Annotated in this window: 327 protein-coding genes, 7 tRNA genes, 6 pseudogenes and 1 CRISPR repeat array (1 of these 341 running past the window's edge); of the genes and pseudogenes, 173 read left to right on the forward strand and 167 right to left on the reverse strand. The window is 73.1% G+C overall.

The genetic code is table 11. The features are described from left to right. From BJ976_RS09965 to hutG, 3 genes are all read left to right on the forward strand, one after another. On the forward strand, positions 1-971 hold the 3' portion of the coding sequence (locus tag BJ976_RS09965; protein WP_135030202.1) for an O-acetylhomoserine aminocarboxypropyltransferase/cysteine synthase family protein. 394 nt of this gene lie to the left of the window's left edge; 971 of the gene's 1365 nt are visible here — the last part of the coding sequence; the start codon falls outside the window, past its left edge; its stop codon occupies positions 969-971. Beyond that, positions 968-1483, forward strand: a complete 516-nt coding sequence (locus BJ976_RS09970; RefSeq protein WP_135030201.1) for a CoA-binding protein — start codon at positions 968-970, stop codon at positions 1481-1483. Before BJ976_RS09965 ends, BJ976_RS09970 begins: the two co-directional genes overlap by 4 nt. A 68-nt stretch (positions 1484-1551) precedes the next feature. Further along, positions 1552-2550, forward strand: a complete 999-nt coding sequence (gene hutG / locus BJ976_RS09975) for a formimidoylglutamase (protein ID WP_135030200.1) — start codon at positions 1552-1554, stop codon at positions 2548-2550. A gap of 5 nt (positions 2551-2555) precedes the next feature. Here hutG and BJ976_RS09980 read toward each other — a convergent pair whose 3' ends face one another. After that, a complete protein-coding gene (locus BJ976_RS09980) occupies positions 2556-3224 on the reverse strand; it encodes a GntR family transcriptional regulator (RefSeq protein WP_135030199.1) in 669 nt (222 codons plus the stop codon). 107 nt (positions 3225-3331) lie between these two features. Here BJ976_RS09980 and BJ976_RS09985 point away from each other — a divergent pair, with 107 nt between their 5' ends. Next, a complete protein-coding gene (locus BJ976_RS09985) occupies positions 3332-3994 on the forward strand; it encodes a flavin reductase family protein (protein WP_135030198.1) in 663 nt (220 codons plus the stop codon). 29 nt (positions 3995-4023) lie between these two features. Beyond that, positions 4024-5352, forward strand: coding sequence for an MFS transporter (locus BJ976_RS09990; protein WP_135030197.1), 1329 nt, complete (start codon positions 4024-4026; stop codon positions 5350-5352). An 88-nt stretch (positions 5353-5440) separates the two neighbouring features. Here the strand turns inward: BJ976_RS09990 and BJ976_RS09995 are convergent, their stop codons facing one another. Genes BJ976_RS09995 through BJ976_RS10005 form a run of 3 tightly spaced genes read right to left on the reverse strand, consistent with a single transcriptional unit; the run spans position 5441 to position 11539 of the window. Then, positions 5441-8875: a DEAD/DEAH box helicase family protein gene (locus tag BJ976_RS09995; RefSeq protein ID WP_135030196.1), complete on the reverse strand. Its 3435-nt coding sequence runs from the start codon at positions 8873-8875 to the stop codon at positions 5441-5443. Positions 8876-8930: 55 nt separating this feature from the next. Next, positions 8931-10073 (reverse strand): restriction endonuclease subunit S, encoded by a 1143-nt coding sequence (locus BJ976_RS10000; RefSeq protein ID WP_167736942.1) that lies wholly within the window; start codon positions 10071-10073, stop codon positions 8931-8933. Beyond that, positions 10070-11539 carry a type I restriction-modification system subunit M gene (locus BJ976_RS10005; protein WP_184231859.1) on the reverse strand — a complete coding sequence of 490 codons (1470 nt, stop codon included), beginning with the start codon at positions 11537-11539 and terminating at the stop codon, positions 10070-10072. Before BJ976_RS10005 ends, BJ976_RS10000 begins: the two co-directional genes overlap by 4 nt. A 59-nt stretch (positions 11540-11598) precedes the next feature. Between BJ976_RS10005 and BJ976_RS10010 the strand changes: the two genes are divergently transcribed. Together BJ976_RS10010 and BJ976_RS10015 are read left to right on the forward strand one after the other, a co-directional pair. Next, the gene (locus BJ976_RS10010) at positions 11599-12711 is read left to right on the forward strand and encodes a helix-turn-helix domain-containing protein (protein ID WP_135030193.1); all 1113 of its coding nucleotides are present in this window, start codon (positions 11599-11601) and stop codon (positions 12709-12711) included. Between the two features lie 11 nt (positions 12712-12722). Next, positions 12723-13247, forward strand: coding sequence for a PIN domain-containing protein (locus BJ976_RS10015; protein WP_229667464.1), 525 nt, complete (start codon positions 12723-12725; stop codon positions 13245-13247). A 111-nt stretch (positions 13248-13358) separates the two neighbouring features. On the opposite strand, the gene hutH is transcribed toward BJ976_RS10015, so the two are convergent. The 4 genes from hutH to hutU form a co-directional block, all read right to left on the reverse strand. Further along, entirely contained in the window at positions 13359-14978 is a 1620-nt protein-coding gene (hutH, locus tag BJ976_RS10020) for a histidine ammonia-lyase (RefSeq protein WP_135030192.1), read from the reverse strand. Between the two features lie 29 nt (positions 14979-15007). After that, positions 15008-16213, reverse strand: coding sequence for an imidazolonepropionase (gene hutI / locus BJ976_RS10025; protein ID WP_135030191.1), 1206 nt, complete (start codon positions 16211-16213; stop codon positions 15008-15010). 47 nt (positions 16214-16260) lie between these two features. After that, on the reverse strand, positions 16261-17637 hold the full coding sequence (locus tag BJ976_RS10030; protein ID WP_135030190.1) for a YjiH family protein: 1377 nt from the start codon (positions 17635-17637) through the stop codon (positions 16261-16263). A 114-nt stretch (positions 17638-17751) separates the two neighbouring features. Beyond that, positions 17752-19449, reverse strand: a complete 1698-nt coding sequence (hutU, locus tag BJ976_RS10035; protein ID WP_135030226.1) for a urocanate hydratase — start codon at positions 19447-19449, stop codon at positions 17752-17754. 150 nt (positions 19450-19599) lie between these two features. Between hutU and BJ976_RS10040 the strand changes: the two genes are divergently transcribed. After that, positions 19600-20259, forward strand: coding sequence for an IclR family transcriptional regulator (locus BJ976_RS10040; RefSeq protein WP_135030189.1), 660 nt, complete (start codon positions 19600-19602; stop codon positions 20257-20259). A gap of 222 nt (positions 20260-20481) precedes the next feature. Here BJ976_RS10040 and BJ976_RS10045 read toward each other — a convergent pair whose 3' ends face one another. Beyond that, positions 20482-21120, reverse strand: a complete 639-nt coding sequence (locus tag BJ976_RS10045; protein ID WP_229667463.1) for a hypothetical protein — start codon at positions 21118-21120, stop codon at positions 20482-20484. Between the two features lie 149 nt (positions 21121-21269). Further along, on the reverse strand, positions 21270-22109 hold the full coding sequence (locus BJ976_RS10050; RefSeq protein WP_135030188.1) for a carbon-nitrogen hydrolase family protein: 840 nt from the start codon (positions 22107-22109) through the stop codon (positions 21270-21272). Between the two features lie 187 nt (positions 22110-22296). Between BJ976_RS10050 and BJ976_RS10055 the strand changes: the two genes are divergently transcribed. Beyond that, on the forward strand, positions 22297-24522 hold the full coding sequence (locus tag BJ976_RS10055; protein ID WP_135030187.1) for a catalase: 2226 nt from the start codon (positions 22297-22299) through the stop codon (positions 24520-24522). A gap of 208 nt (positions 24523-24730) precedes the next feature. Beyond that, entirely contained in the window at positions 24731-25240 is a 510-nt protein-coding gene (locus BJ976_RS10060) for a hypothetical protein (RefSeq protein WP_135030186.1), read from the forward strand. 113 nt (positions 25241-25353) lie between these two features. On the opposite strand, the gene BJ976_RS10065 is transcribed toward BJ976_RS10060, so the two are convergent. The 4 genes from BJ976_RS10065 to BJ976_RS10080 form a co-directional block, all read right to left on the reverse strand. Continuing rightward, positions 25354-26643 carry an adenylosuccinate synthase gene (locus BJ976_RS10065; protein ID WP_135030185.1) on the reverse strand — a complete coding sequence of 430 codons (1290 nt, stop codon included), beginning with the start codon at positions 26641-26643 and terminating at the stop codon, positions 25354-25356. A 130-nt stretch (positions 26644-26773) separates the two neighbouring features. Then, entirely contained in the window at positions 26774-27022 is a 249-nt protein-coding gene (locus BJ976_RS10070; RefSeq protein ID WP_135030184.1) for a hypothetical protein, read from the reverse strand. A 215-nt stretch (positions 27023-27237) separates the two neighbouring features. Beyond that, positions 27238-27885 carry a thymidine kinase gene (locus tag BJ976_RS10075; protein WP_135030183.1) on the reverse strand — a complete coding sequence of 216 codons (648 nt, stop codon included), beginning with the start codon at positions 27883-27885 and terminating at the stop codon, positions 27238-27240. A gap of 30 nt (positions 27886-27915) precedes the next feature. Next, entirely contained in the window at positions 27916-28347 is a 432-nt protein-coding gene (locus BJ976_RS10080) for a DUF3151 domain-containing protein (protein ID WP_135030182.1), read from the reverse strand. A 230-nt stretch (positions 28348-28577) separates the two neighbouring features. On the opposite strand from BJ976_RS10080, the gene BJ976_RS10085 reads away from it, so the two are divergent. After that, positions 28578-29831, forward strand: a complete 1254-nt coding sequence (locus BJ976_RS10085; protein ID WP_135030181.1) for a hypothetical protein — start codon at positions 28578-28580, stop codon at positions 29829-29831. 121 nt (positions 29832-29952) lie between these two features. Here BJ976_RS10085 and fbaA read toward each other — a convergent pair whose 3' ends face one another. Further along, a complete protein-coding gene (gene fbaA, locus BJ976_RS10090) occupies positions 29953-30975 on the reverse strand; it encodes a class II fructose-bisphosphate aldolase (RefSeq protein WP_135030180.1) in 1023 nt (340 codons plus the stop codon). Between the two features lie 221 nt (positions 30976-31196). Between fbaA and BJ976_RS10095 the strand changes: the two genes are divergently transcribed. The 7 genes from BJ976_RS10095 (at position 31197) to BJ976_RS10120 (ending at position 38151) form a co-directional block, all read left to right on the forward strand. Next, entirely contained in the window at positions 31197-32048 is an 852-nt protein-coding gene (locus BJ976_RS10095; protein WP_135030179.1) for an SMP-30/gluconolactonase/LRE family protein, read from the forward strand. 37 nt (positions 32049-32085) lie between these two features. Further along, positions 32086-32619 carry a hypothetical protein gene (locus BJ976_RS12085; RefSeq protein WP_229667462.1) on the forward strand — a complete coding sequence of 178 codons (534 nt, stop codon included), beginning with the start codon at positions 32086-32088 and terminating at the stop codon, positions 32617-32619. Next, the gene (locus BJ976_RS12090) at positions 32601-33278 is read left to right on the forward strand and encodes a lipase family protein (RefSeq protein WP_239286763.1); all 678 of its coding nucleotides are present in this window, start codon (positions 32601-32603) and stop codon (positions 33276-33278) included. The genes BJ976_RS12085 and BJ976_RS12090 overlap by 19 nt, the downstream gene beginning before the upstream one ends. A gap of 253 nt (positions 33279-33531) precedes the next feature. Next, positions 33532-34860, forward strand: coding sequence for an O-acetylhomoserine aminocarboxypropyltransferase/cysteine synthase family protein (locus BJ976_RS10105; protein ID WP_135030178.1), 1329 nt, complete (start codon positions 33532-33534; stop codon positions 34858-34860). A 1-nt stretch (position 34861) separates the two neighbouring features. Next, on the forward strand, positions 34862-36064 hold the full coding sequence (locus tag BJ976_RS10110; RefSeq protein ID WP_135030177.1) for a cystathionine gamma-synthase: 1203 nt from the start codon (positions 34862-34864) through the stop codon (positions 36062-36064). Between the two features lie 45 nt (positions 36065-36109). Continuing rightward, positions 36110-37129: a putative oxygenase MesX gene (locus BJ976_RS10115; protein ID WP_135030176.1), complete on the forward strand. Its 1020-nt coding sequence runs from the start codon at positions 36110-36112 to the stop codon at positions 37127-37129. After that, entirely contained in the window at positions 37126-38151 is a 1026-nt protein-coding gene (locus BJ976_RS10120; protein ID WP_135030175.1) for a methionine synthase, read from the forward strand. Before BJ976_RS10115 ends, BJ976_RS10120 begins: the two co-directional genes overlap by 4 nt. Before the next feature lie 25 nt (positions 38152-38176). Here BJ976_RS10120 and BJ976_RS10125 read toward each other — a convergent pair. The 5 genes and pseudogenes from BJ976_RS10125 to BJ976_RS10145 all read right to left on the reverse strand — a co-directional run. Continuing rightward, positions 38177-38380, reverse strand: a pseudogene (locus tag BJ976_RS10125) (TrmH family RNA methyltransferase); the annotation flags it as partial. 32 nt (positions 38381-38412) lie between these two features. Beyond that, positions 38413-38826, reverse strand: coding sequence for a hypothetical protein (locus BJ976_RS10130; RefSeq protein WP_135030174.1), 414 nt, complete (start codon positions 38824-38826; stop codon positions 38413-38415). Between the two features lie 25 nt (positions 38827-38851). Beyond that, a complete protein-coding gene (locus BJ976_RS10135; RefSeq protein WP_135030173.1) occupies positions 38852-39658 on the reverse strand; it encodes a hypothetical protein in 807 nt (268 codons plus the stop codon). A gap of 119 nt (positions 39659-39777) precedes the next feature. Beyond that, complete coding sequence (locus BJ976_RS10140; RefSeq protein ID WP_135030223.1) at positions 39778-40485, reverse strand: TrmH family RNA methyltransferase; 708 nt, start codon at positions 40483-40485, stop codon at positions 39778-39780. Further along, positions 40449-40811, reverse strand: a complete 363-nt coding sequence (locus BJ976_RS10145; RefSeq protein WP_135030172.1) for a hypothetical protein — start codon at positions 40809-40811, stop codon at positions 40449-40451. The genes BJ976_RS10140 and BJ976_RS10145 overlap by 37 nt, the downstream gene beginning before the upstream one ends. A 75-nt stretch (positions 40812-40886) precedes the next feature. Between BJ976_RS10145 and BJ976_RS10150 the strand changes: the two genes are divergently transcribed. Next, positions 40887-41963: a magnesium and cobalt transport protein CorA gene (locus tag BJ976_RS10150; RefSeq protein WP_184231860.1), complete on the forward strand. Its 1077-nt coding sequence runs from the start codon at positions 40887-40889 to the stop codon at positions 41961-41963. Between the two features lie 4 nt (positions 41964-41967). Here the strand turns inward: BJ976_RS10150 and pyrE are convergent, their stop codons facing one another. After that, positions 41968-42552: an orotate phosphoribosyltransferase gene (gene pyrE, locus BJ976_RS10155; protein WP_135030171.1), complete on the reverse strand. Its 585-nt coding sequence runs from the start codon at positions 42550-42552 to the stop codon at positions 41968-41970. Positions 42553-42618: 66 nt separating this feature from the next. Here pyrE and BJ976_RS10160 point away from each other — a divergent pair, with 66 nt between their 5' ends. Both BJ976_RS10160 and nadE read left to right on the forward strand, forming a co-directional pair. Further along, positions 42619-43059 (forward strand): MarR family winged helix-turn-helix transcriptional regulator, encoded by a 441-nt coding sequence (locus BJ976_RS10160; RefSeq protein WP_135030170.1) that lies wholly within the window; start codon positions 42619-42621, stop codon positions 43057-43059. Between the two features lie 46 nt (positions 43060-43105). Beyond that, positions 43106-44020: an NAD(+) synthase gene (gene nadE, locus BJ976_RS10165; protein ID WP_135030169.1), complete on the forward strand. Its 915-nt coding sequence runs from the start codon at positions 43106-43108 to the stop codon at positions 44018-44020. A gap of 4 nt (positions 44021-44024) precedes the next feature. On the opposite strand, the gene BJ976_RS10170 is transcribed toward nadE, so the two are convergent. Further along, positions 44025-45377: an NtaA/DmoA family FMN-dependent monooxygenase gene (locus BJ976_RS10170; protein WP_135030168.1), complete on the reverse strand. Its 1353-nt coding sequence runs from the start codon at positions 45375-45377 to the stop codon at positions 44025-44027. A 98-nt stretch (positions 45378-45475) separates the two neighbouring features. Here BJ976_RS10170 and BJ976_RS10175 point away from each other — a divergent pair, with 98 nt between their 5' ends. After that, a complete protein-coding gene (locus tag BJ976_RS10175) occupies positions 45476-46300 on the forward strand; it encodes an exodeoxyribonuclease III (RefSeq protein ID WP_135030167.1) in 825 nt (274 codons plus the stop codon). Between the two features lie 70 nt (positions 46301-46370). After that, entirely contained in the window at positions 46371-47321 is a 951-nt protein-coding gene (locus BJ976_RS10180; RefSeq protein WP_135030166.1) for a DUF8083 family protein, read from the forward strand. A gap of 27 nt (positions 47322-47348) precedes the next feature. Here BJ976_RS10180 and BJ976_RS10185 read toward each other — a convergent pair whose 3' ends face one another. Beyond that, a complete protein-coding gene (locus tag BJ976_RS10185; protein ID WP_167736941.1) occupies positions 47349-47927 on the reverse strand; it encodes a nitroreductase family protein in 579 nt (192 codons plus the stop codon). A gap of 121 nt (positions 47928-48048) precedes the next feature. Here BJ976_RS10185 and BJ976_RS10190 point away from each other — a divergent pair, with 121 nt between their 5' ends. Together BJ976_RS10190 and BJ976_RS10195 are read left to right on the forward strand one after the other, a co-directional pair. After that, positions 48049-49881 (forward strand): glycoside hydrolase family 13 protein, encoded by a 1833-nt coding sequence (locus BJ976_RS10190; protein WP_135030165.1) that lies wholly within the window; start codon positions 48049-48051, stop codon positions 49879-49881. A 128-nt stretch (positions 49882-50009) separates the two neighbouring features. After that, a complete protein-coding gene (locus BJ976_RS10195) occupies positions 50010-51446 on the forward strand; it encodes an amino acid permease (protein ID WP_135030164.1) in 1437 nt (478 codons plus the stop codon). A gap of 97 nt (positions 51447-51543) precedes the next feature. Here BJ976_RS10195 and BJ976_RS10200 read toward each other — a convergent pair whose 3' ends face one another. From BJ976_RS10200 to BJ976_RS10215, 4 genes are all read right to left on the reverse strand, one after another. Then, positions 51544-53436 (reverse strand): BCCT family transporter, encoded by a 1893-nt coding sequence (locus BJ976_RS10200; protein ID WP_135030163.1) that lies wholly within the window; start codon positions 53434-53436, stop codon positions 51544-51546. A gap of 164 nt (positions 53437-53600) precedes the next feature. Continuing rightward, a tRNA-Phe gene (locus BJ976_RS10205) sits at positions 53601-53673 on the reverse strand. A 62-nt stretch (positions 53674-53735) separates the two neighbouring features. Beyond that, positions 53736-53809 (reverse strand) — tRNA-Asp (locus BJ976_RS10210). 127 nt (positions 53810-53936) lie between these two features. Then, a tRNA-Glu gene (locus tag BJ976_RS10215) sits at positions 53937-54009 on the reverse strand. Between the two features lie 89 nt (positions 54010-54098). Here BJ976_RS10215 and BJ976_RS10220 point away from each other — a divergent pair. Further along, the gene (locus BJ976_RS10220) at positions 54099-54452 is read left to right on the forward strand and encodes a metallopeptidase family protein (protein ID WP_135030221.1); all 354 of its coding nucleotides are present in this window, start codon (positions 54099-54101) and stop codon (positions 54450-54452) included. Between the two features lie 5 nt (positions 54453-54457). Here BJ976_RS10220 and BJ976_RS10225 read toward each other — a convergent pair whose 3' ends face one another. The 5 genes from BJ976_RS10225 to BJ976_RS10245 all read right to left on the reverse strand — a co-directional run bounded on the left by BJ976_RS10225 (position 54458) and on the right by BJ976_RS10245 (position 59079). Beyond that, a complete protein-coding gene (locus BJ976_RS10225; protein ID WP_135030162.1) occupies positions 54458-55438 on the reverse strand; it encodes a universal stress protein in 981 nt (326 codons plus the stop codon). Between the two features lie 123 nt (positions 55439-55561). Then, positions 55562-56443: a spermidine synthase gene (locus BJ976_RS10230; RefSeq protein WP_135030161.1), complete on the reverse strand. Its 882-nt coding sequence runs from the start codon at positions 56441-56443 to the stop codon at positions 55562-55564. A gap of 139 nt (positions 56444-56582) precedes the next feature. Beyond that, a complete protein-coding gene (locus BJ976_RS10235) occupies positions 56583-57131 on the reverse strand; it encodes a GNAT family N-acetyltransferase (protein ID WP_167736940.1) in 549 nt (182 codons plus the stop codon). A 118-nt stretch (positions 57132-57249) separates the two neighbouring features. Then, positions 57250-57588: a thiamine-binding protein gene (locus BJ976_RS10240; protein WP_135030159.1), complete on the reverse strand. Its 339-nt coding sequence runs from the start codon at positions 57586-57588 to the stop codon at positions 57250-57252. 117 nt (positions 57589-57705) lie between these two features. Then, on the reverse strand, positions 57706-59079 hold the full coding sequence (locus BJ976_RS10245; protein ID WP_135030158.1) for an Nramp family divalent metal transporter: 1374 nt from the start codon (positions 59077-59079) through the stop codon (positions 57706-57708). 265 nt (positions 59080-59344) lie between these two features. On the opposite strand from BJ976_RS10245, the gene pta reads away from it, so the two are divergent. Then, positions 59345-61411 (forward strand): phosphate acetyltransferase, encoded by a 2067-nt coding sequence (pta, locus tag BJ976_RS10250; protein ID WP_135030157.1) that lies wholly within the window; start codon positions 59345-59347, stop codon positions 61409-61411. 125 nt (positions 61412-61536) lie between these two features. Next, positions 61537-62712, forward strand: coding sequence for an acetate/propionate family kinase (locus tag BJ976_RS10255; RefSeq protein ID WP_135030220.1), 1176 nt, complete (start codon positions 61537-61539; stop codon positions 62710-62712). A gap of 108 nt (positions 62713-62820) precedes the next feature. Here BJ976_RS10255 and BJ976_RS10260 read toward each other — a convergent pair whose 3' ends face one another. The 6 genes from BJ976_RS10260 to BJ976_RS12100 all read right to left on the reverse strand — a co-directional run bounded on the left by BJ976_RS10260 (position 62821) and on the right by BJ976_RS12100 (position 69330). Next, positions 62821-64617 (reverse strand): ABC transporter ATP-binding protein, encoded by a 1797-nt coding sequence (locus tag BJ976_RS10260; protein ID WP_135030156.1) that lies wholly within the window; start codon positions 64615-64617, stop codon positions 62821-62823. A 9-nt stretch (positions 64618-64626) separates the two neighbouring features. Beyond that, entirely contained in the window at positions 64627-65610 is a 984-nt protein-coding gene (locus tag BJ976_RS10265; protein WP_135030155.1) for an ABC transporter permease, read from the reverse strand. Then, positions 65607-66611 (reverse strand): ABC transporter permease, encoded by a 1005-nt coding sequence (locus tag BJ976_RS10270; protein WP_135030154.1) that lies wholly within the window; start codon positions 66609-66611, stop codon positions 65607-65609. The genes BJ976_RS10265 and BJ976_RS10270 overlap by 4 nt, the downstream gene beginning before the upstream one ends. A gap of 143 nt (positions 66612-66754) precedes the next feature. After that, positions 66755-68440, reverse strand: coding sequence for an ABC transporter substrate-binding protein (locus BJ976_RS10275; protein ID WP_135030153.1), 1686 nt, complete (start codon positions 68438-68440; stop codon positions 66755-66757). A 123-nt stretch (positions 68441-68563) separates the two neighbouring features. Beyond that, positions 68564-68995, reverse strand: a complete 432-nt coding sequence (locus BJ976_RS12095) for a glycerophosphodiester phosphodiesterase family protein (RefSeq protein WP_229667350.1) — start codon at positions 68993-68995, stop codon at positions 68564-68566. Positions 68996-69006: 11 nt separating this feature from the next. Next, the gene (locus BJ976_RS12100) at positions 69007-69330 is read right to left on the reverse strand and encodes a glycerophosphodiester phosphodiesterase (RefSeq protein ID WP_229667348.1); all 324 of its coding nucleotides are present in this window, start codon (positions 69328-69330) and stop codon (positions 69007-69009) included. Positions 69331-69420: 90 nt separating this feature from the next. Here BJ976_RS12100 and BJ976_RS10285 point away from each other — a divergent pair, with 90 nt between their 5' ends. Beyond that, positions 69421-70707 carry a DUF445 domain-containing protein gene (locus BJ976_RS10285; protein WP_135030150.1) on the forward strand — a complete coding sequence of 429 codons (1287 nt, stop codon included), beginning with the start codon at positions 69421-69423 and terminating at the stop codon, positions 70705-70707. Between the two features lie 89 nt (positions 70708-70796). On the opposite strand, the gene BJ976_RS10290 is transcribed toward BJ976_RS10285, so the two are convergent. After that, complete coding sequence (locus BJ976_RS10290; RefSeq protein ID WP_135030148.1) at positions 70797-71666, reverse strand: hypothetical protein; 870 nt, start codon at positions 71664-71666, stop codon at positions 70797-70799. A 33-nt stretch (positions 71667-71699) separates the two neighbouring features. After that, a complete protein-coding gene (locus tag BJ976_RS10295; RefSeq protein WP_135030146.1) occupies positions 71700-72422 on the reverse strand; it encodes an alpha/beta hydrolase in 723 nt (240 codons plus the stop codon). Positions 72423-72437: 15 nt separating this feature from the next. Here BJ976_RS10295 and BJ976_RS10300 point away from each other — a divergent pair, with 15 nt between their 5' ends. Genes BJ976_RS10300 through gtfA form a run of 3 tightly spaced genes read left to right on the forward strand, consistent with a single transcriptional unit; the run spans position 72438 to position 76553 of the window. Next, positions 72438-73688, forward strand: coding sequence for an alanine racemase (locus tag BJ976_RS10300; protein ID WP_229667346.1), 1251 nt, complete (start codon positions 72438-72440; stop codon positions 73686-73688). Next, on the forward strand, positions 73685-75022 hold the full coding sequence (locus BJ976_RS10305) for a D-arabinono-1,4-lactone oxidase (protein WP_229667343.1): 1338 nt from the start codon (positions 73685-73687) through the stop codon (positions 75020-75022). The genes BJ976_RS10300 and BJ976_RS10305 overlap by 4 nt, the downstream gene beginning before the upstream one ends. Before the next feature lie 55 nt (positions 75023-75077). After that, positions 75078-76553 carry a sucrose phosphorylase gene (gene gtfA, locus BJ976_RS10310; protein WP_135030144.1) on the forward strand — a complete coding sequence of 492 codons (1476 nt, stop codon included), beginning with the start codon at positions 75078-75080 and terminating at the stop codon, positions 76551-76553. 154 nt (positions 76554-76707) lie between these two features. Here gtfA and BJ976_RS10315 read toward each other — a convergent pair. Then, positions 76708-76780: transfer RNA gene (locus BJ976_RS10315), tRNA-Lys, on the reverse strand. Between the two features lie 163 nt (positions 76781-76943). Here BJ976_RS10315 and BJ976_RS10320 point away from each other — a divergent pair. The 3 genes from BJ976_RS10320 to BJ976_RS10330 all read left to right on the forward strand — a co-directional run bounded on the left by BJ976_RS10320 (position 76944) and on the right by BJ976_RS10330 (position 79462). Continuing rightward, entirely contained in the window at positions 76944-77618 is a 675-nt protein-coding gene (locus BJ976_RS10320; RefSeq protein ID WP_135030142.1) for a hypothetical protein, read from the forward strand. A 167-nt stretch (positions 77619-77785) separates the two neighbouring features. Further along, complete coding sequence (locus BJ976_RS10325; RefSeq protein ID WP_135030141.1) at positions 77786-78412, forward strand: hypothetical protein; 627 nt, start codon at positions 77786-77788, stop codon at positions 78410-78412. Positions 78413-78427: 15 nt separating this feature from the next. Beyond that, positions 78428-79462, forward strand: coding sequence for an inorganic phosphate transporter (locus tag BJ976_RS10330; protein ID WP_135030139.1), 1035 nt, complete (start codon positions 78428-78430; stop codon positions 79460-79462). Between the two features lie 84 nt (positions 79463-79546). Here the strand turns inward: BJ976_RS10330 and pstB are convergent, their stop codons facing one another. The 4 genes from pstB to BJ976_RS10350 all read right to left on the reverse strand — a co-directional run bounded on the left by pstB (position 79547) and on the right by BJ976_RS10350 (position 83762). Further along, entirely contained in the window at positions 79547-80326 is a 780-nt protein-coding gene (gene pstB, locus BJ976_RS10335) for a phosphate ABC transporter ATP-binding protein PstB (protein WP_135030137.1), read from the reverse strand. A 50-nt stretch (positions 80327-80376) separates the two neighbouring features. Next, positions 80377-81561 (reverse strand): phosphate ABC transporter permease PstA, encoded by a 1185-nt coding sequence (gene pstA, locus BJ976_RS10340; RefSeq protein WP_167736939.1) that lies wholly within the window; start codon positions 81559-81561, stop codon positions 80377-80379. A gap of 1 nt (position 81562) precedes the next feature. Beyond that, a complete protein-coding gene (pstC, locus tag BJ976_RS10345; RefSeq protein WP_135030135.1) occupies positions 81563-82525 on the reverse strand; it encodes a phosphate ABC transporter permease subunit PstC in 963 nt (320 codons plus the stop codon). 130 nt (positions 82526-82655) lie between these two features. Beyond that, positions 82656-83762, reverse strand: a complete 1107-nt coding sequence (locus BJ976_RS10350) for a phosphate ABC transporter substrate-binding protein PstS (protein ID WP_135030217.1) — start codon at positions 83760-83762, stop codon at positions 82656-82658. Between the two features lie 200 nt (positions 83763-83962). Between BJ976_RS10350 and BJ976_RS10355 the strand changes: the two genes are divergently transcribed. Both BJ976_RS10355 and radA read left to right on the forward strand, forming a co-directional pair. Next, complete coding sequence (locus BJ976_RS10355) at positions 83963-85132, forward strand: FUSC family protein (RefSeq protein WP_135030133.1); 1170 nt, start codon at positions 83963-83965, stop codon at positions 85130-85132. 66 nt (positions 85133-85198) lie between these two features. Beyond that, the gene (gene radA / locus BJ976_RS10360) at positions 85199-86605 is read left to right on the forward strand and encodes a DNA repair protein RadA (protein ID WP_135030131.1); all 1407 of its coding nucleotides are present in this window, start codon (positions 85199-85201) and stop codon (positions 86603-86605) included. A gap of 4 nt (positions 86606-86609) precedes the next feature. Here the strand turns inward: radA and BJ976_RS10365 are convergent, their stop codons facing one another. Continuing rightward, the gene (locus tag BJ976_RS10365) at positions 86610-87533 is read right to left on the reverse strand and encodes a hypothetical protein (protein WP_184231861.1); all 924 of its coding nucleotides are present in this window, start codon (positions 87531-87533) and stop codon (positions 86610-86612) included. Between the two features lie 42 nt (positions 87534-87575). Here BJ976_RS10365 and BJ976_RS10370 point away from each other — a divergent pair, with 42 nt between their 5' ends. Then, positions 87576-88490 (forward strand): iron-sulfur binding domain-containing protein, encoded by a 915-nt coding sequence (locus BJ976_RS10370; RefSeq protein WP_184231862.1) that lies wholly within the window; start codon positions 87576-87578, stop codon positions 88488-88490. Between the two features lie 48 nt (positions 88491-88538). Here BJ976_RS10370 and BJ976_RS10375 read toward each other — a convergent pair whose 3' ends face one another. The 7 genes from BJ976_RS10375 to BJ976_RS10405 form a co-directional block, all read right to left on the reverse strand. Further along, on the reverse strand, positions 88539-89051 hold the full coding sequence (locus BJ976_RS10375; RefSeq protein WP_135030992.1) for an amino-acid N-acetyltransferase: 513 nt from the start codon (positions 89049-89051) through the stop codon (positions 88539-88541). Between the two features lie 80 nt (positions 89052-89131). Then, positions 89132-89344, reverse strand: coding sequence for an Rv0909 family putative TA system antitoxin (locus BJ976_RS10380; protein WP_221419418.1), 213 nt, complete (start codon positions 89342-89344; stop codon positions 89132-89134). Between the two features lie 206 nt (positions 89345-89550). Beyond that, entirely contained in the window at positions 89551-89751 is a 201-nt protein-coding gene (locus tag BJ976_RS10385) for a CsbD family protein (protein ID WP_135030993.1), read from the reverse strand. Between the two features lie 134 nt (positions 89752-89885). Beyond that, the gene (locus BJ976_RS10390) at positions 89886-92519 is read right to left on the reverse strand and encodes an ATP-dependent Clp protease ATP-binding subunit (RefSeq protein WP_135030994.1); all 2634 of its coding nucleotides are present in this window, start codon (positions 92517-92519) and stop codon (positions 89886-89888) included. A 139-nt stretch (positions 92520-92658) separates the two neighbouring features. Continuing rightward, positions 92659-92895: a hypothetical protein gene (locus BJ976_RS10395; RefSeq protein WP_135030995.1), complete on the reverse strand. Its 237-nt coding sequence runs from the start codon at positions 92893-92895 to the stop codon at positions 92659-92661. Positions 92896-92898: 3 nt separating this feature from the next. Then, a complete protein-coding gene (gene lysS / locus BJ976_RS10400) occupies positions 92899-94416 on the reverse strand; it encodes a lysine--tRNA ligase (protein WP_184231863.1) in 1518 nt (505 codons plus the stop codon). A gap of 28 nt (positions 94417-94444) precedes the next feature. Further along, entirely contained in the window at positions 94445-95419 is a 975-nt protein-coding gene (locus BJ976_RS10405; protein WP_229667363.1) for a 2-hydroxyacid dehydrogenase, read from the reverse strand. Positions 95420-95625: 206 nt separating this feature from the next. Here BJ976_RS10405 and BJ976_RS10410 point away from each other — a divergent pair, with 206 nt between their 5' ends. Both BJ976_RS10410 and BJ976_RS10415 read left to right on the forward strand, forming a co-directional pair. Beyond that, positions 95626-97500 carry an MDR family MFS transporter gene (locus tag BJ976_RS10410; protein WP_135030534.1) on the forward strand — a complete coding sequence of 625 codons (1875 nt, stop codon included), beginning with the start codon at positions 95626-95628 and terminating at the stop codon, positions 97498-97500. Beyond that, complete coding sequence (locus tag BJ976_RS10415) at positions 97493-97984, forward strand: MarR family winged helix-turn-helix transcriptional regulator (RefSeq protein ID WP_229667341.1); 492 nt, start codon at positions 97493-97495, stop codon at positions 97982-97984. Before BJ976_RS10410 ends, BJ976_RS10415 begins: the two co-directional genes overlap by 8 nt. Here BJ976_RS10415 and BJ976_RS10420 read toward each other — a convergent pair. The 11 genes from BJ976_RS10420 to BJ976_RS10470 form a co-directional block, all read right to left on the reverse strand. Next, complete coding sequence (locus BJ976_RS10420; RefSeq protein WP_135030533.1) at positions 97974-99971, reverse strand: M13 family metallopeptidase; 1998 nt, start codon at positions 99969-99971, stop codon at positions 97974-97976. The genes BJ976_RS10415 and BJ976_RS10420 overlap by 11 nt on opposite strands. Positions 99972-100185: 214 nt before the next feature. Beyond that, positions 100186-100668, reverse strand: a complete 483-nt coding sequence (locus BJ976_RS10425) for an SRPBCC family protein (protein WP_135030532.1) — start codon at positions 100666-100668, stop codon at positions 100186-100188. A 71-nt stretch (positions 100669-100739) separates the two neighbouring features. Beyond that, complete coding sequence (locus tag BJ976_RS10430) at positions 100740-101414, reverse strand: DNA-3-methyladenine glycosylase (RefSeq protein WP_135030531.1); 675 nt, start codon at positions 101412-101414, stop codon at positions 100740-100742. Beyond that, positions 101411-102424, reverse strand: coding sequence for a pantoate--beta-alanine ligase (panC, locus tag BJ976_RS10435; RefSeq protein ID WP_135030530.1), 1014 nt, complete (start codon positions 102422-102424; stop codon positions 101411-101413). Before panC ends, BJ976_RS10430 begins: the two co-directional genes overlap by 4 nt. Before the next feature lie 98 nt (positions 102425-102522). After that, positions 102523-103197: a DUF3618 domain-containing protein gene (locus BJ976_RS10440; protein ID WP_135030529.1), complete on the reverse strand. Its 675-nt coding sequence runs from the start codon at positions 103195-103197 to the stop codon at positions 102523-102525. Then, complete coding sequence (locus BJ976_RS10445) at positions 103194-103688, reverse strand: phage holin family protein (protein WP_135030528.1); 495 nt, start codon at positions 103686-103688, stop codon at positions 103194-103196. Before BJ976_RS10445 ends, BJ976_RS10440 begins: the two co-directional genes overlap by 4 nt. Next, complete coding sequence (locus BJ976_RS10450) at positions 103685-104500, reverse strand: hypothetical protein (protein WP_135030527.1); 816 nt, start codon at positions 104498-104500, stop codon at positions 103685-103687. Before BJ976_RS10450 ends, BJ976_RS10445 begins: the two co-directional genes overlap by 4 nt. A 202-nt stretch (positions 104501-104702) precedes the next feature. Further along, a complete protein-coding gene (locus BJ976_RS10455) occupies positions 104703-105785 on the reverse strand; it encodes a glycerophosphodiester phosphodiesterase family protein (RefSeq protein WP_135030526.1) in 1083 nt (360 codons plus the stop codon). Further along, complete coding sequence (locus tag BJ976_RS10460; protein WP_135030525.1) at positions 105676-107847, reverse strand: S9 family peptidase; 2172 nt, start codon at positions 107845-107847, stop codon at positions 105676-105678. The genes BJ976_RS10455 and BJ976_RS10460 overlap by 110 nt, the downstream gene beginning before the upstream one ends. A 252-nt stretch (positions 107848-108099) precedes the next feature. Then, a complete protein-coding gene (locus tag BJ976_RS10465) occupies positions 108100-108522 on the reverse strand; it encodes a hypothetical protein (RefSeq protein ID WP_135030524.1) in 423 nt (140 codons plus the stop codon). 43 nt (positions 108523-108565) lie between these two features. Next, positions 108566-109021 (reverse strand): DUF3806 domain-containing protein, encoded by a 456-nt coding sequence (locus BJ976_RS10470; protein WP_135030523.1) that lies wholly within the window; start codon positions 109019-109021, stop codon positions 108566-108568. A 39-nt stretch (positions 109022-109060) separates the two neighbouring features. On the opposite strand from BJ976_RS10470, the gene BJ976_RS10475 reads away from it, so the two are divergent. Both BJ976_RS10475 and BJ976_RS10480 read left to right on the forward strand, forming a co-directional pair. Beyond that, positions 109061-109537, forward strand: a complete 477-nt coding sequence (locus BJ976_RS10475; RefSeq protein WP_135030522.1) for a low molecular weight protein-tyrosine-phosphatase — start codon at positions 109061-109063, stop codon at positions 109535-109537. A gap of 23 nt (positions 109538-109560) precedes the next feature. Continuing rightward, positions 109561-110433: a fructosamine kinase family protein gene (locus BJ976_RS10480; protein WP_229667339.1), complete on the forward strand. Its 873-nt coding sequence runs from the start codon at positions 109561-109563 to the stop codon at positions 110431-110433. Between the two features lie 119 nt (positions 110434-110552). On the opposite strand, the gene BJ976_RS10485 is transcribed toward BJ976_RS10480, so the two are convergent. The 9 genes from BJ976_RS10485 to ftsH are packed head-to-tail and all read right to left on the reverse strand — an operon-like array spanning position 110553 to position 119106. After that, positions 110553-111473 (reverse strand): Rossmann-like and DUF2520 domain-containing protein, encoded by a 921-nt coding sequence (locus BJ976_RS10485; protein WP_135030543.1) that lies wholly within the window; start codon positions 111471-111473, stop codon positions 110553-110555. Between the two features lie 11 nt (positions 111474-111484). Continuing rightward, the gene (locus tag BJ976_RS10490) at positions 111485-113344 is read right to left on the reverse strand and encodes a PH domain-containing protein (RefSeq protein WP_229667338.1); all 1860 of its coding nucleotides are present in this window, start codon (positions 113342-113344) and stop codon (positions 111485-111487) included. Further along, on the reverse strand, positions 113341-113850 hold the full coding sequence (locus tag BJ976_RS10495) for a PH domain-containing protein (RefSeq protein WP_135030520.1): 510 nt from the start codon (positions 113848-113850) through the stop codon (positions 113341-113343). The genes BJ976_RS10490 and BJ976_RS10495 overlap by 4 nt, the downstream gene beginning before the upstream one ends. Beyond that, a complete protein-coding gene (locus BJ976_RS10500; RefSeq protein WP_135030519.1) occupies positions 113831-114367 on the reverse strand; it encodes a DUF3180 domain-containing protein in 537 nt (178 codons plus the stop codon). Before BJ976_RS10500 ends, BJ976_RS10495 begins: the two co-directional genes overlap by 20 nt. Further along, positions 114364-115104 carry a 2-amino-4-hydroxy-6-hydroxymethyldihydropteridine diphosphokinase gene (gene folK, locus BJ976_RS10505; RefSeq protein ID WP_135030518.1) on the reverse strand — a complete coding sequence of 247 codons (741 nt, stop codon included), beginning with the start codon at positions 115102-115104 and terminating at the stop codon, positions 114364-114366. The genes BJ976_RS10500 and folK overlap by 4 nt, the downstream gene beginning before the upstream one ends. Then, entirely contained in the window at positions 115101-115475 is a 375-nt protein-coding gene (gene folB, locus BJ976_RS10510; protein ID WP_135030517.1) for a dihydroneopterin aldolase, read from the reverse strand. Before folB ends, folK begins: the two co-directional genes overlap by 4 nt. Continuing rightward, positions 115472-116341 carry a dihydropteroate synthase gene (folP, locus tag BJ976_RS10515; protein WP_135030516.1) on the reverse strand — a complete coding sequence of 290 codons (870 nt, stop codon included), beginning with the start codon at positions 116339-116341 and terminating at the stop codon, positions 115472-115474. The genes folB and folP overlap by 4 nt, the downstream gene beginning before the upstream one ends. 24 nt (positions 116342-116365) lie before the next feature. Next, on the reverse strand, positions 116366-117004 hold the full coding sequence (gene folE, locus BJ976_RS10520) for a GTP cyclohydrolase I FolE (RefSeq protein WP_135030515.1): 639 nt from the start codon (positions 117002-117004) through the stop codon (positions 116366-116368). Then, a complete protein-coding gene (gene ftsH, locus BJ976_RS10525; RefSeq protein WP_135030514.1) occupies positions 117001-119106 on the reverse strand; it encodes an ATP-dependent zinc metalloprotease FtsH in 2106 nt (701 codons plus the stop codon). The genes folE and ftsH overlap by 4 nt, the downstream gene beginning before the upstream one ends. Positions 119107-119712: 606 nt before the next feature. On the opposite strand from ftsH, the gene BJ976_RS10530 reads away from it, so the two are divergent. After that, entirely contained in the window at positions 119713-120528 is an 816-nt protein-coding gene (locus tag BJ976_RS10530) for a putative endonuclease domain-containing protein (protein ID WP_135030513.1), read from the forward strand. A 155-nt stretch (positions 120529-120683) separates the two neighbouring features. Here BJ976_RS10530 and hpt read toward each other — a convergent pair whose 3' ends face one another. From hpt to BJ976_RS10550, 4 genes are read right to left on the reverse strand one after another with little or no spacing between them, the layout of a single operon-like run. Continuing rightward, the gene (gene hpt / locus BJ976_RS10535; RefSeq protein WP_135030512.1) at positions 120684-121235 is read right to left on the reverse strand and encodes a hypoxanthine phosphoribosyltransferase; all 552 of its coding nucleotides are present in this window, start codon (positions 121233-121235) and stop codon (positions 120684-120686) included. Positions 121236-121286: 51 nt separating this feature from the next. Beyond that, a complete protein-coding gene (locus BJ976_RS10540) occupies positions 121287-122639 on the reverse strand; it encodes a tRNA lysidine(34) synthetase (RefSeq protein WP_135030511.1) in 1353 nt (450 codons plus the stop codon). 16 nt (positions 122640-122655) lie between these two features. Next, positions 122656-123861, reverse strand: a complete 1206-nt coding sequence (locus BJ976_RS10545; protein ID WP_184231864.1) for an Rv3626c family coenzyme F420 biosynthesis-associated protein — start codon at positions 123859-123861, stop codon at positions 122656-122658. A gap of 51 nt (positions 123862-123912) precedes the next feature. Beyond that, on the reverse strand, positions 123913-125370 hold the full coding sequence (locus tag BJ976_RS10550; protein ID WP_229667336.1) for a D-alanyl-D-alanine carboxypeptidase: 1458 nt from the start codon (positions 125368-125370) through the stop codon (positions 123913-123915). A gap of 141 nt (positions 125371-125511) precedes the next feature. Here BJ976_RS10550 and BJ976_RS10555 point away from each other — a divergent pair, with 141 nt between their 5' ends. Next, on the forward strand, positions 125512-126099 hold the full coding sequence (locus BJ976_RS10555; protein WP_135030509.1) for an inorganic diphosphatase: 588 nt from the start codon (positions 125512-125514) through the stop codon (positions 126097-126099). Positions 126100-126221: 122 nt separating this feature from the next. Continuing rightward, positions 126222-126860 carry a hypothetical protein gene (locus BJ976_RS10560; protein ID WP_135030508.1) on the forward strand — a complete coding sequence of 213 codons (639 nt, stop codon included), beginning with the start codon at positions 126222-126224 and terminating at the stop codon, positions 126858-126860. A 20-nt stretch (positions 126861-126880) separates the two neighbouring features. Here BJ976_RS10560 and BJ976_RS10565 read toward each other — a convergent pair whose 3' ends face one another. The 3 genes from BJ976_RS10565 to serS form a co-directional block, all read right to left on the reverse strand. Continuing rightward, positions 126881-127414: a hypothetical protein gene (locus tag BJ976_RS10565; RefSeq protein WP_135030507.1), complete on the reverse strand. Its 534-nt coding sequence runs from the start codon at positions 127412-127414 to the stop codon at positions 126881-126883. Positions 127415-127533: 119 nt separating this feature from the next. Further along, positions 127534-128376 (reverse strand): HAD family hydrolase, encoded by an 843-nt coding sequence (locus BJ976_RS10570; protein ID WP_135030506.1) that lies wholly within the window; start codon positions 128374-128376, stop codon positions 127534-127536. A 105-nt stretch (positions 128377-128481) separates the two neighbouring features. Beyond that, a complete protein-coding gene (gene serS / locus BJ976_RS10575) occupies positions 128482-129765 on the reverse strand; it encodes a serine--tRNA ligase (RefSeq protein ID WP_135030505.1) in 1284 nt (427 codons plus the stop codon). 66 nt (positions 129766-129831) lie between these two features. Between serS and BJ976_RS10580 the strand changes: the two genes are divergently transcribed. Then, positions 129832-130962 (forward strand): diacylglycerol/lipid kinase family protein, encoded by a 1131-nt coding sequence (locus BJ976_RS10580; RefSeq protein WP_135030504.1) that lies wholly within the window; start codon positions 129832-129834, stop codon positions 130960-130962. 51 nt (positions 130963-131013) lie between these two features. Here BJ976_RS10580 and pheA read toward each other — a convergent pair whose 3' ends face one another. Both pheA and BJ976_RS10590 read right to left on the reverse strand, forming a co-directional pair. Beyond that, positions 131014-132012: a prephenate dehydratase gene (gene pheA, locus BJ976_RS10585; RefSeq protein ID WP_135030503.1), complete on the reverse strand. Its 999-nt coding sequence runs from the start codon at positions 132010-132012 to the stop codon at positions 131014-131016. Continuing rightward, a complete protein-coding gene (locus BJ976_RS10590; RefSeq protein ID WP_135030502.1) occupies positions 132009-132335 on the reverse strand; it encodes a rhodanese-like domain-containing protein in 327 nt (108 codons plus the stop codon). Before BJ976_RS10590 ends, pheA begins: the two co-directional genes overlap by 4 nt. Before the next feature lie 46 nt (positions 132336-132381). On the opposite strand from BJ976_RS10590, the gene BJ976_RS10595 reads away from it, so the two are divergent. After that, the gene (locus BJ976_RS10595) at positions 132382-133845 is read left to right on the forward strand and encodes an amidase (protein WP_135030501.1); all 1464 of its coding nucleotides are present in this window, start codon (positions 132382-132384) and stop codon (positions 133843-133845) included. Between the two features lie 9 nt (positions 133846-133854). Here BJ976_RS10595 and BJ976_RS11900 read toward each other — a convergent pair whose 3' ends face one another. The 3 genes from BJ976_RS11900 to BJ976_RS10610 all read right to left on the reverse strand — a co-directional run bounded on the left by BJ976_RS11900 (position 133855) and on the right by BJ976_RS10610 (position 137867). Next, complete coding sequence (locus tag BJ976_RS11900; protein ID WP_221419419.1) at positions 133855-134436, reverse strand: DUF4190 domain-containing protein; 582 nt, start codon at positions 134434-134436, stop codon at positions 133855-133857. 102 nt (positions 134437-134538) lie between these two features. Further along, a complete protein-coding gene (locus BJ976_RS10605) occupies positions 134539-136731 on the reverse strand; it encodes a bifunctional PIG-L family deacetylase/class I SAM-dependent methyltransferase (RefSeq protein ID WP_229667334.1) in 2193 nt (730 codons plus the stop codon). Next, positions 136725-137867, reverse strand: coding sequence for an acyl-CoA dehydrogenase family protein (locus BJ976_RS10610; RefSeq protein WP_229667333.1), 1143 nt, complete (start codon positions 137865-137867; stop codon positions 136725-136727). Before BJ976_RS10610 ends, BJ976_RS10605 begins: the two co-directional genes overlap by 7 nt. 173 nt (positions 137868-138040) lie before the next feature. Between BJ976_RS10610 and BJ976_RS10615 the strand changes: the two genes are divergently transcribed. Together BJ976_RS10615 and katG are read left to right on the forward strand one after the other, a co-directional pair. Continuing rightward, on the forward strand, positions 138041-138517 hold the full coding sequence (locus BJ976_RS10615) for a Fur family transcriptional regulator (protein ID WP_135030500.1): 477 nt from the start codon (positions 138041-138043) through the stop codon (positions 138515-138517). Between the two features lie 52 nt (positions 138518-138569). Beyond that, positions 138570-140927: a catalase/peroxidase HPI gene (gene katG, locus BJ976_RS10620; RefSeq protein ID WP_229667331.1), complete on the forward strand. Its 2358-nt coding sequence runs from the start codon at positions 138570-138572 to the stop codon at positions 140925-140927. 271 nt (positions 140928-141198) lie between these two features. Here the strand turns inward: katG and BJ976_RS10625 are convergent, their stop codons facing one another. Next, the gene (locus BJ976_RS10625) at positions 141199-141639 is read right to left on the reverse strand and encodes a hypothetical protein (protein WP_135030499.1); all 441 of its coding nucleotides are present in this window, start codon (positions 141637-141639) and stop codon (positions 141199-141201) included. A gap of 189 nt (positions 141640-141828) precedes the next feature. Here BJ976_RS10625 and pgm point away from each other — a divergent pair, with 189 nt between their 5' ends. The 3 genes from pgm to BJ976_RS10640 all read left to right on the forward strand — a co-directional run bounded on the left by pgm (position 141829) and on the right by BJ976_RS10640 (position 145917). Next, a complete protein-coding gene (gene pgm / locus BJ976_RS10630) occupies positions 141829-143547 on the forward strand; it encodes a phosphoglucomutase (alpha-D-glucose-1,6-bisphosphate-dependent) (RefSeq protein ID WP_135030498.1) in 1719 nt (572 codons plus the stop codon). Between the two features lie 221 nt (positions 143548-143768). Then, positions 143769-145220: an aldehyde dehydrogenase family protein gene (locus BJ976_RS10635; protein WP_135030497.1), complete on the forward strand. Its 1452-nt coding sequence runs from the start codon at positions 143769-143771 to the stop codon at positions 145218-145220. Positions 145221-145404: 184 nt separating this feature from the next. Continuing rightward, positions 145405-145917, forward strand: coding sequence for a hypothetical protein (locus BJ976_RS10640; protein WP_135031017.1), 513 nt, complete (start codon positions 145405-145407; stop codon positions 145915-145917). A 66-nt stretch (positions 145918-145983) separates the two neighbouring features. Here BJ976_RS10640 and BJ976_RS10645 read toward each other — a convergent pair whose 3' ends face one another. The 3 genes from BJ976_RS10645 to BJ976_RS10655 all read right to left on the reverse strand — a co-directional run bounded on the left by BJ976_RS10645 (position 145984) and on the right by BJ976_RS10655 (position 147891). After that, positions 145984-146829 carry a glycerophosphodiester phosphodiesterase family protein gene (locus BJ976_RS10645; protein WP_135030831.1) on the reverse strand — a complete coding sequence of 282 codons (846 nt, stop codon included), beginning with the start codon at positions 146827-146829 and terminating at the stop codon, positions 145984-145986. Continuing rightward, positions 146826-147392, reverse strand: coding sequence for a PIN domain-containing protein (locus BJ976_RS10650; protein ID WP_135030832.1), 567 nt, complete (start codon positions 147390-147392; stop codon positions 146826-146828). Before BJ976_RS10650 ends, BJ976_RS10645 begins: the two co-directional genes overlap by 4 nt. 79 nt (positions 147393-147471) lie before the next feature. Next, a complete protein-coding gene (locus BJ976_RS10655; RefSeq protein WP_167736971.1) occupies positions 147472-147891 on the reverse strand; it encodes a helix-turn-helix domain-containing protein in 420 nt (139 codons plus the stop codon). Between the two features lie 162 nt (positions 147892-148053). On the opposite strand from BJ976_RS10655, the gene BJ976_RS10660 reads away from it, so the two are divergent. The 3 genes from BJ976_RS10660 (at position 148054) to BJ976_RS10670 (ending at position 151419) form a co-directional block, all read left to right on the forward strand. After that, the gene (locus BJ976_RS10660) at positions 148054-148599 is read left to right on the forward strand and encodes an NYN domain-containing protein (protein WP_135030833.1); all 546 of its coding nucleotides are present in this window, start codon (positions 148054-148056) and stop codon (positions 148597-148599) included. 7 nt (positions 148600-148606) lie between these two features. Beyond that, a complete protein-coding gene (locus BJ976_RS10665; protein ID WP_135030834.1) occupies positions 148607-149767 on the forward strand; it encodes a hypothetical protein in 1161 nt (386 codons plus the stop codon). Positions 149768-149910: 143 nt separating this feature from the next. Continuing rightward, positions 149911-151419: an amino acid permease gene (locus BJ976_RS10670; protein WP_135030835.1), complete on the forward strand. Its 1509-nt coding sequence runs from the start codon at positions 149911-149913 to the stop codon at positions 151417-151419. 54 nt (positions 151420-151473) lie between these two features. On the opposite strand, the gene BJ976_RS10675 is transcribed toward BJ976_RS10670, so the two are convergent. Continuing rightward, the gene (locus BJ976_RS10675; protein ID WP_135030836.1) at positions 151474-152313 is read right to left on the reverse strand and encodes an HAD family hydrolase; all 840 of its coding nucleotides are present in this window, start codon (positions 152311-152313) and stop codon (positions 151474-151476) included. Between the two features lie 137 nt (positions 152314-152450). On the opposite strand from BJ976_RS10675, the gene BJ976_RS10680 reads away from it, so the two are divergent. After that, complete coding sequence (locus BJ976_RS10680) at positions 152451-153512, forward strand: malate dehydrogenase (RefSeq protein ID WP_135030837.1); 1062 nt, start codon at positions 152451-152453, stop codon at positions 153510-153512. 22 nt (positions 153513-153534) lie between these two features. Here BJ976_RS10680 and BJ976_RS10685 read toward each other — a convergent pair whose 3' ends face one another. Next, complete coding sequence (locus BJ976_RS10685; RefSeq protein ID WP_135030849.1) at positions 153535-154455, reverse strand: carbohydrate kinase family protein; 921 nt, start codon at positions 154453-154455, stop codon at positions 153535-153537. Between the two features lie 127 nt (positions 154456-154582). On the opposite strand from BJ976_RS10685, the gene BJ976_RS10690 reads away from it, so the two are divergent. After that, positions 154583-155977 carry a uracil-xanthine permease family protein gene (locus BJ976_RS10690; RefSeq protein ID WP_135030838.1) on the forward strand — a complete coding sequence of 465 codons (1395 nt, stop codon included), beginning with the start codon at positions 154583-154585 and terminating at the stop codon, positions 155975-155977. A 92-nt stretch (positions 155978-156069) separates the two neighbouring features. Here BJ976_RS10690 and BJ976_RS10695 read toward each other — a convergent pair whose 3' ends face one another. The 4 genes from BJ976_RS10695 to BJ976_RS10710 all read right to left on the reverse strand — a co-directional run bounded on the left by BJ976_RS10695 (position 156070) and on the right by BJ976_RS10710 (position 160680). Next, entirely contained in the window at positions 156070-156939 is an 870-nt protein-coding gene (locus BJ976_RS10695) for a hypothetical protein (RefSeq protein WP_229667319.1), read from the reverse strand. Between the two features lie 197 nt (positions 156940-157136). Next, positions 157137-157859: a dienelactone hydrolase family protein gene (locus BJ976_RS10700; protein WP_135030840.1), complete on the reverse strand. Its 723-nt coding sequence runs from the start codon at positions 157857-157859 to the stop codon at positions 157137-157139. A gap of 156 nt (positions 157860-158015) precedes the next feature. Beyond that, a complete protein-coding gene (locus BJ976_RS10705; protein ID WP_135030841.1) occupies positions 158016-159983 on the reverse strand; it encodes an AMP-dependent synthetase/ligase in 1968 nt (655 codons plus the stop codon). Between the two features lie 160 nt (positions 159984-160143). After that, positions 160144-160680, reverse strand: coding sequence for a YceI family protein (locus BJ976_RS10710; RefSeq protein ID WP_135030842.1), 537 nt, complete (start codon positions 160678-160680; stop codon positions 160144-160146). Between the two features lie 398 nt (positions 160681-161078). Here BJ976_RS10710 and BJ976_RS10715 point away from each other — a divergent pair, with 398 nt between their 5' ends. Then, positions 161079-162038 (forward strand): HpcH/HpaI aldolase/citrate lyase family protein, encoded by a 960-nt coding sequence (locus BJ976_RS10715; RefSeq protein WP_135030843.1) that lies wholly within the window; start codon positions 161079-161081, stop codon positions 162036-162038. A gap of 69 nt (positions 162039-162107) precedes the next feature. Here BJ976_RS10715 and tctA read toward each other — a convergent pair whose 3' ends face one another. Genes tctA through BJ976_RS10730 form a run of 3 tightly spaced genes read right to left on the reverse strand, consistent with a single transcriptional unit; the run spans position 162108 to position 165263 of the window. Then, positions 162108-163631, reverse strand: coding sequence for a tripartite tricarboxylate transporter permease TctA (gene tctA, locus BJ976_RS10720; RefSeq protein ID WP_135030844.1), 1524 nt, complete (start codon positions 163629-163631; stop codon positions 162108-162110). A 1-nt stretch (position 163632) separates the two neighbouring features. Continuing rightward, on the reverse strand, positions 163633-164166 hold the full coding sequence (locus BJ976_RS10725; RefSeq protein WP_135030845.1) for a tripartite tricarboxylate transporter TctB family protein: 534 nt from the start codon (positions 164164-164166) through the stop codon (positions 163633-163635). Then, on the reverse strand, positions 164163-165263 hold the full coding sequence (locus BJ976_RS10730; protein ID WP_229667317.1) for a tripartite tricarboxylate transporter substrate binding protein: 1101 nt from the start codon (positions 165261-165263) through the stop codon (positions 164163-164165). Before BJ976_RS10730 ends, BJ976_RS10725 begins: the two co-directional genes overlap by 4 nt. Positions 165264-165669: 406 nt before the next feature. On the opposite strand from BJ976_RS10730, the gene BJ976_RS10735 reads away from it, so the two are divergent. Then, positions 165670-167031: a YncE family protein gene (locus BJ976_RS10735; protein ID WP_135030846.1), complete on the forward strand. Its 1362-nt coding sequence runs from the start codon at positions 165670-165672 to the stop codon at positions 167029-167031. A gap of 64 nt (positions 167032-167095) precedes the next feature. Here BJ976_RS10735 and BJ976_RS10740 read toward each other — a convergent pair. Beyond that, positions 167096-167182, reverse strand: a tRNA-Leu gene (locus BJ976_RS10740). Between the two features lie 215 nt (positions 167183-167397). Between BJ976_RS10740 and BJ976_RS10745 the strand changes: the two genes are divergently transcribed. From BJ976_RS10745 to pknB, 7 genes are read left to right on the forward strand one after another with little or no spacing between them, the layout of a single operon-like run. Beyond that, on the forward strand, positions 167398-168342 hold the full coding sequence (locus tag BJ976_RS10745) for an FHA domain-containing protein (RefSeq protein WP_184231865.1): 945 nt from the start codon (positions 167398-167400) through the stop codon (positions 168340-168342). After that, a complete protein-coding gene (locus tag BJ976_RS10750) occupies positions 168339-168887 on the forward strand; it encodes an FHA domain-containing protein FhaB/FipA (protein WP_135030812.1) in 549 nt (182 codons plus the stop codon). Before BJ976_RS10745 ends, BJ976_RS10750 begins: the two co-directional genes overlap by 4 nt. Positions 168888-168893: 6 nt before the next feature. After that, a complete protein-coding gene (locus BJ976_RS10755; RefSeq protein WP_135030813.1) occupies positions 168894-170471 on the forward strand; it encodes a PP2C family protein-serine/threonine phosphatase in 1578 nt (525 codons plus the stop codon). Continuing rightward, positions 170468-171901: an FtsW/RodA/SpoVE family cell cycle protein gene (locus BJ976_RS10760; RefSeq protein ID WP_184231866.1), complete on the forward strand. Its 1434-nt coding sequence runs from the start codon at positions 170468-170470 to the stop codon at positions 171899-171901. The genes BJ976_RS10755 and BJ976_RS10760 overlap by 4 nt, the downstream gene beginning before the upstream one ends. Next, positions 171898-173343, forward strand: a complete 1446-nt coding sequence (locus BJ976_RS10765; protein WP_135030814.1) for a penicillin-binding transpeptidase domain-containing protein — start codon at positions 171898-171900, stop codon at positions 173341-173343. The genes BJ976_RS10760 and BJ976_RS10765 overlap by 4 nt, the downstream gene beginning before the upstream one ends. Then, a complete protein-coding gene (locus BJ976_RS10770) occupies positions 173340-175421 on the forward strand; it encodes a protein kinase domain-containing protein (protein WP_135030815.1) in 2082 nt (693 codons plus the stop codon). Before BJ976_RS10765 ends, BJ976_RS10770 begins: the two co-directional genes overlap by 4 nt. Before the next feature lie 21 nt (positions 175422-175442). Then, positions 175443-177806 carry a Stk1 family PASTA domain-containing Ser/Thr kinase gene (gene pknB, locus BJ976_RS10775; protein WP_135030816.1) on the forward strand — a complete coding sequence of 788 codons (2364 nt, stop codon included), beginning with the start codon at positions 175443-175445 and terminating at the stop codon, positions 177804-177806. Positions 177807-177813: 7 nt separating this feature from the next. Here the strand turns inward: pknB and BJ976_RS10780 are convergent, their stop codons facing one another. After that, positions 177814-178488, reverse strand: a complete 675-nt coding sequence (locus tag BJ976_RS10780) for an anthranilate synthase component II (RefSeq protein WP_135030817.1) — start codon at positions 178486-178488, stop codon at positions 177814-177816. 182 nt (positions 178489-178670) lie between these two features. On the opposite strand from BJ976_RS10780, the gene BJ976_RS10785 reads away from it, so the two are divergent. Further along, the gene (locus BJ976_RS10785; RefSeq protein WP_135030818.1) at positions 178671-178988 is read left to right on the forward strand and encodes a cell division protein CrgA; all 318 of its coding nucleotides are present in this window, start codon (positions 178671-178673) and stop codon (positions 178986-178988) included. Between the two features lie 156 nt (positions 178989-179144). On the opposite strand, the gene BJ976_RS12200 is transcribed toward BJ976_RS10785, so the two are convergent. Together BJ976_RS12200 and BJ976_RS10795 are read right to left on the reverse strand one after the other, a co-directional pair. Further along, the gene (locus BJ976_RS12200; protein ID WP_229667315.1) at positions 179145-180143 is read right to left on the reverse strand and encodes a rhomboid family intramembrane serine protease; all 999 of its coding nucleotides are present in this window, start codon (positions 180141-180143) and stop codon (positions 179145-179147) included. 8 nt (positions 180144-180151) lie between these two features. After that, complete coding sequence (locus BJ976_RS10795) at positions 180152-180682, reverse strand: peptidylprolyl isomerase (protein WP_135030819.1); 531 nt, start codon at positions 180680-180682, stop codon at positions 180152-180154. Positions 180683-180843: 161 nt separating this feature from the next. On the opposite strand from BJ976_RS10795, the gene BJ976_RS10800 reads away from it, so the two are divergent. Together BJ976_RS10800 and BJ976_RS10805 are read left to right on the forward strand one after the other, a co-directional pair. Next, positions 180844-182097: a hypothetical protein gene (locus tag BJ976_RS10800; protein ID WP_135030820.1), complete on the forward strand. Its 1254-nt coding sequence runs from the start codon at positions 180844-180846 to the stop codon at positions 182095-182097. 165 nt (positions 182098-182262) lie between these two features. Further along, positions 182263-182904: a hypothetical protein gene (locus BJ976_RS10805; RefSeq protein WP_135030821.1), complete on the forward strand. Its 642-nt coding sequence runs from the start codon at positions 182263-182265 to the stop codon at positions 182902-182904. Between the two features lie 72 nt (positions 182905-182976). Here the strand turns inward: BJ976_RS10805 and BJ976_RS10810 are convergent. The 10 genes from BJ976_RS10810 to dnaA form a co-directional block, all read right to left on the reverse strand. Then, positions 182977-183052: transfer RNA gene (locus BJ976_RS10810), tRNA-Ala, on the reverse strand. A 6-nt stretch (positions 183053-183058) separates the two neighbouring features. Further along, positions 183059-183247, reverse strand: a complete 189-nt coding sequence (locus BJ976_RS10815) for a hypothetical protein (protein WP_135030822.1) — start codon at positions 183245-183247, stop codon at positions 183059-183061. Positions 183248-183306: 59 nt separating this feature from the next. Next, a tRNA-Ile gene (locus BJ976_RS10820) sits at positions 183307-183380 on the reverse strand. 116 nt (positions 183381-183496) lie between these two features. Beyond that, the gene (locus tag BJ976_RS10825) at positions 183497-183985 is read right to left on the reverse strand and encodes a DUF3566 domain-containing protein (protein WP_135030823.1); all 489 of its coding nucleotides are present in this window, start codon (positions 183983-183985) and stop codon (positions 183497-183499) included. Continuing rightward, positions 183982-186741: a DNA gyrase subunit A gene (gene gyrA / locus BJ976_RS10830; protein ID WP_135030824.1), complete on the reverse strand. Its 2760-nt coding sequence runs from the start codon at positions 186739-186741 to the stop codon at positions 183982-183984. The genes BJ976_RS10825 and gyrA overlap by 4 nt, the downstream gene beginning before the upstream one ends. Before the next feature lie 50 nt (positions 186742-186791). Next, on the reverse strand, positions 186792-188966 hold the full coding sequence (gene gyrB / locus BJ976_RS10835) for a DNA topoisomerase (ATP-hydrolyzing) subunit B (RefSeq protein WP_135030825.1): 2175 nt from the start codon (positions 188964-188966) through the stop codon (positions 186792-186794). 341 nt (positions 188967-189307) lie between these two features. Continuing rightward, positions 189308-189910, reverse strand: a complete 603-nt coding sequence (locus BJ976_RS10840; RefSeq protein WP_135030826.1) for a DciA family protein — start codon at positions 189908-189910, stop codon at positions 189308-189310. After that, complete coding sequence (gene recF, locus BJ976_RS10845) at positions 189903-191156, reverse strand: DNA replication/repair protein RecF (RefSeq protein WP_135030827.1); 1254 nt, start codon at positions 191154-191156, stop codon at positions 189903-189905. The genes BJ976_RS10840 and recF overlap by 8 nt, the downstream gene beginning before the upstream one ends. 22 nt (positions 191157-191178) lie before the next feature. Next, complete coding sequence (gene dnaN / locus BJ976_RS10850; protein ID WP_135030828.1) at positions 191179-192294, reverse strand: DNA polymerase III subunit beta; 1116 nt, start codon at positions 192292-192294, stop codon at positions 191179-191181. 760 nt (positions 192295-193054) lie between these two features. Further along, positions 193055-194593, reverse strand: a complete 1539-nt coding sequence (gene dnaA / locus BJ976_RS10855) for a chromosomal replication initiator protein DnaA (protein WP_184231868.1) — start codon at positions 194591-194593, stop codon at positions 193055-193057. 354 nt (positions 194594-194947) lie between these two features. Here dnaA and rpmH point away from each other — a divergent pair, with 354 nt between their 5' ends. From rpmH to BJ976_RS10895, 8 genes are all read left to right on the forward strand, one after another. Next, positions 194948-195085: a 50S ribosomal protein L34 gene (rpmH, locus tag BJ976_RS10860; protein ID WP_135030582.1), complete on the forward strand. Its 138-nt coding sequence runs from the start codon at positions 194948-194950 to the stop codon at positions 195083-195085. Positions 195086-195113: 28 nt separating this feature from the next. Continuing rightward, positions 195114-195512 carry a ribonuclease P protein component gene (gene rnpA / locus BJ976_RS10865; RefSeq protein WP_135030581.1) on the forward strand — a complete coding sequence of 133 codons (399 nt, stop codon included), beginning with the start codon at positions 195114-195116 and terminating at the stop codon, positions 195510-195512. A 1-nt stretch (position 195513) separates the two neighbouring features. After that, the gene (yidD, locus tag BJ976_RS10870; RefSeq protein ID WP_135030580.1) at positions 195514-195879 is read left to right on the forward strand and encodes a membrane protein insertion efficiency factor YidD; all 366 of its coding nucleotides are present in this window, start codon (positions 195514-195516) and stop codon (positions 195877-195879) included. A 5-nt stretch (positions 195880-195884) separates the two neighbouring features. Further along, a complete protein-coding gene (gene yidC / locus BJ976_RS10875) occupies positions 195885-196895 on the forward strand; it encodes a membrane protein insertase YidC (protein WP_135030579.1) in 1011 nt (336 codons plus the stop codon). Then, positions 196892-197464 carry a Jag family protein gene (locus BJ976_RS10880; protein ID WP_135030578.1) on the forward strand — a complete coding sequence of 191 codons (573 nt, stop codon included), beginning with the start codon at positions 196892-196894 and terminating at the stop codon, positions 197462-197464. The genes yidC and BJ976_RS10880 overlap by 4 nt, the downstream gene beginning before the upstream one ends. Next, the gene (rsmG, locus tag BJ976_RS10885) at positions 197457-198167 is read left to right on the forward strand and encodes a 16S rRNA (guanine(527)-N(7))-methyltransferase RsmG (RefSeq protein ID WP_135030577.1); all 711 of its coding nucleotides are present in this window, start codon (positions 197457-197459) and stop codon (positions 198165-198167) included. Before BJ976_RS10880 ends, rsmG begins: the two co-directional genes overlap by 8 nt. Before the next feature lie 75 nt (positions 198168-198242). After that, positions 198243-199190, forward strand: coding sequence for a ParA family protein (locus tag BJ976_RS10890; protein WP_135030576.1), 948 nt, complete (start codon positions 198243-198245; stop codon positions 199188-199190). Positions 199191-201432: 2242 nt separating this feature from the next. Further along, on the forward strand, positions 201433-202833 hold the full coding sequence (locus BJ976_RS10895; protein ID WP_167736955.1) for a ParB/RepB/Spo0J family partition protein: 1401 nt from the start codon (positions 201433-201435) through the stop codon (positions 202831-202833). A 125-nt stretch (positions 202834-202958) separates the two neighbouring features. Here BJ976_RS10895 and trxA read toward each other — a convergent pair whose 3' ends face one another. The 5 genes from trxA to BJ976_RS10920 form a co-directional block, all read right to left on the reverse strand. Then, positions 202959-203282 carry a thioredoxin gene (trxA, locus tag BJ976_RS10900; RefSeq protein ID WP_135030575.1) on the reverse strand — a complete coding sequence of 108 codons (324 nt, stop codon included), beginning with the start codon at positions 203280-203282 and terminating at the stop codon, positions 202959-202961. A 96-nt stretch (positions 203283-203378) separates the two neighbouring features. Beyond that, positions 203379-204380 (reverse strand): thioredoxin-disulfide reductase, encoded by a 1002-nt coding sequence (gene trxB / locus BJ976_RS10905; RefSeq protein WP_135030574.1) that lies wholly within the window; start codon positions 204378-204380, stop codon positions 203379-203381. A 94-nt stretch (positions 204381-204474) separates the two neighbouring features. Next, positions 204475-206454, reverse strand: coding sequence for a discoidin domain-containing protein (locus tag BJ976_RS10910; protein ID WP_135030573.1), 1980 nt, complete (start codon positions 206452-206454; stop codon positions 204475-204477). A 96-nt stretch (positions 206455-206550) separates the two neighbouring features. Further along, positions 206551-208359 (reverse strand): murein biosynthesis integral membrane protein MurJ, encoded by a 1809-nt coding sequence (gene murJ / locus BJ976_RS10915; RefSeq protein WP_229667309.1) that lies wholly within the window; start codon positions 208357-208359, stop codon positions 206551-206553. A 64-nt stretch (positions 208360-208423) separates the two neighbouring features. Further along, on the reverse strand, positions 208424-209032 hold the full coding sequence (locus tag BJ976_RS10920) for an NUDIX hydrolase (protein WP_135030572.1): 609 nt from the start codon (positions 209030-209032) through the stop codon (positions 208424-208426). Positions 209033-209110: 78 nt separating this feature from the next. Here BJ976_RS10920 and BJ976_RS10925 point away from each other — a divergent pair, with 78 nt between their 5' ends. From BJ976_RS10925 to BJ976_RS12205, 3 genes are all read left to right on the forward strand, one after another. After that, on the forward strand, positions 209111-210586 hold the full coding sequence (locus BJ976_RS10925) for a CCA tRNA nucleotidyltransferase (RefSeq protein ID WP_135030571.1): 1476 nt from the start codon (positions 209111-209113) through the stop codon (positions 210584-210586). A gap of 47 nt (positions 210587-210633) precedes the next feature. After that, on the forward strand, positions 210634-212403 hold the full coding sequence (locus BJ976_RS10930) for a formate--tetrahydrofolate ligase (RefSeq protein WP_135030570.1): 1770 nt from the start codon (positions 210634-210636) through the stop codon (positions 212401-212403). Between the two features lie 197 nt (positions 212404-212600). Continuing rightward, positions 212601-214670 carry an acyltransferase family protein gene (locus BJ976_RS12205; RefSeq protein ID WP_209281012.1) on the forward strand — a complete coding sequence of 690 codons (2070 nt, stop codon included), beginning with the start codon at positions 212601-212603 and terminating at the stop codon, positions 214668-214670. Positions 214671-214746: 76 nt separating this feature from the next. Here the strand turns inward: BJ976_RS12205 and BJ976_RS10945 are convergent, their stop codons facing one another. Beyond that, positions 214747-215832 carry an inositol-3-phosphate synthase gene (locus BJ976_RS10945; protein WP_135030569.1) on the reverse strand — a complete coding sequence of 362 codons (1086 nt, stop codon included), beginning with the start codon at positions 215830-215832 and terminating at the stop codon, positions 214747-214749. A gap of 180 nt (positions 215833-216012) precedes the next feature. Between BJ976_RS10945 and BJ976_RS10950 the strand changes: the two genes are divergently transcribed. Then, complete coding sequence (locus tag BJ976_RS10950; RefSeq protein WP_135030568.1) at positions 216013-217635, forward strand: glycosyltransferase family 87 protein; 1623 nt, start codon at positions 216013-216015, stop codon at positions 217633-217635. Here BJ976_RS10950 and BJ976_RS10955 read toward each other — a convergent pair. Further along, positions 217561-217839: a hypothetical protein gene (locus BJ976_RS10955; RefSeq protein ID WP_135030567.1), complete on the reverse strand. Its 279-nt coding sequence runs from the start codon at positions 217837-217839 to the stop codon at positions 217561-217563. The genes BJ976_RS10950 and BJ976_RS10955 overlap by 75 nt on opposite strands. Positions 217840-217985: 146 nt before the next feature. On the opposite strand from BJ976_RS10955, the gene BJ976_RS10960 reads away from it, so the two are divergent. The 7 genes from BJ976_RS10960 to BJ976_RS10990 all read left to right on the forward strand — a co-directional run bounded on the left by BJ976_RS10960 (position 217986) and on the right by BJ976_RS10990 (position 224393). After that, positions 217986-219476: a M18 family aminopeptidase gene (locus BJ976_RS10960; protein ID WP_135030566.1), complete on the forward strand. Its 1491-nt coding sequence runs from the start codon at positions 217986-217988 to the stop codon at positions 219474-219476. A gap of 270 nt (positions 219477-219746) precedes the next feature. Beyond that, positions 219747-220712, forward strand: a complete 966-nt coding sequence (locus tag BJ976_RS10965) for an endonuclease domain-containing protein (RefSeq protein WP_135030565.1) — start codon at positions 219747-219749, stop codon at positions 220710-220712. A gap of 374 nt (positions 220713-221086) precedes the next feature. Further along, entirely contained in the window at positions 221087-221392 is a 306-nt protein-coding gene (gene rpsF, locus BJ976_RS10970; RefSeq protein WP_135030564.1) for a 30S ribosomal protein S6, read from the forward strand. Positions 221393-221508: 116 nt separating this feature from the next. After that, entirely contained in the window at positions 221509-222093 is a 585-nt protein-coding gene (locus BJ976_RS10975) for a single-stranded DNA-binding protein (protein WP_135030563.1), read from the forward strand. 210 nt (positions 222094-222303) lie between these two features. Further along, the gene (gene rpsR / locus BJ976_RS10980) at positions 222304-222543 is read left to right on the forward strand and encodes a 30S ribosomal protein S18 (RefSeq protein ID WP_002857788.1); all 240 of its coding nucleotides are present in this window, start codon (positions 222304-222306) and stop codon (positions 222541-222543) included. Between the two features lie 27 nt (positions 222544-222570). Next, positions 222571-223035, forward strand: coding sequence for a 50S ribosomal protein L9 (gene rplI, locus BJ976_RS10985; protein ID WP_135030562.1), 465 nt, complete (start codon positions 222571-222573; stop codon positions 223033-223035). 149 nt (positions 223036-223184) lie between these two features. Next, the gene (locus BJ976_RS10990; protein ID WP_229667307.1) at positions 223185-224393 is read left to right on the forward strand and encodes an MFS transporter; all 1209 of its coding nucleotides are present in this window, start codon (positions 223185-223187) and stop codon (positions 224391-224393) included. A gap of 102 nt (positions 224394-224495) precedes the next feature. On the opposite strand, the gene BJ976_RS10995 is transcribed toward BJ976_RS10990, so the two are convergent. Continuing rightward, positions 224496-224729 carry a hypothetical protein gene (locus BJ976_RS10995; protein WP_135030560.1) on the reverse strand — a complete coding sequence of 78 codons (234 nt, stop codon included), beginning with the start codon at positions 224727-224729 and terminating at the stop codon, positions 224496-224498. A 251-nt stretch (positions 224730-224980) separates the two neighbouring features. On the opposite strand from BJ976_RS10995, the gene BJ976_RS11000 reads away from it, so the two are divergent. Then, the gene (locus tag BJ976_RS11000) at positions 224981-225358 is read left to right on the forward strand and encodes a nuclear transport factor 2 family protein (protein ID WP_184231869.1); all 378 of its coding nucleotides are present in this window, start codon (positions 224981-224983) and stop codon (positions 225356-225358) included. Positions 225359-225390: 32 nt separating this feature from the next. On the opposite strand, the gene BJ976_RS11005 is transcribed toward BJ976_RS11000, so the two are convergent. Then, on the reverse strand, positions 225391-226557 hold the full coding sequence (locus tag BJ976_RS11005) for a succinylglutamate desuccinylase/aspartoacylase family protein (RefSeq protein WP_135030559.1): 1167 nt from the start codon (positions 226555-226557) through the stop codon (positions 225391-225393). Next, the gene (locus BJ976_RS11010; RefSeq protein WP_268236481.1) at positions 226554-227099 is read right to left on the reverse strand and encodes an ATP-dependent zinc protease family protein; all 546 of its coding nucleotides are present in this window, start codon (positions 227097-227099) and stop codon (positions 226554-226556) included. Before BJ976_RS11010 ends, BJ976_RS11005 begins: the two co-directional genes overlap by 4 nt. Positions 227100-227125: 26 nt before the next feature. On the opposite strand from BJ976_RS11010, the gene rimK reads away from it, so the two are divergent. Continuing rightward, positions 227126-228379, forward strand: coding sequence for a 30S ribosomal protein S6--L-glutamate ligase (gene rimK / locus BJ976_RS11015; protein ID WP_229667305.1), 1254 nt, complete (start codon positions 227126-227128; stop codon positions 228377-228379). An 18-nt stretch (positions 228380-228397) separates the two neighbouring features. On the opposite strand, the gene BJ976_RS11020 is transcribed toward rimK, so the two are convergent. The 4 genes from BJ976_RS11020 to BJ976_RS11035 are packed head-to-tail and all read right to left on the reverse strand — an operon-like array spanning position 228398 to position 232393. Further along, a complete protein-coding gene (locus BJ976_RS11020; protein ID WP_135030557.1) occupies positions 228398-229630 on the reverse strand; it encodes an acyl-CoA dehydrogenase family protein in 1233 nt (410 codons plus the stop codon). Between the two features lie 29 nt (positions 229631-229659). Continuing rightward, positions 229660-230871, reverse strand: a complete 1212-nt coding sequence (locus BJ976_RS11025) for an acyl-CoA dehydrogenase family protein (protein WP_135030556.1) — start codon at positions 230869-230871, stop codon at positions 229660-229662. Positions 230872-230912: 41 nt separating this feature from the next. After that, positions 230913-231167: an acyl-CoA thioesterase gene (locus tag BJ976_RS11030; protein ID WP_167736953.1), complete on the reverse strand. Its 255-nt coding sequence runs from the start codon at positions 231165-231167 to the stop codon at positions 230913-230915. After that, positions 231164-232393, reverse strand: a complete 1230-nt coding sequence (locus BJ976_RS11035; RefSeq protein ID WP_135030555.1) for a CaiB/BaiF CoA transferase family protein — start codon at positions 232391-232393, stop codon at positions 231164-231166. The genes BJ976_RS11030 and BJ976_RS11035 overlap by 4 nt, the downstream gene beginning before the upstream one ends. Before the next feature lie 147 nt (positions 232394-232540). Here BJ976_RS11035 and BJ976_RS11040 point away from each other — a divergent pair, with 147 nt between their 5' ends. Next, positions 232541-233446 carry a LysR family transcriptional regulator gene (locus tag BJ976_RS11040; RefSeq protein WP_135030554.1) on the forward strand — a complete coding sequence of 302 codons (906 nt, stop codon included), beginning with the start codon at positions 232541-232543 and terminating at the stop codon, positions 233444-233446. 5 nt (positions 233447-233451) lie between these two features. On the opposite strand, the gene BJ976_RS11045 is transcribed toward BJ976_RS11040, so the two are convergent. Genes BJ976_RS11045 through BJ976_RS11060 form a run of 4 tightly spaced genes read right to left on the reverse strand, consistent with a single transcriptional unit; the run spans position 233452 to position 238461 of the window. Continuing rightward, positions 233452-234321: a 3-hydroxyacyl-CoA dehydrogenase family protein gene (locus BJ976_RS11045; RefSeq protein WP_135030553.1), complete on the reverse strand. Its 870-nt coding sequence runs from the start codon at positions 234319-234321 to the stop codon at positions 233452-233454. A gap of 29 nt (positions 234322-234350) precedes the next feature. Next, the gene (locus BJ976_RS11050; protein WP_135030552.1) at positions 234351-235142 is read right to left on the reverse strand and encodes an enoyl-CoA hydratase/isomerase family protein; all 792 of its coding nucleotides are present in this window, start codon (positions 235140-235142) and stop codon (positions 234351-234353) included. A 47-nt stretch (positions 235143-235189) separates the two neighbouring features. Continuing rightward, positions 235190-237283 carry a TRAP transporter permease gene (locus BJ976_RS11055; protein ID WP_135030551.1) on the reverse strand — a complete coding sequence of 698 codons (2094 nt, stop codon included), beginning with the start codon at positions 237281-237283 and terminating at the stop codon, positions 235190-235192. Further along, positions 237280-238461 (reverse strand): TAXI family TRAP transporter solute-binding subunit, encoded by a 1182-nt coding sequence (locus tag BJ976_RS11060; RefSeq protein WP_135030550.1) that lies wholly within the window; start codon positions 238459-238461, stop codon positions 237280-237282. The genes BJ976_RS11055 and BJ976_RS11060 overlap by 4 nt, the downstream gene beginning before the upstream one ends. Before the next feature lie 785 nt (positions 238462-239246). Here BJ976_RS11060 and dnaB point away from each other — a divergent pair. Together dnaB and BJ976_RS11070 are read left to right on the forward strand one after the other, a co-directional pair. Then, positions 239247-240635 (forward strand): replicative DNA helicase, encoded by a 1389-nt coding sequence (dnaB, locus tag BJ976_RS11065; protein WP_135030549.1) that lies wholly within the window; start codon positions 239247-239249, stop codon positions 240633-240635. Between the two features lie 43 nt (positions 240636-240678). Next, entirely contained in the window at positions 240679-241434 is a 756-nt protein-coding gene (locus tag BJ976_RS11070; RefSeq protein WP_135030548.1) for a type II toxin-antitoxin system death-on-curing family toxin, read from the forward strand. Here the strand turns inward: BJ976_RS11070 and BJ976_RS11075 are convergent. After that, positions 241327-241749 (reverse strand): endonuclease NucS domain-containing protein, encoded by a 423-nt coding sequence (locus BJ976_RS11075; RefSeq protein ID WP_135030547.1) that lies wholly within the window; start codon positions 241747-241749, stop codon positions 241327-241329. The two genes, BJ976_RS11070 and BJ976_RS11075, sit on opposite strands and share 108 nt — an antisense overlap. Before the next feature lie 66 nt (positions 241750-241815). Then, the gene (locus tag BJ976_RS11080; RefSeq protein ID WP_135030546.1) at positions 241816-242805 is read right to left on the reverse strand and encodes a GIY-YIG nuclease family protein; all 990 of its coding nucleotides are present in this window, start codon (positions 242803-242805) and stop codon (positions 241816-241818) included. Positions 242806-242894: 89 nt separating this feature from the next. On the opposite strand from BJ976_RS11080, the gene BJ976_RS11085 reads away from it, so the two are divergent. Next, positions 242895-243896 (forward strand): GIY-YIG nuclease family protein, encoded by a 1002-nt coding sequence (locus BJ976_RS11085; protein ID WP_135030545.1) that lies wholly within the window; start codon positions 242895-242897, stop codon positions 243894-243896. 152 nt (positions 243897-244048) lie between these two features. Here the strand turns inward: BJ976_RS11085 and BJ976_RS11090 are convergent. The 3 genes and pseudogenes from BJ976_RS11090 to BJ976_RS11100 form a co-directional block, all read right to left on the reverse strand. Continuing rightward, a pseudogene (locus tag BJ976_RS11090) lies at positions 244049-244366 on the reverse strand (integrase core domain-containing protein); the annotation flags it as partial. 7 nt (positions 244367-244373) lie between these two features. Beyond that, entirely contained in the window at positions 244374-245723 is a 1350-nt protein-coding gene (locus BJ976_RS11095) for an ISL3 family transposase (protein ID WP_239286782.1), read from the reverse strand. Positions 245724-245841: 118 nt separating this feature from the next. After that, positions 245842-246411, reverse strand: a pseudogene (locus BJ976_RS11100) (IS3 family transposase); the annotation flags it as partial. 132 nt (positions 246412-246543) lie between these two features. Here BJ976_RS11100 and BJ976_RS11105 point away from each other — a divergent pair. After that, complete coding sequence (locus BJ976_RS11105; protein ID WP_311768983.1) at positions 246544-247848, forward strand: ISL3 family transposase; 1305 nt, start codon at positions 246544-246546, stop codon at positions 247846-247848. 10 nt (positions 247849-247858) lie between these two features. On the opposite strand, the pseudogene BJ976_RS11110 reads toward BJ976_RS11105, so the two are convergent. The 3 genes and pseudogenes from BJ976_RS11110 to BJ976_RS11120 form a co-directional block, all read right to left on the reverse strand. Further along, positions 247859-248134: pseudogene (locus BJ976_RS11110) on the reverse strand (transposase); the annotation flags it as partial. A 253-nt stretch (positions 248135-248387) separates the two neighbouring features. Beyond that, positions 248388-251036: a DEAD/DEAH box helicase gene (locus tag BJ976_RS11115; RefSeq protein WP_135031000.1), complete on the reverse strand. Its 2649-nt coding sequence runs from the start codon at positions 251034-251036 to the stop codon at positions 248388-248390. Between the two features lie 19 nt (positions 251037-251055). Then, a complete protein-coding gene (locus tag BJ976_RS11120) occupies positions 251056-252669 on the reverse strand; it encodes a site-specific DNA-methyltransferase (protein WP_184231870.1) in 1614 nt (537 codons plus the stop codon). Between the two features lie 57 nt (positions 252670-252726). Here BJ976_RS11120 and BJ976_RS11125 point away from each other — a divergent pair, with 57 nt between their 5' ends. From BJ976_RS11125 to BJ976_RS11220, 21 genes and pseudogenes are all read left to right on the forward strand, one after another. Next, positions 252727-253044, forward strand: coding sequence for a transposase (locus BJ976_RS11125; RefSeq protein ID WP_010080477.1), 318 nt, complete (start codon positions 252727-252729; stop codon positions 253042-253044). A 17-nt stretch (positions 253045-253061) separates the two neighbouring features. After that, entirely contained in the window at positions 253062-253991 is a 930-nt protein-coding gene (locus BJ976_RS11130) for an IS3 family transposase (RefSeq protein WP_221419414.1), read from the forward strand. Between the two features lie 475 nt (positions 253992-254466). Further along, positions 254467-255279: a GIY-YIG nuclease family protein gene (locus tag BJ976_RS11135; RefSeq protein ID WP_209281014.1), complete on the forward strand. Its 813-nt coding sequence runs from the start codon at positions 254467-254469 to the stop codon at positions 255277-255279. A gap of 82 nt (positions 255280-255361) precedes the next feature. Further along, positions 255362-256936, forward strand: a complete 1575-nt coding sequence (locus BJ976_RS11140) for an RNA/DNA-binding domain-containing protein (protein WP_135030628.1) — start codon at positions 255362-255364, stop codon at positions 256934-256936. A 147-nt stretch (positions 256937-257083) separates the two neighbouring features. Next, the gene (locus BJ976_RS11145) at positions 257084-257884 is read left to right on the forward strand and encodes a GIY-YIG nuclease family protein (protein WP_229667448.1); all 801 of its coding nucleotides are present in this window, start codon (positions 257084-257086) and stop codon (positions 257882-257884) included. Between the two features lie 115 nt (positions 257885-257999). Next, a complete protein-coding gene (locus tag BJ976_RS11150) occupies positions 258000-258788 on the forward strand; it encodes an alpha/beta fold hydrolase (protein ID WP_135030626.1) in 789 nt (262 codons plus the stop codon). Between the two features lie 23 nt (positions 258789-258811). Then, positions 258812-259408, forward strand: a complete 597-nt coding sequence (locus BJ976_RS11155; protein ID WP_135030625.1) for a DinB family protein — start codon at positions 258812-258814, stop codon at positions 259406-259408. A 15-nt stretch (positions 259409-259423) separates the two neighbouring features. Beyond that, positions 259424-260167 carry an 8-oxoguanine DNA glycosylase OGG fold protein gene (locus BJ976_RS11160; protein ID WP_135030624.1) on the forward strand — a complete coding sequence of 248 codons (744 nt, stop codon included), beginning with the start codon at positions 259424-259426 and terminating at the stop codon, positions 260165-260167. A gap of 93 nt (positions 260168-260260) precedes the next feature. Next, positions 260261-260494: a FitA-like ribbon-helix-helix domain-containing protein gene (locus BJ976_RS11165; protein WP_135030623.1), complete on the forward strand. Its 234-nt coding sequence runs from the start codon at positions 260261-260263 to the stop codon at positions 260492-260494. After that, a complete protein-coding gene (locus BJ976_RS11170) occupies positions 260491-260907 on the forward strand; it encodes a type II toxin-antitoxin system VapC family toxin (protein ID WP_135030622.1) in 417 nt (138 codons plus the stop codon). Before BJ976_RS11165 ends, BJ976_RS11170 begins: the two co-directional genes overlap by 4 nt. 11 nt (positions 260908-260918) lie before the next feature. Then, positions 260919-261281, forward strand: coding sequence for a hypothetical protein (locus BJ976_RS11175; RefSeq protein WP_135030621.1), 363 nt, complete (start codon positions 260919-260921; stop codon positions 261279-261281). Between the two features lie 227 nt (positions 261282-261508). Further along, a complete protein-coding gene (locus tag BJ976_RS11180; RefSeq protein WP_229667446.1) occupies positions 261509-262429 on the forward strand; it encodes an Abi family protein in 921 nt (306 codons plus the stop codon). 84 nt (positions 262430-262513) lie between these two features. Then, positions 262514-262870 (forward strand): DUF6176 family protein, encoded by a 357-nt coding sequence (locus tag BJ976_RS11185; RefSeq protein ID WP_135030619.1) that lies wholly within the window; start codon positions 262514-262516, stop codon positions 262868-262870. A 21-nt stretch (positions 262871-262891) separates the two neighbouring features. Beyond that, on the forward strand, positions 262892-263032 hold the full coding sequence (locus BJ976_RS11190; protein ID WP_167736956.1) for a hypothetical protein: 141 nt from the start codon (positions 262892-262894) through the stop codon (positions 263030-263032). Positions 263033-263080: 48 nt separating this feature from the next. Beyond that, positions 263081-263446 (forward strand): serine/threonine protein phosphatase, encoded by a 366-nt coding sequence (locus tag BJ976_RS11195; RefSeq protein ID WP_135030618.1) that lies wholly within the window; start codon positions 263081-263083, stop codon positions 263444-263446. Positions 263447-263558: 112 nt separating this feature from the next. Continuing rightward, positions 263559-263657, forward strand: a pseudogene (locus tag BJ976_RS12265) (hypothetical protein); the annotation flags it as partial. A 139-nt stretch (positions 263658-263796) separates the two neighbouring features. Next, complete coding sequence (locus tag BJ976_RS11200; protein WP_209281013.1) at positions 263797-265056, forward strand: DNA glycosylase AlkZ-like family protein; 1260 nt, start codon at positions 263797-263799, stop codon at positions 265054-265056. Positions 265057-265366: 310 nt separating this feature from the next. Beyond that, complete coding sequence (locus BJ976_RS11205) at positions 265367-266584, forward strand: Fic family protein (RefSeq protein ID WP_135030617.1); 1218 nt, start codon at positions 265367-265369, stop codon at positions 266582-266584. 54 nt (positions 266585-266638) lie between these two features. Then, the gene (locus tag BJ976_RS11210) at positions 266639-267094 is read left to right on the forward strand and encodes a hypothetical protein (RefSeq protein ID WP_135030616.1); all 456 of its coding nucleotides are present in this window, start codon (positions 266639-266641) and stop codon (positions 267092-267094) included. Between the two features lie 60 nt (positions 267095-267154). Further along, positions 267155-267739, forward strand: a complete 585-nt coding sequence (locus BJ976_RS11215; protein ID WP_135030615.1) for a GNAT family N-acetyltransferase — start codon at positions 267155-267157, stop codon at positions 267737-267739. 170 nt (positions 267740-267909) lie between these two features. After that, a complete protein-coding gene (locus BJ976_RS11220) occupies positions 267910-268512 on the forward strand; it encodes a helix-turn-helix transcriptional regulator (RefSeq protein WP_135030614.1) in 603 nt (200 codons plus the stop codon). Positions 268513-268941: 429 nt separating this feature from the next. On the opposite strand, the gene BJ976_RS11225 is transcribed toward BJ976_RS11220, so the two are convergent. Both BJ976_RS11225 and BJ976_RS11230 read right to left on the reverse strand, forming a co-directional pair. Continuing rightward, positions 268942-269652, reverse strand: a complete 711-nt coding sequence (locus tag BJ976_RS11225; RefSeq protein ID WP_135030613.1) for a DUF6226 family protein — start codon at positions 269650-269652, stop codon at positions 268942-268944. Positions 269653-269683: 31 nt separating this feature from the next. Then, a complete protein-coding gene (locus BJ976_RS11230; protein WP_167736958.1) occupies positions 269684-270694 on the reverse strand; it encodes a phosphotransferase family protein in 1011 nt (336 codons plus the stop codon). Positions 270695-270896: 202 nt separating this feature from the next. On the opposite strand from BJ976_RS11230, the gene BJ976_RS11235 reads away from it, so the two are divergent. The 3 genes from BJ976_RS11235 (at position 270897) to BJ976_RS11245 (ending at position 273587) form a co-directional block, all read left to right on the forward strand. Continuing rightward, entirely contained in the window at positions 270897-271916 is a 1020-nt protein-coding gene (locus BJ976_RS11235; protein ID WP_209281015.1) for a zinc-binding dehydrogenase, read from the forward strand. Positions 271917-272004: 88 nt separating this feature from the next. Further along, positions 272005-272757, forward strand: a complete 753-nt coding sequence (locus BJ976_RS11240) for a metal-dependent hydrolase (protein WP_135030610.1) — start codon at positions 272005-272007, stop codon at positions 272755-272757. A 41-nt stretch (positions 272758-272798) separates the two neighbouring features. Beyond that, complete coding sequence (locus BJ976_RS11245) at positions 272799-273587, forward strand: amidohydrolase family protein (protein WP_135030609.1); 789 nt, start codon at positions 272799-272801, stop codon at positions 273585-273587. A gap of 17 nt (positions 273588-273604) precedes the next feature. Here the strand turns inward: BJ976_RS11245 and BJ976_RS11250 are convergent, their stop codons facing one another. Next, positions 273605-275107 carry a long-chain-fatty-acid--CoA ligase gene (locus tag BJ976_RS11250; RefSeq protein ID WP_135030608.1) on the reverse strand — a complete coding sequence of 501 codons (1503 nt, stop codon included), beginning with the start codon at positions 275105-275107 and terminating at the stop codon, positions 273605-273607. Between the two features lie 328 nt (positions 275108-275435). Between BJ976_RS11250 and BJ976_RS11255 the strand changes: the two genes are divergently transcribed. The 4 genes from BJ976_RS11255 (at position 275436) to BJ976_RS11270 (ending at position 280544) form a co-directional block, all read left to right on the forward strand. Next, entirely contained in the window at positions 275436-276533 is a 1098-nt protein-coding gene (locus BJ976_RS11255; RefSeq protein WP_135030607.1) for a zinc-binding dehydrogenase, read from the forward strand. A gap of 31 nt (positions 276534-276564) precedes the next feature. Continuing rightward, entirely contained in the window at positions 276565-277215 is a 651-nt protein-coding gene (locus BJ976_RS11260) for a hypothetical protein (protein WP_135030606.1), read from the forward strand. A gap of 63 nt (positions 277216-277278) precedes the next feature. After that, positions 277279-278853, forward strand: coding sequence for an alanine/glycine:cation symporter family protein (locus BJ976_RS11265; RefSeq protein WP_311768992.1), 1575 nt, complete (start codon positions 277279-277281; stop codon positions 278851-278853). 53 nt (positions 278854-278906) lie between these two features. Next, on the forward strand, positions 278907-280544 hold the full coding sequence (locus BJ976_RS11270) for an amidohydrolase (RefSeq protein WP_135030605.1): 1638 nt from the start codon (positions 278907-278909) through the stop codon (positions 280542-280544). A 25-nt stretch (positions 280545-280569) separates the two neighbouring features. Here the strand turns inward: BJ976_RS11270 and BJ976_RS11275 are convergent, their stop codons facing one another. Next, positions 280570-281136: a TetR/AcrR family transcriptional regulator gene (locus BJ976_RS11275; RefSeq protein WP_135030604.1), complete on the reverse strand. Its 567-nt coding sequence runs from the start codon at positions 281134-281136 to the stop codon at positions 280570-280572. 134 nt (positions 281137-281270) lie between these two features. On the opposite strand from BJ976_RS11275, the gene BJ976_RS11280 reads away from it, so the two are divergent. From BJ976_RS11280 to BJ976_RS12110, 3 genes are read left to right on the forward strand one after another with little or no spacing between them, the layout of a single operon-like run. Next, complete coding sequence (locus BJ976_RS11280) at positions 281271-281759, forward strand: flavin reductase family protein (RefSeq protein ID WP_167736957.1); 489 nt, start codon at positions 281271-281273, stop codon at positions 281757-281759. A gap of 44 nt (positions 281760-281803) precedes the next feature. Continuing rightward, a complete protein-coding gene (locus BJ976_RS11285; RefSeq protein WP_229667442.1) occupies positions 281804-282652 on the forward strand; it encodes an LLM class flavin-dependent oxidoreductase in 849 nt (282 codons plus the stop codon). Next, entirely contained in the window at positions 282634-282906 is a 273-nt protein-coding gene (locus BJ976_RS12110; protein WP_229667440.1) for a hypothetical protein, read from the forward strand. The genes BJ976_RS11285 and BJ976_RS12110 overlap by 19 nt, the downstream gene beginning before the upstream one ends. Before the next feature lie 19 nt (positions 282907-282925). Here the strand turns inward: BJ976_RS12110 and BJ976_RS11290 are convergent, their stop codons facing one another. The 4 genes from BJ976_RS11290 to BJ976_RS11300 form a co-directional block, all read right to left on the reverse strand. Then, positions 282926-283717: an alpha/beta fold hydrolase gene (locus BJ976_RS11290; RefSeq protein ID WP_135030602.1), complete on the reverse strand. Its 792-nt coding sequence runs from the start codon at positions 283715-283717 to the stop codon at positions 282926-282928. Positions 283718-283766: 49 nt separating this feature from the next. Next, positions 283767-284645, reverse strand: a complete 879-nt coding sequence (locus tag BJ976_RS11295) for an ion channel (protein ID WP_135030601.1) — start codon at positions 284643-284645, stop codon at positions 283767-283769. 207 nt (positions 284646-284852) lie between these two features. Beyond that, complete coding sequence (locus BJ976_RS11910; protein WP_135030600.1) at positions 284853-285080, reverse strand: sulfurtransferase TusA family protein; 228 nt, start codon at positions 285078-285080, stop codon at positions 284853-284855. An 87-nt stretch (positions 285081-285167) separates the two neighbouring features. Then, entirely contained in the window at positions 285168-286328 is a 1161-nt protein-coding gene (locus BJ976_RS11300; protein ID WP_229667438.1) for a YeeE/YedE family protein, read from the reverse strand. 206 nt (positions 286329-286534) lie between these two features. Between BJ976_RS11300 and BJ976_RS11305 the strand changes: the two genes are divergently transcribed. Next, a complete protein-coding gene (locus BJ976_RS11305) occupies positions 286535-287680 on the forward strand; it encodes a cystathionine gamma-lyase (RefSeq protein ID WP_135030599.1) in 1146 nt (381 codons plus the stop codon). A 153-nt stretch (positions 287681-287833) separates the two neighbouring features. Here BJ976_RS11305 and BJ976_RS11310 read toward each other — a convergent pair whose 3' ends face one another. After that, positions 287834-288556: a Pr6Pr family membrane protein gene (locus BJ976_RS11310; RefSeq protein WP_135030598.1), complete on the reverse strand. Its 723-nt coding sequence runs from the start codon at positions 288554-288556 to the stop codon at positions 287834-287836. Positions 288557-288766: 210 nt separating this feature from the next. Here BJ976_RS11310 and BJ976_RS11315 point away from each other — a divergent pair, with 210 nt between their 5' ends. The 8 genes from BJ976_RS11315 to BJ976_RS11350 all read left to right on the forward strand — a co-directional run bounded on the left by BJ976_RS11315 (position 288767) and on the right by BJ976_RS11350 (position 296315). Continuing rightward, a complete protein-coding gene (locus tag BJ976_RS11315; protein WP_135030597.1) occupies positions 288767-289687 on the forward strand; it encodes an SDR family oxidoreductase in 921 nt (306 codons plus the stop codon). Continuing rightward, positions 289684-290847 carry an ArsO family NAD(P)H-dependent flavin-containing monooxygenase gene (locus BJ976_RS11320; protein ID WP_376698718.1) on the forward strand — a complete coding sequence of 388 codons (1164 nt, stop codon included), beginning with the start codon at positions 289684-289686 and terminating at the stop codon, positions 290845-290847. Before BJ976_RS11315 ends, BJ976_RS11320 begins: the two co-directional genes overlap by 4 nt. 172 nt (positions 290848-291019) lie before the next feature. Then, positions 291020-291829 (forward strand): ABC transporter ATP-binding protein, encoded by an 810-nt coding sequence (locus BJ976_RS11325; protein ID WP_135030596.1) that lies wholly within the window; start codon positions 291020-291022, stop codon positions 291827-291829. After that, complete coding sequence (locus BJ976_RS11330; protein WP_135030595.1) at positions 291826-292581, forward strand: ABC transporter permease; 756 nt, start codon at positions 291826-291828, stop codon at positions 292579-292581. The genes BJ976_RS11325 and BJ976_RS11330 overlap by 4 nt, the downstream gene beginning before the upstream one ends. Beyond that, on the forward strand, positions 292578-293261 hold the full coding sequence (locus BJ976_RS11335; protein ID WP_135030594.1) for an ABC transporter permease: 684 nt from the start codon (positions 292578-292580) through the stop codon (positions 293259-293261). The genes BJ976_RS11330 and BJ976_RS11335 overlap by 4 nt, the downstream gene beginning before the upstream one ends. Before the next feature lie 17 nt (positions 293262-293278). Beyond that, complete coding sequence (locus tag BJ976_RS11340; protein WP_135030593.1) at positions 293279-294286, forward strand: ABC transporter substrate-binding protein; 1008 nt, start codon at positions 293279-293281, stop codon at positions 294284-294286. 123 nt (positions 294287-294409) lie between these two features. Continuing rightward, positions 294410-294673: a hypothetical protein gene (locus BJ976_RS11345; RefSeq protein WP_135030592.1), complete on the forward strand. Its 264-nt coding sequence runs from the start codon at positions 294410-294412 to the stop codon at positions 294671-294673. Between the two features lie 391 nt (positions 294674-295064). After that, a complete protein-coding gene (locus tag BJ976_RS11350; RefSeq protein ID WP_135030591.1) occupies positions 295065-296315 on the forward strand; it encodes a Glu/Leu/Phe/Val family dehydrogenase in 1251 nt (416 codons plus the stop codon). Between the two features lie 79 nt (positions 296316-296394). Here BJ976_RS11350 and trpB read toward each other — a convergent pair whose 3' ends face one another. The 3 genes from trpB to BJ976_RS11365 all read right to left on the reverse strand — a co-directional run bounded on the left by trpB (position 296395) and on the right by BJ976_RS11365 (position 300687). Beyond that, positions 296395-297681: a tryptophan synthase subunit beta gene (gene trpB / locus BJ976_RS11355; protein ID WP_135030590.1), complete on the reverse strand. Its 1287-nt coding sequence runs from the start codon at positions 297679-297681 to the stop codon at positions 296395-296397. A gap of 82 nt (positions 297682-297763) precedes the next feature. Beyond that, entirely contained in the window at positions 297764-299350 is a 1587-nt protein-coding gene (locus BJ976_RS11360; protein WP_229667454.1) for a ribonuclease J, read from the reverse strand. Positions 299351-299673: 323 nt separating this feature from the next. After that, positions 299674-300687: a DMT family transporter gene (locus tag BJ976_RS11365; RefSeq protein ID WP_229667436.1), complete on the reverse strand. Its 1014-nt coding sequence runs from the start codon at positions 300685-300687 to the stop codon at positions 299674-299676. 105 nt (positions 300688-300792) lie between these two features. Here BJ976_RS11365 and BJ976_RS11370 point away from each other — a divergent pair, with 105 nt between their 5' ends. Next, a complete protein-coding gene (locus tag BJ976_RS11370) occupies positions 300793-301512 on the forward strand; it encodes a type 1 glutamine amidotransferase domain-containing protein (RefSeq protein WP_135030589.1) in 720 nt (239 codons plus the stop codon). A 48-nt stretch (positions 301513-301560) separates the two neighbouring features. Here BJ976_RS11370 and BJ976_RS11375 read toward each other — a convergent pair whose 3' ends face one another. The 3 genes from BJ976_RS11375 to BJ976_RS11385 all read right to left on the reverse strand — a co-directional run bounded on the left by BJ976_RS11375 (position 301561) and on the right by BJ976_RS11385 (position 305104). After that, positions 301561-302403, reverse strand: coding sequence for a spermidine synthase (locus BJ976_RS11375; protein WP_135030588.1), 843 nt, complete (start codon positions 302401-302403; stop codon positions 301561-301563). A 157-nt stretch (positions 302404-302560) separates the two neighbouring features. Further along, entirely contained in the window at positions 302561-303973 is a 1413-nt protein-coding gene (locus tag BJ976_RS11380; protein ID WP_229667435.1) for a fatty acid desaturase family protein, read from the reverse strand. A 78-nt stretch (positions 303974-304051) separates the two neighbouring features. Then, the gene (locus BJ976_RS11385; RefSeq protein ID WP_184231871.1) at positions 304052-305104 is read right to left on the reverse strand and encodes a ferredoxin reductase; all 1053 of its coding nucleotides are present in this window, start codon (positions 305102-305104) and stop codon (positions 304052-304054) included. 86 nt (positions 305105-305190) lie between these two features. On the opposite strand from BJ976_RS11385, the gene BJ976_RS11390 reads away from it, so the two are divergent. From BJ976_RS11390 to BJ976_RS11410, 5 genes are all read left to right on the forward strand, one after another. Next, positions 305191-306390, forward strand: coding sequence for a PucR family transcriptional regulator (locus tag BJ976_RS11390; RefSeq protein ID WP_135030451.1), 1200 nt, complete (start codon positions 305191-305193; stop codon positions 306388-306390). A gap of 94 nt (positions 306391-306484) precedes the next feature. Then, entirely contained in the window at positions 306485-307144 is a 660-nt protein-coding gene (locus tag BJ976_RS11395) for an excalibur calcium-binding domain-containing protein (RefSeq protein ID WP_167736946.1), read from the forward strand. A gap of 18 nt (positions 307145-307162) precedes the next feature. Then, on the forward strand, positions 307163-307915 hold the full coding sequence (locus BJ976_RS11400; RefSeq protein ID WP_135030452.1) for a class F sortase: 753 nt from the start codon (positions 307163-307165) through the stop codon (positions 307913-307915). Between the two features lie 124 nt (positions 307916-308039). Continuing rightward, positions 308040-308258, forward strand: a complete 219-nt coding sequence (locus BJ976_RS11405) for a hypothetical protein (protein WP_135030453.1) — start codon at positions 308040-308042, stop codon at positions 308256-308258. Between the two features lie 23 nt (positions 308259-308281). After that, positions 308282-309229, forward strand: a complete 948-nt coding sequence (locus tag BJ976_RS11410) for a Gfo/Idh/MocA family oxidoreductase (protein WP_135030454.1) — start codon at positions 308282-308284, stop codon at positions 309227-309229. Between the two features lie 17 nt (positions 309230-309246). On the opposite strand, the gene BJ976_RS11415 is transcribed toward BJ976_RS11410, so the two are convergent. Next, positions 309247-309777, reverse strand: a complete 531-nt coding sequence (locus BJ976_RS11415) for a GNAT family N-acetyltransferase (RefSeq protein WP_135030455.1) — start codon at positions 309775-309777, stop codon at positions 309247-309249. A 38-nt stretch (positions 309778-309815) separates the two neighbouring features. Between BJ976_RS11415 and BJ976_RS11420 the strand changes: the two genes are divergently transcribed. Continuing rightward, on the forward strand, positions 309816-310586 hold the full coding sequence (locus BJ976_RS11420) for an HAD family hydrolase (protein WP_135030456.1): 771 nt from the start codon (positions 309816-309818) through the stop codon (positions 310584-310586). Positions 310587-310602: 16 nt separating this feature from the next. On the opposite strand, the gene BJ976_RS11425 is transcribed toward BJ976_RS11420, so the two are convergent. Continuing rightward, positions 310603-311067, reverse strand: a complete 465-nt coding sequence (locus BJ976_RS11425) for an SRPBCC family protein (RefSeq protein WP_135030457.1) — start codon at positions 311065-311067, stop codon at positions 310603-310605. Positions 311068-311186: 119 nt separating this feature from the next. On the opposite strand from BJ976_RS11425, the gene BJ976_RS11430 reads away from it, so the two are divergent. Together BJ976_RS11430 and BJ976_RS11915 are read left to right on the forward strand one after the other, a co-directional pair. Further along, on the forward strand, positions 311187-311777 hold the full coding sequence (locus BJ976_RS11430) for a GIY-YIG nuclease family protein (RefSeq protein WP_135030458.1): 591 nt from the start codon (positions 311187-311189) through the stop codon (positions 311775-311777). Positions 311778-311907: 130 nt separating this feature from the next. Continuing rightward, positions 311908-312903 (forward strand): Ltp family lipoprotein, encoded by a 996-nt coding sequence (locus tag BJ976_RS11915; RefSeq protein ID WP_167736947.1) that lies wholly within the window; start codon positions 311908-311910, stop codon positions 312901-312903. A gap of 59 nt (positions 312904-312962) precedes the next feature. Here BJ976_RS11915 and BJ976_RS11450 read toward each other — a convergent pair whose 3' ends face one another. The 3 genes from BJ976_RS11450 to BJ976_RS11460 all read right to left on the reverse strand — a co-directional run bounded on the left by BJ976_RS11450 (position 312963) and on the right by BJ976_RS11460 (position 317060). After that, on the reverse strand, positions 312963-313892 hold the full coding sequence (locus tag BJ976_RS11450) for a sugar ABC transporter permease (RefSeq protein WP_135030495.1): 930 nt from the start codon (positions 313890-313892) through the stop codon (positions 312963-312965). A 104-nt stretch (positions 313893-313996) separates the two neighbouring features. After that, positions 313997-315610 (reverse strand): ABC transporter permease subunit, encoded by a 1614-nt coding sequence (locus BJ976_RS11455; RefSeq protein ID WP_135030459.1) that lies wholly within the window; start codon positions 315608-315610, stop codon positions 313997-313999. Positions 315611-315740: 130 nt separating this feature from the next. Further along, positions 315741-317060, reverse strand: a complete 1320-nt coding sequence (locus BJ976_RS11460) for a sugar ABC transporter substrate-binding protein (protein WP_135030460.1) — start codon at positions 317058-317060, stop codon at positions 315741-315743. A gap of 321 nt (positions 317061-317381) precedes the next feature. Here BJ976_RS11460 and BJ976_RS11465 point away from each other — a divergent pair, with 321 nt between their 5' ends. From BJ976_RS11465 to BJ976_RS11495, 7 genes are all read left to right on the forward strand, one after another. Further along, a complete protein-coding gene (locus BJ976_RS11465; RefSeq protein ID WP_135030461.1) occupies positions 317382-318404 on the forward strand; it encodes a LacI family DNA-binding transcriptional regulator in 1023 nt (340 codons plus the stop codon). A 95-nt stretch (positions 318405-318499) separates the two neighbouring features. Beyond that, a complete protein-coding gene (locus tag BJ976_RS11470; RefSeq protein WP_135030462.1) occupies positions 318500-319576 on the forward strand; it encodes an ABC transporter ATP-binding protein in 1077 nt (358 codons plus the stop codon). 150 nt (positions 319577-319726) lie between these two features. Further along, entirely contained in the window at positions 319727-320020 is a 294-nt protein-coding gene (locus tag BJ976_RS11475) for a hypothetical protein (RefSeq protein WP_184231872.1), read from the forward strand. Beyond that, positions 320017-321051 (forward strand): hypothetical protein, encoded by a 1035-nt coding sequence (locus BJ976_RS11480; protein WP_135030463.1) that lies wholly within the window; start codon positions 320017-320019, stop codon positions 321049-321051. Before BJ976_RS11475 ends, BJ976_RS11480 begins: the two co-directional genes overlap by 4 nt. 79 nt (positions 321052-321130) lie before the next feature. Then, the gene (locus BJ976_RS11485) at positions 321131-322159 is read left to right on the forward strand and encodes a hypothetical protein (RefSeq protein ID WP_135030464.1); all 1029 of its coding nucleotides are present in this window, start codon (positions 321131-321133) and stop codon (positions 322157-322159) included. A 71-nt stretch (positions 322160-322230) separates the two neighbouring features. After that, positions 322231-322581, forward strand: coding sequence for a hypothetical protein (locus BJ976_RS11490; RefSeq protein WP_135030465.1), 351 nt, complete (start codon positions 322231-322233; stop codon positions 322579-322581). A gap of 66 nt (positions 322582-322647) precedes the next feature. Next, a complete protein-coding gene (locus tag BJ976_RS11495) occupies positions 322648-323163 on the forward strand; it encodes a MarR family winged helix-turn-helix transcriptional regulator (protein ID WP_135030466.1) in 516 nt (171 codons plus the stop codon). Here BJ976_RS11495 and BJ976_RS11500 read toward each other — a convergent pair. Further along, on the reverse strand, positions 323120-323596 hold the full coding sequence (locus BJ976_RS11500) for a ribosomal maturation YjgA family protein (protein WP_167736948.1): 477 nt from the start codon (positions 323594-323596) through the stop codon (positions 323120-323122). The genes BJ976_RS11495 and BJ976_RS11500 overlap by 44 nt on opposite strands. A 113-nt stretch (positions 323597-323709) precedes the next feature. Here BJ976_RS11500 and BJ976_RS11505 point away from each other — a divergent pair, with 113 nt between their 5' ends. Next, on the forward strand, positions 323710-324450 hold the full coding sequence (locus tag BJ976_RS11505) for a sulfite exporter TauE/SafE family protein (protein WP_135030468.1): 741 nt from the start codon (positions 323710-323712) through the stop codon (positions 324448-324450). A gap of 9 nt (positions 324451-324459) precedes the next feature. On the opposite strand, the gene BJ976_RS11510 is transcribed toward BJ976_RS11505, so the two are convergent. Beyond that, complete coding sequence (locus BJ976_RS11510) at positions 324460-325167, reverse strand: M23 family metallopeptidase (protein WP_135030469.1); 708 nt, start codon at positions 325165-325167, stop codon at positions 324460-324462. A 316-nt stretch (positions 325168-325483) separates the two neighbouring features. On the opposite strand from BJ976_RS11510, the gene BJ976_RS11515 reads away from it, so the two are divergent. The 3 genes from BJ976_RS11515 to BJ976_RS11525 all read left to right on the forward strand — a co-directional run bounded on the left by BJ976_RS11515 (position 325484) and on the right by BJ976_RS11525 (position 328337). Further along, on the forward strand, positions 325484-326263 hold the full coding sequence (locus tag BJ976_RS11515; RefSeq protein ID WP_135030470.1) for a GNAT family N-acetyltransferase: 780 nt from the start codon (positions 325484-325486) through the stop codon (positions 326261-326263). A 132-nt stretch (positions 326264-326395) separates the two neighbouring features. Continuing rightward, a complete protein-coding gene (locus tag BJ976_RS11520; RefSeq protein ID WP_135030471.1) occupies positions 326396-327649 on the forward strand; it encodes a polysaccharide deacetylase family protein in 1254 nt (417 codons plus the stop codon). Between the two features lie 136 nt (positions 327650-327785). After that, a complete protein-coding gene (locus BJ976_RS11525; protein WP_229667433.1) occupies positions 327786-328337 on the forward strand; it encodes a TIGR03086 family metal-binding protein in 552 nt (183 codons plus the stop codon). 4 nt (positions 328338-328341) lie between these two features. On the opposite strand, the gene BJ976_RS11530 is transcribed toward BJ976_RS11525, so the two are convergent. Beyond that, positions 328342-329052: an arsenate-mycothiol transferase ArsC gene (locus BJ976_RS11530; protein WP_135030473.1), complete on the reverse strand. Its 711-nt coding sequence runs from the start codon at positions 329050-329052 to the stop codon at positions 328342-328344. A 123-nt stretch (positions 329053-329175) separates the two neighbouring features. Next, complete coding sequence (locus BJ976_RS11535; RefSeq protein WP_135030474.1) at positions 329176-329574, reverse strand: ArsR/SmtB family transcription factor; 399 nt, start codon at positions 329572-329574, stop codon at positions 329176-329178. Between the two features lie 237 nt (positions 329575-329811). On the opposite strand from BJ976_RS11535, the gene arsB reads away from it, so the two are divergent. The 4 genes and pseudogenes from arsB to BJ976_RS11550 all read left to right on the forward strand — a co-directional run bounded on the left by arsB (position 329812) and on the right by BJ976_RS11550 (position 332207). Further along, positions 329812-330849: an ACR3 family arsenite efflux transporter gene (arsB, locus tag BJ976_RS11540; RefSeq protein WP_229667452.1), complete on the forward strand. Its 1038-nt coding sequence runs from the start codon at positions 329812-329814 to the stop codon at positions 330847-330849. After that, positions 330846-331088, forward strand: a pseudogene (locus BJ976_RS12115) (arsenate-mycothiol transferase ArsC); the annotation flags it as partial. The gene arsB and the pseudogene BJ976_RS12115, both read left to right, overlap by 4 nt. Before the next feature lie 225 nt (positions 331089-331313). After that, the gene (locus BJ976_RS12120) at positions 331314-331706 is read left to right on the forward strand and encodes an arsenate reductase ArsC (protein WP_229667450.1); all 393 of its coding nucleotides are present in this window, start codon (positions 331314-331316) and stop codon (positions 331704-331706) included. 75 nt (positions 331707-331781) lie between these two features. Next, positions 331782-332207 carry an iron chaperone gene (locus tag BJ976_RS11550; protein WP_135030477.1) on the forward strand — a complete coding sequence of 142 codons (426 nt, stop codon included), beginning with the start codon at positions 331782-331784 and terminating at the stop codon, positions 332205-332207. Between the two features lie 102 nt (positions 332208-332309). Here BJ976_RS11550 and BJ976_RS11555 read toward each other — a convergent pair whose 3' ends face one another. The 3 genes from BJ976_RS11555 to BJ976_RS11565 form a co-directional block, all read right to left on the reverse strand. Beyond that, positions 332310-333110 (reverse strand): GTP pyrophosphokinase, encoded by an 801-nt coding sequence (locus BJ976_RS11555; protein ID WP_135030478.1) that lies wholly within the window; start codon positions 333108-333110, stop codon positions 332310-332312. 51 nt (positions 333111-333161) lie between these two features. Next, the gene (locus tag BJ976_RS11560; protein WP_135030479.1) at positions 333162-333650 is read right to left on the reverse strand and encodes an acyl-CoA thioesterase; all 489 of its coding nucleotides are present in this window, start codon (positions 333648-333650) and stop codon (positions 333162-333164) included. Positions 333651-333824: 174 nt separating this feature from the next. After that, positions 333825-335258: an FAD-binding oxidoreductase gene (locus BJ976_RS11565; protein ID WP_135030480.1), complete on the reverse strand. Its 1434-nt coding sequence runs from the start codon at positions 335256-335258 to the stop codon at positions 333825-333827. Between the two features lie 39 nt (positions 335259-335297). Here BJ976_RS11565 and BJ976_RS11570 point away from each other — a divergent pair, with 39 nt between their 5' ends. The 6 genes from BJ976_RS11570 to BJ976_RS11595 all read left to right on the forward strand — a co-directional run bounded on the left by BJ976_RS11570 (position 335298) and on the right by BJ976_RS11595 (position 342581). Further along, complete coding sequence (locus BJ976_RS11570; protein WP_135030481.1) at positions 335298-335963, forward strand: GNAT family N-acetyltransferase; 666 nt, start codon at positions 335298-335300, stop codon at positions 335961-335963. A 160-nt stretch (positions 335964-336123) separates the two neighbouring features. After that, on the forward strand, positions 336124-337860 hold the full coding sequence (locus BJ976_RS11575) for a glycerol-3-phosphate dehydrogenase/oxidase (protein ID WP_135030482.1): 1737 nt from the start codon (positions 336124-336126) through the stop codon (positions 337858-337860). Positions 337861-337873: 13 nt separating this feature from the next. Beyond that, positions 337874-338596, forward strand: a complete 723-nt coding sequence (locus BJ976_RS11580; protein ID WP_135030483.1) for an MIP/aquaporin family protein — start codon at positions 337874-337876, stop codon at positions 338594-338596. Positions 338597-338646: 50 nt separating this feature from the next. Beyond that, positions 338647-340179, forward strand: a complete 1533-nt coding sequence (glpK, locus tag BJ976_RS11585; protein WP_135030484.1) for a glycerol kinase GlpK — start codon at positions 338647-338649, stop codon at positions 340177-340179. 128 nt (positions 340180-340307) lie between these two features. Continuing rightward, positions 340308-341714, forward strand: a complete 1407-nt coding sequence (glsA, locus tag BJ976_RS11590; RefSeq protein ID WP_135030485.1) for a glutaminase A — start codon at positions 340308-340310, stop codon at positions 341712-341714. A gap of 141 nt (positions 341715-341855) precedes the next feature. Further along, positions 341856-342581 carry a Pr6Pr family membrane protein gene (locus BJ976_RS11595; protein ID WP_167736949.1) on the forward strand — a complete coding sequence of 242 codons (726 nt, stop codon included), beginning with the start codon at positions 341856-341858 and terminating at the stop codon, positions 342579-342581. Positions 342582-342591: 10 nt separating this feature from the next. Here the strand turns inward: BJ976_RS11595 and BJ976_RS11600 are convergent, their stop codons facing one another. Continuing rightward, positions 342592-343248 carry an SDR family oxidoreductase gene (locus BJ976_RS11600; RefSeq protein WP_135030486.1) on the reverse strand — a complete coding sequence of 219 codons (657 nt, stop codon included), beginning with the start codon at positions 343246-343248 and terminating at the stop codon, positions 342592-342594. 387 nt (positions 343249-343635) lie between these two features. On the opposite strand from BJ976_RS11600, the gene cas3 reads away from it, so the two are divergent. The 8 genes from cas3 to cas2e are packed head-to-tail and all read left to right on the forward strand — an operon-like array spanning position 343636 to position 352779. Next, entirely contained in the window at positions 343636-346467 is a 2832-nt protein-coding gene (cas3, locus tag BJ976_RS11605) for a CRISPR-associated helicase Cas3' (RefSeq protein ID WP_135030487.1), read from the forward strand. Further along, positions 346467-348137: a type I-E CRISPR-associated protein Cse1/CasA gene (gene casA, locus BJ976_RS11610; protein ID WP_167736950.1), complete on the forward strand. Its 1671-nt coding sequence runs from the start codon at positions 346467-346469 to the stop codon at positions 348135-348137. Before cas3 ends, casA begins: the two co-directional genes overlap by 1 nt. A gap of 44 nt (positions 348138-348181) precedes the next feature. Beyond that, positions 348182-348850: a type I-E CRISPR-associated protein Cse2/CasB gene (casB, locus tag BJ976_RS11615; RefSeq protein WP_167736951.1), complete on the forward strand. Its 669-nt coding sequence runs from the start codon at positions 348182-348184 to the stop codon at positions 348848-348850. Between the two features lie 42 nt (positions 348851-348892). Further along, positions 348893-350065, forward strand: a complete 1173-nt coding sequence (gene cas7e, locus BJ976_RS11620) for a type I-E CRISPR-associated protein Cas7/Cse4/CasC (protein ID WP_135030490.1) — start codon at positions 348893-348895, stop codon at positions 350063-350065. Then, positions 350062-350769, forward strand: coding sequence for a type I-E CRISPR-associated protein Cas5/CasD (gene cas5e / locus BJ976_RS11625; protein WP_135030491.1), 708 nt, complete (start codon positions 350062-350064; stop codon positions 350767-350769). Before cas7e ends, cas5e begins: the two co-directional genes overlap by 4 nt. Then, positions 350766-351452, forward strand: a complete 687-nt coding sequence (cas6e, locus tag BJ976_RS11630) for a type I-E CRISPR-associated protein Cas6/Cse3/CasE (protein ID WP_184231873.1) — start codon at positions 350766-350768, stop codon at positions 351450-351452. Before cas5e ends, cas6e begins: the two co-directional genes overlap by 4 nt. A 23-nt stretch (positions 351453-351475) precedes the next feature. After that, positions 351476-352396, forward strand: coding sequence for a type I-E CRISPR-associated endonuclease Cas1e (gene cas1e, locus BJ976_RS11635; protein ID WP_229667431.1), 921 nt, complete (start codon positions 351476-351478; stop codon positions 352394-352396). Next, positions 352393-352779 (forward strand): type I-E CRISPR-associated endoribonuclease Cas2e, encoded by a 387-nt coding sequence (gene cas2e, locus BJ976_RS11640; protein ID WP_135030494.1) that lies wholly within the window; start codon positions 352393-352395, stop codon positions 352777-352779. Before cas1e ends, cas2e begins: the two co-directional genes overlap by 4 nt. 51 nt (positions 352780-352830) lie before the next feature. Beyond that, positions 352831-359818: direct repeats of the CRISPR family, unit length 28 nt; unit sequence GTGCTCCCCGCGCGAGCGGGGATGAGCC. Between the two features lie 54 nt (positions 359819-359872). Here cas2e and BJ976_RS11645 read toward each other — a convergent pair. Then, positions 359873-360198 (reverse strand): integrase core domain-containing protein (locus BJ976_RS11645; protein ID WP_184231874.1); only part of this gene is annotated, 326 nt, incomplete at its 5' end.

Consider the following 360198-nt stretch of genomic DNA (forward strand, 5'->3'; position numbering starts at 1 on the left):
TCGTGGACTCCACGGAGGCGGCCGACTTCGAGGCGGCGATCCGGGAGGACACCAAGGCCGTCTACACGGAGATCGTGGCCAACCCCTCCGGCGACGTCGTGGACCTGCCGGGCCTGGCCGACGTCGCGCACCGCCACGGGATCCCGCTCGTGGTGGACGCCACGCTGACGCCGCCGTACCTGATCCGGCCCATCGAGCACGGCGCCGACATCGTGATCCACTCGGCCACGAAGTTCCTCGGCGGGCACGGCACCACGCTCGGCGGCGTGGTGGTGGAGTCCGGCCGCTTCCCGTGGGACAACGGGAGGTTCCCGTCCATGACGGAGCCGGTACCCTCCTACGGCGGCGTGTCCTGGTGGGGCAACTTCGGCGAGTACGGCTTCCTCACCAAGCTGCGCTCCGAGCAGCTGCGCGACTTCGGCCCCTCCCTGGCCCCGCAGTCGGCGTTCCAGCTGATGATCGGCGTCGAGACGCTGGCCCAGCGCATGGACGCCCACCTGGCCAACGCCCAGGCCGTCGCCGAGTGGCTCGACGCCGACCCGCGCGTGTCCTGGGTGTCCTACGCGGGCCTGCCGCACCACCCGCACCACGCCCGCGCGCAGGAGCTGCTGCCCCTCGGCGTCGGCTCGGTGTTCAGCTTCGGCGTGGCCCCCGGTGAGGACGGCGACGGGCGCGCCGCCGGCGGGCGCTTCATCGGCGCGCTGCGGCTGGCCAGCCACCTGGCCAACATCGGGGACGCGAAGACCCTCGTGCTGCACCCCGCCTCCACGACCCACCAGCAGCTCACCGCGGAGCAGCTCGTGGCCGGCGGCGTGCCGGAGGACCTGATCCGCATCTCGGTGGGCATCGAGGACGTCGCGGACATCCTGTGGGACCTGGACCAGGCCCTCACCGCAGCCACGGGACGCACCCGCGAGAGCGCCCCCGCCCCCACCGACGACGCCGCCCCCGCGAAGGAGGACCCGCGATGAGCACCCCTCTGCCCGAGCGCGCCTGGACCGGCCCGTCCGCCCCCGAGCGCCTGGCGCTGCTGCGCCGCACGCGCTCCATCGCGATCGTGGGCGCCTCGGACAAGCCGGAGCGCGCGTCCTACTTCGTGGCGACCTACCTGCTGAGCTCCACCACGTTCGACGTGTACTTCGTGAACCCCGTGCTCGCGGAGGCGGGCAAGCAGATCCTGGGCCACCGCGTGTACGCCACGCTCGAGGACCTGCCCGTGGTGCCGGACCTCGTGGAGGTCTTCCGCAAGGCCGCGGACGCCCCCGGCGTGGTGGCGGACGCCCACGCGGTGGGCGCGAAGGCCGTGTGGCTGCAGCTGGGCATCTGGAACGAGGACGCCGCGGCCCTGGCCGAGTCCCACGGCATGGACGTGGTGATGGACCGCTGCGTGAAGATCGAGCATGCCCGATTCCACGGCGGCCTCAACCTGGCCGGGTTCAACACCGGCGTCATCTCCTCGAAGCGTCAGCCACTGGACCGCTGAGCCTCTGCTCCGCCGACCCTCGCAGGCGTCGACTTGGCGACCGGTCGGCGGTGCGGTGGGATGGACCCATGAGCTCCGATCTCCCCTCCTCCCCTGTCAGCGGCTGGTCCGGCCGTGTGGACGGCACCGCGCCCGAGCACCTGCGCTGGCATCAGGCGGTCCGCCCGGCCGACGACAACGCCGCCACCACCGACGACGCTCCCGGGCGCTCCACCGCGCTGGTCGGCTTCGCCTCCGACGAGGGCGTGCGCCGCAACCACGGCCGCGTCGGCGCCTCCGAGGGTCCGGCCGCGCTGCGCGCCGCCCTGTCCTCCCTTGCGGTGCTCGAGGGGACGGGCGCGCTCGTGGACGCGGGCGACGTCGTCGTGGAGATGGGCTCCGAGGACGCCCCCGGCGACCTCGAGGGCGGCCAGGAGGAGCTCGCCGGCCGGATCGCCGGGCTGCTGGACGCGCACACGCTGACGGTGGTGCTCGGAGGCGGCCACGAGACGGCCTACGCCTCCGCCACGGGCCTGGTGCGCTCGGGCCGCGTGGCCGCGGGCACCCGCGTAGGCATCCTCAACCTGGACGCGCACTTCGACCTGCGGGAGGCGCCCCGGCCGAGCTCCGGCACCCCGTTCCTCCAGGCCCTGCGCGACGCCGACGCAGCCGAGCACGAGATCGCCTACGCGATCGTGGGCATCAGCGAGGCGAACAACACCCGCGTCCTGTTCGACACGGCCCGCGAGCGCGGCGTCACCTGGCTCACGGACGAGCAGTCGCAGACCGCCGACGTCACCGGCGTCCGCCGCTTCGTGCGCGCGTTCATCGACGCCGTGGACGTCCTCTACCTGACGATCGACCTGGACGTGCTGCCGGCCGCCGTCGCGCCGGGCGTGAGCGCCCCGGCCGGCTTCGGCGTGCCGTACGAGGTGATCCACGCGTGCGCGGCCGAGGCCACGGAGTCCGGCAAGCTGGCCCTGGCCGACGTCGTGGAGCTCAACCCGTCCCTCGACGTGGACGGGCGCACCGCGAAGTCCGCGGCCCGGCTGATCCACACGATCGTCTCGCGGCACCGCCGCGGCTGACGCCGTCAGACGCGCGGGGAGGGCGGCAGGAACCGGGCCTGCTCCGCCCTCCGCCGCGCCCAGTCCAGGGCGGAGTCGGCCAGGTGGTCGTGCAGGAGGAGGATCGCCTCCCGCGCTCCGGCCGCGTCCTGACGCACGACGGCCCCGAGAGCGGGCGTGTAGAGGGACCGGCCGATCTCCACCTCGTCCTGCCGGTCCCGAGTGGTGGCCAGCCAGAAGCGGCGGGAGAGGCCCTGGAGCGGCTGGAGGGCGTCGGCCAGGTGGTCGTTGTTCGCCAGCCCGCGGATCAGCTCGTGGGAGCGGGCGAGGGCGCTCAGGTAGTCCTCGTGGTCCCGCACGTCCGCCAGGGCCCGCATGTGCTCGCCCACGGCCGCCAGCTGCCGCGCGTCGGCCCGGACGGCGGCGAGCTCCACGGCGAGGACCTCGAGGGGGCGTCGCACCTCGAGCCGGGCCAGCTGGTCGTCCAGGGAGATCGGGGGGACCCGCAGGCCGCGGCCCGTGCCCGCCTCGAGCCAGCGCTCGCGCAGCAGACGCTGGAGCGCCTCGCGCAGCGGGGTGCGGCCCGTGTCCGCGGCGGCCATGAGGGAGGCCTCGGTCAGCACGGCCCCCGGGTCGAGGTCTCCGCGCTCGATCATCGTGGCGATGCGGACGTAGGCGGAGGCGGCCATGCTCATGCTCCCAGAGTAGACATCGGGGGACCGCCCGCCGGACGGTTGATATATCCGAGGTATGCACTCTAGTGTGTGATGCGCCACATCCGCGTCCCTTCCCTGGAGGACCCATGAAGTACCGCCCGCAGCACGAGGCCAACCCCCTGCCCTTCTCCCCCTTCAAGAGCTCCACCGTGCCGCGGCCCATCGGCTGGCTGTCCTCCGTGAGCACGGACGGCATGGAGAACATCGCCCCCTACAGCCAGTGGCAGAACCTCACCTTCGACCCGCCCATGGTGATGTTCTCCGCGAACCAGTACCCGGACGGACGCCGCAAGGACACCGTCCTCAACGCGGAGCAGACCGGCTGGTTCGTGTGGAACATGGCCACCTACGACCTGCGCGAGGCCGTCAACGTCTCCGCCATGGCCCTGGAGCCGGGCGAGAGCGAGTGGGACCGCATCGCCGAGCACGGCGTCACCAAGGTCTACGCGGACAACCACCCCATCCCCATGGTCGCCGAGTCCCCCGTGCGCTTCGAGTGTCGCTACCACTCGACGCACCGCATCAAGGGCGACTCGAACGTCGGCACCATCGACGTGGTCTTCGCCCACGTGGACACCATCCACATCGACGACGACGTCATCACCGCCGACGGCCGCATCGACATCCCGCGCATCCAGCCGATCGCCCGCCTGGGCTACTTCGACTACACCGTGGTGCGGGAGACCTTCGAGATGCGGGTTCCCGGCGCCGACGGCGATGCCCAGGCCGGCCTCGAGGGGCGGTCATGAATCCCCCTCGTACGCGGGCCACCGCTCCTATGGAGAACACGCAGGCGGGCAGCAAGCGCCCCCACCGCCGCGTGAAGGACATGATCGCGGTCAACTTCGGCAACGCCCTCGAGTGGTACGACTGGAACGTCTACACGATCTTCGCCCCCGTCTTCGCAGCGCAGATCTTCCGCTCCGGCGACCCCACGTCTGACCTGCTGGCGACGCTGGCCGTCTTCGCGGTGGGCTTCGTCGCCCGCCCCGTCGGCGGCTTCCTCTTCGGCGCCTACGCGGACCGCGTGGGCCGCAAGAAGAGCCTCTTCGTCGCGATGCTCATCACGGCCGGCGGCAGCCTCATGATCGCACTGACCCCCACCTTCGAGACCGCCGGCGTCCTCGCTGCCGTCATGCTCGTGACGGCCCGCCTGGTGCAGGGCCTGGCCCACGGCGGTGAGATGGGCACCGCCGTCACATACCTCGTGGAGCGGGCTCCGGACGGTCGTCGCGCGCTGTTCGGCGCGACCTCATGGGTGTCCGTCATCCTGGGCACGATGATCGCCACCCTGGTCGGGCTGGGGATCAACGCCATGCTGACTCCGGAGCAGGTAGCGGCCTGGGGCTGGCGCCTGGCGTTTGGCCTCGGCGGCGTCTTGGGCCTCTACGCCCTCTACCTGCGTCGCAGCATCGCGGAGTCGGAGACCTTCACCCAGTCGCTGCCCCAGGTCTCGGGCGGCGGCGACACGCCTGCTGCCACGGTCCGTGAGGACGTGGACCGGACATCGCGCCGCTTCGGCGCGCGTTCCGTCTGGGCAGGGCTGGCGGTCATCTTCGCCGTGTCCGCGGGCGGGTCGCTCATGTTCTACACCTGGCTGATCTACCTGCCGACATACGCGCAGGTGAACCACGGCATGAGCCCCCAGCAGACGTTGGGCGCGTCCCTGGTGGCCCAGCTGGTGTTCCTCGCCGCGATCATCGGTGCCGGTCTGCTCGGTGACCGGGTCGGACGCAAGCCGATGGTGATCGTCTTCGGTGCGGCGTTCGTGGTGCTGCCCTTCGTGCTATTCCGTCTCCTCGACGGCGGCGTCGCGTCGTTCCTGCTGGTGCAGATCGTCGCGCTGGTCGCTATCGCCGCCCTGTTCGGCGTCAACGGCGCGGTGTGGTCCGAGGTGCTCCCGGTCCGCGTGCGAGCCAAGGGCGTCGCGGCCACGCTGTCCCTGGCGACGGCGGTGTTCGGCGGCACCGCCCCGTACGTGATCACCTGGCTCGCGCAGCGGGACCTGAGCCACGTGTTCTCCTGGTACCTCGCGGCGATCGCCGCGGTCACCCTGGCCGCGGGGCTGCTCATGCGGGAGACCCGACACGCGGATCTCACCCTCTGACGCACCACGGCGATCGTCGCCTGAGCGAGCGGGGCTGAATCGCTGGTGAAGCCGTGGGGGCAAGGTCACGTCCGCACGGCCTCACCGATCAGGCGACGACGTCCTCCTCGCCGGGCTCCCGCGGAAGCCCGTCCACCATCGCCGCCTGACGCACCCGTTCCAGGCGGTCCCGCAGGGCGAAGACCTGGGCCTCCTCGAAGAGTCCGAGGGGGCCGTCAGCGACGTCATCCGTATAGGGGGACTCGAAGAGCCGCCCGGCGTCCATCACCCCGTTGGCGGTCAGCTCCTCCACCACGTGGCCGAGGAAGCGAATTTGCGTCTGCGTGAGGGTCTGTCCCTGGTGGAAGTCGGCGACGACGCCCTGTGCGGCGCTCCGGTCCAGGCCCACCAGCTTGCGCACGAACAGGCCCAGCTGCCCCTCGGCCTCGGACTTCGCCTCCTGGAGCAGGGGGTCGTCGGCCCCGTGACGGCGGAGCAGGTCCTCCAAGGAGTCCAGGTCCAACTCGGTCAACTGTTCCCCTCGGCGCAGCTTCTGCAGGGCGAGCGTGTCCTCGTCCTGGCGCAGCGGCTCCGTGACCTTCGCCCAGAACCGTGCGACGTCCACGCCGGGCGTCACCGTCTGGATTTCCACGTGCTCCATGTCCGTGAGCGTGTCAGCGAAGTCCGTGTACACGCGGGAGCGCCGCGTCTTCTCGATGAACTGGATGAGTCCGCGCAGCTTCTTCCGGGCGTGTTCGAGCATGCCCAGGGTGACGTCCTCCCACCATTCGTCACCGGCCACCGCCTCCAGGAGCACGAGCTGTTCCCGCACCGAGGGGATCGCGTCCTTGGAGAGCAGGTTCTCGGCCAGGGACTGCACGGTGGACCGGATGCGTTCGGCCGTGCCCGCGTCGCCCGTCAGCTGTGCGAGCTGGCGGCGCACGATCAGCAGGTCGAAGCGTTTGGCGTCCACGTCCTCCCCCGGAAGCCCGGTCACCAGTCCGGCCAGGCTGCGGACCCGTTCCGCCTTCTGCCTGCTCAGCCGGGTCCAGGCGTCGTCCTGCTGGAACTCCTCGAGCTCGCGACGGTGGGGACGCACGAGCACGTTGGCGAGCGTCAGGCGGTGGACGGCGTCGCGGAGCTCGTCTGCGGCCGCCTTCCGCACCGGGTGGCCTTCCTGCGCGGCATCGTCGCCCGTCTCCGCGCCGGCGCTCCCCTCGTCGAGGGCGACGACGAGCTCGAGGCGGTCCTCGAAGAGCCGCTGGCTGAGGGACTTCTGCGTGGAGCCGGCGGACTCGGGAAGGTCTTGGTTGAAGAACTCGAGGTTCTGGCAGACGTCGAAGACGAGGAAGTCCTCCTTGTCCCTCCCCGGCCCGTACAGATCCGGGCGCAGGCGGGTGCCGCGGCCGATCATCTGCCAGAACTTGGTCTTCGAGCGCAGAAGCTTGAAGAACACAAGGTTCACCACATCGGGTACGTCCACGCCGGTGTCCAGCATGTCCACGCTGATGGCGATGTGCGGCGCCTTGCCCGGGGTTCTGAACTCGTCGATCAGGGTCTCGGCGTACCGGCTGCCGTGGGTGACGACCTGGGCGTGCGTGCCGCCGAGCTCGGGCCACTGGGCGTCGAAGCGCTCCTTGATGAAGTCCGCGTGGGCCTGGTTCTTGGCGAAGACGATGGTCTTGCCGATCCGCTCGCCGTCGGCCACCTTGTGGCCGTGCTCCATGAGCACGCCGAGGACCTGGTCCACGGTGTCCGCGTTGAAGAGGAAGCGGTTGATCTCCTCGCTGGTCACCTCCTCGGGCGCGCCCTCCTCCCCCCAGTCCAGGGCGTCCCACGCCTCCTGCTCCTCGTCTGGGAGGTCGTCGTACCGGATGCCCTCGCGGAGGAAGCCCGTGCCCACGGAGACGCCGCGCGGGGGCACCAGGTACCCGTCCGCCACGGCCTCCTCGAGGCTGTAGGCGTCCGTGGGGACGCCCGCCTCCAGTCCGAAGAGCGCGTAGGTGTTCCGGTCGATCTCGTCCTTGGGCGTGGCGGTGAGGCCGACGAGGAGGGCGTCGAAGTGGCGGAAGATCTCGCCGTACTTCGCGTAGACGGAGCGGTGTGCCTCGTCCACGATCACCAGGTCGAAGTAGCCGGGGCCGAAGCGAGCGCCCTCCCGGTTCGATTCCTGGATGAGGTTGAGCATGGTGGGGTACGTGGACGCGTAGACGCGGCCCTCGCCGTGGCGGTTCTTCAGGAGGTTGACGGTGGTCCCCTCGAAGCCGTTCTCCACGAAGGCGTTGGCAGCCTGCTTCACCAGCGTGGTGCGGTCGGCGAGGAACAGGGCCCGCTTGATCCAGCCTGCACGAGCGAGCTGGTCCACCAGGGCGACGGCGGTGCGCGTCTTCCCGGTGCCCGTGGCCATGACCAGCAGCGCGGCGCGGCGTTTGTTCTCGAACGCCTCGCCGATGGCTCGGATGGCCCGCTCCTGGTAGGGGCGGCCGGCGATCTCGGCATTGACGGGGGTCTGGGAGAGCGGCCGGCGCGCGTGGCGTCGGCGGATGAGGGTCTCGAGCTGGCTGCGCGTGTAGAAGCCACGCACCTGGCGGGGCGGGTAGCCGGCGGCGTCGTCCCAGAGGTAGTGCTCCACGCCGTTGGTGTAGAAGATCACGGGGCGGCGCCCGAACCGGGATTGGAGGGCGTCAGCGTAGCGTGCGGCCTGGTCCTGGCCGAGCTGCACGCTGGCCGTGGTCCGTTTCGCCTCGACCACGGCGAGGGGGAGGCCGTCGGCGCCCCACAGCACGTAGTCCACGTACCCGTCCCCGGTGGGGGTGGGCATGCCGGTGACGGGGAACTCGCGGTCCCGGGGTTCCGTGAGCGGCCAGCCGGCCTCGTTCAGGAGGTGATCGATGAACAGGTCCCGGGTCTGGTTCTCGGTGTAGTCACGGGGATCGACGACGGCGGCGGCCTGCGTGGCCTTCGCCTGCGCGAGAGCCTCACGGGCGGCGGCGAGCTCGGCCTCCAGATCCTGGCGCGCCTGCTCCGAGGCGGCCAGTGCCGCCGCGGCCTCGGCGTCCTTCTGCTCGAACAGGGCGTTGAGCCGGACCACCTCATCCAGCGAGAGGGGGGCCGCCTGGGGCGCGAGCGAGGGATCGAAGCGGGCCTGCATGTCCAGCGAGGCCGCCGCGGTGGAGTGCCGGAAGGCGGCCCACAGGAGCACGTGGTGGAGCTCCTCCAGCACGAAGGCGGCCGTGCGCGGGTCGACCTCCTTGAGCTGGTGCACGGCATCGTTGCCGCGCTGCCGGATCACGTTCAGCTTGCTCACGATCCGCGGCTCCGCCTCGCGCAGGAAGGCGTCCGCATTGATCCGGGCCGCGAGGTCGGCCTTGTACGGCTCGGGGAGGCCGCGGAGCCGGTAGATGCCCTCGACCGCCAGTTCTGCGGTGCGCCGGGCATAGAAGCAGGCCGAACGGGGATCCGTGTGCAGGTAGGACTCGGCGCGCGAGGCGTTCTCGAAGACCTTCGGCCATACCGCGGCCAGGAAGTCGAAGTTACTGCTCATGGCCGTGGCCCCTTCCCGTTCGTACGCCGCGTCATCTCAGGCGGTGCTCAGCTTCTCAGAGTTCGCCCTGGAAGGCACGGGACTGGAGGGAGGCGAAGAGGCCCCGAGCACGATGTTGCCGAGCTGACCGCCGTACTCGCAGTTCTTCGACCTGCTCACAAAAACGCCGAAATTCACTTTGCTTCTCCGTCGAGATGATCGGTATTCGCAACCCGCGGATTGCATCGAAATTCAGCCCATCTTTTGTCTGACCTCGATTCGCACCCCGCATTTGACGCACGCCTTCGGGAGACTCCAGAAACGCTGCGAGGAAGTGCGGGTCAAGTGACCGCGTGCGCAATATCGCCAGGTGCTGACTAATATACCCATCAATGAGTTCATCCCGAACGATCCCAGCTCGTCCGAGATCCGCCGTGATGCTTAGCAAGACATCATCCCGCTGAACGCGAACCCGCCTCTCTTCAGCCCCCTCCGGAGGGGTCACTCGAGCCAATCCATCAAGCTCAATCCGCCCCCTGCCGACATTCTGAATACGAATGAAAGGAAATCCATCTGGCGTCGTGAATTTCCCCCACCCGCGCGGACCACTAGTAAGGAATTCCAGCTGATCACCCAGGGCAACGGTGGCAGTCGAGTTGCCGATCAGTGTCCCAAGAGCGGAATCCAGGACGGCACCCTCCGCAACCGCCGACTTGCCCATAGAAGCGATGACCCTCTTGGCAACGTCAAGAATCGCGGCAATGCGGCGTTGCTCTTCGAGCGACGGGAGGGGCACTCCGACTTTCTTGAGTTCAACCGCACTGATCCGTGGCAAGTTAGCCCCAGTCGCCCGCGAGGCGACGTGATTGATCACGTCCGGCTGACTCAAGAAGTGAAGAACGAATTCAGGGGACGCTACGTCCTCATTGACGCGCAGAGGAAGGATGTCCGTACTGCAGAGGCCACTGAACTTGGGGCGGGCGATCTTCCCCAGGTTGGGGCGGAGCTTTCCATACAAGATCTGACCGGCATCGAATCGAAACTTGTTGCTTCTCGGTCCAGCCTCACCGACTGTCATGCCGCCGAGAATGCGACCGCCTCGTTCAATGTGTTCCAATCCAAGATACCGCTCCTCGGCCTGCATGTCCGCCGGGGAGACGGTCCTTCGAACCACCTCCGCCACCTCCCCCAGCGCCACCGTCGTCCAGCCGGGCTTCACTGCAGCATCTCCTTGAGCTCAGCCAGACCCGCGCGGATCTCGTCGTCGAGCTGCTCCAGTTCCGCGATGATCTCCAGCGGGTCCCGGTGCTCTACCTCCTCGACCTCGATCTCTTTGTACCGGTTCAGGGAGAGGTCGTAGCTGTTGTCCACGATCTCCTGCTTGGGCACCAGGAAGGACTGCTCCGTGCGAGCAAGGCCGACCTCCTCCGCGCGGTTCTGCCACCGCTGGAGCACGTCCGACAGGTCGTTCTCCCCCACCGGATTCCGCTTGTCGTCCAGAGAGAACCCGTCCGCACGGACGTCGTAGAACCACACGTCTTCCGTGCCCCCGGTGCCCGTCTTCGTGAAGAAGAGCACCGCCGTCGAGACCCCCGCATACGGCTTGAACACACCGGAGGGGAGCTTCACCACCGCCTCCAGCAGGTGCTCCTCCACCAGGAGCCGCCGGATCTCCTTGTGCGCCTTGGTGGAGCCGAAGAGCACGCCGTCCGGCACGATCACCGCCGCCCGGCCACCGGGCTTGAGCAGCCGCAGGAACAGGGCCATGAACAGCAGCTCGGTCTTCTTGGTCTTCACCACACGCTGAAGGTCCGCCGCCGTGGAGTCATAGTCCAGAGAGCCCGTGAACGGCGGATTCGCCAGGATCAGCGTGTACTTCTCCGAATCCCCCGCCGCGCCTTCGGACAGCGAGTCCCGGTAGCGAATGTCCGGGGACTCGACGCCGTGCAGGAGCATGTTCATGGAGCCGATCCGCAGCATCGTGGAGTCGAAGTCGTAGCCGTGGAACATGGAGCGGTGGAAGTGCTCCCGCTGCTGCGCGTCCACCAGCGCCTGTGGGTGCTCCTCCCGGATGAACTCGGAGGCCGCCACCAGGAAGCCCGCGGTGCCGCACGCCGGATCGCAGATCTCATCCGCCGGCGTCGGCGCCGTCATCCGCACCATCAGGTCGATGATGTGCCGCGGGGTGCGGAACTGGCCGTTCACACCGGACGAAGCCAGCTTGGAGAGCAGGTACTCGTAGAGGTCCCCGTTCGTGTCCCGGTCCGCCATGGGGAGCTGGTCCACCAGGTCCACCACCGTGGCCAGCAGGCCCGCGTTGGGGATGGTGAAGCGGGCGTCCTTCATGTGCGCCGAGTACGTGGAATCCTCCCCTCCCACCTGACGGCCGTACTCCCGCAGGAATGGGAACACCGCGTCGGACACCGTGAGGTACATGGTGTCCGGGTCCAGCTCCCTGAAGCGAGACCAGCGTAGGTGATCCTGCTCCGGGGTGAACTTCGGGTCCTCGATGGGCCGCTTCATGAACGCGGCGCGCTTCTCCTGGGCCGTGTGCAGCTCATCGAGGCGCCGCAGAAACAGCAGGTAGGTCATCTGCTCGATGACCTCCAGGGGATTCGAGATGCCGCCCGTCCAGAACGTGTTCCAGACGCGGTCCACCTTGGTCTTGAGGTCTCCGGTGATCACCCGGACAGCGTAGGCCACCGGGGTTCCGCGACAATCCGCGGTGTGTGAGAATCGCACACATGGCTCTCACCACCGCTCAGGCCCTCGGATCACGTCTGCGTGCCGCACGAGAGCGCCGCGGACTCTCGCAACAGGCGCTGGCGGACGCCGTCGGACTCGACCGGACCATGGTCAATCGGATCGAGGGCGGCCAGCGCAAGGTCACCGCCCTCGAGCTGGCGGCGATCGCGGACGCGTTACAGGCCCGGATGCAGTCGTTCTTCACGGACCCTGCCCCGTCGATCGTCTCCCATCGCTCCGCCCAAGGGTTGGACGCCACCGAGTCCGCCGTGGACCACCTGCTGACCGAGTTGGCTGCCGCCGTTGAGTTCCTGCACGGCCTGCGTCCCATCCAGGGCCTCGCCACGCGGGAGCCGTGGGAGCCTCCCACGTCTACGGAGGCCGTGGAGGGCATGGCCGCCCGCGCCCGCGCGGAGGCGGGATACGGCCCGGATGAGCCGGCCAAGAATCTCCAGGATCACCTGGCCACCGCGGGTCTGCTCGTGTTCTCGCAGGACTTCGGAGCTGACGCCGCCGATGCGGGGTCCGTCCTTCTGGAAGAAGGCGGGGTGGCCATCGTGAATTCCGCGCCGAAAGTCGGACGGCGCCGCCTTTCCGCCGTCCACGAATTCGGGCACTACCTCCTCGCGGACGAGTACACCGTGGACTGGCGCACCGCCCACACCGGCCCGGACATCGAGGGGCGCATCGATCGGTTCGCTCGAGCCTTCCTCCTGCCGGCCACCGCCATGGCGTCAGTCTGGCCGCGTGCCGTGACCGCGAACGGCACCCGCACGGCCGCTGTGACGATTGCGGGGTCCTACCTCGTCGACATGTCGACTCTGGCGCGCCGGCTTCAGGACCTCGACCTCGTGGACGCCTCGACGGCGAATGACATCCGCGCCGTGCAGACCACGCAGACGGACATCGTCACGCATGACCTCTACCCCTCCCATGAGCTGGAGGGCCTCACACAGCCCCGGACCTACCAGAAACACGTCCTGGCACTCTTCGAGGCCGAGAGGATCTCGCGCGACCGTGCGCTCGGACTCCTCGGCGGCACTTTCACAGATGCGGACCTCCCCGAGCTTCCCCCGCGCCAGGAGCAGGAGATCTGGGAGTACGTCTCGTGACGGAAGGCCCGGTGACCCACGTGTTCGACACGGGGCCACTGCGTCATTTCACCCTGAACGGGTGGCTCGGCGTGCTCAAGTTCTTGACCGGCGGGTGCATCGTGATCCCGGAGAGCGTGGAGCGGGAGATCAAGGACCAACAGCATCAGCATGCTGCGCTCCGCCAGATCCTCGACGCCGACTGGATCACGGTGGACCGCAGCGACGACCTGGAATACCTGGCCGCGTTCGCCCGGTACGAGGAGCACCTCGTGGACGGCGGAAGGAATCGGGGCGAATGCGGGGTCCTCGCGCTCGGCCGAACACGTGGACATCGCATCGTGATCGACGACAACGTGCCCCGCGTGTTGGCCAAGAACGAGAAGCTTGACTGCACGGGCACCCTCGGGCTCCTTTGCGAGGCGATCCGTGCGGACAAGCTGACCGTCTCCCTGGTCGAGAGCCTCGCCGACGATCTCATGGCGAGTGAGTACCGACTCCCCTTCGGTCCAGGCGGGTTCCGGCAGTGGGCTGCCGAGAACGGGCTGCTCACGTGATGACGCGCTAGCCCACTTTCCCACCCCCTGTTGTGCTCACGACTCGCCGCGCGCCCGAATGGCAGACGGCGAGTCGTGAGCACAACGCGAGAGACGGGGCTTTCTGCCCCCTCAGTGCCCCTCGGCCTCGGCGCCCCGCGCGCCGGCGGAGAGGTCCTCGGCGCGCTCATCCACCGGGTCCTCGGCATCGGCGAGCGCCTCCGCCACGGCGGCCAGCACGGACCCGTCGCGCAGGGCCTGCTCGGCGGCGGCCAGCTGGGGGGCCATGTACTGGTCCGGGCCGGGGCCGGGGACGCCGGCCGCGCGGATCACGCGGACGGCGGCGCCGGTCGCGGCGGAGGGCTGCAGCGGGGCGCGCAGCTCGATCGCGCGGGCGGCGGCCACGAGCTCGACGGCGAGCACGCGGCGGAAGTTCTCCACGGCCGAGCGCAGCTTGCGGGCGGCGTGCCAGCCCATGGAGACGTGGTCCTCCTGCATCGCGGAGGACGGGATGGAGTCCACGGACGCGGGCACGGCCAGGCGCTTCATGTCCGAGACGAGCCCGGCCTGCGTGTACTGGGCGATCATCATGCCGGAGTCCACGCCCGGGTCGTCCACGAGGAACGCGGGCAGCCCGTGCGAGCGGGCCGGGTCCAGCATGCGGTCGGTGCGGCGCTCGGACATGCTGGCGACGTCGGCCACCGGGATGGCCAGGAAGTCCAGCACGTACGCCACGGGCGCCCCGTGGAAGTTGCCGTTCGAGCTCACCCGGCCGTCGTCGAGCACCACCGGGTTGTCCACGGTCGCGGCGAGCTCGCGCTCGGCCACGGTGCGCACGTACGCGAGGGTGTCGCGCAGGCCGCCGGCCACCTGCGGGGCGCAGCGCAGCGAGTAGGCGTCCTGCACGCGGGAGTCGCCCTCCTTGTGGCTGGCCACGATCGGCGAGCCCGCCAGGATCTTCAGCATCCGGTCGGCGGAGGTCGCCTGGCCCGGGTGGGGGCGCAGCGGCAGGTGCAGCTCCGGCACGAATACGCGGTCGGTGCCGAGCAGCGCCTCCACGGACATCGCGGCGGTGAGGTCCACGGTGTCGGCGAGCTCCTCGAGGTCGGCCAGCGCCATGATCAGCATGCCGAGCATGCCCTCAGTGCCGTTGACGAGGGCCAGGCCCTCCTTCTCCCGCAGCTCGACCGGCTCGATCCCGGCCTCGGCGAGCGCCTCGCCGGCCGGACGCAGCGCGCCGTCCGTCCCGACGACGTCGCCCTCGCCCATCAGCGCCAGGGCCACGTGGGAGAGCGGGGCGAGGTCGCCGGAACAGCCCAGCGAGCCGAACTCGCGCACGGCCGGGGTGATGCCCGCGTTGAGCATGGCCACGAAGGTCTCGACCACCACGGGGCGCACGCCCGTGCGGCCGGAGGCCAGCGTGGTGGCGCGCAGGAACATCAGCGCGCGGACGACCTCGCGCTCCACCACGGGGCCCATGCCGGCGGCGTGGGAGCGGATCAGCGACTTCTGCAGCTGCGCGCGGGACTCGAGCGGGATGTGCTTGTCCGCGAGCGCGCCGAAGCCGGTGGACACGCCGTAGGTGGGCGTCTCGGCCTCGGCCAGTGCCTCGACGTGGCGGCGCACCGCGCCGACGGTCTCGAGCACGTCGTCGGCGAGCACCACGCGGGCGTCGTGGCGGGCCACGGCGACGACGTCGTCCAGGGTGGCCCCGGACGTGCCGAGCGTGACGGTGACGGGAGGGGTGGTCATGGTGATGCGTTCTCCTTGCTGTCGGTCGATCAGACGGCCCGGCGGCCGGCACGCCAGACCGCGTGGGTCAGCGGCATGCCGGGGCGGTAGGCCAGGTGGATGGCGGCGGGGGCGTCGAGCACGTGCAGGTCGGCGCGCTTGCCGACCTCCAGGCTGCCGACGCGGTCCTGCGTCCGCAGGCCGAGGGCCCCGCCGAGGGTGGCGGCGCGCACGGCCTCGGCGAGGGTCAGGTGCATCTGCAGCACGGCGGTGCCCACGTTGAAGTTCATGGACGTGGTGTAGCTGGTGCCCGGGTTGCAGTTCGAGGCCAGGGAGACCTCGATGCCGGCGTCGAGCAGGCGACGCGCGGGCGCCAGCGGGGCGCGGGTGGACAGGTCGCACGCGGGCAGGCAGCCGGCCACGGTGCCGGGCGTGCCGGTGGCCGAGGCGCGGTCCCAGCCGGTCCAGGTGCCGGCCAGGGCCTCGACGTCCGTGTCGGAGAGGTGGTTGACGTGGTCCACGGAGGCGGCGCCGAACTCCACGGCCACGCCCACGCCCGGGCCCTGCTCGATCTGGTTCCCGTGCAGGCGCACGCCCAGGCCCGCCGCCACGCCGGCGGCGAGCACGCGGCGGGTCTGCTCGGCGTCGAAGGCGCCGGTGTCGCAGAACACGTCCACCCAGCCCGCGTGCTCGCGCACGGCCTCGAGCATCGGCCCGACGACGTCGTCGAGGTAGTCCTCCGCGTCCCGGCCCGGGGGCACGAGGTGGGCGCCGAGGAAGGTCACCTCGTCCACGAGGCCCTCCTCGCGCAGCCCGGCCAGCAGGCGCGCGTGGCGCGCCTCCTCCTCCACGGTGAGCCCGTAGCCGGTCTTGGTCTCGAGGTAGGTGGTGCCGCCGGCCACCGCGTCGGCCACCCGGCCGCGGACCAGCTCGGCCAGGCGGTCGTCCGAGGCGGCGCGGGTGGCGGAGGTGGTCACGCCGATGCCGCCGGCCGCGTAGGACTCGCCGGCCATGCGGGCCTCGAACTCGGCGGAGCGGTCCCCGTCGAACACGAGGTGCGTGTGGGAGTCCACCCAGCCGGGCAGCACGGCACGGCCCTCGACGGACACCCGGTCGTCCGCGTCCGGGGCGTCCGCGGCGGGGCCGATCCAGGCGATGCGCTCGTCCTCGACGACGACGGCCGCGTCCGTGAGCACCCGCCCTTCGGGGTCGACGGTGGTCAGCTCGGCGATGTCGGTGATGAGCGTGGAGCGCATGGGGGCCTCTCTGCGGGACGGACGGGGGTGGGGCGGTGGGGTGGTCCTCAGGTGAGCGCGGCCACCAGGTGGGCCAGCGGCGTGGCCAGCACGATGGTGAGCGCCACGCGCTCGACCCAGATCACCAGGAGGTGCCACATCTTCACGGGGATGTCCGTGGCCAGGATGGCAGGAACCACCGCGGAGAAGAAGATGATCGCGGAGACGCAGACGACGCCGATCACGAACCGGGCGACGAGGTCCTCGTGACCGGCCGCCATCGTGGCCGGGATGAACATCTCGGCGATCGAGGTGGCGGAGGCCGAGGCCAGCAGGCCGGGGTCGGAGTAGCCGAGCGCCCAGAACAGCGGGTAGAAGATCACGCCGATCCACTCGAACACGGGCGTGTAGGTGGCCAGGACCAGGGCGATCAGGCCCACGGACATGATGGAGGGCAGGATCTGGAGCACCATCACGAGGCCGTCCCGGAAGTTGACCCAGATGTTCTTCGGCAGGGACGGGGCCTCGGCGAGGGTCTGCTCGGCGGCGCGCAGGGCCACGCGGAAGCGGTCCCGGGTGACCGCCTGCTCGGGCGAGTGCACCGCGCCGGGGTACACCTCGTCCGGGATGCGGCTCAGCGGCGGGATGCGCACCGTGATGGCGGTGACCGTGAACGTCACCGCGAGGGTGCCGAAGAAGTACCAGAGCCAGATGTCCATCAGGCCCAGCGTCTTGGCCACGATCACCATGAAGGTGGCGGACACCGTGGAGAAGCCGGCGGCGATGATCGCCGCCTCGCGGGCCGTGTAACGGCCGCTGGTGTACATGCGGTTGGTGAGCAGCAGGCCCAGGGCGTAGGAGCCCACGAAGGAGGCGACGGCGTCGACGGCGGCGCGGCCGGGCACGCGCCAGATCGGCCGCATGGCCGGGCGCAGGTAGACGCCCACGAACTCCATGATGCCGTAGCCGATCACGAGGGCCAGGAAGACGCCGCCGATGGGCACGATCAGGCCCACGGGCACCACGAGCTTGTCCATCAGGAAGGGGCCGATGCTCTTGTCCAGGATCCAGCTCGGGCCCACGCCGAACACGACCATCGCCGAGGCGACCAGGCCGAGCACGGCGAGGAGGGCGAAGACCGTCCGCGTGGTGCTGGTCCGCCAGCGGCCCGAGGCGAACGGGTACACGGCGCCGGCGGCGATGATGGCCAGGCCCACCCAGCGGTCGGCCGGGCCGAGCAGCCCGCGCACCCAGGTCACCAGGTGGTCCAGGGGGATGGTGCTCGCCCCGTTGATCGTGATGGGCACGAAGAACATGACGATGCCGATCGCCGAGTAGACGATCATGCGCCAGCGCGCCGGCGGGCGGGGCGCGTCGGCCTCGATCGCGGCCATCGCGGTGGTGTCGGTGTGCAGCTCGTGGTCTGCGGGGCGGGACGAGTCCATCGTGGTGTCCTTTCGATCGCGAGCCGGACGGGCGGGCGCCCGTCCGGCTCGCGGCGGTGAAGTCGTCGGACGGCGACGGCGCGGCGGCACCGTCGCCCGACGACGTGACCGGGGTCAGTCCCGGATCGTGGCCTCCATGGGCACACGGACGCCGCGCTCGGCGGCGACCTCGGCGGCGCGGGAGTAGCCGGCGTCGACGTGGCGGATGACGCCCATGCCCGGGTCGTTGGTGAGCAGCGCCTCGAGCTTGGCCGCGGCCAGCTCGGTGCCGTCGGCCAGGCCGACCTGGCCGGCGTGGATGGAGCGGCCGATGCCGACGCCGCCGCCGTGGTGGATCGACACCCAGGTGGCGCCGGAGGAGGTGGCGGTCAGCGCGTTGAGCAGCGGCCAGTCGGCGATCGCGTCGGAGCCGTCCAGCATGGACTCGGTCTCGCGGTACGGGGAGGCCACGGAGCCGGAGTCGAGGTGGTCGCGGCCGATCACGATCGGCGCCTTGACCTTGCCCTCGGCCACGAGCTGGTTGAAGAGCAGGCCGGCCTTGTGGCGCTCGCCGTAGCCCAGCCAGCAGATGCGGGCCGGCAGGCCCTCGAACTCCACGAACTCGGCGGCGCCGTCGAGCCAGCGGTGCAGGTGCTCGTTCTCGGGGAACAGCTCCTTCAGGGCCTCGTCGGTCACGCGGATGTCCTCCGGGTCGCCGGAGAGCGCGGCCCAGCGGAACGGGCCGAGGCCCTCGCAGAACAGCGGGCGGATGTAGGCCGGGACGAAGCCCGGGAACTCGAAGGCGCGGGAGTAGCCGGCCTTGCGGGCCTCGTCGCGGATGGAGTTGCCGTAGTCGAACACCTCGGCGCCGATGTCCTGGAAGCCGACCATGGCCTCGACCTGACGGGCCATGGACTCCTGGGCCTTCTTGGTGAAGGTCTCCGGGTCGCCCTCGGCCTCGGCCTGCCACTCGGCCTCGGCGATCTCCAGCGGCAGGTAGGACAGCGGGTCGTGCGCGGAGGTCTGGTCCGTGACGATGTCGATCTCGATCTCGCCGCGCTTCTGGCGCTCGAGCAGCTCGGGGAACACCTCGGCGGCGTTGCCCACGAGGCCCACGGAGACGGCCTCGCCGTCGCGCTTGGCCTGCATGACGCGCTCGACGGCCTGGTCGATGTCCGTCTCCACCTCGTGGAGGTAGCGCTTGCCCATGCGGCGGCGCAGGCGCTCCTCGGAGACGTCCACGATCAGGCAGACGCCGCCGTTGAGGGTGACGGCCAGGGGCTGGGCGCCGCCCATGCCGCCGCAGCCGCCGGTGAGGGTCAGGGTGCCCTTGAGGGTGCCGTCGTACTTCTTGCGGCCGATCGCGGCGAAGGTCTCGTACGTGCCCTGCAGGATGCCCTGCGTGGCGATGTAGATCCACGAGCCGGCGGTCATCTGGCCGTACATCATCAGGCCCTCGGCCTCGAGCCTGCGGAACTCCGGCCACGTGGCCCAGTCGCCCACGAGGTTGGAGTTGGCGATCAGCACGCGCGGGGCCCACGTGTTGGTGCGGAACACGCCCACCGGCTTGCCGGACTGCACCAGGAGGGTCTCGTCCTCCTCGAGGTCCTTGAGGGTCTCGACGATCGCGTCGAAGGCCTCCCACGAGCGGGCGGCGCGGCCGGTGCCGCCGTAGACCACGAGGTCCTCGGGACGCTCGGCGACCTCGGGGTCGAGGTTGTTCATGAGCATCCGCAGGGGCGCCTCGGTCTGCCAGGACTTGGCGGAGATCTCGGTGCCGCGCGGGGCGCGGATCGTGCGGGACGGGTCGTGCTGGGTGAAGCCCACGGCCATGGCAGTTCCTTTCGACGGGGTGCGTGCGCCGCCGGGACGGGTGGCCCCGGTGATTTCACGGATCGGCATGCACTTTCCGAACATTGAAACAGTGACGCGGCTCACGCGCAAGCCCGATCCGCGTGCCCCGCACCCGTTACGCTCCCTGTCATGACCACCACCCCCACCGCCTCGACGCGCACCGTGGACCGGGCCCTGGACCTGCTCGCCGCCGTCACCGAGCAGACCCGGCTGAGCCTGACCGAGGCCGCCCGCGCCACGGAGCTGCCGGCGTCCACGGCGCTGCGCCTGCTGCGCAGCCTGGAGGGCGCGGGCCTGGTGTCCAGGGACGGCGACGGCCTCTTCCACCCCGGCCCCAGGCTCATCCGCCTGGGGGCGCGCGCCTTCACCCGCGAGCCCCTCGTGGACCTCTCCCGCGCCCCGATGCGGGACGTCGTGGCCCGCACCGGCGAGTCGGTGTACCTGTCCGTGGCCGCCGGCCCGTCGGAGGCCGTGTACCTGGCCATCGAGGAGGGGACCCACTCCGTCCGGCACACCAACTGGGCCGGGCGCACCGTCCCCCTGGCGGGCACCGCCGTCGGCGAGGCGCTCAGCGGACACGTGGCCGCCGGGGCCTCGGTGCTGCGCACGGACACCGTGGAGGCGGACGTGACCGCACTGTCCTCCCCCGTGGTGGTGCACGGCACGCCCGTGGGCGCCCTCAGCACGCTCGTGCCCACCTACCGCTGCACCGACGAGCTCGCCGCCCGCTGCGGCGAAGCCCTTGTGGCCGCGACGGCGGAGATCGCCCACCGGCTCGGCGAGGGCTGAGGGGACGGCGCGCCGCCGGGGCCCGCACCCACGACGCCGTCGTCCCGCCCTGCCTGCCAGGGAACTCCCAGGCGGCTCCCCCGCTTCTTCCATCCCGCCTGCCTACGCTGGAGGCACCTCATCGAAGGTGCGAGTGATGACGGAGGAAGGCCCCGACCGGATCGGTCGGGGCCTTCGTGCTGGGGGGGCGGGCGGCGCGCCGGCGCCGGCCCGATCACCCGGTCAGCGGCGCGCGGAGGTGATGCCCGCCCACAGGCCGCCGAGGAGGCCGGCCAGCGGCAGGATCCAGAACACGTGCGCGCCCAGGGACAGGGCCACGGTGTTCGAGAAGACGAAGATGATGCCGACGGCGGCGAGGACGCCGCCGATCAGGCCGCCGATGGCGTAGCGCGCGGCGGAGCGGGCGGCGCCGCCCATCAGGATCACGATCAGGTAGCCGGCGGCAGCGGCCAGCGCGCCGCCCACCAGGCCGAAGAGCATGGACTGTATGGAGGCCACCCAGCCGCGGCCGGTCTCGCCCATCGCCACCGCGAACTGGTCCGCGTCGATATAGATGTCGCGCACGGGGACCTCGCCCGCCTCCGGGAACAGGAACAGGCGGCCGAGGACGAACGCGACCGTGAGGAGCGTCGCCACGATCATCACGCGGTTGGCGAAGCCCCAGCCGTCCACCGGACGAGTCGGCTCCACGGCCTCCGCCGGCACCACCGCGCGGCGCACAGGACGCTGCGGCTCCTGGTGGCCGGCACGGGTCTGGACGGCGTGCGCGCCGCGCGTGTCGATGATGCGCGGGGCGGCCTGCGCCGGGACGGCGCGGCGATCGGTCTGGGCGGCGTGGGCGCCGTGGGCCTCGGTGTTCATCTGGGTGCTCCCTCGGTTCCGCCCCGGGGCGGGGCGCGGTGCGTGGCGCCGGACGCCCGGGGCGCCCGTCGGTGATGGATCTGGCTCGATTCTAGGCGTCCGCGTCGGCGGGGCGGCAACGGTGACCGGTCCCGAACCCGGACGGCGGGTCAGATGTTCAGGGCCGCGTCGTCGTCGTGCCGGTCGCGGGAGGGCAGCGGGACGGCGAAGACGTCCGTGCGACGGTTGGCCAGCACCGGCAGGAACGCGCGGACCTCGTCGATGCGCTCGCGCGTGACGTCCGCGGTGACGAGGGCCTCCGCCTCGTCGGTGAGCTCGGCGACGGTCAGCGCGAGGGGGTCGATGACGGCCGAGTGCCCGACGGTGGCCTCCGAGCGCGTGTCCGCCGCGGCCACCCACACCGTGTTCTCCACGGCGCGGGCGCGCAGCAGGGTGCGCCAGTGGTCCACCTTGTGCTCGCCTGCGAACCACGCCGCGGGGATCGCCAGCACGTCGGCGCCGGCCGCGGCCAGGGCGCGGGAGACCTCGGGGAAGCGCAGGTCGTAGCAGGTCTGCAGGCCCACGCGGGTCCCGGCCACCTCCACCACCACGACGCCCCGGTCCCCCGGCGTGATCAGGTCCGACTCGCGGTGGTCGAACGCGTCGTAGAGGTGCAGCTTGCGGTAGGCGCCGATCACGGCGCCCTCGGCGTCCACGGCCACGAGCGTGTTGTAGGGCCGGTCGCCCACCGCGGGCTCGTAGCCGCCCGCCACGATCGCCAGCCCGTGGTGCCGCGCCAGGCGTGCCAGGCCCTCGGTGAACGGCTCCCACGCCCCCGTGACGGCGCCCGCGAAGTCCCCCTCGACCGCGCGGAAGGTGAACATCGTCTCCTCCGGGAGGACGAGCAGGTCCGCCCCCTCTCGGGCCGCACGGGCGGCCAGCCGGCCGACGACGACCAGGTTGTCCTCCACACGGCCGGTGGGCCCGAACTGTCCGACGCTGATCCTCATGCCCGCCAGCCTAGCCAGAGCCCCGGATTCGACGACGCTCCCCCCTGGTCAGGACGGACTCGAGGCCCCAAGCTGGAGGAGTGCCGCCGGCGCCAGCGCACCGTGTCCCCGACCGGTCCGCGCCCGGCGACAGACCCGGCCCGGCGCGGAACGCGCCCGGGCAGTCGAGACAGGAAGCAGCCATCCCATGAGCGCGAAGCAGCCCCCCATCCCCGGCACGCCCGGCCCGCAGACCCCCTCCCTCGAGGAGCCCACGCCGCAGACCGCGGGCGAGGCGCCCGTCGCCCCCGCCGCCCCGGACCAGTCCGGCCCGGCCACCGTGTCCCCCACGGGCCAGGCCACCGGCGCCGACCAGGCCGCCATGGCCCAGGGGTGCCCGTACCTGACCACCGCGCACGGCGTGCGGCTGGCGGACTCGGACCACTCCCTCAAGGCCGGCCGCCGCGGCCCGACCCTCCTGCAGGACCACCACCTGCGCGAGAAGATCAGCCACTTCGACCACGAGCGCATCCCCGAGCGCGTGGTCCACGCCCGCGGTGCAGGCGCCCACGGCGTGTTCCGCGGGTACGGCACCGCCGCCAAGATCACCCAGGCCGGCGTGTTCGCCAAGGACAAGGAGACCCCGGTCTTCGTGCGCTTCTCCACCGTGCTGGGCTCCCGCGGCTCCGCAGACCTGGCGCGCGACACCCGCGGCTTCGCCACGAAGTTCTACACGGACGAGGGCACGTGGGACCTGGTGGGCAACAACATCCCCGTGTTCTTCATCCAGGACGCCATCAAGTTCCCGGACGTCGTCCACGCCGCCAAGCCCCACCCGGACCGGGAGATCCCCCAGGCCCAGTCCGCGCACGACACGTTCTGGGACTTCGTGTCCCTGCACACCGAGGCGCAGCACCACACCATCTGGAACATGTCCGACCGCGGCATCCCGCGCTCGTACCGGACGATGGAGGGCTTCGGCGTCCACACCTTCCGCTTCATCGCGCCGGACGGCACGACGTCGCTGGTCAAGTTCCACTGGAAGCCCGTCCTCGGCGTGCACTCCGTGACGTGGGAGGAGGCGCTGGTCACCAACGGCGAGGACCCGGACTTCCACCGCCGCGACCTCGCCGACGCCATCGAGGCCGGCGCGTTCCCCGAGTGGGAGCTCGGCGTCCAGGTGTTCGAGGACAACGAGGAGCAGATGTTCCAGGGCATCGACCTGCTCGATCCCACCAAGCTGGTCCCCGAGGAGCTGGCCCCCGTGCAGCCGCTCGGCCGCATGACCCTGAACGCGAACCCCTCGAACTACTTCGCGGAGACCGAGCAGGTGGCCTTCAACCCGGCCAACCTGGTCCCGGGCATCGACGTCACCAACGACCCGCTGCTGCAGGGCCGCCTGTTCTCCTACCTGGACACCCAGCTCTCCCGCCTCGGCGGGCCGAACTGGACCCAGCTGCCGATCAACCGCCCGCACGCCCCGGTCAACGACATGCTGCGCGACGGCATGCACCAGACCGCCGTGCACCGCGGCGTGGCCCCGTACCGTCCCAACTCCCTCGACGGCGGCATGCCGTTCGAGACCCCGGCGGACGGACGCCCGTTCATCGACCACCCGCAGCCGATCGAGGCCTCGGCGGAGAAGGTGCGCGGCCACGCCGCCTCCTTCGACGACCACTTCTCCCAGGCCCGCCTCTTCTTCCTCTCCCTCTCCGAGGTGGAGCGCGAGCATGTGGCCCAGGCGTACACGTTCGAGCTCGCCAAGTGCTACGAGGAGACCATCCGCGTGCGCCAGCTGCGCGCCCTCGCCGCGATCGACGCCCGCCTGGCCAAGACCGTGGCGGACGGCCTGGGCCTCGAGGTCCCGGAGCCGGCCGAGGCGCCCGCGGACGTGCAGCCCTCGCCGGCGCTGTCCCAGATCGGGAAGACCTGGCCGGTGGACGGCCGCCAGGTCGGCCTCGTGGTGGGCCCGCAGGTGGACGAGAAGGAGCTCGGCGACGCCGTGCAGGGCTTCCACGACGCCGGCATGGTGCCGCTCGTGATCGCCCCCAAGGGCGGCCCTGTGGCCGGCGAGGTCGTGGCCCAGCGCGCCTACCTCACCGCCGCCTCGGTCGAGCTGGACGCCGTGGTGGTGCTCGGCGCCACCCCGCCCGCCCCGGACGCCCGGCACGGCCTGGACGCCAAGGCCGCCGCGGACGACCGGGACGCCGTGGACCCGCGCGTCGCCAAGCTGGTGCAGGAGGCCTGGCGCCACGCCAAGGCCGTCGTGGCCGTCGGCGAGGGCGCGACCGTGCTGGACGAGCTCGGCCTGACCGGCACCCCGGGCGTGCTCGCGGTGGACGGCGGCGCGGCCGCCGTCGCCCAGCTGAAGGAGCTCATGCCCGCGCACCGCGTGTGGGAGCGCTTCCCGACGACCGGCCGCCTGGCCGACTGACCCGGCTGCAGGACGAGGGGGCGGGGGCCGTGGGGTCCCCGCCCCCTCGGCATGCCCGCCCGCGCTCTCGAGCGTGGAGAGAGGGGAATGGCCGCTTCTGAACGCGATACAGCGCCCTCTTCACGCTCGAAAGCGACCGGGTGGGGCCGTGCCCTAGGGTGGCCCTCATCCGCGACCGCCCCGATCGCCATCACCCGAGGACACCACCATGAACGGCCCGCACCGCTCCCTCGCCTCCGCCGCTCGCGCCTCGCGCCCGTTGACGACGACGGCCCTCGCCGCCGGCGGCGCCGTCGCCCTCATCGGATGCTCCCTCATGGACGCGAACGTGCCCCGCGTGAGCCTCCAGGAGGCCGAGGGCGTCCGCTGGTTGAGCGCGGAGAGACCATGGGAGCAGCCCGAGGGGCAGTCGAGCGCGTCGGTTTCCGGTCCCCTGGGCCTTACCGCTCAGGGGTGCCTCGCCGTGCTGCCGGACCCTCAGGTGGCGGCCAGTGATCGGCGGCCGACGCTGATCGCCCTGCCCGAGGCGTCCGTCGTGCTCGAGAACGGGCGGGTGGTCGCCGTGGACACCGGCGGTGGCCGGATCGTCAAGGCCGACGTCGCCACCGGCTTCACCGGCGGCATGGTCCCCTCCGCGGACCTCCCCCGGGACGTGCGGGACGCCGTCGCCTCCTGCGGGGTGCGCGACGAGGTCCTCGTCCCCGGCCCCCTCGGCTGACGCCCGGGGGCGCACGCCCGTACCCACGTACTGGTGAGGACACACCGTCACGGTGCCCTGAATCGGGCGGTTGAGGGTGTGTCCTCACCAGGAAGCCGGCGCAGTGGCCGGGCTCAGTCCTCGATCAGGTCCCGGATCTGCACGACCTGGTCGCGGCCCGGGCCCACGCCGACGGCGGAGATGCGGCAACCGGAGAGGCGCTCGAGGGCCTTCAGGTACGTCTGCGCGTTCTCCGGCAGGTCCTCGAAGGTGCGGGCGCCGGAGATGTCCTCGGTCCAGCCGTCGAAGTGCTCGTAGATCGGCGTGGCGTGGTGGAACTCGGTCTGCGTCATGGGCATGCGCTCATGGCGCACGCCGTCCACGTCGTAGGCCACGCACACCGGGATCCTCTCGATCCCGGTCAGCACGTCCAGCTTGGTCACGAAGTAGTCCGTGAAGCCGTTGACGCGCGCGGCGTAGTGGGCCAGGACGGCGTCGTACCAGCCGGTGCGGCGCGGCCGGCCGGTGTTGACGCCGAACTCGCCGCCCGTGGCGCGCAGCTGCTCGCCCATCTCGTCGAACAGCTCGGTGGGGAACGGGCCGGCGCCCACGCGCGTGGTGTACGCCTTCACGATCCCGATGGTGCGGGAGAACCGGGTGGGGCCGATGCCCGCGCCCACGGACGCACCGCCGGCGGTCGGGTTCGACGACGTCACGAACGGGTAGGTGCCGTGGTCCACGTCCAGGAAGGTGGCCTGGCCGCCCTCCATGAGGACCACCTGACCCTCGTCGAGCGCGTCGTTCAGGAGGTTCACGGAGTCCACGACCATGGGGCGCAGGCGGTCGGCGAAGCCGAGGAAGTACTCCGCGACCTCGTCCACGGTGACGGCGCGGCGGTTGTAGAGCTTCACGAGGAGCTCGTTCTTCTGCTTCAGCGCCCCCTCGATCTTCTGGCGCAGGATGGACTCGTCGAAGATGTCCTGCACGCGGATGCCCAGGCGCGCCACCTTGTCCTGGTAGGTGGGGCCGATGCCGCGGCCGGTGGTGCCGATGGCCCGCTTGCCGAGGAATCGCTCGGTGACCTTGTCCATGGTCTGGTGGTACGGCGCCACGAGGTGCGCGTTCGCGGAGATCTTGAGGTTCGCGCACGAGTGGCCGCGGGACTCGAGCCCGTCGATCTCCTCGAACAGGGCCTCGAGGTTGATCACCACGCCGTTGCCGATGACCGGCACCGCGTTGGGGGACAGGATGCCGGCGGGCAGCAGCTTGAGCTCGAACTTCTCCCCGTTGACGACGACGGTGTGCCCGGCGTTGTTGCCGCCGTTCGGCTTCACCACGTAGTCCACCCGGCCGCCCAGCAGGTCGGTGGCCTTGCCCTTGCCCTCGTCGCCCCACTGGGCTCCGACGATCGCGATCGCTGGCATGCTGCATCTCTCCTCAGGGCCGCGGGTCGCCCCGGGCCGGCCCGTACATGGAAAACGCCCCCTTGCGGTGCGCACGGAGGCCGTACCCCCGAATCCTACCAGCGTGATGCGGACCACGCCGGAGGGGCGGTCAGGCGCTCCCCCGGGCCGCCCGCGCGGCCGCGGCCCGCTCGACGGCCTCGAGGTACGCGGTGCCCTTGGCGCAGCAGCCGCCCAGGCAGCAGTCCTCGTCGAGGTCGAAGTCCGCGGGGTCCGGCTCCTCGACGGGACCGCCGGACGCGGCGCGGTGCTCGGCCTGGATCCGCTCGGCGACCGCCCGCCAAGCGGGTGCGGCCTGACCGACGGCGTCGACCGCGGCGGGGTCCTCTGCGGAGCTCATGGAATCCTCCTTGTCGGCGGGAACGTGCACACAGCCAAGCACAGACGAAGGGCCCCGGATCTCTCCGGGGCCCTGCGCCTGTCATCACTCACACCTTCATCTCTCGCACCTCGATGAAGTGGTTCCCACCGTACGGAGCGCCTATGGGGAAACCAGGGGTGCCGCCTGGCAGTTTCCTGAACGCCCGGCCCAGCGCGGCGGGGCCCGTCATCCGCTCAGCCGAGCCGTCCGCCGGACTCCTCGAGGTAGCACGCGCCGCACAGGGACTCGTAGGTGACCTGCACGCCGTCGATGGCCACCTGGTCCCCCTCGAACACGAACCGGCGCGCCCCGGTGGCCGGGTCCGTGACCTGACGGGTGTTGAACAGGGCCTTGCGGCCGCAGCGGCAGATGGTCTTGAGCTCCTCGAGCGAGTGGGCGAGCTCCAGCAGCCGCCCCGACCCGGGGAAGGAGTGCGTCCGGAAGTCGGTGCGGATGCCGTAGGCCATCACCGGCACGCCCTCGAGCACGGCGATCCGCAGGAGGTCGTCCACCTGGGCCGGCTCGAGGAACTGGGCCTCATCCACCAGCAGGCACGCCACGGGCGGCACGGCCCCGTCCAGGTGGTCCACCAGGGCGTCGGGGTCCTCCGCGGCGGCGTGCCGGTGGAACAGCTCCACCACGTCCGCACCGGCGGGGATGAGGAAGTCCACGGCCCGGGTGACGCCGAGGCGGGAGACCACCTCGTCGTCGCCCTTGGTGTCCAGGGCAGGCTTGGCCAGGAGGACCCGCTGCCCGCGCTCCTCGTAGTTGAACGCGGCCTGCAGCAGGCCCGTGGACTTGCCGGAGTTCATGGCTCCGTAGCGGAAGTAGAGCTTGGCCACGGGAGGGGTGCGGGGGCTGCGCGCGGGCCCTCAGGCCTGCGCGGCCTCGATCTGCTCGGCGGCCGTGGGGTCGGAGTCCTTCAGGAAGGTGCGGATGCGCTCGACCTCCTCGGCCTCGCCGATCCCGGCGGCCGCGCGGCCCAGCGAGTAGAGGGAGCGCAAGAAGCCGCGGTTGGGCTCGTGGGACCACGGCACGGGCCCGGCGCCGCGCCAGCCGGCCTTCCGCAGCGCGTCCAGGCCGCGGTGGTAGCCCACGCGGGCGTACGCGTACGAGTCCACGGTGCGACCCTCGGACCAGGCGTCCTCGGCCATCAGCGCCCACACGAGGGAGGACTCCGGGGCCACGGGGACGACGTCCTCGGGCAGGTCGCCGGCGGCCAGGCGCGCGAGCACCTCGGGCTCCTCCGGCAGGAGGGTGGCAGGCGGCTCCATCAGGTTCCTGCCGACGAGGGACTCGGACATCGCTCACACCTCTTTCCTGCCCCGCGCGGGCGGGACGTGGGGGGGGGGGGGGGGGGGGGGGGGGGGGGGGACGCCGACGCGCGGCCGGCGGGGTTCGCGCCCGAGTCTAGCGAGCCGTCCGGGGCCGGGCCGGGGCGCCCCCAGGCACGTCCGGTACCGTGGTGCCCGCCTCCGTCCGGAGGCCGGAGGCCTCGCACCCGGGCGAGGACGCGATCCGAAGGAGTCTCCGCATGTCCCACCCCGTGCCCGCGCGTCGTCGCACCGCCCCGGTCCTCGGCGCCGTCGCCCTGGCCCTCGCGCTGACCGGCTGCGGCGGCGCAGGCGAGAGCACGCCCTCCTCCTCGGCCGCGCCCACCCCGGCGGCCGGTCCCTCGACGCCCGGCGTGGCGGCCACGGCCACCGGCGATCCCGAGAGCCCCGCCTCGCAGGCGGCCGCCCAGATCCGCGAGGCACGCGCCTCGGAGCGCGCCGAGGGCACCGAACGCCCCCAGCCCCGAGAGGCCCTGGAGACCGTGGGCCCCGGGGTGAGCGCGGGCGCCGCGAGCCAGGGATGGCAGAACGTGGCCTCGAGCCGCAACGACTCGGTGGCCGTCATGGACTGCACCCAGGACGTCCTGGACCAGGCCACGCTGGACGCCGTGGCCACGCACATCCCCGTGGCCAACCACATCGCCATCGTCCAGCTGTTCGCCTCCCGGGACGAGACCCACGAGTTCCTCACCTGCCAGTACCAGGGCTCGTCCTCCCGCGGCGAGGGCGCTCCGCTGGTGATGGTGCACTACCAGCACAACATCGACGGCTCCCGCCTGGACTGGTGTCAGGAGGAGCCCGCCGTGCGCGCGGACGAGTACTCCTTCGATCCCGCCACGGGCAAGGGCCTGCTCGCCCTCCTGCGTCCGGGCATGGTGGGCGGCTCGGACGGCGCCCCCCTGCTGCCGCAGCGCACGGGCTGGGCCTGCACCGAGGACGGCACGCAGCTGGTGTCCGTCACCTTCGGCTCCATGGAGGGCTACGGCCCCCAGAACGAGGGCCTGACCCAGGTGGAGAACTCCCCGGTGGCCAACAGCACCACCGTGGTCACCCAGGCCCGTGACCACCTCGCGGACACCGTGCTGAAGGACCCGGCCGCCTTCCAGGAGGTCATCTCCATCGCGTCCCCGTACTTCCTGAACGCGCAGATGGACGAGGAGACCCTGCAGGAGGCCCTCCGGATCCCCCCGGGCCTGGTGCCCGAGGAGATGCTCTCCGACCAGTCCACCATCGAGCGCCCCGAGGGCGCCCCGGAGCCGGTGGCCCCGGGCCAGCCCCCGCGCCCGTTCGTGGGCGCCGCGCGCGAGGCCGCCGAGTCCGCCGCGGCGGCCTCGGCCGCCGCCTCCGCGAGCGCCGCCTCGGCCTCCCCCTCGGAGGGCCGGGACGCCGACCCGGACGGCGCCGCGCCGGCGTCGAGCTCCCCGGCGCCCTCCCCCTCCCCGACGCGGGACTGACGACGCCGGCACCCGGGCCTGCCCGGTCCGGCACCGGGTCCTCCCGCGCACGACGACGGCCGGCCGCCTCCTGGAGGGAGGCGACCGGCCGCCGTCGTCGGTGCGGATCAGCCGCGGCGGATCACCGGACGGACTTGCCTGCGGAGCCGAGGTTCTGGGCGGCCAGGGCCACGCGGGCGGCCATGGACTCCTCGGCCTTGGCGCCCCACACGCGCGGGTCGTACAGCTTCTTGTCACCGACCTCGCCGTCCACCTTGAGGACGCCGTCGTAGTTCTGGAACATGTGCGCCGCCACGGGGCGGGTGTACGCGTACTGGGTGTCCGTGTCCACGTTCATCTTCACGACGCCGAAGCCCACCGCGTCGGCGATCTCCTGCTCGGAGGAGCCGGAGCCGCCGTGGAACACGAGGTCGAACGGACGCTTCTTGCCGAACCTCTCGCCCACGGCCTCCTGGATCTCCTGGAGGATCTCCGGACGCAGCTTCACGCCGCCCGGCTTGTACACGCCGTGCACGTTGCCGAACGTCAGCGCGGTCAGGTAGCGGCCCTGCTCGGAGGTGCCGAGCGCCTCCACGGTGGCGATGCCGTCCTCGATGGTGGTGTACAGCTTCTCGTTGATCTCGTGCGCGACGCCGTCCTCCTCGCCGCCGACCACGCCGATCTCGATCTCAAGCAGCTGCCTGTTCGCGTGGGTGCGGGCCAGGAGCTCCTTCGCGATCCGCAGGTTCTCCTCAAGGGTCTCGGCGGAGCCGTCCCACATGTGGGAGTTGAAGATCGGGTCGCGGCCGGCCTTCACCTCGGCCTCGGAGGCGTCCAGCAGCGGGCGGACGAAGTCGTCCAGCTTGTCCTTGGGGCAGTGGTCCGTGTGCAGGGCGATGTTCACGTCGTACTGCTTGGCGACCTCGCGGGCGAACGCGGCCATGGCCAGGGAGCCGACCACCATGTCCTTCTTCGCGGGGCCGGAGAAGTAGGCGGCGCCGCCGGTGGAGACCTGGATGATGCCGTCCGACTCCGCCTCGGCGAAGCCGCGGATGGCGGCGTTGAGGGTCTGCGACGAGGTGACGTTGATGGCCGGGTAGGCGTAGCCGCCGTCCTTGGCCGAGTCGATCATCTCCGCGTACTTGTCCGGGGTGGCGATGGGCATGGTGTGCTCCTTCACTCGTGAGGCGACGGGTTTCTCCAGCGGTCGGGCGGCACACTGCACACGCGCACAGCAGCGCCGCCGTGCTGTCCTCATCGTAGCCCTCGGCCCCCTGCGTGGCCCGGGCCCGCCGACGCCGGCCCGTGCGCTCCGGGGGCGGGGCTGGGATGCTGGGGGCGCCGACGCCGTCGGCACCGTCCGACCCCCACCCGAAGGAGCCCGCCATGCGCGCCGAGCAGGTCACCGATCCCCTCTGCTACCACGGGGAGGGCCCCGTGTGGGCCGAGTCCTGGGGCGGGCTGCGCTGGGTGGACATGCTGGCCGGGGACTACCTGTCCCTGCGCGCCGACGGCACCGTGGACCGCACCTCCGTGGACGAGCGCGTGTGCGCGGTGCTGCGCCCGCGCGTCGGGGGCGGGGCGGTGATCGCGGTGGAGCGCGGGTTCGTGCTCGAGGACGCGGACGGCACCCTGCACCGGCTGCCCCCGGTCTGGGAGGACCCGGACCTGCGCATGAACGAGGGCGGGTGCGACCCGGACGGCCGCTTCTACGCCGGCTCCATGGCCTACAGCAAGACGCCCGGGGCCGCGATGCTGCACCGCCTGGACCCCTCCGGCGAGGTGGACACGGTGCTGGAGGGCGTGACCACGTCCAACGGCCTGGCGTGGAGCCCGGACGGCTCGCGGGCCTACTACAACGACACCCCGACCCGGCAGGTAGCCGTGTTCGACTACTCCCGCGAGGAGGCCCTGACCCGCCGCCGCGTGCTCGTGGACGTCCTGGACGGCGAGGGCAAGCCGGACGGGCTCTGCGTGGACGCCGAGGGTGGGATCTGGGTGGCCGTGATCAGCCACGGGCAGATCCACCGCTACACGCCGGAGGGGCGGCTGGACGAGGTGGTCGAGGTGCCGGTGCAGAAGACGACGGCGTGCACGTTCGGCGGCGACGACCTCGGCACCCTCTACATCACCACCAGCTGGGAGAACATGGAGCGCGGCCAGGACCCGCTGGCCGGGTCGCTGTTCGCGGTGCGACCGGGCGTGACCGGCCTGCCGGCGCTGCCCTTCGCCGGCTGAGGCGGGGCGGGGCGGGGTACGCTCACGTCAGCCAGTGATGCAGATCACACTGCACCGCCCCGCTCACCTGCCGGAGGACCCCATGCCCCTCGCCGCACCGCACTCCCGCACCCGCCCTCGCACCCTGGCCGCCGCCGTCGTGAGTGCGGCCGCGCTGCTGCCGGCCCTGCTCGCCCCGGGGGCGACCGCGGTGGAGGCCGCGCCGCCGGCCCCCTCCGACCCGGAGGTGCAGGCCACCCTGGACGAGCTGGCCGAGGCGCCCACGCCCGCCGAGCAGGACGCCCGCGAGGAGGCCCTGACGGAGAACGCGCGCGCGGCCGCGGCGGATGACTTCTACGCCCCTCCGGCGCGCATCCCCGCCACGCCCGGCACGCTGATCCGCCAGGAGCCCTCCGCCTTCTACCTGGATCCGGTGGCCCTCGTGCAGGTCCCCGCGAGCGCGACCCGCATCATGTACTCCTCGCAGGACGCCCAGGGCGAGCCCATCGCCGTCACCGGCACGGTGCTGACCCCCACCGCTGCGTGGACCGGCGCGGGCGAGCGGCCCGGCACGTGGCGGGCGCCGACGTGACGGCGACCTCGCCCGTCGCCCTGGCCGGGTACTCGCAGGGCGGCGGCGCCTCGGCGGCCGCGGCCGAGCTCGCGGACGACTACGCCCCCGAGCTGGACGTGAAGGGCGCCTACGCCGGCGCCCCGCCCGCGGACCTGGTGCCGGTCGCCGACTCGCTGGAGGCCAGCCCCAACGCCGGCTTCCTGCTCTACGCGATGGGCGGGCAGCTCGCGGCCTACGACGTCGACCCGGCCGCCTACCTCAACGCCGCCGGCGAGGACGTGCTGGACCGCGCCGAGGTCAGCTGCACCACCGACGCCGGCCAGTTCGCCGGGCTGGACTCGGCCACGATCACCTCGAGCGGGCTGAGCTTCCCGCAGCTGGTGCGGACCGACCCGACCCTGGCGGGGATCCTGGCCGAGCAGCGCCTGGGGCAGCCGGGCCATGTGCCCGAGATGCCGGTGATGATCGCGCACTCCCTGACCGACGACGTCATCCCCTACTCCGTGGGCCGGGGCCTGGGCCTGCGGTGGTGCGCCCAGGGCGCGCGGGTGCGGTTCGACCCGGTGTTCACCCCCACCCACGTGGGCGGCTACCTGGCGGCGCAGCCGCGGGCGCAGTCCTTCCTGGACGCCGTGCTGCAGGACCGCTGGACGCCGGACTCCTGCGGCTGGTTCTGACGCACGGCATCGCGCAGGCGCCGCCGCCGCGCTCCGGGGGCGCGGCTGGCCCCGCGTGTCGGCGGACCGGCCCGTGTGACGCTCCCCCGCTCCCCGGAGTGGACTCCTCCGGTCCCCGCCGCGTCAGATGGTCCCACCACACCATCCCGAGCGGCCGAGAGACCTGGCTCCACGACGCCGCGGCAACCCCCCGCCCCCTCGCCTGAGCGAGGGGACGGGAACGGTGCTCCCGCCAGGACCGATGGAGGAGCGCATGCATCACCCTGCCACCCAGCAGATCCACGCGGGCTACGCGCCGGAGGGACCCCACCACCCGGTGGCCGTGCCCGTCCACCAGAGCACCGCCTACCGGTTCCCGGACCACGCCACCGCCGTGGCCCTCTTCCGCCAGGAGGCGCCCGGGTTCACCTACAGCCGGACGGGCAACCCCACCGTGGCCGCGTTCGAGGCCCGCCTCGCGGCCCTGGAGGGCGGCGTCGGCGCCGTCGGGACGGCCAGCGGGCAGTCCGCGGTGGCGCTGGCGCTGCTGGCCCTGCTCCCCGCCGGGACGCACCTGGTGGCCTCCAGCCAGCTCTACGGCGGGACGGTGGACCTGCTGACGGACACGTTCGGGGACCTGGGGATCGCGGTGACGTCCGTCGACCCCGCGGACCCCGGCGCCTGGACCGCGGCCGTCCGACCGGAGACCCGCGCCTTCTTCCTGGAGGCCGTCACGAACCCGCTGGCGACCCTGCCCGACCTGCCGGCGCTGGCGGACGCGGCCCACGCCGCCGGCGTCCCCGTGGTGGTGGACGCGACCCTCGCCACCCCGGCCCTGTACCGGCCGCTCGAGCACGGCGCGGACGTGGTGGTCCACTCGGCCACGAAGTTCCTGGGAGGGCACGGCGCGGCGCTCGGGGGAGCGATCGTGGACGGCGGCACGTTCGACTTCGGGGCGGACCCCGAGCGGTGGCCCCGGCTGGCGTGGCCCCAGGCCCGCTTCGGAGGGCGGTCCCTGGTGGAGCGCCACGGGCGCTCGGCCTACCTCGCCCTGGTGCGCGCCCGGTTCCTGCACGATCTGGGCCCGTCCCTGGCCCCCGCCAGCGCGGCGCACTTCCTCCAGGGACTGGAGACGCTCCAGCTGCGCATGGCCCGGCACACCGCGTCCGCGCTGACGGTGGCCGAGCACCTCGCCGCGCACCCCGCCGTGGCACGCGTGCACCACCCGGGGCTGCCGGGGCACCCGAGCGCCGGCCTCGCCGCCCGCGACTTCCCCCACGGCACGGGGTCCGTGTTCTCGTTCGACCTGGCCGCCGGCCCGGGCGCTGTGGGGCCGTTCCTCGACGCCCTCGCCCTGTTCCAGCTCGTGGCCAATGTGGGCGACGCGCGCTCGCTGGCGTGTCACCCGGCCACCATGACCCACTGTCGGCTGAGCCCGGAGCAGCGCGTGGCGGCGGGCATCGCCGAGACCACGATCCGCCTCTCCGTGGGGCTCGAGGACCCGGCGGACCTGATCGCCGACCTGGACCGGGCCCTCGCCGTGGCGGCCGGCCCCGTGGCCGCCTCCGCCGCGCCCGTCGCGGCGGCCGGGGCGGTGCGCTGAGATGGCCGCGCCCGACGTCGTCGCCCCGCCGCGCGCCCGCGGCTTCACCACGACCGCGGTGCACGCCGGCCAGGAGCCGGACCCCCTCACGGGGGCGGTGGTGCCGCCGATCTACCAGACCAGCACGTTCGTGCAGGACGGCGTGAACGTCCTGCGTGCCGGTCACGAGTACAGCCGCGGGTCCAACCCCACCCGCACCGGCCTCGAGACGCAGCTGGCGGCCCTGGAGGGCGGGCACCGCGCCTTCGCGTTCGCCTCCGGGCTCGCGGCGGAGGACGCGCTGCTGCGGGCCGTGCTGCGCCCGGGGGACCACATCGTGCTCGGCGCGGACGGCTACGGCGGCACGAACCGCCTGGTGAACACGGTGTTCGGCGCGTGGGGCGTGGAGAACACCCCCGTGGACATCACCGACCCGGCGGCGATCGCGGCCGCGGTGCGCCCCGGCGTCACGGCGGTCCTGTGGGTGGAGACGCCGTCCAACCCGCTGCTGAACATCGCGGACCTCACGGCCTGGGCGGAGATCGCCCACGCCGCCGGGGCGCTGCTGGTGGTGGACAACACGTTCGCCTCGCCGTACCTGCAGCGGCCCCTGGCCCTGGGGGCGGACGCGGTGGTGCACTCCACCACCAAGTACATCGGCGGGCACTCGGACGTGCTCGGCGGCGCGGTGGTGGTGGCCGACCGGGGGCACCGCGGCGTCCCGCTGGAGGAGTCCGTGGGCCACCAGCAGTTCGCCGCGGGCGCCGTGGCCGGACCGCAGGACTCCTACCTGGCGGCCCGCGGGCTCAAGACCCTGAGCCTGCGCATGGACCGGCACCAGGCGAACGCCGCCCGGCTGGCCGAGTGGCTCCAGGGACGGCCCGAGATCGCCCGGGTGCTCTACCCGGGGCTGCCCGACCACCCGGGCCACGCGCTGGCGGCCCGGCAGATGGACGGCTTCGGCGGCGTCGTCTCCGTGCGGCTGGCCGGCGGCGAGCCGGCGGCGCGCGCCTTCGCGGAGGCCACCGAGCTGTTCGCGCTGTCCGTCAGCCTCGGCGGCGTCGAGTCCCTGATCTGCCACTCGTGCGAGATGACCCACGCCTCCGTGCGGGGCACGCCCCTGGCGGTCCCCCGCGACCTGGTCCGCCTCTCCGTCGGCATCGAGGACGTCGCCGACCTCGAGGCGGACCTGGCGGCCGCGCTCGAGCGCGCCGCGCGTCGCTGACGCCTCGCCCCCCTGCCCCTGCCCCCCTCCCCCGATGAGGACCCCATGACCCGGACCCCCGTCCCGGACGCCGTCGCGTTCGAGATCACCACGACCCCCTTCGACGAGCGCTACCGCCCCTCGGCCACCTCCCGCAGCACCACGAACTTCGCCAACCTCGCCCGCGGGGAGGACCGCGAGGAGAACCTGCGGGCCGTGCTCGCGATGATCGACCGCCGCTTCGACGAGCTGACCCGCGGGGACGCCCCGCCCTCGGACCGGCACCGGGTGACGCTGGAGATCGTCTCCGCGGACCTGTGCTTCACGGCCGACGGCGAGGACGTGCGGTTCCCGATGTTCGAGATGCTCGCCTCCCGGGTCCACGACGCCGTCACCGGCTCGAACGTGGAGGGGGTCGTGGGCCACAACTTCTCCTCCTACCTGCGCGACCACGACTTCAGCGTGCTCCTGCCCCGGCACACGGCCAGCGGCGCGCCGGGCGATGTCCCGGACGGGTTCGGCGAGCTCCACGGCGCGCTGTTCCGGCGCCTCCTGGAGTCCGAGGCGTACCGCTCCCGCTTCACCACGGACCCGGTGATCTGCCTCAGCGTCTCCACCAGCCGCACCTACACCCGGGGCACGCACCGCCACCCCGTCCTGGGGGTCGAGTACCACCAGGACGCCCCCTCCCGCACCGACGACTACTTCGCCCGGATGGGGCTGTCCGTGCGGCACTTCATGCCGGACGGCGCCGTCGCCCCGCTCTCCCTGTACCACTCCGGCGACCTGGAGACCCGGCACACCGACGTCGCGCTGGCCAGCCTGATCGCCACGATGGAGACGTTCCAGCGGATCTACCGGCCGGAGATCTACCACGCCACCACGCCCGCCGGGGCCACGTTCCGCCCGAGCCTGGAGAACCCGGACCACACGGTCCCCCCGATCTCCTACGACCGCGTGGAGCGCACGGACCTGGCCCGTGAGCAAGGCCGGTACGCCGAGGAGCACCTGATGACCCCCCACGCGGACCTGCTGCGGCAGTGGGCCGCGGCCGCGCCATCGACCGATCGAGAGGACACCCGATGACCACGCTCCTGCCCACCACCCTCGTCGGCAGCCTGCCCAAGCCCTCCTGGCTCGCCCAGGAGGAGTCCCTGTGGGCGCCCTGGAAGCTCAGCGGGGACGAGCTGCAGGAGGGGCGGCACGACGCCCTCGCCCTGGCCGTGGCGGACCAGCTGCGGGCCGGCGTGGACCTCGTGTGCGACGGCGAGCAGACCCGCCGCCACTTCGTCACCACGTTCATCGAGCACCTCGGGGGCGTCGACTTCGAGCGCCGCGAGACGGTGCGCATCCGCGACCGCTACGACGCGGATGTGCCCACCGTCGTCGACGCCGTGCACCGCGAGCGGCCCGTGTTCGTCGAGGACGCGAAGGTCCTGCGCGGCCTCACCGACCGGCCCGTGAAGTGGACCCTGCCCGGCCCGATGACCATGATCGACACGCTGGCCGACCGCCACTACGGCAGCCGCGAGGAGCTGGCCTGGGAGTTCGCCGCGATCCTCAACGCGGAGGCCCGTGAGCTCGAGGCTGCGGGCGTGGACGTGATCCAGTTCGACGAGCCGGCGTTCAACGTGTTCGCCGACGACGTCCGGGCCTGGGGCGTGGCCGCCCTCGAGCGCGCCGCCGAGGGGCTGGGCTGCACGACGGCCGTGCACATCTGCTACGGCTACGGCATCGAGGCCAACACCGCGTGGAAGGCGACGCTGGGCGAGGAGTGGCGGCAGTACGAGGACGTGTTCCCGCTGCTCCAGCGCTCCTCGATCGACATGGTCTCCCTCGAGCGGCACAACTCGCGCGTGCCCGCCGAGCTGATCGGCCTGCTGCGCGGCAAGACCGTGATGGTCGGGGCGATCGACGTGGCCTCCCGGACGGTGGAGACGCCGCAGGAGGTGGCGGCCACGCTGCGCGAGGCCCTCGAGCACGTGGACCCGGACCGGCTGGTGGCGAGCACGAACTGCGGCATGGCGCCGCTGCCGCGCGCGCTGGCCCGCGCCAAGACCGAGGCGCTGGTGCAGGGCGCGCGGATCGTGCGGGAGGAACTGGCCTGAGGCCGGTCCCGGGCCCGGCGCCGGCTCACGCGGTCGGCGTCGGGCCCCCGTGCTGGCGGACCCAGGCGTGCATCGCGATCCCGGCGGCCACCCCGGCGTTGATCGAGCGCGTGGAGCCGTACTGGGCGATGGACAGCACGGCCTGGCTCGCGGCGCGGACCTCCTCGGACAGGCCCGGGCCCTCCTGGCCGAACACGAGCACGCAGGAGCTCGGAGGTTCGGTGGTCTCGAACGAGGTCGCCATCGTCCGGGCCAAGACTCTCACCCCCGCGGAAGACCCTCCCACCGTGAGGCGGCGAGGTGCCCTGCCGCGGCCAGCAGAAGCACCACCGACAGCACCCCCAGAGCCACGTCCGCCGCCAAGACCACGAGCGCCAGGCCGATGTCTCCGGAGGCTGCGTGACCTGCGACGACGGCCACCAGACGCCCGACGGCGACGAGAGTGAGGACCACCAGGACGGAGGCCACGATCACAGACCGGCGAGCCCAGGTCAGACTGAGCGACGGAGCCACCACAGCCGCCACCGCCACGGTGACGTCAAGGGCCAGCACGTGGTCGTTCCAGGCCCTTTCCAGAGCTCGGCGCGGCACCAGACCGGCGTCCACGGCCAGCGGCAGCGCCACGAGCAGCACGGTGGCCATCAGGCCCACCATCTGCCATGGGCGGGATGACATGAGCCGACGCAGCACCCGAGTGGAATCAGCGACCATTCCACGTGTCCGTCTTGTAGGCGATGGCAGCCTTGTATATCAAGGCGAACTCGGAGCAGGGAGTGACTGCAGCATCCCCGGCATAGTACCAGCGGCAATTGTATTGCATTCGCGTGATCAGAATGGCATCTGCAGACCTGCGCGCCGACCGCTTCGCGTCCAAGGTTCTGCTGAGCGCCCTGATTCTCTCGATATCCGTGTCATGGTAGGCGCAGGGGCCGCGGAAATCGGCCCTTCCCCACGAGTCGGGTGAATACGAGAAATAATCGTGGAGGGTTCGGTCGCGACACCCGATATATGGACAGTGGGTGTAGCCGCGCGGCACCGTGACAGGCCCCGCCAGCGCCACACGTGAGGACTCGTCTACAGCCTTCTCGACCAGGCCCGCAGACTCTTTCGCGCTGAGGTTGTCCAACGCGGCAGCCTGGACATGGGAGGCACCTTCGCCCACCACTCCGCCGACCAGCACTTTCCCATCGACGTCAGGGGCCGTGACGATCACTCCTTCATGGGTGACCTCGACAGAGTAGGACACCGCCTCCCGGGAGACGTCGTTCAGGACCGGGCGGAATTCTCGGGAGCCTTCCTCACAGGTGAACGCCGATCCCGTGGCAGGAGAGCATCCGTGTGGGGCCCTGAAGAGAATCCTCAGTCCCTCACCGGAAGGAATGACCTCATGGACTGGATAGATGAACAGAGCGTCCTCGGCCGCCCCGCCAGAGACGTCTTCCAGTACCGCATCGTATCCACGTGAAATGGAAATGGCCCCCGCTGAAGGCGCCAGCCAGAGAGTCACCAGGACTCCCGCAACCCATCCTGCCACCGATTTTCTCGTCTGCATTTCTTCCCCACTCCGAGCTGCCCCGCGCCCGCGACGAGACAATGAGTGGAAGCTACGCTTGGAAGGCGTGACCGTCAATGACCTGTCTGAGCGGCGTGCTGGCGGACCCAGGCGTGCATCGCGATCCCGGCGGCCACCCCGGCGTTGATCGAGCGCGTGGAGCCGTACTGGGCGATGGACAGCACGGCCTGGCTCGCGGCGCGGACCTCCTCGGACAGGCCCGGGCCCTCCTGGCCGAACACGAGCACGCACGCGCGTGGGAAGGCGAACGTCTCCACCGGCACGGACTCGGGGAACAGATCCACGCCGAGCACGGGCAGCCCCGCCTCCGCCGCCCACGCGGTGAAGTCCTCCACCGCCTCGTGATGGCGCACGTGCAGGTAGCGGTCGGTGACCATGGCCCCGCGCCGGTTCCAGCGCCGCCGCCCGATGATGTGCACCCCGGCGGCGTTGAACGCGTTGGCGGTGCGCACGACGGTGCCGATGTTCAGGTCGTGCTGCCAGTTCTCGATGGCCACGTGGAACGGGTGCCGCGTGCGGTCCAGGTCCGCGACGATCGCCTCGAGCGACCAGTACCGGTACCGGTCGGCCACGTTGCGGCGGTCGCCGTCGCGCAGCAGGTCCGGGTCGTACCGGTCGTCCCGCGGCCACGGGCCCTCCCACGGCCCCACCCCGACCACGCGCCCGGCCGCCCCGCCCTCGGAGGGCGGGGCGGCGTCGTCGTGGGGGCCGGCGGCGGGCTCGCTCAGCGGCGGCCGTCCTTGGTGTCGACGGCGGCCCAGGACGCGCCCGCGGAGGCGGCGGCGACGGACAGGACCGCCGGCCACGCGCCGATCTTCTTGGCCAGCGGGTGGGAGGCGCCGAAGCCGCCCAGGTACAGGGCGCCGAGGGCGCCGGCGACGCCGGGGCCGCCCTTGGCCAGCCACGTGCGGCCCGCGTACAGGCCGGCCGCGCCGAGGACGACGCCGCCGAGCGGGCGGATGCCGGTCTCGCGGGCGGTGAGGTAGCCGCCGACCAGGCCGAGGGCGGCGATCGGGGCGGTGGTGACGGCCTCGGCGGGCAGGAGGGTCTTGCCGTCGCGGACGGGCGTGCTCGAGTTCGTGTTCATGCCTCCACGCTACGGCGGGATGCTGGGAGATGTCCGCGTCGGTCGACGGTGTCACCGCGGGGCAGAATGTCCGGCGTGACCCTGATCGACAACGCCGTGTACGTGGCCGGCCGTCGCGTCTACGCCCCCACCAGCCTCTCCGAGACCTGGGACGCCATCGAGCGCACCGGCGGGATGGCCTGGCTGGGCCTGTACCGCCCCCACCCGGACGAGCTCCAGGAGGTGGCGGACGAGCTGCCGCTGCACCCCCTCGCCGTCGAGGACGCCCTCACCCCCGGTCAGCGCGCCAAGCTCGAGCGCTACGGGGACGACTGGTTCATGGTGCTGCACCCGGCCCGGTACATCGACGCCACCGAGACCGTGGAGTTCGGCGAGCTGGACGTGTTCACCGGCGAGGACTACGTGGTCACGGTGCGCCACGCCGAGGAGCCGGACCTGGCCGCCATCCGCACCCGCCTGGAGCAGAGGCACCCCGACCGCCTGGCCCAGGGGCCGGCCCAGGTGGCCTTCGAGATCCTGGACCGCGTGGTGGACGACTACTTCCCCGTGGCGGAGGGCCTCGAACAGGACATCCGCGAGATCGAGGACCAGATCTTCTCCGGGGACTCCTCCGTCTCCCGCCGCATCTACGAGCTCTCCCGCGAGGTGATCGGCTTCGAGCGCGCCACCCGGCCGCTGCCGCGCATGGTCGAGCAGCTGCAGGAGGCCGCCCGCGACCGGCTCAGCGAGGCCTCCAACGGGTCCCACGCCGTGGGCGAGGACGTCCCCGAGCCGGAGCCGGAGGATGTGCAGGAGCGGGAGGAGCTCGTGGAGAGCCTGCGCGCCCTGCGCGACATCCACGATCACGCCGTCCAGATCACCGACCGCGTCACCACCATGCGCACCATGCTGGAGAACGCCCTCGAGCTGGACTCCACCCTGGCCTCCAAGCGCCTGGCGGAGCAGTCGATCGAGCAGAACGACCAGGTGAAGAAGATCTCCTCCTGGGCGGCCATCATCTTCGCCCCGCAGCTGATCGGCTCGATCTACGGCATGAATTTCGAGCGCATGCCGGAGCTGCACTGGGCGTTCGGCTACCCCATGGCCCTCGGGCTCATGCTGGCCGTCGCCCTGGTGCTCTACACGCTGTTCAAGCGGGCGGACTGGCTCTGAGCGGTCAGTCGAGCCCGAGCTCGTCCTTGCCGAACGCGTACAGGTAGGGGACGCCGGCCTCCTCGGCCACGCGCTCGGCGGCGCCGGTGGCGCGGTCCACGATCACAGCCACGGCCTGGACGTCGCCGCCGGCCTTCCGCACGCCCTCCACGGCCGTCAACGCGGAGCCGCCCGTGGTGGAGGTGTCCTCCAGGACGACGACGCGGCGCCCGTCGACCCCCGGGCCCTCGACCTGGCGGCCCATGCCGTAGGACTTCTGCGCCTTGCGCACCACGAACGCGTCGAGCGCACGGCCCTGCGCGCCGGCCTGGTGCATCATCGCGGTGGCCACGGGGTCCGCACCCATGGTGAGCCCGCCCATGGTCTCGAACCCGATCCCGTTGTCCTCGAGCAGGCGCAGCATGACGCGGCCGATCAGCGGGGCGGCCTCGTGGTGGAGGGTCACACGGCGCAGGTCCACGTAGTAGTCGGCCTCCTTGCCGGAGGACAGGGTGACGCGGCCGTGCACCACGGCCAGCTCCCGGATGAGCTCGCGGAGGCGCTCGCGGTCCCGCTCGGGCGTGGAGGCGGAGGAGGTCTGTGCGGTCATGCGCCCATGCTACGGCGGCGGGCGCACCCCTCGACCGGGCGCGGAGCGCGGGGCTAGCCTCGGACCATGACGGACCCGGCACAGCAGCACACGTCCCACCCCTCCGGCCTGCCCCTGTCCCACTGGCTCACGGTGGCCGAGGGCCTGCTCGCGGCGCGGATCGGCGCGAATCTCGAGGAGCACGGCCTGACCCGCCCGCAGTGGCAGGTCCTCAACGCCCTGACCACCTCGCCCCTGTCCGCCGCGGAGATCCGCTCGGGCTTCGAGGCGGAGGTGCGCGACGCCGTCGCCGACCAGCTGGAGGAGCTCGTGGAGGCCGGCTGGATGACCGTGGAGGGCGAGCTGTTCACGCTCACCGCCACGGGCCGGGCCGCCGGCGAGCGCGTGGGCGAGGCCGTGGCGCGCCTGCGCGGGGACGCCACCGCGGACCTGCCCGCCGAGCACTACGAGATCACCGTGACCACCCTGCGGGCGATCGCGCGGAACCTGGGGCACCCGGAGGCCTGAGGGGCGGGTCCTCCCCGGGCCGCGGGGCCGGCCCTACGCTGGGGCCATGCGTGAACTCCAGCAGCAGATCATCGCCGAGATGGGCGTGCGCCCCCGGATCGACCCCGCCGCCGAGGTCGAGGCCCGCGTCCAATTCCTCGTGGACTACCTCGAGGCCACCGGCACGTCCGGGTTCGTGCTCGGCATCTCGGGCGGCGTGGACTCCACCACCGCCGGACGCCTGGCCCAGCTCGCCGTCGAGCGCCGCCGCGCGCAGCTCGGGGTGACGGACGCCGTCGCCCTCGGGGGTCCCGTGGCCGGCGCCGTCCCCGGGGAGGCTGGCTCCGGAGCCCACGCCCCCGCCCCCTCCCGCGAGAACCCCCGGTTCACGGCGGTGCGCCTGCCGTACCGGGTGCAGCAGGACGAGGCCGATGCGCAGGCGGCCATGGACTTCATCGACGCGGACGAGGAGCGCACCCTGAACATCGCCGGCGGGGTGGACGGCCTGGCCGAGGCCTTCGCGGAGGCGGCCGGCGAGCCCCTCACCGACTACAACAAGGGCAACGTGAAGGCCCGCATGCGGATGGTGGCGCAGTACGCGCTGGCCGGAGCGCACGGGCAGCTGGTGATCGGCACGGACCACGGCGCCGAGTCCGTCACCGGGTTCTTCACCAAGTTCGGCGACGGCGGCGCGGACGTGCTCCCCCTGTTCGGGCTGGACAAGCGTCAGATCCGCGCCGTGGCCGAGGAGCTGGGCGCCCCCGAGCCCCTGTGGAACAAGCTCCCCACCGCCGACCTGCTGGACGGCAACCCCGGCCGCACGGACGAGGACGAGCTCGGCATGACCTACGAGCACATCGACGACTACCTGGAGGGCCGCCAGATCCCCGAGGCGGTCGCGGAGAAGCTCGAGGGGATCTGGCTGCGCTCCCGGCACAAGCGCACCACCCCGGTGACCATCCACGACACCTGGTGGCGGTGACGCCTCAGCGGCGGAAGGCCGCCCCCGGGTGGTCGGCGCGAAGCGTGGCCGTGCCGAGGATCCGCCCGCGCAGCGTGCCCGACGCCGGCCGGTCGCCCTCCCGCAGGTGCCCGCGCTCGCGCAGCACCGGGCTGACGTGCTCGGCGAAGGCCGGCAGGTCCACGCCGCGCAGCGCGTAGTCCACGTTGAACCCGTCCACGCCGGCCTCGGCGGCCCAGCGCTCGAGCTCGTCCGCCACGGTCTCGCCCGAGCCCACGATCACGGGCCCGCGGGCGCCGATCGCCATGAACGCGGCGAGGTCCCGCACGGTCCACGCGCGGTCCGGGTCCATCGAGGTGAAGGACTGCAGCGCGGAGCGGTTGCCCTCGATCGGCACGTCCTCGAGCACGTCGTCCGGGGACAGGGCCGCGAGGTCCAGCCCGGTCCACCCGGCGAAGAGGGCCAGGGCCGCGTCCTCGTCCACGTGGCGGGCGTAGTCGTCCAGGCGGGCGCGGGCGGCGTCGTCGGTCTCCGCCGCGACCACCGTGACCGAGGTGATGGTGCGGATCGCGTCCCACGGGCGCCCGGCGCGCTCCAGGTGCGCGGGCAGCGCATCGGTCAGGCGGCGCACGTTCTCCGGCGTGGTGCCGGAGAAGAACAGGGCCTCCGCGTGGCGGGCGGCGAACTCCAGCCCGCGCGGGGAGGAGCCCGCCTGGAACAGGAACGGCGTGCCCTGCGGCCCGGGCAGTGTCAGCCCCGGCCCGGGCACGGAGAACCAGCGGCCCTCGTGCCCCGCCCCGTGGACCCTCTCGGGGTCCAGGTAGACACCGGCCTCGTCGTCGGCCACGAGGGCGCCGGGGGCGAAGGTGCCCTCCCACAGCGCGTAGACCACGTCCATGAACTCGTCGGCGCGGTCGTAGCGCTCGTCGTGCGGGACGAGGTCCCCGAGGCCCAGGTTCTCGGTGGCCGAGCGCTGGTAGGAGGTCACGATGTTCCACGCGATCCGCCCGCGCGTGAGGTGGTCCAGTGTGGCGAACCTCCGGGCCAGCAGGTACGGCTGCTCGTAGCTCACGGAGGCCGTCACCCCGAAGCCGATCCGCTCCGTGGCGGCCGCGAGCGCGCTCACCGCCAGCAGCGGGTCCAGCATCGGGTACTGCATGCCCTCGCGGATCGCGGTGGCCCCGGAGCCGTCGAACACGTCGTAGACGCCGGCCACGTCCGCGAAGAACATCGCGTCGAAGCCCGCCGCCTCGAGCAGGCGGGCGTGCCGGATCCAGAAGTCGAGGTCCCGGTACTGCTCGACGTCGGCGTCGGGGTGACGCCAGATCCCGGTGGTCTGGTGCGTGGGGACCATCATGTCCAGGGCGCAGAGGAGCATGCGCCCATCCTCGCATCCAGGGCGTGACCGGGCTCACGGACGGCCCGACGACGCCGCCCGCGCCGTCCCGCGTCCGCTCGCCCCGTTAGCCTGGTCGGGTGAAGATCGCCACCTGGAACGTGAACTCCCTCCGTGCCCGCGCCGACCGCGTGGAGGCCTTCCTCGAGCGCCGGGACATGGACGTCCTGGCCATCCAGGAGACCAAGTGCAAGGACGAGAACTTCCCCTGGGAGCTGTTCGAGCGCGCCGGCTACGAGGTCGCCCACCACGGGATCTCGCAGTGGAACGGCGTGGCCATCGCCTCCCGCGTGGGCCTGTCCGACGTGCAGCGCGGCTTCCCCGGCCAGCCGCACTTCGGCAAGGGCGGCAAGGACCCGCAGGAGGAGGCCCGCGCCCTCTCCGCGGTGGTCGGGGAGGAGGCGGACGGCGTCGAGCCGGTGCGCCTGTGGAGCCTGTACGTGCCCAACGGCCGCGGCCTCCAGGACGAGCACATGCCCTACAAGCTCGAGTGGCTGCGCGTCCTGGCGGAGCACGCCGCGGCCGAGCTCGCCGCGGACCCGCGGGCCCGCACCGCCTACGTGGGCGACTGGAACATCGCCCCACGGGACGAGGACGTGTGGGACATCGAGATGTTCCTCCGGGACGGGTACACCCATGTCTCCGAGCCCGAGCGCGCGGCGTTCCGCGCCTTCGAGGAGCTCGGCTTCACGGACCCCGTGCGCCCGCGCCACCCCGGCCCGGACGTCTACACCTACTGGGACTACACGCAGCTGCGCTTCCCCAAGAACAAGGGCATGCGCATCGACTTCCCGCTGCTCTCCCCCGCGCTCGCCGAGACCGTCACGGACGCCTGGATCGACCGCGAGGAGCGCAAGGGCAAGGGCGCCTCGGACCACGCGCCCGTGGTCGTGGAGCTCGGCTGAGCCGGCCCGCCCCCATGACGACGACGGCGCCCGCCCCCTCCCGACCGCACCCCCTCCGCCGGGGGCGGGCGTGAACGCCGCCGCGCACCTGCGCGTCTTCCAACCGCTGTCCGCGTACCCGGACGCGGTGCAGGCGCGGCTCATCGCGGCCGCCCACCTGACCCGCGCCGAGGTGGAGGCCGAGGCGCAGGCGCGGGCCCGGCGTCGTCTGCTGCGGCGCGTGGCGGACCCGTTCCCGGAGCCCGGCGAGGACGACCTGGTGCGCGTGCTGGAGGTGGACGGGTCCGCGTTCTACTGCCCGGACGAGCTCGGGCTGCGCATGGAGATGGCCGCGGCCATGCTCGAGGAGTCCATGGCGTCGTCCGCGTACGAGGCCGCCGTCCCCACGGCGGCGCGCGCCATGAACCGCGGCCGCGCCCTCGTGGCGCTCGAGGACGAGTGGGGCCTCACCCCGGGCGCGGACGACGAGCCCGCCGAGGAGCACGGCCCGGGGCGAGGCGTCGCGGTCCAGGGCCACGACGACGAGCCGGCCCCCCGGGACGGCGGCCGCGGCCCCGAGCAGGCCCACCAGGACGGGGACGGCACGGGCGGCACCCACCGGGTGCAGACCCGCACCGCCGTGTGGGGCCTGCCCCACGCGTGGCTGGCGGTGTTCGACCCGGAGGAGCCCGTGCGTCGCCTCGTGGACGGGGAGACCGTGGCGTACCGGCGCACGCCGGTGACGGCCGCGGTCGAGCGGGCCGGGCACGCCGCCGCGGTCCTGGCCCGGCACGCGGAGGACTCCGAGCTGCTGGGCGAGCTGGCCGTGATGATCCCCTGGCTGCAGGCGTTCCACCCGGACTCCGTGCTGGAGCTGGACTACGGCGGGCTGACGCGGCACGTGTGGCCGGACGACTCCGCGTTCGACATCTGGACGCTGCTCGACGCCCTGGACGAGGGGGACGAGGCCACCGCAGGGCTCGCGCAGGAGCGGCTCAACCGCCGCTGGGGACGCGTGGGGATGCTGGCGCACGCGAACTGAGCACGGGCGCCCGGAGCGCCGCCCCCGTCAGCCGCGCGGCATGCGCCCGAGGAACGGGGCCGGATCGAGGGCCGGCTTGCTGGTCGTGGCGAGGCGTTCCCGGAACGCGGGCTCGATGTCCCCCACGTACAGCCACCCCAGGAGCATCTCGTCCTCAGTCAGGCCGTGGACGGCGCGCACCTCGGGCGCGTTCGTCTGCAGCCCGGTGCGCCACATGACACCCCAGCCGGCCTGCCACAGGGCGAGCTCCAGCAGGTGCGCGGCGCCCGCGGCGGTGGCGTGCTGCTCCCACGCGGGCACCTTGGGGTGCGCCACGTGCCGGGCGACCACGGCGATCAGCAGCTCGGCCCGGAAGGGCTTGTCGTTGACCTCCCCGGGCTCGCGCTCGACGCCCGCCGCGGCATCGAGGGCCTCGCCGAGGACGCGCCGGTCGTCTCCGCGCAGCAGGATCAGGCGCCAGGGGCGCAGCGCCTTGTGGTCGGCCACGGGGGTGACGGCGGCCAGGAGCCGGGCGATCTCCTCGTCCGACGGGGTGCTCGGGCCCACCTTGGAGACGGACCGGCGCGAGGCCATGGCCTGCAGGACGGGGTCGTCGAAGTGCTTCATGGTTCCATCCTGCCTCTCCGGACCGGGGTCCAGGGCAGGACCGACCGCGCCCCGTGACCTCCCCCACTCCGCCCGGCTCCCGCCCTGCACCGCGCCCGCCGCCCCGCCTACGCTGGATGCCATGACCCCGCAGCGCCCCGCCGTCACCCCCCTGAGCACCCCTCCCTCGGAGGCCCGCAACCGCCCCACCACCCCGTGGTGGGTGGACGCGGTGATCTACCAGGTCTACCCCCGCTCGTTCGCGGACGGGGACGGCAACGGCATGGGCGACCTGCCCGGCGTCACCGCGAAGATCCCGTACCTCACCCGGCTCGGGGTGGACGCGATCTGGCTCTCGCCCTTCTACCTGTCCCCGCAGCACGACGCCGGCTACGACGTCGCGGACTACCGCGCCGTGGACCCCCGGTTCGGCACGCTGGCGGACGCGGACGAGATGATCGCCGCCGCGCACGACGCCGGGATCCGCGTGATCGTGGACCTCGTGCCCAACCACACCTCCTCGGACCACGCCTGGTTCCAGGCGGCCCTGGCCGCCGGCCCGGGCTCCCCCGAGCGCGCCCGCTACCACTTCACGGAGGGCCGCGGCGAGCACGGCGAGCTGCCCCCGAACAACTGGGAGTCCACCTTCGGCGGCGGCGCCTGGTCCCGCGTGACCGAGGCGGACGGCACCCCCGGCCAGTGGTACCTGCACCTGTTCGACACCACCCAGCCGGACCTGAACTGGGAGAACCCGGAGGTCCGCGAGGAGTTCGAGGACCTCCTGCGGTTCTGGCTGGACCGCGGCGTGGACGGCTTCCGCGTGGACGTGGCCCACGGGCTCATCAAGAAGCCGGGCTACCCGGACGCGGACCACACCCGGATGGGCATGGTCACGGACGCCGGCGAGGACCAGGACCCGGACTTCGACGTGGACGCGTTCGAACCGGCCATGCCCTTCCTGGACCAGGACGGCGTGCACGAGGTCTACCGCCGGTGGCGCCGCGTGCTGGACGCCTACCCGCACGAGCCCATGATGGTGGCCGAGGCCTGGGTCTCCCCGCTGCCGCGCACGTTCCGCTACGTCCGGCCCGGCGAGATGCACCAGGCGTTCAACTTCACCTACCTCATGGCCGGCTGGGACGCGCCGGCGCTCGACTCGGCGATCAGCCGCTCCTTCACGGAGGGCGAGAAGGTCGGCGCCCCCAACACGTGGGTGCTCTCCAACCACGACACGGTCCGCCACACCTCCCGCTACGGCCTGTCCGACCCCACCGCCTACCCGGCCGGCATCACGGCGGAGGACGAGCAGCCGGACGAGGCGCTCGGGCGGCGCCGGGCGCGCGCCGCGGCCATGATCGAGCTGGCCCTGCCCGGTTCGGCGTACATCTACCAGGGCGACGAGCTCGGGCTGCCCGAGCACACCACCCTCGAGGCCGAGCACCGCCAGGACCCCTACTTCTTCCGCACGGACGGCGCCGAGCCCGGCCGCGACGGCTGCCGCATCCCGATGCCGTGGGCCGCGGACGAGCCCCACCTGGGCTTCACGGTGCACCCCGACGGCGCCCCCGCGCCCGCCGACGCCGCCACGCCCTGGCTGCCCCAGCCGGAGGCGTTCCGGACGCTGGCCGCGGACCGGCAGGTCGGCGTCGAGGGCTCGCACTTCGAGCTGTACCGGCACCTGCTGCAGATCCGCGCCGAGCTGGACCTGGGCACGGGCTCCTTCGCGTGGTCCGAGGCCCACCACCGCCCCGAGGAGGGCGTGCTGGCCTTCACGGTGACCTCCGGCGGGGGCCGCCACCTGGGCTCGGGCCAGCCGATCCCCGCGCGCACCGTCCTGGTGGTGGCGAACATCGGCACCGAGCCCGTCGCCCTGCCGGCGGACCACGAGAGGGCCCAGTTCTCGCTGCCCGAGGCCGAGGCGCTCGTCGACGGCCGGCTCGTCCCCGACGCCGCCGCCTGGCTCCTCCAGCGCTGACCCGTGGGCCCCGCCGGCTACGGCGGGGCCCCGACCGGACGCTTTGCACCCTGCGGATGTGACATTTCACTCACTGACATTCACCATGGTGTGTCAGTTCACGTCGATCCACCACTGAAAGCGGTCCCATGGCCAGTCACGGCAGCACCACGAGCGGGACGCTCGAGAACCGCGAGCTCCATCGCGGGCTGAGCCAGCGCCACATCATGTTCATCGCCATCGGCACGGCGATCGGCACCGGCCTGTTCTACGGCTCGGCGGGCGGCATCCAGACCGCCGGCCCGGGCGTCATCCTCTCCTTCCTCATCGCCGGCGCCGCCGTGTACCTGGTGATGCGCGCGCTCGGCGAGATGACGCTGCGCGAGCCGGTCTCCGGCTCGTTCGCGGCCTACGCCTCCCGCTACCTCGGCCCCTTCGCGGGCTACGTCACCGGCTGGACCTTCGTGTTCGAGCTCGCGGTGGTGATCGTGGCGGACACCGCCGCCATCGCGAAGTACATGGCCTTCTGGTTCCCCGAGGTCCCCGCCTGGGCGTGGGTGGCGGCCACCATCCTCGTCATCGGCCTGATCAACATGACCCACGTGGGCAACTTCGGCGAGGCCGAGTTCTGGCTGACCCTGATCAAGGTCGGCGCCATCGTCGCCATGATCTTCGGCGGCGTCATCCTCATGTTCTCCGGCGCCTCGTTCGCGGACGGCACCCCGGCCGGCCTGAACAACCTCGTGGACCACGGCGGCTTCCTGCCCCACGGCGTCCTCGGCGTCCTGGCGGCCCTGGCGATCGTCACCTTCTCCTTCGGCGGGATCGAGACCCTCGGCGTGGCCGCGGGCGAGGCGAAGGACCCGGAGAAGGTCCTGCCCAAGGCCATCAACACGGTCCCCATCCGCATCCTGCTGTTCTACGTGCTGACCATGGTGGTCATCATGTCCCTGATGCCGTGGACCTCGGTGGACGGCTCGGCCAGCCCGTTCGTGCAGATCTTCGAGGGCCTCGGCGTGCCCTTCGCCCCGCACATCCTGAACTTCGTGGTGCTCACCGCGGCGATCTCGGCCATCAACGCGTGCATCTACGCCTCCGGCCGCCTGCTCTACGCCATGGCCCACGACGGCCAGGCCCCCCGCGCCTTCACCAACACCAACAAGGGCGGCGTGCCGTGGCTGAGCGTCGTCGTGATGCTCGTGGTCATGGTGCTCGGCGCCGTCCTCATCACCGTGAACCCGGACGCCTTCGGCCTGATCGCCGGCGTCGCCTCGTTCGCCGTGGTCTTCACGTGGGCCATGATCTTCCTCTCCCACCGCGCCATGCAGAAGCGCGTGAAGGAGGAGGGCGCCGCCCCGTCGCCGTTCCCCATGCCGCTGGGCCCCGTGGGCACGTGGCTGGGCCTCGGGTTCGTGGCCACCGTGGTCATCACCATGGCGACCCTCCCGGACTCCCGCCAGGCCCTGATCATCGGCCTGGTGTGGGTGGCCGCCCTCACCGCCGCGTGGTTCGTCACCGGCGTGCGCACGTCCGCCGCCGTGCACGACCGCACCGGTCAGCTGCCGATGGCCCGCACGCACGACTGACCCCGGGGCCCCTCCGGCCCAGGGGCACCACGACGACGGCGGCCCGCCCCCTGATCCCAGGGAGCGGGCCGCCGTCGTCGTGCGGGGTGGGGGCGGGTCAGTCCCGCGGCGCGCGGTGCAGGCGCGTCGCGGAGCCCGCCGCGGTGTCCGCCGCCGGCACCCGGCCGGCATGGAGCCGGATCTCGTCCTGCGGGCCCGGGGAGGCCATCTCGGCGATCTTGCGCTGGTGGTCGCGGCTGAGCGAGGCCCACCACTGGGAGGCGACCACGGGACCGCCCTCCACGACGTCCGGGTCGTCCGTGTCCAGGCCGAGGCGGTCCTTGATGGAGCCGAGCATGGCCTTGCGGCGCACGGCCTCCACACGGGCCACCGAGTAGCCGAGGACGCGCAGGGTGGCCACGCACATCACGAGCATCATCACGGAGAACGGCAGGCCGATGGTGATGGCCAGCGTCTGGATGGCGGAGAGGCCGCCCGCCATCAGCAGGGCCGCCGCCATGAACGCGGTGGCGATCGCGAAGAAGATGCGCACGAGCACCTTCGGGTTCACGTCGCCGCCGGTGGCCAGCATGCCCATCACAAGAGAGCCGGAGTCCGAGGACGTCACGAAGAACACCGCGGAGAGGATGATGAAGCCGATCATCATCAGGGCACCGGCCGGCAGCTGCTCGATCACCTGGAACAGCGCGGTGTTCGCGTCGATCGCGCCGTCCGGGCCCACGATCGAGCGGTAGCCCTCGGGACGGACGGTCTCGAGGTAGATGGCGGTGCCGCCGAGCACGCCGAACCACACGATCGAGATCAGGGTCGGCACCAGTAGCACGCCGGCGATGAACTCACGGACGGTGCGGCCGCGGGAGATGCGGGCGATGAAGATGCCCACGAACGGGGTCCAGGACATCCACCAGCCCCAGTAGTAGGCGGTCCAGCCGGCCTGCCACGCGTCGCCCTCCGCCCCGAAGAACGCCGAGACGTTGAGCGAGTTGGCGAAGAAGCCGTTCAGGTACGCGCCGGTCGACTGCACCATCTCCTTCATCAGGAAGGCGGTGGGGCCCACGATCGCCACGAACAGCAACAGCCCCGCGGCGAGGATGAGGTTGAAGTTGGAGAGGTACTTCATGCCCCGCTCCACGCCGGAGACCACGGTGTACAGGACCAGGCACGTCACGAGCGCGATCATCACGTACTCGACCCAGGCCGCGTCCTGCGGCACGAAGCCGAGCGAGCGCAGGCCGGCGGCCATCTGCGTCACGCCGAGGCCGAGCGAGGTGGCCACGCCGAACACGGTGCCGATCAGGGCGATGTTGTCGATCAGGTGACCCCAGCCGCCACGGGTGCGGCGCTCGCCCAGCAGGGGCTCGAAGGCCCAGCGCAGGGACAGCGGACGGCCACGGCGGTGGATGGCCAGGCCCACGGCGACGCCGACGACGGCGTAGATCGCCCAGGGCTGCAGGCCCCAGTGCAGGAAGGTGGTGGCCAGCGCCTGCTGCGCGGCCTGGCCCTCGTTCGGGTTCGTCGCCGCGATGTCCGGGCGCGGGGTGACGAAGTGCATCATCGGCTCGGTCATGCCGTAGAACACGAGGCCGATGCCCATGCCCGCCGCGAAGAGCAGCGAGAACCAGGACAGCGTGGAGAACTCCGGCTTCTCATCCGGCTTGCCCATCGTGATCTGACCCTTGCGGGAGAACGCGAGGTAGAGGCAGAACAGGACGAAGAACAGCGCGACGGCGGCGTACCACCAGGAGAAGCTCGTGATGATGCCCTGCTGCACGGTGCCGATGGCGGCGGTCATCTGCTCGGGCAACAGCATCGTGGCGATCACGAAGGCCAGGACGATCACGGTGGACGGCCAGAAGACCCAGGCGACCAGGGCACGGCCGGGTCCGACCTGGGCGTCGGCCGACGTCGCGGGGACCGTCGGGGACGGGGTGGAGGCGTCGGCGGAGCCGGGCGGCGCGGGGGTGCGGTGCGGTGAAGTGGTGTCGGTCATCTGACTCACGCTACGTGACCCACGCCGACTCCGTGCCGTCCAGAGCGGACCCGTCTGATCCTTCTCACCGCGGGATGTGACCGTCCTCGCGGCAATGGCGGGGAGCCATCGGCCCGGAGATGCAGGAAGGCCCCCCGCTGCTGCGGGGGGCCTTTGCACTGCTGTGGCTCCGACCGGCGTCGATCCGGTGACCTTACGATTTTCAGTCGTACGCTCTACCAACTGAGCTACAGAGCCGGGCGATGGGGCATCGCCGGGATCCTCCAGGCACCGGACTCCGGTGTATCGGATGATCCGAGCGACCCTGACGGGACTTGAACCCGCGACCTCCGCCGTGACAGGGCGGCGCGCTAACCAACTGCGCTACAGGGCCATGTTCTGTTGTTCGCCACTCCGGATCTCTCCGTTGCAACGAGTAGAGACTCTATCAGCGTCCCCGCGCCGCGTGCAAATCGCCGGACGCGGGTCTGCGGGAGACCGCCCCGGCACCTGCGGCGCCGTACCCCCAACGGGATTCGAACCCGTGTCGCCGCCGTGAAAGGGCGGTGTCCTAGGCCTCTAGACGATGAGGGCGCGCCCGCCCGGCACAGCCGGCGGACCAGTGGAGTCTATAGGGTGGCCGCATCGGCCGCGAGCAGAGGAGGCGCCCCGTGGGCACGTGGATGGACGAGGCGGAGTTCGATGCCGCCGTCGACGCCGCCCTGGCCCGCATCCCCGACGAGCTGGCCCGCCTGCTCACCAACGTGGTGGTCGTGGTGGAGGACGAGTATGAGCCGCAGCCGTGGGAGGACCCGGACACCGAGCTGCTCGGCGTCTACGAGGGGATCCCCCTGACCGAGCGCGCCGAGATGGCATGGCAGCTGCCGGACCGGATCGTGGTGTTCCGCGGCCCCCTCACCCGGCACTGCCGCAGCCGTGCCGAGCTCGAGCACGAGATCACCGTGACGGTGATGCACGAGGTGGGGCACTTCTTCGGGATCTCCGAGGAGCGCCTGCACGAGCTCGGCTGGGGCTGACCGGCTCAGCGCTCCCGCGGCTCCTGCTCCACGACCGGGCCGAACTCCACCCGGGAGCCCAGGCGCACGTCCTCGCGGAACGGGACCACCATGACGGGGCCCTTGGCGTGGTTGGCCACGCCCTGGCTCGTGGAGCCCACGAGGGCGCCGGAGAATCCGCCGAGGCCGCGCGTGCCCAGGACGGTCAGCCGCGCGGTGGCGGTCTGCTCCGCCATCACGTCCACGGGGTTGCCCTCCACCAGCTCGGTGGTGACCTGCAGGCCCGGGAACTCCGAGGTCAGCCAGGCCACGCCCGCGTCGAGTCGCTCCTGCAGCTCCCGCCGCCGCGCCTCCTCGTCCAGGGTGACGGCCAGCCAGGCGGCGTTCGCGCTCATGGGGGGCAGGGCGCACACCAGGTGCAGCGGCGCCGTCCGGGCCGCGGCCTCCTCGGCGGCCACGAGGGCGGCGGCCCGCCCCTCCTCCGAGCCGTCGACGCCGGCCACCACGGGCGCGCCGTCCGCCGCACGGGACTCCTCCACCCCCGCGGGGATGATCGCCACGGGGCAGTGGGCGTGGCCGGGCAGTGCGGAGGACACCGAGCCGAGCAGCCGGCCCAGGAACCCGCCGCGGCCGCGACTGCCGGAGACCAGCAGGGACGCCTGCGCGGAGAGGTCCACGAGGACGCCGGCGGCGTCGCCGACCTCCACGCGCAGCTCCGGGGTGACGCCCTCCGGGTCGAGCTTGCCCGCGACCTCGTGCAGGAGCGCGTCCACGCCGGAGCGGAGGCGGTCGTCGTCGGCCAGCGCGATCCCGCCGTCCACGGAGCTGCCCCAGAACGCGGGCACGGTGTAGGCGGTGACGAGGGTGAGGGACTCGCCGCGCAGGCGGGCCTCGCGCTGAGCCCAGCGGGCGGCGGAGATGGACTGGTCCGAGCCGTCCACGCCCACGAGCACGCCCAGCGGGGCGTCCTGGGAGAGGGGGGCGGACGGGGTGGTCTGGTCGGACATGGCAGCCTCCTGTGTGTGTCCTGCCGGACCTCGCCGTCGGGGCCCGGGCGGTCGCCCTCAGCTTAGTGTCCCGGGCCACATCCGGCCCGCCCCGTGACGCGGTCGGCTGCGCGGGGGCCCGGATCAGGCCCCGTCCGAGGTCGGCGCGGCCGCCGGCAGGGGGACCAGCGGCGTGGGGTCCGGGGCGAGGCCCTTCGTGAAGGCCGCGACGTCGTCGACCAGCTGCGCCGGCAGCGCGTCCGAGCGCAGGGCGCGGGCCAGGCCGGCGCGGCCGCCGAGCTCGTCCCGCGCCAGCGGCCGGTCCGACGCCGCGGCGATCACGTTGCCGCGGCGGCGGCCCTTGAGCATGGCGGGGTCGGCCATGACCTCCACGTGCGCGAACGCCGCCGTGAGGGCGGCGACCTCGCGGCGCACCGAGGTGAGGTCCGGGCCCCCGCCGATGTTCAGGACGTACACCCCGCCCGGGGTGAGGACGCGGGCGGCGTGCGCGGCGGCGTCGGCACCCGTGAGGTGCGCCGGGGTGACGTGCGGGGCGTCGGGGGCGGCGCCCGGGCCGTCCTGCGGCGCGAAGACGTCCCGGAAGACCACCTCGCGCGTGGCGTCCCGGAGCCCGGCGAGGATCTGCCCGGCCTCGCCCACGCGGATCTTCAGCTGCGGGGAGCGGGGCAGGTCGAACTGCTCGCGGGCGAGGGCGGCGAGGCCGGCGTCGAGCTCCACGGCCAGCTGGTGGGCGCCCGGGTGGGCGTGCGTGACGCAGCGCGCGAACGTGCAGCCGGCGCCGCCGAGGTGCAGCACGCGCAGCGGGGCGGCGCCCGGCGCGAAGCGGTGCGTCAGGACGGCCGCGGCCCAGCGCATGTATTCGAAGCCGAGCGTCTGGGGCCGGTCCGGGTTCAGCTGCGAGGACTCGACGCCGTTGACCCGGAGCAGGAACACGCCGTCCGTCCAGGGGTCCGGCTCGATCGTGGCGACGCCCGAGCTGATGGGATACGTGCCGGGGGTGATCATGGGGTCGATTCTCCCCTCCCCCGGCGGCACTTTCGAACGCGGAACAGGGCCTGTTCGACGCTCGAAAGCGGCCATTCTACCGGTTTCACGCTCGAAAACGTCTGCGGGCGCGGGGGGCGGGTGCGGGTACGGGTGCGGATCAGCGGCGGACCATCAGCTGCTCGTGCGCGTCGCCCCACGCGCCGCCGATCGGCTCGGGATCGCCCACCGGGCGGTAGCCGTGGCCCGTGTAGAAGCGGACCGCGCGCTCGTTGCCGTCGAGCACGCGCAGCACCGCGGGGGCGTGCCCGAGCGCCGCCTCGTGCAGCCGGTGCCCGAGTCCCGTGCCGTGGGCGCGGGCGAGCACGTAGAGGCTGGTCAGCACGGTGTCCGGCAGGTCGTCGGGCCACCCGCCCATGCCCTCGGGGGCGGGCAGGGACCGCTCGGTGCGGGGCGCCGTCGCCGCCATCCCCACGACGACGCCGCCCGCCTCCTCCGCCAGCCACACGCGCCCGCCCTCGGCCAGGGCGACGCGCCAGCCGGCGACCTGCTCCTCGAGGCGGTCGTCCAGGCGATCGAGGAGTGCGGCGTCGAGGACGTGCGCATAGGTCTCACGCCAGGCCGCGTTCTTCATGGCGAGCACGGCGGGCAGGTCGTGGGCCGTGGCGCGGCGGACGGTCACCGCCTCCACGGATCCCCTGCCCTCCACGGATCCCCTGCCCTCCACGGATTCACTGCGGAACTGACCCTTCTGAGCGCCGTTCGGGCCTTCAGAAGGGTCAGAAGTGCAGTCGATCCCGGCGGGTGGGGCGGACATGCCGAGTCGCTCAGGCGTCGTCTGCGAGCGCCGCCGCGAGCCGGGCGACCTTGCCGTCCAGCTCGCCGGTGCGGCCCGGGCGGATGTCCGCCTTGAGCACCAGGGACACGCGCGAGCCGAAGGGCGCGACGGCGTCGCACGCCGCCTTGACCACGGCCATCACCTCGTCCCACTCCCCCTCGATCTCCGTGAACATCGACGAGGTGCGGTGCGGCAGGCCTGAGTCCCGGACCACGGCGACGGCGGCGGCCACCGCCCGGTGGACCGAGGCGGGGTCGCCGTCGGAGGACGGGGCGTGGGCGGCGTCGGCGGGCTGGCCGGACGGGGCGACGGAGAAGGCGACGATCATGGCCCCAGTGTGCCTCGTCCCGGCCGACGCCAGACAGACCGGGGGACCGAGCCCCTGCGACATCACCGCCGTTCCGCCCGGCGGGGATGTCGCAGGGGCTCGGTCGTCCGGCGGGGGTCAGCCGCCGAGCAGCGGGCTGAGCGCCTTGATCAGCTCGTTGACGCCGATCGCCACGAACACCGCGGCCGTCAGCCCCAGCAGCACGTTGCGGACCGGCCCGTTGCGGAACTTCCCGGGCACGTTCCGCGCATTGTTGAGGAACAGCAGCGTGACGGCCAGGAACGGCATGAACAGGGCGCCGAGCGTGCCGTACAGCAGGATCAGGAAGATCGGCTTGCCCAGCAGGAGCAGGACCATGGGCGGGAAGGTCAGCCACAGCAGGTAGAAGCGGGCGGGCGTCGAGGACAGTGACGGCGCGTCGTCCTGGTCCAGCTCCTCCGCGGGGCGGCGGAAGTTGGTCCAGAAGTCCGCGAACATCAGGGACACGCCGTGCCACACGCCGATGAGGGAGGAGAAGGAGGCGGCGAAGAAGCCCACCAGGAACACGGTGGCCCAGACCTCGCCGTAGCGGTCCGCCAGGACGGTGCCGACGTCCAGCAGGCCCTTGTCCCCCGAGGAGATCGCGATGCCCGCGGAGTTCAGCAGCTCCACGCCCATGATCATGGTGGCGATCACGAAGACGCCCGTCAGGACGTAGGAGACCGTGTTGTCGAAGCGCATGATCCTCATGTACTTCGGGGTGTTCCAGCCCTTCTCCCGCAGCCAGTAGCCGTAGGCGCCGAGGGTGATGGTGCCGCCCACGCCGCCGGCCAGGCCGAGCACGTAGAACATCACGTCCGGGTCGCCGGAGGGGATGCGCGGGACCAGGCCGGTGAGGATCGCGCCGAGGTTCGGCACGGTCAGCGCCGCGGAGATCAGCACCGTCACGAACATGACGCCGATCAGCACGGTCATGATCTTCTCGATCAGCCCGTAGCGGTCCAGCCACACCAGGGCCAGGCCGGCCACGCCGGCGGCCACCGCGAAGATCGTCGAGTCCACGCCCGGGAACAGCGCTGCCAGCGGCAGGGCCGTGGAGGACATGGCGGTGGCGCCGTACACGAAGCCCCAGATGAGGATGTACGGGCCGAAGTACCAGGAGGTCCAGGAGCCGAGCGAGCGCCAGCCCTGGAAGATGGTCCGGCCGGTGGACAGGTAGTACCGACCGGTGCCCTCGACCAGCACGATCTTGAAGATCACGCCGAGCACCACCGCCCACAGCAGCATGTAGCCGTAGCGGGAGCCGGCGGTGAGGGTGGCCACGAGGTCCGCGGCGCCCACACCGGTGGCGGCGGCCACGATGCCCGGGCCGAGAGAGTTCCAGCGGGGCCGGACGGGGGTCTCGTCGATCTCCGCCTGCGTGAAGCCGACGATCTCGGGGGTGTGGACGGGGTGGTGCCGGTCGACCGGTCCGCCGGTGGGCGAGCCCGCTGCAGAGGTGGAGTGCGACATGGGGTTCCTCGGTCGGTGCGACGGATGCGGGAGGCGGCGTCGTCGTCGGGGTGCGCCGCGGACGACGCCGGCCGGGTGCGTGATGCGGCTCACGGTACCGGGGCGGGGGGTCGTGCGGGGCGCGTGACACCCCGGGGTGTCAACGGGAACGGGTCGAGGGCGGGGCCTGGGACCTGCGCCGGGCCGGTCGATACTGTGGCCGGGGGCGCCCCGCCGGGTCCGTGCCCCATCCACACCGCACCGCCGTCGCACGCGAAAGGCCGTCATGCCGCAGGGAATCTTCGTCACCACCACCACGCCGGGCGCGGGCAAGTCGCTCGTCAGCCTCGGCTTGGCCGACTCGCTGTACCGGCGCTCCGGCTCGGTGGGCTACTTCCGCCCCGTGGTGCCCGGCGACGACGTGGAGACGGACCCGATGGTGCTGCTCATGCGCGAGCAGTTCGGGCTCAGCGCCGAGCAGGCGCGCGGCGGCCTCACCGCGGCCCAGGCCCGCTCCCTCATGGCCGAGGGTCGCGGGGACGAGGTGCAGGAACGCTGCGTGGAGGTCTTCGACGCGATGGCGGCGGCCGGCGTCGTGGTGGTGGAGGGCACGGACCTGACCGACGCCGACCCCGCCGCGGACCTCGAGCTCAACGCCCAGCTGGCGCTGAACCTCAGCACCCCCGTGCTGGCCGTGGTCTCCGGGGCCGGCCTGGACCCGCGGCGGGCCGCCGACGCCGTGGACCTCACCCGCCACGCCCTCGACGAGTCCGGCGTGGACCTGCTCGCCGTCCTCGTGAACCGCGCGGACGCGGACCGGGCGGACGAGATCCGCGACGCCATCCGGCCGGGCCGGCACCGCCGCCCGGTCTACGTGCTTCCGGAGCTGCCGGAGCTCGCGCTGCCCTCGGTGGCCGAGGTCGCGGGCGCGCTCGGGCTCGACCAGGTGGCCGGCCGCGAGACCCTCGACCGCGACGTGGCCGAGGTGAAGGTGGTCTCCATGGAGGGCGGCAACTTCCTGGAGATCCTGCGCGAGGGCGCCCTGGTGATCGTGTCCGGCGACCGCTCGGACGCGATCCTCGCCACGGTGGCCTCGTCGCTGACCCCGGACTTCCCCACCCCCTCGGCCATGGTCCTCACCAACGGGATCCTGCCGAACGCCCAGGTGCAGCGCCTCTACCTGGACGCCTCGTTCCCCGTCTTCGTGACGCACGACGACACGTTCAACACGGGGGCGAAGGTGTCCCGGGTCCGCGCCGAGCTCTCGAGCGCCCAGCCGCGCAAGACCGCCGCCGCCCTGGGTGCCTGGCACCAGCGCGTGGACGGGGACGAGCTGCTGGCGCGCATCGACCTGCCGCGCAGCTCCACCGTCACCCCGTTGCGCTTCCTCCACGACCTGATCGAGCGCGCCCGCACGGACCGGAGGACCGTGGTGCTGCCCGAGGGCGAGGACGCCCGCGTGCTGCGGGCCGCCGAGATCCTGCAGCGCCGGGACGTGTGCGACCTCGTGGTGCTCGGCGCCGAGGCCGAGGTGAAGGAGCTGGCCTCGCGCGAGGGCATCGACCTGACCGGCCTGACCCTCGTGGACCCGGCCACCGCACCGGACCGCGACCGCTACGCCGAGGAGTACGCCCGGCTGCGCGCCCACAAGGGCGTGGACGTGGAGCGGGCCCGCGAGGTCATGCTCGAGGGCGCCTACTACGGGACCATGATGGTCCACCTGGGCGACGCCGACGGCATGGTCTCCGGGGCCGCGCACACCACGGCCAACACCATCCGGCCGGCGCTCGAGTTCGTGAAGACCAAGCCGGGCGTCTCGATCGTCTCCTCCGTGTTCTTCATGCTCCTCCCGGACCGGGCGCTGGTCTACGGCGACTGCGCCGTGAACCCGGACCCGGACGCGGAGCAGCTCGCCGACATCGCGGCGGCCTCCGCGGAGACCGCCGCCCAGTTCGGGGTGGACCCGCGCATCGCGATGCTCTCCTACTCCACCGGCGCCTCCGGCTCGGGAGACGCCGTGGACAAGGTCCGCCGCGCCACCGAGCTGGTGAAGGACCGTCATCCGGAGCTGAAGGTGGAGGGTCCGCTGCAGTACGACGCCGCCGTGAACGCCTCCGTGGCCGCCTCGAAGATGCCGGACTCCGAGGTGGCCGGCCAGGCCACGGTGTTCGTGTTCCCGGACCTGAACACGGGCAACAACACGTACAAGGCGGTCCAGCAGTCCTCGGGCGCGGTCGCCGTCGGGCCCGTCCTGCAGGGCCTGAACAAGCCCGTCAACGACCTCTCCCGCGGCACCACGGTGGAGGACATCGTCAACACGGTGGCCATCACCGTCATCCAGGCCCAGGCCTGAGCCGCGTCCGACCCCCTCTCGAAAGGCCCCCCGTGAGCGACTCCCTCGACGCCTCCCCCGTGCCCGCCTCCCCGACGACCACGGCCCTGCCCACCGTGCCCGCCCGCGACCTGGGCCAGGAGACCCTGCTGGTGCTCGTGGTGAACTCCGGCTCCTCCTCCCTGAAGTACCAGGTGCGGGAGATCACCCCGGACGGGGAGGACACCGCCGACCCGGTGGTGACCAAGGGCCTCGTGGAGCGGATCGGGGTGGCCGGCTCGGACGTCCCGGACCACGCCGCGGCGCTCGAGCGGGTGGAGCGGCAGATCGCGGAGGTGGTCGGGGATCGCCGCCTGGCCGCCGCCGGCCACCGCGTGGTGCACGGCGGCGAGCGGTTCCACGCGCCGGCACTGGTGACCAACGAGGTCATCCGCGCGATCGAGCGGCTCGCCCCCCTGGCGCCGTTGCACAACCCCGCCGCGGCCCAGGGCCTGCGCGCGGTGGCCCAGCGCTGGCCTGACCTGCCGCAGGTGGTGGTGTTCGACACCTCGTTCCACCAGACGATGCCGCGTGAGGCCTGGCAGTACGCCCTGCCGGACGAGCTCTACACGGAGCACGGCATCCGCCGGTACGGGTTCCACGGCACCAGCCACGACCTGGTCACCGGCCTCGCCGCGCGCCACCTGGGGATGGATCGCGACGAGTTCGACGGCGTGGTCCTGCACCTGGGCAACGGCGCCTCCGCCACGGCCATCCGGGGCGGGCGGTCCGTGGACACCTCCATGGGCTACACCCCGCTGGCCGGCCTCGTGATGGGGACCCGTTCCGGCGACCTGGACCCCTCCGTGGTGACCCACCTGATCACCGCCCACGGCATGTCCGCCGAGCAGGTGGACACGATGCTGAACAAGGAGTCCGGCCTGCTGGGGCTGTCCGGCCATGCGGACATGCGCGAGGTGCTGGAGGCCGCCGAGGCGGGCCACCGCGCGTCGCGGGACGCACTGAAGGTCGCGTCCTACCGCCTGGCGAAGTACGTCGGCGCGTACCACGTGGCCGTGGGCGGGGCGAAGGCGATCGTGTTCACCGCGGGCATCGGCGAGAACTCCGCACCGTTCCGCGCCCGCGTGCTCGACCGGCTCGAGGCCCTGGGCGTGCGGTACGACCACGCCAGGAACATGGCGCGCGGCGACGACCCGCGGACCATCTCCACGGACGACTCCGCGATCCCCGTGCTCGTGGTCCCCACGGACGAGGAGATGGCGATCGCCCACCTCACCCACACCGTGGTGGAGCGCGAGGCGGCCTGGCCGCTGGAGGGCTGAGGCCGGTCCTCAGCGCCGCGGCGACATTCCAGCGGTTCCGCTCCGCTGGAATGTCGCCCGGGCGCTGGGGTGTGCGAGGCGGGGCAGAAGGGCCGGGACCCGCCCGGCTCAGACGTGCTCGCCGTCGCCCTCCACCCGGATGTCCAGCTCGTTGCCGGGGATCGAGGCGAGCAGGCGGCGCGTGTACGGGTGGCGCGGGTTCGTGAAGATCTCCTCCGAGCTCGCGGCCTCCACCACCTCGCCGTCCTTCATGACGCACACGTAGTCCGAGATCAGGCGCACGACGGCGAGATCGTGCGAGATGAACAGGTAGCTCAGGCCCATGCGGTCCTGCAGGTCCTTGAGCAGGTCGAGGATCTGGGCCTGGACGAGCACGTCGAGGGCGGAGACCGGCTCGTCGCACACGATCAGGTCCGGCTCGAGGGCGAGCGCGCGGGCGATCGCCACGCGCTGACGCTGGCCGCCCGAGAGCTCGGACGGGTACCGCCGGTGGAAGTGCGCGGGCAGGGCCACCTGCTCCATGAGCTCGAGGGCCCGATGCCGTCGCTCCTTGGCGTTCCCGCGCCGGTAGGCGTGCAAGGGCTCCTCGATGATCCGCCCCACCGTGAAGGAGGGGTTGAGCGAGGAGAACGGGTCCTGGAACACCGCCTGCACCCGCTGGCGGAAGTCCTTCAGGTCCGCGCCCCTCATGCCCAGGACGTCCTTGCCGTCGAAGGTGATCTCGCCCGACGTGGGCTCGATGAGCTTCAGCAGCATGCGGGCCGTGGTCGTCTTCCCGGACCCGGACTCGCCCACCACGGACACCGTGGCCCCGCGCGGGATCTTGAGGGAGACGTCCTTGGCGGCCGTGAAGTCCTCGCGTCCGCGGACGGGGTAGACCTTGGTCAGGTCCCGGATCTCCACGAGCGGGGTGAGGTCCTTCTTCCGCAGGGCCGCGGTGCTCAGGGACGCCGTGTCATCGTCGGCGAGCGCGGCCGGCGCCGGGTCGAACGCCTCCGGCAGCAGACGGGCCGCCGCCACGGACGGCGCCGCCGCCACGAGGGAGCGGGTGTAGGAGTGCTGCGGGTCCTCCAGGATGGCCCGCGCGTCGCCGGCCTCCACCACGCGGCCGCGGTGCATCACCACCAGCTGCTGCGCGCGCTCGGCCGCGAGGCCGAGGTCGTGGGTGATCAGCAGGACGGACGAGCCGAGCTCGCGGGTCATCTCGTCGATCTGGTCCAGGATCACCTGCTGCACGGTCACGTCCAGCGCGGAGGTGGGCTCGTCCGCGATCAGCAGCTGCGGGCGGCAGGCCAGGCCGATCGCGATCAGCACGCGCTGGCGCAGGCCGCCGGAGAGCTCGTGCGGGTACTGCCCGGCCCGCCGCTCGGGCTCGGGGATGCCCGCGCGCTCCATCACCTCCACCACCTGCTGCTTCACGGTGGCCTTCGTGGCCAGGCCGTGGGTCAGGAGGGTCTCCCCGATCTGCTGGCCCACCCGGGTGACGGGGTTGAGGTTGGACATGGGGTCCTGCGGCACGAGGCCGATCCGCCGGCCGCGGATGTGGCGCATCTTCGCGTCCGGCAGGCCCACGAGCTCCTGGCCGTCGAACCGGATGGAGCCGCCGGTCACCCGGCCGTTGCCGGGCAGCAGGCCGATCGCGGCCATCGCGGTGGTGGACTTGCCCGAGCCGGACTCGCCCACGATCGCCAGGGTCCCCCCGGCCGGCAGGCTCAGGGACGCCCCCTCGACGGCCTTCACGGTGCCCTGCTGCGTGGCGAACTCCACGTCCAGGTCGCGGATCTCCAGGAGGGCGGCACCGGGGGCCGGGGCCTCGGCCGGAGCGCCGGCGGCCGGGGCCGCGCCCTCCGGTGCGGCGGCGGAGGCGGCGTGGGAGCCGGAGCGGCGTGCGACGTCGTCGTTCATGGGGTCCTCTCAGCGCTTCCGGGACGTGGGGTCGAGGGCCTCGCGCAGGGACTCGCCCAGCAGCGTGAAGCCCAGGGCGGTGATCGCGATGCACAGGCCCGGCAGGAACGCGAGCCACGGGTTGATGCCGAGCTCCGCCTGCGCGTAGGTCAGCATGCGGCCCCACTCGGCGGTCTCGGGGCGGCCGCCGCCCAGGCCCAGGAAGGACAGGGCGGCGGCGTCGATCACGGCGGTGGCCAGCGTCAGGGTGGCCTGCACGATCACGGGGCCCATGGAGTTGGGCAGCACGTGGGACATGGTGATGGTCCGCCGGGACAGGCCCAGGGTCTGCGCCGCGAGCACGTAGTCCGAGCCGCGCTGGCTCAGCATCGACGAGCGCAGCAGGCGCGCGAAGATCGGGATCTGCGCCACGCCGATCGCGATCATCACCGCGAACGGGGTCTGCCCCAGGATCGCGGCGATGGATACGGCCAGCAGCAGGTGCGGCACGGACAGCAGGATGTCCACCACGCGCATGACGACGGCGTCCACCCACCCCCCGAACATGCCCGCCAGCAGGCCCAGGATCATGCCGCCGGCCAGGCCGAAGGCCGTGGAGACCACGCCGATCAGCAGGGACGCCTGCGCGCCCCAGATCAGCTTGGACAGCACGTCGCCGCCGAAGCGGTCCAGGCCGAGGGGGAACCCGGCCAGCTCGCCGGGACCCGGGACGTCCGTGGGGCGGATCTCGCGCATGCCCGGCGTCGCGGTGCCCTCGTAGGGGGCCAGCACCGGGGCCAGGACGGCCACCAGGAGGAACAGGGCCACGATCACCGCGCCGGCGATGGCCGCGGGGTTGCGGCGCAGGCGCTGGAACGCCGCGCCCCACACGGAGGTGCCGCGCGAATCCGCGCCGGGCTCCGTGGTGGTCTGGGTGCCGCCCGGGGCGACCGCCTCGTCCACGGTCTCCTCGGCGGGACCGCCGCCCGGGGAGGGGGGAATGACCATGCTCATGAGACACGCACCCTGGGGTCGATGAGGCCGTAGGAGATGTCCACGACCAGGTTGATCAGCGAGTAGAGGAGGGCGATGAAGATGATGAAGCCCTGCAGCACCGGGAAGTCCAGCTGGAAGATCGCCTGGCTCAGGAACCGGCCGATCCCGTTGAACGCGAACACGGTCTCGGTGAGCACCGCACCCGAGATCAGCAGGCCCAGCTGCAGGCCCAGCGTGGTGGTCACCGGCAGCATCGCGTTGCGCAGGATGAACCGGTTGCGGATCAGGCCCGGGGCCAGGCCCTTGGCGCGCGCGGTGCGCACGAAGTCCGCGTTCTGCACGTCCAGCACGGAGGCGCGGGTGATGCGCGCGATGATCGCCAGCGGGATGGTGCCCAGCGCGATGCCCGGCAGCACCAGGTGCAGGATCGCGTCCCACGCGGCGTCGTACTCGCCCGTGATCAGTCCGTCCCACACGTAGAAGTCGGTGTAGTGGGTGGCGTCGATGCGCGGATCCTGGCGGCCGTCCGTGGGCAGCCAGCCCAGCTTCACGGCGAACAACCACTTGAGCAGGAACGCCAGGAAGAACACCGGCACCACCACGCCCAGCAGGGACAGCACGACGGCGACGTCGTCCTGCCAGCGGCCCACGTGGCGCGCCGCCCAGTAGCCCAGCGGGATGCCGATGGCCACCGCGAACACGATCGCGAACACGGACAGCTCCACGGTGGCCGGGAACCGCTGGGCGAACTCCTCCACCACGGGGCGGTTGGTCACGATCGAGGTGCCGAAGTCGCCCTGCAGCAGCTTGCCCATGTAGGTGAAGTACTGCTCCACGAGCGGCTTGTCGAAGCCGTAGGCCGCGTTCACGCGGGCGACCGCCTCGGGCGTGGCGCGGTCGCCCAGGAGCGCGGTCGCGGGTCCGCCGGGCAGGCTGCGCACCCACACGAACAGCAGGATGGACAGGCCGAACAGCGTCGGGATCAGCAGCAGCAGGCGCCGGCCGATGAGTCTGAGCACAGGGGTCTCCTCCGGGCCGGGGCGCATGCCCGGCCGCTCGGTGGGGGGGCGGTCACGGCGACGACGACGCCGGGGCTCCGGCGTCGTCGTCGCGCGGGGAGGTCAGGGCCGCGGCGGGGGACGACGCCCCCGCCGCGGGCGGCTCACTCCGTGAGGTCGATCTCCGTGAAGACCTCGTCGTTGACCGGGCTGGCCGGATAGGAGGCCACACGCTTGTCGAACGCCAGCGACGGCGCCGGGTGGGCGAGCGGGATGGCCGGCACGAAGTCGGAGATCTCCTTGTTGATCTCCTGGTACTTCGGCGTCTGCTCCTCCAGGGTCGGGATGCCGCGGGCCTCCTCCAGCGCGGAGAACAGCTCCGGGTTGTCGAAGCCGAACTCCGGCTTCTCCTGGCCGAAGAACACGCCCACGAAGTTGTCCGTGTCGTTGTAGTCGCCGGTCCAGCCGAGCAGGTGGAGGCCGTGGTCCGCGGTGCCCTGGATCTGGTTCAGGTAGTCCGGGCTCCACTTGGCGGGCTTCGCGTTGACCTTGATGCCCACCTGGGCCAGCTGGTTGGAGAGGTTGGAGAACGCCTGCTCCGGGGTCGGCATGTACGGCCGGGAGACGCCCGTGGGGTAGTTGAAGTCGATCGTGAAGCCGTCCGGGTAGCCCGCCTCCGCGAGCAGCTGCTTGGCCTTCTCCGGGTCGTACTCGTAGGTGGTGACGTCCTCGGCGTAGCCGTTGACGGAGTCCGGGATGAACTGCGTGGCGGCCTTCGTGCCCTCCGGCAGCGTCTGGCTGATCAGGGCCTCCTTGTCGATCGCGTGGGCGATCGCCTGGCGGACCTTCACGTCCTTGAGCTCCTCCTGCTCCTGGTTCATGCCCAGGTAGAGGATGGTGAACGGGTCGCGCTGGACGACGTTGAAGCCGGCGTCGGCCAGGGCCTTGGTGTCGGCGGGGGCCACGAGGTCGTAGCCGTCCACGTCGCCGGCCTCGAGGGCCTGGCGGCGGGCCACCGGGTCGTCGATGACGCGGAAGGTGATGTCCGTGACCTCGCCGCCCTCGCCCCAGTAGTCCTCGTTGGCGGTGAGCTTGATGTCCTCGCCCACGTTCCAGGAGGAGAACGTGTAGGGGCCGGTGCCGGTCGGATGGGCACGGGCGTACTCGGACATCTCGGGGGACTCGGCGGTGCCGCCGATCTCGTCGGCCTTGTACTTCTCGAGCGCCTCGGGGGACTGCATCGCGAAGGCGGGCAGGGACAGGGAGGAGATGAACCCGGCGAACGGCTCGGCGAGGGTGACCTTCGCCTCGTGCTCCCCGGTGGCCTCGCAGGACTCGTAGACGGCGTCCTCCGGCGTGTCCGCGAAGCCGCGGAAGAGCTTGCCGTAGTAGTAGGAGACGGTCTCGGCCTGCTGGATGCCCTCGAAGTTGTACCAGCGGTCGAAGTTCGCGCACACGGCCTCGCCGTTGAACGGTGTGCCGTCGTGGAACGTCACGTCCTTCTTCAGCTGGAAGGTGTGCTCCAGGCCGTCCTCGGAGGACTCCCAGGACTCGGCGAGCAGCGGCGCCGGGTCGGCCGTGCCGGGCTTCGTGCCCACCAGGCCTTCGAAGATCTGGCGGGAGACGCGGAAGGACTCGCCGTCCGAGGCGAAGGCGGGGTCCAGGGTCTTGGGGTCCGAGGACGCAGCGAAGATGAAGTTGCCGTCCACGGACCCGGCCTGGGCGCCGGATCCGGAGGCGGAGCCCCCGGCGTCGTCGCGCTGGCTCTCGGCGCAGCCGGTGATGAGCAGGGCGCCTGCGGCGGTGAGGGCGGCCGCGGACAGGACGCGGCGGCGGAACGGGGTGGCCATGACGGTCCTCCGGTCTCGAGGTGCGGGCGGGCCCGGCCGGTGTGACACGGACCACGCGAAGTGATGCGTGTGACTATAGCCACACCGGTACGCCCCCCGGGAGATCCCCATGTCACACCCGTGTCACCTCCGGGCGGCCGAGGGTGCGGACGCGGACGACGACGTCGCGGCCTCCGTCACCCAGCGCGCCACGTCCGCCGGCCGGTCCGTGGTGAGCTCCTGGACGCCCTGGGCGAGCAGGAACTCCACGTCCTCGCGCTCGTTGACGGTCCACACCCGCAGTCGGCGGCCGGCCGCGAGCCAGGCCTTCACGTCCGCGAGGTGCCGGCGCACGTACGCCACGGACGGACCGGCCAGCCCCGCCCGGCCCTGCCACACCAGGGCCTCGGCGTCGGCGAGGGACCGCCCCACGGCCGCCCGCACGGCGGCGCGGGACACCGGCCCGCGGACCAGCCGGGAGGGCACCCGTTCCGGGAGGAGGTCGATCAGCGGGCACAGCGCGTCGGGCCCGGTCAGGGGGGCCACGTAGGCCAGGGCGCCGGGGTCGAAGCTCATGAGCGAGACGGTCACCTGCCCCATGTGACCGGTCCCGGGCCCCAGCCGGCCGCCACGAGCTCCCGCAGCACCTTCTCCTCGAGCTCCCGCCCGAACGGGGAGGGGTGCTTGAGCTCCACCGCCAGGCGCAGCGGCCGGTCCGCGAGCGCGCCCCGACCGTCCGAGGTGCGTTCCAGGGTGGCGTCGTGCCACAGGACCACCTCACGGTCGCGGGTCAGCTGGACGTCGCACTCGAGGCCGTCCGCGCCGACGGCGATCGCGTGGCGCAGAGCGGCGCGGGTGTGTTCCGGGAAGGCGGCGGACGCACCGCGGTGGGCGATCACGAGGGGCAGCACGCCGCCCACGGTAGGGAGCCCGCCTGACCCGCCCCCCCCCACCTCCGCACCACGGGCGGGTGAACCGCGGGCGACGACTACGCTCGTCCCATGGCATCGACCCCCGTCACCGGCGTGGACGCGTCCTTCCCGCTGAGCGCGTCCTCGATCGAGCGCGCGGCGGCGCTGCGGCGCATGAAGACGGTGGCCACCGGGCTACTGGTGGTGCTGGCGGTGGTGTTCGCCGTCGCCTTCCCGCTGCAGGACGTGCACCCGTTCTGGGGCTACGTGCGGGCGGCCGCGGAGGGCGGCATGGTGGGCGCGCTGGCGGACTGGTTCGCGGTCACGGCGCTGTTCCGCCATCCCGCGGGCGTGCCCGTGCCCCACACCGCGCTGATCCCCAAGAAGAAGGATCAGCTGGGGTCGGCGCTGACGGAGTTCGTGCAGGAGAACTTCCTGGACTCGGACGTGGCGCGGGAGAAGGTCGAGGGCCTCGAGGTGGCGCACGCCGCCGGCGGCTGGCTGCGGCAGCGCCCGCACGCGGCCCGCGCGGCGGGGGAGATCGCGACGGCGGCCCGGGCGGCCGTCTCCGCGGCGGACGAGGCGGCCGTGCAGGACCTGCTCCAGCAGCTGATGCAGACCCACATGGTGGAGCCGGACTGGGCCCCCACGCTCGCGGGCGTGCTGGACAGCGTGCTGGAGGGCCGCCACCACGAGAAGGTGGTGGACCTGGTGGTCAACCACACCGGGGACTGGGTGGCCTCCCACCCGGAGATGTTCGTGGAGACGGTCCGCCGCCGCTCCCCCGAGTGGAGCCCGGACCTCGTGGACCGCCTGCTGGCCGAGCGCCTGCACGCCGAGACCCTCAAGTACCTCGCGGGCATCCGCCGCGACCCGGACCACGAGGCCCGCCGCTCGGTCGACGACTGGCTCGCCCGCCTCTCGGCGAACATGCGCCAGGACCCGGAGACCCGCGCCTCGGTGGAGCGGTTCAAGGCCAGCCTCTTCGCGGACGAGAACCTCCGCGCGTGGGCCGGGCGCGCGTGGGCGGCGCTGCGCGACTCGCTGCTGGACGCCCTCGAGGACCCCGCCTCGGACCTGCACCGCGCCCTCGTGGACGCGCTCGTGGACTTCGGCGTCCGCCTGCAGGAGGACCCCGCGCTGCGCACCACCGTGGACGCCCGCGCCCGCCGCGTGGCCGCCTACGCGCTGAGCTCGTACGGCCCGGCGCTCACCGGCGTGATCGAGGAGACCGTGGCCCGCTGGGACGGCGAGCAGACCGCCCGGACCCTCGAGCTGCTCGTGGGCCGGGACCTGCAGTTCATCCGGATCAACGGCTCGGTGGTGGGCGCGCTGGCCGGCCTGGCCATCCACGCGCTCGCCACCCTGGTCTTCTGAGGGGACCTCCGCCGGCACGACGACGGCGACGCACCCTGCGGAGGGAGCGTCGCCGTCGTCGTGGCGGGGCCCTGCGGGCCCGGGCCGGGTCAGGCCCGCGTGTCCTTCCTGCCGATCGGCAGCGCCTTGAGGAGGCCGGAGACGACGCCGCCCTCGTCCTCGTCGGCCTTCTGGGCGACGTCCTCGCCCTGGGCGGCGGCCCGGACGATCTCCCCCGGGATGACGGCCGGCAGCGGGCCGAAGAAGCTGTGGGCGTTCTTCACGACGTTCCGGGCCATGGCCCGGTTGCCGACGCCGCCGATCACGGCGCCGATGCCGAACGGCACGGCGCGGCCGAAGAAGCCGGCGCCCTGGCGGAACAGGACCCGCTTCAGGAACCGCCGCTTGAGCTGGTCCGCCATCATGGCGCCCATCCCCGCCCCCGTGGGCGCGCCCATCATGGCGGTCAGACCGGAGGTCGCCCCCGCGGGGCCGCCGGACTTCTGGGAGAACTCCTTGAGGAGCTCCTTCGCGTCGTCGCCCAGCATGATGGCCATGACGAGGGCCTTGGCGCGCTCCGGATCAGGGGTGGTGATGCCGTGCAGCTCCGCGAGGGACTGGGCGTAGAGGGCGGTCGCCTCCAGGAACGCGACGGTCGCGGCGCCGGACAGGCCCAGGGCGGCCACCGTGCCGATGCCCGGGACGATCGCCGTGCCGCCGACCGCGGCACCCGCCCCGGTCATGGTCTTCACGTACTGGTCCTCGAGCCGCTCGGCCAGCTGCTCCGGGGTGTCCTCCGGGAACTTCTCGTGGAGCCGCTGGATGTTCTTCAGCACCAGGGGGCGCTGGATGTCCAGCGTCTTGAGGACGACCTTCTCGAAGGTCTCATTGGGGTTGCCGTCCTCGTCGAACGCGGACTTCATGGCCAGGTCCTTCGCCTTGGTGGAGGCGTACCGGCCGATCACGGTGTTCTTTGCCATGCGGGACACCGTAGCGGTGCCAGGACCGTGCGGTCAGCGTCCCGGCGCCGCTGCGAGCGTGTGGTCCAGGAAGATCCGCACGTCCCGGGCCTCCTCGGGGCTCGTGCCGTGCCGCATCCCGGGGTAGGTGCGCGCCGTCAGGAGGGTGTGCTCGGCGGCCCACGCCTGCGTGTGGGCCACGGCGTCCGCGTGGATCACCACGTCCTCGACGTCCCGGCCCCAGAAGAACGGGCGCGGCCCGGGGCCCTCCGCCGGGGAGTCCAGCACGGCGAGCAGCTCGTTCTGCACCGCGAACCCGCTGAGCCCCACCCCGCAGGTGAAGGCCTCCGGCCGCAGCCGGATCACGGTGGTCGCCATGGCCATGCCCTGGGAGAAGCCGAGCACGGACACGGAGCGGAACCCGGCCCGCTCCACCTCCTCGGAGGAGAGCGCGTCGTACACGCGATGGGCGGCGGCGAGCACCTGCGCGAAGTCCGACTGCAGCAGCAGGTCCAGCAGGAACCAGCCGTGGGCGCCCGGGTCGCCGGGGCCCTCGGCGGCGTCGGCGTCGATCTCGAACCCGCCCCGCAGCGCCAGGCCGGTGCAGCGCTCCGGCAGCATGGGGAAGAAGGTGCGGGCGGCGCGGACCTCGTTGGAGCCGTAGCCGTGGAGGACCAGGACGAGGTCCGTCCCGGCGCGCTCGGAGGCGGGACGCGACCACACGGCGTGGCCGCCCGAGCTGAGCACGGCGAGCTCTGGCGCGGATCCGGTGGGCATGCTTCCATCCTAGGTGTGAAGACCGCCCCGTCCCGGTGGCGCCCCCGTACGCCCGCCCTGCGCCGGCTCCCCCCTGCAGACCGCTCCGCGCCCCTCGGCCTGCTGGACCTGGACGCGTTCCGGGCCAACGCCGCCGACCTCCACGCCCGCTCCGGCGGCCTGCCGGTGCGCGTGGCCTCCAAGTCCCTGCGCGTGCGCCGCGCGGTGGAGGAGGCCCTGACCCTGCCCGGGTACCGGGGCGTGCTGGCGTACGCCCTGCCCGAGGCCCTGTGGTGGGCGGAGCTGGGCCAGGACGACGTGCTCGTGGCCTACCCGAGCGTGGACGAGGACGCCCTGGCCCGCTGGGTCCTGGATCCCGCCGCGCGCGCGGCGGTGACGGTCGTGGTGGACTCCCCCGACCACCTCGCGCTGATCGCGGCCGTGGCCCGCCGCGCCGGCGTCCCCCGGGACGACGACGCCGGCCGCCCCCCGCTGCGGGTGTACCTGGACGTGGACGCGGCGTGGGAGCCGCACCGGCTGCTGCGCGTGGGCGCGCTGCGCTCGCCCGTGCGCACCCCCGAGCAGGCGGCCGCGATGGCCCGCCGCATCACCGGGACGCCGGGCCTGCGCCTGGCGGGCGTGCTGGCCTACGAGGGTCAGGTGGCCGGCGTGCCCGAGGGCGCCGGGCCGCGCTCGGCCGTGGGGCGGGGCGTCAAGCGCGCGTCGATGCGGGAGCTGGCCGCCCGGCGCCCGGCGATCGTGGCCGCCGTCCGCACCGTGGTCCGCGAGGCCGGCGCGGACCTGGAGTTCGTCAACGGCGGCGGCACGGGCTCCGCGGACCTCACCGCGCAGGACCCGTCCGTGACGGAGATCGGGGCGGGTTCGGGGCTGATGGGCCCGGCCAGCTTCGACGGCTTCCGGGACCTGGAGCTGCGCCCGGCCTCCTTCTTCACCCGTCCCGTGGTGCGCCGCCCCCGCCCCGGCGTGGTGACGGTGGCCGGTGGTGGCTGGGTGGCCTCGGGCACTCCCGCGGCGGACCGCCTGCCCGTGGTGGCCTGGCCCGAGGGGCTGCGCTACTCCGGGCAGGAGGCGGCGGGCGAGGTCCAGACGCCGCTGCGCGGGGACGCGGCCGACCGGCTGTCCCTGGGCGACCCGGTGTTCTTCCGCCACGCCAAGGCCGGCGAGCCGGCCGAGCACCTGGCGGCCGCGGCGGTGTACTCCGCCGAGCAGGACGCGATCGTGGACCTGTGGCCCACGTACCGCGGCGAGGGGAAGGTGTTCGGATGAGCCCGACGACGACCGGCGGCCCCGCCCGCACCGTCGGCCCGACGCACCGGACGTGGTCCGGGGCCCACCGGTGGACCCCGGCCCGGGAGGTCCGGCCCGCCTCGGCGGACGAGGTGGCCGCCGCCGTGGCCGCCGCGGCCGGCGAGGGGCTGCGCGTCCGGGCGATCGGCGCCGGCCACTCCTTCTCCCCCGTGGCCGTCACGGACGGCGTCCAGCTGGACCTCGAGCGGATGTCCGGCCTGACGCACGTGGACCACGCCACGGGCCGGGTGCGGGTGCTCGCCGGGACGCCGCTGCACCAGCTGGGCCCGCTGCTGGGCGCCCACGGGCTGGCCCTGGCCAACATGGGGGACATCGACCGGCAGTCCGTGGGCGGGGCGCTGGCCACCTCCACGCACGGCACGGGCCTGGGCTTCACGGGGTACGCGGGGATGGTCACGGGCCTGCGCCTGGCGACAGCGGACGGCGCCCTGCGCTGGGTGGACACGGAGCACGAGCCCGAGCTGTTCGAGGCCGCGCGCGTCAGCCTGGGCGCGCTCGGGGTGATCGTGGAGGCGGAGCTGCGGTGCGTGCCCGCCTTCCTCCTCGAGGCGCGCGAGCAGGCGGAGCCGCTGGCCGACGTCGTGCCGCCTTCGTGGAGCGCTGCCGCACCGCGGACCACCTCGAGTTCTCCTGGTTCCCCGGCACGGACCAAGCAGAACACCCGGCTGCCGCTGGGCGCCGGGGTGGACCCCGTGGGGGCCTTCCGCAGCACCGTGATGGACGGGATCCTGGCGAACGGCGTCTACGCCCTGATGTGCCGGGCCGGCGGGCAGGCGCCGCGGATCGTGCCGGCGCTGAACCGCGTGTCCGCGTGGGGCGTAGACCAGCGCCGCTACCGGGACGTGTCCCACCGCGTGTTCGTGGCGGACCGCTCCGTGCGGTTCCGCGAGATGGAGTACGCGCTCCCCCTGGAGTCGTTCGAGGAGGCCTTCGCCGGCCTGCAGGCCGTGACCCGGGACCTGGCGCGGCGCGGGGTCCTGCCCTCGTTCCCCGTGGAGGTGCGCGCCGCCGCCGCGGACGACGTCTGGCTCTCCACCGCGCACGGCCGCGACTCGGTGTACATCGCGGTGCACCGCTGGCACCGCGAGGACCCCACCGCCTACTTCCGGGCGTGCGAGGAGGTCTTCGCGGGCCTCGGCGGGCGCCCCCACTGGGGCAAGGAGCACACACGCGACGCCGCCTGGGCGGCCGGCGCCTACCCGCGGTTCGCGGACTTCCAGGCGGTGCGCGACGCCGTCGACCCCGGCCGCGTGTTCACCAACGACCACCTGGACCGGGTGTTCGGGGCCTGACCTAGGCTGGACGCCCCGTCCTCGGACCACGACACCCCGACCCCAGGAGGAACGCGTGCGCAACGGCGTCCAGCTCATCACCTATGCGGACCGGCTCGCCCCCGACCTGCCCGGCCTGCGGCGGCTGCTGACCGCGCCGGAGTGGCGGGACGTGTTCACGGGCGTGCACGTGCTGCCGTTCTTCACCCCGCACGACGGCGCGGACGCCGGCTTCGACCCCACCGACCACACCCGGGTGGACCCCCGCCTGGGCACATGGGACGACGTGGCCGGGATCGCGCGGACGCACGACGTGACGGCGGACGTGATCGTCAACCACGTCTCCTCCGAGTCCGAGGCCTTCCGAGACGTCCTGGCCCGCGGCGAGGCGTCCGAGCACGCCGACCTGTTCCTCACCTTCTCCTCCGTGTTCCCCGACGGCGCCACCGAGGAGACCCTGACCGCGATCTACCGGCCCCGGCCGGGCCTGCCCTTCACGCCGTACACGGCGGGCGGTGAGCGCCGCCTGTTCTGGACCACGTTCACGCCGCAGCAGATCGACATCGACGTGCACTCGCCTGCCGCCCGGGCGTACCTGCTCTCCATCCTGGACGCGCTCGGCCGCTCGGGGGCCTCCATGGTCCGCCTCGACGCCGCCGGCTACGCCGTGAAGACTCCCGGCACGTCCAGCTTCATGACGCCGGAGACGTTCGCGTTCATCGACGAGTTCACCGCGGCGGCGCACGAGCGCGGCCTCGAGGTGCTCGTGGAGATCCACGCCCACCACCGCACCCAGATGGAGATCGCCTCCGCGGTGGACCGCGTGTACGACTTTGCGCTGCCCCCGCTGCTGCTGCACACGCTCTACTCGGGGGACGCGGGCGCGCTGCGGCGGTGGCTGGACATCCGCCCGGCCAACGCCGTCACCGTGCTGGACACGCACGACGGGATCGGCGTGATCGACGTCGGCCCCGAGGGGGACGCGCCCGGCCTGCTCACGGCGCCGCAGATCGACGTGCTCGTGGAGGGCATCCACGAGCACTCCGAGGGCGCCTCCCGCCGGGCGACCGGGGCGGCCGCCTCGAACCTGGACCTCTACCAGGTCAACTGCACCTACTACGACGCCCTCGGCCGCGACGACGCCGCCTACCTGCTGGCGCGCGCCGTGCAGGTCTTCGTCCCCGGCATCCCGCAGGTGTACTACGTGGGCGCGCTGGCCGGGCACAACGACCTCGCCCTGCTGGAGCGCACCGGCGTGGGCCGAGACATCAACCGCCACCGCTACACGGAGGCGGAGATCTCCGCGGACTCCGCGCGGCCCGCGGTGCGCGCCCAGAAGGAGCTGTTCGTCCTGCGCAACACGCACCCCGCCTTCGCCGGGGAGTGCTCCGTGGCCGGCCAGGGCGGCGAGCTGTCCCTCGCCTGGGTCCACGGCGAGGCGCGCGCGACGCTGCGCGTGGACCTCGTCTCCCCCGCCGACTCGAGCATCACGCTCACCGGGGACGGCGGCGAGCGGGTGCTGACCCTGCGGGAGATGCTGGACCGACGCTGAGGCCCGTCGGCATGCCCGGTGGGGCACCCCGCCCGGGCGCACTACTGCCGCGTAGAGCGTGGTCTACGTGGCAGTACTGCGCCCGGGCTGCGGGTGGCCGGCACGACGACGGCCCCCGACCCGGCATCACGCCGGGACGGGGGCCGTTCTCGCGTGGGCCCTGCGGGGATCGAACCCGCGACCGGCGGATTAAAAGTCCGATGCTCTGCCAGCTGAGCTAAAGGCCCTCGGTCCGCAGGAGCCCGACGCCGCACGGACGCCTCGGGACGTCAGCCCGCGGATGCCCTGCCATGGTAGCCGAGCCGGTGCGGCCACTAGCGTGGTCCGCGCCCGTCACCGCGTCACCCCCACCCCCGCGTCCACGACCACGTCCGCCCGGAAGGAGCCCGCATGCCGCATCACCGCGCCCCCACCGGTCGTGGGACGAGCTCCACCGCCTCCGGCCTGGCCCGGCCGCACCGTCCCCGGGTCACGGCCCCGGACGAGATCGCCGACCTCGCCGGCGGGGAGGACCCCCAGGAGGTCGCGGCCGCCGCGGCCCGGCTGGCCCACGCCCTCGTGACGGGCGGGCGCGCGGAGGAGGACCCCGACGTCGTCGAGCGCCTCGTGGGGCTGGTCCGCGAGGTGGGCGTGGAGACCCTCGCGGGGCTGTGGGCGGACGCGCCGGCGGTGTCCCTGGCGGGCTCGCTGTGGCGCCTCTACGCGCTACAGGAGGCCACCGCGCGCGACGGCGAGCGCTGGGCCGCCTGGTACCGCGCCGGGCACGAGGCGCACGCCTGGCGGGCCGTGGCCGGGGCCGTGGAGCCGCCCGGCCCGGACGAGCTGCGCCGGCTGACGGACACGATCCTCACGGGCGCCTACCGGGCCGAGCTGGACGTGGCCCTCGAGCGCGCCGCGGCCTACGCGCGCGTGGTGGCCCTGGGGCAGACGCACCACGCGGACGCCCTCGAGGCCTCCGACCCGGACCATGCCGCGCGCCTCACGGGCCGGGCGGGGCGCATGGTGGCCACCGCAGAGGCCCTGGAGGCCTCGGCTCGATCGTGGCGGGACGGCTCGCTAGACTGACCGCCGACGGCGCCGGGCCGCAGGTGACCCCGGGCTCCAACACATCGCCGCTACGAGCGGCCCTCCGCCGAGAGGCGTCCCCGGTCCGGCGTCGTCCTGGACCTCCCACCCCACCGCCCGCACCCACCGTCGGCGGCCCGTCCGCTGAAGAAGGTGACCCGCCGAGCATGGCCCCCCGTCCGCCCTGGCTCGTGACCCGGGACTCCCCCGCCCTCCGACACCTGACCGACCTGTGCGACGGCCTCGGCCGCGCCGTCCAGGCCGTGGCGCAGAGCACCGCGGCGGTCGGTGAGGAACGGGACCGCGTGGAGCGCGGGCTCGAGGACGTCGACGCGACCGCCACCGCCTCGCTCATGGCCCTCCTGACCGCGCTGCGCAGCGCCTACGTGACGCCCCTGCCCCGCCAGGACCTCTACCGCCTGGCGGACGGCGTCCACACGGCCGTGCACCGGGTGGTGGAGGCCGGGATGCTGGTGCACCGCGCCGACCTGCCCGAGCTGCCCCGCCATGCCCTGGACCTGCTCGAGACCATGGGACGGCAGGCCGAGCTCATGGCCGCCGCCGTGGGGCTGCTGCGGGACCTCGACGCGCTCGAGGACACCTGGATGCAGCTCGAGCGCGGCCTGCGCCGCATGGACCGCGTGATGGTCGAGTGGCTCTCCGCCCTGGGCATGGACCTGCTGCAGCGGGACTTCAACCGCCAGCGGGAGGTCGCCGGCGCCCTGCAGGCAGCCCTCACGGCCCTGCACCGGGTCTCCACGAACCTCGGCGTGGTGCTGGTCCGTGAGTCCTGAGCGGAGGACCGCCCCGTGACCGCTGTCCTGGCCCTCGTCCTGCTGCTGACCGTCCTGCTCGGGCTGGTCACGGGCTTCCGCGACGCCCCCAATGCGGTGGCGCTGCCGGTCCGGTTTCGGGCGTTGTCCCCGCGGATCGCGCTGGTCATGGCGGCCGTGCTGAACACCGTGGGCACGCTGCTGGGGATGGCGATGCTCGGGGCGGCAGTCGCGGTCGTGGGCGGCCTGGACGCCGTGGCCGCGGGCGCGCTTCCCGGTCTGGCGGTGGCGCTCACGGTGGCCCTGGCGTGGGGCCTGCTGCTGTGGTGGCTCCGGATGCCGATCTCCATGACCCACGCCGTCCTCGCCGCGATCGCCGCGGCCCACCTCGCGGCGCACGTGGCCCTCGGGGTCCCGCTGGACGAGGCCTTCAGCCGTGACGCCCACCGGGACGTGCTCCTGAGCCTGGCCCTGTCCCCCGTGCTCGCGTGGGGGCTGTCGCGCCTCCTCACGCCGCTCGTGGTGCGCCTGGGGACCACGGGCACCACGGTGAACGTGCAGCACCGCGCCCGCCTCGCGCTGGCCCTGTCCTCGGGCATGACGGCCCTGGGCCACGGCGTGCAGGCCGGGCAGCGGCTGGCGATGGTCTGGCTGCTCGCGGCGGCGGGCGCGCTGGGCGCGGGGCTGCCCGCCGCCACAGACCTGACCCGGCCGTTCGCGGCCAGCGCCGTGGTGTTCGCGGCGGCCGTGGGCGCCGGCACGCTCGGCGGGGCCTGGCGCATCGGCTGGACCCTCACCGAGCGCCTGGTGATCCTGGACCCGCTGCGGGCCTCCGTGGCCGCGGCCGTCCCGGCCGTCCTGCTCTTCCTCGGGTCCCTGCTGCTGCACCTGCCCCTGTCGTCGACGCACACGCTCACCGCGAGCATCGTGGGGGCCGGCCAGACGCAGACCTACGCGTCCGTGCGGTGGCCCACCCTGGCCCGCGTCGTCGCCTGGTGGCTCCTGACGCCCCTAGTGTGCGGCGCCCTGGCCTTCGCCCTCGGCCTCGCGACCCTGCGCCTCCTCGGCTGACCGACTGCCTCCACCACGACGGCGACCCCCGCCCGGACGTGCCGGGCGGGGGTCGCCGTCGTCGTGCGCGGTGCGCGGGACGGCTCAGCCGAAGCGGCCGGAGACGTAGTCCTCGGTCTGCTGGTTCGAGGGGTTGTTGAAGATGGTGTTCGTCTCGTCGAACTCGATGAGCTTGCCGGGCTCGCCGACGCCCTGGATGTTGAAGAACGCGGTCTTGTCCGCCACGCGCGCGGCCTGCTGCATGTTGTGCGTGACGATGATGACCGTGTACTCCTCCTTGAGCTCGTTGATCAGGTCCTCGACCGCGAGGGTGGAGATCGGGTCGAGGGCCGAGCAGGGCTCGTCCATGAGGATCACGTTGGGCTCCACCGCGATGGAGCGGGCGATGCACAGGCGCTGCTGCTGGCCGCCGGAGAGGCCGGAGCCCGGCTTGTCGAGGCGGTCCTTGACCTCGTTCCACAGGTTGGCGCCACGCAGGGACTTCTCCACGATCTCGTCCGCGCGGGCCTTGTTCAGGCGCGTGCCATTGAGCTTGTAGCCGGCCAGGACGTTGTCCCGGATGGACATGGTGGGGAACGGGTTCGGCCGCTGGAAGACCATGCCGATCTGCGAGCGGACGCGGACCGGATCGACGTTGGACGCGTAGATGTTCTCGCCGTCGAGCAGCAGCTCGCCCTCCACGTGGGCGCCCGGGAGCACCTCGTGCATGCGGTTGATGCTGCGCAGGAACGTGGTCTTGCCGCAGCCCGAGGGGCCGATGAACGCGGTGACCGTGCGGGGGGCGATCTCGATGTTCACGCCCTCCACCGCCTTGAAGGTGCCGTAGTAGACGTCGACGTCGTTGGCCTGGATGCGCTTGGACATGGGTGCTTCGATTCCTTCGGGAGTCTCGGGTGAGGAGGGGCCGACGTCGGTCAGCGGCCGGACTTGGGGGCGAACGACTTGGCGATCACGCGGGCCAGCAGGTTCAGCGCCATGACGATCACCACGAGGACGAGGGCGGCGGCCCATGCGCGGGCGGTGGACGGGTCCGCCGCGGTCGGCGACGTGGGCGCGACCAGCTGGCGGTAGATGAACACCGGCAGGGCGGTCATCCAGTTGTCGAACGGGTCCCAGTTCACGTTGACGGCGAAGCCCGCGGTCACCAGGATCGGCGCGGTCTCGCCGGCCACACGGGCGATCGCCAGCGTGACGCCCGAGGCGATGCCGGAGATGGCGGTCGGCAGGACGACCTTGGTGATGGTCTGCCACTTGCGCACGCCCAGGGCGTAGGCGCCCTCGCGCAGCTCGTTGGGGACGACGCGGAGCATCTCCTCCGTGGAGCGCACGACGACCGGGATCATCAGCACCGACAGGGCGATGGCCGCGGTGAAGCCCATCTGCACGTTCTGCAGGGCCTCCGGGCGGCTGCCCATGACCTGCTCGAGGACCCACGTGACGGCGGCATAGGCGAACAGGCCGGCCACGATCGAGGGGATGCCGGTCATGACGTCCACGAAGAAGATGATGGCCCGGGAGAACCAGCCGTCCCGCCCGTACTCCACCAGGTAGATGGAGGTCAGCATGCCGATCGGCACCGAGATGATCGTGGCGAGCAGGGTGATGACGACCGTGCCGACCAGCGCGTGGCCGAAGCCGCCGGCCAGTCCGCCCGCCGGGGTGCCGGCGTCGAGCCAGTTGGAGTCGTCGACACCGGTGACGCCCTGCATGTCGTAGGCCATCACGTGCGGGTTGTTCACCAGGGTCGGCAGGCCCGTGGCCACCACGGACCACAGCACGGACACCAGCGGGGCCAGGGCGATGAGGAAGGCCAGCCAGACGAGGTTGCGCCACAGGCCGTCGGTGGCGCGGCGCCGGTTCTCCATGGCGCGGGTGGCCACGTACATGCCGAGCACGTAGAGGATCGCGGTGATCACGAGGAACGCGGCGATCGGGAAGCCCTCGGCCAGCAGCAGGGTCAGCCCGGCGCCGATCACGGCGGCGCCGACGAGGACGGCGATCCAGACCCAGCCGGGCTTGCGCCCGCCGCTGAGGGACTCCTGGCGCCGCGGGCGGAGGTCGGTCTCGGTGGGAGGAGTGGTGGTCACAGTGCTGCTCACGTCAGTTCGCCCCCGAGAATTCCTTGTGCTTGTTCACGATCGCGCGGGCGATCATGTTCACCGCGAGGGTGATGATGAAGAGCATCAGGCCCGCGGCGATCAGCTCGTTGAGGCGCATGCCGAACGCCTCCGGGAAGTTCAGCGCGATCTCCGAGGGGATCGTCTGGTTGCGCCCGGACTGGATGAGGGACCAGGAGAAGATGCCCCCGGAGAGCACCATGGTCACGGCCATCGTCTCACCCAGGGCTCGGCCGAGGCCCAGCATGATCGAGGAGATGATGCCGGCGCGCGCGAAGGGGAACACCGTCATCTTGATCATCTCCCACCGGGTGGCGCCGAGGCCCAGGGCGGCCTCCTGGTGGAGGATCGGGGTCTGCGTGAAGATCTCCCGGCACAGGGCGGTGATGATCGGCAGCACCATGACCGAGAGGACGATGCCGGAGGTGAGGAGGGTGCGGCCCGTCGTCGTCGGGGCCCCGGCGAAGAACGGGATGAACCCGAGGTGCTCGTTCAGCCAGCCGTAGATCGGGACCATCAGCGGCGCCAGCGTCAGCCAGCCCCACACGCCGTAGACCACGGAGGGGATCGCGGCGAGCAAGTCGATGATGAAGCCGACCGGCTTGGCGATCCGCGGCGGGGCGTAGTGCGAGATGAAGAGCGCCACCCCGACCGCGACGGGGGTCGCCAGGAGGAGGGCGATGATCGCGGCCATCACCGTGCCCGCCATGAGCGGCCAGACGTACTCGAACAAGCTGTCGACGGGGGAGTCCAGATCCGCACCCGGGCGGATGGCCGGGAGCGCCTCGGAGACGAGGAAGATGGCCACGAAGGCCAGGACCAGCAGGATGACGACGGCGGAGGCGAGCGCAAGGCCGGAGAAGACGCTGTCACCGGCACTGCCGGCTCGGGAGCCGCGCAGTGGGGTGGACGACTCGCGGGCCGTCGTGGGAGCGGGTGTGGACACGGTGCCTTCCCTCGATGTCAGGGGGGAACAGAGACGGAGGGCCGGTGCAGCGCACCGGCCTGGCCTTCGGCCGCCGGGCCCAGTGGACCCGGCGGCCGAAGGAGCGCCGTCGCGAGGACGGCGTCAGGGGTCAGCCCTGGACGGAGATAGCCTCGATGCGCTCCATCGCGGCGTCGCGGGTGGCGGCGGAGATCGGCGCGTTGCCGGCCGCACCCTCAGCAGTGCTCTGGCCGTCCTCGGAGATGACGTACTCGGCGAAGGCCTTCACCTGGTCGACGGTCTCCTGATTCTGGTACTGGTTGCAGTAGATGTGGTAAGAGACCAGCACCACCGGGTACACGCCGGCCTCGGTGGTGGCGCGGTCGAGCTCGATGGAGCCGTCCTCGTTGGCCTCGGACTTCTCGACGGCGGCGGCGGCGGCCTCGGAGGAGTACGCCACGTACTCCTCGCCGACCTTCACGTCCACGGTGCCCAGGCCGTCCACGGCGGAGGCGTCGGCGTAGGTGATGGCGCCCTCGTTGGAGGAGACCAGGCCCACGACGCCGGTGGTGCCCTGCGCGGACTCGGCGGTGATGTCGGCCGGCCAGGTCTCGACCTCGTCGTAGGACCAGGCGTCGCCGGCGGCCTCGGTGAGGTAGGCGGTGAAGTTCTCGGTGGTGCCCGAGTCGTCGGAGCGGTGCACCACGGTGATCGGGGTGTCGGGCAGCTCGACGCCCTCGTTCTGGGAGGTGATGGCCTCGTCGTTCCAGGTGGTGATCTCGCCGGTGAACACGCGCGCGATGGTCTCGGCGTCCATCTTGATGTTCTCCTCGACGCCCGGCAGGTTGTAGGCCACGGCGATCGGGGAGATGTAGGCCGGCACGTGGAACGCGCCCTGGTCACCGCAGACCTGCTTGGCCTGCTCGGCCTCCTCCTCGTCCATGGCGGCGTCGGAGCCGGCGAAGAAGGTGGCGCCCTGCAGGAACTTCTCGCGGCCCGCGCCGGAGCCGTCCGGGGAGTACTGCACGGTGAGGTTCGGAGCCACGGAGGACACGCCCTGGGTCCAGGCGGTCATGGCGGCCTCCTGGGAGGAGGCACCGGCGCCGACCAGGTTGCCCTGCACGTCCGAGGTCGCGCCGCCCTCGGCGGTGGAGCTCGCGCCGCCGTTGCCGCCGTTGTCGGCGGAGGAGCAGGCGGTCAGGGCGAGGGCGGCGACGGAGAGCAGAGCGGCCGAGCGGCCGAAGCGGAGAGCCTTCACGAGGGTGCCTCTTTCCAAGCGGTGACGGTGGCGGCGGCATGCCGGATTCCCCGGCCGCGCCATGTACGCCACGGTAGGGGCGCCACATGAATCGCGTGTCCGCCGGGGATGAACACCCGGTGAACTGCCCCACAGGCGCAGTGTCGTGCATCACACTGCGCCGGCGGGAACGCTCTCGTGGCCCGCAGTAGGGTGGCCGCATGACGGACCGCCACGCCACCGCCACGGGCACGCTCCCCGCGGTGGACCCGGCGGGCCGCGGCCGGCGCCTGGTGCGGTTCGCCCGGCGTCGTGCGCGCGCGGGGTGGTCGCGGGTCCGCAGCTCCGTGCCCCATGCCGCCCTGATGGCGACCTGCGCCGTGGGCGCGTACGCCTTCGCCGAGCGGGTGCTCGGCCATGAGCAGCCCCTGTTCGCCGCCACCGCCCTGCTGATCGCGCTGGGGTTCCAGCGCGAACCCAAGCTGCGCAAGGTCGCCGAGGTGGCGGTCGGCTGCACGCTGGGCATCCTGATCGGCGACCTGATGATGGCGGGCCTCGGCCGCGGGCTGTGGCAGGCCGTCGTCGTGGTGTTCGTCTCCGTGATGGTGGCGCGGTTCCTGGACTCGGGCGCCACGTTCACCATGCAGATGTCCCTGCAGTCCGTGCTCGTGGTGCTGCTCCCCCTCGGGGACCACGGTCCGTTCGCCCGCTCGGGGGACGCGCTCGTGGGCGGTGCCCTCGCCCTGGTGGTCACGTTCCTCTCCCCCCAGGACGCCGGCCGCGGCACGGCCCGGCAGCTGCGGGGCCTGTACGAGTCCATGTCCCGCGTGCTGCGCGAGCTCTCGCAGAGCCTGCGCGAGGAGGAGTCCCGCACGGCGTGGATGGCGCTCGTGGAGTGCCGGCGGACGCAGGGCACCCTCGACGAGGTCCGCCAGGAGCTGCGCGTGAGCGCCGAGCAGGCCGCGTTCAACCCGCTGCAGCGGTCCTCCCGCGGGTTCGTGGAGACGATGTCCCGCGCGGCGGACCGGTCCGACCTGGCCGTCCGCTCGCTGCGGATCGTGGCCCGTCGCGTGGTGTCGATCCTCGACCACGGCGCGGTGGACGACGACCACCGCGAGCGCCTGGCCGCATGGTTCGACGACGCCGCGGACGCCGTCGAGATCCTGCACCGCTCCCTCGTGGAGCCCCAGGAGGAGGGCCGCCACCGGTCCCTCGGTGTGGCCCGCGACGCCCTGGGGGCGTCCGCCGCCCGCCTCGACCCGCATCGGCTGGCCGGCGGGACCGTGCACGGCGAGGCCCTCGTGATGCTCCTGCGCCCCATGATGGTCGATCTGCTCGAGGCCACAGGGGCCTCCCACGACGAGGCCGTCTCCTACCTGCCGCGGGTCTGAGGCCCGCGCCGCGCGCCGTGGGCGGAACGCCGCTACCGCGTCCGCGCCCCTGCCTACAGTGGGCGCATGGCCACCAAGACCGCCGCGAAGCGCGCCCCCGGATACCGCTGCACCGAGTGCGGCTGGACGTCCGTGAAGTGGGTGGGCCGCTGCGGGGAGTGCCAGGCGTGGGGCACGGTCGAGGAGGCCGGCGGGGGCTCGACGCCGGGCCGCACCCGGGCCTCCACGGTGGCCTCCCCCGCTCCGCGCATCGGGGAGGTGGACGCCACCCTGGCCTCCTTCCGCACCACGGGCGTGCGGGAGCTGGACCGGGTGCTCGGCGGCGGCCTCGTGCCCGGGGCGGTGATCCTCCTGGCCGGCGAGCCCGGCATCGGCAAGTCGACGCTCCTGCTGGACGTGGCCGCCCAGACCGCCCGCGGCGCCGGCGGCGGCGGGGAGCGGAGCGTGCTGTACCTGACGGGCGAGGAGTCCGCGGCCCAGGTGCGGTCCCGGGCGGACCGGATCGGGGCGGTGGCGGACACCCTGCGCCTGGCGGCGGAGACGGACCTCGGGCGCGCCCTGGGCCAGATCGAGCGGACCGACCCGGCGCTCGTGGTGGTGGACTCGGTGCAGACCCTGCAGTCCGCCGAGGTGGAGGGCGTCGCCGGCGGCGTCACGCAGGTGCGCGAGGTGGCCGCGAGCCTCATCCGCACCGCCAAGGAGAAGGGCATCACCACCATCCTCGTGGGCCACGTGACCAAGGACGGTGCCATCGCCGGGCCCCGCCTGCTCGAGCACCTGGTGGACGTGGTCTGCCAGTTCGAGGGGGACCGCCACTCCCGGCTGCGCCTGGTGCGGGCCGTGAAGAACCGGTTCGGCCCCACGGACGAGGTCGGCTGCTTCGATCTGCGCGAGGACGGGATCGAGTCCCTCGACGACCCCTCCGGCCTGTTCCTGTCCGGGACCAAGGACCCCGTGGAGGGCACGTGCGTGACCGTGACCCTCGAGGGCCGCCGCCCGCTGGTGGCCGAGGTGCAGTCCCTGCTCACCCCCTCGGGGGGCGGCAGCGCCCGCCGGACGGTCTCCGGCGTGGACGCGGCCCGCGTGAACATGCTCCTGGCCGTCCTGCAGCGCCGCGCCCGCTTCGCCCTGGCGCAGGACGACTGCTACGTGGCCACAGTGGGCGGCGTGCGCCTGGCCGAGCCGGCCTCGGACCTCGCGGTGGCGGTGGCCATCGCCTCCGCCAAGCTCGGCGCACCCGTGCCCCAGGGCATGATCGCCGTCGGCGAGCTGGGCCTGGCCGGCGAGGTGCGGCCGGTGCCGGGCGTGGGACGGCGCGTCCGGGAGGCGGCGCGGCTCGGCTTCACCCGTGCCCTCGTGCCCCGCACCCCGGAGCCTCTCGGGGAGGTGCCGGCCGGCTTCTCGGTGGCCGAGGTCGGCACCCTGGGCGAGGCCCTCGGCTCCATCCAGTCCTGGACCGGCGGACAACCCTGACCGCTCAGCCCCCCGTGGACGCCGGTGCCGGTGCGGCGGGGGCGGGCGTGGCGGAGGTCGTCGGCGCGCTCGGCGTCGGAGCCGCGAGGGAGGAGGCCGGGGCGGGCGTGGCCGTGCCCGGCGCCGGCGAGGTCGGCGACGCGGCACGGCTCGGTGACCCCCCGGACTCCGGGGAAGGAGCAGGGGCCGTGGCAGAGGGCGAGGGCGAGGCGGAGGGCGATGGTGCGGCGGTGGCAGAGGGCGTCGGCGAGGCGGTGGCCGGAGCCCGCTCCTCGAGGACGGTCAGCGCCACGGGCCGGGAGCTCACGTCCCCCAGGCTGACCGTGAGGGCGTAGCGCCCGGGTTCGGTGAGTCCACCCCGTCGCGTGCAGTCGGGCGAGGAGGTCCGGCCATCCCACCGGTACACCGCGCGCTGCTGGTCTCCCGGCTCGAGGGCCACCTCCTGGTGCGTGGGGTCCGCCTGGCAGACGCGCGTGCTCAGCACCTGGCCGCCCTCGGCGTCCTCGATCCGGAACTCCTGCACCGCCGTGCCCACGTCCGCACGGCACGGACGGGCCGAGAGGTTCGTGACGCCCAGGTGGAGCACCGCCTCCTGGCCGCGCAGGTACGCGTCCCGGTCCGCGGAGGCCACCACGCGCAGGTCCGTGGGAGCGCAGGCCGGCAGCGCGGCCACGTCCGCGTCGTCCTGCCCGAGGAGGCCCGAGGCGGAGGCCCGCGCCGGCGTCGGGGAGGAGACGGGGGTGGGCGCCGCGCTGGGGGACGCCTCGGCGTCGCCCCCGGCCGCGGGCAGGAGGCTGTTGACCAGGGCGCCCAGGCCCCACCCGGCCAGGAGCAGCACCAGCGCGGCCAGCACCGCCGCCACCAGGCGGCGACGCCGGTAGACGGCCGCGGACGGGCGCTTGCGGGGCTCGTGGGATGAGGAGGGCATGGGATCCAGGGTAGGCCCGGGCGCGGCTCTAGAGTGGACGGCATGCCCGCGCCCGCCGACCGTCTGACCGCACTCCACGAGGGGATCCTGGACTGGTTCGCGGCGCACGCCCGGGACCTGCCCTGGCGGGACCCGGACTGCCCGCCGTGGGGCGTGCTCGTCTCCGAGATCATGCTCCAGCAGACCCCCGTGGTGCGGGTGCTGCCCCGCTGGCGGGCCTGGCTCGAGCGCTGGCCGACCCCCGCCGACCTCGCCGCCGCCCCCACCGCCGACGTGCTGACCGCATGGGACCGGCTCGGCTACCCGCGGCGGGCGCTGCGGCTGCAGGAGGCGGCCCGGGCGATCGTCGAGCGGCACGGCGGCGAGGTGCCGGCCGATCCCGCGGCGCTGCGGGCCCTGCCGGGGATCGGCGAGTACACGGCCGCCGCCGTGTCCAGCTTCGCCTTCGGCATCCCCGAGACCGTGGTGGACACCAACGTGCGCCGCGTGCTCGCCCGCGCCCTGCGCGGCGAGGCCCTGCCCGGACGCACGCTCACGCGGGCGGAGATGGCCGCCGCCCACGCCGCGATGCCCGAGGGCGCCGACCGGGCCAACGCCTGGAACGCCGCCGTCATGGAGCTGGGCGCCCTGGTCTGCACCGCCCGCTCCCCCGCGTGCGACCGCTGCCCCGTGCGGGAGGTCTGCGCGTGGGTGGCCGCGGGCTCCCCGCCGCCGGAGGAGCGGCCCCGGGGTCAGGCCTGGGCGGGGACGGACCGGCACGTGCGCGGCGCGGTGATGGCCGCCGTGCGGGAGCACGGCCGTGTGCCGGCCGCGCAGGTGCGGGACGCCGTCGTCGCCACGGGGCGCCTCGGCGCCCACCGCCCGGAGGACGCCCAGTGGGAGCGGTGCGTGGCCGGCCTGCTCACGGACGGCCTCCTGGTCCGTCACGACGACGGCGCCCTCGCCTTCCCCGGCTGAGGCGCCCCCGGCGGGGCGCCCGGGGACCCGGGCCGGCCCGCCGTCCCTTCAGAGGGCGCGGATCATGCGGGTGTTGCCGAGGGTGTTGGGCTTGACCCGGGCGAGGTCGAGGAACTCGGCCACGCCCTCGTCCGTGGAGCGCAGCAGCTCGGCGTAGACCTCCGGGTCCACGGCGGACTGGTCCGCCATGACCTCGAACCCGTGGCGCCGGAAGAACTCGACCTCGAAGGTCAGGCAGAAGACGCGGGAGACGCCCACGCGGCGGGCCCGGTCCAGCAGCTCCTCGAGCAGCAGATGCCCCACCCCACGGCCCTGGAAGCCGTCCGCCACGGCCAGGGTGCGCACCTCGGCGATGTCCTGCCACATGACGTGCAGGGCGCCGAACCCGGCCAGCCGGCCGTCCGCGTCCTCCGCCACCACGAACTCCTGGATGGCCTCGTAGAACGCCACCGCCTCCTTCTGGAGCAGCACCCGGCGCTCCGCGAGGGGCCGCACCAGCTCGCGGATGCCGTGCACGTCCTGCGTACGGGCCGGACGGAGGGTGATCGAGGCGGCGGGCATGGCGTCAGTCTAGGTCCCGGGAACGCCAGGACCCCCGCCCCGGATCTCTCCGGCGCGGGGGTCCTGCGGGACACGCGGGATCAGGCCTGCTGGCCGCCCATGCTCTGGCCCTCGGCCTTGTCCTGGACGTCGCCGGCGAGGAACTTGTCCTGCGCGGCGTCGACGCCCTGGTTGACCTTGTCGCCGTGCTGGCCCAGCTTGTCGCCGTGCTGGTCCTGGGCGTCGTCCACGTGCTCGTTGATCTTGTCGGAGTGCTCGTTCGCGAGGTTCTTCATGTCGTCGAAGCCCACCATGGGGTCCTCCTTCGTCTCGGGTCTGCCCCGCGGTCTCACCGCCCCGGCGGTGCCGGGACGGCCCTGCGGGCCAGGACCACTCTGAGCGGTCGCCCCCCACACTGACAGCTGAGCCGCCGCCGCGTCACCCCTCTCGGGGCGGGCGGATCCGCACACACCGAGGGGCCGGACGCACACGGCGCCCGGCCCCTCGATGCCACCGCAGGTCAGTCCCCCTTGACGGCGTTCTTGACGCCGTCGGCGGCGCCCTTGAGGGAGTCGCCCGCGTTCTGCGCGGCGTCCTTCACGCCCGCCGCGGCGGACTGGGACTTGCCCTCGGCCTCGAGGCGGGAGTCGCCGGTGGCCTCGCCGGCCTTGCCCTTCGCGTCACCCTTGAGCTTGTCGAACGTGTTGCCCATGTCTGCCATGGTCGTCTCCTGGAGGGGTCGGGGACCCGAGGGGTCCCGGGGACGGGCACGGCGCCCGTCGATCCCGTCAGTGAACGCGCGAGGCGGGGGAGGGGTCAACCCCTCCCCCGCCTCCACGGGCACGTCGGCCCGGGTCAGTCGAGCGGCGCGGCGGCGTGGCCGGCGTCGGGACCCTCGCCCTCACCCTCGGAGCGCGGGGCGCGCGGGACGTCCGCGCCCGGGGCGCCCTCCTCGGCGTGGTCGGGAGCGCCCGCCTCGAGCTCGCCCGGCGCGTCGCCGTCGAGCGCCTTCCGGCCCCCGGTGTGGGAGAACGTCAGCTCGGCCTCGGGGCCCTCGCCCGTGGCGTCCACGTGGATGGTGGAGCCGCCGGGGATCTCGCCGAAGAGGATCTTCTCGGAGAGCTGGTCCTCCACCATGTGCTGGATGGTGCGGCGCAGCGGTCGGGCGCCCATGGCCGGGTCGTAGCCCCGCTCGGCGAGCAGGTCCTTGGCGGCCCGGGTGAGCTCGATGGACATGTCCTGCTCGTCCAGGCGCTTGGCCAGGCGGGCGATGAACAGGTCCACGATCTCCACGATCTCGGACTTCTGCAGCTGCGGGAAGACGATCACGTCGTCCACGCGGTTGAGGAACTCGGGCCGGAAGTGCTGACGCAGCTCCTCCTTGACCTTGCCCTTCATGCGCTCGTAGCCCGTGGAGGTGTCCGTGGAGGACTGGAAGCCCGTCATCACGCCCTTGGAGATGTCCCGGGTGCCCAGGTTCGTGGTCATGATGATCACGGTGTTCTTGAAGTCCACCACGCGACCCTGCGAGTCGGTCAGGCGACCGTCCTCGAGGATCTGCAGCAGCGAGTTGAACAGGTCCGCGTGGGCCTTCTCCACCTCGTCGAAGAGCACCACGGAGAACGGCCGACGGCGCACCTTCTCGGTGAGCTGGCCGCCCTCCTCGTAGCCCACGTAGCCGGGAGGGGCGCCGAAGAGCCGGGAGACCGTGTGCTTCTCCTGGAACTCGGACATGTCCAGGGTGATGAGCGCGCCCTCGTCCCCGAACAGGAACTCCGCGAGGGACTTGGCCAGCTCGGTCTTGCCGACGCCGGTGGGGCCGGCGAAGATGAACGACCCCGAGGGGCGGTTCGGATCCTTCAGGCCCGCACGGGTGCGGCGGATGGCGCGGGACAGGGACTTGATGGCCTCGTCCTGGCCGATGACGCGCTGATGGAGCTCGGCCTCCATGTTGCGCAGGCGGTCCGTCTCCTCCTCCGTGAGCTTGAACACCGGGATGCCGGTGGACAGGGAGAGCACCTCGGCCACGAGGTCCTCGTCCACGGTGGCCACGGAGTCCGCCTGGCCGGTGCGCCAGGCCTCCTCCTTCCGCTGCCGCTCGTCCTCGAGCTGCTGCTCCTGGTCCCGCAGGCGGGCGGCGCCCTCGAAGTCCTGGCCGTCGATCGCGGCCTCCTTCTCGGCGCGCACCTCGGCGATCCGCTCCTCGAAGGCCTTGATCTCCGGCGGCACGGTCATGCGGCGGATGCGCAGGCGGGCACCGGCCTCGTCGATCAGGTCGATGGCCTTGTCCGGCAGGTGCCGGTCGGAGACGTAGCGGTCCGCGAGGGACGCGGCCGCGGAGAGGGCGCCGTCGGTGATGGACACCTTGTGGTGCGCCTCGTAGCGGTCCCGCAGGCCGCGGAGGATCTGCGTGGCGTCCTCCACGGAGGGCTCGGGCACCTGGATCGGCTGGAAGCGGCGCTCGAGCGCGGCGTCCTTCTCGATGTGCTTGCGGTACTCGTCCAGCGTGGTGGCGCCGATGGTCTGCAGCTCGCCGCGGGCCAGCATGGGCTTGAGGATGCTGGCGGCGTCGATCGCGCCCTCGGCGGCGCCGGCGCCGACGAGCGTGTGGATCTCGTCGATGAACAGGATGATGTCCCCGCGGGTGCGGATCTCCTTGAGCACCTTCTTCAGGCGCTCCTCGAAGTCGCCGCGGTAGCGGGAGCCGGCCACGAGCGAGCCGAGGTCCAGCGAGTACAGCTGCTTGTTCTTGAGGGTCTCCGGGACGTCGCCGCGGTCGATCGCCTGGGCCAGGCCCTCCACGACGGCGGTCTTGCCCACGCCCGGCTCGCCGATCAGGACGGGGTTGTTCTTGGTGCGGCGGGAGAGGACCTGCATGACGCGCTCCATCTCCTGGGCGCGGCCGATCACCGGGTCCAGCTTGCCCTCGTGGGCCGCCGCGGTGAGGTTGCGGCCGAACTGGTCCAGGACCACGGAGCCCGCGTTCTGGCCCGACTCGGAGCCGGCGCCGACGCCCGCGCCGGCGGTCTCCTTGCCGCCCTGGCCCCCGCCCTGGTAGCCGGAGAGCAGCTGGATGACGGTCTGGCGCACGCGGTTCAGGTCCGCGCCGAGCTGCACCAGCACCTGGGCGGCCACGCCCTCACCCTCGCGGATCAGGCCCAGCAGGATGTGCTCGGTGCCGATGTAGTTGTGGCCCAGCTGCAGCGCCTCGCGCAGGGACAGCTCGAGCACCTTCTTGGCGCGCGGAGTGAAGGGGATGTGGCCGGGCGGGTTCTGCTGGCCCTGTCCGATGTCCTCCTGGACCTTCTCCCGCACGGCGGCCAGGGAGATGTCCATGGACTCGAGCGCCTTCGCCGCGACGCCCTCGCCCTCGTGGATCAGGCCGAGCAGGATGTGCTCGGTGCCGATGTAGCTGTGGTTGAGCATGCGCGCCTCTTCCTGGGCGAGCACGACCACACGACGGGCACGGTCGGTGAATCTCTCGAACATGGGCACACTCCTTGCGTCGGTTCGGCTCGAGACTACGCACCGGCACAGCGCGACGGGCGACTGTTCGCCACAGGGGGAAGCGACCCCGTCGCCCGCCGGAGGGGGGTGCGCGGGGCGCCGCGGGGGCGACGCCGGAGGGTCAGCGGGACGCGCCGTCGTCGTCGCGCGGGGCGTCCCCGAGGCCGCGGCGCGCGGCCCACTCCCGGGCCTCCGCCTCCTCGCGGGCGGCGCGGGCGTCGGCGCCGCTCAGCCGACGCCGCTGCGCCTCGCGCTCCCCCGCGTCCGCGCGCAGGAGCGAGCGCATCACGAGCCAGAAGATCAGGCCGAGGCCCACCGAGGGGGCCAGGACGGCGAAGTACTCCCAGAACGTCGCCACGGCTCAGGCCTCCGGCTTGAGCAGGGGGAAGAGGATGGTCTCGCGGATGCCGGCGTCCGTGAAGAGCATCACCAGGCGGTCGATGCCCAGGCCGATGCCGCCCATGGGCGGGGCGCCGTACTCCAGCGCGCGGAGGAAGTCCTCGTCGAGCTGCATGGCCTCGTCGTCGCCGTCGGCGGCCATCCGCGACTGCGCCGTGAGGCGCTCGCGCTGGATGACGGGGTCGATCAGCTCGGAGAAGGCGGTGCCGCGCTCCATGCCGCCGATGATCAGGTCCCACGCCTCGATCACGCGGTCGTCGTCCCGGTTCGGGCGGGCCAGCGGCTGCGCGGCGGGCGGGTAGTCGTAGACGAACGTGGGGTTCATCAGGGTGGGCTCGACGATCTCGCCGAAGAGCTCGATCACGAGCTTCTCCGCGCCCCACTTCGGATCCACCGGGACGTCGTGCTCCGCGGCGATCGCGCGCAGGGTCTCCGCGTCCGTGTCCGGGGTGACCTCACGGCCCACGGCCTCGGACAGGCCGGGGTACACGGACACCCAGGCCCACTCGCCGTCGAGGTCGATGACGCCCCTGTCCGTCTCGAGGCGCCGCTCCGCGCCCACCGCGTCCGCGGCGTTGAGGATGATCTCCTGCATGCGCTCGGCCATGACGTGCATGTCCGCCCACGCCTCGTAGGACTCGAGGGTGGTGAACTCCGGGGAGTGCGTGGAGTCCACGCCCTCGTTGCGGAACACGCGGCCGATCTCGTAGACGCGCTCGATCCCACCCACGACGGCGCGCTTGAGGTACAGCTCCGTGGCGATGCGCAGCGTCATGTCCTGGTCGAACGCGTTCAGGTGCGTCTCGAACGGGCGGGCCTGGGCTCCGCCGTGGACGAGCTGCAGCATGGGCGTCTCCACCTCCACGTACCCGTGGCCCTCGAGCGTGCGGCGCACGGCGGAGGTGACCTTGGCGCGCGTGTAGACCATCCGGCGGGCCTCGTCGCGGACGATCAGGTCCGCGTAGCGCTGGCGCACGCGGGTCTCCTCGTTGAGGTCCGCGTGCAGCACGGGCAGCGGGCGCAGCGCCTTCGAGGCCATCTCCCAGGCCGAGGCCTGGACGGAGAGCTCGCCGCGGCGCGAGACGATCACGGTGCCGGTGACGGAGAGGAAGTCGCCGAGGTCCACGGCCCTCTTCCACTCGGCGAGGGACTCCTCGCCCACCTCCGCGAGGGAGACCATGACCTGCAGGCGGACGGCGTCGCCGTCGACCCCGGTCTCCTGCAGGGTGGCGAAGCACAGCTTGCCGGTGTTGCGCAGGAACACCACGCGCCCGGTCACGGAGACCTCGGGCCCGTCCTCCCAGCCGGCCTCGTGCTTCCCGTCGAACTCCGCGCGCACCTGCGCGAGGGTGTGCGTGCGGGGCACCTGGACGGGGTAGGCCTCGCGGCCGGCGGCCAGCAGCTGCTCTCGCTTGGCGGCGCGGACGGCCTGCTGGTCGTGGTGGTCGACGGCGGCGGGGGCGGGGGTCTCGGAGGTCACGGTCCCCGAGTCTACCGAGGCGCGCTCCTCAGCCCTCGCGGACCGCGGGGTTCACGAGCGCCGGGATCTCCCCGCCGGTGGCCATGCCGATCGCGTTGCGCGCGGTGAGCTCGGCCATCGCGGCGCGGGTGCCCTCGGTCGCGGAGCCCAGGTGCGGCAGCAGCATCACGTTGGACAGCTCCGCGAGGCCCTCGGCCATCGCGGGCTCGTCCTCGTAGACGTCGAAGCCGGCGCCGCCCAGCCGGCCCTCGCGCAGGGCCGTGACGAGGGCGGCCTCGTCCACCACGGGGCCGCGGGCGGTGTTGACGATGACGGCGTCGTCCTTCATCCGGGCGATCACGTCCGCGTCCACGAGGTGGCGGGTGTCCTCGGTGAGCGGCACGTGGAGCGAGAGGTAGTCCGCCTGCTCCACCATCTCCTCCCACGTGACCTGACGGACGCGGCCGGCGAGGTCGCCGAGCTCCTCGTCCGAGACCTCGCGGTGGGCGGGCGGGCGCGGGGCGAAGACCACCTCCATGCCGAAGGCCAGCGCCCGCTCGGCCACGGCACGGCCGATCCGCCCGAACCCGGCCACGCCCAGGACGGCGCCCCGGACGTCCTTGCCCACCAACAGGTCCCAGGACCAGCCCTCGAACCGGCCCTCGCGCATCATCCGCTCGCCCTCCACGGCACGGCGGGCCACGCCGAGCAGCAGGAGCATCGCGATGTCCGCGGTGGCGTCCGTCAGCACGTCCGGGGTGTTGCCCACGGCGATGCCGGCCCGCGTGGCCGCCTCCACGTCCACGTTGTTGTAACCGACGGCGTAGTTCGCGATGCCCCGGATCCTCGCGCCGGCGAGCACCTCGGCGGTGAACTTCTGGTCCAGCGCGGAGACGACGACGTCGTAGTCGCCCGAGGCCACGAGGTCCGCGAGCGCGTCGCCGCCGCCGACGTCCTCGCCGCTCACCACCTCGCCGGCCCGGCGGAGCAGCTCCATGCCGTTCTCGGCGATGGGGGTCATCATCAGGAAGCGGGGCACGGTGCGGTCCTCTCGGTCGGGGGTGGATCGGTCCTCGGTGATCAACGTAACCCCCCTGGGCGGCATCGGATCGGAGGGGAGAGGAGTATGGTTGACCAAAATCAACCGTTGATGAGAGTCAACCACTGGCTCCGGTCGACGACCAGCGTGTGGCCGCCACCGCGCCCGCCCCTCCTGCACCCGAGGACACCATGCCGCCCCCCGCCCCCGCCGCGCCCGCCGCGGCCCTCTCACTCGACTGGGCCGAGGCCGACGCCGCCCGGCACCGCGCCGTGCTGCGGGCCCTGACCGGCCTGCTGCTCGGCATGTTCGTCTCGATGATCGCCAACACGGTGGTCTCCACCTCCATGCCGGTCATCATCAGCGACATCGGCGGCGATCAGAACGCCTACACCTGGGTCGTCACGGCGGCGCTGCTGGCCACCGCGATCTCGACGCCCGTCTGGGGCAAGCTCGCCGACCTCGTGGACCGCAAGGTCCTCTTCCAGCTCGCCCTCGTGATCTTCGTGAGCGCCTCCGCGGCGGCCGGCTTCACCGACGACCCGACGTTCCTCATCGCGTGCCGCGCCGTGCAGGGCCTCGGCGGCGGCGGCCTGGCCGCCCTCAGCCAGGTCATCATGGCGGACATCATCAGCCCCCGGGAGCGCGGCCGCTACATGGGCCTGTTCGGCGCCGTCATGGCCGTCGCCACCGTGGGCGGCCCGCTCGCCGGCGGCCTCATCACGGATGCGTGGGGATGGCGCTGGAACTTCTTCGTGGCCGTGCCCTTCGCGGTCGTCGCGCTGATCATGGTCCAGCGCACGCTCCACCTGCCGCCGCGCGAGCCGCGCAAGGTCTCGATCGACTACGTCGGCATCGTGCTGCTGGCGGCCGCCACCGCACTGCTGCTCATCTGGGTCACCAATGCGGGCCACCAGTTCGAGTGGGCCAGCGCCACCACCGCGTGGATGATGGGCGGCGCCGTGCTCGCCGCGGTGCTCTTCGTGGTGACCGAGCTCAGGGTGTCCGAGCCGCTCATCCCGCTCACGCTCTTCCAGGACCGCACGTTCACCCTGGCCACCATCGCGTCGATCGCCACGGGCCTCGCGATGTTCGGCGCGTCCGTCTACCTCGCCCAGTACATGCAGCTCGCACGCGGCGCCTCCCCGACGCAGGCCGGTCTCATGACCATCCCCATGATCGCGGGCCTGCTCCTCTCCTCCACCGTGGTGGGCGGCATCATCACCCGCACCGGGGTGTGGAAGCGATGGCTCATCCTCGGCGCGGTCCTGCTGATCGCCGGGTCCGCCCTGCTGGGCACGCTCCACTACGACACCCCGTTCTGGCTGGTGTCCGTCCACATGTTCCTGCTCGGCGCGGGCGTGGGCATGACCATGCAGAACCTCGTGCTCGTGGTCCAGAACACCACGGACCCCCGCCAGATGGGCGTCGCCAGCTCCGGCGTGACCTTCTTCCGCTCCCTCGGCGGCAGCATCGGCGTCGCGGTGATGGGCGCCGTGGTGGCGAACGTGGTGCCCCGACAGATCGAGGAGCGTCGCGCGGACATCGGGGCCGCCGTGCAGGGTCTCGGCCCCGTGGGCGCCGAGTGGGCTCGACGCCTCCAGGCAGGCGGCCTGCCGCGCGTCGCCGAGATGCCCGAGGCCCTGCGCGTGATCTTCGAGGACGTCTACGCCACCGGCATCTCCCAGGCGTTCCTCGTGGGCGTGCCGCTGGCCGTGGTCGCGCTCGTCGCCATCCTGTTCCTCCCCGACATCCCGCTGGGGCGCATGACCACGTCCGAGCGCATCGACGCCTCCCGCGCGGACCTCGCCACCCACGGCGCCGCGGACGCGATGCAGGAGGTGACCGCCGCGGGCTCCCCCGCACCCGCCCGGGAGCGGGACGTGCAGGTCCCGGCGCAGCCGGCTCCGGCGGCGGTCCCTGTGCGGACCTCCTCCGCGATCCGGATGCGTCCGATTCCCGGCCGCCCGACCTGGCTCCGGGTCGGCGCCTCCCTGAGCGCCGCCGTCCTCGCCGCCGGGGTGGTGCACGGTCTCGCCGCTGCGGGGCGGTCCCGCCGTGGCTGAGCCGACTCCGCACACCGAGCCCACGGACGAGCTGGCGGCGGCGGCCGGGGAGCTCGAGGACGCCTTCGGACGGCTGATGGTCCACCACCGCCGCACGGTGCAGCGCCAGGCCGAGGCCGTGAGCCCGGGTCTCCCGCCGGCCGCCATGAAGGCGTTCCTGACCGTCTGCCGCCAGGGGCGGACGACCCCCTCGGCCCTGGCGGACCACCTCCTGATGGACCGCGGCCAGGTCTCGCGCACGGTGGGCGAACTGGAGGGGCTGGGCCTGGTGAGCCGCTCCCCCGATCCCGAGGACCGGCGTCAGACCCTGGTCACGCCCACCGAGGAGGGCCTCGCCCGGCTCGACCGGGCGCGCGGCGGCGCCCCCGGAGAGGAACTGCGCCGCGCGCTCGCCGGCTGGGAGCCGGACGAGGTGCGCATGCTCGCCACCCTGCTGCACCGGTTCGTGGCGGGCTGGGGGGACGAGCCGCCGGTCACCAGATGAGGACGCGCTCCTCCGGCGCCAGCCACATGCCGTCCCCCTCCCGGGTGCCGTACGCCGCGTGGAAGGCGTCCAGGTTCCTGGCCACCTGGTTGCAGCGGAACTCGTTGGGCGAGTGCGGGTCCGAGGCGATCCGGGTGACCATGGCCTCCGGGCGCGTCAGCTGCCGCCACACGGCGGCCCACGCGGCGAAGAACTGGCGGTCCCCCGCCGCCTCGTCGTCGCCCGGCGTGCCCTGCTCCTCGCGCCAGATCTCCAGGGCGCGGTACGCGATGCCCAGCCCGCCGAGGTCGCCGATGTTCTCCCCGAGGGTGAACTCCCCGTTCACGCTGCGGTCCGGCGCCTCCGCGGGGGACAGCGCGGAGTACTGCGCCACCAGCCGGCCCGTGCGCTCCGCGAATGCCTGCCGGTCCTCGTCCGTCCACCAGTCGGCCAGCCGGCCCGAGCCGTCGTAGCGCGCCCCCTGGTCGTCGAACCCGTGGCCGATCTCATGGCCGATCACGGCGCCGATGCCGCCGAGGTTCGAGGCCATCGAGCGCTCCGGGTCGAAGAACGGCGGCTGGAGGATGGCCGCCGGGAAGACGATCGCGTTCTCCAGGGGCGAGTAGTAGGCGTTCACGGTCTGCGGCGTCATGTGCCACTCGTCCGGGTCCGGGCCCTGCTCGATCTTCGCCAGGTCCCGGTCCCACTCGAAGCGGGCGACGGCGCGCGCGTTCTCCACGAGCTCCCCGGGGGTCACCTCGAGGGCGGAGTAGTCCCGCCAGGCCTTCGGGTGGCCCACCATGGGCCGGAACATGGCGAGCTTCTCCAGCGCGCGCTGGCGCGTCTCCTCGCCCATCCAGTCCAGGGACTCGATGGAGCGCCGGTACGCCTCCAGCAGGAGGCTCACCAGCTCGTCCATGGCCTCCCGGTGCCCCTGCGGGAAGTGCCGCTCCACATAGAGCCGGCCCACGTCCTCGCCCACGCCGCCGTTGACCATGGCCACGCCGCGCTTCCACCGCGGGCGGACCTGCTCCGTCCCGGCCAGCCGCCGCCCGTAGAAGGAGAAGTTCTCCTGCACGAACGCGTCCGGCAGGAAGGAGGAGCGCGAGCGCACCACCTGCAGCGCCAGCCACGCCCGCCAGTCCGCCAGGTCCGCGGCGGACGGGCCGGCCAGCAGCGCCTGCACCCCCTCGAGGAACTCCGGCTGCCACACCACCACCTCGTCCGCGCGGGAGCCGCCGGCCCCGATGCCCTCGAGCCACGCGGGGGCCAGGGGGAACAGGGCGAGCAGCTGGTCGCGCGAGAGCAGGTTGTAGCGGGCCACGGCGTCGCGCGAGCGCACCACGTCCCAGTGCGCGGCGGCGATCCGCGTCTCGAGGGCCACCACCCGCTCGCCCAGGGCCACGGCCCCCGCCTTGTCCCCGCCGATCCCGGCCAGGGCGAGCACGGCCCCCACGTGCGCGGTGTACTGGGCCAGGATGTCCGCGTACGACTCCTCCCGGTAGTAGGACTCGTCCGGCAGGCCGAGGCCGCCCTGCAGCAGGTGCAGCAGCATGCGGGAGGGGTCGCCGGCGTCGTTCAGCGCGCCCCCGTTGACCAGGCCGGACACGCCCACGCGCTGGAGCTCGCCGCTCAGGCGCAGCAGCTCCTCGGGGGAGGCGACGGCGGCCACCGCGTCCAGCTCGGCGCGGATGGGCTCCAGGCCCCGGGCCTCCACCGTCTCCTCGTCCATGAAGGAGGCGTAGAGCGCCGCGATCCGCCGCCGGGCCGCTCCGCCCTCGTCCTCGACGCCGTCCGGCTGCGCGGGGGTGCGGCCGCCGTCCGTCTCCCGGACGGCGTCCTCGGCGATCCGGCGCACCGCGAGCTCCGCGGCGTCGCGCAGCTCGAGGAACGCCCCGAAGGCGCCCTGGTCCGCGGGGATCTCGTGGGTGTCCAGCCACTCCGCGTTGACGTGGCGGTAGAGGTCCTCGCGCGGCGAGGGGGTGGCGGTCTCGGTGGTGGCGGTCATGGGACGTCCTTCCGGTGGCGCCGCGCGCGCCCCGCGGGGCCGCACGCGACGGCGGTCACGTGGTCTCCGTGCGCACTCTAGCCCCGCCGGACGGACCGCGGCCCGGATGTCGGAGCGCCCCGCGGCACGGACGACGCCGGGCGCGCACCCGTGGGGTGCGCGCCCGGCGTCGGCGATCCTCCGGTGGACCGGGAGGATCAGGCGGCGGGCCCGATCAGGCGACCGCGGAGGCCAGGTTGGCCAGCGACTGCTCCATCTGCTCCTCGGAGATCAGGGGGAACAGGTTCTTCTTCAGCAGCTCCGGGTCCTCGACCTTGGACCAGTCGTAGGTGAGGGTGACCACGGTGGAGTCGGAGCCGTCCGACTCGAGGGTGTACAGCCACTCCCAGCCCTTGGGCTCGGTGCCGGCCGGCGCGGTCTGCCAGCCGACCATCTTGTTCTCGTCGTAGGCGTTGACGTGGTTGTCCGTCTGGTAGTCGCCGCCCATGTGCTCGGCGTGCATGTTCATGGTGAACACGTCGCCGACCTTCTGGATGCGCTGGCCCTTCTCGTCCGCGCGGACCATGTCTGAGCCGTCCAGCCGGGCATGGTTGGCCGGCAGGGTCAGGAAGTCGAAGACGTCCTTCGCCGAGGCGTCGATCGTGCGGGTCACGGACTGCTTCTTCTCGCCCTGGGGCGTCGTGTTCATCTCGCTCATGGGCGCACCGTACCCAGGCCGCGGGGTCCGGCGGCAAGGGCTCGCCCGCGCCGCGGGACGCGAGCGGGGACTCAGTCCGGGACGTCCCGGCCGCGGCGGTAGGCCGAGACCGAGGGGTCCCCGGCCAGGTGGAACCGCCACGGGAAGCGCACGGAGCCGCCCTCCCCCGACACCCCGACGCGCGGGCCGCGCACCACGGACGCGCGGGCGGCGTCGTGGTCCGCGGCGGGAGGGGCGAGGAGGAACCGGGCGGACACGCCCGGAGGGACCGGCACCGGCTCGGTCGGCGGCGTGGCCACGATCTCCACGGGCAGGTGGCCCATGTCCAGGGCGATGCCCAGGCCCTGGCCCAGGTTGCCCGGCCCGGAGAGCAGTCGCGCCCCGGTGTCCCGGCCCCGGCGGGCGACGGCGACCTCCCGGCCCGCGAGCACCTCGCCAGCGCGCAGCAGGACGCCGCCGGCCTGCCCCTGCGGGTGTCCCACGAGGTTCAGGCACCGGTGGATGCCGTAGTTCAGGTACACATAGGTGCGGCGCGCGGGACCGAACAGCGCGGAGTTGCGCTCGGTGCGGCCGCGGAAGGAGTGCGCCCCGGGGTCCTCGCCCGCGTTCCCGTAGGCCTCCGTCTCCGTCAGGCGCACCGTCACGGCGCCGTCCGCCGCGACCACGGTGAGACGGCAGCCCAGCAGGCCCTCGGCCAGCGCGGTGGACGGGCCGTCGAAGAGGGCGGAGAGCTCCTCGGGGCTCACGGGGCGCCCACGGCCGGCGGGAGCACCATGTTGTCGATCAGGCGGACCGGGGGGACGTGGGCGGCCACGAGGGCGAGCGCCTCCCGGCGCAGGGGCTGGCACAGCAGCTCGGGGCCGAGTTCCTCGAGCGTCGCCCGGTCCACCACCACGAGGTGGTCCAGGGTCACGCCCGGCTCGTCCTCCACCATCCGGCGGGCCTCCTGCACGTCCAGCATCTCACCGGCCTCTGCGGCGTCCCGCAGGCGCCGCAGAGCGCGGCTCAGCACGAGCGCGTGCCCGAGGCCCGCCGCGTCCAGGCGCGTGTTGCGGCTCGAGAGCGCCAGCCCCTCCGGGGAGCGGACGATCGGCACGGCGCGCACGTCCACGTCCACGTCCAGGTCGTGGGCCAGCCGCCGCAGGATCGCCAGCTGCTGGGCGTCCTTCTGCCCGAAGTAGGACCGCAGCGCCGGGACGGCCGGTCGCACGATGTTCCACAGCTTGGCCACCACGGTGACCACGCCGTCGAAGTGCCCGGGTCGGGACGCGCCCTCCAGGACCTCGCCCATGCGGCCGGCGGAGACGGTGACGATCGGGGCGTCCGGGTGGCCCGGGTACATCTCCTGCACCTCCGGGGCGAACACCACGTCCGCGCCGGCCGCGGCCAGCAGGTCCAGGTCCGCCTCCAGGGTGCGCGGGTAGTGCTCCAGGTCCGCGGGGTCGCCGAACTGCAGCGGGTTCACGAAGATGCTGACGGCCACCACGTCGTTCTCCTGGCGGGCCTGGCGCACCAGGGCGGCGTGGCCGCCGTGGAGTGCGCCCATGGTGGGCACCAGGCCCACGGTGACGGGGCCGTCGTCGTGCCCCTCCGCGGCGGCGGACAGCTCGCGCAGGGCCGCGCGCGTCTCCGCCACCGTGCGGGTGAGGCGGGGGCGGCGGGCGCCGGAGACCGGCGCGGGGAGCGCGTCCTCCAGGGTCAGGCCGGTGCCGGACGGGACGGGGCGGGGATCGGGGACGCGGTCGAGGGGAGTCACCGTCCGAGTCTAGGCAGGCGACCGCCGGCCCGGTCCCGGACATGACGACGCCGCCCGCCCTCCGGAGGGAGGACGGGCGGCGTCGGGCGGTGCGGGGATCAGGCGTTCTTCGCCGTGCCCTTGACCTGCTGGGCGGCGTCCTGGGACTCCGACTTCAGCTCCTGGGCCTTGTCCTGGCCCTCGGACTTGAGGTTCTGCGCGGACTCGGCGGCGGAGTCCTTGAGGGAGGCGGCGGCCTCGCGGGCCTCCGGCTCGACCTGCTCGCGGATCTCCTGGGCCACCTGGGTGGCCTGCTGCTTGGCCTTGTCCAGGAGCGGGGCGGCCTCGTCCTTGGCGCGGCGGGCCGCCTGCTGCTCCACGTCGGAGGACGGGATCAGCGAGCCGAGGAGCCAGCCGGCGCCGAGGGCGATCAGGCCCGCGGCGAGCGGGTTGCCGGCCGTGCGGCCGCGCAGCTGGGCCGGGGCCTGCTGGACGGCGTGCTGGGCGTCGTCGGCCCACTCGGACACGGCGTCGCCGGCCTGCTGGGCGTAGCCCCGGGCCTGGTCGGCGGCGTGCTTGGCCTTGTCCGCACCGGACGGGCCACGGTGGTGCTCGGGGGAGCCCATGATGTTCTCCTTGACGGAGATGAAGCCCTCACGGACGCGATCCGTCTGGCGGCTCACGGCCTTGGTGGGGCTGACCTTCTCCGCCAGGGCGTCGACGTCCTGGCCGAGCTGGTGGCGGGTGCGCTCGATCTCAGCGCGGATCTCGTCGGGGTTGTTGCTCTGGGTCATCGCGTCTCCTTCGCGGGGTTCAGGGTCCCGGGGATCTCCTGAACCGTCTCCTGGGTCTGCGGCAGACCCTTGATCTTCTCCATGTTCTTCTTGCCCTGCAGGGCCAGCACGGCGGCGACGACGCCCCACAGTACGGCCACGATCAGGGCGGCCCAGCCGAGGGGCATGAGCGCGCCGAGGGCGTACATGAGCGCCAGCGACAGGAACATCAGCAGGAAGAACCCGCCGACGGCGGCGCCGGCGAACATGCCCGCGCCCTTGCCCGCCTTCTTGGCGGAGTCCGTGGCCTCGGCCTTGGCCAGGGCGATCTCCTGGCTCATCAGCGTGGACAGGTTCTGGGAGAACGAGGCGAACATGTCGCCGATGGACTCGTTCTCCGCCCGGACCTCAGCCTGCGTGGGGGCGGGGGTGTGGGCCCCCGAGCCGGGGGTCACGACCCCGTCCACGGTGTGCCGCGGTGCGCCCGCGGTGGGCTCGTACGGCGTGCTCATGCGCGACCGCCCTGGCGGGTCTGGTCGAAGGGCTCGTCCACGGCGCGGCCCGTCACGGGGTCGATCGTGGGGACCGGCTCGGTGCCGTAGGGCAGGCCGCCGGCCTGGCCGGCCGGGCGCGGGGCGTCGTCGCCGGTGTGCGCCGGGATCTGCGAGTCGATGTGGTGCGGGGCCACGTCCGACTGCACACCCTGGGGCTCCAGCCCACGCCGCGGGGAGCGCTGGACGGCGGTGCGGCGCACGTCCGCAGCGGAGTCCTGGTCCGCGTCGCGCAGGCCGCGGGTCATGCGGCCGGCCACGAGGCCCACGCCGAGGGCGAGGGCGAGGAAGGTGCCGGGCTTGCGGGCCGCGAAGCCGCGCACGTCGTCCAGGAGATCCGCCGGGCTGGCGGTCTCGAGGCGCTGCGTGAGGGCCTCGGCGCGGTCGGCCACGGCCGAGACGGCCTGGCGGACGGCGTCGGACTGGGGCTGCTCGCCCGAGACCAGGCGGTGCAGGTCGTCCGTGTAGGAGCGGATCTGGCCGGCCACGCGCTCCTGCTGGGTCACGGCCTGCTCGCCGACCTGGTCCTGGACTGTGCCGGCGAGGGACTTGGCCTGCTGGACGGCCTCGTCCTTGAGCTGGCCGACCTCCTGCTGGGCGGTCTGGCCGAGGTCCTTGGCGTGGGCCTTGGCGTCCTGGGCCACCTGCTGGGCCTGGTTCTGGGCCTCGTCCTTGGCGGCCTGGGCCTTCTGCTTGGCCTGGGAGTCCTGGCCGTCCTGGTGCGGCGCGTGGGCGCCGTGGTTCTGGGCGTTGCCTGAGCGGTTCTTCGCCATGGTCTGCCTTTCGTGGTCGATGTCCCGGTCCCGCGGATGTCTACTGATGAGACCGGACTCGGTAGGGATCAAGGTAGAGGCCCGGCCCACGCAGGGGAAGGGCCGACCTGCGGTGTCTTCGATCCGCTCCCACAGGGTGGGACCCGCCGCCCCCCACGGGGCCCGGCGGTCGCGGGCCGGCGTCGGACCGGCCCGGACGGCGTCAGCGGGCGGCGGCGGTCCGACGGCGGACGGCGAGCAGGGCGCCGGCGCCCAGCGCGGCCGCGCCGGCCAGGCCCCATGCGGGGGCGTCGCCGGTCTCGACCTTCTCCGGGACCTCGTGCCCCTCGGTGGGTGCGGGGGCGTCGTCGTCCTCGCCGACAGCCTCGTCCTGGTCGGCGAGCCACGCGTCGCGCGCGGCGACGCCGACGTCCGGGAAGTCGGTGAAGAAGCCGTCCACGCCGACGTCGAGGTGGGCCGTGATGAAGCCGGCCAGGTCGCCGTGGGCGTGCTCGTCCGCCGACGAGCGGAAGTCCACCGGGAGAGAGCCGTTCTCGGCGCGGAAGGTGTAGGGGACCACCTCGAGGCCCGCCGCGTGGGCCGTCTCCACCAGGCCGGTCTCCTCGCCCAGCGTGCCGTCCTCCTGGAGGCCGATCACCAGGCGGGCCTCCGGGCCGTACACGTCCACGCCCTCGGCGGCGGTCGCGGCGACGCCGGCGGGGGTCATGTCGTACGCGTAGTCGTGGACCTCGTCCCCGGCGGCGACGGCGTCGTACCCCGCGCCCTCGTACCAGAGCAGGAACGCGGTGTCCGCCTCGAGGCCGAGGCGCCGGTTCAGGTCGGAGAGGCTGCCCAGCTCGAAGGACTGCACGGTGGCGCGGCCGTCGGGACGGTTCAGTCCGTGCGCGGTGAGGGCCTCGACGACGCCCTCCTCCTGGGACAGGCCGATGCCGTCGAAGTAGGTGGGGTGCTTGATCTCGGCGAGGGTGAAGTCCTCGGTGAACCAGCCGGTCTGCTCGACGCCGTCCGCGACCTCGGTGGTCCTGCGGTCCGCGAACTCGGGACGCTCGGCCACGTCGGTGGCGCCGTCGATCAGGTTCTCGTGGCGGTCGACCAGCACGCCGTCCTTGGTGGAGACCAGGTCCGGCTCGATCACGTCGGGACGCTCCGCCTGCTCGATCGCGGCGGGGGCGGGCTCAGCCCTGGGGCGCGCTGAGCCCCAGGACGGCCGGGAGCCCGGGCGCGTCCTCCCCGAGGACGTGCTCGGCGAGGAAGCCGAGGACCACCTCGTACCAGAGGCGCGCATGCTGCGGAGCGAGGATCCAGTGGTTCTCGTGCGGGTAGTAGAGGAACCGGTGCACGGTGGAGCCGTCCTCCGCGGCCGGCAGGCCGGACTTCGCGAGCAGCTCGGTCCACAGGCGCAGGCCCTCGCCGATCGGCACGCGGTAGTCCTTGTCCCCGTGGATCACGAGCATGGGGGTGACGATGTCCTCCACGAACCGGTGCGGCGAGTTCGCGAGCATCATCTCCTCGCTCATCTCCCGGCCCCAGTAGAAGGCGGCGTCCGTGGTCGGGCCGAAGCCGTCCAGCGCCCACAGGGAGGCGTGCGTGACGATCGCCCGGAACCGGTCCGTGTGGCCGGCCACCCAGTTGGCCATGTAGCCGCCGAAGGACCCGCCCATGGCGGCCGTGCGGGAGGAGTCGACGTCGTCGCGGGCCTCGGCCGCGTCCGTGAGGGCCAGGATGTCCGTGTACGGCTCCGCTCCCCAGCGGCCCCAGCCGCGCTGGATGACGTCCCGGCCGTAGCCGGTGGACAGCGCCGGGTCCGGCAGGACGACGGCGTAGCCGCGCGCGGCCATGATCCACGGGCACCAGCGCCACGACCACGCGTTCCACGAGCCCAGCGGCCCGCCGTGGATCCACAGCAGCAGCGGGTGGCCGGCGTCGGGCGCCTCGCCCTCGGGGAGCACCAGCCAGCCGGCGACGCGCGTGCCGTCCTCGGCGCGGGTCTCGATGCGCTCGAGCACACCCGGGATCCGAGGGCGCTCGGCCGGATTCGGCAGGGGCTCGGCGCGGCCGGTGGCCAGGTCGATCCGCGCGACCTCCGGCGGGAACAGCCAGGAGGAGCGCACGCCGTACAGCGTGGTCCCGTCCGGGGACACCACGACGTCGGCCCACGCCTCCGCCTCCGCCGTCACCCGGGTGACCTCACCGGTGTCCGCGTCGATCCGGAAGACCGGGGCGGCGCCGTCCTCGTCCGCGAGCGCGATCACCGCGGAGTCGTCCGGCAGCCACGCCACGGCGTGGCCCCAGCGGTCCCAGTCGTGGGCCAGCGGGGTCAGCTCGCCCGTGGCGGTGTCCATCAAGTGCAGGCGCGGGTCCGGGGCGTCCGTGGGCGTGGTGTGCGGGGAGCGGACGACGACGGCGCGGGTGCCGTCGTGGCTGATGGGCCCGACGCCGAGGTCCACGCCGGGCTCCTCCGCGAGGACGGTCTGCTCCCCGGTGGCCAGGTCCACGCGGGCGATCCACTCGCGCAGGTCGCCCCGCGCGGTGGCGCGGGAGGCGCCGACGAGCGCGAAGGAGCCGTCCGGGGCCACCTGCACGTCCACCCCGAACGCGTGGGAGCGCTCGAAGCCCGTGAGGTGGCGCAGGTGCTGCTCGGGGTCGCCCGGCAGCGCACCGGCGCGGGTCGGGGTGGCGGAGGAGACGGCCTCCGCGGCGGGGGCGCCGTCGTCGTCCTGGCCGTTCTCCGCGGCGGCGTCCGGGTCCGGGCCGTCTGCGAGGACGAAGAGCTCGGGGGCGGCGGGGCCGAGGTCGTGGTCCCAGTAGCGCACGGGGTAGCCGGAGTGCAGGATGGCGTCCACGCCGGCGTCCGTGCGGGTCTTCGCCAGGGCCGCGTGCTCGGCCTCCGTGCGGGCCCCGCGCAGGCGGGGCGCACCGAGGACCACGGCGTCCGCGGCCGCGGCGCAGTGGATCGAGCTGATCCCGAACGGACGGGACAGGACCGCGCGGGCCTCGCCGCGCTCGGGCAGCGCCCAGAGGGTGGAGGTCTTCTCCTCCCCGCCGGGCGCGGGGCGCATGGAGGTGAAGTACAGGGTGCCGTCCGCGGCGAACGCGGCGCCGGCCTCCCCCTCGAGGCCGCGCGTGAGGCGCCGGGCCGGGCGCTCGCCCGCGGGGTCCACCTCCCACAGGGCGGTGACGTGGCCGGTGGCGTCGTCCTTGAGGGTGGCCACGGTGGTGACCAGGCGCGCGCCGTCCGGGCTGAGGGTGAGGCCGGAGACGCGCGGCAGGGCGGTGAAGTCCGCGAGGTCGGAGAAGGGGTGGTCCGAGGGGGTGCCGTCAGTGGAGGTGCCGTCGGGGAGGGTCATGGGGATCGTTCCTACCCTGCGGTGTGACGTGGGTCAATGGCCCGGCCCGCTGAGGTGCAGCATGCACCGTCGTCCCACCGGCGGCCCAGGAAGGTCCGTGGGACGCACCCGGGCAGCCACCACCGTCTGGGCACTACCGATGCCTGCTGGGCCGACGAAGGTCCCAGACCGGGAACGCGCCGCACCGCTCGCCCCTTGGCCGGATCCTTCAGAAGCCGGGGCGGACACGCATGTCCCGCTGGGGGTGTCCGCCTACTTGAGCGCGGCGTCCATCTCGTCGTAGAGCGCATCAAGATCCCGCTCGATCGACGCCCAGTGCGCCTTCTTCTTGTCCTTCGAGACGTCGAGCTGCAGCCGCTCGGCGAGAGCCTGACCTCGGCGATGCCACTCCTTGGCCTGCACGGCTTCCTCGGGGAGAAGATCGGTCCGTCCCACACGTTTGGCCGCCGTGTCGGTGACGGACGTGATGCGACGGTTCAGGCCTGCGCGCCGCCCGACAGCGGGGAGTGTGACGTCGCCGTCCATGGAGCGCTGAAGGAGGTCTCCAGCCTTCGCGATCACCACCGGAGCCGCAGCAGCAGCGGCCTTCTTCGCATGGGGGGCCAACTTCACTGCGACCTGGACCGCCGGATGGGCATCCTTGGTAACCGCGGTCTTCTTAGGGCTGGAGCTCATGAGCGTGGTTATACCGGAGGGTAAGAACTGTGAGCAATAGCACTCAGCCCTCGGCGGATCCCGTTCCGAAGCCGTCGGCGGCGCGCTGCGCCCGGACCTCCTGCAGCTGGTCGCCGAGGGCGTCCACGTACCCCGGCATCCAGCCGGCCTCGTCCGCGTTCCAGCGCGCGCCGACCTCCGAGAGCGGGAAGACCACCGCGTCGGAGAGGGGATCGCGCAGGCCGAGGTCCGTGCCGTCGTCGTCCGTCACGCTGACCCACGCCAGGCCGTGGCGCGCGCCGAGGTGCTCCCCCAGGAGCACCGCGGCCACCTCCAGCAGCACCCCGAGCTCGTCGGGGTCCACATCCTCGGACCGCGAGCGCGCGATCAGCCGTCCGTGCCAGCCGTCCACCTGGTCCAGGTCCAGGTGGTCCACGCCCTCCTGCGCCGCATAGGCGCGGCGGACGTCCACCCACTGCTGCTCGGGCTCGGTCAGGGGGCTGATCTGCTGCTGGCTCATGCCTCCGATTCCATCACGGGCGCCTGACACACTGGGTGCATGCGCATCATGACCGTCTGCCTCGGGAACATCTGCCGCTCGCCCGCCGCCGAGGCGGTGCTCCGCCGGAAGCTGGCCGAGGCCGGGCTCGACGACGTCGAGGTCACCTCCGCGGGCACCGCGGACTACCACGTGGGCGAGCGGCCCCACGAGCTCACCCGCGCCGTGGGCACGGACCTGGGCTACGAGTTCACCACCGTGGGCGCGCAGTTCCGCCCCGAGGACCTGGACGAGCAGGACCTGATCCTCGTGATGGACGAGTCCAACCTCGCCGACGTGCGCGCCCTCGTGGCGGACCCCGAGGTCGACGCGAAGGTGCGGATGTTCGGGGAGTTCGCCTCGGACGTCGAGAGCGCCGGCGTGCGCGAGGTCCCGGACCCATGGGGGAACCCGCGGCCGGTGTTCGAGGAGATGTACCGGCAGATCGAGGACGCGGCCGACGGCGTCGTCGCCGCGGTCCGCGACGGGCGCGTCTGAGTCGGACCGGGCGGAGAGCTGCTGTGGCGGACACGGGGGCCACGGGGCGGCGCGTGCGCGACGACGGCACGCCCGTCTTCACGAAGACCGGCGGCGCGTTCCCGGGGATGGCGCGCTTCGAGGCCGCGGGTCTGCGGGCGCTGGCCGCGGCGGGCGCGCGGGTGCCGGACGTGCTCGCGGTCGAGGAGGGGCGTGACGCCCGGACCCAGCGCCTCGAGATCGCCTGGATCGAGGGCGGTGGGCGGAGGACACCGCGCACGGAGGAGGCCTTCGGGCGGGAGCTGGCCGCGCTGCACGCCGGGTCGCGCCGGGCTCCCGGGGAGACGGACCTGTTCGGCGCCCACGACGGGGACCCGGAGGGCTTCCTCGGCGCCGCGCGGATCGACCTCACCCCCTGCGCGAGCTGGGCGGAGTCCTGGGTCGTGCGGCGGATCGTGCCGCTGGCGGCGCAGACCGTCGACGGCGGCACGGCGCCGCCCCGCGTGCGGGACCTCGCCGAGCGGCTCGCGGAGCTGATCGACGGGTTCGGGCCGGACTCCCCGGCCACGCACCCGGGCGCGGCGGTGCTGGGACCGGCCGAGTCGTCGTCGTTGGTGCACGGGGACCTGTGGGCGGGCAACCGGATGCTCGACGCCGAGGGGCGCAGCTGGCTGATCGACCCGAGCGCGCAGCGGGCTCATCGCGAGGTGGACCTGGCGATGATGCGGCTGTTCGGCGGGTTCGGGCCGGGGGCGTTCGCGGCATACGACGAGGCGTTCCCCCTGGCCGACGGCTGGGAGGACCGGGTGCCGGTGTACCAGGCGGTGCCACTGCTGGTGCACGCCGTGCTCTTCGGCGGCGGCTACGGGCGCGAGGCCGAGGCGGCGCTGGAGCACGCTGTGCGGCTGGCGGGCTGAGGACGTCACCGACGACGGCCCGCCCCCGGGAATCCACTGCGGTTCTGACCCTTCTCAAGGCATGGAGATCGTCCACAAGGGTCAGAACTGCAGTGGATTCGGGCGGGGTGGGGTGGAGGTCAGTCCTCGGTGAGCACGTCCCGGATGCGGGCCGCCGCGTCCGGCTTCAGCGCGCCGCGGCGCTCGGCCCGGTCCGCGGTGGCCCGGGCGAGGACCTCCCACACGTCCAGGACGTCGCGTGGCATGCCGCCGGCCACGAGCTCGCGCAGCGTCTCCCGGTGTCCGTGCACGGTCTCCACGTCCCCGCGGGCCACGGGACCGGTGAGGGCGCCGTCGCCGTCGGTGAGCGCGTTCTCGAGCGAGGCCTGCATCAGCGGCCGCAGCACACGGTCCGTGTCCGGCACCCCGATCTCCGCCAGCAGCTGCCGCGCCTGCGCAGTGACCGTCACCAGGTGGTTCGAGCCGTGCGAGAGGGCCGCGTGGTAGGTGGCGCGGTCCGCCTCCTTGATGACCACGGGGTCCCCGCCCATCTCCACGACGAGCGCCTGCGCCACCGGCAGCACCACCGGGTCCGCGGTCACGCCGAACACGCAGTCCTGCAGCCGGGCGAGGTCCAGGCTCAGCCCCGTGAACGTCATGGCCGGGTGGATCGCCAGGGGGATCGCCCCGTGCGCGCGCACCGGGTCCATCGCCCGCACGCCGTGCCGCCCGGAGGTGTGCACCAGCAGGTGCCCGGTCTGGACGTGGCCGGCCGCGGCGAGCCCCGCCACGAGCTCGGGCAGGACGTCGTCCGGGACGGCGAACAGCACCATCTCGGACCGGCGCAGGATCTCCGGGATCTCCAGCACCGGCACCTCCGGCAGCAGCGCCTCGGCGCGCGTGCGGGAGGCCTCCGAGACGGCGTGCACGCCCGTCACCGTGTGCCCCGCGTTCCGCAGGGCCGCGCCCAGGACCGCGCCCACGCGGCCCGCGCCGATGACGCCGACGCCCAGCCGCCCCGGCCGGCTCGCCGGGTCCTGGCCGGCCAGCTCCGGACTCATGTCCCTGCGGCTCACGCCCGTTCCTCTCGTCCGTCCGCCACGCGTCCCGGTGCCTCGCCCGACCCCTCCGCGCCCACCACGACGCCGGCCGCGGCCATCTCCCGGCGCCCCACCTCGGTCTGGGCGACCTCGGCGGTGCGCCGCTCGAAGCGCTCCAGCTCCTCCGGCAGCATCCACCGGTTGCGATCGGCCAGACGGCGGGACACCGCCGCGTGCCGCGACTCCACCTCGAACAGCTCCTCCAGCACGCCGCGGTCCAGGTCGTCGATCCTCGCCATGCCGCCGGCCACGTTCACCGTCAGGGAGGCGACGTCCAGGCGCCGCTGCACCGGCCCCTGGGTGAGCCGCACGTCCTGCACCCGCTCGTGCTGCAGGGCCTGGAAGGAGCGGCGCAGCCGCCCACGGCGTACCACCAGAAGCGTCCGGGTGAGGGTGAAGCCGTGCCGGCGCCACGTGAGCAGGTTGAACCACCAGCGCGCCCGGCGGGGGATGTGGGTGAACCCGTGCGTCCCGCCGGAGCCGGTCATGGCCGCGTGCATGAGGCCCGCCGGGGTGAGGCCGGGGCCGTCCGGACCGTCCGCGGCCCGCGGGTCGCCGTCGATGCCGGCGTCCGGGGCCACCACCTCGAGCACGCGGAGCACGTCCTCCCACGGCCCGACGGGCAGGGCGACGTCCCGGTCCTTCACGGCCCCCTCGAGGCCGTACCCGGCCACGGACACCTTGACCTTGTGCCAGCCGAAGGGCCGCCACGCCAGCGGCTGGATCACGTGGATCCCCTGGACGCGCCCCGGCGGGATGGTCTGGGACGTGGTCTCGGTCAGGCCATAGCGCAGGCGCAGCCCGTCCTCGGAGGTGCGCACCGTGAAGCCCCACCCCTTGTTCAGCCCGGACCACACCGCACCGGCCAGGGAGAACGCCGCCGGCAGCCCGGAGGCCAGCAGCAGCCCGAGACCGCCGGCCTGCCCCGCCTCGGTCGCCTCCCCGGGCAGGACCTCGGAGATCCCCATGACCACGGCGATCAGCACCGCGAACACCGCCACGGTGCCCAGGACCACGTCTGAGAGCAGCACCGCCCCCACCAGTCGGCCGGGGGGCACCCGCAGCATCACGGTGCCCTCGTCCTGGGGGTCGGCCAGCAGCCCGCGGACGCGGACCCGAGCCGGGTGGGCGGGGGCGGGAGGGAACGGGGCCTCGCCCGACGCCGGCGCCTGTCCGCTCGGGGGCGCGGCACCGTCGGCCCCCACCACGCGCTCGGGCGCGCGGGCGGGCCCCACGAGCGCCCCGGAGGCGCGGTCGAGGATCTCGCGGCGGACCTCGGCCGCGTGCGCCTTGCGGAGGTAGGCCAGCTCGAGCGCGGAGTCGCCGCCGCCGTCGGCGGCCTCGACCTTCACGGCGGCCAGCCCGAGCACGCGGGCCAGCAGGGGGTACTGCAGGTCCACGGCCTGCAGGCGGTCGTACTTCATCTGCCGCCGGGAGCGGAACAGCCAGCCCTGCTTGAGCTCGATCTCCTCCTCGCCCACCCGGAACCGGGTGAACCACCAGGAGAAGAAGAAGGCCAGGCACAGCAGCAGCAGCGCCCCGAGGAGGATCCCGCCGCCGATCAGCAACGCACGCACCTCGAGCGGCTCCCCGGCGGCGTCGCCGCCCCCCAGCAGGGAGCCGATCAGTCGCTCTCCCGTGTCCCGCAGCGCCACGAACAGGAACACGGCCACCAGGCTCCACCCCTTGATCCAGGGCGAGGCGGGATGCACGCGGACCCAGCCGGCGTCGTCGGCGCCCGGGGTGAGGGCGGCGGGCACGGTGTCGGCGTCGTGGGCGACGGCGGGGGCGTCGGTGCGGGGAGCCTGCGGATCCGGGGCGGCGGCGCTCACAGGCCCGCCAGCCGGGCCTGGCCGCGGGCCATGAGGACCTCGCGGAGGCGGTCGCAGGTCTCCCGGGTCAGGCCCTCCATCTCGAGGTCGTCGCCGCCGGCGGTCTTGAGGGTGAGGGTCTGCAGGCCCTGGCTGCGCAGCAGCGGCCCGTCCTCCACGTCCACGTACTGCAGCCGGCCGTACGGGACGGCCTTCACGGAGCGGACCAGGATGCCCTCGCGCCACAGGACGTCGTCCTCGCGCTCGGCGAAGCCGAGGGCACGCACGCGGCGCGGCACCAGCACGACGTCCACGAGCAGCCACACGAGGGCGATCGCGGGCAGCCCCCACGCGACCCAGGCCCACAGCTCGGACCACACGCCGGTCAGCTTCAGCACGAGCGGCACGGACAGCACCGCCAGCCAGATCAGCCCGCCGATCACGGCACCGATCAGCTTCACGCGCGTCAGCTTCGGGGACACGGGGGTGAACTCCACCCCGCGCAGGTCAATCCCGGGCACGGGCATACCCTCCTTCGGCCTCGGGGCGGCGGCCGTTCCGTCCACCCGCGGTCCTCCCATCCTGGCCCGGACCGGCGTCCTCGCCATCCTCCCCAGGGGGGATCCTGCACCACCGCTCGACGACGACGCCCACCACCAGCAGCGCCGCACCCCCGAGGACGAGCAGTCCCGCGTCCAGCACCGCGGGGGCTTCGAGACCCGCCCGGCCGGCGACCTCGAGGCCCGCGCCCACGTGCCAGCCGGCCAGCGCCGCGCCCGTCAGGCCGGAGGCCTGGCCGAGCACGAGGGTCCGGGCCGCGGCGATGGGGTCCATCCGACCGGCCAGCGGGCGCTCCCGGTCCCGGCGGACGCGCAGGCCCAGCACGAGGCAGAGCACGCCCACGGCCGCCACCGTCACCAGCCCCGCGAGGTCCATGACCGGCGCCGGCAGCCCCAGCGCGGGCGAGGCCAGGGCGCACAGCCACCCGAGCACGGCGGCCGCCGCGGCCAGCAGCGGCGTCCGCCAGGAGAGCAGCGTGATCATGTCCGGTCCGTCCAGGGCCGGGCGCTCGCGACGCCGCCCTCGAGGCCGTCGACAGGCACGCCGACCTCGGGCGCGCCGTCGTCGGACCCCCCGGCGGGCGCGGACGTCCCGGGCGCGGGGGGCGGGGGGAGGACCCGGTCGGCGTCGTGCAGGCGGGCCCGGCGCGGTGGCTCGCGTCGCACCCCGTCCGCGTGCGCGGCGCGCGCGGCGAGCTCCGCGACGGGCTCGCCGGCCAGGTGCGCGTCCGCGTCCAGCCACAGCCACGGCAGCAGCACGAACGCCCGCTCGGCGGCCCGGGGGTGGGGCAGCGTGAGGTCGGGGTGGTCGCTGACCAGATCCCCGTGGACGATCAGGTCCACGTCCAGCGTGCGCGCGCCCCAGCGGACGGTCCGACGCCGGTGGCGGTCCTGCTCCAGCCGGTGCGCCACGCCCAGCAGCTCCCACGGGGACAGGACCGTGCGGATCCGCACCACCTGGTTCAGGTAGTCCGGCTGCCCGGTCGGACCGCCCACCGGCGCGGTGAGGGCCCGCGGCGAGGCGCGGACCTCCTCGATCCCCGGGGTCACGGTCAGCACGGCGACGGCGTGGTCCAGCGTCTCGGACCGGTCCCCCAGGTTCGCCCCGAGGGCGAGCACGGCGGTGACGGGGGCCTCCGGGCGGGCGGCGAGCTCTGGCGTCGGCGCGGGGCCCTCGGCGGGGTGGGCGTGGGGGGCGGGATCGTGGTCCGGGGTGCTCATGCGTCCTCCCTCCGGCGGACCACCGTGACGGACACGTCCGCGAAGTCGTGCGGGATGGGCGCCTGCGGCTTGTGCACCGTGACCTCGACGGCGGAGGCGAGCGCCTGCTCGGCGAGGACGGCCTCGGCGATCCGCACCGCGAGCGTCTCGATGAGGTCGAACGGCTCCCCCGTGACCAGTCGCACCACGGTGTCGGCCACCTCGGCGTAGTTCGCCGTGCGGGCGAGGTCGTCCGTGGCGGCCGCCGGGCCGGCGTCGAGGGTGAGGACCACGTCCGTGGCGAACGGCTGACCGTCCCGCTTCTCGTGCTCGAACACGCCGTGGCGGCCCACGGCGGTGAGCCCCGTCAACCGGATGAGATCCCCGCTCATGCGTCCCCTCCCCCGGTCGCGCCCGCGGCCGGACCGCGCCAGGCGGCCCCGGCGCGGACGGCGTCGGCGCTGGAGCGGACGTCGTGCACGCGCACGCCCCACACCCCGTGCGCGGCGGAGAGGGCCGAGATCGCCGCGGTGGCGTGGTCCCGCTCGGCCGGGGCGGGGGCCTCGCCGTCCGGACCGGCCAGCAGCGCGCCGAGGAACCGCTTGCGGGAGGCCGCGACCAGCACGGGGAAGCCCAGGGCCTGGATCCGGTCCAGCCCGCGCAGCAGCTCCCAGTTCTGCTCGCCGGCCTTGGCGAAGCCCAGCCCCGGGTCGAGGATGATCTGCTCCGGCCGCACCCCGGCCGCCAGGAACCGGTCCACCACCTGCTGCAGCTCCCGCACCACGTCCGTGACGGTGTCCTGGTAGTCGGTCAGCGCGTCCATGGTCTGCGGGTTGCCGCGGTTGTGCATCACGATGCACGGCGCGCCCGTCTCAGCGAGCAGCGCGGGCATGTCCGGCTCGTGGACCAGCCCGGAGACGTCGTTGACGATCACCGGGCCCACCGCGAGCGCCGCGCGGGCCGTGGCCGTGTGCATGGTGTCCACGGAGACCACGGCGCCCTCGGCCAGCAGCGCCTCGACCACCGGCAGGATGCGGCCCTGCTCCTCCTCGGGGGACACGGCGCGGGCGCCCGGGCGCGTGGACTCGCCGCCGACGTCGATCACCTCCGCGCCCTCGGCCAGCATCCGGCGGCCGTGGGCGATCGCCGCCTCCACCGTGGCGTGCGCGCCCCCGTCCGAGAACGAGTCCGGCGTGACGTTCAGGATGCCTATGACCAGGGTGCGGTCAGGGGTCTGGTCCAGGGGCTGCGGCAGCACGGGCGGTCCTCCTCGGAACGGTGGTCAGGAGTGCATGATGAGGCTCATGGCCTCGGCGCGCGTCGAGGGATCCCGCAGCTGGCCGCGCACGGCGGAGGTGACGGTCTTGGCACCGGGCTTGCGGACGCCCCGCATGGCCATGCACATGTGCTCGGCCTGGACGACGACGATCGCGCCCTTCGCGGCCAGGTGCTCCATGAGCGCCTCCACCACCTGCGTGGTCAGCCGCTCCTGCACCTGCGGCCGCCGGGCGTACAGCTCCACCAGGCGGGCGAGCTTGGACAGGCCCGTGACCCGGCCCTCGGTGGAGGGGATGTAGCCGATGTGCGCCTGCCCGTGGAACGGGACCAGGTGGTGCTCGCACATCGAGTAGAAGGGGATGTCCTTCACCAGCACGAGCTCCTCGTGTGCGATGTCGAACGTGGTCCCGAGGACCTGGGCCGGCTCCTGGTGCAGGCCGGCGAAGAACTCGGCGTAGGCCTTGGCCACCCGCTGCGGGGTGTCCCGCAGGCCCTCGCGGTCCGGGTCCTCCCCGATCGCCGCGAGCATCTCCCGCACCGCGGCCTCGATGCGCGGCCGGTCCACCGTGTCCGTCACCGGGTCGAAGGTGCCGGGCACGCCCCGGGGCTGCGGGGCGTCGTCGTCCTGGAGGTGCTCCGTCATGCCGTGCCCCCGCCCCCGCGATAGTCCGGGCCCGGCGTCGGGCTGTGCTGCCCGGGGAGCTCCCCGGGGCCGCCCGCGGTGCCGCCCGCGCCGCCGATCGAGACGGGCGGGGCGCCCTCGGGCGCGTCCGGCACGGTGGTGGAGCCGACGCCCACCGACTCCGGCTCCTCGCCCTCAAGGCGGCTCGCACGCTCCTTCGGGGAGAGCACCGGCGGGACGTCGTGGGGGCGGCGGTCGTCCGCGGCGAGCCACAGGGGCCGCTCGGGGCGCTTGCGCACGTCCTGGAAGATCTCCGCGATCTGCTCCTGCGTCAGCGTCTCCTTCTCGAGGAGCTCGTAGGCCAGCCGGTCCAGGATGTCCCGGTTCTCGGTCAGCACCCAGTGGGCGTCCGCGTGCGCGGCGTCCAGCAGGTCCCGGACCTCGGCGTCCACGAGGTACGCCAGCTCCTCGGAGTACTCCCGGGCGGCGCCGCCGCCCCCGCCGCCGAGGAACGGCTCGGTGTTGCCGCCGCCGAGCTTGACCGCGCCCACCTTGGCGCTCATGCCGTACTCGGTGACCATCTTGCGGGCCGTCTCCGTGGCCTTCTGGATGTCGTTCGCCGCTCCGGTGGAGGGGTCCTGGAACACGACCTCCTCGGCCACGCGCCCGCCCATCGCGTAGGCCAGCTGGTCCAGCAGCTCGTTGCGGGTGACCGAGTACTTGTCGTTCTCGGGGACCACCATCGTGTAGCCCAGCGCGCGGCCGCGCGGGAGGATCGTGATCTTGGTGACCGGCGCCGAATGGCGCAGGCCCGCGGCGACGAGCGCGTGCCCGCCCTCGTGGTACGCGGTGACCTTGCGCTCGTGCTCGTTCATCAGGCGGGTGCGCTTCTGCGGGCCCGCCATGACGCGGTCGATCGCCTCGTCCAGCGCGGCGTTGTCGATCACGTTGTTGTGCGAGCGGGCCGTGAGCAGCGCGGCCTCGTTGATCACGTTGGCCAGGTCCGCGCCCGTGTAGCCGGGGGTGCGCTTGGCCAGGGAGCGCAGGTCGACGTCGAGCGCGATCGGCTTGCCCTGCGCGTGCACCTCGAGGATCTTGGCGCGGCCGTCCAGGTCCGGGGCCTCCACGGGGATCTGCCGGTCGAAGCGGCCGGGGCGCAGCAAGGCCGGGTCGAGGACGTCCGGGCGGTTGGTCGCGGCGATCATGATGACGTTGGTGGAGGCGTCGAAGCCGTCCATCTCCACGAGCATCTGGTTCAGGGTCTGCTCGCGCTCGTCGTTGCCGCCGCCGATGCCCGCGCCGCGGGAGCGGCCGACGGCGTCGATCTCGTCCACGAACACGATGGCCGGCGCGTTGTTCTTGGCCTGCTCGAAGAGGTCGCGCACGCGCGAGGCGCCGACGCCCACGAACATCTCCACGAAGTCCGAGCCGGAGATCGAGTAGAAGGGCACGCCCGCCTCGCCGGCCACCGCCTTGGCGAGCAGGGTCTTGCCTGTGCCGGGCGGGCCGTACAGCAGGACGCCCTTGGGGATCTTCGCGCCCACCGCGTGGAAGCGGTCCGGCTGGGTGAGGAAGTCCTTGATCTCGTGGAGCTCCTCCACGGCCTCGTCCGCCCCCGCGACGTCCTTGAACAGCACGTCCGGGTTGTCCTTCTGGATGAGCTTGGCCCGCGACTTGCCGAACTGCATGACCTTGCCGCCGCCGCCCTGCATGCGGGACATCAGGAACCAGAACAGCAGGGCGATCAGGAGGAACGGGATCATGAAGCCCAGCAGGGACAGGAACCAGTTGCTCCGCACGGGCTCGTCCTGGTAGCCGTCCAGCGCGGACTCGTCCACGGCGCGCACCACGTCCTGGGCGCGGGCCGCGGAGTACTGGAAGTACACGTCCTTGCCGAGGTCCCGGCCGTCCTGGGAGTAGGGCTCGCGCAGGGTCAGGTCCACGCGCTGGTCGCCGTCGACGACGCGCGCCTGGGCCGCCTTGCCGTCCTCCAGCAGGGACATGCCCACGTTGGTGTCCACCATGCCGCGACCGCCCTGGGCGGTGGCCAGGGGGATCACGAAGCCCAGCACCAGGAGCCCGAGCAGGATCCAGATGTAGGGCTTGTTGAAGATCTTCTTCACGTGCGTGTGTCTCCTGGTCTGCCGCGAGAGGGGACGGGCTCCCCGGGACGGTCGGGGGTCCTCGGCCCCGCCGCGGACGGTCGTGGGCGCACCCCTCCCGAGGGTCACTGCCCCACGGTACCGGCCCGGGCCGGGAGCGCCCCGGGTGTTCGCGCCAGGTGGACAGTGGGAGTGGGCGGGGCTCGGCGCGATGTCGAAGGCGGCCGTCCGCCCCGGGACGACGGCGGCCGACCTCTGCCCCCTGCGCCCCCCTCTCATCGGCCCCTCGCACCCACCCGCCTCGAGTGTCGGTCCCGGACCGCTTTCCAGCCCGCTCGCCACCCCGGAAGCGGACCTGCATCGACACTCGACAGCGTGCTGTGGACGGCCGGCACCGCCGCGCCCGTAACGCGCGAGGGTGGTGTCATGCCCCGAGCGCCCCGCCCCCTGCCCGCCGCCCTCCCTCCGGGGCCCTTCACGGTGGAGCAGGCCCGGGCCGTCGGCGTCGATGCGGCCCGACTTCGGCGGGCGGATCTGGAACGGGTCCGCCCCGGCGTGCACCGCCGTCGTCCGGACGAGCCTGCCGAGGCGCCGGCCCGTCCACCGGCACCATCCCCGGGCCCCGGGATGCATCCCCTGGATCGGCTCGCAGCCGAGGAGGCGCTTCGCCTGGCCGCGCTCGCCCTGCGATTCGAGGACGCGACGGCATCCGGCCTCACCGCAGCGCGAGCTGCGGGCCTGTGGCTGCCGGCCCGGCTCCGAGAGGACCGACGTCTGCAGCTGACCCGCCCGCCCGGTGCGAGTGTCCTCGCCGAGGACGGAGTCGTGACGCGCCGCGCGCACCTCGCCCCGGCCGACGTCGTCCGCTGTCCATCCGGCCCACCCCGCACCTCGCCCGCGCGCACATGGCGGGATCTCGCCGGGACGCTCACGCGCGACGAGCTCGTGGTGCTCGGCGACTGGCTCGTGCGCTCCTCGGGCCCCGGTCGCACCCGAGGCCTGTGCGCCGTGGAGGAGCTCCGCGCCCGGGCGGCCGAGCGGGGCGGGCGGCACGCCGTCGTCGCGCGGGAGGCCGCCGTCCTGGTGCGCGACGGCGCCCACTCGCCCCCGGAGACCGAGCTGCGGCTGGCACTTCTCGCCGCGGGGCTGCCGGAGCCGGAGCTGCAGATCGAGGAGCGGGACCCGTCGTTCTCGCCCTGGCACCCGGTGACGGCGGACCTCGGGTGGCGGCGGTGGCGCGTGGTGCTGCAGTACGAGGGCGCCGGGCACGACGACCCCGCCCAGGTGAGGCGGGACACCCAGCGCGACGCCGTGTTCCTGCGCCGGGACGTGCTGACGATCCGCGCGTCGGCCTCGGACCGGTGGCAGGGCTTCGCGGGGACCGTCGAGCTGGCACGACATGCGCTGCTGCGCGCGGGATGGCGACCCGACGGGGGCGGGTGAAGGGCGGGACGTCTGTCCGCAGCGGGTGCGAGCCTGCCACTCCCTCGAGTGTCGATGCAGGACCGCTTCCCGGCCTGCTCAGCACCCGGGAAGCGGTCCTGCGTCGACACTCGACGCCGGGGGCCGGGGGCCGGGGCCCGAGCCTGAGCCCGGGATCAGGAGTACACGTGCGGGGCGAGGGTGCCCACGAAGTCCAGGTTGCGGTACTTCTCGGCGTAGTCGAGGCCGTAGCCCACCACGAACTCGTTGGGGATGTCCTTGCCCACGTACTTCACGTCGATCTCGACCTTCATGGCGTCCGGCTTGCGCAGCAGCGTGCAGATCTCCACCGACGCCGGGCCGCGGGTCTCGAGGTTCGCCTTGAGCCAGGACAGGGTCAGGCCGGAGTCGATGATGTCCTCCACGATCAGCACGTGGCGGCCGGTGAGGTCGGCGTCCAGGTCCTTGAGGATGCGCACCACGCCGGAGGACTTGGTGCCGGACCCGTAGGAGGAGACGGCCATGAAGTCCATCTCCACGTGCGTGTGCAGCGCGCGGGTGAGGTCCGCGACCACCATGACCGCCCCCTTGAGGACGGCCACGATCAGCAGGTCCTTGCCCTCGTAGTCGCGGTCGATCTGCGCCGCGAGATCCCGGACGGTGGCCTGGACCTCCTCCGTGCTCATGAGGACGTGGGTGAGGTCGTTCCGGACATCCTGTGCGTCCATGGGGTGCCGCTCCTGGGGGTCGTGCGGGTGGGGCCTGCGCCGGGGACGCGGTCAGCGGCCGAGGCGGCGGGGGATGAGCACCAGTCTGGCACACGGGCCCCGGCCGTCCGCCTGCCCGGAGGCCTCCGGGACGCTCGTCACATGCCGCGTGCGCGCCCGCGCGCCACCGACGCCGGCGCCCCCCTCCCGGACGGCCAGCACGCCCCCGGCCAGCTCCACGGGACCGGCCGACCCGCCGCCCCGGTGTGCGTCCGTGACGAGCACCTCCACGGCGAGCACCCGCTCCCGCGAGAGGTCCTCCGCCCCGGCCCGGCGGGCGGCCCGCACGATCACCCGGCGCCGCACGGCCGGAGGCAGGGCGGCCAGCCCGTCCAGGTCCAGCGCCACGACGACGCCGGTCCCCTCCCCGTCCGACGCGTCCGCTCCGCGCGCGGGTCCCGACACCGGGGCCGGCTCGGGGCGCAGCAGGCGCTCGAGCTCGCGGGAGGCCCACGCGTCCAGGGCGTCGGCGTCCTCGGCGGCGAGGGCGGCCGTGCGCGCGAGGGCGGCGCGCACGCCGGGGCCGAGGCCGGCGTCGGGGTCCTCGAGGGCCGGGAGGATCCGGGTGCGGATCCGCGAGCGCAGCAGGGCGGGATCCCGGTTGTGGGGGTCCTCGAACCAGGTCAGCCCGGCCCACCGGCAGATCGCCTCGGTGTCCGCGCGGGTCAAGCCGAGCAGGGGCCGGGCCACGGGGACACCGCCCGGCAGCGTCCCCCGCGCCGGGATCCCGGCGAGCGAGCGGGTGCCGGACCCGCGCGCCAGGCCGAGGAGGACCTGCTCGGCCTGGTCGTCGGCGGTGTGGGCCGTGAGCACGAGGGCGGGGGCACTCAGGCGGGGAGGCCGGGCCGGTGCCGTTTCCCGAACGAAAGCAGTCGCGGGGGCCGCCGTTTCCCGAACGACAACGTCGGGGGTGCCCGGGGTGGCGGCGCGGGCGAGAGCCGCGCGTCGTGCGGTGCGGGCGGCGGCCTCGGGACCGTCCCCGGTGGGGACCACCGCCACGCGCGTCACCGTGACGGGCGTCAGGCCGAGTCGTCGGGCGGTGTCCGCTGCCGCCGTCGCGACCTCTGCACTGCCCTCCTGCAGCCCGTGGTCCACCACCGCGGCCCCCACGGGCCCGAGCCGCTCCCCCGCCCGGGTGTCGGTGAGCACGGCGCAGGCCACCGTCAGGGCGAGGGAGTCCGCCCCGCCGGAGAGCGCGACGAGCGCCCGGGGAGCACGGGCAGGCGCGGGGGCGGAGGCGCGGCCGGCCCCCGCCCCGACGGCCTCCTCGAGCACCGCACGGACCTCCGCGACGGCCCGGTGCAGCGGCTCGGGCCAGCGGGCGCGCGGGGGCCACGGAGCCGACGCCGGCAGACCCGGGAGCATCACCGGAGGCGGCCCGTCAGGCCTCGGCGCGGATGCGTGCCACCCAGGTGTCCGGGGCGTGGATCTCCGCCTCGCTCGGCAGCAGCTCGGGGGCGTCCCACACCACGTTGAACCCGTCCATGCCGATCTCCGAGACCACCGCGTCCACGAACCGCTGACCGTCCCGGTACTGGGCCATCTTGGCGTCCATGCCCAGGATCCGGCGGATCGCCTTGTCCAGCGCGGAGCGGCGGTCCCCGCGCTCGTCGAAGCGGCGGCGGATGGTCTTCACCGAGGAGACGACGGAGGAGTCCACCGCGTCCATGACCACGTTCGCGTGCCCCTCGAGCAGGGACATCACGGCGGTCACGCGGGACAGGCGCGCCCGGTCCTCCTCGTCCTGCAGGGCCCCCAGCAACCCGAGGCTCGGCCGCGCGGCCGGTCCGTCCCGCGGGACCTCCCCGGCCACGGCCCCCTCACCCCGGCCCCGCGCGGACCCGGCCAGGGGGTTGGCGGTGGCCAGGGCGGAGCGCAGGCGCTCGGGCAGGGACTCGGCCTTGTCGAACAGGCCGCCGGTCAACCCCGTGATCTCCGCCTGCAGGTGCTCGCGCAGCCACGGGGCGGCGGCGAACTGCACGCGGTGGGTCTGCTCGTGCAGGCAGACCCACAGGCGGAAGTCGGCGGGGTCCACGTGGATCTCCCGGCGGACCTGCACCACGTTCGGCACCACGAGCATCAGGCGCCCGCCCGCGGGGCCGGCGGGTTCGCCGTCGGGACCGGGGAGGGCGCTGAACGGGTCGTACTGACCGAGGACCTTGGAGGACAGCCACGCGAGGATCCCGCCCATCTCCAGGGCCGTGGCGCGGGTGGTCACGGGCAGCGTGGCGGCCTCGTACTCCGCGGGCCGCGTGGCCTGCAGGCGCGCGAACGTGGGGCCCAGCAGCGCGGCGAACGACTGCGTGTTGGCGCGCGACCACGTGGGCCGGTCCACCACGAGCACCTGGGAGTCGCGCAGCCCACGGGCGGCCTCGAGGCCGGTGAGCCGGTGCACGTGCGGCACGGCGGCGTCCGCGGCGGCGCGCAGGCCCTCGGCCTCCCGGCGGGCCTCCCGCGCGGTGGTGCGCGGCCCGGCGGCGGTCAGGGCCTCGGCCGTGCGGGCGGCGAACGCCCAGTCCACGGGGTGCACGAGGGGCTCCCCGGACGAGCCGGTGCGGCCGGGCGTGCGGGGCTGGTCTGCGCTCATGCGTCCCATCCCACCACAGGGCCCGGACACGGCACCGGGCCCGGGGGCCCGTCAGAGGGCGGCGACGGCGGCCACGGCCTCGTCGATCGCCGCCCGGGCCGGCGCGATCTCCCAGTTGACCTCGGAGCACACGACGCTGAACGCGAGGACGCGCCCCGTCGTCGTGGTGACGGTGCCCGTGAGTGAGACGGTCTGGTCCAGGGTTCCGGTCTTGGCGGCGACGGCGTCGCGCGCCGGCGCGGCGGGGAACCGCTCCCCCAGGGTGGAGTCCTCCCCGGGGCGCGGCAGGGCATCCAGCACGAGGGCGCGGCCCAGGTCGGCGGACAGCCCCGTGACCACCCCGACGAGCTGGGAGGCGCTCAGCCGGTTGGCCACGGCGAGCCCGGAGGCGTCGACGACGTCCATGCCCGCCGTGTCCACGCCGATCTGGGCCGCCTCGTGCTCCAGGAGCGCGGCGGCGCCCGCGTGGGTGGCCGGCAGCCCGGCGGCCGCGGCGGCGGTGTGGGCGAGGGCCTCGGCGACCTGGTTCTCGGAGTGGGCGAGCAGGTACTCCACCTGGTCGCCGACGGGCGCGGAGCGCACCTCGGCCACGGGTTCGGCGGCGCGGACCCGCTCCCGCGGCGCGTCCGTGGCCGGGATCTCCTCCCGCACGGCCACCTCCACGGCGGCCCCGTCGGCGTCCGCGAGGGCGGCCAGCTCCGCCTGGAAGGTGCGGGCGGCGGACGCGGCCGGGTCCGCCAGCCGGTCCTGTCCGGTCCCCGGCGTGGCCCGCCCGCCGTAGGTGGCCAGCGGCTGGACAGGGGCGATGTTGCCGCTCTCCACCATCCCCGTGGACCATGCCGGGTTCAGGGGGTCCGCGTCCTCGAACAGGCGCAGGTCCGTGCTCACCACCACGGGGCCGATGACGCCGCGCTCGGCCAGCCCGGCCAGGGTCCGCTCGGCGAGGGTGCGCAGGCCGGCGCGACCGTCCACGCGGGACGGGTCCGAGGCCCCGGTGCCGAGCAGGACGTCCCCGCCGCCCACCAGGACCAGCTCGGTGGTCCCGCCGCCCTCGTCGGCTGGGAGGGCCACCACGCGGGTGGGCAGGGTGGTCTCCGCGCCGAGCGTGTCCACGACGGCGGCCCCCGTCAGGATCTTCACCGCCGACGCCGGGGCCACGGGCTCGTCCGCTGAGCGGGAGTACAGCACCCGCCCCGTGGCGAGGTCGCGGAACTCCGCGGACACCGTCCCTGGCGCCTGGGCCAGTCCCGGCTCGACCGCGGCCGCCACCTCCGCAGGGCTCGGCAGATCCCCGGGGGCCGAGGAGGAGGTCTGCGGGGTCGGCGAGGCGGGCGCCGTCGTCGTCGTCGGGGCGGCGGCCGGTGCGGAGGAGACCGCCGCGGGCGCCGGCGCCGCGACCAGACGTGGGAGCAGGAAGTCCCGGGTGAGCATCAGGAAGAGGGTCGCGACAGCCAGGGCCAGCAGGACGCAGAGGACGACGAGCGTGCGCTCGGAGCGGCGGTCGGTCACCCCCCGGTTCTACCACGCGGCCCCGGGACCGCCCCCGACCGCGCCATCCCGGGCGTCCCGGGCGGGCGCGGCGGTAGGCTGGCCCCAGTTCCGCCGGGCGGCGCCGTCGTCCGGGACCCGTTCCTGTGTGAAGGAGAAGCCATGGCGCACGACGTCACCATCGAGATCCCCGCGGGCTCCCGTGTGAAGTACGAGTTCGACCACGAGACCGGCCGCCTGCGCCTGGACCGCGTGCTGTTCACCTCGATGCAGTACCCCACGCACTACGGCTACTTCGAGAACACCCTCGGCGAGGACGGCGACCCGCTGGACGCCCTCGTGTTCCTGCCCGGCTTCGACTTGGTGCCCGGCTGCGTCGTGGAGGCCCGCCCGATCGGCGTGTTCAACATGACCGACGACGGCGGCGGCGATGCCAAGGTGCTGTGCGTTCCCGCGGACAAGCGCTTCGACCACATCACCGAGCTCGAGCACATCGAGGAGTCCCTCAAGGCGGAGATCGAGCACTTCTTCACCCGCTACAAGGACCTCGAGCCGGGCAAGTGGGTCAAGGCCGAGGGCTGGGACGGCCGCGCGGTCGCCGAGAAGGAGCTCGAGGCCTCGATCGAGCGCTTCGACGCCGCCGGCGAGCACTCCCCCTCCGACGAGCCGCAGGGCCGCAACGTGGACACCGAGGAGGCCCAGCCGGCCACCGAGGAGGGCTCCGAGACCGACGTGCCCCAGGGCCGCTGACCCCTCATCCCTGATCCGGCGGACGGGCCGCTGAGCTCCCTCCGCCGACCCGACCGACGACGCCGGCCGCTCACCCTCCGGGGTGGGCGGCCGGCGTCGTGTCCGGTGGGAGGATGGACGCCATGTTCGTGCTCACCCTCAACCAGCGGGACACCCCCGACGCCGGCGACCGCGTGGACGCGCTGCTGCGCACCCTGCGCGACGCCGAGCCGGGCATGCCCGGGCTGCGCGACGCCCCGCTGCCGTTCGCGCGCTCGGTGGGGGACGAGGCGATCGGCGTCCTCGAAGACCCCCACGCCGCCGTCGACGTGGCCCTGCGGGCGCTGCGGGAGCGGCGCTGGAACGTCGGGGTCGGCGTCGGGAGCGTGACGCACGCGGACGGCTCCGCCGGCCTGCCCGCCTCGGGGGACGTGCACGACGCCGGCGGGCCCGGACTCGTGGCCGCGCGCCGGGCCGTGGAGGCGGCGGCGCTGTCCACCGCGCGGATCCCGCTGGCCGTGCGGGGTCTCGACGCCGAGGCCGCGGCGGAGGCCGAGGCGGTGCTCAAGCTCGTGGGTCAGCTGGTGTGGACGCGCACCGCCGCCGAATGGGCGGTGCTGGACCTGCTCGTGCCGGGCGTGCGGGGTCAGCAGAGGCCGGCCGCGGAGGCGCTCGGGATCACCGTGCAGGCCGTGTCCCAGGCCGTGCAGCGCTCGTTCTGGAACGAGGAGCACGCGTGCCGCCCGGCCGCGGCCCGGCTGCTGGGTCTCGCGGGCGGCTGACCCTCTCCCCGGCGCGCGGCTCAGCGCGGATCGGGCAGGGTGGCGTGCCCGGCGACCAGCTTGAGATGCCACACGGGACCGAGCCAGCGCTGGGCCGACCGGTCCGTCGCCAGGTCGGCCGCCGCGAGCACCACGCCCAGGGCGGTGCCCGCCGCGCGCCGCCGCCGCTCGGGCACGACGGCCTGCAGCACCGCCGTCGCCCCGACGACGCCGCCCCAGCGCGCGAGGGCCCGGGACCACGTCCCCTCGCCCGCCGGCGGAAGGGCGAGGCACTGCACGTGCGCGGCGGCCAGTCCGAGGCGGTCGGCGAGCGACGAGGAGCGGTAGCGCTCGCGCGTGGCCGGCAGCTGGAACGCGACCATCCCGCCGGTCACGTCCACGGCCACGGCGCCCAGCAGCAGTGCGGCACCCGGCCCGCGCCGCGTCCCGGTCTGCCGCGCCACGGCAAGCCCGGTGACGGCGGCGACGCCGAGCACCGCCGCCGACTCCGCCCGGCCCAGCGGCCCGACCAGACCGCGCCACACCCGTGCCGCCACGTCCCCCCTCTCGGTCACCCCGCTCGTCCCTCCGCTCGTCCGTCCGCCTGGACGCCCCGCCCCGCGCCGGATCGGATGTCCGGACCGGAGTCCCGCCCGCATCCCGGGCCGGACATCCGGTTCGTGAGGGTCGCGGCTCAGCGCGCCGACGGCTCCGGCACGCGCACGCCGGCGGGCCGGTCGGCCTCCGGCACGAGCGACCACAGGACGTCCGCCAGGCCGTGCTCGTCCACGCCGCCGGTGACCTCGTCCGCGGCCTCCTTGACCTCGTCCACGGCCTGGCCCATGGCGACGCCGCGGCCGGCCCAGCGGAGCATCTCCACGTCGTTGCGGCCGTCCCCCACGGCCACGGTGTCCGCGGGGTCCACGTGCAGCACGGTGCGCAGGCCCTCGAGCGCGGAGGCCTTGGTGACGCCGGCCGCCGCGATGTCCAGCCACGCCGTCCACCCCACGGAGTACGCCACGCCGGACAGGCCGATCCCCTCCACGGCGCGGCCGAACTCCTCCGCGGAGGAGTCCGTGGAGAACACCACCAGACGCACCGCGGTGGTGGACATCAACTCCTCGAAGGACACGCCCTCGGCATCCACGCCGAAGGACATGTCCTGGAACCGCTCGGTGGAGCGGAAGGAGCCGTCCGGCAGCTCGAGGGCGTACTTGGCGGACGGCAGCCGGTCCCGCAGCTGCGCGAGCACCGAGTGGGGGTCGAAGGTGCGCAGGTCGGTGACCTCGTAGCCCTCCTCGAGCGAGGGGTCCAGGCGCAGCGTGACGCCGCCGTTGGAGCACACCATGTAGCCGGTCTCGATCCCGAGGGACTTCGCCACGGGCAGCGTGGCCCCCCGCGAGCGCCCGGTGGCGATCACCACGCGGTGCCCGGCCTCGACGACGGCGCGCACGGCCTCACGCACGGGCTCGTGCAGGTGCCCGTCGTGATCCACGATGGTTCCGTCCACGTCCAGGCACACGAGCTTCTGAGTCATGGACTCCACCCAACCACACGGCCCGGACACGTCAGCGACGCGCGGGTGAACGACGGGGGACGCCGTGCACGGCCGCGGCGGCCGCCGGCACAGGCCTCGGCACGCTCAGACGAGCTCGAAGCGCTCCAGCCCGCCCAGGTACGGGCGCAGCGCGGCGGGCACGGTCACGGAGCCGTCCGCGTTCTGATGGTTCTCCAGGATCGCGACGATCCAGCGCGTGGTGGCCAGCGTGCCGTTGAGGGTGGCCACGGTGCGGGTCCCGCCCTTGGAGCCGTCCTCCTTCTGCACGCGCTCGCGGATGTTCAGGCGACGGGCCTGGAACGTGGTGCAGTTGGACGTGGAGGTCAGCTCACGGTAGGTGCCCTGGGTGGGGACCCAGGCCTCGCAGTCGAACTTGCGGGCGGCGGACATGCCCAGGTCGCCGGCGGCGATGTCGATCACGCGGTAGGGCACCTCGATGGCCGCGAGCATCCGCTCCTCCCACTCCAGCAGCCGGGCGTGCTCGGCCTCGGCCTGGTCCACGGAGCAGTAGATGAACATCTCCAGCTTGTTGAACTGGTGCACGCGGATGATGCCGCGGGTGTCCTTGCCCGCGGACCCCGCCTCACGGCGGTAGCACGTGGACCAGCCGGCGTACCGGGTGGGCTCGGCGACGTCGATGATCTCGTCCGCGTGGTACCCGGCCAGGGCCACCTCGGAGGTGCCCACGAGGTAGAGGTCGTCCCGCTCGAGGCGGTAGATCTCGTCGTCGTGCTCCACGTCGAAGCCGGTGCCCTGCATGGTCTCGGGGCGCACCAGCGTGGGCGGGATGACCGGGATGAACCCGTTCTCCAGTGCCAGGTCCAGGCCCATCTGCAGGATGGCCAGCTCGAGGCGCGCGGCCACGCCCGTGAGGAAGGAGAACCGGGCGCCGGAGACCTTCGCGCCGCGCTCCATGTCGATCCCGCCGATCAGCTCGCCGAGCTCCAGGTGGTCGCGGGGCTCGAAGCCCTCGGCCGCGAAGTCGCGCGGGGAGCCGACCTCCTTCACCACCATGAAGTCGTCCTCGCCGCCGGCGGGGATGCCCTCGACGATCAGGTTGGGGAAGGCGCGCTGGTGGGCCAGCAGCTCGGCCTCGGCCGCGTTGGCCGCAGCCTCCGCCTCCTTCACCTGCGCGGCGAGGTCCTTCACCTCGGCCAGCAGGGCCTGCTTCTGATCGCCCTGGGCCTGAGCCACCTTCTTGCCGAAGGCCTTCTGCTCGGCGCGCAGCTCCTCGAAGCGGGAGATCGACGCGCGGCGGGAGGCGTCCGCCTCGACGATCCGGTCCACGAGGGACGCGTCGGCTCCGCGGGCCTCCTGCGAGGCGCGGTACTTCTCGGGCTGGTCCATGAGGTCCTTGACGTCGATCACGTTCCCAGCCTATCCGCAGGACGGGCGGGGACTCCGGCGCGGGCGCGCGGATCCTAGACTGTCCCCATGACCCCGGAGATGCTGTCCGCCCTCGTCGCACTGGTGCTGGGCGTGGTGCTGGCCGTGACCCTCGGCTTCGTGGTGGCCCGACAGGGCCGGCTGCGCCGCTCGCTCGGGCATGCCCGAGCGGACGTCCAGGCCCTCGAGGCCCGCGTGGCCACCCTCAGCGATCGGCTCACCGCGGCGGAGGGCGAGGCCCACTCGGGCCATGAGCTCGCCTTGATCTACAACCCGGTCAAGTCCGGGGTGGACGAGATCCGCGCGTACGTGGAGACCCAGGCCCGCCGGGACGGCTTCGGCGACGTCCTGGTCCTGGAGACCGAGGAGGACGACCCCGGCGTGCAGATGGCGCGGGACGCCGTCGCGGCCGGGGTGCGCCGCGTCCTCGTGGCCGGCGGCGACGGCACGGTGCGCACCGTGGCGGAGGAGCTCGCCAACACCTCCGTGGCCCTGGGGATCATCCCGCTGGGCACGGGCAACCTGCTGGCCCGCAACCTCAGCCTCCCGATCAACGACCCGGAGGAGTGCGTGCGGATCGCCCTGCACGGACACCAGCGGGTGATCGACACCGTGGACGTGCGCCTGGTCCACGAGGACGGCGAGCGCACGCGCCACACCTTCACCGTGATGGGCGGCGCCGGCTACGACGCCGACATCATGGGGGACACCCGCGACGACCTCAAGGACATGGCCGGCTGGCTGGCCTACTCCGAGGCCGGCCTGCGCCACCTGGGCGGGGAGCGCCGGGAGGTCTCCGTGGCCCTCGACGGCGGCCCCTTCCGGACCTTCCGGATGCGCTCCGTGCTGGTGGCCAACTGCGGGATGCTCACCGCCGGGATGGAGCTGCTGCCGGAGGCCAAGCTCGACGACGGCCTGCTGGACGTGCTGATCCTCTCCCCACGCAACACGCTGGACTGGGCACGCATCGCCCTCAAGACCCTGACCCGGCACCGCAGGGATCTGGACTCGCTGCACACGAAGCAGGCCACCCGGGTGCAGGTGCGCTTCGCCGAGCCGACGCTCTCCCAGCTCGACGGCGACGCCACCGGGAGCATCACCGCCCTGGACGCCCGGGTGCAGGCGGACTCCCTGGTCGTGATGATCAAGAACGAGGAGCGGGCCTCCGTCCAGTCCTGACCCGCCGGACCGGTCCTGGCGGGGCGGCGCCCCCGCGGGGACGCCGCCCGGTCAGCGGGCGAGGATCCCGCGCACCCAGTCCGCGCCGCGGCGGTAGGCCTCGTCCGTGACGTGCGGCGGCACGTGGACCGCCCGGCGCTCGGCGCGCGGGTAGGACCCCAGGAACCGGACGCCCGGGAAGCTGCGGCGCAGGGCCGCCAGGGCCGCGCCCACGCGCTCCTCGGCCAGGTGCCCCTCCAGGTCGATCGAGAAGGAGTACCGGCCCATGCCCTCGCCCGTGGGGCGGGACTCGATGCGGGAGAGGTTGATCCCCCGCGTGGCGAACTGGTCCAGGATCTCCCGGAGGGCACCGGGGTGGTCGTGGGGCAGGGGCACGGCCACGGTGGTCTTGTCCGCGCCGGTGGGCTCCGGCAGGGGACCCGGCCGGGAGACCAGCACGAACCGCGTCACCGCGCCCGGCACGTCCTCGATCCCCTCCGCCAGCACCGGCAGTCCGGTCTGCTCGGCCACGAGCGGTGCGCAGACCGCCGCGTCGACGACGGGGGCGGCCCCGGCGTCGTCGGCGCGCTCGGCGGGCAGCAGCAGGCGGGCGCCGGCGGCCGTGGAGGAGGCGGGGGTGAACTCGGCGTCGGGCAGGTGGGCGTGCATCCAGCCGCGCACCTGGGCCCACGCGTGGGTGTGGGTGCTCACGCGGCGCACGTCCGCCAGGGCGAGTCCGGGCCGGCCCACGAGCACGAAGCTGATGGGCACCAGGACCTCGGCGCGGATCTGCAGCTCCTCGCTGGAGCCGATGTCGTCCAGGGTGGCGGAGACGCCGCCCTCCACCGAGTTCTCGATGGGCACCACGGCGGAGTCCACCTCGCCGGCCCGGACGGCCGCGAGCGCCGCAGGAACCGAGGAGGCGGGGACGAGGTCCGCGGCGGCGGGGTCCACGAGGCGGCGCAGCGCGGCCTCGGTGAAGGTCCCCTCCGGGCCCAGGAACGCGAGCCGGGGCCGACCCGCCGGATCGGAGCCGACGGCCCCGGAGCGCGGGGTCTCGGCAGGGGTCACTTGACGGTGGGCTCGGCGCCGCCGTCGGCCTCCATGGGCTTGCCGGCCTCGAGCCAGGCGCCGGAGCCGCCGGCCACGTTGATGGCCGAGTAGCCGCGGCCCACCAGGAACTCGGCGGCGCGGGCGGACCGGCCGCCGCTGCGGCAGATCACGTGGTAGTCGGTGTCCGGGTCCAGCTCGTCCAGGCGCTCCGGCAGCTCGCCGAGCGGGATGTGGACGGCGCCCGCGGCGCGGCCGAGGGCCCATTCGTCGTCCTCGCGGACGTCGAGGATGTGGGCGTCGGCGGGGACCTGGTCGACGGAGACGGTCTCGTAGATGCTCATGCCCTCAGCCTACGGGCGACCCGGATGCTGGCCTACCCTCGTGACCATGTCCCCCACCGACCCGACGTCCCCGGCCGAGCCGGCCGCCCCGAGCACCGCGACCCGCCTCGCCCGTCTGCTGGACCGCTCCGCCGTGGCCCTGCGCGACGCCCTGGCCGCGGGGGAGCTCTCCGCGCGCGAGGTCACGCAGGCGGCCCTGGACGCCGCCGCCGCGCACGAGGACCTGGGCGCGTTCGCCCTCCTGGACGCCGAGGGCGCCCTGGCCCGCGCGGACGCCCTGGACGCCGCCCGCCGGCACCTCCACGACGACGTCCCCGCCTCCCTCCACGGCCTGCCCCTGGCCGTGAAGGACCTCACCGACGTGGCGGGGATGCCCACGCGGCACGGCTCCGCGCTGCTGGCCGACGCGCCGCCCGCCGCGCAGGACGACCCGCTCGTGGCGCGCCTGCGCCAGGCCGGGACGGTGGTGCTGGGCAAGACCACCGTCCCGGAGTTCGGCCTGGACTCCTACTCGGAGACCCTCGTCGGGCCGCCGGCGCGCAACCCCCTCGACCCGACCCGCACCCCCGGGGGCTCCTCCGGCGGCTCGGCGGCGGCCGTGGCGGCGGGGATCCTGCCGTTCGCGCCCGGCTCGGACGGCGGCGGGTCGATCCGCATCCCCGCGGCCGCGTGCGGGCTGGTGGGACTGAAGCCGGGCCGGGGGACGGTGCCGACGGACGAGGCCGCGGACACCGTGCGCACGCTCACCGTGTCCGGGCCGCTGGCCCACACCGTGGAGGACGCGGCCCTGCTCCTGGACGTGCTGACCCACCCGGAGGGCTTCGGCGGCCGGATGCTCGCGGACGTGCGCCGGGCCGCCGAGGCCCGCCGCGCCGGGGCTCCGCACGCCGGCGTGCGGGTCGGCCTGAGCACCGCCTCCCCGTTCCCCCCGGCGGTGGAGGTGAGCCTGGCCCGTCCCGCGCTGGCCGCCCTGACGCGCGCCGGGGCCCTGCTCGAGGCCGGCGGGCACATGGTGGAGCCGTTCAGCCCGTACTACGGGGAGCGGTACCACGAGGACTTCCGCACCGTGTGGACCTCGGGGCTGCTGCGGGCGCCGCTGCCGCCCGACGCCGAGGAGCGCGTGGGCGCGGTGGCCGCGTCCTTCCTGCGCTCGGCGCGGGCCGCCGGGCCCGAGGAGACGGCCGCCGCCGTCGAGCGCCTCGAGGGGTGGGCGGAGAACGTGCGCGCCCAGTTCGCCTCGGTGGACGTGGTGATGACGCCGGTGCTCGCCACGGCCCCGCCCGAGGTGGGGCACTTCCTGGCCCTGCCGCCGGAGGAGAACTATGCGGCGCAGTGCGCGTTCACGCCGTACACCTCGATGGTCAACGTCCTCGGGCTGCCCGCGGTGTCCGTGCCGGTGGACCGGGACGGGGCCGGCCTGAGCTGGTCGGTGCACCTGATCGGCCGCCCGGGCGACGAGGGGCGCCTGCTCCAGCTCGCCGCCCACCTGGAGCTGCTCCTGGCCGGCTGACCCCCGGGGTCAGTACCCGGCCGAGGTGGCCGCCGCCCCGGCGAAGACCATCAGCAGGACGAGGGCCAGGATCCCGAGCACGAGGAACGCGAGGCTGAGGTAGTTCGTCACGAGGCCGGCGATGGCGAAGCCGCGGCCGCGGGGCTCGCGCTTGAGGCCCATGTGGCCGAGGACCACGCCCACGATCGGCGGGATCACCAGGGTGAGGCCACCGAGCAGGGACAGGATGCCGATCACCATGGAGGCGATGGACAGGCCCGTGCCCGACTGGTCCGCCGGGACCTGGCCGTAGCCGCCCCCGGGGTAGGCGGGCTGCTGGCCGTAGGCGGGCTGGGCCTGGGCGTCGGCCGGGCCGGCGCCGTGGGCCGGGACGCCGGTGCCGTACGGGCCGGCGTCGGCGGTGCGGGCCGCCTGCTCGGAATAGGACGGGGCCGCGTCCCCGCCGGCCGCGACGGAGTCCGCGTACCAGGAGGTGGAGGAGCCGGTGCGCTCGGCGGCGGGCCGGTCCGGCCAGCCGCCCTCCGACGGCGTGCCGGCCTCCCGGTCGTGGGGGTGCCGGCCGTGCGGGTCCTGGTCGTGGCCGTACGCCATGGGGGGTTCCTCTCCTGGACGGGGGCGGCCCGGCGCGGTCTCCCGCGCGTGGACCGCGTCTGTCCCGAGTCTAGGCGCGCGTCGACGTTCCGGGCAGGCCGGTCAGCCCTCGGCGGAGGCCTCCTCGAGCAGGTCCCGCAGGAACCCCGCGAACCCGCCCGGGGTGCGTCCCTCCAGCCGGGAGGAGGTGTGGACGCGCACCCGGTCCGTGGCGAGCACCCGGTCCTCGCCCAGGGCGCGCACGGCCTCGGCCAGGCGGACGTCCTCGTGCTCGGCCACCGCGGCGAACCCGCCGACCCGCTCGTACAGCGCCCACGGCAGGCCGAGGTTCGCCCCGTGCACGTGGGGGTGGTCCTCCCGGTGCTCGTAGTCGGCGCGCCAGCTGCGAACCAGGCCCTGGTCCGCGTGGGCGGGCAGGTCCACGGTGCCGAGCACCATGGCCTGGCCGTCCGCGCGACGCCGCGCGGCCAGGGCCGGCTGCCCCACGAGCCAGTCGGCGGGCACGCGGGTGTCCGCGTCCGTGCAGGCCAGCCACAGCGCCGCGGCGGGCACGTCCGGGAACAGCCCCCGGGCGTGCCGGGCGGCCTCGGCGCGCGCCCGACCCACCCCGCCGGCGCCCGGGCCCAGTTCGAGCACGTGGATCCGGGGGTCGCGGGAGCGGGCGGCGCGGGCCGCCGCGAGGGTGGGGGTGTCGTCGTCCGGCACGGCCACCACCGCGGCAGCCGAACCCTGCGTGTGCTGCGCCTCCCAGTGGTCCAGGGCGGCGGAGAGCCCGGCGAGGGAGTCGGGCAGGTGCTCGGCCTCGTCTTTGGCCGGCACCACCACCACGGCGTGCGTGGCGGCCGCGGCGCGGGTGTGCACGGACAGGCGCAGGTCCGCCTCCACGTGCTCGGACAGCAGGCGCCACCGCGGGTCGGCGGCCACGCGGTCGTGCACCGCGTCCCCGTCGAGCGGCCAGCCGGTGATCGGCTGGCGCCAGTGGCACAGCAGCAGCTCCCCGCCCGGGCCCAGGGAGGCGTCGGCGGCGTCCACGAGCGCGTCGAGCTCCTCGGGCTGCAGGAAGTAGCCGATCTCCGAGGCGACGACGAGGTCCACGGGCGCGCCGGCGTCGTCGTCCGGACCGCCGGCCGCCTCTCCGGCGGGGCCGAGGTCCGCGGGCCAGTCGGCGGGCAGGACCGCGAGGCGGACCTCCGCGTGGGGCACGTCCGCCAGGTGCGCGGCGGCGCGCTCCACGGCCACCTGGGAGGCCTCGAGGCCCACCACGCGCTCCGCGCGCTCGGCCAGCGCCGCGGTGAGCACGCCGATGGACGCGCCCGCCTCCACTACCGTCCCGTAGCGGGGCCGTGGGAGCACGGCGAGGGTGAGCGCGCGCTTGCGGGCCTCGTACGGGCTGGTCAGGTAGTGCCAGGGGTCGTCGTGCGCACGGTAGAGCCGGTCGAACACGGCGGAGGCGCGGGAGGCGTCGCCGTCGTCCACGGCGGTGCGCCGGAACGTCTCGAACCCGCGGCTGAAGTGGGCGATCATGCGCGCGGGCAGGATCGCCTCGTCGCCGGGCGCGGCCGAGAGCGGGCGCGTCTGGGAGGCGTGCGCGTCGAGCGCGGCGCGGCGGGCCTCGGCGTCGCCGGGGGCCAGGTCCAGGCGCCGGTAGCGGCGCGGGCGCAGCTCCTCGGGAGCGCCCCAGTGCCAGAACCACAGGGGGAAGGCGTACAGCTCGAGGTCGTGCTCGGCGGCCAGCGCCGCGGCCGCCGCGCCCACCGTGTCATGGTCCCCGTGGCCGTCGTCGGGGTCGTGGCTGACCAGCACGACGGCGCCGCCCGCCCCCGCCTCCGGGGCGCCCCCCGAGGGGCCGTCCCCGGCGGTGCGCTCGGCCAGGACGCGCTCGAGCGCGGCCCGGACCTCCGCGGGCCGGGCGGCGAGGTCGCCGTCGGGCAGGCCGAGGGACTCCCACGTGAGCGTGCCGGCCTCCGGACCCAGTCCGTCCGCGAGCGCGGCCACCGCGTGGTCCATCTCGGTCCGGCGCAGACGCACGAGGTCGGCGGGGGTGTGGGTGGGCGAGTCGGGGTGGGAGGCCTCCCCGGCCGTGGCCAGGGCCACGTGCACGTCCGCCCCGCCGCGCAGGGCCGCACGGATCAGGCCGGCGGCGCCGAGGGTCTCGTCGTCCGGGTGGGCGACGGCCACGAGCAGCGTGTCACCGGGGGCCCAGGTGCGCGGGGTCAGGGAGGGAAGGTCGGCCACGCCGGCGGCCTCCCAGGCCGCCTCGTCCGTGCCGGCGTCCCGGTGGTCGAACCTCACCACGGCTGCACCCCCGCGCGCTCGGCGGGGTCCAGGGCCAGCAGGCCCTCGGCGAGCCGGGCGTCGTCCCGGTGGCCGTGGTGCTGGCGCAGGTAGACCTGCAGATCGGCGACGGCGCGGGCGTGCGCGGCGTCCCCGGTCAGCGGGCCGGGGCCGGTGGCCTGCCCGACGACGTCCAGCACCTCGGTGCACAGCTGCGCCACGGTGCCGCGGATCCGGTCCGCCTCCACCTGGCCGTGCGCGCCGTCCAGGCGCCCGGCGTCCACGTCCTCGGCGGCGTGACCGAGCAGGGACGCCATGGCGTGCAGCAGCCGGTCTACGCGGCCCAGCGCCGCCAGGCCGACCTGGTCCGGGCCGGGCCCGCGGCCGTCCGCCGCCGCGGCGGCACGGCGCTGCACCGCGGTGCGCAGGGTGCGGGCCACGTGCACGGCACCGCCGAACCACACGGCGGCCACCCCGATGCCGCCCCACGCGAAGCCGGGGCGGCGCAGGTACCACTCGGGCTCTCCCACGGAGCGGCCGGGGACGGCGTCGAAGCGCAGCCCCACGGTGGTGATCGCGGCCAGGCCGAGGGCCGGCCACGCGGTGTCCACGGGCGTGACGCCGGGGTGGGCCAGGTCCACGAGCAGGGCGTGGCGCAGTCCGTCCTCGGCGCGGCCGGTGACCACCGCGGCCGCGCAGCGGTCGGCGAGCGAGCACCACGGCTTGGTCCCGTCCAGGAGCCAGGCGGCCCCGTCGGGGGCCGCGTCCGGGGCCGGGCGGACGGCGGGGGTGACGCCGCCGGACTCGGACGCGTACACGCCCAGCAGCCCGGCGGGGGCGGGCACACCGGCCTGGGACAGGATCGAGAGGGCGTCCAGGTGCGGCTCGAGGACGCGCGCGGCGGACAGGGACACCGCCGCGGTGGAGGCGAGCAGCTCCCACTGGCGGCGGGTGCGCCCCTCCCCGGTCAGGGGCAGGTCCAGGGCGGGGGCGCCGTCGTCGTCCCGCCCCGGGGCCCCGCGGGAGAGGAGCGCGACCATGGGCTCCACGCCGGATCCGCCCTCCGCGGCGGCGGCGAGGACGGCGGCCTCGTCGGCGTCGGGCTCGGGGGCGGAGGGGGCGGCTCCGGGGAGCAGCACGAGCGGAGTCGCGGGCATGGGCACCTTCTCTGACCGGCGGGGACGCGCCCCGGCCGGGCGCGCCGGTGGTCCACGCTAGTCAGCGCCGGGATCGGCGGGAAGGCGCGGGCGGCGGGGACGGGCCGGCCGGGCGCCGTCCGGGACGACCCGCTTTCTTGACAAGTTCAAGACAACTGCGCTGGGGTGGGAGCATGAGCATCGTCCATGCCGACCCCGCCGCCGACCGCGCGCTGCTGCGCGCCGCCGGCCTGCGGGTGACCCGCCCCCGGGTGGCCGTGCTCTCCGCCCTGCGCTCGTGGCCCCACGCGGACGCCTCCTCCGTGCTGGCCGCGGTCCGTGCGGACCTCCCGCAGGTCTCCCACCAGGCCGTCTACGACTGCCTCCACGTGCTGACCGGCGCGGGCCTGGTGCGCTCGCTGCAGCCGGCCGGCTCCGCCGCGCGGTACGAGATCGCCGCCCACGACAACCACCACCACCTCGTGTGCCGCGGCTGCGGCACCCTGGTGGACGTGCCGTGCCGGACGGGCTCGGCCCCCTGCCTGCACGCCCCCGAGGACCACGGGTTCCTCATCGACGAGGCCGAGGTCTACTACTGGGGCCTGTGCCCCGCGTGCCGCGACGGACAGGACGAGGCGGCCCCGCCGTCGTCGTCCGCCGCGGTCCCCTGAACCTCCTCCATCCACCCGCGACCCCACCTTCCGTCCCCGAAAGGATCACGCCATGAGCGCTGAAGACAAGAACCTCCCGCACGGCGAGGAGAGCACCACCGTCGGCGAGATGAACGACACGGTGGCCGTCGGCCAGCCCACGGAGCCCCGCGCGGACGCCGACGGCGGCGCCGCCCCCACCGCCGCGGCGGCCGACAACCCGCAGACCGCCGCCGAGGCGGAGGGGGGCACGTGCCCCGTGGCCCACGGCGCCCCGCTGGCCCACCCCACCTCGGGCGACGCCAATCAGCAGTGGTGGCCGAACCGCCTGAACCTGAAGATCCTCGCGAAGGACCAGCCGGTCCAGCGCCCCGAGGACGCGGGCTTCGACTACCCGGCCGCCTTCGAGAAGCTGGACCTGGCCGAGGTCAAGGCGACCATCGCCGAGGTCCTCACCACCTCCAAGGACTGGTGGCCCGCCGACTTCGGCACCTACGGCCCGTTCATGATCCGCATGGCCTGGCACTCGGCGGGCACCTACCGCGTGGGCGACGGTCGCGGCGGCGCCGGCGAGGGCCAGCAGCGCTTCGCCCCGCTCAACTCCTGGCCGGACAACGCCTCCCTGGACAAGGCTCGCCGCCTGCTGTGGCCGGTCAAGAAGAAGTACGGCCAGTCCCTGTCCTGGGCGGACCTCATCGTCCTGGCCGGCAACGTGGCCCACGAGACCATGGGCATGCCGACCTTCGGCTTCTCCGGCGGCCGCATCGACGCCTACGAGCCCGCGGACGACGTGTACTGGGGCCCGGAGACCGAGTGGACCAACGGCGGCGCCGAGCGGTACAAGGGCGAGCGTGAGCTGGACAACCCGCTCGCGGCCGTCGAGATGGGCCTCATCTACGTGAACCCGGAGGGCCCCGAGGGCGAGCCGGACCCGCTGAAGTCCGCCAAGGACATCCACGAGACGTTCTCCCGCATGGGCATGAACGCGGAGGAGACCGTCGCGCTGATCGGCGGCGGCCACACCTTCGGCAAGACCCACGGCGCCGGCCCCGTGGAGGGCAACATCGGCGCCGAGCCCGAGGCCGCGGACATCGAGCAGATGGGCCTGGGCTGGAAGAACGCCTACGGCGAGGGCAAGGGCCGCGACACCATCACGTCCGGCCTCGAGGTCACCTGGACCTACCACCCCACCCGCTGGGACAACGAGTTCTTCCACATCCTCTACGCGTACGAGTGGGAGCTGATGGAGTCCCCGGCCGGCGCGAAGCAGTGGCGCCCCGTCAACGGCGGCGGCTCCGACATGGTCCCCGAGTCCGACTTCCAGGGCCGCCGCGAGCCCCGCATGCTGACCTCGGACCTCGCCCTGCGCTTCGATCCCGTGTTCGGCGAGATCTCCAAGCGCTTCAAGGACGACTTCGCCGCGTTCCAGGACGCGTACGCCCGCGCGTGGTTCAAGCTGACCCACCGCGACATGGGCCCGATCGCCCGCCACTACGGCCCCGAGGTCCCCTCCGAGGAGCTCGTGTGGATGGACCCGGTCACCGCCCCGGAGAACGTCCCCGGCGACGCCGAGGTCCAGGCCGTCAAGGACGCGGTCGCCTCCTCCGGCCTGTCCGTGACCGAGCTCGTGAAGACCGCGTGGGCCGCGGCCTCCTCCTTCCGCTCCTCGGACAAGCGCGGCGGCGCCAACGGCGGCCGCATCCGCCTCGAGCCGCAGCGCTCGTGGGAGGTCAACGAGCCCGCCGTCATCGGCCCGGTCATCACGACGCTGGAGCAGATCGCCGAGCAGACCGGCGTGACGTTCGCCGACACCCTCGTGATCGCCGGCAACTGGGCCGTGGAGAAGGCCGCGGCCGACGGCGGCGTGCCGGTCTCCGTGCCCTTCACGCCGGGCCGCGGCGACGCCACCCAGGAGCAGACGGACGAGGAGTCCTTCCGCCACATGGAGCCCAAGATCGACGGCTTCCGCAACTGGGACCCGCGCCCGTCCAAGCAGTTCCCGTCCGAGTTCGCGCTCGTGGACCGCGCCAACCTGATCGGCCTCTCCGCCCCGGAGATGACGGTGCTCGTGGCCGGCCTGCGCGTGCTGGGCGCCGTGCCCGAGGGCTCGACGGACGGCGTGTGGACCGAGAACGTGGGCGTCCTGTCCCAGGACTTCCTCACCGCGATCACGGACATCGACACGCAGTGGGAGAAGGTGGCCGAGGGCCGGTACCGCGGTGTGACCGCCGAGGGCAAGGAGCTCTTCGGCACCCGTGACGACCTCGTGTTCGGCTCCAACTCGGAGCTGCGCACCCTGTCCGAGGTGTACGCCGCGGACGACGCCAAGGAGAAGTTCGTGCGCGACTTCGTGGCCGCCTGGGTCAAGGTCATGGACGCGGACCGCTTCGACGCGCGCCGCGCCGCGAAGGAGTCCGTGGCCCAGGGCTGACGTCCTGGTCCGCTGACGTCCTGGACCGACGACGACGGGCGCTCACCCGGGGAGGGTGGGCGCCCGTCGTCGTCCGATGGGCGGTGGGAGGCGACCCGGGCCCGGCCTTGCCCCTGCCCCCTGTCCTGCATCCCTGCGGCGCCGTCCCCCGGACGCTTCCTGGTGAGGACACACCGTCACACGTGCCCTGACGAGGGTCGGTGAGGGCGCGTCCTCACCAGTCGGCGCGGGGGCCGGGCCGCCATCACGACGACGACGGCGCCCGCCCCCGTCAGCCGCGCCGCCGGCGGAGCTCAGCGCGCCCGCCGGAATCCACCCAGCACAGCAGCCCGGCCACGGCCAGGAGCAGGCCCCCGCCGAACATCACGGTGGTGCCCAGCTCGCCGAGGTGGGAGGAGGGGCTGAGCACCGCAGCCGCGACGGCGGCCGCGTGCAGGGAGGCCAGGGCGAGCACGGCGACGGCTGCGAGGATCCGGCCGCCCCGACCGGCGGCCACGGCGTGCGCCACCACGAACCCCGCCCCCACCAGCCCGGCCACGGCGGACACCGCCAGGAGAGCGTGGACGGCTGCGGACGGCAGCGCGAACAGCAGCGGGGCGAGGAGCATCAGGAGGAACAGGACCACGGCCGGGACCGTCAGCAGCACCCCGCCGACCGCCATGCGCCGGGGCCCCGTGCCGGCGGGGCGGGGGACGGCGGCGTGGGCGGTCATGCGGACCTCCGGGGTCGGCGGCGGGACCGGACGCCCACCGGGGAGCCAAGCATGACCGACGCCCAGTCCGATCACAAGGAACCCGAAGCCCTGGAGGCCGCCGCCGGGGAGGGCGGGGGCGCCGTCGTCGTCGGCTCACTGAACCGGCAGTTCTTCCCGCGATCATGCGGAGGTGGAAGAGTGTCGGGCATGAGCGAGACCACGCACATCCCCGCCGCCCAGCGACCCGGCACCCGTGCCCTGCCCGAGGACCTGATCGACGTCGTGGCCCTGCTCACGGCCTACCGCGAGGGACACCCGGACCCCTCCGACCCGGCCCAGAAGGTCGTGTTCGGCACCTCCGGCCACCGCGGCTCCGCGCTGAAGACCTCGTTCAACGACGACCACATCGCGGCGATCACGCAGGCGGTCGTAGAGTACCGCGCGAACAAGGGCATCAAGGGCGCCGTCCTGGTGGGCAAGGACACCCACGCGCTGTCCGGCCCTGCGCAGGACACGGCCGTGCAGGTGCTGCTCGGCAACGACGTCGAGGTGAAGGTGGACGCCCGCGACGGCTACACGCCCACCCCCGCGGTCTCCCACGCGATCCTGCACCTGAACGCCGGGCGCGAGCTGGCGCCGTCGGGCTTCGCAGTGGACGGGGACAACGCCGGCCTCGTGGACGGCCTCGTGATCACCCCGTCCCACAACCCGCCCGCGGACGGCGGCTTCAAGTACAACCCGCCCCACGGCGGCCCCGCGGACACGGACGCCACCGGCTGGATCGCCGCGCGCGCCAACGAGCTGCTCGCCGCGGGCCTGGAGGGTGTGCACCGCGTGGCCGCCGAGGACGTGGCGGGCCACCCGAAGCTGGGGACCTTCGACTTCCTGGACCGCTACGTGACCGACCTGCCGCGCGTCGTGGACCTGGACGCCATCCGGGACGCCGGCGTGCGGATCGGCGCCGACCCCATGGGCGGGGCCTCCGTGGCGTACTGGGGCGAGATCGGGCAGCGGCACGGGCTGGACCTGACCGTGGTGAACCCGGAGGTGGACCCGACCTTCGGGTTCATGACCCTGGACTGGGACGGGAAGATCCGCATGGACTGCTCCTCCCCGAACGCCATGGCGTCCCTGATCGAGCGCATGACCCCGGACGCGAACGGCGAGGCGCCCTTCGACGTCGCCACGGGCAACGACGCCGACGCGGACCGGCACGGGATCGTCACCCCGGACGGCGGGCTGATGAACCCCAACCACTTCCTGGCCGTGGCGATCGACTACCTCTACCGCCACCGCGAGCAGTGGCCAGCCGACGCAGGCGTGGGCAAGACGCTCGTGTCGTCGTCGATGATCGACCGCGTGGCCGCCGACCTCGGCCGCGAGCTCGTGGAGGTCCCCGTGGGCTTCAAGTGGTTCGTGCCGGGGCTGCTCTCCGGTTCGGGCGTGTTCGGCGGCGAGGAGTCCGCGGGCGCGTCCTTCGTGCAGTTCGACGGCGGCGCGTGGTCCACGGACAAGGACGGGCTGCTGCTGTGCCTGCTGGCCGCGGAGATCCAGGCGGTGACGGGGCAGTCGCCGTCGCAGTACTACCGCGACCTCATGGCGATGCACGGCGATCCGGCCTACGCCCGGATCGACGCCCCCGCCACGTCCGAGCAGAAGGCCGCGCTCAAGGCGCTCTCCCCCGACGACGTCACCGCCACCGAGCTGGCCGGCGAGACCATCCTGGCCGCGCTGACCAACGCCCCGGGCAACGACGCCCCGATCGGCGGCCTCAAGGTGGTCACGCAGAACGCGTGGTTCGCGGCCCGGCCCTCCGGCACGGAGGACGTGTACAAGATCTACGCCGAGTCCTTCCTGGGCGCTGAGCACCTGAAGCGGGTGCAGGCCGAGGCGCAGCAGATCGTGGACGCGGTCATCTCCGCCTGACCCACGCCGCGCTTTCGTTCGAGAGACGGCACCCCCAGGGGCGCTGTCGTTCGGAAAACGGCACCACGACGACGGCGACGCGCCCACCCCGGCCGCGTCGCCGTCGTCGCGTGGCGGGGCCGAGCACGCCCCGCCCTGCCGGCGGATCGCCGTCTCCCGCGCGACAGTGCGGCGACACGCCGCCGTTTCCCGAACGAAAACGGGTGGGTAGCGTGGGCCGCATGAGCCCGTCCCCGCGCGCCGCCGCGTCCTCCCCCGCCCCCGTGTATCCGTTCCCCGGCACCGAGCCGGTGGAGGCCGCCGTCGCCCGGATCCGCGCCGAGGCCGACGCCCGCACCGCCCATCCCCGCGAGGTCCGCGAGGAGCGCCTGCGCGCCGTGCGCCGGATGCTCACCGACCACCAGGACCGGTTCGCCGATGCCCTGGCCCGCGACCTCGGCAAGTCCCGCACCGAGGCGCTGCTGACGGAGGTCGGCTCGGTGATCTCGGAGATCGACCACACCCTCGCCCACCTGGGCTCGTGGATGAAGCCGCGGAAGGTCTCCGTCCCCCTCGCGTTCCAGCCCGCATCCGCCCAGGTCGCGCCCGTGCCGCTGGGTGCCGTGCTGGTGATCGGCGCGTGGAACTACCCCGTGCAGCTCACGCTCGCCCCGCTCGTCGGCGCGCTCGCCGCGGGCAACGCCGTCGTGGTGAGCCCGTCGGAGAAGTCGCCCGCCACGGCCGCCGCCCTGCAGGAGCTGCTGCCGGCCGCGCTGGACGGCGAGGGCGTCGCCGTCGTCGAGGGTGGGGCGGACTGCGTCCAGGCGCTGATCGCGCACCCGTGGGACCACATCCTGTACACCGGCGGCGAGCGCGTGGGGCGGATCGTCTACGAGGCGGCCGCGAAGACGCTCACCCCCGTCACCCTCGAGCTGGGCGGCAAGTCGCCGGCCGTGGTGACCGAGGTGAAGGACCCCGCCGGGATGGCCCGGCGCATCGCGTTCGGCAAGTTCACCAACGCGGGCCAGACCTGCGTGGCCCCGGACTACGTGCTGGCCGTGGGACCGGAGGCGCACGCCCAGGTGCTGCGGCACCTGCCCGCAGCGATCGCCGAGTTCTACGGCCCCGATCCCGCGGAGTCCCCCGACTACGGCCGCCTGGTCTCGGAGGACCACGCCCGGCGCCTCGTGGACCTGCTGGCCGAGGACGTCGACGCCGGTGCGCACGTGGTGATCGGCGGCGAGGCGGACGTAGCCGGCCGCTACCTGGCGCCGACCGTCGTCGACGGCGTCTCCCTGGACGGCGCGCTCATGCGTGAAGAGCTGTTCGGTCCTGTCCTGCCGGTGGTCCGCGTGGACACCCTGCAGGAGGCGCTCGACGTGATCGCCGCGCGCCCGCACCCGCTGGCCTCCTACCTGTTCACCGATGACGACGACGATCGCGCCGCCTTCTCCGCGCAGGTCCAGGCCGGCGTGGTGAGCGAGGGAGTGACGCTGCTGCACGCGGGCATGCCGACGCTGCGGTTCGGCGGGGTGGGCCACTCCGGGATCGGCGCGTACCACGGCGAGGCCGGGTTCGAGACGTTCTCCCACCTGCGCCCCGAGCTCACCAAGGGCACCGGCGTGGACACGCTGCGCGCGGTGTACCCGCCGCACGGGCCGGTCAAGCGGGCGCTGCTGCCGAAGCTCCTGTGACCCCCAGGGGCGCTTTCGTTCGGGAAACAGCACCGCCCCAGACATTTTTGTTCGGGAAACGGCGCCTCACGGCGCCCAGCAAACACCCGCCAGCCTGCCACGCCGTCGCCCTGTTGCGCAGCGGCCACCCCCCCTACGCTCCCACCATGGGGCCGATGTGGGCCCCTCGATGAGAGGAGCGACCATGCCCACCACCGCCACCCGCCTGACGCTTGCGGCCTCCGCCGGCCTCCTCGCGCTCACCGCCTGCTCGGCCGGAGGGACGGCCGACCCCTCGACGACGTCTGCCCCCGGCGGATCGACGTCGGCCGCCGCCTCCGCGTCCGACCTCGCCAGCGCGCCGCTCGGGACTCAGGAGCTCGCCGTCCGCGGCATCACCCGCGGCGGCGCGGCGGTCGAGGTCCCCGACGGGACGACCCTCGCCGTGAGCCCGGACGCGACCGCCTTCCAGGCCGCCGTCTCGGGCATCTGCGGGCAGCCGCGCTGGGGCGTCTCGGTGACGCGACCGGACCTCTGGTCCGCGACCGGCGACGTCCCCCAGCCCGCCGAGGGCTGCCCCTCCGACGCGCCGGGCCAGGACGCCCGCGCGGCACTGGAATCCCTGTTCGACGGCGATGTCGCCGTGGACACCGGCGCTGACGGCAGCCTGACGCTCACCCGCGGCGACGTCGAGGCGGTGCTGGCGCCGACCTCCTGAGCGGCGCCGTTTCCCGAACGACAACGTCCGGGGAGGTGCCGTTTCCCGAACGAAAACGCCGGGGGGTCAGTGCTGCGGCCAGATGCCGCGCCGCGTGAACACCTCGGCCAGGACGTCCGCGCGGTCGGTCATGATGCCGTCCACGCCCAGGTCCAGCAGGCGCTCCATCTCGGCCGGATCGTCCACCACCCACACATGGACGGGGAGGTCTGCGGCGTGGCAGCGGCGCACGAACGCCTCCGTCACCACCGGCACTCGACCGTGCCGCACGGGCACCTGCACGCAGTCCACCTCGAGCGCGTGCCGGCGCAGCCAGCCGGTCAGCCCCAGCGGGCCGAGCAACACCAGGGCCGCGATCGCTGCCGCCCCGCCCGACGTCGCCACGCGCCTCGGTCCGTGGGCGCGGTCGGCGTGGCCCGCCTCGGCGAGGGCCCGGCGGAAGGCGCGCCGCCGCGCGTCGTGGAACGAGGCGACCAGCACGCGGTCCCACGCCCGGTGCTCGGTGAGCAGGGCGGCGAGGGGGCGGGCGGCGGCGTCGTCCTTGAGGTCCACGTTGAACCGGGCCTCGGGCAGCGCGGCGAGCAGGTCTGCGAACCGCAGCAGCGGCTCCCCGCCCACCGTGTGCGCGCCCAGCTCCTCCCAAGTCAGCGCGGAGAACGCGCCCACGGCGGTGGACACGCGGTCCAGAGTCTCGTCGTGGAAGACCACGAGCTCACCGTCCGCCGTGGTCCGCACGTCCAGCTCGAGGTACGTGAAGCCTGCCTCCCACGCGGCCCGGAACGCGGCCAGCGTGTTCTCCCGGCCCGTGTCCGCGCCGCGGTGGGCGAACCCCAGCGGCCAGCCGCGCCGCGCGGGCAGAGAGTCGGCGAGGTAGGCGGGGGCGGGGCGGGACGAGGCAGCGGGGACGTTCACGCGAGCTGGCCCAACGTCGTCCGCACGCGCCGGGCGAATGCGGGACAGCCGGCCTTCAGCAGAGCGTCATCGAGCTGCGCATGGCCCGGTCTGTTCGACCAGTAGTCGAACTGGATCTTGACGATGGGAAGGAGGCACCGCGGGTTCGAGTCCGTCACGAGGACGAAGAAGTCGTCCGGGGTGATCACGTCATAGTGCTCGTCATCCGGCGTCGTGGTGATGTCGTCCGGAGCGTTGAAGGTGAGCACGAGGTCGGCCCGCGCGGCCACGGCCGCTGCATGCACGTGATAGTCGTGGTCGTCCGCACCCGTGAACGGCAGGTTCCCCGGGAAGTCCTGGACGACTTCGTCCACGAGGCCGGTGATCTTCTCCACCCGATCCGTGATCGCTCCACCCGAGCGTTGGGGGTGGATGCGCCGCAGGGCGTGGATCGCCTCCGCCTGGATGTCGTGGGTGATGTGCAGCTGGAACATCCCCTCGTTGAACTCCCGGAGGAAGTGGAGCCAGTCCATGGCGGTCCGGCTCACCAACACGTTGGCGTCGACGAGAACCCTGCACGTCATGCGCCGAGCCTAACAAGGGCCCTGCACAGCCGAGGGGCACGGCCTGCTGGGCCGTGCCCCTCCTGCTGCGGCGAGCCGCTCAGTCCCAGTCCTTGTCCTCACGGAGGGCCGCGAAGGCCGCGCGGCGCTCCTCCATGCGCTCAGCCTGCAGGCGCAGCACATCCTCTCGCTTGAAGCGCGTGTGGGTGCCCACCTTGAAGCTGTCGATCCGCCCCTGTCGGACCCATTTCATCAGGGTGGGACGGGACACGCTGAGGATGTCCGCCGCCACGGTGCTGGTCAGCTCGTCGGGGAGGCGGCCGATGGTGGCCTCCCCGTTCTCCGCAACCGAGGTCAGCGTGGCCAGCAGCATCGCCTGGATGCGCTCCGGCAGCTCGACGTCGGTGCCGTCAGCGGCTCGGAGAACCAGGGTGGCACCCTGTGGATGCGGCGTCTCTCCCGCCAGGCGTACGTCCGTATCGTCGATGGTGATGTTCTCTGTGGTCAGCATGGCAGTCATGGCGACCCCCTTCTCAGCTGGTGCCGTCTCACCAGACTAGGATATTTCACCTATATCTGCAACACCAGACGATGCGCCGATCGGGACGACGAGCGACAGCGCGCCGGCACCCCCCGTTCCCCGAACGACCACAGCGTGGCGGCACCCACTAGGCTCGAGCCCATGAGCGTGCGCCAGACCTACCTCCTCGTGGACGGCGAGAACATCGATGCCACCCTCGGCATGTCCGTCCTCAACCGCCGGCCCCATCCGGAGGAGCGACCCCGCTGGCAGCGCGTGCTGGCCCATGTGGAGCGCGCATGGGGGCAGCCGGTGCGGCCGCTGTTCTTCCTGGCGGTGGAGGGGGAGATCCCCTTCGGCTTCGTGCAGGCGCTGACCACCATGGGCTACCAGCCGATCCTCCTCAAGGGCTCCGGCAAGGTCGTGGACATCGGCATCCAGCGCACCGCGGAGGCGCTGCTGAACCGCGAGGCGGACGTGGTCCTGGCCTCGCACGACGTCGACTTCGCCCCGCACATGCAGGCCCTCGCCGCCGAGGGGTCGCGTGTGGCCGTCATGGGCTTCGAGGAGTTCATGTCCGCCGAGCTGCGGGCCGTGAACGGCATGGAGGTGTGGGACCTCGAGCACGAGGTCGCCGCGTTCGACGCCCCGCTGCCGCGCCTGCGCGTCATCCCGATCGACGAGTTCGACCCCTTCGACTTCCTCTGATCCGCCCGTGGCCGCCGTCCTCCACCGCCTGTCCGGCCTCCACGCCGTGCACCGCCTGGTGTGGGTGGACGTGGCGCGCGGCCTGGCACTCGTCTCGATGTTCGTGGCCCACGCCGCGCCGTCCGGCGGGCCCGGCGGCGTCCTGCACCTCACCGAGTTCCTCACCGCCGCCCTGTTCGCGGCCCTCGTGGGCGTGGGCGCCGCCCTGGAACGACGCCGGCACGGGGCCGGCCGGGCCCTGGGCCTGGCCCTGATCCGCGCCGTGGCGCTGCTGGCCGCCGCCTGGCTGACGTCCCTGTTCGGCGCGCAGGTCGTGGACATCCTCACGCATCTGGCGATCGTCCTGGTCCTCGTCGCGCTGCTCCTGGCCCTGCCCCTCGCCGCGCGCGCCGCCCTCGCCGCGGTCTGCCTGCTGCTCGGCGTGTGGCTCACCGCGGTGGGCACCGGGCCGGTGGCCCGGCTCCTGAGCGACTGGCTCGCGCCCGTGCAGGCCCTGACCGCCCCCGTCCGGGCGGAGCTGGGGAACGTGGGCGCGGCCCTGGCCTTCACGGAGGCGGAGTCCCTCCAGTGGACGGCGGAGTTCCTCACCGCCGGCCCCTACCGCCTGCCCCTCCTGCTGGCCTGGGCGCTGCTCGGGTCGGTCCTGGTCGCCTCGGTGACCCGCTTCGAGGGCGTCGCCCGCGGCCGGGCCGCCGCCTGGGCCGGCGCCGGCCTCGCCCTCGCCGCCGCCGCGCTCGCCGTCTCCCGCGGGCGCACCGGCGAGTTCCCGACGCCGTACACCGCCTCGGTCGCGGACGTCGCCCTGGCCACCGGCCTGGTGCTGGCCGCGCTGGGGGCGTGCGCCGCCGTCGTGCCCTCCCACCTGCCGTGGCTGACGGGGATCCTGGCCGTGCCCGGCTCCATGACCCTGTCCGTGTACGTGGTGCACCAGGCGTACCTGGGGTGGGCCGTGGGCGTCTGGACCGTGCTGGGCGGGGCGCTGCAGCCGGGCGCCGGCCCGTGGCTCTCCCCCGCCGGCACGGACGACACCTGGTTCAACGTGGCCGTCCTGTGCGGGGGCGGGCTGCTCCTGCCGCTGCTGTGGCGCGCCGTGGTCCGCCGCGAGCCGTGGCACCGCGGCCCGCTCGAGGGCCCGGTGGCCCTCGCCACGCACCGCCTGACCCGCTGACGGCCGGCGCCCGAGGCGCGGACCCGGTCCGCTGACCTGGGGCGGTGTCCACGACGACGACGCGGCGCCCGTACACTCGATCGTCGCCCGCGTCCGGCCCCGCCGACGCGCCGCGGCCCCCGCGCACCCCAGGAGAGGTCCCCATGGACACCGGACACCCGTCCACCACGCCCGCCGCCGGCAGTACGGCGGCGGCCCCCCGCCCCCAGGCCGGGGAGGAGAAGCTGAAGCGCAGCCTCGGCACGCGCCACATGGTCATGATCGCGATGGGCGGCGCCATCGGCACCGGTCTGCTCGTGGCCTCGGGCAACAGCATCGCCATGGCCGGCCCCGGCGGCGCGCTGCTGGCGTACACCGTGATCGGCTTCATGGTGTACCTGCTGATGCAGTCGCTCGGCGAGATGTCCACGTACATGCCGGTGTCCGGCGCGTTCGAGGAGTACGGCACCCGGTTCGTCAGCCCCTCCTTCGGCTTCGCCGTGGGGTGGAACTACTGGTTCAACTGGGCCATCACGGTGGCGGCCGAGCTCGTCGCCGCGGGCCTGGTGATGCGCTACTGGCTGCCGGACGTCCCGTCCTGGATCTGGTCCGCGCTGTTCCTGGCCGTGCTGTTCGCCGTGAACGCCCTCTCCACGCGCGCCTTCGGCGAGAGCGAGTTCTGGTTCTCCCTGGTCAAGGTGCTCACCGTGGTGGTCTTCCTGGTGCTCGGCGTCCTGATGATCCTGGGCATCCTGGGCGGCCCGGCCCCGGGCTTCGAGAACTGGACGGTGGCGGACGCCCCGTTCGTGAACGGGTTCACTGGCATCCTGGCGATCTTCATGGTGGCCGGCTTCTCCTTCCAGGGCACCGAGATGATCGGCGTGGCCGCAGGCGAGGCCGACGACCCCGAGCGGACCGTGCCGAAGGCCATCCGCACCGTGTTCTTCCGCATCCTGCTGTTCTACGTGGGCGCGATCGCCGTGATCGGCTTCCTCATCCCCTACACCAGCCCGAACCTGCTGGGCAGCGAGATCGGCGACGTCGCGATCTCCCCCTTCACCCTGGTGTTCGAGAACGCGGGCGTGCTGGCCGCGGCCACCGTGATGAACGCCGTGATCCTCACGGCGATCCTCTCCGCGGGCAACTCCGGCCTCTACGTCTCCACGCGCATGCTCTACTCCCTGGCGATGTCCGGGAAGGCCCCGCGCGTCTTCACCAGGATCAACCGCCGCGGCGTGCCCATGCCGGCGCTGCTGGCCACCACCGCGATCGGCGGCCTGTGCTTCCTCACCGCCCTGCTGGGCGACGGCACCGCGTACGTGTGGCTCGTCTCCGCGTCCGGCCTGGCCGGGTTCATCACCTGGATGGGCATCGCGTGGAGCCACTACCGCTTCCGCCGGGCCTATGTGACCCAGGGCGGCGACCCGGACGACCTGCCCTTCAAGGCCCGCTGGTTCCCGCTCGGGCCGATCGTGGCGCTCGTGATGTGCGCCGTGGTGATCGTGGGCCAGAACTACGAGGCCTTCCTGAGCGGCGGCCTGGACTTCCTCACGGTGGCCACCGCGTACATCGGGCTGCCGCTCTTCCTCGCCCTGTGGCTGGGCCACAAGCTGGTCACGAAGGCCCCGGGCGTCCGCTACGAGGACGCCGACCTCACCCGCAACCGGCACTGACGCTGCGGCACTGAGCGGGCGTGGCGGGTCCCGCACGGGGCGGGGGCGAGCGCCTCAGCGCGTCGGCAGCGCCAGCAGCTGCTCGATGGCGGCGGCGACCCCGTCGTCGTCGCAGGCCCCCACGACGGCGTCCGCCACCTCCCGCAGGGAGGGGTGCGCGCTGGCCACGGCCAGGCCAAGGCCCGCCCAGGCGAGCATCTCGGCGTCGTTGGGCATGTCCCCGAAGGCCACCACGTCCTCGGCGGCGATCCCGTGCCGGGCGGCGTACTCGGCGAGCGTGGCGGCCTTGTGCACGCCGGGGGCGGACATCTCCACGAGCGGCACCCCGGGCGCGGAGTGGGTCGCGGTCACGATCCCCTCGCCGACCTCCCGCACCGCGGCCAGGAACGCGTCCGGATCCATCCGGCCGGACTTGGCCATCAGCTTCACCACGGTGGCCTCCGCGGGCAGGGCCTCCTCCACGGTGGCGGCGCGGGACTGGCCGAACTCGTCCGCGGCGAACGCGTCCTCCCAGAAGAACCCCTCGAGGGCCTCGGCGCCGAACGTGGCGGTCGGGTCCAGGGCGCGCACGCGGGCCACCACGCGGCCCATCGCGGCGGTCTCGAGCGGGTGGGAGACCAGCACCCGGTCCGCGGCCACGTCCACCACCACGGCCCCGTTGGAGCAGATCACCGGGCCCACGTCCCCCAGCTGGTCCTGCAGCGGTCCGAGCCAGCGCAGGGGCCGGCCCGTCACGAACACGACGACGACGCCCGCCTCGTGCGCGGCCCGCAGCGCGGCGATGGTCCGCGGGGACAGCCGCCCGCTGCGCGTGTGCCGGTAGCCGATCACGGTGCCGTCCAGGTCCGTGGCGATCAGCCGGGGACGGCGCGCGGAGACGGGCAGGACGGACATGCGCCTCAGTGTAGGCGGCACCCCCGCCGGCCCTGCCCGGCTCGACGGCTCCTCCGTTGTGGTCACGACCCGCCGTCGCGAGGGCCCAGGCCACGGCGGGTCGTGACCACAACGCGCTGGCCAGGCATGATGGGCACGTGACCCACACCACCTCCTCCCCCACCCCGCAAACCGTCACCGTCACGGGCGCCGCCGGCAACATCGGCTACGCCCTGCTCTTCCGGATCGCCTCCGGCCAGATGCTCGGCACCGACACCCCGGTGCGCCTGCGCCTGCTGGAGATCCCCTCCGCCGTGCGCGCCGCCGAGGGCGTGGCCATGGAGCTCGCGGACAGCGCGTTCCCGCTGCTCGCGTCCGTGGACGTCACGGACGACCCGGCCACCGCCTTCGAGGGCACCACGCACGCCCTGCTCGTCGGCGCCCGGCCCCGCACCGCCGGCATGGAGCGCGCGGACCTGCTGCACGCCAACGGCGGGATCTTCGGCCCCCAGGGCCGCGCCATCAACGACCACGCGGACGAGGCGGTGCGCGTCGTCGTCGTGGGCAACCCGGCCAACACCAACGCGCTGATCGCCTCCGCGCACGCCCCGGACGTGCCCGCCGAGCGCTTCACCGCGCTGACCCGCCTGGACCACAACCGCGCCGTGTCCCAGCTGGCCGCCCGCGCCGGCGTGGGCGTCACGGACGTGGACGGGATCACCATCTGGGGCAACCACTCCGCCACCCAGTTCCCGGACCTCACCCACGCGCGCGTGCGGGTGGCCGGCGACGACGGCGGCGCCCCCGCCTGGCGCCCCGCCCTGGACGTGGTGGACCGCGGCTGGGCCGCGGACGAGTTCATCCCGAGGGTGGCCAAGCGCGGCGCGGAGATCATCGAGGTCCGCGGGTCCTCGTCAGCGGCGTCCGCGGCGTCCGCCACGATCGACCACATGCGCGACTGGTCCCTGGGCACCGGCGTGGACGCCGAGGGCGCGCCGCGGCGGACCTCCGCGGCGGTGGTCTCAGACGGCTCCTACGGGGTGCCGGAGGGCCTGATCAGTTCGTTCCCGGTGACCTCGGACGGCTCCGGGGCGTGGACGATCGCCCCGGGGCTGGGCCCGGACGAGTCCCTCCTGCCGGGCGAGGGCGGGCGGCTGGCCGCCACGGTGGCCGAGCTCGAGGCCGAGCGGGACGCCGTGCGGGGTCTCGGGCTGCTCTGAGCCGGCCGCCCCGCCGCCGGCGTCAGTCCGCCAGCTCGTCCCGCGTGGGCGGGTCGGCGCCGGGGCGGGACGCCGTGATGGCCGAGGCGCGAGAGGCGTAGATCAGCACGGACTGGATGTCATGCAGGTCCATGGAGTGCAGGCGCTCCCGGTTCTCGGCGCCCAGGAGGGTGCGGTCGTCGAGGGCGGCCAGGAGGGCGGCGGTGAAGGAGTCGCCGGCGCCCACGGTGTCCGCGACGTCCACCGGGAAGATGGGGCGCTCCACCTCGTGCTCGGCGGTGACGGCCACGATGTCCTCGGCGCCGCGGGTCATGACCACGAGCGCCGGGCCGGCCTCCCGCCACGCGCGCAGCGAGTCCATCAGCGGACGGTCCGGGTAGAGCCACGCGATGTCCTCGTCCGAGGCGTGCACCACGTCGGAGAGGCGCACGACCTCCTCGGCGCGGGCGCGGGCGAACTCCCGGTCCGGCACGATCGAGGGGCGCACGTTGGGGTCGTAGCTGATCGTGGCGTGCGGCTGCGCGGCGGCCAGGGCGCCCATCACGGAGGCGTCCCCGGGGGCGAGCATCGTGGCGATCGAGCCGGCGTGCACGTGCACCAGCCGGCCGTCATGGGCCTCGTGCAGGAGACGGGCCAGCTCCTCGGCGGCGGGCAGGGTCCAGTCCAGCTCGAACTCGTAGCTGGCGGCGCCGGTGGGGTCCAGTCGCGCGGTGGCCACGGAGCTCGGGGAGGCGTCCGGCTCGAGGAGGCTGCGCACGTCGTTGTCCTGCAGGTGCGCGGCGATCATGTCCCCGTACTCGTCCCGGCCGATGCGCCCGGCGAACACCACGGGGCGCTCGAGCCGGCTGAGCCCGACGGCGACGTTCAGGGGGCTGCCGCCCGGGTGCGCCCTCGGCGTGGCGGTGTCAGAGAGCACCACGTCCACCAGGGCCTCGCCGATCACTCCGAAGTACTCGTCCACAGCCCAAACGGTACCCTACGAGGCGGCCCCGACCCGGGGCCGGGGCGCTGCGCGGGGACCCCTCCGCGGCGCGCCCCGCCCCACCCCCCACGCGCCCGGGAAGGCGGACATGTCCCACTCCTCCCCCACCCCTGCCGAACCCTCCGGACGGCCCGCCCCGCACGACGACGACACCCCCGACCGCGGCCGCGGCGCCGGCCCCTGGCGCCTCCACGGGGACGGCCGCACCATCACCGCGGGCACCGTGGTGGCCCCCGACGAGCGCCTGACCTGGGGCCGGACCGTCGGCATCGGCGTGCAGCACGTGATGGCGATGTTCGGCGCCACGGTGCTGGTCCCGGCGATCACCCAGATGCCCGCGACGACGGCGCTGCTGTTCTCCGGCCTCGGCACCCTGCTGTTCCTGGTGATCACGGGCAACCGGCTGCCGAGCTATCTGGGCAGCTCGTTCGCGTTCATCGCCCCGCTGACCGCGGCCTCGGCCGCCGGCGGGGTCGGCGCGGCACTGGGCGGCGTGCTGGTCACCGGCGTCCTGCTCATGGTGATCGGCGCGATCGTCCACCGGGCCGGGACCGGGTGGATCCACGCGCTCATGCCGCCGGCCGTGATGGGCACGATCGTGGCGTTGATCGGCCTGAACCTGGCCGGCGCCACCACCCAGGCCATGGAGGAGGTGCCGCTGACCACGTTCGGCACCGCGCTGGCCGTGGTGCTCACCGCCGTGCTGTTCCGCGGCCTGCTGGGGCGCCTGTCGATCCTGGTGGGCATCGTCGTCGGCTACCTGCTGGCGCTCGCCCAGGGCCAGGTGTCCTTCGACGCCGTCCGCGACGCCGCCTGGCTGGGCCTGCCCCCGTTCCACGCGCCGACCGTGGACGTGTCCCTGCTGCCGCTGTTCCTGCCCGTGGTGCTCGTGCTCGTGGCGGAGAACATCGGCCACGTGCGCACCGTGGGGCTGATGACCAGGCGGGACCTCGACCCGCTCACCGGTCGCGCGCTGCTCGCCGACGGGCTGGCGACCTCCCTCTCCGGCCTCGGCGGGGGCGTGGGCACCACCACGTACGCGGAGAACATCGGCGTGATGGCGTCCTCGAAGGTGTACTCCACCGCGGCGTACTGGGTGGCGGGCCTCACCGCGATCGCCCTGGCGTTCCTGCCCAAGTTCGGCGCCGCCGTCGCCACCATCCCGGCCGGCGTGGCCGGCGGGGCGGGCATCATCCTCTACGGGATGATCGGCGTGATGGGCGTGCGCATCTGGGTGCAGAACCGCGTGGACTTCTCCAACACCATCCACCTCATGACGGCGGGCGCGGGCCTGATCGTGGCGATCGCGAACCCGGAGATCGTGGTGGGCGGCCTGGTGTTCGGCGGCATCACGCTCGGCACCATCACCGCCCTCGTGGTGCACCACCTCATGACGGCGGTGGCGCGCTGGCGCGGCACCGAGCCCGTCCCCGAGGACGACGACGAGCGCTACGCGGCCTCGGAGCCGGGCCGCCTCGGCTGACCCGCCGCCGTTTTCGTGCGGGAAACGGCGCCTCCCCCAGCGTTTCCGTTCGGGAAACGGCAGCCCGGCGCAGCACCGCGTGGCGCCCGGGGTCAGCGGGAACTGGTGCCGCGCCGCCCTCTGGCCACGCCCACGAACGCCTGGACCAGGTCCGAGTCGGACTCCTTGAGCCACGCCAGCCCCACGTCCCAGCCAGGGTGGCGGGGCGCGTCGTCGTCCTGCGGCGCCCGGCCGGCGTCGTCCTCCGCGCCCGCGACGCCGAGGCCCGTCTCCGCCTGCACCTCGGCCTCCGTCGCGGCAGCCTCGCGGTCGGCGCGGGACAGGCCGACCACCTCGTCGAGTTCGCAGGCCAGCGGGAGGACCACCACGTCCTTGCGGCCGAAGACGCGCGCCACGGACATCGGCAGGACGACGTGGCCGACGCCGCTCGCGACGATCTCGAGCGCCATGCGCTCACCCGCACCGGGGATCTCGGGTGCGTCGAGGGGGTTGGGTGCAGGAGGGACCGGCTCGGCCGCCGTTTCCCGCACGGAAGCGTCCTCATACCCCACCGTTTCCCGAACGAAAGCATCGTCGGGGGTGGGGGTGAAGCGGGCCGGGTCCATGTGCTCGGCCGGGTCGAGCTCGCTGACGGGCACCGGCCCCTCGGCGTCCACGTCCCACGCGGCCAGCAAATGCTCCTTGCCCACGCACACCACGGGCAGTTCGGAGTACGCGGTCACCACGTGCACGTGCCGCGGGTCGAGGCCGGCCGCCCGCAGCACGGCCGACGCGCCGTCCTCGCCCCGCGGCCAGCGCAGGTAGCCCAGTTGCGGCAGCGGGTGCAGGGGCATCCCGGCGTCGTCGTGGGCCAGGTGCGCGGTCTGCGCGGACTCGTCATGGTTGACCAGCTGGACCGTGCGCTCCCGCGAGCTGAACCGCTGCACCCACGTGGACGGCGTCGCCCCGGGGATGGTCGCCAAGAACAGGGTCTCGGGAGGCGTGGGCAGATCCGCGGGAGCGGCCGCGCCCGACTCCCGACGACGCCCCGCGCCCCCGGCGCGACCGCCCGCCTTCACGCCCTTCGCGACGCCGCGGCCGCCCGTGCGCGTGGAGCGGGCCGGCCCGCCGCGGCTGGCCTTCTGCCGTCCGGCGCCGCCGCGGGAGCCTCGGGACCCGCTCAGCGGACCTTCTCCTTCAGGAAGGAGACGGCGCGGTCCCACGCCTGCGCCGCGGCCTCGGGGCGGTAGTTGCCCTGGGGGTCGTCGTCGTTGTGGAAGGCGTGCGGGGCGTCGTAGTAGAAGTACTCGACCTCGGCGCCGGACTCGTCGCGGATCTGCTGCTCCTGCCTCTTCGCGTCCTCCACCGGGAACATCTCGTCCTGCTCGCCGTAGTGGCCCTGGATCGTGGCCGTCACGCCGGAGAAGTCGCCGGACACGCCCTGGCCCACGCCGTAGAACGGCACGGCCGCGGACACCTTGTCCCCCTGCTGGGCCGCGAGCGCCAGCACGAACCCGCCGCCCATGCAGAAGCCGATCGCCCCGACGGTCTCGGAGGTGACCTCCTCGCGCGCGAGCAGCCAGTCGACGGCGCCGGCCAGCTGGCGGGCGCCCTCCTCGGCGGGCAGGTTCTGCATCATCTCGCCAGCCTCGTCGCCGTCGTGGGCGATCCAGCCGCCGAACAGGTCCGGTGCCAGCGCCACGAAGCCCTCCGCGGCCAGGCGGTCGCACACGTCCTTGATGTGGTCCACGAGACCCCACCACTCCTGGATCACGATGATCCCGGGCCCCTTCCCGGACTCCGGCAGGGCCAGGTAGCCGTGGCCGGTCTGGTCGCCGTGCGCGGCGTCCTTGGTGGGCAGGTCGAACGAGACGTTCTGGTGCGGGGTCTTGGAAGCCATCATGCGCCCCACCCTACGGATCGCGCCCGGGGTGCGGCGAGGGCTGGTCGCACTCCGCGCTGTGGTCACGACACGCCGCGCACGCTCCGGGGCGGACGGCGTGTCGTGACCACAACGCGCCGGCGCGCCGAAGCGTCGGAGCGTCAGCGCGTCAGCACCTCAGCGCTTCGGCAGCAGGTGCGCGATCCGCTCCGCGAGCGCCGAGCGCTTGAGCTTCTGCGTGGGCGTGAGGAGCGCGGCGAGCTCCTCGGGGTCCGGCAGGAGCACCTTGTAGGAGCGCAGCCGCTCGGGCGCGGGGACCTTCGCATTGGCGGCGTCGATGGCCGCGCCCACCGACTCGCGGATCCGCTGCTCGGAGACCTCGATCATGCGCCCGGCCTCGTCCCTGAACCGCTCCGCGGTCTCGGCGCCGTCCCGCAGGCGGGCGGACACGGTGTCGGGCACCTGCCAGTCCGGCAGGTGACGCTGCACCCACGCGGCGAGGGCCTCGCGGTCCAGCAGGATCATGGCGGTGGGGTGGTCCAGGCCATCGCCGATCACCACGGCGTGGCCGACCGCGGGGTGCAGCTCCACCTCGCGCTCCCACTCGGCGGGGTTGATGGTCTTGCCGTTGGCGGTGACGATCACGTCCTTGACGCGACCGGTCACGGTGAGCCGGCCGTCGTCGTCGAGACGGCCGAGGTCCCCGGTGCGGAACCACTCGCCGTCGAACGCGGCGGCGGTCTCCTCCTCGTCGGTGTACCCGGCGAACACGCCGGGGCCGCGCATCTGGATCTCGTCGTCGTCGGCGATCCGCACGGACATCCCGGGCAGGGGCAGGCCCACGGTGCCGGGGACCACGTCCCCCTCGCGATGGCCCACGGCGGGGGCGGTGGTCTCGGTGAGCCCGTAGCCCTCGAACACGGTCAGGCCCATGCCGGTGAACAGGCGCAGCAGGTCCGGGTCGAGCTTGGCCGCGCCGCACAGCAGGTGGGTCACCCGGCCGCCCAGCAGGTGCCGCACCCGGCGGTAGAAGAGCCGCTCGTAGAGGGCCAGCTGGGCGCGCACGGGCACCAGGAGCTTGGGGTCCTCGCCCAGCACCACGCGCCCCTTCGCCACGGCGGCCGCCCGGGCGCGCTCCCAGAGCACGCCCACGGAGAGCGGGCCCACGCGGGTGCCGCGCGCCTTCTCCTCCACGCCGAGCACGATCTTGGACAGGACGCCGGGGACCACCATCACGAAGGTCGGGCGGATCTGCCCCATGGACGGCACGGCGGCCTTCGGGTTGCCCACGTGCGCCACGGTCATCCCGCCGTGCAGGCAGATCATCTGCACGGCGCGGGAGAGCACGTGCGCCAGCGGCAGGAACAGCACGGTGGAGCCGCCCGGGTGCACGAACCCCCGGTAGGCCTCGGCCACGTTGAGCACCTGGTGGACGAAGGACCGGTGCAGGATCCTCGTCCCCTTGGGCTCCCCCGTGGTGCCGGACGTGAACACGATCGTGGCGACGTCGTCCAGGCCCCGGGCCGTGCGGGCCGCCTCGAGCGCCTCGTCGGTGACGTCGGCGCCGAGCGCCTCGAGGGCGCGCAGGTCGCCGGCGGGGGCGCCGTCGGCGTCGTCCAGGGTCCACACCGCGGACCCGTGGGGGCCGCGAGCGGCGCCGTCCCGCGCGTCGAGGGTCTCGCGCAGCGTGGCGGCGGCGGCCGGGGAGCCGGCGAAGGCGGCGCGCACGCCCACGACGTCGGCGATCGCCGCCATCTGCGTGGCCGGGGCGGAGTCGAACATGGGGACCACCACGGCGCCCGCGTAGAGGCAGGCGAGGTCCATCAGGGTCCACTCGTACCGGGTGGCGGAGACGATGGACACGGCATCCCCCGGGCGGATCCCCAGCGCGATCAGGCCCTTGGCCAGCGCGCGCACCCGGGCGTGGAACGCGGCCGTGGTGACCGGCTCCCAGGGGCCGTCGAACGGCGCGGCGGGGTGGCGCACCTGGAAGGCCACCACGTCGGGGTGCCCTGCGACGCGGCGCTCCAGGACGTCGGTGATGTTGCGCAGCTCGGCGGCGTCGGCGAGGGCGGGCATGTCCACCTGGCGGCGGGGGGCCGGGGAGGCGGACGGGGCGGCGGGGACCGGGGAGGCGGAGTCCATGGTGACGATTCTCGTGCATCTGCGGCCCGCTGACCTGCACCCGGTCCGGCCACGGCGACGCCGGCCGCCCCGGGGTGGGGGCGGCCGGCGTCGTGGGGTGTCCGGGGGGGGAGAGACGATCAGCCCCGGACGTCTGCGGGTCCGGCGGGCCGGGCCCGGATCAGGCCTGGACGAACTCGGCGTCGATCTCGATCTTCACCTTGTCGCCCACCAGCACGCCGCCGGCCTCGAGCACGGCGTTCCAGGTCAGTCCGAAGTCCTTGCGGGAGATCTCGGTCTTGGCCTCGAAGCCCACGCGGGTGGTGCCGAACGGGTCGGTGGTCTGGCCGCCGAGCTCGACCTCCAGCTCGACCTGCTTCGTGGTCTCGAGGATGGTGAGGTCGCCGACCAGGACGAACTCCTCGCCGTCGAAGCCGCGGACCTCGGTCGAGCGGAATGTCATGGTGGGGTGCTTCTCCACGTCGAAGAAGTCCTCGCCCTTGAGGTGGCCGTCGCGGTTGGCGTCCTTGGTGTCGATGGACTGCATGTCCACGGTGATGTCCGCGGAGGAGCGGGCGAAGTCCTCGGCGACGGTGAGGGTGCCGGAGACGGCCTGGAAGGTGCCGCGCACCTTGGAGATGCCCGCGTGGCGGACCGTGAAGCCCACCTCGGTGTGGGAGGCGTCGAGGTTCCAGGTTCCGGGGGTGACCTGCGTCATGGGGATGCTCCTTCAAGGATGTTCGGATCTGCGGTCACGGGGTGCTCCCCCGTGCTTGTTTCAAATCTAAACATCTCTCTCCATCGCGCGTCCAGGACTTGCACGTGAAAGTCAGAAACACTCCGTCACACTTCACGTATGAACCGCGGAATCTCGCCGTTCGCGCGCCGGGGGCGCGGGCATCGTCGTCGCGACCGGTGTCCTGTAACCTGGGCCACACGTGCCGCCCACCCGCGGCCGCTCCCGGTGCCGACCCGCGCCGACGACGACGGGCCCCCACCTGGTCCTCCCCGTCCGACCGATCCGCGTGAGGCACCCCGCCCGCGGACCGTCCGACGACGACACCAGCCCCGGCGACCCGCCCCCGCGTCGCCCTCCCGCCTGAAGGAGGCCCCGCCATGACCGTCACCCTCTCCCCCTCGCCCACCCAGCCGTTCTCCCCCGTGCCCGGCCAGCGGATCGACCCCGAGCTCGCCCGCTCCTGGCTGCTCGTGAACGCCGCGCAGCCCGAGCGCTTCCAGCCCGCGGAGGACTCGGCCGCGGACATCGTCATCCTGGACGTCGAGGACTCCGTGGCCCCCGCGGACAAGCCCAAGGCCCTGCAGGACACCGTCGACTGGCTCACCTCGGGCCACACCGCGTGGGTGCGCCTCAACGGCTACGGCTCGAAGTGGTGGGAGGACGACGTCGCGGCGCTCGCCGCGACCCTGCCCGCGCACCTGGGCGGGCCGGTCGCCGAGGGCGGCCTGGCCGGCGTCGTGCTGGCGATGGTGGAGTCCACCGACCACGTGAACGAGACCGCGAAGCGCCTGCCGGGCGTGCCCGTGGTGGCGCTCGTGGAGACGGCACGCGGACTGCAGCGGATCGACTCCATCGCCGCGGCGAAGGGCACGTTCCGCCTGGCGTTCGGCATCGGCGACTTCCGCCGCGACACCGGCCTGGGCGAGTCCCCGATGGCGCTGGCGTACACGCGCTCCCAGTTCACGATCGCCGCGAAGGCCACGGGCCTGCCCGGGGCGATCGACGGCCCCACCGTGGGCACCACGGGCGTGAAGCTGGCCGAGGCCACCGCCGTGACCGCCGAGTTCGGCATGACCGGCAAGCTCTGCCTGGCCCCCGAGCAGTGCGCGCTGGTGAACGAGGGCCTCAGCCCCTCGCAGGAGGAGCTGGCGTGGGCGCAGGACTTCCTCGAGGAGTTCGCCGCGTCCGGCGGGCAGATCCGCAACGGCTCGGACCTGCCGCGCAAGGCGCGCGCCGAGAAGATCCGGGCCCTCGCCGCGGCGTTCGGCGTCACCGCCGGCCACATCCCGGACGAGGACAACCGCGCGGCCGCCCCCTCGGACACGTACCACTACTGAGCCGGCCCGGGTCGGGACAGGGGAAGGGCCCCGGATCGAGGATCCGGGGCCCTTCGCCACGGTCTGCCGTCAGGCCGCGACGCCCTCCCGCGCGGACCCGGCACGACGCCGGCGCACCGCCGCCATCGCGGCCCCCGCCAGCACCAGGGCCAGCAGGCCGTAGATCACCCACGTGATGGGGCTGGACACCAGCACCGCCGGATCGCCGACGGAGCTGAGCAGGGCGTCCCGGACGCTGGTCTCGGCGAGCGGGCCGAGCACCATGCCGATCATCAGCGGCGCCACGGGATACCCGAACCGGCGCATCAGGAAGCCCAGCACGCCCATGCCCAGGAGGAGCAGCAGGTCGAACACCCGGCCGGACGTCGCGTAGATGCCGAGCCCGCAGAACAGCGTGATCCCCGCGTAGAGGTAGGGATTGGGGATGAGCAGGAGCTTGGCCCACAGCTGCGCGAACGGCAGGTTGATGAGCAGCAGGACCAGCATGGCCAGGAAGAAGCTGGCCAGCAGGGCCCACACCAGGTCCGCGTTGCGCTCGAAGAGCAGCGGGCCCGGCTGCAGGCCGTACTGCCGGAACGCGGCGAGCATGATCGCCGCGGTCGCGGAGATGGGCAGGCCGAGCGTCAGCAGCGCGCCCATCGCCATGCCGGTGGTCGCGTTGCCCGCGGCCTCCGGGGCGGCCAGGCCCCGGATCGCGCCCCGGCCGAACCGCGGCTCGGCGCGGCGGGCGTCGAGGCGACGTTCGACGTCGTAGGCCAGGAAGGTGGGGACCTCCGAGCCGCCGGCCGGGATCACGCCGAACGGCAGGCCGATGCCGGTGCCGCGCAGCCACGCCGGCAGCGCCTCGCGGAACTCCGCGCCGGTCAGCCACGGCCGGCCGGCGGAGCGCACCTGGTGCACGTCGTGGTCGCGCCGGGCGCGGGAGGCCACGTGGAACACCTCGCCGAGGGCCAGGACGGCGACGGTCACGGTCACGAGGGAGACGCCGTCGAACAGCTGCGGCGCACCCAAGGTGAAGCGCTCGGTGCCGGTCACGGAGTCGATCCCGACGACGGCGATCCCGAGCCCCAGCACCAGTGCGGTGAGGCCCTTGAGGACGGAGTCGGAGACCACCGAGGAGGTCGCGATGAACGCGAACAGGGCGAGCGCGAAGTACTCGGCCGGGCCGAAGTTGTTCGCGAACTCGGCCATCACGGGGGCGAGGAACACCACCAGCACGGCCGCGATCATGCCGCCGATGAACGCGCCGATCGCCGCGGTGGCCAGCGCCTGCGGCGCGCGCCCCGCCTGGGCCATCTTGTGGCCCTCGAAGGTGGAGGCGATCGCGGAGGCCTGCCCCGGGGTGTTCATGAGGATCGCCATCGTGGAGTCGCCGAACATGCCGCCGAAGTACACGCCGGCGAACATGATGAACGCGGCCGTGGGGTCCAGCGCGAAGGTCAGCGGCAGCAGCAGCGCCACCGCCATGGAGGAGCCCAGGCCGGGCAGCACGCCCACCGCGGTGCCGAGCAGACAGCCCAGCAGCACCCACAGCAGGTTCATCGGGGTGAGGGCTCCGGCGAAGCCCTCCATGAGGAGTCCGAGTGCGTCCATGTCAGAATCCGCCTCCCAGGATGCCCGAGGGCAGGTTCAGGCCCAGGCCCACGTCGAACGCCAGGTAGGCCAGCGAGGACATGAACAGGGCGAGGATGACGTCGAAGCCGGGGCGGCGGGAGCCGAAGCCCCGCGCCACGCACCAGAACAGCAGCGCACCGGCCAGGATCCACCCCAGCCAGGGCAGCAGCAGCGAGAACGCGAGGAACCCGCCGGCGGTCCAGGCGAGGGCCGCGGGGTCCGAGTGCGTGCGCCAGCGGCGGCCGGAGTGGTCCTCGGGGTGCTCCGGCGTCCGCACCACCGCGAGCGCCTGCAGCACGGCCAGCACCAGGCCGACCGCGCCGAGGATGCCGGGGAAGAACGCCGGGCCGGGGAAGTCGGCGTCGCCGGTGTCCATGCGCCATGAGCCGATCAGCAGGAACAGGCTCCAGGCCGCCACGATCGCCGGCATGGCCAGCCCGGCCCGGCCCGCGAACCAGGTGCCCTCGCCGATCGGCCGGGGGCCGGGGCGGTGGGTCTCATGCGCGGCGCTCATGAGCCGATCTCCTCGTACAGACCGGCGATCCGGTCGATCTCGTCCTGCACGAAGGCGTCCATCTGCTCGTCCTGCAGCGGCACCTCGCGCCAGTAGTTGCGCTCCACGGTGGCCTTCCACTCGGGGGTCGCCGTCGTCTCGGCCACGACCTCCTGGAGCGCGTCGAGGTCCTCGCCCGTCACGGTGGGCGCGGCGAAGAGGGCGCGCCAGTTGGTGAGGGTGACGTCGTAGCCCTGCTCGGCGAGCGTGGGCACGTCGAGGCCCGGCAGGCGCTCCTCGGAGGCCACGCCGAGCATGCGCAGGCGGCCGGACTCCACGTGCGGGTACATGTCCGCGACGCCGCCGGAGGCGGCCTGCACGGTGCCGTTGAGCATGGCCTGGACCACCTCGCCGCCGCCGTCGGAGGGGATGTAGGTGATCCGGCCGGGGTCGACGCCGGCCGTGGTCGCCAGGTCCGTGATCACCAGCTGGTCGAACGAGCCGCCGCCGGACCAGGCGAGGGCCTCGGGGTCCTCCGCCCACGCGGCCACAAGGTCCGCCATGGACCGATGCGGCGAGTCGGCGGGCACCAGGATCAGGTCGTACTCCTCCACCACACGGGCCACGGGCTGGACGTCCTGGATCTTCGCGGGGGTGTCGTTCTTCAGCTGCGCGGCGATCTGGCCGGTGCCGCCCACCATCATCACGTTGGGATCGGTCATCTGGGACAGCTGGCCCACGCCGATCGTGCCGCCGGCGCCGGGGATGTTGACCACCTGCACGTTGTTCACGATCTGGTTGGCGCGCATGGCCTGCTGGGCCTCGCGCTGGAACGTGTCCCAGCCGCCGCCCGCGGCAGCGGGGGCGATCAGGGTCATGTTCGAGCGGACGTCCGTGCCGGACGAGGCCGACTCGATGGAGAAGTAGGCGGCCGCAGCCACCACCACGGCGGCGACGGCGGAGAAGACGGCGGAGCCGACGCCGAAGCGACGGCCCGTCGGCACGGGGCGGGACAGGTCGATGGCCTGGGTCTGGGTGCCCAGGGAGTGCCGCGGCGGCGGGTCCTCGGCCGGCGGCGGGGAGCCGGCAGGCATCGACGGGTCTGCGGAGTGCGACATGCGCGGACCTCGTTCCAGGGGTTGCGAGACGACTGCGGATGCAGCCGATGTCCGCAGAGTGTCGCATGTCACACCGTGCTGCGCATGCACAGTGACGCCGTCGTGCTCCTGCCATGGCAGCGGAGCCACTGGGGGTCGGACAGCGGCAGGGCCCCGGACTCGCCGTCCGGGGCCCTGCCTCTGTCATCACTCGCACCTTCACCGCTCGCACGTCGATGAGGTGGTTCCACCGTAGGCACCGCGGATGGGGGCAGACCGGACGCGGCCTGGCAGTTCCCTGGACACCCCTGGACCCGGTCGCGCCGGCGTCGCCCCTCTCCCTCCCGCCCACCTCGCTATGCTGACTCTGTGTCCGGCGGCGCCGTCGGGCCTGCCTGCTGGCCCCCTCACCCCCGGGAGATCCCCCATGGCTCGACTCCACCGCGTCCACGAGAGCGCTGACGCCGTCCGCCCCCGGGCACTGCGGCCCGCCGCCGCGCTGCTCACCATGGGCCTGCTGCTCACCGGCTGCGCCGGCGCGGACGGCGAGCAGACCGAGGACGGCCAGAGCGCCGCCGCCGCCACCGCCCAGGACGGCGGGGCCACCGCCTCCACCACCGGCGGAGCCGAGGCCACCGGCGGAGCCGAGGCCGGCGGCAGCCAGGACACTGTGGCTGAGAGCCAGGGCGAGGGGGCGCCCTCCGTGGATCCGGCCGACTTCCCGGCGTCCAACACCACCGGGCTGACCCGCATGGAGACCCTCAAGGGCACCGGCGTGGTGCCGAAGTCCGTGGTCTCCAACCAGCACGGGCTGATGATCACCAACAACGTGACCTACCGGCACAACGTCGTGCTCTTCGACACCGAGACCCGCGAGGTGGTCCAGGCCCTGGACGACACCGTGGACACGGACGCGATGGGCATCGAGGGCCTGTCCGGCGTGGTCAGCGGCGCCCCGGTGGAGGCCGCGTGGACCCAGGACGGCCGGTTCGCCTACGTCACCCAGTACGGGCTGTACGACGTGGGCGCGGAACCGGATGACAACTGCACCGCCGGCTCGGCGATCGCCCCCTCCCTGGTCTACCGGTACTCGGTGGAGGAGAAGGACTGGGACGCCGCCTACCGCGTGGGCCGGGTGCCCAAGTACGTGGCCCTGTCCCCGGACGAGTCCCGCCTGCTGGTCACCAACTGGTGCGACTCGAACATGACCGTCCTCGACACCGCCTCCGGGGAGACCGAGCACACCATCCCCCTGGACACCATGCCCCGCGGCATCGTCGTGCTGCCGGACAACAAGACCGCTTACGCCACCGCCATGTGGGCGGACAAGCTCTACCGCGTGGACCTGGAGGCCGGCACCTCCGAGGTGGTCATGCACACCGGCAAGAACCCGCGCCACCTCGTCCTGTCCCCGGACGGGAAGACCCTCTACCTGACGCTCTCCGGCGCCGACCAGATCGTGAAGCTGGACGCCGAGACCGGCGAGGTCCTCGACAGCGCGCCGGCCGGGGACGAGCCGCGCTCCATGGACATCTCCACCGACGGCACGGCCCTCTACGTGGTGAACTACTACGATTCCACGCTGACCAAGATCGACGCCGAGACCCTCGAGATCATCGACACGGCACCGGCCGGCGTCCACGCCGTCGGCGTCACCTACGACGAGCCCTCCGGCGAGGTCTGGGTGGCCAACTACGGCGGCACCATCGACATCTACGACGACACCGACGGGGTGGGCCCGCGTGCCGGCGGCACCGCGAAGGCCTCGTCGGACACCGCAGGGGGGTGACCCCGCCCCCGGTCGTCGGACACGACGAAGGCCCCGGATCCATGATCCGGGGCCTTCGTCCACGTGGTGCGCGAGGGGGGACTTGAACCCCCACGTCCTTTCGAACACTGGCACCTGAAGCCAGCGCGTCTACCTATTCCGCCACTCGCGCGAGCGGCTTCCTCATCCGGTGCCGCGGAAACACGGTACCCGCCGAGGCAGCGAGGAACAGCCTACACCGGCCCGCAGCGCCCCCGCAACTCGCCCCCCGGGCGACGGCTCGGCCGGTCACCCGTTCACCCGGTCACCCGGTCGACGCCCCGCCGCCTCCCAGGCCGGACCCGTACTATCGGACGGACGACCACTTTCGGAGAGGAGCCCCGGTCCGTGGGACTTCTGGACAACCTCGAGCGTGGCCTCGAGAAGGCGGTGCGCTCGGCCTTCTCCGCCGGCGGCGCCCGGGCGGTGCAGCCGGTGGAGATCGCGTCCGCCCTCCGGCAGGAGATGGACGACGAGTCGTTCGCCCTGTCCGAGGGCCATACGGTGGCGCCCAACGACTTCACGGTGCACTTCTCCCCCGCGGACTTCGAGCGCGCCCGCACGTGGGGCAGCACCCTGGCCAGCGAGCTGTGCGACGAGGTCATCCGCCACGCCCAGGCCCAGGGCTACTCCCTCCCCGGCTCCGTCCGGGTGGCCTTCCACGCGGACGACGCCGTCCGCCCCGGCCGCATCGACGTCGTCTCCCGCCTCGACGACGGCTCCCGGACGCAGGCCCCCGCGGTCGCCCCGGCCCCGCAGGCCCGGCCGGCCGCCCCGGCCCGGCCGACGGCCTCCGCCGAGGCCCTCGACGGCGCCCCGCACCGCAGCGCCTCGGCGCCCCGCCGCGCGTCGTCCCCGGCCGCCCCCGCAGCGCGGCCCGCGCCCCGCGTCCCCTCGCCGGCGCCGAGGTCCGCCCCGGCTCGGCCGCCGGCCTCCGCCGACGACGCGACCCTCGTGATGCCCCGCGGCGGCGGCCGTCCCCGTCCGGCCGTGCCTGCGCTCGAGTTCGACGGCCGGATGCACCCGATCTCGCTCGAGGACATGGTGGTGGGCCGTTCGCCGGAGCAGGCGGACATCGTGGTCCCGGACTCCTCGGTCTCGCGCCGCCACCTGCGCCTGGTGCGAGTGGGCGCGGTGGTCACACTGATCGACCTCGGCAGCCGCAACGGCGTGGCGGTGGACGGGCGTCGCGTTGACGGCTCCACGGTGCTGCGCGAGGGTGATCGCATCACCGTGGGCCGGACCGAGATGGTCTTCCACGCCGACGCCACCGACGGGAGGACCCCCCAGTGAACGAGCTCGCCGTCGCCGTGCTCCGCCTCGGGCTCCTGCTGGCCCTGTGGGTGCTGATCCTGTCGATCGTCATGTCCCAGGGCCGGGACCTCGTGGTGGGCCGGCGCAACAAGACCCGTCTCGAGCAGGCCCGGCACGACGCCGGCCTGGTCACCGCCGTGCCCGCCGCCGGGGCGCACGCCGCCTCCGCGGACCGGCCGGCGCCCCGCCCCGCCGCGGAGGCGCGCTCCGCGGCGCCCGTGGTGCCCGCCCCGCGCCTGCCGCGCACCCTGCGGGTGACCGAGGGCCCGCTCGCCGGGCGCACCGTGGCCCTCGACGGCCCCGTGCTGCTGGGCCGCGCCGAGGACGCGGACCTGGTCCTCGAGGACGACTACGCCTCCGGTCGTCACGCCCGCCTGTTCCCGCAGGGCACCCGCTGGTTCCTCGAGGACCTGGGCTCCACGAACGGCACCTACGTGGACGGCGACCCCGTCACCCGCGCCCTGCCGCTGGGCCCGGGCTCCGCCCTGCGCATCGGCAAGACCGTCATGGTCCTCGAGGACTGACCCCGCATGCCCCTCGTCCTCCGCTACGCCGCACGCTCCGACGTCGGCCGCGTGCGCGCCAAGAACGACGACTCCGCGTACGTGGGCCGTCACCTCGCCGTGCTCGCCGACGGCATGGGCGGGCACGTGGGCGGCGACGTCGCGAGCGCCTCCACCGTGCTGGACCTGGCCCCCCTGGACGACGTGGGCTACGAGGACCCGGCCACCGTGCTGCCGGACGAGATCCAGAACGCGAACCTGGTGCTCAACGAACTGGTGCACGCCAACCCCAAGCTGGCCGGCATGGGCACCACGTGCACGGCCGCCCTGCTGGCGGGGACCACGCTGCACATGGCGCACATCGGCGACTCCCGCGCGTACCGCCTCCAGGACGGCGCGTTCTCGCAGGTCACCCGGGACCACACCTTCGTGCAGAAGCTCGTGGACGAGGGCCGGCTCTCCCCCGAGGAGGCCCAGCACCACCCCAACAAGAACGTGCTCATGCGGGTGCTGGGGGACGTGGACGCCTCCCCCGAGCTGGACGTGTTCGAGGTCCCCGTGGTCCCCGGCGAGCGGTGGCTGCTCTGCTCCGACGGCCTCACGGACGTGGTCCCCGTGACCCGCATCCAGGAGGTCCTGGCCGGTGCCGGCGCGCTCAACGAGGCCGTGGACACCCTCGTGGACCTCACCCTGGCCGGCGGTGCGCCGGACAACGTGACCATCGTGGTGTTCGAGGTGGCCGAGGGCAGCCCCGAGGAGCTCGCCCCGCCGCCCGAGGTGCACCTGTCCGAACAGGCCCTGGCCGCCGCGCGCCCCACCGAGCGCGGGCCCGTCTCCGGCCGCCTCCTGCGCGAGGACCTGGCCGCCCGCCCCCACCTGCTCGTGGGCGCCGCGAACTCCGCCGTGCGCACGGACCGGATCCCCGTGGTCACCCGCGGCGCCACCCTCCGCCGCTCCTCCGCCCTGCTCGGGGAGAGCCCGGTACCCGAGAACCGGCCCCGCCGCACCGCCGCCCTCCTCACGGCCGGCTCCGCCGCCGGAAGCGCCGCCGCCCCCGCCGCCCCGGCGTCCCCCTCTCCCACGGTCGCGGACGACGCCGGCCCGGGCCGCACGTCCGCGGCCGCCCCGGCCGCCCCGGGGCCGGGAGCGGAGGACGGGCCTCCCGCGGAGGGGCGCACCGCCGGAGCCGAGCCCGCGTCGGCGGGCCCCGCCGCGGGCGACGCCGGCGCCGGGCGGGGGCGCCGTCGTCGTGACCGTCCCGTGGAGTACCGCCGCGGCTGGTTCATCCCCGTGTTCACGGCGCTGCTCGCCCTGATCCTGGGGGCCGTGCTGCTGTGGGGCTACCTGTGGACCCAGACCCAGTACTACGTGGGCGAGGACCAGGGCCGGGTGGCGGTCTTCAAGGGCGTCCCGCAGACCCTCGGGCCGGTGGAGCTGTCCCGGGTGGACCGCACCACCGACGTCCCCCTGGACCGGCTGCCCGCCTACGCCCAGGACCGCGTCCGGCAGGGCATGCCCGCCCGGGACCTCGGCCACGCGGACCAGATCGTCGGCGAGCTGCAGGAGACCGCCGGCGCCCCCGTGGACGGGGGTGGGACGCCGTGACCGAGGTGATCTCCCCGGCCCGTCCCCGCCGCACCACCGAGCTGGTGCTGCTGGTGGCGGCGGTCGCCGTCGCCCTCGGCGCGGACCTGCTCGGCGTGCTCTCCACCTCCGGCACCGTGGGCGAGTCCTCCTGGGTGCCGATCGCGGTGCTCGGCGCCGCCGGCCTGGTGCTCCACGTGGTGCTGCGCCTGCGCGCGCGGTACGCCGACCCCTTCATCCTGCCGATCGCGATCCTGCTCAACGGGCTCGGCCTGGCGGTGATCCACCGGCTCAGCGCGGACACCGCGGCCGCCCGGCCGACCCCCCAGCTGGTGTGGTCCGTGCTCGCGATCACCGTGGCCGCCGTGCTCGTGCTCCTGCTGCGGGACCACCGGCTGCTGCGCCGCTGGCCCTACCTGTTCCTGGCCGCCTCCGGCGTCCTGCTCCTGCTGCCGCTGGTGCCCGGCCTCGGCCTCACCGCCAACGGCGCGCGCATCTGGATCGACCTGGGCGTGGGCACCTTCCAGCCCGGCGAGGTCGCCAAGATCACCCTGGCGGTGTTCTTCGCCGGGTACCTCTCCACCAACCGCGACCTGATCCTGCTGGCCGGTCGCCGCGTGGGCCCGGTGTCCTTCCCCCGCGTGCAGGACCTCGGCCCCCTGCTGGTGGCGTGGTTCGTGGCCCTGGGCGTGCTCGTGTTCCAGCGGGACCTGGGGTCGGCCCTGCTGTTCTTCGGCATGTTCATGGCCATGCTCTACATCGCCACCTCGCGGGCCTCCTGGATCCTGCTGGGCCTGGCGCTCGTGGGCATGGGGGCGGCGGTGGCGTTCCTGTTCCTGCCGCACGTGACGGCCCGCTTCCAGATCTGGCTCAACGCGTTCGACTCCGAGATCTACAACCGCGACTTCGGCGGCTCCTACCAGGTGGTGCAGGGCCTGTTCGCGATGGCCTCCGGCGGCCTGCTGGGCACCGGCCTCGGGGCCGGCAACCCCACGCAGGTCCCGCTCGCCTTCTCGGACATGATCCTCGCCGCGATCGGCGAGGAGCTCGGCTTCGTGGGCCTGTCCGGCGTGCTGATGCTCTACCTGCTGCTGGTGACCCGCATGGTGCGCGCCGCCCTGGGCGTGCGGGACGCGTTCGGCAAGGTGCTGGCCGCCGGCCTGGCGTTCACCATGGCCTGGCAGATCTTCGTGGTGATGGGCGGCGTGACCCTCGTCCTCCCGCTCACGGGCCTGACCACCCCGTTCCTGGCCGCCGGCGGCTCCTCGCTGCTGGCCAACTGGATCATCCTGGCGCTCGTGCTGCGGATCTCCCATGCCGCTCGCCGGCCCGCCGTGGTGGACGGCATGGTCAACGCCTCCGGCCCCGGCGCCGGCCTGCTCGACCCGGGCGCCGAGCGCCCCCTGACCGGACCCCGCCCCCGGGTCCCCGCGGGAGGTGAGGGCCGGTGAACGAGGCGATCCGACGCACGTGGCTCGTGATGGTGGGCATGTTCCTGGTGCTGGCCGTGGCGGCCTCCGTGATCCAGGTGGTGGCCGCCGAGCCGCTCAAGGACCACCGGCTCAACAGCCGGCAGATAGTGCTGGAGTTCGGCGCGCCCCGCGGGCCGATCCTGGTGGACGGCGAGCCGATCGCGGAGTCCGTGGAGTCCGGTGACGCCTACAACTACCAGCGCATCTACCAGGACTCCCGGATGTGGGCGCCGCTGACGGGCTTCTACTCGCTCGTCTACACCACCGACGGCCTGGAGGAGGCGATGGACGACCGGCTCGCCGGCACCTCCAGCTCCCAGTTCCTGGACCGTGCCCTGCAGATCGTCACGGGCGCCACGCCCGAGGGGGACCAGGTGGAGCTGACCCTGGACCGCGACCTGCAGCGGCTGGCGTACGACTCCATCCCCGATGGCACGAAGGGCTCCGTGGTGGTCACCGAGCCGTCCACCGGACGGATCCTGGCGATGGCCTCCAAGCCCAGCTTCGACGCGAACGCCCTGTCCTCCCACAGCCGGACCGACTCCGTGCAGGCCATGAACGCGTACACCGCGGTCCCCGGTCTCGACGTGCGACGCAACCGCCCCGCGGAGCAGCGCGTCTCCCCCGGCTCCACGTTCAAGCTCGTGGACCTCGTGGCCATGCTCGAGTCCGGCGACTACGCCCCGGACCAGACCCTGGAGGTCCCCGCCCGCTGGACGCTGCCCGGCACGCCCGCGCAGATGTCCAACTTCGCCGGCGGCCCGTGCAACGACGTCGGCTCGGCCACCCTGACCTGGATCGTGGCGCACTCGTGCAACACGCCGTTCGCCCAGGCCGCGGTGGAGCTGGGCCAGGACCGGATCCGGGAGACGGCCGAGCGGTTCGGCTTCAACGACTCCGGGGAGATCCCGCTGCCCGTCACCGAGTCCGTGTTCCCCGAGGACCTGGACGACGCCGCCCTCGCGCAGTCCGCGATCGGCCAGCGGGACGTGCAGGCCACGGCACTGCAGATGACCATGGTGTCCATGGGCATCGCCAACGGCGGCGTGGTCATGGAGCCGGAGATGGTGGAGACGGTGCGGCGCCCGGACCTGACGGTGGTCTCCGAGTTCGCCCCCCGCGAGCGCGGCCGGGCGATGGACGCGGACGTGGCCGAGCAGATCGCGAGGATGATGGAGGCCACGGTCCAGGAGGGCACGGCCTCCGCGGCCCGCTCGGACGTCGTGCGGATCGCGGCGAAGACCGGCACGGCGGAGAAGGACGGCTCGGAGAACGTGAACACGTGGGTCACCGGGTTCGCCCCCGTGGAGGACCCGCAGGTGGCCGTCACGGTGGTCTACGAGGACCAGAACGAGGATTCCGCCCATTCGACGGCGGTGGAGAGCATGCAGAGCATCATGGAAGCGGTGGTCGTGGAATGAGGCCGACATCGGGCATCACCCTGGGCGGCAGGTACCAGCTGACCGATCGCATCGCGATCGGCGGCATGGGCGAGGTCTGGAAGGCGCGGGACAAGGTCCTGGGCCGGATGACCGCCGTGAAGATCCTCAAGGAGGAGTACACGGGCGACCCCAACTTCCTCCGCCGGTTCCGCGCCGAGGCGCAGCACACCGCGCTGCTGAACCATCCCGGCGTCGCGAACGTGTACGACTACGGCGAGGAGAAGGGCTCCGCGTACCTCGTCATGGAGCTGGTCCCGGGGCAGCCCCTGTCCGCGATCCTCGAGAAGGACTCGACGCTCTCCACGGACCGCACGCTCAGCATCATCCGGCAGACCGCGGCCGCGCTCTCCGCCGCGCACGCCCAGGGCCTGGTGCACCGGGACGTCAAGCCCGGCAACCTGATGATCACCCCCACCGGCCGGGTGAAGGTCACGGACTTCGGCATCGCCCGCCTCGCGGACCAGGTCCCGCTCACCGCCACGGGCCAGGTCATGGGCACGGCCCAGTACCTGGCACCCGAGCAGGCCACGGGGCAGCAGGCCACGGGCGCCTCGGACATCTACTCGCTGGGCATCATCGGCTACGAGGCCCTGGCCGGGCGCCGCCCGTTCACCGGCGAGTCCCAGATCGCGATCGCGCTCGCCCAGGTCAACGACACGCCCCCGGCCCTGCCGGAGACCGTGCCGGCGCCCGTGCGCGCGCTGATCATGTGCATGCTCTCGAAGGACCCGCGGGAGCGCCCGGCGGACGCCACCGTGCTCTCCGAGGCGGCCGAGGCGCTGCGCCGCAAGGACGTGGAGGGCGCCGTCGACGCCGTCCCGGGGCTCGCGGCGTTCCTCGCCGCCGAGGGCGTGGACGTCCCCGGCGACGCGGAGACCGCGGCGCTCGACACCGCCCCGGCCCCCGGGACCCGGCCGGAGGGCGCGGTCACCGCCCCGGTCCCCCGCACCGTGGACCGGACGCCCAGCACCGCGACCCTGCCCGTGCTGGGCGCCGCGGGCGCGGCGGCGGGCGCCGGCCTGGCCGGCGCCGCCGCGGCGGGGTCCGCGGACGTGTCCGCCACCCGTGACCCGCGCGCGGCCGCCGAGCCCGGCCCCACGCCCCGTCCGACGCCGGCCGCGACCACCGGGTCCGCCGGAGCGGGGGCCTCCGTGCCCCGCACCGCACGTCCGGGCCGGCGCAACCGCTGGCCCCTGTTCGCCCTGCTGGCGCTGCTGGCGTTCGCCGTGCTCGGCGCGCTGCTCTGGCCGGCCCTCACGGGCGGCCGGGCGGGTGCCGGGGCGGCCGCGACCTCCTCGGCGGCGATCTCGCTCCGGGCCGAGGACTACGAGGGCCGGCCCGCGGCGGACGCGCGCCGCGAGCTGGAGGGCCTGGGCCTGACCGTCCAGGAGACCGAGCGGGACGACCGGGCCGCGCAGGGCACCGTGGTGGGGGTGAACCCCGTGGGCGCGCTCCAGCGCGGGGACGTCGTCACCCTGGCCGTCTCGACGGGCGCCGGCACGGTCCCGCAGGACCTGGTGGGCCAGCCGGTGGACACGGTCACCTCGATGCTGCGCGCGCTCGGGTTCTCCGTGGACCGCGTGGACGACCCCGCGGCGGACGGCGCCGCGGGCGAGGTGGTGCGCGTGGTGCCCGGCGAGGGCGAGCGCCACCGGTTCGACACCCCGGTGCAGGTGATCGTCGCCGGCGGCGGCGGCCAGGACGCGCCGTCCTCGGCACCCGCGCCCGCCCCGGCCACGACGCGGGAGCCCGCGACGGATCCGGCTCCGAGCGCTGAGCCGTCCCCCGGCACCCCCGACGACGGCGACGGTGCCCAGACCTCCGCCCCGGCGCCCACCGAGGAGCAGAGCCCGACCGCCCCGGCGGAGGACCCCGCGACCCCCACCGAGGAGCCGGGCGCGGAGCCCTCGCCCGGTCCGGCCCCGACCTCCGAGTCCCCCTCCGCCCAGCCCTCCCCCGACCCGACCGCCGAGCCGACCGCCGAGCCGAGCGCGGACCCCACGAGCACCGAGGCCACGGGGCCCGACGGGGGTCCCACCCCGGCGCCCGCCGGCTGACGGGCCGGCCCGGAGACCCCCGTGCCCCAGCAGTGCATCCTCCACGAGCGGTACCGCGTCGACGAGCTGATCGGCCGCGGCGGGATGGCCGACGTCCTCCGCGGCCACGACCTGCGGCTGAACCGGACCGTCGCGGTGAAGATGATGCGCCCCGACCTGGCCCGGGACCCCGCGTTCCAGGCGCGGTTCCGGCAGGAGGCACGGCACGCGGCCTCGCTCAACCACCCGTGCGTGGTGTCGGTGTACGACACGGGGGCCGCGCTCCTGGACGACGGGCTGCACCCCGTGGAGTGCCCCTACCTGGTCATGGAGCACGTGGACGGCCACACCCTCCGGGAGCGCCTGCAGGAGGGCGAGGTCACCTGGCGTGAGGCGGTGCGGTGGACCTCGGGACTGCTCGAGGCGCTGGCCCACGCGCACGCGCAGGGCGTGGTCCACCGGGACGTGAAGCCGGCCAACGTCATGATCTCCCGGTCCGGGGCCGTCAAGGTGATGGACTTCGGGATCGCCCGGGCGCTGTCGGACACCTCCGCCCACACGGGGCAGACCCAGGCCGTGGTGGGCACGGCCCTGTACCTGCCGCCCGAGCAGGCGCAGGGGGCGCGCGTGGACCCCCGCTCGGACCTCTACGCGGCGGGCTGCGTGCTGTTCGAGCTGCTCACGGGGCGCCCGCCGTTCACGGGGGACACGCCCCTGGCCATCGCCTACCAGCACGTGCGGGAGGAGCCCCCGACCCCGTCCGCGGTGGACCCCTCCCTGCCGGAGGCGTTCGACGCCGTCGTCCTGCGCGCGCTGGAGAAGGACCCCGCCCGCCGGCACCCGGACGCCGCCGCCCTGCTCGCCGACCTGGAGGCGGCCGCGGCCCGCGCCGAGGACGCCCGGGCCGGGGAGGCGCGGACGCAGGCCCTGCCCGCCGCGCCGGACGTCGACGGCGGGTCCCCCGTCCCGTCCGCGGGCGCCTCCCCCGCGACGACGCCGGCCGCGGCGGTCGGGGAGCCGGCCTCGGAGCACCACGCGGTGGCCGGGGCGGACGTCCCCGGGGCTCCCTCCGCGACGCAGCTGGCCGCGGCGGCCACCGTGGGCGCCACGGGTCCGTCGACCGGCCCGATCGCCGTCGGCCGCACGGGCGAGCCCACCGGGGGCGTGCCCGTGGTCGCGGCGGCGGCCCCGCCCGAGGCGCGGCGGGGGCGGTCCTGGCCGCTGGTGGCGGCGCTCGCCGCGGCCCTGGCCGTGGCCGTGCTGGTGTGGACCCTCGTCGGCCGTCCGGACACCGTCACCATGCCGGACCTGGAGGACGCCACGGAGACGCAGGCGGTGTCCCGGCTGGCGGGTCTCGGACTCGAGGCCGTGGTCCGGACGGACGCCGGCGCCGTCGGCCCGGCCGGGCGGGTGGTGAGCACGGACCCCACCGCCGGCGCGCGCGTGGAGGGGGGCTCGCGGGTGGCCCTGACCGTCGCCGGAGGAGGGACGCAGGTGCTCCTGCCCCCGCGCCTGCGGGGCATGCCGGAGGCACGGGTCCGCTCCGAGCTGGAGGGGCTCGGCCTGGAGGTGGCCTCGGTGGAGGACACCCACAGCGCGGACGTGGCCCGCGGCGCGCTCGTCCAGACGGAGCCGGCCCTGGGCACCCGGGTGTCCCCCGGCGCGGCCGTGGTGCTCCACGTGTCCGACGGGACCATGCACGTCCCCGACCTCAGGGGCATGACCGGGGCCGACGCCCGCCGCAGCATGGAGACCCTCGCCCCCGAGATGACGCTGCGGTTCCAGAGCGAGGGCGGCTCCGACCCGGAGGACGGGGTGGTGATCCTCCAGGATCCGCCCGCCGGCTCGGACACGGACAACGACGCCGTGCTCACCCTGATCATGTCGGCGGCGGAGGCCCCCACGGCGGAGGCGGTCACGGTCCCGCCCTCCGGGGACCTCGCGGCGCCGGCGCCGCCGGTCGCCGCCGCGGCCGCCCCGGCCGCCCGGCTGCCGGAGGAGGACGATCCGCGCATGTCCACGGTCCTCGGCCCGGTGGTCTCGCCCACCGGACCCCCGCTGCCCGCCGGTGGGGCGGCCTCCTCGGCCGCGGGACGGCTTCCCTCGCCCTCCGTCCCCCCGCGGGCGTCCTCCGCGCCGGTCCCGGCCGATCCGTCGCCCGCCCCCGTGGCGGTCCCGGTCCCCCTCCCGACGCCGTCCGCCTCCGCCCCCACGGACCCCGTGCCGCCGACCTCCGTCCCGACCCCCGTGGACCCCGGACCCTCCACCGGTGGCCCGGCGCCGTCGTCGGAGCCCACCCCGTCCGCGGAGCCGACCCCCTCCGCGGAGCCGACCCCGCCCGCGGACCCCGTGCTCCCGTCGACGCCGGGCGAGCGGCCCTCCTCGGACACGCCCCCCGCGGGCTGAGCCGGCCTCAGCCGGTGCGGTGCACGAGGGGGCTCAGCCGGGCCCCGCGCTCGGCGGCCCCGGTGAGGCCGGCGGACTCGAGCCAGTTACCGAGCATGCGGTGCCCGCCCTCGGTGAGGACGGATTCGGGGTGGAACTGCACGCCCCACAGCGGGGCGGTGCGGTGGGCCAGGCCCATGACCACGCCGTCCTCGGTCTCGGCGGTGATCTCCAGGACGGACTCGTCCACGGTGTCCCGCACCGCCGCCAGCGAGTGGTAGCGGGTGGCGGTGAACGTCTCCGGCAGCCCGGCGAACGTGGGGTGGCCGTGGTGGCGCACGCGGGAGGTCTTGCCGTGCATGAGGGACTCGGCGTGGGTGACGGTGGCCCCGAACGCCTCCGCGATGGCCTGGTGGCCCAGGCACACCCCGAACACCGGCCGTCCGCCGTCCGCGGCGGCGCGGATGAGGTCCAGGGAGATGCCGGCGTCAGCGGGGGCGCCGGGACCCGGGGAGACCAGGACGGCGTCGTGCCCGTCCGCGAGCGCGAGCGCGGCGGGGCCGTCCAGCGCGTCGTTGCGGACCACGGTGGTGCGGGCGCCGAGCTCCTCGAGGTAGCCGACGAGGGTGTAGACGAAGCTGTCGTAGTTGTCCACGACGAGCACGGAGACGGTCTCCCGGCCCGGCTGCGGCTGGCTGTTCACGACGGCGCTCCTCGCTCCCGCCCCCGGGGGACCGGGGTGCTTACACTGGCCGGGACGCGCCCGGGCCTGGACTGTTCCCTGCAGGATATCGCGCGGCGCGGAGCCCGTCCCGGTGGCGCCCCCGCGCGGCCGGGACCGACGACCCACCCGTGACGCCCACCCGGGCAGCTGAGGAGAAGACCGTGGCAGCCACCTCCGGCAAGCGCAAGGACTCGGCCCGCAGGAAGCGGCGCGAGCTCGAGCAGGCCCGTGACCGGGCCCGGGGCGGCGGCGCCTCGGTGACCACGGGGCTCGGCGACGTGGACACCGGCCCCACACCCCTGCCCCGCTGGTACAAGGCCGTGATGTTCGGGCTGCTGATCCTCGGACTGCTGTGGATCGTCGTCTACTACCTCACCCAGGGCCTGTTCCCGATCCCCCAGCTGGCCGGCTGGAACATCCTCGTCGGCTTCGGGATCGCGCTGGTCGGCTTCCTCATGATGTCCCGCTGGAGCGAATGACACGCGTGTGATCCTCCACAGGTGTGGACAGGCCTGTGGATGACGAGCCGCGCCCCGGCGCCCGGCTCCGCCCGTCGTCCCCGGCGTCGTCCACAGGTGTGGACAGACCCGGGGACGACGGTGCACAGGGGCCTGTGGACGACGTCGGCCGCCGGCTCAGCCCATCAGGGCCGACATCCCGAGGCGCTCGGCACCGGACAGGGTCAGGGCCGTGAGGACGGCGGCCAGCAGCGCGAGCCCGGCCGCATGCACCCCCGCCGAGGCCCGGCCCCCCGGGCGGTCGCCGCGGACGGCCACGCCGTGCCCCGGCGGGCCGCCCGCGGCCGTGTAGACCGCGCCGACCGCGGCCCCCGTGAGCAGGCCTCCCACATGCACCTGCCACGAGATGCCCGGCAGCAGGACGGAGATCACCAGGTTCAGGCCGATCAGCACCGCGATGGAGCCGACCTGCCCGCCCCGGAACCGGGTGACCAGGAACAAGGCGGAGAAGAGTCCGTAGACGGCGCCCGAGGCCCCGACGACGGGCTGCAGCGGATCCGCCAGCCAGAGGGCGGCCACGGCACCCCCGACGGCGGAGAGCAGGTAGAGCGCCAGGAACCGCCACCAGCCGAGCACCGGCTCCAGCACCCGGCCGATCACCCACAGGGCCAGCATGTTCAGCGCGAGATGGGTGGGCCCGGAGACGTCGTGCACGACCGCGTACGTGAGCATGCGCCACGGCTCCAGACCCAGGGGCGACGTGTAGGCCCCGGCGTACCACAGGGTCTCCGTGACCCCCGTGCGGGAGCCCCGGCTGGCCCACTGGCCGGCGTAGGCGGCCACGGTGAGGACCAGCAGCGTCCACGTGACGGGCATCGCCCGGGCGGAGGCCCGCAGGCCGCCCCGGGGCGAGGCGGGGCGGGGTGCCGCGGAGGCGGGCGCCGTCGTCGTGGTCTGCGGGAGGCCGCCGCCGTCCGGTTTCCCGTCCTGCGCGCGGGCGGCGCAGTCGGGGCAGACCGTGGCGCCGCCGACGCCGGGCCGCTGGCAGTCGAGGCACGCGGGGGTCCCGCACGCGGAGCACCGCACATACGCCGCACGGCCCGGATGCCGCGGGCACACCGGGGGTGTGCCGTGCGCGACGTCCGGGCCGTGCGGGTCCGACGGGGTGGAGCTCACCGGGGCTCTCAGGCCTCGGTGATCTCGATGGACTCGATGACGACGTCCTCGAGCGGGCGGTCACGCGGGTCGGTGGCCACCGAGTTCAGCTGGTCCACGACCTTCTGGGAGGCCTCGTCCGTCACCTCGCCGAAGATGGTGTGCTTGCCGTTGAGCCAGCCGGTGGGCACGGAGGTGATGAAGAACTGCGAGCCGTTGGTGCCGGGGCCGGCGTTGGCCATGGCCAGCAGGTAGGGGCTGTCGAACTGCAGCTCGGGGTGGATCTCGTCGCCGAACTGGTAGCCGGGGCCGCCGATGCCCATGCCGAGCGGGTCGCCGCCCTGGATCATGAAGTCCTTGATGATGCGGTGGAACACGGTGCCGGAGTACAGGGGGGCGCCGTTGTTCTTCTCGCCGGTCTGCGGGTGCGTCCACTCCTGCTCGCCGGTGGCCAGGCCCACGAAGTTCTTCACGGTCTTGGGGGCGTGGTGGCCGAACAGCTCGACGACGATGTCGCCGTGGTTCGTGTGGATGGTCGCGGTGTGCGTTGCGTTGGTCATGGGCGCCATTCTTCCATCCGTTCCCCCGCCGTGCCCCGGTCCGGCGCCCCGCGGCGGGACGACGTCGGCCCGGACCGTGCCGGATCCCCCGCGCCGCACTACCCTGGGGAGGGAGAGGACGCACCGTCCGACGGAACAGTCACAAGGAGACCGGAGGCACCATGGCCCGCAAGACCCTGAGCACCGAGATCGAGCACGACGGCGCGGCGGACACGTTCTTCGCCCGCCAGGCCGAGGCCCTGCGCCACTGGGCCGCCCCCCAGCTGGAGAACGCCCGTGCGTGGGGCGAGGTCAGCGCCGCCTACGGCACCGTCGGCGGCAAGGTCGCCGCCGCCGAGGGCCGCCGCCTGGCCCAGGACGAGGTCGCCCCGCGCGTCAAGGACACCTCGGCCCGCGTGAGCACCGCCGTGCAGGGCGGCTACGAGAAGGCGGCCCCGGCCGTCGCCGGCGGCCTGGGCGCCCTCGGCGCGACCCTGGCCGACGTGCTGGCCTCCGCGCAGGACACCGCCCAGAGCGTGGGCCAGGACGTCCAGGAGAAGGCCGCCGCCATCAAGAAGGACGCGGAGAAGAAGGCCGCGCAGGCCCGCAAGGACGCCGCCAAGGGCGCGAAGAAGGCCCGCAAGGCCAAGGCCAAGAAGGCCGCCGCCGTGAAGAAGGACGTCCGCGGCGCGAAGAAGCATGGGGCCACGAAGGCGGAGGGCGCCCAGGCGCTGTTCGCCGCGAAGGCCACCGGTGCCAAGAACGCGGCCGCCTCCGGCGGTCTGACCGCCGCGGGCCTGCTGGCCACCGCCGTCGCCGCGCTGCAGGACCGCTCCCAGGACCTCGCCCCCCAGGTGAAGGACCGCCTGGAGCAGGCCTCGAAGTACGCGCAGGACCGCCGCGCCGAGTACGCACCGCAGGCCGCCGCCGCGCTGGCCGGCGCGGCCGGCCGCGCCGAGAAGGCCGCCCACGACGTCGAGGTGCCGGCCTCCGTGGAGCAGCTGCTGATCAAGCTCACCGGGGACAAGGACGCGGTGAAGCACCTGCGCAAGAACGCCGAGGGCTACGCCAAGCAGACCCGCAAGGACCTGCAGAAGCAGGCCCGCTCGGAGTCCCGCTCCGGACGCGGCTGGATCGTCGCCGGCATGGCCGCCGCCGCCGCCGGCGCGGGCTTCGCGCTCTGGAAGCTGACCAAGCCCGTCCAGGACCCGTGGACCGCCCCGGTTCCCGGCCCGATCACCGCGAACATCCCCGTGGTGCAGGAGGACGGCCTGATCAACCCCTTCGCCAAGCAGGAGCAGGCCGTGGCCGAGGCCCGGCTGGCCGGGAACGCGCCGGGCGCGTCCACCGGCGTCCAGGCCCCGGTCGCCGCGGGCGACCGCGGCCCCGCCGTCCGGGACACCGCCGCGGAGTTCGGTGATCGCCGCGAGCACTGAGCCGGCGCCGTCCTGAGGCGCTGACGCGCCGACTCCGCCCGACGCCCGGGTGACCGACCGCGACGGTCGGTCACCCGGGCGTCGTCGTGCGCGGGGAGGGGCGACCCGGTCCACAGATCGCCGGCGACCGGCCCGTGGGCGGGATCCACGGCCTAGCCTGACCGCATGGAGGGGATCCGAGGGATGCAGGAGGGTGCCGCCCCCGCGGCGGTCCCGGGAGACGGGCGCGCACCGCAGGAGACCGGAGGGGCAGCCGCCGGGCGCGGGTGGGGCCGGGGCCTCGCCGCGGGGCTGGCCGACGTCCTGCTGGGACTGGTCTGCCTGCTCCTGGCGGCGGCCTGCCTGGTGTGCGCCCTGACGGCGGTGTCCGGGCAGGAGCCGGTCCTCGTGGCCGTGGCCTGCGCGGTGGCCGCGGTGCTCTGGGCCCTGGCCGCGGTGCGGGGGAGGGCAGGGGCCCTCCTCCGCTCCCCCGGTCCGGCATGGACGAGCCTGCTGCTGGCGGCCCCCGTGCTCGCCGCCGCCTGGTGGCGCCGCCGCTCCTGGACGCCGGAGCAGCACCGGGCGGAGCAGGAGCGGGCGGCGGCCGCGGCCGCCGCGCGGGCGCGCCTGTGGCGGGGCGTGCTCCTGGTCGGCTGCCTGGTCACGGCGCCGCTGTCCTTCGCCACGGGCGTCCTGCACCCTCAGGCGCTGGCCGGGTTCCCCACCCGGCTCCTGCTCGTCACGGCCCTCGGGGCGATCGCCTGCGCGGCCGTGCTCAGCCGGCGCGGGCGGCGGATGCTGCTGGCCGTCGGGCCGCGCCGGGGCTGAGGGAGCGCCCGGACAGGGTGAAGGCCCCGCCGGCACCGGTCCTCAGACCGGCCCGACGGGGCCTTCGCCTCGTGGTGGAGGCAAGGGGACTCGAACCCCTAACCCCCTGCTTGCAAAGCAGGTGCGCTACCAATTGCGCCATGCCCCCGTGGGATCAGCCCTGCGGCGTCTCCTCCGGATCCACGTGTGCGTCCTCGGCGGACTCCCGCGGCGCCTCCGGTCCGGGCAGGCCGTCCGTGGCATCAGCCCAGACCTGCCGGCCCTCGCGGTTGCGCTGCCAGGCGCGGAGACCGTACGCGGCCGCGGCGCCGGCCACCAGGGTGGCGGCTCGTGCCAGACGCATGGGGTCTCCTCCCCGTCAGACGACTCGAGCCCCAGTCAGGCCGGGGCTCGTGCGTGGAGTGGGCGTACCAAGACTTGAACTTGGGACCTCTTCGTTATCAGCGAAGCGCTCTAACCGCCTGAGCTATACGCCCTCACCATTGCGCACGGACCGAGGATCCGTCCACAACAGGAGATGACTGTACAGGCACGGCGACGCCCCGCGCAAATCCACGCGGGGCGTCGTCGTCGGTCGGGTCGAGGGCCCGGGTCAGTCGTCCGTGAGGGTGACCCCGAGGCCGCCCACGAGCGCAGCGCACACGTTGTACAGCAGGGCCAGGACGGTCGCGAGAGCCGTCAGCAGGATCACGTTCAGCACCGCCGCCACCGTGGCCAGCGAGACCACGGTGCTCAGCGGGGCCAGGGACTCCACGGTGTAGGTGCCGGCGTCCGCGCCGAGGATGGTGCCCAGGACGTCGTTGATCAGCCCGAACACGCCGGTGAGCTCACCGAGCGTGTAGATCGCGATGGCGGCCACCACGGTCAGCACGCCGAGGGCCACGGAGAGCAGGAAGGCCAGCTTCAGCACGGACCACGGGTCGATCCGGCTCAGCTGCAGCCGGGCCCGGCGCACCTTGGCCTTGGGCACGGCGCGGACCAGGTCCTCCTGCGCGTCACGGGTGCTGGAACGGCGCACCGGGCGGGAGGCCGAAGCCCCCTTCGTGCCGCCGGCCGGGCGCGGCGATGCGGACGTGCTCACTGGTCTCCTCCGTCTGCATCCTCACCGGGGGCGTCGGCCGCCGGAGCTGCTGCGGGGTCGTGCGGGTCGTTGACTGCGTCCAAGGGTACCCCCGGCCCGGGAGCGGCCCCGGCGGCCGCCTCGACGGCGGCCGTCGGCGTCGCCGCGGCGTCCCCGCCCTCGGTCAGCCCCGCCTGCTCGTCCGCCTTCGCCTCGATCTCGTCCTCGTTGTTGAGGGTCACCGCCACGATCCGGTCGCGCTTGTCCGGCTTCGCGAAGATCACGCCCATGGTGTCGCGGCCCTTGGCCGGCACACCGGCGACGGCGGAGCGCACCACCTTGCCGGAGGCCATCACCACGAGGACTTCCTGGCCCTCGCCCACCACGAGCCCGCCGGCGAGCTCGCCGCGGTCGTCCACGAGGCGGGCGACCTTGATGCCGAGGCCGCCGCGGCCCTGCGTGCGGTACTCGTCCACGTGCGTGCGCTTGGCCCAGCCGCCGTCGGTCACCGTGAACACGGAGGAGTCCTCGTCCCCGGCGCGGATCACGTCCATGGACAGCAGCGAGTCGTCCCCGCGGAACTTCATGCCCGTCACGCCCGAGGTGGCCCGGCCCATGGGGCGCAGCGCCTCGTCCGTGGCGGTGAAGCGCACGGACTGGCCCTGGCGGGAGATCAGCAGCAGGTCGTCCTCGGCGGAGATCACCTGCGCGGAGACCAGCTCGTCGCCCTCGCGCAGCTTCACGGCGATCAGGCCGGCGGTGCGGTTCGTGTCGTAGTCCTCGAGCGGGGTCTTCTTCACCAGGCCGTTGCGGGTGGCCAGCACCAGGTACGGGTAGCGCTCGTAGTCCGTGAGCGGCTGGATCTGCGCGATCCGCTCGTCCGGCTGGAACGCGAGCAGGTTGGCCACGTGCTGGCCCTTGGCGTCGCGGCCGGCCTCCATCAGCTCGTACGTCTTGATCCGGTAGACCCGGCCGAAGTTCGTGAAGAACAGCAGCCACTGGTGCGTGGACACCGTGAGGAAGTGCTCCACCACGTCGTCGCCGCGCAGGGCCGCCCCGCGCACGCCCTTGCCGCCGCGCGCCTGCGAGCGGTAGTGGTCGATCCGGGTGCGCTTGACGTAGCCGCCGCGGGTGATGGTGACGACCATCTCCTCCTCGGGGATGAGGTCCTCCATGGACATGTCCCCGTCGAAGCCCGCCACGATCTCGGTGCGGCGGTCGTCCCCGTGCCGGTCCACGAGCGCGGTCAGCTCCTCGGAGACCACCTCGCGCTGACGCTGCGGGGACTCGAGGATCGCGTTGTACTCGGCGATCTTCGCCATCAGCTCGTCGTACTCGTCCTGGATCTTCTGGGACTCGAGGGCGGCCAGCTGGCGCAGCTGCATGGCGAGGATGGCGCTGGCCTGGTCGTCGTCGATGTCCAGGAGGGACTTGAGCGCATCCTTCGCGACGTCGGCGGAGGCCGAGCGGCGGATGGTCGCGATGACCTCGTCCAGCGCGTCCAGGGCCTTCAGCAGGCCCTGCAGGATGTGGGCGCGGGCCTCGGCCTTCTTCTTCCGGAACGCGGTGCGCCGGACGATGACCTCGATCTGGTGGCGCACCCAGTGGTGCACGAACCCGTCGAGGGACAGGGTGCGCGGCACGCCGTCCACGAGGGCCAGCATGTTGGCGGAGAAGTTCGTCTGCAGGTCCGTGTGCTTGTACAGGTTGTTCAGCACGACCTTCGGCACGGCGTCCCGCTTGAGCACGATCACGAGGCGCTGGCCGGTGCGGCCGGAGGTCTCGTCGCGCATGTCCGCGATGCCGGAGATCTTGCCGTCCCGCACCATCTCCGCGATCTTCGCGGCGAGGTTGTCCGGGTTGACCATGTACGGCAGCTCGGTGACCACCAGGCACGTGCGGCCCTGCAGCTCCTCCACGCTCACCACGGCGCGCATGGTGATCGGGCCGCGGCCGGTCCGGTACACCTCCTCCACGCCCCGGCGCCCCAGGATCTGGGCGCCGCTGGGGAAGTCGGGCCCCTGGATGCGGCGCAGCAGCGCCTCGAGGAGCTCCTCGCGGGTGGCCTCCGGGTTCTCCAGGTACCACTGCACGCCCGCGGCCACCTCGCGCATGTTGTGCGGCGGGATGTTGGTGGCCATGCCGACGGCGATGCCGGAGGAGCCGTTGACCAGCAGGTTCGGGAACCGCGCCGGCAGCACGGTGGGCTCCTGCTGCTTGCCGTCGTAGTTCTCCTGCATGTCGACGGTGTCCTCGTCGATGTCCCGGACCATCTCCATGGCCAGCGGGGCCATCTTGGTCTCGGTGTACCGCTGGGCGGCGGCGCCGTCGTTGCCCGGGGAGCCGAAGTTGCCCTGGCCGAGGGCCAGCGGATACCGCATGACCCAGTCCTGGATCAGCCGCACGAGGGCGTCGTAGATCGCCGTGTCGCCGTGCGGGTGGTAGTTGCCCATCACCTCGCCGACCACGCGGGCCGACTTGTTGAAGGAGCGGTCCGGGCGGTAGCCGCCGTCGTACATCGCGTAGAGCACGCGGCGGTGCACCGGCTTCAGGCCGTCGCGCACGTCCGGCAGCGCGCGGCCGACGATCACGGCCATCGCGTAGTCGAGGTAGGAGCGCTTCATCTCCGACTCGAGGTCGACCGGCTCCACCTTGTCCGCGGCGCCCTCCGGCAGCACGTAGTGCTCGACGGCGATGTCCTGGCCGATCTGCGGGGTCTGCTCGGCGCCGTCCTGCGGCTGGTCGGGCGCGGCGCCCGGGGTGGTCTCGTCGCTCAAGGCGACTCCTCTCCTGCGTGGGAAGTCTCGGGAAGGTCAGGCGGCCCGGATCAGATGTCCAGGAAGCGGATGTCCTTGGCGTTCTGCTGGATGAAGCTGCGGCGGGACTCGACGTCCTCGCCCATCAGCATGGAGAAGACCTGGTCGGCGGCGGCGGCGTCCTCCATGGTCACCTGCAGCAGGGTGCGGTGCTCGGGGTCCATGGTGGTGTCCCACAGCTCCTGGTAGTTCATCTCTCCCAGGCCCTTGTAGCGCTGCACGCCGTTGTCCTTCGGGTAGCGCCAGCCCTTGGCCAGACCGGCCTGGATGGCGGCGTCGCGCTCCTCGTCCGAGAACACGTAGTCGTGCGGGGCGTTGGTCCACTTGATGCGGTACAGCGGGGGCTGCGCGAGGAACACGTGGCCGGCCTCGATCAGGGGGCGCATGTATCGGAACAGCACCGTCAGCAGCAGCGTGGTGATGTGCTGGCCGTCCACGTCCGCGTCGGCCATGAGCACGATCTTGTGGTACCGGAGCTTGGCGATGTCGAACTCCTCGCCGATGTTCGTGCCGAAGGCCGTGATCATCGACTGGATCTCCGCGTTGCCGAGGGCCTTGTCCAGGCGGGCGCGCTCCACGTTCAGGATCTTGCCGCGCAGCGGCAGGATCGCCTGGGTGTCCGGGTTGCGGCCCTGTTTCGCGGAGCCGCCGGCGGAGTCGCCCTCCACGATGTACACCTCGCAGCGGGCCGGGTCCTTCGAGGAGCAGTCGGCGAGCTTGCCGGGCATGCCGAAGGACTCCAGCGGGGACTTCCGCCGCGCGTTGTCGCGGGCCTTGCGGGCGGCCAGACGGGCGTGCGAGGCCTGGACGGCCTTGCGGATGATGTCCTTCGCGGTGCCCGGATTGCGCTCGAGCCAGTCGCCGAGGTGCTCGGTGACCACCTTGGAGACGAAGCCGCGGGCCTCCGAGTTGCCCAGCTTCGTCTTGGTCTGACCCTCGAACTGCGGCTCGGAGAGCTTCACCGAGATCACCGCGGTCAGGCCCTCGCGGATGTCCTCGCCCGTGAGGTTGTCCTCCTTGGGCTTGAGGATCTCCTTCTCCCGGGCGTACCGGTTGATCAGCGCGGTCAGCGCGGAGCGGAAGCCCTCCTCATGGGTGCCGCCCTCGTGGGTGTTGATGGTGTTCGCGTAGGTGTGCACGGACTCCGAGTAGGCGGTGGTCCACTGCATGGCCACCTCCACGGCCATGTTGCGCCCGCCGTCCTCGGCCTCGAACGCGATCACGTCCTCGTGCACCACCTCGGACTTCTTCGAGGAGTTCAGGTGCTTCACGTAGTCGAGCAGGCCGTCCTCGTAGAGGTAGGTGACGCTGCGGCGCTGCGGCTCCTGGCCGGCGTCGTCCGTCAGGCCGTTCTCCGCGACGTCCTCCCCCGCGGTGCCCTCGCCCACGATCTCGTCGTCCTGGACCGCGTTGTCCTCCTGGACGCGCTCGTCCGTGAGCGTGATGCGCAGGCCCTTGTTCAGGAACGCCATCTGCTGGAAGCGGGCGCGGAGGGTCTCGTAGTCGAACTCGACCGTGTCGAAGATCGTGGGATCCGGCCAGAAGACCTGGGTGGTGCCCGTGGCATCCGTGGCCTCGCCCTTGACCAGCTCGCCCTGGGGGTGGCCGCCGTCCGCGAAGGACATGCGCCACGCGTGGCCCTGGCGACGGATCTCGGTCTCGACGCGCGTGGAGAGGGCGTTGACCACGGAGATGCCCACGCCGTGCAGGCCGCCGGAGACGGCGTAGCCGCCGCCGCCGAACTTGCCGCCGGCGTGGAGGATGGTCATGACGACCTCCACGGTGGGCCTGCCCTCGGTCGGGTGCACGTCCACGGGGATGCCGCGGCCGTTGTCCTCCACCCGCACGCCGCCGTCGGCCTGGAGGGTGACGTCGATGCCGTCCGCGTACCCGGCCAGGGCCTCGTCCACGGAGTTGTCCACGACCTCGTAGACCAGGTGGTGGAGGCCGCGCGGGCCGGTGGAGCCGATGTACATGCCGGGACGCTTGCGCACGGCCTCGAGGCCCTCGAGCACCGTGATGGCGCTGGCCCCGTAGTCGCCGGGGACGCGGCGGTCCTCGGCGGACCGGGCGGGGGCCACGGCCTGGTCCGGCGCCGCCGCGGAGGACTCGGGGGCCGATGCGGCCGCCGCCTCCCCGTCGCTCACCGGCTGCTGCTCGGGGTTCTCGGATGGGGCGTCAACCACGGGCGGGTCACTTCCTCAGGACGGGACGGTCAGGGGCGCCCCGCTCGGCCCCGCGCGCACGCGCGCGAGACCCGCCGTTCCGGGAGACGCGCCGACGACGTCTGCCGGGGCGGTCCGCGAGGGGCGCGGGGCGGGCCGCCGGCCGGGGACCGGCGGCGCCTGTTCCCCGCCATCCTACGGCGTGGTGGCCTCTCCCGCCGCATCGGGGGGTGCTGCGCGACCGGATCATGCCGTGGACGGGCTCAGAGGCCGCTCAGGACCGCCGGGGCACCCTGCCCAGGGCTCCCGGCACGCCCCGGCCCCTCCGGACGCGCCAGAGGGGCGTCCACGGTCTCGGGCCCTCAGCCGTAGGTGTCCCGCGGTCCGCGCCCGCCGCGCACCGTGCGCGGCCCGTGCCGCCAGCTCGGGGCCGCCGGTCCGGCCACGTCGATCCTCGTCACGACGCCGGGCCCGAGGGCCTCGTCGAAGCGCTGCAGCAGCACCGGGCTCATCAGCCGCAGCTGGGTGGCCCACGCCGTGGAGCTGGTGCGCACCCGCACCACCGAGTTCTCGAAGCTCTCCGGACGGCAGTGCAGGGCGATCTCCGGCCCCACGAGCTCGGCCCAGCGGGTGAGCACCGAGCCCACCGCCACCGGAGTCGACCAGCCGCGGTCCCGGATCAGGCGTCCGAACACGGTGGACACGGCGGCCGGGTCCCGGTCCGTGGGGGCGACCGGCCGGCGTCGTGCCCCGGCCCCCGCACCCGCGGTGCCGCCGGCGGCCCCCGCCGTGCCGGCCCCGGCCATCTGCGTGGCCAGCCCGGCGGCGGTGCCCCGCGCGCGCAGGGGGGCCTCCCCCCGCTCCCGGGCGGCGTCCCGGACCCGGCGCAGCTGCACGAGCGCCAGGTCCGGCCGGTCCGGGGGCAGCTCCGCGAGCGCGTCCGGCTCCGGGGACCGCTCACGCATCGGGCGGCTCCGGGGACGGGGCGCCGTCGTCGGGGGCGGCGTCCGGGGACGCGACGCGCGGGGCGCGGATGTCCCCCTCCACCGGGGCGGCGGCGGGCACGGCCTCGGAGCCCTCCGCGTCCTGGCGGATGAGCACCCGCGGGCCGGCGAGCTCGGCGGGGACGTCGGCGATCGCCGCGGCCGTCACGACCACCTGCTCCGCGCGCCCCACGAGACCGGCCAGGCGGGTGCGGCGGGCGGCGTCGAGCTCGGCGAACACGTCGTCGAGGATCAGGACGGGGCGGGCGTCCGGGTCCGGGTCGTCCGCCACGAGGACGTCGTACGCGGCCAGGCGCAGGGCCAGGGCCAGGGACCACGTCTCCCCGTGCGAGGCGTATCCGCGGGCCGGTGCGGGGCCGAGGAAGAGGGCCAGCTCGTCCCGGTGCGGGCCGACGAGCGTGAGGGCGCGGGCGCGCTCCTCGTCCCGCTGGGTCCGCAGCGCGGCCGCCATGTCCGCGGCGAGGTCCGCGACTGCGGGCACCTCCGCGTGCGTGCCGCGCGCGAGCGGCACGGTGGACTCGTACGAGTAGGCGGCGGCCTTGGATCCGTTGGTCAGCGCCGCGTAGTCCTGCTCGAGCGGGTGCGCCAACAGCCGCAGGACGTGCAGGCGGCCGTGCAGCAGCCGGGCGCCGGCGGCGGCGAGGTGCTGGTCCCAGACCTCGAGGGTCGACTCCTCCTCGTCCCCCCACCGGTGGGAGCGCCGGGCCGACTTGAGCAGCGCGTTGCGCTGGCGCAGGACCCGCTCGTAGTCCGCCGCGGCCTGGCCCAGGGCCGGGCGCAGCTGCACCATGAGCTGGTCCAGGAACCGACGCCGGCCCCCCGGCTCGCCCGTCACCAGCCCGAGGTCCTCGGGCGCGAACACCACGGTCCGCAGGATCCCCAGGCCCTCGCGGGCACGGACGGGGGCGCCGCGGTTGATGGCCACCCGGTTCGAGCGGCCCGGGAGGATCTCCAGTTCGAGGGCCACGGTGCGGGAGCCGCGGTGCACGCGGCCCGCGATCCGGGCGCGGTCCTGGCCGAACCGCACCAGCTGCGCGTCCTGGCTCACGCGGTGGGACTGGTGGGAGCCGAGGTAGCCGATGGCCTCCACCAGGTTGGTCTTGCCCACCCCGTTGGCGCCCAGCAGCACAGTGGACCCCGCGCTCAGCTCCAGGTCCGCCCAGCGGTAGGAGCGGAAGTCCGCGACGGTGAGGTGGGACAGGTACACGGGTGCGGTCAGCCCCCGGCCGTCAGGTCAGGCGGACCGGCATCACGAGGTACCGGTGGTCCGAGACCGTCCCGGACTCCTCGGAGACGCCCGTGAGCAGGGCCGGCTTGGGGGCCGAGGTGAAGGAGAAGCGCACCTGCGGCTGGTCGACGACGGCCAGGCCCTCGGACAGGTAGGCCGGGTTGAAGGCCACGGTGATCTCGTCCCCCTCGAGGGTGCAGGGCACGGACTCGTTGGCGGAGGCGTCGTCCCCGGTGCCGGCGTCCAGGGACACCTGGCCCTGCGTGAACACCATGCGCAGCGCGGTGTTGCGCTCGGCCACGAGGGCCACGCGCCGGGAGGCCTCCACGAGGGCGGCGGTGTCCACGACGGCCTCGATGGGGCTGGACTCCGGGAACAGGGAGCGGATCTTGGGGTACTCGCCGTCCACCAGGACGGAAGTGGTGCGTCGGCCGCCCGAGGAGAATCCCACGAGGTCGGCGCCCTCGCCGAACATGATCTCCAGCTGCCCGCCGCCGCCCAGGGACTTGGCCACCTCGGTGAGGGTGCGGGCCTTGACCAGCAGGGACGTGGACACGGAAGGGTCCGCGGGGCTCCAGCGGATCTCCTTCATGGCCAGCCGGTACCGGTCCGTGGCGAGGAACGTCATGGTGTCGCCCTCGATCTCGACCTTGACCGCGGTGAGGATCGGGAGGGTGTCGTCCTTGGAGGCGGCCACGGTCACCTGGGCCACCGCGTGGGCGAACTCGGCCCCGTCCACAGTGCCGGCGGCCGTCGGCAGCTCGGGCAGGGCGGGGTAGTCGCCCACGGGCATGGTGGCCAGCGAGAAGCGCGAGGAGCGGCACGAGACCAGGACCTTGCCGCCGTCGAGCTCCACGGTGACCGGGGCGGCGGGCAGCGACCGGACGATGTCGTTCAGCAGCCGGCCGGACACGAGGACCTGGCCCTCGGTCTCCACGTCCGCCTCGATCTCGAGGCGGGCCGAGGTCTCGTAGTCGAAGCTGGCGATCGAGACGAGGCCGTCCTCGGCCGTGATCAGCAGCCCGGAGAGGACCGGCACCGGCGGCCGCGGGGACAGGGAGCGGGCCGCCCAGGAGACGGCGTCGCTGAGGATGTCGCGTGCCACGGTGAACTTCACGGTCTCTGCACTGCCTCTCTGGCGGGATCATGCGGTCGGGAGGGCCGAAGACGGGTCTCAGGTCCACGGGACGGCGTCTGCCGGTGAATCACAAGGATCCCTGTGATTCAAGGAGGCGCGCGCAGTCAGCATAGGCGGTCCGCGAGGGCGGTGTCAGGTCGCTCGAGCGCCCTGTGGGCGCTCCGGTTCTTGTGATTCGTCGGCGGGGATGCCGGGGGCGGGTTGATGTTGCTTGGCGGGATCTTCGAGAAGGGATCAGGAGTGGTGGTAGCAGGTGTGGAATCTGTGGAGATCGGCTCCAGAGCGCGCCGTTCCGCCGATTCCGCTGGGGGAACCGTGTGGATCCCGTCCCGTTCGGGGTGTGCATGGCCGGTGGACGACGTCTTGGCCGGTCCCGTTGCGATCCACAGCGTCCGGCTGCGTCGTCCCGAGGATCCGCCTCGCTGTCCCGCGCTTGTCCACAGTGTTGTCCACATTCTTTGTCCACATTGCCCCAAAACGCCGGAATCATGCCGATTTTGCCTGTGGACAGATGTGGATGACGGTGGAGAACCGAATCACATCGATGTGATTCCCGCGGATGTGGACCGCCGATGTCCCCAAGGGTGTGGAGGGCCCTGGGGACACGGCTCGGCGCGGGATCCCGCCGTCCACAGGGTGTCGCGTCATCCACAGGGGAGGACGTTGTCCACCGGGTTGTCCACAGCGGTGGACAATGTGGACGGACCCTCGACTACCGGTCGAGGGTCCGAGAAGCCCATCAGGCGCCGCGCTGCTTGCGCTTGATCTCGTTGGTGAGCTCCGTCACCTGGTTGAAGATCGTGCGGCGCTCGGCCATCAGCTCGCGGATCTTGCGGTCCGCGTGCATCACCGTGGTGTGGTCGCGGCCGCCGAGCTCCTGGCCGATCTTCGGCAGGGACATCTCCGTGAGCTCGCGCAGCAGGTACATGGCGATCTGCCGGGCGGTCACGAGCGTCCGGGTCCGGGACTTGCTGGTCAGCTCGTCCATCGTGAGGTTGAAGTACTCGGCCGTCGTGTGGACGATCAGCTCCGGCGTGATCTCGTGCCCGGCGTCGTCCGTGATCAGGTCCTTGAGCACCTGCTCCGCCAGCTCGATGTCCACCGTCTGGCGGTTCAGGGAGGCGAACGCCGTCACGCGGATGAGGGCGCCCTCGAGCTCGCGGATGTTCGTGGAGATCCGGGAGGCGATGTACTCCAGGGCCTCCGGCGGGGCCACGAGGCCCTCCGCCTCCGCCTTCTTGCGGAGGATCGCGATGCGGGTCTCCAGGTCCGGCGGCTGGATGTCCGTGATCAGGCCCCACTCGAAGCGGGAGCGCAGACGGTCCTCGAAGCCGGAGAGCTGCTTGGGCGGCAGGTCGGAGGTGATCACGACCTGCTTGTTGTTGTTGTAGAGGGTGTTGAAGGTGTGGAAGAACTCCTCGACCGTCGCCTCCTTGTCCGCCAGGAACTGGATGTCGTCGATCAGCAGGATGTCCACGTTGCGGTAGACCTGCTTGAACGAGGCGCCCTCGTCGTGGCGGATGGAGTTGATGAAGTCGTTGGTGAACTCCTCCGAGTTCACGTACCGCACCCGCAGGCCCGGGTAGAGACGCCGGGCGTAGTGCCCGATCGCGTGCAGCAGGTGGGTCTTGCCGAGGCCGGACTCGCCGTAGATGAACAGCGGGTTGTACGCCTTGGCCGGGGCCTCCGCCACCGCGTTGGCCGCGGCGTGCGCGAACCGGTTCGAGGAGCCGATCACGAACGTGTCGAAGTGGTACCGGTCGTTGAGCCGGCTGGTCTCCGAGGACGTCGACGGCGGCGCGGGCGTGGGCGCGCCCGGGGCGCCGGGGGTGGGAGCCGGCGCCTCCTCCGGGCGGGGCCGGGCCAGGCCCGGCAGCTCCTCGGCGATCCCCCGATGGGTGCCGGCGGCAGGGGGCACGGGGGCGGAGACGGGGGCCTCGGCGTCGGCCGCGGTCGGCTCGGCGGGGACCTCCGCGCGGCGGTCGTCCGCCGAGGGGGTGCGCGGGGGCTGGAGGCTCGCGTCGATCGAGATGGCCAGCAGCACCTCCTCGCCGAACACCGCGGTGAGGGCGTCCGTGAGGGCGTCCGCCACCTGCGCGCCCTGGAGGGTCTCGCGCGTCGTCTCGTTGGGCACGGCCAGCAGCAGGGTGTTGCCGATCTGCCCCTGCGGCTGCGCCAGGTAGACGTACCCCATGAGTCGGGCGGTGACCCGGGCGTCGTCCTCGAGGGCGGTCACGACCTCGCGCCATCGGCCCAGCACGGCCTGCTCTGCCGCCATGGCGGACGTCCTCTCCCCGGGCGGCGGGCCCACGGGGCCCGCTGCGATGTGCGTGCGATCGGCGTCAGCCTACCCGTTGTCCACAGGGTTGTGCACAAGGCGTGGACAACCCGTATCCTCCTGTGGACAGCCCGGTCCGGCATCTCCGCCCCGGGCCGATCCCGCGCACCCCGTTTGACCCCCGCACCCGTGGGCGACTAGAGTCGCCTGGTCCCCCGGGGCGGTGCCATGCCCTCCGTGCACGCCGCCGCGCCCGCCGGGGATTTCATGTCAGAGCCTCCCCGGTCCTTCCCCCTGGTTCATGTCCTCAGGTCGACGATCGAAGGCACACCTACACGTCGTGGAGTGATCACAGTGAGCAAGCGCACCTTCCAGCCGAACAACCGCCGCCGCGCCAAGAAGCACGGCTTCCGCTCCCGCATGCGCACCCGCGCCGGCCGCGCCATCCTGGCCGCGCGCCGCGGCAAGGGCCGCACCGAGCTCTCGGCCTGATCCGGCTCCCCGGGTCGACGCGGCGCTCGTGCTGCCCCGTGACCGCCGCGTCCGCCGGCCCGAGGAGTTCCGCCACATCCGCCGCACCGGATCCCGGGCCGGACGGACCGCCGTCGTGGTGAGCGTGGCATCGGACACGGCCCCCGCCCGGTCCTCGGCGTCGAGTCGCACTCGTCAGCCGAGGGCCGGGTTCGTCGTGTCCAAGGCCGTGGGCAACGCCGTCGTCCGCAACCGCGTGACGCGTCGGCTGCGCGCGATCCTGCGCGAGGAGCTGGAGTCGGACGCCCTGCGCGGCCGCCCGCTGCTGGTGCAGGTCCGAGCCCTGCCCCCGGCCGCCGAGGCCGACCACGCCACCCTGCGCCGCGAGGTGCAGGGGGCCCTCTCCTCCGCCCTGCGCCGCCACGCGGCTCGGACCCGGGAGGGATGAGATGCCCGCCTCCTCCCCGTACGTCGTGCTGGAGCCCTCGCAGGAGTGGGGTCCACTCCGCGCCCTGCCCGCCACCCTGCTGGCCTGGCTGCTCACCGCCTACCGCGCGGTGGTCTCCCCCCTCTACGGCCCGGTCTGCCGGTTCTTCCCCAGCTGCTCCGCCTACGGGCTGGAGGCCGTGCACGTGCACGGCGCGGTGAAGGGCTCGGCCCTGGCCGCCGCCCGCGTGGCCCGCTGCCACCCCTGGAACGACGGCGGCGTGGACCCCGTCCCCCCGGGCCGCCGGCGCTGGCCCCCGGGACGCGAGCCCCGGATCATCGCCCTGAACCACCCGCCCATCCCACCTGACCCCTCGCAGGAGGACTGAGACCCATGTTCGAAGCCATCCTCGCCCCGTTCCGCTGGATCATGTCCTGGCTGCTGGGCGCGTTCCACACCGTCCTGGAGATGTCGGGCATGCCCGCCGACTCCGGCTGGACCTGGGCGCTGTCCATCCTCCTGCTGGTGGTGCTCATCCGCACCCTGCTGATCCCGCTGTTCGTCAAGCAGATCAACGCGCAGCGCTCCATGCAGGCCATCCAGCCCGAGCTGCAGAAGCTGCAGGCCAAGTACAAGGGCAAGAAGGACTCGCTCTCCCGCCAGGCCATGGCGCTCGAGCAGCAGGCCCTGATGAAGGAGCACAAGGCGAACCCGTTCGCCGCGTGCCTGCCGCTGCTCGTGCAGATGCCGTTCTTCTTCGCCCTCTACCAGGTGCTGATCGGCGCCCGCGGGGCGGCCGAGCGCGGCGAGGGCATGGACGCGCTGTCCGCGGACCAGATCCGCTCCTTCGAGGGCTCCACCATCTTCGGCGCGCGCATGTCCGACACGCTCCTGCGCTCGTTCGACCAGGCCAACACAGTGGCCGTGGTGATCGTGGCCCTGATCCTGATCGTGCTGATGTCCGGCTCCATGTTCTTCATGCAGAAGATGCTGATGACCAAGAACATGACCCAGACGGCCCTCACCGGCCCGATGATGCAGACGCAGCAGATCATGCTGTACGCGATGCCCCTGATCTTCGGCATCGGTGGCATCAACTTCCCCATCGGCGTGCTCCTGTACTGGACCTACTCCAACTTCTGGGCCGTGGGCCAGCAGTGGTGGATCATCCGCCGCAACCCCACCCCGGGCTCGCTCGCCGAGAAGGAGCTCAACGAGCGCCGCGCCGCCAAGGGCCTGCCGCCCGTCGGCCAGAAGGTGACCTCGGCCGCGGCACCGGCCGCGCAGACCGCCGCCCACGGCTCGCACACCGGCACGGACGTGCCGGCCCGCACCGACGCCGCCGCGCGCAGGACCTCGAACCAGCGCCCGCAGCCGCAGCGCAAGAACCGGAGGAAGAAGTGACCGGCCCCGAGGAGACCGCCGTCCCGACCCCCGCCGACGACGTCGCGGGCGTGCCCGTCGAGGCCGCCGTCGAGGACGAGCGCGCCGAGGCGGTGCGCCGCCTCGAGGAGGAGGGCGACGCCGCCGCCGACTACGTCGAGGAGCTGCTGGACATCGCGGACCTGGACGGGGACATCGACATCGAGGTCCGCGACGGCCGCACCTACGTCTCCGTGGTGCCCGGCGAGGACGACGAGGACGATCGCCTCACCGACCTCGTGGGCACCGACGGCAAGACCCTCGAGGCCCTGCAGGAGCTCGTGCGCCTGGCCGTGCTCGCCGCCACCGGCCACCGCTCCCGCCTGATCCTGGACATCGCCGGCCACCGGGAGCGCCGCGACGCCGAGCTGCGCCGCCTCGCCGCCGAGGCGGTCGAGCGCGTGCGCGAGGGCGCGGGCACCGTCCACCTCGACCCGATGGGCGCCTACGAGCGCAAGATCGTGCACGACGTCGTCGCCGACGCCGGCCTGTCCTCCGAGTCCGAGGGCGAGGGCTCGCGCCGCCACGTGGTGATCAGCGCCGATGGCTGAGCCCCGCGATCCGCAGACCCCCGCCGCCGAGGCGGAGGCGGGGACTTCGTCGACGTCCGCCGCGCCCGCACTGGAGGCGACGCTGCGTCCCGCCGCCGAGCGCGTGTTCGGCGACGCCGTGCCGCGGGCGGAGCGGTACGTGGGCCACCTGGCGACCACGGGCACGGAGTGGGGGCTGCTGGGCCCCCGTGAGGTGCCCCGCCTGTGGGAGCGTCACGTCCTCAACTGCGCCGTGGTGGCCGAGCTGCTCCCGGAGGGCGCGCTCGTGGCGGACGTGGGCTCCGGCGCGGGCCTGCCGGGGCTGTGCCTGGCACTGGCGCGCCCGGACTGCCACTTCACCCTGATCGAACCCCTCGAGCGCCGCGTGACGTGGCTCGAGATGGTGGTGGCGGACCTGGGCCTGACGAACGTGGAGGTCGTCCGCGCCCGCTCCGAGCAGGTGGCGGACGAGATCCAGGTGGACGTGGTGACCGCCCGGGCCGTCTCCGCCCTGAAGACCCTCCTGCCGCTGACCATGCCCCTGCTGCGCAGCAGCGGCGAGCTCCTGGCCATCAAGGGCCGCTCCGCGGCGGACGAGATCACCGCCGCCCAGAAGCCCCTGCGCAAGTATGGTTGTGGCGAACCGGAGATCGTCACCCTGGGCGAAGACCTGCTGCCCGAGCCCACCACCGTGGTGCGCGTGCCCGCACGCCGTTCCCGCTGACCCCTCCCCTCCCCCGAGGGGCGGTCGGACGGTCTCCCCGGACCATGCCGGCGCGCCCGGCGAGGAGGAGGACGCATGGCCAAGGACGAGGACGGCCGCGGAGGCACCTGGAAGGCCCTCAAGCAGAGGTGGTCCGGCCGGACGGCGGAGCGCGCCGCGGCGTCGGAGGACGCGGTCCGTCTGCGCAGCCGACGCGCGAGCGCACCCGAGCGGACGCGCGTGTTCACGACGTCGAACCAGAAGGGCGGCGTCGGCAAGACGACGACGACCGTGAACCTGGCCGCCGCGATGGCGCGCACCGGGATGCGGGTGCTCGTGATCGACATGGACCCGCAGGGCAACGCCTCCACGGCGCTGAACGTCCCGCACGGCGCCGAGGTGGCCTCCGTGTACGACGTGCTGCTCGACGAGATGGAGCTGCACGAGGTGGTGCAGGACGCTCCGGACGTGGACGGTCTGCAGGTGGTCCCCTCGACCACCGAGCTGGCCGGCGCGGAGATCGAGCTGGTCTCCCTCGTGGCCCGTGAGCAGCGGCTGTCCCGTGCGCTCGAGCGGTACATGGCGTGGCGCGAGGAGCAGGGCCAGGAACGCCTGGACTACGTGTTCATCGACTGCCCGCCCTCCCTGGGCCTGCTGACGGTGAACGCCTTCGTGGCGGCCGAGGAGGTCCTCATCCCCATCCAGGCGGAGTACTACGCGCTCGAGGGGCTCTCGCAGCTGCTGAACAACGTCCAGATGATCCAGAAGCACCTGAACCCGCGTCTGCAGGTCACCACCATCCTGCTGACCATGTTCGACGCGAGGATGAACCTGGCCGTGCAGGTGGCGGAGGAGGTGCGGTCGCACTTCCCGGACCAGCTGTTGGACATCGCCATCCCCCGCAACGTGCGCATCTCGGAGGCGCCGAGCTACCAGCAGACCGTGCTGACGTACGACCCGGCCTCCGCCGGCGCCGTGGCGTACCGCGAGGCGGCCGCCGAGATCGCCCGCCGCGGGGCGCCCGTGGTCCGCTCGGCGCGCTGAGGCCCGTCGCGCCGAGCTGCACCGGGGATCCGCGGCATATCCGCTCCGGCGGGTCCTGTCCTCGGCCTGCGGACTCCCCCGGCCTCCCGACGACGGCTCCCACCCCGGAGGTGGGGGCCGCGGTATCTCGGGGGCGATGGCGGGAGGCGTGTGATGTCTCGGGCTTCGCAAGCCAGAACGCTGGGTGATTCAGCGAGTGTTTCACGTGGAACGAGCGGGCCTCGCGAAGACGTGGGACAACACCGAGGGCCGCAGACGACCCCTGGCCGTGCGGAGCCAAGGCTCCTGGTCCGGCGTGTCCATCAGGGGACCGAGCTGCCGGGACGGGTTGTGACTGGCCAGGCCCCAGGAGGTTCACCAGCCGGCCTGAATCTGTCCCGGTAACGGGGTCATGGCCCGCGACATCCCACGCGCAGTCCTGCCGCCGAAAAGCGCACCCTGCCTCCAGTGAGACGGCGTCTCACTGGAGGCAGGGTGCGCAGTGCGCAGGTGTGAGCTTCCTGTGCGGCTGGCGGTGATGACCTTCCCCATGTCGGCCCCGATAGCGGGGTCAGCAGGGTCGGCACTCGCTCCATCAGGCGCCGTTGTATACAGAAGGTCCAGGGGCGGGCAGGCTCTCTCCTCGGGTGAACTGCTGTGTACAGCAGGTGACGTGTTATGTGGCTTTGATGGCGCCGCCGGCAAGTCGTCCAGCTGTTGATATGTGGACCAACGCTGGGGACAATCCGACGATCGGACACGGGACGGGGCGCCCTCTGATTGTGGACATCGATACATAAAAGCCTGCAGGCCGTCCGATGGGAGGGGGCATGCCATTGGCGCCGTTTCACGTGAAACGCGCAGACATGTGGAGATGGTCAGTGGAAGGCGTCACGCCGGTGGCTACGAGCCCTGGTTTGTGGTGCTCAATGCACGTCCTTGAATGCCGCAGGGATCGCGGGCCGGCTGTTCATGGCCATGGAGCGGCAGCAGGCGTCGGTGGAGACAATGGTGCGGTTGGGGATTGACGGGCGTGGTTCACTGGCCCCTGCGTTTCACGTGAAACGCGGCCGACGGTGCGGTCGATCAGGTGGTGGTGAGGCGCTGGCGGGTGTTGTCCTCTCTGGTCTGTGCAGCGCTGAGGTGCCTGTCGGCTCATGGGTAATCCCCGACCAACCCTAGCACTGCTATTTCCCCGAGTGTGCGGCCATGCCCCGCGGTTGGATGGCCTCGAGAGGTGGTCCAGGCGGCGTGACAGGGTTGTGGGCCGGCGGGCCGGCCTCAACGCCCCATTCTCCTTCGGTCGTCATGTCCGCCGCCCTGGTGATGTTTCACGTGAAACCATTCTTCAGCCGCGGCCCGCGGGCCCGGTTCGAGATGACACAAGGACCTCCATCCCAGCAGCCATCCCTCTCCCTATCCCGGTCGCGCGACACGTCTGCTCGTGGCGGTATCCTTCCCGGATTGGGGAAGATATGGGGTTGCGCTGTTCCGGTTCCATTCCGGAACGCGAGAGGCACCAGAGTCATGACTCGTCTGGCGCTGGGATCAGAACCCGACCCGGTTCTCCATCAGCCATAGGGGCCGGGGGATCTGGTTTCACGTGAAACGCGGGGGCGAGGCTTGGCATCGTGGAACGCACGCGAACATCGGTCTGCAGAAAGGGCCGTGGAACCTCTCAGCTACTGAGGCCAGGGCGTGGCTATCGAGCGTGGCAAGCTGGTGACAGCGAACCGGAGCGCGTGTGAACTGCACCCACCTGGACTCATCTGTTTCACGTGAAACACCACCTGTTGTTGCATGAGCGGTCGAGGGGCCTCTCAACCATGGGCACGTCCAAGACTGTCACTCGACCGAAGAAGATCGTGCAATGTCGCTCCGCTACGCGAGACGGGCCCCCGCTCCGGCTTCGCGTCACTCGACAGCATTTCTCGCCCCCACGGGGTTGCGCAACGGCCATCTAGGGGTGGTGGACATGAACCCTGGCAACTGGGGAGTTCTCTCGTGCCCCAAACGGCTTCGACAGTCGAGTCGACCGGCGATGACAGGTCTTGATCTGAGGCTGTGGGGGGACACACATTCGAACACAACCAAACAACGTGGGCGGTCGCCGCGCACCATCGCGGTCTTCCCCGCAACAAGCTGCCATGTTCCACGTGAAACATGCCCGCGGGCGCCCCTGGAGGTCCCGAAGACCACGCACGCCTCTCGGGATGCCGAACCGTAGAATGACGCACGGATGCCCTGAACAAGGAGGAAGACAGTGGTCAAGACGAGCCGCCGAGGGGGACTGGGCCGTGGCCTGGGCGCCTTGATCCAGAACACCAGCGAGGCGGATCCCGCCACGACGCCGGCCGCCGGCGCGTCGACGACGGACGAGACGTCGGTGCCTGCGAAGAAGGCGACGGACAGCGCACGAGGCCGACGCGTCACCGATGACAAGGCCGAGGCGGCGTCCGCCAGTACGGACAAGCGCTCCGACGCGAGGCCGACTACTGCGCCGAAGAAGCGCCCGTCTGTCGGAATGCCATCGGCGTCCGGCGAGTCCCCTTCCCTCCCGCCGATGTCCCCGCCGACCGCCGATGTCACGGATGACGCATCGACGCCTCTGCAACGGCCTGCGGACATCTTCTTCACGCGCACCGATGACGCGGGCGAGGATCGCCGCAAGCGCTCGAGCAAGGCCGGACGGCCGGCCATGCCCGTCGTCACGGCACCGGGGCGCCGCACAGCCGACGCAGCAAGCTCCGAGACGGACACCGCGGCGGCGTCTCAGGATCAGGACGCGGCTGCCCCCGAGGATCACCATGCCACCGTTTCCCCGGACATCGCCGTCCTGCGGGAACTGCCGGTGGGGGACATCCACCCGAACCCCCGGCAGCCCCGAGAGGTGTTCGACGAAGAGCACATGGCCGAGCTCGTCACCTCCATCACCGAGGTGGGCATCCTGCAGCCGATCGTCGTCCGGGAAGTCCCCGACGCGTCGACTCCGTATGAGCTGATCATGGGCGAGCGCCGATGGCGAGCGACCCAAGAGGCCGGCCTCGCCACGATCCCGGCGATCGTCCGCCAGACTCCCGACCAGGACCTCCTCCGCGACGCCCTGTTGGAGAACCTCCACCGCTCCGAGTTGAATCCCCTGGAAGAGGCCGCGGCCTATCAGCAGCTCATGGAGGACTTCTCCTGCACTCAGGAGGAGCTCTCGCGGCGCATCGGACGTTCGCGTCCGCAGATCTCCAACACCATGCGCCTGCTCCGACTGTCCCCTCTCGTCCAGCGGCGGGTGGCCGCCGGGACGCTCTCGGCGGGTCATGCCCGGGCGCTGCTCGGTCTCGAGGATCCGGCGGAGATGGAGCGCCTCGCCCAGCGGATCGTCTCCGACGGGCTGTCAGTGCGGGCGACCGAGGAGGCCGTCGCGCAGCTGCAGGGTGCTGTCAGGCCTGCCCCCAAGGCGACGCGCGGCCGCGACGACAGCACACGGCACGAGCGGCTGGACTACTTCGCCACGGCCCTCACGTCCCGTCTGGACACCCAGGTGAAGATCACCCTCGGCGCTCGCAAGGGCAGGATCGCGATCGACTTCACCTCCGTGGAGGACCTCAACCGGATCATGGACCTCATCCAGGGGGAGGGTCAGGCCGGCCAGGCCGACGCCGCACGTTGACGCAACGCACCCGTCGTCGTGGAGAGGTGCATGCTGCTCCTCCGGTGCGTCCGCCCCCACGCGAAGGCCCCTCCACCAGAAGGGTGGAGGGGCCTTCACGCATCCGTGCGGCGGGGATCGGTGGTTCAGCCGAGCAGGGCGGAGAACTCCTTCTCCAGCTGCTGCTTGGGCTTGGCGCCCACGGACTCGGCCACCTTCTCACCGCCCTGGAAGCCCAGGACCAGCGGGATGGAGGTGACGCCGAACTTCGCGGCGGAGGCCGGGTTCTCATCCACGTTCAGCTTCGCGATGACGACCTTGCCCTCGTGCTCGGCGGCCATCTCCTCGAGGACGGGGCCCAGCATGCGGCACGGGCCGCACCACTCGGCCCAGAAGTCCACGAGGACGGGCAGGTCGGAGTCGAGGACCTTCTCCTGGAAGTCGGCATCGGTGACGTTGATGGTGCTCATGGTGTTCCTCCTGGTCGGACGGGGGTGAAACGGCAGGCTGTCAGGGTCATATCCGCGTTCACTCCTGACCTCAGTCAGGGGTGAACCGCGTGACGGTCATGCAGGGTTGCTGTCCGAGGCCGGGGCGGCCGGGACGGCCTCCTCGACGTCGGCGACCTCGGCGAGGTAGTGCTCCACGTCCTGCGCGGCCACGCAGCCGGAGCCGGCGGCCGTGATGGCCTGACGGTAGGTGTGGTCGGTGACGTCGCCGGCGGCGAAGACACCGGGCACCGAGGTCCGGGACGAGGGATGGTCGATCCGGATGGTGCCGTGCTCGGTCAGCTCCAGCTGGCCCTGCACCAGGTCGGTGCGCGGGTCGTGCCCGATGGCGACGAACAGTCCCGTCACCGCCAGGTCGGACTCCTCACCCGTCTGCGTGTCCCGCAGGGTCAGGCCCTCCAGCTTGTCGCCGCCGTTCACGGCGGCGACCTCGGTGTTCCAGTGGAACTCGATCTTGGGCTCCTCCATGGCGCGGCGGGCCATGATCTTGGAGGCGCGCAGCTGATCCCGCCGCACGAGCACGTGCACCTTGGAGGCGAACTTGGTCAGGAAGAGCGCCTCCTCCATGGCGGAGTCGCCACCGCCGGCCACCGCGATCTCCTGCTCCCGGAAGAAGAAGCCGTCGCACGTGGCGCACCAGCTCACACCATGGCCGGAGAGCCGCTTCTCGCCTTCGACGCCGAGCTCCCGGTAGGCGGAGCCGGTGGTCATGATCACCGCGTGGGCGCGGATCTGGGAGCCGTCGCCCAGGGTCAGCACCTTGGGGGAGGAGGTGAGATCGGCCGTGACGACGTCGTCGAAGACGATCTCGGCGTCGAACCGGCGCGCCTGCGCCTCCAGGTTCGCCATCAGCTCCGGACCCTGCACGCCCTCGGGGAAGCCCGGGAAGTTCTCCACCTCGGTGGTGTTCATCAGCTCGCCGCCGGCCGTGACCGCGCCGGCGACCATCACGGGGGCCAGGTTGGCCCGGGCCGTGTAGATGGCGGCCGTGTACCCGGCGGGGCCGGATCCGATGATGACGACGTTGCGGACCTGCTGGTCCTGCTCGGGAGTGCTCACGTGGTGCTCCAGGGATCGGGGATGTCTCTCGCTCTCCCACGGCAACCGCGGGCGGAGGACGCGTATTCCGTGCCGCACCCGCCCGGGGAGGGCGTCAGCGGACCCCGATCTCCGTCAGCCGCAGGCCGTACGGGTGCTCGGCGTCGCCGTCGACCTGGGGGAGGGAGGTCACGCTCAGGATCACGTACCCCGCGGTGCGGTCCTCCACCTCCACGGGGACGGTGACGGTCTCCTCGTCGAAGGTGCCCTGGCCGATCTCCCGGGCATCGCCCTGTCCGCCCTCGGGGCTGTCCGCGAGGTAGGCGATCCAGCTGCCCCCCGTGGCGCCGGCGTGCTGCAGGACCACCTCGTCGACCTCCGCGGGCTGCTCGAGCTCGACCACCAGGTTCATGCTGTCCACATAGCCGCCGAAGTTGGGGCGGTTGTAGGCGTAGCTCTGCCACGCGCTGCCCGGGTCGCCGTCGATCAGGGCGCCCAGGGTGGCGTCGTTCTCCTCCTCGAGGGCGGGCAGCTCCGGCACACGGCGCTCGACGCCCACCGGGCGGGGCTCGGCGTTCGCCGGGGCGGCGACCGCGGACGTCTCCTCGTCGGGCGAGGCCTCCGACGACGGCGCCGCGGACGTCGGGCCCTCGACGGGGGGAGCCGCCGAGGACGGCTCGGCGGACGGAGCGTCCTCCGACACCGTGGGGGATGCGGACGGGGGAGTGGCGGCCACGGTGTCCCTGTTCTGCGCGAGCAGGAACAGTCCCCCGAGACCGGCCAGGACCAGCGCGCCGACGAGCAGGAGGGCGAGCAGCCAGGACCGGCCGCTCGAGGCGCGCGCCGGCTCACCGGCGGGGGCCGCCGTGGCGACGGAGGATCCCCCCGCACCCCCGTCGGCGGCCGCCGACCCGGAGGCGAGGGTCCCCGCGCGGTCCGCTCCGGCCGCTGCGGGCTCCTCGGCGGCCGGTCGGACCGCCTCCACGGCCGGGGTGGTCGCGGCGGCCGTGCTCGCGGCGCCGACCGCGCCTGCGGTGACGGCGGCCGCCCCGGTGCCGGCGCCCAGGCCGGCACGCCACTCGTCGGCCTCGTCCCGGAGCGCGCGCCGCGGGGCGGGGCGCGGAGGACGCACGGGGGCCGCCTCCGCCACGACGGGCGTGGCCTGCGTGGCGGCGACGTCCGTGACGTCCTGGTCCTCGTCGGACGTCTCCACGACCGGGACGGCCCGGGTGGGTCCGGCGTCCTCGTCCTCCACGACCGGGACGGCTTCGGCCTCCCGCGCAGCCGCCTCGCGCTCCTCGGCCTCGAGACGCTCCTCCTCGGCACGGTCCTGTGCCTCGCGTTCAGCCGCCTCACGCTCCTCGGCCTCGAGGCGCTCCTCCTCGGCACGCTCCTCGGCCTCCCGGGTCTCCCGCGCCTCGCGTTCCGCGCGCTCGGCCGCCTCGCGCTCGGCGCGTTCCTCGGCCTCCCGGGCCTCCCGTTCGGCGCGCTCGCGCTCCTCCTGCTGGGCGCGCGTGGCGGCGTCGGCGGCGGCGAGGGCGGACGCGCCCGCGGCGGCCTTCGCGGCGGTGCCGTCCGCGGGGCGGACGCGCTCGGTGATGCGCTCCGAGATGCGGTTCAGGAACCCGGGACGGCGCTGGGACTTCGCCTCGTCGGCGCGCAGACGGCGGTCGAGGTCCGCGTAGTAGGCGTCGTCGTCGTCGTAGCTGTGGGCCTCGTCCGTGCGGGACTGCCCGAAGATCTCCGAGCCCAGGGTGTCCGTCTGGAAGGGCTCCACGTGGAGCTCCTGCGGGTAGGCCAGCCCCAGCAGCACGTCCGGGTCGGGGTCGCCGCCGGCGATCAGGTAGGTGCGTCCCTCGCTGAGTCCCAGGTCGAGGACCTGCACGTCGTCCTGCCGCTCGCCTGTGGCCAGCTCGCGCGCCGAGGACGCCACCTGGGTGGCGCTCTCGGGGGACGCCACCAGGACGGTGACGCGGCGGTTGAGCACCTGGTCCGCCCCGTGGAAGACCATGTCCTGGTCGGCGGACGTCACCACATGGTCGGTGATGCGGTAGCGGCCGCCCAGGACGGTACCGACGGGGAGGGGCTGGGGCACGGACTTCTCCTGACGAACGGGGGTTCGGTCCCCGATGATACGTGCGCCGGGGCGGCGCCCGGCAGGGCGGGGTCCGTGCCGTGTCGCAGGGGCCGCTCAGCGGGCGCCGAGCACCCGGCCCAGCGCGGGCACGCGCCCCACGAGCGGGCGCAGCGCGGCGTCCAGCTCGGGGAAGCGCAGCACCCGCAGCGCCGCCACGTACACGGGCGCCATGACCGTGCCCACCACGGCGCACGTCAGCAGCGCGGACAGGATGGTGCTCCACGCGAAGCCGCCCGAGTAGGCGCCCATCAGGCCCGCGACGACGGCGCCCGCCGCCCCCGCCACGACCGCCGCCACGCCGGTCTGGGCGTAGGCGTTCAGCACGTGCCCGAAGCCGTAGTCCCCGAAGCGCCGCACGGCCAGGACGTGCACCAGCACGAACTGGTAGGCGTGGGCGAGCACCGAGGCCACCACGGCCCAGTAGGTGATGGCCCACAGGGGCAGCAGGAACGCGCCGGCGGCCGTGAGCGCGAGGGTCACGAAGGACGTGCTGACCTGCACGATCATGGGGATACGGGCGTCCTCGGCGGCGTAGAACACGCGCAGCAGGTAGAAGCTGCCCGAGCGGAACGGCATGGACAGGCTCATCACCAGGATCAGCGCGCCCACGGCCATGCCGGTGACCTGCGCGCTGTCCGCCGTCGAGCCGAACAGGCGGCCCAGCGGGCCCGCGAGCACGAGCACCGCGGCCAGGCAGAACATCAGCGGGGCCGCGAACGTGCGCAGGCCGCTGGCGGTGGTGCGCCGGACCTCGGCGTGGTCGCCCTCGCCCATAGAACGGGCCAGCCGGTTGAACAGCACCGTGGCCAGGGACAGCACGAACACCGAGTGCGGGAGCACGGAGATCAGCATCGCCTGGTTGTAGGCCGTCAGGCCGGGGATGGCCGCCTCCGCCAGGTCCGCGCTCCAGCCCTCCGTCCCGGGGACCCGGATGGCCGGGTCCTCACGGGCCGCGGAGGCGCCGTTGATGAAGCGGTGCGAGAGCAGCAGCACGATGTTGCTGACCGCCATGGTGACCAGCGTGTACCCGGCGATCCGGCCGGTGTGCCGCAGCCCCATGCCGCGCCACCCGAACCTCGGCCGCAGCCCCAGGCCCAGGCCGCGCAGCGGCAGGAAGAGGATGAGGGCCTGCAGCACCACGCCCAGCGTGTGGCCCCCGGCGAGCACCAGGGTCTGCGCCGTGGTCCACTCGCCGAGCAGGTCGCCGCCGGCGTACGCGCCGAACATCACCAGGTACAGGCCGATGGCGCCGATCGCCACCACGTTGTTGAGCACAGGCGCCCACATGTAGGCGCCGAACCGGCCGTTGGCGTTGAGGATCTGCCCCACCATCGCGTACATGCCGTAGAAGAACACCTGCGGCAGGCACCACAGCGCGAACACGGTGCCCAGCTGCAGCATCTCCGGGGTCCACTCGCGGGTGAGCACGTGCATCAGGGGGGCGGCTGCAACGGTCACGAGCACCGTGGCCGCGAGCATCACCAGGACGGACAGGGTCATGAGCCGGGACGTGTAGTCCGCGCCGCGGTCCGCGTCCTTGGCGTGCTTGATCAGCTGGGGCACCAGGACCACGTTGAACACGCCGCCCATCAGGAGCAGGTAGATCACGTTGGGCAGCGAGTTGGCCACCTCGAAGATGTCCGCCACGGTGCCCACCGTGGTGCCGATCGCGATGGTCAGCAGCGCCGCCCGGACGAACCCGAGCACGCGGGAGACCAGGGTGCCCGCCGCCATGATGGCGGTGGACCGGCCCGCGCGCCGCTCGCCCTCGGGGACGGCGTCCGGGGTGCGGTCCGGGGCGGCGTCCGGGGCGTCGTCGGGCGTGTTCTGCGGCGCGCGGCGCGGGGCGGTGCTGCTGCTCAAGGCTCACCCATCGTGAGGAGGGACCCGCGGTCGGGGGTGCCGGGGCGGGTCGGGGAGGACAGGGTCAGAGGCGCCCGGGGGAGTGGTCCCCGGGGAAGTGCTGGGGCAGGATCCGGCGGGCCAGGTCCACGATCCGGCGCTCGTTGGCGAAGGAGAGGCGGCGGGCGACGTCGTCGATGCCCACCCACGCCACGTCCACGGCCTCGTGGTCCGGGTCGTTCTCCGTGGTGAGCTCGCCGCCCGTGGCACGCAGCAGGAAGTGGTGGACCGTCTTGTGGACGCGGTGCCGGGAGACGGTGAACCAGTAGTCGATGGACCCGAGGGGTTCGAGGATGTCCCCGGCGATCCCGGTCTCCTCCTCCACCTCGCGCACGGCGGCCTGGCGGTGGTCCTCCTCGCCCTCGGGGTGGCCCTTGGGCAGGCACCACTCGAGGCGCCCGCCGCGGTTGTAGCGAGCGATCACCGCCACCTGCAGGTCCCCGTGGTGCTCCCGGATCACGATGCCCCCCGCGGAGACCTCCTCCACCGTGGGCAGGCCGGACGCGGACGACGTGCGCGGGCCCGCAGGAGCGGGCGCGGCGGGCCGCGGTGGCTGCTGCGGAGGACGGCGCCGGGCACCCAGCGCGGAGGGCAGGGGGGCGCCCCGGTGCGCGGAGGGATCGGGGCTGGACATGCCCTCCACTCTAACGCGGGGCCGGGAGCCCCCGTCCGGGCCGGGAGCGCTCGCCGATCTGGCACCCTGGTACCCATCATGGAACCGTCCTCCGAGCCCCTCGCGCTGCCCGCCGGCTTCCCCGCGGATGCCACCCTGCCCGCCGTCGTCGTGGAGCTCGGCCGCCGGTTCGAGGCCGCGGGCCACGCGCTGTCCCTGGTGGGCGGGCCCGTGCGCGACCTCTTCCTCGGGCGGCCCGTGGTGGACCTGGACTTCACCACGGACGCGGACCCGGACGCCACCGAGCGCGTGGGCGCCGGGTGGGCCGACGCGGTGTGGGACGTGGGTCGGCGCTTCGGGACCATCGGCTTCCAGCAGGGCGGCTGGCAGCTGGAGGTCACCACCTACCGCGCCGAGCAGTACGACCCGGCCTCCCGCAAGCCGCAGGTGGCCTTCGGGGACAGTCTCGAGGACGACCTGCTGCGCCGCGACTTCACCGTCAACGCGATGGCCCTGCGCCTGCCGGAGCTGGAGCTCGTGGACCCGCACGGCGGGATGCGGGACCTGGCCGCGGGCGTGCTGCGCACCCCGGGCGCGCCCGAGGACTCCTTCTCCGACGACCCGCTGCGCATGATGCGCGCCGCCCGGTTCGCCTCCCAGCTGGGGTTCACGGTGGCGGACGAGGTGGAGCGGGCCATGACGGACATGGCCGAGCGCATCACGATCATCTCCGCCGAGCGCGTGCGGGACGAGCTGGTCAAGCTGATCTCCGGCCGGGACCCGCGCGCGGGGCTGGACCTGCTGGTCCGCACCGGCCTGGCCGAGCATGTCCTGCCCGAGCTGCCCGCCCTGCAGCTGGAGACGGACGAGCACCACCGGCACAAGGACGTGTACGCGCACTCGCTCACCGTGCTGGAGCAGGCCGTGGAGCAGGAGGCGCGCTACTCGGACGCGTCCCCGGACGTGGTGCTGCGCCTGGCGGCGCTGCTGCACGACGTCGGCAAGCCCGCCACGCGCCGCTTCGAGCCCTCCGGCGCGGTGTCCTTCCGCCACCACGAGAACGTGGGCGCCAAGCTGGTCCGCAAGCGGCTCAAGGCACTGCGCTTCGACAACGACACGGTCAAGGCCGTCGCACGCCTGGTCGAGCTGCACATGCGGTTCTACGGGTACGGGGACGCCGGGTGGACCGATTCGGCGGTGCGCCGGTACGTGCACGACGCCGGGGACCTCCTGCCGCGGCTGCACGCGCTGACCCGCTCGGACGTGACCACCCGCAACCGCCGCAAGGCCGAGCGCCTGGCCCACGCCTACGACGACCTCGAGCGGCGCATCGAGGAGATCGCCGAGGCCGAGGAGATGGCCGCCGTCCGCCCCGACCTGGACGGCGAGCAGATCATGGCGCTGCTGGGGATCCGCCCCGGCCCCGTGGTCGGCCGCGCGTACAGGCACCTGCTCGAGTGGCGCCTGGACGAGGGCCCGCACGAGCCGGAGGTCGCCGAGGCCGAGCTGCGCCGGTGGTGGGCGGAGCAGCCGGAGGCGTCCGCGTCGTCGTCGGCGGCCCCGACCGAGCGCTGAGCGGGCCCACGGCGATGGCGGACCGGCCCCGGTGGCAGGATCGGGGCATGACCGCCGCACCGCTGACCGACGCCGAGATCGCCGCCGCCCACCCGATCGCGCAGGTCGCCGCGGACGCCGGGATCGACGAGGACCTGCTGATCCCCTACGGCCGGCACATGGCCAAGGTGGACGTGCACGCGCTCACCGCCCCGGAGGACGGCCGCGTGGTCCTGGTCACCGGCATCAGCCCGACGCCGGCCGGCGAGGGCAAGACCACCGTCACCGTGGGCCTGGCGGACGGGCTGAACCTGCTGGCCGCGCAGGAGGACGCGCCGGCCGCCGTCGCCGGCTCCCGCACCGTGGTGGCCCTGCGCGAGCCCTCGTTGGGACCGGTGTTCGGGATCAAGGGCGGCGCCACGGGCGGCGGCCACGCGCAGGTGGTGCCCATGGAGGACATCAACCTGCACTTCACCGGCGACTTCCACGCCATCACCTCGGCCCACAACCTGCTCTGCGCGCTCGTGGACAACCACATCCAGCAGGGCAACGCCCTCGGCATCGACCCGCGCAGCATCGCGATCAAGCGCGCCCTGGACATGAACGACCGCTCCCTGCGCGAGGTGGTCACCGGCCTCGGCGGGCGCGCGCAGGGCGTTCCGCGGGAGGGCGGGTTCGAGATCACCGTGGCCACCGAGACCATGGCCGTGTTCTGTCTCGCCGCGGACCTGGCCGACCTCAAGGCCCGCCTCGGCCGGATCACCGTGGGACAGACCTACGACGGCGCCCCCGTCACCGCCTCCCAGATCGGCCCCCACGGCGCCCAGGGCGCCATGGCCGTGCTGCTCAAGGACGCGATCCGCCCCAACCTCGTGCAGACCCTCGGCGGCACGCCCGCGCTCGTCCACGGCGGGCCGTTCGCGAACATCGCCCACGGGGCGAACTCCGTGATCGCCACCCGCACGGCCCGCCGGCTCGGGGAGATCGTGGTGACGGAGGCCGGGTTCGGCGCGGACCTGGGCGGGCAGAAGTTCATGGACATCACCTCCGTGGCCGGCGGCTTCCCGCCGGCGGCGGTGGTCGTCGTCGCCACCGTGCGTGCGATCAAGCTGCAGGCCGGGGTGTCGCTGACGGACGTGAAGGCCGGCGTCGCCGAGACGGCCGCCCGCACCTCCCGCCCCGAGGCCGAGGTGACCGCCGAGCACCTGGCGGCGCTGCGCGTCGGCACCGCCAATCTGGCCCGGCACGTGGCGAACATGCGGGCCTACGGCGCGCCCGTGGTGGTGGCCCTCAACCGGTTCACGCAGGACACCGAGGAGGAGGTCGCGGCGCTGCGCGCGTGGGGCGAAGAGCAGGGCGTGCCCGTGGCCGTGGCGGACGTGTGGGGCGGTGGCGGCGAGGGCGCCCTCGAGCTGGCCCGCGTGCTCGGCGAGCACCTGCCGGCCCCCGGGGAGCCGCAGGCCGAGGTCACCGGCCTGTGGACCGCGGACATGGACGTCGAGGCGCGCATCCAGGCCGTGGTGCGGCGGGTCTACCGCGGCGCGCGCGCCGAGTTCAGCGCCGCGGCCCGCCGTCAGCTCGCGGACCTGCGGGACCGCGGCCTGGACCGACTGCCGGTGTGCATGGCCAAGACGCAGTACTCGTTCTCGGACGACCCGACGGCGCTCAACGCCCCCGAGGGCTTCACCGTGCAGGTGCGGGAGCTCTCCGCCAAGACCGGCGCGGGGTTCGTGGTGGCACTCACCGGCACCGTCATGACCATGCCGGGGCTCCCCGCCTCCCCGGCCGCGGACCGCATGGACGTGGCCGACGACGGCACGGTCACCGGGCTCTTCTGAGCCGGCGCCGCAGGCCCGACGCCGCCCCGGATCGTTCCGCAACCGTGATCGCCCCCGTTCCTCGCCCCTCGGCGAGGGTGTCATCATCTTTACCTGTGAGTAGTGCGATGCCCCCGATCAGCCCGACGCCCCCTCGACCGGAGGGGGCGGAGAACCCTCCGGCGCACCGGATCCGTCCGGGTCGCGGCCCGGGCCGGGTGGCCGCGCTCGACGGCCTGCGGGGCATCGCAGTGCTCTCCGTGCTCGTGTTCCACGCGTGGCCCACGCTGCTGCCCGGCGGGTTCGTGGGCGTCGACATGTTCTTCGTGCTCTCCGGCTTCCTGATCACCACGGGGATCGTCCGCGGCGTGGACGCCGGCCAGGGCCTGCGCCTGCGGTCCTTCTGGACCCGCCGCGTCCGCCGCCTGGTGCCCGGCATGCTGATCGCCCTGGTGTCCTGCACGGCGCTGGCCTGGCTCGCGGTGGCGGAGTTCCCCGCCAGCCTGGGCCGGCAGTGGTTCGGGGCCCTGACCTACACCAGCAACTGGGTGATGATCGCCGACGGCGGCGACTACTTCGCCCACGCCTCCCCGCCGCTGTTCCAGCACCTGTGGTCCCTGGCCATCGAGGAGCAGTTCTACGTCCTTTGGCCCCTGCTGGTCGGCGGGCTGTGCCTGCTGGTCCGTCCCCGACAGGAGGGCGCCGCGGCGGCCCGCCGGTCCGACGCCATGCGCGTGCTCGTGGTGGCCCTACTGGCCGCGGCGTCCGCGGCCGCCATGGTCCTGGGCTCGCTCGGCGGGACCGACCAGACGCGCCTCTACTTCGGCACCGACACCCACGCCTTCGGCCTCCTGGCCGGCGCGTGCGTGTCCCTGGCCCTGGCGCACGCCGTCAGGCCGGAGGACGGCGGCCCCACCCCGCGCACCGGCCGGGTGCGCACGGGCATCGCCTGGCTGGCCCTCGCGGCGCTCGCGGCCGGGTTCGTGCTCGTGGACGGCGCCCACGCCGCGACGTACCGGGGCGTGCTGGTGGGGCTGGCCCTCGTGGTGGCCCTGCTGGTGTGGCACGTGGTCCAGGGCAGCCGGCAGGACTCGCTGTCCCGGGCGCTCTGCTCGCCCGTCCTGCGGTGGTGGGGCCGGCGGTCCTACGCCGCCTACCTGTGGCACTGGCCGCTGCTGGTGATCCTGCGCGTGCTGGTCCCCGTGGACGCCCCCGGATGGGCGGAGCCCGTCGCCGCCGGGGCGGTGCTGCTCCTCACCGCGGGCATCGCGGACCTGTCCACCCGGCTCATCGAGGAGCCCATCCTCCGCCAGGGCATCCGCCGCAGCCTCGACCGCGGGGACCTCGCGTTCACCCGGCGGCTGCAGGGCTCGCACGGCGCCGCCAGCCGGCTCGCCGCGGCGGGGGCGGCGGTCCTGCTCACCGCCGTCCCGGCGGCCGCGGCCGCGGCCGTGGTCCACTCGCCCGCGCAGACGCGGCTGGAGCAGGACATCGCCGCCGCGCAGCAGGCCCTGGTCGAGACCCAGGCGCAGCAGCGGGAGGCCCGGGAGGCCCGCCGGTCCCGTCAGGCCGAGGCCGCCGCGGCATCCCCCAGCGGATCGTCGGCATCCCCGTCCCCGAGCGGGTCGCCGTCGTCGGGCGCGCCGTCCCCCGACCCCGGCGCGCCGGAGTCGGGGGCTGCGTCCGCGTCCCCGTCGTCCTCGGCGCCGTCCTCCGGGGCCGCCTCCCCGCTGGGGGACCCGGCGGTCACCCGCCCGGAGTTCACGCGCCAGGAGCTCACCGCCGCGCTGCCGCCCTCGGACCTCGGCGCCCGCACCACCCTGGTGGGGGACTCGGTGTCCCTCTCCGCCGCCCCCGCCCTGCTGGAGGAGATGCCCGACGTCATCGTCGACGCCACCGTGGGCCGGCAGGTCTGGGACGCCGCCGACCGGATCCGCGCCCTCGACGCCGAGGGCGCGCTGGGCGACGTCGTGGTCGCCTCCTTCGGCGCCAACGGCAGCGGCTCCTCGAAGGACTGGAACGCCGTCCTGGACGCGGTGGGGGAGGAGCGGCTGCTCGTCCTGGTGGTGCCGCATGGGCCCCAGGAGTGGGTCCCGGAGGCGCAGCGACAGGCGGTGCGCCTGGCCGAGGACAACCCCGCGCGGGTGGTCCTGGCGGACTGGGACGCGGTGGCCGTGCGGGACGTCACCGACTTCTCCGCGGACGGGGTGCACCCCCGTGCGGAGGGCCAGGCCCTGTACGCCCGGCTGGTCCGCCTCACCGTGGAGACGCGGCTGGGGGCGCGCTGACCCCGGGGACGACGACGCCCCGGTCGCCCTCCTGACGGAGGCGGCCGGGGCGTCGTCGTGCGGGTGGAGGAGCGGGTCAGCGCTCGATCTCGCCGCGGATGAAGGCCTCCACGAGCTCGCGGGCCTCCTCGTCGTGGTGCTGCACGGGCGGGGACTTCATGAAGTAGGAGGACGCCGAGAGGATCGGGCCGCCCACGCCGCGGTCCAGGGCGATCTTCGCCGCGCGGACGGCGTCGATGATCACGCCGGCCGAGTTGGGGGAGTCCCACACCTCGAGCTTGTACTCCAGGTTCACGGGGGCGTCGCCGAAGTTGCGGCCCTCGAGGCGCACGAACGCCCACTTGCGGTCGTCCAGCCAGGCCACGTAGTCCGACGGGCCGATGTGCACGTCCTTCTCGCCGAGGGCGGCGGAGGTGTTGGAGGTGACGGCCTGGGTCTTGGAGATCTTCTTGGACTCCAGGCGCTCACGCTCGAGCATGTTCTTGAAGTCCATGTTGCCGCCCACGTTGAGCTGGTAGGTGCGGTCCAGGACCACGCCGCGCTCCTCGAACAGGCGGGCCATCACGCGGTGGGTGATGGTGGCGCCGATCTGGGACTTGATGTCGTCGCCCACGATCGGCACGCCGGCCTCGGTGAACTTGTCCGCCCACTCCTTCGTGCCCGCGATGAACACGGGCAGCGCGTTGACGAACGCCACGCCGGCGTCGATCGCGGCCTGCGCGTAGAACTCGGTGGCCTGCTGCGAGCCGACCGGCAGGTAGCAGACCAGGACGTCCACCTGGGCGTCCTTGAGCACCTGCACCACGTCCACGTGCTCGGCGGAGGACTCCTCGATGGTCTCCTTGTAGTACTTGCCGAGGCCGTCCAGGGTGGGGCCGCGCTGCACCTCGACGCCCGCGTGCGGGACGTCGGCGAGCGTGATGGTGTTGTTCTCCGAGGCCAGGATCGCCTCGGACAGGTCCAGGCCGACCTTCTTGGCGTCCACGTCGAACGCGGCCACGAAGTCCAGGTCGGAGACGTGGTAGTCGCCGAACTGCACGTGCATCAGGCCCGGCACGGCGTCGGACACCTTCGCGTCCCGGTAGTACTCGACGCCCTGGATCAGGGACGTCGCACAGTTGCCCACGCCGGCGATGGCGACGCGGATGGGGTTCTCAGCCACGGTCTGGTTCCCTCCTCAGGGTCCGGGGCGGGCGCTCGCATGCCCGTCAGGCACGCGCGGGGGCTCCTCGTGCGGAGCTCTCGCCCGGGGGTGGATCCCGACCAGCTTACGCCGCGTGACGTCCACCCGCCCGAGGGCGTCGCGGTCCCGTCCCGTCCGCGGGCTTCCTAGGATGGGGGCATGTCCCCGGCTCCGGCGCACCGCGTCTCCCCCGACGATCCGCCCGCCCGCGCCCCGGACGACGCCGGCCTCCGTTCCGCGGGTCGGCGCGCGCGGCCCCGCCGCGCCCTCCTCCCCGCCCGCCCCCGTTCCGCTGAGGGCGCACACCCGGCGCCCTCCATGACGCCGGCGCCGGGGGAGCGCGGCGGTCGGCACGGCCTGCCCGGCGGCCTCGCCGCCAACGGGCGCGGCCGGGACACCGGCGCGTGGGCGAGCCCGCTGGCGCTGACCGCGGTGCTGGTGGCGCTGGCCGCCGTCGTCACCGTGCTGCAGAAGAGCCCGTGCCTGCTGCACGGCTGGGGCGCCCCGAACGTCTACTACGCCGGCTGCTACTCGGACTGGGCGGCGCTGTACGGCGGGCGCGGGTTCGCGGACGACGCGTGGGCCCCGTTCCGCGCGGACTCCACGTTCGAGTACCCCGTGCTGATGTCCGCGGTGGCGTCCCTGGCGGCGTGGGTCACCCAGGCGCTGCCGTTCCCGCCGGAGCTGGGCACCGCGGCGTTCTGGAGCGTGAACCTGCTGTTCGTCGTCGGGCTGTGGGCCGCCACCGCGGTGCTCACCGTGCGCACCGCCGGCCGGCGCTGGAGCGACGGGCTCATGGTGGCCGTGGCGCCCGGGGTCATCCTGGCCGGCACCATCAACTGGGACCTGTGGGCGGTAGCGCTGCTGGCGTGGGGCATGTGGACCTGGTCCCGCGGCCGTCCCGCCCTGGCCGGCGTGCTGTTCGGCCTGGGCGCGGCCATGAAGCTCTACCCGCTGCTGATCCTGGGGCCGCTGCTCATCCTGGCGGTGCGCTCGCGGCGGTTCGGCCCGTTCCTGAGGGCCACGGCCGGGGCCGCGGCCGCGTGGCTGGCGGTGAACCTGCCCCTGATGCTGACGAACTGGGACGCGTGGGCCGTGTTCTTCACCTTCTCCTCGGAGCGGGGGCCGGGCCTGTCCAGCGTGTGGCACGCGTGGGACGTGGTGGCCGCGCAGGCCGGGTGGCCCCTCGTGCCGGAGGAGTACCTGTCCCTGCTCGCGTACGGGGCGTTCGCGGTGTGCTGCCTCGGGGTCTTCGTGCTCGGGGTGACCGCGAAGGCCACGCCGCGGCTGGCGCAGCTGACGTTCCTGGTGGTGGCGGCGTTCGTGCTGACCAACAAGGTGTACTCGCCGCAGTTCGTGATCTGGCTGATCCCGCTCCTGGCGCTCGCGCTGCCCCGGTGGAGGGACTTCTGGGCGTGGCAGGTGATCGAGGTCCTGCACTTCTTCGCGGTGTGGATGTACCTGGCCAAGGGCGCCTCCGGCTCCATGCCGCAGCACTCCATGGACGACTCGGTCTACGTGGCGGCGATCCTCGCCCACATGGCCGCCGTCCTGTGGCTGTGCGCCCGCGTGGTGCGGGAGATCCTGCACCCGGAGGAGGACCTGGTCCGCGGTCCCGACGGCGACCCCGCCCGCGATCCGGACGACCCGCGCGTCGGCCTCACCGACCCCGGCATGACGGGCCGGCGTCCGGAGACGGTCGAGGGGTCAGGCGAGGTCCCAGCGGTGGATCGGGCACTCGGGGTCCGGGAGGACGCCGTCGGGGTGGGCGCCGCCCGCTGAGCCGGTGGGCGCGGGCGGGCACACGCACGTCGCGCCCGACGCCGCGGCGGTCGCCTTCATCTGCCCGCGCCAGACCGCATCCGGATCCTCGTCCCGGACCCGGTCCTGCTGGAAGCCCGTCCGGACGATCGCCCAGCCGATCAGCGTGCAGGCCACCAGGAGGAACACGCCGATCCCGGCGACGATCAGGAACTCGGACTCCACGGGGTCTCCTCATGTCTCGGCGGGGCGTCGGCGGCGGGGCGCTCCGGGCGCACGGCGCCGCGGCGGACGGGCACCGGACAGCCTAGGCGCCGGGCCGCTCGTCGAGCCCTCCCGCCGCCGTCGGGCGCGCGGTACGGTCGGGAGCCATGACCACGCAGACCCCCGCCCCCGCGCCGGCCCCCGTGCCCGGCGCGCCCGCCCTGTCCGAGCACCTGCAGGACCTGGCCGCGTTCGTCCAGGCCTCCCCGTCCAGCTTCCACGCCGCCGCCGAGGTGGCCCGCCGCCTCGAGGCCGCGGGCTTCACGCGGCTGACCGAGGCGGACGGGTTCCCCGCCGCGCCCGGCGGATACGTGGTGGTCCGCGACGGCGCCGTGGTCGCCTGGCTCGTGCCGGAGTCCGTGGGCGGGGCGGACGGCGGCCAGGACTCCGCCGTCCCGGTGTTCCGCATCCTTGGCGCCCACACGGACTCGCCCGGCTTCAAGCTCAAGCCGAGCCACGTCACCGTGACCGGCGACGGCTGGGTGCAGGCCGGCGTCGAGGTGTACGGCGGGCCGCTGCTGAACTCGTGGCTGGACCGCGAGCTGCGCTTCGCCGGGCGGCTCGTGCTCGCCGACGGCCGCCAGGTGCTGGCCGCCACCGGTCCCGTGGGCCGCATCCCGCAGCTGGCGGTGCACCTGGACCGCGGCGTCAACGAGGACGGGCTGAAGGTCGGCCGGCAGAGGCACACCCAGCCGATCGTCGCGTCCGTGGGCGGCGCGTCCGACGCTGAGGCGGGCGCGGACGCCGAGGCCGGGACCGGCGTCGTACGGATGAGCGGCAACGTGCTCGAGCTGCTGGCCGCACAGGCCGGCGTGGACGTGGCGGACGTGCGCGGGGCGGACGTCGTGGTCGCCGACGCGCAGGCCCCGGGGGCGTTCGGCGCCAACGGCGAGTTCTTCGCGTCCGGCCGCCTGGACAACCTGTCCTCCGTGCACGCCGGGCTCGTGGCGCTCGAGGGGCTCGCCGCCGGGCGCCCCCGGCCGGGCGCCGCGGACGGCGACGACGACGCGCCGGGGTGGACCGGCGTCGTCGCCGACGGGGTGGCCGGGGAGGCCGCGGGCGCCCCAGTGATCCCGGTGCTCGCCGCGTTCGACCACGAGGAGGTGGGCTCGGCGACCCGCACCGGCGCCGGCGGGCCCCTGCTGGAGGACGTCATGGACCGCGTGCTGGACGCGATCGGCGTGCGCGGGCAGGGCGTGGCGCGCTCGCGGGCCGGGTCGTGGCTGCTCTCCGCGGACGCCGGCCACCTGGTGCACCCGAACTACGCCGAGCGGCACGACCCCGTGAACCACCCGCGCGTGGACGCCGGGCCGCTGCTGAAGATCAACGCCAACCAGCGCTACGCCACCGACGGCGAGGGCGAGGCCGCGTTCGCGCGGTGGTGCGGCGTGGCGGGGGTGCCGTTCCAGCGGTTCGTCTCCAACAACGACATGCCGTGCGGCTCCACGATCGGCCCGATCTCCGCGACCCGCCTGGGCGTGCGGACCGTGGACGTGGGGATCGGCCTGCTGTCCATGCACTCCGCGCGGGAGATGTGCGGCGCGGGCGATCCGGCCCGGCTGGCCGCCGCGGCGGGGGCGTTCTTCTCCGGCGTGTGAGCCTGCTCGCCGCCCCGCCTGTCCCCGCCCGGCGCATCGTCACCCCGCCTGTCCCGCCCCCTTCTATCCCGCCCGGGCGCACTACTGCCACGTAGACCGCGGTCTACGTGGCAGTAGTGCGCCCGGGCCGGCGCGGCGCGGAGGCGAGTGGGCTCGGTGACCCGACCCTCGGCGTCGTCGCCTCCTGCACACCGGACGACGACGGCGCACCCCTCCCCAGCCAGTGGCCGCTCCCTGTCGGTGCGGGGCGCGGTGGCCTGCACTGGAGGTGTGACCGACCCCCTCGACGCCGTCCCCGAGCCCGTGTTCCCCGTCTGCCGGGCCGTCGCCGCCGGGCTCGTCACCAGCCGCGCGCGTCGGCCGGACCTCGTGGCCGCCGGCCGGGGGCTGCGCCGGCGCCGGAACGTGCGGGCGACGTCCGTGCAGATCGCCGTGGCGCACGCCCAGCGTGACCGGAGCCTGATCGTGAGCCACGCGTCCGCCGCCGCACTCTGGGACCTGTGGCTGCCGTCCGGCATGGAGCCCCCACCCCAGCTGTCCCGCCTCAGGCCCGCGGCGCAGCCACGCATGGCCGGGGTCGAGGGGCATCGGCTGCGCCTCGACCCCGCGGCGGACCTGGTGGTCCTGGGTGCCGGCGGGGCGGCCCATGCGGTGACGTCCCCCGTGCGCACCTGGCTCGACCTGGTCGCCGCCGGGCTGTGCGGGGAGGACCTCGTGATCTCCGGCGACGCGCTGCTGCGGCGAGCCGACGGGCCGCGCGGCCGGCTTCCCCCGGGTTGGGGACATCCCCTCGCGAGCCCGGACGAGGTGCGGGCCGCCGTCGACGGCATGGCCGGCCGGCCCGGAGGACGGGCCCTGCGGGACGCTCTGCCGCACCTGCGTGCCGGCTCGGACTCGCCGCAGGAGACCCGGCTGCGGCTCCGACTGGTGCGGGCGGACCTACCCGAGCCGCAGGCGAACCCGCGGATCCCCCTGGTCTGGGACGCCCACGGGAGGGTGCTGCGATCGATTCCCGTGGACCTGTACTTCGAGGCCGCGCGCGTGGCCGTGCAGTACGAGGGGGAGCACCACTTCACCCGCGCGGACCAGTACCGGCGGGACATGCGACGGGACGAGGAGCTGCGGGACGTCGGCGTGGAGACGCTGCGGGTGGACGGCGCGGTGTTCGGCGCCGCGGAGTGGCAGAGGTTCCTGACGCGGGTGCGCCGGGTGCTGCGGGACCGCGGCGTCGGGTGATGTGGCATCGGTTCAGCCCGCCTGGGCGCAGTACTGCCACGTATCCGGCGTCCTACGTGGCAGTAGTGCGCCCGGGCCGGGGGTGGGGCGGGTGGAGTTGTCCACAGACGACGTCGGTCCGTCCCGCTCACGGCCCGGTTCGGGTTCACTGGTGGTCGGGATCGAGGCCGACGCGACCGGGGTCCGCGCGGAGGGGCGCGGGCCCCGCGGCCCGTCCGCTCCGGTCGGGTCATGGTCCCGCGCTCGACCCGGATGGTACGCTTATCAGGATTCCCTGCGTGCCGCCAAGAGTGTGGACCGACGCGCGGGGGACGAGCACAGAACCTCCTGCCACGGAGAGACCGTGGCCGCAAGCCCAGAGGAGGTGGGTTCTCATGCGTGCTTATGAGCTGATGGTGCTGATCGACCCTGAGGTCGACGAGCGCACCGTGGAGCCGACCCTGAAGAAGTACCTCGAGGTCGTCACGAACGCCGGCGGCACCGTCGACAAGATCGACGTGTGGGGTCGCCGCAAGACCGCCTACGAGATCCAGAAGAAGTCCGAGGCCATCTACGTGGTCGTGAACTTCCAGGCCGAGCCGGCCGCCACCCAGGAGCTGGATCGTGTCCTGAACATCAACGAGACGATCATGCGCACCAAGATCATCCGTCCCGAGGAGCAGAAGATCTCCGCCGAGTGATCTTCGCCGCCGGGAGCGTCCGGCGGTCGGCCCGGCCGATCCGCCCCGCACCCGGCGACACCACCGGGGACCTGCGTCCCCGCCCGCTGACCGATTCCGCGAACACAGGAGTGACCATGGCCGGAGAGACCGTCATCACCGTGGTCGGCAACCTCACCGCCGACCCCGAGCTGCGCTTCACCCCGAACGGTGCGGCCGTGGCGAACTTCACCGTCGCCTCGACCCCCCGCACCTTCGACCGCCAGTCCAACGAGTGGAAGGACGGGGAGACCCTGTTCCTGCGCTGCTCGATCTGGCGCGAGGCCGCGGAGAACGTGGCGGAGTCGCTGACCAAGGGCATGCGCGTCGTCGCGCAGGGACGCCTGAAGTCCCGCTCCTACCAGGACCGTGAGGGCAACAACCGCACCTCCTGGGAGATGGACGTGGACGAGGTCGGCCCCTCACTGAAGTACGCCACGGCCAAGGTCACGCGCTCGCAGCGCGGCGGCGGCGGTGGCTTCGGCGGCGGCCAGCAGTCCGGCGGCGGCCCGCAGGGTGGCGGGTTCCCCGACGGCGGCGGCTTCGGCGGCGGACAGCAGTCCGGCGGCTGGGGCCAGCCCTCGGGCGGCCAGCAGCAGTCCGCTCCGGCGCAGGACCCCTGGTCCGGCGGCGGCGCGGGCGGCGGCTGGGACACCCCCGCCGGCGGCGAGCCCCCGTTCTGATCGGCGGTCGGTCGGCGTCGTGCCCCGCACGACGTCCCGGCCCCCCGGTCCCCTCAGGACCCCCGTCCGGGCGCCCGTCGCCCGGAGGCCCGTCACACCGGGCCACCCCCCCGCACCGCGGCACCGCCGCGGCGCACCCCACGCGGCACACCGCGTGGATCCCATCCCGCAGAACCGTTCTGCGGGCTCCAGAGAAGAGGGAGCACCACGATGGCGAAGGCTGAACTCCGCAAGCCCAAACCGAAGTCCAACCCGCTCAAGGCCGCCAAGATCACCGAGATCGACTACAAGGACGTGGCCCTGCTGCGCAAGTTCATCTCCGACCGCGGGAAGATCCGCGCCCGTCGTGTGACCGGCGTGACCGTCCAGGAGCAGCGCAAGATCGCCCAGGCCGTCAAGAACGCCCGCGAGGTGGCCCTGCTGCCCTACGCCGGCGCCGGCCGCGGCTGATCGAGCGAGCAGAGGAGAGGAACGACAATGGCAAAGCTCATCCTGACCCAGGAGGTCGCCGGCCTCGGCACCGACGGTGACGTCGTCGAGGTCAAGAACGGGTACGCCCGCAACTACCTGCTCCCGCGCGGTTTCGCCACCGTGTGGACCAAGGGCGGGGAGAAGCAGGTCGAGTCGCTGCAGGCGTCCCGCGCCGCGCGCGCCGCGGCCTCGCTCGAGGACGCCCAGGCCCAGGCCCAGAAGCTGCAGTCGGCCACCGTGCGCATCGACCGCAAGGCCGGTGAGGAGGGCCGCCTGTTCGGCGCCGTCCAGGCCGCCGACGTGGCCGAGGCGATCGAGGCCGCCGGTCTCGGCACCGTCTCGAAGCGCCAGGTGACCCTTCCGGCCCACATCAAGGCCGTGGGCCACCACGAGGCCCAGGTGCGCCTGCACGACGAGGTCGTCGCGACCGTCGCGCTGCAGGTCGTGGCCGCCAAGGACTCCAAGAAGTGACCATCCGCTTCTGACGGCGTCCCGGCCCCGCACCGGACGCCGCCCGGCCTCCCCGTGAGGCCCCCGACGACGCCCCGTCCGTTCCGCTGGAACGGGCGGGGCGTCGTCGTGCGCGCATCCGGCCCGCGGCAGGGGGGACAATGGCGGGCATGGCCGACCCCCGACACCCCGCCCGGACCGACGCGCCGCGGCCACCCCTATGGACGCGGCAGTTCGTGCTGGTGGGGGTCACGTACTTCTTCGTGGCCATGATCTTCTACTCCCTCATGACCGCGATGGCCGCGTACGCGGCGCTGCGGTTCGGCGCGGACGACGCGCAGGCCGGGCTGGTGGTGGGGGCGTTCGTGCTCGGCGCGGTGGTCACGCGCGTGACCACCACCCCAGCGGCGACGGCGTGGGGCCGGGGACGCGTGCTGCGCGCCGCCCTGGTGCTCTACGTGCTGACGTCCGCGGCGTACCTGTGGGCGGACACGCTGCCGGCGCTCGTGGCGGTGCGGTTCCTCAACGGCATGTGCTTCGGGGCGGCCGGCACCGTCCTGGCCACGGCGGTGCAGGCGATCGTCCCGCCGACGCGGCGCTCCGAGGGGACGGGCTGGTTCTCCACGGCCATGACCATCGCGGGGGCGGCCGGGCCGGTCCTCGCGTTCCAGCTGGCGGAGGGCCCCGGGCCTGACGCCCTGTTCCTCGCCTGCACGGGCTTCACGACGGCGGCCCTGCTGGTCTCGCTGCTGCTGCGGGTCCCGGAGGACACGCGCACGGGCCGGTTCCGCCTGCACCGGGCGGCGGTGTTCTCTCCGGAGGCGGCTCCCGTGGCGGTGGTGGCCATGGTGGCCGGCTTCGCGTACGGCGGGATCCTGGCGTTCCTCGGCGGGTACGCCTCCGGTCAGGGCCTGGACCCGTCCCTGCCCGGCCTGTTCTTCGTGCTGTTCGCGGTGGGGACCATCGCGGGCCGCGCGGTCGTGGGGCCGCTGCACGACCGCCGCGGGGACAACGCCGTGGTCTACCCGATCCTGGCCGGCCTCGCGGTGTCCTACGTGATCCTGGCGCTCTGGCCCGGGTCGGCGGGCATGCTCGTGGCCGGCGCGGTGCTGGGGCTGAGCTACGGCCCGGGGATCAGCGTGTTCCAGACGATCGCGGCGCAGGTGGTGCCGGCGTCGTCGGTGGGGGTGGCCATGGGCACGTACTTCCTGCTCCTGGACCTGGGCACCGGCCTCGGGCCGGTGGTGTTGGGCCTGCTGGTGGCGGCCGCGGGCGTCCCCGCCATGTACCTGGCCTGCGCGGGGCTCGTGGCGTCCCTGGCCGGGTACTACGCCCTCGTGCACGGGCGGCGGGAGATCGCGCGGCGGCCGTCCGCGTGACGTGTGCCGGCAGACGGGACGACCCCGTGCCGCGGGCTCTGCCGCGCGGCACGGGGTCGTCCCGCCCGGAGCCGCCGCGCCGGCGGCCCCCGGGGCCGCGGGTCACTTGGTCAGCGAGCGGGACTCCTGCTCCTCGAGCTTGAGAGCGGTGCCGAGGGCGATGAAGGTGGGCGCCCACTCGCCGGTGAACAGGCCCCAGCGGTCGGCCTGGGGCTTGGACTCGTCGGCGCCGAAGCGGGACACGGCCCAGGCGACCCACGTCAGCCCGACAGAGGCCAGGCCGGCCGCGAACATGTAGTCGGACTTGATGCCCAGGGAGGAGATGGTCTTCAGCATGGTGATGCCTTTCCGAGAGGGGTGGATCGATCCGTCGCAGAGCGCTCGAGACGTTCGTCCTGCGACACAGTCCATCGCACCGGCTCAGTGCTCTCACGTCCAGGTGTCAGGTGCGGAAGAGCGATGACTTTTTCCTCGCACAGCCCCGGCGCGCCTCAGGGGTGGTCATGGGGGCGGATCCGTGGTGGCGTGGCGGCAGAGCTGGCCCCGGGCATCCGGTCCGGGGCCGCCCGACACCCAGGAGGACTCCCATGAGCAGCGAGACCCGCACCGACCGCTTCGCCGCCGCCCTGCACCGCATGGACGAGGGCGACCCCGCCCCGCTGCTGGAGCAGTTCGCCGAGGGCGCCACGCTGCAGCGACCCGAGAAGGACGCCTCCGGCGCCGCCCAGGACCCCGAGGCGTTCTGGCAGCAGTACCGCGACGTCTTCTCGAGCCTCTCCACCGAGTTCTCCGCGGTGCGCGAGGAGGGCGACCTCGGCGTGCTGGAGTGGACCTCCACCGGCACCCTCACCACCGGCCGTGAGGTCTCCTACGCCGGGGTCTCCCTGCTGGAGTTCTCGGGGGACGAGGTGGAGCGGTTCGCCACGTACTACGACACCGCGGCCTTCGTCTCGCCGGAGGCCTGAGCGTCCTTGACGCCTCGGACCGCCCTGCCCGGTCACGGCAGCCGCTCGGCACGCTCCTCGCGGTGGGAGGGCCGACCCCCGCGCACGCCGGACCAGGCCGGCTCCGCGGCGGGCAGGGTCGACCACGGGCGGCCGTCCAGCTCGCCGATGTGCACGAGCGCGTCCCCGCGGTGCACCAGCGGGGCCTCGGCGCGGCCGATCACCACGCCGCTCAGCTCGGCGCTCACGTGGGCCAGGCGGCGTCCGAACGAGTTGTAGAGCGCGCCGATCCGCTCGCCCGCGCGCACGGTCTGCCCGAGGGACACGTCCAGGTGCAGCAGCCCGTCGGCGCGGGCGCGCACCCAGCTGGAGCGCCACACCACGTGGGTGCCGGGGTCGGTCGCCACGCTCGCGTCGTCCTCACCGGTGGCGTCGACGGCGGGGGGCACCTCGTCGTCGTCGGCGGGGGTGAGCCCGACGTCGGCGGCGCGGACCATGCCCAGGTGCGCCAGGACCCGGAGGACGCCGTCCACGCCGGGGACGATCGCGTACTCGTCGAAGCGCCACGCCTCCCCGGCCTCGTAGAGCAGCACGCGGGCGCCGGTCTCGCGGGCGGCGGCGCGCAGGGACCCGTCCCGCAGGCGGGCGTGGTACATCACGGGCGCGCCGAACGCCTCGGCGAGGGAGCGGGTCTGCGGGTCCTCGAGGTCGCAGCGGATCTGGGGGAGGTTGGAGCGGCGGTCGGCGCCGGAGTGCAGGTCGATCCCCACCTCGGCGCGGGCGATCACCTGCGTCATCATCAGGTGCGCGATCCGCGCCGCCAGCGACCCGCGCGCCGAGCCGGGGAAGGAGCGGTTCAGGTCCCGGCGGTCGGGCAGGTAGCGGTCCCCCGCCTGCACGCCGAGCACGTTGACGATCGGCACCGCCAGCAGCGTGCCGCGCAGGGCGGTGGGGTCCAGGCGCTCGAGCACGCGGCGGATCACCTCGATGCCCACCACCTCGTCCCCGTGGATCGCGGCGGAGACCCACACGGTCGGGCCGTCGTGGCGTCCGTGGAGGACGTGCACGGGCAGGGACACCTCGGCGCCGGTCACCAGGCGGGAGATCGGCAGGGAGACCTCCCGACGCCGGCCGGGGCGCACCTCGGCGTCGCCCAGGCGGAAGGGTTCGCGTCGGGGCGCGCGGGGGGCCGGACGACGCGCGGGGCCGGGCTCCGTCACGACCGGCCCCGGTTCCGGCGGCGCACCCCGCGGGGCGGCTCCCCGCCGAGGTAGGAGGCGGCGGGGTCCACGAGGAAGCCCTGGGCCAGGGCGGTGCGGCCCACGAGCATGCGGAAGCCCATCTCGTCCCGGTCCGTGAGGGTGACCTCGGCCTCCACGGTGCGCCCGGCCAGGCGCAGCGGCATGAGCACCACGAACCGGTCCTGCACCTCCCCGTTCGAGGAGCGCACGGTGCGCACGTCCTCCACGGGCAGGTCCACGGTGCGCGCGTCCGCGGTGGAGCCCTGCCAGGGGTGCACCTCGAAGCGCACGCGGTCCTCGCCGTGGTCCCCGGTGTGCCGCTCGATCCGGAAGGCGTGCAGCGCGGAGGTGCGGGCGCCGGTGTCGACCTTGGCCTTGACCCACGGGGTCAGCGCGTCCGGCAGGCCGACCCACTCGCGCCAGCCGACGACGACGGGCGCCTCGGCGGGGCCCTCGGCCCCCGCAGGGACCGTGGGGAGATCTGCCGCCGCGGGCTCGCGCGTGTGGTTGGATTCCGTCACGTGACCCATCTTCGCAGGAACCCCGCATGAAGCTCGCGATCCTCTCCCGCTCCCTGCGCGCCTACTCGACGCAGCGTCTGAAGGCCGCCGCCCTGGACCGCGGCCACCAGGTGAAGGTCCTGGACACGCTGCGGTTCGGCATCGACCTCAGCTCCCCGGAGCCGGACCTGATGTTCCGCGGCCGCCCGCTGTCCGCGTACGACGCCGTGCTCCCGCGCATCGGCAACTCCGTGACGTACTTCGGCACCGCCGTGGTGCGCCAGTTCGAGCAGATGGACGTGTACACGCCCAACACGGCCGCCGGCATCATGAACTCCCGGGACAAGCTGCGCGCCAGCCAGATCCTCTCCCGCCACGGCATCGACCAGCCGGCCACCGTGTTCGTGCGCAACCGCGGTGAGGTCGCGAAGGCCATCGACATGGTGGGCGGCGCCCCCGTGGTCATCAAGCTGCTCGAGGGCACGCAGGGCATCGGCGTGATCCTGGCGCCCACCAAGAAGGTGGCCGAGGCCATCATCGAGACGCTGCACGGCACCAACCAGCAGGTCCTCATCCAGCGGTTCGTGGAGGAGTCCAAGGGCAAGGACGTCCGCGCCCTGGTGGTGGGGGACCGCGTGGTGGCGGCCATGCGGCGCCGCGCGCAGGGGGACGAGTTCCGCTCCAACGTGCACCGCGGCGGCACCGTGGAGGAGGTCACGCTCTCCGAGGAGTACGCCGAGACCGCCGTCCGCGCGGCCCGGATCATGGGCCTGCACGTGGCCGGCGTGGACATGCTCGAGGGTGAGAACGGCCCGCTGGTCATGGAGGTCAACTCCTCGCCGGGTCTCGAGGGCATCGAGCGCGCCACCGGCCTGGACGTGGCCGGGGCGATCGTGGACTACATCGCGGACCAGGCCGGCTTCCCGGACATCGACGTGCGCCAGCGCCTGGCCGTGTCCACCGGCTACGGGGTGGCGGAGATCGCGGTGTTCGCCGGCTCGGACATGGTGGGGCAGTCCATCGAGGACTCCGGTCTGCTGGCCAAGGACCTGCAGGTCCTCACGCTGCACCGTGGGGCCTCCGTGTTCCCCAATCCCGCGGACGGCAAGGTCCTCGAGGAGGGGGACCGCCTGCTTTGCTTCGGCAAGCTGGAGAACATGCGCGCGCTCATCCCGGCCCGCTCGTCGCGCCCCAAGCGGGTGCGGAAGCTGCCGAAGGACGCCCTGCCCGAGCCCACCGCGGCCGGCGGGACCGTGGACCCCGCCGGCGACGACGCCGTGGACTCCGGCGCCCGCGACTGACCCGGGCCCCGCCCCCGGTCAGCGGGTGGCATGCGGGGCGAACGCGCCGATCCCCGTGAGGTGCCGGCCCAGGGTCAGCTGGTGGACCTCGTCCGTGCCCTCGTAGGTGCGCACCGACTCGAGGTTGTTGGCGTGGCGCAGCGGCGAGTGCTCGAGGGTGACGCCGTTGCCGCCCAGCATCTCGCGGGCGTCGCGGGCGATCCCGATGGCCACCCGGCAGTTGTCCAGCTTGCCGGTGGAGATCATCGCCGGGGTCAGGGTCCCGGCGTCCTTGGCCCGGCCGATCTGGTGGGCCAGCAGGTAGCCGCGGTTGATCGCCACGGCCATGTCCGCGAGCTTCGCCTGGGTGAGCTGGTAGGAGGCCAGGGGCGCGCCGAACTGGGTGCGCCCCATGGTGTAGTCCAGGACGGCGTCGAACGAGTCCCGCGCGGCGCCCATGGCGCCCCACACGATCCCGTAGCGGGCCTCGTTGAGGCACTGGAACGGGCCCTTGAGGCCGATAGCGGAGTCCGCCGGGAGGATCGCGTCCGCAGGCAGGCGGACGTCCTCCAGGTGCAGCTCCGTCTGGATCGAGGCGCGCATGGAGAGCTTGCCCGTGATGGCCTCGGCGGTGAAGCCGGGGGTGTCCGTGGGCACCACGAAGCCGCGGACCCCGCGGCCGTCCCCGATCTCCCCGGTCTGGGCCCAGACGATCGCGACGTCGGCGATGGTCCCCAGCCCGATCCACCGCTTGGTCCCGTTGAGGACCCAGTCCCCGCCGGCCTCCTGGCGGGCCGTGGTGGTCATGGACGCCGGGTCGGAGCCGGCGCCGGGCTCGGTGAGGCCGAAGCAGCCCACGGCCTCGCCCGCCGTCATCCGCGGCAGCCAGTGCTCCTTCTGCTCCTCGGAGCCGTGCTTGTGGATCGCGCCCATGGCCAGGGAGCCCTGCACGGAGACGAAGGTGCGCAGGCCGGAGTCGCCAGCCTCGAGCTCCTGCGCGGCCAGCCCGTACTCCACCGCGGAGCGGCCGGGGCAGCCGTAGCCGGCGTAGGGCATGCCCAGCACGCCGAGCCGGCCCATCTCCGGGACGATCTCCCGCGGGAAGACCGCGTCCTCGTACCAGGAGGCGATGTGCGGGCGGATGTGCTCGTCCACGAAGGCGCGGACGGCCAGCGCGGTGGCCTTCTCCTGCTCGGAGAACAGGGCGTCCAGGCCGACGACGTCGACGCGGCCGAGGAAGGAGTCGGACTCGGCGTGGAAGGGGGTGCTCATGATCGGTGTCCTCTCGGGGGGTGGGTCGGTCAGCGGCGCTTGCGGGTGAAGGCGGAGATGCCGGTGATCTCCCGGCCCACGATCAGGGCCTGCATGGAGTCGGTGCCCTCGTAGGTGGAGACGACCTCCATGTCCGTCATGTGGCGGGCGATGTGGTTCTCCAGCAGCAGGCCCTGGCCGGCCAGCATGTCCCGGGCCTCGCGGCACATCGCCAGGGCCTTGCGGGAGGTGGTCATCTTCACCAGGGAGGCCATCGCGTCCGTGAGCCGGTCCTGCTCGGCGAGCTCCGCCATGCGGCGGCACATCAGCTGCATGGACACCAGGTCCGAGAGCATCGTGGCCAGCTTCTCCTGCACGAGCTGGTAGGAGCCGATCGGGGCGGAGAACTGCTCGCGCTCCAGGGCGTACCGGGCGGCGATCTCGAAGGCCGCCATGCCGTGGCCCAGAGCCTCCCACGAGGCGCCGCCGCGGGTCGCCTTGAGGACCCGGTTGACGCCCGCGAAGGACTCGCACCCCGCCAGACGGTTCTCCTCGGGGATGCGCAGGCCCTCGATGCGGATGTCGGCCTGGTGGATGGCCCGCTTGCCGATCTTGCCGGTGATGACCTCGGGGCGGTAGCCCTCCGGGTGGCGGCCGTCGTCGTCCTTCTCGACCACGAACGCCTTGACCTGGCCGTCCGCCTCATCCCGGGCATACAGGACGATCACGTCGCCGGCGGCGCCGTTGCCGATCCAGCGCTTGTGGCCGTCGATGATCCACGAGTCCCCGTCCCGCCGGGCCGACGTCTCGAGGGACACGGAGTCGGACCCGTGCGCGGGCTCGGTCAGGGCGAACCCGCCGGTCTTCTCCAGGCGGGCCATCGCCGGCAGCCAGCGCTGGCGCTGCTCCTCGTTGCCGAGGATGTAGATGGAGCCCATGCCGAGGTTGGCGTGCACGCCCAGGAACGTGTTCACCGAGCCGTCCACGCGGCCCATCTCCCGGGCCACGATCCCGGCCTGCAGCCGCGACATCCCGGGGCAGCCGTAGCCCTGGATGTACGTGCCCACGATCCCGGTCTCGCGCAGGGCCGGGAGGATCCCGTAGGGGAACTCGGCGCGCTCCCAGTGGTCGTTGATCACGGGCTCCACGTGCTCGAGCGCGAAGGATCGCACCCGGTCCCGCAGGGCGAGCGTGTCGGCGTCGAGCTCCTCGTCCAGGAGGAGGAAGTCCGGGTGCTCGATGACGGGGGTGAGGGATGCCATGTCAGGGTCTCCTGTCAGCGGGGGGCGGCGGTGCGCCGGGGTCAGTCGGTGGGGGCGGTGGTCGGGCGGGCGGCGGCGGTGACCCCGGGCCGGTGGACGGCCCGGCGGAAGTCCACGGTCAGGGTGCGCACCACACGGGGCAGCCCGGAGTCCGGGGTGGAGTCCAGCCACACCAGGTAGGCCGCGATCCGGATCTCCTCGAGGAGCGTCACCACGCGTGCGTTGTTGACGTGGCCGTTCGCGTCCTGGTCCGACCAGCGGACGGGGACGGGGCACTCGAAGACGCCGCCGCTCACCGGACCGCCTCCGGGTCGGCCGCCCGGTCGGCGTCGTGCCGGCGGGCCGGGGTGGCCTCGAGCCAGGCGCGGACGTCCGCGGCGTCCTCGTCCAGGTGCGGGGGCGCCTTCGGATAGGCCACGGGGGTCCGGCTGAAGGAGACGGGATTGCGGATCAGCGGGACCTGACGGGTCCCGGGCGCGCCCACCGGGACCACCGGCTCCAGCCCGAGGTCGTCGGCGCGCTGCACGCCCTGGGCGATGTCCAGGATCGGGGCGCAGGGCACGCCCACCGCCTGGAGGCGCTGGAACCAGTGGTCGGCCGTGCCGGCCGCGAGCGCCTCCACCATCAGGACCCGCAGCTCGTCCCGGTTCTGGTTCCGCAGCAGCACGGACTCGAAGCGCGGGTCGGCGGCCAGCTCCGGCACGCCCAGGGTCTGGACGAGGCGGGCGAACTGGTGGTCGTTGCCCACGCAGATGATGAGGTCCTGGTCCGCCGTGGGGAACGGCCCGTAGGGGTACAGGCTGGGGTGGTCGTTGCCGAGCCGCTGGGGGTTGTCCCCCGCCGCCGCGTAGCCCGTGGTCTGGTTGACGAGTCCGGACAGGGCGGAGGAGAGCAGGTTCAGGGCCACATGCTGCCCCAGGCCGTCCCCGCTGCCCTGCCGCTCCAGCAGGGCGGCCAGGATGCCGACGGCGGTGTGCAGGCCGGTGACGACGTCGAAGATCGCCACGCCGGCCCGCTGGGGGTCCGCGTCCGGGTGGCCGGTGACGTGCATGAACCCCGACATCCCCTGCACGAGCAGGTCGTACCCCGGCATGGACGCGCCCCCTGCCGTGCCGAAGCCGGTGATGGTGGCGTGGATGAGGCGGGGCCAGCGCTCGCGGACGGACTCGGCGTCCAGGCCGAACCGGGCCAGGCCGCCGGGCTTGAAGTTCTCCACGAACACGTCGGCGCGGTCCAGGATGGCGTACGCCGTGCGCAGGTCCTGCTCGTCCGCCAGGTCCAGGGCGATGGAGCTCTTGTTGCGGTTCACCGAGAGGTAGTAGGTCCCGATCCCGTCCCGCTCCGGGGGCATCCACAGGCGGGTGTCGTCCCCGTTCGGCGACTCGACCTTGATGACGGTGGCCCCCATGTCCGCCAGGAGCATGGTGGCGTAGGGCCCGGCGAGCACGCGGGAGAAGTCGGCGACGACGATGCCGTCCAGCGGTCGACGCGGCGACGCGGCCTGGGATCCGGGCGTGCTCATCGGGGGCTCTCCTCGCTGTGATGTCCGACACGGTGTGGACACCACCAAACCAGGGTGATTAGATCCTGTCTAATACATATTCCGGAGGTCGGCGATGCGCTCTCAGCATCGATTCCCCGGCCCCGGCACGGAGCGAGGAGGACGGTCATGGACGTCCACCACGCCAGGGCCTTCCTGGCCGTCGCCGAGGAGCTGCACTTCGGCCGCGCCGCCGCGCGACTCCGCATGGCCCAACCGACCCTGAGCCGGCTGATCAAGGCGCTGGAGAAGGACCTGGGCGCCCCGGTGTTCGAGCGCAGCACGCGCCACGTCTCCCTGACCCCGGCCGGTGCGGCCCTCGTGGAGGTGGCGCGGGAGCTGGTGGCGGTCTCCGAGCGCGCCCGGGACACGGTGCGCGGCGCCGTGACGGGGGAGACCGGCGTCGTCCGCCTGGGCTTCGCCGGCGCCTCCATCAACCGCAGCGTGGCACGGCTGGCGCGGGAGGTGCGGGCCCGGTGCCCGGGTGTGCGCCTCGAGCTGCACAGCTCCCAGTTCTCCCCGCAGGGTCTGGAGCGGGTGATCAGCGGGGACCTGGACCTCTCCGTGGGTCGGTGGGACTTCCTCCCCGCGGAGGTGCGCTCCTACCTGGTGGGGCGGGAGCGGCTGATCGTGGCGATGCCTAGGACGCACCGGCTGGCCTCGGCGTCCTCGGTGGCCATGGCGGACCTGACCGAGGAGGAGTGGATCACCCTGCCCGGCGGGTCCATGTCCGCCCTGAGCAACCGCCTCCAGAGCCTGGCCCGCACCGCCGGGTTCGTGCCCCGTGTGCGGGAGCACGCGCCCGACTCGTGGACGCAGACCCTCCTGGTGGACGCCGGCGTCGGGATCGCGCTGACGCTGGACTCGGTGCGGGACAACATCGGCGCGGACGGGGTGGCCTGGCTGCCGCTCGACCCGCCCGGACCGCCGCTGGAGGTGCGGCTGATCTGGCGGGAGCACGACGACAACCGCGCGGTCGAACGGGTCACCCACATCGCCGCGGCAATCTTCCCGGCGCGCCCGGCAGCCGGCTGATCCGGTCAGGACTCCGGGTAGTCGTACCAGCCACGCCCCGTCTTCCGGCCGAAGTCCCCGGCCTCGTACTTGGCCTTGATGGACTCGGCGGGCAGGGAGGCGGGGTCGCCGGTCTGCTCGTACTCGGCCAGGCGGATCAGGTGGACGACGTCGATCCCCACCAGGTCCATCAGCTCGAACGGGCCCATGGGGTGGCCCAGGGCCGTCCGCGCCGCCACATCGATGTCCTGGAAGTCGGCGATGCCGGCCTCGTACAGCTCGAGGGCCTCCCGGCGGAGGGCACCGAGGAGGCGGTTGGCCACGAAGCCGGGGATCTCCTGCTTGAGGCGCACCGGCGTCTTCCCGAGGGACTCGACGAAGGAGACCATCCGGTCCACGGTCTCCGGGGCGGTCCCCGAGTGGGGGACGACCTCCACGCAGGCCATCACGAGCGCCGGGTTGAAGAAGTGGAGGTTGCACACCCTGTCCGGCCGGGCCGTGGCGTCGGCGACGCGCGAGGAGACGATGTTGGAGGAGTTCGTCACCAGCAGCGTGTGGCCCGGGCAGACCGCGTCCAGCTCGGAGAAGATCGTCCGCTTGACGGAGAGGTCCTCCACGGCGGCCTCGATCACCAGGTCGGCCGTGGCCGCGGCGGCGTCGCGGTCCGTGGTCAGGGTGAGCCGGTCCCACGCGGCGTCCACGTCCTCGCGCGTGCGGCGGTCCTTCTCCACATCCCGGGAGAGGCGCTGCTCGAGCTGCGTCCGGGCGCGGTCCAGCTGGTCCTGGCTGATGTCGACGAGGGAGGTCCCGTACCCCGCCAGGGCGCAGACGGCGGCGATCTGGGACCCCATGGTCCCGGCGCCGAGGACGACGACGGTGCGGATCTCGGTGGTCATGGGGGCTCCTTGATGTGGGTGTGGGCGGCTCAACGGTAGCGGGGGGCGCGCTTGTCGAAGAAGGCGGCCGTGCCCTCGTCGCGCTCCGTGTGGGCGTAGAGGATGCCCACGGAGAGGCGCTCCAGCAGCAGGCCGGTCTCGCGGTCCACGTCGAAGGCACGCTCGATGACCGTCTTGGCGAGCCGGTTGGCCAGGGGGCCGCGGGAGGCGATGGCCTCCGCGGTCTCCCGGGCCCGGGCCATGAGGTCCTCCGGAGCGGTGACGGCAGTGACCAGGCCCATGCGCAGGGCCTCGTCCGCCGGCACGCGCCGGCCGGTGAGGATCATCTCCGTGGCGTGTCCCACGCCCACCAGGCGGGCGAGGCGCTGACATCCCCCGGCGGCGGGCATGATGCCCAGTCCGGTCTCCGGAAGGGCGAACTGCGCCCGCTCCGAGGCGATCCGGACGTCGCAGGCCAGGGCCAGCTCGCAGCCGCCCCCGAAGGCGTAGCCGTTCACGGCGGCCACGGTGGGCGTCTCCATGGCGGCCATCCGGGAGTACAGCCCCTGCATGCGCCCGGCCAGGCCGTCCAGGGGGCCGCGGGAGGCGATCTCCCCGATGTCCGCCCCCGCCACGAACGCCTTGTCCCCGGCGCCGGTGACGATCAGGACGTGCACGTCCTCCCGCCGCTCCACCTCGTCGAGCACCTCGCGGACGGCGGCCTGCACGGCCTGGTCCATGGCGTTGCGTGCCGCGGGACGGTTGATCGTCATCGTGCCGATCCCGTCCTCGGCGGTGAACAGCACCAGGGGCTCGGCGGGGGTTGCGGGATCGGGGCTCATGGGATCTCCTTCGGGGCAGGTCGGGTCGGTGCGGGGAGCCGCGGCGCTCAGACGTGGGCGGGGACCGGGCGGTCGGCGCCGTCGGTGAGCCCGTCAGGGTCCACCACCGGCTCCGGGGGCAGGTCGCCGGGCACGGTGAGCCGGACGAGCACCACCACCACGGCGGTGAGGGCCAGGCCGAGCAGCGTCACCCACATCTGCGGCAGGAACATCATGAAGCCGCCGACGACGAGCGCCGCCCGGGCCCACAGGGGCACCCGGCGCTCCATGAGGGCCAGGTGGCCGCCCAGGGCGCCGGCGATGGCGTAGACCGCCACCAGGCTGAAGACGAACGCCACGGCGACCCGCCCGGGGTCGTCCTGGGCCACCAGGGCCGGATTCAGGGCGAAGCCGAACGGCACGATGTACTTCACCGCGCCCAGGCGCATGGCCTCGACGCAGGTCGCCATGGGGGATGCCTTGGAGATGCCGGCCGCCGCGAAGGCGGCCAGGCCCACGGGCGGGGTGATGTAGGAGACCGAGGCCCAGTAGATCACGAACAGGTGCGCGGCGAGGGGATTCACCCCGAGGGCCACGACGGCCGGGACCATCACGATGGCCAGGAACACGTAGGCCGCGGAGATGGTCAGGCCCATGCCGAGCACGAAGCAGACGGCGGCGCCGGCGATGAGCAGCAGCACCACGTTGTCCCCGACCAGGGCCAGCAGGTCGCGGGAGAGGGACAGGGCGACGCCCGTGGCGGAGAGGCCGCCGAGGATCAGGCCGACGCCGGCGATGATGCCGATGATCTGCGCGAGGGTGCGGCCGCAGTCCACCGCCAGGTCCAGCCACTGGCGCCTGCCCATGCGCACGCGGGGGCTGAGGACGGCGATCAGCAGCAGGACTCCGGTGATCCAGTAGGGGACCTGCGCCTCGGAGTCCAGGATGAAGAGCAGGACGGTCAGCAGGACCAGCGCGGTCAGGTAGGGCCATCCCTCGACGAGGGACCGGCCGAGGCGCGGAAGGCGGTCCCGGGGGACCCCCCGCAGGCCGTGGACGGCCGAGTAGGCGTCCACCTGCAGGAAGATGCCGAGGAAGTACAGGATCGCCGGGATCGTCGCGGCGACGAGGATGGTGGTGTACGGCACGCCCACGAACGACACCATGAGGAACGCCGCGGTGCCCATGATGGGCGGCGTGATGGAGCCGCCCGACGAGGCGGTGGCCTCGACCGCTCCGGCGACGCGCGGGGTGAACCCGGAGCGCACCATCGCCGGGATGGTCATCGGGCCGGTGGTCAGCACGTTGGACACGGCGGATCCGGACATCATGCCCATGGTGGCGGAGGACGCCACGGCCACCTTGGCCGAGCCGCCGCGGTACCGCCCGAAGAGTGCCGTGGAGACGTTGTGGAAGAAGTCGGCTCCGCCGGTGTGCTGCAGGACCGTGCCGAAGAGGAGGAATCCGACGAGGATCGTCCCGGCGGTCTGCAGGGGGAGGCCCAGGATGGACTCGGTTCCCATGGCGTGGATCTGGGCCAGGGTGAGGGCGTCGTAGTCGATGCCCTGGAGGATCCCGATGGGGATCTGACCGGCGATCATGGGGTACAGGGAGAACACCAGGGCCAGCGCCGCGACGATCCACCCCGCCGACCGCCGCAGCACCTCCACGATCAGGAGCCAGAACACGACCGAGAGCACGGTGGCGGTGAGGGGGGCGTTCCACTCCCACCCGTACTCCTGGATGTCCAGGCCGTTCGCCGCGAAGTACAGACAGCAGACCTCCACGAGGAGGATGAGTGCGACGTCGTACCAGGGGACGCCGGTGCGCCGGTCGGTCATCTGATCGGTGGTCTGGTCCGCCTCGACGATCCGCATCGCTCCGGTGCCGGGCGGAGGAGCGGTGCGCCGCTCCTTCCGTCCTCCGCGGCGGTGTGTGGCAGGGGTGACGATGAAGATGATCGGGAGGAAGGCGGCGAGGAGGAGATACAGGAACGTGTTCTCCAGCAGGGTCACACCCCCCAGATTCCAGAAGAACACCTGGTTCATGGTCGCGAGGACGCCCAGCACGGTCAGGACAACCGTGACGACGCTCCAGAACGGCGTCAGCCGGGGGTTGCGGCGGGTGACCGCGATGGCGTCGGCGGGGGTGGTCGTGGTCATGCGTCGTCTCCCTGCGTGTCGGCGGCGGACGCGTCGTCCTCCGGGAGGTCCTCGATGGGGGGCAGGTCCGGAAGGTTCTCCTGCTTCCAGTCGAACCACTTCTGAGCGGCGGCGTCGTCCTCGCGGTGCTGCTCGAGGAACGGCGGCCAGGCGTCGAGGAGGAGCCCCTCCCGGTCCAGCAGGGCCTCGTGCCGACGCTGCATGTGCGGCGTCCACACCCCCAGGTCCAGGAACACCGACCGCGCGCCGTCGTGGAACGGGACGACCATCGGGTCGAACATGATCTTGTCCAGGGCGAACATCTTGGCGTCCTGCGTGGCGTCCTTGTAGCGGTCGAAGTTCTCGTGGATCTGGGTGGCCAGCTGCGCGACCTCGTCCGCCGGCCGGGTGGACAGCGTCGTCAGGGGGATCGAGTACTGCATGTTCACCGCGGACTCGCCCTTCGCAAGACCGGCGCCGCCGGTGAACCTGCCCGGGCGAGCGATGGGGGCCAGGCGCTCCCAGGACTCGAAGCGGCTGGGGTCCTCACTGCTCAGGTCGAGCCAGCGGATGGGGTACTGGGAGGCGAGCTCCTCGACGTTGGAGCCCACGACGTTCTGGTAGAGCGCGTCGAGCTGCCCGGTCTTCAGCATCTCGATCTGGCCTGCGTAGGTGGTGTTGACGAGGTTCGTGTCCGCACGGGTGAGACCGCCGTAGTTGAGGAACGCCTCGAGCTTGCGGTTGATGGAGGTGGCGCCCACGAGGTTGGGGTAGTTGCGCCCCTTGAGGTCCTCCACCGTCTCGATGCCGCTGTCCTTCCGGACGAGCACGCCGTAGTTGCCGCGCGGGCTCCAGACCTGGCGGACCGGCTGCGGGCCCCACGTCGGCGAACAGAACTCGTCATCGCCCTCGAACGCGTAGTAGTACTCGTCGCCGGAGCGGGCGAGGTCGGCGGTCCCGTTGATCAGCGGGGCCATGCGGCCCATGCCGGTGGAGGAGGTCATGAGGCGCACCTGGCGGCCGTTGACCTGCGTGAGGGTGTTGGCCACCGCCGCGAGGTCGTTGTACGTGCCGGTGCCCACGCCGTAGGTGGACCACACGCTCTGCTGGGAGCCGTCCGTGGGGGAACACGCCGTCAAGGCGCCGAGGCCCGCGAGCGCGCCGGCGCCGCCGAGGAAGCTGCGGCGAGACAGGGACATGGGGGTTCCGATCGCTGGGGGACGTCGACCGGAGTGGGTCGGGCGTGAGGACCATTGATGCACGTCAAACGTGATCCGCACCACAGAAAGAGGGAACTGATGCGCAAAGAGAATGACTGGGCAGAGATGAGAGCAAAACACGGCGGTCGCCAGAAGCGCCGAGGACACCCGGAGTGGTGACGCAGAGGTGGCGGGGCAGTGAACGCCCGGGCACGGGGGTGCGTCAACTCCGCCGTCCCCAGATGCGCGAGAGTTCTCCACAGAAGTTGTCCACACCTGTGGGGAATGTGGACAGCGGTGTGGACAGATCGGCCTGTCGGAGCCGTTTCGAGGGGGAGTCCCACTGGCGCCAGGCCCGAAACACGAGCAGCGGCGGGGTGGAAAAGTTCTTCTCCACAGTTCTCCACACCACAAAACCCCAGGTCACAGGCGGATTCTGGAGGATCGACCTCCGTTCTCCCCAGCGCTGTCCCCAGAGTGTGCCCGCGACACGCCGAGTACTCCACACGTTGTCCACAAGAGCTGTGGGAAACGCGGTTGCCGGGGTTCCGGGCCGGGCGTAGTGTCCCGTGGTATCCCCAACGCGAGGGCGGGTATTGGCCGCAGGTGACCACTGTTCAGGCGCGCATCCGTCCAGACCGTCGCCCGGGGACCGCCGCGCCCCCACCTGCATGGGGGCGGGCGGCCGGGCGGGGATCTTTTCTTTGTCGAGGTAGAGGCGAGCCGGCGGTGCCGGCCGAGGGCCGGCGTCGTGAGGGCGCGGCCGTGGAAGGGAGCCCCCGCAGTTGACTGAAGGCTACGGAGACTCGGACTCCTACGACTCCGGCCGCGGGGCGGAGCGGTTCCTGCCGCCGCAGGACCTGGAGGCGGAGCGCTCGGTGCTCGGCGGCATGATGCTCTCCAAGGACGCGATCGCGGACGTGGTGGAGCTGCTGCGCGGGCACGACTTCTACCGGCCCAGCCACGAGATGATCTACGAGGCGATCATCGACCTCTACGGCCGCGGCGAGCCCGCCGACGCCGTCACCGTGGCGGACCTGCTGAACAAGCGCCAGGAGCTGAGCCGCGTGGGCGGTCCGGCCGTGCTGCACGAGCTCATCCAGTCGGTCCCCACGGCTGCCAACGCCGGGTTCTACGCCGCGATCGTGGCGGAGAAGGCCGTGCTGCGGCGCCTGGTGACCGCCGGCACCAAGATCACCCAGCTCGGCTACCAGGGCGACGGCGAGGTCGAGGAGATCGTCAACGAGGCGCAGTCCGAGATCTACAAGGTCGCGGAGAACCGCCAGTCCGAGGACTACGTCCAGCTCTCCGACATCATGGAGCACGCCGTGGACGAGATCGAGGCCGCCGGCAACCAGGGCGAGGGCCTGACGGGCGTGCCGACCGACTTCTACGACTTCGACGAGCTGACGCAGGGCCTGCACGGCGGGCAGATGATCGTGATCGCGGCGCGCCCGGCCGTGGGCAAGTCGACGCTGGCGCTGGACTTCGCGCGCGCGGCGGCGATCCACCACAACGTGGCCACCGTGTTCTTCAGCCTCGAGATGGGCAAGAACGAGATCGCCATGAGGCTCCTGAGCGCCGAGGCGACGATCGCGCTGCAGGACCTGCGCAAGGGCACCATCCGGGACGACCAGTGGTCCAAGATCGCCGCGACCGTGGGGCGGCTGAACGAGGCGCCGTTCTTCATCGACGACTCCCCGAACATGACCATGATGGAGATCCGCGCCAAGTGCCGGCGGCTCAAGCAGAAGAACAACCTCAAGATGGTGGTGCTGGACTACCTGCAGCTCATGAGCTCGGGCAAGAAGGTGGAGTCCCGTCAGCAGGAGGTGGCCGAGTTCTCCCGTGCCCTGAAGCTGCTGGCCAAGGAGCTCGACGTGCCGGTGATCGCGCTGAGCCAGTTGAACCGTGGCAGTGAGCAGAGGACGGACAAGCGGCCCCAGGTGTCCGACCTGCGTGAGTCCGGCTCGATCGAGCAGGACGCGGACATGGTGATCCTGCTGCACCGCGAGGACGTGTACGACAAGGAGTCCCCGCGCGCCGGCGAGGCGGACCTGATCGTGGCCAAGCACCGCAACGGCCCCACGAAGACCATTGTGGTGGGGTTCCAGGGACATTACAGTCGCTTCAGTAACCTCGCACAGGATGGTGGGGGTTCGGGCGGATTTTAGACCGCCGGAGCAATTTTAGCCGTTTTATAATTCGGAGGCCTACGTGAAGTACCTTGACGAAGAAGAGATTATCACCATTCGCGAGAGGCTGGCCACGGGTCCTCTCGATGGACAAGACTTCGGAGCCGTTAAGGCACTGCGTCCAAACGGGTTGGCGAGTGCCGTGGATCGACAAACGACCGGATTGGGATCAGCGTTTAAGTACACTGACGTTTTAGACGTCGCGGCCACGCTTTTCTATGGAATGGCCCTGAACCACCCATTTGAGAATGGAAACAAGAGGACTGCGCTGGTCGTTCTACTCGTTTTCCTGCAAAGAAATCGAATCCTTTTGGTGGGTGCCAACGAGGATGAATTATATGAGATGTCGACCCAGGTGGCTGGCCACACTTTCCAAGGGGGCACCCCCGAGACCCACGATGTAGACGAAGAGGTTGCAAAGATCAGCGCCTGGCTTAAGACACGTACGCGGGCGCTTGAGAGAGGGGATCGCAGTCTTAAGTTCAAGGAATTCAAGTCTCAGCTCGAGGGACTCGGTTGTGAATTCGAAAAGCCCAAAAACAACTTTATTAAGGTCAGAAGGTCCGTTGGTGGGGCAACCTATACGGCGAAGCTGGGCTACCCGCGCCCGGACTTCAACGTGGGAGTGGCGGATGTAAAGCGCGTCAGGGCGAATTTAAGACTTGACGAGTCACACGGTTATGATTCTGGGGCGTTCTATGAGGATGATCTTGAGGCCGTGGTTGATAAATTTGTTAACGAGCACCGACTGGTCTTGGAGAGGCTTGCGCTGACCTAACACGCCGAGGTTTGGCAACTGTGAGCCCTTTGATAGCGGAGGTTTCAAAATCTGGGCCACCACCTCTCGGGGCGTTCGATCCCTCTTCAGCTCGAGGACGTGCAGATTGCCCTCGACGTCCATTGCGAGGATGTCGATGCGGGTGCCGTATGGCGTGGGCACCTCTCGTCCGATCACCAGCAAGGGCTCGCCCAATATCGTGGGGTCCTCGGCGAGGAACGCCTGCAACTGGGCCTCGGACGACATGCTGGTGTGAGCCAGAGGGCGCGGGGTCCCGCCATCGCCCATCCGCCACATCTTCATCTCGACGGGCATGGTGTTTACTCCTCAATCAGCTACACGGACTCGAATTTCATCCAATGACGAGCCAGGGTGAGCCGCTTAGTCGTTCCCGGCCGTGGCCCACTCGTCCAGCACGTTCCCGATGTGGTCGAACGCCGCGTCGGCGAGGGCCCAGCTGTGGGCTCGGGAGAACATCGCCCGTCCCTTCCGCAACTGTGAGAGAGCCAGCTTGCGTGCGGCGAGGAGCACTGCGGGGTGTCCGAGGAGAACGCCGATGTCCTCCCACCCGTGGACGGTGGCGCTCCACACCGGGCCGGTGGTCCGGTAGGTGTTCCGAGAGAAGAGGGGGCGGAGTTCGTCGTCGATCTCCAGGGAGTCGTGGACGTTCAGGACCATGGTCTGCTCCCACTCGCCGTCCTCGGTCCGGTCCTCGTAGAGGTACAACATCTCCACGTTGTGGATGCTCAGGGTCGCGAACCGGCGGTGGTTCCGTGTGCGGTTCGTGGAGGGCCACGCGCTGAGCACCCAGCCGCGCCCTTCCGTCTCCGTGGGGAGGGGGATCACATAGTACAGGTAGCCGGCGATCGAGTCGACGGCCTCTGCGAGATGCGGGTGGGCTCGGACCGGTTCAGGGAGGCGTCCTCCGTCCGCGCCTCGTCGGGCGCGGGCCTCAACGATCCGCTGCGGGGCGATCTCCCGCTCCGCGGTCAAGGGATCGTCCCCGATCCACCTGGCTTGTTCCTCCTGGGTGACGATGAAGTCGAGGGGGGAGTCTCCGAACGGTTGGGCGAGCAGCGTGCGGTTACGAAGGCGGACGCCCGCGCGTCGCTTCTCCGTGATCATGTCCTGTTCGACCCGATCCAACTCCTCCGGAGGCACCGGGGTGAAGTTCACGGCCACGATGTCCTGCCACCGCCGGCGGTGGCTCGCGAACCGGGTGGCGGGATGGATGCTTTGGCCCACGTACTGATCCCCGTTCGAGAACTCGAGGACGTAGATCCCAGGGCCGACGCCGTCTTCGAAGATCAGCGAAGGTGCCAGCCCTGCTGGGGTCTCCCAGCGGCGGAAGGGCAACGGGGCGGAGACCATGGGGCCATGATGCCGCGCTGTGGCGAGCGGGGCACCCTGAGCACAGCTGTGGGGCGCTAACGCGTCCGGATGTTCGCCATCATGGAGCCATGACGTACGAACTGACGCCGGCGCGCCTGGAGGCGACCGTTCAGGACGCGGTGCGCACTCTGGGCCGCGGGCCGGTGTTCGAGCTGCATCTCTTCGGAGACGTTGGCCCGGAGTGGGGCGTGACCGGTTGGTCGGAGGAGGGCGGCCCTGTCCCGGACGCCCCAGGCCTCTACGCCGTGTACGCGAAGGACGTGTCCCGTGTGCGTCGAGAGATCGGCCCGGAGGTGCCGGTGGGGGAGGCCGGCCTGCTGTACGTCGGCAAGGCCGAGCGGAGCCTGGCCGCCCGGGACGTGCGGCAGCATTTCGGCACGGGCAAGACCGGTCGGTCCACCGTGCGCAGGACGTTCGCAGCGCTGCTGGAGCACTCCGCGCTCCTCTGGCCGGTGCTGCGGGCCGGGGGCAAGCCTTCCAGCAAGAGTCCGGCGACCTTCGACCTCAGCGAGCGCTCGGAAGAAGCGCTGACCAGGTGGATGGTCGACCACCTGGTCCTTCGCGTCTGGGTGCCCGAAGTGCCCGTGGCCCTCGGTGACGTCGAGAAGCACGTGATCACGGCGTGGCGCCCGCCGCTGAACCTCACCCACGCAGGCCCCCGCCCCCACATCAAGGCGGCTCGAGCCTGGATGGTCGCACTGGCCGCTGCGCAGGACGAGGAGCAGCCGCAGGCGGACTGGGAACCCGCGACCCTCGGCGACCTCTTCCGTGTGCGCCCCGAGCAGTACGGGCTCCGTGGGAGCGTCGGGCTCTGGACCGAACTGCGGGTGCGGTTCGCGAGCGAGCCGATGCCAGCGTCGCGCGCCGAGCTGCAGGGCCTCGTGGAAAGCGCCATCGAGGAGATCCTGGCCGAGGCCATGCCCTACGACCGGGAGAGCGTGCACATGGTCCGATACAACGTGGGCGGGATGAGCCAGGGGCTCGTCCACCTGCCGTGGTGGCGGGAGACCGCCGTGCCGATGATCCTCGGCCGCTGGCAGAAGTGGGCCGATGCAAGGAGAGCTGGCTGACGGGCACAGAACTCGGCTTACAGTCGGTTCATCCCTCGGCGGCCTCGCCGCGGGCGTCACTTTGACCCTGCCCACGGAGCGGCTGTGCCCGGTGTCGTGAGAGCGCTCGGCGCGATTCTTCGAGAAGCGTCCACGACGGTGAGCCGCCCCCTTCATTCGGTCCGGACGTTCTGTGAGTCGTCGGTTTCCATTTGATGGGTGCACTGCCGAGCGTACTCGGCTGGGGTTAGGTAGCCGAGCGAGGCGTGCCGGCGGTGGTGGTTGTACTCGTCCTTCCGGTCGCCGATGATGACCTGTGCGTGCAGCAGCGAGTAGAAGCTGTTGATGCTGAGGCACTCGTCGCGGATCCGGCTGTTGAACGACTCGACGTACCCGTTGCGCCACGGCGAGCCCGGAGGGATGTAGGACAGGCCGGTGCGGGTGCCGGCCCAGTCGGCCATCGCCTCGCTGATGAACTCCGGCCCGTTATCCGGCTCTTCACCGTTGAGTGTGGTGTGTCATGTCTAACCCGCCGCCGATGAGGAGCATCCGGAGGCGGTAGTTGTCCCGGTTGCGGAAGCCTCGGGCGATGCGTCGGTGGAGTTCGATGAGTCCATTGATGGCTTCAGTGCCGCCGTTGCTGGCGCCGTTGGTGTCGAAGTAGCCGAGGAACTCGCGGCGCCATCTGTTCAGGGTCTTGCCCAGCCGTGCGACCTCGGGGATCGGACACGAGGTGAAGGTGGCGAGGATCTTCTCGGCGACTGCTCGCCCGGCGGCATGAGTGCCCTGACGGTAGGCGGAGCGAACCTTCTGGGCGCACAACCACGCGATTTCGACCTCGATGTGTTGCTCGTGAGCGGCCCAGGCCGTCTCGAGCCGATCGCGTTGCCGATCGGTGAGATTCTCCGCGCCGGCGCGCAGGACGTTGCGGACCCGGTACAGCGGATCGCTCTTGCGGCCGCGGTGGCCGTGGATCTGCTGCTGAACCCGCCGGCGGACATCATCGACGACAGTGGTGGCCAGCTTGACCACATGGAAGGCGTCCAGGACCGAGCGGGCGTCCTCGAGCTGGTCATCGATGGCGTTCTTGTACCCATGGAACGGGTCCAGGGTCGCCACCTCGATCCGGGCTCGGAAGGCGTCGCCGCGCTGGTCGAGCCAGTCCTTGTACACCCTGCCGGAACGGCCCGGCACCAGATCGAGCAACCGCGCCCTCGTGCGCCCGCCCTCGTCCCGGGTCAGGTCGACCATCCCGGTCAGCTCTTTGGGGCCGCGCCCGCCGTGATGGATGGGTTTGGTCGAGACGTGATGCCAGACATGCTCGTCAACCCCGAGGATCGCGACGCCCTCGAAGCGGGATGGGTCCTCGTCAGCGGCCTGCAGCAGGGGTTGGATCGAGTCCCACACTGTGCGCCATCCTGTCCCGAGCTGACGGCGGATCCCGTTGACGGAGGCGTGCTCTCGGCGGATCTGCTCGATCGCCCACCGGCACGCCCGGGTCGTCAGCACCGCTCGCGGTGCAGCGACCTTCTCGTCCTGCTCGATGAACGAGCCGACCTCGCAGGCTGGATCTGGACACAGCCACCGGCGCTTGCGCCAGATGATCCGCACCGGTCGCCCGAACGCTGGCGCGTCGACCAGGCTGACCTCGATCCGACCGTGACCACGGGCGATCACCCCGCAGGAGCGGCATCCCATCGGCTCCGGCGCGGACTCGACCGTCACCACCAGCCGGTCGTTGTCATCCCGTTCGGCGGTGAGCACATGCAGCCCGGGCAATCCGACCAGCAGATCGCAACACGTGCAGTAGTCGCCGCGCGCACGGCAGTACAACGTAGGCTCAGGCATGGTCGAGGTCCTTGTGATCAGGAGAGGTCAGAGTCCTCTGATCATCGAGGGCCTCGGCGCTTTCGAGCCCTCACCCCAGGCCCCGGCGCGTCACACCCCCACACTCAACGGCGAAGAGCCCGTTATCCGACCTGAGCACCGCCGGGGCGCCCCGGGCGGCGACAAGGTCCTCGAGGTGGGCGGTGAGTCGGTCGGCGGTAATCGAGCGCTCCACGAGCCCGCCGATGCACTCCCGGGTGTGTTCGTCGACGATCGAGCAGATCTTGATCGGTCGTCCGTGCTTGTCGGCGTCGAACTGGAAGTCCACCGCCCACACCACGTTCGGCGCGTCCGCCGTCGGCGCGTCGACGGTCGAGGACCCGACGCGCTTGCGTCGACGCCGCTGCGGGACCCGGAGCCCTTCGTCACGCCACAGGCGTTGGATCTTCTTGTGGTTCACTACCCACCCCTCGGCGCGGGCGTCGTGATACGCCCGCCGATGCCCGTAGCGGGGATGGTCCTTCGCCCAGGCGCGCAGCCACTGCCTGAGCGCCCGATCCGGGTCCGTGACCGTGTCGCCCTTGAGCGGTCGCCGGTACGCGGAGCGGCTCAGCCCGACCAGACGGCACGCCATCCGTTCGCTCACCCGCAACTTGCGCTTGAGGTGATCGACGGCGGCGCGGCGCCTGTCCGGGCTTAGAAGTTTCCCGGCCCTTCACAGATGAGCATGGGTAGCGGTGTGCGCGTGGGCGTCTCGAGGGGTGTGTTGTGAGGTCTGGGTGGAGGTCGAGGCCTCCAGGATGGGTAGCGACCAAGCAACCCGATCCATGAAGGCCTCGACGTGTCTCATGCTATCTGCGCGCCCGCGTGCGCGCTCTTCGACCTGCCCGACGTCCATGTCAGGGCCGTGGAACGCGGACCACGCTCGTTCACCGTGGTGGTGGAGACTTCTCCGACGCTGGTGGGGTGCCCGTCCTGCGGGGTGCTCGCCACCGGCCACGGCCGCCGGGAGGTCGTGCTCCACGATCTGCCCTGCGCTGGGGTGCCCGTGCGGGTGGTGTGGCGCAAGCGGATCTTCAGGTGCCGGGAGGACGCCTGCGAGGTCGTGACGTTCAGTGAGGTCCACGAGCTGGCCGCGCCGCGGGCCAAGCTCACCACCCGCGCGATTGCTTGGGCGGTGACGCAGCTGCGCTGCCATGACATCGCGGTCTCCGCCCTGGCCGAGATGCTCGGGGTCGCCTGGAACACCGTCTGGGACGCCATCACTCCAGTCATCGAGGCCCAGCTGGCCGCGGAGGATCGGCTGGCCGGGGTGGACGCCCTGGGCGTGGACGAGCACGTCTGGCGCCACGTGGGCCCACCCGGCACTGGGCTGGTCACCGGGATCGTGGACCACTCCCGCGGCGAGGACGGCCGGCCCCGGGCACGACTGCTGGACCTGGTCAAGGGGCGCACGGGGGCGGCCTACGGCGACTGGCTCACCGAGCAGGGGCCGGCGTTCACGAGCGGGATCCGCACGGCGACGCTGGATCCGTTCCACGGTTACGCCAACGCCATCCGCGACGAACTCCCGGAGGCGATCACCGTTCTCGACGCCTTCCATGTGGTCAAGCTCGGCGGGCAGGTCGTGGACGAGGTGCGTCGTCGGGTGCAGCAGGACACTCTGGGCCACCGGGGCCGGGCCGGGGACCCGCTCTACGGGATCCGCCGCACCCTGCAGATCGGCGCCGAGCACCTCACCGCCAAACAGATCACCCGGCTCAACACCAAGCTCGAGGCCGGGGACCCGCACCACGAGGTCACCCTTGCCTGGCATTGCTACCAGAAGCTGCGCGCGGTCTACCACGCCCGCCCCGAGACCGGCCGCCGGCTGGTCGCCGAGATCCTTGCCGCCTTCCCGTCCTGCCCGATCCCGGAGATCGCCCGGCTCGGGCGGACCTTACGCCGGTGGAAGGCCGCGATCCTGGCCTACTTCGACACCGCCGGGGCCTCGAACGGGCCCACCGAGGCCGTGAACGGGGTCATCGAGACGATGCGCCGGGTCGCCCGCGGCTTCCGGAACTTCGACAACTACCGCCTACGCGCCCTGCTCGCCGCCGGCGGACACCGGCCGTGGCGCAAGACCCCTACCCATGCTCATCTGTGAAGGGCCAGTTTCCCTCAGCCAGCTCCTTGAGCGCGGCCTTCTCCAGCTCCGCTTCCGCGAGCAGACGCTTCAGGGTCGCGTTCTGCTTCTCCAGCTCCTTCAGGCGCTTTGCGTCGTCGGCCTTGAGGCCGCCGTACTGGTTCCGCCACCGGTAGTACGTCTGCTCGGACACCCCGAGCTCCCGGCACACCGCCGCGACGTCCTGACCATCGGCGAGCATCCTGTCGGCCTGCCCGAGCTTACGGACGACCTGCTCGGGGGTGTGACGCTTCCTGCTGTTCGTCATGATCTGACCAGTCTCCCTGCCCGCGACCGCGGGCAACAGGACGACTCTCATAACGACTGGACCTATGAAACGGGGTCAGCCCAGCCGGTCAGGCCATCCATGAAGTAGATTTCAATGGTGAACATTGCGTCCCCTTCTTGATTGCCGGGTCGGCCCATAAACGTAGGTCCGGCACCGACGTATTAAGGGGCCCGGAGCTCCTAAGTGAGGACGTCCTTGTCTCTGGGTCTTGCGGTCGTCATCCGAGCCTGGCTCAGAGTTGACTCAGAAGCTCAAAGAATTTGCTCATCGTGTGAGCTCCTTCGAAGGGCGCCGTGTCATCCTGGAAGACCATGTAGTAGCGGACGTCCGGGCCGGCCAGTTCGGCCCACTTCTGGCCGAGCCGGAGCTTCATGCGGGAGTCGTCGTTCTTGAGGTGTGCACCCTTGGGCTCAACTGCGACCAGGTGACCGCGCGTAGTCATCACGAGGAAATCCGGGTAGTGGTTGATGGGGCCGTTGATGCAGAAGCCTCGGCGCTCGATGTTGCGGTGCCACCACCGGACGTTGCTCATCGCCGAGAAGCGAGTGGCGAATTCGACCTCGTCCTTGTTCATGCGGTCTTCGGCTTCGTAGAGGGAACCGCCGATGGTGGTCGTCGCGTCGACGGGGTTGATGGTCTCCGGGAGGTAGTAGGTGAAGTCCACCCGAATCCGGCCGATTTCGAGGTCGTCCTTGAACTTCTGGGCCTTGTGCTCGTCCAGGAAGCCATTGATCTTGCGCTGGATGAGCTCGGCCGCCCTCTGGGGGTGTTCAAGGTAGGCGGCCATGGCTGTGGCATCGAAGTTCTCCACCACCTGCGCGACGTACGCGCGAAGGTCGGCATCGCGAATCGCATTGATGGGCTTCAACCTCGTGAAGATGTCCCCTGCGGCACTTCGCCTCTGCGCGTCGAGATCGAGGTTCCCAAAATGTTCCCGCATGATGCGCTGATCCTGAACGCTCATTCGGAAAGCGCGCGGGACATCCTTGGCGGAGCGGACGTCGATCTGAAACATCTGCTCATCCACCGTTAGGTTGATTCGCGTGTCCTTGCCTCGCAGGGTGAAGCCGGCGCCCAGCGCTTCGTGGTGGAGTGCCACCAGCCCGCTCTCCATCTCGGAGAAGAGAGCGCTCCCTTCCTCCGGGGTCACGAACTGTGGCAATGCGTACCCGGCGAACTCGTCGGCGAGCTCTCGGAACATGTGGCTGCTCACGACGGCGTCCTCCAGTTCCGCAGGCACTATGGGCGCGTTCGTGTGAGCGGCCGCGTCAGCCGCTCTGCCATAGGAGGCCTCGCGCTGCTGCGCCTCGGCGAGCAGGGATGAGACTCCGGACTGTGCAGCGCCCTCCGACGATGATGAATCCTTGGTGTTCAACCGAGTGGAGATCTGCTGCTCATCGAACTCCAGGAACTCCTCGGTTGTGGTATCAGGAGCGCTGTCTGGCAGCTGGTGGCCCCGGTCTTCCTCGGGATCGTCGACGGGCCTGGGTTCCGGGACGATCGCCGTGTCAGGAACGTCAACGGCGCGAACGTCGTCCTTGCTGAAGCCGGCGGCGTTCAGGCCGGAGATGATCTTGGTGAGGGTGTCGTTGAAGTCGCGGGAGGACGTCAGCACATAACTCATGTTGAGGAGAGGGTTGCTGAAGCGTGTCGCGTGAGGCTGTCGGAGCACCCGGCCGAGGACCTGCTCGACATCCACCTGGCTCGTCTTGTTCGCCAAGGACGCAAGGACATAGGCGAAGGGGCAGTCCCATCCTTCCTTGAGGGCGTTGACGGTGATGATGTACCGGATCTCGCACTCCGGGCTGAGGAGGTCCACGCCGCGCAGCTCGTTGACCTCCGCGGTCTTGATGGCGATCTGCGCCGCCGGGATGCCGGCCGCCACCAGCTTGGAACGAAGGCGTTCGAAAGAAGTGGCGTCCTCGCGGGCTTTCGGCTGAGCCTGGAACAGTGCGATGGGACGTACATAGCGGCCGTCCTGTTCGCGCACTTCGCTGGCGGCAGTCTCCAGCGACTGCCGTAGGTCGATGGTGTCCGTGATCACGTCCGTCTGCGATGCGCGGTTGTAGGCGACCACGGGGAGCTTGACCATGTGCTCGGCCTTCAGTTCGAACGCACTGACGTAGGAGATGACGTTGGCCTGCTTCTTGGGGGTGGCGGTGAGCTCGAGGATGAAGGATGGGTTGAAGTTCCCCAGCATCTCCAGGCTGAGACTGCTGGTCGCGTGGTGGGACTCGTCGACGATCACGATCGGATTGAGTTGATTGATGACCTGGAACAGGGCGCTCTGATCCGCGGTGGGAATCGGCTGTTCCGGCACTCCCAGTGCTGTGCTGAAGGGGATGAGATTCCCATTGGCCTGGTAGGCCTTGCGGCCATCCTTGCTGCGTGCGCGGAACGAGTCGTAGGAGAGCACCATCACGCTGAGCTGCTCGGCCACGGCGACCGGATTGAAGTTCTGCCCGGCGAGCAGTTCCTCCTTGGAATACACGTGGACGCGCCCGCCGAAGTCAGCGTCGAGCTGGCGCCGGTAGGGATGCGTAGGGTTCTTCAGCGCGGCCAAGGTCTGCGTGAGGATGGACTCCGACGGTACGAGCCAGACGACCGCCTGGTGGCGCGCTGGGGGCAGGGACTGGAAGATCGGCTGGGCCGACGCACACGCCAGCAGGGTCTTGCCGCCGCCCGTGGGCACCTTGTAGCAGACCTGGGGGACGCCCTCGATGGTGTTCTGGTATCCGGCGGCCCCACCTTGGCCGACGGTGACCCCTCGCGTCGCCCAGAACGACCGGAACGCGCCCTCCAGGGAGCCTTCGCGGCTCAGATGTTCCAAGTAGTCCTTGAGGTCGGCGATGACCCGCTTCTGGTACTTCTTCAGTTCCATCGTTGTCCTTTCCTGCCCCTCACAGGCGGGCGATGTCCCGCGGGATCTTCTTGAAAGTGACGCCATGCGTCGCCAGCTGCCCCTCGGGGAGGACACACACGTCAGCGAAGACGACGTACGCCTCCGCCCGGCACGTGGTGGGGATCGAGGCGAGGTAGGAGCGGTCCAGCACCGTGGTCTCTGAGGCGTCGTAGGCGAAGAAGTAGGACACCCCCGCGTGGGTGCCGAGGAAGTCAGGGTGGACCTTCTCAGCGCCGCCCTGGTACGGCTGTCCCGTCGAGGTGAACCAGATGTACTCTCGCAGTCGCTCCAGGGGCAGGATCGGGTTCAGGTCTCCCTCGCGCAGAAGGGGTTCACCCAGCTCGTAGTAGGAGAACGACCCGCCCGTGCCGGAGACGTCCTGCTCGTGCTCCTGGATGGCGACAACGCGGACGGAGGGGACGCCGGTCTTTCCCGTGACGGTGGTGGTGACCTTGGGACGAGACACCTTCGTATAGGTGCCGAGTGCCTCCTCATACACCTTCATGGCTTCCGCAAAAACGTCTGCGCCGCGCTTGACGGTGGCGACCGTGAGCTTCTGATCGAAGAGGACATGTTCCTGGGACCGGGTGCCCTTGTATCCCCGGATGGTGCGACGCACCCGCTCGGCGGTGACTGTCTCCGCGTAGTCGCCGAGCTCCACAAGGATGAAACGCCGCCCCCCGCCGTCCCGGGCATTCACGTTGAGGACGGCCTGGCCGGTGGTGCCAGACCCGGCGAAGGAATCCAGGATCAGATCACCCGGCTTCGACGCGATCGCGAGCACCCGCTCCACTAACCGGGAGGGCTTGGGGGTGTCGAAGGCGACGCGGCCGTTGAAGATCGCGCGGATCTCCTTCTTGGCCTCGTCCGTATGGCCAGCCTCCTGGTGGGTCCAGAGGTTGGTGGGAAGAAGGCCGCCGACGGCGTCCAGATAGGTCTTGCGCGCAATCCCACCCTGCCCGTTGCGAGTGAAGAAAAAACGCGGCCAAGGACCTTTCTCGTAGACGGTCTGGGCGTCCTGGCGGGCCTCTGCGAGCGGCTTGGCGAGCACCAGGGCCGGGACACCCGGCTTGACCTTATCTGGGCTGATCCCACACACGCGGGCGCGCTCGACTGCGTCGTTGAGATCCTTGAGCTCATAGTCAGTCCACCCTGCCATAATGCGCATGACTTCTGGCTGTTCAAAGGTCCAGCATCGCCCCTGAGCGGGGTAGACCAGCTCTCCCGTAAAGGGGCTCTGGATGGCGTACACCATGCCCTGGTGAGTTGCCGCACCGGGCGCGGTGGCGTTGTCGGTCCGCCATGCGCTGACATCATTGTCAGGGTTCTTGTATTTCGAATCCATCGAGGCGGTTCGCGACAGGGTGTTGGGCTTCCAGTCCGGTTCCTTGGAAAAGGCTAGTAGGTGCTCCACTTCGGCGGGGATGCCCTTGGAGTCGTTGCGGGTGGCGTAAGTGCGCTGCCAGGAGATGTCTGCGATGAAGCAACGCGCGCCGAAGATCTCATCGCAGATCAGGCGGAGCGCGGCAACCTCATTGTCGTCGATCGAGATGAAGATGGCACCGGTGGGCGCGAGCAGGCGGTGCAGCAGCCGGAGCCGGGGGTACATCATGTCGCGCGTCAGACTTAGTGGCAGGGCCGTTATGTAGGTCCTGAAGGAGAGTCAGACATGGGTAGACCACCTTCGATTCCGGCGGAGAAGAAGACCCGGATAGTGCTGAGCGTGCTGGCCGGCGAGATGTCCATCGCCGAAGCGGCACGCAAGGAGAAAGTCAGTGAGCAGTCCATCGGACGGTGGAAGGCCGAGTTCCTGGAAGCCGGCAAGACCGCCCTGGTGGCCGGCAGGTCCGGACCATCCTCCCGAGAGGAACAGCTGGAGGCCGAGGTCGCCGAGCTGACCCAGGCCTTGGGCGAGGCACACCTGGAAGCCAGGGTGTGGAAGAAGTCCGCGGAGGGCCGGCTGGGCCCTTCGAGGACCTCGAGGTGATCCGCGTGGAAGCGGGCATGTCGACCGCGAGGTTCTGCCAGCTCTTCGACATGCCCGAGCGGACCTGGCGCCGCTGGCAGGCCAAGGCCCGCACCGGGACGGCGGTGAAGGGACCATGGCCGCAACCGGGACGGCAGGCCGCCAGGGAACTGGTGGTCAAGCACGCGCTGGCCCATCCGGCGTGGGGGCATCGGAAGATCTGGGCAATGGTCCGCCACGACGGGCATGTGGTTTCCGAGGCGACCGTGCTGCGGATCCTGCGCGACGAAGGGCTGATTCTGCCCGCGCAGTACCAACGGGAGCGACGGAAGCTGGCCGAGCGGCGCAAGGCCGCGTTCGCCACCAAGCCCTCAGGCCCGAACCAAGTCTGGCAGCTGGACTTCAGTGAGTTCGAGACCACCACCGGAGGGACCTGGCGGCTGGCCGGGTGCCGGGACTACTGGTCCAAGTACGAGCACCCCTTCCACGTTTCGCCCACCGGGAACCAGCACGACGCGATCGACGCGATCGAGTTGGCCCTGGCCGACTACGAGGCCATGTTCGGTCACCCGCTGGTCGAGGCCTGCCCGGTCGATCCCGAGACCGGTGAGCTGTTGGCCGTGGTGACCATCGTGACGGACAACGGCGGGCCGTTCCGGTCCTTCCGCTTCGAGTCCTTCATCGCCGCCCACCCCGAGCTACACCACGTGCGCACCCGAGTGAAGACCCCGGGGCAGAACGGGTCCCGTGAGCGCGGCTTCGGCACGCTGAAGTACGAGCGGCTCTACCTGGACGAGATTGACGACGCGATCGTGCTGGCCGAGCGGGCCGAGGACTACCGGATCGAGTACAACGAGCTCCGGCCCCACGAGGCCGTCTCATGGAACCGGCCCAAGGAGGTGCACCTGGGCCTGGCCGACCCCACCACCCCGACATTCAAAACCAAAGAAATCCTGCCAACTACTTGACGCGGGACAATCATGCACAGCCACTTGTCGTGACGGGTGAGGTCCTCACCCTCCTTGCCTACGACGTCCCCCAGCCACTTCTGGAGGCGGGGGTCGCTGACGTTATCGTTGTACACCCAGCTCTCGTTGCCGGTGTTGTAGGGCGGATCGATGTAGATGCAGTCCACGCGTCCCTCGTAGCGAGGCAGGAGGGCCTTGAGGGCCTCGAGGTTGTCCCCATGGATGATCATGTTGGGGGAGTCGTTGTCCGTCTCGCTCTGGCCGACCTCGTCGAACGAGTACTTCCGGTCCAGCACTCGCAGGGGAACGTCGAGATGGTGGGTGATGACCTTGTCTTTGCCCACCCAGGTCAGCTCGGGCATGAGTGTCCTCTCTTCGCATGCGACCGCACGTCTTGGTCCGACTGCCGACACCGTACCGGGCCTGGCAGACACAGTAGCGGGCACCGCTCATGAGCAACCCCTAGGCTCGAGCCATGGCAGACATGACCTGGCGGAAGGCGATCCTCCGCGCCCTCAACGACCTCGGCGGCGAGGCGCACTACGCGGACATCGCTCAGGAGATCATCGACCGCGGATACCGGTCGAAGGACAGTATCGGTGCGACGCCGGCCAACACGGTGGCCGCCAACATCTCCATGCACCTCACGGAGCAGCTGCTCAAGGTCTCACCTGGCCGCTACCGCCTCCTGGATGAGAAGCCGTCGACGACGTCGCTGGCGGGGGATGCCGACCAGCCGGTCGCGCAGCCCCCGTCGGTGGCTCCAGGCGAGGGAGCCGCCGACGACGACATGGGCCTCATCAACGCCTTCGGCATGTTCTGGCGGCGCGAGGAGGTCCACTGGCAGGGCAAGGCCACCCGCCTCCGTGGTGTGCAGCAGGACGGGGCAACTCCCACGGACTTCGCAGGACAGGCCGGGGTGTACATCCTCTACGACGGCAACCGCGTCGTATACGTCGGCAGGGTGACCGCCACTCGCCTGGGGCACCGTCTTGCGGAGCACACGCGTGACCGCCTCTCCGCGCGGTGGGACCGCTTCTCCTGGTTCGGGGTCCGCCCCGTCGAGGAGAACGGCACCCTCGGAGCGGTGCCGGCAGCCGGGATCAGCGTGGACACCCTCATCGCCACGATGGAGGCGTTGCTGATCGAGGGGATCGAGCCCCCGCAGAATCGCCGCCAGGGTGACGGCTTCAACGCTGTGGAGTTCATCCAGGCGGCGGATCCCGACATCGAAGAGCGGCGGCGAAGCGAACTTATCGGCCACCTGCTCTCGCGTGGGGGCCGATGAGAGGCTGGCGGTCGGCGTCTTGGTGGAGGGGCGATGGGGACTCGTCAGCCCGACACTGACACCGTGACTTACAGTTGTCACTGTGAATTGGTCATCTGACGATCTGACGGCCACCCTCGAAGCCCTCCGCGCGCGTCGTGGCGACACCACCTCGGTCGAGGTCAAGCGGGCCACGGGCGGCGTCTCCTCGATGCCGGAGACGCTGTGCGCCTTCGCCAACATGCCCGCCGGCGGAACCGTCGTCTGCGGCGTCGACGAGGCGCACGGCGAGTTCCGCGTGGTGGGCGTGCCCGACGTCGCCACGCTGGAGGCGGGCCTCGTGGCCCAGGCGCGCGAGGCTGTCACACCCAGCCCGACCGTCCTTCCCCAGGTCTTCCGCCTGGAGGGCAAGGACGTGCTCGTCGTCCACGTGGTGCCCCTGCGCCTCACGGACCGGCCCGCCACGGTGCGAGGGCAGGCCTACCTCCGGCAGTCCGACGGCGACTACGTGATGCACGCGCATGAGCTGCGCATGCTGGAGGTCGCCAAGCTCCACTCGGACGAGCGCGTGGATTACGACGTCAAGCCCGTCACGGGGATGAGCGAGGAGGACCTGGTCCCCGATCTCGTGGCCGACTACGTGGCGGCCGTGCGCGAGCGGGACCGTCGCCTCCGCGACCGCACCCACCACGAGATCCTCCGCCAGACCAACGTCCTCACCGCCATCGGCGAGCCCACCCTGGCCGGCCTCTACGCCCTCGGTGATTACCCGCAGGGCCGCTATCCGGGGCTCACCGTCACCGCGGCCGTCCAGGTGCGCGGGGGAGAGGGGCAGGCGCGCAGCCGCAACCTCACGGACTTCACCGGGCCGGTCCCCGTGCTGCTCGACGAGGTGATGGCCTGGGTGCGCCAGAACGTCGGGACCGAGCACGTGTACCGCCCCGACGGTCAGCTCGAGCGCCGCCCCGAGCTCCCGCTCGCCGCCGTCCGCGAGCTCCTCGGCAACGCCCTGGTGCACCGCGACCTCGGCCCCGACACCCTCGGCGCGGGCAAGGCCATCCAGGTGCGGCTCACGGACCGGGCCCTGTTCATCCAGAGCCCGGGCGGCCTCCGCGGAGTGTCACTCACCCAGCTCGAAAGTGACGAACACGCCCAGGCCGCCGTCAATCAGCGGCTGTACCAGATCGCCAAGAAGCTCACGACGCCGGACGGCGCCTCCGTCATCGAGGGCGAGGGCGGCGGCATCCACGAGGTGTTCCGGTCCGCTCGGCACTGGGGGCTGGACCGGCCTCAGCTCATCGACACGGGCGTCCAGTTCAAGGCTCTGCTCTGGCGGCCGCGGCCCGAGGGGGCTCGGCCGAGTCGGCGGGAGCCTGCCGTGGAGGTCGCGACGACGTCCCCCGCGGAGGTGACGCCCGGGGCGAAAGCCGGGACACCGTCGTCGGCCGTGCCGCCCAGCTCCGCGCCCACCCGCCACGAGGGGCGCGTCCTCGGCGCCCTGGCCGCGGGGGAGGCGGTGGGCATCCGCGACCTGGAGGAGGCCACCATGCTGACCGCGCGGCAGATCCGCTACGCGCTCCGCCAGCCGCTGCTCGACGGGCTGGTGGAGATGACCGGCGGTCAGGGCCACAAGGACACCCGGTACCGACTGGTGTCGGCCAGAGGGGCGGGAGACTGACACTGCCGCTCTTGAGAGCCCCCCTTGGTGGTCGACTGTGAGTCTGAAGTGTCAATCTGTCGATGTGGATCCGTCCCATGAGCAGAATGAGGTCCTATGCCGCACTCTGATCCGGTTCCCGAGCCGTTCGTCCTGACTCTTGGGTCGGTGCTCGACGCCGCTGGCCTGGACCCGCACGAGGTTCTTGCCATCCGTCACACATACAAGGCGGATGGGCTTCCCTCGCGGGCCGCGGCCACGCCCGAGCGCGTGCTCGCCTACACGCGCGAGCAGCACCACCTGGGGAAGTTCCCGAAGGAGCCAGCCCGCCACTGGCTGATCTTCATGGGGGAGGGCGGACGTCGTTCTCGTCTCACCGCCGTGTACGAGAACCGCGGGGAGGCCGTGGCTGAGCGCACGGAGCGGCACCGGTACTACGACGTTGCGCCGGTGCCGCTGCTGGCCTCCCTCGAGGAGCGCCTGGTGGTGGAGTGGTCCGCAGACCCCGTGAACTGGGCCAAGCGCGGCCCCCTGGCGGCGTGGTTCCCCGTCCTGGAGATCGCCGACCCCACCACCGAGGCGTTCCCCGGCTTCGACCATGTGCTGCTCAGCTACGGGGACCTGCAGTCAATGGTGACCGAGACCCGCTATGCCGGCTGGCGCACTGCCCTGGAGGCCGTACGCGGGATCTACCTGATCGCCGACGAGACCGCGGGCCAGTGCTACGTGGGCAAGGCCGACGGCGAGCGCGGCGTGCTCGGGCGGTGGGAGGCCTACGCCCGTGACGGGCACGGCGGCAACGTCGCCCTCCGGGACGCCCTCGATCTCGACCCCACCCAGCCGGAGCGATACACGTTCAGCCTGCTGCGTGTGTTCGGCTCCAACACCCCGCAGGTGCAGATCGACGCCGCGGAGAAGCACTACAAGGACGCGCTCATGACGCGTCGGTTCGGACTGAACCGGAACTGAGGTGGCGTCGTCGTCCTGGGAAGAGGGCGAGGGGCGGGCGGGGGAGGGAGTGCCCGTGCCGAGCCTCGTAGACCTCCACGACCTGACGCCCGGGCGCAATGACTAGCCTGAGCGCATGAGGGCGCTGCAGGTCACCACTTCCGACGGCACCCGCCTGCATGTCCTCGACTCCGGCGGCGCCGGGCCGGCGGTCCTCCTCCTCCACGGCCTGGCCGGGTACGCGGGGGAGTGGGCGCAGGTCGCCGAGCGGCTGGCCGGGGCCTGCCGGGTCGTCGCGTTCGACCAGCGCGGTCACGGCTCCAGCACCCGGCGCCCCGCGGACCTGAGCCGCACGGCCCACGTGGACGACGTCGTCGCCGTGGCCGATGCGCTGGGCCTGGAGCGGTTCACCTTGGTGGGTCAGTCCATGGGCGCGCACACCGCCCTGCTCGCCGCGGCCGCCCATCCGGCGCGTGTGGGGCGACTCGTGCTGATCGAGGGCGGCGTCGGCGGGGAGGGGCCCGAGGCCACCGCCGACGTCATCGACTGGTTTCGCGCCTGGCCCATCCCCTTCGCCACCGTGGACGACGCCGTCGCCCACCTCGGCGGCGGACCTGCCGCCCGGGTGTGGACCGAGGGGCTCGAGGAGACGGACGCCGGCTGGGTGCCACGCTTCGACGTCGACGTGCTGGAGGCCGCCCTGCGGCCCGTCCACGAGCGGCCCCGGTGGGAGGAATGGGGGCAGATCACCGCGCCAACCCTGCTGATCACCGGGGAGAACGGGTACGTGCCCGCCGGAGAGCTGGACGAGATGCGGCGGCGGCGCCCGGATGTGCGGCACGTGCAGGTGCCCGGCGCGGGGCACGACGTGCACCTGGAGGCGCCGGAGCGGGTGGCTGAGCTCGTGCGGGGGTTCGTGGCCTGATTGCTCTGGGGCAGGATCCCCCCATGGACCACAAGCAGATCCTCCACGACGGGCTGCGCCGCCAGCGCGCGGCCCTCCTGCAGAAGCTCGAGGGCCTCAGCGAGCGCGACGCCCGCCTGCCGCGCACTCCCACCGGCACCACCCTGCTGGGACTGGTCAAGCACGCCGCCGTCGTCGAGCTGGAGTACTTCGGCGAGACGTTCGGCCGCCCCGCCGAGGTGCAGCTGCCCTGGGCGGCGGCGGGGCAGCCGGAGGAGGACAACGTGGACATGTTCGCCGCCGAGGGTGAGTCCCTCGAGGACGTCCTCGAGTTCGCCCGCCGCTGTTTCGCCCACGCGGACGCGACCATCACGGCCCTCGGCGCCGACGCCCCCGGGCGGGTGGCGTGGTGGCCCGACGACAAGGCGGAGGTCACGCTCGCGCAGATCATCGCGCACGTCGCCCTGGACGAGGCCCGGCACGCCGGCCACGCGGACATCCTGCGAGAGCAGATCGACGGGCAGGCCGGCCTGCGCGCCCCGGGGAACAACCTGCCCCCGTGGGACGCCGACCGCTGGGCCGCCCACGTGGACCGGCTGACCGCCATCGCGGAGGGGAGCGGCGGGCCGGGCCGGAACTGAAGGCACATGCCTCCCGTGCCCGACCTGCCCGCCTGCCTTGAGTGCAAGCCGCTGACCCGCGCCGTCGTCACCGGCTACGCCGCGAAGGTGACCGCCGAGGACCGTGCCGCGCAGTGGGACGCCTTCATCGCCGCGATGGTGTGGGGACACGGACGGGTCGGCTACGGCCCCTCCCGAGTGGAGCGCATCATGGCGCAGCCCGGGTTCGAGGAGCAGCTCGCCGACGTCACCCGCATCGCCCTCGAGCAGGGCGGGCCCGCGGCCTTCGAGCACATCCGGCAGCAGCGCAAGACTGGGGCCGGCTGCCTCAAGCACCTCGGCGCGGCTTTCGGCACCACGTACCTCTCCTTCCTCACCAGGGCCCACCGGGGGTCCGACATCGCCCCCGTCCTCGACTCGGTTGTGCGCGCCTGGTTCGCCGAGCATGTGGAGGACGTGGACGTCCGGATCGGCGACGGCTGGACTTACCCCCGCAAGTACGCCACGTACGTGGAGACCATGCAGGCGTGGGGCAACAAGCTTGACATCGCGCCCGACGACGTCGAGCGGCTCATCTTCCTGCAGCAGCAGGACGCCACTCAGGGGTCCTGGCGTGAGAGCTGGAGCTCCGCTGTCACGACCCCGGAGTCAGGCGAGCTGCTCGAGGCCCTCCGCCTCGCGCTGGACGATCTGGGCGCCGGGGACGACGCCGAACCCCACCTGCGGGCGCTCGAGGACGTCATCGCCGAGGCGGAGGATCGGGCGCCCGACGAGGCGTGAACGGGCGGCCGACGTCGTGGGGGAGGGCCATGAACGTATTTGCTATCATCAAGTGATATCAGGCCGCCCGTCGCTCAGAAGGAGGAGCTCGTCATGGCATCGATCATCGTGCGCGGACTCGATGAGGACGTGAAGCGCCGACTCGCCGCCCAGGCCCGGTCTCACGACCGCTCCATGGAGGCGGAGGTACGCGCCATCCTCACCCGGGAGGTCGGCCGTCCCACGCTCGCCCTTGCACTCATGGCCGCCGGGGACCGGGTTGGCGGCCTCGACGATGTGGAGATCCCGCCCCGGGGCGACGACGCTCGGGCGGTCGACTTCGGATGATCGTCCTGGACACCAATGTGGTCTCCGAGCTGATGCGCTCCGACCGTGACCGGCGCGTCGAGGCATGGGCCCGAGGCCTGACCGTGGAGACCGCCGTCACGGCCATCACCCTGGGGGAACTCCTCGCCGGGGTGCGACGCCTGCCCGAGGGGGCGAGGAAGGACCGCCTGCATTCGCTCGTCCGGGACGTCACCGCCCCCTATGAGGCCCAGGGGCTCGTCCTTCCCTTCGACGCCGCCTCGGCCGATCAGTACGCCGAGGTCCTGCAGGGGCGGCGCGAGCGCGGACTTCCGATCGCCACGGCGGACGCCCAGATCGCCGCGATCTGCCGCGCCCACGGGGCGGTCTGCTCCACCCGGAACGTGAAGGACTTCGTACACACCGGCGTCGAGCTGCTCAACCCCTTCGAGTGATCGGCGTCCCCATGACGCGCCTGCTCCCCGGGGACTCCCTCACGCTCGACCTCGCACCCGAGGATCCTGCCGACCTCCTCGCCCGCCTGCGCGCGGCAGGGGTCGCGATGAACGAGTCCGCTGAGCGCTTGATCACCGACGCGCGGGTGTGCGCCGCAGTCCCCGAGCGGGTGACCGTCGTCGAGCGCACGCTCGCCGATCTCGGCCTGCCCGACGGCTCCGCGCATGTGCTCAGTCCGGCCCTCAGCGACGAGCCCGGCGTGCACCGCGGCCTGTACCTGCGCGTCGTGGACCACGTCCCGTGGCTGCGCGGCTTCGCGTGCGACGACCTCCATGTCTTCGGCCCCGAGGACCGCTGGATCCTGGCGCGGTGAGGGGCGCGGCGATCTGCCCAGACCGTTCCATCGGCCTGGCAGCGACACGGAGTTCTCAAGTGCTACAGTGAACTCACTACATCCCCCACGCCTCTCCACGATGCGCACTTGGGGGATTTTTCTTTGCCTGGCGCCGCTTTGTGCCGGAACGGGAGGGTGAAGTGGGACGGACCATGCGGGCACGGGGGTCGGAGACCTTCGCAAAGCCTCCGCTCTCCCACGAGCGGATGCTCGAGCAGCTTGAGAGCCGGAGGCTCGTGGTTCCGGACCGGGACCGCGCTCTCCGATACCTGCGGCACCTCGGGTATTACCGGCTCTCCCCCTACACGATCCCCTTCCAGGCGGAGCGATCCACTCACACCTTCGCCCCCGGTGCCGAGTTCGACGACGTCCTGGACCTGTACGTCTTCGATCGCAAGCTGCGGCTTCATTGCCTCGACGCCCTCGAGCGTGTGGAAGTCGCGGTCCGCGCAGCCCTGACCGACCACATGTCCACGACCTATGACGATGCCCACTGGTACATCGACGCCGCGCACTTCCGCGACCGACAGCGGCACGCTGACCTTCTCGACATCGTCCGCCGTCTGGTACGGAGCCGGCTGCTGGGGTTGGCCGAGTCCGGTCATGACCGGATCCACCACCCCTCGGCGCTGGAGCACTACCTGATGACCTATCGGAAGCCGGAGCTGCCCCCGTCCTGGCTCATGGTGGAGTCCCTGACCATCGGGCAGCTGGCGGGCCTGTACCGCAACCTCGCGCGTCGCTCAGATCGTGTGGCGGTGGCGGCCAGCGTGGGGTCGACCGACACGGTGCTCACCTCGTGGCTGCAGGTCTACGTGCGCGTGCGGAACATCTGCGCCCACCACGGCCGCCTCTGGAATGTGGGCCTCGGCGTGACCCCCATGATCCCCAAGTCACCCGCCATCTCGTGGCTCTCCGGTGCCGAGGCCGTTCCCGAGGCGTCCCGCCAGCGTCTGTACCCAGTGCTCGCCTCGCTCCAGTCCCTTCTGGACACGGTCTCGCCGCGCAGCCGCTGGGCCGACCGCCTGTACCAGCTCCTGCATGACCGGCCCGAGATGAACCTCCACGGGATGGGCGTTCCGGTGGGCTGGTCCTCGGATCCGTTCTGGTCTCGTCACCTTCGATGAGCGCGGTCTGCGCAGGAGCCCTTCATCCCGGGGAGAGGGACGCGGCGCGCCGCCGTCGTCGGGAGGCTCCATAGGCTGGCGGCCATGAGGATCGAGATGGAGAGGTTCCGCGTCCGCGCCGGCAAGGAGGCGCGTGCCCGCGAGTGGATCGCGTTCCTGCGGGAGAACCCCGAGACGTTCCGCGAGACCCTGGAGCCCGAGCGGATGTACGTGGAGACGATCTTCTCCGAGACCGTCGGGGACGCCCTGTACCTGTGGTGGTACACCCTCCAGGGCGAGGACGGCGCCGAGCTCAGCGACTCCACCCACTGGCTCGACGAGCGCCACGCCGCCTACTGGCGCGAGTGCATCGACCCCGACGAGCCCAGCCTGCTGCTCACCCCCGAGGTGCACATGAGCCCCGAGCGCGTCGAGGATGCCATGCGGCCGCTGGGGGAGTGAGGCGGGCGCACAGAACCCGGCTTGCGGCCGGTCCGCCGCCGCCTGGAGGAGGCCGGTGCGCACGGGCTGATCGACCCGTCCCGCACGGCCCCCGGGCTGTGGCACCTGACCCTGTTCCGGTGGAACGAGGACGGCACACCCCGGGTGACGCGCACGTTGTGACGCGAAAGGCTCCCCTCGGACGTTCAATCCCCGGGCTATTCTGGCCCCATGTCCGCCATCTTCGACCACCTGCGCTCCGACGACGGCGAGCACGTCGGCTACATCGCGATGGTCGGTGACCTCTTCGTGCCGCACGACCTCCTCCACCGACGCCGGGGCGAGCCCATGGAACTGCACGAGGCTGAGGCTGTCCTCGACACGATCGGCTTGCGTGCGCTCGCCGAGGACTGGCTGCTCGACCCAGCCGACGGCATCGGCGACCCCGTGCGGGTGCGCATCCAGGAGGTCACGCGCACGCAGGTGACCATCGCGCCCACGGTGGACGGCGCCGTCGGGGAGGTCGCCAAGAGCATCGACCCCGCCGCGAGCATCACCCTGACCCTGCCCGCGGAGCGGCTGCGCCCGGCGGGGTGAAAGGGGGCGCGAGAGGAACTACGGGGGCGTTCCGCGCACCAAAGATGCTCAAAGTTATGGCAAGCATGCGCGAACGATGGTTCATCGCTCCATAACTATGGATACTTATGAGATGGACCTTGGACCCCTCCTCGCTGCGGGCGAGACCTTGGACGTCGAGTTCAAACGTCGGCTGGGGAAGGACGACCTCTACCAGGCCGTCGTCTGCATGGCCAACGGCAGTGGAGGCCGGATCCTCGTCGGAGTCGACGACGACGGTACCGTCGTCGTTCGTCGGCACGCGCAAGGGGTTGTTCGTCAAGCACGTCATGGGGCCGGACGGTCGCCCCGCGTGCATGCCTATGACACCCATGGACGTCCTGCGGGCTGGGTTCGACGGCGTCGGCCTGGACTACGCCCGGGCGGAGGCGCGCGGGGCCGAGTGGGGGCACCTCGATCCAACCGAGTTCGACCGGTTCCGCCGACTGGCCAGCCAGTCGGCCGGTGACAGCTGTCTTGCGGAGCTCACCGATGCGGAACTGCTGCGGACGCTGGACCTCCTCACTCCGGACGGCGGCATCAGTCTCGGCGCGGTTCTGGTCTTCGGCACGTCGGATGCGATGCGCAGGTGGGCCCCGACTGCGGAAGTCCTCTTCCAGGACTCCCGACCCCACGGTGTGGAAGCGAATGAGGACCTGCTGCTTCCCCTGTTGAACGCGTTCGAGGAGATCGAGGCCCGCTTGGCTCTGCGGAACTCCGTCACACCCGTGGAGGTGGGTCTCGTCCGCGTGGATGTACCCCTGCTGTCGGAGAGTGTGCGGCGCGAGTCGATCGCCAATGCCCTTGTGCACCGTGATTACGCCGAGGTGGGGCCGATCCAGGTGACCCTCACCGGGTCCACGTTCTCCGTCGCAAGCCCTGGCGGGTTCCCCCGTGACGTTTCGCCGGCCACCATCCTGAACCGCTCGGCTCCCCGCAGCCCTGCCCTGGCGAACGTGTTCAAGCGCGCCGGTCTCGTCGAGCGCCGGGGCAAGGGGGTTCAGGACATGTTCGCCTCCCAGCTCCGAGCCGGCCGGGGTACGCCGGACTACGGCCGCTCCACGCAGCGGTCCGTGATCGTCGACATCCCCTTGGGTGACGAGGACAGGGAGCTGTTGATCTTTCTGGCCCGCCGGCAGAACGAGGGCCAGCGTGCACTCACCCTGACCGAGCTGCGGGTGGTCCACGAGATCAAGTACGGGGGGCCTGCGGGGGCGGTGGAGGCAGCGGAACGCCTTCGACTGCCCGTGGCGGACGTGCGCGCAGCTGCCACCGCGCTCGTCGAGACCGGCGTCCTGGAATCGAGGGGGAACGGCCGGGCGCAGCGGTACATGCTGACCGCGCGGTTCTACGAGCTGGCCGAAGACCGAGCCGCCTACCTGCGCCTGCGTCCGGTCGACCGAATCCAACAGCGGCGGCTGATCACCGATTACATCCGCGAATACGGATCCATCACCCGCAGCAAAGCCGCGGAACTGTGCCAGATCGCTCCCACGGCCGCGCGGGCGGTGCTCAAAGGCATGACGGAGGAGGGTCTCCTCGAACTGCGGGGGGAGCGGCGCGCAGCGCACTACGTGCTCCCGGGCTCGTAGCAGTGTGCCCGGCCGCGCGCGCCGAGGCAATCGCGCGGCGCGTGCACGAGGGGCAGGTGGGCAAGGCCGGGAACGCGTACAACCACCACCCCGAGCGGGTGGCCGGGCACGTGGTCCGGCACGCCGCGCCGGCATGGCTGGACGATGGACGGATGGTCACCCGGCTGGCCCTCCTGGACGCGGCCACCGAGGGCGGCTCATCGCGAAGCACGCGCACGCCCGTCAGGCGCTCGGCGTGGCGCAGGAGCGATCACGCGCATCGGCGGTGCTTACGCAACGATCCAGCCGGATCGTTGCGTAAGATGCCCCCATGGGCACGGATCTGACCACCAGCACGGCCGTCGGGTGGGAGCAGCGCTCCTGGACCGCAGACCCGGACGACACCGGGCTCCGCACTCGCCGCGCTCGAGTGCGCGCGGCGGGCCCGTACCGCGCCGCGCTCCCGGCCCGCATCGCCCGACTGGACCTCGATCTGCCCTCCGATCTGGCGACCGAGGTCGAGGAGGCGACAGCCGCCGTCGTGCGCTTCGACGCCGAGATCAGACACGCCCTCCCGGGGCTCACCGGAGAGATCGCCCCGATCAACGCGGTGCTCTTGCGCACCGAGTCCGCGTCCTCGTCGCAGATCGAGCACATCACCGCGGGCGCGCGGGCCCTGGCTCTGGCGACCCTCGGTGAACGCACCCGGCCGAACGCGGCGCTCGTGGCCGCGAACGTGAGGGCCATGGGCGCCGCCACCCGACTGGCGGTCGACCTGGACGAGCCCGCCCTGCTGGCCGCCCATCGTGCCCTCATGGACGGCCAGGAGCATGCCCGCCCGGGCGCCTACCGCGACGTGCAGGGGTGGATCGGGGGAGGGGCACCCACGCCGCACACGGCGCAGTTCGTCCCGCCCCACCCGGAACGCCTGCGGGCCGGGATGGATGACCTCTTCGCCTACCTGCGGCGCACGGACGTGCCCGCCCTCGTGCAGGCGGCCATCGCCCACGCCCAGTTCGAGACCATCCATCCGTTCGCCGACGGCAACGGCCGCACCGGCCGGATCCTCGTCCACGCTGTCCTGCACCGGGCCGGCACCATCACCCGCATGGGAGTGCCCCTCTCCGCCGGGCTCCTCACGGACACCACCGCGTACTTCGACGCCCTCACCGCCTACCGCGACGGCGACCCCGCGCCCATCGTGCGGCGTTTCGCCCAGGCCGCGCTGGCCGCCGTCGGCAACGGTCGCGAGCTCGTCGCGGACCTGGACGAGGCCCTCACCGGCTGGCGCGAGCGGCTCACCGCCCGGCGGGACGCGGCGGTCTGGCGGGCCCTGGCGGTGATCATTGCGCAGCCCGCCGTGACCGTGGATCACCTGGCCCAGGCGCTGGGGGTCTCGCGCCCGGCGTCCCAGCGGGCCGTGGACCAGCTCGTCGAGGCCGGTGCGCTGCAGCCCGTCTCCGGTCAGCGGCGGAACCGGGTGTGGCTGGCCACCGAGGTGCTCGCCTGCCTGGACGAGTTCGCCGCGCGTGCGGGCCGGCGCGGGTGACGGGGGTCGCCCGCCTGGCTGCCCGACCCCAGTGCCGTATGTAGTGTCCTGGCTATGGACATCACCGCCCGTGCCGTCGGCCGCGCCCACCTCTGCGACTGGGAGCAGGAGTGCTGCGGCGACCCGATCGTCGCCGGGGCGATCCACGAGCTGGTCCTGGTCCTGCAGCCCCCCGTGCAGACGGACCGGCCAGGGTCTCGGACCGCCATCGACTGGATCCTCACCCACCACGACGACGGCGGCCCCGCCGGGTCCACTCCGCTGCGGCGGGTGCGGGCCCTGGTCAGGCGCGTCCACGAGGTGTGGCCCACGGGGCGGCTCGCGGAGATCGACCGCGTCCCCGGCCACGCGGACCTGGTGGCCCCTGAACCGGAGGAGGAGGCCGCCATCGGGGAGGGGGAGGTCGTGTTCACCGCGGCCTACGAGCCGGTGCTTCCCGAGACGCCTCGTCCAGGCGGATGGCTCCTCGATCTGGAGATCCTCGAGGACCTCGGTCCGCACACCTGGTGAGTCGCGGCTCCGCAGGTCACCGCGCTCCGTCCCCATCACCCGTGCCGCTACCGTGACCCCATGCCCACCCCCTTCGCCGACCTCGCCGCGCGCCGCGGCGTCGCCTTCCCGCGGCGCACCGAGCGGCTGACGCTCACCCCGTTCGTCGCCGACGACGCCGACGCCGTCTTCGCCTTCTGCCGCCTCGAGGAGGTGTGGACGTGGACGTCCGGCCGGGCCGAGTCCGCCGCGGAGCTGCGGGAGAGCTACCTCGCCACGGGCGACCAGCTGACGGTGCGGGCCGGCGAGGCGATCATCGGCGTCGGGAAGCTGGCCGTGCAGGACGCGTGGAGCCAGGGCGGGCCGCGCGAGGAGGCCCGGGACGCGCAGGCGGAGATCGGCTGGACCATCGACCCGGCCCACGCCGGGCGGGGTTACGCCACCGAACTCGCCGACGCCCTGCTGGAGCTCGCCTTCACGGGCCTGGGCGTGCGCCGGGTGGAGGCGGGGGCCTTCGCGGACAACGCGCCCAGCCTGCGCGTCATGGAGAAGATCGGCCTGCGTCACGAGGGCACCTTCACGGAGGAGTCGCTGCACCTCACCCGCGGCTGGCTCGACGGCGTCACCTACGCGATGCTCGCCTCGGAGTTCGACGCGCGGGGCTGAGCTTCATCACTCGCCCCTGCATCCTCTCCGCATACGCGCAGGTCAGGGCGGGGGCAACGCACCGTAGCCGGGGTGCGGCGATGGGTAGCGCCCTCACGCGGCGTGCTGCATATCCACGGATGGGCACCTCGTTGCAGACTGTGCCCGACTCCCGAGGAAAGGACAGAGTGATGGCACTCGAACACCGCATCAAGGAGCTCCGCACTCGCAACGGGCTCTCCCAGGCCGCGCTCGCGGATCGGCTGCACGTCTCCCGTCAGGCCGTCACGAAGTGGGAGGCGGGGCGCGGCATTCCGGACGTGGACAACCTGCGAGCGATGGCCGCCCTGTTCGGCGTCAGCGTGGACCATCTGCTGGACGGCGCCGGGGACGCCGCGGGGCCCGCCGCGCTGCGCCACGCCGTCGACGTCAGATCCCTCGAGCCCTACAAGCCGGCCGGCCGGCCCCTGGGTGCCAAGAGTCACCGGGCTGTGCGCGAGGCCTACCCCGGCGCGGTCATCTACCCCCTCGCGCGGATGCGGTCGAACAACCGAGTGCAGGAGTTCCTCGAGTGGGGGATGATGCTCGCCTTCGACACCCCCTACGGGCTCTTCGGGGTCAGCGACAGCCTCAGCAACCGGGACGCCTACTACCTGGTTGAGGAGAGGAACCGTCACGTGCTCGCGCGGGTCACGCCCCAGGGCGTCGAAGGTCGCGAGCTGCCCGAACCCGTCACGGGCCGCACATTCACCCTCGGGGCGGACCGGTTCCGGCGCACGAGCCGCTCGCTCTGACCTGACTGACCGGGACCGCCGAACGGGTCCTTCAGCCGCTGACCCGGTCCTGGACCGCCGTTGCCGATCTGGCCGACTGGTCTGTCACCCACCACGACGACGGCGAGCCCGACCCGCCGCGCCGGGTGCGGGCACGAGTGCCGCGAGTACGGGAGGTCTGCTTCCGCCGGTGTCAGGCCCCGGATGGGTCCGTCCGGCTCATCCCGGGCAGTGCCACGTTCACGGACCTGGCGTCCCTCCCCGGCGCCCCCGACTCCGCAGCCGACGGTGACGACGGCGAGGACCGCGCGTCGTCCGGCCCGGGCACGGTGGTGTTCGAGGCGAGCTACTCAGCGCCACCGGGCTGGGAGCCGGGACCGGACGGCTGGTCCTGGACGTCGAGCTCGTCGAGGACCTCGGCCCCATGCGCTGGGACGGCTGACCGGCCGGTCAGGATCCGGGGAACCACGTTGCCCGGACGCTCACCTCCGTGCCGCGAGGCAGTGCAGGCCGGCCACCCTGCGCGATCTGCTCGCAGGCCCGGACGAGCTCGTCGAACGTCCACCCCAGCGGTGTGTCGCTGCCCACGGCCTGGCCGGAGGCGTACCAGCGCAGCTGCCACTCCCCACGTCGCAGCCCGTGGTGACCGGTCAACGTCACGCCGGCGCCCACCGCCCGCACGATTGCGTCGTCGACGCCCTCGAGCAGGTCGGCCGAGCCGCCGTCGCAGGCATCGCAGCCGCAGTCGGGCAACGAATCGTGCACCAGGTCCGGCCGCCCCACGGCCACGCGGAGCAGGGGGAGGACGCCGCCGTCCTCCTGCGGGACATCTGACTCCAGCAGCCACCACGGGGCCGCGCCGGTCACCCCAGCGGGCGGGGCCACCTGCACCGCCCGGTGCACGGGCTCGGCCCGCTCGGGTGCACCCCCGACCGGGATGCTCTGCACCGGATCCGGCTCGACGGCGGCCCCCGCCTCCCCCAGGACCTCGGCCCACAGTCGGGCGCGGGCACCGGCGATCCGGTACCGCTGCGGATCCGTCACGCGCGAGTACTCCTTGTTCGCCGGCGGGGCGCCGTCGGGCCGAGGCGCGGGCCAGGCGGGCAGGTCGAGGGCCGCGTACCGCCGCTCGACCTCGGCGCGCAGGTGCGACGTGTTCATGGGGCGAGCGTAGCCCCGGGCCTGCCGGTCTTCACGGCACCGTGACCTCCCCGATCGGTGTCTCCGCCTCCCACCAGAGGGTGGCGATCCAGTCCCCATGCTCGGCCCAGGCGTCCTCGTCCTGCAGGGTGCCCCATGCGCTCAGCCGGGTCGGGACGGCGAGCATCATCGCCAGGTCCAGGAGCGTCTCCTCCTGCGCGGACGGCGGGGAACCTGCACCGACGGCCTCGAGATAGGCACGGCGTACCGCCGGCACCACCTCGGCGCCGAAGGTGTTCCGCAGCGGCACGAGCAGCGCCCGCAGGCTGGCGAACGGGTGGCCGATCACGGCGTCGCCCCAGTCGCTGAGCACGACCCGGCCGTCCCGCACGAACGCGTTGCCGCCGTGGGCGTCATTGTGGTCCAGACCCAGCGGGAGGCCCGTGCCGACCGCCTCCTCCCACCGCCGCACCAGGCCCGCCAGCGTCGTCGTCGCGCCGCGATGAGCCTCCGCGTTGCAGTGCGTCGGGTGGTCGGCCGGCAGGGCCCGGAACGGGGCGGCCTCCCGCTCGAACGTCTCGACCGCCCGCATCGGGTCGAACTCCGCCAGCCCGAGCCTTGCCAGATCCTCCGCGGAGACCTCCTGCTGCACCGCGCCGAGCGCCCGGGCGAGATTCCCGTAGAGGCCGGGCCCGACGTCGGGACGTGGCATCCCGGCGTCGTCCCGTGCCCGCACGGCGAGGGTGGGGCCGGCGTCCTCCGTGAGCTGCCAGCCGCGATCCCGGTGCGCCGCGACGAGCGGCACCACCGCACCGGGGGCGCGGACCTGGAGGCGCTCCCGCAGCGGCACCTCCCGGGCCAGCCGCGGATGCGGCGCCTTGAACCAGAAGCGTGCGCCTGCCTCCACCCGCCAGATGTCGCCCCAGGCCCGGCGGCGCACCACCTCCACCTCGAGCGCGGCCTCCGGCAGGTCGAGGGCGTCGGCGATCCAGGCGCGTGCGGCCTCGACGCCCGCCACGGAGAGGACGCCGCCAGGAGAGGGGGAGGTGGGGGAAGCGCTCACAAGGGCACCGTAGTGCGGGACCTCGAATCGACGAGCGTCGCCCTCGCCGCGCCCACCCCACATGTCCGCCGGCGACGCCGAGCCGTCGCCCTCACGCCGTGCCACGGGGGAGACTTCTCCCCGACCTTCCCTGGACCAGACGTGAGGACCGACCATGACTTCCGAAAACCCCACCCCCACCGCCCCCGAGATCCCCGCCACCATGAAGGCCGTGACCATGCGGGCCCCCGGCGACGTCGTCGTGGAGACCGTGGAGACCCCGCGCGTCGTGAAGCCCACGGACGTGGTCCTAAAGCTGGCCGCCGCGTGCGTGTGCGGCTCGGACCTGTGGCCCTACCGCGGCCACAACGAGGTGGACCACCGCCGCATGGGCCACGAGTACGTCGGCACGATCGTGGAGAAGGGCGCGGAGGTCGCCACCCTCGAGGTCGGCGACTTCGTGATCGGCTCCTTCATGCTCTCGGACAACACGTGCGAGATCTGCCAGGCCGGCTACCAGTCCCGCTGCGTCAACGCCGGCGAGTACACGGGCAGCCAGGCGCAGTACATGCGCGTCGAGCTCGCCGACGGCTCTCTCGTGAAGGTGCCCGGCGGCGAGCCCTCCGATCCGGAGCGCCTGGCCGACTACCTGGCCGCCTCGGACGTGCTCGGCACCGGCTGGTACGCCGCCGTGGCCGCGCAGGCGGGTCCCGGCAAGACCATCGCCGTGGTGGGCGACGGCGCCGTCGGCCTCTGCGCGGTCCTCGCCGCCAAGACGCTCGGCGCGGAGCAGGTCATCGCGTTCTCCCGCCACGCGGACCGGGCCGCGCTGGCGCGGGAGTTCGGTGCCGACGTCGTGATCGCCGAGCGCGGTGAGGAGGGCGCCGCCCAGGTCAGGGAGCTGACGAACGGCTACGGCGCGCACGGCGTGGTCGAGGCCGTGGGCACGCAGGAGTCGATGGACCAGGCACTGGCCTCGGTGCGCCCGGGCGGGCATGTGGGCTTCGTGGGCGTCTCCCATGACCAGACCCTCGATGGCTCCGACCTCTTCGGCCGGCAGATCCACCTGGAGGGCGGACCCGCCCCGGTGCGCCGCTTCCTGCCCGAGCTGATCGAGCGCATCCAGGCCGGGGAGATCCAGCCCGGCCGCGTGTTCACGGCGCGCATGCCGATCGACGACGCCGCCGAGGCCTACCGGGCCATGGACGAGCGCCGCGAGATCAAGGTGCTGCTGGAGGTCTGAGCGCGTCGAGGCGCTTACCGTGTCCGCTGCGCCTGGCATCGTGGGCCGGTCATCCCCGACCGATCCGCACCCAGGAGGCCGCACCCCCATGATGGGCCCATCCCACGCCGCCACCGGCGCCGCCGCCTGGCTGGCCCTCACCGGGTGGTTCTCGCCCATCGAGGCCCTGCACATGCCGCCCGAGATCCAGCTGCTCGGCGCGCTCACCACCGCCGGCGCCGCCCTGATCAGCGACTGGGACCACCCCCGCGCCACCGTCGCCCACGCCCTGCCGCCCGTGACCGAGTGGATGTCCCGGGGCATCAGCCGGGTGGCCGGCGGGCACCGGAGGGGGACCCACTCGCTCGTAGGGATCGCCGCGTTCACCGCGATCGCCTCCGCCGCGGCCGGCCTGCAGGTGCCCGTCGAGGGGCGCGTCTACGGGGTGGGGCAGGGCGTGCTCGCGGCGTTCCTGGTGGCCGTCGCGGCGAAGGCGCTGAAGCTGCTGCCGCGCCGGGGGATGCTGTCCGCCTGGGCGCTGGGCGTCGTCGTCGCGGTGGTGGGCGCCGTCCTCAGCGGCGGGCTGTGGTGGATTCCGGCGTCGGTGGCGATCGGCGTCACCGTGCACATCCTCGGCGACGCCCTCACGAACAACGGCGTGGCCCTGCTCTGGCCCCTCCGGCCGGACCCGCCGGGCCGCCTGTGGTTCTGGCAGTCCGGTGGACGGTTCCGTCTGCCCCTGCTGGGCACCACCGGGTCCTGGCGGGAGTGGCTGTTCGTCTCCGTGGTCACCGCGTTCGCCGTGGTGCGCGCCGTGCAGCTGGCCCCGCACGCGGCGCGCGCGGTGGCGGCGCTGGTCTGACCGGACCCGCCTCGCCGGGGATCCGATGGCAGGATCACGCCATGACCGCCCCCGCCAGCGCCTCCGGGCGTCAGCGTCTCTTCGACGCGCACCTGCACATCGTGGATCCGGCCCACCCGTTGGTGGAGAACCAGGGCTACCTGCCCGAGCCCTTCACCGTGGCCGACTACCGCGCCCGGACCGCCTCCCTGGGGGAGGTGGGGGTGGAGGTGGCGGGCGGCGCCGTCGTCTCCGGCTCGTTCCAGGCCTTCGACCAGGGGTACCTGGTGGCCGCGCTCGAGGCCCTCGGGCCGGGGTTCGTGGGGGTCACGCAGATCCCGGCGGACACCCCCGACGCCGAGGTGCTGCGCCTGCACGAGGCCGGCGTGCGGGCCGTGCGCTTCAACGTCCAGCGGGGCGGCTCGGCGCCCCTGGACGACGTCGACCGCCTGGCCCGGCGCGTGCACGACCTCGCGGGGTGGCACGCGGAGTTCTACCTCGACGCGCGGGCCCTGCCCGACCTCGTCGCCCGGATCCTCGCGCTGCCCGCGGCGAGCGTGGACCACCTGGGCCTGCACGCCGACGGCCTGCCGCATCTCCTCCGCCTCGTGGAGGGCGGCGTGAAGGTCAAGGCCACCGGCTTCGGGCGCGTGCAACTGGACCCCGCGGCGGCCTCCCGCGCGGTCCTGGACGTGGATCCCACGGCGCTCATGGTGGGCACGGACCTGCCGTCCACCCGCGCCCCGCGTCCCTTCCGGGACACGGACCTCGCTCTCCTGCGTGCGGTCCTGGACCCCTCCGAGGTGGACGCCGTCGTGTGGGGCAACGCCGCCGCGTTCTACCGGGTCTGACGGCGCCCCGCCCCGCCTCACTCCGCCGTGGTCAGCTCCCGCTTGAGGATCTTGCCGGTGGCGGTCTTGGGGAGCCCGTCCCGCACGGTCACGGTGCGCGGGTACTTGTACGGGGCCACCTGGGACTTCACGTGCTCGATCAGCTCCTCCTCCGTGGCCTCCGCGCCGGGGGCGAGCACCACGTGCGCGGCGATCTCCTGCCCGAGCTCGGGATGCGGCACGCCCACCACGGCGGCCTCGGCCACGGCCGGGTGCTCGTAGAGGACCTCCTCGATCTCGCGCGGGTACACGTTGAGGCCGCCGCGCAGGATCATGTCCTTGGTGCGGTCCACGATGTAGTAATTGCCCGCGGAGTCGCGCCGGCCGATGTCCCCGGAGCGGAACCAGCCGTCCTCGGTGATGGCCTCGGCGGTGGCCTCCGGGCGGCCCCAGTAGCCCTTCATGATGTTCTCGCCGCGGATCCACACCTCGCCGAGGGTCTCCTCGTCCCCCTCGGCCACCACGTCCCCCTCCGGCGTCACCAGCTGCAGCTCGCAGCCGCGGACGGCGCGGCCGATCGAGCCGGGCCGGTGTTCCTCCCCGGGGTGGTTGAAGCACGCCACGGGGGACGTCTCGGAGAGGCCGTAGCCCTCGAGGATCTCGCAGCCGAACGCGGACTCGAAGCGGCGCAGCAGCTCCACCGGCATGCTGGACCCGCCGGAGACGGCCACGCGCAGGCTGGCCAGTGCCTCCGGCCGGTCCTTGGCCGCGGCGAGCACCGCGCCGTACATGGTGGGCACGCCCACGAAGAGGTTGACCTTCTGGTCCTCGATGGTCTGCACGGCCTGCTGAGGGTCGAAGCGGGGGATCAGGGACAGCGTGGCGCCGACGGTCACGCAGCTCATGAGCGCGCAGGTGAGGCCGAACACGTGGAACAGCGGCAGGCAGCCCAGCACGGTCTCCCCCGGCTGCAGCAGGATCAGCGTCTCCGCGGTGGTGTCCGCGTTGGTGCCGATGTTCCGGTGCGTCAGCTGCGCGCCCTTGGGGCGGCCGGTGGTGCCGGAGGTGTAGAGGATCACGGCGTCGTCCTCGAGGTCCCGCGGCGCGGCCTCGGTCACCGGGCCGGGGCTCTCCGCCAGGTGCGGGGCGAGCCCGTCCTCGCCCAGGGTGCGCAGCGGCACGCCGGCGGCCTGCGCGGCTTCGGCGGCGTCGGGCGAGGGGATCGCCCACAGCATCGATGCGCCCGAGTCCTCCAGGTAGTACTCGACCTCCCGCCGCTTGAACAGCGGGTTCATGGGCACGACGACGGCGCCCACCTGCAGCGTCGCGAACAGCACCACGGGGAACGCGAGGACGTTCGGGGCCATGAGGGCGACGCGGTCGCCGGGGCCGATGCCCTCCTGGCGCAGGAGCCCGGCCAGGAGCCGGACCTGGTCCTGCAGCTCCGCGTAGCTCAGGTGCTCCTCGCCGAGGACCAGCGCGGGGGAGTCGGGGTGCTCGGCGGCGGTGCGCTCGAGCCGGGCGGGCAGGGTGAGGGTCACGGGGTCTCCAGACTGTGGGGTGTGATCGGGACCACACTGTAGCAAGGACGGCGGGTCCCGGATAGCCCTGGCGCCGCGCGTCGACGGGAGGATCACCGCCTGCCGTGCGCCCCTCCCCGGCATCCACCCTCGGCGGCCCGGGCCGGCGGAACCCCAGGTCAGGGGGGATTCAGGGGGCTTCCGCAAATCCGAACGGCGTGTGATGCTGGTCATAGTCCGGGCCTCGACTCACGGACGGCAGCGCACCACAGGCTCCCCGACAAGCGAATCCCTCACCCCCCCACCGAGGACGTGCCCCCCTGCCGTCCCGTCAGGAAGGACACCCCCCATGAAGTCCAAGGCAGCAGTCATCGAGGAGCTCGGCGCCCCGTTCGTCGTCAAGGAGATCGAGGTCGCGGACCCGATCGGCGCGGAGGTGCTGGTCAAGACCTCCGCAGTCGGCCTCTGCGCGTCGGACATGCACGTCGCCCAGGACGACTACGGGTTCCCGCTCCCGGCCGTCTTCGGTCACGAGCTCGCGGGCGTCGTGACCGCGGTCGGCCCGGACGTCACGGAGTTCCAGATCGGCGACAGGGTCGTCGGATCGCTCGTCCAGTTCTGCGGGCGCTGCGCGAACTGCCGCCGCGGCCGCGTGCACCTCTGCCTCCGCCAGGAGGAGACGCTCCGCGCCCAGGGCGAGCCTCCGCGTCTCACCCTGGATGGCGAGCCCCTGACCCAGGTGTTCGGCCTCGGCGCCTTCTCCGAGTACGCGCTCGTCCACCAGAACCAGCTGGTCACGCCGACGGTCGACGTCCCGGCCCCCCAGTCCGCGCTGCTGGGCTGCAGCGTCCTGACGGGCGTCGGCAGCGTGTTCAACGCCGCGCGGGTCCAGCCGGGGGAGTCCGTGGCCGTGTTCGGCGCAGGCGGCGTCGGCCTGAACGTGGTCTCCGGTGCGCGCCTGGCGGGGGCCGCGCAGATCGTCGTGGTGGACCTCAGCGATGAGAAGCTGGAGCTGTCCCGGACGTTCGGGGCCACCGACGTCGTCAACTCCTCCTCCGAGGACGCCGTGGCGCGCATCCGGGAGCTCACCGGCGGCGGCGTGGACCACGCCTTCGAGGTGATCGGCCTGGCCGTCACCCAGAAGCAGGCGATGGCCGCCACCGTCCCTGGCGGCGGCGCCTACTTCATCGGGATCGTCCCCCCGGGCCGCGAGCTGCCCGTGGACGTGTTCCAGGACCTGCTCATCAAGCAGGCCAGGGTCCAGGGCGTCTACCTGGGCGCGTCGAACACGAAGCACCTGATCCCGATGCTCGCCCAGTTCTACGGTGAGGGGCGCCTGAACCTGGACGACCTGATCTCGCAGACCATCGCCCTCGAGGACATCAACGCCGGCTACGACGCCCTGCGCTCCGGCACCGTGGCCCGCTCCGTCGTCACCTCCTTCTGAGGTGCCCGGCGCGACGCCTAGCGTGGCCCGCATGTCCCGTTCTCCGCACGACCTCCCGTCCGTCCCCGCCCGTGTGCTCGGCTCCGCCCTCGGCGGCGTCCTGGCGGTCCTCGCCAACGCCCCGGCCATCGTCCCGAGCCGACAGCCGCTCCATGAGCGCGGCGAGACCCGGGACGCCGTCTGGGCGGTGCACACGCCGTGGCCGGAGTCCGACGTCGAGGTCCTGGCCGCGGCGGGGGAGACCCCCGTGCTGGCCCGCACCTCCCGCGCCATGGGCCTGCCGTCTCCCTGGCCGGACTTCAGCGGCCTCGCCCTGCGCTTCCCCGACGACGCCGCCCTCCTCTTCGCCTCCACCGGCACCGGGCGGCGCACGCGCCGGCTGCTGGCACTGCGCACCCCGGACGCGGTGGATCCGCTGACCACGCTGCTGCCCCTGCACACCCGGCTCGGCCGTGTGGAGCTCGGCGCGCAGGTGGACGGCCGCACCGTCCGCGTCCTGACGTCCCTCGAGGGCGGCCCGTGGGTGGACCGGGCCACGGTCCGCCTCGGCGAGCGCGCCGACGTCGTGGTCCGCTTCAACCCGCTCCATCCGCCCCACGGGCTGGCATGGAGCGGCTTCTGGGCCGCCGCGCGCGGGCCGGCCTACGCTCTCGCCCGCAGGATCACGCCCGGCGCCGAGTGAGGCCGAGGGCCGCGCCGCCGCACGTCACGGGTGGGTTTCTCAGCGGATTGTGGCTACCGTCACATGATCATCGCTCTCGACCGGGGGACCTCCATGGAAGCGTTCATCGCACCCGTCAACGAGATCATGTGGAGTCTTCCCATGGTCGTGATCATCCTGCTGATCGGCTTGTACTTCACGATCCGCATGGGCTTTCCGCAGATCCGCCTGATCAAGGACATGGTGGGCCAGCTCGTGCACGGCGGCCGCACCAGCGCGGGCATCAGCTCCTTCGAGTCCTTCGCCATGGCCCTGGGCGGGCGCATCGGCGTGGGCAACATCGCCGGCGTCGCCGTGGCCATCCACCTGGGCGGGCCCGGCGCCCTGTTCTGGATGTGGGTGACCGCGTTCCTCGGGGCCCCGGTGGCCGTGGCCGAGTCCTCCCTGGCCCAGCTGTACAAGCACAAGGTCCGCGGCGAGTTCCGCGGCGGCCCCGCGTTCTACATCCTCGAGGGCCTCGGCCAGCACTGGCGCTGGCTCGCTGTGGCCTACGCCGCCGCCACCGTGTTCGCCACCGTCTTCACCGGTCCGCAGATCCAGGCCAACGCCGTGACCGCCGCCACCGAGCAGGCCTGGGGCTGGAACCCGCTGTGGACGGGTCTGGGCATGGCCGCCGTCTTCCTGCTGATCGTGTTCGGCGGCATGCACCGCGTGGGCCGCACCGTGGGCCTCGTGGTGCCCTTCATGGCGGCCGCCTACATCCTGGTGGGCCTCGTCGTCGTCGCGCTGAACTGGGCCGCCGTGCCCGCCATGTTCCAGCTGATCTTCACCACCGCCTTCGCCGCGGACACCGCCTACGCGGGCATGCTCGGCGCCGCGATCTCCTGGGGCGTGCGCCGCGCCATCTACTCCACCGAGATCGGCACCGGCTCGGGCGCGCAGGCCGCCGCCGCGGCCAACGTGACCCACCCCGTCAAGCAGGGCCTGGCCCAGGGCTTCTCCGCCTACGTGGACACCCTGTTCGTGTGCACCATCACCGGCCTGATGATCCTCTCCACGGACCGCTTCAACGTCCTCGGCGCGGACGGGCAGACCCCGATCGTGGAGAACGTGCCGGGCGTGGAGGCGGGCCCGGCCTGGACGCAGCTGGCCATCGACACCGTGATCCCCACGTTCGGTCCCTCCCTGGTGGCCCTGGCCGTGTTCCTCTTCGCGTTCACCACGCTGCTGTCCTTCGACTTCTACGCCGTGACCAACCTGGCTTACCTGATCAAGAACACCTCCGTGCAGCGGGTTGCCACGGTGATCGCCCACCTCGTGCTCGCCGCGTCGGTGGTGTTCGGCGCCGCCCAGAAGTCCTCCTCGGCCTGGGCGCTCGCGGACTTCGGCGTGGGCCTCTACACGTGGGTGAACATCCTGGCCCTCATCCTGCTCAGCGGCCTGGCCATCCGACTGGTGAAGGACTACGACCGCCAGCGCCGCCAGGGCCTGGACCCCGTGTTCGACCCGCGCGCCCTCGGCATCGGCAATGCCCACCTGTGGGAGAGTCTGGCCGACGAGCATGCCCGCACCGGGGACGTGGACGCCGCCATGCAGCACGTGGCGGACACCGCCCCGGACACCCGGGCCATCGCCCTCGTGGACCCGGACCGCCGCTGAGCGGCACAACCCCGGACCCGCCCCGCCGCCGACGACCCAGGAGCCCCCCGCCCATGCAGCTCGACCTCGTCCTCGAGAACGCCGACGTCCTCACCCAAGATCCGCGCCGCCCTCGGGCGAGCCGCGTGGGGATCTGGCGGGGCGTCGTCGTCGGCGTGGACGAGGAGCTGGACGGGCTCACGGCGGCCGAGCGCGTGGACGCGCGCGGGGCGTTCATGATGCCCGGCTTCAACGACGCCCACGCCCACAGCGTGTGGTTCGGGCAGTCCCGCCTGGACGTGGACCTCGAGGGCGCCACCACCGCCGAGGAGGTGTACGCCCGCATCGGGGCGCGCGCCGCCGTCGAGGCCCCCGGCGCGTGGATCACGTGCACGGGGTACGACGCCGGCCACCTCCACGGCCCCCAGCCGGACCGGGACGGCCTGGACGCCGCCGCGGCCGGCCGGCCGGTGCTGATCCGGCACAACACGGGCCACTCGCTCACCGTGTCCGGCGCGGTGCTGACGTGGGCGGGCGTGGGCGAGTCCGTGGTGGAGCAGCCCGAGGGCGGGTGGATCGCCGTCGACGATGCCGGACGCCCCACCGGCCTGCTCGACGAGACCGCCATGGCCCTGGTGACCCGGCTCGTGCAGCCGGAGTCCCTGGAGCACATCGGTGCGTGCCTCGAGCGGGCGTCGGCCGAGTACGCGGCCGAGGGCATCACCTCCGTGACGGACGCGGGGATCGCGGGCGGGTGGATCGGCCACAGCCCGCTGGAGTTCGCCGCCTACCAGCGCGCCCTCGACGCCGGGCGCCTGCGCACCCGCTTCCAGACGATGGTCACGCTGGACGCGCTGGAGCCCGTGGCCGGCCACCCCGACGACGGCCCGCAGCTCACCCTGGGCGCCGGTGTGCGCAGCGGCCTGGGGGACGAGCGCCTGCAGATCGGCCCGGCGAAGGTGTTCACCGACGGCGCCATGCTGGGCCGCACCGCCGCCATGACCGAGGACTACTGCGGCGGCGCCCACGGCGGCCACGGCCGCGGCTACCTCCAACAGGAGGAGCACGAGATGCGCCGGGCGTGCCTGGCCGCGGCGGGCGCCGGCTGGGCGCTGGCGATGCACGCGATCGGCGACGCCGCCCTCGACTTCTCCCTGGACGTGATCGCCGAGGCCCTCGACCGGCACGGCCGCCCCGTGATGCCGCACCGCGTGGAGCACGGCGGCGTGGTGCGGGACGACCAGGTGGCCCGCATGGCCGCCCTCGGCGTGGTCATGACCACCCAGCCGAACTTCATCAGCGCGTTCGGCGAGTCCGTGCGCGAGCGGATCGGGGAGGACCGGGCCCTGCTGAGCTACCCGGCCGGGCGGCTGCTGCGTGCCGGGCTCGTGCTGCCGGGCAGCTCGGACCGCCCCGTGGCCGGCGGGCGGCCGCTCGAGGTGGTGCGGGACTTCGTGCTGCGCTGCACCGAGGCCGGGCGCGACTACGGCCCCGACGACCGCCTCACCGTGGACGAGGCCCTGCACGCCTACACGGTCGGCTCGGCCGAGGCCACCGGCTGGGGCGAGCGCAAGGGGCGGCTCACGGCCGGGCGCCTGGCCGACGTCGTGGTGCTGGGCGCGGACCCGCGCGCGGTGCCCGCCGAGGAGATCGGCGAGATCCCCGTGCAGGCGACGCTCGTGGGCGGGGAGCTGGTGCACGGGGCGCTCTGACCCCGGACGGGGCGGCGCCGGAGGCTCAGGCCGCCCAGCCGCCGCGCAGCAGGGCCCGCAGCTCCGGGCCGGGGGCCGTGCCGGACTGCTCGGCCACCCAGGCCAGGCCGAGGGCGGCGAGGAACAGCGTCTCCGCGTCCAGCCCCTGCCGGGCCGCGCCGGCCTCCTGTGCCCGCGCCAGGAACTCGCCCGTCCGGGCGATCGCGGTGGCGCACGAGGACCGCAGCGGCGAGCACTCCCCGGCCTGGGCGGCGCGCAGCGGCTCGGGCAGCCCGTCGTAGGCGGTCATCCAGTCCTCGAGCGCGTCCAGCCAGCGTTCGAGCGCGTCCGCGGGGTCCAGTCCCCGCTCGGCGACCTCGGCCGCCCGCGCGTCCAGGTCCACGCGGTGCTCGTCCAGGACAGCGGCCACGAGGTCCTCGCGCGTGGGGAAGTGCCGGTACAGCGTGCCCGCGCCGATCCCCGCCGCCTTGGCGATCCCGCCCAGGGGCGCCTCGAGCCCGAGCTCGGCGAAGGAGGCCCGGGCGGCCTCGAGGATCGCGGCGCGGTTGCGCTGGGCGTCGCGGCGCGGGCGGCGGGCGGGGGCGTCGGCCATGGGGGTCCTTCCTGACGCGGCGGGGGTCCGCCGGCCGGAGTGGCCGACGTCGCCCTCGACAAAACGGAGCGTCTCCCCGTAGCGTCTCATGCATGAAACGGAGAGACCTTCCGGATAGCCCCGCGCCCGACGCCGTGCCCGACGCCGTCACCGGCGACGCCCTGCGCCACACCCTCGCCGCGTTCCCCACGGGCGTGGTCCTGCTGGCCGCGCGGACGCCCGAGGGCCCCGCGGGGATCCTGATGAACTCGTTCACCTCCCTCTCCCTGGACCCGCCGATGGTGCTCGCCGCCGTCGCGCACGCCTCCACCTCCTGGCCGCGCCTGCGCGGCGCCGAGCGGCTCGGCCTCTCCGTCCTCGCGGACCACCACGCGGACCTGCGCGCCCGCCTCAGCCGCCCCGCCGCGCAGCGGTTCGAGGGCGTGGACCTCCACCACGACGACGGCGCCCTCACCCTCCCCGACGCGGCCGCCTCCCTGACGCTCGCCCCGCACGCGGAGCACCCCGGCGGGGACCACACGATCGCCGTCTTCGAGGTGCTCTCGGCCCGCCGCGACGCCGACCGCGGTCCCCTCGTGTTCCACGGCTCCCGCTACCTCACGCTCGGTGCCGGACCCGCCTGACCCGCCGGTCCCCGCCCGTCCCCTCCGCTCCGAAAGAACCCGACGTGACCTCCGACCGTCCCTTCGCCGCGTCGTCCCCGTCCACCGCCCCGTCCCCGGACCACATGCTCCTGGGCATGCAGTTCGGCAACGGCTGCGGCTCCCAGCCGCATGCGTGGCGCGCCCCCGGCACCCCCGCCGACGCCTTCATGGACTTCGACGTGCAGGTCCGCCACGCCCAGGCTGCCGAGCGCGGGCTCTTCGACTTCCTCTTCCTCCCGGACTTCCTCGACCTGCAGGCGGACCTCTCCCACGAGGCGCCCATGATCACCCTCGAGCCGCTGCTGACTCTGGCCGCGGTCGCCCGGGGCACCGCGCGGATCGGCCTGGTCACCACCGCCTCCACCACCTACAACGACGCCTACACCCTGGCCCGCCAGTTCAAGACCCTGGACGTGATGAGCCGCGGCCGCGCCGGTTGGAACGCCGTGCCCTCCAGCGGGGAGGCCACCGCCGCGAACGACGGCCGGACCGCCCCCGAGCGCACCGAGAAGTACGAGCGCCTCCACGAGATGGTGCAGGTGGTCCAGGGGCTGTGGGGCTCGTGGGGTGAGGACGCGCTGGTGGCGGACCAGGCCTCCGGCCGCTTCGCCGACCCCGCGCAGGTCCGCCCGATCGGGATGCGCGGCCGGCACGTCGCCTCCCGCGGGCCGCTGCCCATCCCGCCCTCCCCGCAGGGTCAGCCGGTCATCTTCCAGGCCGGGGGCGGCGGCAACGGCCTGGAGGTGGCCGGCCGCTGTCGGCGGACCAGCTCGCCGTGGCGCGGCCCCACCCCGGCGACCCGCGCTCGGAGCGGGCGCTCGCCGTCGCCCGGGAGGGCTGGACGGTGCGGGAGGTGCTCGCCCACGGCGTGATCGACTACCACCCCACCCCCGTGGGGCCCGCCGAGGTGGTGGCGGACCACCTGCAGGAGTGGTTCGAGGCCGGCGCCGTGGACGGGTTCTGGGTGTCGATCGACGTGTACCAGGACGGGATCGACGCGTTCGTGGACCAGGTGGTGCCCGAGCTGCAGCGCCGCGGGCTCTACAAGACCGAGCACGCCGGCGCCACGCTGCGCGAGAACCTCGGCGTGCCGCACCAGTACGGGCTGGACCCCCGGCTGGGCTGAGCCCCGGGGCGGTGCCGGGTCAGCCCTCGGTGAGGAACGCGGTGACGTCCGCGGCGAACCGCTCGGGCTCCTCGTAGGGGAGCATGTGCCCGGAGCGCTCGTAGACCTCGAACCGGGCGCCCGGCACCAGCCCGGCCACCTCGCGGCCGGACTCCGGCGGGTTCAGGCCGTCCTCGGCGCCCGAGAGCACCAGCGTGCGGGCGGTGACCGTGGGCAGGCCCGCGCGCAGGTCGAAGCCCTCGATCGACTCCTCGTTGGCTCGGCGCTCCTTGCGGGACAGGTTCTCCGCCTGGTTCACCACGGCCAGGATCTCCCGACGCCGGTCCGCGTCGGTGGCGGAGGACCAGATGGCCTGCTGGAGGGCGGCCATCAGGTCGTCGGCGGAGGCCGTCTCCGGGTCGATGCCCGCGCGCTCGGCGGCCGTGACGGTGGACGACGTCGTCCCCGCCGCCTTGGGGCACACGAGCACCAGCCGCTGCACGTGGTCCGGCTCCTGGATGGCGGCGCGGGCCGCGATGTAAGAGCCCATGGAGTACCCGACCACGTGGGCCTCCGGGTAGCCGTAGTGCACGATCAGCTGGTTCAGGGCTGTCGCCTGGTCGTCGAGGGTGAACGCGTCCAGGCGCTCCGACTCGCCGTGGCCCAGCATGTCCGGGGCGATCACGTGGAAGCGCTCGGCGAGCCGCTCGGCGAGGGGCCGCACCGAGGCGGAGTCGCCGTGCAGGCCGTGGATCAGGAAGAGACCGGGCGCGGCGGCGTCGCCGAAGGCCTCGTAGGACAGGGTTCCGGGGTCGAGCTCGAGGGAGGGCACCCGGAGAGGCTAGTGCACGGCTCCGGACACGCGCTGGGCGTGGAGGCCGTCAGGCCGGGCGCGGGGCCCGCCCGTGGTCCGCCGCGTACGAGGCCACGGCCTCCTCCACCGAGTCCCCGTCCACCGTGAACCCGGACACGAGTGCCTCCCGCAGCCGTTCGAGCGCCCCGGCCAGGCGCTCGCCGCTCATGCGGACGTCCGGGGAGGCGGCGCGGCGGGCGGCGTCGCGGAGCACGAGCGCGTACGGCAGCTGCGCGGCGAGCGCGAGGGACGGGTCCGACTCCCGGAAGTTGTACGTCTCCGAGTGCTGGGTGAAGTCCACCCCGACGTGCAGGACCTGCTCCGTGACGTCGTCCAGGACGCGGGAGACCGCCGCGGGGTTCCGCGCGTCGAGGCCCTCGTGCCAGCGGGCCGAGGCGAGCCCGTACAGCCCCGTGGCCAGCGCGCGACGCCGGCTCAGCGGCGGGTAGATCTGCGTGAACCACGTCAGGGCCGCCGTCAGCAGGGCGAAGCCGGTCAGGGCCTCCAGGGGGAACGCGAGCCGGATGATCGGCTGCGTGGGAACGACGTCGTCCAGGCCGAGGGTGGCCAGTCCCACGAGGGAGACGTAGACCGCCTCGGCGGGGCGGGCGTAGTCGGCCGGGTCGACGCCGGGGGAGTAGGAGAAGCCCTCCGGGACGTGCGGCAGGGAGACGAGCGCCCACCCGGTCACCTGGAACAGGACCCACATGAGGATCACCGCCACCATGGCCGCGGGCCCGATGATCCCGCCCAGCGCGTGGCCCGTGGCCCGGGAGAGCCGCCATGCGCCCGTGAGGACCAGGTCCGTGAGCGTGCCCTGCGAGCGGGGGTGCAGGAGGGCGTGGAACACGTCCTGCAGCCCCACCACGATCAGCACGACGCCGATCAGCGTCAGCAGCACGTCCATGCGGTCCTCGTCCCTCGAGCCGGGCGGGCCCGGGGTGCGGGCCGCGGCGGTCCGGGCGGGCCGCCGGTCTCCACCCTGCCACGGGCCCCTGCCTGCGGGCCCCTGCCGTCGCCCCCGTCTCGTCGCCCGGGCGCGCTACTGCCACGTAGACCGGCATCTACGTGGCAGTGGTGCGCCCAGGCGAAGGCGGAGCGAGGCGCAGGGCGGTCAGGCCTTCTTCACCGTGATGGTCCACTCCGCGGCGCCGCGCTTGGTGAAGTCCGTGACCTCGTGGCCGTTCTCCGCGGCCCAGCGGGGCAGGGAGTCGGTGGCCTGGGTGCAGTCGAAGTCGATGACGAGCTCGTCCCCGGAGGGGATCTGCCGCATCGCCTGGGTGGCCTCGACGAGCGGGAAGGGGCAGACCTGGCCGTCGGTCTCGAGCAGGTGCTTCGCCATGGTGGTGTCTCCTTGTGTTCTGCGGTCCCATGGTTGCGGGCCCAGCGGGGGTGTCAGGGGTGTGGATGGTGTCGCTCGTGCGGCGGCTCAGCCGATCGGCGTGAGCTTCACCGGACGCGGGGCGTCGTCGAGGGTGCTGTCCGAGCCGAGGACCGCGCCGGCGTCCGCCGCGGCGCCCTCGGCGGAGGTGAGGCCGGCGCCGGAGCCGCCGACCGGCGTCGTGCCCTTGCCCTTGTGGTTCAGAATGAAGATCTTGGCGGCCAGGCCGGTGCCGAGCACCATGAACACCAGCGCGGTCCAGCCCTGGAAGCTGAAGGTGGCGGTGTCGACCATCGCGTTGCCGATGGTGCAGCCGCCGGCCCACGCGGCGCCCCAGCCCATGCCGACGCCGCCGACGATCGAGCGGACGGTGGTGCGAGCGTCGGGGACGCGGATGCGGAACTCCCCGGAGGCCTTCGCCGCGACGAACGAGCCGATCAGCAGGCCCGTGACCATGAGCACGCCCCAGTCCACGAGCGCCATGTCCCCGGTGCCCAGGAACGCGCCGATGTTCGCGGACGGGCCGGTGATGCCCAGGCCGGACTCGCGGCCGGTGGCCCAGGACAGCGGCCACGCGGCGATCGCGAGGACGCCGATGATCGCGGCCGTGACGAACGGGTGCCACGCCTTCTCGGTGAGCACATGCGCCAGACCCGTCTTCGAGGCGGGCAGACGGAAGCGCGTCATGGCCGCCTCGCGGCGCAGGTGATGACGCACGGCCAGGCCGACGCCGGCCACGAGCAGCGCCACGAACACCCACGGGGAGAGCCCGGTCAGCTGCTGGAACGAGCCGGTCTGCGTCTCCACCGAGCGCACCGCCTCCGTGGTGCCGGCCAGCGGGCCCTTGCGGAACGCCGTCGCCCCCACGATGTAGAAGATCAGCGCGAACCAGGAGCCCACGAGGCCCTCGCCGGCGCGGTAGTACGTGCCGGTGGCGCAGCCGCCGGCGAGGACGATCGAGAAGCCGAAGATCAGGCCGCCGATGATCGTGCCGAGCCACGGGAACGTGTCCGGGGCCAGGGAGATGACCCCGAGCGCGTCCAGGGCGAACACGCCCACGGACTGGATCGCCACGATCACCATGAACGCGGTGAACCAGCGGGTGGAGCGGATGGTGAACAGGTCACGGAAGGCGCCCGTGACGCAGAAGCGCCCGCGCTGGAACACGAAGCCCAGGACGAGGCCGAGGAGCAGGCCGGTGAGGATCATGGGACCGCGTGCGGCCCGGCGGAGCGAGCCCACGCGCAACCCGGGGCAACGCGAGGACATGCGGGGCAACACGGGGCGGTCGGTCGTGTGGGGGAGGACCATCCCTGGCCCCGGGGGCGGGGTCTGGGTCCCCGGGGCGCACTACCACCACGTAGACCCGCATCTACGTGGTGGTAGTGCGCCCGGGCCGGAGCACAATGGGCCGCATGACCCCGCCCGAGCCCACGACGCCGCCCCCCGCCGTCCCCGCCTTCGCCCCCGTCCTGCACCACCGCACGGAGCACCTGACGCCCGGCGAGCCGATCGCCGCGCCCATGGTCAGCGCGAGCACGTTCGCGGTCCCCGGGGATCCGACGACGTCGGGCGCGGCCTACCAGTACGCGCGCTGGGACCAGCCCACGTGGACCGTCCTGGAGCAGTCCCTCGCCGCGCTCGAGGGCGCCCCCACGCTCGCGTTCCCCTCCGGCATGGGCGCCATCGCCGCGGTCCTGATGCCCCTGCTCTCCGCCGGCGACCGCGTCCTCCTGCCCTCCGACGGCTACGGCGCCGTCCGCCAGCTCGCCGACGCGTTCCTCACCCCCCGCGGGGTCCAGGTCGAGTACGTCCCGACGTCGGAGGTCGCCTTCCGCGACCTCGCCGGCGTCCGCCTGGTCCACCTCGAGACCCCCTCGAACCCGGGGCTGCGCGTGTGCGACGTCGCCGCCGTGGCCGAGCGGGCGCACGCGGCGGGGGCGCTCGTCGTCGTGGACAACACCACTCTCACCGCGCTGGGTCAGCGGCCGCTCGAGTTGGGCGCGGACGTCGTCGTCAGCTCGGACACCAAGGCCGTCAACGGGCACTCGGACGCCCTCGGCGGGCACGTCTCCACGCGGGATGAGGCCGTCCTGGAGCGCGTGCGGCAGTGGCGGACCCTGGTGGGCGGGATTCCCGGCGCGCACGAGGCGTGGCTCATCCACCGCGGCCTGGAGACCCTCGAGGTGCGCCTGTCCCGCATGTGCACCTCGGCGCAGGCGCTCGCGGAGCTGTTCGCGTCCCACCCCGCGGTGGAGTCCGTCGCGTACCCGGGGCTACCGGACCACCCGGACCGCGACGTCGTCGCGCACCAGATGCGCCTCGGCGGCCCGCTCGTGGCCGTCACCTTCGCCGACGAGGCCACGGCCGAGCGGTTCATCGCGGACATGCGCTGGATGGTGCCCGCGACGAGCTTCGGCGGCACCCACACCTCGGCGGAGCGGCGCGCCCGTTGGGGCGACGACGTCACGCCCGGCTTCGTGCGCGTGGCGGTGGGCTGCGAGCCGACCGAGGAGCTGCTCACCGAGGCGCGGCGGGTGCTGGACGCGCTCGCGGCCTGAGGCCGGCCCCCCACCCCGCGCCACCTCGCCTCCCACGAATCGACTGCACTTCTGACCCTTCTCAGCCCCGGATCGAGCTCCAGAAGGGTCAGAAGAGCAGTCGATTCGTGGGGAGGTGGGAGCCGGGGGAAGGAGCGGGCGGGGAATGAGGCGTCATGGCCGCGGCGGGAACATGACCCCGACGCCGGCCCGCGCCAGCAGCGCGTCCGCCACCCGGAGCAGAGCCGCGACGGCCACGAAGAACACCAGGATCGCTGCGATATAGACCGCCACCCCGCCGTAGCCCAGCCGTGGCACGTCGAGGATCGTGTACGGGTACCAGTCGATCCACGGCCCGCGCAGCAGCGTGAACGCGAGCCAGGCCAGCGGGATGACCGTGGACAGCCCCACCACCCGCCACGTGATCTGTCGCCGCGGCCCGAACACGGCCCACAGGATCGGCGTGAGGATCGGCGTCACGATGTGCTGGACCGTGTCGTTGAGCTCCTCGACGGCGGTCTCCGGCGCGGCGTCCCGCAGCAGCAGGTTGAACACCACTCCCGTGATCACGATGCACGCCACGCCGGTGACCCGCAACACCCGGAACAGCGTGGACGGGCGGTCCAGGCGCACCGCCAGCAGCAGCGACGTGATCCCCACCAGGAAGTTCGAGAGGAACGTGAAGTAGGTCGGCTGGTTGAGCATGTGCTCCCAGCCGGCGTGGAGGACACCGGAGTAGCCGGCGCCCGCAGGCACCGTTGAGGTCTTCCACGAGCCGATCCACAGGGAGAGGAGGTTGCCGCCGAGGGACAGCGCCGCCGCCACGGAGAAGGCGAGACGCGCCGCCGTCGTGAACGGGGAGCGGGTGCGCGGGGCGGGGGCCGGTGTGTGCCGCATGCGCCCATCCTCCCCCACGCGGATCGACTGCACTTCCGACCGTTCTCAGACCCCGATCCGGCCTCAGAAGGGTCAGAACTGCAGTGGATTCGCCGAGGGGGGCGGCGGCCGGCCCGACGGCGGGCCCTCGCCGGACCCCGACCGCGGCTTCTACGCTTGGAGGCGCCGGCGCGGCCCTCGCCCGTCGGCCGAACGAGACCAGGAGGAACCATGGCGTCCCAGGACACCCACACCACCACCACCGACCAGCTGACCCTGCAGGACCCGGTGACGCGCTACCCGGCCATCACCCCGCCGGAGCAGTCGCTGCCCGGCACCGGCCTGGACGCGGAGATGACCCCGAAGGCGGACCTCGGCGAGCACTCCTACCGCGGCACCGGCCGGCTCGAGGGTCGCAAGGCGCTCATCACCGGCGGCGACTCCGGCATCGGCGCGGCCACCGCCATCGCCTTCGCGCGCGAGGGCGCCGACGTGGTCATCACCGGCCTGCCGGAGGAGGAGAAGGACGCCCAGCACGTCAAGGAGGTCGTCGAGGCGGAGGGCCGCACGTGCGCCGTGATCCTCGGCGACCTGCGGGACAAGCAGTTCTGCAAGGACCTCGTGGCCCAGGCGGTCGAGGCCCTCGGCGGCCTGGACATCCTCGTCAACAACGGCGGCAAGCAGGTAGCCCAGGAGTCCATCGAGGACATCGACGACGAGCAGCTCGAGGCGACCTTCGACGTCAACATCCTCGCCCAGTTCCGCCTGGTCAAGGCGGCGCTGCCGCACCTGAAGCCGGGCGCCTCGATCATCAACACGACCTCCGTGGTGACCTACCACGCCCCCGAGGTCCTGGTGGACTACTCCGCCACGAAGGCCGCCATCAACACGTTCACCAAGTCCCTCGCCCAGCAGCTGGCGCCGAAGGGCATCCGGGTGAACGCCGTGGCGCCCGGCCCCATCTGGACGCCGCTGCAGCCCTCGGGCGGCCAGCAGCCCGAGGACCTGCCGGAGTTCGGCAAGGCCACCCCGCTGGGCCGCGCCGGCCAGCCGACCGAGCTCGCCCCGGCCTACGTGTTCCTGGCCTCCCCGGAGTCCTCGTACGTGGTGGGCGCGACCATCCCGGTGACCGGGGGCATGCCGACCCCGTGACGCCCCTCGCCCCGGACGTCCCCGCCCGCGCGTCGCCGGCCTCCGCCGGCGACGCGCGGCGCGTGGACGTCCTGGTCGTCGGCGGGGGACAGGCCGGCCTCGCGGCCGGCTACCACCTGCACCGCCTGGCCCGGGACGCCGCGCGCGGCCGGGGCGGGACGGCCCCGAGCGTCGCGATCCTCGACGCAGCCGAGGCCCCGGGCGGGTCCTGGCGCCACTACTGGGACTCGCTCGCCCTGTTCTCCCCGGCGGAGACCAGCTCGCTGCCGGGCTGGCGGATGCCGGCGTGGCCCGGGCCCGGCACCCCGTCCGCGGACCACGTGGTGGCCTACCTGACCGAGTACGAGCGCCGCTACGAGCTGCCCGTGCACCGGCCCGTCACCGTCCTGGAGGTGGCGGACGCCCCGGATGGCGGCTTCGCCGTGCGCACGGACCGCGGCGACTGGCACGCCCGCGCCGTGATCTCCGCGACCGGCACGTGGTCCCGCCCCTTCCGGCCGCACCTGCCCGGCGTGGGGGAGTTCGCCGGTCGGCTCCTGCACACCGTGGACTACCGCCGCGCGGAGGACTTCACGGGGCAGCGGGTGCTGGTGGTGGGCGGCGGCAACTCCGGCGCGCAGATCGCCGCGGACCTCACGCGGACGGCCCGCTCCCTCGTCTGGGCCACGCGCCGACCGCCCCGGTGGATGCCCGACGACGTCGACGGCGCCGCGCTCTTCCGCGCCGCCACCGCGCGGGTCCGGTCCCTGGCCGGAGGTCCCGAGGCGGAGGGCGTCGGGGCGCTCGGGGACATCGTGGTCCTGCCGCCGGTGCGCCGCGCCCGTGACGCCGGCCTGCTCGAGGCCCGCCCGATGCCCGAGCGGCTGACCGCGGACGGCGCCGTGTGGGCGGACGGCACGCACGAGCCCCTCGATGCCGTGGTCTGGTGCACCGGGTTCCGCCCCGCGCTCGGCCACCTGCGCCCGCTCGGCCTCACCCGGCATGGGGACGTCCCCGCCACGGCCGACGCGCCGCCGACCGCGTCCGCGGACCGGCCCGGGCTCTTCCTGCTCGGCTACGGCGACTGGTGCGGCCCGGCGTCGGCCACCCTCGTGGGGGTCGGCGGACCCGCCCGCGCCACCGTGGCGGCCGCGACCGAGCACCTGCGCGCGGCCACCTGAGCCGAGGCATCCGTTCACGTCGCCCACCCCTCGACGCGCGATCCAGCGCGCCCCTATCCTGGCGGACCAGGCGTCGGAGCGCGGCCTGAGCCCCCGGCCGGCCGCGCCCCCTCCCGCGATCCCGCGGCGCCGCCCCGCCCGATGCTCCCCGACCCCCTGGAGTCCGTTCCCCATGATCCGGTTCGAGCACGTGGGCAAGACGTTCCCGGACGGCACCTGCGCCGTCGAGGACTTCAGCCTCGAGGTCCCGTCCCACACCACCACCGTCCTGCTGGGCTCCTCGGGCTGCGGCAAGACCACGCTCATGCAGATGGTCAACCGGATGGTGGACCCCACGGCCGGCCGCGTCCTGATCGACGACGACGACGTCGCCTCCCTGGATCCCGTGAAGCTGCGCCGCCGGATCGGCTACGTCATGCAGAACGCCGGCCTGCTGCCGCACCGCACCGTGCTGGACAACGTCCTCACCGTGCCGCGCCTGACCGGCCGCGCCTCCGCCGCGGATCGGGCCCGCGCGCAGGAGCTGCTCGAGCTCGTGGGCCTGTCCCCGGCGCTGGCCAAGCGCTACCCCGCGCAGCTCTCCGGCGGCCAGCGCCAGCGCGTGGGCGTGGCCCGCGCCCTCGCGCCGGATCCCGACGTGCTGCTCATGGACGAGCCGTTCAGCGCCGTCGACCCGGTGGTCCGCTCCGAGCTGCAGGCCGAGATGCTCCGCATCCAGCGCGAGCTCGCCAAGACCGTCCTGTTCGTCACGCACGACGTGGACGAGGCCGTCCTCCTCGGCGACGAGGTCCTCGTGCTGCGCGAGGGCGCCCGGATCGCGCAGCAGGGCCCGGGGGAGGAGATCCTCCTGCACCCGGCCTCGGACTTCGTGCGCTCCTTCGTGGGCGGGGACCGCCGCCGCCTGCACGTGGAGGAACGGGCCGGCACCCCCACCGTGGTGGACGCCGCCGGGCGCGTGGCCGGGACGCTGGAGGCCCGATGACCTGGATCTCCACCAACCTCGACTACATCCTGTCCCTCGCCTGGCAGCACACCCTGATCGCGGCGCCCGCCGTCCTGCTGAGCCTGCTGGTCTCCGTGCCCGTCGCCCGCCTGGCCAACGCCACCGGCTGGGGCCGGAAGCTGATCGTGGGCGGCTCCTCCCTGCTCTATGCCATCCCGTCACTGGCGGTGTTCGTGATCCTGCCGGGTCTGATCGGCACCCGGATCCTGGACCCCGTGAACGTAGTCGTCGCGCTCACCCTCTACGGCGCGGCCCTGCTGGTGCGCAGCGCCTCCGAGGCGTTCGACGCCGTCGACGACGAGCTGCTCACCGCCGCCACCGCCCAGGGCCACAGCGCGTGGCAGCGGTTCTGGCGCGTGGAGCTGCCCCTGGCCGGCGAGTCGATCCTGGCCGGCACCCGCGTGGTCTCCGCGTCCACGATCTCGCTGGTGTCCGTGGGCGCGCTGATCGGCGTGCAGTCCCTGGGCACGCTCTTCACCGAGGGCTACTCCCGCAGCTTCCTCACGGAGATCGCCGTGGGGATCGTGGGCACGGTGATCCTGGCCGTGGTCTTCGACGTGGTCCTCCAGGTGGCCGCCGCCGTGCTCATGCCGTGGACCCGCAGCCAGGACGGCCCCCGCCGGGGTCGCCGCCCCGCCGCCCCGGACGCGGCCCGCACCGGCACCGCCTCCACCGACGACGCCGGCCTCGCCCCGGACGCGCCCGTCACCACCGCGGGGGGCACCCGATGATCGCCTCCCTGATCGCGTGGTTCTCCGACCCGGTCCGCTGGTCCGGCCCCGGCGGCGTGCCCGCCCGCGTCCTCGAGCACCTGGGCTACTCGGCCCTGGCGCTCGTGATCGCCGCGCTGATCGCGGTGCCCGTGGGCGTGTGGATCGGGCACACCGGGAAGGGGCGGCGCGTCGTCGTCGGCCTCTCCAGCGCGCTGCGCGCCCTGCCCACCCTCGGCCTGCTGACGTTCCTGGCGATCGTCCTGCAGATCGGCCTGCGGCAGGCCGTGATCCCCACCGTGATCGTGCTGGTGGTGCTGGCGATCCCGCCGCTGCTGGCCGGCACGTACGCCGGGCTGCAGGCCGTGCCCCGCGAGGTGGTGCACGCCGCCCGGGCCAACGGCCACTCCACGGGCCAGCTGATCGGCCAGGTCGAGCTCCCGCTCGCCCTGCCGATGGTGGTCGGCGGCCTGCGCTCGGCCACGCTGCAGGTGCTGGCCACCACGTCGGTGGCCGCCTACCTGGGCCTCGGCGGCCTCGGCCGGTACCTGTTCGACGCGCTCGCGGTGCAGGACTACACCACCATGCTCGCGGGCGCCCTCCTGATCGCCGTCCTGGCCCTGGCCGTGGACGGCCTGCTCCTCCTGCTCCAACGACTCCTCACCCCCACCGGCCTGCGCGCGTCCCGCGCCCGGGCCTGACCCGAAAGGACCCCGTCATGGCGTCTTCCCCGTCCCGCCCCGGCTCCCTCCCCGCCCGCCTCTCCGACGCCGTCACCCCCCGCCGCCGGGCCGTGCTCGGCATGCTCGCCGCCGCCCCGCTGCTGGCCGCGTGCGGCGGCGACCCCCTCTCCGCCGCCTCCTCGAGCCCGGCCGCGCAGGCAGACGCGTCCTCCGGCGGGGCCGGCGACGTGATCCGCGTGGGCTCGGCCAACTTCGCCGAGTCCGAGATCCTCGGCGAGCTCTACGCCCAGGCTCTCGAGGCCGAGGGCCTGCAGGTGGAGCGCAAGATGCAGATCGGCGCGCGCGAGGTGTACATCGCGGCACTGCAGGACGGCTCGGTGGACGTGGTCCCCGAGTACACCGGCAACCTGCTGGGCTACTTCGACAAGGAGGCGACGGCGTCGTCCTCCGAGGAGGTGGCCGCCGCCCTCGAGGGCGCGCTGCCCCAGGGCCTCACGGCGCTCACCCCCGCCGCGGCGGAGAACAAGGACTCCTACAACGTCACCGCCGGCTTCTCGAAGGAGCACGGCATCACCTCGCTCGAGGACCTCGCCGGGTACGAGGGCACGCTGCGGATCGGCGGCCTGCCGGAACTGGCGGGCCGGGACTACGGCGCCGGCCTGTCCGGGCTCACCGAGATCTACGGCGTCCCGCAGGAGAAGATGGCGTTCACCCCCATCAGCGACGCCGGCGGCCCCCTCACGGTGCGCGCCCTCACCGACGGGGACGTGGACGTGGCGAACATCTTCTCCACGACGCCGGCGATCCAGGAGAACGGGTTCGTCACCCTCGAGGACCCGAAGGGCATGATCACGGCGCAGAACGTGGTGCCGCTGATGTCCACGGCGAAGGTCTCGGACCGCGTGCGCACCGCTCTGGACGCCGTGCAGAAGGAGCTGACCACGGACGACCTGCTGGCCATGAACGCCGCCACCATGGGCGAGGAGAAGAAGCAGCCGCGGCAGGTGGCCGCCGACTGGCTGCGGCAGAAGGGCCTCGTCTGACCCGGGAGACCGGCTGAGGGGCGTCCCCGTCCGAGGAGCGTCGGCGGGACCTGCCGTCGCGGGCCGCGCTGTGCCAGCGTGGGAGGCCGATGCGGCGCACGCCGCAGGACGAAGGAGGACGGCATGACCGGACCCATCCGTCTGGACCTGGCCCCGGGACGACACGCGGCCGATCGGGAGGGCCCCGTGCTGGCCCTGCGCAAGACCGGCTTCGCGGACGACGACGACGCCGTCCGCTGGGTGGACAGCCTCACCCCGCTCGGGGCGCGCCGCCCGCGGGGCCTGGCCCTGCGGTGCCGGATCCGTCAGGCTCGGCCCGCGCTCGCGCACGATGCGGCGGCACACCTGCAGCGGCTGGCCGAGGGGGCCGAGGCCGCCGAGGACTGAGGGCTCAGCCGGCCGCGGGGGAGAGCGGTCTGGGCGGCCTCGGCCGCGGGCATTCCACCTGGCGGCAGATCACCCTCAAGAAGCGGAACGCCTCCCGGGTGGTGTGGACGATCTGATCTGACTGCGGCGGGTCTCGATCAGGACGTCCACCTGGCGGCGACGTTCCAGCGCTTCGTCTCCGGTCCGTCGCCGCCGCGGCCTCCGCCCTGGTCAGCCGCGGGCGGGAGGTCTAGCGTCATCGCCTGGCACACAGCGTCGTGGCCTCCCCTTTCGTGGCCTCGGCGCGCCCTCGACCGGGCCGACCGTCGTGGATCCCGCACCCCGGGCCTCCACGGGGCGCGACCCGGTGAGCAGACCCGCTCGATCCGTCCACGAAGGAAGACAATCCGCGATGACCTCCGCATCGTCCCCGCTGGCCAACGCCCTGGCCCAGCTCGAGAGGGCCGTTGAGACCCTCGGCTACGACGAGGGCACCCACCAGCTCCTGGCCAACCCGCGCCGCGAACTGTCCGTGAGCATCCCGCTGCGGCGTGACTCCGGCGAGGTGGAGGTGTTCCACGGCTACCGCGTGCAGCACAACTTCTCCCGCGGCCCCGCCAAGGGCGGCGTCCGCTTCGCCCCGTCCGTGGACCTGGACGAGGTGCGCGCCCTGGCCATGTGGATGACCTGGAAGTGCGCCCTCGTGGACGTGCCCTACGGCGGCGCCAAGGGTGGCGTGACCATCGACCCGCGCAACTACTCGCAGGCCGAGCTGGAGCGCGTCACCCGCCGCTACACCACCGAGATCCTGCCGATCATCGGCCCCGAGAAGGACATCCCGGCCCCGGACGTGGGCACGGACGAGAAGACCATGGCGTGGATGATGGACACGTACTCCGTGGCCATGGGCCACACCGTGCAGGGCGTCGTCACCGGCAAGCCCGTCTCCCTCGGCGGCTCCCTGGGCCGCGCCGAGGCCACCTCCCGCGGCGTGGTGCACATCGCGCTCGCCGCGCTCAAGCACAGGGGCATCGCCCCGACGAACGCCACCGCGTCCGTGCAGGGCTTCGGCAAGGTCGGCGCCGGCACCGTGAAGTTCCTGGCCGACGCCGGCGTGAAGGTCCTGGCCGTGTCCGACCAGTACGGCGCCGTCCGCCGTGCCGAGGGCCTGGACTACGCCGCCCTCGCCGCCCACGTGGCCGAGACCGGCTCCGTCGTCGACTGCCCCGGCACCGAGGCCATGGACCCCGCGGAGCTGCTCACCATGGACGTCGACGTCCTGGTGCCCGCCGCCGTCGAGGGCGTCCTTACCGAGGACAACGCGGCCGACGTGAAGGCGATGATCGTGGTGGAGGGCGCCAACGGCCCCACCACCGGTGAGGCCGACGCGATCCTCAACGAGAAGGGCGTGCTCGTCGCACCGGACATCCTCGCCAACGCCGGCGGCGTGATCGTGTCCTACTTCGAGTGGGCGCAGGCCAACCAGGCCTACCGCTGGACCCTCCAGGAGGTCAACGACCGCCTCGCCGAGCGCATGCGCACCGCGTGGGACGGCGTCCTGGCCGCCAGCCAGAAGCACGGCGTGAGCCTGCGCGAGGCCGCCACCGTCACCGCGGTGAAGCGCGTCCGGGACGCCCACGAGATCCGCGGCCTCTACCCGTGATCCGACGCCGGCCCGCCTGAGCCCCCCGGATGCACCACTGCCCCGCATCCTCACGGATGCGGGGCAGTGGTGTCTCCGGTCAGCGCACGGTCTCGTCCGCCACGCCCTCGAGGCCGAGGCGCTCGGCGACGTAGTCCACGTCCTTGTCCCCGCGGCCGGAGAGGTTCACGAGGATCCGCGCGTCCGCGGGCAGGGTCGGGGCCAGGCGCATCGCGTGGGCCACGGCGTGGGCGGACTCGAGCGCCGGCACGATGCCCTCGAGGCGGGTGAGGCGCTGGAACGCGTCCAGCACTGCGTCGTCGTCCTCCGCCACGTACTCCACCCGCCCGATCGACTGGAAGTGCGCGTGCTGCGGCCCGACCCCCGGGTAGTCGAGGCCGGAGGCGATGGAGTGCACCGGGGCGGCGGCGCCGTCGTCGTCCTGGATGACCAGCGTGGCCATGCCGTGCAGCGTCCCCGCGGTGCCGTGGGTCATGGTCATCGCGTGCTCGCCGCGGGCGGCGGAGCGCCCGCCCGGCTCGACCCCGATCAGCCGGACGTCGGCGTCGTCGAGGTAGGCGGTGAACGCGCCCATCGCGTTGGATCCGCCGCCCACGCACGCCACCACGGCGGCGGGCAGAGCGCCGAACCGCTCGAGCAGCTGGGCGCGGGACTCGCGGCCCACCACGGTCTGGAAGTCGCGGACGATCGTGGGGAACGGGTGCGGACCCACCACGGAGCCGATCGCGAACAGGTAGTCCTGCGGCCGCTGCGCGTACACGTCGAAGGCCGAGTCCACGGCCTCCTTGAGTGAGCGCCCCTCCCTGTCCACGGAGACGACCTTCGCGCCGAGCAGGCGCATCCGCACCACGTTGGGGTGCTGCTTGGCGATGTCGATCGCGCCCATGTGGATCTCGCAGTCCAGGCCGGTCATGGCCGCCGCGGTGGCCAGGGCCACGCCATGCTGGCCGGCGCCCGTCTCCGCGATCAGGCTGCGCTTGCCCATGCGCTTCGCGAGCAGCGCCTCGCCGATGCAGTGGTTGATCTTGTGCGAGCCCGTGTGGTTGAGGTCCTCGCGCTTGAGCAGGATCTGCGCACCGCCGAGCTCCGCGGACAGCCGCCGGGCCTCGGTCACGGGGGAGGGGCGGCCGACGACGTCGCGCAGCAGGCGTCGGTACTCGGCGTAGAACTCCGGGTCGTTCCGGGCGTCGGCGTACGCCTGGGCGACCTCGGCCATCGGCCCCTGCAGGTGCGGGGGCAGGTGGGCGCCGCCGAACTCGCCGAAGGTTCCGTCCGGACTCACGTCCAGGTCAGGCGTCGAGACGAGGGCGGCGGCCTCTGCGAGGGTGCGCGGCTCGGCGGTCGAGGACTTCGGGCGATGCGTCATGCGGGTGCCTCCTGGGGGCGGATCCGAGGGATGCGGACGGCCCGCCCCCGGAGGGGACGGGCCGTCCCGGACGGGAGTCGGCTCAGGCGTCCACGACCACCACGGTCACGAGCGGGGCGCGGCGGTAGGCCCGGTCGAGGTGACGGTGCACGGCGTCGCCGATGACCTTCTCGAGCTTCTCGATGTCGTCGATGTCCTGGACCTTCGAGCCGGCCAGCGCGGCCTTGACCTTCTCCGCGGCGCCCTTGAACACGGACGCGTCCTGGATGAAGCCCTTGGTCATGAACTCCAGCGGCTCGGCCAGCTGGTTGGTGTCCGGGTCCACGATGGCGACCACGGTGACCAGACCGCCCTCCTGCATGGAGCGGCGCTCCTCGAGGGTGCTCTCGGTGACCTTGCCGACCGTGTCCCCGTCCACGTAGACGAGCCCGGCCTCGACCTTGCCGGCCACGGACACCTCGCCGTCCACCAGGTCGACGACGTCGCCGTCCTTGACGATGACGACCTTGTCCTCCGGGACGCCGGTCCTGCGGGCCAGCTCGCCGTTGGCGTGCAGGTGCGCGGCCTCGCCGTGCACGGGCATCACGTGGGTGGGCCGGACGATGTTGTAGCAGTACACCAGCTCGCCCGCGGAGGCGTGGCCGGAGACGTGCACCTTGGCGTTGCCCTTGTGCACCACCTTCACGCCCATGTCCGTGAACTTGTTGATGATGCCGGTGATCGAGGTCTCGTTGCCGGGCACCACGGAGGAGGCCAGCAGCACCGTGTCGCCGCGGTTGAGCTTGATCTGGTGGGTCTTGTTGGCCATGCGGCCCAGCGCGGCCATCGGCTCGCCCTGGGAGCCGGTGGAGATCAGGGCGATCTTGTCGTCCGGCATGTCCTGCAGCTTCTTGAAGTCCACCACGAGGCCCTGGGGGATCTTCAGGTAGCCCAGGTCCCCGGCGATGCCCATGTTCCGCACCATGGACCGGCCCACGAAGGCGACCTTGCGGCCCGAGGCCTGGGCGGCGTCGAGCACCTGCTGGATGCGGTGCACGTGGGAGGCGAAGGAGGACACGATGATCCGCTTCGGCGCCGTGCGGAACACGTGGTCGATGGCGGGGGTCAGGTCCCGCTCGGACACGGTGAAGCCCGGGACCTCCGCGTTGGTGGAGTCCGTGAGGAACAGGTCCACGCCCTCCTCGCCCAGACGGGCGAAGTGGCGCAGGTCCGTGATGCGGTCGTCCAGCGGGAACTGGTCCATCTTGAAGTCGCCGGTGTGCAGCACGAGGCCGGCGTCCGTGCGGATGGCCACGGCCAGCGCGTCCGGGATGGAGTGGTTCACGGCCACGAACTCGAGCTCGAACGGCCCGAAGTGGCGCTTGTCCTCGGCGACCACCAGGTGGGTCTTCGGGGCGATCTTGTGCTCCTGGAGCTTGGCCTCGATGAAGGCCAGCGTGAGCTCGGAGCCGATCAGGGGGATGTCCGGGCGCTCCTTGAGCAGGTACGGGACACCGCCGATGTGGTCCTCGTGGCCGTGCGTCAGCACGATGCCCACGATGTCCTTGAGGCGGTCCCGGATGGAGGTGAAGTCCGGCAGGATCACGTCGATGCCGGGCTGGTGGTCCTCGGGGAACAGCACGCCGCAGTCGACCACCAGGAGCTTGCCCTGGTGCTCGAACACGGTCATGTTGCGGCCGATCTCGCCGAGGCCGCCGAGCGGCGTGACGCGCAGGCCGCCCTTGGCCAGGGGGGCCGGGGCGGCGTTGGCGCGGGGCTTGCGGCCGCCGCCGGAGCCCCCGCGGCGGCGGGAGGAGGAGTTGCGCGAGGAGGAGTTGCGGGAGGAACGGGTCAAGTCAGCGTGCTTTCGTCGGTCGGGCAGGGAGGGGCACGGACTCGGTCTCGAGGCGTGCGGGGCCCCGTCCTGGACACGCGGCCGTCGAGGGCGCGGGCGGGGAACGGGTGAAGTCTTCGTCTAGACTACGGGGTTTTCTCCGCGTGCGCGGTCGCGGGTCACCGCGCCCGGCGACGACGTCGGCGCAGGCCGACGGGGAGCTGCGGGGTGGAGGCGACCACCATGGCCACCAGCGCCCCCAGCGTGCCGGCCACCGTCAGCCCGGTGACGTGCGTGCCCGGGGCGGGCGCGACGGCGTCGAGCAGGAGCGAGCCCAGGAGCTGGCCGCCCACCATGCCCAGGGTGGTCAGGAACGCGCCGACCCGCGGCACCAGGAACGCCGCCAGACCGATGAACACGCAGCCCAGCGGCCCGCTCAGGTACATCCACCACGCGCCCGGCGGCGGAGCCAGGCCCCCGGAGGCCGCGGCGGTGACCCCGGTGAGCACGGCGAGCAGGGCCGTGCCGGCCACGAAGTTCAGGAGCGTGGCCGGGATCGGGTTGCCGTAGTGGGCGGTCTGCTGGCCGTTCAGCACCTGCTGGACGCTGGTGCCCGCACCCGCGAGCAGGGGCACGAGGGCCAGCAGCAGCCATGCGCCCGGGCTGCCTGTGCTCTGCAGGCTCGGCCACACCACGGTCACGACGGCGACGAAGGCGAGGACCGCACCGATCAGGCGCCGCGGACTGATGCGCTGCACCCCGGCCGGGGTCCACCCGAGGCGGTCCAGCGTCATGCCGCCCAGCATCTGCCCCGTCACCACGGCCACGGTGAACACGGCCACGCCGATCACCGGGATGGTCAGGGCCTGGCTGAACACGAACACCGCGCCGATCATGCCGGCGAGCATCTGCCACCAGCGGACGTGCCCCGCCCGCACGGCCGCCGGGATCCGCGCCACCGAGCGGCGCCCCGCCGGCAGCAGCAGCCACACCAGCGTCATGAGCGCCAGACCGGAGGAGAAGGAGATCAGGGCGGCGTGCACCGGCGATCCCAGCTGGAGGCTGACGGCCGAGTTGATCCGGCCCTGCAGCGGGATCGCGACCCCGGCCACGAGCGCCAGGACCACCAGGAGGCCCGTGCCCGCCGGGGAGTGGGGCGATCCGGGAGGGGAGGGGAGGAGGGGGGAGGTCACCTGAGCCAGTATGGCGCGGCTGGCCGAGCCCCTCGCCCGTCGGGGAGACTGACCGGCAAGGGACGGCCCGCGCCGTCCGTCCACCCGTGCCTGAGGAGGCCCCCCATGACCCGTGTCCTGTTCGTCGTCAGCGCCGCCGACGGGTGGACGCTCAAGGACGGCACCGTGCACCCCACCGGCTTCTGGGCCGAGGAGCTCGTGGTGCCGCACCAGACGTTCGTCGAGGCGGGCTGGGACGTGGACATCGCCACCCCGCGCGGCAAGGCGCCCACCGTGGACCGCCTCAGCCTGGGCGTGATGGGCGGCTCCCCGGCCAAGCGCGAGCAGCTGAAGGGGTACCTGGAGCGCCTGCGCCCATGGCTGGAGCGTCCGCTGGTGCTCGCGGACGTGGACCAGTCCCGCTACGACCTGGTGTTCTACCCCGGCGGCCACGGCCCCATGGAGGACCTCGCGCACGACCCGGTCTCGGGCGCGATCATCGCCCAGCGCCTGCTGGACGAGACCCCGCTGGCCCTGCTGTGCCACGCGCCCGCGGCGGTGTTCGCCGCCAAGCGCCATGACGGCACGATCGTGGCCGAGGGGCGCCGGATGACCGCGTTCTCCGACCTCGAGGAGAAGCTGAACCTCTTCGCGCGCAAGGCGAAGTGGACCGTGCAGGCGCAGCTGGAGCACGGCGGCGTGCGGTACGAGAAGGCCCGCTTCCCCATGCAGCCGCACGTGGTGGTGGACGGCGCCCTGTACACCGGCCAGAACCCGCAGTCCTCGGCCCCGCTGGCCGAGCGCCTGGTGCAGGACCTGAACGCGGCGGCCGGCGTCGCCCGCTGAGCCCGGCACCCCGGCCCGCCGGGCGGCGCCGGCGAGGCACCCCGCGCCTCAGGCCCGCTCGATCCGCTCCGCCAGCTCCGCGGTGCCGTGCTCGTCCAGCACGAGCCCGGGGTGCGGGCCCGCGGCGGCGAGCGCGTCCCGGTCCAGCGTCCGCAACCCCGGCCCGGCCGCCAGCACGGCGTTCCCCAGCTCGAGCCGGTCCAGCACGGACGCCGGTCCCAGCGTCCACGGGCCCGGGACGCCGGCCTCGGCGCAGGCCGCCTCGAGGGCCGTGAGCTGCGTGCCGAGGTGGGCGAGGCCGTCGTCGTCGCCGATGTTCACCAGCAGCGCCCCGCCCGGGGAGAGCAGCGCGAGCAGCTCGGCGTGGAAGGCCGCCCCGGTCAGGTGCGCCACGGCGCCGGAGTCCGTGTCGATGTCCAGCACGACGGCGTCCCACGCCCCCGCGCTCGACTCGCCCTCCAGCGGGTCCAGCAGGTCGTCGACGGCGGCCCGCGCGTCTCCGATCACGACCTGCACGTCCGCGTCCGCGGGCAGGGGAAGCTCGTCCAGGACCAGGCCCATGAGCTCGCGGTCCAGGTCCACGGCGGTCTGCGCCGAGCCGGGGCGGGTGGAGGCGACGTACCGCGGCAGCGTCAGCGCGCCGCCGCCCAGATGCAGCACCCGCAGGGGCGCGCCGGCCGGGGCGAGGAGATCGAGGACGTTCGCGATCCGGCGCAGGTACTCGTAGCGGACCTCCTGGGGACGGGCGAGGTCCACGTGGGACTGCGCGTGGCCGCCCACCTCGAGGACGTGCCCGTCGCCGTGGGGATCGGGCAGGATCCGCGCGTCGACCCCGGAGGCGGCCAGGTGGACGGTGCGCGGGGCGGGGGAGGGGACGTCGTCGTGGGCCATGGGGCCATTGTCCCGTCCCGACCCGTCCCGTCCCGTCCCGACCCACCCCCGCATCCCCGCGCCCCCTCGCCCTCGCGAATCCACTGCGCTTTTGACCCTTCTGAGCCGCGAAACCGGGTCCAGAAGGGTCAGAAGTGCAGTCGATTCGCTGAGGGGGTCACGGCAGGGCGAGCCGGCAGACCTTCTTCCACGCCGAGCTGACCTGCGTCAGCAGGGGCCCGGTGTTGTAGGGCAGCCCGTAGCGGCGGCACACGTCCTGCACCTGCACGGCCACCTCGGCGTACCGGTTGGACGGCAGGTCGGGGAACAGGTGGTGCTCGATCTGGTGGGAGAGATTGCCGGTCATGAAGTGCATGAGCGGGGAGCCGGAGATGTTCGCCGAGCCCAGCATCTGCCGCACGTACCAGTGCCCGCGGGTCTCGCCGGCGGCCATCTCCTCGGAGAACGTCTCCACGCCGTCGGGGAAGTGGCCGCAGAAGATCACCGCGTGCGCCCAGATGTTGCGCACGAAGTTGGCGGTGGTGGTGCCGGCCCACGCCGCCACGCCCGAGCCGGTCAGCGCCTGCGCCATGAGCGGCGTGGCCACGGTGTCCTTGGCCAGCTGACGGGCGGCCTTCACGCCCACGGAGCGCAGGTCGCGCCACAGGGCCTCCTTCGGCTTCTCACCGGACTGCACCTGGGCCAGCTCGAGGTCGTAGATGGCGATGCCCCACTCGAAGAACGGCGCCAGGATCCCGTTGATCACGGGGTTGAGCAGGTGGCGCGGCTCCCACGGCTCGGAGGGGTCCATGCGCAGGACGTTGTACCCGAGGTCGTGGTCCTTGCCGGACACGTTGGTCCAGCGGTGATGCGCGTCGTTGTGGGTGTTCTGCCACGCGCTGGAGGGGGTCACGAAGTCCCACTCCCACGTGGTGGAGTGGATGTCCGGGTCCCGCATCCAGTCCCACTGGCCGTGCAGGACGTTGTGGCCGATCTCCATGTTCTCGATGATCTTGCCCACCGTGAGCATGGTGGTCCCGGCCAGCCACGCCGCCGGGTGCTTCGCGTTGAGCAGGCACACGCGCCCGCCCACCTCGAGGCCGCGCTGCAGGCGGATGACGCGGCGGATGTAGGCCGCGTCCCGCGCCCCCCGCGTGGCCAGGACGGACTCCTGGATCGCGTCCAGCTCCCGGCCGATCTCCGCGATGTCCTCGTCGGTCAGATGCGCCGTGAGCGGGTGGCGGGCCACGGGTCCGCCCTCGGCCGCCAGGGCGTCGCTGCGCCGGGCGCTGCCCGCGGGCGCGGACGACGACGGCGCGGCCACCTGGGCGGTCGCGCTCGCCGGGCCCTCAGCGCGCTCCGTGCCGGGCGCGGTGCCGGCGTCGTCCGCGGCGGCCTCACCGGCGGCCGGGACGTCGTCGAGGGGGGCCCAGCTGGTGGTGTCCGCGACGTCGTCGGTCAGGACGTGGCGCAGCGGGCTGCGGACCGCGGTGCCCGGCAGCGTGGGGGTTGCGGAGGCGGCGGTGCCGATGCCCATCCGCAGGGGGCGGGCCTCGGCGGGCAGGTGTGGACGGTCCAGGGTCTGCGTCATGGTGACTCCTTCGTCGTGGGGTGGGTGGAGATCGTGGGGCGGCGCCGCGCGGCGTGGGGCCGACGCGCCGCGGCGGGGCTACAGGTCCAGGGAGACGGGGCCGGCGGCGGCGGACACGCACGTCTGGATCAGGTCGCCGGGCTCGCCGTGCACCTCGCCGGAGCGCAGGTCCGTGACCTGCCCGGAGCGCAGCGGGGTCAGGCACGCGTGGCAGATGCCCATGCGGCAGCCGTACGGCGCGGCGATCCCGGCGTCCTCGGCCACGTCCAGCAGCGGGGCGTCGCCGGGGCCGGGGGCCTCCACGTCCGAGCGCTCGAACGTGACGAGCCCGCCCGCACCGGCCTCGCCGCCCACGAGGTCCACGCTGAACCGCTCCAGCAGCAGCTCCTCGGGCGCGTGCTCGGCCCAGAGCGCCTCGGCGGCGTCGAGGAACTCCGTGGGGCCGCACGCGTAGGCGGTGCGGTCGCGCCAGTCGGGGCACAGGGCGTCCAGGGCGGCCGGGCCCGACAGGTCCAGACGGCCGTCCTGCGACGTCAGCCGATGGTGCACGGTGAGGCCCGGGAACTGGTCGGCGAGCTCGGCGAGCTCCTCGCGGAACGGGATGTCCTCCAGGGTGCGGGCCGAGTGGACCAGGACCACGTCCGCATCCTGCCGCCGCGGCACCAGGGTGCGGATCATGGACATCACGGGGGTGAGGCCGGAGCCGGCGGTGAGCATCAGCAGCGGGCGGGGATGGCCCGGGAGGACGAAGTCGCCCTCCGGCGGGGCCAGGAACAGGACGTCGCCGGGCTTGGTGCGGCGCACGAGCGTGCCGGAGACCAGGCCCACGTCCCGCACGGTGATCTCGGGCTGCTCGCCCGCGGCGGCGGAGAGCGAGTAGGAGCGCCACCGGCGCACGCCGTCCACGTCCACGCCGATCCGGGCCCACTGGCCGGCCTCGTGGGCATGCCAGCCGGGGCCGGGGCGGAAGCGGACGGTCACGGTGCCGGCGGCGGGGTGCTCGACGGCGGTCACCACCCCGCGCAGCTGGCGCGAGGAGTGGACGGGGTCGAACAGGGCCATCACGTCCTGCGGCGTGAGCGGGTGCAGGAGCGTGGACGCCAGGCGCGACAGGAGGGGGGATGCGGCCATGAGTCAGAGCGTATGCCGCGGGGAGTCAGGTTTCTTCGCCCGCCGCGTACGATGCTCCCCAAGAGTTCATCGTCAGGAGATGAAGAATGCCCCGATCCGGTGCCCCGTCCCCGCCCTGGCAGGCCCTGCCCGCGGACCTCGCCGACGCCCTCGCCCCCGTGGTCCCGGGGGTCGCGGACCGCATCATCGGCACCGTGCCGGACCAGATCCCCGCGTACGCCGCGGCCCGGGACGGCGGCTACGGCAAGAAGATCGCGTTCGGCGTGCGGACGGCCCTCGGGCAGCTCCTCAGCCTGCCCGGGACCTCCCGCCGGACCCTGAACCCGGAGACCCGCGACCTCATGGCCTCCCTCGGCGCCGGCGAGTTCCGGGAGGGCCGCACGATGGACCACCTCCTGGGCGCCTACCGCCTCGCGGCCCGGATCGCCTTCCGCGAGCTCTCCGAGGAGTGCGCCCGCCAGGGGATGGCGATGGGCGTCGTCGTGGACCTGGGGGAGTCCATCTGGGCGTACATCGACGAGCTCTCCGCCGTCAGCGCCCAGGCCTACGCCGCGGAGCAGTCGGCGCGGGCGGGCGTGCTCGAGCGGCACCGGGCCGAGCTGGCGGCCGCGCTCCTGCACGGCACCGCGGCGCCGGCGGAGATCGACCGGCTGTCCGTGGTGGCGGACTGGCCCGTCCCCGAGCGGCTGACGGTGGCGGTCCTGCCCGAGGAGGTGGACCCGGCCGTGCGCGCGGTGCTGGTGCGCCGCGGACTGGTCCTCGAGCGCGGCGGCGAGACCGTCCTGGTGGCGCCCTCGCCGCGTTCGCCCGCCGTGCGCCGGCGGATGCTCGACGCCCTCGCCGGGACGGGGGCCGTGGTGGGACCCACCGTGATCCCGTCCCGCGTGCCGACCTCCCACCGGGTGGCGCGGGCGCTCGCGGCCCAGCGTCCGGGGCTGCCGGGGGTGGCCGAGGGCGAGGCGATCCTCGCGGAGGAGCACCTGGGGGCCGTGGTGCTCGGCGCCGCCCCGGAGGTGCTGCGTCAGCTCTCGGACCGGGTGCTCGCGCCGCTCGACGGCCTCACGGACGGCAAGCGCCGGGCCATGGAGGACACCCTGGCCTCCTGGCTGCGCCACTGGGGTCAGCGGGCCCCCATGGCCCGGGAGCTCAGCGTCCACCCGCAGACCGTGGGGTACCGCGTGGGCCGCCTGCGGGAGCTGTTCGGGGACGTCCTCGAGGACCCCGACGCGCGGTTCGACCTGGAGCTGGCCCTGCGGGGGCGGGCGGTCGTCACCGGTGGACTTTGATGCTGTGCGTCGGATAGGAATAGGTCCGGTGTGGGTCCCGTCACCCGCATCCGTGCGCCATCCCCCGTCTCGTCCGCCCGACCCTGAGGACACCATGAAGAAGACCGCCACCGGCCTCACCCTGGCCGCAGCCCTGTCCCTGACCGCCTTCTCCGCCGCCCCGGCCTCCGCGGAGGTGCCCCTCTTCGACACCTGCGCCGAGGCGCGGGAGGCGGGCTACGGCAACTTCGTCCCGGGCGACGCCAACTTCGCTAACAAGCGTGACGCCAACAGCAACGGCGTCGTCTGCGAGGGTGAGGGCCTGCGTCGCACGGACGGGGCGTCCGCTCCTGCCCCGACGGCCACGCACGACCCGACCGACCAGGCCCTGCCGGACGCCGCCTACACCTACCCGGACTGCAAGGACGCCTACGCCGCCGGTGTCTTCAACATCCCGGCCGCCTCGGACGACTACCACGACGACCTCGACTCCGACCAGGACGGCGTGGGCTGCGAGTACAACGTCGAGTACGGCGTGATCGTGGAGGGCCGCGAGGAGGCCGCCGCCGAGGAGATCGCCGCGATCAAGGCCGCCGCCGTCCAGGAGTCCGACGACGAGGACGCCTCCGACGACGAGCCGCAGGTCACCGTGGTCCCCGAGGGCACCCCGGACACCGGCGCCGAGGGCACCCCGCTGGCCCCGTTCGCCGCGGGCGCGCTGGCCCTGGCCGCCGTCGGCGGTGCTGGCGTGGCGCTGCGCCGTCGCCAGGCCTGACCCAGGGACATCCCCCGGATGAGCCCCGCCGCACCGCGTCGCCGCGGACGCCTCGTCGCGTCCGCGGCGGCGCTGTGCCTGCTCCTGGCCGGCTGCGCCGGGCCGGAGACGACGCCGGCCGCCGCCCCCGCGCCGCAGCCCGCCCCGGGCACGACGTCGGTCCCGGCCACGGCGACCCCCTCTCCCTCCGTCGAGCCGAGCACCTCCGCGTCCACCGGGTCGTGGTCCCGCGAGGACGCGGTGGAGGAGTACTGGGCCGAGGGCGCGGAGACGTCCGCGGCGGAGCCGGAGGCGGCCGCGCCCGAGGACGACGTCCTGCCCGCCGCCGTGCCCACCCGCGTGCGCGTGCCCTCCGTGGACATCGACTCCCCGTTGATGGAGCTCGGACTGCAGGAGGACGGCACGGTCGAGGTCCCGCCCACGGGCGAGGGCTCCCCGGCCGGCTGGTACCGCAACTCCCCGACGCCCGGTGAGCGCGGCCCGGCGGTCCTCCTCGGGCACGTGGGGAACGCGCACGGTCGGCTCGGCGTCTTCGGCCGGCTGGAGGAGCTGGGGCCGGGCGACGTCGTCGAGGTGGACCGCGAGGACGGCACCACCGCGGTCTTCACCGTGGACCGCTCCGTCTCCTACGAGCGGGCCGACTTCCCGAAGGACGAGGTCTACGGGAACACGGACGACGCCCAGCTGCGCCTGATCACCTGCGAGGACTACAGCGCCTGGACCGGACGCTGGGAGGCCAACCACGTCGTCTACGCGCGCCTGACGGGCTGACCGCCCGCCTGCGCGCCCCGCGCGTCCCGCACCCCGGCCCTCGCCGTGCCCGGCCGGACCGGGATACGCTCCGCCCTGCACCCCGCGGATCAGCCCCGGGGGCCGACACCCGGAGGACACCGCCATGCCGCAGAACCACGACCTGGACGCCCAGCTGGCCGAGGCCGAGACCTACCTCATCCACGTGCTCACCGAGGCCGTGCCGCCGCAGGACCCCACGAACTTCGAGATCACCGCCGCCGCCCGCGACTTCTACGAGCAGCACGGCACCTACGACGTGCAGGGTGCCGGCGCCGAGGCCGCCGAGGAGCTGCTCGCCCGTCACCGCCGCCCCGTCCGCTGACTGCGCTGCGCACCGTGACCCCCGTGGCGCCCCCGATCTCCACCGACCCGTCCGTGGCCGTCCTGATCTGGGGCGCCACGCACGTCCACACCCAGGACCACCGCGACGCCGTCGCACGCCATCCGCGCGCCCGCCTCGTGGCCGAGGTCTTCGACGACGGCGCCGCGGACCCCGCCGCGCAGGCGGCGGGGATCGACTGGGCGGGCGTGGACGCCGTGATCCTGGACGGCCGGACCGAGCACCACGCCGCGCAGCTGCGCGCGGTGCCCGCCGGGACCCCCGTGTTCGTGGAGAAGCCCCTCGGGGTGGACGTCGCCGCGGCGGCGGAGGTGGCCGCCCTGCTCCGTGGCCGCCCCCACTCCGTGGGCTTCTTCCAGCACCTGCTGCCGGCCACGCGCCGGTGGGCGGCCCAGGTCCGCCTGGCCGCCGACCTCACGGCGGCCGCGCCCGAGCGGATCACCCTGGACTTCGGCCACGACGGCCGGGTCACCGGCATGTTCTCCGGCTCGCACGCCTGGATGGTGGACCCCGCCCGCGGCGGGTCCGGGAACTTCCTGGACCTCGGCCTGCACCTGGTGCACCTGGCCCGTCGCCTGGGCCTGGGACGCCTGGACCCCGTCTCCTGCACGCTCGAGCCCGCCGTGGACGGCCTGTCCGACGCCGGCGGGTCGGCCGTGCTCAGCGACGGCCGCACCGAGGTCCGGCTCAGCGTGACGGCGAACCGGCGGCGCGAGTTCACCGCGCGTGCCGAGTGGGCCTCCGGCGCCGGCGTGCCGACCTGGGAGGTGCGCGGCGGCACCCTGTTCCGCGACGGGCATCACGTCCTGACCGGCCAGGGCCCCGACGCGGCGATCGCCACCACCGCCTTCCTCGACGCCGTCACGGGCGAGCCGTCCGAGCTGGGCACCACCGACGCCGCCGAGGCGCTGGCGGTGCAGGAGCTCGTGGCGGCCCTGCTGGAGCTGGCCTGAGCAGGGGCCCGCGCGGCTCAGACCAGCGACATCCCCATCACGGTGCGGGAGCTGATCCCCAGCGCCGCGAACACCTCGGCGGGCATGCCCGAGACGTCGTCGTCCACATGGGTCATCCCGATCTTCTCCGCCACGCGCCGCGACGCCGTGTTCCCCGGGTGGATGATCGCCACGAGCTGGTCCGCGAGGGCGCGATCGCGGGCGAGGTCCCGGCAGGCGGCGGCGGCCTCCGTGGCGTACCCCCGCCCCTGTCGGTCCGCGCGCACGTGGTAGCCGACCTCGAGCCGGCGCTCGCCGTTCACCGACTGCCAGGTCAGTCCGCAGTCGCCCAGGAACGCGCCCTCGTGGCCCTCGATGATCCACAGCCCGTGCCCGTCCTGCAGGTACCGCGTCCGGTTGCCCGCGATCCACAGGACCGCCTCCTCGGGCGTCTTCGGCGCCGGGTAGTGGGCCATCACGGCCGGGTCGCCGAGCAGCGCGGCCATCGGGACGACGTCGGCCTCCGTCATCTCACGGAAGCGCAGGCGGGCGGTGGGGGCGGGGAGCATGGGGCGAGCGTAGCCGCGCCGCCGGTAGCGTGCGGGGCATGAGGATCGCTGCGCTCGACGTCGACGGGACCCTGCTGTTCGAGGACCGGATCGCCCCGGAGACGGTGGCCGCCGTCCGGGACTGGCGCGCGGCCGGGCACCTGGCCGTGGCGGCCACGGGCCGCTCGATCGCGGCGTTCGAGCTCGCCCAGCGCGGCGGCCCCGTGGAGGTGGACTACGGGATCCTGGCGACGGGCGCCGTCGTGGTGGACGCCGCCGGCGAGGTCCTGCACCGGCGCACCCTCTCGCGCGCCACCGTGCGTGCCGTCCTGGAGGAGGTGCGGGGCATGCCCGAGGTGGTCGCGTACGGGTCCGCGGTGGGGCGGGCGGACGGCCGGTTCTTCTCCACCCGCACGGACGGCCGCGGTCATGCGCTCCTGCGCGAGGTGCGCGAGCTCGGCCCGGACGCCGCGGACGCGGAGGACTTCATCAGCATGCCCGTGTGGATCCCCGACGACGCCGAACGGCGCCGCGTCGCCGACTGGGTGGAGACGACCTTCGACGACGCCGTGGTCCAGGTCAACGAGCACTTCGCGGACATCCTGCCGGTGGGCTCCACTAAGGGGGACGCCCTGGGCTGGCTCGTGACGCACCTGGGGGTGCCGCGCGAGGAGGTCGAGCTGCTCACGTTCGGCGACTCCTGGAACGACCTGTCCATGCACGCCGTGGCGGACCGCTCCTTCAGCTTCCCCTGGTCGCCGGCGCCGGTGCGGGCGGCCACGCACGAGGTGGTCGACTCCGTGGCCGAGGCGCTGCCGCGGCTGATCTGACGGGTGGGGCGCCGCCTCACACGACGCGCGTGAGCCGCCCGAGCGCGTACCCCATCAGCGGCCGGTAGGCCGCGAGCAGCCACCCCGGCCCGGTGACGGTCACGCCGGCGCGGGTGCCGGCGTCGTGGTGGTCCGGGGAGGGGCCGGCGGGCTCCACGGTGTGCTCCAGCGCCATGCGCCACGGTCCGAGGCGGACGTCCCACGCCCACGTGCGGGCGGCCGCGTCCACGGCGGTGATCCGGAACGGGACGGGCACCGCCCACGCCACCCGGACCGTGCCTGTGGTGCCGGGGCGGATCACCGCGTCCGCGGTCTCGACGCCGGTCAGGTGGGGGGCCCAGGACGGCCAGCGGTCCGGGTGCAGGTAGGCGGCCCAGACGTCGTCGGGGTGGGACGGGCCGGTGCGGGAGGTGTGGATCCGGCTGTGTCCGGGGACGGTGGGCCGGGTGCGGCGCGGGCGGGGGAACGGGCGGAGAAGCATGGCCCCACGATCCCATGGGTGCGGGGAGCCCGGGCCTGCGGAGCGTCCAGAAGGTGAGATCACGTCCACATGGTGAACGTGAATCCGTGGGCGTCGACTCAGTGAATCATCATGAACCCATGAGGACCCCGCACCCCGCCTTCACCCCCAGCCCGGCCACGGGCGCCCTCCTCGCGCTGACCGCCGCCCGTGCGGTGCCCCACGCGGAGTTCGTCGCGGCCGCCCCGGACGCCCCCGGCGTGGTGGGCGTGCACGTGGACCTCGACGGCGCCCGTCGCCTCGGCCTGACGGACCGCGCCCTGGCGGGCGGCCTCGTCTACGTGATCGCCGCTCCCGTGTCCCTGCGGGACCGGGCGGTGCGCGCCCACTTCCAGTCCGGCCGCACGGCCGCGTCCCATCTGCGCGCCGGCGTGGCCGCGCTGCTCTCGGAGGACCTCGAGCTGGACGGCGTCCCGCGCAGCCCCGGCGTGTCCGGCCGACGCGGGCTGACCTCGGACGCCGAGGAGGAGCTGACCGCCTGGATGCGTGCCCACCTGCGGCTGAGCTGGTGGGAGGCGCCGGAGGGCGTCGACGCCGCCGAGGTGGCCGCGGCCGTGACCCGCGAGCTCTCCCCGGCGCTGCACTCCACCGGCGTGGACCGCCCGTGGGACCGCCTCACCGAGAGCCGCCGGGCGATCGTCCAGCGGGCCCGCCGCTCGGCGACCCTCTGACGCTCACCCGCCGTCTTCCCCTCCCGCCGTTCGGGCCGCGACGCCCGCCGCGCTCACCTGTGAGGATGAGGTGCGTCACAGGCTGATCACGGCCGCGTGTCACCCGCTCGTCGTTCGCTTCGGAGGCCCGATGACTCGCACCCGCACCCCCCTGCTCCTGACGACCGGCGCCATGGCGGCGCTCGCCTTGGCGACCGGTTGCGCGGCCGAGGAGGAGGTCTCGGCACCGGCCACGACGTCGACTCCTTCCTCCTCCACCATGGCCGCGACGGCTGCCGCGTCCAGCTCGCCCGACGCCCTCGCCTCGAGCTCTGCGATGGTCTCATCGGCCTCAACACCGAGTGCGGCCTCCTCCGAGAACACCGCCGGTGCGGAGTCGGAGACAGATGCCCCCACGACGTCGGCGCCGCCTGCGGCTCCGACGGGGAGCGGGGAATCCGAGACAGAGGGTGACGAGGACTCCTTCGAGGCCTCGGCGGTCGCGGAGGCCGGGGCGGAGTCCGATGAAGGCGACGACTCCGACGGCGGATCCGGGACCTCCGGTGACACAGCCGGCTCGGGCGAGCTGGCCTCGGCGCGCAGTCAGGCACGTTCGTACCTCGAATTCACGGGATTCTCGCGCACCGGTCTCATCGATCAGCTTGAATACGAGGGCTACTCGAATGCCGTGGCCACGGAGGCGGTCGACGGGATGGACATCGACTTCGACGCGGAGGCTCTCCAGTCTGCGGAGTCCTACCTCGAGCACACTGCGTTCTCCGGGGAGGGCCTCCAGGGGCAGCTCGAGTTCGAGGGGTACACCCCGGAACAGGCGGCTGGAGCGGTGGCCGCCGTCGGCGTGGATACCGCGTCCGAGGCCGTGGAGTCAGCACGGTCGTATCTGAAGCATTCCGGCATGTCCGAGTCCGGCCTGATCGACCAGCTCGAATACGAGGGCTTCTCCGCGGAAGAGGCGGCGTCCGCCGTCGAAGGTCTGGATGTGGACTGGGCCGCCGAGGCGGCGGAATCGGCGGCGTCGTATCTGAAGCACACGTCCATGTCGCGGTCGGCTCTGATCGATCAGCTCGTCTTCGAGGGCTTCACGCCGCCCCAGGCCGAGGCGGGGGTGTCGGCCGCCGGCCTCTGACGCCACCGCGTCACAACACCGGGCGCCCCTTCGCCTGGAAGGGGTGCCCGGCGTCGTCGTCAGCCCTTCACGCCGCCGGCGGTGAGGCCGGAGACGATGTACTTCTGCAGGAACAGGAACAGCGCCATCACGGGCAGGGCTGCCAGCACGGCGCCCGCCGCGAACACGCCCCAGTTCTCCGACCGGGTCTCCGAGACGTACCCGTACAGGCCCACGGCCAGGGTCTGCGCCTGCGGGTCGGTGAGCACCACCGAGGCGATCACGAACTCGGACACCGTGGAGATGAAGGACAGCAGCGCCACCACCGCGAGGATCGGCGTGACCAGGCGCAGGATGATGCGGAAGAAGATCTGCACATGGGAGGCGCCGTCCAGCTTCGCGGCCTCGTCCAGGGACGTGGGCACGGTGTTGAAGAAGCCGTACATCAGGTAGGTGTTCACGCCCAGCGCGCCGCCGAGGTACACCATGATCAGACCCAGATGGGTGCCGATGCCCAGGGCGGGCACGATGTCCCCGATCCAGTTCAGCAGCAGGAAGATCGCGACGACGGCCAGGAGCTGCGGGAACATCTGCACCAGCAGCAGGGTCAGCAGGCCCACGCGCCGGCCGCGGAAGCGCATCCGGGAGAACGCGTAGGCGGCGAGCGCGCCGAGGAACACCGTGGCCACCGAGGTGACGACGCCGATGATCAGGGTGTTCAGGAACCACCGGCCGAAGGGGCGCTGCTGGTCCTGGAACAGGTCCACGTAGTTCTGCGTGCTGAACGCGCTGAACAGCGTGTTGGAGCTGGCCATCGTGCCGGTCGGGTCGAAGGACGCCGAGAGCACGTAGAGCAGCGGGAACAGGGAGAACGCGCTGGCCAGCACGCCCACGGCATGCCGCCAGCCGTCCTCCCTGAGCCACCGTCCGAAGCCGCGCTGGGAGCCGGAGGGGCCGTCGTCGTCCCAGCGGATGGGGTCGGCCTCCTGGGCAGCCAGCGCCGCGGCCATGCCGGTGGCGCCCGGTTCGGGGGCGGCGGAGGCGGTGGTGGCGGCCGTCTCCGGCCCGGGGGTGTCCCGGTGTCCGCGGGGGTCCTGGGGTGCGGGGGAGCTGCTCACGAGTTGATCTCCTCGAGGGCCTTGGTGCGGCTGAAGCTGACGGCGGAGACGGTGGCCACGATCAGGAAGATCACGATCGACAGGGCCGAGGCGAGGCCGAAGTCACGGCCCACCCCGGAGAACGCGGTCTTGTAGACCACCGTGATCAGGATGTCCGTGGCGCCGATGTTGCCCGAGGCGTCCGGGAACTGCGGGCCGCCGCCGGTCAGCATGTAGATGATGTTGAAGTTGTTGAAGTTGAAGGCGAACGAGGAGATCAGCAGGGGGGCCACCGACACCAGCAGCAGGGGCAGCTTGATGGAGCGGAAGATCCGCCACGCGCTGGCACCGTCCATCTTGGCGGCCTCGTCCACGTCCTCGGGGAGCGACTGCAGGGCGCCCGTGGTCACCAGGAACATGTAGGGGAAGCCGAGCCAGAGGTTCACCAGGAGGACGGAGAACTTGGCGAGCCACGGGTCCGTGAGCCACTGGATGTCGGCCCCGCCGAACAGGGTGCTGTTGACGAATCCGAACTCCGGGTTCAGCAGGCCGGACCACACGAGGCCGGACAGGAACGCCGGGAAGGCGTAGGGGAGGATCATCAGCACGCGGTAGACGCGCCGGCCGCGCATGGTGGCCTTGTTGAAGGTGATCGCCAGGAGCAGCCCGAGCACGAACGTGGTGGCCACGGACAGGAACGCGAACGCGAACGTCCACACGGTCACGCGGATGAGCGGGTCCCGCAGCTGGGGGTCGGTGAACGCCTTGGTGAAGTTCTCCAGGCCCACGAACACCCGCCAGCCGTTCTGCAGGGTGCTCCCGTCCTCCGCCGCGAACTGCCCCTCGCCGTTGTCGCGGTAGACGGTGCCGTCCTGGGTGTCCGTGAAGGTGTCCGAGGCGGCGTCGTACTTCAGGGCGGGGGCGTAGGCGTAGGCGACCGAGCCGTCCTGGGTCTTGAGCGAGCCCGCGGCCGGGTCGTCCGAGAGGGGGACGTCCAGCTCGGCGACCTCGCCCTGACGGCTCAGCAGGTCCCCGAAGGTGAGGGGGGTGTACCCCTCCGCGGCGACCGGGCGGTCCCCGGAGACCTCCGCCTCCACGGGCTCGAGGGGGCTCTCCGAGGAGCCGACCATGGCCTGCCCGTCCTGGACGGTGAGCAGGTGCAGCTCCCCGCCGCGGTCCACCACCGTGACCGGGTAGGCGGGGGAGTCCGGCACGCGCACGCTCGAGGACCGTTGGATGGCCTCGATGGCGGCGGGCTTGTCCGAGTTGTGCCCGTCACCGTAGTTCGTGAAGGCGATGTAGGAGGAGTACAGCACCACGAACACCTGGAACAGCACCAGGAAGAACACGCCCGGGGCCAGGTACTTCGCGGGCAGTCCGCCCCGGCGGAGGTAGATCCAGTTGATCAGCAGGGTCACGGCCAGCGTCACCGCGAAGACCACCCAGTCGCCGGCGGCGGCGAGCTGGAACAGCACGAAGCCCGCGAACGCGTCTACGAGCCCCAGCAGGACGATCTTGACCAGGGTGCCCGTCAGCCCGTCGGGGCCGCGTCCGGCCGCACCGCGACGCCGGGCGGGGGCGTCGTCGTCGGGGGCGCCCGTGCGGTCCGGCGCCGTGGAAGTCGTGCTCATGGTCCCTCATCCGGCCCAGACGGGCCCTCGTCGGTGGTGTGCGGCGGGGTGCGCCTCCGGAGACCGTCACGGCCGCCGGAGGCGAGCGTCCCGCCGCGGGCCCGCACCGGGGCCCGCGACGGGACGGGGGTCACTTCCCGAGCTTGCCCTCGATGTCGGACACCATCTTCTTCCAGGCCTCGGCCGGCTCGGCCTCGCCCTTGATGATGCGCATCTCGGCGGAGCCCCAGTACTCGAACACGGCGCCCATCTCCGGGGCGGCGGGCATCGGGACGCCCTCCTTGGCGATCTCGCCGAACGCCTTGACGACCTCGTCCTCCGCCGCCTTGTCGAAGGAGGCCGTCAGGGCGGGGGCGCGCTTGCCCTCCTGGTACAGGGCGTCCTGCGCCTGCTCCGTGGAGAGGTAGTTGATGACGAACTCGTTGGCGGCCAGCTTGTTCTTGGACTCCGCGGAGACGAAGAACGCGTTGACGCCCACGAACGGCTGCGCGGGCTGGTCACCCATGGCCGGGATGGGCTCGACCGCGAAGTCGACGCCGGCCTTCTGCGCGTCCTCCACGTTCCAGGGGCCGGTCAGGAAGTACGCGGCCTGGCCCTTGAAGAACTGCTCCTTGGCGATGTCGCCGGTCATGTTGGGGTTGAACATGCCCGTGCCCTCGGGACCGTGCTCCGCTAGCTTGGCGGCGAAGGCCTCGCCCTCGGGGCCGCCCATGGCCAGCGAGCTGACGTCGTAGGAGCCGTCGGCCTTCTGCGTGAAGACGGGGGCGCCCATCGAGGTCTGGAAGGGGTACAGGTGGTAGGGGTCGCCCTGGACGGGGTCCAGGCCGACGACGAAGCCGTACTTGGCCTTGCCCTCGTCCACGACCTTCTGGCTCTCGGTCACGAGCTCGTCGAAGGTCTTCGGGGCGGTCTGCGCGAGCGCGGTGTTGCGCAGCAGCGCGATGTTCTCCACCGAGTAGGGCACGCCCCAGGTCTTGCCCTGGTAGGTCACGGCCTGCACGGCGGTCTCGGAGAACTCGCCGGCCTTCTGCCCCATCTCCAGGGGCTCGATGACGCCGTTCTGGACGAGCGCGCCGATCCAGTCGTGCGCACCGACGATCACGTCCGGGCCCTTGCCGGTGGGCGCCTGGGTGATGAAGTCGTCCCGCATGGAGGAGTTGTCCTTCACCACCAGGTTGACGGTGATGCCCTTCTCCTCCTTGAACTTCTTGGCCACGGCCTCCAGGGGGCCCTGACGGTTCTGGTCCACCCACATGGTGATGGTGGTGGCCCCGCCCTGGGTGAGGTCCTGGGAGGAGGAGGCCGCCCCGGCGGACGCGGAGCCCGCGGAGGAGGACGGGGCGGAGGAGGTGCCGCCCGAGCAGGCGCTCAGGGCCAGGGCGGAGACCGCGCCGGTGAGGGACAGGGCGAAGGTGCGGCGGGACATTCCGCCGGGGATGTTCGCAGTCATGGCTGCCTTTCGGTGCTGGGCGACCTCGTGGGATCGCCGTACGGCAGAGCCGCGGGCGGTCGCGCCGTCGCGACCGAGGTCGAAGCCGTCCGGGGGTCGGTGGGCCGACCCTGGACGGGATGGAAGAAGTGTAAGCGCTTCCAGTGTGGCGGTCCACACACACGGCCTCGGCGGCTGTTCGCCGCAGGAAACGGCAGAGCTGTCCGCGCCCGGGTCGCACAGGGGCCGGTGGAAACGTTTCCACTCCGTGCGTGGCGGGCCTAGGATGTGGCCCAGTTCACCCGCCTGACGGCGGCCCGGTTCGAGAGAAGCAGAGACCCCATGACCGGCATCAAGGACGTCGCGCACGTGGCCGGCGTCTCCACCGCGACGGCGTCGCGCGCGCTCACGGGCTCCGGCGCGGTGGCGGCGGCGACCCGCGCGCGCGTGCAGGACGCCGCCCGGGTGCTGGGCTACGTGCCGCACGCCCCCGCGGTATCCCTCGCCTCGAGCCGCACGGGCACGGTGGGGGTGGTGGTCCCGGACGTGAACCGCTGGTTCTTCGCGGCTGCGCTCGAGGGGATCGCCCACGAACTCATGGAGGAGGGCCTGGACCTGACCCTGCTCAACGCCGGGGTGTCCCCGGGCCACCGGGGGACCATCTTCTCCGAGCTGGTCCATCGCGGCCGGCTCGACGCGCTCGTCACGGTCTCCTTCAAGCTCAACGGCTTCGAACTGGCGGGTCTGGCGCGCCTGGGCCGGCCCGTCGTCGCACTCGGCGGCCTCGTGGACCCGGGCGTCGCGCTGCCCGACTGGTACACGGCCCTGCAGGTGGACGACGCGGCCGCGGCGACCCTCGCCGCCGAGCACCTGGTCGAGCTCGGGCATCGGGACGTCGCCTTCCTGGGCACCGTGCCCGAGGACGTGGAGTTCCAGGTGAGCACCGAGCGCACGCGCGGGTTCGAGCGGACCATGGCTCGGGCCGGCGTCCTCGTCCCGCCGCACCGGATGGTCGAGGCGGACTTCACCCTCGGCGGGGCCTGTCACCGGGTGCGCGCCCTGCTCGAGGGGCCGGGCCCGAGGCCGACCGCGATCCTGGCGATCTCGGATGAGATGGCCATGGGTGCGTGCATGGCCGCCCTGTCGCTGGGGCTGCGCGTGCCGGAGGACCTGTCCGTGATCGGCGTGGACGGGCACCCGGACGCCGCCCGCCTGGGCCTGACCACCGTGGACCAGACGCCGCGGGAGCAGGGCCGCCGGGCCGCCCGCCTCGTCGCCGAGACGCTGCGCGGCACGTCCGAGCCCCGCCGCATCCTGCACCGGCTCCACCTGCGCCGCCGCGCCAGCACCGCCCCGCCGCCCTAGGCGGCCGAACAGGCGACGGCGGTCCCGTCATCGCCCCCTCAGACCCCCTTCCACCCGGATCGTCGGGCACGTGCCTGCCCGTGAAAGGACCCCCCATGGCCTCCGTGACGTTCAAGTCCGCCACCTGCCAGTACCCCAACGCCCCCCGCCCCTCCGTGGACCGGCTGGACCTGGAGATCGCCGACGGCGAGTTCCTCGTGCTCGTGGGCCCCTCGGGCTGCGGCAAGTCCACCTCCCTGCGCATGCTCGCCGGCCTCGAGCCCCTCACCGGGGGGCGGGTGTTCCTGGGCGACCGGGACATCACCGACGTGGAGCCCAAGGACCGGGACATCGCGATGGTGTTCCAGAACTACGCCCTCTACCCGCACATGACCGTGGCGGACAACATGGGCTTCGCCCTGAAGATCGCGGGCGTGCCCGCGGACGAGAGCCGCCGGCGCGTGGAGGAGGCCGCCAAGCTCCTCGACCTCGAGCAGTTCCTGGACCGCAAGCCCAAGGCCCTCTCCGGCGGCCAGCGGCAGCGCGTGGCCATGGGCCGCGCGATCGTCCGGAACCCGCAGGTGTTCCTCATGGACGAGCCGCTGTCCAACCTGGACGCCAAGCTGCGCGTGCAGACCCGCGCCCAGATCGCGCAGCTGACCCGCCGGCTGGGGACCACCACCGTCTACGTGACCCATGACCAGACCGAGGCCATGACCATGGGCGACCGGGTGGCCGTGCTCAAGGACGGCCTGCTCCAGCAGGTGGACACGCCGCGCAACCTCTACGAGCGCCCGCGCAACGTCTTCGTTGCCGGGTTCATCGGCTCCCCGGCCATGAACATCCTGCGCCTGCCTCTGGCCGAGGGCGGCGTCCGATTCGGCTCCGCGGTGCTCCCGGTGGAGCGCGAGGTGCTGGCCTCCGCCGGCCGCGAGGTGGACCTCGGTGTGCGTCCGGAGGACCTGGAGATCACCTCGGGGGACGGCCTGGAGGTGGAGGTGGACACCGTGGAGGAGCTGGGCGCCGACGCCTACGTGTACGGCCACACCGTGCTGGACGGTCAGGAGCACATGATCACCCTGCGCACCGGGGGCTACACCGCTCCGGGCAAGGGGTCGGTGGTCCGTGTGCTCCCGCACCACGACCGCGTGCACCTGTTCCACGCCGAGAGCGGCGAGCGCCTCAACGGCTGAGGCCCTCGACATCACAACGCCGGGCGCCCCTTCGCGCGGAAGGGGCGCCCGGCGTCGTCGTGCTCGCGCCCTTCCCGCCTCGCCGCTCGGGGGCGGGCGGGGGAGCAACCGGGGTTGACGCCGGGGCGTGTCGTCAACCATGGTTGACGCATGGCATCCCCCGACCTCCCCGAGCCGACGACGGCGCCCGGCGCCGCCGGAACGGACCTCGCCGCCGCGGCCGCGGACGTGCAGGACCCCCAGCGGGGCCTGCGCGCCGTGGCCGCGCTGCGCCGTCTCACCGACGAGCTCGAGCTGACCCAGGTGGAGGCCGCGCTCGCGGCCGGCCTCGGCTGGCCCGAGATCGCCGCCGCGCTCGGCGTGACCCGCCAGGCCGCGCACAAGAAGTTCAGCCGCCGCGTCAGCACCGAGCTGCGCCGCCCCCGACGGACGGAGACCCGATGACCCGCCTGACCGACACCCTCACCGCCCTGCCCGGCCGCCTCGTGGCGAAGCCCGCCGCCACCCGCCGTGCCCTGGCCACCGCCCAGGACCTCGCCGCGGCAGCGTGGCACGAGGCGGACGCCGCCGGCCGCGACGCCGTCACCCTCGACGACCTGCTGGTCGCCTTCGCCCTGGTGGGCGGGCCGGTGGGTCGGACCCTCGCCGCCCACGGCCTGACGGCGGAGGTGCTGCGTGCCGGCGTGCGCGACCGGGACGCCTCCGACCTCGCCGCCCTCGGCATCACCCCGCCGCCGGCCGCCGAGCCGGTGCGCGTCCCGGGGCGTCTGGACCCGCGGCGCTCCTTCCGTCTGGATCCGGAGGCCGCCCGCTTCCTGGAGAAGGCCGCCGGGTCCCCGGCCACGCTTCTTCAGGAGCTGGCGGAGCATCCCTCCGGTCGCCCGGCCGCCGCCCTGCGCTCCGCGGGCGCCGATCTGTCCGCCCTGCGCGGGGCCCTCATCGGCCTCGGCGACGACCAGGCCGAGGACAACGAGCCCGCCGCCCCGATCCCCGGCCTGCTCGACGGGCATCGGGAGACCACGCGGCGGGGCCGGCGCTGGGTGCCGGTGTCCGCGGAGGCGGTGGGCGCCGTCGTCGGCGATGCGGAGGCGATGCGTCCGCTCCTGCTCCCCGAGGCCGAGGGGGCGGGCCAGGAGGTGCGGGTCGCCCCGGGCCTGCTGGCGAGCAGAGTGAAGGGCCGCCCCTTCGAGTACCGCCTCGTCCGTGATGCCGACGTCGACGGCGCCCGCGAGCTGGTCTGGCAGATGTTCTGGCCCGAGGGTGTGCGCCCGCGGGGCGAGGGCGCGGATCCGCGCGGCGCCTATCTGCACGTCCGGATCGAGCCCGACGACGGCGGGTCCGTCCTCACCCTGACCCGCGGCGTGCGGGGCTTCGGCCGACTCGGCGGGATTGTCGGACCGCTGATGGCGGTCTTCGGCGGCTCGGGGAACCGGGGCATGCTCCGCGGGATCCTGGAGCAGGCCCGCCGGGGCTGAGGCGCCCTCCGGACGGCAGTCTCGGACATCCACGTGTGGTCGTATGTGCGCCGAAGCCGTGCACACCTATGCTCGCGCCATGAGCGACGACGTCCCCGCCCTGACCGTGGACACCCTGCTGACCGGCCCCCGCGGGCGGGACCTGTGCTTCGCCCTGCTGCCCGACCCGCCGCCGACCCCGTTCGGGCCCGTGCCCGCGGACGCGGCCGAGGCGATGCGCGCGGCCGTCGGACGCTGGGACCCCGCCTCGCTCACCCGCTCCACCCTGCACGCGGCGCTCCTGACGAGCGTGGACGACGCGATGTACTGGCAGGCGCCGTGGGAGCACGAGGCGTTCCTCGCCGCGGACGGTGTGGCGGAGGCGTTGCGCCCGGTGGCCGAGGTCGTGGTCGCCCACCCGGACACCGCGTGGTGGACCCGGCCGTGCCCGGTGCGGCAGTGGAGCCTGCACCCGTGGGAGCATCCGGCGGTCGGCGGACGTCCCGAGGGGGTGCCCGCGGAGCCCATCGAGCGGTTCTTGACGGAGGCCGAGGACGACGAGCGCCGGTTCCGGGCCTGGCGAGAGGCGGGCGAGGGCCCGGTGGGCGGGATCTGGTGGACTCAGCCCCCCATGCGCTTCACCCGCGCGCAGATCCCGGAGGCCTTTGACCTCATCGAGGACTCCGACGCTCCCGAGGAGGTCTCCGCCTACCCCGTGCGCGGCCACGGGCGGGTCCTGGAGATCCGCGGACCGGAGGACTGGGTGGCGCTGTGCCGGGAGCATCCGTTCGAGGTCACCGAGTCCCGGCGCGCGGACTGGGGTGCCGTCACAGGCCGGCAGGGCCGCTGGTTCCTGCCGGACTGGCGGTCCGTGGCGCGCGACTGGGACGGGCTCCACCTCACCGTGGCCGGCTACCTGTCCACGGCCACCCGCGCCCTGATGTTGGACGACCCCTCCACGGGCGCCCTCACCGACGACGGCGGCGGGCGCGCCTGCCTGATGGCCGGCTTCGATCCGGACGCGACACTCTGGCTGACGGACGTGGTGCGGCCTCTGCCCGCCGAGGAGGAGCCGACGCAGCGCTGGGAGGGCGAGCCCACCCGCCGCCACCGCGCGGGGGAGCGGTGAGCGTGCGGGCCGCGGTCCGGGGTCACAGAGGTGGGACGTGGGCGGGCGTCGCCGTCGTGCTGGCTGGCGGAATGCTCGCACTGACCGGCTGCGGGGTCGGCGAGCGCCTGCTGTGGGGCGAGGAGGGGTACGCCGTGAAGGAGGCCGCCCGCTCGGTGATCGACGCCGTGGCCGCGGGCGAGGCCCCTGCGGTGTGCGACGGCGTCGACGTGGACTTCGGCGAGCCCGACGACTGGCGCGGGGCCGGCGCGGGGGAGCCCGAGCGGATCGACGGGCGGTGGCACATCAACGTGGAGGTGCGCGAGGGCGTGCCCCGGGTGGGGGAGCCCATGCCGGGTGACCTCGTCTTCGGCGAGACCCCCGACGGCCTCTGCCTCCAGGAGCACCTGCCGTCCATCCCGGTCGACGTCGGTCCGGGCTGAGCCGGCCGTCCCGCCCCCGGACCCCGGTGACTTAAGAGGTGAACCGCACGCCGTAGGATGTCCGCCATGTCCGACGCCGCCCCCGCTGCCTCGCACCGCGCCCCCGCCGACGTCGTCCCCTGGCTGGACGAGGAGGAGCGCAGCGCCTTCCTGGCGCTGATGTCCGTGGTCCTGCGGCTGGAGCCCACCCTCGACGCCCAGCTCCGCCGCGAGGCCGGGGTGACCCACTTCGAGTACTCCGTCCTCGCGAACCTCTCCGAGGCCGACGGCGGCCGACGCCGCATGAGCGAGCTCGCCCACCTCTCCTCCGGCTCCCTGCCGCGCCTGTCCCAGGTGGTCACCCGGCTCGAGAAGCGCGGCTGGGTGCAGCGCCGCCCGGACCCCGAGGACGGGCGCTACACCCTGGCCGTCCTCACCGACGACGGCCGCGCCGCCGTCGAGGCGGCCGCCCCCGGCCACGTGGCGGAGGTGCGGCGCACCGTCGTCGACCCTCTCACCCGGGCCCAGCTGCGTCAGCTCACCGCGATCGGCCGGCGGATCATGGCCCAGATCGACCCCGAGGACCGCTGCCTCGAGGGCTGAGGCGCACCGCGGCGTCCACCGCCGCAGCGGCGCCCACGCCCACCAGGTACAGAAGCAGGTCCGACCACAGGAAGCCCGTGCCCAGCACGAGCCGGGCGGGCGGGAACGCCTGGCCCAGGTCCGCGGGGATGCCCGTGAGCTGGAACAGCTCGATCGCCGCGCAGATCCCGAACGCCGCAGCGGCCAGGGCGGCCGTCCGCACCCGCGGCGCGCAGAACCCCGCCAGCAGGTAGATCAGCACGGCGTACAGGGCGTCGCCGACCGGGCCGGTCCACCACGCCGTCCCGGGCACGCCGCGCAGCCCCAGGCGCACCGCCAGCCCCGCGGCCACCGTGACCACCGCCGCGAGGGCGAGGCCGAGGCGGCGACGGGCGAGCGACGTCGTGGTCGGCGTCGTCGAGGCGGGGGAGGGCCCGGAGGCAGGGGAGCGCATGGCACCGAGCCTGCCGCCTGACCCGCGCGGCCGCATCCACCCCGGGGACCATCCCCGCGTGCCCTCCCTCCTCCCGGGGGAGGAGCGGGCCGGGGCGATGGGACACTGGGCGCATGGGTCTGATCGCGGTGGTGCTGCTCTGCACGCTGGTCGGCGGCGCCCTCCAGCGGGTGAGCGGCATGGGTGTGGGAATGATCGCCGCGCCCGCGTTCACCCTGCTGCTCGGCCCCGCCGCCGGGGTGTCCCTGAGCAACGCCGCCGCGGTGGTGTCCGCGGTCCTGCTCACCCTGGTCCTCCGCCGCGACGTCGACTGGGCCCGCTTCCTGCGTCTGGCCCCGCTGCTAGTGGCCGGCTCGCTCGCGGGGGCGTGGGCCGTGCGCGTGCTCGACGTCGCCTGGCTGGAGGTGGTGCTGGGCGCCTCCATCCTCGTGGCGATCGCCGCCTCCCTCGGTCTCCAGCGGCGCCTGGCCGTGCGCGGCCCCGGCGCGGCGCTCGCCTCCGGAGCCGTGGCCGGGTTCATGAACACCACCGCAGGGGTGGCCGGGCCGGCGCTCGCGGTCTACGCGGTGGCCTCGCGCTGGGACCAGCGGTCCTGGGCCGCCACGCTGCAGCCGATCTTCCTGCTGGCCAATGTCACCTCGCTGGCCACCAAGTCGCTGCTCGGCGCGGCGGGCCTGGATGCGGGCATGCCCGTCGGTGTGGGGGTGGCGGTCCTCGTAGGGGTCCCCTCCGGGATCCTCCTGGGCGGGCTGATCGCCCGGCGGGTGCCGGCCGGCCGGGCACGCGGGCTGGCGCTGGTGCTGGCGGGCACGGGCGGCGCCGTCGCGCTGGTGCGGGGCCTGCTGGCCCTCTGACGGCCCGGGTCAGCAGCCGCGCGGGGCGCGCCAGCCGTCGCCGAGGACCACGCCGCGTGCGGCGAGGAACGGCGCGGGGTCCCGCGGCTCGCCGTCCACGCGCAGCTCCAGGTGCAGATGGGGCGCCGTGGCGGTGCCTGTCTCGCCGACCTCCGCCAGCACGTCCCCGGCCGAGACCCGCTGCCCCTCCTCGACGACGGCGCTGCCGGTGCGCGCGTGCGCGTAGAGCCACTGCCGCCCACCGGGCTCGTCCACGAGGATCACGTTGCCGCCGGCCTCCCCGCCGAGGTCCGCGCCCGTGACCACGCCGTCCGAGACCGCGCGGAACGGGGTCCCCTCCGGCACGCGGCCCAGGTCGGTCCCCCGGTGGTCCGTCAGGCGGTCCTCGTCCCTGGCGCCGGGCGGCACGCTGCCCTCGCCGAAGGGGTTGGCGCGCGGGCCGAAGCAGGACGTCACCGGCCCCAGGAACGGCGCGGAGTAGCCGTGGGCGGACAGCGGCGGCACCGCGGTGGGCTCGGGCGCCCGGGAGCGGAGCAGGCCGCGCTCCCATCCGGCCGCCGAGGACTCGCCGTCGCCGTCGGGCGTCCGGCCCTCGGGGCGGGAGCCCGGGCCGAAGGCGAGCACCAGGGAGACGACGAGCACCAGGAAGGCCATGGCGGCCAGGGCGGAGAGCACGGCGGCCGCGGCGGAGGCGCCGCGGGGCGTCGAGCGGGTCATCCGTCCAGTCTGGCATGGGGCACTGGCGCCGATCGTCCCCGGATCCTCATCATCGGCGGCGGCAATGCCGGCATCAGCGTGGCGGCGGACTACGGCATCGAGGTCATGTTCGAGAGCGAGCTCATGGAGGTCCGCCCGGACGCCGCCGAGGCCGTCATCCGCCACCACGCCACCGGCCAGGACGAGGCCCTCTCCCACGTCCTGATGCACGTGGCCCCGCCGCAGTCCCCCCCCCGACCGGCTCAAGGCCACGCCCCTGGCGGACCCCGCGAACCCCGCCGGCTGCGTGGAGGTGGACGAGCACACGATGCGTCACGTGCGGTACCCGGACGTGTTCGCCCTCGGCGACGCCGGCAGCACCCCCAACTCCACGACGGGCGCCGCGGTCCGCAAGCGGGCCCCCGTGCTGGTGGAGAACCTGCTGGCCGAGTTCGACTACAGCGGCCGACCGACGCCCTCGATCCCGCCACATCGGGACGCGGCGCGGCCGTGCGCGGTGCGTCTCGCTACGGTCGTGCCCATGACCGCGCACTCCGAGACCCCCGCGCCCTTCCGCATCCGTCCGGCCACGCTCGAGGACGTTCCCGCCGTCGCGCGCGTGGCCGCCCTGACCTTCCCGGACGCCTGCCCGCCCACCACGCCCCAGGAGGCCAAGGACGAGCACATCGCGCGGAACCTCAACCAGCAGGTCATCGCCGGCTGGATCACGGACGGCCGCCACGCGGTGCACGTGGCGGTCCGCCCCGAGGGGCACGACGACGCCGGCACCGTGCTCGGCTACGTCATGGCGGACCTGGCGCCGGAGGAGGAGCCGGACGTGACGGCCGCCGTCGGGGCGGACGTCCGCGTGGGCTGCCTGTCCAAGCTGTACCTGCTGCCCGAGGCGCGGGGCACCGGCGCCGCGGCGGCGCTCCTGGCCGCGGGGATGGCGGCCATGCGCGAGCACGGGCTGGCCCACGCGTGGCTCGGCACCTCCGTGGCCAACCACCGCGCCAACGCGTTCTACGAGAAGGTCGGCTTCCGCACCGTGGGCCGGCGCCGGTTCATGGTGGGCGGCAACCCGGAGGAGGACAACGTGCGCCTGGCCGCCCTCTGAGCCCCCGCTCCGCCCCGGGGGCCGCGATCGTGACGCACCTGTGACCGCTCCGCCGTGGCGGAGGCGGGCCGCCTCCGCACACCATGGAGGGTCGGCCCCCGCCACGACCCGGGCCGGCAGGAAGGTGATCCCGTGTCCCCCTCGCGCCGCCACGTGCTCTTCGGCGGGTCCGCCCTGTCCCTGACCGCCCTGCTCGCCGCGTGCGCGCCGGGCGAGGAGGGAGCGCCGTCGTCGTCCCCGTCCCCGGCCCCGTCCGGGAGCACCCCGGGCACGCCCGCACCGTCCTCGTCCAGCCCTGTGGGCCCGCCCCCGGCCGGGCCGCCGACGCCCTGGGCGGACGTCACGCGCGTGCCGCACCTGTTCTTCCACTCCCTCGTGGTGGACACGGACCGCGCGTTCCACGCCCACGGGAAGGCGGACGGCTACCTCGACTACATGGTCACGCTCAAGGAGTTCCATCGGATCCTGCCGCAGCTGTGGACCAACGGCTACGTCCTGGTGTCCCCGCACGAGCTCTACGAGGTGGGCGCGGACGACGTGGTGCGCCCCCGTGAGCTGATGGTCCCGGAGGGGCGCACCCCGCTGATCCTGTCCCTCGACGACTGCTCGTACTACGAGTACATGGAGGGGGACGGGTTCGCCTCCCGCCTCGTGGTGGCCGACGACGGGCGCGTGCGTACCGAGTACACCGACGCGGCGGGGAACACGGAGGTCGGCGCGCACGACATGGTCCCGGTGCTCGACGACTTCGTGGCCGCGCACCCGGACTTCACGCTCACCGGGGCCAAGGGCGTCCTCGGCCTGACCGGTTACAACGGCGTGCTCGGCTACCGGTCCTCCCCGTCCCAGTACGCGGACAGCCCCACGCTGGAGGAGGACATCGCCGCGGCCCGCCGGGTCAAGGAGGCCATGGCGGCGGACGGCTGGGAGTTCGCCTCCCACTCGTGGAGCCACCGCTCCTTGGGCGCCATGGACCTCGCGGACCTCAAGGAGGACTGCGAGATGTGGATCGCGGACGTCCAGCCGATCCTGGGGGAGACGGACATGCTGATCTACCCGTTCGGCGCGGACATCGCGGGCACCGAGACCTATGCCGGCCCCAAGTACGAGTACCTGCGCTCGATCGGCTTCCGCTCGTTCTTCCTGGTGGACGGCTCCGCCGAGGCCTGGGGCCAGCTGGAGCCCGGGTACTACCGGGGCTCGCGCATCAACGTGGACGGCATCAGCCTGGCCGCGGCCCTGGACGGCTCCCGCCCCGTCCTCGACGAGTTCCTCGACTCCGCCTCCGTGGTGGACGACGCGCGGCCGGAGACGATCCACAGCCCGAGCTACGTCCCGCCGGGGAAGCGGACCTCGCCCTCCCCGTCGGCGTCCCCGTCCGGCTGACGCCCGGTCCGATCGGTCCCGCGGTCCGCCGTCCACCGACGGCGGACCCGATTGGCACGGGCGCGCGGCGGCGGAGACAATGGGCAGGCCCGGCGCCAGACCGCCCGGCCCGCACCGGATCACCAGGAGGACCTCCATGACCGCCGAGACCACCATCGAAGGCCGCTGGAAGGCCTGCGCCGAGCCCTTCACCCAGCTGGTGCGCTCCGTCACCGACTGGGAGGCCCCCACTCCGTGCAAGGGCTGGAACGCCCGCGACCTGCTGGACCACGTCATCACCTCCGAGCGGGACTTCGCCGCCCGCCAGGGCCGGGAGATCCCCGTCTTCGACGGCTCCCGCAACGAGCTCTGGACCCAGTGGGTCAAGCATGCGTCCGCGGTCCGCGCCCTGGCCGGTGACCGCACGTTCGTGATGCGTCCGTTGGGCACCGCCACCGGGGAGATGACCGTGGGCGAGGCGCTGCTGCACTACCACGGCTTCGACCTGCTGGTGCATCGTTGGGACCTGGCCCGCTCGCAGGGCCAGGACATCCGGTTCACCGACGCCGAGCTGGACAAGATCGAGCGCGCCCTGGACAGCTTCGGCGAGCAGGCCTATCAGCCCGGTATCCTCGCCGGTCCCCTGCGGGCGCCGGAGGGTGCCGACCGCCAGGCGCGCGTGCTCGCGCGCCTGGGCCGCTCCGCCTGAGCGGTCAGCGCCCGCCGGAGACCTCCCGCCAGAACGCGTCCACCCGGTCCTCGATCTCGGCGACGATCTCCTGCAGCCGCTCCCAGTCGGCCTCGGCCGGGTCGCCGACCGGCCAGTCCCGGACGTCCTGGTGCGGGGCCACCGCGCAGTCGTCGCCGCAGCCCATCGTGATGACGTAGTCCGCCGCCGCGAGGACCTCGCCCGTGAGCGGCTTGGGGAACGCGTCCGCGGGGTCCGCGCCGATGTCCGAGAGCACCGGGGCCACGTTCTCGTGGATGCGCTCGGCCGGCCGGGAGCCGGCCCAGCTGATCCGCAGGGCGTCCCCGGCTCGGGCGGCCAGCAGGGCGGCCGCCAGCTGGGAGCGACCGGCGTTCTGGACGCACACGAACAGCACATGGGGGACGGGGCGGGGCTCGAGTCCCCGTGCCCCGGTCAGGGCCTCGAGCCGTTCGGCCGCGAACCGCACCGCGATCGACTCGCGGCGGGCCGGGTCCGAAGCCATGGCGGAGAGCTCCGCGTGGGACTCCGCCGCCACGCGCTCCACGGTGTCCTCGCCCAGCAGCGGCCCGAAGATGCGCCGCAGCTCGGCGGTCCCGTGGGCGAGCATGCCCGCGTGCTCGCCGATCCGGGGGAGGGGGCCGGTGACGGGCGGGGTCTCGGCGGCGCGGCGCCCGTCGTCGGGGAGCGGCGCACGCGGGGACACGTCGGTCGTCATGGAGGACTTCCTGGGGAGCCGGTGGGGATGTCTGCTGGCGTACTCCACGGTACGCCTCTGGGCCGGTGCCGCCCAGATGAGGGGCACGACGACGGAGGGGGCGTCCCGTCCCGGGTCGATGGGTCAGCGGGTCGGCGCCGCGGGGGACGCCAGGAATGCGCGGGAGGCGTCGAGGGCCGCGGGGACCGCGGTGTAGTGCGCCCAGCGGCCGCGCTGCTCCCGGGTCACCAGCCCGGCCTCGGTGAGCTTCTTGAGGTGATGGGAGAGGGTCGGCTGGCTGATCCCGAGCGGCTCCGGCAGGTGGCATGCGCACACGGTGCCCTCGGGGGAGGCGGCCACGTGGGCGAGCACCCGGACGCGCGTGGGATCGGAGAGCGCCTTGAACACCGCGGCCAGGTCCGCTGCCGCCTTCGCCGGCAGCAGCGTCGGGGCCGAGGGGGCGCAGCAGGCGTCGGCGGGGCCTTCCCCGGGCGCGACGACGCCCACGTCCGGGGAGGCGGCGGCGCGCGGGAGGGGAGTCATGGCAGACCACTCTAGACCGTCGTATTGACAGCCTTCAATGTGACTGTCAGGATCGTGCCATCCCCACACATCGACGCCGGTCGATGTGACGCCCCCTCGGCCGGAGAGGTCCGCGTGAGCCACGCACCCCAGTCCCCCGTCTCTGCTCCCGCGGCCCCACCGGCCGGCGCGGAGGCCCCCGTCGCCGCCCGCCTGTCCACCCTGGACCGCTGGCTGCCCCTGTGGATCGGCCTGGCCATGGTGGCCGGCCTCCTCCTGGGCCGCCTGGTGCCCGGCCTCGGCGAGGCCCTCGCCGCCGTCGAGGTGGACGGCGTCTCCCTGCCCATCGCCCTCGGCCTGCTGGTGATGATGTACCCCGTCCTGGCCAAGGTCCGCTACGACCGCCTGGACACCGTCACGGGGGACCGCCGCCTGCTCGTGGCCTCGCTCGTGCTCAACTGGGTCCTCGGCCCGCTGCTGATGTTCGCGCTCGCCTGGATCTTCCTGGCGGACCTGCCCGAGTACCGGACGGGCCTGATCATCGTGGGCCTCGCCCGCTGCATCGCCATGGTCATCATCTGGAACGACCTCGCGTGCGGCGACCGGGAGGCGGCCGCCGTCCTCGTGGCCCTCAACTCGATCTTCCAGGTCATCGCCTTCGCGGCCCTCGGCTGGTTCTACCTCTCCGTGCTGCCCGGCTGGCTGGGCCTGGCGCAGGCCGGCCTGGACGTCTCCCCGTGGGACATCGCCCGCTCCGTGCTGATCTTCCTGGGCATCCCGCTGCTGGCCGGCTTCCTCACGCGCGTGCTCGGCGAGCGCCGCTGGGGCCGCCCCGCCTACGAGGGCTCGTTCCTGCCGAAGATCGGCCCGTGGGCGCTCTACGGCCTGCTCTTCACGATCGTGGTGCTGTTCGCGCTCCAGGGCGAGCAGATCGCCGCCCGCCCGTGGGACGTGGCCCGGATCGCCCTGCCGCTGCTCGTGTACTTCGCGGTGATGTGGGGCCTGGGCTACGGCGTCGGCCGCGGCCTCGGCATGGGCTACGAGCGGACCACCACCCTCGCCTTCACCGCCGCCGGCAACAACTTCGAGCTGGCCATCGCGGTGGCCATCGCGACGTTCGGCGTCGCGTCCGGCCAGGCCCTCGCCGGCGTCGTCGGGCCCCTGATCGAGGTCCCCGTGCTGGTGGGCCTCGTGTACGTCAGCCTCTGGCTGCGCCGCCGCTTCCCCCACGCCGCCGACGCCCCCGTCCCAGGCCCCCGTCCCGCCGACCGCACCCGTGAGGAGACCGCCCGATGACCGCCGCCGACCGCCCCTCCGTCCTGTTCGTCTGCGTCAAGAACGGCGGCACGTCCCAGATGGCCGCCGCGCTGATGCGCCAGGCCGCCGGCGACGCCGTCACCGTCCACTCTGCGGGCACGCGCCCCGGCTCCGCGCTCAACGAGGGCTCCCGGGCCGCCGTCGAGGAGGTGGGCGCCACCTTCGAGGGCGAGCACCCCAAGCCGATCGACCCGGCCCTGCTGGACTCCGTGGACCGCGTGGTCCTCGTGGGCATCGAGGCCCAGCTCGAGCGGACCGGCGCCGCGCCCGTGGAGGTGTGGGCCACGGACGAGCCCTCCGAGCGCGGCATCGAGGGCCCCGAGCGCATGCGCCTGATCCGCGAGGACCTCGCCGGCCGCGTCCGCGGGCTCCTGGCCGAGCTCACCGACGCCGACGGGGCCGACGCCGCACCCGCCGAGGGCGGCGCCGGGCGCCCCTCCGTCATGTTCGTGTGCGTCCACAACGCGGGCCGCTCCCAGATGGCCGCCGCGTACGCCCGCCACCTGTCCGGGGGCGCCGTCGAGGTGCGCTCGGCCGGCTCCGCTCCGGCGGACACCATCAACCCGGCCGTGCACGAGGCCATGCTCGAGGAGGGCATCGACCTGACCGACGAGCGCCCGAAGATCCTCACCCCCGAGGCCGTCCAGGCCTCCGACGCCGTGATCACCATGGGCTGCGGCGACGCCTGCCCCTTCTACCCGGGCAAGCGCTACGAGGACTGGACGCTCGCAGACCCGGCCGGCCAGGGCGTGGACGCCGTCCGCCCCATCCGTGACGAGATCCGGGCCCGCGTGGCCGCACTGCTGACGGACATGGGGGTGGACGTCGTCGCGTGAGCGGGCGCTAGCCTGGCCGTGACCCGGCCGGACGCCCCGTGGCGTCCGGCCCGCACGAATCCCCAGGAGGCCCCCATGTCCGAGTCCGCCGGCTTCAGCGAGGCCGAGAAGGCCGCCTTGGCCGAGCGCGCCGAGGAGCTGCGCGCCCAGCGCGGCGGGAAGAAGAAGGCGGAGGCCCTGCAGGACCTCCTCGAGAGGATCGAGGCGATGCCGGAGCAGGACCGCGCGATCGCCGTCGCCCTGCACCAGATCGTGGGCGAGGTGGCCCCGGACCTCGAGCCGCGGACCTGGTACGGCATGCCCGCCTACGCCCGCGGCAAGGACGTGGTGGTGTTCCTGCAGGTGAGCAGCAAGTTCGGGGTCCGGTACACGACGCTCGGCTTCAACGAGTCCGCCGCCCTGGACGACGGCGACATGTGGCCCACCTCCTTCGCCGTCGCCGCCCTGACGGACGACGTCCGCGCCCGGATCGCCGACCTGGTGCGACGCGCGGTCGGCTGAGACCCGGACGGCCGGAGGTGGTTGTCCCCAGGTGTAGACAACCGTGTGGACAAGCCTGTGCAGGAGGGGGCCAGGGGTGTGGAGGACGTGTGGACGGCGGCCTCAGGCGTGGCCGTGCCAGTCCTCCTCGTCGTCGTGCTCCGGCGGGTCGGCGACGTCGTGCACCTGGTGGTGCAGGTGCTCCATGCGGCCGTCCAGATCCGCGGCCACGCGCGCCGCGGCAGCGAGCTCGGTGGTGATGGACGGGGGGACGTCCCCCGCGAACTTGTAGTTGATCTTGTGCTCCAGCGACGCCCAGAAGTCCATGGCGATGGTGCGGAACTGCATCTCCACCGTCACGGGCAGCGTGCCTGTGGACAGGTGCACGGGCACCTGCACGAGGCAGTGCAGACTGCGGTAGCCGCTGGGCTTGGGGCGGCGGATGTAGTCCTCCACCTCGAGCACGCGGATGTCCGGCTGGGACGTGAACAGGCGGAACACCCGGTAGACGTCCTCCGTGAAGCTGACGATCACGCGGGCGCCGGCGATGTCCGTGACGCCCCGGCGCAGGGCCTCCAGGTCCAGGGACAGCCCGCGCTCGGAGGCCTTGCGCAGCAGGGACTCGGGGGACTTCACGCGCGTGGCGATGTGCTCGATGGGGTTGTACTCGTGCAGATGGGCGAACTCGTCCTGCAGGGTCTCCAGGCGGGTCTCCACCTGCAGCAGCGCCGAGCGGTACTCGAGGTCGAACCGCTCCACGTCCGCGCGCAGGGTCTCGAGCGCCTCCGCCACGGGGGGCGGCAGGCGGGTCAGGTCCGCCAACGAGGTGGCCTGCAGGGCCTCGAGCGCCGTGGAGGCGGGCACGCGGCGGGTCCCGGGGCCGGTCTCCGGCTCCGGCGCGGCGTGTCCCTCGTCACCAGGCATGCCCTCCAGCCTAGGGGCGCATCCTGAGAGTCGTCTGAGCCGTCCACAGGCTCAGGCGGCACCTCCGGACCCGTCCCCGGCCCTGTCGTCGTCGGGATCCGGGCCCCCGTCCTCCGGCGCGATCAGCACGGCCTCGAGGAGGGCGCGCCGCGCGTCGGAGTGGGGGACGGGGCGCGCGGTGACGGCGTCCACCACCACCATGGCCGCGTCGCTGACCAGGCACCGGCGCCCCTCCTGCCACAGCTCGTGGTGCAGCGTGTAGGAGGTCCGGCCGATCCCGGAGACCCACACCCGCGCGGTCAGCTCGGGGCCGTAGCGCACGGGGGCCTCGTACTCCGTGGTCATGGAGCGCACGAAGCGCATGACGTCCCCGTCGCTCCACTCGCCCCACGCCTGCGCGGCCCGCACGCGCGCCTCCTCCGTGAGGGTCAGCAGGCGCACGTTGTTGACGTGGCCGTAGGCGTCCTGGTCGGACCAGCGCAGCTCAATGCCCCCCTCCCAGGGGGCGGTGGGGCGCGGGTCGGGGGTCTGCTCGCTCATGGCCGCCAGGCTACCGCCGACACGGTCAGGGGCGAGGGGCCTGCGAGACGCAGCGGAGGGCCTCTGCACTTTCGAACGTCGAATAGGTGCTATTCCACGCTCGAAAGCGCGGATTCCACCGATTCCGCGTTCGAAAGCTCGGCAACCACGAGCGCCGCAACGCTGGCAGCGCGGTCACGGCAGCGGGGTGAACACCTTGCCGGGGTTGAGGATCCCGTGCGGGTCGAACACCGCCTTGATCCGCTCCTGCAGCGCGTGCTGGGCGTCCCCGAGCTCGTCCCGGAGGAACGCCCGCTTGAGCAGTCCCACGCCGTGCTCGCCCGTCAGCGTGCCGCCCAGCTCGAGGCCCGCGCGGAACAGCATCCCCGCGGCCTCCCACACCTCGGCCGGGATCTCCCCGCCGCCCTCCCCGCCCACCCGGGACGCCTCCCCGAACAGCAGGATGGGGTGCAGGTTGCCGTCCCCGGCGTGCGCGGTGGTGGGGATCAGCAGCCCCGTGGCCCGCTCGATCTCCCCGATCCGCGCGAACATCTCCACCATCCGCGAGCGCGGCACCGCCACGTCCTCCACGAGGGGGGTGCCGAGCGCCTCGAGGGCGGGGAAGGCGGTGCGGCGCAGGGCCACGAGCCGGTCGGCCTCCACCGGGTCGGCGGTCACGGTGGTCTGGCCCCCGGCCGCCCGGGCCAGCTCGGCCATGCGGTCCGCCTGCGCGGCGGCGCCCTCGCCGTCGGCCTGGACCAGCAGGAAGGCGCCCGTCTCCGGCAGGCGAGCGGCGTCGTCGTCGGCGGCGTGGGCGCGGACGGCGGCGAGCGTGGCCTCGTCCATCAGCTCCATGATGGCCGGGACCAGCCCGTCCCCGGTGATCGCGGCGGCGGCCGCCGCGCCGGCGGTCACGTCCGGGAAGAACGCGCCCACCGTGTGCACGGCGCCCGGCACGAGGGGACGCAGGGCGAGCACGGCCTGCGTGATCACGCCGAGCGTGCCCTCGGAGCCGATCATCAGCGCGGTGAGGTCGTACCCGGTGACGCCCTTGACGGTGCGGTGGCCCAGGGACAGCACCGTGCCGTCCGCGAGGACCACCTCGAGCCCCAGCACCGCCTCCCGGGTGACGCCGTACTTGGCGCACAGCAGGCCGCCGGCGTTCATGGCGATGTTCCCGCCCACCGTGGAGATGTCCTTGGAGGCCGGGTCCGGCGCCCACCACAGCCCGTGGTCGGCCAGGTGGGTGTTGAGCGCGCCGTTGAGCACGCCCGGCTCGACGACGGCGACCCGGTCCTCCGGGACGACCTCCAGGATTCGGTCCATGCCGGACAGGTCGAGCACGAGCTCCCCGGCGCCGGCCACCGCGCCGCCGGCCAGGCCCGTGCCCGCCCCGCGCGTGACCAGCGGGGTGCGCGTGGCGTGCGCGGCCCGGCACGCGGCCTGCACGTCCGCTGTGCTCCGGGCGCGGACCACGGCCAGCGGGGCCGCGGCGGAGCGGTGCCCCGAGCGGTCGGTGCGGGCGGCCTCGAGCGCGGCGTCGGAGGTGTCCACGGCGTCGCCGAGCTCCGCGCGCAGGCGGGCCACGACGTCGGTGAGGGCGGGGGAGTGCGGTGCGGAGCCGGTCATGCCCCCAGCATCCCACCGCCGTTGCCTAGGGTGGACCCCATGTCAGCCGACGCCCGCCCGCCCCGCCCCCTGGTCACCTCCCTGCGCCCGGACGCGTTGGACGACGACGCCGTGGCCCGGGTGGCCGGCGTCCTCGCCGAGGCGTTCCTCACCGACCCGTACACCGTGTCCTTCCTGCCGCGCAGCCGCCGGCAGGAGCGCCTGACGGACATGTTCGACCGCGTCGTCCGGGACACCCTGCGCCCGGACCCCGCCCGGGGCGGCCGGGCGCCGGGCGTCGTGGACGTGGCGGTGGACCCCGTGGACGGGACGACGCTCGGCGCCGCGGTCTGGGACCGCCCGGAGGCGCCCCGGGGCGTGGACCTGCTGGGCACCGCGGCCTCCGCCCGGCGCCTGGTCCGCGTCATGGGCCGGCACGCCCTGGACCACGTGCGCACCGTGGCCGCGTGCGAGCGGGCCCGTCCCCGCGTGGCGCACTGGTACCTGCGGGACGTGGGCGCGCGCCCGTCCGCCCGGGGCCGCGGCGTGGCCCGCGCCCTCGTGGGCCGCCGCCAGCGCGACGCGCGGCAGGCCGGCGTCGGCGTCTACCTCGAGTCCTCCACCCGCGCCAACGTGCCCTTCTACGAGCGGCTCGGGTTCCGTGGGACCGGGCCCGTCTCCGCGCACGGCACGGACGACCTCACCGGCATGTGGTGGGAGGCCTGATCATGCCCACCCGCCGCGTGGCCGCCGCGTGCATACCCGAGGCCCGGGGGTGACATCGTGGACCTCGGCTCGTGCTGATACCGGATCTCGTGATGTGACACCGGGTATCGTGAGCCACACCACTACACTGTGCTTCCACCGATCAAGGAGCAACCCCTCCATGCCGACCCTGCGAACCGTCCCCCTCTCCGCCGCCACGCGGGAGGATCACCTCGCCCGCCTCCGGGCCACCAGCCCGGAGGCCCCCCTCGACGTCCTGATCGTGGGCGGCGGCTCCACCGGCGTGGGCGCCGCGTTCGACGCGGCCACCCGCGGCCTCGACGTGGGCATCGTCGAGGCCCGCGACTGGGCCTCCGGGACGTCGTCCCGCTCCTCCCGCCTCATGCACGGTGGCCTGCGCTACCTCGAGATGCTGGACGTCAAGCTGGTGTACGAGGCGCTGCGGGAGCGCGACCTGCTGCTCACCCAGACCGCGCCCCACCTGGTGCGACCCCTGCGCTTCGTCTTCCCGTTCTTCCACAAGGTGATCGACCGCGGCTTCATCGGCGCCGGCGTCACCATGTACGACGCCATGCAGTCGCTCGGCCGCCGCCGCGCGATGGGCGCGCACCGCCATCTCAGCCGCCGCTCCATGGCCGCGACCTTCCCCTCCCTCGACGACGAGAAGATCGTCGGCGCGGTCGAGTACGCCGACGCCCAGTTCGACGACGCCCGCCTGGCCATGATGCTCGTGCGCTCCGCCGTGGACCACGGCGCCGTGGCCGCCAACTACACCGCCGTCACCGACTACCTGCGCGGCGACGACGGCCGTGTGCAGGGCGTGCGTGTCCGCGAGGAGACCTCCGGCGAGGAGTTCGACGTGCACGCGCGCGCCGTCATCCTGGCCGGGGGCGTGTGGACCCAGGAGCAGCAGGAGCTGGCCGAGGCCGACGGCGGCCTCGAGGTGCTCGCCTCCAAGGGCGCCCACATCACCGTCCCGCGCGAGCGCATCCGCGCCGACGCCGCCACCGGCGTGATCACCAAGACGGAGAAGTCCGTGCTGTTCCTCATCCCGTGGGACGAGTACTGGGTGATCGGCACCACGGACACCCCGTGGGCGGAGGACGTGGCCCATCCGGCCACGACCGCGGACGACATCGACTACATCCTCGAGCACGCCAACGCGGTCCTGAAGGAGGACCTCACGCGCGACGACGTGATCGCCACGTACGCCGGCCTGCGGCCGCTGCTGCAGCCGGTCACCGGCTCCGACGGCGCCTCCACCAAGATCTCCCGTGAGCACACCGTCACCGAGGTGGCCCCCGGCCTCACCGCCGTGGCCGGCGGCAAGTGGACGACGTACCGGGCCATGGCCGAGGACGTCGTGGACTTCGTGGTGCGCGAGAACCATCCGACCCGTCCCAGCCTCACCGAGCACATCCCCGTGCTCGGCGGCCTCGGCTACTCGGAGATCGAGGCGCAGGCGGACCGCATCGCCGCCGACTACGGCCTGGACGAGGCCCGCGTGGACCGTCTGCTGTCCCGCTACGGCACCGTGCTGCGCCTCGTGCTCGACCTGATCGACGCCGACCCGTCCCTGGGCGCCCCGCTCGCCGAGGCCCCGCGCTACCTGCGCGCCGAGATCGTCTACGCCGCCCGCGCCGAGGGCGTCGTCCACCTGGACGACGTCATCGAGCGCCGCACGCGCCTGTCCACCGAGGTCCGCGACCGCGGCGTCGCGGCGGCCGAGGAGATCGCGTCCCTCGTGGCCCCCGAGCTGAGCTGGGACGACGAGCGCACCGCCGCGGAGATCCGCGCGTACCAGGACCTCGTCGACGCCCGCCTGCGCGGCGAGAGCGCCCATGACGACGTCACCGCCGCCGCCGCCCTGGCGGCGGCCGAGACCACCACCCCCTGAGAGGAGCCCGCCCATGGGCACGATCTTCCTGTACGAGATCGCGGGCACCGCGATGCTGCTGCTGCTCGGCGTCGGCGTCGTCGCGAACGCGATCCTGACCAAGACCAAGGGCAACGGCGGAGGCTGGCTCCTGATCAACTTCGGCTGGGGCCTGGGCGTCTTCGCGGGCGTCTTCGTGGCCGCCGCCTCGGGGGCCCACCTCAACCCCGCCGTCACCGTCGGCCTGCTGGTCAGCGGCGCCGAGGAGTACGCCCCCGGGATCGCCGTGAACGCCGGCACGACGCTCGCCTACTTCGCGGCGCAGCTGATCGGCGCCTTCCTGGGCGCCGCCCTGGCCTGGCTGGCCTACCGCGACCACTACGCGGCGGAGACGGACCAGGGCGCGATCCTGGGCACCTTCGCCACCGGCCCGGAGATCCGCAACCCGGTGTGGAACATGGTCACCGAGGCCATCGGCACGTTCGTGCTGGTGCTGGTGGTGCTGATGTTCGGCAACACGCCCTCCGGCCTCGGCCCGCTGGCCGTCGCCCTGCTCGTGGTCGGCATCGGCGCGAGCCTCGGCGGCCCCACCGGCTACGCCATCAACCCCGCCCGTGACCTCGGCCCGCGCCTGTTCCACGCCGTGGCGCCGATCGCCGGCAAGGGCGGCTCCGACTGGGGCTACGCCTGGGTGCCGATCGTCGGCCCGCTGCTGGGCGCGGTCCTCGCCGGCCTCGCCTCCATGGCGCTCGTCTGAGCACCCGAGCGCACACCCCCACCCCCACCCCCGCTTCGAAGGAGGAGCCCATGTCCGCCCCGCAGTACGTCATGGCGATCGACCAGGGCACCACGTCCACCCGCGCCATCCTGTTCGACCACGACGGCGCCATCGTGTCCACCGGCCAGCTCGAGCACGAGCAGATCTTCCCGCGCGCCGGGTGGGTCGAGCACGACCCCCAGGAGATCTGGCGCAACACCCGCGAGGTCATCGGCCAGGCCCTGTCCCGCGCCGAGGTCACCCGCCACGAGATCGCCGCCGTCGGCGTCACGAACCAGCGGGAGACCACCGTGGTGTGGGACCGCCACTCCGGCAAGCCGGTCTACAACGCGATCGTCTGGCAGGACACCCGCACGCAGAAGATCTGCGACCGGCTGGAGGGCGACGAGGGTCCGGAGAAGTACAAGGAGCGCGTCGGCCTGCCGCTGGCCACCTACTTCTCCGGCCCCAAGGTGGCCTGGATCCTGGAGAACGTGGAGGGCGCCCGCGAGGCGGCCGAGCGCGGCGACCTGCTGTTCGGCACCACCGACACGTGGGTCATCTGGAACCTCACGGGCGGCGTGGACTCCGGCGTGCACGTCACGGATGTCACGAACGCGTCCCGCACGATGCTCATGAACATCGACACGCTCGACTGGAACGAGGACATCTGCCGGGACATGGGCATCCCGATGTCCATGCTGCCGCGCATCGCCAGCTCCTCCGAGGTCGTCGGCCACGCCGCCGGCCACCAGCTGCTCCGCCAGGCCCCGATCACCGGCATCCTGGGCGACCAGCAGGCCGCGACCTTCGGCCAGGCGTGCTTCGAAGTCGGCCAGGCCAAGAACACCTACGGCACCGGCAACTTCGTGCTGATCAACACCGGCGAGGAGCTCGTCCGCTCCGACAACGGCCTGCTCACCACGGTGTGCTACCGGATCGGCGACGAGAAGCCGGTGTACGCGCTCGAGGGCTCCGTGGCCGTGACCGGCTCGCTGGTCCAGTGGGTGCGCGACAACCTGAACCTGATCAGCAGCGCCCCGGAGATCGAGGAGCTCGCCCGCGAGGTGGAGGACAACGGCGGCGTCTACCTGGTGCCGGCGTTCTCCGGCCTGTTCGCCCCGCACTGGGACTCCACGGCGCGCGGCACGATGGTGGGCCTGACCCGCTACGTGACCAAGCACCACATCGCCCGCGCCGTCCTCGAGGCCACCGCCTACCAGTCCCGTGAGGTCGTCGACGCGATGAACGCGGACTCCGGCGTGGACCTCACGGAGCTGAAGGTCGACGGCGGCATGGTCATGAACGAGACCCTCATGCAGTTCCAGGCGGACCTGCTGCGGGTCCCCGTGGTCCGCCCGAAGGTCATCGAGACCACCGCGCTGGGCGCCGCCTACGCGGCCGGCCTGGCGGTGGGCTTCTGGGAGTCCACCGAGGACGTCGTCGCCAACTGGCAGGAGGACCGCCGCTGGGAGCCGACCATGGACGAGGAGAAGGCCGAGCGCCTGCTCCGCCTGTGGAAGAAGGCCGTGGACCGGGCCCGCGAGTGGATCGACGAGGACGTCGAGGCACTCGAGGCCTGAGACCGTCCGTCGACCGGCCGGGGCCGGGGGCGTCACGCTCCCGGCCCCGGCCGGCCCGTAGGCTGGCCCGGCCGGCCCTGTGCGCCCCGGGCCGGTCCGTGCCGACCCGGCCCCTCCGGAAGGACCCCATGCAGCATCCCGTGCAGGACTACCTCTCCTCCCTCGTCGACCGCCTGCGCGCGGAGCGCGGCGGCGAGCTCGCCACGTACATCCCCGTGCTGGCGGAGGCGGACCCCGAGAAGCTCGGCGTGGCCATGGCCACCGTCACCGGGCGCGTGCACTGCGCGGGGGACGCGGACACCGAGTTCACCATCCAGTCCGTGTCCAAGCCCTTCGCGTACGCGGCCGCGCTCGTGGACCGCGGCGCGGAGACCGTGGACGACGCCGTCGGCCTGAACCCCTCCGGTGAGGCCTTCAATGAGCTCTCCCTCGAGGAGCAGTCCAAGCGCCCGGACAACGCCATGATCAACGCGGGCGCGCTCGCGGTGCACCAGCTGCTGGTGGGCCCGTTCGCGGGCCGCCAGGAGCGGATCGACCGCGTGGTGGGGCTGATGTCCCTGCTGGCCGGCCGGCGGCTGACGGTGGACCGGGCCACCTACGAGTCGGAGATGGGGGCCTCGGACCGCAACCTGGCGCTGGCGCACATGCTGCGCAGCCACGGGATCCTCCACGACCGCGCGGAGGACGTGGTGGCCGGGTACGTCGCCCAGTGCTCCGTGCTGGTGACCGTCCGGGATCTGGCCGTCATGGGCGCGTGCCTGGCCTCCGGCGGCGTGCACCCGCTCACGGGGGAGCGGGTCCTGCCGTCCCTGTTCTGCCGGCAGGTGCTCTCCGTCATGTCCACGGCGGGCATGTACGAGGCCGCGGGCCAATGGATGGCGCACGTCGGGATCCCCGCCAAGTCCGGTGTGTCCGGGGCGGTGCTCGGTGCCCTGCCCGGACAGGCCGGGATCGCCGTGTTCTCCCCGCCGCTGGACGCCGCCGGCAACTCGGTGCGCGGCGTGCTGGCGTTCGAGCGCATGTCCGAGGACCTGAACCTGCACGTCATGGAGGCCGACGCCCTCGGCGGCACCGCGGTGCGGTTCGTCCGCCGCGAGGGGGACACCGTGCTCATGCACCTGCAGGGCGTCATCCGCTTCGGCGGCGGCGAGGCGGTGGCCACCGCCATGGCGGACCTCGGCACCGGCGGCGAGCCCGGCGCGGGGGACTGGCAGAGCCCCGCCTACCCCGAGTGGGAGGACGGGGTGCTCGCCCCGGTCGAGGGCGTGGCGGCCGAGCACGGGGACCGCGTGCCCCGCGAGGACGCGGACCCGGCCCTGGCCGTGGCCGCCGCCACGGGGGACGGCTCCGTGCGGGAGGCTGCCGCCGCGCGCGAGGGGGAGGGCCCCATCCGCACCGTGGTGCTGAACCTGGAGCGCGTGGACCGGATGACCCGCGTGGGCCGCCGCCTGGTCGCCGAGGGCATCCGCCGGCTCGAGGCGGATGGTGTGGTCGTCCGCGTCGTCGACCCCGACGGGATGCTCGGCGCCGACTGAGCGCCGCCGCGCGGCGGGGGCGGTCCCCGACGTCGTCCGTTCCGCCTCGGGGTGTGTCGCCTCACAGACCCCTTCCGTTCACCGGCCGTTCACCTTAGGCTGGGGCGTCGCCCCCCAGCCCTCGAACCGCCGAGGTCCCCCATGCCCGCCTGGCTCCGCCGCATCGCCGAGAGGTCCGCGCCCGCCGCGCGCCGTCGTCGTGCCGTGCCCGCGCCGGGACGCGCGGCCCGCGTCGGCTGGTGGGCCGCGGGGGCCCTGCCGCTGGTCGGCTGCCTCACCTCGTTCCCCATCGGCGCGTCCAAGCCGACCATCGCGGTCCCCGGGGTGGGGTACCAGGGGGGCTTCGCGGCCGGCTGGCAGCACCCGCTGAACCAGCCCGCCTACTTCACGTGGCTCTCCAACGCCATGGTGGCCGGCACCTCCCTGACCCTGGCCGCCCGCCGCACCGCGCCGACCTCGGACGCGTTCTGGGCCGTGCGCACCGCGGGCCTGGGCTCCGTCATGGTCACGGGGATCGTCTACAATGGGCTGCTACGGGGCATGGAGCAGGACACGGCGCTCTACCGGTTCAACGACACGCTCCAGCACATCGTGAACCCCGTCCTCGCGCCCGCCGTGTGGGCGGCGTTCGACCCCCGCGGGCAGATTACCGGCCGCCGCGCTGGCCTGGCCGCCGTCATCCCGCTCGTCTGGGCCGCGGCGACGCTCGTCCGCGGAGCCCGGATCGACTGGTACCCCTACCCGTTCCTGGATGTCCCGCGGATGGGCTACCGGGGCGTCGGCGTCGTCCTGTCCGTGGTGCTGGCCGGCTTCTCCGGCCTGCTGGGGGTGCTCGGTCAGCTGGACCGGCGGCTCGCCGTCCGCTGACCCCGCCCGGTCAGCGGGTGAACACCCGCTCGATCGGGGTGTCCCCGTCCACGAACTCCACCTGGCGGCTGATCGCCGCGCCGGAGCCGACGGCGGCCGCGATCATCCGTGCCACGTTGCCCCGGGAGACGCCGGGCAGCCCCTCGCCGCGGTCCCGCGGATCCACCTCCACGCGGCCGGTCGGCTCGTCCTGCGTGAGGGCGCCCGGGCCCAGGATCGTCCAGTCCAGATGGGACCCGCGCAGGTGCTCGTCCGCGGCGGCCTTGGCCTCGGCGTAGGGGAAGAAGTCGCTGTCCTCAGGCACGCCGTGGTGCGGACCGGCGCCCAGGTAGGACACCATCACGTAGCGGCGCACCCCGGCAGACCACGCCGCGTCCATCGAGGCGATCGCGGCATCCCGGTCCACGGCGTACGTCCGCTCCGGATCCCCGCCCCCGGCCCCGGCGGACCACACGACGACGTCGCGTCCCGCCAGGGCCTGCTCGAGGTCCGCGGGGGCGGCGTGCTCCACGTCCAGGACGAGGGGCTCGGCGCCCGCGGCGCGCACGTCCGCGGCGTGGTCGGGGTTCCGGATCACGGAGGTGACGGTGTGGCCCGCCTCCGCCAGCAGGGGGGCGGCCAGCAGGGCCACCTTGCCGTGTCCGCCGATGATCAGCACGTCCGCCATGGGGTGTCTCCTTCGTCTCGGGTGGGGTGGTCTCGTCCGGCACAACGGACCGGGTCAGCCGGATATTCCGGGGCGGGAAGGCGACGCCGGCGGCGCCGCCGATCTGAGGGCGCCGCCGGAGTTCTTCGGGCGCGATCCCGGATGCATGCGGGAGCACTGGGCCACAGGTGCCGGCCCGCGTACACGTCTGGGCTCATCACCGTTGTTCACGGTGCAGGACCAGCCTAGTGAGGGCCCGTCGAAGCGCCGTCTCGAAAACAGACGAGCACGGTGGTTTAGGGGGAATATCTTCCTGGCCAAATGTGATTTGCCCCACTAAGGTGTTGCCCACGAAGAAGCTGTGCAACACACAAGCAGGGCCGGCGGACGGGTTAAGGGGGAGGTCGCATGACAACGGTCGGATGGTCACCGCAGGCACTGAGTCTGTGGGCCAAGACCGGACCGGAGTCGGAGGACTGGCTGGACCTTCCCCGTCACCTCACCGACAGCGCGGCCATCGGGGGATGGCTGTGGCGGTGCTGGCTGGCGCCGGGCGTCGCCGGCTGGCTGGAGGACGAGCTCGACCTGCGCGGCGAGGGGGATGTCCTTGGCGCATGGCTCGCGGGCGTCCATGACGTGGGCAAGGCGTCCGAGGTGTTCGAGGGGCAGCTCATGGGCGATCACACCAGGCTCCCGTTCGCGGAGCGCATCCGGGACGTCGGGCTGCCTCTCTCCGGGCCGGCAGGTCCCGCGGACAGTCACCCCCACTCTGCCGTCAGTCACGCCGCACTGAAGCGCTGGCTCGTGGTGGAGGGCTTGACCCGTTCCAGCCGCGCCGCCGCCTCGTTGGCCGAGATCGCCGGCGCCCACCACGGACTGCCTGCGACGCCCGCGGAGGTGCGGCGTGCGGAGAGCGCTGCGCGACGTCAGCCGTCATGGGCCGCGGTCCAAGACGAGCTCATCGCGGGCATCACGGACCGGCTCGGAGCCCACGACGTCCTGGGGCGCGTGCTCGCCGTCGAGCCGCGCGCCCACCACCAGATGCTGCTGACCGGTCTGGTGGTGATGGCGGACTGGATCGCCTCGAACCCGGACCTCTTCCCCCTCCTGCCCGCCGCCCTGCTGGACGAGGAGGCGCGGCTTGCCGACGCCGTGGCGACCCTCGACCTGGCCGGCCCGGCCCGGCCCCGTGTGCTGGAGGCCGATCCGGCGGCGGCCTATCGTCACGCCTTCGCCTGGCCGGAGGGGCGGCGGCCGTGGCCGGTGCAGGCGGAGATCCTGCGGGCCGCGGAGCAGATGGAGGGCCCCGGCCTGCTGTGCGTCGAGGCGCCGATGGGTGTCGGCAAGACGGAGGCGGCCCTGGCTGCCGCGCAGGTGATGATGCGCCGGACGGGGCGCAGCGGGGTGATCGTCGCAGCGCCCACCATGGCCACTTCGGACGCACTGTTCCGTCGAGTGCAGGTCTGGGCGGAACGCAACCTGGAGGGGGACGGCCCCGTTTCCCTGGTGCTGGCGCACTCGAAGGCTGCGCTGAATGCGGAGGCTGCCGCGATGCCCCGCGTCGGGATGGGCTCCCAGGACATCGGTCGAGACGATCCGCACGATCGCCACCAGTCTGTGGTCGCGCACCAATGGCTCAGCGGTCGCAAGAGGGGCATGCTCGCCTCCATCGCGGTGGGGACGGTGGATCAGGTGCTGTTCATGGCCCTGCAGTCCCGGCACGTGATGCTGCGGCACCTGGGCCTCGCGTCCAAGGTGGTCGTCATCGACGAGGCGCATGCCTACGACTCCTACATGAACCAGTACCTGTCGCGAGCTCTGCACTGGCTGGGGGCGTACGGCGTTCCGGTGGTCCTCCTCTCGGCGACGCTTCCGCATGCCATCCAGCAGGAACTCGTCGCGGCCTACATGGACGGCCGACACGGCGGTCGGAGGATCACGGCGCCGGAGACGGGCGCCGCCTATCCGGTGATCACCACCGCGGACCGGGCCGGGATCAGGGCGGAGCAGACGCCGGAGTCCGGGCGGCGCTCGGAGGTGGAGTTCACGGCCGTCGCGGATGACGAGGACTCGTTGCGGGGGCTGCTGACTCCGTGCGTGTCGGACGGAGGATGTTTGCTCGTGGTCTGCTCCACCGTCGCCCGAGCGCAGCATGCCTACGCGCTCGCCCGGGATCTCGTGGGGGATGACGCGGTGCTGCTGCACTCCCGCTTCCTCGCCCGGGACCGCGTCGAGAAGGAGGCCGTCCTGGTGACCGAGCTGGGCCCCGACGCGCGGCGAGGCCAGGGCCGGCCCGAGCGGCGGATCGTGGTGGCCACCCAGGTCGTGGAACAGTCTCTCGATCTGGACTTCGACGGCATGGTCACGGATGTCGCCCCCATGGACCTCATCCTTCAGCGCACGGGGCGTGTGCACCGCCACGCACGCCCGGTGGAGGACCGGCCTGGCTGGGGCCGCGCGCCGCGCGTGTGGGTGCGTGGCGCCGTGGATCCGGGGGATGATGCCACCCCGCCGGCCTTCGAGAGCGGGGTGGAGGCCGTCTATGCGCCGGCGCTGCTGACGGCCACCTGGGGTCTGCTCTCCCTGGAGCGGGACGGGCGGACGGTGAGCCTCCCCCGGGAGATCCCGACGCTGGTCGCGGGGGCCTACGCGGAGCGGCCGGCACTGCCCGAGGCCTGGGGCGAATCTTTTGTGGTGCAGCGGAAGGAGTGGGAGGCGCGGCAGGAGACGGCGCGGAATCGGGCCAAGGGCTTCCTCCTGCCGACGGCGAAGGGCGTGAAGTACTTCCGCGACCTGTGGGCCGGGCCGACGGGGGACCCCGGGACCGAGCGGGGCGAGGCTGCCGGGCTGGCGCAGGTCCGCGACACGGACCCCACGCTCGAGGTGCTCCTCGTCCGGGCGGCGGAGGGCGGCTACGTCCCCTGGGGCTCCCCCGGCGACGCGGAGGTGACCTTCACGGGGAAGGCGCTCTCCCCGTGGCGTGCCCGGCAAATCGCCGAGTCCTCGGTGCGACTGCCAGGGCGCTTCTCCCGCATGCCGCTCTTCGAACGGGCGCTGGACGAGCTGGAACAGGGCACGGACGTCGCCTGGCAGCAGTGCTCCCTGCTGCGGGGACAGCTGCAGCTCATCGCCGACGAGGAGGGGCGGACGACGGTGGCGGGCGTCGACCTCCGCTACGACCTCGACCTCGGCCTGCTGGACGGCCCCCAGACCACCCGGATGAACGAAGGAACGCGATGATGACCACGACGCAGGAGACCTTCAACCTCGTGGACCGACCGTGGATCCGTGTCCGCGCCCTCGACGGCGGGGAGCGGCTGCTCTCGGGACGCGAGGTGTTCGAGCAGTCCAGGACGATCGAGCGGATCGCAGGCGAGTCCCCGCAGCAGGACGCCGCGGTGCTCCGGGTGCTGCTCGCCGCCTGGTGGAGCGCCGTCCGGGAGGAGCCGCAGCTCAGCGACGGTGATGCCCGCGCAGCGGGTGAGTGGTGGATCGACCAGTTCACGTCCACGGACGTGCCCGGAGGCCGGGTGGCCATGGACCGCTACTGGAACGCGGTGCGCGGGCGCTGGGACCTGCTGGATCCCGTGGCACCGTTCATGCAGGTCTCGGATCTCCACACAGCCAAGGGGGAGTGGAGCTCGGTGCGCAAGCTGCTGCCGGACGCTGAGTCCTCCTACTTCACCCTGCGCGAGGGCGACGCCGCGGAGTCCCTGGCCCTGGACGAGGCGGCGCGCTGGCTCGTGCACCTGCAGGCGTGGAACTACTCGGGCATCAAGTCCGGCGCGGTCGGCGATCCGCGCGTCAAGGGAGGGAGGGGATACCCCATCGGCACGGGGTGGAGCGGCAAGGCCGGCGTCGTCGTGCTGCACGGACGGGACCTCGCTGAGACGCTTCTGCTGAACACACCGCCGACCAAGGTGTTCCTGAATGACGTCGAGACCGACCGCCCCGTCTGGGAGCGGGAGCCGGACATGGCCGCCTCCCGGGGCGTCGAGGCACCGGCGGGCCCCCGTGATCTGCTGACGTGGCAGATCCGGCGGGTCCGTCTGCGCATCGAGGACGGCCGCGTGACCGGCGCGGTCGTGTCCAACGGGGACAGGATCGAGCTGAAGAACCAGTTCGCCGACCCGATGACCGCCTATCGCCACAGCATCCCGCAGTCCAAGAAGGCCGGCACGGACGTCTGGATGCCACGGGAGCACAGCGAGAGCCGGACCCTCTGGCGCGGGGTCGAACCGCTGCTGCTGCGCGAGGGCATGGCGTCCTCCTCCTCCCGCGACCGCCCCCCGGCGACGACGGCAGACCTCTCCGGGCTCCACCAGGAGCTGCGGGTCGCGGACGTGGAGGACGTGCTGATCGGGGTCGAGATGATCGGCACCGTGTACGGGACCCAGGACGCCGTCGTGACCTCCACGATCCGGGAGGAGCTGCCACTGCGGCTGGCGGCCCTGACGTCACAGGATCCCGACGTCGCCGACACGATCGTGACCGCGGCGAAGCAGACCATGGACGCCGCCGTGGACCTCGGCCGGCTCGCCGGGAACCTGGCTGTGGCAGCGGGCGGCGAGTACTCGTTCGTCGCGGCGGCGACGGAGGCCGCCCTGGCAGGACTCACGGAGCCGTTCAAGGGCTGGCTCGCCCGCGTGGGACCGGACGCCGACCTCCAGGTGCTCCGAGACCAGTGGTTCGCCTCCGCTGACCGCCACCTGCGTGCGCACGGTGCACGTCTCGTCGCCGGAGCCGGCCCCGTCGCCGTCGTCGGCCGCGAGGACGCGGACGGCCGGCTTCATTCGGCGGCCACGGCCTGGGGAAGCTTCACCTACGCCATCGACAAGACCCTCGACGGCCCGGCCCGTCGTCGGCGCAACGCACCGGCCGACACCCGTGACGAGACCGTGTCGACATGACAGCCGTCCGCCCCCAGACCCCCGCAGCACCTCAGGAGGAGACCATGACCACCACCGACCTGCCGGATGCCGTCCCTTCGGGGGCGGCCCCGTCCGAGGAGGAGCCGCGCGAGCCCACGCTGTACCGTGCGACGGCCTCCGCCGCCCACCGCCTCCAGGCGGCTGTGCTGGGCGCCGATGACGCTGCCGCCGCATCAGCCCGGGCGACCCTGAGTCGTCTGCGCTGCGCCGTCGCCCAGGAACCCGGTGAGGACCCACTCGCCTGGAACGCCGTGGCAGAGGATCTCCTGGGGGAGCTGCCCCCGCAGGACCTCGGCCGGGGAGACGCTCCGTCCCCCGCCGAATGGGCCGCATTCGTGGCCATCACGCTCTTCGCCGCACATCAGCAGTCCCAGCGGGCACCCATGCACGTCAAGGGCATGAGCGTCGGGGCGGCTGCGGCCCGTCTGCGGCGCGCCACGGAGAGCGGCTCGATCAAGCAGCGGCTGGACGCCGTGATGGTCTCGGCGACTCCGCGGGCTCTGCGCTACCACCTGCGGTCGTTGGTCTCCCTGTTCGCTGCGCACGGCATCCCCCTCGACTACGGGGCGCTCGCCGAGGACCTCCGGCGGCTGCGACAGCCGGCCCGTCGCAGCGGCGTCCTGCTGCGCTGGGGGCGGGACTACGCCGCCGGACTCTCCCGCAGCCGGGCCGCTGAACCGAACGACGCCTGACACCCCTTCCCGTTCCATCCACCCCCTCACCTGGAGGACACCATGAGCCTGTTCATCGACATCCACGCCCTGCAGACCCTGCCCCCGAACAACATCAACCGCGACGACACCGGATCGCCGAAGACCGCCACGTTCGGCGGAGTCCCGCGCCAGCGTGTGTCGTCTCAGGCGTGGAAGCGCGCGATCCGCAAGGACTTCGAGCAGCAGCTGAATCCGGACGAGCTCGGCGTGCGCACCAAGCGTGTCGTCGAGCGCATCGCCCGGCGCGTCCTGGAGCTGCAGGGCACCCCTGAGACGGACGTCCGCGACCCGCAGCAGCGCGCCGCACTGGCCGAGGCGGCCGGGCGGGTCGAGGCGCTGCTCAAGGGCGCCGGCTTCAAGCCGGAGAAGCCCAAGGCCAAGGCCAAGAAGGACGTCACCGAGGAGGAGCAGCTCGAGGCTCTCTTCGCCGAGGTCTCCTACCTGATGTTCCTCAGCGACAAGCAGATCACGGCGGCGGCCCAGGCGATCATCGAGACCCCGGACGGACCCTGGAGCAAGAAGACGGCAGCCGCCCTCCTGGACGATGCGCACTCGGTGGACATCGCGATGTTCGGCCGCATGATCGCCGACGCCTCCGACTTCAGGGTGGACGCCTCCGTGCAGGTGGCGCACGCCATCAGCGTCAGCGCCTCGGAGCCGGAGTTCGACTACTTCACCGCCGTCGACGATGTCCGGGAGGACGTGGAGGAGTCCGGGGCAGGGATGATCGGCACGGTCACCTTCACATCGTCCACCCTCTACCGCTACGCGAACGTCAATGTCGGGGCACTCGCCGCGAACCTCGGTTCCGAGGAGGCCGCGTTGCGGGCAGCGCAGGCCTTCGTCAGGTCCTTCATCCGCTCGATGCCCACGGGCAAGCAGAACACCTTCGCCAACACGACACTGCCGGACCTCGTGGTCGTCGCGCTGCGGGAGGACCGGCCGATCTCCTGGGTCAACGCCTTCGAGGACCCGGTGCCCACCGAGGTCGAGGGCGGCCGCCGCAAGGAGGCCGCGGCGCGCCTGGCCGCCGAGGCCGCCGCGCTCGAGAGCATGTACGCGGCTCCGGCTCGACGCACCTGGGTGATCGCGCTGCCCGCGCTCGCCGACGCCGTCGCCGCCCTCGGTGCCCCCGTGGACCAGCGGACCCTGCTGACGCAGCTGGAGGTCGAGCTGCAGGAGGCGACGGCGTGACTGGCACCCTGCTCCTGAGGCTGAAGGGCCCCTTGCAGTCCTGGGGCTCCTCGAGTCGCCATCAGCGTCGGGAGACGCACCCGGTCCCGACGAAGTCCGCGGTGGTGGGTCTTCTCGCCGCGGCCGAGGGTCGCCGTCGCACCGATCCCGTGGAGGACATCGCAGCCCTCGAGTTCGGCGTGCGTGTGGACCAGCCGGGGACCCTCCTGCGTGACTACCAGACCGCCGCCGACTGGCAGCGGAATCCGACGGCGGCCGCGAAGCTGAGCGAGCGCTTCTACCTGCAGGACGCCTGTTTCGTCGCGGGAGTGTCGGGGCCGGAGGAGTTGCTCGAGGGAATGGAGCATGCGCTCCGCAATCCGGTGTTCCCCCTGTACCTGGGGCGCCGCTCGTGTCCCGCCGATCCCCGGCTAGTGATCGGCTGGTTCGACCTCGGCGTGGAGGCGGCGCTGCGGGAGGTGCCGTGGCAGGCTGCCGACTGGTATCGGCGCACCCGCGCGAGGCGGGTGCCCTTGCCGATCTACCGGGACGCCCAGCCCGGGGAGGTCGTGGAGGAGCGGGTGCAGGACCTGCCGCTGAGCTTCGACCCGGCCCGCCGGGAGTATGGCTGGCGCGCGGTGCACATGCCCGCGCCGCTCGTCGTGGAGAACAAGCAGGGACGGGACCATGCAGACCCGTTCTGGGAGGCGGTGATGAGCGCATGACGGTGCTCGCCAGGATGTCCTTGAATGCGGCGACGCGCGGTGGTCGGAGACTGCTGGGCGATCGCCAGGCCATGCACGCCGCGGTCATGTCGGCCTTCTCGCCGGGAGCGCACGACGCGATGGCCGGCCGGGTGCTGTGGCGGGTGGACCATGAGGCCCACCGCCACACGCTGTATGCCGTCAGCCCGGTGGAGCCTGACCTGACGCATGTCGTGGAGCAGGCAGGGTGGGCTGGTGAGTCGTGGGACGCGGCGGACTACGACCCGTTTCTCAGCCGTCTCGTGACGGGGCAACGGTGGGCGTTCCGGCTCGCTGCGAACCCGGTGAAGGCCAAGGCCCAGCCGGACGGCCGACGCAGCAAGGTCCTGCCCCATGTGACGCCGGCCCAGCAGGTGGCCTGGCTGCAGGAACGTGCCGCAGGGTGGGGGTTCAGCGTGCCGGCGGCGGGCGAGTCGGACGGCCCCGGGGCCGTCACGGTGACCCACCGCGCCGATGAGAGATTCGGTCGGGGGCAGAATGGGGCGGGCAGGCGACGGAGCCGGGTCACGTTGCGGGTGGTCCAGTTCGACGGGGTGCTCGACGTGGCGGATGCGTCGTTGCTGCGGCAGGCGCTGACAGGTGGCATGGGCAGGGCCAAGGGCTACGGCTGCGGCCTGATGACCCTGCGGCCGATCGCGCGATGACCGGGGGTGGCGGGAAGCCGCGCATGGAGGCGCGGGAGCTGACGCGGGTGGCCGATCGGCTGTCCTTCGTCTATCTGGAGCGCGCCACGGTGCACCGGGACGGCAACGCGATCACGGCGACCGATCAGGACGGAGTGCTGCACATCCCCTCCGCGGCGCTGGGCTGCCTGCTCCTGGGGCCGGGGACGCGTGTGACCCATGCGGCGATGTCCCTTCTGGGTGACTCTGGTGCCTCCGTGGTGTGGGTGGGGGAGAACGGTGTCCGGTACTACGCCCATGGGCGGAGCCTGGCCCGGTCGACTCGCCTGCTGATCTGTCAGGCGGAGCTGGTGTCCAACACGCGCTCTCGCCTGGCGGTGGCCCGGCGCATGTACGCGATGCGGTTCCCGGGGGAGGACGTCTCCGCGCTCACGGTGCAGCAGCTGCGTGGACGCGAGGGGGCGCGTGTCCGAGGCCTGTATAGGCGCATGGCGGCGCAGTACGACGTGGAGTGGACGCGTCGTGACTACGACCCGGAGAACTTCGAGGACGGGAACCTGGCGAATCGTGCACTGACAGTGGCCAACACGGCGCTCTACGGGATCGTCCACGCCGTGGTGGTGGCGCTGGGATGTGCCGCAGGCCTCGGGTTCGTCCATACGGGCAATGACAGGTCGTTCGTCTACGACGTGGCAGACCTCTACAAGGCCGACATCGCCATCCCCGTGGCGTTCCGTGTCGCCGGGACGCCGGGAGCTGATGTGGAGACGGATGTGCGGCGAGCCGTGCGAGACGCCGTCGTGAAGGAGCGCCTGCTGGAGAGGATCGCCCGTGACGTGGGCGAGCTTCTTCTGGGGCTCGAGGAGCTTCCGGAGGAGTGGGACCAGGAGGACGGCCTGTCCCTGTGGAGCGGGCGAGGCCAGCAGACCGTCCCCGGCGGCGTGAGCTACGGAGAGCGCGCATGATGGTCCTGGTCCTCACGGCGGCGCCTGCCGGCCTGCGCGGAGAGCTGACTCGCTGGCTGATGGAGATCGACGCGGGCGTGTTCGTGGGGAACCCGTCGGCGCGAATCCGTGACGAACTCTGGGCGAAGACGAAGCAGGACGTCAGGGAGGGGCGTGCCCTGCTCGTCTACACGGCAGCGACAGAACAGAGAATGCGCGTCGAGACGCACCGGCATCATTGGCAGCCCGTCGACGTGGAAGGACTGACCCTGATGCGGCGCCCGCTTCCGGAAGGATCCCGGCAGGATGGCCCGCAACGACGTACTGGATGGAGCGCTGCGCGGATGCGGCAACGCTCGTTGAGGCCGTCGTGGCGGCGCCAGCAAGACGGCCAAAGTGAATGAAACGCACGCCGAGGCGTGCGGCTAGGCTTGGAACCGGGCCAATTTTCAAGTGTGCTCCCCGCGCGAGCGGGGATGAGCCGTTCGCCTTGTCGACGCCGGCCGGGTAGTCGAAGTGCTCCCCGCGCGAGCGGGGATGAGCCCATGTGCACGGTGTTGCCGGCGGACCCGTAGCAGTGCTCCCCGCGCGAGCGGGGATGAGCCCTCGCCAGGCTTGCGGCCGAGGGGGTCGTTGTGGTGCTCCCCGCGCGAGCGGGGATGAGCCCGTCACGGCCACGAGGCGGCCCCACCGGAACACGTGCTCCCCGCGCGAGCGGGGATGAGCCCTCCTTGACCGCGTCACCGGCCTTATCCATGCCGTGCTCCCCGCGCGAGCGGGGATGAGCCCTCGTGCTCTCCGATCCGGACGATCATGGTCCGGTGCTCCCCGCGCGAGCGGGGATGAGCCGGTGACGGCCTCCAAGGCCCTGTTCGCGGACGCGTGCTCCCCGCGCGAGCGGGGATGAGCCGCTCACACCCTGCCCGGGCCCGTTCGAGGTGACGTGCTCCCCGCGCGAGCGGGGATGAGCCCCGTCTCGTCCAGGTGTCGCCGCCGTCCATGGAGTGCTCCCCGCGCGAGCGGGGATGAGCCCGTGCAGATCACGAACTTCCGCACGGAGGACGCGTGCTCCCCGCGCGAGCGGGGATGAGCCCCGGAGTAGTCAACCCGCTTGAGGGTCCGCCAGGTGCTCCCCGCGCGAGCGGGGATGAGCCCCCCGGCGGCGTCGGGCACCTGTGGGTCAAGGCGTGCTCCCCGCGCGAGCGGGGATGAGCCGGTGTCCCACGGCTCCATCCGCTCCGCCAAGACGTGCTCCCCGCGCGAGCGGGGATGAGCCGATGTCCTTGACGGTCAGGCCCCACCAGGTCTCGTGCTCCCCGCGCGAGCGGGGATGAGCCTCCCCGTGCCAACCGATGGGAATGGAGAAACCGGTGCTCCCCGCGCGAGCGGGGATGAGCCCAGGATCCAGGGCAAGACCGTGGACCTCACCGCGTGCTCCCCGCGCGAGCGGGGATGAGCCGAAGCGAGCGCCGGTGGCGTCCCGGTAGCAGATGTGCTCCCCGCGCGAGCGGGGATGAGCCCCCGTCCTGCTGCAGGACCAGCAGCCGGTCCCCGTGCTCCCCGCGCGAGCGGGGATGAGCCGTTGGCGCCGTCGTGGAACTCCACCTGGCACCTGTGCTCCCCGCGCGAGCGGGGATGAGCCCCATCCGCCCCCGAAGCACGGCTCCCCGTCAGCGTGCTCCCCGCGCGAGCGGGAATGAGCCCTGGAATCTGGTGCTCAAGGGCATCATCGAGGGGTGCTCCCCGCGCGAGCGGGGATGAGCCCCAGCGCTACACCCACTTCGACCACCCCGCGTTGTGCTCCCCGCGCGAGCGGGGATGAGCCCCGATCGCTCGACGCGTCCCGCTGGGCGATGAAGTGCTCCCCGCGCGAGCGGGGATGAGCCGGAGGGCATGACCCCGCAGGTCGACGTGTGGGAGTGCTCCCCGCGCGAGCGGGGATGAGCCGTTCGAGCCGAGCACCCGGAGACCGTTGTCGTAGTGCTCCCCGCGCGAGCGGGGATGAGCCCTACGTGGAGCGGGCCCGGTACCTGCTGGACCGGTGCTCCCCGCGCGAGCGGGGATGAGCCGTCCCGGACCATGCCGAGGACTGGCAGGATGACGTGCTCCCCGCGCGAGCGGGGATGAGCCCCTGCCGTGGACGTCCGTGACCGGGAAGCCGTCGTGCTCCCCGCGCGAGCGGGGATGAGCCCTGGCAGATCGCCCGGCTCTGAACCGGGAGGTTGTGCTCCCCGCGCGAGCGGGGATGAGCCCCACCAGCGGGGAAAGTGCTCGACCCACTCGCCGTGCTCCCCGCGCGAGCGGGGATGAGCCCGCCGTATCCGTGAGCTCAAACGCCGGGAGATCGTGCTCCCCGCGCGAGCGGGGATGAGCCGAGCGGGCATGGAAGAACGCACGTCAGCGGGACGTGCTCCCCGCGCGAGCGGGGATGAGCCGGCGTACCTCGGCGCGGACGGCGCCTGGCACGTGTGCTCCCCGCGCGAGCGGGGATGAGCCCTCGTCGATGACACCGTGGGCGCCGGAGACGAGGTGCTCCCCGCGCGAGCGGGGATGAGCCGGAGCTCGTCGACCGGCTCACCACCCACACCCCGTGCTCCCCGCGCGAGCGGGGATGAGCCGAACGTGGGCGGGAGTGGGTTCAAGACGCTGGCGTGCTCCCCGCGCGAGCGGGGATGAGCCCTTGATGAACTGCCGTCCACCGGCTTCCCAGTCGTGCTCCCCGCGCGAGCGGGGATGAGCCCCCCTCCGTGCGAGTGCGCCGTAGGTCATCCTCGTGCTCCCCGCGCGAGCGGGGATGAGCCGCGCTGGGCCACGTGCCACTCGGCCGCGTCGATGTGCTCCCCGCGCGAGCGGGGATGAGCCCATCTCGGTCAACGTGCCGGGCGTGGACTTCTTGTGCTCCCCGCGCGAGCGGGGATGAGCCGGCGGTGACGTAGTGCGGCCTCCAGTCGCGGAGGTGCTCCCCGCGCGAGCGGGGATGAGCCTACCGGCCCGGGCAGACCAACGCCCGCGGCACCGTGCTCCCCGCGCGAGCGGGGATGAGCCGTGGGCCGTACGTGCCAGCGACGGTGAGATGTAGTGCTCCCCGCGCGAGCGGGGATGAGCCCAAGTGGTGGACCGTCCGCGCCGTGAGCGACCGGTGCTCCCCGCGCGAGCGGGGATGAGCCGGCCCGGCGCGAGCGGAGCCGAGACAACATCGCGTGCTCCCCGCGCGAGCGGGGATGAGCCCATACACGCCTATGGGGGAGGGGGCAACCCCCGGTGCTCCCCGCGCGAGCGGGGATGAGCCGGAACTCCCACATGCGCCACCAGGAGAACCGCCGTGCTCCCCGCGCGAGCGGGGATGAGCCGCACGCCCTCACCGGCGCCTTTGATGGCCGCATGTGCTCCCCGCGCGAGCGGGGATGAGCCGCCCTGGTGGCTGAGGCCCGCGTGCGCTCCACCGTGCTCCCCGCGCGAGCGGGGATGAGCCGCCACGACACTTGCCCCGTGAACCATAGAGCGCGTGCTCCCCGCGCGAGCGGGGATGAGCCCAGGGCGCGGCGCAGCTCCGGCCCCGCGTCCACGTGCTCCCCGCGCGAGCGGGGATGAGCCGCATGAGCACCGAGAACGTGGAAGTCCCCAAGCGTGCTCCCCGCGCGAGCGGGGATGAGCCCAACGGCGGGGCGCCGGTGGCGATGCTCGGCTCGTGCTCCCCGCGCGAGCGGGGATGAGCCGGGCCTGTGACCATGAGCGTGGACGAGCTGACCGTGCTCCCCGCGCGAGCGGGGATGAGCCCGCGCGGCGGGCGAGCCCGCTGCTGTCGGTGAGGTGCTCCCCGCGCGAGCGGGGATGAGCCCCAGAACACGTTCATCGGCGGGCGCTGGCACCTGTGCTCCCCGCGCGAGCGGGGATGAGCCCACCCGCCAGTCGTGGCCGTTCGACCGGACGGAGTGCTCCCCGCGCGAGCGGGGATGAGCCGGTGGAGGGACACGGTCACGTCCGCCTTGATATGTGCTCCCCGCGCGAGCGGGGATGAGCCCCACGATGACCACCCAGACCCGCCCCCAGACGAGTGCTCCCCGCGCGAGCGGGGATGAACCGTGCTGCTGATCAACACCCCGCCCGGTGACCCGGTGCTCCCCGCGCGAGCGGGGATGAGCCGACCTCGCCCTGCTTGGTGATGCGGTAGTGCCCGGTGCTCCCTGCGCGAGCGGGGATGAGCCCGTCCCCCGCGGCCGCGGCCCGGCTGCCCGCGAGTGCTCCCCGCGCGAGCGGGGATGAGCCGTACCGGACGACCGGGACGGTGACCCTGCGGGGGTGCTCCCCGCGCGAGCGGGGATGAGCCCTCCGTGGCCGCACGACTGGGAGAGGTGGGGGCGTGCTCCCCGCGCGAGCGGGGATGAGCCGCCGTCACCTTCCAGGCCGGCCTGCCGCTAGGCGTGCTCCCCGCGCGAGCGGGGATGAGCCCAGATAGGAGCCCTGAGATGGCCAAGGCTGACGGTGCTCCCCGCGCGAGCGGGGATGAGCCCAGAAGTTCCACTACGGCCTGGACATGGCCGACGTGCTCCCCGCGCGAGCGGGGATGAGCCTGCCGTGTCGTAGAGGGTGAAAAGCTCACTGTCGTGCTCCCCGCGCGAGCGGGGATGAGCCGCGGCCCCGCTCCGAGGTCGCCATGCAGACCGCGTGCTCCCCGCGCGAGCGGGGATGAGCCGGGCTTGCCGGATCCCTCCCACCTGCAGCCGATGTGCTCCCCGCGCGAGCGGGGATGAGCCCTCACGAACGTAGGGGACGACGAGGGTGCAGGCGTGCTCCCCGCGCGAGCGGGGATGAGCCTACCGCCGGGCGTCCCGGCTGGAGATGTTCCGAGTGCTCCCCGCGCGAGCGGGGATGAGCCGGTGCGGGTCTGCTCGCGGCCGGACCCGTCCGTGTGCTCCCCGCGCGAGCGGGGATGAGCCCACCACCGCCCGCGACCGCGCCAGAGCCCTAGTGTGCTCCCCGCGCGAGCGGGGATGAGCCCCACGGGGTCACCGTCCTCAACGCCCCCGGGACGTGCTCCCCGCGCGAGCGGGGATGAGCCACACTCAAGGGACCGGGTAGTACCGGCAGCTGGGTGCTCCCCGCGCGAGCGGGGATGAGCCTCGGGGCTCGCCGTTGGCGTGCTCCCCGCCGCGGTGCTCCCCGCGCGAGCGGGGATGAGCCGGTGCGGACCGTGTAGGCGTTGAAGCCGGGGTCGTGCTCCCCGCGCGAGCGGGGATGAGCCCGGCTCCACGTTCATGGACAAGAAGACCGGGACGTGCTCCCCGCGCGAGCGGGGATGAGCCTTGCAGCGCGACCACGCGGGCGGTCACCCGGGCGTGCTCCCCGCGCGAGCGGGGATGAGCCCCCCCCCCCCACACGAGGTTCGTGTAGGGGTCGGACAGGTGCTCCCCGCGCGAGCGGGGATGAGCCGGCGGGCGAGAACCTGGCCCGCCTCATGGGGAGGTGCTCCCCGCGCGAGCGGGGATGAGCCGCCGCCCGTCACCGCGGACACGATGCCCGCCCAGTGCTCCCCGCGCGAGCGGGGATGAGCCGGCCGCAGCAGCAGCCGAGGCCGCCGACGCCGAGTGCTCCCCGCGCGAGCGGGGATGAGCCGTCGCTGGGGCCTGCCCGCCCGGCCTCGCGGACGTGCTCCCCGCGCGAGCGGGGATGAGCCGTGGGGGTGCGCGGCGAGGTCGAAGTCGTCGGGGTGCTCCCCGCGCGAGCGGGGATGAGCCGCCGGTGCCGCCACGGGACAACTCGAAGCCAGTGTGCTCCCCGCGCGAGCGGGGATGAGCCCAGCGGCGAACACCACGGGCCGTTCCCCACCTTGTGCTCCCCGCGCGAGCGGGGATGAGCCCCGGGGGAGACGTGCGTGAAATAGCCACGTTGCGTGCTCCCCGCGCGAGCGGGGATGAGCCACGCGCGCGCATAGTGTCAAGTGGTTCACGAACGTGCTCCCCGCGCGAGCGGGGATGAGCCGCTGGGCCGGCCACATTCCATCGAGCACGACCAGTGCTCCCCGCGCGAGCGGGGATGAGCCCGCGGTGCACACGCCGCGGATCAGACGGGCCGGGTGCTCCCCGCGCGAGCGGGGATGAGCCGAGTGCCGCCCATGCAGACCAAGCCCCTGTCCTGTGCTCCCCGAGCGAGCGGGGATGAGCCCGGGTCGATCACGGCCACCGTGACGGTGCGTGGGTGCTCCCCGCGCGAGCGGGGATGAGCCCGATCAGCCACCAACCGAAGACCTTGGCGGCAAGTGCTCCCCGCGCGAGCGGGGATGAGCCCTGCCGGCTCAGCGCGAGGCCATGAAGCGCGCAGTGCTCCCCGCGCGAGCGGGGATGAGCCCGAGGTGCGGCCGACGGCCGCCGAGATCGTCCGGTGCTCCCCGCGCGAGCGGGGATGAGCCCAACCCCGGCCCCGGTGACGTCCTGATTCAGCGGTGCTCCCCGCGCGAGCGGAGATGAGCCCTGCAGCGCGTTGTCCAGCCGCAGGTGCAGGCGGTGCTCCCCGCGCGAGCGGGGATGAGCCGTTCCGGCGCCGGTCTGCATGGCCTGGATCATCGTGCTCCCCGCGCGAGCGGGGATGAGCCGACGCGTGCGTGACGTTCGGCCCACGCAGGGCCGTGCTCCCCGCGCGAGCGGGGATGAGCCCGGCGGCATCGGGTAGCCCTGCGTCAGGCTGTCGTGCTCCCCACGCGAGCGGGGATGAGCCCGATCCGATGGTGACGCCCACGGCAGCCGCGCCGTGCTCCCCGCGCGAGCGGGGATGAGCCGCGGTACGTCGCCACCACGGACGTGAACCGTCGGTGCTCCCCGCGCGAGCGGGGATGAGCCCCGGTGGGCCCCCGGCATGGCCGCCGATGCGGTGTGCTCCCCGCGCGAGCGGGGATGAGCCGGCACCGGACCCGTCGCAGCCGCTGCAGTACGCGTGCTCCCCGCGCGAGCGGGGATGAGCCGGCCGCGAAGTTATGCGACGCCATGCCCGGGGTGTGCTCCCCGCGCGAGCGGGGATGAGCCCGACGCGCCGACCCGCCGCGAGCAGGCGGCCGCGTGCTCCCCGCGCGAGCGGGGATGAGCCCAGGGTGGGGGACAGGGCCCCCTGCGCGGTCGCGTGCTCCCCGCGCGAGCGGGGATGAGCCGTCAGCGGGTGCATGAGGTGATCCTCTCGAGGTGTGCTCCCCGCGCGAGCGGGGATGAGCCCCGCGACATGCTCGCGCTCGTCTACATGGCGAAGTGCTCCCCGCGCGAGCGGGGATGAGCCGGGGTACGTGGACACGGCGGTGGGCGGCCGCGCGTGCTCCCCGCGCGAGCGGGGATGAGCCTACGTGGTGCCGGCCGCCGCCGGAGCGGCGCCCGTACTCCCCGCGCGAGCGGGGATGAGCCCACGGTGTGCGAGGACTCGTCGCCGTCCACGAGGTGCTCCCCGCGCGAGCGGGGATGAGCCGCGCACCCAGCGCGGCCATAGAGGGACTGGTGCACGTGTAGGTGACAGCCATCTTCACGCCGCGTCTGCGGGCGTGTGGTCCATGATCAACTCGTACTCAACCGGCGTCAATCGGTCCAGGCGCACCTGCCGGCGGCGGCGGTGGTAGGTCCGCTCGATCCAGGTGATGATCCCGGCCCGCAGCTCGTCCCGGGTGTCCCAGTCGCATCGGTCCAGCACGTTCTTCTGCAGCAACGCGAAGAAGGACTCCATGGCCGCATTGTCCCCGGCTGAGCCGACCTGACCCATGGACCCGATCAGCCCGTGGGTGGTGAGGGCGTCCTGGAAGGCGGTCGAGCGGAACTGCGAGCCGCGGTCCGAGTGCACGATGCACCCGGCCA

It is taken from the genome of Micrococcus flavus (assembly GCF_014204815.1).
In the GTDB taxonomy this organism is placed as follows: Bacteria; Actinomycetota; Actinomycetes; order Actinomycetales; family Micrococcaceae; genus Micrococcus; species Micrococcus flavus.

Coding starts and splice junctions, on each gene's coding strand:
- BJ976_RS09970 (WP_135030201.1), top strand. CDS start 968: ATGAGCACCCCTCTGCCCGAGCGCGCCTGGACCGGCCCGTCCGCCCCC.
- hutG (WP_135030200.1), top strand. CDS start 1,552: ATGAGCTCCGATCTCCCCTCCTCCCCTGTCAGCGGCTGGTCCGGCCGT.
- BJ976_RS09980 (WP_135030199.1), bottom strand. CDS start 3,224: ATGAGCATGGCCGCCTCCGCCTACGTCCGCATCGCCACGATGATCGAG.
- BJ976_RS09985 (WP_135030198.1), top strand. CDS start 3,332: ATGAAGTACCGCCCGCAGCACGAGGCCAACCCCCTGCCCTTCTCCCCC.
- BJ976_RS09990 (WP_135030197.1), top strand. CDS start 4,024: ATGGAGAACACGCAGGCGGGCAGCAAGCGCCCCCACCGCCGCGTGAAG.
- BJ976_RS09995 (WP_135030196.1), bottom strand. CDS start 8,875: ATGAGCAGTAACTTCGACTTCCTGGCCGCGGTATGGCCGAAGGTCTTC.
- BJ976_RS10010 (WP_135030193.1), top strand. CDS start 11,599: ATGGCTCTCACCACCGCTCAGGCCCTCGGATCACGTCTGCGTGCCGCA.
- hutH (WP_135030192.1), bottom strand. CDS start 14,978: ATGACCACCCCTCCCGTCACCGTCACGCTCGGCACGTCCGGGGCCACC.
- hutI (WP_135030191.1), bottom strand. CDS start 16,213: ATGCGCTCCACGCTCATCACCGACATCGCCGAGCTGACCACCGTCGAC.
- BJ976_RS10030 (WP_135030190.1), bottom strand. CDS start 17,637: ATGGACTCGTCCCGCCCCGCAGACCACGAGCTGCACACCGACACCACC.
- hutU (WP_135030226.1), bottom strand. CDS start 19,449: ATGGCCGTGGGCTTCACCCAGCACGACCCGTCCCGCACGATCCGCGCC.
- BJ976_RS10040 (WP_135030189.1), top strand. CDS start 19,600: ATGACCACCACCCCCACCGCCTCGACGCGCACCGTGGACCGGGCCCTG.
- BJ976_RS10045 (WP_229667463.1), bottom strand. CDS start 21,120: ATGAACACCGAGGCCCACGGCGCCCACGCCGCCCAGACCGATCGCCGC.
- BJ976_RS10050 (WP_135030188.1), bottom strand. CDS start 22,109: ATGAGGATCAGCGTCGGACAGTTCGGGCCCACCGGCCGTGTGGAGGAC.
- BJ976_RS10055 (WP_135030187.1), top strand. CDS start 22,297: ATGAGCGCGAAGCAGCCCCCCATCCCCGGCACGCCCGGCCCGCAGACC.
- BJ976_RS10060 (WP_135030186.1), top strand. CDS start 24,731: ATGAACGGCCCGCACCGCTCCCTCGCCTCCGCCGCTCGCGCCTCGCGC.
- BJ976_RS10065 (WP_135030185.1), bottom strand. CDS start 26,643: ATGCCAGCGATCGCGATCGTCGGAGCCCAGTGGGGCGACGAGGGCAAG.
- BJ976_RS10070 (WP_135030184.1), bottom strand. CDS start 27,022: ATGAGCTCCGCAGAGGACCCCGCCGCGGTCGACGCCGTCGGTCAGGCC.
- BJ976_RS10080 (WP_135030182.1), bottom strand. CDS start 28,347: ATGTCCGAGTCCCTCGTCGGCAGGAACCTGATGGAGCCGCCTGCCACC.
- BJ976_RS10085 (WP_135030181.1), top strand. CDS start 28,578: ATGTCCCACCCCGTGCCCGCGCGTCGTCGCACCGCCCCGGTCCTCGGC.
- fbaA (WP_135030180.1), bottom strand. CDS start 30,975: ATGCCCATCGCCACCCCGGACAAGTACGCGGAGATGATCGACTCGGCC.
- BJ976_RS10095 (WP_135030179.1), top strand. CDS start 31,197: ATGCGCGCCGAGCAGGTCACCGATCCCCTCTGCTACCACGGGGAGGGC.
- BJ976_RS12085 (WP_229667462.1), top strand. CDS start 32,086: ATGCAGATCACACTGCACCGCCCCGCTCACCTGCCGGAGGACCCCATG.
- BJ976_RS10105 (WP_135030178.1), top strand. CDS start 33,532: ATGCATCACCCTGCCACCCAGCAGATCCACGCGGGCTACGCGCCGGAG.
- BJ976_RS10110 (WP_135030177.1), top strand. CDS start 34,862: ATGGCCGCGCCCGACGTCGTCGCCCCGCCGCGCGCCCGCGGCTTCACC.
- BJ976_RS10115 (WP_135030176.1), top strand. CDS start 36,110: ATGACCCGGACCCCCGTCCCGGACGCCGTCGCGTTCGAGATCACCACG.
- BJ976_RS10120 (WP_135030175.1), top strand. CDS start 37,126: ATGACCACGCTCCTGCCCACCACCCTCGTCGGCAGCCTGCCCAAGCCC.
- BJ976_RS10130 (WP_135030174.1), bottom strand. CDS start 38,826: ATGTCATCCCGCCCATGGCAGATGGTGGGCCTGATGGCCACCGTGCTG.
- BJ976_RS10145 (WP_135030172.1), bottom strand. CDS start 40,811: ATGAACACGAACTCGAGCACGCCCGTCCGCGACGGCAAGACCCTCCTG.
- pyrE (WP_135030171.1), bottom strand. CDS start 42,552: ATGACCGCACAGACCTCCTCCGCCTCCACGCCCGAGCGGGACCGCGAG.
- BJ976_RS10160 (WP_135030170.1), top strand. CDS start 42,619: ATGACGGACCCGGCACAGCAGCACACGTCCCACCCCTCCGGCCTGCCC.
- nadE (WP_135030169.1), top strand. CDS start 43,106: ATGCGTGAACTCCAGCAGCAGATCATCGCCGAGATGGGCGTGCGCCCC.
- BJ976_RS10170 (WP_135030168.1), bottom strand. CDS start 45,377: ATGCTCCTCTGCGCCCTGGACATGATGGTCCCCACGCACCAGACCACC.
- BJ976_RS10185 (WP_167736941.1), bottom strand. CDS start 47,927: ATGAAGCACTTCGACGACCCCGTCCTGCAGGCCATGGCCTCGCGCCGG.
- BJ976_RS10190 (WP_135030165.1), top strand. CDS start 48,049: ATGACCCCGCAGCGCCCCGCCGTCACCCCCCTGAGCACCCCTCCCTCG.
- BJ976_RS10195 (WP_135030164.1), top strand. CDS start 50,010: ATGGCCAGTCACGGCAGCACCACGAGCGGGACGCTCGAGAACCGCGAG.
- BJ976_RS10200 (WP_135030163.1), bottom strand. CDS start 53,436: ATGACCGACACCACTTCACCGCACCGCACCCCCGCGCCGCCCGGCTCC.
- BJ976_RS10220 (WP_135030221.1), top strand. CDS start 54,099: ATGGACGAGGCGGAGTTCGATGCCGCCGTCGACGCCGCCCTGGCCCGC.
- BJ976_RS10225 (WP_135030162.1), bottom strand. CDS start 55,438: ATGTCCGACCAGACCACCCCGTCCGCCCCCCTCTCCCAGGACGCCCCG.
- BJ976_RS10230 (WP_135030161.1), bottom strand. CDS start 56,443: ATGATCACCCCCGGCACGTATCCCATCAGCTCGGGCGTCGCCACGATC.
- BJ976_RS10240 (WP_135030159.1), bottom strand. CDS start 57,588: ATGATCGTCGCCTTCTCCGTCGCCCCGTCCGGCCAGCCCGCCGACGCC.
- BJ976_RS10245 (WP_135030158.1), bottom strand. CDS start 59,079: ATGTCGCACTCCACCTCTGCAGCGGGCTCGCCCACCGGCGGACCGGTC.
- pta (WP_135030157.1), top strand. CDS start 59,345: ATGCCGCAGGGAATCTTCGTCACCACCACCACGCCGGGCGCGGGCAAG.
- BJ976_RS10260 (WP_135030156.1), bottom strand. CDS start 64,617: ATGAACGACGACGTCGCACGCCGCTCCGGCTCCCACGCCGCCTCCGCC.
- BJ976_RS10265 (WP_135030155.1), bottom strand. CDS start 65,610: ATGAGCATGGTCATTCCCCCCTCCCCGGGCGGCGGTCCCGCCGAGGAG.
- BJ976_RS10275 (WP_135030153.1), bottom strand. CDS start 68,440: ATGGCCACCCCGTTCCGCCGCCGCGTCCTGTCCGCGGCCGCCCTCACC.
- BJ976_RS12095 (WP_229667350.1), bottom strand. CDS start 68,995: ATGAGCTTCGACCCCGGCGCCCTGGCCTACGTGGCCCCCCTGACCGGG.
- BJ976_RS10285 (WP_135030150.1), top strand. CDS start 69,421: ATGGCATCGACCCCCGTCACCGGCGTGGACGCGTCCTTCCCGCTGAGC.
- BJ976_RS10290 (WP_135030148.1), bottom strand. CDS start 71,666: ATGGCAAAGAACACCGTGATCGGCCGGTACGCCTCCACCAAGGCGAAG.
- BJ976_RS10295 (WP_135030146.1), bottom strand. CDS start 72,422: ATGCCCACCGGATCCGCGCCAGAGCTCGCCGTGCTCAGCTCGGGCGGC.
- BJ976_RS10305 (WP_229667343.1), top strand. CDS start 73,685: ATGAGCCCGACGACGACCGGCGGCCCCGCCCGCACCGTCGGCCCGACG.
- BJ976_RS10320 (WP_135030142.1), top strand. CDS start 76,944: ATGCCGCATCACCGCGCCCCCACCGGTCGTGGGACGAGCTCCACCGCC.
- BJ976_RS10325 (WP_135030141.1), top strand. CDS start 77,786: ATGGCCCCCCGTCCGCCCTGGCTCGTGACCCGGGACTCCCCCGCCCTC.
- pstB (WP_135030137.1), bottom strand. CDS start 80,326: ATGTCCAAGCGCATCCAGGCCAACGACGTCGACGTCTACTACGGCACC.
- BJ976_RS10355 (WP_135030133.1), top strand. CDS start 83,963: ATGACGGACCGCCACGCCACCGCCACGGGCACGCTCCCCGCGGTGGAC.
- radA (WP_135030131.1), top strand. CDS start 85,199: ATGGCCACCAAGACCGCCGCGAAGCGCGCCCCCGGATACCGCTGCACC.
- BJ976_RS10365 (WP_184231861.1), bottom strand. CDS start 87,533: ATGCCCTCCTCATCCCACGAGCCCCGCAAGCGCCCGTCCGCGGCCGTC.
- BJ976_RS10370 (WP_184231862.1), top strand. CDS start 87,576: ATGCCCGCGCCCGCCGACCGTCTGACCGCACTCCACGAGGGGATCCTG.
- BJ976_RS10375 (WP_135030992.1), bottom strand. CDS start 89,051: ATGCCCGCCGCCTCGATCACCCTCCGTCCGGCCCGTACGCAGGACGTG.
- BJ976_RS10380 (WP_221419418.1), bottom strand. CDS start 89,344: ATGGTGGGCTTCGACGACATGAAGAACCTCGCGAACGAGCACTCCGAC.
- BJ976_RS10385 (WP_135030993.1), bottom strand. CDS start 89,751: ATGGCAGACATGGGCAACACGTTCGACAAGCTCAAGGGTGACGCGAAG.
- BJ976_RS10390 (WP_135030994.1), bottom strand. CDS start 92,519: ATGTTCGAGAGATTCACCGACCGTGCCCGTCGTGTGGTCGTGCTCGCC.
- BJ976_RS10405 (WP_229667363.1), bottom strand. CDS start 95,419: ATGATGACCCCCATCGCCGAGAACGGCATGGAGCTGCTCCGCCGGGCC.
- BJ976_RS10410 (WP_135030534.1), top strand. CDS start 95,626: ATGCCGCCCCCCGCCCCCGCCGCGCCCGCCGCGGCCCTCTCACTCGAC.
- BJ976_RS10420 (WP_135030533.1), bottom strand. CDS start 99,971: ATGACCGCCACCACCGAGACCGCCACCCCCTCGCCGCGCGAGGACCTC.
- BJ976_RS10425 (WP_135030532.1), bottom strand. CDS start 100,668: ATGAGCGAGATGAACACGACGCCCCAGGGCGAGAAGAAGCAGTCCGTG.
- BJ976_RS10440 (WP_135030529.1), bottom strand. CDS start 103,197: ATGACCCAGAGCAACAACCCCGACGAGATCCGCGCTGAGATCGAGCGC.
- BJ976_RS10445 (WP_135030528.1), bottom strand. CDS start 103,688: ATGAGCACGCCGTACGAGCCCACCGCGGGCGCACCGCGGCACACCGTG.
- BJ976_RS10450 (WP_135030527.1), bottom strand. CDS start 104,500: ATGGCGAAGAACCGCTCAGGCAACGCCCAGAACCACGGCGCCCACGCG.
- BJ976_RS10455 (WP_135030526.1), bottom strand. CDS start 105,785: ATGCGCGCCTCTGGTACGAGGTGGTCCTCGGCTTCCTCGCCGAGCACG.
- BJ976_RS10460 (WP_135030525.1), bottom strand. CDS start 107,847: ATGACCCTCCCCGACGGCACCTCCACTGACGGCACCCCCTCGGACCAC.
- BJ976_RS10465 (WP_135030524.1), bottom strand. CDS start 108,522: ATGAGCTCCAGCCCTAAGAAGACCGCGGTTACCAAGGATGCCCATCCG.
- BJ976_RS10470 (WP_135030523.1), bottom strand. CDS start 109,021: ATGAGCCAGCAGCAGATCAGCCCCCTGACCGAGCCCGAGCAGCAGTGG.
- BJ976_RS10475 (WP_135030522.1), top strand. CDS start 109,061: ATGCGCATCATGACCGTCTGCCTCGGGAACATCTGCCGCTCGCCCGCC.
- BJ976_RS10485 (WP_135030543.1), bottom strand. CDS start 111,473: ATGAGTCCGGAGCTGGCCGGCCAGGACCCGGCGAGCCGGCCGGGGCGG.
- BJ976_RS10495 (WP_135030520.1), bottom strand. CDS start 113,850: ATGCCCGTGCCCGGGATTGACCTGCGCGGGGTGGAGTTCACCCCCGTG.
- BJ976_RS10500 (WP_135030519.1), bottom strand. CDS start 114,367: ATGATCACGCTGCTCTCCTGGCGGACGCCGCTGCTGGCCGCGGCGGCC.
- folK (WP_135030518.1), bottom strand. CDS start 115,104: ATGAGCACCCCGGACCACGATCCCGCCCCCCACGCCCACCCCGCCGAG.
- folB (WP_135030517.1), bottom strand. CDS start 115,475: ATGAGCGGGGATCTCATCCGGTTGACGGGGCTCACCGCCGTGGGCCGC.
- folE (WP_135030515.1), bottom strand. CDS start 117,004: ATGACGGAGCACCTCCAGGACGACGACGCCCCGCAGCCCCGGGGCGTG.
- BJ976_RS10530 (WP_135030513.1), top strand. CDS start 119,713: ATGCATCCCCTGGATCGGCTCGCAGCCGAGGAGGCGCTTCGCCTGGCC.
- hpt (WP_135030512.1), bottom strand. CDS start 121,235: ATGGACGCACAGGATGTCCGGAACGACCTCACCCACGTCCTCATGAGC.
- BJ976_RS10540 (WP_135030511.1), bottom strand. CDS start 122,639: ATGCTCCCGGGTCTGCCGGCGTCGGCTCCGTGGCCCCCGCGCGCCCGC.
- BJ976_RS10545 (WP_184231864.1), bottom strand. CDS start 123,861: ATGAGCGCAGACCAGCCCCGCACGCCCGGCCGCACCGGCTCGTCCGGG.
- BJ976_RS10555 (WP_135030509.1), top strand. CDS start 125,512: ATGGCGCACGACGTCACCATCGAGATCCCCGCGGGCTCCCGTGTGAAG.
- BJ976_RS10560 (WP_135030508.1), top strand. CDS start 126,222: ATGTTCGTGCTCACCCTCAACCAGCGGGACACCCCCGACGCCGGCGAC.
- BJ976_RS10570 (WP_135030506.1), bottom strand. CDS start 128,376: ATGACTCAGAAGCTCGTGTGCCTGGACGTGGACGGAACCATCGTGGAT.
- BJ976_RS10580 (WP_135030504.1), top strand. CDS start 129,832: ATGACCCCGGAGATGCTGTCCGCCCTCGTCGCACTGGTGCTGGGCGTG.
- BJ976_RS10590 (WP_135030502.1), bottom strand. CDS start 132,335: ATGAGCATCTACGAGACCGTCTCCGTCGACCAGGTCCCCGCCGACGCC.
- BJ976_RS10595 (WP_135030501.1), top strand. CDS start 132,382: ATGTCCCCCACCGACCCGACGTCCCCGGCCGAGCCGGCCGCCCCGAGC.
- BJ976_RS11900 (WP_221419419.1), bottom strand. CDS start 134,436: ATGGCGTACGGCCACGACCAGGACCCGCACGGCCGGCACCCCCACGAC.
- BJ976_RS10610 (WP_229667333.1), bottom strand. CDS start 137,867: ATGCCCGCGACTCCGCTCGTGCTGCTCCCCGGAGCCGCCCCCTCCGCC.
- BJ976_RS10615 (WP_135030500.1), top strand. CDS start 138,041: ATGAGCATCGTCCATGCCGACCCCGCCGCCGACCGCGCGCTGCTGCGC.
- katG (WP_229667331.1), top strand. CDS start 138,570: ATGAGCGCTGAAGACAAGAACCTCCCGCACGGCGAGGAGAGCACCACC.
- BJ976_RS10625 (WP_135030499.1), bottom strand. CDS start 141,639: ATGACCGCCCACGCCGCCGTCCCCCGCCCCGCCGGCACGGGGCCCCGG.
- pgm (WP_135030498.1), top strand. CDS start 141,829: ATGAGCGAGACCACGCACATCCCCGCCGCCCAGCGACCCGGCACCCGT.
- BJ976_RS10635 (WP_135030497.1), top strand. CDS start 143,769: ATGAGCCCGTCCCCGCGCGCCGCCGCGTCCTCCCCCGCCCCCGTGTAT.
- BJ976_RS10640 (WP_135031017.1), top strand. CDS start 145,405: ATGCCCACCACCGCCACCCGCCTGACGCTTGCGGCCTCCGCCGGCCTC.
- BJ976_RS10650 (WP_135030832.1), bottom strand. CDS start 147,392: ATGACGTGCAGGGTTCTCGTCGACGCCAACGTGTTGGTGAGCCGGACC.
- BJ976_RS10655 (WP_167736971.1), bottom strand. CDS start 147,891: ATGACTGCCATGCTGACCACAGAGAACATCACCATCGACGATACGGAC.
- BJ976_RS10660 (WP_135030833.1), top strand. CDS start 148,054: ATGAGCGTGCGCCAGACCTACCTCCTCGTGGACGGCGAGAACATCGAT.
- BJ976_RS10670 (WP_135030835.1), top strand. CDS start 149,911: ATGGACACCGGACACCCGTCCACCACGCCCGCCGCCGGCAGTACGGCG.
- BJ976_RS10675 (WP_135030836.1), bottom strand. CDS start 152,313: ATGTCCGTCCTGCCCGTCTCCGCGCGCCGTCCCCGGCTGATCGCCACG.
- BJ976_RS10690 (WP_135030838.1), top strand. CDS start 154,583: ATGTCCCACTCCTCCCCCACCCCTGCCGAACCCTCCGGACGGCCCGCC.
- BJ976_RS10700 (WP_135030840.1), bottom strand. CDS start 157,859: ATGATGGCTTCCAAGACCCCGCACCAGAACGTCTCGTTCGACCTGCCC.
- BJ976_RS10705 (WP_135030841.1), bottom strand. CDS start 159,983: ATGGACTCCGCCTCCCCGGTCCCCGCCGCCCCGTCCGCCTCCCCGGCC.
- BJ976_RS10710 (WP_135030842.1), bottom strand. CDS start 160,680: ATGACGCAGGTCACCCCCGGAACCTGGAACCTCGACGCCTCCCACACC.
- BJ976_RS10715 (WP_135030843.1), top strand. CDS start 161,079: ATGACCGTCACCCTCTCCCCCTCGCCCACCCAGCCGTTCTCCCCCGTG.
- tctA (WP_135030844.1), bottom strand. CDS start 163,631: ATGGACGCACTCGGACTCCTCATGGAGGGCTTCGCCGGAGCCCTCACC.
- BJ976_RS10725 (WP_135030845.1), bottom strand. CDS start 164,166: ATGAGCGCCGCGCATGAGACCCACCGCCCCGGCCCCCGGCCGATCGGC.
- BJ976_RS10730 (WP_229667317.1), bottom strand. CDS start 165,263: ATGTCGCACTCCGCAGACCCGTCGATGCCTGCCGGCTCCCCGCCGCCG.
- BJ976_RS10735 (WP_135030846.1), top strand. CDS start 165,670: ATGGCTCGACTCCACCGCGTCCACGAGAGCGCTGACGCCGTCCGCCCC.
- BJ976_RS10755 (WP_135030813.1), top strand. CDS start 168,894: ATGCCCCTCGTCCTCCGCTACGCCGCACGCTCCGACGTCGGCCGCGTG.
- BJ976_RS10770 (WP_135030815.1), top strand. CDS start 173,340: ATGAGGCCGACATCGGGCATCACCCTGGGCGGCAGGTACCAGCTGACC.
- BJ976_RS10795 (WP_135030819.1), bottom strand. CDS start 180,682: ATGACCAACGCAACGCACACCGCGACCATCCACACGAACCACGGCGAC.
- BJ976_RS10800 (WP_135030820.1), top strand. CDS start 180,844: ATGGCCCGCAAGACCCTGAGCACCGAGATCGAGCACGACGGCGCGGCG.
- BJ976_RS10805 (WP_135030821.1), top strand. CDS start 182,263: ATGGAGGGGATCCGAGGGATGCAGGAGGGTGCCGCCCCCGCGGCGGTC.
- BJ976_RS10815 (WP_135030822.1), bottom strand. CDS start 183,247: ATGCGTCTGGCACGAGCCGCCACCCTGGTGGCCGGCGCCGCGGCCGCG.
- BJ976_RS10840 (WP_135030826.1), bottom strand. CDS start 189,910: ATGCGTGAGCGGTCCCCGGAGCCGGACGCGCTCGCGGAGCTGCCCCCG.
- dnaA (WP_184231868.1), bottom strand. CDS start 194,593: ATGGCGGCAGAGCAGGCCGTGCTGGGCCGATGGCGCGAGGTCGTGACC.
- yidD (WP_135030580.1), top strand. CDS start 195,514: ATGCCCGCCTCCTCCCCGTACGTCGTGCTGGAGCCCTCGCAGGAGTGG.
- yidC (WP_135030579.1), top strand. CDS start 195,885: ATGTTCGAAGCCATCCTCGCCCCGTTCCGCTGGATCATGTCCTGGCTG.
- rsmG (WP_135030577.1), top strand. CDS start 197,457: ATGGCTGAGCCCCGCGATCCGCAGACCCCCGCCGCCGAGGCGGAGGCG.
- BJ976_RS10890 (WP_135030576.1), top strand. CDS start 198,243: ATGGCCAAGGACGAGGACGGCCGCGGAGGCACCTGGAAGGCCCTCAAG.
- trxA (WP_135030575.1), bottom strand. CDS start 203,282: ATGAGCACCATCAACGTCACCGATGCCGACTTCCAGGAGAAGGTCCTC.
- BJ976_RS10920 (WP_135030572.1), bottom strand. CDS start 209,032: ATGTCCAGCCCCGATCCCTCCGCGCACCGGGGCGCCCCCCTGCCCTCC.
- BJ976_RS10925 (WP_135030571.1), top strand. CDS start 209,111: ATGGAACCGTCCTCCGAGCCCCTCGCGCTGCCCGCCGGCTTCCCCGCG.
- BJ976_RS10930 (WP_135030570.1), top strand. CDS start 210,634: ATGACCGCCGCACCGCTGACCGACGCCGAGATCGCCGCCGCCCACCCG.
- BJ976_RS10950 (WP_135030568.1), top strand. CDS start 216,013: ATGTCCCCGGCTCCGGCGCACCGCGTCTCCCCCGACGATCCGCCCGCC.
- BJ976_RS10960 (WP_135030566.1), top strand. CDS start 217,986: ATGACCACGCAGACCCCCGCCCCCGCGCCGGCCCCCGTGCCCGGCGCG.
- rpsF (WP_135030564.1), top strand. CDS start 221,087: ATGCGTGCTTATGAGCTGATGGTGCTGATCGACCCTGAGGTCGACGAG.
- BJ976_RS10975 (WP_135030563.1), top strand. CDS start 221,509: ATGGCCGGAGAGACCGTCATCACCGTGGTCGGCAACCTCACCGCCGAC.
- rpsR (WP_002857788.1), top strand. CDS start 222,304: ATGGCGAAGGCTGAACTCCGCAAGCCCAAACCGAAGTCCAACCCGCTC.
- rplI (WP_135030562.1), top strand. CDS start 222,571: ATGGCAAAGCTCATCCTGACCCAGGAGGTCGCCGGCCTCGGCACCGAC.
- BJ976_RS10990 (WP_229667307.1), top strand. CDS start 223,185: ATGGCCGACCCCCGACACCCCGCCCGGACCGACGCGCCGCGGCCACCC.
- BJ976_RS10995 (WP_135030560.1), bottom strand. CDS start 224,729: ATGCTGAAGACCATCTCCTCCCTGGGCATCAAGTCCGACTACATGTTC.
- BJ976_RS11000 (WP_184231869.1), top strand. CDS start 224,981: ATGAGCAGCGAGACCCGCACCGACCGCTTCGCCGCCGCCCTGCACCGC.
- rimK (WP_229667305.1), top strand. CDS start 227,126: ATGAAGCTCGCGATCCTCTCCCGCTCCCTGCGCGCCTACTCGACGCAG.
- BJ976_RS11020 (WP_135030557.1), bottom strand. CDS start 229,630: ATGAGCACCCCCTTCCACGCCGAGTCCGACTCCTTCCTCGGCCGCGTC.
- BJ976_RS11025 (WP_135030556.1), bottom strand. CDS start 230,871: ATGGCATCCCTCACCCCCGTCATCGAGCACCCGGACTTCCTCCTCCTG.
- BJ976_RS11035 (WP_135030555.1), bottom strand. CDS start 232,393: ATGAGCACGCCCGGATCCCAGGCCGCGTCGCCGCGTCGACCGCTGGAC.
- BJ976_RS11040 (WP_135030554.1), top strand. CDS start 232,541: ATGGACGTCCACCACGCCAGGGCCTTCCTGGCCGTCGCCGAGGAGCTG.
- BJ976_RS11045 (WP_135030553.1), bottom strand. CDS start 234,321: ATGACCACCGAGATCCGCACCGTCGTCGTCCTCGGCGCCGGGACCATG.
- BJ976_RS11050 (WP_135030552.1), bottom strand. CDS start 235,142: ATGAGCCCCGATCCCGCAACCCCCGCCGAGCCCCTGGTGCTGTTCACC.
- BJ976_RS11055 (WP_135030551.1), bottom strand. CDS start 237,283: ATGACCACGACCACCCCCGCCGACGCCATCGCGGTCACCCGCCGCAAC.
- BJ976_RS11060 (WP_135030550.1), bottom strand. CDS start 238,461: ATGTCCCTGTCTCGCCGCAGCTTCCTCGGCGGCGCCGGCGCGCTCGCG.
- BJ976_RS11075 (WP_135030547.1), bottom strand. CDS start 241,749: ATGCCCGTCGAGATGAAGATGTGGCGGATGGGCGATGGCGGGACCCCG.
- BJ976_RS11080 (WP_135030546.1), bottom strand. CDS start 242,805: ATGGTCTCCGCCCCGTTGCCCTTCCGCCGCTGGGAGACCCCAGCAGGG.
- BJ976_RS11085 (WP_135030545.1), top strand. CDS start 242,895: ATGACGTACGAACTGACGCCGGCGCGCCTGGAGGCGACCGTTCAGGAC.
- BJ976_RS11095 (WP_239286782.1), bottom strand. CDS start 245,723: ATGCCTGAGCCTACGTTGTACTGCCGTGCGCGCGGCGACTACTGCACG.
- BJ976_RS11115 (WP_135031000.1), bottom strand. CDS start 251,036: ATGGAACTGAAGAAGTACCAGAAGCGGGTCATCGCCGACCTCAAGGAC.
- BJ976_RS11120 (WP_184231870.1), bottom strand. CDS start 252,669: ATGATGTACCCCCGGCTCCGGCTGCTGCACCGCCTGCTCGCGCCCACC.
- BJ976_RS11125 (WP_010080477.1), top strand. CDS start 252,727: ATGGGTAGACCACCTTCGATTCCGGCGGAGAAGAAGACCCGGATAGTG.
- BJ976_RS11130 (WP_221419414.1), top strand. CDS start 253,062: ATGTCGACCGCGAGGTTCTGCCAGCTCTTCGACATGCCCGAGCGGACC.
- BJ976_RS11135 (WP_209281014.1), top strand. CDS start 254,467: ATGGCAGACATGACCTGGCGGAAGGCGATCCTCCGCGCCCTCAACGAC.
- BJ976_RS11150 (WP_135030626.1), top strand. CDS start 258,000: ATGAGGGCGCTGCAGGTCACCACTTCCGACGGCACCCGCCTGCATGTC.
- BJ976_RS11155 (WP_135030625.1), top strand. CDS start 258,812: ATGGACCACAAGCAGATCCTCCACGACGGGCTGCGCCGCCAGCGCGCG.
- BJ976_RS11165 (WP_135030623.1), top strand. CDS start 260,261: ATGGCATCGATCATCGTGCGCGGACTCGATGAGGACGTGAAGCGCCGA.
- BJ976_RS11170 (WP_135030622.1), top strand. CDS start 260,491: ATGATCGTCCTGGACACCAATGTGGTCTCCGAGCTGATGCGCTCCGAC.
- BJ976_RS11175 (WP_135030621.1), top strand. CDS start 260,919: ATGACGCGCCTGCTCCCCGGGGACTCCCTCACGCTCGACCTCGCACCC.
- BJ976_RS11180 (WP_229667446.1), top strand. CDS start 261,509: ATGCTCGAGCAGCTTGAGAGCCGGAGGCTCGTGGTTCCGGACCGGGAC.
- BJ976_RS11185 (WP_135030619.1), top strand. CDS start 262,514: ATGAGGATCGAGATGGAGAGGTTCCGCGTCCGCGCCGGCAAGGAGGCG.
- BJ976_RS11195 (WP_135030618.1), top strand. CDS start 263,081: ATGTCCGCCATCTTCGACCACCTGCGCTCCGACGACGGCGAGCACGTC.
- BJ976_RS11200 (WP_209281013.1), top strand. CDS start 263,797: ATGGACGTCCTGCGGGCTGGGTTCGACGGCGTCGGCCTGGACTACGCC.
- BJ976_RS11205 (WP_135030617.1), top strand. CDS start 265,367: ATGGGCACGGATCTGACCACCAGCACGGCCGTCGGGTGGGAGCAGCGC.
- BJ976_RS11210 (WP_135030616.1), top strand. CDS start 266,639: ATGGACATCACCGCCCGTGCCGTCGGCCGCGCCCACCTCTGCGACTGG.
- BJ976_RS11215 (WP_135030615.1), top strand. CDS start 267,155: ATGCCCACCCCCTTCGCCGACCTCGCCGCGCGCCGCGGCGTCGCCTTC.
- BJ976_RS11220 (WP_135030614.1), top strand. CDS start 267,910: ATGGCACTCGAACACCGCATCAAGGAGCTCCGCACTCGCAACGGGCTC.
- BJ976_RS11225 (WP_135030613.1), bottom strand. CDS start 269,652: ATGAACACGTCGCACCTGCGCGCCGAGGTCGAGCGGCGGTACGCGGCC.
- BJ976_RS11235 (WP_209281015.1), top strand. CDS start 270,897: ATGAAGGCCGTGACCATGCGGGCCCCCGGCGACGTCGTCGTGGAGACC.
- BJ976_RS11240 (WP_135030610.1), top strand. CDS start 272,005: ATGATGGGCCCATCCCACGCCGCCACCGGCGCCGCCGCCTGGCTGGCC.
- BJ976_RS11245 (WP_135030609.1), top strand. CDS start 272,799: ATGACCGCCCCCGCCAGCGCCTCCGGGCGTCAGCGTCTCTTCGACGCG.
- BJ976_RS11255 (WP_135030607.1), top strand. CDS start 275,436: ATGAAGTCCAAGGCAGCAGTCATCGAGGAGCTCGGCGCCCCGTTCGTC.
- BJ976_RS11260 (WP_135030606.1), top strand. CDS start 276,565: ATGTCCCGTTCTCCGCACGACCTCCCGTCCGTCCCCGCCCGTGTGCTC.
- BJ976_RS11265 (WP_311768992.1), top strand. CDS start 277,279: ATGATCATCGCTCTCGACCGGGGGACCTCCATGGAAGCGTTCATCGCA.
- BJ976_RS11270 (WP_135030605.1), top strand. CDS start 278,907: ATGCAGCTCGACCTCGTCCTCGAGAACGCCGACGTCCTCACCCAAGAT.
- BJ976_RS11275 (WP_135030604.1), bottom strand. CDS start 281,136: ATGGCCGACGCCCCCGCCCGCCGCCCGCGCCGCGACGCCCAGCGCAAC.
- BJ976_RS11295 (WP_135030601.1), bottom strand. CDS start 284,645: ATGGACGTGCTGCTGACGCTGATCGGCGTCGTGCTGATCGTGGTGGGG.
- BJ976_RS11910 (WP_135030600.1), bottom strand. CDS start 285,080: ATGGCGAAGCACCTGCTCGAGACCGACGGCCAGGTCTGCCCCTTCCCG.
- BJ976_RS11300 (WP_229667438.1), bottom strand. CDS start 286,328: ATGATCCTCACCGGCCTGCTCCTCGGCCTCGTCCTGGGCTTCGTGTTC.
- BJ976_RS11305 (WP_135030599.1), top strand. CDS start 286,535: ATGACCCCGCCCGAGCCCACGACGCCGCCCCCCGCCGTCCCCGCCTTC.
- BJ976_RS11310 (WP_135030598.1), bottom strand. CDS start 288,556: ATGCGGCACACACCGGCCCCCGCCCCGCGCACCCGCTCCCCGTTCACG.
- BJ976_RS11315 (WP_135030597.1), top strand. CDS start 288,767: ATGGCGTCCCAGGACACCCACACCACCACCACCGACCAGCTGACCCTG.
- BJ976_RS11325 (WP_135030596.1), top strand. CDS start 291,020: ATGATCCGGTTCGAGCACGTGGGCAAGACGTTCCCGGACGGCACCTGC.
- BJ976_RS11330 (WP_135030595.1), top strand. CDS start 291,826: ATGACCTGGATCTCCACCAACCTCGACTACATCCTGTCCCTCGCCTGG.
- BJ976_RS11335 (WP_135030594.1), top strand. CDS start 292,578: ATGATCGCCTCCCTGATCGCGTGGTTCTCCGACCCGGTCCGCTGGTCC.
- BJ976_RS11340 (WP_135030593.1), top strand. CDS start 293,279: ATGGCGTCTTCCCCGTCCCGCCCCGGCTCCCTCCCCGCCCGCCTCTCC.
- BJ976_RS11345 (WP_135030592.1), top strand. CDS start 294,410: ATGACCGGACCCATCCGTCTGGACCTGGCCCCGGGACGACACGCGGCC.
- BJ976_RS11350 (WP_135030591.1), top strand. CDS start 295,065: ATGACCTCCGCATCGTCCCCGCTGGCCAACGCCCTGGCCCAGCTCGAG.
- trpB (WP_135030590.1), bottom strand. CDS start 297,681: ATGACGCATCGCCCGAAGTCCTCGACCGCCGAGCCGCGCACCCTCGCA.
- BJ976_RS11360 (WP_229667454.1), bottom strand. CDS start 299,350: ATGACCGTGTTCGAGCACCAGGGCAAGCTCCTGGTGGTCGACTGCGGC.
- BJ976_RS11370 (WP_135030589.1), top strand. CDS start 300,793: ATGACCCGTGTCCTGTTCGTCGTCAGCGCCGCCGACGGGTGGACGCTC.
- BJ976_RS11375 (WP_135030588.1), bottom strand. CDS start 302,403: ATGGCCCACGACGACGTCCCCTCCCCCGCCCCGCGCACCGTCCACCTG.
- BJ976_RS11380 (WP_229667435.1), bottom strand. CDS start 303,973: ATGACGCAGACCCTGGACCGTCCACACCTGCCCGCCGAGGCCCGCCCC.
- BJ976_RS11385 (WP_184231871.1), bottom strand. CDS start 305,104: ATGGCCGCATCCCCCCTCCTGTCGCGCCTGGCGTCCACGCTCCTGCAC.
- BJ976_RS11390 (WP_135030451.1), top strand. CDS start 305,191: ATGCCCCGATCCGGTGCCCCGTCCCCGCCCTGGCAGGCCCTGCCCGCG.
- BJ976_RS11395 (WP_167736946.1), top strand. CDS start 306,485: ATGAAGAAGACCGCCACCGGCCTCACCCTGGCCGCAGCCCTGTCCCTG.
- BJ976_RS11400 (WP_135030452.1), top strand. CDS start 307,163: ATGAGCCCCGCCGCACCGCGTCGCCGCGGACGCCTCGTCGCGTCCGCG.
- BJ976_RS11405 (WP_135030453.1), top strand. CDS start 308,040: ATGCCGCAGAACCACGACCTGGACGCCCAGCTGGCCGAGGCCGAGACC.
- BJ976_RS11415 (WP_135030455.1), bottom strand. CDS start 309,777: ATGCTCCCCGCCCCCACCGCCCGCCTGCGCTTCCGTGAGATGACGGAG.
- BJ976_RS11420 (WP_135030456.1), top strand. CDS start 309,816: ATGAGGATCGCTGCGCTCGACGTCGACGGGACCCTGCTGTTCGAGGAC.
- BJ976_RS11425 (WP_135030457.1), bottom strand. CDS start 311,067: ATGCTTCTCCGCCCGTTCCCCCGCCCGCGCCGCACCCGGCCCACCGTC.
- BJ976_RS11430 (WP_135030458.1), top strand. CDS start 311,187: ATGAGGACCCCGCACCCCGCCTTCACCCCCAGCCCGGCCACGGGCGCC.
- BJ976_RS11915 (WP_167736947.1), top strand. CDS start 311,908: ATGACTCGCACCCGCACCCCCCTGCTCCTGACGACCGGCGCCATGGCG.
- BJ976_RS11450 (WP_135030495.1), bottom strand. CDS start 313,892: ATGGCCGCGGCGCTGGCTGCCCAGGAGGCCGACCCCATCCGCTGGGAC.
- BJ976_RS11455 (WP_135030459.1), bottom strand. CDS start 315,610: ATGAGCACGACTTCCACGGCGCCGGACCGCACGGGCGCCCCCGACGAC.
- BJ976_RS11460 (WP_135030460.1), bottom strand. CDS start 317,060: ATGACTGCGAACATCCCCGGCGGAATGTCCCGCCGCACCTTCGCCCTG.
- BJ976_RS11465 (WP_135030461.1), top strand. CDS start 317,382: ATGACCGGCATCAAGGACGTCGCGCACGTGGCCGGCGTCTCCACCGCG.
- BJ976_RS11470 (WP_135030462.1), top strand. CDS start 318,500: ATGGCCTCCGTGACGTTCAAGTCCGCCACCTGCCAGTACCCCAACGCC.
- BJ976_RS11475 (WP_184231872.1), top strand. CDS start 319,727: ATGGCATCCCCCGACCTCCCCGAGCCGACGACGGCGCCCGGCGCCGCC.
- BJ976_RS11480 (WP_135030463.1), top strand. CDS start 320,017: ATGACCCGCCTGACCGACACCCTCACCGCCCTGCCCGGCCGCCTCGTG.
- BJ976_RS11485 (WP_135030464.1), top strand. CDS start 321,131: ATGAGCGACGACGTCCCCGCCCTGACCGTGGACACCCTGCTGACCGGC.
- BJ976_RS11490 (WP_135030465.1), top strand. CDS start 322,231: ATGCTCGCACTGACCGGCTGCGGGGTCGGCGAGCGCCTGCTGTGGGGC.
- BJ976_RS11495 (WP_135030466.1), top strand. CDS start 322,648: ATGTCCGACGCCGCCCCCGCTGCCTCGCACCGCGCCCCCGCCGACGTC.
- BJ976_RS11500 (WP_167736948.1), bottom strand. CDS start 323,596: ATGCGCTCCCCTGCCTCCGGGCCCTCCCCCGCCTCGACGACGCCGACC.
- BJ976_RS11505 (WP_135030468.1), top strand. CDS start 323,710: ATGGGTCTGATCGCGGTGGTGCTGCTCTGCACGCTGGTCGGCGGCGCC.
- BJ976_RS11510 (WP_135030469.1), bottom strand. CDS start 325,167: ATGACCCGCTCGACGCCCCGCGGCGCCTCCGCCGCGGCCGCCGTGCTC.
- BJ976_RS11525 (WP_229667433.1), top strand. CDS start 327,786: ATGACCGCCGAGACCACCATCGAAGGCCGCTGGAAGGCCTGCGCCGAG.
- BJ976_RS11530 (WP_135030473.1), bottom strand. CDS start 329,052: ATGACGACCGACGTGTCCCCGCGTGCGCCGCTCCCCGACGACGGGCGC.
- BJ976_RS11535 (WP_135030474.1), bottom strand. CDS start 329,574: ATGACTCCCCTCCCGCGCGCCGCCGCCTCCCCGGACGTGGGCGTCGTC.
- arsB (WP_229667452.1), top strand. CDS start 329,812: ATGGTGGCCGGCCTCCTCCTGGGCCGCCTGGTGCCCGGCCTCGGCGAG.
- BJ976_RS12120 (WP_229667450.1), top strand. CDS start 331,314: ATGTTCGTGTGCGTCCACAACGCGGGCCGCTCCCAGATGGCCGCCGCG.
- BJ976_RS11550 (WP_135030477.1), top strand. CDS start 331,782: ATGTCCGAGTCCGCCGGCTTCAGCGAGGCCGAGAAGGCCGCCTTGGCC.
- BJ976_RS11555 (WP_135030478.1), bottom strand. CDS start 333,110: ATGCCTGGTGACGAGGGACACGCCGCGCCGGAGCCGGAGACCGGCCCC.
- BJ976_RS11560 (WP_135030479.1), bottom strand. CDS start 333,650: ATGAGCGAGCAGACCCCCGACCCGCGCCCCACCGCCCCCTGGGAGGGG.
- BJ976_RS11565 (WP_135030480.1), bottom strand. CDS start 335,258: ATGACCGGCTCCGCACCGCACTCCCCCGCCCTCACCGACGTCGTGGCC.
- BJ976_RS11570 (WP_135030481.1), top strand. CDS start 335,298: ATGTCAGCCGACGCCCGCCCGCCCCGCCCCCTGGTCACCTCCCTGCGC.
- BJ976_RS11575 (WP_135030482.1), top strand. CDS start 336,124: ATGCCGACCCTGCGAACCGTCCCCCTCTCCGCCGCCACGCGGGAGGAT.
- BJ976_RS11580 (WP_135030483.1), top strand. CDS start 337,874: ATGGGCACGATCTTCCTGTACGAGATCGCGGGCACCGCGATGCTGCTG.
- glpK (WP_135030484.1), top strand. CDS start 338,647: ATGTCCGCCCCGCAGTACGTCATGGCGATCGACCAGGGCACCACGTCC.
- glsA (WP_135030485.1), top strand. CDS start 340,308: ATGCAGCATCCCGTGCAGGACTACCTCTCCTCCCTCGTCGACCGCCTG.
- BJ976_RS11595 (WP_167736949.1), top strand. CDS start 341,856: ATGCCCGCCTGGCTCCGCCGCATCGCCGAGAGGTCCGCGCCCGCCGCG.
- BJ976_RS11600 (WP_135030486.1), bottom strand. CDS start 343,248: ATGGCGGACGTGCTGATCATCGGCGGACACGGCAAGGTGGCCCTGCTG.
- cas3 (WP_135030487.1), top strand. CDS start 343,636: ATGACAACGGTCGGATGGTCACCGCAGGCACTGAGTCTGTGGGCCAAG.
- casA (WP_167736950.1), top strand. CDS start 346,467: ATGACCACGACGCAGGAGACCTTCAACCTCGTGGACCGACCGTGGATC.
- casB (WP_167736951.1), top strand. CDS start 348,182: ATGACCACCACCGACCTGCCGGATGCCGTCCCTTCGGGGGCGGCCCCG.
- cas7e (WP_135030490.1), top strand. CDS start 348,893: ATGAGCCTGTTCATCGACATCCACGCCCTGCAGACCCTGCCCCCGAAC.
- cas6e (WP_184231873.1), top strand. CDS start 350,766: ATGACGGTGCTCGCCAGGATGTCCTTGAATGCGGCGACGCGCGGTGGT.
- cas1e (WP_229667431.1), top strand. CDS start 351,476: ATGGAGGCGCGGGAGCTGACGCGGGTGGCCGATCGGCTGTCCTTCGTC.
- cas2e (WP_135030494.1), top strand. CDS start 352,393: ATGATGGTCCTGGTCCTCACGGCGGCGCCTGCCGGCCTGCGCGGAGAG.